This is a genomic window from Microbacterium californiense (genome assembly GCF_047246625.1).
Taxonomy (GTDB): Bacteria; Actinomycetota; Actinomycetes; order Actinomycetales; family Microbacteriaceae; genus Microbacterium.
Genome location: NZ_JBFOKQ010000001.1, coordinates 1 through 446935, shown reverse-complemented (window position 1 = coordinate 446935; position 446935 = coordinate 1). Strand labels below are relative to the sequence as shown.

Here is a 446935-nt window from a genome sequence, read left to right as displayed (position 1 = left end):
GCGCGGGTCCAACCGGCTCTCGCCGCGGAGCATGTACTCGGTGTGCGTGAGGCGCGACATCTCCTTGAGGTGGGGGCCGGTGATCCGGCCTCCGTCCGAGCAGACGGCGCTCATCATCTTGAGCTCCTCGTCGACGACCATGAACAGCTCCTCCGTCTCCTTGGTGGAGGACAGGAACTCGACGAGGGTGTCCTTGGTCGATCCGCCGGCGGGATGACGGAACGTGCCCGAGATCGGGTTCATCGTGACGACGCCCTGACGTGCGACCACGTGCGCCTCGGGGCTCGCGCCGACGGCGATGTGGCCGGGGGTGACGACCGCGAACGTCCAGTACGCGCCCCGCTCGTGCGTCAGCAGGGCGCGGAACCAGGTCAGGGCCGCGGTGCGCTCATCACCGTCGATGCGCGCCGCGAAGTCGCGCCGGATCACGAAGTTCGCCCCCTCGCCGCGCCCGATCTCGTCGGCGATCACCTTCTCGACGATCGCGGCGTACTCCTCGTCGTCGATGTCGAATCCCTGGTCGTGGAGCGCGACGTCCTCGGAGGGCAGGGCGGCCAGCACCTCGTGTGCCGGGAGACGGAGGTGCTCCTCCACGACGAGGCAGCGGAGGGGCGCCCCGTCGTCCTGCGCGACGAAGCCGCGCTCCCGCACCTGACGATAGGGGACGAGGGCGAAGACCTCGCGGGGGATCCCACCGGACTCGAGCGGGATGTCCGCGAGAAGGTCGACGTCGACGACCTCACCCGTGAGCAGCTCGACGCTCTCGGCGCCGTCGCGGGCGATGAGGACGAACGAGGCGGTCGGGTCGGCGGCGAGCTCGGCGAGTCGTGAGAGGGTCATCGATGTCTCCTGTGCAGGGCTCCGGCTCGGCGCAACGAAAAGACCGCCCCGGAGGCGGTCTGGATTCGTGGGATCGCGAACACACCGCCTAGGAGGCGGGCCACCAGGTCTGGTTCGCGAGCATGGGGCGAAACTACCACACCGTCGGAGGCGGTTCCGGGCGACCGCACGCCGTGCGGGTGCCCGCATCCAGCCCGCGTGCATCCGGGCGGCGTAGGCTGAGGGTGTGCCAGCAGTGAACCTTGGGATGCCCAAGATCCCCGAAGTCCTCGCCCCGCGTCGCAAGTCCCGCCAGATCAGAGTCGGCAAGGTGCTCGTGGGCGGCGACGCCCCCATCAGCGTCCAGTCCATGACCACGACGAAGACGACCGACATCAACGGCACCCTCCAGCAGATCGCCGAGCTCACCGCCTCGGGATGCGAGATCGTGCGCGTGGCCGTGCCGTCGCAGGACGACGCGGACGTGCTGCACATCATCGCCAAGAAGAGCCAGATCCCGGTGATCGCCGACATCCACTTCCAGCCGAAGTACGTCTTCCAGGCGATCGACGCCGGCTGCGCCGCCGTACGGGTCAACCCCGGCAACATCCGCAAGTTCGACGACCAGGTGGGTGCGATCGCCAAGGCCGCGCAGGACGCTGGAGTGTCGCTGCGCATCGGCGTCAACGCCGGGTCGCTCGACCGCCGCCTGCTCGAGAAGTACGGCAAGGCGACGCCCGAGGCCCTCGTCGAGAGCGCGGTCTGGGAGGCGTCGCTGTTCGAGGAGCACGACTTCCACGACTTCAAGATCTCGGTCAAGCACAACGACCCGATCGTCATGGTCAAGGCGTACCGGCAGCTCGCCGAGCGCGGCGACTGGCCCCTGCACCTCGGCGTGACCGAAGCCGGCCCCGCCTTCCAGGGCACGATCAAGAGCGCGACGGCGTTCGGCATCCTGCTCGGCGAGGGGATCGGCGACACGATCCGCGTCTCGCTGTCGGCCCCTCCCGCCGAGGAGGTCAAGGTGGGCCACCAGATCCTGCAGTCGCTCAACCTACGCGAGCGCAAGCTCGAGATCGTCTCGTGCCCGTCGTGCGGCCGGGCGCAGGTCGACGTCTACACCCTCGCGGAGGACGTCACGGAGGGCCTCAAGGACATGACGGTGCCGCTGCGCGTGGCCGTCATGGGCTGCGTGGTGAACGGCCCGGGAGAGGCGCGCGACGCCGACCTCGGCGTGGCCTCCGGCAACGGCAAGGGCCAGATCTTCGTCAAGGGCGAGGTCATCAAGACCGTGCCCGAGGCAGAGATCGTCGCCACCCTCATCGAGGAGGCCAACCGCATCGCCGCCGAGATGGGACCCGAGGCGCCGCTCGGAACCGCTCAGGTCCTCACGGTCTGACCGGCCCGCCCATGCCGCACACCCTCGTCACCTTCGCCGACGGCGCCGTCCAGGCGGAGAGCGTCGTCACCCGTGTCGTCCCGTCGCCCGAGGGCGATGTCGTGGTCGTCGAATCGACGCCCTTCCATCCGGTCGACCACACCTGGCCCGACCAGCCCGGGGATTCCGGCGTCCTGCGAGCGGGCGAGGACGAGGTCGTCGTCACCGAGGCGCTGATGGCGGCATCCGGCGCCGAGGGGGAGTTCGCCGTGGGCTCCGAGATCCCCGTCCGACGCGGCTCGGAGGGATGGACCTGGCTGGTCGCGCACCGGCTCGACGGGGCTGCGCCGGACGCGCTCACCGAGGGCAGCCACGTCCGGCTGCTCGTCGACGAGGACCGCCGGGCGGGGCTGAGCCGCGGGCACACCGCGTGCCACCTCGCGTCGCTGGCGCTGGACCTGGCGCTCGCCGACCTCTGGCGGAAGGACCCGGGGCCCGACGCCCTCGGCTCTCCGGACTTCGAGGGGCGGGCGAATCAGAGCAGTCGGATCACGGAGGACGGCAGCGTCGACGAGTACCGGCTTGGCAAGAGCCTGCGCCGGGCGGGCTTCGACACCGAGGCGTTCGCGGCGACGCTCGCCGAGCGCGAGGCGAGCATCAACGCCCAGCTGCGCCGGTGGGTCGAGTCCGCGGCGGCCAGCCGCATCGAGACCGAGGGCGGCACGATCATCGATCGTCGCCGCTGGCACTGCGCGCTGCCCGAAGGCGAGGCGGTCATCCTCTGCGGCGGCACCCATGTCGACTCCCTCGCCGCCTTCGCTGCGATCACGGTCTCTCTCGACCTCGGCGATCCGCAGCTGCTCATCATGACGACGACGGCGATTCCTGCGCACTGACGCCCTCGGGCGCGACGTCGGCGGCGGACAGCTCGACCTCGCCGCGGGCGATGTCGGCGCGGACGACCGTCACACGGACGACGTCGCCGGGGACGGCGCCCCCGCCCACCGAGGCGGATGCCGTCACCGCCGGGTCGGCGATCTGCACGGTCGCGCGATCCTCCCGCCGCTCGATGACCGTCGCCTCCAACTCGGTGCCGACCAGGGGAGCGAGCAGCGCGGCTTCGACGATGTTGACCGTCGCCGCGTTCAGCCGCGACGCGCGCTGGGCCGACTCCTGCATGAGCCCGGGCAGATCGCCCAGCGACTCGCGCACCCATGTCGGCACGGAGCGGCCCTCCGAGACGGCGAGGCAGATCGCGAGGACCCAGCGATCGACCAGCCGCCGCAGGGGAGCGGTGGCATGCGCGTAGGGGGCGCCGATCGCGGCCTGGACCACCTCGTCGGGCGCGGCCCCGTCGAAGGCGACGTATCCCGCCCCGCGGAACAGTGCCGACGCGGCCGAGAGGATCGGGAGAGTGAGGGGATCGTCGCGGTCGAGGAGCCGCAGGTACTCGCCGTACCCGCCGCTCGTCCAGGGGCGGCCGAGAGCCCGAGTCTGGAGCCGGAACGAGGCGAACGCCGCGGGATCCGGTTCCGGCATCGTGCGGAGGATGCCGACGCCCGCCTCCCGCATGAGATCGGCCGCGGCCATCCCGGTGAGGAGGGAGAGCTGCGCGTTCCACTCCTCGACGGGAAGGGGACGGCGCCGCTCGATCGAGTATCCGCCGTCGGGCGTGCGGACCACCTCCTCATCCGGCAGGTTGAGGCTGGCGCCCCCGCGCCGACGCTCCTGATCGAGCAGCAGCGCGCCGATCTCGGGCAGCAGCGCCGCCGGGCCGTCCTCGCCGGCGTCCAGCGACCGCTGCGTGCTCCCGTAGTCCAGCTGGGCGCGCGACCGGATCACGGCGCGCTCCAGTGCCCGGTGCACCACCTCGCCGGCGTCGTCCAGGTCGAAGGTCCACACCAGGGCCGGTCGATCCACACCGGCGAGCAGCGAGGCCCGGTCCTCGCTCAGCGCACGCGGATGCAACGGGATCGACCCGTCAGCGGCGTACAGGGTCTGGCCCCGACGCCGCGCCTCGGCATCCACCGCCCCGCCCGGCTTCACGAAACCGGGGACGTCCGCGATCGCGTACCGCACCGTGTACCCGGATCCGCGGCGCTCGAGGTGGAAGGCCTGGTCGAGGTCTCGGGACCCGACCGGATCCAGGGTGGCGAAGGGGACGTCGCGCAGGTCCCGTCCGGTCGGCACCCCCTCGGCGGCCTCCGCCTCCGCCCGGGCCTCGGCGGAGAACTCCCTCGGAGCGTCCACGGTCTCCCGGAGGGCGGCGAGCGCCCGGGCGAGCTCGGAGTCGGCGGCGGAAGGGGCGACATGCGAACGGCGCTGCGGCATGCACCCACCCTAGGCGGACCTCGCCGACCCGCCGCCGCACGGATGGCGTTAGCGTGGAGCCATGACCACTGCTGCAGCCAAGGCCCAGACCCTCGTCGACCTGTACGACGCCCCGGAGATCCTCCGCGTCGTGAACGTGTGGGACGTGGTCTCCGCCCGCGCCGTCGCCGCGCTGCCGGAGACGAAGGCGATCGCGACCGCCGGCCACGGCATCGCCGCGTCGTTCGGCTACGACGACGGTGCGACGCCGCGCGATCTCATGATCGACATGGTCGGACGCATCGCCGCGTCCGTGGCGGTCCCCGTCACGGCGGACCTCGACGACGGGTACGGCGACGCCGGGGAGACTACGCGCCTCGCCATCGCCGCCGGCGTCGTGGGCGCCAACGTCGAGGACCGGCTCCAGCCCCTCGACGACTCGGCCGCGGCCGTCGCGGCGATCGTTCGCGCCGCCGAGGCGGAGGGCGTCCCGTTCGCGCTCAACGCCCGCACCGACGCGTTCGTGCGCGCGGGCTCGCGTCCGATCGAGCAGAGCATCGCCGATGCGATCCAGCGCGGGCGCGCCTATCTCGACGCCGGCGCCACTTCGGTCTTCGTGCCCGGCATCCTCGATGCGAACGTCACCCGTCGGCTGGTGGAGGGGATCGGCGAGCGGAAGGTCAGCGTGATCGGACTGCCCGGCGCGCTCGCCGCCTCGGCGTACGAGAAGCTGGGCGTCGCGCGCATCTCCTACGGCCCGCTTCCTCAGCGGGTGGCACTGACGGCGCTGCAGGAGCTCGCCTCCAGCCTCTACGAGGGCGGGGTCGTCCCCTCGGGCCTGCCGGCCCTCAACTGATGCGCGAGGGCGGACGACCGCGGGTCAGTAGACTTGCCGCGTGGTCACTCGTCTCTCGAACTTCTTCCTCCGCACGCTCCGTGAAGACCCGGCGGGCGCCGAGGTCGCCAGCCACCGGCTGCTGATCCGCGCCGGATACATCCGCCCGCAGGCGGCGGGGATCTTCGCCTGGCTGCCGCTCGGTCTCCGGGTCAAGTCCCGGATCGAGACGATCGTCCGCGAGGAGATGTCCGCGGCCGGCGCGCAGGAGGTGCACTTCCCGGCGCTCATGCCGCGTGAGCCCTACGAGGCGACGGGACGCTGGGAGGAGTACGGCGACCTGCTCTTCCGGCTCCAGGACCGTAAGGGCGGCGACTACCTGCTCGCGCCGACGCACGAGGAGGCGTTCACGCTCCTCGTGAAGGACCTCTACTCGTCGTACAAGGACCTTCCCCTGACGATCTACCAGATCCAGGACAAGTACCGTGACGAGGCCCGACCGCGTGCCGGCCTGCTCCGCGGACGCGAGTTCACCATGAAGGACGCCTATTCCTTCGACTCGTCCGATGCGGGCCTCGACGCGAGCTACCAGGCGCAGCGCGACGCCTACGAGCGCATCTTCCAGCGCCTCGGGCTCGAATACGTGATCGTTCAAGCGGATGCCGGGGCGATGGGCGGCTCCCGCAGCGAGGAGTTCTTGCACCCGACCCCGGTCGGGGAAGACACCTTCGTGCGCAGCGCCGGAGGGTACGCCGCCAACGTCGAGGCGTTCACGACCGCGATTCCGGAGCCCGTCGCGTTCGACGCCGACGCGTCTCCCGTCGTGTTCGACTCGCCCGACACGCCGACGATCGAGACGCTCGTCGCGCATTGCAACGCCACGCTCGAGGGCGAGTACGCGGCGGCAGACACGCTGAAGAACGTGGTGCTCGCCCTGACCCACCTCGACGGCACGCGCGAGCTGGTCGTGGTGGGACTCCCCGGCGATCGCGACGTCGACCCCAAGCGCGCCGAGGTGGCGTTCGCCCCCGCCGAGGTCGAGACCGCGACGGCCGAGGACTTCGCCGCGAACCCCCTGCTGGTCAAGGGGTACATCGGTCCGTGGTCCGACACGGGGGCGATCCTCGGCGAGGAGTCCGCCACCGGCATCCGCTATCTCGTCGACCCGCGCGTCAGCGAGGGGACGAGCTGGATCACCGGGGCGAACATCGACCAGAAGCACGCGCACTCCGTCGTCGCCGGTCGCGACTTCGCCTGGGACGGCATCGTCGAGATCGCGAACGTGCGCGCCGGGGATCCGGCACCGGACGGCTCGGGTCCCGTCGAGCTCGCGCGCGGCATGGAGATCGGCCACGTCTTCCAGCTCGGCCGCAAGTACGCCGAGGCGCTCGGCCTCAAGGTACTCGACGAGAACGGCAAGCTGGTGACGGTCACGATGGGCTCGTACGGCATCGGCGTCACCCGGATCCTGGCGATTATCGCCGAGCTGAACAACGACGACAGGGGCCTGATCTGGCCCGCGTCCGTCGCACCGTTCGACGTGCAGGTCGTCGCCGCCGGACGAGACCAGGTCGCGTTCGAGGTCGCCGAGGACATCGCCGCGCAGCTGGAGGCCTCCGGCTTCGACGTGCTGTACGACGACCGGCCGAAGGTCTCGCCCGGCGTGAAGTTCGGCGATGCCGAGCTGGTCGGCATCCCGAAGATCGTCATCGTGGGGCGTGGAGCCGCCGAGGGACAGGTCGAGCTGTGGGACCGCAGCACGGGGGAGCGCGACACCGTCTCGGCGGCCGAGGCGGTCGAGCGCCTGGTCCGCCGCTGACCTGCAGCTGTGACGCCGCGTCCTCCCCGGGGAGGGCGCGGCGTTCCGCATCCGGCGTTGCGCCGGTGTCAGAGCGAGCTGCGCGTGGCACGCTGGACGCATGATCGACGAACCCCTGCCCGAGGCTCTCAGCGCCGAGATCAACGCCGTGCTCGACGACGCCGGAGTGAACGCCGACCGCCGCCTGGTGATGCGGATGCTGCGCACGGCGATCCTGCTCGGCGAGGACGGGACGAGCCGCCTCGACCTGAAGATCGCCTCGGCCGCGCTCTCGGAGATGCGCGACGCGTTCCGCCTCTTCGCGCCCTACCACGGGGTGCCGAAGGTGACGGTGTTCGGCTCGGCCCGCACCCGCACCGACGATCCGCTGTACGTCCAGGCCAGGGACGTGGCCGCGGCCCTCGCCGAGGACGGGTGGATGGTGGTCACCGGCGCCGGCCCGGGGATCATGCAGGCCGCCGCGGACGGCGCGGGACCCGAGCTGTCGCTCGGCGTCTCGATCCGGCTGCCCTTCGAGGAGAAGCCCAACGGACTGATCGCCGGTCAGGACCACGTCGTGGCGATGAAGTACTTCTTCACGCGCAAGCTCATGCTCATGAAGGAGTCACAGGGCTTCATCTGCCTGCCCGGCGGATTCGGGACGCTCGACGAGATGTTCGAGCTGCTCACCCTGCAGCAGACCGGCAAGGCGGAGCCCATGCCGATCGTGCTCCTCGACGAGACGGACGGCACGTTCTGGCGCGGGCTCCAGCGGTTCATCGACGAGCACCTGTCGCCGGCCGGCGTCATCTCGGAGGGCGACTTCGACCGGGTCCTCGTGACCGACTCCGTCGAGGCGGCGTGCGCGGAGATCACCCGGTTCTGGCGCAACTACCACTCCCTGCGATGGGTCGGGGACACGCTGATCCTGCGGCTGCGCACCGCGCCGACGGACGCGGAGCTCGCCGCACTCGACGAGCAGTTCTCCGTGCTCCTCTCCGCCGGGTCCATCGAGCGGACCGATCCGCGCGCGGTCGAGGTCGCGGACGACGACGTCGTGGAGCTGCCCCGGCTCGCCCTGCATCTCGATCAGCGCCATGTGGGTGACCTGTTCCGCATCATCGCGGCGATCAACGACCTGCCGTCCGCCTCCGACGACTGACCGTGGCGCGCCCGCGGTCGGGCCGCGTGGCGCCCTCCGACGGGCAGGCGGTATCGTTGTACGGATGTCGCGCCTCGAGATTCCGCGCGACGAGAGCTGAATAGGGAGCCGTCATGGACATCGAACTGAGTCTGCTGCGTGGGATCGAGAAGGAGAAGGGCATCCCCTTCGACGAGCTCGTCGCGATCATCGAGCAGGCGATCCTGACCGCGTACTCCAAGCACGTCTCGGCCGAGGGCGACATGCCCGACGGCGTCCGCGTCGATCTCGACCGCAAGACCGGGCACGTCGCCGTGCTCCAGGCCGTGAAGGACGAGGAAGGCGCCGTCATCGGCGAGGAGGATGCGACCCCGAGCGACTTCGGGCGCATCGCCGCCTTCGCCGCGAAGCAGGTCATCAGCCAGCGACTTCGCGACATCGCGGACGACGCCGTGCTCGGCGAATTCCGCGGCAAGGAGGGCGACATCGTCGCCGGCGTCATCCAGCAGGGTCCGAACCCGCGGATGATCCACGTGGACCTCGGCTCGGTCGAGGCCATCCTGCCGCCAGAGGAGCAGGTGCCGGGCGAGGAGTACTCGCACGGCTCCCGCCTGCGCGTCTACGTGACCAGCGTCGCCAAGGGCCTGAAGGGGCCGCAGATCACCGTCTCGCGCACGCACCCTGGTCTGGTGCGCAAGCTCTTCGCCCTCGAGGTGCCGGAGATCGCCGCCGGACTGGTCGAGATCGTGTCGCTGGCGCGTGAGGCCGGGCACCGGACGAAGATCGCCGTCAAGGCGAACGATCCGTCGATCAACGCCAAGGGCGCCTGCATCGGCGAGCTCGGGCGCCGCGTCCGCGCCGTCACCGAGGAGCTCTCCGGCGAGAAGATCGACATCGTCGACCACAACCCGGAGCTCGCGGCGTTCGTGGCCAACGCGCTGTCGCCGGCGAAGGTGACGAGCTCCTTCATCCTCGACGCCAGCACGAAGGCCGTCCGCGCGCTCGTCCCCGACTACCAGCTCTCGCTGGCGATCGGCAAGGAGGGGCAGAACGCCCGGCTGGCGGCCAAGCTCACCGGCGCGAAGATCGACATCCAGCCCGACAGCGTCCTGGACTGAGCGCGAAGGACCGGCGCGGCTCGCGTCGCGTACGGCCCGCAAGGGAACGCAGGTGTAAGATGGAACCCGTACGAACGTGCGTCGGCTGTCGCATGCGTGCTCCTCGCTCCGCTCTCCTCAGAGTGGTGTCCCAGAACGGCGTCCTCATCGTGGATGAGCGCGCGGTCCTGCCGGGGAGAGGCGCGTGGCTCCACCCGACGCAGGAGTGCATGGAGGCCGCTCTGCGGCGCCGTGCCTTCGGACGAGCACTCCGCGTGTCGACTGCTGTGGACACGCAGACCATCGAGAAACGGCTGAACGGCTATGGAAACAAAGTGAACGGCTCGAAATGAGACCCGTCCGCGACTAATGGTCTGCCCTGTCTGGGCAGACCGACCCAGACAGGAGAATTGTGGCTGGTAAACCACGCGTGCACGAGATCGCCGCCGAACTCGGCGTCGACAGCAAGATCGCACTTGCGAAGCTGAAAGAACTGGGCGAGTTCGTCAAGAGCCCGTCCTCGACCATCGAACCCCCGGTCGCGCGCAAGCTGCGCGCCGCGATCGAGGCCGATGGCTCGCTGAAGTCTGCGGGCGAAGCCGCTCCCGCGAAGGCCGCCCCGGCGAAGCCGTCCGGAAAGGCCGCGCCCACCCCCGGTCCTCGCCCCGGCCCGAAGCCGGCACCCGAGGCTGCGCCGAAGGCTGAGGCCGTGCCGTCCGCTCCGGGGCCGTCCGCGCCCGCTGCTCCGGCAGCGCCCTCGGCTGCTCCGGCGGCCGGTGAGTCCGCCGCGCCGAAGCCCGGCGACTCCACGGCGCCCAAGCCCGGGGCCCCGCGCCCGGGCAACAACCCGTTCTCCTCGGCGCAGGGCATGGGACAGCGTCCCACCGGCCCGCGTCCGGGCAACAACCCCTTCGCCTCGGCGCAGGGCATGGGCCAGCGTCCGACGCCGGGCAACATCCCGCGTCCCCAGGCGCCCCGTCCGGGTGCCCCGCGTCCCGGCGCCCCGCGTCCCGGCTCTCCTCGTCCCGGCGCCCCCCGTGGAGGCCAGGGCGGTCGTCCGGGCGCACCGTTCCAGCAGCGTCCCGGCGGTCCGGGTCGTCCCGGCGGCGCCGGCGGTGGTCCCGGTGCAGGTGCGCGTCCCGGCGGCGGCTTCGCGGGTCGTCCCGGCGGAGGAGGCGGCCGTGGCCGCGGCCCCGGCGGCGGTACCGCGGGCGCGTTCGGCAAGGGCGGCGGCAAGAGCAAGCAGCGCAAGTCGCGGCGGGCGAAGCGGCAGGAATTCGAGATGCGGAGCGCCCCGGTCGTCGGCGGCGTCAACGTCACCCGTGGCAACGGGGAGATCATCCGCATGCGCCGCGGCGCGTCCATCGCGGACTTCGCCGACAAGATCGAGACGCTGACCGGCTACACGGTGCAGCCCGGCACGCTCGTGACCATCCTGTTCAACCTGGGCGAGATGGCCACGGCGACCGAGTCGCTCGACGAGGCGACCTTCGAGGTCCTCGGCGAGGAGCTGGGCTACAAGATCCAGATGGTCTCGCCCGAGGACGAGGACAAGGAGCTCCTGGAGGGCTTCGGTCTGAATCTCGAGCAGGAGCTCGAAGCCGAGAGCGAGGACGATCTCGAGATCCGTCCTCCCGTCGTCACCGTCATGGGTCACGTCGATCACGGTAAGACCCGACTGCTCGACGCCATCCGCCAGACGAACGTCATCGCGGGTGAGGCCGGCGGCATCACGCAGCACATCGGCGCCTACCAGGTGTGGACCGAGCACGAGGGCATCGAGCGTGCCATCACGTTCATCGACACCCCGGGTCACGAGGCCTTCACGGCCATGCGTGCCCGAGGAGCCCAGGTCACCGACCTCGCGATCCTCGTGGTCGCCGCCGACGACGGCATCATGCCGCAGACGGTGGAGGCGCTGAACCACGCCCAGGCGGCGAACGTGCCGATCGTGGTCGCGGTGAACAAGGTCGACAAGCCCGAGGCCAACCCGGCCAAGGTCCGTCAGCAGCTGACCGAGTACGGTCTGGTGGCCGAGGAGTACGGCGGCGACGTCATGTTCGTCGACGTGTCGGCTCGAGCCAACACCGGCATCCAGGAGCTCCTGGACGCGGTGCTGCTCACGGCCGACGCGGGTCTGGACCTCACGGCAAACCCGAACAAGGCCGCTCGCGGCGTCGCCATCGAGGCGAAGCTCGACAAGGGCCGCGGTTCGGTCGCGACCGTGCTCATCCAGTCCGGAACGCTCCGGGTCGGAGACGCGATCGTCGCGGGAACGGCCTATGGCCGCGTCCGCGCGATGGCCGACGAGAACGGCGAGCAGGTCCTCGAGGCCTTCCCGTCCCGCCCCGTGCAGGTCCAGGGTCTCAACTCCGTGCCCCGTGCCGGCGACGTCTTCATCGTCACCGAGGAGGACCGCACGGCCCGTCAGATCGCCGAGAAGCGTGAAGCGGTCGAGCGCAACGCGCAGCTGGCCAAGGCCCGCAAGCGCATCTCGCTCGAGGACTTCACCCGTGCGCTCGAAGAGGGCAAGGTCGAGTCGCTCAACCTCATCATCAAGGGCGACGTCTCGGGTGCCGTCGAGGCGCTCGAGGAGTCGCTGCTCAAGATCGAGGTCGACGACTCGGTGCAGCTGCGGATCATCCACCGCGGTGTGGGTGCGATCACCGAGTCCGACGTCAACCTCGCGACGATCGACAACGCGATCATCGTGGGCTTCAACGTCCGGCCCGACACGAAGGCGCGCGAGCGCGCCTCCCGCGAAGGCGTGGACATCCGGTTCTACTCGGTCATCTACAACGCGATCGACGAGATCGAGAACTCCCTCAAGGGAATGCTCAAGCCGGAGTACGAAGAGGTCCAGTCGGGCGTCGCGGAGATCCGCGAGGTGTTCCGCTCCTCGAAGTTCGGCAACATCGCCGGTGTCATCGTGCGGTCGGGAACCATCACCCGGAACGCGAAGGCCCGCGTCATCCGCGACGGCGTGGTCATCGCCGATGGTCTCGCCATCGAGTCGCTGCGCCGCTTCAAGGACGACGTCACCGAGGTGCGCACGGACTACGAGGCGGGTATCGGCCTCGGCAAGTACAACGACATCCAGATCGGCGACGAGATCGAGACGACCGAGATGGTCGAGAAGCCCCGCGGCTGAGTCGTAGGCTCGACGAGTGGATGCCCCGTCCCATCATCGGGGCGGGGCATCCGCTCTTCTCGTGGTTCGACCACTGGTACAAGGAGGAGCAGCAATGGCTGGAGAACGACAGGCACGCCTCGCCGACCGGATCCGTGTGATCCTCGCCGAGCGCCTCGAGAAGGGGCTGCGCGACCCGCGGCTCGGGTTCGTGACCATCACCGATGTGCGGGTGAGCGGCGACCTCCAGCACGCCTCTGTGTTCTACACGGTGCTGGGGTCGGAGGAGGAGCGGGTCTCGAGCGGAGCGGCTCTCGCCTCGGCCACGGGGATGCTGCGGAGCGAGGTGGGGCGTCAGCTGAGCACCCGCCTGGTCCCGACGCTCGAGTTCATCCCGGATGCACTCCCCGAGAACGCCGACCACATCACCGCTCTTCTGCGCCAGGCGCAGGAGCGGGACGCGGAGGTGGCGAAGCTGGCGTCGTCGGCATCGCACGCGGGCGAGTCCGACCCGTACGTCCGTGCCGATGATGCGGAGGACGAGCGGCCGTAGCCGCCCTCGACCGATCGGCCCCGTCGCCCCTAAGGCGACACGCTTGATATATCGCGAGCGGCCGGCGGGACCGCGCTCGTGCGTTGTTAGCCTCTGCGGGGCGAGAAGGGCTCGTCGCGGCAGAGGGGGTGCGGTATCGGCGGGTCGTTCGCGTCCGAGGAGTCCGCGGGCCCGGCGCCCGCGGTGGAGACGCTGCTCAACGACCTCCGCGCCGCCGACCTCCCCTGCGCGCCGCACGTGGTGTCGCGCCTGCTCGCCGAGCTCGGGGCCCATGGCCCGACGATCCGCGAGGTCGCCGCACGACTGACCCGAGGCCAGCGGCAAGGGCTGCTTGCGCTTCCTGCGCCCCTGCCGGTCGTGCCCTCGATCGCGGCGGAGTACTCGGGATACGCGTTCTCCCGCCGTGACCGCGATCTCCTTCTCGCTATCCAGACCACCCTGTCGGACGATCTGGAGCCGATCCTCGCCTTCGACGGACGCACGGGCGCCGAGGTCGCCGGCGGACCCGTGGGGCGAGAGCTCTCGATGCACGCCGGGAAGGTGCGGCTCGCCGACCCGCGCCTCGGGATCTGGATCCACGGCACCACGCCCGCGGTGGACGCCGCGCGGGTTCATGAACGCCTCCGCGCGGTGTTCGTCGACCGCGGGCGCACCGTGGACGCCGACTGGCACCGTGCCAGGGCGGCGATGAACGGCGCACCGTCCGCCGCGCCCGCCCTGATCAGGGCCGCTGGGGACCTGTCGGAGGCCGGGCTCGCGGACCGCGCGCTGATGATCGCCCGCGAGGCGGCGGCGCACGCGAAGGGGGCGGCGCTCGAGGACGCCCGTCTGGCCGCGGGCATCGCCGCGGTGACGGCGGGATACGCGATGGACGCGACCGCCTGGCTCGGAACGCTGTTCCCGCTCGGCGAGGAGCGCCGCCGTCTCCTCGCCCTGCCCGGGCTGCTCTGCGCGCAGGCGCACCTGCAGGGGACGGTCCCGGACGTCGACCCGCAGTCCTTCCGGCCGACGACGGCCGACCCGGAACTCTGGCACGCGTGGGCGCGCGCGGCGGCGTTGGCAGCGCCCCTGTGCGCGGAACGGGGCGATCGGCGAGGGATGCGCGCGTGGCTGAGCGTGCTCACCGACGCGTCGTCGCCCGCGGGCGTCGAGGCGGGTCTGCGCGATCCCGCCGTCGCACTCAGCTGGACCCTGCTGGGGGAGGTCGATGGGGTCGACGGGCGGGACGGCGGGCCGTTCGGCACGCTGCGTGCGGCGCTCCGCACTGCGCTGGAGGGCGACGTGGACGGCGGCATCCGGCTGCTGGCGCACGGCGCGAACCTCGACGGCGGCTCCGATGCGCTCGTGAAGGGCTGCGAACGCAGTCCGCTGGTGCGTGCGTATCAGGCTGTCGCGCACGCCCTGCTGCTGTCGTGGCGCGGGGACATCGGACCCGCGAGGGACCGCCTCCTCCGGGCCGCGTTGAAGCTTCCGGTCGCGATGCCGTTCGCGGGGCTCGGCGTGGTGCTGGCTCGGCGTCTCGACCTGGCCGTGCGGGGCGACCTCGGACCGGTCTCCCGGGCGCTCACGGCCGCTCTGCCCGGACCGCGCCGGATCGACGTCCTCCTGGACCGCGGCATCCGCGCCTTCCTCGCAGGGGACGACGCGGCGGCCGAAGCCCATGTACGGCTCTGGGGTGACGTCGGTGCGCCGCGCACGCTCTTCGGCGTCCCCGGCCTCGCGGAGATCGCGGCCCGGCACCGGCACGGGGAGGCCCGGCCTCCGGCGGAACCCCCGGAGACGGCGCTGGCGCGGTCGCTGCAGGAGCGCCTCGCTCTCATGTCCGACCACGACGGGGAGAGGCGACGCGACGAGGTGCTGATCGCGAGTCGCGCCCTCCGGTCACCCTTCCTCCGCGGGCGGATCGAGGCGATGATCGGGATGCGCGCGGCGACGCGGAGCGAACCGGCCTCCGCCCGCACCCATCTGCGTCGCGCACGGAGCCTGTTCGAGCTCGCCGGCGCCGACGCGTGGGTCCGTCTCGTCGAGCAGCGGCTGTCGCGTCTTGAGGAGGGACTGTCGTCTACGGTCGCCGATCCGCTCGCGGCCTGTCGTGCCGCGTGGGCGTCGCGACTCACCGGCCGCGAGCTCGAGGTCGCGATGGCCGCCGTGTCGGGGGCGGGCAACCGCGAGATCGCCGCCGCGCTGTCGGTCTCCGTGCGTACCGTCGAGGTGCATCTGAGCAGGGTCTTCGCGAAGGTGGGGGTGCGCAGCAGAGTGGAGTTGACGGTTCTCGCGCACCGCGTCGGGCTGCCCTCCTGACGCTCAGGCCGGAAGCGCGAGGGTGCCGTCGCCGGCTTCGGCGAGCCCGTCGGCGATGAGCGAGTCGATGGCGCGGTCGCGCTGGCCCGGATCCGGCCATTCGGGCAGCAGGAGCTCGAACGACACGGATGCGGGCGCGGCGTCCCGCAGCATGCGGAGGATCGCACCCCGCGCCTGGCGATCCGACCCTTCGTAACGGGCCTGTCGCCGACGGGTGTCCGCCGTCGGAGGCCGACCGGCCGCCACCCACGCGCAGGTGCGCAGGAGGGGGCAGTCCTCGCAGGCCGGCGTCCGCGCCGTGCACACCGTCGCGCCCAGCTCCATGGCCGCGGCGTTGAACAGTGCCGCCTCGCGCTCCGGAGCGGGCAGGACGGACTCCATGAGCACGAGATCCCGGCGGGACGGCGGCGCCGGATGCGCCCGGCCCTCGACGGCACGCGCCAGCACGCGCCGTGTGTTGGTGTCGACCACGGGATGGCGGTCCCCGTAGGCGAAGACCGCGACCGCCCGAGCGGTGTAGTCGCCGATGCCCGTCAGGGCCAGCAGCGCCTCGACGTCGCGGGGCACGGTCCCGCCGTGCCGCTGCGTGATCTCGATCGCGGCGCGGTGGAGCCACAGCGCACGCCGCGGGTATCCGAGATTCGCCCACTGCTGCACGACCTCGGCCGGCGTCGCGGAGGCGAGTGCGGAGGCGGTCGGCCAGCGCGTCAACCACGCTTCGAGGTGCGGGATGACGCGCGCCACCGGGGTCTGCTGCAGCATGAACTCGCTCACGAGAACGCCCCAGGCGCCGAACTGCGTGTGAAACGCCGGCCTGCGCCACGGCAGGTCGCGCGCCCGTTCCCGATACCACGGCACCAGACCGTCCGCGAGGTCGGCAGCGGGGGAGTTCACGAGCACTCGGACAGCCTAGGCGCTGCGCGCGACGGATGCGCCCCGCGACCGGCGGAGCGGTCGGCGGGGTGTCGGGACGGAGCGGCGGTATTCGGGGCGGAGCCCCGCGCCCGCGTAGGCTGGGGGGATGGTCTCGCCCGGCATTCTTCTCGTCGACAAGCCCGCAGGCCTGACGAGCCACGACGTGGTCGCGCGGACGCGTCGAGCGTTCGGCACACGCAAGGTCGGTCACGCGGGCACGCTCGATCCCATGGCGACCGGGCTGCTCGTGATCGGCATCGAGGGCGCTACGCGCCTGCTCACGTACATCGTCGGCGTCGACAAGACGTATGAGGCGACGATCCGTCTGGGGGAGACGACCTCGACGGACGATGCCGACGGCGACATCCTCACGCGGGCGGATGCCGACGCCTGGTCGAGCGTGACCGAGGCGGGAATCGCCCGAGGGATCCACGCGCTCACGGGTGCCATCTCGCAGGTGCCGAGCTCGGTCTCCGCGATCAAGGTCGACGGACGACGGGCCTACGACCGGGTCCGGGCGGGGGAGGACGTCGTCCTCGCAGCCCGCGACGTGACGGTGTCGCGCTTCGAGGTGGTCGCCGAACGTCACGGCGACGGCGTCCGTGACCTGGACGTCGTGGTCGACTGCTCCTCGGGCACCTACATCCGCTCGCTGGCGCGCGATCTCGGAGCGGCGCTCGGAGTCGGAGGACACCTCACGGCGCTGCGGCGCACACGCGTCGGGGACTTCGACGTCGCGGATGCCGTGACCATCGATGCGCTGGAGGGCGCGCCGACGCTGACCCCCGCCGACGCGGCGGGGCGGGTCCTGCCCGTACTCGCGGTCACCGCGGACGAGGCGAAGGACCTGCGACACGGCAAGCGGCTGTTCGGCCAGGCCGACAGACTCGACGGCGCTCTGGCGGCGGCCGTCGATCCGGAGGCGGCGCTGATCGGCATCGTCGAGAAGCGCGGGGGCGATCTCAAGAGCGCCATGAACATGCTGGAGGCCGCACGATGATCCTGTGGTTCACGATCCTCCAGATCGTCGTCGCCCTCGCGGCCGGCCTCTTCTGCCTGATCGCGGGATTCGCCGGACGCCGCCCGAGCGATTACTCCGTCGGCGCCCTCGCTCTCGTCGAAGCGCTGCTGCTGGCCCAGGTCGTCGTCGCGATCATCGCCCCACTGGTCGGCAACCCCCCGACCGGAGACCTGCTCGAGTACTGGGTCTATCTCGTCTCCGCCGCGCTGCTGCCGATCGGGGCCGTGCTGTGGGCGTTGATGGAGCGGAGCCGATGGAGCACGGTCATCCTCGGGGTCGCCGCGGTCGCCATCGCCGTCATGATGTGGCGCATGCAGGTGATCTGGACGATCCAGGTGGCCTGACTCCGACGGATCGAGTCGGCCGTGAGAGCCTCGCGGCGCATCTAGGATGGAATGCGCTATGAGCACCACCGCCCCCTCCACCCGGATGACCGGGATCGGTCGCGTCCTCGTGATCGTCTACGCCGTCATGGCGCTCGCCGCGACCGGCCGGAGCTTCGTGCAGATCGTCCGCCGGTTCGACGAGGCCCCGCTGGCGTACTCGCTGTCGGCGCTCGCGGCGGTCGTGTACATCCTGGCCACCCTCGCGCTCGTGCTCGCCCGTCGTCGCGGGTGGTACACGGTGGCCTGGGTCGCCATCGTGTTCGAGCTGACCGGCGTCCTCGTGGTCGGAGTGCTGAGCATCGTGCTGCCCGACCTGTTCCAGCACGAGACGGTGTGGTCGCTGTTCGGGCGCGGATATCTGTTCATCCCCCTCGTGCTGCCCGTGTTCGGCATCTGGTGGCTCCGGACCCACCGTCCCGCCGTCGAGGCGGCCGTCCCGTCGGCGGAGGTGCGCGCGTGATCGTGTTCCGCGATCTCGCCGACATCCCCGGCGACTTCGGGCCGAGCGCCGTCGCCATCGGCAAGTTCGACGGCGTCCACGCCGGGCATCGCGCGGTCATCGAGCGACTCGAGGAGAGGGCTGCCGAGGGCGGCCTGCGGACGGTCGCCGTCACGTTCGACCGCAACCCGCTGGCGGTGATCCGTCCCGACCGCTGCCCCGAGAACGTCGTCACCGTCGATCGCAAGATCGCGCTCCTCGGCGAGCTCGGCCTGGATGCGACCCTGCTGCTCACGTTCGACGAGAAGCTGGCGGCGGAGAGCGCGGAGGACTTCGTCTCGCAGATCCTCGTCGGCGCGCTGAAGGTGGCGACGGTGCTCGTCGGGGCGGACTTCCGCTTCGGGCACCGCGGCGCGGGCACGCCCGACCTCCTGCGCGAACTCGGGCCGCGGTACGGGTTCACGGTCGAGGTGATCGATGACGTGTACCTGCCCGGCTCCGAGCGACGCGTCTCGTCCACCTGGATCCGGGAGCTGCTGCTCGAGGGCGACGTCGCGGCCGCCGCCCGGGTGCTGGGCCGCGCCCCGGACGTCCGGGGAGAGGTGGTCCACGGACTCAAGCGGGGCCGCGAGCTCGGCTTCCCGACCGCCAACCTCTCGGCGGTCGTCGACGCCTTCGTGCCGGCGGACGGCGTGTACGCGGGGTGGCTCGTGGATCACGACACCGGGATCCGTCATCCTGCCGCGATCTCCGTCGGCACCAACCCGACGTTCGACGACGTGCTCGAACGCCAGGTCGAGGCGCACGTGCTGGGGGAGACCGGGCTGGACCTCTACGGCCACGACGTCACCGTCGAGTTCACCGAGCGGCTGCGCGGGATGGTCGCGTTCGAGGGCATGGAGAAGCTCGCTCGGCAGATCGCCGCCGATGTCGCGGATGCCGAGCGGGTGCTCGGCCTCTCGCGGGACTGACAGCTCCGTCGACCGCGGCGCGCGCTCCGCCGGATGTTGCCGCGGATGGCGTAGACTGTGCACCAGTTCCCGCCGAATCTCGTGCGTGCTGCACGCATCGCCGGGGGGAACGACGATCTGCCGTCCGCACGGTCCTGGCTCACGCCACACGCGGACATCGAGAACGCCGGAACCCCTGGGGTGCTCCGGCCTTCAGGCTCAGGAGGAGCATGCCGACCACGGCAACCGCCGCAGCGCGGCGCAAGAAGTCGTCCCGTCGTGATGACGAGGCGCCCCTCATCCCGATCCTCGCGCGCAAGGTGCGCGAGATCGAGGCGAAGTCGCAGAAGGGCAAGCTGGGACCGACCAACAGGGTCAAGTTCCAGGTGATCGCCTTCCTGGTGCGCGAGGAGCGCGCGCGGGTCAAGGCGGATGCCGAGATCGCCGACAACGCCCGTGCCGAGCTGCTCAAGCGCCTCGACGGCGTGGCGACGATCCTGGCCAAGACCGCGGCGCGCGACACCTCGCTGATCCAGCTCCTCGAGGCGGACCAGGCGACCTCCCCGGTGGCCAAGCGGATGCGGCGGGACTGGCTGCTCGAGTCCGGTGCAGAGCTCGCGCCGGAGGAGCTCATCATCGCGGACGTCGCTCCCGTGCAGGAGCCCGTCGTGCCCGCGGCCATCGCGGAGCGCCAGGTCACTCCGCCGTCGGTCGAGGCCCGGCAGCTCGCGAATCCGTTCCTGGCCCCGGACCTCACCCCGCGCGCGACGACCACCCCGCGCCGCCGGCTCGACGGCTGGGAGCTGATGGGGCCGCTCTACAAGGCGTTCGAGACGGGCGCCGGAGGCGCTGCCGCGAGCATGGAGCTCCCGCCGGCCCCGGAACAGGACCACATCTCGCCCAAGGGTCTCGAGGTCATGGTGCATCAGTCGCGCTTCCTCGAGGCGGTGCGCACCGGTCACCGCAGCTTCCTGCTCGCCGACGAGCCGGGCCTGGGCAAGACCGCCCAGTCGGTCCTCGCGGCCTCGGTCGCCGACGCCTACCCGCTGCTCGCCGTCGTTCCGAACGTCGTCAAGATGAACTGGGCACGCGAGGTGGAGCGGTGGACGCCGCAGCGCCGGGCGACCGTCATCCAGGGCGACGGCGACGACATCGACGCGTTCGCGGACATCTTCATCGTGAACTACGAGATCCTCGACCGTCACCTGTCGTGGCTCGCCTCGATCGGGCTCCGCGGCATGGTCGTCGACGAGGCGCACTTCATCAAGAACCTCTCGTCCCAGCGATCGCAGAACGTGCTCTCGCTCGCGTCCCGCGTGCGCGAGCGCACCCCGGGCGGACGACCGCTCATGCTCGCGCTGACGGGCACCCCGCTGATCAACGACGTCGAGGACTTCGACGCGATCTGGCGGTTCCTCGGGTGGACGACCGGCGAGAAGCCGGGACCGGAGCTCATGGAGAAGCTCGACGCCACCGGGTTCACCCCGGCCGACAAGGCCTTCTATCCGGAAGCGCGCGACGCGGTCATCTCGATGGGCATCGTGCGGCGCAAGAAGAAGGACGTCGCGGCCGATCTGCCCGACAAGCTCGTCGCCGACCTGCCCGTCCAGCTGGACGACGAGTTCGGCCGAAGCATCCGGCAGGCCGAGCGCGAGCTGGGGGACCGGCTCGCCGCACGCTACCGCCGAATCATCGAGGCCCGCGGCGATCGGGGGCTGGCACCCGGCGAGATCGACGACGACATCGTGCGCCTGGTGTCGCAGAACGAGCTCGAGGAGTCGAAGGCGGCGGGCACCGCGGGCGACAACGTGTTCACGATGGTCCGGCGCATCGGCCAGGCCAAGGCGCACCTCGCCGCGGACTACGCCGCCCAGCTGCAGCGATCCGTCGGCAAGGTGGTCTTCTTCGCGAAGCACATCGACGTCATGGATCAGGCGGAGGCCCACTTCGCCTCCGCCGGGATCCGCTCGGTGTCCATCCGCGGCGACCAGAGCGGCACGGTGCGCCAGCAGGCCATCGACGACTTCAACGGCGATCCCGAGGTCGGCATCGCGGTATGCTCGCTGACCGCCGCCGGTGTCGGCCTGAACCTCCAGGCCGCCTCCAACGTGGTGCTCGCCGAGCTGTCGTGGACGGCCGCCGAGCAGACGCAGGCGATCGACCGCGTGCACCGCATCGGACAGGACGAGCCGGTCACCGCGTGGCGCATCATCGCGGCGCACACGATCGACACGAAGATCGCGGAGCTGATCGACCAGAAGCAGGGTCTCGCCGCGCGCGCTCTCGACGGGGAGGTCCTCGACGAGGCGGCGGCGGAGCCGGTGCAGCTCGGGGCGCTCATGCACCTCCTGCGGGAGGCGCTCGGGGGCGCGGCGAACGGGCGTTAAATTACGCGGTTCTTGATCGCGATTTCGGCTCATTCGAGGTGTTGAAGCGGAACTTCGACGAATCAGGTGGAGACAGTGTTCAAGATCCGCGCTTTTCGGCACCTCGAATGGCGCGCATGCGCCGGAGAGCGCTAGGGTCGATCGAAGGCAGCGTCGCCGTCCCCCTTTTCCCCGAACGTCTGAAGGCAGCAGCATGAAGATCGGCATCCTGACGAGCGGCGGCGACTGCCCCGGCCTCAACGCAGTCATCCGCGGCGTCGTGCTCAAGGGCACCACGACCTACGACATGGAGTTCGTCGGCATCCGCGACGGATGGCGCGGCGTCGTGGACGCGGACTTCTTCCCGCTCACGCGCCACGAGGTCAAGGGCCTCTCGAAGGTCGGCGGGACCATCCTCGGCACCAGCCGGACGAACCCCTACGAGGGTCCCCGCGGCGGTGCGGAGAACATCGCGGCGACGCTCGCGGCGCACAACATCGACGGCATCCTCGCGATCGGCGGAGAGGGCACCCTCGCGGCGGCCAACCGCCTGGCGAACGACGGCATCAACGTGCTGGGCGTGCCCAAGACCATCGACAACGACCTGCGCGCCACCGACTACTCGTTCGGATTCGACACCGCGGTCAACATCGCGACCGACGCGATGGACCGGCTGCGCACCACCGGAGACTCGCATCAGCGCTGCATGGTCGCCGAGGTCATGGGCCGCCACGTCGGCTGGATCGCGCTGCACGCCGGGATGGCCGCCGGCGCCCACGTGATCTGCATCCCCGAGGTTCCGATGTCCATCGAGGAGATCACCGATCTCGTGTCCAGCGCCCACGACCGCGGCCGCGCTCCGCTGGTCGTCGTCTCGGAGGGCTTCACGCTCAAGGGCATGGAGACCGCCTACAGCGACAAGGGCCTCGACGCCTTCAACCGCCCGCGTCTGGGCGGGATCAGCGAGGTCCTCGCTCCCGAGATCGAGCGCATCACGGGCATCGAGACGCGCTCGACGGTGCTCGGCCACATCCAGCGCGGCGGCTCGCCGTCGGCCTTCGATCGCGTGCTCGCGACCCGCCTGGGCCTGCAGGCCGCGGATTCCCTGGTCGCCGAGGCGTGGGGGCGGATGGTCGCGCTCCGCGGCACCGACATCGTCGAGGTCCCGTTCGCCGAAGCGCTCGGCGAGCTCAACACCGTGCCGCGCAGCCGGTACGACGAGGCGGCGGCTCTCTTCGGCTGAGAGCCGTCGCGCCCTCCGGGATCAGGCGATCCCCGGAGATCAGGCGATTCCGGGGCGGATCGGCCTGGTGCGGCCCATCCGCCTGTTCTCGTGGCACGGAGCCGGACCTCAGGCCAGATGCAGTCCCTGGGCTACGGCGTCGAGGATAGTCGCGCGGACGGAGGCGGAGTCGTGCATGATCTGCTGGTAGTCGAAGCGCAGGACCGTGTAGTCGCGGAGGGCGGCGAGGGCAGCCGCCCGCTCCGAGCGCCAGGCGACGCGCTCGATCACGTCGAGATCGACCGCGTCCCTGCGGACCGCCGCCTCCCAGATTGCGAGAGCGTCGGGACGGGGCAGGCACCGGGCGACAGGGAACAGGACGTTGAGCGGATGCTCGTCCGTGGCGAAGCGGGGGACCGGCACCGGTCCGCGGGCACGATGCACCCGCACGCCGTCCGGGTCGAACCGCGACGCGGAGTGGGGGAGGGCGACGTGCACGGAATCCGTCGGAACGGTCCACCATCCGAGGAGCGCGGCTGCGCTTGCAGTGAGATCAGGCGATCACGCGGCATCAGGCGATCACGCGGGATCAGGCGGATGCCGGGAAGATCCGCCTGATCTCACCCCATCGCCTGATCCCGCTGCGTCGCCTGGGGCCGCTCAGTCCGCGACGCCGAGGGTGTCGAGGATCCAGGCCATCTCGAACGCCCGCTCGCGCCACGAGTTGTAGCGACCGCTGACGCCGCCGTGCCCCGCGACCATCTCGCACTTGAGCAGCACGTCGGCCGCGCCGGCCTCCCGGAGCCGCGCCACCCACTTCGCCGGTTCGACGTAGTGCACGCGCGAGTCGTTGAGCGATGTCACGGCGAGGATGCGCGGGTACCGCACCCCCTCGCGCACGTTCTCGTACGGCGAGTACGACTTCATGTAGGCGTAGATCTCGCGGTCGTGCAGGGGATCGCCCCACTCGTCCCACTCGATGACAGTGAGCGGGAGGGACGGGTCGAGGATCGTCGTCAGCGCGTCGACGAAGGGCACCGCGGCGAGCACACCCGCGAAGAGCTCCGGCGCGAGGTTCGCGACCGCGCCCATGAGGAGCCCGCCGGCGCTGCCGCCCTCGGCGACCAGGCGGTCGGGGGAGGTGACTCCCGTCGACACGAGGTGCTGGGCGCAGGCGACGAAGTCGGTGAAGGTGTTGCGCTTGTGCAGCAGCTTCCCGTCCTCGTACCACTGCCGTCCCATCTCGCCGCCGCCCCGGACGTGCGCGACCGCGAAGACGACCCCGCGGTCCAGCTCCGACAGGCGGGCGACCGAGAAGCCGGGGTCGATCGAGTGCTCGTACGAGCCGTATCCGTACAGGTGCACGGGGCGCACGGCGTCTCCGGGAGCGCCGAACTCCTTCTTCCAGACGAGGGAGATCGGAACGCGGGTGCCGTCCTCGGCGGTCGCCCAGGCCCGCTCCTGACCGTAGGCATCGGCGTCGTAGCCGCCCAGCACCGGGACCCGCTTGCGCAGGACGAGCTCCCGGGTGGAGAGGTCGAGGTCGTACACCGTCCCCGGCCTGACGAACGACGCGTAGCCCAGACGGAGGAAGGGCGAGTGCCACTCGGGGTTGCCGCCCACCCCCGCCGAGTACAGCGGCTCGTCGAAGGCGATGTCCTCCACGGCATCCGTCGAGTAGTCCAGGAGGCCGACGCGCTCGAGGCCCTCGGACCGGTACTCGACGGTGGCGAAGTCGCGGAAGGCGTCCACGCCGAGCAGTCGCCGGCCGGGCTCATGGGGGAGGATCGTGCGACGGGCGCCGCGCGGGTCGTCGGCGGGGACCGACACGAGCTCGAAGTCGAGGGCGTCGTCGTTGTGCAGGATGAGCAGGCGGTCCTCGCCGTCGACGACCGCGTGCTCCAGGGAGTACTCGACGTCCTCCTTGCGTGGCCAGACGACCTTCGCCTCGGAGGTCACCCCGTCGCGCAGGTCGACGAGGTGCTCCTCGCTGGTGATGCTGGAGCCGACGCCGATGACGAGGTACCGGCGGCTGCGGGTGATGCCGGCACCCAGCCAGAACTTCTCGTCCGGCTCGTGGAACAGGCGGACGTCGTCGTCGACCGGCGTCCCGAGCCGGTGCAGCCAGAGGGTGTCGGGCCGCCAGGCGTCGTCGCGGGTGGTGTACAGGACGGCCGTGCCGTCGGGGGTGAAGAAGGCGCCGCCCGTGTTCGGGATCTCGTCCGGCAGGGTCTCACCGGTCGTCAGGTCCTTCACCCGCACGGTGTAGAGCTCGTCGCCTTCGTGGTCCGTCGACCACAGCAGCCGGGTCGCGTCGTCGGTGGTGTCGAACGCGCCGAGCGAGAAGAACTCGTGGCCCTCGGCCTCGACGTTGCCGTCGAGCAGAACGGTCTCGCCCGGGACCGGGACGCCGGGGGAGAGCACCGGAGGCGTCCAGTCGTCGGGAGAGGCGGCCGCCCGGCAGTGGATGGCGTATTGGGAACCCTCCTCGGTGCGGCTGTAGTACCACCAGTCGCCGCGGCGCGTGGGCACCGAGAGGTCGGTCTCCTGGACGCGGCCCTTGATCTCCTGGAACAGGGTCTCGCGCAGGCCGGCGAGGTGGGAGGTGGCCTCCTCGGTGTGGGCGTTCTCGGCCTGCAGGTGCGCGATCACCTCGGGCGCGTCCTTCTCGCGGAGCCACTCGTACGGGTCCTGGAACGTGTCGCCGTGATGCGTGCGGGGGGTCGGGCGTCGGTCTGCGATCGGGGCCTGGGTCACCGCTCCACGCTATCCCAGGTCGAGTTGACCGGCACGGGACAGGGTGGGAGGATTCAACGGGGCCGGTAAACGGAAGTAAAACCCACGGTGAACTCTTCGTTCATCACGTCGATCCCGTCGACATCTCCCTCTTCCTCAACGACCGAAAGCGAACGGTGGAAACCGCAGCCCTCATCGTCGTGCTGGTGATCCTGCTGGCACTCTTCTTCGACTTCACTAACGGATTCCACGACACGGCGAACGCGATGGCGACGCCCATCGCCACGGGCGCTCTGAAGCCCAAGACCGCGGTGCTGCTCGCCGCCGTGCTGAACCTTGTCGGCGCCTTCCTCTCGACCGAGGTCTCCAAGACCGTCTCGCACGGGATCATCCACGAGGAGGGGATCCAGGCGGCGGTCTTCCTGCCCATGATCTTCGCCGGGCTGATCGGCGCGATCACCTGGAACATGCTGACCTGGCTGCTGGGACTCCCGTCCAGCTCGTCGCACGCGCTGTTCGGCGGACTCATCGGCGCCACGCTGGTGGGGGTGGGCGTGCAAGGCATCGACTTCGGGATGGTGCTGTCGAAGATCATCCTGCCCGCGCTGATCGCCCCTCTCACGGCGGGTATCATCGCCTTTGTCGCCACGAAGGCCGCGTATTCGATCACGCGCCGGTACGACCGCAAGCCGGACGGACGCGACGGCTTCCGCTGGGGTCAGATCTTCACGTCCTCTCTCGTCGCCCTCGCCCACGGCACGAACGACGCCCAGAAGACGATGGGCGTCATCACCCTCGCGCTGATCACGGTCGGCTGGCAGAACGCCGATCAGGCGGATCCCCACATCTGGGTCATCGTCGCCTGCGCCGTGACGATCGCCCTCGGCACGTACCTCGGCGGCTGGCGAATCATCCGGACCCTGGGCAAGGGCCTCACCGAGGTCAAGCCCGCGCAGGGCTTCTCGGCCGAGAGCGCCACCTCCGCCACGATCCTCGCGTCGAGCGCCTTCGGCTTCGCGCTCTCCACCACGCAGGTCGCCTCCGGCTCGGTCATCGGCTCCGGACTGGGGCGACGCGGCTCGACGGTCCGGTGGCGGACCGCGGGGCGCATCGCGATCGGCTGGCTGCTCACGCTGCCGGCCGCCGGAGCGGTGGGGGCGCTGGCGGCGCTCATCGCCCTCTGGCTCGGCAACTGGGGCATCGCGATCGATGCGGTCCTCGCCCTCGCGATCATCCTCGGCCTGTTCCTCCGCTCCCGGAAGGATGCGGTCACGCACGCCAACGCCATGAGCGACGTGGCAGAGTCGGGTCTCGCCGTCGAGCTTCCCGACACGCCGCCTCCGACGCGCCGACAGCTGCGCGTCGAGCAGGCCAAGGCCGAGGCGAAGGCCCGTCAGCAGGCGAAGGCCGATGCCAAAGCGCGGACGAAGGCGGACGCTCAGGCGAGGTCCGACGCGAAGAAGGGCACGAGCGAATGACCGTCTCCATCGACTGGTTCGCCTTCCTCCAGGTGTTCGCCGCGGCCCTGATCGGCGCCGTCGCGATCGTGACCTTCTACGCCCTGGGGCTGCGGCTGCTGGTTCGCAGCGGCCATGCCCCGGTCGTGAGCCCGGCCGAGTTCACGGACGCGATCACGGTCATCACGGAGAAGGATCTGCGTCGGGCGGAGAAGCGCGCGGCGAAGGCCGCTCGCAAGAGCCCCCTCACCGCGGGCCAGAAGCGTCTCGCCCTCGTCGGCGCCTACGGGTGCTTCGCCCTCTGCGCGCTCGCGGTGGTCGCCGGGATCTACATCATCGTCGCGGGGCACTGAGGTCGGGTCGGCCCGGCGTCGTAGGCTGGGCCCATGCCCGGTCCCTACGCGTTCGGTCGGCACGAGCCGGCATCGCACACGATCATCCACGTGAGCGATCCGCACTTCCTCGCGGGAGGGGCCCGGCTCGGCGGCCGCTACGACGTGGAGGATTCGTTCTCCCGCACCCTGGAGGCGATCCGAGGGATCCACCCGTCGCCCGCGGCGATCGTCCTCACGGGTGACCTGACCGACCTGGGCGAGCCGGATGCGTACCGGCGTCTGCGGGCCGCCATCGAGCCGGTCGCCGACGAGATGGGCGCGCCGGTCGTGTGGGTGGCGGGCAACCACGACGAGCGACCGGCGCTCCGTCGCGAGCTGCTCGGCGGCCCCGCGACCGAGGAGCCGGTCACGGGGGTCTGGGATCTCGACGGACTGCGGCTCATCGCCCTCGACACGTCGGTGCCCGGGTGGCACCACGGAGATCTCGACGCGCAGCAGCTCGCCTGGCTGGCCGAGCAGCTGGAGAGCCCGGCCCCGCACGGCACTCTGCTCGCGATGCACCATCCGCCCCTCCCGAGCCACCTGCCTCTGTTCGACATCCTCGAGCTGCGTCATCAGGACGAGCTCGCGGCCGTGATCCGGGGGAGCGACGTCCGCGGCATCCTGGCCGGGCACCTCCACTACTCGGCCTCGGGCTCCTTCGCGGGCGTGCCCGTGAGCGTCTCGTCGGCGACCTGCTACACGATGGACGTCTCGCGTCCCGCCGCCGAGGTCAACGGGATGGATGCCGCCCAGGCGTTCCAGCTCGTGCATGTCTACCCCGACACGATCACGCACACGGTGGTGCCGGTCGTCGAGGCCGAGAGCGGCGATTACTTCTCGGAGGAGTGGCTCGACGCCATGGCCCGGCTGAGCCCGGAGGAGCGCCTGGAGGCGTTCTCCCGCAAGCCGACCCGCTGAGGCGCCCCCCAGGGACGAAGCGGCTCACGGCGTAGACTGATCGCATCCCCCACCTTCCGTACCCGCCACGACCCACAAGGATGTGACATGGCTCCTGCCGCGCCAGCACCTACCCGCACAGAGACCGATTCCCTCGGAAGCATGGAGATCCCCGCCGACGCGTACTGGGGCATCCATACCGCCCGGGCGGACGCGAACTTCCCGATCACGAAGCGCCCGATCTCGGTGTATCCCGACCTCATCCGCGCTCTCGCCATGGTGAAGCAGGCGAGCGCACGGGCGAACCGCGAGATCGGCGTTCTCGACGCCGAACGCGCCGGACTCATCGAGCGCGCCGCGCAGCGCGTGATCGACGGCGAGTTCCACGACCAGTTCACGGTCGGTGTCATCCAGGGCGGCGCTGGCACCTCGACGAACATGAACGCCAACGAGGTCATCACCAACATCGCGCTCGAGATGGCGGGACGCGAGAAGGGCGACTACGAGTTCCTCTCGCCGATCGACCACACCAACCGCAGCCAGTCGACGAACGACGTCTACCCGACCGCCGTCAAGATCGGCCTCTCGCTGACGCTGCACTCGCTGCTCGAGGAGCTGGACCTGCTGCGGCTGTCGTTCCTGTCGAAGGCCGCCGAGTTCCACGACGTGCTCAAGGTCGGCCGCACGCAGCTTCAGGATGCCGTGCCGATGACGCTCGGGCAGGAGTTCCACGGGTTCGCCACGACGCTGGGCGAAGACCATAGCCGGCTCACCGAGAACGCGTCGCTGATGTTCGAGATCAACATGGGTGCCACTGCAATCGGCACCGGCATCACGACTCACCCGGACTACGCCCCCGCGGTGCTGCGCCACCTGCGCGAGATCACGGGGCTCGACCTGGAGACCGCGAGCGACCTCGTCGAGTCGACGAGCGACACCGGCTCCTTCATGTCGTTCTCGTCGTCGCTCAAGCGCAACGCGATCAAGCTCTCGAAGATCTGCAACGACCTGCGCCTGCTCTCCTCGGGGCCCCAGGCCGGACTCGGCGAGATCAACCTCCCCGCCCGCCAGGCCGGCTCCAGCATCATGCCCGGCAAGGTGAACCCGGTGATCCCGGAGGTCGTGAACCAGGTCGCCTTCGCGGTGGTGGGCGCCGACATGACCGTGACGATGGCGGTCGAGGGCGGGCAGCTCCAGCTGAACGCGTTCGAACCGGTGATCGCGCACTCCATCTTCCAGTCGATCACGTGGATGCGTCAGGCGATGTGGACCCTTCGCGTCAACTGCGTCGAGGGCATCACCGCCAACCGCGACCGGCTGGGCACCATGGTGGGCGCCTCGGTCGGCGTGATCACGGCGCTCACGCCGTTCATCGGGTATGCGGCCGCGGCCGCCCTCGCGAAGACGGCGCTGCTGACCAACCGGAACGTGGCCGATCTCGTGGTCGAGGCGGGGCTCATGTCGCGCGACGAGGTGACCAAGCAGCTCTCGCCCGCGCGGCTCTCGGGTCTCGAAGCGGTGACGGCGGCGATCCCGATCATCCCGGCGGACGACCTGATCGAGATCTGATCGGCAGACGAGAAGGGCGGACGCCGCAGCATCCGCCCTTCTTTCGTCCCAGCCGGTGGACGGTCAGTCGATGATGCGGCAGTGCGTGGTCAGCTCCCCGAGCCCGTCGATGCCGACCGTCACGGTCGAACGGTCGCGGAGGAAGATCTGCGGGTCCCGCGAGTAGCCGGCTCCGCCCGGGCTTCCCGTGGAGATGAGCGTTCCCGGAAGCAGCGTGAGGGATTGCGACAGGTGCGCGATCAGGGTGGCCACCGAGCGCACCATCTGACCGGTCGTCGCATCCTGCACGGTGTGCCCGTCGACGACGGTCCAGATGTGCAGGTCCTGCGGGTCGGCGATCTCGTCGGCGGTGACCGCGAACGGGCCGGTCGGCGTGAAGCCGTCGAAGGACTTGCAGCGCGACCACTGCGCCTCGGCGAACTGGATGTTGCGTGCCGTGATGTCGTTCACCACCGTGTAGCCCCAGACGTGATCGAGCGCGTCGGCGACCGAGACGTCCTTCGCGGGCGTGCCGATGAGCACGCCGAGCTCCGCCTCGTAGTCGACCGCCTCGCTGAGGCTCCGGGGCCAGGAGGTGGTCTGCTGATGCCCGGCGAGAGAGTTGGGCCAGAGGGTGAACACGGTGGGGGCGGAGTCGGTCTTGAGCCCGAGCTCGCTCGAGTGCGCCGCGTAGTTGAGTCCGACGGCCAGCACGGCCGGGGGTGCGAGGACGGCGGAGTCGAACGACCAGCCGGTGAGTGGATGCCGGGTCGCGGAGCCCTCCGACAGCGCGTCGCGAAGGGCGGAGAGCCCCTCCTCACCGCGTTCGATGAGGTGCTGCAGCGTCGGGGGAGCGTCGGCGAGAAGGTCTGAGACGAGGATGGCGTCGCCGTCTTCCACCACGGCGAGAACCGCACCAGGGGAATCGGGACGGCGCAGATGAGCGAACCGCATGCTTCTACGGTACCCGGTGCGCGCGTGCAACCCCGAGCGCGCGGCAGGTACGGGGCCGGTCTCGGCCCATATGCTCGGGGTATGAGTTCCGGAGGACCGTCCCAGCCGCAGGAGCCGTCGCCCTACACGCCGCCGCCCGCGCCTCGCCACGCCCCGTCGCCGGCGCAGCCACCGGCCCCGCAGTATGCGCCTCCGCCCGCGCAGCCGCGGGCCCCCCAGGGTTCCCCTCGGCAGTACTCGCCTCAGCAGTACTCGCAGTCGCCGTACATGCCGGATCGGTTCTCCCGTCCGCCGTCCTACGCCTCCGCTCTGGCGCAGCCCACGCACTACACGCCCCCCGCGCCCGCCGCGCCGTCTCCTGCCGAGGCGCTGCCCGCGCTGCCGGTGCCCACGAAGAAGGGCCGCAGCGTCTCCCTGTGGCTGTTCGGCTTCCTGGGGTTCCTACTGCTGGCGCTGATCGGCTACTTCGGCTGGGCGCTCGGCCCCTCGGCGTCCGTCATCGGCCTGCTCCTCGCCCTCATCCCGCTGACGATCGTCTTCCTCGGCGTGCGGATGATCGATCGGTGGGAGCCCGAGCCGAAGAGCCTGGTCATCTTCGCGATCGCCTGGGGTGCCGTCGCCGCCGTCGGACTCACGCTGCTCTCCGACCTCGTCCTGACGCTCGCCGTGGGACTGCGCGACGACGCGGTGTCCGCCGTGGTGCAGGCGCCCATCGTCGAGGAGTTCTGGAAGGGGCTCGGCGTCTTCCTCGTCTTCCTGGTGGCGCGGCGCGCCTTCGACGGTCCGATCGACGGCGTCGTCTACGGCGCGCTCGTCGGCGCCGGATTCGCCTTCACCGAGAACATCCAGTACTTCGCCATCAGCCTCATCGAGGGCGGCGGCGGGCAGCTGACGGTCACCTTCGTGGTGCGCGCCCTGCTGTCGCCGTTCGCGCACGCCATGTTCACCTCGCTCACCGGGTTCGCGATCGGTCTCGCGGCCCGTCGGCACGCCTCGGCAGGGGCCGCGCTCGGGGCCGGGCTGCTCGGCCTGATCGGCGCGATCCTCCTGCACGCGCTCTGGAACGGCTCGGCGACGTTCGCCGACTTCTTCGCGCTGTACTTCACCCTCCAGGTACCGCTGTTCGTCGGGTTCATCATCGGCATCATCGCGCTGCGGCGGGAGGAATCGCGCCTGACGCGTGCCCGGCTCGGGGACTACGCCGCGGCCGGCTGGTTCACCCCCGAGGAGGTCACGATGCTGGCGACGCCGGCCGGACGCAAGGTGGGGATGGCCTGGGCGTCCCGGCTGCGCGGCGACCGCCGCCCGCTGATGCGCGAGTTCATCAAGGACGCCACGACGCTGGCCTCGGTGCGTCAGCGCGCCATCACGGGTCGCGACCCGCTCGCGGCGGAGGACGAGCGGGCCCTGCTCATCCGCACCCGCGCGACGCGTGCGGCGCTGCTCGCGTACTGAGCCGAGGCGGATGCCGGTGAAAACACTCAGCGCCCGGTGCTGCGGCGATGCCTGCATGTCTACCGGGCGCTGAGTTGGTCTTCCCCCAGCGTGCACCCGCCTCGCAGACGTGTCAAGACCGGGATCGCTGGTCGCCGTCCCGTCGAGCCGGTGTTCGCTGTGAGCAGGTGCGCGGCCGTTGACCCGCTCCGTGCGGCTCGGGTTGACTGGATGCATGACTGATCGCACAAAGCCCGAGTTCGACGCCCCCACCGGCCCCGCCCCGACGGAGCTGGTCATCCGCGACATCATCGAAGGCGACGGCACCGAGGCGAAGCCCGGCGACACCGTCACCGTCCACTACGCCGGCGTGGAGTTCGACTCCGGCGAGGAGTTCGACTCCTCCTGGGGTCGGGGCGAGACCATCCAGTTCCCGCTCCGCGGCCTGATCCAGGGCTGGCAGGACGGCATCCCCGGCATGAAGGTCGGCGGCCGCCGCGAGCTGGTGATCCCGCCGCACCTCGCCTACGGTCCCGCAGGAGGCGGGCACTTCCTCTCAGGCAAGACGCTGATCTTCATCATCGATCTCGTCGCGGTCGACTGAGACCCCGTCATCGAGACGCCCCGTCCCCTTCCGGGGGAGGGGCGTCTTCCTCGTTTCGCTGTCAATTCGTATTCATGGGAATATATCTTCACGAGGCAGGGTTCCTATCCCTGTCGCCGCAGATGCGGCCCCCGTCCCGTGAGGAGATTCCATGACCATCGACATCCCCGGCTACCGCCCCGGCACCTGGGTTCTCGACCCCGCCCACAGCGAGGTCACCTTCAGCGTCCGCCACATGATGATCTCGAAGGTGCGCGGCTCCTTCGGCGTCAAGAGCGCGACGCTCGTGGCCCCCGAGAACCCGCTCGACGCCAAGGTCGAGGCGAGCGTGGACGTCACGTCGATCGACACCAACGACGAGGGTCGCGACGGCCACCTCCGTTCCGCCGACTTCTTCGACACGGAGAACTACCCGACGATGGAGTTCGTCTCCACCGGCGCGCGCGTCGAGGACGGCGACTTCTTCATCGACGGCGACCTCACGATCCGCGGCATCACCAAGCCGGTGAGCTTCGAGTTCGACTTCGGCGGCTTCGGCAACGACCCGTACGGCAACTACAAGGCCGGCGCCTCGGCGAAGACCGTCATCAACCGCGAGGACTTCGGTCTCACCTGGAACGCCGCGCTCGAGACCGGCGGGGTGCTCGTCGGCAAGGACGTGACGATCAACCTCGACCTGCAGGGCGCGCTCCAGCAGGACTGAGGCTCAGCTCTTCGAGAACCCCGGGCCGATCACGGCTCGGGGTTCTCTGCGTCGTATTCGCGGAACCGCGGGCTGCGCTGCACGAGGAACGCGACGAGCGCGATCACGATCACCCCGCCGAGCAGGGGTGGGAACCACAGGGCCGTGAAGGTCGAGAGCGTGCCCGCGTAGAGGGCGCCGACCCGGGGCCCACCGGCGACGACGACGATGAAGACGCCCTGCAGGCGGCCCCGCATGGCATCCGGAACCGCGGCCTGCATCATCGTGTTGCGGTAGATCGAGCTGACGTTGTCGGCGGCGCCCGACAGGGCGAGAGCGATGCACGCCGCGACGATCAGCGCGATGTTCGGCGACGTCTCGGACACCGGGGGCAGCAGGGCTCCGAGAAGGAGCACGGCGCCGAAGGCGAGGATCGACGCCCCGTACGCCTCCACCGCCCTCTCGATGCCGCGGCCGTGCCAGCGGTACTGCACCACGCGGCCGGAGAGCAGGCTCGAGGCGAAGGTGCCCACCGCGACCGCGGCGGTCAGGATGCCGGTGGTCAGGGCGCCGCCGCCGAGGAGCACCGTGCCGAGCGCGGGGAAGAGCACGAGCGGCTGGCCGAAGGTCATCGCGATGATGTCGACGATGTACTGCATCCGGATGTTCCCGGCGCCGCGGAGGAACTGCCAGCCGTCCACCAGTGAGGCGAGTCCGGGCCGCACGATCCGACCCTCCGGCCGCAGGGTCGGGAGCGTCCACAGTCCGAGGAACATGGACAGCATGAGCACGACGTCGATCGTGTAGGTCCAGCCGTATCCGGTGAGGGCGACGAGGAGCCCGGCGAGGGCGGGGCCGGCCATGACGGTGATGCCCATCGAGACGCCGTTGAGCGCCGAGGCGGCGGCGAGCTTGTCGCGGGGGATCAGGCGCGGCACGATCGCCGTCCGGGTCGCCATGCCGACGGAGTTCGCCGCCGAGTTGATCATGCTGAGCACGTACAGCCACCAGATTGTCTCGCCGCCCGTCCATGTCAGTGCGGCGAGGAGGGCGGTGGAGAGGAAGGTCACGGTCGCGGCGATCAGTGCGACGCGACGGCGGTCGAAGGCGTCGGCGAGCATGCCGCCGTACAGCCCCGCGAGGATCATGGGGACGAGACCGGCGACGGCGATCATGGAGACGGCGAACGTGCTCCCGGTGAGCTCGAACACGTGGAGCATGACGGTCACGATCGTGAGCTGTCCGCCGATGCCCGCGAGGGCGGAGCCGATCCACATGCGGGCGAAGGCGGGACTGGCCGTCAGGGGGGAGAGATCGATGAAGTGTCCGCGTGATCCGCTCATCGCGGCGCCTGGTCGTGCTGCACTCCTCGAGCGTATCGGAGTATCGCATCCTCGCCCGGGGCAGCGGTCGCCCGGAGGGGACGGCGGCTGGTAGACTCTTCAGGTTGCCGTTCGATCGGCCGCGGATAAAGAGAGCCCACGCATCAGGCGTCGGGCGCCGCGCAACAAGCTGAAAGGGGATCGAATCTATGGCACTCGAAGCAGACGTCAAGAAGGCGATCATCGAAGAGTACGCGACGCACCCCGGTGACACCGGATCCCCCGAGGTGCAGGTCGCAATGCTGACGCAGCGCATCAAGGACCTCACCGAGCACCTGAAGGAGCACAAGCACGACCACCACTCGCGTCGTGGTCTGTTCCTGCTCGTGGGTCAGCGCCGTCGTCTGCTCGGCTACCTCCAGGACATCGACATCGAGCGTTACCGCTCGCTGATCGAGCGTCTCGGACTCCGCCGCTGAGCGACTAGCGTTCAATCGCGCAAAACATTCTTGAGAAGGCCGCCCCAGGTGTGGGGCGGCCTTCGTCGTATCCGGCCGGATGGATCCCTTGACTTCGCGGCACGAGCGATGTTCACTGCCAGTTCGGTTCTCGAAGGAGGCAGACCATGGAGCAGACCCCTGCAACCGGGCCGACGACCACGCGCCAGCCGCACACCGCGGGCCGGCACATCGATGCGGCTCCCGCCGAGGCGGACCCGCGCGAAACCGCAGCCGACCGTCGCGATCGGGCGTGGCAGCAGCTCAGCTCGGCCGTCGCCATCGCGGTCTTCCTCTTCGTCTACATCACTGCGCTGCGCGACGACGGCGTGGAGAGCGCCACGGTTCTGCTCTTCGGGTTCCTGCTGTGGACGCAGCTGTCCGCCGGCGTGGCTCGACGCCCTGGGCGCCCGCAGCCGCGGAGAGCACCCCAGCACCCTCTCCGTGTCGTCGCGGCCGTCGCGGTCCTCCTCCCGGCGCTCGGGCTCTTCGGGGCGGCCGTGTTCGTCGACGATGCGCCGCTCGTTCTCCGTCTCGCCCCGAGCGCGGTGGTGCTCCTGGGTCTGGGTGGATATGGGATCGCCCTGCTGCGGTCGTCTCGCTCCGCGGCCCCGCGCACGCGCCCCGTTCCCGTCCGGCTGCGGGGCACCGCTCGCGTCGGCACGATCCTCGTGGGCGTGGCGCTCGCACTGGGCGCAGTGACGGCGACGGCGGCCGGCTTCCTGGGACACGTGCTCTCCCTGGCGACGATGATCGGCTTCCTCGTGTGGATGCTCGCGTTCTCCTCCGAGATCGGCCTCCCCGCCGTCGGAGCTGCGTGGCGATGGCCCCATTTGCTCTCCCTCGTGCTGGCGGAGGGAGCTCTGATCGCGGTCGTCCTCCTCCCGGTGTCCGCTCCGATCGGGGCGATCGTCGGTGTCGGCATCCTGCTGGTGTTCGTCGGGGCGTCCTTCGCTCCGGGGCGCTAGACGTCGCCGCGGGCCCGGGACGACGCGCCGGTCAGGCGGTCGCGGCGACGAGGTCCGGGTGGTGGATGCCGGCGACATCCGGATGCGCGCGCAGACGCGACTTCAGGGCGTTCTCGCCGTAGAGCGCGTGGATCGGGTTGGCCGGATCGTCGGTCACGCCCGTGGCCGCGGCAGCCAGCTCCGCCGGCAGCTCGATGAGCGGAAGCCGCTTGTCGAGCGCGGGATTGAAGAAGAACGGGATCGAGATCCGCTCGTCCGGCGCCTTCGGCGACACCACGCGGTGGTTCGTCGCCTTGAGATAGCCGCCGGTCGCGTACTCGAGGAGTTCGCCGATGTTGACGACGAACGCCCCGGGCACCGGGGGAGCATCGACCCACTGTCCATCGCGTTCGACCTGCAGGCCGCCCTTGCCCGGCTCGACCCAGAGCAGCGTCAGCACCCCGGAGTCCTTGTGGGCGCCGACTCCCTGCTGCGGCTCCGGCTCGTGGGTGCCGGGGTAGCGGACGATCTTGATGAGGGTCGACGGCTCTCCGAAGTGCTCGTCGAAGTACGACGCCTCCGCCCCGAGAGCCTCGGCCCACGCCCGCAGCAGCTTGCGCGCGACGTCGGACAGGGTCGCGTGCCATTCGGTCACGATCTCCTGGAGCTCGGGCTGAGCGGAGGGCCAGAGGTTCGGGCCGATGAGCCGGTTGAAGGCCGGCCCCTCGCTGACCGGCTCGCGCTCGGGGCCGATGTCGATCTGCTCGCGCCAGTCGATCGCGCCCTGCGTGCGCTCGCCGCCGATGCGGGTGTATCCGCGGAAGTGCGGGCTGTTCACGTTCTCGATCGCGAGCTTGTCCTCCTCCGGCAGTGCGAAGAAGTCCAGCGCCGCCTGGTGCAGGCGCGCTTCCAGCTCGGGTGAGATGCCGGTGCCGGTGAGGTAGAAGAAGCCGACGTCGTGTGTCGCGGTGCGAAGGTCGGCACGGAAGCGTTCCGCCGCCTCCGGGCCGTCGTCGAGCCGGGACAGATCGAGGATCGGGAGCGAGAGTTCAGCCATGGCACGAGGGTACGTCCCGCGACGCCGCGACCGCGCAGTGTTGCGCAGGGTTACCGACGGGAAGGCCGGTCCTCCAGCATCCGCACCACGGACGCCGCCAGGGCATCTGCGCCGAAGTGGTCGGCCGCGGTGACGGTCACCACGGCGTCGCCGACGAACAGGAGGAGCTGGCCGTGCGCCCCGTGCAGTCGCCAGGCCGACCCCGGCCCCGCCCAGCCCGCGAGCGCGTAGCGCTCGTATGCCGGACCCTCCCCGGCCGGCACCCAGTCGGCATGCATGGCGTCGACCCAGTGCGCACCGACCAGACGCCGCCCGTCCCAGACGCCTCCGTCGCGGAGGAGCCGGCCCAGCCGGGCGAGCTCCTCGGTGCGCAGCAGCAGTCCGCTGCCCGCCAGGATCCAGCCGTTCCGGCAGCGCTCCCACTCGACGGGATCGATCCCGAGGGGGGTGAAGAGGCGGGGACGCAGGTAGTCGACCACATCGCCCACCCGAGCAGCGAGCACCCGCATGGCGGTGTAGGTGCTGGCGTTGGAGTACTGGAAGACCCGCCCGCGCGACGGGCGGGAGAGGAACTCGCGGGCGAGGTCCGGCCAATCGGTCATCATCGTCTCCGACCAGGGGAGGTCGATGCCGCTCGACATCGTGAGCAGATCCCTGAGCGTCACGCGCTCGGCCCCGGCTCCGTATTCGATGTCGGCCAGGTACTCGGAGATGGGAGTGTCGAAAGAGATCTCGCCCTCGTCCGCGGCGATCCCGGCCGCCAGGACGCACACGCCCTTGGCCGCCGAATGGATGTCCTCGCGCACATCCGGCGTCCAGCGGTACTTCGCGACGTCGTCGCCGATGCGGACATGGAGGCCGTGCGCCCCGAAGCCGGAAGACGCCACCTCGTCGACGATGCGGTCGCGGACGTCCTCGGCTCGGGTCATCGTCTCAGGCTACCGCCGCGATCCGAGCCGCTCGGGCGGGCGCGGGCGGCGTGACCCCGTGGGGTCGTTGCGCCGTCCTTCCCGGGACGACAGCTCGGGGTCGGCGAACAGCCAGCGCGGCCGGGGCTCGACGAGAGGGCGGAACACCCATCGCACCGGCCGGGTCGCCAGGAGCAGCGCCACGAGCACCGACAGGATCGTGACCAGCGGCAGCCAGATCCAGGTCGGGTCGAGGCCCCGCAGGGCGCCGGATTCGCGGAAGGGGTAGAGCACGAACGAGTGGAGCAGGAAGACGTACATCGTGTACTGGCCGAACGCCGTCCACCAGTACGTCCCGCGGGGGATGAGCGCGAAGAACGAGGCGCACAGCACGACCGCGAGGAGCATGAGCGCAAGGCGCACGCCTCCGGCCCACCACTGGTCGCCGGCGAGGTCGGCGTAGGCGTCCTCGTAGAACAGCCAGTGCCGCAGGTCGAACTCCTGCCAGAACGGCAGCCAGTGCCAGGCCGCCCAGCCCGCCGCGCCCAGCACCGTCACCGCGGCCACGCGGATCCACCACGGACGGAAGTCCAGCAGCCGCAGCCGCGCCACGATGTCCTTGTCGCGCAGCCACCACCCCAGCGTGAAGAACGGGAGCAGTCCGAGGGTGCGCGACAGCGAGAACGTGCTGTCGACGTTGGGGAGGTAGCCGACTCCGATCGAGATCGCGACGGTCCAGAACAGTGGCCAGCGGAGAAGGGCGAGATAGGGCAGCACGAGCCGGAAGATCCCGAGGGCGAGCAGGAACCACAGGGTCCACGACGGCTTGGTCGGGTTGGGGTTCGCCTGCCCCTCGACCAGCCACTTCGTCAGCGTCCACAGGGTCTCGAAGATCACGTAGGGGAGGAGGATGTCGGTGACGACCCTCGCCATCTGCGTCTTCGTCGGCGAGCCGGACTTCGAGAAGTAGCCCGAGATGATCGCGAAGGCCGGCATGTGGAAGGCGTAGAGAGCGAGGTAGAACGCGAAGGCGATGTCAGAGTCGTAGATGAGCCGCTGGATCGCGTGCCCCAGGACCACCAGGACGATGCAGGCGTACCGCGCATTGTCCCAGAAGGGGACGCGGCGGCGCGGGCGCGGAGTCGATCCTGTGGCCGGCGCGGGGGAGCCGGCTCCTGTGGTGCTCATTCTCCGAGGCTACCGTCGGGAATAAAGTTGTCGGCAGCGCGTTGACTCATATACATTCAAGTGAATAGAAACGGATGCCGAGAGGCGTCTGCTTCGGAGAAGACGGAGCAATCATGAGCGAGCAGTCCGGAACGCCGTCGATGCAGTTCGGCATCATGTCGGTCAGCGACATCACGCGCGACCCCACCACCGGCATCACCCCCAGCGAGCAGGAGCGCATCCAGGCGACCCTGGCGATCGCGACCCATGCCGAAGAGGTCGGGCTGGACGTCTTCGCGATCGGCGAGCACCACAACCCGCCGTTCTGGTCCTCGAGCCCCACGACCTTCCTGGCCGCGCTCGCCGCTCGGACCGAACGCCTGATCGTGTCCACCTCGACGACGCTGATCACCACGAACGACCCGGTCCGCATCGCGGAGGAGTACGCGATGCTCCAGCACGTATCGGGCGGACGCATGGACCTCATGCTCGGGCGCGGCAACACCGGCCCCGTGTACCCGTGGTTCGGCAAGGACATCCGACAGGGCCTCCCGCTCGCGATCGAGAACTACGCGCTGCTGCACAAGCTGTGGCGGGAGGACGTCGTGGACTGGGAGGGCAAGTTCCGCACTCCCCTCCAGGGGTTCACCTCCACCCCGCGCCCGCTCGACGGAGTCGCGCCCTTCGTCTGGCACGGTTCGATCCGCACCCCGGAGATCGCCGAGCAGGCCGCGTACTACGGCGACGGGTTCTTCGCCAACAACATCTTCTGGCCGAAGGAGCACTACCAGCGACTGATCGAGCTCTACCGCCAGCGCTACGCCCACTACGGGCACGGCACGCCCGAGCAGGCGATCGTCGGCCTGGGCGGGCAGGTGTTCATGGCGGCGAAGTCGCAGGATGCCGTCGATCGGTTCCGCCCCTACTTCGACAACGCGCCCGTCTACGGCCACGGTCCCAGCATGGAGGACTTCACCGAGATGACGCCTCTCACCGTGGGCTCGCCGCAGCAGGTCATTGACCGGTACGCGGCGATGCGCGACCACTTCGGCGACTACCAGCGTCAGCTCTTCCTCATCGATCACGCGGGGCTGCCGCTCAAGACCGTGCTGGAGCAGCTGGACATCCTCGGCTCCGAGGTCGTGCCCGTCCTCCGCAAGGAGCTGTCCCACAACCGTCCGGAGACGGTGCCCGACGCCCCGACGCACGCGGCCCGGGTGCGCGCCGAGTTCGGCGACGGCCCCACCCGGCAGGCGCGTCCCGGCGCCAACCGCGGCGACAACCTCACCGGTGACACCCCGTACCAGGACACCCCGGCGCCCGCCGGTGCCGCGTTCGGGCTCGGCCGGAAGGAGGCGTGAGATGACCACGCGTCGGATCGCGGTCGTGTCGGCCGGACTCTCGAACCCCTCCTCGACGCGCATGCTCGCCGACCGCCTCGCGGCCGAGACGATCAAGGCCCTCGCGGAGCGCGACATCCAGGCAACCGTCGACGTGATCGAGCTGCGCGACTACGCGCACGACATCACGAACAACATGCTCACCGGCTTCGCGCCCCCCGCTCTCGAGACGGCGATCAACACGATCGTCTCCGCGGATGCTCTGATCGCCGTGACGCCGATCTTCTCCACCAGCTACTCCGGACTCTTCAAGTCGTTCATCGACGTGCTCGATCCGGACGCCCTCACCGGCAAGCCGGTGCTCATCGGCGCGAACGCGGGCACCGCTCGGCACTCGCTCGCGATCGACTACGCGATCCGCCCGCTGTTCGCCTACCTGCACGCCGAGGCCGTGTCGACCGGTGTCTTCGCCGCCTCGAGCGACTGGGGCGGCGCGGGAGACGACGTGGCTCCGCTCGCCAAGCGGGTCGAGAAGGGCGCACGCGAGCTCGCCGAGGCGATCGCGCGTCGGGATGCCGCGGTCGTCGCAGACCCCTTCGATCCGTCCACGTACCTCGGTGAGGGGCGCTCGTTCGGCCACATGCTCGGAGGACTCGCGGGGGAGTGAGCGTGAACAGGATGCCATCGACAATGTCCGCCCGGCATCGTACGGTGGCGTCATGTCCGCCGCAGAGCTCCTCGTCAGCGCGCGTCGCTCCCTGACCGGCGCGCTCCTCCTCCCGCACGACGACGGCTTCGACGCCGCGCGCCTGCCGTGGAACCTCGCGGTCGCGCAGCATCCGGCCGCGGTCGCGATCCCCGCCGGTGTCGACGACCTCCGCGTCCTGCTGCAGGCGGCCCGTGACAGCGGGCTCCGCATCGCCGTCCAGCCGAGCGGCCACGGCGCCTCCGGTGACCTCGCCGAGACGATCCTCGTCCGGATGTCGCGCTTCGACGATCTGCGTGTGGATACGCAGGAGGGCGTCGTGACCGCGGGAGCCGGGGTGAGCTGGGGGGCGGTGGTCTCGGCCCTCGAGGGCTCGGGTTGGGCTGCTCCGGCGGGGACGAGCCCGGTCGTGAGCGTCGCGGGCTATACGCTCAACGGCGGCCATTCGTGGTTCAGCCGCACGGCCGGGCTCGGGTCCGACAACCTCCGCGCCGTGTGGCTCCTGCGTCCGGACGGCAGCCACGACCGCATCGACGATGACACCGATCCCGAGCTGATGTGGAGTCTGCGCGGCGCGGCGGGCGTCGTCGGCATCGTCACCGCGCTCGAGATCGACCTCGTCCCGACCCCTCACCCGTGGGGTGCGTCGCTGATGTTCGACGCGGCCGATTCGGCGGCGGTGCTGCGGGCGGTGCGCGACCTCGCGCCGGAGGCTCCGGCGTCGCTCAACGTGTTCGTCAACTCCATGCGCATGCCCGACGTGCCCCTGCTCCCCGACGAGGTGCGCGGCCGGAGCTTCGTCGCCGTCCAGCTGCTCTCGGCGGACGGCGCCGCCGCATCGGCCCTCGACGCGCTGTGCGCGGCTGCCGCACCGCTGCGTCAGGCGGAGGGTCCCACCTCGCCCGCCGCGCTCATCGCCCAGTCGAACGAGCCGACCGAGCCGATGGCCGGCCGTGGCGTCTCCGCGGCGCTGACCGGCATGGACGACCGGCTGATCGACGCGCTGATCGATTTCCGCGAGCGTCCGGAGCAGTGGCCCCTCATGGGCGTGGAGCTGCGGATGCTCGGCGGGGCGCTGCGGACTCCTCGCCGTCCCGGCTTCGCGGGCGTCGGCTCATCGGAATGGCTGGTCCACGGGCTGGCGCCCCTGTTCCCCGATGCCCCGGCGCTCGCCGGCGAGGCGAGCCTCGCCGGGCTCGCAGACGTACTGGCCCCCGCAGCCTCGGATCGGCTGGTGCCGACGTTCCTCAGCGCCGGGGAGACGCTGGAGCGCTCCGCGCCGACGGCCGATCTCGAGCGACTGCGCGCGGTCCGCGAGCGGCTGGACCCGGAGGCGCTCCTGCACGAGGGCCGTCTGCCCCGGTGAGAAGGGGATGCGGGGGACGCGTCGTCGTCCCCCGCATCAGCGGTCAACCGCTCTTGCGTCGGAACTCGCGCCGCGTCTGCGGAGCCGCAGCGCCGTGGACGGCGGAGTCGCCGTCCAGGTGGGCCTCGCCCTGCCGGTGGTGCGCGTTCTTCTTCTCGAGCGCTTCCTTGAACTTGCGCTTCATCTCCTCTGAGGAGGAGGCGCCATCTTCGGTGCTCATGCCCGCCAGCCTAGGCCACGGGTGCGTCGCCCGGGAGGCCGCGTCGTGCGCGACGCGTGACCAGGTCGATCACGAGTCCCAGCCCGATCGCCACGACGACGGACACGGGGACGGCGACGAGCGGACCGCCGGGAAGGATCGCCGCGACGGCGGCTCCGACGGAGGCCTGATAGGCGGCCCATCCCGCGGCGGCCACGACGACCAGCGCGAGGTACCGCGGAGCGTGCACGCGCGACGCGCCCGCCACGAGGTTGATGGCCAGACGCGCGAAGGGGACGAAGCGCGCGGTGAAGAGCACCGTCGCCATCCCTCCGTCGAGCCGGCGATGCGCCCACCCGAGGGCGCGGCGCACCCGCGGCGACCGCATCCACCGCCATCGCTCCGTGCCGACGTGCCGTCCGATCAGGTAGCAGGCGACGTCGCCCAGCGCTGCAGCCGCGGTGGCGCAGGCGATGACCGCCCAGAGCGGGGGAGAACCGGTGGAGACGGATGCCGCGCCCAGGGCGGTCACCGCGACCTCGCCGGGGATCACCACGAGGAACGCGTCGCCGAGGACCAGGAGGCCCATCCCGACGAGAGCCCACGGGCCGGTGAGCACGGTGGTGAGCAGATCAGCGGGCACAGCCCTACGGTGCCTCCCGGCGGTGAACGGCGAATGAAGTCCGCATAGCCGGTGACAGGCTTTCGTGCATCGGGTGAACATCCGGTGCGCAGGGCCCGTCCGCGCCTCCGTCGCCGTCGTCGGGCGCCATCCTGGGGATGTGAGAGTCGCGATCGTGACAGAGTCCTTCCTTCCGCACATGAACGGCGTGACCGGGTCGGTGCTGCAGATCCTGCGTCACCTCGAGAGGCAGGGGCACGAGGCCCGCGTGCTCGCTCCGGCCGCCGCAGGCATGCCGGCCGAGACGCACGGAGCGCCGGTCGAGGCGATCCCCAGCTTCGCCCTCCCCGGATACCGGAACGTGCGCGTGGGCACCTCGCCGGCGTCGCGCCTGGCCGCCTCGCTACGCGGATTCGCGCCCGACGTCGTTCACCTCGCCTCTCCGTTCGCCCTGGGATGGCGCGGCGTGCTCGCCGCCGAGCGGCTGCAGGTCGCCTCCGTCGCGGCCTACCAGACCGACGTGGCCGCCTACACGGAGAGGTACCGCGTCGCCGCCACGACCGGTCTCGCCCAGAGCCACATCGCCCGGCTGCATCGTCGCGCCACGCTCACCCTCGCGCCGTCCTCGGAGTCCGCGCTCCAGCTGGAGCGGCTCGGGGTCGATCGCCTGCGGCGGTGGGGTCGCGGCGTCGACGCCGAGAGATTCCATCCCAGCATGAGGGACGACGAGCTGCGGGCGACCTGGGGAGCAGGGGTCGTCATCGGCTACGTCGGGCGTCTCGCCCCCGAGAAGCAGGTCGAGGACCTGGCGGCGCTGCGGTCCATCCCGGGCACCCGTCTCGTCATCGTCGGAGACGGCCCCAGCAGGGCGCGCCTGGAGGCGCTCCTCCCGGACGCGGTCTTCCTCGGCCACCTCAGCGGTGCGGCGCTCGCCGCAGCCGTGGCCTCGTTCGACGTGTTCGTACACCCGGGCGAGAGCGAGACCTTCGGGCAGACCCTGCAGGAGGCGCATGCCAGCGGCATCCCCGTGGTGGCCACCGGTAGCGGCGGTCCGCTCGACCTTGTGCGCATGGGGATCGACGGCTGGCTCTACCGGCCCGGCGACCTCGACGACCTTCGCATGCGCGTGTCCGACCTCGCCGGCGACGCACGCAAGCGGCGGGCCTTCGGCGAGGCCGGTCACGCGGCGGTGCAGACCCGGTCCTGGGCCAGCGTGTGCGACCAGCTGCTCGGGCACTTCGACGAGGCGCAGCGCCTGCACGCGATCGATCGGTCGCTCCGCGCTCGCCGGGTCGTGCGCCCCGAGCCGCCCGCCGCGTCCGAGCCGGTCCGGTGGCAGCGCTACGTGGCCCTGGGCGATTCGCTGACCGAGGGGCTGTGCGACCCGGCGCCCGACGGCGCGCTGCGCGGATGGGCCGACCGCCTCGCGCTGCTCCTCGCGGCGCGCGGCGGCCTGCACTACGCCAACCTCGCGATCCGATCCAAGCGCGTCGCCGACGTGTGCGGCCCGCAGCTGGACCGCGCGCGGCAGCTGCGCCCGGACCTCGTGTCGATCCTCGTCGGGGCGAACGACCTCGTGAAGCCGCGTGTCGACATCCCCGCCCTCGCGACGGCGCTCGAGGGCGCGGTGGGGGAGCTGCGCGCCGGGGGCGCCACCGTGCTCCTCGTCACGCCGTTCCTGCCCGGACAGCGCGCCGCATCGATCTACGCGGCGAGGTTCTCGACTTTCGCGACGGCACTCGCCGGTGTCGCGGCCCGGACCGGGGCGATGATGATCGACACGGACCTGCACCCGACGCTGCGCGAGCGCGAGCACTGGGGGGAGGACCTGGTGCACCTCAGCAGCAGCGGTCACCGGTTCCTCGCCTATCGGGCGGGCGAGATGCTGGGCGTCCCGCACGCCGACGCGCTCGGCGCCCTGGATGCGGCGCTGCACGAGTCCACCGCGATCGGGCGGGGGCTCTGGTGGTCGCGCCACGCCCTCCCGTGGGTGTGGCGGCGCCTGCACGGCCGCACCGCGGGCGACGGCCGGGTCGCCAAGCACGACGACTACGTGTACGTCGGGCGCTCGAGCACGAGCCGCGGCGTGTCGGTCGGCTGAGCTCAGCGGCGGCCCATCCCGCGGTAGTTCCAGCCCTGGGCCCGCCAGGCCGCGGCATCCAGGCAGTTGCGTCCGTCGACCACGATGCGTCGCCGGACCAGTGCGCCGGCGTGCGCGGGGGAGAGCTCGCGACGGTACTCGTCCCACTCGGTCACGATCACGACCGCATCCGCATCGCGCAGCGCTTCGTCGCGGTCCCGCGCGAAGCCGAGCTGCGGATGCGCGGCGGCTGCGTTGTCGATCGCGGCCGGGTCGGTGACCACGACGTCCGCGCCGAGCCCGCGCAGGCGCACCGCCACGTCCAGGGCCGGCGAATCTCGGATGTCGTCGCTGAACGGCTTGAAGGCGGCCCCGAGGACCGCGATCCGGCGTCCGAACAACTGGCCGTCGAGGGCGTCGATCACGAGCTGCACCGCACGGTCGCGGCGGCGGAGGTTGATCGCGTCGACCTCGCGCAGGAACCCGACCGCCTCCCCGCGGCCGAGCTCCTCGGCGCGGGCGGCGAAGGCGCGGATGTCCTTCGGCAGGCAGCCCCCGCCGAAGCCGATGCCCGAACCGAGGTAGCGTCGCCCGATCCGGGTGTCGTGCCCCAGGGCGTCCGCCAGCAGCGCGACGTCCGCGCCCGCGGCGTCGGCGATCTCGGCCATGGCGTTGATGAACGAGATCTTGGTCGCGAGGAAGGCGTTGGCCGCCCCCTTCACCAGCTCGGCGGTGGCGAGGTCGGTGACCAGGAACGGGGTCTCCGCCTCGACGGCGGGACGGTAGGCGTCGCGGAGGAGGTCGGCGGCTCGCGCTCCCTCCTCGCCGTCGGGCACCCCGACCACGATGCGATCGGGGGAGATCGTGTCGTGGACCGCCCATCCCTCGCGGAGGAACTCCGGGTTCCAGACGAGGGTGGCGCCCGCCGGCTCGATCCTCCGCGCGAGGGCGGCGGCCGTGCCGACGGGCACGGTGGACTTTCCCGCGACGATGTCCCCGGCGCGCAGATGCGGCAGCAGCGCGTCGACCGCGGCGTCGACGAAGCGGAGGTCGGCGGCGTGCCCGCCCGGGAGCTGCGGCGTGCCGACGGCGAGGAAGTGCACGTCGGCCCCGGCGGCGTCGGCCATCTCGGTGCGGAAGCGCAGCCGTCCCGACGCGATGCCCTCGGCGAGCAGCTCGCCGAGCCGCGGTTCGAAGAAGGGGGCCTCACCGCGCGAGAGCATCGCGATCCGCGTCTCATCGACATCGATGCCCACGACGTCGTGTCCGAGGGAGGCCATGGCTGCGGCGTGCACGGCACCGAGGTACCCGCATCCGATCACTGACATGCGCATGGAGCCCACGTCAGCGGATGCCGCGCACCGGGCGGCGTCCCTGCGGTGAACGGCGCGTGACGGGCGGGTGACGCTTCGAGATCCTGCCACGTCACGGGCATTTTCCGGCGTCGCTGATAGAGTGGGCGAGGCTGACCCAGGTCGGTCGTACAACTGCACAACGACTCATGGAGCGATCGGCGGAGAAGCTGGTCCCCTGTGGTGGGTTCCTCGGCGCTCGTCGGGTGGCTTTCTACTGGTGGCCAGCGCAGGTGAGATTCGCGAGAATGCTCGCGCGCCCATATCCGGCCGTTCCGCTCCTTCATGAACACGCTCGCGCGTCACACGGACCCGCGAGTCTAAACAAAGAAGGAGAGACCTCTTGGAAGGTCCTGAAATCACCGCCACCGAGGCCGTTCTCGACAACGGCCGCTTCGGCACCCGCACCATCCGCTTCGAGACCGGCCGCCTCGCGCAGCAGGCTCAGGGCGCCGTCGCCGCCTACCTCGACGGCGAGACCATGCTCCTCTCGGCCACCAGCGCCGGCAAGCACCCGCGTGAAGGCTTCGACTTCTTCCCGCTGACCGTCGACGTCGAGGAGCGCTCCTACGCCGCCGGCAAGATCCCCGGCTCGTTCTTCCGGCGCGAGGGCCGCCCTTCGACCGAGGCGATCCTGGTCTGCCGTCTGATCGACCGTCCGCTGCGCCCGTCGTTCGTCGACGGCCTGCGCAACGAGGTCCAGATCGTCATCACCGTCCTCTCCATCGCCCCGGGCGAGTTCTACGACGCTCTCGCGATCAACGCCGCTTCGGCGTCGACGCAGATCTCGGGTCTGCCCTTCTCCGGTCCCGTCGCCGGTGTGCGCCTCGCGTTCATCCCCGGCCACGGCGAGCACGCCGACCAGTGGGTCGCGTTCCCGACGGCCGAGCAGGTCGGGGAGGCCGTGTTCGACCTCATCGTCGCCGGCCGTGTGATCACGAAGGCCGACGGCACCGAGGACGTCGCGATCATGATGGTCGAGGCCGAGGCCACCGAAGGCAGCTGGAACCTCATCAAGGCCGGCGCGACCAAGCCCGACGAGGCCGTGGTCGCCCAGGGTCTCGAGGCCTCCAAGCCGTTCATCGCCCAGCTGGTCAAGGCCCAGGCCGAGCTCGCCGCGACCGCGTCGAAGGAGCCGGGCGTGTACCCGGTCTTCCCGCCGTACAGCAGCGAGGTCTACGACTTCGTCGCCGAGCGTGCGTACGGAGAGCTGAGCGACGTCTACCAGATCGCCGACAAGACCGAGCGCCAGAACGCCGACGACGCGATCAAGGACCGCGTCAAGGCCGAGCTCATCGAGGCGACCGAGGCCGGCAACCTGCCCGCGGCCGCTCCGCTGGAGTTCTCCGCGGCGTACAAGTCGGTCACGAAGAAGATCGTCCGCGGACGCATCCTCACCGAGAACGTCCGCATCGACGGCCGCGGCCTGGCCGACATCCGTCCGCTCGACGCCGAGGTGCAGGTCATCCCGCGCGTGCACGGGTCGGCGATCTTCCAGCGCGGCGAGACCCAGATCATGGGCGTCACCACGCTGAACATGCTCAAGATGGAGCAGCAGATCGACTCGCTGTCGCCCACCACGAGCAAGCGCTACATGCACCACTACAACTTCCCGCCCTACTCGACCGGCGAGACCGGCCGTGTGGGTTCGCCGAAGCGTCGCGAGATCGGGCACGGCTTCCTCGCGGAGCGCGCCCTCGTGCCGGTCCTGCCGAGCCGCGAGGAGTTCCCGTACGCGATCCGCCAGGTGTCCGAGGCGCTGGGCTCCAACGGCTCGACGTCGATGGGCTCGGTCTGCGCGTCGACCCTGTCGCTGCTCAACGCCGGTGTGCCGCTGCGCGCGCCCGTCGCGGGCATCGCGATGGGCCTCGTCTCCGACCAGGTCGACGGCGAGACGCGCTACGCCGCGCTCACCGACATCCTCGGCGCGGAGGACGCCCTCGGCGACATGGACTTCAAGGTCGCCGGCACCAGCGAGTTCGTCACGGCGATCCAGCTCGACACCAAGCTCGACGGCATCCCGTCGTCGGTGCTGGCCGGTGCGCTGACCCAGGCACGCGACGCGCGTCTGACGATCCTCAACGTCCTCAACGCCGCGATCGACGCTCCCGACGAGATGGCGCCGACCGCGCCCCGCGTCATCAGCGTGCAGATCCCGGTCGACAAGATCGGCGAGCTGATCGGCCCGAAGGGCAAGACGATCAACGCGATCCAGGACGAGACCGGCGCGCAGATCTCCATCGAGGAGGACGGCACCGTCTACATCGGCGCGACCGACGGCCCCTCGGCCGAGGCCGCCCGCGCTCAGGTGAACGCGATCGCCAACCCCACCAACCCGGAGGTCGGCGAGCAGTTCCTCGGCACCGTCGTGAAGATCGCCACCTTCGGCGCCTTCATCTCGCTGCTGCCCGGCAAGGACGGCCTGCTGCACGTCACCGAGGTGCGCAAGCTCGCCGGTGGGAAGCGCGTCGAGAACGTCGAGGACGTCCTGTCCGTCGGCCAGAAGATCCTCGTGAAGATCACGAAGATCGACGACCGCGGCAAGCTGTCGCTCGAGCCCGTCATCGACGAGGCTCCGGCTGCGGACGCCGCACCGGCCGAGGAGACCGCCGCCGAGTGATCGGCTCCTCCTGAGGGAAGGGCCCGAGATGTGACCGGAACGGTCGCTCTCGGGCCCTTCTCCGTGTTCGTGACCAAACCGTTACGGGAAGTTTGTCCGCCGTTCCGTGGATTGGTCGGCCGGCCCGCCGCCGTCGCCTACTCTCGAAGTACGCACCGGGGGGTGTGACACGCGGGTACGCAGGTCGGTGCACACCGATCGACGTGGGGGTGAAGAGGATGCGGTTGTTCAGCGCAGGCGGCGAGGCCGCTGCCGAGCGCGCACCGCAGCTGATCGAGCACCCGTCGGCTCCCATCCCGATCGTCGGGCCCGCCGTGGGAGAGTCGATCCGCGTCCCGCTGGGCGAGACCGGATTCGAGACGTTCCCCCTCATGCTGGGCGCTGCGGAGTTCGGCTGGAACGTCGACCTCGAGACCAGCCACGGCATCCTCGACCGCTTCGTCGAGATCGGGGGCAACGCAGTGCACACCGCCGACGGGTTCTCCGGCGGGCGAAGCGAGCACATCATCGGGCAGTGGCTGCGCTCCCGCGGGCTCCGCGATCGCGTCCTCCTGGCCGCGCGCATCGGCGCCCATGCCGACAACCCGGGCCTCGGCTCCGTGAACCTGGTGAGGGCCGTCGAGGGGTCCCTGACCCGGCTCGGCGCCGAGCGCATCGATGTGATCTACCTCGACGGCACGCTCGACGCGACGACCAACCTCGAAGACACGCTCGCGACGGTCGAGTGGCTCGTCGAAGCCGGCAAGATCGGCGCGGTCGGGGCCTACGGCTTCGCGCCGGAACGCCTGGTCGAGGCGCGCATCCTCGCGGCCGCCGGCTACCCGCGCATCCAGGTGATCGACGCGCCGTACAACCTGATCCGACGGCAGCCCTTCGAGGGCGATCTGCGCCTCGTAGCCGGTGCGCAGAACCTCGCCGTGACGCCGTCGCACGCGCTGGAGCACGGGTTCCTCTCGGGTCGTCACCGCAGCAAGGCGCTGACGTCGCGCGGCGTGCGCGGAGAGCAGCTGCGCGGCCACCTCAACCGGCGCGGCATCCGCGTGCTGCGCGCACTGGACCAGGTCGCCGAGGAGCTCTCGGTGCCTGTCGCGGCGGTGTCGATCGCGTGGCTCCTCGCGCAGCGGACCGTGGTCGCTCCGATCGTGAACACGTTCGCCGCCGAGCACGTCGACGAGCTCATGCAGGGCGCCGGCGTCTCCCTGTCTCGGGTGCAGGTCGCCGATCTGACCCGAGCGGGCGTCTGAGCGCCTCCCGCCCTCCGTCCTCCGCGTGGCATAGGGTGGAGGGACGAACGCCCGGCGAACGCTGGCGATGAAGCGAGCGAGTTGTGACGCACTACATCTATCTGGTCAGGCACGGCGAACATCAGGATGCCGAGCACGGCCTCGCCGACGGACCCCTCTCCCCGCGCGGGCAGCGCCAGGCGGAACTGATCGCCGATCGGCTGTCGGGGCTTCCGCTGGACGCCGTGTGGCATTCGCCGCTGCTGCGGGCCAATGAGACCGCGCGCGCCATCGCCGGTCGGCTCCCGTCCGTCGACCCCAAGCCGACGTCGTTGCTGTTCGACTGCGTGCCCACCGGCATGACCGAGGAGACCCCGGCGGCGTTCGAGCCCTTCTTCGGCGCCGTGACCGAGGCCGAGATCGAGGCGGGTCGCGCCCAGATGGCGGATGCCGTGAACGAGTTCCTCGTGCGCAAGACGGGCGAGGTCCACGAGGTCCTCATCACGCACAACTTCGTCATCTCCTGGTTCGTGCGCGAGGTGCTCGGCGCGCCCGAGTGGCGCTGGATGACGCTCAACCAGGCGCACTGCGGACTCACGGTGATCGCCCAGAAGCAGGGCCGTCCCTGGACGCTGCTCAATCACAACGACACCGGTCACCTCCCGGTCGAGCTGCGCACGGGCATCCCGGACGCGATCCCGGTGTGACGAGCGAGCCGCCGTGTTCCGGGGCGACCGGAGCGCTCAATAGACTGGGAAGATGACCACGCAGGTTGCACTCGTCGGCGGTACCGGCAAGCTCGGAGGCATCATCCACGCCGTCGTCGACGAGCTCGACGGCTTCGAGGTCGCTCGCATCCTCACCTCGTCGAGCTCGCTGTCCGAGCTGGACGGCGCCGACCTCGTCATCGACGCATCCACGCCGCAGGTGAGCATCGACGTGGTGCGGCACGCGGCCGAGCAGGGCATCAACGTCCTCGTCGCGACCTCGGGCTGGTCGGCCGAGCGCATCGCGCTCATCCGCTCGCTCGTCGACGCCGCGGGTACGGGGGCCGTGTTCATCCCGAACTTCTCGCTCGGTTCCGTGCTCGGTTCCGCCCTCGCAGCGGCGGCTGCACCCTTCTTCGACTCCGCGGAGATCGTCGAGGCGCACCGCGAGAGCAAGGTCGATTCCCCGAGCGGAACTGCGGTGCGCACGGCGGAGCTGATCGCCGCCGCCCGATCCGACCTCGGTCCCGTCCGCGCTCCCCACGCAGATCAACGGGCGCGGGGACAGCAGGTGGGCAGCGTGCCGATCCATTCGCTGCGCCGACCCGGGGTCATCGCGAAGCAGGACGTGATCCTCGCGGGTCCGGGGGAGTCCCTCACTTTCACCCACGACACCGTCGAGCCCGCGCTCGCCTATGCTCCCGGCATCCGCCTGGCCGTGCCCTTCGCCCGCGATGCGGTGGGCGTCATCGTCGGGCTCGAGAGCATGATCGACATCGGCATCCGCTCATGACCTCCCGCATCGGCGTCGGCGTCATGGGGCTCTGCCTCGCCCTGTATCTCGTGGTCGTGGGTCAGCGCGCCGTGCTCATGCTGACCACCGGCGAGCCCGTGGCGATCGGGATCGGCACCGCGCTGCTCGTCATGCCGCTGATCGGGGCCTGGGCGCTCGTGAGGGAGATGCAGTTCGGGTTCGCTGCGGACCGTCTCGGCCGCCAGCTGGATGCCGAGGGCGGGATGCCCCAGGCCGAGACGGAGCTGACTCCGAGCGGTCGTATCGCGCGGGCTGACGCCGACCCCCTCATCCAGCGGTACGCCGCCGCCGCGGACGCCGCCCCGACCGACTGGCGTGCGCGTTTCCGCCTGGGAGTCGTTCAGGACGCCTCGGGACGCCGGAAGGATGCGCGCGCCAGCATCCGCGAGGCGATCCGCCTCGCGCGCGGATGAGGCGCCTCAGGCCAGGCTCGCCTCGAACGTGATCTCGATGCCGGCGAGCGCCTGCGAGACGGGGCAGCCGGTCTTGGCCTCCTCCGCGATCGTCTGGAACGCCTCGGCGGAGAGCCCGGGCACGGCGGCGTTGACGTTGAGGTGACTGCCCGTGATGCCGACGCCGGGTCGGAACGTCACGGATGCGGTCGTGTTCACGCGCTCCGGGGGAGTGCCGTTCTCGCTGAGCGCGTGCGACAGCGCCATGCTGAAGCAGGACGCGTGGGCTGCCGCGATCAGTTCCTCGGGCGTGGTCGTGGTGTCGCTTCCCTCGCTCCGGGCCTTCCAGTCGATCGGGAAGGTGCCGAGATGCGAGGAGGAGAAGGACACGGTCCCGGAACCCTCCGCGAGAGATCCGGTCCAGGTGGTGGCTGCTTCGCTGGTGACGGGCATGATTCCTCCGGTTCTCGCGCTGCGGGGGCGCAGCGTCGCGTTCCGGTCAGCCTAGCGAGACCTCCCCGGCGGCGGAACCGCAGCGCCTACGCCGCTCGCGGGCGTCCCGCGAGCCCGACGCGCTGAAGGAGCAGATACAGCTGGCATCCCAGCACAGGCCGATCGCGGCGTTCAGGAAGGCGGCGAGGAACGCGGCGGCCGTCGCGACGGGAAGCGCCCACGGCACCCCGATCAGGTGCAGGGCCAGACCGATTCCGACGACGAACAGTCCCACTCCCTGCGCGAAGCGCGGCGGACGGGGATCCTCGAGCTCCGTCGGCGGCGCGAGCCGGGGGCGGATGACGCGTCGCTACAGCACGGCCCAGGGGGCGGGAATCGATGCCGGCGGATGTGGCATGAGGACTCCTGCGGTGGCTCGGAGGGCGGTGACTGCCGCGACGAGCTCCCGACGCTGCGGTACGCCGTGGAATCGTGCGCGGACGTCTCCGCGGCGGTCGACGAGGAAGGTCGTGGGAGTCTGCAGGATGCGATAGCGGGCCGAGAGATCCGGGCGCCGGGTCAGGTCGATCTCCAGATGGACCAGACCGTCGTCGTCATCGGCGTACGCGCGGAGCAGTCTGCGCACCTGCGGGCATCGCGTGCATGTCTCGGTGCTGAACTGGACCAGCGTCGCCCGCGCACCCAGGGCGCGGACCGCATGTTTCGGAGCATGACGGGCACCACGGCGACGGCGTCGCCCTCCGCCCGCGCGTCGGACGGGGAAGGTATCGTGGCTGTCATGAGCGAAGCCGTTCCGACGCCGTACGAAGATCTGCTCCGCGATGTCCTCGAGACGGGCACGCACAAGTCCGACCGCACGGGAACCGGCACACGCAGCGTCTTCGGCAGGCAGATCCGTTTCGATCTCTCGCAGGGCTTCCCGCTCATCACCACCAAGCGGGTGCACTTCAAGTCGATCGCCTACGAGCTCCTCTGGTTCCTCCGCGGCGACTCCAACGTGCGGTGGCTGCAGGAGAACGGCGTCACGATCTGGGACGAGTGGGCCGACGAGTCCGGCGAGCTCGGGCCGGTGTACGGCGTGCAGTGGCGGTCGTGGCCGGCGCCGGACGGGCGGAGCATCGATCAGCTGAGCGAGGTCATCGAGCAGATCCGCCGCTCGCCGGACTCCCGCAGGCTCATCGTCTCTGCCTGGAACCCCGCCGACATCCCCGAGATGGCCCTGGCGCCCTGCCACGCGCTCTTCCAGTTCTACGTCGCCGACGGCAAGCTCTCCTGCCAGCTCTACCAGCGCAGCGCCGACATGTTCCTCGGCGTGCCGTTCAACATCGCCTCCTACGCGCTCCTCACCCTCATGGTCGCCCAGCAGGTGGGTCTCGAGCCCGGCGACTTCGTCTGGACCGGCGGCGACTGCCACATCTACGACAACCACGTCGAGCAGGTCACCGAGCAGCTCTCCCGCGAGCCGTATCCGTACCCCGTGCTCCGGTTCGCCCGGAAGCCGGAGTCGATCCTCGACTACCGCTACGACGATCTGGTCGTCGAGGGGTATCAGCACCACGCCCCCATCCGGGCGGCGGTGGCGGTATGACCTGGGTCGGTTTGATCTGGGCGGAGGCCGACGGCGGCGTGATCGGCGCCGAGGGCGGCATGCCGTGGCACGTGCCCGAGGACCTGGCCCACTTCAAGGAGGTCACGGTCGGCTCACCCGTGGTGATGGGCCGCAAGACCTGGGACTCGTTGCCCGAGCGCTTCCGCCCCCTCCCCGGCCGGGAGAACATCGTCGTCACCCGCCAGCAGGACTGGACGGCGGACGGCGCGCGTCGTGCCGCGACCGTCAGCGAGGCGGTGCGCGGCAAGGACCGGGTGTGGATCATCGGCGGTGCCGAGATCTTCCGGCAGGTGATCGGCGACGCCGATCGGCTCGAGGTGACCGAGCTCGACCTCCGGGTCGACGGAGACGCGTTCGCACCGCCGAAGACGGGCTGGAGGCTCGTCGACGAGGGGGATTGGGAGACGTCGCGCTCCGGCATCCGCTATCGCTTCCTGGGGTACGAGCGCTGATGCCCACCGCACTCATCACCGGAGCCAGCGCGGGGCTGGGCGCGGAGTTCGCGCGCCAGCTCGCGCGCCGCAGCGCCGATCTCGTCCTCGTCGCGCGATCGGCCGACGCCCTCGAGGAGCTCGCCGCACGGCTGCGCGGCGAGTACGGCGTGGCCGTCGAGATCCTCCCCGCCGACCTGTCCGATGACGAGGGCGTGGAGAGGGTTGCCGAGCGGCTGCGGGATGCCGGGGATCCGATCGACCTGCTCGTGAACAACGCGGGATTCGGGCTGCCGCTCCAGTTCGCCGACAACCCGATCGATGACGAGGTCCGGCACCTGCGCGTGCACGTGGAGGCATCGATGCGTCTCATGCACGCGGCGCTGCAGACCATGCGCGGCCGCGGCGGCCGCATCGTGAACGTCGCCTCCGTAGCCGGGTTCATCTCGCGGTCGACCTACTCGGCCTGCAAGGGCTGGCTGATCCAGTTCAGCCGCTGGGCCACGCGCGAGTACGCGGCGGACGGCGTGACCGTGACGGCCCTCTGCCCCGGGTTCACGCACACAAGCTTCCACGAGCGCATGGGTCTCGAGCCCGGACGCGAGGGCGTGCCGCCGTTCATGTGGCTGGATGCGCGCGAGGTGGTCCGGCAAGGACTCCGCGACGCCGCCCGCGGTCGTGCGGTCTCGATCCCGTCGTGGCGCTACAAGGGCATCGTCGCGCTCGCACGAGTCCTGCCCGCGTCGCTCACGTCGCGGATCGCTCGCCGCGGGCGGGTGTGACGGCGCTCAGCGCACGCGCCCCAGGCGGATGCCGGCGAACAGGAGCGCCGCGATCGTCTCGCCGTCGGTGATCCTGCCGTCCGCGATCATGTCCCACACCTCCGGGAGCGGCACCCACGCGACCGCGTCGATGCCTTCCTCTGCCTGAGACCGCGAGGCGCGCGCGTCCGGCACGGTCAGCCCGCGGGCGAGGAAGACGTGCTCCTCCGCCTCGGCGATCCCGTTGAGGGCGTGCATGACGCCGAGCTCCGTCCATTCCGTCGCTCGGACGCCGGTCTCCTCGAGGAGCTCGCGGCGCGCCGCGAGAACCGGCGTCTCGCCGTCGCTCCCGCCGGCGGGCACCTCGATGGACCGGCCGGTGGTGTACCGGTCGAGCGTGATCAGGCAGACCCGCTCCTCGTCGTCCACCGCCACGACGAAGACCGCGGGGTGCCGCATGGCGACGACGCCGTAGATGCCGTCGCCGGCGGGGCCGGTGATGCGGTCCTCGCGTACTTCGATCCAGGCGTTGTCATAGACCCTGCGCGATCCGTGTGTGACCCACGTCATGGTCGAAGCCTACGGGACGACACCCGGCGTCCTCGTGGGCGGCAGTCGAGGCGATACGCTGGGTGCATGACGCACTCGGGCAACCCCTTCGGACAGGTTCTCGTCGCGCTCGTCACTCCGATGACGGCCGACGGCGAAGTCGACTGGCCCGCGGTCGAGAAGCACATCGACGACGTCATCACCGCGGGTGCGGACGGCGTCGTCGTGACCGGCACGACGGGGGAGACGTCCACGCTGACGGACCCCGAGAAGCTCAAGCTCGTCGAGGTGGGCAAGTCCGTCTCCGCCGGTCGGGCCAAGATCATCACGGGTGGCGGCTCCAACGAGACGGCCCACGCGATCGAGCTCTACAAGGCCAGCGAGAAGGCCGGCGCCGACGGCATCATGATCGTCACGCCGTACTACAACAAGCCGACCCAGGCCGGGATCCTCACACACTTCCGGCTGGTGGCCGACGCCACCAACCTGCCGGTGATCCTGTACGACATCCCCGGTCGCACGGGCGTCCCCATCCGGTACGAGACGCTCCTGCGGCTGGCCAAGCACCCGAACATCCTCGCCGTGAAAGACGCGAAGGGCGACTTCTCCGAGGTCAGCCGCGTGCTGAACCAGACCGACCTGATGTACTTCTCCGGAGACGACGCGAACGTGCTCCCGCATCTCGCGATCGGCGCGTCGGGACTCATCGGCGTCACCGCGAACATCGCCGCGACGCCCTACCGGACCATTGTCGACGCGGTGAACCGCGGCGATCTCGCCGCCGCGACCGCGGAGCACAAGCGCCTCGAGCCGCTCGTGCGCGCCGTGATGACGCACGTCCCGGGAACGGTCGCGGCGAAGTACATCCTGCACGGTCTCGGACGCATCTCGAGTCCCCGCGTCCGTCTGCCGCTGGTGGGCCCGGAGGAGTGGGAGGCCGCCCTCATCGAGGAAGAGCTCGACCTCGTCTCGGGCGTGCCCGGCGCCGATTTCTCGAACTTCCGCCCCGACCGCAACGCGGCCGCCGGCGGCGCCCTGCCCAAGGTGCACGGCACGACGCGCTGAGCCGCGTCCCCACGAACGAACGGACGCGCGGAGTGTCCGACTGAGGAGACAGCATGTCCATCCCCCTGGCAGAACCGTCCGCTCTCGACGAGGGGACGCTCCGGGTCATCCCCATCGGCGGTCTCGGTGAGATCGGCCGGAACATGACGATGTTCGAGTACGACGGCAAGATCCTCATCGTGGACTGCGGCGTGCTCTTCCCCGAGGAGCACCAGCCCGGTGTCGACCTGATCCTCCCGGACTTCGAGCCCCTCCGCGATCGGCTCGACGACATCGTCGGCGTGGTGCTCACACACGGGCACGAGGACCACATCGGCGCGGTGCCCTACCTGCTCCGCCTGAAGAGCGACATTCCCCTGATCGGATCGGGCCTGACCCTCGCGCTGGTCGAGGCGAAGCTCAAGGAGCACCGCATCAAGGCGTTCACCCTCACCGTGAAGGAGGGGCAGCAGGAGCGGGTCGGCCCATTCGACCTCGAGTTCGTGGCCGTCAATCACTCGATCCCCGACGCGCTCGCGGTCGCCATCCGCACTCCGGCCGGACTGGTGCTCGCGACCGGCGACTTCAAGATGGATCAGCTTCCGCTCGACGGCCGCATCACCGACCTGCGTGCGTTCTCGCGTCTGGGGGAGGAGGGCGTCGACCTGTTTCTCGTCGACTCCACCAATGCGGACGTGCCGGGCTTCACGCCGACCGAGCGCTCGATCGGCCCGGTGCTCGACCAGGTCATCGGCAGGGCTCCGCGCCGCGTGATCGTCGCCAGCTTCTCGAGTCACGTGCACCGGGTGCAGCAGGTCATCGACGCCGCCCACACGCACGGCCGCCGCGTCGCGTTCCTCGGCCGCAGCATGGTGCGCAACATGACGATCGCCGAGCAGCTGGGCTATCTGAAGGTGCCGGCGGGCGTGCTGATCGACTTCAAGAAGGCACGCGACCTGCCGGACGAGCAGATCGTCTACATGTCGACCGGATCGCAGGGCGAGCCGATGGCCGTCCTCAGCCGGATGGCGAACCTGGACCACGCGATCGAGGTCAGCGAGGGCGACACCGTCATCCTGGCGTCGAGCCTCATCCCGGGCAACGAGAACGCGGTCTACCGGGTGATCGACGGTCTGACCAAGCTCGGCGCGAACGTCGTGCACAAGGCGAACGCGAAGGTGCACGTCTCGGGCCACGCGGCGGCGGGCGAGCTGCTGTACTGCTACAACATCCTGAAGCCGAAGAACGTGCTGCCGGTGCACGGCGAGTACCGTCACCTCATCGCCAACGCGAAGCTGGCGCAGGACACCGGGATCGCCGAGGAGCGCACGATCATCGCCTCCAACGGCACGGTCATCGACCTCCGGGACGGCTCCGCCCGTGTCGCCGGCCAGCTCGACCTCGGCTTCGTGTACGTCGACGGATCGACCGTCGGCGAGATCACGGACGCGGACCTCAAGGACCGCCGGATCCTCGGCGAGGAGGGCTTCATCTCGGTGATCGTGGTGGTGGATGCCGCGACCGGACGCATCATCTCCGGTCCGGAGATCCACGCGCGCGGTGTGGCCGAGGACGACTCCGTGTTCGACGACGTGGCGCCGAAGATCGTCGCCGCCCTCAAGGAGGCGTCGGGGAACGGCGTGCGGGACACGCACGCGCTCTCGCAGGTCGTCCGGCGCACGATCGGCCGCTGGGTGAACCAGAAGCTGCGCCGGCGCCCGATGATCGTTCCGCTGGTCATCGAGGCCTGACCGGCGCACATCGGCGGAAAGCCGCGTCATTGCGGGGCGATGTCCGCTCCCCGGCGTAACGTGAGGGCATGGCCAGGAGTACCACCAAGTCCTCGCGCGCTGCGGAGAGCGCACCGTCCCGCCCCAAGCGGCAGACGGCATCCAAAGCCGCGCCTGCGCCGAAGAAGTACATCGACGAAGACGACAAGCCGCCGATCGCGGCACGCGCGTGGATGGGCTTGGCCCACGCCGTCGGCGGGCTCTTCCGCGCGTTCGGCCCCGAGAACCTCGCCAAGGAAGACCGTCGCGACGGCTTCCCGTTCCTGCTGGTGCTGCTCGCCGTCGCCGGCGCGGTCGACGAGTGGTTCTTCATCGGCAACGAGGTCGCGGCCAACATCAGCGCCTTCTCGGTCGGGGGGCTCGTCGGCCGGCTCGCGTTCGTCATGCCCGTCCTGCTGCTGCTGCTGGCCGGCTGGCTCTTCCGCCACCCCTCCTCGGTGCACGACAACGGCCGCATCGGGATCGGATTCGGCCTGCTCGTGCTCGCCCTCGCCGGCTTCTGCCACGTGGCCGCCGGAGGCGCCGACGCCGCAGGGGTCGTGACCCGCGCGCACCCGCGCATGGGCATGCCCGCACTCAGCGAGGCCGGCGGGGTCTTCGGATGGCTGGTGGGGGAGCCCCTCGCTCTCGTGACGCCGATCCTCGCCTATGTCGTCCTGGGGCTCCTCGCCGCGCTCAGCATCCTGATCCTCACGAAGACCCCGCCGAACCGCATCGGAGCCCGGCTCGGCGACCTCTACGCCTGGATGTTCGACGCCGAGCGCGCGACTCCCCAGAAGGTCGAGGACACCGCTGCGGAAGACGACCCGGCCGAGGATGTGCTGCCCTGGTGGCGGCGCAACAAGACCGGTCGAGAAGAGGACCCCGACGAGGGCACGCTCGGTTCGGACGACATCACGGCCCTGCTATCGACGGCCGACAGCACGCCGGCGTACGACCAGGCCGTGGTCGTGGCCGATCCCTATGACGCCGCCACAGAGGTGCTGTCGGAGGTGCGGCCCGTCACCGACGGCCTGGCGGAGCAGCGCACGACCGCGCTCCTCGACGACGAGTCGGACACGGGCGAGATGCCCGAGCTCCCGGGCCTCGACGGGTTCGGGACCGAGGGCCCCGGAGATCGCGGGCCGCAGGCCCCGGTAGCGCCCTACGTGCTGCCGTCGCCCGGTGTGCTGGCCGCGGGGCCGCCCTCGGTCGCGCGCTCCGAGGCCAACGACCGCATCGTCGAGCAGATCACGAACGTCCTCAGCCAGTTCAACGTCGATGCGAAGGTCACCGGGTTCTCCCGCGGGCCGACGGTCACGCAGTACGAGGTCGAGGTCGGGCACGGCGTCAAGGTCGAGAAGATCCTCCAGCTGAGCAACAACTTCGCCTACGCCGTGGCCTCCAACGACGTGCGCATCCTCTCGCCGATCCCCGGAAAGAGCGCCATCGGCATCGAGATTCCCAACACCGACCGTGAGACCGTCGCCCTCGGCGACGTCCTGCGATCCCAGGCCGCGCTCAAGAGCAGCCATCCCCTCACGATCGGGGTCGGCAAGGACGTGGGCGGCAACTTCGTCACGGCGAACCTCGCGAAGATGCCCCATCTCCTCGTGGCCGGTTCGACCGGATCCGGAAAGTCCAGCTTCGTCAACTCGATGATCACCAGCCTGCTCATGCGGGCGCGGCCGTCCGACGTGCGCATGGTCCTCATCGACCCCAAGCGCGTCGAGCTGACCAGCTACGCCGGCGTGCCGCACCTCATCACGCCCATCATCACGAACCCCAAGAAGGCCGCCGAAGCGCTGCAGTGGGTCGTGAAGGAGATGGACATGCGGTACGACGACCTCGCGTCCTTCGGGTTCCGCCACATCGACGATTTCAACCGGGCGGTACGCGCCGGCGAGGTCGAGGTGCCGGTCGGCAGCGAGCGGGTGCTCAAGCCGTATCCCTACCTGCTCGTGGTCGTCGACGAGCTGGCCGACCTGATGATGGTCGCGCCGCGCGACGTCGAGGACTCGATCGTCCGGATCACGCAGCTGGCGCGCGCGTCCGGGATCCACCTCGTCCTCGCGACGCAGCGGCCGAGCGTCGACGTCGTCACCGGACTCATCAAGGCGAACGTGCCCTCGCGACTCGCCTTCGCCGTCACCAGCGTCACCGACAGCCGGGTCATCCTCGACAGCCCCGGGGCGGACAAGCTGATCGGCCAGGGAGACGCCCTGTTCTCGCCGATGGGCTCGTCCAAGCCGTTCCGCCTCCAGGGTGCCTGGGTCGACGAGAAGGAGATCGACGCGGTCGTCAAGCACGTCACCCGTCAAGCGCGGCCGGAGTACCGCGCCGACGTGCAGGAGGCGATCGAGCCGCGCAAGAAGGAGGTCGACGAAGACATCGGCGACGACCTCGAACTGCTGCTCGCGGCGGCCGAGCTCGTGGTGTCGACCCAGTTCGGCTCGACGTCGATGCTGCAGCGGAAGCTGCGGGTCGGATTCGCCAAGGCCGGTCGCTTGATGGATCTGCTCGAATCCCGAGAGATCGTCGGGCCGTCCGAGGGCTCGAAGGCGAGGGACGTGCTCGTGACGGCCGAACAGCTGCCCGGCGTCATGGCGAAGCTCCGCGGAGACGACGCCGCTGCCGCCCCGTCGGCATCCGCCGCGACTGCGCACGCTCCCGCAGCGGATCCCGTGGAGGCGCAGTTCCAGAACCTGCCGGTCGTGGAGGCGGAGGGCGATGAAGACGCCTGGGGACTGACGGGGCGCGACTGATGGCGATCCCGCGTCAACTGCCGAACGCGATCACGATCGCGCGGATCCCTCTCGCTATGGTCTTCCTCGTCCTCCTGCTCCTCGGCGGGACGTACGGAATCCCCGACATCGGCCTGCGCTGGGTCGCCGGAGCGCTCTTCGTGCTCGCGATCTCGACGGACTGGGTCGACGGCTATCTGGCCCGTCGTCACGACATCGTGAGCGACTTCGGGAAGCTCTGGGATCCGATCGCGGACAAGCTGCTCACGGGAGCGGGTTTCATCGGTCTCGCCGTGCTCGGCGAGGTGTCCTGGTGGATCGTCGCGGTCATCCTGGTGCGCGAGTGGGGAATCACGGTGCACCGCCTGATCGTCGTCAAGGAGCACGTCGTCGCCGCGGCCTGGATGGGCAAGCTCAAGACCGCCGTGCAGGCGGTGGCCCTCTCGTGGGCGCTGCTGCCGCTCCACGTGCTCATCGGCATCCCGCTGTGGACCCTTGTGACCGCCGTGCTCATGATCGCGGCGCTCGTGCTGACGATCGCGAGCGGCATCGACTATGTCGCCGCCCAGATGCGGGGCCGTCGGGCCCAGCCATGAGCGCCGCCCGGTCGGCGGTGAACGAGCTTCGACGCCGAGGGTGGACGCTGGGCGTCGCCGAATCCCTCACCGGCGGGAGCCTGAGCGCCGAGTTCGTGTCGGTGCCGGGTGCCTCGACGGTGTTCCTCGGAGCCGTGGTCGCGTACGCGACGCCCGTGAAGCACTCGCTGCTCCGAGTGGATGCGGAACTGCTGCGTCAGCACGGGCCGGTGCATGCCGAGGTCGCCCGTCAGATGGCGGACGGTGTCCGCAGAGCGGTGCGCGTGGACGGGGCGGATGCCGACGTCGGCGTGTCGACGACGGGGATCGCCGGCCCCGGCTCACCCGACGGGCAGCCTGTGGGCACGGTGCACATCGGCCTCGCGCTCCCGGGGCGTCTGCTCAGCGCCGCGCATCTCTTCGAGGGCGACCGGGCGGAGATCCGCGCACGCACCGTCGACGCGGCGGTCGAGCTGCTCGTCTGCGCGCTCGAGGAATAGCCCGGCCGACACCGCGGTTGTAACATTCGTGCTCACATTCAAACCACAGAGTGCAAGGGTAGATTGTGTGAAGGTCGGCGAGGTTATACTGGCCATCCCAACGGGGGAGACCCCGACCGACAGATCGGGGAGGAGGTTCCGATGATTCTTGTACGACAGGAAATCGGCGATGTGCTGAGGGACTTCCGGCTGCAGAAGGGGCGCACCCTTCGTCAGGTCGCGAGCAAGGCCTCCGTGGCGCTCGGCTACCTGAGCGAGGTCGAGCGCGGGCAGAAGGAGGCGTCGAGCGAGATCCTCGCCTCGGTTGCCGATGCCCTCGACATCCCGATCTCGACGATCATGCGCGAGGTGGGGGATCGCATCTCCGTCCTCGAGGGCATCCAGGTGTTCCCCGACGTCGTTCCCGACGATCTGGTCGCCTCGGTCGAGCCCGAGCTGTCTCTGCACTGACGCGAGCCGATGGTTGCGGATGCGTCGTAGTGAGTTCCTCCGCGCCGTCGAAGCGGAGTTCCCCGGGCGCTCGTCCGCCCTTCTCGAAGACCTCGTCCTGACGGCTCTCGAGGGGCGCACGGCGAAGGTGGCGCTGTCGGACGGCGCTCCGCCCCGCGACATCTGGCTGGCGCTGTGCGAGGAGATGGACGTCCCGGAATCGCGTCGGCATGGCGTCGGACGGTTGGAACCGCGCAGGCGCTGATCGTCCAAGGTTTCGAACCGACGGCATGGGACTGCGGCAGGTTCGGCGTGTCGTCGAAGATGTGTTCGATATCGGCGTAGTGTTCTGCACAGTGGTTCGAACGACCGATTTCTCCACTTCTCGCGGATACCTCCTCGCAATGTCGGAGGCCCCTCGTACGGTGAAGACATGGCCGCTGAGCCATACGCCTTGTCGGAGAGTTGCTCCCAGCCGGGAGCGCCGCGACAGCCTACAGGCGGCACCACGCGAGCATTAGGAGCACGACATGCCATCTCCCGCCGACCGCGAGAAGTCCCTCGAGACCGCTCTCGCCCAGATCGACCGCCAGTTCGGAAAAGGATCCGTGATGCGGCTCGGCAGCGACGAGCGCGCTCCTGTCGCCGTCATTCCGACCGGCTCCATCGCCCTCGACGTCGCGCTCGGCGTCGGCGGTCTGCCGCGTGGTCGTATCGTCGAGATCTACGGACCGGAGTCCTCCGGTAAGACCACCCTCACCCTGCACGCGATCGCCAACGCCCAGCGCGCGGGCGGCATCGCGGCGTTCATCGACGCGGAGCACGCGCTCGATCCTGACTACGCCGCCAAGCTCGGCGTCGACATCGACGCCCTGCTCGTCTCCCAGCCCGACACCGGTGAGCAGGCGCTCGAGATCGCCGACATGCTCGTCCGCTCCGGGGCGATCGACCTGATCGTCATCGACTCCGTCGCGGCCCTCGTGCCCCGTGCAGAGATCGAGGGTGAGATGGGTGATTCTCACGTCGGTCTCCAGGCCCGTCTGATGTCGCAGGCGCTGCGAAAGCTCACCGGTGGCCTGAACCAGACCAACACCACGATGATCTTCATCAACCAGCTGCGCGAGAAGATCGGCGTCTTCTTCGGCTCGCCGGAGACCACGGCCGGTGGTAAGGCTCTGAAGTTCTACGCCTCGGTCCGCATCGACATCCGTCGTATCGAGACCCTGAAGGACGGGACCGACGCGGTGGGTAACCGTACCCGGGTGAAGATCGTCAAGAACAAGATGGCGCCGCCCTTCAAGCAGGCGGAGTTCGACATCCTGTACGGCGTGGGCATCTCTCGCGAGGGAAGCCTGATCGACTTCGGCGTCGAGCACGGCATCGTCAAGAAGTCGGGTTCCTGGTACACCTACGACGGCGACCAGCTCGGACAGGGGAAGGAGAACGCACGGACGTTCCTCCTCAAGAACACGGATGTCGCTCTCGCCATCGAGACTCAGATCAAGCAGAAGCTCGGTATCGGCGGACCGGCAGCGGCCGCTCCGGCCGATGAGCTCGCCGAGCGTCGCCCGGCTTGACCATGACAGGTGAGAACGGGGGCGGGCCGCGCGATTCCGAGCGGCTCGCCCCGGTCATCCCCCTCTTCGGCAAATCGGCGCGTGCCGCCAGTCCAGGTTCCGTCTCGCCGTCGACGGTGGCCCCGAAAGACACACGGAACGAGGTCGACGCACGCCATGTCGACTCGTCGGCGGGCTTAGGGCGCTCCACCGCACCGGTCGCCGCTGATGGCCCGTCCTCACCGGACCGCGGATCGGGTCGCACGGAGCGCTCCGGCTCTCCGATCTCGCGTCACCCCGCTCGCGGCGCCAAGGGCGAGATGGGGATCCCGCCTCTGCGCGCACTGCAGGGAGTTTCTTCCGCGGCGAGCGAGGGAGAGGACGGAGATCCGGCTGCTCGCGACCCCGAGGAGCTGCGCGCAGCGGCCGAGGAGGCACTGGTCCGAAAGCTCCGCACGCGCCAGCTCTCGGTGTCGGAGGCGCGTCAGGTCCTGCGAACGCAGGGCCTCGGCGGGCCCGACGTCGACGACGTGATCGACGACTTCCTGCGCCGCGGCTATCTGGATGACGAGTCCCTCGCCCAGGCATTGGTCACGGCAGGGATCGAGCGGAAAGGGCAGGGGCGTGTCGCTCTGTCCCGAGCCCTCGCGCAGCGGGGCATCCCCCGCGAGGTGGCGGGGGCAGCCCTGGATGAGCTGCCCGACGACGACGCGGAACGAGCGCTGGAGTACGCGAGGACGAAAGCGCGGTCGTTGACGAGACTCGATCACGACACCGCCCTACGCCGCCTGGTCGGTCAGCTGTCGCGCCGAGGCTACGGCGGTTCGGTCGCGATGAACGCCGCCAAGACGGCGTTGACGGAAGCATCGTTCGGTTCGGGGCGGACCGGCGTGCGCTTCGTCGACTCCGACTGACCGTTCGTGAGGCGACCGATCCCGCGCTCGTACAATGGAGCATCATGACTATTCCGCGCAGTGAACCGACGATCATCGGCGCCTCGTCGGCAGCGATCGACGTCGACGGGCGGCAGCGCTCCTACGAGGTCCGCACGTTCGGGTGCCAGATGAACGTGCACGATTCGGAGCGGCTCTCCGGCTCGCTCGAGAGTGCAGGGTACGTGCGCGCCGAAGCGGGCACCGAGGCCGACGTCGTCATCATCAACACCTGCGCCGTCCGAGACAACGCGGCGGGGAAGCTCTACGGCACCCTCGGGCAGCTGGCGGCGGTGAAGCGGCGGAAGGACGGCATGCAGATCGCCGTCGGCGGGTGCCTCGCGCAGATGGACAAGCAGACGGTCATCGATAAGGCGCCCTGGGTCGACGTCGTGTTCGGAACGCACAACATGGGGTCCCTGCCCGGTCTCCTCGAGCGGGCACGGCACAACGGCGACGCCGAACTCGAGATCCTCGAATCCCTCGAGGTCTTCCCGTCCACGCTGCCGACCAAGCGCGATGCCGCGCACAGCGGTTGGGTGTCGATCTCCGTCGGCTGCAACAACACCTGCACGTTCTGCATCGTGCCCAGCCTGCGCGGCAAGGAGAAGGATCGGCGCCCCGGCGACATCCTGAACGAGATCCGGCTGCTCGTCGAGGACGGCGCGATCGAGGTCACGCTCCTGGGGCAGAACGTGAACTCGTACGGCGTCGAGTTCGGAGATCGGCAGGCCTTCAGCAAGCTGCTGCGTGCCGCCGGCGAGATCGACGGCCTCGAGCGCATCCGCTTCACGAGCCCCCATCCCGCGGCGTTCACGGACGACGTCATCGATGCGATGGCCGAGACCCCCAACGTCATGCCCCAGCTGCACATGCCGCTGCAGTCGGGGAGTGACCGCATCCTCAAGGCGATGCGGCGGTCCTACCGGAGCGAGAGGTTCCTGGGGATCCTCGAGCGCGTGCGGCAGCGGATGCCGGACGCCGCGATCACCACCGACATCATCGTCGGATTCCCCGGGGAGACCGACGAGGATTTCGAAGACACGATGCGCGTCGTCGAACAGTCGCGCTTCTCCGGCGCGTTCACCTTCCAGTACTCCATCCGGGAGGGCACCCCCGCCGCGACCATGGAGGACCAGGTTCCGAAGGCGGTGGTCCAGGAGCGCTACGACCGTCTCATCGCGCTGCAGGAGCGCATCTCGCTCGAGGAGAATCAGAAGCAGGTCGGCCGCGAGGTCGAGGTCCTGGTCTCGACGGGGGAAGGCAAGAAGGATGCCGAGACGCACCGTCTCACGGGCCGCGCCGAAGACAACCGGCTGGTGCACTTCGAAGTGACCCCGGGGTCGGACCTTCCCCGCCCGGGCGACGTGGTGACGGTCACCGTCACGCACGCGGCGCCCTTCCACCTCCTGGCGGACGACCCTACGGGCACACCGCTCCGCATCCGGCGCACGCGCGGCGGAGACGCCTGGGATCGCGCGCAGGCCGAGTCCTGCGCGGTTCCTGCGCCGTCCGCTCCGGGAGGTTCGCGCGCGGTGTCGCTCGGGCTGCCCACCCTCCGCGTCGGAGTGTGAGCGGGGCCGTCGAGATCCCCGGCTCGGAGACCTCTCGTCTCTGGGCGGTGGTCGGCGCCACGGGCACCGGCAAGAGCGACCTCGCGCTCGACCTGGCGGAGCGTCTTCGCGCACGCGGGAATCCGGCGGAGATCGTCAACGCCGATGCCATGCAGCTCTACCGCGGGATGGACATCGGAACGGCCAAGCTGTCTGCCTCGGAACGCCGAAGCGTCCCGCATCACCTCCTCGACGTGCTCGACGTCACGCAGGAGGCCGCGGTCGCGTGGTTCCAGCCCGCAGCGCGAGCGGCGGTCCGCGATATCCAGGCTCGTGGAGGCGACGCCATCCTCGTCGGCGGATCCGGGCTGTACGTCTCCAGCGTGGTGTTCGACTTCCGCTTCCCGCCGCGCGATCACGCCGTCCGCGCCCGATTGGAGGCGGAGCTCGAGGAGCACGGTGCGTCGGCTCTGCTCGAGCGGCTCCGTGCTGCGGACCCGGAGACCGCCGAGCGCATCGACCCGAAGAACGGGCGACGCATCGTCCGGGCGCTGGAGGTGCTCGCGCAGGGGAGCGCGACCCATGGCGCCGCGCTCCCTAGCGAGCCCGTGCTCTGGCAGCCGCGTACCCGACTGATCGGGGTGCACGTCGACCGGGCGGAGCTCGTGGCGCGGCTTGACGCACGGGTCGAGAGGATGTGGGCGGCGGGAATCGTCGACGAGGTCGCCGACCTCCGTGCGCAGGGCCTCGAGAGCGGAGCGACGGCCCGCAGAGCGATCGGCTACGCCCAGGCTCTGGGACAGCTGACCGGGCTCCTGAGCGAACGGGAGGCGATCGCCGAGACCCAGGCCCTCACCCGCCGCTACGCCCGGCGACAGGTCTCGTGGTTCAAGCGCTATCCTTCCCTCGAGTGGTGGCGGCATCCGATCGACGTGGACGAGCTGATCGAGGGCTAGTCGAATGTCGGCGGTCGCTGGCACCCTGGGGCCATGACGACCCACTATTACACCGCCTCCAGCCTCGACGGGTTCATCGCGACGACCGAGCACTCGCTCGCCTGGCTCATGAAGCAGGACTTCGATCCCGAAGGACCCATGGCGTATCCGGCCTTCGAACAGCGCATCGGCGCCCTCGCGATGGGCGCGTCGACGTACGAGTGGCTGCTGCGCGAGCAGAAGGACGAGCCCTGGCCGTACGAGCAGCCGACATGGGTCTTCACGCATCGGAGCCTGCCCGTGCTGGACGGCGCCGACATCCGCTTCGCCGCCGACGACATCGTCGACGTGCACGCGCAGATGCGAGCCGCGGCCGGCGAGAAAAACGTCTGGATCGTCGGCGGGGGCGATCTGGCGGGCCAGTTCGCGGATGCCGGGCTGCTCGATGAGGTGTGGATCCAGTTCGCTCCGGTGACCCTGGGCTCGGGAGCCCCGCTGCTGCCGCGTGCACTCGACCTCGAGCTCGTCGAGATCGCTCGCAACCGCGACTTCCTCTGCAGCCACTACCGCGTCATCTCGGCCTCGTCGCCCTCCTAGACTGAGGTGATGGTCGCATTCACCAAGGGTCACGGAACCGGCAACGACTTCGTCATCATCGCCGACCCGGACGGGGCCCTGGATCTGACGGCTCCGCAGGTCGCCGCCCTGTGCGACCGGCACTTCGGGATCGGCGCCGACGGGGTCCTCCGCGTCGTGCGCTCACGTGCGATCCCGGAAGGCGCGGCGGCACTGGCCGAGGAGCCGGACGCCGAGTGGTTCATGGACTACCGGAACTCGGACGGCTCGATCGCCGAGATGTGCGGGAACGGCATCCGCGTCTTCGCGCACTATCTGGTCTGGGCAGGTCTGGCCGTGATCGAGCCGGGCTCCACCCTCCCGATCGGCACGCGTGCCGGTGTGCGCGATGTGACGAGCAGCGAGACGGGCTACCAGGTGGATCTCGGACGGTGGCGCCTCTCGGCCGACGAGCCGCTGGTGACCGCCAGCGGCCTGTCGGTCACTCGCCCCGGACTCGGCATCGACGTGGGGAATCCGCACGTGGTCGTCGCGGTGGCATCCGACGCGGAGCTGGGTCTGCTCGATCTGCACCGCGCGCCGCTTCTCGAGCCCGCGCCTCCGGCGGGGGCGAACGTGGAGTTCGTCGTGCCAAGCGAACCGCTCATCCGCGACGGCGTCGGCCACGTCTCGATGCGCGTCTTCGAGCGGGGCGTCGGCGAGACCTTGAGCTGCGGAACCGGCGTGGCCGCCACCGCCTTGGCGGTGCGGCACTGGGCAGGGGAGCAGGCCCCGGATCACTGGCGCGTACAGGTTCCCGGAGGGACGCTCGCGGTGCGTATGTTCGCGGCGGAAGACGGCGAGCACGTCGCTCTCGCCGGACCCGCGCAGCTCTCGTTCCACGGCGAGGTGGAACTCGCCTGAACCGGATCCGCGTCAGTCGATGCGGATGGGCTCGGTCGGGAGTGACCCGTGCCTGCGGACCTTGAGCACCCGGTAGCCCTTGCTCGTCGCCGTGCGGAACACGCTGTACCCGGGCTGGAAGGTCGCGCCGATCCAGCGCTGCAGGGAATCCGCTCCGAGATTGCGCTGCACCACGAGCCACGCGTCGCTGCGCTCGTCCAGACGCGGGATCCACGCCTCGAGCAGATCGTGCAGGACGTTCTTGCCCACGCGGATCGGCGGGTTCGAGCGGATCGTGCGGAACGTCACCTCTTCGGGAACATCTGCGGGCAGGACGGCGTTGACATTGGAGAGGCCGAGATCCGAGGCGTTGCGACGGACGAGGTCGAGGGCTCGCTCGTTCACATCGACCGCCCACACGGTCGCGTGCGGTGCGGCGAGGGCCATCGACAGGGTGATCGGGCCCCAGCCGCTGCCGAGGTCGAGAAGATGGCCGCCCGGCGGCACCGGGGGCATGTTCGCGAGGAGCACCGCGGTTCCGGCGTCCAGGCGATCCGGGCTGAACACGCCACCCGCGGTGGTGACGTCCAGCTCACGCCCTGCGAGCGACACACGGATCGAACGCAGGTTCTCTGGACTGGCCGGGGCCGCAGTGAAGTAGTGGTCAGACCCCATACGGTGAGCGTACCGGAGACCGGGGGCTAAGGTTAAGGCTCGAACAGAAGCAAGAGACAGGGACGGATGACGGACAGCACCACTCAGCACGAAGACGGCGACGCACTGGATCGAGTGCTCGCCCACGCGGACAGTCGGACCGACGTGCGTGTCTTCGGCTCAGCCCAGGCACTCCAGGACGACTCGACGGCAGCGCATGGTGCCGCGGACGGTCAGCAGTGGGACCTCGAGGACCGGCACGCGCTGCGGCGGGTCGGCGGACTCTCGACCGAGCTCGAGGACGTTACCGAGGTCGAGTACCGGCAGCTCCGTCTCGAGAACGTGGTGCTCGTGGGCGTGTACCCGCAGGGCGCTCAGGAGGACGCGGAGAACTCGCTGCGCGAGCTGGCCGCCCTCGCCGAGACGGCCGGAGCGGTCGTGCTCGACGGAGTGCTCCAGCGCCGCCCGCACCCGGATGCCGCCACGTACCTCGGTCGCGGCAAGGCGCAGGAGCTCAAGGACATCGTCGCCGCGGTCGGCGCCGACACCGTCATCGCCGACACCGAGCTCGCTCCCAGCCAGCGCCGCGCGCTGGAGGACGTGGTGAAGGTGAAGGTCATCGACCGGACCACCGTGATCCTCGACATCTTCAGTCAGCACGCGAAGAGCCGCGAAGGCAAGGCCCAGGTCGAGCTCGCACAGCTCGAGTACCTCCTTCCCCGTCTGCGCGGGTGGGGCGAGTCGATGAGCCGCCAGGCCGGTGGCCAGGTCGGCGCCGGAGGGGCGGGCATGGGTTCGCGTGGTCCTGGTGAGACGAAGATCGAGCTCGATCGTCGCCGCATCCGCACCAAGATGGCCCTGCTGCGCCGCCAGATCCGAGACTTCGGACCGGCGCGCGAGGCGAAGCGCGCGGAGCGCCGCCGCAACACGATCCCCTCGGTGGCGATCGCCGGCTACACGAACGCGGGCAAGTCGAGTCTGCTCAACGCGCTGACCAGCGCCGGGGTCCTCGTCGAGAACGCGCTGTTCGCCACTCTCGACGCGACCGTCCGGCGGTCCGAGACGTCCGACGGACGCGTGTATACGCTCACCGACACGGTCGGTTTCGTGCGCAACCTGCCGCACCAGCTCGTCGAGGCCTTCCGTTCGACGCTCGAAGAGGTCGGCGATGCCGACGTCGTGCTGCACGTGGTGGACGGATCCCATCCCGATCCGGCCGGGCAGCTGCAGACCGTGCGAGACGTCATGGGAGACGTGGGCGTCCGCGACATGCCGGAGCTCGTGGTCTTCAACAAGGCCGATCTGATCGATGAGGATGAGCGCCTCGTGCTGCGCGGTCTGGAGCCGCACGCGCACTTCGTGTCGTCGCGATCGGGTGAGGGCATCGCCGAGCTCCGCGCCGCCATCGAAGCGTCTCTGCCCCAGCCCGCCATCGAGGTGCGAGCCGTGGTTCCCTACGACCGGGGTGATCTGGTCGCCGCGATCCACGAGACGGGCATGCTGCTCTCCGTGGACCATCAGGAGGCGGGCACGGCTGTGCACGCCCGGGTCTCGGAACGCCTGGCGGCGGACCTGGCGCCCTACTCCGACTGATCGGCGACGGTCAGCGGGCGACGAAGCGCCCCTCTACGGTGGCCGACACCGTGATGTCCTCAGGCTCGAACTCCATGCCGGGGGACGAGTCCGCCATCGCGAACGCGGCCCCGCGCGCCTTCAGCATCGGCGCGGGGGCTGCGGCATCCCCGTGCGAGATCAGCCCGACGTCGGCGATCTCGAGCGGGGTCACGGTGTGCAGCCCCAGGGCGCTCGCGTACGCCTCCGCACGGGTGACGGCGACACCCACGGCGGCCGCTGCGACCTCCCGTTCGATCCGGGAGCGGGTCTCGGGGGTGAGGTGCCAGTCGATCCATCCGATCTCGACGCCGTCCCACACCGAGACGTCGGAGACCCAGATCGAGAGCTCGGACGCCTCGGTGAACGTCGCCGTGAAATCGATGCTCGCGTAGTAGACGGGGGCCAGACGCCGGCCCTCGTTGTTCCACGGACGCTCCGCGCGCACGGACAGCCGGGTGCTCGACCACTCGACGACGGATGCCGCCTCCGCTCGTGCGGTGATGCTCTCGCGCACCGGCTCGGCGAGCCGCAGGACCGTGTCGACGACTGCAGTGCGGTCCGGGCCGTCGGCGCGCACGCTGACACGGACGGTGGCGCGCTCGGGCGCGACCCGCGCCTCGTGCTCGCCGCGGACGGTGACGGTGACATCGCTCATGGGCCGACTCTACGCCAGCACCGCCGCGTCTTCCTGAGCCGAGCGACGGGGCTCGCGGCCCGGGAATGACAGTGGGTGCTCGCTCGTTGTATCCTGTGAAGCCGGGTGCGGCAGCATCCGCAGTAACAACTCCACAGTGCGACAGCGGCTCCTTCGAGAGAAGGACCACGGGGCTGATCGGTTTCGACAGCGCCTGTGAATCCACGAGAAGCGGGCCGAGGATGCAGAGTTATCTCGTAAACGCTCTCTGCAAAACAATAGTTGCCGAAACCAAGCGCAACGACTTCGCCCTCGCTGCCTAAGCGAGCCCGATAGTCCGTCAGACCGTATGTGATTCCGGTACGGATCCTGGCGTCATCTAGGAATCTTGCTGCGTGACGGCGTCTGGACGTCACGTGGGACTCTTCCCAGGCTGGGCTCGTCGACTTAGGTGTCTGTGACAAAGGTCGGAGCCGAGCAGAACGCTTCCACAGACTGCGCCCGGAGAAGGCGTGGAGACTCAGCGTTGGACGGGGGTTCGATTCCCCCCAGCTCCACCAGGTCGCTGTCGCAGACGAAGCCCCTGGGGCTCCCATCCGAGAGGAGGGAGACCCAGGGGCTTTTTCGTGCCGTTCCGCGGTCCGGCCGACGATAGGGCCGCAGGAGCATCCGCGGTCAGGGTGCCTCCGCCGCCATCTCGACGGCGTTGCCCCAGACCCAGCATCGGAACGTCTGCTCGCCCGCGCGGAACTCGATCCCCGCCGCGGTCGGCGTCGATCGCATGAGCGTCGCATCGACGCGCACGGGTTCGGGGCCGAAGCGCACCCAGGCCTGCACGCGCCGCTGCGGACGAGGGTAGACCGTGAGGGGGTGCCGGTCGAGCGCGAGTTCACGTGCGCTGAGCGACTGGAGGGGTCCGGCGTGCAGGGCCCGCCGGATCGCCTGGTGTTCTGCATACATGTCGTAGAGCGGCGCCAGGCGCGTGCTCGTTCCCATCGCCGGCGGTGTCCTTCCTCCGGCCGAGAGAACTCGAGTCTACGGGGGGCAGCCGACACCGGCTCACCCGGGGTCGTCTTCAGGGGCCGTTCCCGCGAGGGCGCCTCGTCCGGAGCGCGGAACGGTCCGCCGCTCGGAGCTCTGTGACGGCCGCATCACGAGAGACACCAGCCCCACCGCCGCCGCCGCGAAGAATGCGACCGGCGTGCCCGCGGCATCGGCGACGAGTCCCCAGGCGGGTGCCGCGGCGGCCTGTCCGAGCGCGAGGAGGAGGAAGGCGGTGCCGACTCCGCGGGCGGGTGCGTCGTCGAACACGTCGACGCTCCACAGGAGGAGCACGCCCGTCGCCGCGATGTAGACGGCGCCGAAGACGGCGGAGGTGAGGAGGGCCAGGGCCGGGATCCCTGGTGCGACCGCGATGAGCGCCGTGCTCGCGGCCATCAGGAGCACGAGGACCGCCCAGGTCGTCGCGAGGCCCCATCGGCGCACGAGGTCTCCGGCGGCGGCACCCAGCAGCCCGCAGGCGCCCAACACGATCCATGCGACGGTGGCGAGGACGCCGCCGGTCGACTCGGTCAGGAGGTCCTGCCCGAAGGTCCACATCGCCGCGCTTCCCGCACCCGCCAGTGCGGCTGCCGCGCCCAGCCGCCCTGCTCCACGCCGCGGCATCCGACCCGTCCGGCCCGGCCGGGGAGAGGGGACTGCTCGCACGCGGGCAGCGGGCACGGCGCACGCGACCCAGATCGTGGCGAGGGCGGCCAGGAGGGAGAACGCCAGCCAGGCCGTCCGCCACTGATCCGCGAAGAGCAGCGCGACGGGTCCCGACACCATGACCCCGAGGCCGGTGCCGGCGTTGATGACGGTCTGCGTCCGGTCGCGGTAGCGGGGCGCGACGCCGTGCGACACGGCATGCGCGAGGGGCGGCGAGGCGATGCCGGTGCTGGTGCCGGCCACGATCACGCCGACAGCCAGCAAAGCGACGTCGGGCGCGAGGCCGATCAGGGCGGTCCCCAGGGTGGCGGCCAGCCCGGCGCCGACGGCGACCGCGCGGGCGCCGAGGCGCGGCGTGGCGAAGGTCGCGACCGCGACCCCTGCGCAGTAGGCGAGATAGCTCTCCGAGGCGATCGCGCCCGTCGCGGCGGAATCGAGGTCGAACGCCGAGCGGAAGGACGGGGCGAAAAGCCCGTACGCGAACCGCGCGAGACCGTACGAGACCGCGATCAACGCGATCCCGGCCGCGCTCAGGCTCACCGCCCGACGCGCGGGGGAGAGGTTCGCGTGCCTCATCGACGTCCTCCTCGATCTCACCGATCTGTAAAGTATGGGATCCCCAGGCTAGTACACTGATCGGTGAAGTCGAGCGGAGGTGTGATGTCGATCCTGAAACCCCCTGAGCTGACGCCCGGAGCCCGGCGCATCCTCGACACGGCATCCCGCCTGTTCTACGAACGCGGACTGCAGGCGGTCGGCGTCGACACGGTGGCTGCGGAATCGGGCGTCACGAAGCGCACCCTGTACGACCGCTTCGGCTCCAAGGACGCGCTGATCGTGGCCTATCTGCAGCGACGCGATGCGTCGTGGTGGGCACGGTGGGAGGACCGGCTCGACAGCACCACCGAACGGCGCGCCCTCACCGTGTTCGACGCGTACCGAGAGGACGCCGATCCGTCCGGCCGCGGGTGCGCGTTCCTCAACGCGGCGGCGGAGCTCCCTCCGACACACCCCGGCTTCCGCGTGATCGTGGCGCACAAGCGTCGTGTGCGGGATCGGCTCGAGGAGCTCATCCGGGAGGAGCGCGACGACGCCGCGGCCCTCGCCGATCACATCTACCTCCTGGTGGAGGGTGCGATCTCGCAGCAGGCGATCGACGGAGACGCGCATCGCCTGGGGGAGGCGAAGGAGTTCGCGGCGCGCCTGTGGGACGTCACGGCGTCCACTCGATGAGGATGAGCCCCTGCTTCGTGTCGGCGAACTTCACCCAGCCGTCCCCGAACAGGTAGGTCATTCCGTACCCGTCCTCATCCGTGCCCATGGAGTACTGCGGATCCTCGGTGACGTACACGCCCTCCGGCGCATCCTCGCGCATCCACCCGCCGGCGATCAGACTGGCTTGGGCGTCGGCGGCGTCCGTGGGGCTGATCTGCGACCAGCCGTACAGCTGGCCGTGATCGGAGGCGACCGCGTAGTCGGCCCAGAAGCACAGGAGCCCCTCCGTGAGGGTGACGTCGCCGATCACGAACTCCTTCGGCTCGGCGGTCCATCCGGCATTCGTCAGCGCGTCGACGGTGCCGGCGGAGATCATCGCCTCGCAGCTCGGTTCGGCGGCCGGGGCCTGCGGCGTGGGCGTGGCGGCGGGCGCTGCGCTCGGCTTCGGCGCGGCTGCCGACGCCGTCGGCCGGGGAGTGGGCGCCGCCTCGGGAGACGCTGCGCACGCCGTCAGCCCGAGCAGCAGCAGGACTGCGCCGGCGGCGGCGGATGCGATGCGGGGATTCATGTCGGCCTCGATATCGATGCGGGGTGGAGCAGAGTCAGGAAGGCCTCGTGGAGGATGCCGTTGGTGGCCAAGGTCGAGCGGGCCGAGATCGTGTCGTCGCCGTCGAACGACGTCATCCGTCCCCCGGCCTCCCGCACGATCGGCACGGCCGCCGCGATGTCGTACTCCTTGACGTCGAACTCGGCCACCATCTCGAGTCGGCCCTCGGCCAGCATCATGTAGGCGAAGACGTCTCCGTAGGCACGGTCGCGCCACACGCGCTCCGACAGCGTCAGCAGCTGCTCCGTGTGCCCGGCATCCGCCCATTGGGCGATGCTCTGGAAGCTCACGCTCGCCTCCTCCAGGGAGGCCACGGAGGACGTCGTCAGGCGACGGGGACCCGTGTCGGATGCCGTCCAGGCGCCGTCTCCGGTCGCCGCCCACCAGCGACGACCGAGCGCCGGCATGCTCACCACGCCCACCTGCGGGTCGCCGTCGACGGCGAGGGAGATCATCGTTCCCCACAGCGGCACGCCCCGCAGGAAGTTCGCCGTGCCGTCGATGGGATCGATGATCCACTGACGACGGGCGTCTCCCTGTGCGCCGAACTCCTCGCCGAAGATCCCGTCCGACGGGCGCTCGGTGGCGAGCGCTTCGCGGATCGCCCGCTCGGTCGCCAGGTCGGCGTCTGTGACGTGGGAGCGATCGGCCTTGGTCGACACCTCGAGGTCGGCGGCGTCGAACCGCGGCAGGGACTGCGCGTCGGCGACGTCGGCCAGACGCAGCGCCAGTGCGAGGTCGCTGCGGAGGTCGGAGGGGAGGGAGGCGGTCACCGTCTCAGCGTAGCCGCCGCCTCGACGATGCCCGACTTTCGATGTCGCCGCATCTCCCTGCTCCTCGCGCGCCGGCGGTCAGAGGAAGCGAAAAAGCCCCGGAATCCGGCGAGAGATTCCGAGGCTTATCCGTGCACCCCCAGGGACTTGAACCCTGAACCCACTGATTAAGAGTCAGTTGCTCTGCCGATTGAGCTAGAGGTGCGTGGCCCGGGATGACCCCGACCGAGGAATTACATTACCAGCCGATCGGCGCCGGGCGAAATCGGGGCGGCACTGCGGGAGTGTCGCCCCGATCGGATCAGCCGGCGTCGCCCAGGAGGATCGCCTCGGCGTCTTCGGTGGCGTCTGCGGCGTCCGCGTCCACATGCGCCAGGGCGCGGCGGCCGAGGAGCACGGTCAGGGCAGCCAGCAGCACCGAGGCGGCGGCGAAGTAGTACGGCACCGCCGCGGTGAAGGCGTGCCAGAGCAGCGCGGCCAGGGGCGGGGCCATGGCACCGCCGAGGAACCGCACCGCCGAGTACGCCGAGGAGGCGACCGAGCGGGGGAGGTCCGTCGCCTCCATGACCGCCTCGGTGAGCACGGTGTTCATGATGCCCAGCAGCAGACCGCCGATCACGATGCACACGACCAGGCCCGCCTGATTCCCGCTCACGATGCCGGCGGCGACGAGGTCGAGCGCCAGCAGCGGCAGCACGGTCACGATGATGCGCGTGCGCGGGAGGCGGCGCATCAGGAGCGGCGCGACCCAGACGCTGGTCACGGCGAGGGCGACGCCCCACCCGAAGAACGTGAACCCGATGCCCATCGCGCCGAAGCCGAGCGGGAAGGGCGAGAAGGCCAGCAGCACGAAGAAGCCGATGTTGTAGAACAGGGCGGCGACGGCGAGCACGGCGAGCGCCGGCCGGCGCAGTGCGTGGAAGGGCGCGGAGAACGGCACCGGCACGCGCTTCTCGCTCGGGCCGCGGAGCAGGACCGAGACGGCGATGAACGCGATCGCCATCAGGGCGACCACTCCGAAGAACGGGCCGCGCCAGCTCAGTTCGCCCAGGATGCCGCCGAGGAGCGGACCGACGGCGATGCCGAGACCCAAAGCGGCTTCGTAGAGGATGATCGCCGCACCGGATCCGCCGGACGCGGCGCCGACGATGGTCGCGAGCGCCGTCGAGATGAACAGCGCGTTGCCCAGACCCCATCCCGCGCGGAAGCCGATCACGGCGTCGACGCTGCCGCTGACGGCGCACAGCAGCGAGAACACCACGATCAACGCGAGGCCCACGAGCAGCGTCGCCTTGGCGCCGATGCGGCTCGACACCCAGCTCGTGATGAGCATGGCGAGCCCGGTCACGAGGAGGTAGCTGGTGAACAGCAGCTCGGTTTCGACGGGCGATGCCTGCAGCGACTCGGCGATCGCCGGGAGGATCGGATCCACCAGGCCGATCCCCATGAAGGCGACGACGCAGGCGAAGGCGACCGCCCATACCTGCGCGGGCTGCTTCCACACGGAGGTGGTCGCGGACGTGGTCATTCGTGTTCTCCCTTTCGGTCTGCGAGCGCGGTGTGCGCGGCGAGGATCGCGGCGGCGCGTTCGAGGGTCTTCCATTCCTCCGTGTCGAGGTCGGCGAAGCGGGGTGCCAGCACCTCGCGGAACTCGGCGCGCCAGGCTGCGAGGGCCGCCGACCCGCGCTCCGTGATGCGGACCACCACGGCGCGGGAGTCGGCGGGATCCTGCTCCCGCACGATGAGGTCGTCCCGCTCGAGCGTGCCGAGGAGCCGCGTCATGCCGGGCTGAGTGGTGCGAGCGGCGGCGGCGAGGGCGCCGACGCGGGTGCCGCCCTGCTGCTCGAGCAGGTTCAGCACCCGCCATTGCGCGGCGGGCGCCTCGTTGCCGGCATCCTGCGCGGCGATGCGGCCCAGGGCGTACCCGGAGAGCACGATCGAGGGGATGATCTCAGCGCGATTCATACCGACAAGTATATATCGGTTGGTATGTATCGGATGCGGATCAGTGCCGCTGCCCCGCGATGCGCGCGGACAGCTGGTGCGCATGCGCCAGGAGCACGCGCCCCAACTCGCGCATCCGATCGGGTCCGAAGCGGAACTCGACCCCGGTCAGGCTGAGCGCCCACTCCGGGCGACCCTCGCGATCGAAGACCGCCGCGCCGATGCCCCAGCTGCCCTCCACGATCAGGCCGGGGTTGATCGCGTAGCCGCGCTCCTTCGTCTCCGCCAGGCGCGCGCGCAGGGGCGCCTCGGCATGCGGGCGCCCCCAGGCGTGCTCCAACTCCGGATGCCGTTCGAGATAGGCATCCACATCGTGGTCGGGCAGGAAGGCGAGGATCGCGAGACCGGCGCTGGCGACTCCGAGCGGAAAGCGGACGCCTTCGCTGAGGACGAAGGACCGGATGGGGAACGACCCCTCCTCCCGCAGTAAGCAGACCGTCTCGTCCGCGCGGCGCACGGAGAGGAAGGCGCTCTCCTCGGTGCGCACGGCCAGCGAGCGCACGATGTCCCGCGCCAGCGTGGTCACGTCGTAGCGCGCGGCGGCCGCCGTTCCGAGCAGATACAGCTCCGGTCCCGGCATCCACCGGGCGGTGTCGTGGTCCTGGTCGACGAGCCCCTCGGCGCGGAGGGCGCTGAGCAGGCGGTGCGCCGTGGGACGGGACAGCTCGGCGCGCCGCGCCAGCTCCTGAAGGGGGAGGCCCTCGCTCCCGCCTCCCGTGACCAGGCGCAGCAGCCGTGCGGCCCGTGCCACTGCCTGCGTGCCGGGTACGGATGCTGCCGGTTCCATGATGTGGACGCTAGACCCCGATCCGTCCACATCGCAAGCATCCGCTGGTCCACGCCGACCCCGGGGGTCAGAGTGGACATCGAGACCCGTCCGAAGGAGTGCGCGTGATCGACAAGCAGTGGCCGTCCGCGGCCCAGGCCGTGGCGGACATCCCCGACGGCGCCTCCTTGGCCGTCGGCGGCTTCGGGCTGTCCGGCAACCCGATCGCCCTGATCGAGGCGCTGCTCGCCCAGGGGACCTCCGGATTGAGCGTCGTGAGCAACAACTGCGGCGTCGACGACTGGGGGCTCGGGGTGCTGCTCGCGGCGCACCGCATCCGCAAGATGACCTCGTCGTACGTCGGCGAGAACAAGGAGTTCGAGCGCCAGTTCCTCAGCGGCGAGCTCGAGCTCGAGCTGACCCCGCAGGGGACCCTCGCCGAGAAGCTCCGCGCCGGCGGTTCGGGGATCGCGGCCTTCTACACCCAGACGGGCGTGGGCACGCAGGTCGCCGACGGAGGTCTGCCCCGGCGCTATGCCGACGACGGCAGCGTCGCCGTCGCCTCGCCGGCCAAGGACGTCCGTACCTTCGCCCCGGACGGCACGGTGCGGGAGTACGTGCTGGAGGAGGCCATCACCACCGACTTCGCACTCGTGCACGCGTTCGCCGGGGACCGGCACGGGAACCTCATCTTCACCAAGGCCGCTCGCAACTTCAACCCGCTGGCCGCGATGGCCGGCCGGGTCTGCATCGCGCAGGTCGAGCACCTCGTCGACCCCGGCGAACTCGATCCCGACCGCATCCACCTGCCCGGTGTCTACGTGCAGCGCATCGTGGACGTCGGCCCGGACATCCCCAAGCGGATCGAACGGCGCACGGTCGCCGCGGAAGGAGCCTGACGTGCCACTCACCCGCGACGAGATGGCGGCCCGCGCGGCCGCCGAGCTCGAGGACGGCGCCTACGTGAACCTGGGCATCGGCCTTCCCACGCTCGTCCCCAATCACGTGCCGAGCGGCGTCACCGTCGTGCTGCAGTCCGAGAACGGCATCCTCGGCGTCGGCCCGTACCCCCGCGAGGACGCGGTCGATCCCGACCTCATCAACGCGGGGAAGGAGACGGTCACGGTGCTGCCCGGCGCTGCCTTCTTCGACTCCGCGACGAGTTTCGGCATGATCCGCGGGGGCAAGATCGACGCCGCCATCCTCGGCGCCATGCAGGTGTCGGCGACGGGCGACCTGGCGAACTGGATGATCCCGGGCAAGATGGTCAAAGGACCGGGCGGGGCGATGGACCTCGTGCACGGCGCCGCGCGCGTGATCGTGCTGATGGAGCACGTCGCCAAGGACGGGTCCCCGAAGATCGTCGACGCCTGCTCCCTCCCGCTCACGGGCCGGGGCGTCGTCGACCGCATCATCACCGACCTGGCCGTCATCGATGTGACCGCGGCAGGACTGGTGCTGGTCGAGACGGCTCCCGGTGTCACCATCGACCAGATCATCGCCGCCACCGAACCCCCGCTCGTCGTCTCCGACGCGCTCGCCGACTGAAGAAGGACAGGACCATGGACTCCGACATCGTCATCGTCGCCGCCGCACGCACCCCGCAGGGCCGGCTGAAGGGTCGGCTGGCCGCCCTCACGGCGCCGGAGCTCGGGGCGGCCGCCATCCGCGGAGCGCTGGCGCAGGCATCCGTCGACCCTGCCGACGTCGACGCGGTGATCGTGGGGCAGGTGCTCGCCGCCGGATCAGGGCAGAACGCCGCACGGCAGGCGGCCATCGGTGCCGGCATCGGCTGGGACGTGCCGGCGCACTCGGTGAACAAGGTGTGCCTCTCGGGCCTCACCGCCGTGATCGACGCGGCCCGGATGATCCGCACCGGCGACGCCGAGGTCGTCGTGGCTGCGGGAATGGAGTCGATGACGAGGGCGCCCCACCTGCTCATGGGCTCTCGGGACGGATGGACCTACGGCAGCGTCGCGGTGCTCGACCACATGGCCCACGACGGGCTCACCGACGCGCACGACAAAGAGAGCATGGGGGCGTCCACGGAGCGTCACAACGCCCGCTACGAGCTGACCAGGGAAGCGCAGGATGCCGTGGCGGCGCTGTCGCACCAGCGCGCCGCCGCCGCCCAGCAGAGCGGCGTCTTCGACGCGGAGATCGTTGCCGTACCGGTGCCCCAGCGGCGAGGCGAGCCGATCCTCGTGACCGCCGACGAAGGCGTGCGGCCCGACACGACCGTGGAGACGCTCGCGAGGCTTCGCGCCGCCTTCGCGGACGGCGGGACCATCACGGCGGGCAACTCGTCGCAGATCTCGGACGGGGCGTCGGCCGTGATCGTCACCACCCGTGCGCTGGCCACCGAGAAGGGGTGGCCGATCCTGGTGACCGTCGGGGCGAGCGGACAGACGGCCGGGCCCGACAACTCGCTCCAGGCTCAGCCGGCCCGGGCGATCGAGCGGGCGTGCGAGAAGCAGGGGATCACTCCGGCCGACCTCGATCTCGTGGAGATCAACGAGGCGTTCGGGGCCGTGGTCGCGCGCTCGCAGAAGGAGCTCGGACTCGACGAGGCCGTCGTCAACATCCACGGCGGAGGGATCGCGATCGGGCACCCGATCGGCGCGTCGGGGAACCGGCTGGTGGTGCACGTCGCGCAGGAGCTCGCGCGTCGGGGGAGCGGCGTGGCCGCGGTGGGCCTGTGCGGCGGAGGCGGTCAGGGCGAGGCCCTCATCCTCACCCGCTGATCAGCGCGCGCTCTTCTCCTTCTTCTTGCGCTGCGCCGCCTTGGCAGCCGCCTTGTCGTCGCGGTGGGCGCGCTTCGCCTGAGCCGGAGCGAGGGGCGAGTCGAGCGCCACGGCGTCGCCGCGGTCGAAGCGGCGCGTGTCGATGACCGCGCCGATCGCCAGAGCGAACGTGATCGCCCAGCTGACCCAGGCGAGCACCGCCCTCCAGGTGAAGGGCGTCGCACGCGAGCCGCGGAGGAGCGAGACGGCGGTGGTGATCGCACCGAACAGGCCTGTGCCGAACAGATAGCGCATGCCCCTACGGTAGCGCGGCGCGGGCGCGGGAGACGGGGGATTGACAGGCGTCGCGCGCGCTGGCAGGACCGGGCGCTCCGGCGACCCGCAGCCGGCGACGGTATCATGGGGGAGTCGCGGCAGGTCCGCGGCCGCATCACCGTGTATCTACCGGCCGTCGGATCCCGACGGACAGCGGCGGCACCCGACACCGCGTCCCCGGGCGCGCGAGAGCCATGACCCAGACACACACCCCGACCGACGCGAGCCTTCTGCGCCTCGCCGGACTCCCGTACTTCCTGATCGCCTTCATCGCGCGCCTGCCGTTCGCGATGATGGTCGTCGGCGTCCTCACCGTCGTCGTGTCGGCCCGCGGCTCGTTGTCCCTCGGAGGGCTGACCTCCGCCGCCGTGGGACTGGGCACCGCCTGCTTCGGGCCGCTCCTCGGGGCGGCGGCCGACCGGTTCGGTCAGCGCCGGGTGCTGCTCGCGCTCGCCGTCGGCAACGGCGCCATGCTGCTCGTGTTCACGGCGGTCGTGTACGGGGGAGCAGTCGACGCGCTGGTGTTGCTGTCGGCCGTCGGAATCGGTGCGACGGCGCCCCAGGTGTCGCCGTTGTCCCGCTCGCGACTGGTCACGATGATCGCGGAGCGGATGCCGGAGGAACGCCGGCGCCGCACTCTCTCCGGCACCATGGCGTACGAGTCGGCGGCCGATGAGACCGTGTTCGTCTTCGGGCCGTTCCTGGTCGGAGTCCTGGCGTCGGCGATCGCCCCGTGGGCTCCGCTCGTCGGGGCGGCCGTTCTCACGGTGGTCTTCGTGGGCGCCTTCGCCCTGCACCCCAGCGCCCGCTACCTGTCGGTGACCCGCGACGAGGACGGGAGAGCGCCCTCGTCCGTCGCAGAGCTGTTCCGACCGCAGCTGCTGATCGTGGTCGTCGGCATCCTGGGCGTGGGCATGTTCTTCGGCACCATGCTCACCTCGCTCACCTCCTTCATGGCCGATCGCGGCGCCCCGGAGGAGGCCGGGCTCCTCTACGGGGTCATGGGGGTGGGCTCCGCGATCCTCGCCCTCGGCGTCGCGTGGCTGCCGGCGAGGTTCTCGTTGCGCGCCCGCTGGCTCGCGTTCTCCGGCATCCTGCTCCTGGGCACGTCGCTCCTGGGAGCGGTCGACTCCCCGGGGATGATGATGGTCGCGCTGGCGATCATGGGCGTCGGCATCGGTCCGACCCTCGTCACGCAGTACAGCTTCGCGGCCTCCCGCAGTCCGTTGGGACGCTCGGCGACCGTCATGACGATGCTCGGCTCCGGGATCGTCGTCGGGCAGTCCCTGGGGGCCGCGGTCGCCGGGGAGCTCGCCGAGGGCGTGGGGACGTCTGCAGCGCTGGTGCTGCCGTTGATCGCCGCCGCCGTGGCCTTCACCGCGGGCGCGGCCAACGCGTTCCTCAGCCGGAGGGCACCGGAGCGCGCCTGATCACGAGGGGCACCGGGCCCGGCAGCACCGGTTTCCTCGATAGCCTGGGGGGACCCCCAGTTGTGAGGAGCCACCTTGGCCGCTGCAGATTTCGTCGTCGTCGCCAACCGTCTGCCCGTGGACCGGGTCGAAGGGCCCGACGGGGAGGAGATCTGGCGCACGTCGCCCGGCGGCCTCGTCGCCGCCCTCGAGCCGATGATGCGTCGGGAGGAGGGCGCGTGGGTCGGGTGGGTCGGCCAGCCGGACGTCGACCTCGAGCCCTTCGAGGCCACCGGCATCCGCCTGATCCCCGTGCGGCTCAGCGCCGACGAGGTGGCGGACTACTACGAGGGCTTCGCCAACGACACGATCTGGCCGCTCTACCACGACGTCATCGCGCCGCCCCAGTTCCACCGCGAATGGTGGGAGGCCTACCTGCGGGTGAACCGGCGGTTCGCCGAAGCCGCCGCCGACGCGGCCGCCCCGGACGGCACCGTGTGGGTGCACGACTACCAGCTGCAGCTGGTGCCGCAGATGCTGCGCGACCTGCGCCCCGACCTGACCATCGGGTACTTCCACCACATCCCGTTCCCGGCGCACGGCCTGTACGCGCAGCTGCCCTGGCGGGACCAGGTGCTGCGCGGCCTGCTCGGCGCGGACGTGATCGGCTTCCAGCGGGCGCAGGACGCGACGTACTTCCTCACGGCGGTGCGTCGTCGCCTGCGCTACGAGGTGAAGGGGGCCGCGATCATCGTCCCCGGAGACGAGGGCGAGAGCCGCGTCGCGGTCGCCCGTGCGTTCCCGATCTCCATCGACACCGAGCCTTATCTCGAGCTCGCCGCGCGTCCCGAGATCCAGGCGCGCGCGGCGGAGATCCGCGCCAGCCTGGGCAACCCCCGGCGCATCCTGCTCGGCGTCGACCGCCTGGACTACACCAAGGGCATCCGTCACCGCATCAAGGCCTACGGCGAGCTGCTGGAGGACGGGCGGCTCTCCGTCGAGGACGTCACGCTCGTGCAGGTCGCGAGCCCCAGCCGCGAGCGCGTCGACGCCTATGTGCACCTTCGCGACGAGATCGAGCTCCTCGTCGCCCGCATCAACGGCGACCACGACACGATGGACCACAGCGCCATCCGCTACCTGCACCAGGGCTTCCCGCGCGAGGAGATGGTCGCGCTCTACCTCGCGGCGGACGTGATGCTCGTGACCGCGCTCCGCGACGGCATGAACCTCGTCGCCAAGGAGTACGTCGCCACCCGTGCGGACAACCGCGGCGTTCTCGTGCTCAGCGAGTTCACCGGCGCGGCCGACGAGCTGCGGCAGGCGGTGCGCGTGAACCCGCACGACATCGACGGGCTCAAGGACGCCATCATGTCGGCCATCGAGATGCCCCCGGCCGAGCAGGGCCGACGCATGCGCGCCCTTCGACGCCGTGTGCTCGAGAACGACGTGAACGCCTGGTCGTCGTCGTTCCTCGCGGCGCTCGCCGAGGCCCGCACCCGCTGATCCCGCCCGCCCTCGAACGGAAGACACCGAAACCATGACGCGCCCCTGGACTCCCGGAGCCCCCGACGCCGACCTCAGCGCCCTCGCGCGTACCGACCGCCTCGTCGTCGCCCTCGACTTCGACGGAACCGCCTCGCCGCTGGTCGCCGACCCCATGGCCGCCCGCGCGCTCCCCGAGGTCGCGGTGCAGATCGACCGTCTCGCCGCCCTCCCGGAGACGGTCGTCGCCTACGTCTCGGGGCGCAGCATGCACGACCTCCGGGTCATCACCGAGCACACCGACGACTCGCCGATCGCGCTCGCCGGCTCCCACGGCGCGCAGTTCTGGTACCCGGGCGAAGGGGATGCCGCGGCGACGGGCGATCCGACCGAGGAAGGTGCCCGCGAAGAGCTCTGGGCGGCGGCCAAGCCGATCATCGCCCGCTACGAGGGTGCGGAGTTCGAGCCCAAGACCTTCGGGATGGGCGTGCACACCCGCCGTGCCGATCCGGAGACCGAGAAGCAGGTCTTCGCCGAGATCGATGCTCTGGTCGCCGACCGCTTCCCGCACTGGCGCCGCCGGTCGGGTCACCGGGTGCTGGAGTTCTCCTCGCGGGCCGAGGGCAAGGACGCCGCCATGGGCGCACTGCGCGAGCGGTTCGACGCGACCGGCATCCTCTTCGCCGGAGACGACGTGACCGACGAGGACGCGATGCGGGTGCTGCAGCCCGGCGACCTCGGCGTGCGTGTCGGTCCGGGGGAGAGCGCGGCGGCGCTGCGCGTCGAGGACCCGCAGCAGATCGCCCTGCTCCTGCAGGCCCTCGCGGATGAGCGTTCGGCGTCGCGGGAATAGACTTCCCCCATGTCCTCGCACGATCCCGCCAGCGCGTCCATCGACATCAAGCCCCGCAGCCGCGTCGTCACTGACGGCATCGAGGCCACCACCTCCCGCGGCATGCTCCGCGCGGTCGGAATGGGGGATGCCGACTGGGAGAAGCCCCAGATCGGGATCGCATCCAGCTGGAACGAGATCACCCCCTGCAACCTGAGCCTGGACCGGCTCGCCCAGGGAGCGAAGGAGGGCGTGCACTCGGGCGGCGGCTACCCGCTGCAGTTCGGCACCATCTCGGTCTCCGACGGCATCTCCATGGGGCACGAGGGGATGCACTTCTCGCTCGTCTCGCGCGAGGTCATCGCCGACTCGGTCGAGACCGTCATCATGGCCGAGCGCCTCGACGGCACGGTCCTTCTGGCCGGCTGCGACAAGTCCATCCCCGGCATGCTCATGGCCAGCGCGCGCCTCGGCCTCTCGAGCGTCTTCCTCTACGCGGGCTCGATCGCTCCGGGGTGGGTGAAGCTCTCGGACGGCACCGAGAAAGACATCACGATCATCGACTCCTTCGAGGGCGTCGGCGCGTGTCGCGCCGGCCGGATGAGCGAGGAGGACCTCAAGCGCATCGAGTGCGCCTTCGCGCCCGGAGAGGGCGCCTGCGGCGGCATGTACACGGCCAACACGATGGCGTCGGTGGCGGAGGCTCTCGGGCTCAGCCTTCCGGGCTCGGCCGCGCCGCCCTCCGCCGACCGCCGCCGCGACTACTTCGCGCACCGCTCGGGCGAGGCCGTCGTGAACCTCCTCCGCCAGGGCATCACGACGAAGGACATCCTCACCAAGGAGTCGTTCGAGAACGCGATCGCCCTGGCGATGGCGCTCGGCGGCTCGACCAACGTCGTGCTGCACCTGCTCGCGATCGCGCGGGAGGCCGAGATCGACCTGACCCTCCACGACTTCAACCGCATCGGCAGCCGGACGCCGCACGTCGCCGACATGAAGCCGTTCGGCAAGTACGTCATGAACGACGTCGACCGGCACGGCGGCATCCCCGTAATCATGAAGGCCATGCTCGACGAGGGCCTGATCCACGGCGACGCTCTCACGGTCACCGGCAAGACGGTCGCCGAGAACCTCCGCGAGCTCGCCCCGGACCCGGTCGACGGAGACGTGATCCACACCTTCGACAACCCGATCCACGCATCCGGCGGCATCACGATCCTCCACGGGTCCCTGGCGCCCGAGGGAGCCGTGGTGAAGTCCGCCGGCTTCGACGCCGATGTGTTCGAGGGCCCCGCCCGCGTCTTCGAGCGCGAGCGCGGCGCCATGGACGCCCTTGCCGCGGGGGAGATCGAGGCGGGCGACGTGATCGTCATCCGCTACGAGGGTCCGAAGGGCGGCCCCGGCATGCGCGAGATGCTCGCCATCACGGCGGCCATCAAGGGCGCGGGACTCGGAAAAGATGTACTACTGTTGACGGACGGACGATTCTCAGGCGGCACAACCGGCCTGTGCATCGGCCACATAGCACCCGAAGCGGTGGACGCAGGTCCCATCGCCTTCGTGCGCGATGGTGATCTGATACGGGTCGATATCGCAGCTCGCTCTCTCGACCTACTCGTCGACGAGGCGGAGCTCGCCTCCCGCCGCTCTGGCTGGGAGCCGCTTCCCCCGCGCTATACCCGTGGCGTTCTTGCCAAGTACTCGCGTCTCGTGCGGTCCGCCGCCGAAGGCGCGACGACAGGCTGATGCGACAGTCCCGAGGCTCGGCTGCCCCGGCGCCGGCATCCGCTGCCCCCCAGACCACCCGAAGGAAAGCCATGACTGCTGACTCCGTCTCGGCCGTGCCGAGGCCGCCCGCCCGTCCCTCCGACGCGCCCGAACTGACCGGTGCGGAGGCGGTCGTCCGCTCGCTCGAGCTGCTCGGCGTGACCGACGTCTTCGGTCTGCCCGGCGGCGCCATCCTGCCCGTCTACGACCCGCTGATGGACGCGTCGCAGCTGCGCCACATCCTGGTGCGTCACGAGCAGGGAGCCGGGCACGCCGCCGAGGGGTACGCCTCGGCATCGGGCAAGGTCGGCGTGTGCATCGCGACCTCGGGTCCCGGCGCGACGAACCTCGTCACGGCCATCGCCGACGCCTACATGGACTCCGTCCCGCTGCTCGCCATCACCGGGCAGGTGTTCTCGACCCTGATGGGCACCGACGCGTTCCAGGAGGCCGACATCGTGGGGATCACGATGCCGATCACCAAGCACTCGTTCCTCGTGAAGGACCCCGCCGACATCCCCGGCGCGATCGCGGCGGCCTACGAGATCGCCTCCACCGGGCGCCCCGGGCCCGTGCTCGTCGACATCACGAAGGACGCGCAGCAGGCGAGCGCCCCGTTCGTCTGGCCGCCCCGGATCGACCTCCCGGGCTACCGTCCGGTGACGAAGGCGCACGGCAAGCAGATCCAGGCGGCGGCTGCGCTTCTCGCCGAGGCCAAGAAGCCGGTGCTGTACGTCGGCGGCGGCGTGATCCGCGGCCGTGCGTCCGCCGAGCTGGTCGAGCTCGCCGAGGCGACCGGCGCTCCCGTGGTCACGACCCTCATGGCGCGCGGGGCGTTCCCCGACTCGCACCCGCAGCACCTGGGCATGCCGGGCATGCACGGCACGGTGCCGGCGGTGCTCGCGCTGCAGGAGGCCGACCTGCTCATCTCGCTCGGCGCGCGCTTCGACGACCGTGTCACCGGCAAGGCCGCGCTCTTCGCGCCGCACGCCAAGGTGGTCCATGTCGACATCGACCCGGCCGAGATCTCCAAGATCCGCACGGCGGACGTGCCGATCGTCGGCGACGTGCGCGACGTGCTCATCGATCTGGCGGCGGCGTTCCGCGGCGCGACCGGGGGCACGAAGCCCGACACGGACGAGTGGTGGTCGTACCTCGACGGTCTGCGCACGGAGTTCCCGCTCGGATTCGCGCCCACGACCGACGGGCTCCTGGCTCCGCAGCACGTCATCCAGCGCATCGGCGAGCTGACCGGTCCCGAGGGCGTGTTCGCCTCGGGCGTGGGCCAGCACCAGATGTGGGCCGCGCAGTTCATCAAGTACGAGCGTCCGAACGCCTGGCTGAACTCCGGAGGCGCCGGCACCATGGGCTACTCGGTCCCGGCCGCGATGGGGGCGAAGGTCGCCGAACCCGACCGCCACGTGTGGGCGATCGACGGCGACGGATGCTTCCAGATGACCAATCAGGAGCTCGCCACCTGCGCGATCAACAACATCCCGATCAAGGTCGCGATCATCAACAACTCCTCGCTGGGCATGGTGCGCCAGTGGCAGACGCTGTTCTACGACGGCCGCCACTCCCACACCGACCTCAACACCGGTCACGGCACGATCCGCATCCCCGACTTCGTGAAGCTGGCGGAGGCGTACGGCTGCCTCGCCATCCGCGTCGAGAAGGAGGAGGAGGTGGATGCGGCGATCCAGCTCGCACTCGAGACGAACGACCGTCCCGTCGTGATCGACTTCGTCGTCAGCGCCGACTCCATGGTGTGGCCGATGGTGCCGCAGGGCGTCAGCAACAGCTATGTCCAGTACGCCCGCGACCACGCGCCCGCTTTCGACGAGGAGGACTGACCATGTCGACCCACGTGCTGAGCCTCCTGGTCGAGGACACCCCCGGTCTCCTCACGCGCGTCGCCGGGCTCTTCGCCCGCCGCGGCTTCAACATCCACTCCCTCGCGGTCGGCGTGACCGAGGTGCCCGGCATCTCGCGCATCACCGTGGTCGTGGATGTCGACGAGCTCCCGCTCGAGCAGGTCACCAAGCAGCTCAACAAGCTGATCAACGTGATCAAGATCGTCGAGCTCGACTTCGCCACCTCCGTGCAGCGCGAGCACATGCTCGTGAAGGTGCGCACCGACAACACCACGCGATCGAACGTGATCGAGGTCGTGAACCTCTTCCGCGCCGCAGTCGTCGACTACGCCGCCGACGCGCTCGTGATCGAGGTGACCGGTGACAAGGGCAAGGTCGACGCGATGCTCCGCGCCCTCGAGCCGTTCGGCATCAAGGAGATCGCGCAGTCCGGCCTCCTCGCCATCGGCCGCGGGGGCAAGAGCATCACCGAGCGCGTCCTGCGCGGCTGACCCACCATCCCCACCGACCAGCCCTGACGTCGGACGACGCGCAGGGCGAGCAGAACCGCCACGAACAAGGAGAAACACACAGTGAGCACCGAGATCTTCTACGACGCCGACGCCGACCTGTCCCTCATCCAGGGCAAGAAGGTCGCGATCGTCGGCTACGGCTCGCAGGGTCACGCCCACGCGCAGAATCTGCGCGACTCGGGCGTCGAGGTCGCCATCGCCCTCAAGGAGGGCTCGAAGTCGGCGGCGAAGGCCGAGGAGGCCGGATTCCCGGTCAAGACCGTGGCCGACGCCACCGCCTGGGCCGACGTCATCATGATCCTGGCGCCGGACCAGCACCAGCGCACCATCTACAGCGAGTCGATCGCACCGAACCTGACCGCGGGCAAGACCCTCGCCTTCGCGCACGGCTTCAACATCCGCTTCGGCTACATCGACGCGCCCGAGGGCGTCGACGTCATCCTCGTCGCGCCCAAGGCCCCCGGCCACACGGTGCGTCGCGAGTTCGTCGCCGGCCGCGGCATCCCCGACATCATCGCCGTCGAGCGCGACGCCTCGGGCTCGGCGTGGGACCTCGCGCTGTCGTACGCGAAGGCCATCGGCGGCACCCGTGCCGGCGTCATCAAGACCACGTTCACCGAGGAGACCGAGACCGACCTCTTCGGCGAGCAGGCAGTGCTCTGCGGCGGGGTGAGCCACCTGGTGCAGGCCGGTTTCGAGACCCTCACCGAGGCGGGCTACCAGCCGCAGATCGCCTACTTCGAGGTGCTGCACGAGCTGAAGCTCATCGTCGACCTGATGTGGGAGGGCGGCATCGCGAAGCAGCGCTGGTCGATCTCCGACACCGCCGAGTTCGGCGACTACGTCTCGGGCCCGCGCGTCATCGACGAGCGCGTCAAGGAGAGCATGAAGGGCGTGCTCGCCGACATCCAGTCCGGCGCCTTCGCCAAGCGCTTCATCGACGACCAGGACAACGGTGCCGAGGAGTTCCTCGCGCTGCGCGCCAAGGAGGAGCAGCACCCGATCGAGGTGACCGGCAAGGAGCTGCGTTCGCTCTTCGCCTGGAAGCAGCAGGACGAGGACTACATCGACGGCAGCGCTGCGCGCTGACGGCGATGTAATCCTCGGAGGACAGTGCTGGTCTGGCCGCTTCGCGGCGAGGATCGACGGCAGCGCTGCGCGCTGACGGCGATGTGATCCTCGGAGGACAGTGCTGGTCTGGCCGCTTCGCGGCGGGGATCGACGGCAGCGCTGCGCGCTGATCCGCTGATCCACAGAACGGGCGCCCCGATCGGGGCGCCCGTTCCGTCGTCCCGGGCGGCTCAGCCGCGCGTGAGCTCCTCGAGCACTTCGACGACGTGGCGATAGGGGCGCCCGGCGGCGCGGCTCATACCGATCTCGCAGGTGCGGTTGGCCGAGACGAAGGCGTCGAAGCCGCCCCGCGCCGCGCCTGCGGCGGCGACCTCGGCGGATTCGACGGCGGTGGCGCTGGCGGTGAGCTCGGGATGCAGCATGCCGCGGTCTCCGGCGAAGGCGCAGCACCCCCACCCGTCGGGCACGTAGACGTCCCGCGCCACGGCGTGGGCGATCTCGGTCAGCGCTCCGGTGGCGCCGAGCGCGGTGGTCGAGCAGGTGGGGTGCACCGCCACGCTGTCGAGCTTCGCGGTCACCCGCACGAGGGGCAGGACCTCCCGGGCGATGAAGGTCGTGGCGTCCTCGATCACGAGGCCGGCGTACTCGGGGTACTCGGCGAGCGACTTCGCCAGCATCGTGTGCAGCCCCTCGGTGCAGGATGCCGCGTCGCAGACGACCGGGAGCTCGCCGGAGCGGCTGGCCTCCCAGAGCGAGGCCAGCACGCGCTCGGTCATGCGGTCGTACCCGCGGAGATGCCCCTTCGACTTCCACGGCGTGCCGCAGCACAGGCCGCCCGCGTCCTCGGGGATGACGACGGGGATGCCGGCCCGCTCGAGCAGGGCGAGAACCGCGTCCCGCGAGCCCTCGCCGTGCTCCTCCGGCCCGAACATGGTGCCGATGCAGGCGCCGAAGAAGACGGCGCGGGCGTCGGCGGGGCGCCGCGGTGCGGGCGGCCTCGTGCCGCCCCGGGGCAGGTCCCGGTCGTACCGCGGCACCGTGTCGGCGCCGAGGAGGGCTCGCCCGACCTGCGTCGCCCCCGTGACGAGAGGAGCAGGCAGCGCCGAGGCGACGGTGAGCGCGACGCCCCCGACGCGCGTGACAGCGCCCCACCCCTTGGCCGCCGCATCCCAGGCGACGTCCTCCAGAGCGGAGGACTGCTCTGCCCGCAGGCGGCGCACGAGGTCGCCGGTGTTGATGTCGACGGGGCACGCCACACCGCACATGCCGTCGACCGCGCACGTCTGCACGCCGTCGTAGTCGTAGTCGCGGCGCAGCTCGTCGAGCAGCACGGTGTCGCCCTGCTCCTCGGCCCAGGCCATGTCACGACGCAGCACGATTCGCTGGCGCGGGGTGAGGGTGAGGTCCTTGCTCGGGCACGTCGGCTCGCAGTACCCGCACTCCACGCAGCGGTCGACCTCCTTCTCGACGGTCGGCACGCGCTTGAGGTCGCGCAGGTACGAGTCGGGGTCGTCGGAGAGCACGACGCCGGGATTGAGGATGCCGGCCGGATCGAGGAGGCGCTTGATCTCCCACATCAGCTCGGTGAGCTCGTCGCCGTACTGGCGACGCACGAACGGCGCCATGATGCGCCCCGTCCCGTGCTCGGCCTTGAGCGAACCGCCCTGTCCGAGCACCAGCTCGACCATGTCGTCGGTGAAGCGGCGGTAGCGGGCGACGCTCTCGGGGTCGTCGAACCGCTCGTTGAGCAGGAAGTGGACGTTGCCGTCCTTCGCGTGCCCGAAGATCACGGAGCCCTCGTAGCCGTGCCGCGCGAAGAGCTCGATGAGCTGCTCGCACGTGGTGAGCAGCCGGTCGACCGGCACGACGATGTCCTCCAGGAGCGCGGTCGTGCCGGAGGGGCGCGCGCCGGCGACGGCGGTGTAGAGGCCCTTGCGCACGTGCCACAGGGCGGCGCGTTCGCGAGCGTCGGTCGTCAGGCTCGCGTCGGCCGCGAGGGGGAGCGTGCGCAGGTGGCTCAGGACCGCGTCGCTGCGGTCGGCGAGGGCGACGGCATCCTCCGCATGCACCTCGACGAGGAGGGCGGCGTGGCCCTCCACCTCGATGGCGGCGATGCTCGCGGGCACGTCGCCGAGTCCCTGCGCCACGCGCAGCGACGCGGCATCGAGGAGCTCGATCGTGGCGAGGCCCAGGGCGGCCAGGTCGGGCAGCGCCGCCATCGCGTCGGACAGGGTCTCGAACACGAGCAGCCCGGTCGCGATCGCCGGCTGCACGGGGACCGTGCGGAAGCGGGCCTCGGCCACGAACGCCAACGTGCCCTCGGAGCCGATCACGAGATGCTCGAGGATGCGCACGGGATCGTCGAAGTCGAGCAGGGCGTTGATGCCGTAGCCCATCGTGTTCTTCATGGAGAACTGCCGCCGGACGAACTCCGCCTGCTCCGGTGACGAGCGCAGGCGATCGCGCAAGCGCAGGAGCCCGGCCGCGAGTTCCGGCTCGGCGTCTCGGAGACGGTCCTCGGCATCGGGCAGCCCGGTGTCGATGATCGTGCCGCTCGGAAGGACGAGCACGAGCGAGGCGACCGTCCGGTACGAGTTCTCGGTGATGCCGCACGCCATCCCGCTGGAGTTGTTCGCGATCACGCCGCCGATGGTGCAGGCGATCTCGCTCGCGGGATCGGGCCCGAGCTTGCGCCCGTACCTCGCGAGACGGGTGTTCACCTGCCGTACGGTGGCCCCGGGGCCGACCCGGACGATCATGCCGTCGTCCTCGACGTGGATCGTGCGGAAGTGGCTGCGGGTGTCGACGAGGATGTCGTCGCTGACGCCCTGGCCCGACAGGCTCGTGCCCCCGGAGCGGAAGGTCAGCGTGCGCCCGGCGGCGCGCACCGCCTCGAACACGCGGGCCACGCCGGGCGCATCGCCGGGGGAGAGCACCGCGTCGGGGATGAGCAGGTAGTGGGAGGCGTCATGGGCGCGGGAGAACCGGTCGATGGACCGGGAGTGGACCGTGGTGGCGGCTCCGAGGATGGTCGGGTCCAGGGGGTCGGCGAGCGTCGTCGGCACAGTGCTCCTCATCGATGCGGATTGTCAGACAAGTGTACTCGAACACCTCCCGTCGGTACACTGCTCGGATGACCACCACGGAAGCGGCGCTCGGCGTCGTCGGCGTCGTCGACGCGGTGACCGCGCGACTGCGCGAGCGGATCCTCGGCGGGGAGCTGCGGTCGGGCACGGCGGTGACCGAGGCCTCCGTCTCGGCCGCCTACGGCGTGGCCCGCCCGAGCGCCAAGGCGGCCATCGAGCAGCTGGTCGCCGCGGGGCTCCTCGTGCGCAGCGCCCATCGCAGCGCACGCGTCGTCTCGATCGAGCCGTCCAGCGTGCGTGACGTCTACCGGACCCGCGCCCGGCTCGAGGGTGCCGCTCTGCGCGAGCTCGCCGCCGCACGCCTCGCACCGGGCGAAGCGGTGGCCGCCAACGCGGCGATCCGAGCACTGGGACCCGGCCCCGACCCGGCGACGGTGGACCCGGATCTCCGCTTCCACACCGCGCTCATCGAGGCGCTCGCGAGCGATCGGACCGCGCGGATGTACCGCAGCCTGCTCGACGAGGTGCGCCTGTGCATGGGGCAGGTGCAGGGGCGCCGACTGCTCGACGCCTCCGTCATCGCGCGGGAGCACTCCGAGATCCTCGAGGCCGTCGCCGAGGGGGACGGCGACCGGGCGGCACGACTGCTCGGCTCGCACCTCTCCTCGGCGGAGGAGCGTCTGGTCGAGGCGCTCGTCGACGACCGCTGATCAGTCGCCCGACGTCTCCTCCGGAGCGGCGGACGTCTCACCCTCGAGCTCGGCCACCTCGTCGGGGAGAGCGGCCTTCACGGCATCCACTTCCTCCTGGGTGTAGTCGCAGTAGTCGACGGCCTCCGACTCCCACCGCTTGGTGAGCCGATCCTTGCCCTCTGCGTGCGCGGTCGCGACCGTGCCCTGGTAGATCTGCCCGTCGGCCGACTCCCTGTTCACGTCGGGCACGGCGGCGCAGACGTGGAAGACCGACCCGGACTTCGTCCAGAACACCTCGTCGGCGCCGGTCAGCTCCTCCACGATGTTCGACTCCGCGGCGTACTGCTCCGTCGACGGCGGGGAGTAGTCTGCCCCGAACGCGAAGACGGCGAGTGCGGCGACCACGATGCCGACGACCCCGGCGACGGCCTTCTGGCCGCCGGTCATATAGCGGCTGGTGAAGATCAGCACGATCCGGGGGAGGAACGCGATGACCGCGATGATCGCCCCCAACTGGTTCTGCACGAAGAAGCGCAGGGTGTCGCTCCGACGCGCGGGATCGAGCCGGTTCGCCTTCTTCCACAGCACCGAGCCGATGCTGGCGAGGACGCCGATGACGAGGATCGCGGCGATCCGGCCGACCAGGTGGATCGTCGTGAACGGACTCTGGCGGAGCAGCCAGAAGATCGCGAACGCCTCGCCGGCGATCGCGAGGACCCACAGGCCGACGGCCGTCCAGCGGTGGCGGGTCGCCTCGGCCTTCGCCTCCGCCGTGGGCCGCCAGTCGAGGGGCGGGTCCGCGGCCTCCCCGCCGCGCGCCGGCTCGACGCGGACGACCTTCTTCCTCGGCTGCGCCACCTTCTTCTGCTGGGCCACGGGCGGATCCTTCCGTCGAGTTCACGGCAGAGCCTAGTGGACCGCGTGACCTACGCTGGAGGCATGACCCCGGACCCCGACGACGCCCTGAGCTGGGAGGGTGACGAGCATGCCTCGCCGCGCGACCTCGGTCCGCGGCGCCGCGAGGAGGACCCGCGGCGGGCCCGCGTCGGCGACGCTCCGCGCACGCCGTCGGGCATCGTGGGATCGGATGCCGAAGCCGACGCCGCGCGGACGCCGCTCAGCACGGCGATGCTGTTGATCACGGGCGTGATCGGCGGCGTGTACCTGCTCTACTCGATCGGCTGGATCGTGGGCGGACTCCGTCTGCAGCCGCTCGCCTCGTTCCTCGTCGCCGACGCGATGTTCGTGCCGTGGTTCGCGCTCGCCGTCGCCGCTCCCGCCCTCTGGTTCCTCGCGGGCTGGGTGCTCACCCGGGGAAGGGCGTCGTGGATCCGCGTCGCCGTGCTCCTCGCGGGGGTCGTGCTGCTGGTTCCCTGGCCGTTCGTGACCGTGGGGGTGGTGGGCTCGTGAGCGCCGCGGAGGCATCCACGTCGGCACGCCGGTCGCCCCGGTGGGTCTCCGCCCTGGTGGTCGGCCTCGCCGGGCTCTTCTACGCGTACGCCGTGTGGAACGCGGTCGCGCACCTGATCTCGATGGCCCAGACCGGGCTGAACGGAACGGGGTGGGCGGCCCTCTCCTTCGGCGTGGTGTTCCCCGCTCTCGTCTTCGGCTTCGCCTTCGCGATCGGGCGGCGGCGGCGGGTCGGCGAGCTCGCCCTGTCGTTCCTCGCGGGCCTGGGCGTCGTGGCCGTCTTCTGGCTGAGCCTGCTCGCCCTCAGCCTCACTCTGCCCAGCGCCTGACGGATCGAGCCGTCACACGGCGGGAGCGCCGGAGACGCTCGGGTACAGTGGAGGGGATCGCGCCCCCACGGTGTGCGGCGCATCGGCCCCTCCCGCCTGTCGCGCTGCCCCGAAGGATCCACTGTGCCGAAGCCCGTCGTGCTCATCGCCGAAGTTCTGTCTCCCGCTACGATCGAGGCCCTGGGTCCGGACTTCGACGTCCGCGACGTCGACGGCACGGACCGCGAGGCCCTGTTCGCGTCGCTCGCCGACGCCGATGCGGTGCTGATCCGCTCGGCCACGCAGATCGACGAGGAGGCGCTCGCGCACGCGCCGAAGCTCAAGGTCGTCGCCCGCGCGGGCGTCGGTCTCGACAACGTCGACATCAAGGCCGCGACCGCCGCGGGTGTGATGGTGGTGAACGCCCCGACGTCGAACATCGTGTCCGCGGCGGAGCTCACGGTCGGCCACATCCTGAGCCTGGCCCGTCGCATCCCGGCTGCGCACGCCTCCCTCTCGGCCGGTCAGTGGAAGCGCAGCTCCTTCACGGGCGCCGAGCTGTTCGAGAAGACCGTCGGCATCGTGGGCCTGGGGCGCATCGGCGCACTGGTCGCCGCCCGTCTCGCCGCGTTCGACATGCGCGTCGTCGCCTACGACCCTTACGTCACCTCCGCCCGCGCGCAGCAGCTCGGCGTGCAGCTGCTCTCCCTCGACGAGCTCGTCGCGGAAGCCGACTTCCTGACCATCCACATGCCGAAGACGCCCGAGACCACGGGCATGATCGGCGCCGAGCAGTTCAAGGCCATGAAGCCCACCGCGTTCGTGGTGAACGTCGCGCGCGGTGGTCTGATCGACGAGGAGGCGCTGCGCGAGGCTCTGATCGCCGGGGAGATCGCGGGAGCGGGCCTCGACGTCTTCACCTCCGAGCCGCCCGCCGAGGGTGGCACGGCGCGCGCGCTGCTCGACCTCCCGAACGTGGTAGTGACGCCGCACCTCGGCGCGAGCACCGAAGAGGCGCAGGAGAAGGCCGGCGTCTCGGTCGCCCGCTCCGTCCGTCTCGCGCTCGGGGGAGACCTCGTGCCGGACGCGGTCAACGTCGCCGGCGGAGTCATCGACCCGTACGTCCGCCCGGGCATCTCGCTCGTCGAGAAGCTCGGCCAGATCCTCGCCGCTCTCGCGACCGCGCCGCTCACGAGCCTCGACGTCGAGGTCCACGGCGAGCTCAACGACTACGACGTCAGCGTCCTCAAGCTGGCCGCTTTGAAGGGCGTCTTCACCAACATCGTCAGCGAGACCGTGTCGTACGTGAACGCTCCGCTGCTCGCCGAGCAGCGCGGCATCGCGGTGCGGCTGCTCCAGGACGACGTGAGCGACGAGTACCGCAACGTCATCACGCTGAGCGGCGCCCTGTCCGACGGCTCGCAGCTCTCGGTCTCGGGCACGCTCACCGGGCCCAAGCAGGCCGAGAAGCTGGTCGGCATCAACGACTACGCCCTCGAGCTGCCCATCGAGAAGCACCACGTCGTGATGCTCTACACCGACCGCCCGGGCATCGTGGCCGTGTACGGCCAGAAGTTCGGCGAGGCGGGCATCAACATCGCGGGCATGCAGATCGCCCGGGAGGCCGCGGGTGCGCAGGCGCTCAGCATCCTCACGCTGGACTCGCCGGTCTCCGACGATCTGCTCGACGACGTCCGCGACGCGATCGACGCCGATCTGTTCCGTCAGATCCAGATCACCGAGATCTGACCCGGGGCTTCACGCAGGGCGAGGCGCGCGAGCGTCTCGCCCTGCGTCGTCTCACGGCGCGGTGGCCCGGCGCACGAGCGCGATCAGCTCGGCGAGCTCCGCGCGCGCGGGCACCAGGTGCTCGGAGCCGTTCACGTCGAGCGAGTTGTTGAAGTACAGTCCGTCGCTCAGGAGCATCACGAGCTGCAGGCTCGCCTGATCACGGACATGGGGGCGGACGGCGTCCTCCCAGCGACGCCGGCCGTCCCGCAGGGCGTCGGATGCGGCCGTCGACCCGCCCTGCGCGAGTCGGGTGGCGGCGATGAGCGCGCGGTCGAGGGCCTCGTCCTCCATCACCGAGGTGCGGATGTAGTAGGCGACCGGCCCGTCGCCGTCGGCGGTCATCCGCTCGAGATCGGCCGTCGTGAGCGCCTCGAGCCGTCCGAGGAGCCCGGCCACCAGTTCGTCCTTCGATCCGAAGTGGTAGAGCAGACCGCCTTTCGAGACGCCCGCGGCCCTCGCGGTCGCGTCGAGCGTGGCCGCCCGTTCTCCGTCGGTCAGGATCAGTTCCTCGAAGGCGTCGAGCACGCGTTCGCGCGCCAGGGGAGGTCGGGGCATCGGGTCCTCTGTTCGATCGGGACGATGGTTCTGTTACTATACCATCCGGACGGTTTAGTAACACGGTCCCGGAAAGCGAGAGGTGGGCGATGACCCGGACGGCGACGATCCCGACGGCAGGAACGGATGCTCCCCGCGTGGGAGCCCGGGGATGGGCGGCGCTCGTCGTCCTCATGCTCCCGGTGCTGCTGGTGTCGGTCGACAACACCGTGCTGAGCTTCGCTCTGCCGGAGATCTCGCTCGCGCTCGCGCCCTCGGGGGCGGAGCAGCTGTGGATCATCGACGTCTACCCGCTCGTCCTCGCCGGCCTCCTGGTCACGATGGGAACGCTGGGGGACCGCTTCGGACGGCGGCGGATGCTGCTGATCGGCGCGAGCGGCTTCGCCGCGGTCTCGGTGCTCGCGGCCTTCGCCCCGACCGCGGGTCTGCTCATCGCCGCCCGTGCCCTGCTCGGCTTCTTCGGCGCCATGCTCATGCCGTCGACGCTCTCCCTGCTGCGATCGATCTTCCTCAACCGCGATCAGCGGCGCATGGCGATCGCCGTGTGGGCATCGGCGTTCTCGGCCGGCTCCGCGCTCGGTCCGATCGTCGGCGGGTTCCTGCTGGAGCATTTCAGCTGGGGCTCCGTCTTCCTGATCGCCGTCCCGGTGCTCATCCCGCTGCTGATCGCCGCGCCGCTCCTGGTCCCCGAGAGCCGCGATCCGAACCCCGGTCGGATCGATCCGATCAGCATCCTGCTGTCCATGGCCGCCATGATCCCGGTCGTGTACGCGATCAAGTCGTTCGCGGTCGACGGCCCGACCGTCGTCGCGGGGGCCTGGGCCCTCCTCGGCATCCTGATGGGCGTGCTGTTCGTGCGCCGCCAGCTCCGTGCGGAGATCCCGATGCTCGACATGGCGCTGTTCCGGCGCGGGACGTTCTCCGGCGCGATCCTCGTGAACCTGCTGAGCGTCGTCGCGCTCGTCGGCTTCCTCTACTTCGTCTCCCAGCACCTGCAGCTCGTGCTCGGACTGTCGCCTATGGTCGCCGGCCTGGCGCTCGTACCCGGTATGGCGATGATGATCGTCGCGGGACTGGCGGTCGTGCCGGTGTCGCGTCGCGTGGCTCCGCATCTCCTGGTGCCGATCGGCCTGGCGTTCTCGGTCGCCGGATACCTGATCGTCGCCTTCACGACGCACGAGCACGGGGTCGCGCCCCTGATCATCGCCTTCGTGGTGCTCGGGATCGGGATCGGCGCCGCGGAGACCATCTCGAACGAGCTCATCCTCTCCAGCGCGCCCGCCGAGAAGGCCGGCGCCGCGAGCGCGGTCTCCGAGACCGCGTACGAACTCGGCGCGGTCCTCGGCACGGCGATCCTCGGCGGCATCATCACCGCATTCTACCGCTCGGCCATCGTGCTGCCCGGCGGTCTGCCCGCCGACACGGCGGACGCGGCGCGGGAGACGCTTGCCGGTGCCTACACGGCGTCGCACGATCTCGCGCCCGATCTCGGGGAGGCGCTGTGGCAGGCCGCGGCCGACGCCTTCGGCTCGGGCGTCTTCATCACCTCGCTGATCGGCGCGGGACTGGTGCTCCTCGCCGGTGTGATCGCCGCCGTCACACTGCGCACGCGCGCCCCGCACTGACCAGTACGCTGGGGGAACCGAGCCGTCGACACCGACCCCGCGGTTCGGTTCCCCGAGCAAGGAGTGCCATGTCGCGTGTCGTGAAGCTGGCCGTCATCCCCGGTGACGGCATCGGTCCCGAGGTCATCGCCGAGGCCGAGAAGGTCCTCGACGCGGTGACGTCCTCCTCCGACGTCCGCTTCGACCGGACCCGCTTCTCCCTCGGGGCCGGGCGCTACCTCGAGACCGGCGACACGCTCACCGACGACGACCTCTCCGCGATCGCCGCGCACGACGCGATCCTGCTCGGGGCGGTCGGCGGAGTGCCGGGCGACCCCCGCCTGCAGAACGCGAACATCGAGCGCGGGCTGCTCCTGAAGCTCCGCTTCACCCTCGACCACTATGTCAACCTCCGCCCGTCCAAGCTGTTCACCGGCGCCACGGGACCGCTTGCGAACCCCGGCGAGATCGACTTCGTGGTGGTGCGTGAGGGCACCGAGGGGCCGTACGTCGGAAACGGCGGCGCGATCCGTGCCGGTACCCCTCAGGAAGTGGCCAACGAGACGTCCGTCAACACGGCGTTCGGGGTGGAGCGGGTCGTCCGCTACGCGTTCGAGCTCGCGGAGCGCCGGCGCCGGAAGCTCACCCTCGTGCACAAGACCAACGTGCTGGTGCACGCGGGCGCGATCTGGCAGCGCATCGTGAACGAGGTGGCGGCCGAGCACCCGGACGTCTCCGTCGACTACCTGCACGTCGATGCGGCCACCATCTTCCTCGTGACGGACCCGTCGCGGTTCGACGTCATCGTCACCGACAACCTCTTCGGCGACATCCTCACCGACCTCGCCGGCGCCGTCACCGGCGGCATCGGACTCGCCGCCTCCGGGAACATCAACCCGAGCGGTGCCTTCCCGTCGATGTTCGAGCCGGTGCACGGTTCGGCGCCCGACATCGCGGGGCAGCAGAAGGCCGACCCGACCGCCGCGATCCTCTCCATCGCGCTGCTGCTCGACCATCTCGGGCTCACGTCCGAGTCCGCACGCGTCAGCGCGGCGGTCGAGGCCGACATCGCGAGCCGTGACGGCGCGCGCACCACGTCCGAGATCGGCTCCGCGATCGCCGCACGCCTCTGATCGACAGGCGTAGGCTGAAACCGCGCGACGACGCGCCCACCCCTCAGAACGGAACAACACCATGACGACCATCGACGCACAGGCACCCGTGGCGCCGCTCGATTTCGCTGTGACCAAGAACCTCAACGCGGCCTCGCCCGCCCGAGTCGCCGAAGTGCACGAGAACCCGGGCTTCGGCGTCGTGTTCACCGACCACATGGTCGACATCTGCTGGTCCGCGAAGGGCGGATGGCACCGGCCCCGCGTTCAGCCCTATGGTCCGATCCCGCTCGACCCCGCGGCCTCCGTGCTGCACTACGGTCAGGAGATCTTCGAGGGCATCAAGGCGTACCGGCACGCCGACGGATCGATCCACACGTTCCGCCCCGACCGCAACGCCGCGCGCCTCCAGATGAGCGCGCGTCGCCTCGCTCTGCCCGAGCTGCCGACCGAGTACTTCATCGAGTCGCTGCGGCAGCTGATCGCCGTCGACGGCCGGTGGGTGCCCTCCGGCGCCGACCAGAGCCTCTACCTGCGCCCGTTCATGTTCGCGAAGGAGGCCTTCCTCGGCGTCCGCGCGGCCCAGAAGGTGGCCTACTACGTCATCGCCAGCCCGGCCGGAGCGTACTTCACGGGCGGCGTGAAGCCGGTGCGGATCTGGCTGTCCGAAGAGCACTCCCGCGCAGGTCGCGGCGGCACGGGCAAGGCGAAGACCGGCGGCAACTACGCCTCCAGCCTCCTGCCGCAGGCGCTCGCGAGCGCGAAGGGCTGCGACCAGGTCGTCTTCCTCAACGAGAAGAACGACGTCGAGGAGCTCGGCGGCATGAACATCGTGTTCGTCTTCGCCGACGGACGCATCGTGACGCCCGAGTCCGACAGCATCCTCGACGGGATCACCCGGGACTCGCTCCTGCAGCTGGCCGAGGACCGCGGGTTCACCGTGGAGAAGCGCGCCGTCTCGATCGACGAGTGGCGTGAGGGCGTCGCGTCCGGCGCGATCTCCGAGGTCTTCGCCTGCGGCACCGCCGCGGTCGTCACCCCGATCGGCGCGCTCGTCGGCGAGGGGTTCGAGGAGCCGCAGCCGATCGGCGAGCTCGCCCTGTCGCTGCGCGAGGAGCTCACCGACATCCAGTACGGCCGCCGCGAGGACCGTCACGGCTGGTTGCTGCGCCTCGACGCCTGACGCGTTCGACGTCGTTCCCGAGACCCCGCCCCGCCGCCCGCGCGAGGCGGGGTCTCGGCGTTCCGGGCGCTCGCTAGGCTGAGAGCATGAAGATCGCCCGTTTCAGCCATGATGACGCCATCCTCTTCGGAATCGTCGACGGGCCCGATCTCGTCGTGCTCACCGGCGACCCGCTGTTCGCCGGGTACGAGCCCACGGGCGACCGCGTGCCGATCGCGGATGCCGTGCTCCTGGCTCCGGTGATCCCGCGCTCGAAGATCGTCTGCGTCGGCAAGAACTATCACGACCACGCGGCCGAGATGGGGGGAGAGGCCCCGCAGGAACCCCTGCTGTTCCTGAAGCCGAACACCTCGGTCATCGGCCCCGGTGACGCCATCGTGCGTCCGGCGGCCTCGCAGCAGACAGAGTACGAGGGCGAGCTCGCCGTCGTGATCGGAAAGGTCGCGAAGAACGTCACGGCCGAGGACGCCCTCGACCACGTGCTCGGCTACACGATCGCGAACGACGTCACCGCGCGCGACCTGCAGCGCAAGGACGGCCAGTGGACGCGCGCCAAGGGCTTCGACACGTTCTGCCCGCTCGGCCCGACGATCAGCACCGACTTCGACCCTGTCACGGCGACGATCGAGACGCGGGTCAACGGCGAGATCCGGCAGAAGGCGCCCCTCACCGACATGATCCACTCGGTGGCCGACATCATCGCGTACGCCTCGGCCGTGTTCACCCTCCTGCCGGGCGACGTGATCCTCACCGGCACGCCGGCCGGCGTCGGCGCATTCAGGGCGGGTGACACGGTCGAGGTCGAGATCACCGGCCTGGGCATCCTCCGCAGCGCCGTGCGCGACGCAGTTACCGCGCCATGACCGCTCCGGTGCTGACGCTGGAGCAGCAGGCGGCGGTGCAACGCCGCACGGTGCTGGTGCTGTCGCTCGGGCAGGTGCTCGGGGGCATCGCCTTCGGCGCCACGGTGTCGCTCGGGGCGCTGCTCGCGGCCGATATCTCCGGCGACGACGCGCTCTCGGGGTTGGCGACGGCATCCGTGACCCTCGGCGCGGCGCTGTGCGCGATCCCGCTCGCCCGTCTGGCCGCCCGCGTCGGACGCCGCCGCGCGCTGACCCTCGGCAACCTGTTCGCGCTCGTCGGGATCGCCGTGGTGATCCTCGCCGCCGCGCTGCGCATCTTCCCGCTCCTGCTCGTCGGGATCCTGATGATCGGCGCGGGCAACGCCGGCAACCTGCAGTCGCGGTTCGCGGCGACCGATCTCGCCGCTCCCGCGCATCGCGGCCGTGACCTGTCGGTCGTCGTCTGGGCGACGACCATCGGGGGAGTGGCGGGACCGTTGCTGCTCGGCCCCGGTGAGGTCGTCGGGGCCGCAATCGGGATGCCGCCGCAGACCGGGTCGTACGTCTTCTCCTTCGTCGCGCAGTCCGCCGCCCTCGTGCTCTATCTTGTGGCGCTGCGCCCGGACCCGTTGCTGGCGGCGCAGCGGCTGTCGACGACGGCGGCCGCGACCGCGGGGGCGCTCACCCCGGACAGGCCCGTCGTGGCCCGCTATGCGATGTTCGCGATCGCCGGGTCTCACGTCGTGATGGCGTCCGTCATGGCGATGACTCCCGTACACCTCTCGCACATGGCGCACAGCATGCATCCCGGACACGACATGGCGGCCGCGGCCGCCGATGTCTCGCAGCTCGTCGGCATCACGATCGCCCTGCACGTCGCCGGCATGTACGCGCTCTCGCCGGTGTTCGGCATCCTCGCCGACCGGATCGGGCGCCTGCGCGTGGTGCTGCTCGGACAGCTGCTGCTGGCCGGATCCCTCGTCTTCGCGATCTTCACGAACGACCAGGCGTGGGGCGTGATGGTCGCGCTGATCCTGCTCGGGCTCGGATGGAGCGCCGCCACGGTCGCCGGGGCGGCGCTGTTGACCGAGTCCAGCGCCCCGGAGATCCGGACTCGCCGTCAGGGGCGCAGCGACTCGATCATGAGCCTCTCGGCCGCCGTCGGCGCCGTGCTCGCCGGGGTGGTGCTGTCGAACTTCCAATACGCGGGACTCGGGATAGCGGCATCCGCCCTCGTGCTCGCGATCGTCGTGCTCTCTCCCCTCGCACGGAGCCGGCGCTCGTGAAGTCCTGGGCCGGGGTGGGGGAGGCATACGCAACCTCCTACGCATCGCTGTGCGCGGGCACGTTCGACACCCTGCTCGAGGCGCTTGGGCCGGCTCATGGGCGCTCACTTCTCGATGCGGGAGCGGGGACGGGGGAGCTGGTCGCGCGTGCGGCGCGATGGGGCTGGGTCGCGACCGGCTGCGAGCCCGAACCGACGATGCGCGCGGTCGCGGAGCGTGACCGTCCGGGACGATCGATCGTCTCGGCAGCGCTGCCCGACCTCCCGTTCGAGGACGCCTCCTTCGATGCGGTGACGGCGAACTTCGTGCTCAACCACGTCGACGACCCTCGAGCATCCGCCTGGGAGATGGGGCGTGTGACCGTGCGAGAAGGCCTCCTCGCCGCCACCGTGTGGACCTCGTCGCCGTCATGGTTCTGGCACGAGGTGTGCGAGCGGGCCGGTCAGACGCCGGCGGCGGGGACGCGTCTGCCGCCGGAAAAGGACTTCGACCGCACCATCGGGGGCTTCTCGGCGATGCTGGCGGATGCCGGTTGGCGCGAGGTCTCCACGGTCGAGCATGCGTGGACGTGGGACGCCGATCCGGCGACGCTGTGGAGCTCAGCGGAAGGCGGTGTCGCCTCGGCGGGCCTCTTCTATCGCAGCCTGGATGGCGCCGGCCGTGAGCGGTTCCGCCGGGGCTTCGACGAGACGTGTGCCGCTCACGGGCGCGACGGCGTGCTGTCGCTGCCGCACACGGCGGCAGTCGCGGTGGGTCACGCGCCCTAGAATCGAAGGGCTATGGCTACTCCTCACCCCCTGACCACGACCGCCAGCGGTGCCGACGTCCGCGTCCGCTTCTGCCCCTCGCCGACCGGCCTGCCGCACGTCGGCATGGTGCGCACCGCGCTCTACAACTGGGCGTACGCCCGCCACAACGGCGGCAAGCTGGTGTTCCGCATCGAAGACACCGATGCGGCCCGCGACAGCGAGGAAAGCTTCCGTCAGCTCGTCGATGCGCTCACCTGGTTGAAGATCGACTGGGACGAGGGGGTCGAGGTGGGCGGTCCGCACGCGCCCTACCGGCAGTCCGAGCGTCATGACATCTACCGCGGCGTGATCGAGAAGCTCCTCGCGTCCGGCGCCCTCTACGAGAGCTACTCCACGGCCGAGGAGATCGACGCCCGCAACGAGGCCAACGGTCGGGCGAAGCAGCTCGGCTACGACAACTTCGACCGCGACCTCACCGAGGAGCAGAAGGCCGCCTTCCGCGCGGAGGGACGCCAGCCCGCCCTCCGGCTCCGGGTGCCGGACGAAGATCTCACGTACGTCGACCTCATCCGCGGCGAGGTCACCTTCCCCGCTGGTTCGTTCCCGGACTTCGTCGTGGTGCGGCCCAACGGCATCCCGCTGTACACGTTCGTCAACCCGGTCGACGACGCGCTCATGGGGATCACCCACGTGCTGCGGGGCGAAGACCTCATGCCCTCGACGGCCCGTCAGCTGGCCCTCTACGCGGCGCTCATCGACGCAGACGTCACGACCTTCGTGCCGCGCTTCGCGCACATGCCCCTGGTGCTGGGCGAGACGGGCACCAAGAAGCTCTCCAAGCGCGATCCGCAGGCCGATCTCTTCCTGCACCGCGAGCGGGGCTTCATCCACGAGGGTCTGCTGAACTACCTCGCGCTGCTCGGCTGGTCGATCGGCCCCGACCGCGACATCTTCTCGCTCGAGGAGTTCATCGCGGCGTTCGACATCGAGAACGTCAACCCGAACCCGGCCCGCTTCGACCAGAAGAAGGCCGAGTCGATCAACGGCGACCACATCCGCAGGCTCGACGTGAAGGACTTCGCCGAGCGTACGATCCCGTATCTCGCCGCTGCCGGCCTGTTCGACGAGCCGACGCACGAGCAGCTCGTCCTCGCGTTCCGCGCGGCGCCGCTGGTTCAGGAGCGCGTGCAGCTGCTCGGCGAGGTGCCCGGCATGCTCGGCTTCCTGTTCTCCGATCAGGTCTCGTACGAGGCCGACGCCCTCAAGGGGCTCCCGGCGAACGCCGCCGAGGTCCTCGGGGCGTGCGTCGCCGCATTGGAGCCGGTCGCCGAGTTCGTGCCCGAGAAGATCCAGGATGCTCTCGCCTCGGCGCTCGTCGAGAACCTCGAGCTCAAGCCTCGCGTCGCCTACGGTCCGCCGCGCGTCGCGATCACGGGCCGACGGGTGTCGCCGCCGCTGTTCGAGTCGATGGAGCTGATCGGCAAGGACGAGACGCTGCGACGCCTCCGTCTGCTCGCCGAGACCCTGGCGGGCTGACCCCGCCCGCCACGCGCGGGCGACGGGCTCCATTTGGAACCCGGGGACGCGTCGGGTAGGCTTGACTCTCGGTGCGAGGCCCTGGTTTCGCCCTTGGGGTATGGTGTAATTGGCAACACGGCTGATTCTGGTTCAGTTGTTCTTGGTTCGAGTCCAGGTACCCCAGCACTTCACAGAAGCCCGGAGATCCGCGAGATGCGGAGAGCCGGGCTTCTCGCTTCCCGTGACGTCATCGCCGATGACGCGCCGCTCGATGTCCGACCCCCGCGCAAGGATGCTCTCGTGACCAGCATGACGTCGTTCTGGAGCGCTCTTCCGACCGAGGGGCGCTGGCTGCTGTCGACCGTCGCGATCCAGACCCTCGGGCGCGGCATGACGCTGCCCTTCACGATCATCTACTTCCACGAGGTGCGCGGGTTCGATCTCGGCGTCTCCGGGGCGCTCATGAGCCTCATCGCGATCACGGGTCTGATCGTCACCGGTCCCGGCGGCACGCTCATCGACCGCTTCGGCGCGCGGCGGGTGCTCCTGGTCGGGCTGGCGGCGATGATCGCCGGCTGCACGCTCCTCGCCTTCGCGACGCATCCCGCGGTCGCCGCCCTCGCGGTGGTGCTCATCGGCGTGAACTTCGGGGTCTCCTGGCCCGGGTTCAACGCACTGATCGCGAGCGTGGTCGAGGGCGACCTGCGCCAGCAGTACTTCGGGGTGAACTTCGCCCTGGTGAACCTGGGCATCGGCGTCGGGGGAATCCTCGGGGGCTTCTTCGTGAACGTCGACGATCCCTCGACGTTCACCGCGATCTTCCTCGTCGACGCGGCGAGCTGCCTGATCCCGCTCGGCCTGCTGCTCGGGCCGCTGCGGCGCATCCGCACGCACGCGGAGGCCGACGAGGAGACGGAAGCCGGGGGATACGGTTCGATCCTGCGTCGCCCCGCGGTGTTGTGGATGGCTCTGCTCACCTTCCTGGCGATGTTCATCGGCTACGGCCAGATGGAGGCCGGCTTCCCCGCGTTCGCACGGCAGGTCGCCGAGGTCTCCACGCAGGTCGTGGGGTTCGCCTTCGCCGTGAACACGGCGGTCATCGTGCTGCTGCAGTTCGCCGTGCTCCGACTCATCACGGGGCGTCGCCGTACGCGGGTGATGCAGGTCATGGCGCTCACCTGGGCCGTCGCGTGGATCATCCTCGGCGCGGCCGGGCTGCTGCCCGAGACGCTCGCAGCGGCGATCGGGGTGCTCGCCTTCATGGGGGTGTTCGCCTTCGGAGAGACCATGCTGCAGCCGACCGTCCCGGCGATCTTCAACGATCTGGCCACCGACCGTACGCGCGGGCGGTACAACGCGATCAACTCCGCGGCGTTCCAGGGCGGGGCCATCGCGGGACCCGTCGTCGCAGGGGTACTGCTGGGGGAGGGCTGGGATGCCGTCTTCATCGCCGTCATGGTCGCGGGCGCCCTCGGGGTCGGGATCCTCGCCATCACCCTAGAGCGCGTGCTGCCGCCGGTCGCGAACGGATTGCCGACCGAAGTATCCCGCTGACGTCGGGGGCGGCGTGCCCGCTACCAGAGGGTCGTCACCGCTCGCCAGCCCCTTCACCCGCTCCGGCGCGCGCGAGAGAGTGAGGTGGACGATCCGTGCGTGCGGACGTCGGGAGGAGTGACGCATGGCAGCGCTGGTACGGGTGATCCCCGGGAAGGATCTCGGATTCACGCGGAAGCGGTCGGGTTCGGGCTTCCGCTACGTGGATCAGGACGGCCAGCCGGTCGGAGAGGGCGACCGCGAGCGCATCCAGGACCTCGTCATCCCGCCGGCGTGGACCGACGTCTGGATCGCCGCCGATCCGCTGGCTCACATCCAGGCCGTGGGCATCGACATGGCCGGCCGCAAGCAGTACCTCTACCATCCGCTGTGGCGCGTGCGCCGCGATCGCCGCAAGTTCACGCGCGCTCTCGCCCTCGCCGCGGCGCTGCCCCGCGCCCGCGCGAAGGTCACGCGGGCGCTCCAGGACGAGACGCTGTCGCGCGACAAGGTACTGGCCACCGCGTTCCGGATGCTCGACGACGGGGCGCTCCGCATCGGCTCCGAGCGGTATCTGGTGCGGCACGGCAGTCGCGGTCTCACCACGCTGCGCCGGCACGACGTCACGGTCGACGGCAGCTCGGTGTCGATGACGTTCCCCTCGAAGAGCGGCCAGACGGCGTCGATCGAGATCACGGACGACGTGCTCGCCGCCGTGCTCGAAGACCTGGCCGCGGGGCCCGGGCGCGCGCCGCTCCTCGCGTACCGCCGCGGACGTCGTCGCGTGCGCATCACCCCTGCCGAGGTGAACAACTACCTGCGGGAGGTGACCGGCGACGCGTTCACCGCCAAGGACTTCCGCACCCTGCACGGGACGATCATGGCCGCCGACGCGTTGGCCCGGATCGGGCCGCTCGACTCGCGCAAGGAGCGAGACCGCGCGGAGCGTCTGGCCGTCCAGGCCGCGGCCTCGGCGCTGGGCAACACGCTGGCGGTGGCACGGGGGAGCTACATCGATCCGCGGGTGTTCCAGCTGTACGCACGAGGGAAGACGATGGACCTCGGCGTGGCGCCCGAGACGGCCATCCGCCGCCTGCTCGCCCGCGAGGGCACGACCGGCCGACGCTGACCCCGCTTACGCGGGAGGCGGCCGCCCGCCGTTGCGGTGCGGCCGCCTCTCGGGCGATCGGTCGTGGTCGGATCAGGCCTGGCGGGGGTAGGTGTAGAACCCCTCGCCGGTGGCGACGCCGAGCTTGCCCTGGTCGATGTAGCGCTCCTTGAGCAGGTCGGCGAACGCCTGCTGCTTCTCGTCGCCCATGCGCGAGATGTTGTAGGCGGTGGTCAGACCCACGATGTCGTAGATCTCGAACGGGCCTTTCGGGGCGCTGGTGCCGATGCGCCAGGTGGCGTCGATCGCCTCGGGCTCCGCGATCCCGTCGACCAGCAGTTCGCCTGCGGCCTGCAGGAACGGCACCAGCAGCGAGTTGAGGAGGTACCCGGCCTTCTCCTTCTTGATTTCGATCGGCACCATCCCGATCTGCCGGGCGAACTCGACGACGCGTGCGTACACCGTCTCGTCGGTGGCGGGCGTGCCCATCACCTCGGCGGTGTTGTGCGCCCAGATCTCGTTGGCGAAGTGGAGCGCCAGGAAGCGATCCGGCCGGGCGGTCGACTCCGCGAGAGCGCTGGGCAGCAGCGTCGACGAGTTCGTGGCGAAGACCGTGCTCGACGGGGCGGCCTCGCCGATCCGTCGGTAGATGTCCTGCTTCAGCTCGAGGTTCTCCGGCACGGCCTCGATGACGAGGTCCGCCGACGCGACGGCGTCGGCCAGGTCGTGCGTGAGCCGGATGCGCGAGATCGCTGCGCGGGGGCCGCCTTCGGCGCCTCCGGCGACCGCATCCGCCTCGTAGCGCTGCGCGAGCCCGGCGAAGCGGTCCGACGCGCGATCGAGCGCTGCCTGGTCGATGTCGTACGCGACGACGTCGAAGCCGTGGAAGGCGGTCTGGAACGCGATCTGCGATCCGAGGACGCCGGTTCCGAGGACGGTGATGTTCTTCATTTCTCTTCCTCTCTGCTGACCTCGTGGGTCAGGGTCTGGGTGCGCCGTCACGGTCTTCGGCGGCTCGGTCGAACCGCCGGAGATCGTGGGCGAAGCGGGCGACCTCCGCGTCCGTCCAGGACGCGAGGTGCGTGTCGATGATCCGCTGCAGGGTGTCGAGCGTGCCCCGGTAGGCGGCGTCTCCCTCGGGCGTCAGCTCCAGGGGGCGTCCGCGCCCGGCATCCGAGGACGCCTCGCGGACGATGCCCAGGTCGATGAGCGCGCCGAGTTGGCGGGAGACGGTGGAGCGGTTCAGGCGGAACATGCGCGCGATGTCGATGGAGCGGATGCCGGGCTGCTCGGCGATGGCCATGACGATCGACTGCTCGGTCACCGAGAGGGGAGTCTCGTCGGATCGGGCGTCTGCGAGCCCCCGTCGCGAGATGGCGACCAGCGCGCGGAGGATCGCCGCGCCGTCGTCCTGCCGTGCGTTCGCCATGACCACCTCCTGTTGCTCTATGCAACGCTACGCCGTGCTGTTGCATTCCGCAACGGACGGAGAACCGACGGCCGGATGGGAGGATGGAATCATGAACACCGGCATTCTCACCCGCGACGAGACCGCCGCGCGTGCCGCTGCGGTCACCGTGCGCAGCATCCGCGTCGAACTCGATGTGACCGGCGCGCCCGAGCGAGCCCGCACGGGGTTCCCCACCACCACGACCATCGAGTTCGAGGCGCGGGAGCCGGCGACGTGGCTGGACTTCATCGGAGAATCGGTCGATCGGGTCGTCGTGAACGGCGAGGAGCGCGAGGTCGCCTACGACGGCGCGCGCGTCCTCCTCGACGGGCTCGCGGCGTCGAACACCGTGGTCGTCGAGGCGACCGGCGCCTACAGTCGTTCCGGCGAGGGGCTGCACCGCTTCCACGATCCCGTCGACGACGAGACCTACCTGTACACGCAATACGAGCCCGCGGACGCCCGGCGCGTCATGGCTTGCTTCGAGCAGCCCGACCTGAAGGCGTCGTACACGTTCCTGGTGCACGCTCCGGCCGGATGGGAGGTCCTGTCGAACCAGGCGCCCGCGCGCGTCGAGACCGGCGTCGGCATCCAGACCGTCGAGTTCGCTCCGACGCTCCCGATCTCGAGCTACATCACGGCGATCGCCGCGGGGCCGTACGCCCGGGTGGACGGCGAGTGGCAGCGCGACGATCAGCGCATTGCGCTCGGGGTCTTCGCTCGCCGCTCGCTCGCGCAGCACCTCGATGCCGAGGAGATCCTCGAGGTCACCCGCCAGGGTCTCGACTTCTTCACCGACGCGTTCGCATACCCGTACCCCTGGGGCAAGTACGACCAGATCTTCGTGCCCGAGTACAACCTCGGCGCCATGGAGAACCCCGGGCTCGTCACCTTCACCGAGGCGTATCTCTCGCGGGGTGCGGCGACCGACGCGCAGCGGGCAGCGCGCGCCAACACGATCCTGCACGAGATGGCCCACATGTGGTTCGGCGACCTGGTGACCATGCGGTGGTGGGACGACCTCTGGCTCAAGGAGTCGTTCGCCGACTACATGGGGGCGCACGCCTCGGCCGCCGCGACACGGTACACGGACGCGTGGGTGAAGTTCGCCGCGAGCCGCAAGGCGTGGGCGTACCAGCAGGACCAGCTGCCGACGACGCACCCGATCGTCGCCGACATCCCCGATCTCGACGCGGCCAAGCTGAACTTCGACGGCATCACCTACGCCAAGGGCGCGTCCGTGCTGAAGCAGCTCGTCGCCTTCGTCGGCGAGGAGGCGTTCTTCGAGGGAGCCCGACGCTACTTCGCCGCGCACGCCTTCGGCAATACGACCCTGGCCGATCTGCTCGCGGAGTTGAGCGCGGTCTCCGGGCGCGACCTGAGCGAATGGTCGCGCGCGTGGCTCGAGACGAGCGGCATGTCGACGCTGTGGCTCGAGGACGAGGGCGGGGAGGGGATGCTGGTGCAGTCCGATCCGCGGCCGCACCGCCTCCGCGTCGGCCTCTACTCCCGCGAGGGGGATCGGCTGGTCCGCCGTGACCAGATCGCGATGGACATCGCCGGCGAGCGGACTCCGATCACCCTGCCGGACGCAGAGCTCGTGATTCTGAACGACGACGACCTCACCTACGCGAAGGCTCGTCTCGACGACCGCTCCCTGACCACGGTCGAGGAGTCCCTGTCGGCGATCGACGATCCGCTGGCGCGGGCGCTCGTCTGGTCGTCGCTGTGGAACGCCACGAGGGACGGCGACCTCGACGCTCGACGGTATCTCGGGAGCGTGCGGGCGCATGCGCACCGCGAACCCAACGGCGGGCTCCTCGTCGGCGTGCTCGCGAACGCGGCTTTCGCGATCCGGCACTTCGTCGCCGACGTCCACCAAGACGAGGAGCAGCGCTCCTGGCTGGCCGCATCCCTCGTGGCGCTCTGGGACGCGGAGGCCGGCAGCGATGCGCAGCTCTCCTGGGCCCGGGCCTTCGCCGCCGCCTCCGCCTACGACGACCACCACGCCCCCCAGGTCCGCGAGCTGCTCGACGGGCATGTCCCGGACGGGCTCACCGTCGACCCGGATCTGCGCTGGCAGCTGCTCACTGCCCTGGCGACCACCGGCCACGCGTCGGCCCAAGAGATCGCGGCGGAGCTCGAGCGCGACGACACCGGCACCGGACGCACGGCGGCCCGCCGAGCGCTGGCCTCCCGGCCCGATCCCGCCGTGCGCGCCGCGGCCTGGGACGCCGCGTGGAACGACCTCTCCCTCAGCAACGACCACCTCGATGCGGAGATCGGGGGATTCCGCGCCGGAGGACGCCGTGATCTGATCGAGTCGTTCGACGACGAGTACTTCTTCCGTATCCGCGAGGCGTGGCAGGACCGCAGCATCGAGATCGCGAGGCGCCTCGTGCTCGGCCTGTTCCCGGCCTCGCCGACCACGGACGCGGTGGACGCCTGGCTCGCTGCCGAAGAGGATGCCCCGGCCGCACTGCGACGGCTGGTGATCGAGCAGCGCGACCACCTCGCCCGCGACATCCGGGTGCGTGCCGCGCAGGGCTGACGCCCCGCTCACGAGATCAGAGGTCGAGCGTGTCGCCGGGCTCGAGCTCGAGGAACTCGCCGCCGCCCTGCTCGGTCGCCCATTTGAGGCGCTGGCGGTGCATCCCCTTGCCGATCACCGACAGGGTCATGTCGTGTGTGCCGAAGGCGCGCCGCGGGTGTACGGCCAGCACGTAGTCGATGGCGTCGCCGATGCGGAGCCAGGGGGCTCCGAGCGGCGCGGCGAGGGTGTCGACCTCGACGCCCTCCGGTACCGCGTAGGAGTCGCCGGGGTAGTAGAGCGTGTCGTTGACGAGGACGCCGACGTTCTCGATCACCGGGATCGAGGAGTGGATGACCTCATGAACCCCGCCGAAGAACCGCAGGGTGAACGAGCCGACGGTGACGGAGTCTCCGGGGGAGACGACCGTGACGTCGTACCCTTCGGCGGCGCGGGCGACACCGGCCGGAGCGTAGATCGGCGTTCCGGGTGCCGCGCGCAGGATCCTGTCCAGGTGCTCCGGCGTCCAGTGATCGGGATGCTCGTGGGTGATGACGAGTCCCACGACGTCGGTGAGATCGATCAGCGGAGTGGTGAACGAGCCCGGATCGATCAGCAGGGTCTCGCCGTTCTGGTCGAGGCGGAGGCTGGCATGTTCGTTCTTCGTGACGCGCATCTGACGAGTCAACTCCTTCACGGGGGCGTCCGCAAACCCCTGCATTCCGGGGCGGCGCGCCCGGGCGACGCGTGAGCGCGGCCTCGATTTGGCGCAGCGAGAATCGCCGTGGCATACTTGAACGGTTGTCGCGGGACGGAAACGGAACGCAGACGGCCCCATCGTATAGCGGCCTAGTACGCCGCCCTCTCACGGCGGTAACGCGGGTTCGAATCCCGCTGGGGTCACACAACAAGCGAAGGCCCCCGGTTCTCCGGGGGCCTTCGTCGTATCGCCGGTGCCGTCAGAGCGAGCGCCGCGACCCGGTCAGCCACAGCGCGCATGCCGCACCCGCCAGCGCCGACGCCGCCAGCGTCAGGTCCAGGCCGTACAGCGTGATCGCGACCACAGGAGCGGCGAAGACCGCGACCGCCGCCACGGTCGCCCCCACGCCCGCGAAGCGCGGCGTACCCCTGTGGCGGGTCGCCTCGAAGCGCACGAGCCAGAGCGACAGCAGCCACACCGCGGCCATCACGACCAGGAGGAAGAGGGGCCGCGTCCACCACCAGAGCGCGCTTCCCGGATCCGGCATCGGCAAGGGCAGGAGCAGTTCGAGCCCGATGAGGATCATGATCACCGGGAGATGCCAGAGGTAGATCGTCATGAGTCGCGAGCCGATCAGGAACACCGCGGCGCGCGCCGGCTTCGTGTGCATGAGGGCGGTGAGCGGCCGGTGAAGCAGAGTCAACAGCGCCGTCTGCACCACGGCGAGCACGGCCATGGGGACGGTGGGAGGCCACTGGTTCGCCAGCATGCTCGTCGGATAGCCGACCGCCCAGACGAGCACGCCCAGCAACGCGTACCCTCCCGCGATCAGCGCAAGGATCTGCCACAGCGAGCGTTCCGAGAACCAGCCATCGCAGAGGAAGAAGCCGACCTGCTGTGCGAACAGCCAGATGAAGAGGATGTTCGGGATGCCGAACACCTCCTGCCCGAATCCGTACCCCGAGGCAGGCACGCCGTCGATGCCGAAGACGCCGCCGACCAGCAGGAAGCGTGTCGCGTCGACGATCAGACCGGCAGCCAGCAGGGTTGCGAGCACCCACATCCCGTGACGCTCGTGCATTCGCATCATGAACGGGGCCGCCGCCTGGGCGAGCAGGTAGGCGGCGAGGAACCACAGAGGCGACCCCACGCCGACGGCGATGGTGTCGACCAGTGCCGGATCGAGACCGAGAAGGCGACTCACCCCCAGGGCCGCGGTGAAGAAGACGAGCACGGGCACCGCCGGTCTCGCCAGGCGCTCCAGCCGCACTCGCGCGAAACGGTCGGCCGATTCTCCTCTCGCGGCGGCCGAGCGCCATCCGATCCGCGCCGCGAAGCCGCCCACGACGAAGAACAACGGCATGATGTTGGCGAGCCAGCTACCCGCTACGAACACCGGCAGCGATTCGACGGTCTTCTCGATGACGAGGGAACCGTCGGTGCCACGACCGACCCCCGCGAAGAGGATGTGCACGAAGACCACGACGACCACGCAGACGACGCGCGTCAGATCGAGCGTGAGGTCGCGTTCCGAGGGAACGGTGCGGGGCGTCGTTTCGGCGGCGCGGCTCATCATGCCGGAGACTCTAGCGGCGAGACGCGGCGCGGCGCTCAAGCGGGCCCGGAGGCTGTGGACGATCGCCTCGTCAGTCGGCGGTGGCGCCCGCCTCGGCGGCCCGGGCCTCACGACGCGTCCGACGCGCGCGGCGGATGCCCCACACGATCAGCAGCACCGCCGTGGCAACGGCGAGCCAGGGGAGCAGGAAGCCGACGGCGATCACGAGCGCGTTGAGCGAGACGACGAGTCCGTTCCATCCGGCGAGCAGTCCGTCGCCGAAGCCGGCGGGGTCGGCCGAGGCCGTGGTCGCGGTGCGCGTGAGCTGCACCTGGAGGCTCGACATCGCGACCTGGTCCTCGATCGAGGCCAGCTGCTGCTGGTACGACTCGAGCTGGGCCTGCCGGTCGGTCAGGGCCACCTCGGCCTCGATGAGCTCGGCGACCGTGCCGGACTGCGCCATCAGCTCGGTGAGCCGCTGCACCGAGGCCTGGGTGGCATCGACCCGTGCACGGAGATCCACCGCGACGTCCGTGACGTCCTGACGGGAGAGCGACGACGACACGACCTCGCCGTACTCGCCGAGGGCGGCGATCACCTCCGTGAGATCGGCGGAGGGCACGCGGATGCCGATCCAGCCGTAACCGGAGTCGCCGGGGACGCGCTCCGAGGTGCCGTCGACGACGGAGGCCTGGCCGATCTCGGTGCTCTCGACGTACCCGCCGCGTTCCTCCGCGAGCGCGGCGATCCCATCCGCGGCATCCGCGATGTCGTCGACCTCCAGCGTGGCGTTCGCGGTGGCGATGATGTCGCGGCCGTCTGCGCCCACGTCGCCGGTCGCGAGAGGAGCGGACTCCGCCGAGGCATCCTGGCCGGCGCTGCGGTCGACGTCGGCGCTCTCTCCGGGCATCATGACCCCGGGGATCGGCGCGCCCTGGTCCGGACTCACGCCGACGGCCGTGCTCGTGGCGGTTCCCGAGCCGACGATGCCCAGGATGGGCGGGGTGACGAGCACGCCGACGACGAACGCCGCGGCGACGCCGAGGGCGGTCAGCCACCCCCGACGACGGCTGCGCGTGCGGGGAGGAGCAGTGTGCTGCAGCGCGGGCGGGCCCGAGATCTCCGAGAACACCGCGCTCTCGATGCGCGCGATCGCCTCGTCCGACAGCTCGGGCAGCTCTTCGCGGGGGGACTGATCGTTCATGCGTCTCTCTCTTCCTGGACGGCGCCCCGCAACTGGGTGCGCACTCGGGAGAGCCTGTTCCGAACGGCGGCATGGCTCATGCCCAGCTCCTCGGCCGCAGCCTGGTAGGCATAGCCTTCGGCGGCGCAGAGGTGGAGGACCGCTCGATCGAGGTCGCTCAGGCTTCCGACCTCGTCGGCGATGCGCTCCGCCAGGGCGGCGGTGATGACCTGCTCCTCCACGTCGACCGTGTCGGGGATGGTGTCGTCGAGCGCCCGGGACGTGTGCGCCTGATCGCGCCGACGCTGCCGCAGCCGGTTCGCCGCCTGGAAGCGGCAGATCGTGGCGAGCCAGGGGAGGATGGAGCCGCCCTGCAGCTCCAGGGTCCCCAGTTTCCGCCAGGCGACCACGAAGGTCTCCTGCGTCACGTCCTCCGCGTCCGCGGGGGAGCCGAGGATCCCGTGGGCGATCCAGTACACGGGCCGGACATGGGCGCGGTACAGCTCCCGGAAGGCGCTCTCGTCTCCGGATGCCGCTCGGGCGGCCCATCTCTGATCACTCGTCTGTGCAGGCATCCTGTGTTCCGTTCGGTGTCTCTCACCCGGGAAGTGTCGAGGAAGGCCCCATCGTCTCAGAATCCGTGCGCGGCGGTACGCAGGCCGGGCTCGGAGCGCCGCCGCGCACGACTCGCGCTCCGCTAGCATGGCCTCTGCGAGGGGGAGTATCCCGGATCCGCGCGTAACGTCATCACGAGCATCACAGCCGCTGCTCCGGGCGCGCGCCGCACCGTGTGCGGGGGAGAGACTCTCGATCCCTGCCGACCCCTTCGAAAGCTGGCCCCGTGGAAATCCCCGCCTGGTTCGAGATCACGTCGATGATCGTCCTCACGATCATCCTGATCGGCGACCTGCTGCTCATCCGGCTCCGGCCGCACATCCCGTCCGTCAAGGAATCGACCCTCTGGGTCGTCTTCTACGTCGGGCTCGCCCTGCTGTTCGCCGTGCTGCTGGGCAACGTGGGCGGCTGGCGCAACGCCGGCGACTTCATCACCGGGTGGGCGCTCGAGTACAGCCTCTCGGTCGACAACCTGTTCGTCTTCGTCCTGATCATGGCCCAGTTCGCCGTGCCGCGTCGGCTGCAGCAGCAGGTGCTGATGATCGGCATCATCATCGCGCTCGTGCTGCGGGGCGCCTTCATCCTCGTGGGCGTCACGATCATCGAGAACTTCTCGCCGATCTTCTACATCTTCGGGGCGTTCCTCATCTGGACGGCCATCCGCCAGGCCATGCCGGAGGGCGACCACGAGGGCGAGATGCAGCGCGAGAACTTCATCGTCCGGCTGCTCCGCCGCCGCATCGATATCAGTGAGGGATACGACGGCTCGAAGATCCGCACCACGGTCGACGGCACGCGCATGTGGACGCCCATGATCATCGTGTTCATCACGATCGGCGTGACCGACCTGATCTTCGCGATCGACTCGATCCCGGCCATCTTCGAGATCACCACGAACGGGTTCCTCGTGTTCTCGGCGAACATCTTCGCGCTGATGGGCCTGCGTCAGCTGTACTTCCTGCTCGGCGATCTGCTCGACCGGCTGCGGTACCTGCACTACGGCATCGCGGTCATCCTCGGCTTCATCGGCATCAAGCTCATCCTGCACGCGCTGCACGTCAACGAGCTCCCCTTCATCAACGGCGGAGAGCACGTGGAGTGGGTGCCCGACATCGACAACATGGTCTCGCTCGGGGTCATCCTCGTCTCGATGACCGTCGCGACGGTGGCGAGCCTGATCGCCGCGTCGCGGGAGAAGCGCCGGGCGGCGAAGACCCCCATCGAGTGACGGCGCGCGGCCCTGCGTGAGATCAGAACGCGCGCAGGTTCGCCCCGAGCCCGCCCTCGACGTACTCCCGTCGCAGGATGCCGCGGCGACGCAGGACGGGCACCAGCTCGTCGAGCGTCCGATGCAGCGTCACCGGGTGGAAGTCGCCCCACAGCAGCACTCCGTCGTTGCCCCACTCGCCGAGCTCCTCGATCACGTCCGCGAACTCCTCGGCCGTGCCGACGAAACCCGTCCGATCGCGCAGACGCCCGGCGCGGGCGAGCGCGGTGAGGTGGGCGCGCAGCGGTGTGTCGGAATCACGGTCGCCGACGAGACGCCGGATGCTTCCCTGCGAGACGTGGTCGCCGAACACCGAGGGATCGAGCGGGCGGTCGAGGTCCAGAGCGGTGAGATCCGTTTCGAGGTCGCTGGACTGCTTGCGCGCGATCTGCAGGAGGGCCGCGTCATCCGGGTGGGCGGATGCCGCGACGATGCGGTCGGCCTCGTCCGGGGAGGAGACGATCACCGGCTGGATCGCGAACAGGATCTTCACGTCCTCGGGCCGGCGTCCTGCGGCGACCGCCGCCTGATGGATCTTCGCCCGATACGAGCGGACGGACTCCTCGTGGAGCGGGGCCAGCGCGAGCTGCACGTCGGAGTGCGCACCCGCGAAGCCGAGTCCGCGCCCGGAGCCGCCGGGCGAGACGATCGCTGGTTCGCCGTCGGTGAAGGGCAGGGCGTTGAGCGGGCCGTCGAAGCCGAAGTGCCGCCCGCGATGGCGGACCGCGCGCAGCTTCGAGCCGTCCGCGTACACCCCGGTCGCGCGGTCGGCCACGAGCGCGCCGTCGTCCCAGCTGCGCCAGAGGTCACGGATGCCGGTGAGCCACTCCTCGGCCCGATCGTATGCCTCGTCATGGCCCAGGGCCGGAGCCGTCGAGAAGTGGCGGGCGCTGCCGGTGTCGGTCACGACGTTCAGACCGAGACGGTGTCCGCTGAGATGCTGCAGCGTCGCGAACTGCCGCGCCGCGGTGTACGGCAGGGTCGCCGCGGGGTTCACGGTGGGCACCACGCCGAGGTGACGCGTCGCATGGAAAAGGGAGGGCGCGAGGAGCAGGGGGTCGTGCTTGGGGCCTCCGAAAGCGTGCCTCACGCGCAGATCGATCGTCTCGGGAGACCCGAGCGACGGCGCGTCCTCGATGATCACCAGGTCGAAACCGGCCTGCTCGAGGGTGCGGGCCGCCTGCTGGTAGACGTCCGGGCGGGTCCAGTCGTAGTCCCAGTCGAGCGCCGGGTAGCCCCATCCCTGAGGACCGAACCCGCGCGCGAGGAACCACCCGAAGTGCTGGAGCCGGGTCATGCCACGGCCTCCCGCACCGTGAGCAGGACGCCCGCGAGATCCTCGAGGAGGTCGGCGACGTCTTCGATCCCGATCGACAGGCGGACCGTCCCCGGATGAACGCCCGCAGCGGCCCGCTCCGCCGGCGTCCGCTGGGCGTGACTGGTCGTCCCCGGATGCAGGACGAGCGACCGTACATCGCCGATGTGCGTCATATGGGTGAAGACGCGCACGTTCTCGACGAAGGCGCGTGCGGCGGGGAGACCGCCACGGAGCGTCACGGTGAAGATCGAGCCGAAGCCACCACTCAGGTAGCGCTGCGCCGTCTCGTGATCGGGGTGCGAACGCAGGCCGGCGTAGTCGACGCTCTCGACCTCCGGATGCGCGCTCAACCACTGCGCGACGGTGAGCGCGCTGCGCGACTGCCGTTCCACGCGCAGGCCGAGGGTCTCGGCTCCCTGGCCGATGAGGAAGGCGTTGAGCGGCGAGGGAGACGCGCCGAAACGCGGCGCCACCGATTCCCGCGCGTAGGCGATGCGGGCGTTGCCGCCGTGACGGGCGGCGACGCTCGGCCGGCCGCCGCGCCCGGGGAGGACGAGATGAGGTGCATTGTGACCCGCCCGACCGGCGTCGAACCGTCCGTCGTCGACGACGACGCCGCCCAGCACCGACCCGTGTCCGGCGAGGAACTTGGAGGCCGAGTGCACGACGATCGCGGCGCCGTGCTCGATGGGTCGGAGCAGCGCGGGCGTCGCGAGCGTGTTGTCGACGATGAGCGGGATCGCCGCGGCATCCGCCACCGCGCTGACGGCCGCGACGTCGAGGACGTCGTTGCGGGCGTTCGCGATCGATTCGGCGAACAGCGCCCGGGTGTGGGGGCGGATCGCGGAGCGCCACGCCTCCGGATCGCCGATGTCGTCGATGAAGGTGGTCTCGATGCCCAGACGCGCGAGGTTGTCGAGGAGGAGGCCGCGGCTGCCCTCGTAGAGGTGCGCGGAGGAGACGACGTGGTCGCCGGCGCCGGCCACCGTGAGGATCGCGGTCACCACGGCCGCCTGACCGCTCGCGACGAGCACAGCGTCGGCACCCGACTCGAGAGCCGCCAGCTGGCTCTCCACCGCGCGGATCGTCGGGTTCCCGCTGCGCGTGTAGCCGAACCCCGCACCGGTCCCGAAGTGATCGGCCGCGTGGTCGAAGTCCTCGAACTCGAATCCCGCGGTGAGGTAGATCGGTGTGGCGCGCGGCGTCGCCGTCTCGCGCGATCGCGCGGCGTGCACCGCCTTCGTGGCGAAGCGTGCGGTGTCGACGGTCATACGGCGGCCTCTCGGTCTCGGGTGACCAGTAGCGTGTCACGGCGTGTCGGGGCACGCGGAGACGGTGGTAACCTGGCGTCATGCGGACCGTGCTCCTTCTTCTTAGCGGCCGCGACGAGACCTCGTTCTGAGCCCCTCCTCGTCGCGGAGTCCACTGTGGGCCGAGCCGCCAGCTCCAGGAGAACAGCCATGAACACCCCCGCAGTCGATGTCGATCACGCACGTCCGAGAACCCTCGCCGAGAAGGTCTGGGACGACCACCTCGTCGTGAAGGGCGAGAACGGCGAGCCCGACCTCATCTACATCGACCTGCACCTCGTGCACGAGGTCACCAGCCCCCAGGCCTTCGACGGACTCCGCGCCGAGGGGCGCCCGCTGCGGCGCCTCGATCTGACGATCGCGACCGAAGACCACAACACGCCGACCTGGGACATCGACAAGCCCATCGCCGACCTCACCAGCCGCACCCAGATCGAGACGCTGCGCCGCAACGCCGAGGAGTTCGGCGTGCGTCTGCACTCGCTGGGCGACGCCGAGCAGGGCATCGTGCACGTGGTCGGCCCGCAGCTCGGACTCACCATGCCGGGCATCACCGTCGTGTGCGGCGACTCGCACACGTCGACCCACGGCGCCTTCGGGGCGATGGCCTTCGGCATCGGCACCAGCGAGGTCGAGCACGTGATGGCGACCCAGACCCTTCCCCTCAAGCCGTTCAAGACGATGGCGATCAACGTCGACGGCACCCTGCGCCCGGGGGTCACGGCCAAGGACATCATCCTGGCCGTGATCGCGAAGATCGGCACGGGTGGAGGGCAGGGCTACGTGCTCGAATACCGCGGCAGCGCGATCCGCAGTCTCTCGATGGAGGGGCGGATGACGATCTGCAACATGTCGATCGAGGCGGGCGCGCGTGCCGGCATGGTCGCGCCCGACGAGACGACCTTCGCCTACCTCGAGGGGCGCCCGCACGCCCCCCAGGGTCAGGACTGGGACGACGCCGTCGCCTACTGGCGGACCCTGCCGACGGACGAGGGCGCGGTCTTCGACGCCGAGGTGTTCATCGACGCGGACGAGCTGGAGCCCTTCGTGACCTGGGGCACGAACCCCGGACAGGGCAGCTCGCTGTCGGCATCCGTGCCCGACCCCGCCACCATCGCCGACCCGAACGAGCGCGCCGCGGCGGAACGGGCGCTGGAGTACATGGACCTCGCGCCGGGCACGCCGCTCAAGGAGGTGCCGGTGGATGCCGTCTTCATGGGGTCGTGCACCAACAGCCGGATCGAGGACCTGCGCGCCTTCGCCTCGATCATCCAGGGCAAGAAGAAGGCCGACGGCATCCGTGTGATGGTCGTCCCCGGGTCCGCCCGCGTGCGCCTGGAGGCGGAGGCGGAGGGCCTCGACCGGATCATCACGGACTTCGGGGCGGAGTGGCGGTTCGCCGGCTGCTCGATGTGCCTGGGCATGAACCCCGACCAGCTCGCGCCGGGGGAGCGCTGCGCGTCGACCTCGAACCGCAACTTCGAAGGCCGCCAGGGCAAGGGCGGGCGCACGCACCTCGTCTCGCCGCTGGTCGCCGCGGCGACCGCCATCCGCGGCACGCTGTCCAGCCCGAGCGATCTGGAGGCCTGATCATGGAGAAGTTCACCACCCACACCGGCATCGCCGCTCCGCTGAAGCGTTCGAACGTCGACACCGATCAGATCATCCCCGCCGTGTTCCTGAAGCGGGTCACGAAGACCGGTTTCGAGGACGCGCTGTTCCACGGCTGGCGGCAGGACCCGGACTTCGTGCTCAACCAGGAGGCCTTCCAGGGGGCCTCGGTGCTCGTCGCCGGCCCCGACTTCGGCACCGGATCCAGCCGCGAGCACGCCGTCTGGGCGCTCCGCGACTTCGGATTCAAAGTCGTGCTCAGCCCGCGCTTCGCCGACATCTTCCGGGGTAACTCCGGCAAGCAGGGGCTGCTCGCGGCGACCATCTCCGACGACGATCTCGAGCGCATCTGGGCGGAGATCGACCGGAACCCCGGCGTTGAGATCACGATCGACCTGGAGGCGCGCACGGCCACCATCGGCGAGATCCAGGCCGAGTTCGGGATCGACGATTACACTAGATGGCGGCTCCTCGAAGGGCTCGATGACATCGGGCTCACGCTGCGCAACGAAGACAAGATCGCGCAGTTCGAGGCCCGTCGCGAGTCGTGGCGGCCCCGCACCCTGCCCGTCCGATGACGCGGGAGGGCCGGGAGAGTCAGGGGCAGTCCGCCCCCGCTATCCGTGGAATGAAGTGAGGCCCCGAATGACGACACCCGTGCGCGATGATCTCGCAGAGGGAGTTCCCCCGCTCACCGGAGACGTCCTCGCCATCCGAGGCGGCCGTCCTCTGCGCGGGCGCGTCGACGTCAAGGGCGCGAAGAACCTGGCTACGAAGGCCATGGTCGCCAGCCTCCTCGGCGAGACGGTCAGCGTGCTGCGGGACGTCCCGGCCATCAGCGATGTCGCCGTCGTGCGCTCGCTGCTCGAGGTCCACGGCGTCCGGGTGTCCGAGGGCGACGAGCCCGGCTCGCTGGTCTTCGACCCCAGCGACGTCGAGTCGGCGCACTTCGAGGAGATCGACGCCCACGCCGGCGCCTCGCGCATCCCGATCCTCTTCTGCGGCCCGCTGCTGCACCGCCTCGGTCAGGCGTTCATCCCCGACCTCGGCGGCTGCCGCATCGGCGACCGACCGATCGACTTCCACCTCGACGCACTGCGCAAGTTCGGCGCGGTGGTCGAGAAGCTGCCCAGCGGCATCCGTCTGTCGCGACCGAACGGTCGTCTGCACGGCGCCAACATCCACCTGCCCTACCCGAGCGTGGGAGCGACCGAGCAGGTGCTCCTGACGGCGGTGCGCGCCGAAGGCGTCACCGAGCTCCGCAACGCGGCCATCGAGCCGGAGATCATGGACCTGATCGCCGTGCTGCAGAAGATGGGCGCCATCATCTCTTACGAGCCGAACCGCGTGATCCTCATCGAGGGCGTGGAGAAGCTGCGCGGCTACGATCACCGGTCGATCTTCGACCGCAACGAGGCCGCGTCGTGGGCGTCCGCCGCGCTGGCCACCGACGGCGAGATCTTCGTCGGCGGAGCGCGCCAGCAGGAGATGCTGACCTTCCTCAACGTCTTCCGCAAGGCCGGCGGCTGGTTCGACATCCAGGAGGACGGCATCCTGTTCCGCCGTGAGGGCGAACTGCGCCCCGTCGTCGTCGAGACCGACGTCCACCCGGGCTTCATGACCGACTGGCAGCAGCCGCTGGTCGTGGCGCTCACGCAGGCGCACGGCCGCTCCATCGTGCACGAGACCGTGTACGAGAACCGCATGGGCTTCACCGAGGCCCTCGTCAAGATGGGCGCCGACATCGTCGTGCACCCGCGCGGACTGCAGGCGGGCCCGCGTCGCGTGCCCCGCCGAGACCTGGAGCAGGCCGCGGTCATCACGGGCCCGACGCCCCTCCACGGGGCCGACATCGTCGTGCCCGATCTCCGCGGCGGGTACAGCCACGTGATCGCGGCGCTCACGGCGTCCGGCGAGTCGAAGGTGTCGGGCGTCGACATCCTCAGCCGCGGGTACGAGAAGTTCCTGGCGAAGCTGGACGCGGTCGGCGCGGACTTCGACGTCCTCCGGTGACCGGCATGGGAAATAGGTCGCCGGAGAAGGCGCGGCCGAGCCTCTTCTGGCCGCTCGCCGGCATCGTCGTGCCGCTCGTGTCCCTGTTGGCGAAGATCCGGGTGACCGGTGCGGAGAAGCTCCCGCGCGAAGGCGCCTACGTGCTCGCACCGAACCACTACTCGGAGTTCGACCCGCTCATCGTCGCTGTCGCTGTCTGGCGCATGGGCCGTGCGCCCCGCTTCATGGCGAAGGAGAGCCTCTTCCGCGTTCCCGTCCTGGGGTGGGTGCTGCGGCGCACGGGCATGGTCCCGGTCGCCCGCACGTCGAGCGCCTCGGCTGCGAAGGAGACCATGAAGCAGTCCGAGATGCTGGTCGAGCACGGCCGCGGCGTCATCGTGTATCCCGAGGGCACGCTCACGCGCGACCCCGACATGTGGCCGATGCGCGGCAAGTCGGGTGCGGTGCGTCTGGCTCTCGCCGACGGCATCCCGCTCATCCCGATGGCGCAGTGGGGCACCCAGGCCATCATGGGCCGGTACCAGAAGGGCCTGAGCCTCTGGCCGCTGCGCAAGCCCGTGACCGTGCTCGTCGGCGACCCCATCGACGTCTCCGACCTCCGCGGGCGAGCCGGCGACCAGACCGCTCTGAACGAGGCGACGACGCGCCTGATGAACGGCATCACGGCGCTGCTCGAGCAGATCCGCGACGAGAAGGCTCCGGCGGAACGCTGGAACCCGTCCTCGCATGGGCAGAAGGAGACAGGGCGCCTTGACTCCTAAGAGAACGGTACCGACCGGTCCGCGCGTGGCGGTGATCGGGGCCGGCAGCTGGGGCACGACGTTCGGCAAGATCCTCGCGGACGGCGGCGCGCAGGTGACCATGTGGGCACGGCGCGCCGAGCTCGCCCATGAGATCCACGAAGCCAAGCGGAACTCCCGCTACCTCCCGGGCATCAACCTGCCCCGCACGATGGCGGCGACGCACGAGCTGGCCACCGCTCTGGACGGGGCCGAGCAGGTCTACCTCTCGGTGCCCAGCCAGTCGCTCCGCGAGAACCTCAAGGCGCTGCGACCCCTGCTCGTGTCGTCGGACGCGAAGATCGTCAGCCTGATGAAGGGCGTCGAGCGCACGACCGGTCTGCGCATGAGCCAGGTGATCCAGCAGGAGCTCCGCTGCGACCCGGACCGCATCGCCGTCGCCTCGGGGCCGAACCTGGCCCTCGAGATCGCACGGGAGCAGCCGACGGCCGCCGTCATCTCCTCGCGCAGCCAGGAGACCGCCGAGATCGTGGCCCGCGCAGCGCGCAACGACTACTTCCGCACGTTCGTGAACACCGATGTCATCGGCACGGAGTTCGGCGGGGTGCTCAAGAACCTCATCGCCGTCGCCATCGGCATCGTCGACGGGGTCGGCTACGGCGAGAACACCAAGGCGTCGATCATCACCCGCGGCCTCGTGGAGATGACGGACTTCGCCGTCGCCAACGGCGCCCATCCCGAGACCCTCCAGGGCCTGGCCGGGCTCGGCGACCTGATCGCCACCTGCCAGTCGCCGCTGAGCCGGAACAACACGGCCGGGCGCCTGCTCGGCCAGGGCTACAGCTTCCAAGACGTCGTGAAGCAGATGCAGCAGACGGCCGAAGGCCTCGCCTCGGTGGCGCCGGTGCTGCAGCTCGCACGCGAATCCGAGGTGTACATGCCCATCGTCGAACAGGTGAAGATGGTGCTCGACGGGAAGATGGACCCGCGCGACATCGCTCCCCACCTGACGACGGACGACGACACCCCGCAGGGGGAGAGGACCAACCATGGACAAGCAGACGGTGGTGGTCCTCTTCGGCGGGCGCTCCAGCGAGCATTCGATCAGTTCCGCGACGGCGGGGGGCGTGCTCGGCGCGATCGATCGTGACCGCTACGACGTGATCCCGGTGGGCATCACGCGCGAGGGCGCCTTCGTGCTCGAGGACGACGATCCCGCGAAGTTCCCGCTCGACGCGGCACACCTGCCCGAGGTCGTCGACAACGGCAGCCGAGTCCTGTGGCCGGAGCCCGGGGGGAACCGCACGCTGCGGGTCGTCCACCCGGACGGCACTCTCGAGCAGCGCGGCGAGATCGACGTCGTCCTTCCCATCCTGCACGGCCCTCACGGCGAGGACGGCACGATCCAGGGGTACTTCGACACCCTGGAGGTCCCGTACGCGGGTGGCGGCGTCCTCGACTCGGCGCTGTGCATGGACAAGCACTTCATGAAGGTCGCCCTGCAGGCCGCGGGGATCGCCGTCGCGCCCTGGGTGACGGTGCGCCGCCGGGAGTGGGATGCCGATGCCGCAGCGATCCGCGCGCGTGCGGAAGAGCTGGGCCTGCCGCTGTTCGTGAAGCCCGCTCGCGCCGGATCGAGCGTGGGGGTGTCGAAGGTCACCGCTCCGGAGGAGCTCGACGCCGCCCTCGCCGTCGCCTTCGCGGAAGACGACAAGGTGCTCATCGAGACGGGCGTGGTCGGGCGAGAGATCGAGGTCGCGGTGCTGGAGGGCGCCGACGGCGTGCGCGCGTCGCTTCCCGGCGAGATCGTGCTCACCTCCCGCGGCTTCTACGACTTCGAGGGCAAGTACCTCGGTGGCGACGGCGTGGACGTGGTGTGCCCGGCCGTGCTGACGGATGCCGAGATCGCCGCGGTCCAGGAGGCCGGTGTCCGGGCCTTCGAGGCGGTCGACGGCCGAGGTCTCGCGCGCGTCGACATGTTCCTCACCGCGGCCGGCGACCTCGTGGTGAACGAGCTGAACACGATGCCCGGGTTCACCCCGATCTCGATGTTCCCGAAGTGCTGGGTCGCGTCGGGTCTCACATACGGAGACCTCATCACGGAGCTGATCGAGGCCGGTCTGCGACGCTGATCGAGGAGCGGCGCCCGTCGGGGGTGCCGCGCCCGGCTCAGCTCTGCGGGAAGTCCACGCGCTCGGTGCACTGCGCGGTCGCAGGTGCGAGACCGGGCTGGACGCTCGCCGACAGCTTCTCCACGACCGTGCGGAAGTCGACCTCCGCCTCGCGTCGGATGATGACCTCGAGGGCCGGCTCGCGACCGTAGGTGACGAGCCGCTGCCGCTCCTCCTCCTGATCGAGCACGAGCCAGTCGACGTTGCCGATCGTGGTGCAGACGAGGTCCGACGGCGCGGGCGGCTCGACGCCGCACCGCAGGACGATGGTCGGGTCGCCCCAGGCGCCGGTGGCCTGTGCGTCGGTCCAGACCCGGTCGAAACCGGCGACGTTCTCGGGCAGGAGCACGGAGACCTCCGCGCAGATCGGGTCGTTCGCGTCCTCGGCGGGCTCCAGGTGCACGGTGGTGGAGCAACCGACGAGAGCAAGACCCAGGGCCGACGCCACGGCGGCGGAGGCTGCGAGGCGGCGGGGGAGAGGCATGCTTCCAGGCTACCTTTGAGTGCATGCCCTCCCGTTCCGACTCCGAGGACCCTCGGCTCGGCGATCTGTCCGAGGGGCGGATCCTCCGGGAGATCCTCTCGCGCACCGCGCCGGGTGCCCATACGATCCTGGGACCGGGCGACGACGCGGCCGTGATCGCGGCGCCGTCGGGTTCCGTGGTCGCGACGACGGACACCCTCGTGCACGGTCCCGACTTCCGGCTGGCCTGGACCAGCGGGTACGACCTCGGCTGGAAGTCCGCCGCCGTCAACCTGGCCGACATCGCGGCGATGGGAGCGCGCCCGACCGCACTCCTCGTGGCCCTCGCGGTACCACGAGACCTGCCGCTCTCCTTCGTCGAGCGACTGGCCGACGGCTTCCGCGAGGCCTGCGCCGCGCTGGCGCCGGGATGCGCGGTCGTGGGCGGCGACCTCACGGTGTCGGACGTGCTCACGGTGGCGGTGACGGCGTTGGGCGACCTGGAGGGCAGGGCCCCGGTCACGCGCTCCGGCGCCCGTCCGGGTGACGTCGTGGCCGTCGCGGGGGAGCTGGGCCTCGCGGCGCGCGGCCTGGCGGTGCTCTTCGGACGCTTCCGGGCCGACGGCTCCCCGGTGCCCGTCCGCGCCGAGGCGCTCGCACCCGGGGAATCAGCGGCGGTCGCGGCGCAGCTGCGGCCCTCCCCGCCGATCGGGTTGGGCACCGCGGCAGCCGTGGCGGGGGCGACGGCGATGATGGACGTGTCGGACGGACTCGCGCTGGACGCCGTGCGCCTGGCCGATGCCTCGGGCGTGACCCTGTCCCTCGACCGTGCGGCACTGGGCGACGATCCGCCTCGGGCGCTGGGCGGAGGCGAGGACCACGCCCTGCTGGCGACCTTCCCGGAGGGTGTGCTGGCCCCGGGGTTCCGGGTGATCGGCCGCGTGCACGAGCGATCGCAAGCCCCCGTGCTGTGCGACGGGGTGCCGGTGGCCCCGGAGGGCTGGGACCCTTACCGCGACTGGGACTCGGCGGCCGGCTGAGACAGCCGGGGCTGCGCCCACCATACGGCCGTGTCGCCGTACGTCTTCTCCCGGACCAGTTCGAGCCCGGCTTCATCGAGGCGGGGCGGTGCCGACCGGCGCGCACGCTCCACCACGACGAGGCCGTCTTCCGCGAGCAGCGGCGCGACAGCGACCAGGTCGGCGATCATCGTCGCGTCGGCGAGGTCGTAGGGCGGGTCGGTGAACACGAGGTCGAAGGGGCCGGACGAGCGCGCGAGGTGGGACTGCACGGCGGACTCGTGCACCCGGGCGAGGGGGAGTCCGCCGGCGCGCGCGACGGCGCTGGCGTTCCGCCGCGCGACGGCTGCGGCGGGACGGCTCCTCTCGACGAGGTCGGCACTGCGCGCGCCGCGGCTCAGCGCTTCCAGCCCCAGGGCTCCGGATCCCGCGTACAGGTCGAGGACGCGGGCGTCCGCGAGGGCTCCGGCCGACTCGAGGGCGGCGAACAGCGACTCGCGCACGCGGTCGCTCGTGGGTCGGGTACCGGCGTCGGGGACCTGCAGCCGCGTGCCTCCGGCGGTACCGGCGATGATCCTCGTCACAGATTCACGATACGGCAGTCGGCGCGCCATGTCGGAACCGTTCCCTAGACTCGGAGCATGTCGCTCACCCTGGATTCGTCGCTCGACGACGCGCTCGGCGAGGCGACCGCGAAGACTCTCGACCGCGCCTTCAAGATGCGCACGGTCGGGGATCTCCTGGCTCACTACCCGCGCCGGTATGCCGATCCGGGCGAACTCACCCCCATCCGCGATCTGCCCCTGGGCGAGACGGTGACGATCGTCGCCGAGGTGCTCTCGTCCAGCTTCCGCCGCATGCGGAACCGCCCGGGCGCCATGGTCGACGTGGTGATCGGAGACGGGATCGGCCGCATGTCGCTGACCTTCTTCGCCAAGAGCATCGGACACGCGGAGTGGCGGGCGAAGGAGCTCGCGGTCGGACGTCGTGGTGTCTTCTCCGGGAAGGTGGGCGAGTTCAACGGCGTGACGCAGTTCGCGCATCCCGAGTACGAGCTCTTCGACGACGAGGATGCCGCGCGCCGTCGTGCCGACGCGCGAGCGGCGGTGCCGATCCCCATCTATCCCGCCACCTCGACGCTGCAGACCTGGCAGATCGCCCGTCTCGTCGGACGGGTCCTCGACGCCGTCTCCGGCATCCCGGATCCGCTGCCCGACGAGGTGCGCGTGCGAGAGGAGCTGCTGACGGCGCGCGACGCGATCGAGCGCATCCATCGTCCGCGGCACCGCAATGACATCGATCCCGCGGTGCGCACCCTGCGCATGCACGAGGCGCTCACCCTCCAGACCGCCCTCCTGCAGCAGCGCGACGCCGTGCGAGCGCTCTCGGCCACCCCGCGCCCGGCGAGCGCGGGCGGACTGCTCGAGCGCTTCGACGCCGCGCTGCCGTACGCGTTGACCGCCGATCAGGAGTCGGTCGGCCGGCAGGTCGCGGAGGACCTCGTCGGGGCCTGGCCGATGAACCGGCTCGTGCAGGGCGAGGTCGGCTCCGGCAAGACGCTGGTAGCGCTCCGGGCGATGCTCCAGGTGGCCGAGAGCGGCGGGCAGGCGGCGCTGATCGCCCCCACCGAGGTGCTCGCCGCCCAGCACCTGCGATCGATCTCGAAGATGCTGGGCCGCGATCTGGCTCCTCTGGTGATGCCCACGCTCCTGACCGGTCAGATGCCGGCGGCGGAGCGACGCAAGGCGGCGCTGCGCGTCGCGTCGGGGCAGGCGTTGATCGTCGTCGGCACCCATGCCCTGCTGGGGGACAAGACGACGTTCGCCGATCTCGGCCTCGTCGTCGTCGATGAACAGCATCGTTTCGGCGTCGAGCAGCGCGAAGCGCTGCGGGCCAAGGGGTCGAGTCCCCACGCACTCGTGCTGACGGCCACGCCGATCCCGCGCACGGTCGCGATGACCGTGTTCGGAGACCTCGACACGTCGGTGATCCGTACGATGCCGGCCGGACGCGCGGGCATCGAGTCGTTCGTCGCGCCTCTCGCCGAACACCCCGGTTGGTTCAACCGGGTGTGGGAGCGCGCCGCCGAGGAGATCGACCAGGGCCGGCAGGTGTTCGCCGTGTGCGCGGCCATCGACACGACGAAGAAGACCGCGGAGCCGGGCGAGCAGCCGCTCGTCCCGGAGGGGGCTGCGGGCCCGCGCTGGGGTGTCGTGCAGCTCGACGAGGCTCTGGCGACACATCCCACGCTGGGCGGGCTGCGTCGCGCCGTGCTGCACGGCAAGATGCCGTCGGACGAGAAGGATGCCGTGATGCAGGCTTTCGCCCGTGGCGACATCGACCTCCTCATCGCCACCACCGTGATCGAGGTGGGCGTCGATGTGCCGAACGCCTCGACGATGATCGTGCTCGACGCCGACCGTTTCGGCGTCTCCCAGCTGCATCAGCTCCGCGGGCGCGTGGGTCGCGGGGGCGTCCCCGGACTGTGCCTGCTCGTGACGGAGGCGGAGGCGGGCTCGGTGGCCCGCGAGCGCGTCGACGCGGTGGCCGCGACGCTCGACGGCTTCGCGCTGGCCGAGGTCGACCTCGAGCTCCGCGGCGAGGGCGATGTGCTGGGCGCCGCGCAGGCCGGGGTGCGTTCGTCCCTCAAGCTGCTCCGCGTGGTCAAGGACGCCGGCCTCATCGTCCGGGCTCGGGAACTGGGGGAGGAGATCCTCGGCTCCGACCCCGATCTGCGCGATCACCCGGGCCTCCGCGACGCCATCGCACGGCGCGTCACCGACGAAGACCGTGCCGCGCTCGCGAAGAATTGACCGCACGCCGAGCGCGTCCGCGCCCTCTGTGCCGTGCCCTAGGGTGGAACCATGAGCAGCAGGATCGCCGTCGTCCCCGGTTCGTTCGATCCGCCGACCTTGGGTCATCTGGACGTGATCCGACGGGCGGCCGCTCTGTTCGACGAACTGCACGTGCTCGTGGTCCACAACCCGGGCAAGGAGGCGATGCTGCCGATCTCGCAGCGGCTCGCGCTGCTCGAACGGTCGATCGCCGAGGACGGCATGCCGGGGAACATCGTGGTCGGGTCCTGGAGCATGGGGCTCCTGGTCGATTACGCGCGCGACGTGAACGCCGGCGTGCTCGTCAAGGGCATCCGCTCCCAGATCGATGTCGCCTACGAATCGCCGATGGCCATCGTCAACCGCCATCTGGCCGACATCGAGACGGTCTTCCTCCTTCCGGATCCGGCGCACGCGCTGGTGTCGAGCTCGCTCGTCCGGCAGGTCTCCTCGCTCGGCGGAGATGTCTCGCCGTTCGTCCCGCCCGCGGTCGCGGCGTTCCTCGACACCGGATCCCGGGGCATCTGACTCCTCGCGGTGCAGGCGGCGTCCAGCCCTCGCGCCGACCGAGCCGGTAGAATCGACGGGTGCGATCCCGACTGAACGGCCCCTTCATCCTGCCCGTCCGCGACATCGTCCGCCGGCCGGGAGAGATGCGCGAGCATGCCTTCACGGTCTCTCTGGCGGAGCAGTGGGGCGAAGGCATCGTCTCCTTCGAAGCCGGGTCCGAGGTCGACCTCGACGTGCGGCTGGAGTCGGTCCACGAGGGCATCCTGGTCTCCGGGACGGCGGACGCGGAGTACGTCGGCGTGTGCGGACGATGCCTGACCGACATCGCTCGGCCCGTCGAAGTCGAGTTCCAGGAGCTTTTCGCGTATCCTGGTGAGGAAGAAACTGATTTCGAGGTTCAAGACGACCACGTGGATCTTGAAACTCTCGTCAGGGATGCGGCCGTACTGTCGCTTCCATTTCAGCCGGTGTGTCAGCCGGATTGCCTGGGGCTCGACCCCGCGACGGGCGAACGTATGACCGCGAGCACCGGTACGGAGCAGGCCGCTCCCATCGATCCTCGATGGAGTGCGCTCCAGCAGATCACAGACCAAGACGGCGCCGCAGAGAGCAGCGCCGCCGAGAAAGAAGAGAGCTAGTCATGGCTGGTAACCCCCCGAAGCGCAAGGTTTCCCGTTCGAACACCCGCTCGCGCCGCGCGCAGTGGAAGGCGGAGGCTCCTGCCCTCGTCAAGACGGTCGAGAACGGCAAGGTCGTCTACAGCCGTCCCCACCAGGCGAAGGTCGTCACCGACTCGCAGGGCACCGAGCTGTTCCTCGAGTACAAGGGCCGTAAGGTCGCTGACGTCTGAGTCGCGAACAACCGTGACAGAGGTCCCCGGGGGGAAGAGGCCTCTCCCAGCAAAGCTCCGCGTCGACATCGACGCGGAGCTTCTGGAGTTGGCGCTCACGCACCGTTCGTACGCCTATGAGCACGGCGGGATCCCGCACAACGAGCGCCTGGAGTTCCTCGGCGACTCGGTGCTGGGTCAGGCCGTGACGGTGATGCTGTTCACGACGCACCCCGAGCTCGACGAAGGCGCTCTCGCGAAGCGCCGGGCGAGCGTGGTCTCGACCGTGGCGCTGGCGGAGGTCGCCCGAGGCATCGATCTGGGCAGCCACCTGCTGCTCGGGCGAGGCGAGGAGCAGACGGGCGGCCGCGACAAGGACTCGATCCTTGCGGACACCATGGAGGCCGTGATCGGCGCCACCTACCTGTCGGCCGGCCCGGACGCGGCCACCGATCTCGTGCTGCGCCTCACCAAGCCGCTGCTGGCCGACCCCGAGCGGTACGGCGCCGCGATGGATCCGAAGACGAGCCTGCAGGAGCTCGCCGCCCGTCTCGGCGCGACGCCCCCGCGGTATTCCGTGGAAGCCGCAGGCCCGGATCACGATCGACGGTTCACCGCCACGGTCGTCGTCGGCGACGTCAGCATGACCGGCGCGGGCAGCAGCAAGAAGACGGCCGAGATGGCCGCCGCGCTCAGTGCGTGGCGTCTGCTCAACGACCGTGCCTGAGCTGCCCGAGGTCGAGGTCGTCCGCGCGGGCCTGGCGCCCGCCGTCACCGGATCCCTCATCGCAGGGGTGAGCGTGTTCGACGACCGCGCGCTGACCCGTCACCCGGCCGGAGCCGCGGACTTCGTCACCCGGCTCGAGGGGAGGCGCATCGACACGGCCTCCCGGCGGGGCAAGTTCCTGTGGCTTCCCCTCGCGCGGACGGAAGGCGACGACGCCGCGCTCGTCGCCCACCTCGGGATGAGCGGCCAGATGCTGCTGCGCGCACCCGACGCCGGCGCCGAGCGTCATGAGCGTCTGCGCCTGCACCTGCACCATCCGGTGCATGGCGAGCTGGCTGTGGTCTTCTCCGATCAGCGCACGTTCGGATCCCTCGCCGTGGACCGTCTGGTGCCCGACGGCCCGACGATCGTCCCGACGCAGGTGCTGCACATCGCACGGGATCCGATCGACCCCTTCTTCGACGATCTGGCGTTCGTCGACGCCGTGCGTCGGCGCAGCAGTGCGGTCAAGCGCGTGCTCCTGGACCAGACAGTGGTCAGCGGGATCGGCAACATCTACGCCGATGAGGCGCTCTGGGCGTCGCGCATCCATCCCGAGACGCCGGCGTCCCGCCTCTCGGCGGCGTCGGTCCGGCGCCTCCTGCTCGAGGTGCGGGCGGTGCTCGCGAAGGCACTGGCCGAGGGCGGGACCAGCTTCGACGCGCAGTACGTGAACGTCAACGGTCAGGCCGGTTACTTCGCACACTCCTTGAATGCCTACGGGCGCGGCGGGCAGCCGTGCCCGCGCTGCGGCGGACCCATCCTTCGCGAGGCGTTCATGAATCGCTCGTCCCATTACTGCCCACGCTGCCAGCGCCGCCGCTGATCTCGATCAGCGACGGCGCCGGGGCGGCTCAGAGCCTCTTCTGCCAGGCTCCCGCGTACGACACCGGGACGAACCCGATCGCCTCGTTGATGTCGAGCATCGGGCGGTTCTCCTCCGCGTTGAACGTGGACACCCGCGTCGAGTGCGGCACGAGCTCCTTCCATCGGAGGAGGTTCGCGCACTTGACGATCATGCCCAGGCGGTGTCCGCGGTGCTCCCGTGCGACCAGCGTGCCGAACTGGTGCGTCACCCCGGTGCGATCCTCACCGATGAGGAGTTCGTTGTACGCGACGATCGAGCCGGAGGGCACGTGCTCGACGGCCGCGACGGAGACGAGCTGCCCGGCGCCGGTGAGACGGGCGTCGCGTCGGACCACCCGGTCGGCGTCCCACCGCTCCTCGTCGAACTCCATGTCGCCGCTCGGCGCATCGGTCACGAGCCGCGCGAGGACGGCGGCGTATCCCTCCCGGAACTCGGGCGGGGTCGGCAGCGTCCACTCGACGAGGCGGTAGTCGTCGCCCGCCGTCCGTCGAGCGTCCGCCAGTGCGGTGCGCAGTGGGGCGGCATCCGCCGTCAGGTCGAGCTCGCTGTTGCGCTCGACCTGTTCGAGGCGGAATCCGCGCTGCTGGAGCAGGGCCGTCAACGCCGTGGGCGGAACGCGCCCCCACCCCGTCTGCGGCACGAGCACGTCATCGGAGGCGTCGGGACGGTGGAGGCTCCACAGCTGCAGTCGGGCGCGCCCGTGACGACGGGCTTCGGACTCGGCGCGATCGAGGAGCGCCTCCTCGATGCCCCGACCCCAGTTCACGGCGGGAACGAGCAGATCCAGTTCGGCGGAGAGCGCGCCCTCCTCCTGCGGATAGTCCACGGTCACCATGCCGAGGATCTCGGATCCCCTCCGGGCGACGAACCCGGTGTGGAGCGTGTCGGTGGCGTCCTGCCAGGACGAGAGCATCTCCGCCGCCGTCGGGGCGAGCTGGGGGATCCCCGTGCTCTCGTCGCAGATCTGGCGCCCCAGCTCGCCGTAGCGCAGGAAGTCGCCGGCGTCGGCATCCTCCAGCGCGCGCGGCACCGTCAGGGGGTCGATCGTCACGTCGACGGTCATGTCGATTCCTTCTTCCGGTCGGGGAGACGCGTACGGGAGACGCTCGGTGGGGAGCGCCGCGGGCGCACTCGCCCGTGCGGCGGGCACGGGCGAGTGCGCGAGGGCGGATGCGGGGAGAGGCCGACTCATGTCTGCGTCCGTCAATGCATCTGCCGTTGCAGGTGATACGAGAGCACGATAGCGCTCTCGCGCGGAGTGAGGTGCTGGTCGCTGAGGAGCAGCGGCCCGCTCACCGACCGCCATTCCCGGCGTCGACGTCGCGGCCGCTGCGTGCGCTGCAACAGCCACAGACCGATGCGCAGAGACAGGCGGTCGGCAGCCGACAGCGCGCGCAGCTCGTCGGGTGCGGGGAAGCGGACCGTACGGTCCTCGGTATCCGGGGGATGGGTGAGGGTGTGGGACAGCGTGGTGTTCACGATGATTTCCTTCGTCGAGATGTGCGGGTGCACGGAAGGCGTCGCCCACGATGGGGCGAGCCGGTGGCGGATGCGCGAGTACGCGGGGAGCCCGGCACGCAGGAGCGGCGGGCGGGAGCCGACGGATGCCGTCGGCCGGGGCCGTGGTCTCGAGGACCGAGTCGGCCGTGCACGGAGTACCGGTGGTGCGTCGACCGCGGGAAGCGGGACGCCTCGCGGCCGGATTACGACAGAGTGCGGGCGTGGACGCCGAGGTCGGTCACCGAGTGCACGGGGCGCAGCGCGGAGAAGGCGCGCGCGACGAGGCCTGGGGCCTGTGCGGTGTGCATGATGTTGATCATCGGTAACCTCCTTTCTTGAGGCGTCGGTCGATCAACCTAGCGAACAAGAGGGCGTCGCGTCAAGCGTTTTCTCAGGATCGATGCTGTCGATGCGGCCCAGAGCATCCACCTGCCGCGCGCTCTCCCCGGCTTTCCGCGGGACTCCGGTAACGTGTGGGCGTGATTCCTCCCGAACGATGGGTGCCCCGATGCATCTGAAGAGCCTGACCCTGAAAGGCTTCAAGTCGTTCGCCCAGCCCACGAGCTTCATCTTCGAGCCGGGTGTGACCTGCATCGTCGGGCCGAACGGCTCCGGCAAGTCGAACGTGGTCGACGCCCTTGCGTGGGTCATGGGGGAGCAGGGCGCGAAGACGCTTCGCGGCGGCAAGATGGAGGACGTCATCTTCGCCGGGACCTCGACGCGAGGCCCGCTGGGCCGGGCGGAGGTGCAGCTCACGATCGACAACAGCGACGGCGCGCTCCCGATCGAATACGCCGAGGTCACGATCAGCCGCACGCTGTTCCGCAACGGATCCAGCGAGTACGCGATCAACGGAGACAGCTGCCGTCTGCTCGACGTGCAGGAGCTCCTCAGCGACTCGGGCCTCGGCCGCGAGATGCACGTGATCGTCGGCCAGGGGCGTCTCGACACAGTCCTCCAGGCCTCACCGGAGGATCGACGGGGGTTCATCGAAGAGGCCGCCGGCATCCTCAAGCACCGTCGCCGCAAGGAGAAGACGGTCCGCAAGCTCGAGGCGATGGAGACCAACCTCACGCGGCTCAGCGATCTCGCCGGCGAGATCCGGCGCCAGCTGAAGCCGCTCGGGCGTCAGGCCGAGATCGCGCGGGAGGCGCAGACCATCGCCGCAGTCGTGCGCGACGCCAAGGCGCGTCTGTTCGCCGACGACGTCGTGGCGCTGCGGACGGCCCTCGCGGATCACACCCGCACCGAGCAGGAGCGCCATACGGAGCGCCTGGTGCTGACCGATCAGCTTGAAGCGGTCCGGGCCGGCATCGCACGGCTCGAGCAGGACCAGAACTCGGTCGCCGTCGACCGGGCGCGCGGGGTCGCCTTCGGGCTCGAGCAGGTGCAGGAGCGCATGCGCGGGCTCTTCACGCTCGCAAACCAGCGTCTCGCGCTGCTCGGCTCCGAGGACGACGACGCCGCCGTCTCCGCGATCACGGTGACCCAGGGGATCATCGACGAGGCCCGGGAAGACGTCACCACGATCGCCGCGGGTCTCGGCGATGCGCAGGATGCCGCAGCGGCAGCGAGCCGCGAGGTCATGCATGCGCGGGCCGAGCTCGACACGCTCGATGTCGACATCGCCGAGCAGAGCGCGCTGGTGTCGGAGTACGACATGCGGCTCACGGCGCTGCGCGGCACGGCCGACGCGGCAGCCTCCGCGCTGGCCGCGGTGCGCGGTGCCGTGCTGCGGCAGGAGAACGCCCTCGAGGCCGCCGATGCGCGTCGCCGGGAGGCGGCCGAGGCGTGGGAGGCGATCGAGGAGGCCGAGGCCCCGGAGGGGTCGGCCGCCGAGTACTCCGCCGCCTATGAGAGCGCCCAGCGCGCCGCGACGGCTGCCGAGGCGGAGCGGGAGACCCTCCGTGAACGGCTGCATGCGGCGGAGCGCGAGGTCGACGCACTCACGGCGAAGGCCGCGGCCCTCGGGAGCGCTCTGGCGCTGTCCGGCGGGTCCGCCGAGATCGTCAAGTCCGGGGTAGCGGGCGTCCGCGGGCTCGTGGGCGACGCGGTGCAGGTGGAATCCGGCTTCGAAGCGGCGATCGCCGCCGTGCTCGGGCCTCTGGCCGAGGGTGTGCTGGTCGACACCCGCGCGGATGCGTTCGCCCTGGCCTTCGACGCCGCCGATCAGCAGCGCGGGGTCGTGGACTTCGTGGCCGCCGAGGCTCCGCGCATCGAGACGCATCCGCCCCGGATCGACGGCACCACCCCCGCGGTGTCGGCCGTCACCGCCCCGGACGGGGTGCTCGGCATCCTCGCGCACGTGCTCATCGCCGACGACCTCGACGCGGCCCGACGCGCGCGCGCCTCGCTCGACGCGCTCGGCGACGTCAGCACCACGATCGTGACCGCCGGCGGTGACGTCATCACCTCGCACACCCTGCGCACCGGGTCGGGCGGGGAGCGGTCCCGACTCGAGCTCGCGGCCGAGCGCGACGCCGCGACCGACCGGCTGGCCGAGGTGCAGGTCATCGTGGATTCCCTCCGCGAGGCGCGCGTGGACGCCGACGACGCGGTCGAGACGACACGGCGCCAGGCGAAGGACGCCCTGCGGGCGCTGCGGGAACTCGACGCGGCCCTCGCGAGCCATGCCGAGCAGGTCAACCGCATCACGGTGCGGCACGAGGCCGCGGTCGCGGAGTGCGAGCGCCTCGAGACCGGTCTCGCTCAAGCGCAGTCCGCCGTGAGTGAGGCCGAGGTCGCGGCCGAGGCGGCCATGTCCGAACTCGAGGCGGCGATCGCCGCGCCGCGCCCGGTGCTCGACGCCTCCGCGCGGGACGGTCTTCTCGAAGCCCTGGAGGCGGCGCGTGAGGGCGAGGTGCGGGCACGCCTGGAGATCGAGACGCTCCGGGAGCGGGTGCGCGCCGCGCAGGCGCGGGTGACCGCGCTCGAGCGGCAGCGCGAGCAGGAGAAGGATGCCGCGGCGGAAGCCGCGCGTCGCGCCGTCATCCGCCGTGCGCAGCGCGAAGCCGCCGCCGGGGTGGCGGTGGAGCTCCCGCGCATCCTCGACTCGCTCGACCGCTCGGTGACCGAGGCGCGAATCGCGCTGGCGGAGGCGGAGTCCGCCCGGTCGGCCCAGAACGAGGAGCTCACGGCGCTGCGGAGGCAGGAGGGGTCGCTGCGCGAGCGTCTGGCGGGCCTCACCGAGAGCGTCCACGGCCTCGAGCTGCAGATCCACGAGAAGAAGCTCCACCTGCACAGCCTCTTGGAGCGTGTCGCCTCCGAACTGGCGCTGGAGGAGGACATCCTGGTCGCCGAATACGGCCCCGACCAGCCCGTCCTCCGGGACGCCGCCGGCCTCGTCGACGACGGCGAGATCGACGCCGACCTGACGATCCCCTACGACCGCCGAATGCAGCAGCGGCGGTTGGCGGACGCCGAGCGCAAGCTGAGTCAGCTCGGGCGGGTCAACCCGCTCGCCCTCGAGGAGTTCGCGGCTCTCGAGCAGCGCCATGCCTTCCTTACCGAGCAGCTCGCCGACCTCACCCAGACGCGCCAGGATCTCCTGACGATCATCGCGGACCTCGACGAGCGGATGCAGACCATCTTCGCGAGCGCGTTCGAGGACACGAAGGAGGCGTTCGGCGAGGTCTTCCCGCTGCTCTTCCCCGGCGGCTCCGGAAGCATCTCCCTGACCGACCCGGAGAACATGCTGACGACGGGCATCGAGGTGTCGGTGCGGCCCGTCGGGAAGAAGATCGAGCGGCTCTCGCTGCTCTCGGGCGGGGAGCGCTCCCTCGCCGCGGTGGCCCTGCTCGTCGCGATCTTCAAGGCCCGGCCCAGCCCCTTCTACATCCTCGACGAGGTGGAGGCCGCGTTGGACGACGCGAACCTCGGCCGTCTGCTGACGGTCTTCGAGCAGTTGCGGGAGAACTCCCAGCTGCTCGTCATCACGCACCAGAAACGCACGATGGAGATCGCCGACGCCCTGTACGGGGTGTCCATGCGTCAGGACGGCGTGTCGGCCGTCGTGGGGCAGCGGGTCGGCGATCGCGCGGCCGCCGCGAGCTGAGGGGCCCGGCTCGCCGAGAGGACGACGCGCCGGCGAGTCGCGGCGCTCCGCGTAGGCTGGGGGCATGGCGGAGAAGTCCTGGTCCCTCGGCCGCGCACTGCGCGGCATGTTCGTGAAGCCCACGATCGACGAAACGACGTGGGACGACCTCGAGACGGCCCTCATCACCGCCGACTTCGGTCCCGACATCAGCGAGCGGATCGTCGACGAGCTGCGGGAGAAGGTGGCCCGCTACCGCACCACGGATCCCCGCGATCTGCAGCGCATGCTCCGCGAGACGCTGGAGGAGCACTTCGCGAAGTTCGACACCACCCTCAAGCTCACGGAGCGCCCCGCGGTCGTGCTCGTCGTCGGCGTGAACGGCGTCGGCAAGACGACCACGATCGGCAAGTTCACCAAGTTCCTGCGCGGCTTCGAGCGCAGCGTCGTCGTCGGTGCGGCCGACACCTTCCGCGCCGCCGCCGTGGACCAGCTGGCCACCTGGGCGCAGCGCGGGGGAGCGGCGATCGTGCGCCCGCAGCAGGAGGGGCAGGATCCGGCGTCCGTCGCCTTCCAGACCATCGAGTTCGCGAAGCGCGAGGGCATCGAGATCGCGATCATCGACACCGCGGGGCGCCTGCACACCAAGGGCGGACTCATGGACGAGCTGTCCAAGATCCGACGGGTCGTCGAGAAGCAGGCTCCCATCAGCGAGGTGCTCCTCGTGCTGGATGCGACGACCGGTCAGAACGGCGTCATGCAGGCCGAGGCCTTCCTCGAGCACGCCGGCGTCACCGGTCTCGTCCTCACCAAGCTCGACGGCTCCGCGAAGGGCGGGTTCGTGCTCGCGGTGCAGGAGCGGACCGGCATCCCCGTGAAGCTCCTCGGACAGGGCGAGGGCATCGACGATCTCACCGGATTCACCCCCCACGTCTTCGTCCAGTCGCTGGTCGGCTGAGACGGGACTACCGCCGCGAGCAGAGGGCTGGTTTCATAGCGTTATGGCGATCGAACACGACTACTTCGGGCTCCTGTCCTCCGGACCGGACGGCTCGATCTTCTGGTCGGAGACCGTCGAGTTCGGCGACCAGAGTGTGACGGTCGACCTGACCGCACCGGATCAGGACGACGTCTCGGCCGAGGCGCTCGACATCGCCGCCTCCCTGATCGCGGGCCTGGAGTCGGTCGACGGCACCGCGCGTCGGGGCATGCTCGCCGAGGTGGACGATCGCACCAGCGAGGTCACGGAGTACATCCTGCAGCAGCAGGAGGCCTATGGCGACGACCTCGTCGACGTCCTCGTCGACGTCTCGGGCGATGCGGCCGTCGACATCATCCGGTCCCTGCGCCTCATGAGCATGACGATCCTGGCCGACGAGCACGGCGGATCGGAGCCGTTCGCCGTGCTCGAGTATGCGCTCGACGCCGGCACGACCGACGACGTGCTCCTCGTCAACCTCGGGTCCGACGGGTCCGTGCAGTCGGTGATGAGCGCCGACTGAGGCTCACACGGCCTGGGCGAAGCCCAGGTCGGCTCCCTCGGCGATGTGCGCGAGGTGCTCGGGGATGTCGCGGCCCTTCGAGACCATGGACTGGGCCCACAGACGCCCTGCCCGGTACGACGAGCGCACCAGCGGGCCCGCGAGCACGCCGAGGAATCCGATGCGCTCCGCCTCCTCCTTGAACTCGACGAACTCGGCCGGCTTGACCCAGCGGGCGACCGGCAGATGACGCGGGGAGGGCCGGAGGTACTGCGTGATGGTGATGATGTCGCATCCCGCCTCGTGGAGGTCGTGCAGCGCCTGCACGACCTCTTCGGGCTCCTCGCCCATCCCGAGGATGAGGTTGGACTTGGTGATGAGGCCGGCATCCCGTGCCCGTGTCAGCACACCCAGGGAGCGTTCGTAGCGGAAGGCGGGACGGATGCGCTTGAAGATCCGCGGAACCGTCTCGACGTTGTGGGCGAAGACCTCCGGCCGGGACTCGAAGACCACGTCGAGCTGCGAGGGTTCGCCGTTGAAGTCGGTGGCCAGGAGCTCGACGCCCGTCCGGGGGTTCCGGGCGTGGATCTGCCGTACCGTCTCGGCGTTCAGCCACGCACCGCCGTCGGGGAGATCGTCACGCGCCACGCACGTCACCGTGGCGTAGCGCAGATTCATTCGCTGCACGCTCTCGGCGACGCGCCGCGGCTCGTCGGTGTCGTAGTCGGCGGGCTTCCCGGTGTCGATCTGGCAGAAGTCGCAACGTCTCGTGCACTGCGATCCGCCGATCAGGAAGGTGGCCTCCCGGTCCTCCCAGCATTCGTAGATGTTGGGGCAGCCCGCCTCCTGGCACACGGTGTGGAGATCCTCGCCCTTGACGAGGGTCTGCAGCGCGGTGTACTCCGGGCCCATCTTCGCCTTGGTGCGGATCCACTCCGGCTTGCGCTCGATCGGGGTCTCCGCGTTGCGCACCTCGAGGCGGAGCAGCTTGCGGCCTTCGGGCACGGCGCTCATGCGGCCATCTCCGCGTACTCGCGGGCGAAGGCCTCGGTCACCGCGGGTGCGATGTCCGCGGGCGTCACGTGCACCCCGGTGACCTCGCTGATCGTCGTGACCCCGGCATCCGTGATGCCGCACGGCACGATCCCGCGGAAGCCGTCGAGGGTGTTGTCGCAGTTGACCGCGAAGCCGTGCATGGTGACGCCCTGCTGCACGCGCACGCCGATCGCGGCGACCTTGTCCTCCGCGCCGGGGCGGCCCACCCACACGCCGCTGCGGCCCTCGACCCGGTGGCCGTCGACGCCGAACGGCCGGAGCGCCTCCATCAGGGTGCGCTCCAGTCGGCGCACGTGCGCCACGACGTCCACCGGCTCCGGCAGACGCACGATGGGGTAGCCGACGAGCTGGCCCGGACCGTGCCAGGTGATCTTCCCACCCCGGTCGACGTCGATGACCGGGGTTCCGTCGCGCGGGCGCTCATGCGGCTCCGTCCGCCGACCGGCCGTGTACACCGCCTCGTGCTCCAGCAGGATCAGCGTGTCGGGTCGACGGCGAGCGACCACCTCCCCGTGGATCCGTCGCTGCAGGTCCCAGCCTCGGTGGTACGGCACGTAGTCGGGGGCGAGGCCGGCGATGAGGACGTCGAGCATGGGGATCTCCGTTCGCAGGATTTTTGGAGCGCGTCCAACAATACGCCGGATCCGAGGATGCCGGCGCAGGGACGTGCCGAGGTAGCGTGAGAGCATGAATCCGACCGGTCGGGCGGGCCGTCCCAAGGCCTCCTCGCGCGAGACCCTCGCCGAAGCGGCGTGCGAGCTGTTCCTCGAGCGCGGTTACGACGCGACCTCCGTCGCCGACATCACGCAGCGGGCGGGGGTCAGCCGCTCCAGCTTCTTCAACTACTTCTCGTCCAAGAGCGACGTGCTGTGGTCGGGGACCGATGCGCGCATCGACCGGGCGATCGCGGGGCTCGACGCGCTGGGCGCCCGCGCGGACGGCGACGCCGTGCGCGGCATCCTCCTCCTCATCGTGCAGGACGTCGAGCCCGACCCGCTGGCGCTCGCGCTGCGCAATGCGGCGGTCATGGGCCTGGAGGAGGAGCTCGTCCGCGACACCGGCGTCCGGCACGCGCGGCTCGCGGCATCCGTCGCCCGCACCGCTCGGGCGAGCGGCATCGACGACGTGCGCGCCCACGTCCTCGGCGCGGCGCACGCGGCGGCCGTGCTGTCGTCGCTGCGCGTCTGGGCGGAGCAGGGAGCGGGCCGTGGAGCGCCGGACCGGGTCCTCCGCGAGGCCCTCCGCTGCATCTACGACCTCCCGTGGCGGCCGGGGGAGCCTCTCGGGGCGGTGACCGGCGGAGCGACCGGGTCGAGTGCGGGTGAGGACGCCCCACTCGCGTAGAATCGGAGCACCATGGCTACGTTTGGCACGCTCTCCGATCGGCTCACCGAGACCTTCCGCAACCTGCGAACGAAGGGAAAGCTCAGCGCCAGCGACGTCGACGGCACCGTCCGCGAGATCCGTCGCGCGCTGCTCGACGCCGATGTCGCGCTCTCCGTCGTGAAGGACTTCACCGCCAAGGTGCGCGAGCGCGCCCTGGGCGACGAGGTGAACAAGGCCCTCAACCCGGCCCAGCAGGTGGTGCAGATCGTCAACGAGGAGCTCGTGCAGATCCTCGGCGGCGAGCAGCGTCGGCTGCAGTTCGCCAAGACCGCGCCGACCGTCATCATGCTCGCGGGCCTCCAGGGATCGGGCAAGACGACCTTCGCCGGAAAGCTCGCGAAGCAGCTCGAGGGCGAGGGGCACACGCCCCTCCTCGTGGCGGCCGACCTCCAGCGTCCGAACGCGGTGAACCAGCTCCAGGTCGTGGCGCAGCAGGCGGGAGCCACCATCTACGCCCCCGAGCCGGGCAACGGCGTGGGCGACCCCGTCAAGGTGTCGCGCGACGGGGTCGAGCACGCCCGCCGCCAGCAGCACGACGTGGTCATCATCGACACGGCCGGACGCCTCGGCGTCGACGCCGAGCTGATGAAGCAGGCCGCCGACATCCGCAAGGCCGTCGATCCCGACGAGGTGCTGTTCGTGATCGACGCCATGATCGGTCAGGATGCCGTCAACACCGCCAAGGCCTTCCAGGAGGGAGTCGATTTCACCGGCGTCGTGCTGTCGAAGCTCGACGGCGACGCCCGCGGTGGAGCCGCTCTGTCCGTGGCCTCCGTCACGGGGCGCCCCATCATCTTCGCGTCGACGGGCGAGCGCCTCGAGGACCTCGAGCCGTTCCACCCCGACCGCATGGCGAGCCGGATCCTCGATCTCGGCGACATCCTGACCCTCATCGAGCAGGCCCAGCAGGCCTTCGACGAGGAAGAGGCGATGAAGGTCGCCGAGAAGCTCGCCACCGAGCAGTTCACCCTCGAGGACTTCCTCGAGCAGCTTCAGCAGATGAAGAAGATGGGCTCGATGAAGAAGATGCTGGGCATGCTGCCCGGCATGGGCCAGATGAAGCAGCAGCTCGAGGACTTCGACGAGCGCGAGATCGATCGCACCGAGGCGATCATCCGCTCCATGACCCCGGGGGAGCGTCGCAACCCCAAGGTCCTCAACGGCTCCCGTCGCCTGCGCATCGCCCGCGGCTCGGGCATGACCGTGACCGATGTGAACCAGCTGGTCGCCCGGTTCGAGCAGGCGGCGAAGATGATGAAGACCGTCGCACGCGGCGGCACTCCGAACATCCCCGGTATGGGACCCGTTCCAGGGATGGGGCGTCCCGGTGCCTCGTCGAAGCGCGGCAAGAAGGGCAAGTCGTCCGGTCGGTCGCGGTCGGGCAACCCGGCGAAGCGCGCTGCCGAGAACGCCGGACTGCCGGTGGGCGGCGGCGAGGCGACCGGGTCCGGCTTCGGCCTGGGCGGAGCTCCGAAGGCGCCGAGCGAGGCCGACCTCGCCGAGATCCAGAAGCTCTTCGGCAAGAGCTGATCCGCCGGCATCGCGCATCGACGCGGCGGCAGGCGCTGAACGAGAAAGGGCGGGCCCGGAGTCTCCTCCGGGCCCGCCCTTTCTCAGCGGTGGACGATCACTTCACGTCTTCGTCGACCCAGTCCATCGACTTGGTGACGGCCTTGCGCCACAGGCGCAGCTGACGGTCGCGCTCAGCCTCGTCCATGGTCGGCTCCCACCGACGGTCCTCCTGCCAGTTGGCCGAGAGGTCGTCCAGACCGTTCCAGAACCCGACCGCGAGACCCGCGGCGTAGGCGGCGCCCAGCGCCGTGGTCTCCGCGACGACGGGACGCACTACCGGCACGCCGAGAACGTCCGCCTGGAACTGCATGAGGGCGTCGTTGGCGACCATGCCGCCGTCGACCTTGAGCTCCGACAGGTCGACCCCGGCATCCGCGTTGACCGCGTCGAGCACGTCGCGCGTCTGGAAGGCGACGGCCTCCAGCGCGGCGCGCGCGATGTGGTTCTTGTTCGCGTAGCGGGTGAGGCCCACGATCGCGCCCCGCGCGTCCGGCCGCCAGTACGGCGCGAACAGACCGGAGAAGGCCGGCACGATGTACACGCCGCCGTTGTCCTCGACCTGGTCGGCCAGCTGCTCGACCTCGGGCGCCGTCGAGATGATGCCGAGCTGGTCGCGCAGCCACTGGATGAGCGATCCGGTCACGGCGATCGATCCCTCGAGCGCGTAGTGGGTGGGGGCGTCCCCGAGCTTGTAGCCCACCGTGGTCAGCAGACCGTTCTTGGAGTGCACGATCTCCTCACCGGTGTTGAAGATCAGGAAGCAGCCGGTGCCGTAGGTGTTCTTGCTCTCGCCCGTCTGGAACGCCGCCTGCCCGAAGGTCGCCGCCTGCTGGTCGCCGAGGATGCCGGCGATCGGCGTCTCGCGCAGCAGTGAGGAGCTCTCGGCGGCCCCGTACACCTCGGAGGAGGAGCGGATCTCCGGCATCATCGAGCGCGGCACGCCGAACACCTCAAGGATGTCGTCGCGCCACTCGAGCGTCTCGAGGTCCATGAACATCGTGCGGGAGGCGTTGGTGACGTCGGTCGCGTGCACGCCGCCGTCGGTGCCGCCCGTGAGGTTCCACAGGACCCAGGAGTCGGTGGTGCCGAAGAGCAGGTCGCCGGCCTCCGCCTTCTCGCGCGCACCCTCGACGTTCTCCAGGATCCAGGTGACCTTCGTGCCCGAGAAGTACGTCGCGAGCGGGAGGCCCACGATGGGCTTGAAGCGCTCGACGCCGCCGTCGGCCGCGAAGCGGTCGACGATCTCCTGGGTGCGGGTGTCCTGCCAGACGATCGCGTTGTAGACCGGCTTGCCCGTGGTCTTGTCCCAGACCACCGCCGTCTCGCGCTGGTTCGTGATGCCGACGGCCGCGATGTCGTGGCGCGTCAGGTCGGCGCGGCTCAGTGCCAGGCCGATCACCTCCTGCACGTTGCGCCAGATCTCGGAGGCGTCGTGCTCGACCCAGCCCGCCTTGGGGAGGATCTGCTCGTGCTCCTTCTGGCCGGTCGCGACGATGCTGCCCTTCTTGTCGAAGATGATCGCGCGGCTCGAGGTGGTTCCCTGGTCGATGGCGATGATGTAGTCAGCCATGGTGTGTTCTCCTTCGAATTACCGAGTGGGGGCGGATCAGCCGAGGCCGAGGAGTGCGGGGGCTGCCAGCGCGGCGATGGCGCCACCGATGAGCGGGCCGACGACCGGCACCCAGGAGTAGCTCCAGTCGCTCGAGCCCTTGCCCTTGATGGGGAGGATGGCGTGCGCGATGCGCGGGCCGAGGTCACGGGCCGGGTTGATCGCGTAGCCGGTGGGCCCACCGAGGGAGGCGCCGATCGCGACCACGAGGAGTGCGACCGGGAGCGCGGTGAGCGGGCCGAGTCCTCCGGGCACGCCGACCTCGACGTCGCCGTAGTCCGCGAACGCGAAGATGATGAACACGAGCACGAAGGTGCCGATGACCTCGGTGACCAGGTTCCACCCGTAGGAGCGGATGGCCGGGCCGGTCGAGAAGACACCGAGCTTGTTGGCCGGCTCCGGCTCCTCGTCGAAGTGCTGCTTGTAGGCGAGCCAGACGACGATGGCGCCGAGGATGGCACCGACGAGCTCGGCCGCCGTCGCCACGAGGAACTGCGTGAACGTGATCTTGCCCGCGATCGCGAGACCGATGCCCACGGCGGGGTTCAGGATCGCACCGGAATAGGCGGAGGCGAGGACACCCGCGAAGACCGCGAGACCCCATCCCCAGTTGACCATGAGGAACCCGCCGCCGAAGCCCTTGTTCTTCGCCAGGGCCACGTTCGCCACGACACCGCATCCGAGGAGGATGAGCATCGCGGTTCCGACCAACTCCGAGAGGAAGTAGAGACCGAGATTGACATCAGGCATGTCTTCTTTGACCTTTCTTGAGAGTCACGGCCCCTCTGCCGTGGCTCCTTGTGTGGGTACGTCGCGAGGAGGGCGACGTTCACCTCTCGTCAGCCGCGGGCGCGGGACGAGATGTCGAGGCCGTGCAGCTCGTTGAGCAGCAGGCGGGTCTCTTCGAGCTCGGCGTCGTGCCGGGCACGATCCCAGTCGAGAAGCGGTGCGAGCGCATCGGCGATCTCGTCCAGGACGCGGGCGTCGGCGTTGCCGGTGAACGCGATGCTCGTGCGCCGCAGGATGACGTCCTGCAGGCGTGCGACGAGCTCGTTCCGGACCATCCACTCGAGCTCGCGGGTCGACAGGTCCCCGTCGGCGAGGGGGGCGTCGGCACCCTGCTCGACGTACTCCCAGACCTGGGCCGCGCGGGTTCCGTAGCGCGTCAGGAGCTTCTCGGCGCGGTCGCCTGCGCCGGCCAGGTTCTCGGCGATCCAGATGCGCTTCGCCTTCTCGGTGCGCGGGAAGTCGCGCCCGCCGCCGATCGCGCGACCGGCGGTGGAGACCGTGCGGGTGCGGTTCAGGAGCTCGAGGACCTTGTCCGACATCGACTGGCCGAGCGCACGGAACGTCGTCCACTTGCCGCCCACGAGGCTGACCAGCGGGACGGCGCCGTTGTGGTCGACCTCGATGCGGTAGTCGCGGGACACGAAACCGGGGGCCGTGTCCTCGTGCCGGGGGAGCGGACGGATGCCGGAGAACCGGTACACGATCTGCTCGCGGTCGACGGCGATGTCGGGGAAGACGTGGTGGATGAGATCGAAGAAGTAGTCGACCTCCTCCTCCGTGCACACCGCGATCTCGGCGGGGTCGGCGTCGATGTCCGTCGTCCCCACCAGCACGCGCCCCTTGAGCGGGTAGATCAGCACGATGCGGCCGTCGGAGTGCTCGAAGAAGATCTCCCGACCGCGGGTGGCGGCGAGGAGCTCCGGGTGGTCGAGGACGATGTGCGAGCCCTTGGTCCCGCCCATGTAGCGGGTCTCGGCGCCCAGGGCGTCGTTGGTCAGGTCGGTCCAGGGGCCGGAGGTGTTGACCACGACGTCGGCGCGGACGGTGAACTCCGTGCCGCTCTCGCGGTCGCGGAGGACGACCTGCTCGCCGTCCCGCGCGATCGCCTCGACGTAGTTGATCGCGTGCGCAGCCGGGTGGGCGCTGCGGCCGTCCTGGAGGACGTCGAGGGCGAGGCGCTCCGGGTCATGCATGGACGCGTCGTAGTAGGTGGCGGTGTACTTGATGTCCGGGTCGAGTTGGGGGAGCTCGGCCAGCGAGCGCTTGCGGCCGAGGAAGCGGTGCCGTGGGACCGTGCCGCCGTCGCGGGAGAAGGTGTCGTAGATCGTGAGGCCGACCTTGATGAGGAAGGCGCCGCGCTCCTTCGGCTTGCCGCTCTTGTGCGTCAGGAAGCGCAGGGGAGCGGACAGGATGCCGGAGAACGTGGAGTAGATCGGGATGGTGGTCTCGAGAGGCTTGACGTAGTGCGGGGCGATCCGCAGGAGGCCGTTGCGCTCCTCGACGGATTCGCGCACGAGGCGGAATTCGCCGTTCTCGAGGTAGCGGATTCCGCCGTGGATCATGTGACTCGACGCGGCCGAGGCGCCGGAGGCGAAGTCGCCGCGTTCGACGAGGACGACGTCGACGCCCTGCAGGGCGAGGTCCCGGAACGTGGAGATGCCGTTGATGCCGCCGCCGATCACGAGAACGGTGGTGCGACCGGATTCACGGAGGGCGCGCACGTCGTCGCGCTCGGGTGATGAGTGTGCCGATTCGATCATGTCGAACTCTCTTCCTTGCTTGCCCCCCAGCATCGACCCGTCCGAGGTCTGCGCGCAAGCCCACTGCACATATGTGCAAGGATCGAGAACGAGGAGGCGCCTTGGCCGATCACAGCGCACACGCTCGCGACGCGAAGCTGATCGCCGCTCTCACGGCGGCGCAGCTCTACTACATGCAGGACAAGACCATGGAGGTCGTCGCCCGCGAACTGGGCACGTCCCGGTCGTCCGTCTCACGGCTGCTGAGCTTCGCCCGGGAGAGCGGCCTGGTCGACATCCGCATCAACTCGCCGCTCGAACGGCTCGGGATGCTGGAGCAGCGCATCCGCGACCGTCATCGCATCGCGGCCCACGTCGTGCCCATGCCCGAGATCATCAGCGAGGTCGAGCGGCTCGAACGAGTCGCGCTCACGGCCGGGCGTCTGCTGTCGCAGTTCGTCGACTCCAATATGATCATCGGCGTCGCCTGGGGATCCACGATCAGCGCCGTCAGCCGGGCGCTGACGCAGAAGGAGACCCACAACACGACATTCGTGCAGCTCAACGGCGCAGGCAACACCCAGACCAGTGGAGTCGAGTACTCGAGCGACATCCTGCAGCGCTTCGGGAGCGCGTTCGGCGCCCAGGTGCAGCAGTTCCCGGTCCCGGCCTTCTTCGACGACCCGGCCACGCGTGAGGCGATGTGGCGGGAGCGCAGCACGCGCCGCGTGCTCGACCTCCAGGCGAAGATGGACATCGCCGTGTTCAGTCTCGGCTCGCCGGCCGCCGAGGTGCCGAGCCGGGTCTACGTCGGCGGCTACCTCGGGCGCGAGGACTACCGGAGCCTGCGCGAGGACCACGCGATCGGCGACGTCGCGACCGTCTTCTTCCGATCCGACGGCTCCTGGAAGGACATCCGGCTCAACGCGCGTGCCACCGGACCCGGGCTCGATCGCCTGCGGCGCGTGCCCCGCCGGGTGTGCGTGGTCTCCGGCATCCCGAAGCTCGCCAGCGTCCGTGCGGCGATCGCGGCCGATCTGATCACCGACGTCGTGCTGGACGAGGGGCTCGCCCGCCACCTCGCGGACGACTGACCTCAGAGCTCGGCGGTCGAACGCCGGGGTCCCGACCGGAACTCGCGGATGAGGTGATGCACCACGGCGCCCAGATCCCCCTCCGCGGCGTCGGCCACCGCGATCTGCCGCTCGTAGCTCGCGCCTCCGCCGAGGATGGTGGCGACGCTGGCGAACTCGGGCGCGCATCCGAGGTCGACCGCCACCGGTGACAGCTCCTCGAGGGTCTGCGACAGGTGCGCGCGCAGCGGCTGCTGCGCGCCGTCCGCATCGGTGATCACCCGGGCGTCCAGGCCGTAGCGGGCAGCCCGCCACTTGTTCTCGCGGTGGAACCACGCCGGAAGGGTCGGAAGAGGCGCCCCGTCGTCGAGCAGACGGGAGAAGTGCTCGACCAGCACCTGGATCAGTGCAGCCACCGCGGCGAGTTCGGGCAGGGTCGACAGCCCGTCGCACGCGCGCACCTCGATGGTTCCCCATCGCGGTGCCGGGCGGATGTCCCACCGCACCTCGGAGGCGTCGTTCATCACGCCCGTGCGGACCATGTCGTCGAGATAGGCCTCGAACTGCGACCAGTCCTGCAGCGGCCAGGGCAGCCCCGCCGTAGGGAGCTGCTGGAAGACCAGCGCCCGGTTCGAGGCGTACCCGGTGCGCTCTCCTGCCCAGAACGGGCTCGACGCCGCCAGGGCCTGCAGATGGGGGAGGTAGACGGTCAGCGCGTTGATGATCGGGAAGACCTTCCGGTGGTCCTCGACGCCGATGTGCACGTGGATGCCCCAGATCATCATGTTCCGACCCCACCACTGGGTCCGCTCGATCAGCGTGTGGTACCGGGTCTTGTCCGTCACCCGCTGGTCGTACCACTGGGCGAAGGGGTGACTGCCGGCGGAGAGCAGCTCGATGCCGATCGGATCGGTCGCCGCCCTGACCTCGGCGATCGCCTGCGCGACATCGTCGATCGCCTGCGCCACGGATTCCCCGACGCCGCTGGTGACCTCGATCGTGTTGGTGAGCAGCTCGCCGGTCACCGTGTGGCGCTCCGCGGCGCTCTGCGCCTCGAGCTCGGCGAGCAGCTCCGGCGCGCGGCCGGTCAGATCCCCGGTGACCGGGTCGGCGAGCATGATCTCCCATTCCAGGCCGACGGTGGAGCGGGCGGACGGAGCGAACTCGAGCGGCACGAGCACAGTCTGACACGGGGCGCGAGCGACACGGCGCGCGTGCGTCCCCACGTTTCGCGTCGGGAGGCTGCATCTGGCAGAATAGAGGGTCGGACGACGTGCTCGACCCTCTATCCAGCATCCGTCCTCCCTATCAGAGCTTCCGCCGGGTGTGCACCCCACGCTCCAGGCGACCGGTTCGTTTCCTTCCACACAATTCAGGAGAATCGTGGCTGTCAAGATTCGTCTCAAGCGCCTGGGTAAGATCCGTGCGCCCTACTACCGCATCGTCGTCGCCGACTCGCGCACCAAGCGCGACGGTCGCGTGATCGAGGAGATCGGCAAGTACCACCCCACCGAGGAGCCCTCGTTCATCGAGGTCGACTCCGAGCGCGCGCAGTACTGGCTGTCCGTCGGCGCCCAGCCGACCGAGCAGGTCGCCGCCATCCTCAAGATCACGGGTGACTGGGGCAAGTTCAAGGGCGACGCCGACGCGAAGTCCACGCTCAAGGTCGCCGAGCCCAAGGCCGCGTTCGAGGCCGACTCCTCGAAGAAGTCGGTCGTCAAGCCCAAGGCCGAGAAGAAGGAGGCTCCCGCAGAGGAGGCTCCTGCTGCCGCCGACGCGGAGGCCGCCGAGGCTCCCGCCGCCGACTCGGAGTAATCCGCCGTGCTCGCCGCCGCGCTCGAACACATCGTCAAGGGGATCGTCGATCACCCGGACGATGTCCGCATCGACGAATCCACGTCGCCGAGAGGCGATCTCCTCGAGGTGCGCGTGCACCCCGACGATCGTGGACGCGTGATCGGGCGCGGCGGCCGCACCGCCAAGGCACTGCGGACCCTCGTCGCCGCCCTGGCTGACGGCCGCCGTGTGCGCGTCGACGTCGCGGACGACTGACGTGGTGTCCCGCGAAGCACATCAGGGCAAGAACCAGCTGCGCGTCGGTCGCCTCGTCAAGGCGCACGGCCTCAAGGGAGCGCTCAAGCTGGAGCTGTACACCGACGCCCCCGAGCGCCGGTTCGTCCCCGGAGCCGAGTTCACGTTGCAGGTGCCCGAGGCATCTCCGTGGCACGGCAAGACCGTGGTCGTGCGCGAGTACCGCGTGATGAACGGCAATCCCGTCGTGTTCTTCGAGGACGTCGCGGATCGCGACGCCGCGGAGAGCCTCGTGCGCGCCATCCTCTGGCTCGACCACGAGACCGACGAGCCCGAGGAGAACGCCTGGTTCGACCATCAGCTCGTGGGGCTGGACGTCGTGCGCGACGACGCGGTCGTCGGTCGCGTGATCCGCGTCGATCACCTTCCCGCGCAGGATCTGCTGATCGTCAAGGCGGGTGAGCGGGAGGTGATGGTGCCGTTCGTGGAGGCCATCGTCCCCTCGGTCGACCTGAGCGCGGGCCGACTGGTCGTCACCCCTCCGGCCGGGCTCTTCGAAGACCTCGAGGATGCCGACGACGCTCCCGTCGACGCCGCCGACGTCGACGACTGAGGCGCGAGGCTGCCCCGGTGCGCATCGACGTCCTCTCGATCTTCCCGTCGTACTTCGACGGTCTGGCCCTCTCCCTTCTCGGGAAGGCTCAGGACTCGGGCATCCTGGACCTGCACGTCCGCGATCTCCGCGACTGGACGACCGATCGGCACCGCACGGTCGACGACACCCCGTACGGGGGCGGCGCCGGCATGGTGATGAAGCCCGAGCCGTGGGGCCTCGCCCTCGACGAGGTCACGCAGGGGTCTGATCGTCCCACCATCGTCTTCCCCTCGCCCGCCGGAGAGGTCTTCACCCAGGCCACGGCGCGGGAGCTCTCCGGACGCGAGCACCTCGTGTTCGGCTGCGGCCGCTACGAGGGCATCGACGAGCGTGTCTTCGAGTACGCGGCGGCGTTGGGGGAGGTGCGGCTGATCAGCCTCGGCGACTACGTCCTCAACGGCGGAGAGGTCGCCACCATGGCCATGATCGAGGCGATCGCGCGCTTGATCCCCGGCGTCGTCGGCAACCCGGACAGCCTGGTGGAGGAGTCCCACGAGGACGGACTGCTCGAGTATCCGTCGTACACGAAGCCCTCGGTGTGGCGGGAGCGCGCGGTGCCGGAGGTGCTGCTGAGCGGCAACCACGGACGGATCGCGCAGTGGCGTTACGACCAGCAGATCGAGCGCACGCGCGCACGGCGCCCCGACCTCCTTCCCGACACCGACGAGTGAGCGGCGTCGACCGGACGGTGCCCGTTCCGGGCCACCGCTGCTAGCGTCGAGTGCATGGTCGATCAGGCGCTCGCACGAGCTTTCGAGGGGATCGGCGAGGAGTACGACCGGTATCGCCCCGGCTTCCCCGTCGAGGCGCTCGACGTGCTGATGCCTCTTCCCGTCGCCGCCGTGCTCGATCTCGGAGCCGGCACCGGCAAGCTGACCGAGCGGCTGGTCGAACGATCCGCCGATGTGATCGCCGTCGAGCCGTCGCGCGCCATGCTCGATGTGCTGAGGAAGAGGCTGCCCCACGTCGAGGCGCGCATCGGCAGCGCCGAAGCCATCCCGGTCGCCGACGCGAGCGTGCAGCTCGTGACCGTCGCCCAGGCGTTCCACTGGTTCGAGCGGGACGCCGCATGCGCCGAGATCGCCCGGGTGCTCGCCCCGTGGGGAGCCCTCGGCCTGCTGTGGAATCACTCCGACCCGCGATGCGCCTGGGACGTCGCGTGCCACCGCGTCGCGCACCCCGCCGTCGGGACCGACGATCGCACCACGCAGACCGCCGCCGATGATCTGCCCGGCTTCGAGTTCCTCCGCCGGGTCGAGCTCGCGTGGACCGAGGAGATCACCCGGGACGACTACCTTCGGCGGTGGGGGACGATCAGCAGTTTCCTGGTCGCGGAGCCGGCGCAGAGGGGAACGATGGTCGCCGCGCTCGAGCGGATCTTGGACGAAGACGCCGATACCCGGGGGCGCGAGCGGTTCGAGCTCCCGCACCTCACCGAGATCTTCGTCTATCGCCGCGCATGAGGATCTGGTCGCTGCATCCCGCCTACCTCGATCGCCAGGGCCTGGTCGCCTGCTGGCGGGAGACGCTCCTGGCGCAGGCCGTGCTCGCCGGACGCACGCGGGGATACGTCTCGCACCCGCAGCTCGAGCGGTTCCGCGGGGCCTCCGATCCGCAAGGGGCCGTCGGTCAGTACCTCTCGGTGCTCGCGGACGAGGCGGATGCGCGGGGGTACCGATTCGACAGGACCCGGATCGAGCACCCGAGTCCCGTGGTCGGGCCGCTGGCCGACGTCACCGACGGCCAGCTCCTCGTGGAATGGTCGCATCTGCGGCGCAAGCTGGCGGAGCGCAGCCCGGACGAGCTCCCGCGCTGGGCGTCGGTCGTCGTCCCGCGGCCGCATCCGCTCTTCGCCGTCGTGCCCGGACCGATCGCGTCGTGGGAGCGCGCAGACGGGGCTTCCTGACGAGGCGGCCGGTCAGCGCACGCCGAGGAAGGAGCGGTCCGTCAGGACGATCGGCCCGTCGGCGGTGATCGCGACGGTGTGCTCGGAGTGCGCGCCGCGCGATCCGTCGGCGCTGCGGAGGGTCCACCCGTCCGGATCGGTGATCAGCTCGTCGGTCGTGGCGAGGAACCAGGGCTCGAGGGCGAGGACCAGCCCCTCGCGCAGGGGGAAGCCGCGTCCGGCCCGGCCGTCGTTCGCGACGTGGGGATCGCCGTGCATCGTCCGGCCGACGCCGTGACCACCGAAGTCGGTGTTGATCGAGTAGCCCTCGCCGTGCGCGACGTCGGCGATCGCCGCCGAGATATCGCCGATGCGGTTGCCCACGGTGGCTGAGGCGATCGCCGCGTCCAGCGCGCGCTCCGTGGTCTCGATGAGCCGCAGGTCCTCGTCGCGCGGAGTGCCCACCACGAACGAGACGGCGGAGTCGGCCACCCAGCCGTCGACCGCGACGGCGAAGTCGAGCGAGACGAGATCTCCGTCGCGCACGGTGTAGTCGTGGGGGAGTCCGTGGAGCACGGCGTCGTTCACCGAGGTGCAGATGACCTTGCCGAAGGGGCTCGCGCCGAACGAGGGGTGGTAGTCGATGTAGCAGGACTCCGCGCCCGCCTTGCGGATCATGTCGTGCGCGCGACGGTCGAGCGCGAGCAGGTTCGTCCCGACCTTCGTCTCGTCGCGCAGCGTCGCCAGGGTCTCGGCCACGAAACGGCCGGCGGCGCGCATCTCGTCGATCTCGGCGGGGGTGCGCAGTTCGATCATCGGGTGTCCTCTCGTCTCCTCCATTCTCCCTGATCCGCGGAGAGCCGACGTCGCGCGCTCTCAGCGAACACCGGGCCGGCGACGGGCTCCGCGGCATAGCATTTGGCCATGTGGTTGCGACAGGCTCTCTTCCGGTGGCTCCTCCCAGCGGCGTTCCTGCTGCCGTTGTGGCTGGTCGTCGGCTGGGCCGTCTTCCAGGGCGGCTGGGCGATCCTCTGGGTGCTGTTCATCGCCGTGCCCTCGGTGTTCCTCGGCCAGCTGCTCCTGACCGTCCTCACGCGCTCGCGCCCGTCCGTGCGCGCCGAACGCGCCGTGTCGTGGTGGGACGTCGCGGGCTTCACGGCCTGGCATGGACTGACGATCGCGGTCGGATGCTTCATCGACGGTGCCTTCCCCTGGCTGCTCACCGGTGCCGTGGTCATCGGGATCGCCTTGATCTGGCTGCAGGTCTGGCAGTTGTGGAACGAGGCGAAGGGGAGCGGTGCCGGCATCCGTGAGACGATCACGTGGACCTCGATCCCGCGGGAGGACTCGCGGTCGGCACGTCCGCGCGATCCCGAGGTCATCGTGATCCGCGAGAAGGACTCGACGGACTGACGCCCGTCCCGGGGCGCGTTTTGGCGGCGTGTCCGATCCGTGGCAGAATGGGTGTTCGTGCCGTGACCGGCTCTGCCTCAGGGGAGCCCGCGGACGCGCAAGCGCCGTTCGGCACGACTTCCTTCTTGTTCCTTCCATCATGCATCCGACCTGTGGCGAGTGCAGAGAGAGACGATCATGCAGATCCTCGACGCCGTCGACGCGGCTTCACTCCGTTCCGACGTTCCCGACTTCTTCCCCGGTGACACCGTCAAGGTGCACGTCAACATCACCGAGGGCAACCGCTCCCGTATCCAGGTCTTCCAGGGCGTGGTCATCGGCCGCTCCGGCGATGGCGTGCGCGAGACCTTCACGGTCCGCAAGATCAGCTTCCAGGTGGGCGTCGAGCGCACCTTCCCGGTGCACTCCCCGGTGATCGACCACATCGAGGTCGTCACCCGAGGTGACGTGCGTCGCGCGAAGCTCTACTACCTCCGCCAGCTCCGTGGCAAGAAGGCGAAGATCAAGGAGAAGCGCGACCGCTGAGTCGCAGCCGCTCCACCGCACCCCGGGACACGTCGTCCCGGGGTGCTGTGTTTTCCTCCGGGTGTGCGACCCTTGATACTGCCGTTCGACGGCGCACGACCGAGAAGGAATCCGATGGCCACTGAAACCTCCGCCGCGACGACGACCAAGCGGCGCCGCGGCCTGCTGGTCTTCCTGCGGGACGTGCTGGTGATCGTGCTGATCGCCGCCCTCGTCTCCTTCGTCGTGAAGACCTTCATCGTTCGGTCCTTCTACATCCCGTCCGCCTCCATGGAGCGGACCCTGCTCGTCAACGATCGCATCCTGGTCGATGAGCTCACTCCGCGATGGACCGGCTATGAGCGGGGCGACGTCGTCGTGTTCCAGGATCCGGGAGGGTGGCTCGACGCGCAGCCCCAGCCGCCCGCAGCGCCGCCGCTCGTCCAGGCCGTCGACGGCTTCCTGACCTTCATCGGCCTCTCGGCCTCCGACTCGCAGGACCACCTCGTCAAGCGAATCGTCGGGGTGGCCGGCGACCACGTGGTCTGCTGCAACGCGCTCGGACAGATCACGATCAACGGTGCTCCGATCGACGAGACGGAGTACCTCAACCTCCCCGAGGGCGACACCGCCGCCTCCAACGCCCCGTTCGACGTCGTGGTCCCAAAGGACTCCCTGTGGCTCCTCGGCGACAACCGGGATCGCTCGCGCGACTCCCGGGAGCATCAGGACCTCCCCAGCGGCGGGTTCGTGCCCGTGGCCAACGTGGTGGGCCGGGCCTTCCTCACCACCTGGCCGTTCGAGCGCATCGGCGGGATCGACGGCCACCACGAGATCTTCTCCGGCGTACCGGACTCCGAATGACCGTCGTCGCTCCCAAGCTGACCCTGGAACGCCGCCTCCTGGGCGAGTGCGGTCTGGTCATCGCCGTGGACGAGGTCGGTCGCGGCGCGCTTGCCGGCCCGGTGGCCGTCGGGGCGGCCGTGATGGATGCCGCGGGCGCTCGGCGCCGCGTCCCCGAGGGACTCCGCGACTCGAAGCTCGTGAGCGAGAAGAGGCGCCCGGAGGTCGCGGCACGGGCGGCCGCCTGGGTGCAGGCCTCGGCGGTGGGATGGGCTTCGGCGGCCGAAGTGGACGAGGTGGGGATCATGCGGGCGCTCGGACTCGCGGCCTCGCGTGCCGTGCAGGCCGTCGTCGACCTCGGGGCGGCGGTGGACGATGCGCTGGTGATCCTCGACGGCAACTACGACTACGTCTCCGCCGTGCATCCCGTGCCACTGCGGGTGCGTCCCGTGATCAAGGCCGACCGCGACTGCGCCTCGGTCTCGGCCGCGTCGGTGATCGCCAAGGTGGCGCGGGACACGTACATGACCGAGCTGCACCCGGATCACCCGCAGTACCAGTGGGAGCGCAACAAGGGCTATGCCAGCCCCGAGCATCGCCTGGCGATCCAGGAGAGCGGATTGTCGCCGTTCCACCGGTCGTCCTGGGCGATCGCCGATGCGCCCACGCTGTTCTGAGGCTCCGCCGAAGGGTTTCCGCACGCGCCCCGTCGCGACCCTAGGATGGAAGCACCATGGATGAGGAAGCCTTCGACGACTACGACCGTGAGCTCGAGCTCGCGCTGTTCCGCGAGTACCGGGACGTCGTCTCGCAGTTCCAGTACGTCGTCGAGACCGAGCGCCGGTTCTACCTGGCGAACGAGGTCAACGTGGTGCGCCGGGACACCGAGCACGACTTCTACTTCGAGATCTCCATGAGCGACGTCTGGGTCTGGGACATCTATCGCGCCGATCGGTTCGTGAAGGCCGTACGCGTGCTGACCTTCAAGGACGTGAACGTCGAGGAGCTGCAGCGCCGCGAGTTCGAGCTTCCCCAGGAGCTGTCGCTCGACGGGGAGTGACCACAGGTCCGGCGACTGGTCCCGCACCGGACGCCGCACCGCGCAGTTGTCCCCAGAGGTCGGCTGCATCGATGCGCTCATCCATCCGACGGCGGGATCCGTCGACATGCTGTCGTCATGGCAGCCAAGGACGAACTCGGACGCGCGGGCGAGGACCGCGCCGCACGCTACCTGACCGATGCGGGCTACGTCATCCTCGACCGCAACTGGCGATGCGCAAAGGGTGAGCTTGACATCGTCGCCGCGCAGGGGAGCGCGCTGAGCGTCGTCGAGGTCAAGACCCGCCGCACCGCGCACTTCGGGCATCCCTTCGAAGCGATCGACGACCGCAAACGCCGACGGCTGTGGTCTCTCGCGCACGCCTGGATCCACGCGCATCCGCACCTCGCCGTCGGTCGCGAGGTCCGCCTCGAGGCCATCGGCATCATCGGGGATGATCCGGCATCGGGTGCGCTCGAGCACCTGGGTGACCTCTCGTGAGCACCACCCGCACGTGGTCGGTCGCGATCACGGGTGTCGACGGGCACCTCGTCGAGGTCGAGGCCGACCTCTCGAATCAGACGCCGGAGTTCAAGATCATCGGCCTGCCCGACAAGTCGCTCGGGGAGGCCGTGCAGCGCGTGCACAACGCGAGCAAGAACTCCGGGCTGGAGCTTCCCCGACGTCGGCTCACAGTGAACCTGTCGCCCGCAAGCCTTCCCAAGCACGGCTCCGGCTTCGACCTGGCCATCGCGGTGGCGACGCTCGCCGCCGGGGGCGCGATCTCGGGCCGGTCCATCCGGGACACCGTCCATATCGGGGAGCTCGGTCTGGACGGCCGCATCCGGACCGTGCCGGGCGTGCTTCCCGCGGTGTTCGCGGCGGCGCGCGCCGGTTTCGAGCGAGCGATCGTGCCGGCGGCGAACGCGGCGGAGGCCCGGCTCGTGCCCGGGATCGACGTGCGGGCGGCGGACTCCCTCGCGCGGGTGGCCGTCTGGCACGGCGCGGAGGTCGAGGTGCCGGACCTGGAGACGACGGATGCGGTCCGCCCGGACGGCGACCCGCAGGAGGCCCTGGACCTCGCAGACGTCGTGGGGCAGGAGAACGCGGTCGACGCCCTCATCGTCGCGGCGGCGGGCGGTCACCACCTGCTGCTGAGCGGGCCCCCGGGCGCGGGCAAGACGATGCTGGCTCGCCGTCTCCCCGGGATCCTCCCGGCTTTGACGGAGGAGGAGGCGCTGGAGGTCGCGTCGATCCGGTCCCTCGCCGGGGAGCACGTGGCGTCGCTGTCGTCCGTGCCGCCGCTCGAGGCACCGCACCACAGCGCCTCGGTCGCCGCCCTGGTCGGCGGCGGCTCCCGCGTCGCCCGGCCGGGAGCCATCGTCCGTGCGCATCGGGGTGTGCTGTTCCTCGACGAGGCCGCGGAGTTCTCGCGGGTCGCCCTGGACGCTCTTCGTCAACCTCTGGAGGCCGGCTCGATCGTGGTCGATCGCGCCGGCTTCACGGCCCGCTTCCCTGCGCGGTTCCAGTTGATCCTGGCGATGAACCCGTGCCCGTGCGGGAATTACGGCGTGCGCGGCGTCGAGTGCACGTGTCCGTCCGTGGCGATCCGTCGCTACGCCGCGCGGCTCTCGGGGCCGCTGCGCGACCGGGTGGACATCGAGCTGCAGGTCTCGCGCGTCGCCGCGCACCGGGCGATGGCCGGCACGCGCGCCGACCTCGACACCGCGCAAGCGCGACGGCGAGTGGCGGACGCCCGATCGCGCGCGGCGGAGCGTTGGCGCTCGACGCCCTGGCGGCGGAATGCGGACATCCCCGGCACCTGGCTGCGCCAGGGCGCGCTGCGCCTCGACGGCTCGGTGCGAGCACCGCTGGATCGTGCGCTGGAGCGCGGTGCGCTGACGCTCCGCGGCTACGACCGGGTTCTCCGTCTAGCGTGGACGATGGCCGACCTGGCGGGCCTTCCCCGACCGGGACAGGACGAGATCGGGCGTGCGCTCCTGCTGAAGCGGGGGTTCGGGGGATGATCGACCTTCTTCTCCGAGACGCCGCCGTACGCCAGGCCGCGCGGAGCCTGCGTCCACGAGGCGATCTCGAGCACACCGTCGCCCGAACCGCCTGGTCGGTGATCGCCGAGCCGGGGGACGGGGCGGCCGGCGCGCTGATCCGCGAGCTGGGGCCCGTCGAGGCGTTGCGCGTCGCTCTCTCCCCGGAGGACGGGACGCTCCTTTCGCCCGCGAGCTCGGTCGCGCCCCACATGCGTCGCGCGTGGGCGGAAGCGCGGCAGCGATGGAGGCCCCGTGCGCACGAGGAGGCCGTCGAGCGCGCCCTGCGGAGCGCCGCCCAGGTCGGGGCGACGCTGCTGCTCCCGGAGGACGAGGAATGGCCCCGTCGGGTCGATCATCTCGGGTACCACGCACCGCAGGCGCTGTGGGTCCGTGGCGACGCCGGGCTCCTGCAGCGCGGGCCGAGAGCGTCCATCGTCGGCGCCAGAGCCTCGAGCGCTTACGGCGAACAGGTGGCAGCCGATCTCGCCGGCGATCTCGCCGCGCCGGGCGCCGTGATCGTGTCAGGCGGCGCGTACGGCATCGACGGCGTGGCCCATCGCGCAGCGCTGGCCGTGGGCGGGGCGACGGTGGCGCTCCTCGCCGGCGGGGTCGATCGGGCATACCCGGCGGGGCATCATCAGCTGCTCGCCCGCATCGCCCGCGACGGGGCAGTGGTGAGCGAGCTGCCGTGCGGCTCCGCGCCGACCAAGTGGCGGTTCCTCGCCCGCAACCGCGTCATCGCCGCGCTGGGCGATGCGACCGTCGTGGTCGAGGCGGGGTGGCGCAGCGGGTCCCTCAACACGGCGGGCCATGCCGCCGAGCTCGGGCGCCCGCTGGGGGCGGTGCCCGGACCCGTGACGTCGCCCGCATCGGCGGGATGCCACCGGCTTCTCCGCGAGTACGACGCCCGCTGCGTGACGACCGCCGCGGAGGTGCGGGAGCTGTGGGGCGAGACGTCGGGCGAGCGGCCGAACGGGGAGAAGGCCCCGCACCCGGACCGCACACGCCTCCTCGATGCCCTGAGCAGCCGGACCGCCGTGACGGAGGAGGAGCTCGCGCGCAGATCGGGACTGGACCCCGACCGCGTGAGGGCGCAGCTGGGCCTGCTCGAACTGGAGGGCATCGCCCACCGGACCGATCGAGGGTGGCGGAGCAGCGGCGCGGGCTGATGCGAGCGGCCTCCGAGCGATCCGAACCGTCGCGATGCGCTCGACGGCCGGGTGCGGGACGCACGGTGCGGCGTCGCCGCAGGGGAGCGGGGTGCGGGCATGCTGGGGACATGGAACTCGCCGCGGCCACCGAGGCTTTCGTGACGCACCTCGAACGAGTGCGTCGGCTGTCTCCCGCCACGGTCCGCGCCTACCGATCCGACCTCCGGGACCTGGGCGAATCGGCCGGTCCGATCGACGTCGGGGCGGTCGACCTCGAGGTCCTCCGCGAATGGCTTTGGCGAGCGACCCAGCGCGGCGACGCCCGGTCGACCCTCGCCCGCCGCGCCGCGGCCGCCAGGTCTTTCTTCGCCTGGGCGCGGGATCAGGAGCTGGTCGCCGAGGATCCGAGCCTGCGCCTGGTCGCACCCAAGAGGGGTCGAACGCTGCCGACGGTCGCCTCGCAGGACGCGATGATCGGGCTCCTGGACGAGCACCGGCAGCGCGCGGCACACGGGGACCCCATCGCGCTCCGCGATCACGCGGTGCTCGAGCTGTTGTACGGGGCCGGCATCCGTGTGTCGGAGCTCTGCGGCCTCGACATAGACGACATCGATCCGGAGCGCCGCACCGCCCGGGTGCTCGGCAAAGGCTCCAAGGAACGCGTGGTCCCCTTCGGCCGGCCGGCGGGGGAGGCGCTCGAGGCCTACCTCCGTCGCGCGCGTCCCGCCCTCCTGCTGCGCAGCGATGCCGCCAGCCCCGCCGTCTTCCTGGGCGTCCGCGGCGCGCGGATCGGTCCCCGAGCGGTGTACGCGCTCGTCGCGGAGGCGCTCGCGCCGATCATCGGCACCGAGACCGTGGGACCCCACGCCCTCCGTCACACCGCCGCCACCCATCTCCTCGACGGGGGCGCCGATCTCCGCGCGGTCCAGGAGATCCTCGGGCACGCGAGCCTCGGGACCACCCAGATCTACACGCACGTCTCGGCCGAGCGCCTGACGGCCACCTATCGCCTGGCGCACCCGCGCGCCTGAATCCCGCGCCCTGAGCCTTCGCGGCGACGCCGCGCTCGCGGATCACCGCGCCCCGCAGCACGGCAACAGGATCGCCCGCTCCACGGCGCCGAACAGCAGCAGCGGATTGATGTACTCCCCGTCCACACGCACGCCGAGGTGGAGGTGCCCGATGGTGGCATGCCCGCCGCTCGCGACCGTGCCGATCTCCTCGCCCGCCGCGACCGGGTCGCCGGCTCGCAGCGGGGACTCGACCGGCTCGAACGTCGACACGAGCCCACCCGCGTGCTCGATGGTGAGCACAGGGCGGTCCACGACCACCCCGCAGAATGCGACGACGCCCGCAGCCGGAGCCCGGACGGGGCGCCCGGACGATGCCGCGAGGTCGATGCCTCGATGCCCCGCACCATAGGCGTGGGCCGGAGCGCGGAACGGCTCGACGACCGTCCGCGGACCGTCGAGCGGCCAGCGCCACCCGTCCTGCCGCTCCGATGCGGGGCGCCGGGGCAGGCCTTCCATCGATCCGGCACCGGCGGACACCGTGGTCGCGGCGGCGAGGCCCGGCGGCGCCGCGACGGAGCAGCACAGCAGGACGAGCAGCAGCGCGCAGAGGGTGCGACGACGGGAGGGCATGTGTCGATGCTGCCGTCCCGACCGATCGCGGCGGGCGCATCGTCCGCGCCCGAGCCGTGCGCGGGGGAGAACGTCGCGCACGCCGTCCCGGTGCAGGACCGGCGATGCCATGGCGTCCTGTATGCTGGACGAGCACCTCGATATCGGGGTGACTACGCGTGCCCACAGCGATCTCGATCGCGGCATCCACTCCCGCAGGTCCTTCTCACGAAGGCGGGTGTGCGCCGGGCACCAGGAGCCCGATCGACCGATCGGCATCAACCTCAACGGCGCTCCGCGCCAGAACAAGGAGACGACCATGGCTGTGGTCACCATCCGCCAGCTGCTCGACAGCGGCGTGCACTTCGGACACCAGACCCGTCGGTGGAACCCGAAGGTCAAGCGCTTCATCCTCACGGAGCGCAGCGGCATCCACATCATCGATCTCCAGCAGTCGCTGGGCTACATCGACAAGGCGTACGACTTCGTCAAGGAGACCGTCGCGCACGGCGGCACCATCCTGTTCGTCGGGACCAAGAAGCAGGCGCAGGAGATCCTCGCCGAGCAGGCCACCCGCGTCGGCCAGCCCTTCGTGAACCAGCGCTGGCTCGGTGGACTCCTCACCAACTTCTCCACGATCTCCAAGCGCCTCGCGCGCATGAAGGAGCTCGAGGAGCTCGACTACGAGACCCCGGCGAACAGCGGCTTCACCAAGAAGGAGCTCCTGCTCAAGAAGCGCGAGCTCGACAAGCTGCACAAGTCGCTCGGCGGTATCCGCAACCTCACCAAGACGCCGTCGGCCCTGTGGGTCGTCGACGCCAAGCGCGAGCACCTCGCCATCGACGAGGCCAAGAAGCTCGGCATCCCGGTGATCGGCATCCTCGACACCAACGCGGACCCGGACGACTTCCAGTACCCGATCCCCGGCAACGACGACGCCATCCGCTCGGTGTCGCTGCTGACGCGCATCATCGCTGACGCCGCGGCCGAGGGCCTGCAGCAGAAGCACAACCCCGAGGCCGGCGACGCCGAGCCCCTCGCCGAGTGGGAGCGCGAGCTGCTCGAGACGCCCGCCGAAGAGGCCACCGAGGCGACGGTCGTCGAGACCCCTGCCGACGAGGCCGGCGCTGAGGCGCACGACGAGGCCGTCGCAGCCGCTTCCGGCGAGGAGACCGCTGAGGTCGCCGCCGCCGAGGCCGCGGACGCCAAGTAATCCCTCGACCACCACACACATCACGAAGCAAGGAGCCACCACACATGGCCAACTTCACCATCGCGGACCTCAAGGCGCTGCGTGAGCAGCTCGGCACGGGAATGGTCGACACCAAGAAGGCGCTCGAGGAGGCCGACGGCGACGTCGAGAAGGCCACCGAGATCCTTCGTCTCAAGGGTGCGAAGGGCAACGCGAAGCGCGCTGACCGTTCCACCAGCGAGGGCCTGGTCGTCGCCCGCGAGCAGGACGGCGCCGTGACGCTCGTCGAGCTCGCCTGCGAGACCGACTTCGTCGCCAAGAACGAGCGCTTCATCGCGCTGGCCGACAAGGTCGCCGACGCCGTCGCCGCTGTCAAGGCGGACTCGGTCGAGGCCGCGCTGGCCGCCGATGCGGCGGGTCAGCCCGTCGAGCAGCTGATCTCGGAAGAGGCGGCGATCATCGGCGAGAAGGTCGAGCTGCGCCGCGTGCGCACCATCTCGGGCGACAAGGTCGAGGTGTACCTGCACCGCACGAGCAAGGACCTCCCGCCGCAGATCGGCGTCGTCGTCGCCTACACCGGTGACGACGCGGAGACCGCTCGCAGCATCGCGCAGCACATCTCGTTCGCGAACCCGACGTACCTCTCCCGCGAGGACGTCCCGGCCGAGGCCGTCGAGAAGGAGCGGGAGATCGTCACCGAGATCTCCCGCAACGAGGGCAAGCCCGAGGCGGCTCTGCCCAAGATCGTCGAGGGTCGCGTCGCGGCGTTCATCAAGCAGGTCGCCCTGCTCGAGCAGGACTACGCGAAGGACAACAAGCTCTCGGTCGCCGAGGTGGCGAAGAACGCGGGTATCACCGTGACGGACTTCGCGCGCTTCAAGGTCGGCGCGTAGCAGTGTCGAAGGGGTTCGGGTCCGATGGATCCGAACCCCTTCTTCATGCCCAGGAGGCACTATCTTGAATCGGGACGAGAGGACAACCCCCATGACCGAACGCACCGGACGCCGCCGCGTCCTTCTGAAGCTCTCGGGCGAGGCCTTCGGTGCCGGACAGCTCGGGGTCAACCCCGACGTCGTCGGCCAGATCGCGCGAGACATCGCGGCAGCGGTCGATCGGGTCGAGGTGGCCGTGGTCGTCGGGGGAGGGAACTTCTTCCGCGGCGCGGAGCTGAGCCAGCGCGGCATGGACCGCGGTCGTGCCGACTACATGGGCATGCTCGGCACGGTGATGAACGCCCTGGCCTTGCAGGACTTCCTCGAGCAGGCGGGGGCGGCGACCCGCGTGCAGTCCGCGATCTCGATGACCCAGGTCGCCGAGCCCTACATCCCGCGTCGGGCGGAGCGCCACATGGAGAAGGGGCGGGTCGTCATCTTCGGCGCCGGCGCCGGGCTCCCGTACTTCTCGACCGACACCGTGGCCGCACAGCGCGCGCTCGAGATCGGGGCTCAGGAGGTGCTCGTCGCCAAGAACGGCGTCGACGCGATCTACACCGCCGACCCCAACAAGCACGCGGACGCCGAGCGCATCGATCGCGTGACGTACCGGGATGCGCTGCAGCGCGGGCTCAAGGTCGTCGACTCGACCGCCTTCAGCCTCTGCATGGACAACAACATGGACATGCGCGTGTTCGGCATGGAGCCCGCGGGCAACGTGACCCGCGCCCTCCTCGGCGAGCCCATCGGCACGCTGGTCACCGCCTGAGCCGGTGACGCGGGGGAGCTGCCTCCGCCCGATAGAATTTGCAGAACACCTCGACGATAGGAGATGCCGTGATCGCGGACGTCCTCGCTGAAACCACCACTCGCATGGCACGGGCGGTCGAAGCTGCCAAGGAGGACTTCTCCACGGTGCGCACCGGTCGTGCGAACCCGCAGATGTTCCAGAAGGTGCTGGTGGACTACTACGGCACGCCGACGCCGATCGCGCAGCTCGCCTCGCTGGCGAACCAGGAGGCGCGGACGCTCATCATCACGCCGTACGACAAGTCCGCTCTGAAGGCGATCGAGCAGGCGATCCGCGACATGCCGAACCTGGGCGCGAACCCGACCAACGACGGCAACCTCGTCCGGGTCACGATGCCGGAGCTCACGGCCGAGCGCCGCAAGGAGTACGTCAAGCTCGTCAAGTCCAAGGCGGAGGACGCCAAGGTGCACGTCCGCGGCATCCGCCGCAAGGCGAAGGACGAGCTCGACGCGCTCAAGAGCGAGCTCGGCGAGGACGAGATCGTCCGCGGGGAGAAGGAGCTCGACGTCCTCACCCGCCAGCACGTCGAGCTCATCGACGACGCGCTGAAGCGCAAAGAGGCAGAACTCCTCGAGGTGTAGCCCCGATGTCCGACGACACTCGTGATGCGGAGGACGGCCCGCCGCTGACCCGCCGCGAGGCGCGCGATTCGCCGACCCCCGCCCCGGGGGCGCCGCTGTCCGATGGAGCGTTCCCGGAATTCGACGCCACGCGGATCCCGCCGCGACCGCCGCTCCCCGCCGAGGAGGCGCGTCCCACGGGCGGATGGCTCGACACCGCGGATCACAACGCCATCCGCGAGCAGTGGAGGGCCAAGCGCGACGAGTTCGGCACGCACATCTCGAACGCGCGCGATCAGTTCGACCAGGCGAACGAGCGCATCAAGCAGCGCACCGGGCGCGACCTCGTGCTGGCGATCGTCATCGGCCTCGCCTTCGGGGCGGCCCTGCTCGGCTCGCTGCTGTTCATCAAGGCACTGTTCGTTCCCTTCGCCCTCGCCGCTGCGCTGCTGGGCGTGTACGAGCTGTCCCGTGCGCTCCGCGTCTCCGGGCGCCGCATCGACATCGCCCCGCAACTGATCTCCGCCACGCTGCTGGTCGTTTCGGCGTACTTCGCGGAGATGTGGCTGTGCTGGGTCGTCCTGTTCCTCGCCGTCGCGCTGGTCGTCGTCTGGCGCCTCATCGGGCAGATGGTCGCGAAGGACGGACGCACGTACGGCGATGTCCTCGCGGACGCCGTCATCGGCGGGTTCGTGCAGGTCTACGTGCCGTTCCTCGCGGCCCTCGCCCTGATCCTGCTGAACCAGGAGGGGGGCCAGTGGTGGGTGCTGACCTTCGTCGTCATCGCCGTGGCCGCAGACACCGGCGCCTACGCTGCGGGCCTCGCGTTCGGACGTCATCCCATGGCCCCGCGCATCAGTCCGAAGAAGACGTGGGAGGGCTTCGGCGGTGCCGTGATCGCCGCGTCGACGGCGGGCGTGCTCCTCGGGCTCTATCTCCTGGAGCTTCCCTGGTGGGGCGGTCTCGTCCTCGGCGTCGCGATCCTGGCGACGGCGACCCTCGGCGACCTCGGCGAGTCGATGCTCAAGCGCGACCTGGGGATCAAGGACATGAGCTCCTGGCTGCCCGGGCACGGAGGTCTGCTCGACCGGCTCGACAGCATCCTTCCCTCCACCGTCCCCGCCCTCTGCCTGTACTTCCTCCTCTCTCCCTGGGTGGTGCTCACATGAACGATCAGAAGCAGGACGAGCGCAGCGCGCGTTCGGCCGGCCCGGCCTTCGCGCTGACGTCCGGCCGCACACGCGGGTATCACCGCGCGGCCGTCGACACGTTCCTCGCATCTGCGCGCGAGGCCTTCGAGCAGAACGGCGACCTGACGGCGGAGGACGTCCGGACGGCGTCGTTCCCGCTCGTCAAGGGCGGTTACGTCGTCGCCGAGGTCGATGCGGCGCTCAGCAGGGTGGAGGATGCCTTCGCGGCCCGCGAGCGAGACCGCGCCGTCCGCTCGGCCGGCGCCGGCGCCTGGGTGGAGCAGGCCCGCGAAGACGCCCAGGTGATCCTCGATCACCTCGCGCGTCCTCGTCGGCGTCGATTCGCCCGCGCCGGGGTGCTCACGTTCGGCTATCGGATCGACGAGGTCGACCACGTCGCCGGACGCATCGTGCGGTTCCTGCGCGACGGCGACGAGCTCACCGCCGAGCAGCTCCGCTCCGCGGCCTTCCGAATGCAGCGCGGCGGTTACCGCGAGGAGCAGGTCGACGCCCTCCTCGACGCGACGATCGACGTGATCCTCGCCGTCCGCTAGTTCCCACCGTCGTCCCAGGCTGGGATGGCTAGACTGTCCACCATCGTGAATTCCCGGAACGTCATGACTCTCGAACGACACGACGCCTCGCCTGTGCCCGCCGCGTCGGCAACGTCCGCGCGCCGCGGCACCCGCCGCTGGTCGCGTCGCCGTGGAGTGGCCGGCGTGTTCAGCTCGCTCGCCGTGGTGGGATTCGCCGCCGCCATGGTCGCGCCGACCGCCGTCGCGCTCGCGGATCCGCCCGAGACGGACGAGCCGGAGTCGGCGTACTCGGTCGCGCTGGCCGACACCCAGAACATCACCGTCACGGTGGAGGGGGCGACGATCGCTCCCGTCGAGCGCGGCACGTTCGAGATCTACGTGAAGCCGAAGCCGCCGCCCCCGCCCGCGCCGGCAGCGACGACCTCCTCGAGCGGAGAGAAGTCGACGCCGTCGGCCGCGCCCCTGTTCTACACCGGCGGCGGAGCCCCCGCGGAGTGGATGGCCGCTGCGGGAATCGCGGAGAGCGACTGGGGATACGTCGACTACGTCGTCTCGCGCGAGAGCGGCTGGAACCCGAACGCGACCAACAAGGGATCCGGCGCGTGCGGGCTCGTGCAGGCGCTGCCCTGCAGCAAGGTCCCCGGCAACGGCTACAACCCGGTCGACAACCTCCGCTGGGCGAACGGCTACGCCGTGGGCCGGTACGGAAGCTGGGCCGGGGCGCACGCCTTCTGGGTCAAGAACCACTGGTGGTGAGTCGGCGTCATGCCGCGCTCTCGACGCCGCCCTTCGTCGCGCCCTGAGGCGGAGGACTCCTTCGAACGTCTGCTCGCCGGATGGAAGCGCACCGAGACGCGCCGGGGATCCACCTGGACGGTGCAGCCGGTGTCGGCGCTGCAGGCGCAGAAGGAGTACAGCTGCCCGGGCTGCGGCCGCGTGATCGAACCGGGTACCGCCCATCTGGTGGCATGGCGTGCGGACGGCGTGCTCGGCGACGCCGCTGACCTGGCCGCACGACGACATTGGCACACTCACTGCTGGAGGATCGCGTGACGATCGAGATTCGTGGACCCTTGGAGCTGCCCGCCCGACGGGAGGACGTCGAGCTCGTGACCCTCGACGGCCTGACGCTGGTGGGGGAGCTCGCCACACCCGAGGACGCCGCCCCCGCCGCGACGCTCGTGACCCTGCATCCCCTGCCCACCGCGGGCGGGTTCATGGACTCGCACATCCTCAGGAAGGCCGCCGCACGACTGCCGGCGCTGGCCGATCTCGCCGTCCTGCGTTTCAACACGCGGGGCACCACCTCCCCGCGCGGCACGAGCGAGGGGACCTTCGACGGCGGAGACGCAGAGCAGTTCGACGTCGCGGCCGCGATGGCCTTCGTCGCGGACCGCCGTCTCCCGAAGCCGTGGCTGGTCGGTTGGTCGTTCGGGACCGAGCTCGCGCTCAAGTACGGCCGGGAGCACGACGTCGAGGGTGTCATCCTGCTCTCCCCGCCCCTGCACCGCGCGACGGATGCCGAGGTCGCGGCGTGGGCCCAGGATGGCCGTCCGGTCATCGTCCTGGTCCCCGAGTTCGACGATTACCTGCGGCCCGACGCGGCGCGCGAGCGGTTCGCCGCCATCCCGCACGCGCAGGTGATCGCCGTCGAGGGCGGGAAGCACCTGTGGGTCGGCGAGTCGCAGACGCGTCGGGTGCTCACGGAGATCGTCGCCGCCGTGAATCCGTCGGCGCTGCCCCTGCCGACGGAGTGGCCGACCTCCGACTGACCGGGGTCAGAGCTCGTTCATCCGCGGGATGAGCACCTGGCGGTAGAGGATGAGGATGCTGGCCGCCACCGGGATGGCGATGAGCGCGCCCAGCAGTCCGAGCAGGCTGCCGCCGGCCAGCGCCGCGACGACGACGACCGCTCCGGGCACGGACACCGCGCGGCTCATGATGCGCGGGGAGATGATGTACGCCTCGATCTGCATGTAGATCAGGTAGTAGACCCCCGCGGCGATCGCGGTCTGCGGGGAGCCGAGGCCCGGGATCAGGCAGATGAGCACGATCAGGGTCGACCCCGTGAGGGTGCCCACCAGGGGGATCAGCGAGAAGAAGAACGCGACCACGGCGAGGACCGCGGGGAAGGGCGCCTGGATGATCGAGAGGAAGATCGCGCTCAGGATTCCGTTGATGACGCCGAGCGACACCTGGCCCATGACGTAGTAGCCGACGGAGTCGGTGATCTGATCGGCGAGGTCGATGAAGCGGTCGCGGCGCGACGCGGGCGCGAGCTGGTAGACCGCCCTCTTGAGGGACGGCGTCGACGCCGTCAGGTAGATCGTGAGGATGAGCACGATGAACGCCCCGAAGAGACCCGAGATGATCGAGGTCCCGATGGCGATGACGCTCTCCGTGATCGACCCCCAGTTCTCGAGCAGCCAGTCGGTCAGGCGCGTGAACGAGTCGTCGATGAACGAGGGCTGGACGGCAGGGAAGACGTCGATGATCCAGTTCTTCACGTCGCCGATGTAGGTGCTCTGCAGGAAGAAGGTGATGCGGCGCACGAGCTGGGTGATCTGATCGACCAGGATCGGCAGGACCATGAGCACGATCCCGGCGAACACTCCGAGCACGCCGAGGATCGTCACCAGCACCGACAGCCAGCGCGGGAGGTTGCGGCGTTCCAGGAAGGCCACGACGGGGTCGAGCCCGAGGCTGAGGAAGAGGGCGGTGCCCAGGTAGAGGAGCACGGTCGACAAGGTCTGGACGCTGCCGATCAGGAGGATGCCGAGCCCCACGCCGAGCGTCGCCACCAGGGCGGTGCGGAAGGGGTTGTGGATCTTCATCGGAGCTCCTCGCGACGGACTCCTGCCAGGCTACCGAGCGGGATGAGTGAAGCCGCCACGACGTGCCGCGTCCCGCCGCAGGCGCCGTCTTTTGGGCAACACACAGGTGCTTTCGCTAGTCTGAAATGTCGAGTGTTGCGCCCTGCATCGGCATCCGGGGCGCGTGAGGAGACTATTCGTGCGTTTCGTATGGGCCGTCCTGGCCTTCGTCCTGGCCGCGGTCCTGATCGGTGCCGGTATCGCGCAGCGCACCGTCTTCATGGGGCCCTCGTCGCTGCAGGAGCAGGTCGAGGTCGAGGAGCCCGCGCCCTTCGTGCTTCTCGACGGTGAGGTGCTGCGCTCGCACCCGGGGTCGCAGACCCTGCTGGTGCGCGGCGAGGGGGACATCTTCTCGGCGTTCGGACGCACGGCCGACATGGAGGCGTGGCTCTCGGACTCCGACTACAACCGCGTCACCGTCGGCGATGACGGCGAGTTCGACGTCGAGCTCGTCACCGCACCGACCCCGGAGGGTTCGACGGGCGAGGACGACGCGGCGACGGACGACGCGGCCGCGGGCCGCAACCCCGTCGGCTCGGACCTCTGGCTGGATTCGTTCAGCGACACCGACGCCCTGATCTCGGACAACATGCAGCTGCCGGAGGGGATGAGCATGCTGGTCGCCTACGACGGCACGGAGGATGCTCCCGACGACATCGTCGTCTCCTGGCCCCTCGACACCTCCACCCCCTGGGCGGGTCCTCTCATGGTCGCCGGGGGAGTGGTGCTGCTCGCCGGCCTCGTCCTCTACGTGCTGGCCATCCGCCACCAGCGGCGGGGGCGCGGGCCGCTCCGGAAGGGTCCCGGCCCGCTGCCGGTCACGCAACCCATCGACGTGGCCGCCCTTCCCGAGCGGGAGCGCGAGGCGCTGGAGGCATCGGACGGGGATCGCCCTCGGGACGCCGATCCCGCGGACGGAGCGGATCACGAGGTCGTCGACGAGAAGCGCGACGCGGAAGGGAAGAGCTCGATGCGCGCCACTGCCTCGGCTCGTCGACGGCGTCTGCTCGCGGTCCCGGTCCTCGGACTCACCGCGGTGCTCGCGGCCGGCTGCTCGGCCGATTCCTGGCCCCAGCTGGGCGGGGGAGAGGCGTCGCCCTCGCCGACGCCGACGGTGATCGCCCCCGAGAACCAGAAGCCGCCGGCCGTCACCGAGGCGCAGGCGACGCGGATCCTCCAGGAGATCTCGTCCACGCTGAGCGATGCCGACACGAACGTCGACATCGAGGCGGCGAAGACGCGGCTCGACGGTCCGGCACTGACCGCTCGGACGACCGACTACGCCCTGCGCACCGCCCTCCCCGAGTCCGCTCCTCCCAGCGCGATCCCGACCGATCAGGTGGAGGTCGTGCTCCCGGAGGCGACCGATCGCTGGCCGCGCACCGTCATGCTGCTCTCGAAGAGCACCAGCGACGAGACCGTACCGCCGGTGATCCTCACGATGACACAGCAGGACCCGTGGTCGAACTACAAGGTGACCAACATGGCCTCGATGGCGGCGGACGCGGTCTTCCCGGACGTCGCGGCCAGCTGGCTGGGCACCTCGCTCGTGCCGGCCGACTCCGCGTTCCTGAGCCTGCCGCCGGGCCAGCTGGCTGAGGCGTTCGCGGATGCGGTCGACCAGGGCGAGCAGAGCGCCTCCTACCCGCTCTTCGACGACCTGTCGCACACGCTCATGACGTCGATCGTCGACAGCCGTCAGGCGGTCGTGCAGAACCTCGCCGACAACGGCGCGGCCGAGACATCCGCCGTCGCCTTCGACATGGTGCCGACGGATGACCCCGCCGTCTCCATGACCACGCTGGACAGCGGTGCGATCGTCGCGATCACCCTCACCGACTCCGAGACGGTCACGCCGACGTCCGCGGACGCGGTGATCCGCTTCGGCGACAACGCGCAGGCCAAGGCCCTCACCGGCGCCGCGGAGTCGGCCAAGGGCGTCATCACGACCTACGAGTTCCAGCTCTTCTTCTCCGTGCCCGCCCAGGGCTCGAACGACCAGATCAAGCTCCTGGCTTCCCGTCAGGATCTCGTCTCCGTAGAGGTGATCAAGTGACCGAGATGTCTCCCGCCGCCCTGCGCGGCGCCGTCGACCTGTCGACGCTCCGCAACCGCCCGTCGGCGCCCACCCCCGCGTCGACCGGAGGGTCGGCGTCGATCGTGACCGACGTGGTCATCGACGCGACGGATGAGACCTTCGGCCAGGTGCTGGAGATCTCCCGCACGGTGCCGGTCGTCGTGGACCTGTGGGCGGAGTGGTGCGGTCCGTGCAAGCAGCTGAGTCCCATCATCGAGAAGGTGACGCGGGAACTCGGCGGCCGGGTGCTGCTGGCGAAGGTCGACGTCGACGCGAATCCGCAGCTCGCTCAGGGCTTCCGGGCCCAGTCGATCCCCATGGTCGTCGCGGTGATCGCCGGACAGCCGGTGCCGATGTTCACCGGAGCCGTGCCGGAGGCCCAGGTGCGCGACGTCTTCGCCCAGCTGCTCCAGGTGGCGGGGCAGAACGGCGTCACCGGGACACTCGACGTCGGTGCGCCCGTCGACGATGCCGAGCCCGTTGCCGAGCCGGAGCTTCCGCCCCTGCACGCCGAGGCCTTCGCGGCCATCGAGGCGGGGGACTATCCGGCGGCGATCCGCGCGTATGAGAAGGCTCTCGCCGAGAACCCCCGCGACGAGGACGCGATCGCGGGACTCGGCCAGGTCCGTCTCCTCGACCGCGTGCAGGGGCTGGACCTGCAGGCCGCCCGTGCCGCGGCAGCCGCTGCCCCGCAGGAGGTCGCGGCGCAGTTCGCGGTCGCGGATCTCGACATCGCCGGCGGCCACGTCGAAGACGCGTTCGCCCGTCTGCTCGATCTGTTCGCCCAGTTGCCCGCCGACGAGCGCACCCCGGTCCGGGAGCGCCTGGTCGAGCTCTTCGGGCTCGTCGGAGCGACGGATTCGCGCGTCGTCTCCGCGCGGAACCGCCTCTCCTCGCTGCTCTTCTGAGGCGCCGTCCCGTCAGCCGTGGTTCACGGTGGGGACGTGCGGGTCGTTCTGGTGCCGCAGCCAGATGGTCGACAGCGCGGGGAGCGTCATCGTGGCGACGGGCGCACCCTCGCCTTCGGCGTGGGCGACGACCATGCCGAGGTTGCCCGAACCCCGACCGCCGTACTCCGAGGCGTCGGTGTTGAGGATCTCGTTCCAGACCCCCTCGAGCGGGAGCGCGAGGCGGTAGCCGCCGCGTTCGACGCCGGCGAAGTTGCTGATGATGACGATCCGGCCTCCGTTCGCGTCGCGACGTTCGAACGCGATGACCGACGGATCCCAGCTCGGTGCGCCGATGCGGGTGAACGAGCCGCCGTCGTTGTCGCGCTGCCACAGGGGTGCCTGCGCACGATAGGTCCGGTTGAGAACGCCGACGAACTCCTGCAGCTGCGCGTGCGACGGCTGCTCGAGCAGCCACCAGTCGAGCTCGCGCGATTCCGACCACTCCGCGAGCTGGCCGAACTCCTGTCCCATGAAGAGCAGGTTCTTGCCGGGGTGGCCCCACATGTAGGCCAGGTAGGCCCGGACGTTCGCCAGCTTGTGCCAGTGGTCTCCGGGCATCTTGTTGACGAGGCTGCCCTTGCCGTGCACGACCTCGTCGTGACTGATCGGCAGCAGATAGTTCTCGCTGAAGGCGTACACGAACGAGAAGGTCATCTCGCCCTCGTGGTGGGCTCGGTGCAGAGGGTCGCGCTGGATGTACTGCAGCGAGTCGTTCATCCACCCCATGTTCCACTTGAAGCCGAAGCCGAGTCCGGCGTGCGAGGTCGGCGCGGTCACTCCGGGGAAGCTGGTCGATTCCTCGGCGATCATCATGACGCCCGGGTGCAGCCGGTACGAGGTCGCATTGACCTCCTGGAGAAATCGGATCGCCTCGAGGTTCTCGCGCCCGCCGTGGATGTTGGGCTCCCACTCGCCCTCGCGGCGCGAGTAATCGAGATAGAGCATCGATGCGACGGCGTCCACACGGAGCCCGTCGACGTGGAACTCCTCGAACCAGTAGAGGGCGTTCGCAACCAGGAAGTTGCGGACCTCGGGCCGGCCGTAGTCGAAGATCAGGGTGCCCCAGTCCTGGTGCTCGCCGCGTCGGGGGTCCGGGTGCTCGTACAGCGCCTGACCGTCGAACTTCGCGAGCGCGAAGGCGTCCTTGGGGAAGTGCCCGGGGACCCAGTCCATGATGACCCCGATGCCCGCCTGGTGCAGACGGTCGATCAGGTACCGCAGGTCGTCCGGCGTTCCGAAGCGGCTCGTCGGAGCGTAGTAGCCGCTGACCTGATAGCCCCAGGAGCCTCCGAACGGATGCTCGGCCAGGGGCATGAACTCGACGTGGGTGAACCCGGCGGCCGTGACATGCTCGATCAGCGGCTCGGCGAGGTCCCGGTAGCCCAGGCCGCCCCGCCACGAGCCGACGTGCACCTCGTACACGGACAGCGGCTGCGCGACCGCGGAGGTGGTCGCCCGCCGCGTGAGCCAGGCGGCATCGCCCCAGCGGTGGGACGACGCGGTGACCACGGAGGCCGTGGCCGGCGGGACCTCTGCGGCCTCGGCCATCGGATCGGCCTTGAAGACCCAGGCGCCGGTGCGCGTGCGGATCTCGTACTTGTAGCGGGTGCCGACCGCCAGCCCGGGGATGAACAGCTCCCACAGGCCGCTGATGCCCATCGAGCGCATCGCGTGCGCCTCTCCGTTCCACCCGTTGTGGTCGCCGACGACGCGCACGGCGGTCGCGTTCGGGGCCCACACGGCGAACGCGACGCCCTCTTCACCCGACACGGTGCGCGGGTGGGCGCCCAGCACCGCCCAGAGCCGCTCGTGGCGTCCTTCGGCGATGAGGTGCACATCGAGCTCGCCGAGCGTCGGGAGGTGGCGGTACGGATCCCCCTCGATGGTCTCCTCCCCGTCCTGATAGGCGGTGGCGATCCGGTAAGGGACGGGCGGGCCGTCGTGTCGTGCTTCCCAGATCCCGTGCGCGACATGCGACAGGGGGGCGCGCTTCCCGTCGGCGAAGACCGCGGCGACGGTGGACGCGAGCGGTCGGCGGACCCGGATCGTCGTGACGGTCCGCCCGGCGGCATCCTTCTCGGGGTGCGAGCCGAGCACCGCGTGCGGCGCGTGGTGGGTGCCCGAGGCGACGGCCTCCCACTCGGTGGATGTGACGTCGATGGAGCTCATGCGCGCTGCCTCACCTTCAGGATGTGCACCGGTTCGGCGAAGGCGTCGAGCCGGACGTAGTTGTGATCGGACCAGGTCCACACCGATCCTGTCAGGAGATCCTCGACCTCGAAGGACTCGCCGGCCGGGACACCCCAGATCGTCGTGTCGAGGTGGACCGTGGTCTCGCGGACGGAGTGCGGGTCGACGTTCGCGACGACGATGAGCGTGTCGGCCTCGCCCGTGCCGGTGAACTCGGCGGCGAGGTGCTTGCTGTAGACGAGGATCTGGTCGTCGTCGCTCCAGTGCGCCGAGAAGTTGCGGAGCTGGCGGAGGGCGGGGTGCGCGCGGCGGATCTCGTTGAGCCGGCGCAGCAGGGGAGCCAGCGACTCGCCGCGTTCCTCCGCTCCCTCCCAGTCGCGGAACTTGAACTCGTACTTCTCGTTGTCGATGTTCTCCTCCGAGCCCGGCCGAGCGACGTTCTCGACGAGCTCGTATCCCGCGTAGACCCCGTACAGCGGCGTCGCGGTGGCGGCGATGCACGCACGGATGCGATAGGCCGCGCGACCGCCGAACTGCAGATACTCGGTGAGGATGTCGTGGGTGTTGACGAAGAGGTTGGGCCGCATGTAATCGCTGGTCTCCTGCGACACGGAGGTGAGGAATTCCTCGAGCTCCTCCTTCGTGTTGCGCCAGGTGAAGTAGCTGTAGCTCTGCTGGAACCCGACCGCGGCCAGCGCGCGCATGACCGCCGGCCGGGTGAACGCCTCGGCCAGGAAGATCACGTCCGGATCCTCTCTGTTGACGGTGGCGATCAGCCACTCCCAGAACTGGAGGGGCTTGGTGTGGGGGTTGTCGACGCGGAAGATCTTGACGCCCTGGGCGACCCAGTGGCGGACGATGCGGAGCATCTCCGCGTAAATGCCCTCCGGGTCGTTGTCGAAGTTGAGCGGATAGATGTCCTGGTACTTCTTCGGCGGGTTCTCGGCGAAGGCGATGGTGCCGTCGGGGAGCGTCGTGAACCACTCCGGGTGCTCGGTCACCCACGGGTGGTCGGGAGAAGCCTGCAACGCCAGGTCCAGGGCGACTTCGAGTCCCTCGCGCTGCGCGGCGCGCACGAAGGCACGGAAATCCTGTGCCGTCCCGAGCTCGGGGTGGATCGCGTCGTGCCCGCCCTCTGCGGAGCCGATCGCATAGGGCGATCCGGGATCGCCCGGTTCGGCGACGAGGGTGTTGTTGCGCCCCTTGCGGTTCGTGGTCCCGATGGGATGGATCGGGACGAGGTAGATCACATCGAAGCCCATGGCGGCGACCCCCGGAAGCCGCTTGGCGGCGGTGCGGAAGGTGCCGCTCTTGACCGTGCCGTTCTTGAGTCGGCGGGCGCCCTCCGAGCGGGGGAAGAACTCGTACCAGGCGGCGGCTCCGGCGGCCGTGCGGTCGACCACGAGCGTCTGCGCGGTGGTGTGCGAGCGGAGGGTCGTCACCGGGCGGTCAGCGAAGATCCGGGCGAGCTCCGGGTCCGTCGATAGCGCGAGCGCCGTCTCGCCCGAGCCGCCGTCGAGCGATGCCGCGTCGGCCAGGAGGCGCTTGCGCTCTGATGCCGGGCGGTCCTTCTCGCCGGCCGCTCGCCGCAGCAGCTCGGCGCCCAGCGCGGCCATGACGGGAACGTCCACGCCCGCCGCGACCTTCAGCTCGGCGGCGTGCGCCCACGTGGCGAAGTCGTCTGAGAAGGCCTCGAACCGGTATGTCCAGCGGCCCTGGACGTCGAGCGCGATCTCGGCGCCCCACGCGTCGGTGCCGTTCTGCCGGGGTGTGAGGCGGTGCAGGGTCTCGCCCCCCTGGGGATCAGTCACGCGCACGTGGACGCCGATGATGTCGTGCCCCTCACGGAAGGCGACCACGCTGAACGGCACGACCTCTCCGACGAAGGCCTTGGCCGGGAAGCCGCCAGGGACCGACGGTCGCCCGTTCAGCAGGGGGATGCGCGGCGTGCGGGTCTCACCGCCCCGATCCTCGTCCGCGCCCGGGCGCAGGGGGATCTGGGCGGAGCTCCGGAGAGCGGGGGACGGAATCACGACGCGTGCAGCCACACCCCGAATGTACCGTCCGGCTCAAATGACGCACAGGCGCTGGACATCCGGCGCGAAGAACGACATCATTCGACCCGGAAGAGCCGCATCGACGTCCCCGGCACCGAGAGCACCTCGCCGGGGACGAAGACCTCCTCGTCATCGGTCGGTCGCTCCTGTGCGCTCGTCCAGAGGGAGACGAAACGCGTCGCTCCCTCGATCTCCGTGGGCAGTCGCACGTCGATCGGCGACTCCGTGCCGTGGACGATCAGGAGGATGCGATTGGGATCCTCGCTTCCCGGAGTCGACGCGGCGACGTACTGCAGCGTCCGATGACCGGGATCCGCCCACTGGTCGCTCTGGATCGTCCGGCCGTCCTGGTCGTACCAGTCCATGACGGAGGCGTGCGGGATGTGCTCCCCGAGTCGGGCGTACCGGCTCGGCCGCAGCGCCGGGTTCTCCGAGCGCAGGCGGAGGAGGCGGACGACATGGGCCCGCAGGTCCTGCTGCCACGGCTCGAGGTTCCACGGGAGCCAGGTGAGCGCCGAGTCCTGGGCATAGGCGTTGTTGTTGCCGCGCTGGGTGCGCCCGACCTCGTCGCCGGCGGTGAGCATGGGGATGCCGGCGGAGAGGAGGAGCGTGCCGAGCAGGTTGCGCATGGCCTTGCGGCGCGCGGCGAGGATCGCCGGATCGTCCGTGGGTCCCTCGGCGCCGTGGTTGAACGCACGATTCGTGTCGGCGCCGTCGCGGTTGTGCTCGCCGTTGCCCTCGTTGTGCTTCGCGTCGTACGAGACGAGGTCGTGCAGGGTGAACCCGTCGTGCGCCGTGATGAAGTTGACGCTGGCCAGCGGCCCGCGGTCGTCGGCGAACGTGTTCGAGGATCCGGCGAGACGGGTAGCGAAGCCGCCGATCCCGACCGGTGCGGATGCTCGTCGGGCGTAGTCGATGTCGCTCAGCCAGAAGTTGCGCACGCGGTCGCGATAACGGTCGTTCCACTCGTGCCACCCGGCGGGGAAGTTGCCCGTCTGCCAGCCCCCGAGCCCCACGTCCCACGGCTCCGCGATCAGCTTCACGTCCTGGAGGTCGGGGTGCTCCGAGATCGCCACGAGCAGCGGATGCTCCGGCGTGTAGGTGTGCGACGCATCGCGCCCGAGCGCGGTGGCGAGGTCGAAGCGGAAGCCGTCGATCTGCATGTCCCGCGCCCAGTAGCGCAGGGAGTCCAGCACGAGGCGGGCTCCGGCATCCGTCGACGTGTCCAGCGTGTTGCCGCACCCGGTGGTGTCGATGTACGCGCCGGACGCCTCCTGGCGGTAGTAGCTCGCGTTGTCGATGCCGCGGAGACTCGAGCGCGGTCCCCCGAGGCCCTCTTCGGAGGTGTGGTTGTACACGACGTCGAGGATCACCTCGAGTCCGGCCTCGTGCAGGAGCCGCACCATGCCCTTGAACTCGGCGAGCACCGCCTCCGGCCCGGCCTGTCGCGCCGCCTCGGTGGCGTAGGCCGTGTGGGGGGTGAAGAAGTTGAGGGTGTTGTAGCCCCAATAGTTCGTGAGCCCGCGCTCCAGCAGGCGCGGCTCGGGGACGAACGCCTGCACCGGGAGCAGCTCGACCGAGGTGACGCCCAGCGACTGCAGATGCGCGATCATGGCCGGGTGCGCAAGACCCGCGTACGTGCCGTGCAGGGCCGGGGGGACATCGGGATGCCGCTTCGTCATCCCTTTCAGGTGCCCCTCGTAGATCACGGTCCGGTCCAGCGGGATGCGGGGCTTGACCGACCCGCCCCAGTCGAAGCCGTCCGCCATGACGACGGACCGCCATTCTTCGTAGCCGTCGCCCTGGGCGAGGCCTCGCGCATAGGGGTCCAGCAGGAGCGTCTCCGGGTTGAACGTGTTCCCCGGACCGTGGGGCCCGCCGACGCGGATCGCGTACCGGGTCCCGGCCTGCAGCAGGGGCGTCGTGACCTCCCACACCCCTCCGGGCGTGCGTTCCAGGGCGATCTGGTCGGTCACCCAGTCGAGGTCCGTCGCCTCGAAGACGACGAGTTCCACGGACGACGCATTGCGCGACCAGACGCGGAGAGTGCCGACCCCGTCGTGCAGACGGACGCCGAGGTCGTCGAGGGCTGGGCCGCCGGGCGCGGCGAAGTCACGGGACACGGGCATGAATACACCCTAAAGCGCCTTCGGCCGAGCGGTGGCAGCGCTGTCTTCGCGAACGGGCGCGGAATGTTCCGAAACGGGGACCGGTGCCCCGATATGGGGGAGAGTGGAGGGATGCACTATCTCGACCACGCGGCGACGACACCGTTGCGTCCTGAGGCACGCGACGCCTGGCTCGCGGCGTCGGAGACGGTGGGCAACGCCAGCTCGACGCACGGAGCGGGCCAGGAGGCGCGACGGCTGCTCGAGGAGGCGCGGGAGCGGGCCGCCGCCGTGCTCGACTGCGACCCGATCGAGATCGTGTTCACCTCGGGCGGGACCGAGTCCATCAATCTCGCACTGCAGGGGCTGTGGCATGCCCGGGCGGCCGACACCGACGCGATCGTGCTCCCGGATGCCGAGCATCACGCCACCATGGACACGGTCGCGGCCCTCGCCGGTCTCGGCGCGGTGATCCGTCCCGTCCCCGTCTCCATGACCGCGCGGATCCCGGTGCCGACGTTCGCGGAAGCGCTCCCGGGCGCCGCTCTCGCGACCGCGCTCGTCGCGAACAACGAGGTCGGGACCCTCAACGACGCGGCAGGGCTCGCCGCCGCGGCGGCCGACGCCGGCGTGCCCCTGCATCTCGATGCGGTCGCCGCCCTGGGGCACCTGCCCCTGTCCTTCCGAGAGTGGCGAGCGGATGCCGGAGCCGGCATCGGGCTCGTCGCGATGAGCGTCGCCGGGCACAAGATCGGTGCACCCGTGGGCATCGGTGCGCTCGTCGTGACGCGCAGCGCCCGGATGAGCGCGCTGTTCCGCGGCGGAGGCCAGCAGCGCGGTCTGCGTCCGGGCACGCAGGACGTCGCGGGGGCCCGGGCCTTCGCCGTCGCCCTCGAGTGCGCGGAGCGAGAGCGGGAGTCCGAGGCCACGCGCCTCTCGGCGCTCCGCGACCGGCTCGTCGCCGGCATCCGCGAGCAGGTGCCCGAGGCCGAGCTGCTGGGGGAGCGCACCTACCGACTCCCCGGCAACGCGCACCTGCTCTTCCCCGGCGCCGTGGGCGAGAGCCTCCTGTTCCTGCTCGATATGGCGGGAGTCGCGGCATCCACCGGATCCGCCTGCCAGGCCGGGGTCGCCGAGCCCTCGCACGTGGTGCAGGCGATGGGACGCAGCGAACGGGACGCGCGCAGCGTGCTCCGCTTCTCGCTGGGCCGCACGTCCACCGAGGACGACGTGGCGACGGCCGTGGCGGCGATCGGGGAGGCCTACGCCCGGGCGGGCGGGTCCCGTCCAGGCGCGCGCTCGTAGACTGGACTCATGCGGATCCTGGCAGCCATGAGCGGCGGCGTCGACTCCGCCGTCGCGGCCGCTCGTGCCGTGGAGGCGGGGCACGACGTCGTCGGCGTCCATCTCGCGCTCTCCCGCGCCGGCGGCACCCTGCGGACGGGCAGCCGGGGGTGCTGCACCATCGAAGACGCCATGGACGCCCGTCGTGCCGCCGATCGGCTCGGCATCCCGTTCTACGTCTGGGACTTCTCGGAGCGCTTCCGGGACGACGTGATCGACGACTTCATCGCCGAGTACCAGGCCGGCCGCACGCCCAATCCCTGCATGCGGTGCAACGAGAAGATCAAGTTCGCCGCCCTCCTGGAGCGCGCTCTCGAGCTGGGCTTCGACGCGGTCTGCACCGGCCACTACGCCACGCTCGTCGACGGTCCGGGAGGACTCGAGCTGCACCGGGCCTCCGACAACGCCAAGGACCAGTCGTACGTCCTCGGGGTGCTCACCGCCGACCAGCTCGCGCACACCTACTTCCCGCTGGGCTCGACGCCGTCGAAGGCGCTGGTCCGCGCGGAGGCCGAGGCGCGCGGCCTCAGCGTCGCGCAGAAGCCCGACAGCCACGACATCTGCTTCATCCCGGACGGCGACACGCGCGGCTGGCTCGCCGAGAAGGTGGGGACGGCGACCGGGGAGATCGTGGACCGCTCCGGTGCCGTCGTCGGCGCGCACGAGGGCGCCCACGGGTTCACCGTCGGGCAGCGACGGGGGCTGAAGCTCGGTGTCCCCGCGCCGGACGGCAAGCCGCGGTTCGTCCTCGAGGTGCGACCCGTCTCGAACACCGTCGTCGTCGGCCCGAAGGAGGCCCTCGCCATCGGCGAGATCTCCGGCGGGCGCTTCAGCTGGGCCGGGTCGGCGCCGGCGGACGCCGAGTTCGCCTGCCACGTGCAGATCCGTGCGCACGCCGAGCCGGTCGAGGCCACGGCGCACCTCGACGCCGACGGCGTCCGGGTCGTGCCGGAGGTCCCGCTCGACGGGGTCGCACCCGGGCAGACCGCCGTGCTGTACCTCGGCACCCGCGTGCTGGGGCAGTTCACGATCGACCGGACGGTGTCCGCCGTCCCGGTCGACGCCTAGTCCTCCGCCCGATGTCCGTCCCCGCTCATAGACTGGCGGGGTGCCGGAGATCATCTCATTGGAAGCCGCCCGCGTCGAGGCAGAGGAACTGACCGCGCGCATCCTCGAGGCGAAGGACGCCTACTACGGGCGCGACACCTCCCTCGTCGACGACTTCACCTATGACGGGTGGATGCACCGGCTCGAAGAGCTCGAGCGGCTGCACCCCGAGCTCCAGAGCCAGGATTCGCCCACGCAGATGGTCGGCGCCGCGGAGGCCACGGGCCTCGCGACCATCGAGCATGCGGAGAGGATGCTCAGCCTCGACAACGTCTTCTCGGTCGAGGAGCTCCGCGAGTGGGCGGCCAAGACCCGGGCCTCCGCCGGGCGCGAGGTCGCCTGGCTGACCGAGCTCAAGATCGACGGCCTCGCCATCAACCTGCGCTACGAGAACGGTGTGCTCACGTCTGCCGCGACCCGCGGGGACGGGCGCGTCGGTGAGATCGTCACCGAGAACGCGCTGCGCCTCGCCGACATCCCGGAGCGGCTCTCCGGTGAGGGGCATCCCGCGATCGTCGAGGTGCGGGGCGAGGTCTTCATCCCGGTGGCCGCGTTCGAACGGCTCAACGCCGCCCAGGCCGCGTTCCGCGAGCGCGCCTACGCTGACGCACTGGCGAGGTGGGAGACGCGCCGGGGCGCCAAAAGACCGTTCGACGAGGACAAGGCCCGCAGCGCCGCGGCGCGCCGTTTCCCCGCCTTCGCCAACCCGCGCAACGCCGCGAGCGGCGGGCTGCGCCAGCAGATCGACAAGAAGGACGGGCTCGAGCTCGAGGCCGGCCTGCTGCGGATCGAGTCGCTGTCGCTCTACGTGCACGGCATCGGCGCCTGGCCGGACCCGCCGGTGTCCGCGCAGAGCGAGATCTACGACCTGGTCGCGGCCTGGGGTCTCCCGGTGAGTCCGCACACGCGGGTCTGCCAAAGCGTCGACGAGGTCGTCGCCTTCGTCGAGCACTTCGGCGAGCATCGTCACGACGTCGAGCACGAGCTCGACGGCATCGTCGTGAAGGTGGACGAGCTGGCCCTCCACGACGAGCTCGGCGCCACGAGCCGCGCCCCGAGATGGGCGATCGCGTACAAGTACCCGCCCGAGGAGGTGCAGACGCAGCTGCTCGACATCGTGGTCTCGGTCGGGCGGACAGGACGCGCCACCCCGTTCGCCGTCATGGCTCCGGCCCAGGTGGCCGGCTCCGTCGTGCGTCAGGCGACACTGCACAACAAGGACGTGGTGAAGGCTAAGGGCGTGCTGATCGGCGACACGGTCGTGCTCCGCAAGGCCGGCGACGTCATCCCCGAGGTGCTCGGGCCGGTCGTCGAGAAGCGCGACGGGAGCGAGCGGGAGTTCGTGATGCCGGACGTGTGTCCGGAATGCGGCACCCCGCTGCGGCCGATGAAGGAGGGCGACATCGACCTCCGATGCCCCAATGCGCGATCGTGCCCCGCGCAGGTGCGCGGACGCGTCGAGCACATCGGATCGCGAGGTGCGCTGGATGTCGAGGCGCTGGGCGAGGTGACGGCTGCGGCGCTGACCCAGCCCACGTCGCCGGCCGTGCCGCCGTTGGAGACCGAGGCCGGGCTGTTCGACCTGACGCTGGAGCAGCTCGTGCCGATCGAGCTGTTCGTCCGGGACGCCGAGACGGGGCTCCCCAAGGAGGACGACGACGGTCTCGTCAAGACACGCGCTCCCTTCCGGCGCAATCCCACGGCCGCGGAGAGGAAGTCGGGGCTCGAGGGTCCGCAGCCGTCGTCGCAGGCCGTCACCCTCATCGCCGAGCTGGAGAAGGCCAAGTCGAAGGATCTGTGGCGCCTGCTGGTCTCGCTCAACATCCGCCACGTCGGCCCCGTCGCGGCGCGCGCGCTGGCGCAGTGGTTCGGCTCCCTCGATGCGATCCGTGCGGCGTCCCGCGAAGAGCTCGCCTCCGTCGAAGGAGTGGGCGGCATCATCGCCGACTCGCTGCTCGACTGGTTCGCCGTCGACTGGCACCAGGAGATCATCCGGCGGTGGACGCAAGCGGGCGTGCAGTGGTCCACCCCGGGGCACCCCGGGCCCGGGGCCGCCGCGCAGGCCGGCGGGGTCCTGGAGGGGCTCACGGTCGTCGCGACGGGATCGCTCGAAGGCTACACGCGCGAGGGTGCACAGGAGGCCATCATCCAGGCGGGCGGCAAGGCGGCCTCCAGCGTCTCGAAGAAGACCGACTTCGTCGCAGCCGGACCCGGAGCGGGCTCGAAGCTGGGAAAGGCGGAGGAGCTCGGCATCCGCATCCTCGACGCCGCCCAGTTCCGCGTCCTGGTCACCGAAGGACCGGACGCGCTCGACGGGGCCTGATCGGCGTCGGCGACACCGCTGCGCCGGGATCACCCGGTCCGCGCGCCGTGCGGCGGACCGGGCACCCGTTCGCGGCACCTCCGGCGGGCGGAGTCAGTTCTTGTGGCGCGGCTTTCGGGAGGGCCTGTCGTCGCGGTCGCTGCGGGCCGGCCGGTCGTCGCGGTCGCGACGCGGACGGTCGTCCCGATCCCGGCGCTCGAAGCGGTCGCCCCGTCCGCCGCTGCGGTCACCGCGATCGCGCCCCTCGGAATCCCGCGGCCCCGAGGGGCGGCGCCCGCGCGGTCCGCGGTCGGGAGTGATCTCGATGAGGCGGCCCGAGATGCGCGTGTCGCGGAGCCTCTCGAGCACGGACGGATCGAGGTTGGCCGGCAGCTCGACGGTCGAGAAGTCGGGGCGGATGTTGATGACGCCGAAGTCGTCGCGGCCGAGCCCGCCCTCGTTCGCCAGGGCGCCGACGATCTGACGCGGCTCGACGCGGTGGCGACGACCGACCTCGATCCGGTACGGCGTGTAGTCGCCGCGTCCGCGTCGCTCGGTGCGGGGCTCGCGCTGCTCGCGAGCGGCCCGTTCGCGCGGCGGGCGGTTGTCCGCGGCGACCGCCCGGGCGAGGGGATCGTCGGCCGGGTCGAGCAGCAGCGGGGTGTCGCCCTGGGCCACGATCGCCAGAGCCGCGGCGACATCGGCCTCGGGCACGTCGTGGTTGCGGACGTAGTGGGCGATCACATCACGGAACGTCTCGATGCGCGACGGGTCGCCGAGTGCGGCGGTGATCGCGTCGTCGAAGCGCGTGAGGCGGGTGGAGTTCACATCCTCCGTCGTCGGCAGCTGCATCTGCGTCGGCTCCTGGCGCGTCGCCTTCTCGATGTGCTTGAGCAGGTAGCGCTCCCGCGGCGTGATGAAGCTGATGGCGTCACCCGTGCGACCGGCGCGGCCCGTGCGTCCGATGCGGTGCACATACGACTCGGTGTCGGTCGGGATGTCGAAGTTCACGACGTGGCTGATGCGCTCCACGTCCAGGCCGCGGGCGGCGACGTCGGTCGCGACCAGGATGTCGAGCTTGCCGTCCTTGAGCTGGTTGACGCTGCGCTCGCGCTGGACCTGGGGGACGTCTCCGTTGATCGCGGCCGCCGAGTACCCACGTGCGCGGAGCTTCTCGGCGAGTGTCTCGGTCTCGTTCTTCGTCCGGACGAAGACGATCATGCCGTCGAAGTTCTCGACCTCGAGGATGCGGGTGAGCGCGTCGACCTTCTGCGCATACGACACGACGAGGTAGCGCTGCGTAATGTTCTTGTTGGTCGCCGTCTTGGAGGTGATCGTGATCTCCTCCGGGTCGCGCAGGTACTTCTGCGCGAGGCGGCGGATCTGCGGGGGCATGGTGGCCGAGAACAGCGCCACCTGCTTCTCCTCGGGCGTCTGCGCGAGGATCTGCTCGACATCCTCGGCGAAGCCCATCTTCAGCATCTCGTCCGCCTCGTCGAGCACGAGGTACTGCAGCTCCGAAAGGTCCAGCGTGCCTTTCGCGAGGTGGTCCATGATGCGGCCGGGTGTGCCCACGACGACGTGCACACCGCGACGGAGGGCGGAGAGCTGCACCCCGTAACCCTGTCCGCCGTACACGGGCAGCACGTGCACGCCCTTCATCTTCGACGCGTACGACTCGAATGCCTCGCACACCTGCAGCGCGAGCTCGCGCGTCGGGGCGAGCACCAGCGCCTGCGGGGTCTTCTGCGAGACGTCGAGGCGTTCGAGGACGGGGAGCGCGAAGGCCGCCGTCTTGCCCGTCCCGGTCTGCGCCATGCCGACGACGTCGCGGCCGGAGAGCAGCGTGGGGATCGTCGCCGCCTGGATGGGCGACGGGGTCTCGTAGCCGAGGTCGCGGATGGCTTTCAGGACCGGCCCGGTGATTCCGAGGTCCTCGAATCCGGGGGTGGCGGGGGAGTTCTCGGGGGCGTCGGTCGGCGCTGCGTCTTCAGGGGTCACTTCCCAAGGGTAGCGCCCCGGAGACGGGTCGTGCGTGCGAAGGCGGGCTCAGGCGCCGCTCGTCAGCGCGACCAGGCGCTCCTTCACCTGACGCCGCAGCACCTTGCCGATGAGCGACTTCGGCAGCTCGTCGACCACGAACAGCCGTCGCGGCACCTTGTACGGGGTGAGGATGCTGCGAGCGAACTCGCGGATCGCCTCGACGTCGACGTCCTGACCGCCGTCGACGACGATCGCTGCGACCACCTCCTCGCCCGAGTGGACGCTAGACAGCCCGACGACCGCCGCATCCTCGACCTGCGGATGCTGGCGCAGCGCGTTCTCGACCTCGGTCGGCGCCACATTGAAGCCACCGGTGATGATCAGCTCCTTGATCCGGTCGACGATGCGGACGAAGCCCGCGTCGTCGATCGTGACGATGTCGCCGGTGCGGAACCATCCGTCGACGAAGACCGCCTCCGTCTCCTCCGGCTTGCCGTAGTAGCCCGCGAAGACCTGCGGTCCGCGGACGAGCAGCTCGCCGGCCGATCCTGACGCGACGTCCTGTGTCGGATCCTCCGGGTCCACGACGCGGCACTCCGTCCCCGGAAGGGGAAGTCCGACGGTGCCCGGGACGCGGTTGTCGGCCACCGGGTTGGCCATCAGTACCGGCGAGCACTCGCTCAGCCCGTACCCCTCGACGAGGAAGCCGTGCGTCGCGGCCTCGAACGGCACCACGAGCTCGTGGGGGAGCGCCATGGCGCCGGAGATCGCGACCTCGATGCCGTCGAGCGAGATGCCCTTCTGCGTCGCGGCCGAGAGGAGGCGGTCGGCGATCGGAGGGACGAGGGGGAGGAAGGTGGCCGGATGCTTCCGCATGGCGCCGAGAACGAGATCGGGATCGAACTTGGGGAAGAGCACGAGCCGCGCACCCATCGACATGGCGAACGTGAGGCAGAGCGTCAGCCCGTACGCGTGGAACATCGGCAGCACGGCGTACACCACGCAGCCCTTGCCGCGCTGGATCGAGGGCACCCACGCCTGCGCCTGCGCGGCGTTGGAGAGCAGGTTCCGGTGGGTGAGAGCGGCGCCCTTCGGCGTGCCCGTCGTGCCGGAGGTGTACTGGATGATCGCGAGGTCGTCCGTCGAGGGGCGGGGGTGCGAGGAGGGGATCGGGGCGTGCCCGAGGAGGGAGTCCCAGCTCACTGTGCCGCGGACGCGGGTGGTGAGCGCGGCGCGGGACTCCCGAGCCTTCGCGATCGGGAGCCGCAGCGCGGCCCGCGTCAGGAACGGCATGGCCGTCGTCACGTCGACGGACACCAGGTTGGTGACGGCCAGGTCGGCGGGGAACTCCTGCACGACGCCCACGACCTTGTTCCAGACGATCGCGTGCTTCGCGCCGTGGTCCTCGAACTGCTTGCGGAGCTCCCGCGGGGTGTACAGCGGGTTGTGCTCCACCACGACGGCCCCGAGACGGAGGACGGCGTAGAACGCCACGATGTGCTGGGGGCAGTTGGGGAGCACGATGGCGACGGGGTCTCCGGCGCGGAGGCCGAGATCGTGCAGCCCGGCCGCGACGCGATCGATGGAGTCCTGGAGATCGGAGTACGTCGTCTCCCGGCCGAAGAACTGCAGTGCCGGAGCATCCGGGTAGTCCCGTGCCGACGCCGCGACGATGTCGATCAGCGACCCCGACACGGGCGCGAGGTCTTCGGGAACACCGGCGCCGTAGCTGGCGACCCACGGGCGAGGAGGCTGGAAGGTGCTCACCCGCCCAGCATAGGGGCGGGCTCCGGCGCACCGGCGGTGGGTGGCGGGGGACCCGACAACTAGACTGGGGACGTGTCTGAAATCACCCCTGATCTTGTGCGCCATCTCGGCGTGCTCGCGCGCATCCAGCTGAACGACGACGAGGTGACGCGGCTCACGGGCCAGCTCGACGCCATCGTCGACAACATCGCGAAGGTGTCGGAGGTCGCGACCGCCGACGTGGAGGCGACGAGCCACCCGATCCCGTTGAGCAACGTCTTCCGCCCCGATGAGGTGGGGCAGACCCTGACGCATGAACAGGTGCTGCAGAACGCCCCGGATGCCGCCGACGGCCGCTTCCGTGTGACCGCGATCCTGGGAGAAGAGCAGTGAGCGACCTCATCCGACTGACCGCGGCCGAGCTCGCCGACCGGCTCACCTCCGGCGACGTGTCCAGCGTCGAGGCGACGCAGGCCCATCTCGACCGCATCGCGGCGGTCGACGGCGACGTGCACGCGTTCCTCCACGTCAACGAGCACGCGCTCGACACGGCCGCCCGGATCGACGCGCAGCGCGCCGCCGGTGAGACGGTCGGTCCGCTGGCGGGTGTGCCGCTGGCGATCAAGGACGTCCTGGTCACGACCGACCAGCCGACCACCAGCGGCTCGCGCATCCTCGAGGGGTACCGCTCGCCGTACGACGCGACGGTCGTCGCCCGCGCCCGTCGCGCCGGGCTGGTGCCGCTGGGCAAGACCAACATGGACGAGTTCGCCATGGGCTCCTCGACCGAGCACTCGGCCTACGGAACCACCCGCAACCCCTGGGATCTCGACCGCATCCCCGGCGGCTCGGGCGGCGGCTCGGCGGCTGCCGTCGCGGCGTTCGAGGCCCCGCTGGCCCTCGGCTCCGACACCGGTGGCTCGATCCGGCAGCCGGCGCACGTGACGGGGACCGTCGGCGTGAAGCCGACCTACGGCGGAGTGAGCCGGTACGGTGCGATCGCCCTCGCCTCGAGCCTGGACCAGGTCGGTCCGGTGTCGCGGACGGTGCTCGACTCCGGGCTCCTGCACGACGTGATCGCCGGCCACGACCCGAAGGACTCGACGTCGCTGCGCGACTCGTGGCCCTCGTTCGCCGACGCCGCCCGCGAGGGCGCGCGCGGGGACGCTCTCAAGGGCCTCCGCGTCGGTGTGATCCGGGAACTCCCGGACAGCGGCTTCCAGGCGGGAGTGGCGTCGTCGTTCCGCAGCGCGCTGGCTCTCATGGAAGCGCAGGGTGCGGAGATCGTGGAGGTCGGCGCACCGCACTTCGAGTACGGCGTGGCCGCCTACTACCTGATCCTCCCCGCGGAGGCGTCGAGCAACCTCGCGAAGTTCGACTCGGTGCGCTTCGGGCTGCGGGTCACTCCGGACGGCAACCCCACGGTCGAGGACGTGATGTCGGCGACGCGCGACGCCGGATTCGGCGACGAAGTCAAGCGACGCATCATCCTGGGCACCTACGCTCTCTCGGCCGGGTACTACGACGCCTACTACGGCAGCGCCCAGAAGGTGCGCACGCTGATCCAGCAGGACTTCGCCGGCGCGTTCGCCGACGTCGACGTCATCGCGACGCCGTCGGCGCCGACCACCGCGTTCAAACTCGGCGAGAAGGTGGATGATCCGCTGCAGATGTACCTGAACGACTTCACCACGATCCCCGCGAACCTCGCGGGCGTGCCGGGGATCTCGATCCCGAGCGGCCTCGCCGAGGAGGACGGTCTGCCGGTCGGCATCCAGTTCCTCGCCCCCGCGCGGGAGGACGCTCGCCTCTACCGCGTCGGAGCGGCGCTCGAAGCGCTGCTGGTCGACTCGTGGGGCGCCCCGCTCCTCACCCGCGCGCCCCAGCTCGCAGGAGGGAACCGCTGATGGCCGCCGCAAAGCTCATGGACTTCGACAAGGCGCTGGAGATGTTCGAGCCCGTTCTGGGATTCGAGGTGCACGTCGAGCTCAACACGAATACGAAGATGTTCTCGGACGCGCCCAATCCCGCCAACGAGGCATACCACGCCGCCGAGCCGAACACCCTGATCGCCCCGGTCGACCTCGGGCTCCCCGGGTCGCTGCCGGTCGTCAACGAGACGGCCGTCCGTTCGTCGATCAGCCTCGGCCTGGCGCTCGGCTGCTCGATCGCCGAGTCCAGCCGGTTCGCGCGCAAGAACTACTTCTACCCGGATCTGGGCAAGAACTATCAGATCTCGCAGTACGACGAGCCGATCGCCTTCGAGGGTTCGGTCGAGGTCGAGCTGGAGGACGGCACGATCGTCACGATCCCGATCGAGCGCGCCCACATGGAGGAGGACGCGGGCAAGCTCACCCACATGGGTGGCGCGACCGGTCGCATCCAGGGCGCGGAGTACTCGCTGGTGGACTACAACCGGGCAGGCGTGCCGCTCGTCGAGATCGTGACGAAGACGATCTTCGGCACCGAGCATCGGGCACCGGAGGTCGCGAAGGCCTACGTCGCCGCGATCCGCGACATCGTGCGCGGGCTCGGCATCTCCGAGGCCCGGCTGGAGCGCGGCAACCTGCGGTGCGACGCGAACGTCTCGTTGCGTCCCCGGGGCGCGGAGAAGCTCGGCACCCGCACCGAGACCAAGAACGTCAACTCCATGCGCTCGGTCGAGCGCGCGGTGCGCTACGAGATCCAGCGCCAGGCGCAGATCCTCGCCGACGGCGGGACCATCACGCAGGAGACCCGGCACTGGCACGAGGACACGGGGACGACGTCGCCGGGGCGCCCGAAGTCGGATGCCGACGACTACCGCTACTTCCCGGAACCCGACCTGCTCCCCGTGCAGCCCGCCGCCGAGCTGATCGAGGAGCTCCGCGCCGCGCTGCCGGAGCAGCCGGTCGCCCGTCGTCGCCGCCTGATGTCCGAGTGGGGCTTCACGGATCTGGAGTTCCAGGACGTGCGCAACGGCGGCATCCTCGACGAGGTCGAGGCGACCATCGCCGCGGGCGCCGCTCCGGCGGCGGCGCGCAAGTGGTGGACCGGTGAGATCGCCCGCCTCGCGAACGCTCAGGGTCGCGACGCGGCGGAACTCGTCAGCCCCGAGAACGTCGCCGCGCTCCAGAAGCTGGTCGACTCGGGCACGCTGACCGACAAGCTCGCCCGCCAGGTGCTCGAGGGCGTCATCGCGGGCGAGGGCACGCCGCAGGAGGTCGTCGACGCGCGCGGACTGGCGGTCGTCTCCGACGACGGCGCGCTGATCGCGGCGATCGATGAGGCCTTCGCGGCGCAGCCCGACGTCCTCGCTAAGATCAAGGACGGCAAGGTGCAGGCCGCCGGCGCGGTCATCGGTGCGGTCATGAAGGCCATGAAGGGCCAGGCGGACGCCGCTCGGGTCCGCGAGCTCATCCTGGAGCGCGCCGCACAGTGAGCGCAGCTCTCCCTCGGGCCGCTGTCGGTGGTCCGAGGGAGAATGGACCCATGGGACACGGCGACGGCAGAGGGCGCATGGTGTCGCCGGCGGGCGCCGACGACACCGGCACCCGCATCCTGCACGTCGACATGGACGCGTTCTATGCCGCGGTCGAGGTGCTCGACGATCCCAGCCTGCGCGGCCTCCCGCTGATCATCGGCGGGGCGGACGGCAGGTCGGTCGTCTCCAGCGCGTCCTACGAGGCGCGGCGCTACGGCGTGCGCTCCGCGATGCCGGTGGGTCAGGCGATGCGGCTGTGTCCGACGGCCCGGATCGTCACGCCGCACTTCCACCGCTATCAGGAGGTGTCGCGGCAGGTGATGACGATCTTCGAGTCGTTCACGCCGCTCGTGGAACCGCTCTCGGTCGACGAGGCGTTCCTCGACGTCCAGGGCGTGCGGCGCCTCTGGGGGAGTCCCGGCCGCATCGCCGAACTGATCCGCGAACGCGTGGAGCGCGAGGTGGGCATCACCTGCAGCGTGGGGGTCGCGGCCACCAAACACGTCGCCAAGATGGCTTCGACCGCCGCCAAGCCGAACGGGATGCTCATCGTCCCCGCCCAGCGGACCCAGGAGTTCCTCGGTCCGCAGTCCGTGCGCGCCATGTGGGGCGTGGGCCCCAAGGCCGCCGAGTCACTCGAGGCTCGCGGCATCCGGACGATCTCCGACATCCGCGAGTCGTCGCCCGAGATGCTGGAGCGGGCGGTGGGGCCAGCCCTCAGCGCGCGCCTGGCGCAGCTCGCGCGGGGTGAAGACGCCCGTACCGTCGAGACGGAGCGGGTCGAGAAGAGCATCGGCCACGAGGAGACCTTCGATCACGACATCAGCGACCGGGTCTTCCTCCGGGCGGAGCTTCTCCGTCTCGCGGACCGGGTCGCGGCGAGGCTGCGGCGCGCCGAGTGGGAGACCGCGACCGTGTCGATCAAGGTGCGCTTCGACGACTTCCGCACCGTGAACCGGTCGCAGACGCTCGCCGAGCCGACGGCGGTCGGCCAGCGGATCGGCGAGGCGGCCCAGGCGCTCTTCGAGCAGATCGAACGTCGGGATCCGATTCGGCTCGTGGGTGTGCGCGCCGAGAAGCTGCAGCCGGCCGGCGGCGGGATGCTCGGCCTGTGGGATGAGGACGAGGACTGGCGGAAGGTCGAGGGTGCGGTCGATGACGCGGTCGCGCGTTTCGGCAATGCCACGATCACGCGGGCGCGTCATCTGGGTCGAGGCGACGGTCGTGGCGCGGCTCGGCATCCGAAGGCCCACGGACTCGACTGATCGCGCGGGACGCACGGGTGGGATACCGTGAGACCATGCCGAACATCGCACTCGAACTCGGAAAGCAGGCCGCCTCCCTCGGAGTGAAGAGCGCCTACGGTGAACCTCAGGACGTCGACGGCGTGAGCATCACGCCCGTGGCGATCACCTACTCCGGCTTCGGAGGAGGCAGCGGCGACGGCGCGGAAGGCGGAGGCGGCGGTGGGATGTCCATCCCCGTCGGCGTCTACGTGCGCCGTGAGGAGGGGCTCCGGTTCGAGCCCAACATCGTGACCCTGCTGGCGGTCGCGGTCCCGTTCGTCTGGGTCACCGGTCGGGCGCTCTCCCGCATCATCCGTGCACTCAAGAAGTGACGATCCGGTCGCTGTCGCGCTCGCGCGTGCGGTGACCGACATCCGCGACGACGTGCGCGCCCTGGCGACCGCGAATCCCGTCGTGCTGATCGACGGGCGCAGCGGGGCGGGCAAGTCGTCGTTGGCCAGACTCCTGGCGGCGGAGTGGCCGATCGACGGCCGCGTGCAGGTGATCGCCCTGGATTCCCTCTATCCCGGATGGGATGGGTTGGAGCAGGGTGTCGAGCGTGCGCGCGAATGGATCCTCCGCCCGCACGGGCGGGGGATGCTGGGCACTTGGCGCCGCTGGGATTGGGTCGCCGGCACCGAGGCGGAGAGCCATGGCGTGGATCCGGCACTCGGCGTGATCGTCGAAGGCAGCGGGGTGCTCACCCCGGCGACGGCCGCTCTCGCGGACATCGGGATCTGGGTCGAAGCCGCTGAGCCGGTGCGCCGAGCGCGGGCGCTGGAGCGCGACGGTGAGACGTACCGCCCGCACTGGGAGCGTTGGGCGGAACAGGAACGCCGACATATCCAACGCCACCGGCCGCAATCGCTCGCGACCCGCGTCGTCATGGTGCCCTGAGAGGATCAGGAAGGCGGGAGCTCGTCTGCGGACTGGATCAGCAGCTCGAGTCGATAACCCAGCCATTCGTACACGGCGAAGCGCGGATCGGCGGGATCGTGATCGTCGTCCGCGCTGATCTCCAGGCGCTCCGCGAGGACGAGCCGGATCGCATTCAGGGTGCGGAGCCAGGAGTCGAGCGTCGCGGCGGTCACGCGCACGTCGTGTTCCCGCAGCGCGTCCTCCTCGCTGAGCCCGTCCGCGTCGAGGGGGAACTCGGCCAGCGCGGCACGGACGGCCGCGGCATCCGCTCGACGGCGATCGTAGATGTCGCTCCGCGTGCTCTCGGCGTACGACCGGCCGGCGTCGGCATCCCCGGGGTAGGGGTCGGGGGTGAGGCGGAGGATCGCCGCGTCCGTCGGGTCGCCGTCGCTGAGCAGGCCGCGGAACTCGTCGACCAAGGACGCGAGCCGCATCCCTTCGACGCGCAGGAGGGAGATCGTGAATCCGGGGGCCATCACTCCGACGCCTTCCGCACCGTGGCCCACAGGCCGAAGTCGTGCATCGCCCGCGCATGGACCTCCATGGTCTCGCGCGGACCGGTCGCGACGATCGCATGACCGTCGTGGTGCACCGCCAGCATCAAGGCGGTGGCCTTGTCGGCGGAGTAGCCGAAGTACGTGCGGAACACGCGCGCCACATAGCTCATGAGGTTCACCGGGTCGTTCCAGACGACCAGCTGCCACGGTTCCAGGGGGGCAGCGGACAGGTCGGTGGCCTCGGACTGGTCCGGAAGGGCGAGAGGAGCGGTCATGCCCACCCCATCTCATGGAGCTGGGCGTCGTCGAGCCCGTAGAAGTGCGCGATCTCATGGACCAGAGTGGTGTGCACCTCGTCACGGAGCTCGTCCTCGGAGGTGCTCAAGGCGAGGTGCGGCTCACGGTAGACGACGATCCGGTCGGGGAGTTCGCCCATCCCGTACTGGGTGCGTTCGGTCAGCGCGAGTCCGTCGTAGAGACCGAGCAGGTCGAGACTGCCGTCCTCCGGGCGGTCCTCCACCACGAAGACGACGTTCTCGAGCCCGTCGACCATGTCGTCGGGCAGGCGATCGAGCTCGTCGACGACGAGTTCCTCGAAGGTCGCGGCATCCATCTCCATCCCGTCCAGCCTAGAGCGACGAGGGCCCGTCGCCGGCATCAGTGAAGCAGGACCAGCAGTGCCGCGACGCCGATGAAGAGTGCCCCGAAGACGGCGTTGAGCCCGCGCTGGCCCCGGGGCGAGCGCGTGAGCCGTCGGAACGGACGCGCGGCCGCGGCGAAGAACCCCCACATGACGAGAACGTCGACGACGATGACGGTCGCCAGCAGCACGAGGTACTGGGGGAGGGGTGGCTGGTCGAGACGGATGAACTGCGGGATGAACGCCAGGAAGAAGACGATGGCCTTCGGGTTGAGCAGATTGACCCAGAATCCTCGCCGGATCATCGACCAGTGTCCCTCTCGCGAGGCGTTCGGAGCACTCGGATCGTCCGGTGCGACGATCTCCGGCCGGGCGACGATGAGGCGGACGCCGAGATACACGAGATACGCTGCACCGGCATATCGGATGCCGTTGAAGAGGAGCTCGGATCGCGAGACGAGCAGGCCCACTCCGGCGGCGACGATGGCGACGTGCACGATCAACGCGAGCTGCTGCCCGATGATGCCCCAGATCGATCGACGCCAGCCCTGGTTCAGCGAATTGGACATCGTGTTGATGGCGCCGGCGCCGGGGGTGAAGCTGATCACCACGGATGCCGTCAACAGCGAGAACCAGACCGCGAGTGACACCCCGTCAGTCTAGGGCCGGGGCACCGCCGTCCTGTCCCGCGACGGAGACGAGCGGGGCGGCCGCTGCACGAACGGCGAAGAGGCCCGGCCACAGGGGCCGAGCCTCTTCTCTGGGGTGAGTAACGGGACTCGAACCCGCGACATCCGGCACCACAAGCCAGCGCTCTACCAGCTGAGCTATACCCACCATGTGCCTGCCGGAGCAGGCGACCTCACGAGTCTATTACATGTTCGGAGTGAACTCCGACACGGTGCGGCTCGCGATCTCCTTCGCCTCGTCGCTGGTCGGCCCGGGCGCACCGACGAACACGGCCTCGCGGTAGTACTGCAGCTCGCGGATGGACTCCAGGATGTCCGCCAGAGCGCGGTGACCGCCGTCCTTGGACGGCGCCTGGAAGAATGCACGCGGGTACCAGCGGCGGGAGAGCTCTTTGATGCTCGACACGTCGACATTGCGGTAGTGGAGGTACTGATCGATCTGGGGCATGTACTTGGCGAGGAACATGCGATCGGTGCCGATGGTGTTGCCCGCGAGGGGAGCCTTGCGCTCGAGCGGCACGAAACGCCGGATGTAGTCGAGGGTCTGCTTCTCGGCCTCGGCGAGCGAGATGCCGTGCGGGATCTCCTCGGTCAGGCCGGAGGTCTCGTGCATGGCCGTCACGAAGTCGTTCATGTGGGCGAGCGCCGCGTCGCTGGGACGGATGACGACCTGGAACCCGGGGTCGACGGGGCGGAGCTCGAAATCGGTGACGACGACGGCGATCTCGACGAGCTCGTCGATCGAGAGATCGAGCCCCGTCATCTCGCAGTCGATCCAGACGAGTCGATCGTTCTCGGACGCATTCACCATGTCGTCATCCTATCGACGGCGCTGAGGGCGGGGGCGGGCACGGTACGGTAGACCTACTCGCCTCCGTAGCTCAGCGGAAGAGCAGCGGCCTTCTAATCCGCCGGTCGCAGGTTCGAATCCTGCCGGGGGCACCAGTCGAGCACCCGTCGTCATGAGTGGCGCAGGGCCGACACGGCATCGTCCGGCCCCCAGAACTCGCCGATGAGGCGGAACGCCCCGGTCGCGAGCTGCAGTCTCTCCGCCCGGTAGCGCAGTCCGAGCGGCTCGACGCGGGTGCGGAGGTGCCCGAGGACGCGGCCCGAGGCTTTGTCCTGCACCCGCCAGAGCTGGTCGGCGGCGCGGACGAGCACCTCGCGGGTGGAGGTGATCCGAGGGGTGGCGAACGGCTGCGGCATCGTGACGGTCGTACGGGTGTCGGTCATCTTTCTCTCCTTCCTCTCCCGAACCTACGACCGGCCACCGACATCGGCGCCGGATGGGATGTCGTCGGTGGCCGCACACTTCCTCCACACTGACCGGGGATTCCCTCGGATCCACCGATGACGGCTCCTGGTGGCTCGACGGGGGCCGCGGTCCTCGATCCTTGATCCATCCGAGCGACGACTCGGGGTTTTGCGAGGAGAAGACGATGACCGACACACTGACGATCGTGGGCAAGGTGGCGACCGATCCCACCCTGGGGCGCACCGGCGGGGGAGTGCCCGTGACGAACTTCCGGCTCGCGAGCACCCACCGGCGCTTCGACGCGGCCAGCCAGTCGTGGGTCGACGCCGGCACCAACTGGTACTCGGTCGCGGCGTACCGCCAGCTCGGTGAGCACGCGAAGGCCTCGTTGCGCACCGGGGACAGCGTGATCGTGACCGGACGCCTGCGGATCCGGAACTGGGAGAGCAACGGCAAGAGCGGCACGAGCGTCGACATCGACGCCGAGGCCATCGGTCACGACCTCCGGTGGGGCACGTCGGCCTACCTCCGCTCGAGTCGATCGACCCCGGAAGACCCGTCCCCGAACGCCGGGGACGAGCAGCAGGATGGTCCGACCGGCGCCGGCTCGGCGGAGGGAGACTCCGCGGGCGATGCCGAGGGGCGCTCGCGCGTCGACGCCTCCTGGGCCGCGACCGACGCGGCGGCGTCCCCGGTGCCGGCTGGCACGCCGTTCTGAGAGCGGTGCGGACCGTCGAGCGTGTGGCGTCGGTCGGCGATCCGTTCGGCGGGCCACGCGGACCGGCCCCGTAGACTCGGGCCGTGCCTCGACGAACGCCCCTTCCGCTCGCTCGCGCGACGGCGGGTCTCTGCGTGCTGGTCGCCGTGTCCCTCGGCCTCGCGGCGTGCGCGCCGGATCCCGTGCAGACGGCCGAACCGTCCCCTGCGCCCTCGGCGACGACCGCGCCGCCCGCGGAGCCGGTGCTGGTGCCGGACGGCACCGCGGCGGACAATCTCCCGGTCTTCACCGCCGCGGCGCAGGCCGTCTGGGACTCCGAGCGTCGTGGGGAGGGACGCGCGTACATCGACGCCCTGATCGGCGCGGGGTTCGACCGGCAGGCCATGCAGGTGACCAACGACGCGACGACGGTGGGGAATCCCGCAGAGAGTCTGCAGTTCTCCGTCCGCTGGGGCGAGGAGGAGTGTCTCATCGGGCAGGTGGGTCCCTCGACCGGCGCGCTGGTCACGGAGGTCATGCCGCAGCTCGCGGAGGGACGCTGCCTGATCGGCGCCACCCGTCCCATCGATTGGTGAGACCCCCGGAGGGTGGTCGTCCGCGGGCGGGAGCCGCTCGGTCAGCCGGTAGGCTGGGGTGTCGATCTTCGACGCCGACAGAAGGAGCGATTCCCGGTGGCTGAGTACATCTACTCGATGGTCCGTGCGCGCAAGGCGGTGGGTGAGAAGCTCATCCTCGACGACGTCACGATGGCGTTCCTCCCCGGCGCCAAGATCGGCATGGTCGGACCCAACGGCGCGGGCAAGTCGACGATCCTCAAGATCATGGCCGGGCTGGACACGCCGTCCAACGGCGAGGCGAAGCTCTCGCCGGGCTTCAGCGTCGGCATCCTCATGCAGGAGCCGGAGCTCGACGAGTCCAAGACGGTGCTCGAGAACATCCAGGACGGCATCGCGATCAAGGCGAAGGTCGACCGCTTCAACGAGATCTCCGCCCTGATGGCCGACCCGGACGCCGACTTCGACGCCCTCCTCGCCGAGATGGGCACGCTCCAGGAAGAGATCGACGCGGCCGACGGCTGGGATCTCGACTCGCAGCTCGAGCAGGCCATGGACGCCCTCCGGACGCCGCCGGCCGATGCCGCGATTGCCCCCCTGTCCGGAGGTGAGAAGCGTCGTGTCGCGCTCGCGAAGCTCCTGCTCCAGAAGCCCGACCTGCTGCTCCTCGACGAGCCCACCAACCATCTCGACGCCGAGAGCGTGCTCTGGCTGGAGCAGCACCTGCAGGCCTACAAGGGCGCCGTCATCGCCATCACCCACGACCGGTACTTCCTCGACCACGTCGCCGAGTGGATCGCCGAGGTCGACCGTGGCCGCCTGATCGGCTACGAGGGCAACTACTCGACGTATCTGGAGAAGAAGGGCGAGCGCCTCGAGATCCAGGGCAAGAAGGACGCCAAGCTCGCGAAGCGCCTCAAGGAGGAGCTGGAGTGGGTCCGGTCCAGCGCCAAGGGCCGCCAGACCAAGTCGAAGGCGCGTCTCGCGCGCTACGAGGAGATGGCGGCGGAGGCGGAGCGGACTCGGAAGCTCGATTTCGAGGAGATCCAGATCCCCGCCGGACCCCGGCTCGGCAGCGTCGTGATCGAGGCCAAGAACCTCAAGAAGGGCTTCGACGGTCGCTCCCTCATCGACGGGCTGAGCTTCAGCCTGCCGCCGAACGGCATCGTCGGCGTGATCGGGCCCAACGGCGTCGGAAAGACGACCCTGTTCAAGACGATCGTCGGCCTCGAGCCCCTCGACGGCGGCGACCTCAAGATCGGCGAGACCGTCAAGATCAGCTACGTCGACCAGTCCCGCGCGAGCATCGACCCCGACAAGACGCTGTGGGAGGTCGTCTCCGACGGCCTCGACTTCATCACCGTCGGGAAGACCGAGATCCCGTCGCGCGCCTACGTGTCGAAGTTCGGGTTCAAGGGTCCGGACCAGCAGAAGAAGGCGGGCGTCCTCTCCGGTGGTGAGCGCAACCGCCTGAACCTCGCGCTGACCCTCAAGGAGGGCGGCAACCTGCTGCTCCTCGACGAGCCGACGAACGACCTCGACGTCGAGACCCTGAGCTCGCTCGAGAACGCCCTGCTCGAGTTCCCCGGCTGCGCGGTGGTCATCACCCACGACCGGTGGTTCCTCGACCGCATCGCGACCCACATCCTCGCGTACGAGGGCACCGACGAGAAGCCCGACCAGTGGTACTGGTTCGAGGGCAACTTCGAGGCGTACGAGGAGAACAAGATCGACCGCCTCGGACCGGACGCGGCGAAGCCCCACCGCTCCACGCACCGCAAGCTCACGCGCGACTGAGGCCTGGATGTCGGACTTGACGCGGGATGACGGACGACGTCTGCACATCCCGATCCATCTGCGGTGGGGTGACCTCGACGCGTTCAACCACGTCAACAACACCTCGATGCTCAAGCTGCTCGAAGAGGCGCGCGTCCGTGCCTTCTGGCGGGCGGGCCCGGGGGAGGAGGCGCCACCCACGGCCGTCCTCGACTCGGGGATCGAGGAGGGCGTGCTGACGCTGATCGCGCGCCAGGAGATCGAGTACCTGGCGCCGGTGCCGTATCAGCGGCGGCCGCTCGAGGTGCAGATGTGGTTCGGGAAGCTCGGCGGCTCGAGCGTCGAGGTGTGCTACGAGGTGCACAACGACCCCACCGCCGAGCCGCGGACGCTCTACGCCCGCTCGACCGCGGTGATCGTCCTGGTGGACGCCGGCACGGGGCGCCCGACGCGGCTCACCACGGAGATGCGCGACGCGTGGGAGTCCTACGTCGGGCCGTCCATCGAGTACGCGCACCGCTGAGTCCCGCCGACCCGCACGGTGAGGCGGGAGGCGTCAGGCGGGCGATCCGGGAACGCGGATCATGATCTCCTGGGCGACGCTGGCGACCAGATCCCCCGCGCGCGTGAAGATGCGTCCGGAGGCGAGCCCGCGGCCGCCGCGCGCGTTGGGCGACTCCTGCAGGTACAGCAGCCACTCGTCGACCCGCGCGGGCCGATGCCACCACATCGCGTGATCGAGGCTCGCGACCTTCAGGCCGGGAAGCGCCCAGTACACGCCGTGCGCCCGAAGGATGGACTCCTGGATCGTCATGTCGCTCAGATAGGCGAGAGCGGCGCGGTGCAGCCGCGGGTCGTCGGGGAGCGCCGCCCGCATCCGCATCCAGACGCCCTGGCGCGGTGCGCGCTCGTCGTCACTCGGGAGGTAGAGCGGGTGCCCGATGTGTCGGATGTCCGCGGCGCGCTCGCTCAGCATCCGCGCGGTGCCCGGGGGCAGTCCCTCGACGCGGTCCTCGTCGGGGGCCAGGTCCTCGGGGTCGGGGATGCCGTCGGGCATGGACGCCGCGTGCTCCACGCCGGGGTCCTCGTCCTGGAAGGAGGCGATCATCGAGAAGATCGGGACCCCGTTCTGGTAGGCCTGTGAGCGACGGGTCGAGAAGGAGCGGCCGTCGTGGATGCGATCGACGGCGATCGTGATCCCCTGGGATGCGTCGCCGGGACGCAGGAAGTAGCCGTGCATCGAATGCACCGGGCGGTTCTCGGGGAGGGTGCGCTCCGCGGCGATGAGGCTCTGTGCGAGCACCTGGCCTCCGTAGATGCGTCCGGTGGGCATGGGGTGCGAGGAGCCGGTGAAGATGTCCTCGGTCGTGCGGGCCTGTGTCGAGTCGAGATCGAGGATCGCGAGCAGCTGCTCGACGGTGCGTCGCGCGTGGTTCTCCGGGCTCATGGCTCCCTCTCCGCGGCCCGAACGCCGCTCCCTTGGTAGTTTAGAACCCGTGTCGCACCACCTCCTGCTCGCCGATCCCGAGACGTCCAAAGACGTCCTCACCTTCGTCGGACGGGCATCCCGGATCACCGACGAAGGGGTGCGCCTGCAGGCCGCGGGCGGCGTCCTCGCCCTGACGACGGCGGCCCTCGCCCCGCACGGTCTCTTCGATCAGACCCCGACGGTGCTCGCCATGCGCATCGTGCACGCCGATCCCGAGCTCGAATGCGACATCGTCGTCGCCGAACTCAGGGCCGCCGACGACCCGCGGCGCCTGACACTCCCGGACACCGGCCTGTCACCCGCCTGGGCGGGCATCGCCCCGCCGCGCCGCGGGTGGGAGCACCTGACGACGATCCCGGCATCCGTCATCGCGCAGCGCGCGCAGTGGGGGATCTCCGCCGTCGCACGCGGCGCGACGCCGGGGGCGGGGGAGGAAGCCGTGCGGGCGCTCAGAGCCGCGATCTGGGGCGAACCGGATGCCGACCTCTCGCACCTCCCGCGCGGCGTGGCCTTCGCCGCCGATGCGCTCGGTTTCATCTCCGGCGAGGAGGACGTCCCCGTCACACGCTCCGGTCGGTGGACGCGACTGGCCTTCCGTCGAGGTCACGTGCTCGCACGGGGTCCGGTCGCCTCGGGACTCACCGCGGTGCGGGGAACCGGCCTTCCCGACGCCCTCGCCTGATCGGTGCTCAGCGGGCAGCGGCCCTGCCCGCCTGCCGCCCCGAGAACAGGCATCCACCCAGGAACGTGCCCTCGAGCGCCCGGTAGCCGTGCATGCCGCCTCCGCCGAAGCCGCTCGCCTCTCCTGCGGCGAAGAGCCCGGGGATCGCGGCGCCCTCGGCGTCGAGCGCACGGCCGTCGAGGTCGGTGTTGATCCCGCCCAGCGACTTGCGCGTCAGCACATGCAGCTTCACGGCGATCAGAGGGCCGGCGGAGGGATCCTGCAGGCGATGCGGGACCGCGGTGCGGATCAGCTTGTCGCCGCGGTAGGCGCGCATGGAGCGCAGCATCCCGATCTGGGCGTCCTTGGTGAAGTCGTTGTCGATCTCCCGGTCCCGCGCGACGACCTCCCGGCGGACCGCGTCGACGTCGAGCAGGTCGCCGCCGGGCTGGCGCTGCATCTGCTCGAGGAGCGACTCCAGGTCGTCTTCGACGATGAAGTCCTCGCCCTCGTCCAGGAAGGCCTGCACCGGGCCGGTCGGTCCCTTCGCCAGTCGGGACCGGACGAGGAGCCCGACGTCCTTTCCTGTCAGATCGGGGTTCTGCTCGCTTCCGGAGAGGGCGAACTCCTTCTCGACGATCTGGCGGGAGGTGACGAACCACGAGTGGTCGTGTCCCGTGGCGCGCAGGTGCGCCAGCGTCCCCAACGTGTCGAATCCGGGGAACAGCGGGACCGGGAGGCGCGCCCCGGTGGCGTCGAGCCACAGGGAGGACGGCCCGGGCAGGATGCGGATGCCGTGTGACGGCCACACCGGGTCCCAGTTGGTGATGCCCTCGACGTAGTGCCACATGCGGTCGCCGTTGATCAGGTGAGCCCCCGCCTCGGTCGAGACGCGCTGCATGGAGCCGTCGACATACGCGGGGACGCCCGTGAGCATGTGACGCGGCGGCGTCCCCAGCCGCTCGGGCCAGGCCGCACGCACGAGGTCGTGATTGCCGCCGATGCCGCCCGCCGCGACGACGGTGGCGGCAGCGGCGATCTCGAAGCCGCCGACCACGTCGCGCGACGAGGGTGCACCCCGCTCCTCGCCGGCGGACGCCAGGACGTCACCGCGGGCGCCCACCACCGCGCCCTCGGCGGTGAGGAGCTCCGATACCCGATGCCGGGGGAGGATCGTCAGGCGGCCGTCCCGTTCGGCCTCCTCCACGCGCGCCGCGAAGGGCGCCACGATCCCCGGTCCGGTTCCCCAGGTGATGTGGAACCTCGGCACCGAGTTGCCGGGACCCATCGCGCCGTAGCCGCCGCGCTCCGCCCACCCCACCACGGGGAAGAAGCCGACGCCCAGCTGACGCAGCCACGACCGCTTCTCGCCGGCTGCGAAGTGCAGGTACGCCTCCGCCCAGCGCCGCGGCCAGGCGTCCTCCGGACGGTCGAACGCGGCCGAGCCGAACCAGTCCTGCGTCGCGAGCTCAATCGAATCGCGGATGCCGAAGCGCCGCTGCTCGGGGGAGTCGATGAAGAAGAGACCGCCGAACGACCACCAGGCCTGACCGCCGAGGTTCGTGCGCGGCTCCTGATCGATGAGGATCACTCGTCGACCGGCGTCGACGGCCTCGGTCGCCGCGACGAGACCCGACAACCCCCATCCGATCACCAGGACATCTGCGGACAGGGGCGTGGTCGTCATGGGGTCTCCGTTGATTCCTGACGGGTTCGGGCCTCGAGCGTCGGGCGGCCTGCGGCGGGAGCGCCGATGCCCGACGGCTCGAATGTGTTCACCATGGCATACGCCGCGCGCTCGAGGTAGTCCCAGAGCGTGGATTCGTGGAGAGGGGACAACTGCGCCTCGTCAACCGCGGTGCGCATGTGGCGCAACCAACGATCGCGGGCATCCGGATCGATGTGGAAGGGCATGTGACGCATGCGCAGACGCGGGTGGCCCCGGGTCTCCCCGTACGTCGAGGGTCCGCCCCAGTACTGCTCGAGGAAGAGCAGGAGCCGCTCCTCGGCGGGACCGAGGTCCTCCTCCGGGTACATCGGCTGCAGGACCGGGTCGAGCGCGACCTCCCGGTAGAACACCGACACGATCTTCGCGAAGGTCTCGCGACCGCCGACCTCGTCGTAGAAACTCATGCCTGGGCGCCCCCGTCCTCGGTCGACTTCTTCCGGCGCCAGAAGCCGCGCTCGGGCGCCGGGACGCCGGTGACCGCGTTGGGCCGGGTGCGCGGCGGATTTGCCCCGCGCACGCGTCGCGCACCATCGAGGCCCGTCGGGGTGATCGTCTGCATCCGCGGGATGGCGACCTCCTTCTCGGCGAGGGCGGCGCGGAGCCTCTTCCGGAGCTCCTGCGCGACGTCGTCCTTCGCGTTCGCACGGGTCTTGATGACGACGCGCACGACGAGCGCCTCGCCGTCGATCGACTCCAGGCCCCAGAGCTCGGGCTTCTCGATGATGCGGGTGCGCCATTTGGGGTCCTTCGCCAGCGCGACCGCCGTCTCCAGCAGGGTGTGCTCCACCTGCTCCAGGTCGGCGTCGGGCGGCACCCCGAGGTCGATGATGGCGCGCGCCCAGCCCTGCGACATGTTTCCGATACGGGTCACCTCGCCGTTGCGCACGTACCAGAGCGCGCCGTTCACGTCGCGGACCTGCGTGATGCGCACGCTGACGTACTCGACGACGCCGCTGGCGAGACCGAGGTCGACGACGTCGCCGATGCCGATCTGGTCTTCGGCGACGAGGAAGATCCCGTTGAGCACGTCCTTGACGATGTTCTGGGCGCCGAAACCGAGCCCGGCGCCGACCGCCGCGGTGAGGAGGGTGAGCGATCCCAGCAGGGCGTTGTCGATGGCGTTCACGATGAGCACGATGGCGATCACCACGAGCATGACGTTCACGATGTTCTGGAGGATCGTGCCCAGGGTGCGGGTGCGCTGGACCAGACGCATGTCGGCGAGGGGCGAGCGCTCGATGGCCTGCGTGTCGTCCACTGCGGCCTTGCTCTTCGCGCTGTCGACGATCCGGTGGACGACCCGCCGGATCACCACGCGGAGCACCAGCGCGATCAGGAAGCAGCTGGCGATGATGATCGCGACGGCGAGCGCCTTCCCGCCGATGTCCGTGAGGACGGCGAGCACGTCGGTCCACATCGTGGGGAGATCGGTGTCGGTCGGGGGAGGCGTGGTCTCGGACGGAATCATCACCGTCGATTCTACCGAGCCGCCTTCTGCCTCGGCTGGACACGACGAGGGCCCCGGCGAACCGCAGGCGGTCGGCGGGGCCCTCGGAGCGTCGGGCGTCAGTCGTCGGCGTCGCGGGACTGCGCGGCCAAAGCGCGCTCCACGTCCGCCAGATTCTCGAGCACCAGGCGGCGCAGCGCGGGGGCCGCGTCGTGGTTCTCGGCGAGCCAGGCGCGCGTCGCGTCGCGCAGTGCGACATCCGCCAGGGCGGTCGGGAACAGGCCCGTCACCAGGTACTGCGCGATCTGGTAGGTGCGCGATTCCCAGATCGGCACGAGCATCCGGAAGTACTCCGGCACGAACTCGCGCAGGGACTCCGCGCCGGCCGGGTGCACGAAGCCGAGCGCCGCCGAGCGCACGATCGTGTTGGGGGCGTCGTCGCGGTCGATCAGGGACTCCCACGCCGCCCGCTTCGAGGCGGAGTCCGGCAGTGCGGCCCGAGCCTGTGCGGCGAACTCGCCGCCCTTCGCGGTGTTGTCGGCCGCGAGGGCCGCGTCGATGGTGGCGGCATCCGTGGCCCCGACCGACGCCAGCCCCACCAGCAGCTGCCAGCTCAGGTCCGCGTCGATCTCGAGGCCGGGGAGCGTCTCCTCGCCGGCGCGCAGGCGCCCGATGACGCCCGCGTGCTCCGGGGTCACCAGCGAGTTCGCGAATGCCGTGACGAACTGCAGCTGGCTGTCGCTGCCCGGCTCGGCCGCCTCTGCCAGCGCCCACAGGGCGTCGGCGATCTTGAGGCGCGCGGCGTCCCGCTCGGCGGGCGCGACGTACAGGGTAGCGGCCGTGCGCAGCTGGGCGAGGGTGGTGCGGACGGTGGTCGACTCCGTCTCGCGTCCGATGTTGCCCAGGACGAGGTCGATGTAGTCGGATGCCGCGCTCTCGGCGTCGCGGGTCTGATCCCACGCCGCGCCCCACACGAGGGAGCGCGCGAGCGGGTCGTGGATGTCGGCGAGGTGCGCGATGGCCGTGGCCAGGGACCGCTCGTCGAGCCGGATCTTCGCGTAGGCGAGGTCGTTGTCGTTGAGGAGCACCAGGTCGGGGCGGTCCAGGCCCTGCAGCTCGGGGACCTCGGTGCGGTCCCCGTCGACGTCCACCTCGACGTAGTGCGATCGGGTGAGCGCACCGTCGGTCAGGGTGTAGAAGCCGATGCCGAGACGGTGGGGACGGATGGTGGGGTAGTCCGCCGGAGCGGTCTGGGTCACCGCGAACCGCGAGATGGCACCCTGCGAGTCCTCCGCGATCACGGGCTCGAGCGTGTTCACGCCCGCGGTCTCCAGCCACTTCTTCGACCAGGTGCCGAGGTCGCGACCGCTCGTCGCCTCGAGCTCGGTGAGCAGGTCGCTGAGCTCGGTGTTGCCCCAGGAGTGCTTCTGGAAGTACTGCGAGACACCCGCGAAGAAGGGCTCGATGCCGACCCAGGCGGCGAGCTGCTTCAGGACGGAGCCGCCCTTGGCGTACGTGATCCCGTCGAAGTTCACCTGGACGTCTTCGAGGTCGTTGATCTCGGCGACGATGGGATGGGTCGAGGGCAGCTGATCCTGACGGTACGCCCAGGTCTTCTCCATGGCGTTGAAGGTCGTCCACGCCTCGGTCCACTCGGTGGCCTCTGCCGTGGCGATGGTCGACGCCCACTCGGCGAACGACTCGTTCAGCCAGAGGTCGTTCCACCACTTCATCGTCACGAGGTCGCCGAACCACATGTGGGCGAGCTCATGGAGGATGGTGACGACGCGGCGCTCCTTGACGGCATCCGTCACCTTGCTGCGGAAGACGTAGGTCTCGGTGAACGTCACCGCGCCCGCGTTCTCCATCGCCCCCGCGTTGAACTCGGGGACGAAGAGCTGGTCGTACTTGGCGAACGGGTACGGCACGCCGAACTTCGATTCGAAGTAGGCGAAGCCCTCGCGGGTCTTGTCGAAGATGTAGTCGGCGTCGAGGTGCTGCCAGAGGCTCTTGCGACCGTAGACGCCGAGCGGGATGACGCGACCCGAGGCGCTCGTGAGCTCGGAGAAGGTGGACTCGTACGGTCCGGCGACGAGCGCGGTGATGTAGCTCGAGATGCGCGGCGTGGGCTCGAAGCCCCACGTGGCGGTCACGTCGTCGTCGTGGACGATGGGCTCGGGCGTCGGCGAGTTGGACACGACCTTCCAGGCCGCCGGAGCGGTGACCGTGAACTGGAACGTCGCCTTGAGGTCGGGCTGCTCGAACACGGCGAAGACGCGGCGGGAGTCGGGCACCTCGAACTGGGAGTAGAGGTAGACCTCGCCGTCGACGGGGTCGACGAAGCGGTGCAGGCCCTCGCCGGTGTTGGTGTAGAGGCAGTCCGCGTCGACCACGAGCACGTTCTCGGCCTGCAGGCCGGTGAGGGCGATGCGGGAATCCGCGAACACCTCGTCCGGATCGAGCTGCTCTCCGTTGAGCGAGATCTCGCGCACGTCCCGCGCGATCAGGTCGATGAACGTGAAGCTCTCCGGGGTCGCGGTGAAGCGCACGACGCTCCGGGAGCCGAAGACCTCGGCGCCCTTGGTCAGATCGAGCGCGACTTCGTAGGACTCGGTGCCGATGACGTCGCGGCGTTCCTGCGCTTCGATACGGGTGAGGTTCTCTCCAGGCACAGCAGTACTCCCAGGGGTGAGGGGACGTCGCCGGGGGGCCGGCGCAGTTGGCGCCGACGGCAACCCTGACAGCCTACGCCAGGGCGCGGCCCGGAGTGCTCCGAAGGGATGAAAGGATGGAAGGGTGACAGCGATCGAACCGAATGTCGTCCCCTACGCCTCTGCCGCTGCGTCGACCGGCGAGCCCTTCATCACGACGCCGGTCGCATACGACGGCATCCTCCTCGCCGGTTTCGGCGGCCCGGAGGGGCAGGAGGACGTCATCCCGTTCCTGCGCAACGTCACGCGCGGACGCGGCATCCCGGACGAGCGCCTGGAGGAGGTGGCGCATCACTACCGCCATTTCGGCGGCGTGAGCCCCATCAACGCCCAGAACCGCGAGCTGAAGGCGGCCCTCGAGGCCGCCCTGGCCGAACGCGGCATCGACCTCCCGGTCTACTGGGGCAATCGCAACTGGACGCCCTACCTCGAGGACGCGGTCGAGCAGGCCGCCGCCGACGGGCGCACCACGCTCCTGGCGTTCGCGACCAGCGCCTACAGCTCCTTCTCGAGCTGCCGCCAGTACCGCGAGGACTTCGCCCGCGTGCTGCAGGACACCCGTCTCGGCGAGACCGTGACCATCGACAAGATCCGGCCGTTCTACGATCACCCCGGCTTCGTCGAGGCCTTCGAGTCCGGGGTGCGCTCGGCCATCGCCGGCTTCCTCGACCAGGGCATCGCGGCCTCCGACATCCAGATCCTCTTCTCGACGCACAGCATCCCCACGGACGACGCCCTGCGTTCGGGCGCCCGCGACATCGACTGGGGCCCGGGAGGCGCGTACGCCGCGCAGCACGAGGCGGTGGCGGCCTGGGTCATGGACCGCGTGCTGCAGACGCTTCCCGCGGCCGCCGGCGTCGAATGGGAGCTCGTCTACCAGTCGCGCTCGGGTCCCCCCTCCCAGCCCTGGCTCGACCCCGACGTGTGCGACGTCATCGGCGAGCTGCCGGCGCGCGGACGCCGGGCCGTGGCGGTCGTGCCGGTCGGCTTCATGAGCGACCACATGGAGGTCCTCTGGGATCTCGATACCGAGGCGGCGGAAGCGGCCGAGGAGGCCGGTCTCGCCTTCGTGCGCACGCCCACCCCCGGCGTCGCCCCGGCCTTCATCGACGGGATCATCGACCTCATCCAGGAGCGCCTGGAGGGCCGGCCCCGCGCTGATCGTCGGCACGTCACCGACCTGCCCGGCGGATTCGACGTCTGCCGTCCCGGTTGCTGCGAGAACGTGCGGGCCGGGTTCAAGCCCGCGGCCGCCGGAGTCGCCCCCTGACCGACCCGACGCCCACGCGCCGTCGTCAATAAGATGGGACCCATGCGCATCCACATCGCCACCGATCACGCCGGTCTGGACTTCTCGACGCGGCTGCAGTCGCATCTCCGCGATGCCGGTCACGAGGTGGTCGACCACGGGCCGGTCGAGTACGACGCCGTCGACGACTACCCGGCCTTCTGCATCCGCGCGGCACAGGCGGTCGTCGCCGATCAGGAGGCGGGTGTCGAGGCGGCGGGCGTCATCTTCGGCGGCTCGGGCAACGGCGAGCAGATCGCGGCCAACAAGGTCCGCGGCATCCGTGCGGCGCTGGTGTGGAACATCGCGACCGCGGAACTGGCTCGCCAGCACAACGACGCGAACGTGATCTCCATCGGTGCGCGCCAGCACGAGTACGAGGAGGTCACGTCGTTCATCGACCGCTTCCTCGCCACGCCGTTCTCGGGCGACGAGCGCCACGTGCGCCGCATCGGCCAGATCGCCGACTTCGAGCGCGACGGGTCGCTGCTCCCGGATCCGCGGGGCTGAGATGCCCGAGGGGCATTCCGTCCACCGCATCGCGCGGCAGTTCGACCGCAACTTCGTCGGCAAGCCGCTCCAGGCCTCGAGCCCGCAGGGGCGGTTCGCCGAAGGGGCCGCCGTCCTCGACGGCCGCACGGCGATGAGCGTTCACGCGGTCGGCAAGCAGATGTTCCTCGAAGCGGAGGGCGATGTGTGGCTCCGGGTCCACCTCGGTCTCTACGGGGCCTGGGACTTCGCCGGGGAGATCATCGTCGACCCGACCATCGCCTCGGCGAACGGTCGCATGGGCCAGACCAACCAGCGCGGCACCGTGCTCGACGAGCCGATCCTCGACGACGCGGGGGAGAACTCCCTGTCCTCGATCGGCGCCCCGCGCCGGACGCGCGTGCACGTGCGGATGTCGGAGCAGACGAAGGGGCTCGCGGACGAGGGCACCGAGTGGCCTCCGCCTGTTGTGGGCCAGGTGCGGCTGCGCCTGATGACCGACATCACGGCGGCCGATCTGCGCGGGCCCACGGCGTGCGTCCTGCAGACGCCGGAAGAGGTGCTTGCCACCATCGCGAAGCTCGGTCCCGACCCCCTCGTCGGGGACCCGGTGGAGAACGAGGAGCGGTTCGTGCGCGCCGTGCGGAAGAAGCCGACGGCCATCGCGCTCCTGTTGATGGACCAGGCCGTCGTCAGCGGGATCGGGAACGTGTACCGCGCCGAGATGCTGTTCCGCCAGCGGCTGAACCCGCACACCCCGGGCCGCGACGTTCCCGAGGAGACCGTGCGGGAGCTCTGGAGGGACTGGGTGCGGCTCCTGGCCATCGGCGTCGAGACGGGTCAGATGATGACGATGGACGATCTCTCGCCCGACGAGTACCGGGCCGCGATGGCGAGTCGGGACGACCGGCACTGGGTGTATCACCGCGCGGGTCTGCCGTGTCGCGTGTGCGGCACGGAGATCGCCCTCGAGGAGATCGGCGCCCGCAAGCTGTACTGGTGCCCGCGCTGCCAGGCCTGAGGCGGATCGGCGGAGCCGCGTTCTAGGCTGAGGGGATGCGCCAGAACCCCAGCTTCACCCTTGCCGACGTCGCGGAGATCCGCCGTCTGATCGACGGGAACCCCTGGGCGACGATGATGAGCTCGACGCCGGACGGTCTGGTCGCCTCGCACTACGCCGTGCTGTTGGACGAGACGCGGGAGGACCTGACCGTGGTCGGCCACGTCGGGCGACCGGATGACCTCGTCCACGGTATCGGCGAGACGGAGATGCTCCTGGTCTTCCAGGGTCCGCACGGCTACATCTCACCCGGCTGGTACGGGGATGTGGCGTCCGTTCCGACCTGGAACTACACGGCCGTCCACCTCGCGGGGGTGCCCGAGATCCTGAGCGCGGAGGAGAACCTGGTGGTGCTCGACCGTCTGGTGGATCGGTTCGAGGGGCGGCTGCCTGCGCCGCGGAGGATGTGGGAGCGGCCCAACGACGAGGCCTTCGTCACGCGGCTCGCCGCGGGCACGGTCGGCTTCCGCCTGACGCCCACTCGGGTCGTGGCGAAGAGGAAGCTCAGCCAGAACAAGCCGCCCGAGACGATCGAGGCGATCATCGCGGAGCTCGAGGGCACCGGCCCCTATGCCGATGCGGCTCTCGCCTCCGAGATGCGCCGCGCGCACGCGGCGGGGAACGGCACCCGCTCGTGACGGGCGTCGGCGGCGAGATCTCGATGCTGCGCGCGGTCCGCCTCGCGGGACCGGGGCGCGAGCACCTCGCGGACAACGAGCCGGTCGACCTCCTCCTCGCCGGGGGACGCATCGCGGACATCGCCCCCACCGGGGCGTTGACGGCGCCGACGGACGTGCTCGACGGGCACGGCGCGTGGGCCGTGCCGGGGCTGTGGGACAACCACGTCCACACCGTGCAGTGGGCGCTGGCGGCCGAGCGGGAGGCGCTCGGGGACGCCGGATCCGCGGCAGAGGCGGCCGCACGCATGAGGGCGGTCGCGCCGCTTCCCGACGGCCGTCGGGTCGGCGGCGGCTACCGCGACGCGCTGTGGCCCGACGACCCCTCCCTGGCGCTGCTCGACGCAGCGACCGGCGACGTTCCGACCTATCTGATCAACGCCGACGTGCACAGCGTGTGGATGAACTCCGCGGCCCTGCGGCGGGAGGGCTTCCCCGGCGACGACGGCATCCTGCGCGAGGAGGATGCGTTCGAGATTTCCCGTCGGCTGAACGCGGTCGACCCCGAGCACGGGGATCGGGCGGTCCTGCGCGCGGGGGAGCGGGCGGCGTCGCGCGGCGTCACCGGGCTCGTCGACTTCGACATGGCGTGGAACGCGGATGCGTGGCCGAGACGCGTCGCGGCCGGTTTCGCCGCGCACCGCGTCGAGTTCGCGGTGTACCCCTTCGATCTCGCCCGGGCGGTCGAGGCCGGACTACGGACCGGCGACGTGCGCGAGCCGGAGGACGCGCCGGCCGCGGCGCGCGGGCTCATCCGGGTCGGACCGCTCAAGGTCATCAGCGACGGGTCGCTGGGCACCCGGACCGCCGCCTGCTCGCATGCGTACCCGGGGGATCCCGGGAACTTCGGCGTGCTTTCGGTGCCGCGCGATGAGCTGATCGAGCTCCTCACGCGGGCGACCGGGGCCGGACTGTCGGTCGCCGTGCACGCCATCGGCGACCGGGCGGCCTCCTCGGCGCTGGACGCGTTCGCGATCACCGGCGCCCACGGATCCATCGAGCATGCGCAGCTCGTGCGCCAGTCGGACCTGGCACGGTTCGCGCGATCGGGCGTGGTGGCGAGCGTGCAGCCGCAGCATGCTCTGGACGACCGCGATCTCGCGGGGATGCTGTGGGACGGACAGGACGGCGTCGGGTACCCGCTCGCCTCCCTGGTCGCGGCGGGGGTCGAGCTCCGCTTCGGGTCGGACGCCCCGGTCGCGCCGCTCGACCCGTGGCAGGCCATCTCCGCGGCCGTCGCGCGGACGGACGACTCCCGCCCGCCGTGGCATCCCGAGGAGCGGCTGAGCCTGGACGCGGCGCTCCGGGCGAGTGTCCGTACATCCCTGCGACCCGGCGAGCCCGCGGACATCGCGCTGTGCGCGGCCGATCCCCGGACGGCCGACGGAGCGCAGCTGCGAGCGATGCCCGTCGTCGCTACGGTGCTGGCCGGACGGCTCACGCACCTGTCGTGAACGACGGAGGGCACCCGACCTGTCGGTCGAGTGCCCTCCGTCGTGCTGCGCGTCTCAGGCGGCGATGTGCGAGACGAGGAACCAGCGGTCCTTCTCGAGGCCGCGCATGATCTCGATCGCGACGTCCTGGCTCGTCAGGTCGACCTCGTCGAGTCCGTCGATCGCGGCCTTCGTGTCGACGAGGATCGCGTCGATGTCGGCGATGACGGCCCGGATGAGCTCGTCGAACTGCGTGAAGCCGGCGGGGACACCGGTGCTGCTGCCCTTGGCGGCGACGGCGCCGGCGCGGGCGTCGATCGGGAGGCCGAGGGCGACGATCCGCTCCGCGGCCGTGTCGGCGAAGTCGCCGGCGTGGGCGACGATGGTGTCGAGCAGCTCGTGGACGCCGACGAAGTTGGCTCCGCGAACGTGCCAGTGCGCCTGCTTGCCGTTGATGGTGAGTGCCTGGAGGCCGAGCACGACGGGCGAGAGGAACTGCGCGGCGGCGGCGGCCACCGTCGGGTCGCTGGCGCTGGTGGAAACGGTCTGAACCTTGCTCATCATCTGCTCCTCTGAGGTCGTCTTTCGTCCCTGCTGAAGACAACGCTACTCAGCGTCAGGCATTCCGCAAGCAAGCTGAGGCTCCGCTAACCGGGCGGAAATCCCGCGTAATCACGGGGAAGTGAGGGTAGTCTCGCCTCATGAGCATCGCATCCGGAGCCTCCGTGATGGCCCTTCCGGGTCGCCGGCCGTCGATCGCCGACGGCGCGTTCATCGCCGAGGGCGCCCGCGTCGTCGGCGAGGTCTCCCTCGCGGCCGGCGCGAGCGTCTGGTACAACGCGGTGCTGCGCGGCGACTCGGCCCCGATCGTCGTCGGAGCGGGTAGCAACGTGCAGGACAACGCCTCGATCCACGTGGATTCCGGGCACCCGGTGGTGGTGGGGCAGAAGGTGTCGATCGGCCACAACGCCGTCGTGCACGGCTGCTGGATCGGCGACGGCACGTTGATCGGCATGGGCGCCGTGGTGCTCAGCGGGGCCATGATCGGTGCCGGCTGTCTGATCGCCGGGGGCGCCGTCGTGCTCGGCGACGCCGACATCCCCGAGGGCTCCCTGGTCGCCGGGGTGCCGGCGCGGGTGCGTCGCGCGCTGTCGGAGGAGGAGCGGATGCGCCTGCTGGCCAATGCCGACGTGTACCTCGGGCACGTTCAGACGCACAGCGCGGCCGCCGCGGTCGAGCCCTGATGCACCGGTAGGCTGTCGGCATACGGGGCGGTGGCCAAGCTGGTCAAGGCAGCGGGCTCATAACCCGACGATCGTGGGTTCAAGTCCCACCCGCCCTACCGAGGATGCGGTCAGCCCTGCCCGGAGGCCGGATCCGCGCCCGTCGGGCGATCGCGCCCGTCGCGGTGCTGGTGGGCGAAGTCGGCGTCGGAGATGTTGCCCGACGCGAGGTCGTCGTCGGGACCGTCGTACTCGCTGTCGTCGTTCGCGGCGGGAGGCGGAGGGGTGCTCATGATCTGCTCCTGTCGGTCGTGGTCGTGCTTTCGTTGTACGTCACCCGACCGCCCCCTACCACGGCATTGACAACGGAGCATCCCCCAGGCAACGGCGAGGTCGGCACGGCAGGATGGGACCATGCCCGCCACCCCGTTCGCATCCCGCCCCTGGCTCGCGTCGTACGCCGAAGACGTCCCCGCCGAGATCCCGGCGCCGACGCAGACGCTTCCGGAGATGATGGCCGCCAGCATCCGGCGGTTCGGGCGCCGCCCCGCCCTCGAGTTCTTCGGCGAGGTGACGTCGTACCGGGAGCTGGGGGAGCAGATCGAGCGCGCCGCCGAAGGACTCCGCCGTCTGGGTGTCGAGAAGGGGGACCGCGTCGCGCTGATCCTCCCCAACTGCCCGCAGCACGTCGTGGCCTTCTACGCCGCGCTCCGCCTCGGGGCGATCGTGGTCGAGCACAATCCGCTCTACACGGCTCGCGAGCTGCGGCACCAGTTCGAGGACCACGGCGCGCGCTTCGCGATCGTCTGGGACAAGGTGTACGACACCGTCGCCGGATTCCCCGCCGATCTCGCCGTGCAGCACATCGTGAGCGTCGACATGACGCGGGCGATGCCGTTCGGCACGCGGATGCTGCTGCGCCTGCCACTTCCCCAGGCGCGGGCGTCGCGGGCGAAGCTGACGCGGGCCCCCGGGGCACGGCATCCCCTCACCTGGGAGAAGCTGCTCGACCACCGGCGTCTGTCACGTCGCGTCACGGGACCGACCACGGGGGACATCGCGCTCCTCCAGTACACGAGCGGGACCACGGGCACCCCCAAGGGCGCGATCCTGACCCACGCGAACCTGCGCGCCAACGCCCTGCAGGGACAGGCCTGGGTCCCGGGGTTGAAGGACGGAAGGGAGACCTTCTACGGGGTGCTGCCGCTGTTCCACGCCTACGGCATGACGCTCTGCCTCACCTTCGCCATGAGCATCGGCGCGAAGCTGGTGCTGTTCCCGACCTTCGACCTCGCTCTGGTGACGGCAGCCGCTCGGAAGAGCCCGCCGACGTTCCTCCCCGCGGTGCCGCCGATCTACGATCAGCTCGCTCGGGCGGCGTCGCGCGGCACGATCGACCTGTCGACGGTGCGCTTCGCCATCTCGGGGGCGATGAGCCTGCCGGTCTCCACCGTGCGACGGTGGGAGGAGACCACGGGCGGGCTCCTCGTCGAGGGCTACGGGATGACCGAGAGCTCGCCGGTCGCCCTGGGAAACCCCATGGGACGATCGCGGCGGCCGGGGACGGTCGGGGTCCCGTTCCCGAGCACGGAGATCCGCGTGGTCGACCCCGACGATCCCTCCGTCGACCGCGCCATGGGGGAGCGGGGAGAGTTGCTGGTCCGCGGCCCGCAGGTGTTCCAGGGGTACTGGGGTCGCCCGGCCGAGACGGCGGCCGCATTGGTCGGCGAGGGCTGGCTCCGCACGGGGGACGTCGCCGAGGTGTCCGCGGACGGGTTCGTGACGATCGTCGACCGGCTCAAGGAGCTCATCATCACCGGCGGCTTCAACGTGTCGCCCTCCGAGGTGGAGGACGCGCTCGAGGCGCATCCCGACGTCGTCGCGGCCGCGGTCGTGGGTCTCCCGCGTCCCGGAGGCGGTGAGGACGTCGCGGCGGCGGTCGTCCTCCGCGACGGGGCCGAGCTGGACGCCGCCGCCGTGCGCGACTTCTGCCGCACCCGGCTCACCCCGTACAAGGTGCCGCGGCGCGTCACGGTGGTGGACGACCTGCCGCGCTCGCTCATCGGCAAGGTGCTGCGGCGCGAAGTCCGGGAGCGGATGCTGTCGGAGTGACGGGTGTCAAGGCCGTGTCGGGTGTCGTCGGTCGGCTCTAGAGTCGGCACGGTGAGCACGGCAGACGCGGCGGCGAACGCACCACGAACGAATCACGTCCTCGTCGTCGGGGGCGGCAACGGAGGACTCTCGATCGCCGGTCGGCTGAGGCGCGCGGGCGCCGATGTCGCGGTGGTCGATCCGAACGAGACCCACTACTACAAGCCGCTGTTCTCGCACATCGCCGGCGGGACCGCGCACCCGCGCGAGGCCGCCCGTCCGCAACGGGAGGTCTTCCCCAAGGACGTGGTCTGGATCCGCGATGCGGTCACGGGGGTCGCCCCCGAGGCGAACGAGGTGCGGCTGGCGTCGGGCGGGGTCGTAGGATACGACCATCTCGTGCTCGCTCCCGGCATCCGCAACGACTGGGACGCGGTCCCGGGGCTCGAGACGGCGATCCGCACACCGCACGTCGCGTCGAACTACGAGTTCGACCTCGCGGTGAAGAGCTCCCGCCTCCTGCGCGAGGTGCGCGAGGGAACGGTGGTGTTCGTCCAGGCGGAGGGTCCGGCATCGTGCGCGGGCGCGGCGCAGAAGCCGATGTACCAGGCGTGCGCGTACTGGCGGGCCGCCGGGGTGCTCGACCGTATCCGGGTCGTCCTGCTCGTGCCGGAGCCGACCGTCTACGGCATCCCCGAGATCGACGCGGAGCTGGAGCGGAAGATCGAGGAGTACGGCATCGAGCTGCACACGGATGCGCCGCTGCGCTCGGTCGACGCCGACCGGCGCACCGTCTCGTTCGGCGCCGGAGAGGAGATCACCTACGATCTGCTGATGGTCGAGCCGCCGCAGACGGCGCCCGCCTGGATCGCCGAGAGCGGTCTGGCGGATGCGAACGGATACGTGGACGTCGACCCCCGCACGCTGCGTTCGTCCACCCATCCCACGATCTGGTCGCTCGGCGACGCGGCGGGCACGTGGAACTCCAAGTCCGGCGGGGCGCTGCGGAAGCAGTCGAAGGTGCTGGCGCGCAACCTCGCCGCGGTCCTCGCCGGCGACATCCCCCGGGCGATGTACGACGGGTACGGCGTCTGCCCGTTCACCGTCTCGAGGAACACCGCGGTCTTCGCCGAGTTCGACGATCAGGGGCGCCTTCAGCCGACCCTGTGGCGGAGCTCCTACAAGGAGAGCCGCCGCAACTGGATCATCGACCGGCACGTCTTCCCGAAGCTGTACTGGAACCTGATCCTGCAGGGGCGCGCCTGAGTTCGCACCCGTCCGCGCGCTTGCGGCCGTCGCGGTCCTGGTCGTACGGTTCGACGGTGAGGGCGGAACACGGACCGGCCGGGGCCGACACCACCGGCGCGCGAGGCAGCGATGAGCGATGAGGTGTCCGCCGCGGCGGCGGAGTTGTACGCGTCTCCGCTCCGCGACTTCATATCCCGCCGGAACGCGCGGGCGAAGGAAGCGGGGGACCGGGCCGTCGCCGACGCCATCCGCGCGCTGCGCAAGCCCTCGGTCGCGGCGTGGATCGTCAACGTGTTCGCCGTCGAGCGAGCCGGGGAGCTGTCTGAGGCGCTGGAGCTCGCCGCCGAACTGCGCGAGGCGCAGGACGATCTCGACGCCCCGGCGCTCGCGAAGCTCGGACGGGAGCGTCGGGCTCTCACCCGGCGGCTGGCCGAGCAGGCCGGGCAGCTGGCGCGCGACCGCGGCGAGAAGGTGACCGCCGGAACGCTCGACGCCGTGCAGCAGACGATCAGCGCGGCGTTCTTCGATCGGGACGCGGCGGTGGCCGTCGCGTCCGGTCGGCTGGTGCGCGAACTGGAGCCGGGGAGCGGTCTCGGATTCGATCTCGACGAGATCGTGGCCGCCGGCGCTCCGCCGGAGGAGGTCGCCGCTCCGCCCGACGAAGTGGGGGCACGGCGGAAGAGACGCCAGGCCGAACGCGCCGTGCACCAGGCGGAACAGGAGGTCGCGCAGGCGGAGCGGAAACACGCGGATGCCGAACGGGCCGTCGAGGAGTCGCACCGCCGCCTCGGGGAGTGGCAGACGACGGTGGCCGACCTCGAGAAGGAGCTCGCCCGTGCACGCGGCGAGCTGGAGAAGGCCCAGCGACGGATTCCCGGTGAGGAGGCCGAGGAGAAGTCGTCGGCGACCGAGGTCGCCCGGGCCCGGCGGGGCCTGGAGAGCGCCCGGGCGACGCTCGACGCTCTGTGAGGGCGAGGCGGACCTCCCTCGCGAGCGCCGAGCGCGCGGCTAACGGGGTGCGCCGCCGTCGGTCCCGGCCGACCGGATGCTCCCTCGGGTACGTCCGCCGGCCGTCGTCGCGCGCAGCTGCGCCTCCCGTTCCTCGGCCTCTGTGCCGCTGATCGCCTCGCCGCGGGCGACCAGACCGGCCTGGTCCGACAGCGGGATCTGCTTGAGGAACAGGGACAGCACGAGCGCGAGTACGACGAACGGCACCAGATACCAGAACACGGGAGCGAGAGCGTCGGCGTAGGCGGTGACGATCCCGTCCCGCACCTCGTCGGGGAGCCCGCCGAGGGTGGCGGGATCGATGGTCGCGGCCGCCTGGGACGCGGCATCCTCCGAGGCCCCGGCGCCGGTGAACACGCCGACCAGGTTCTCCGTGAGCCGGGTCGTGAACAGCGTGCCGAAGACGGCGGTGCCGAGGGAGGCCCCGACCTCGCGGAAGTAGTTGTTGGTGCTCGTCGCCGTGCCGATCTCGCCCGCCGGCACCGCGTTCTGCACCACCAGGACGACCACCTGCATGATGAGTCCGAGACCCGCGCCGAAGACGAACAGGAACACGCAGATCAGCCAGATGGGGGTGGACGCCGTGAGCGTCGTCATGGCCACCATCGCGATGCCGGTGACGATCGTGCCCGCGATGGGGTAGACCTTGTACTTCCCGGTCTTCGAGATCGCGATGCCCGACGCGATGGACGTGCCCATCAGGCCCACCATCATCGGGATCATGAGCAGCCCGGATGCCGCGGCCGAGGTCCCGGAGGACATCTGCAGGAATGTCGGCACGAAGCCGATGGCGGCGAACATGCCCACGCCGAGCACGAGGCCGATCGCGGTGGCGTTGACGAAGATCGGGTTCCGGAAGAGGCTGAGCGGGATGATCGGGTCCTGCACGCGCGACTCGGTGACGGTGAACGCGGTCGCGGCCAGCACGAGGCCGGCTCCCCAGGCCCAGGTGGCGAGCGAGGACCACCCGAAGTCCTTGTCGCCGCCGAAGTCCGTGAAGAAGATCAGGCAGGTCGTGGCGATGGAGAGGAAGAGCACCCCGAACACGTCGATGGGCTTCTCGGCCTTCTTGCTCGGCAGCTTCAGCGCGACGAGCGCGATGATGAAGGCCGCGATGCCGACCGGGATGTTGATGTAGAAGGCCCACTGCCACGTCATGTGGTCGACGAAGAACCCTCCGAGCAGCGGTCCCGCCACCGCGGAGAGCCCGAAGACGGCACCGAGCGGACCCATGTACTTGCCGCGCTCGTTCGCCGGGACGATGTCGGCGATGATCGCCTGCGACAGGATCATGAGGCCTCCGCCGCCCAGTCCCTGCAAAGCGCGGAAGACGACGAACATCCAGAAGTCCGTCGCGAAGGCGCACCCCACCGAGGCGAGGGTGAAGAGGGCGATCGCGACGAGGAAGAGGCTGCGTCGGCCGAGCACGTCGCCGAACTTGCCGTAGATCGGCATGACGATGGTCGTCGCCAGCAGATAGGCCGTGGTGATCCAGACCTGGTGCTCGACGCCGCCGAGTTCACCGACGATCGTCGGCATGGCGGTCGAGACGATCGTCTGGTCGAGGCTGGACAGCAGCATCCCCGCGATCAGCGCCCCGAAGATGATCCAGATGCGTCGTCGGGTGAGCAGGAACGGTGCGTCCCGGGTGGCGGTGTCGGTCATTCACTCGTCTTTCTGTGCGAGGGCGAATTCGGCCCGCGCGAGGGCGAGCCTTCGGGTCACGAGCTCGCCGAACGGCTCAGGGGACGCGGAGTGCAAGATCTGGTCGACCGCCATGCGGACGAGAGCGCCGACGGTGTGGACGACGACCTCGGCCCGCTCGACCGCCTCCGCGCCCTCGCGCCGCGTGATCAGTGCCACGTCGCGCCGCTCGTTCTCGGCGAGCCGCTCGAAGGCGCCCCGCAGCAGGCGCGGCTCCTGCTCGATCACGGCGAACAGCGCGGGTGCGTCGGACAGCGGGTCCAGCAGCTCCCACCGCCGGATCATCGTGGACACGAAGTCGTCGAGCAGAGTTCCGCGCATGGCGACGAAGTCGTCGTCGAGCGCGACGAGACGCGGGTCGAGCTCGGTGAACCCGAAGACCGCGTTCTCCTTGCTCTCGAAGTAGTTGAAGAAGGTCCGTCGAGAGACTCCGGCCTCGGCGCACACCTCGTCCACGGTGAACCCGGTGAAGCCGCGCTCGACGGTCAGGCGCCGCGCAGTGTCCGTCAGGGCGCGGATCGTGTCCCGCTTGCGGGCCTCGCGTGCGGAGGGTGCACTATCGTCCATAAAGTGTAACAATGCACTATCAACCTAAGAGTGCACTGTGAGCCCGCCCCGCTCGCACCGCCCCCGACGACGAAGAGGCCCAGCCGTCGGGCTGGACCTCTTCGGGGAAGGTGCGGACTACTCGCCGGCCTCGGCCAGATGCTCTTCGACCAGGGTGATGCCGCCGCTCGAGTTCGCCGAGTGGGCGAGCTCCTCGATCCACGCCCGGCTCAGCTCGGGCGACGACGGTTCCTGGAACACGAAACGGAGGGGGATCGACGGGTGCAGCCAGATCGTCGAGCGGCCGACGGGCTCGCCGTCGGGGTGTCGCCAGGACAGCGTGAAGCTCTCGTTGCGACGGAGCTTCGTGGCGATGACGACCTTCAGGTGCGCGAGCGCGCGATCCTCGATCTGGATGGGTTCGGCGGTGTCGCCGTAGTAGAGGCTTCCCATGGCTCTGAGACCGTTCTTCCGGGGGAGGGCCGACGCAGTGCCGGCCGGTGGTCACGGGGGTATCTCTTCGACTGGCTCGAGGACTGGTCGGACGATGAGATGTGGCGGCGCGACGCGCGTCGACCGCTCTGCTTCGGACTCTACGGGGCCGCGTCAACGACGCCCGTCGGTACCCCCCGACGCGCCGGATGCGCGAACGAAGTGTGCGCGAAATGTCATCGACGCGGTCGTCCGGCAGTGGTCGAGGGACTCACCCCGTACGCTTCGCGATACGCTGCCGCGAACCGCGACGGGTGGCTGAAGCCCCACCGACGTGCGATCGCGGCGATCGGCTCGCCGTCCCCGCTGCGGAGGTCGCGATGCGCGCCCTCCAGCCGGGCGCGCCGGAGGTACTCCGCCGGTGTCGCGTCCATGGTGCGTCGGAAGGCGTACTGCAGGCCGCGCGTCGAGATGAACGCGGCAGCCGCGACGTCGTCGACGGTGATGGGCCGGTGCGCGTTCTCGGCGATGAACGAGAGCGCGCGGCGCACGGAGGTCGGCGCTGCTCGTCGCTGCGGGGTGTCGGATGCCGTTGCGAGGACGCTCGTGGCGAAGGCGGTGAGCGTGACGGCGAGGGCGTGGCGCTCGAGCTCGCGCTGAAGGATCTCGCTGTCGGAGGCCGCGCCCAGCGAGGCTTCCAGGTAGGCGAACATGCGCTCCCAGGTGCGGCCGGCGGCCTCGTTCAGCGGGGCGAGGCGCGACGTCCGGAGAACCAGGTGGTCGTCGCCGACGACCTGGCGGACACGTTCCTGCGCCGCCGCGCGGTCGAAGACGAGAGCGCGCACGCGCGCACCGCGCTTCCACTTCGCCTCGACACGGGCGGCGTCGGTGAGCCAGGGCAGGCGGGCGTCGAGTGCGTCACGCCCGGAGAACACCTCGGCGTCCGCGGCTTCGACGCGGCAGGCGAGGAAGTGGTCCTCCGGCTCGGCGACGGAATGCACCTGGGCGGCCAGGTCGTAGCGCACGAAGGACACGTCGCCCAGCTGCGCGGACGTCCAGTCGAAGGAGAATCGGGCCGGCTCGACGCGTTGCAGCGCCGCGGACGGAACGTACTGCTTCCAGGTCTCCTCGACGCGCTCGACATCCCGTGACGTGAAGTGCACCCGACGTTCCTCTCTGAACCCAGCCGATATTCTGGCGTTCTTTCCGACAGTACCCGACGCTGCTGACCGTGATCGTCAGGAATAGCCCACCGCCCTCCCGAGGGTCAACCCCCCTCGCGAACGGGGCGGGCTCTGCCAGACTCGAGGCGAGTGGGCGGAGCAGCATGACAGAGGACGAGACCACATCGCCGCGCGATCTCGGCTCGCGCTCCTGGAAGTTCGTCACGCGCACAGTGGGGCGGAAGTTCGCCGCAGACTTCGCCGCCGACATCGCCGCCGGGCTCACCTTCCACGGCGTGCTCGCCCTGATCCCCGCGCTTCTGGTGGCCGTCTCGATCGTCAGCCTGCTCGGCTCCGAGTCCGAGGTCGTGGGGTTCGCGCTCACGGTGATCCGCTCCGTGTCCACGGAGCAGACCGCCGACGCGGTCGGGGGCGTGATCGACGAGCTCACCGACTCGTCCATCGCCGGCTTCGCCCTCGTCTTCGGCGTCGCACTCACCATCTGGGCGGTGGCGCGCTACATCGCCGCCTTCGGCCGGGGGATGAACCGCGTGTACGAGGTGGAGGAGGGCCGCTCGCCCTGGGCGCTCAAGACGATGCAGATCCTCGTGGCCGTCGTGCTGCTCATCGCGGCGGCGTTCGCGGGCGTGGTGCTGGTGGCATCGGGGCCGGTCGCGAAAGCCATCGGGGAGGCCCTCTCGCTCGGCGACACCGTGCTGGTGGTCTGGCGCATCCTCCGCTGGCCGATCCTGCTCGGCATCGTGATCGCCTGCATCGCCTTCGTGTACGACCGCGCATCGAACGTGCGGCATCCGCGCTTCCGCTGGCTCAGCTGGGGAGCCGTGGTCGCCATCGTGCTGCTCGCCGCAGCATCCGCGCTGTTCGGCCTCTACGTCACCAACATCGCCGACTACGAGCGGGTGTACGGCTCCCTCGCCGGGGCGATCATCTTCCTGCTGTGGATGTGGATCGCCAACCTCTCGCTCATGCTGGGAGTCGAGTTCGACGCCGCCGTCGAGCGTGCGCGGGAGCTGCGCGCCGGGGAGCCGGCCGAGGCCAGGGCGCGTCTTCCGCTCCGCGATCGGTCGCGGATCGTCCGCAAGCAGGCGCGACGCAGCGCGGAGATCCAGGAGGCGCGCGGGCTGCGCAGGCGACCCTGATCCGTCGCGGGGGAGAGGCCGGGCCCTCGTAGACTCGGGGGATGACCATGCCCTCGCCCTACGCCCACCGACTCGACGCGCTCCCCGTCGAGCGCCGGGAGGTCGAGGTCCGCGGTGGAACGACGGCGTACTGGGTGTACGGGCCGTCGGAGGCGCGCACCACCGTCGTCGCCGTCCACGGGTTCCGCGGCGAGCACCACGGACTCGAGCCCGTGCTCGCCTTCCTGCCCGAGGTGCGGGTCATCGCCCCGGACCTGCCCGGCTTCGGGGAGACGGCTCCGCTGCCCGAGCGCCGGCACGATCTCGACGCATACGCCGCCTGGCTCGGCGAGTTCGTGGATGCCGTGGCCCCGGGGGCGATCGTGCTGGGACACTCGTTCGGATCGATCGTCGCCTCGGCCGCCGTGGCGCGCGGGCTCCGCACCCCGCGCCTGATCCTGATCAACCCGATCGGCGCGCCCGCTCTGGAAGGACCGAAGGGCGTCATGACACGGCTCGCCGTGTTCTACTACGCGATGGGTGCCCGCCTCCCCGCCCGCATGGGCACGGCCCTGCTGCGGAACCGGCTGATCGTGCGGGTCATGAGCATCACGATGGCCAAGACGCGCGATCCGCAGCTGCGGCGGTTCATCCACGACCAGCACGACACCTACTTCTCCCGGTTCTCGGACCGCGACGTTCTTCGTGACGCCTTCGTGACGAGCGTGTCGCACGACGTCCGGCAGTTCGCTCGGGACATCGACGTGCCGACGCTGCTCATCGCGGCCGATCGGGACGACATCACGCCGATCGAGGCGGAGCGCGCGCTCGCCCGCCTGTTCCCGCACGCGGAACTCGTCGAGATCGCGGAGGTCGGTCATCTGATCCACTACGAGACGCCGGCCGAGGCCGCCGGTGCGATCAGGCGGTTCCTCCGGATTCCCGTCGAGCGAGGCCGATGAGGCCGGCGACCCGGAACGGGATGACCTCGCCCATGGCGAGCGACGTCTCGGTGCGCTCCACGCCCTCGATCGACAGGATGCGCGCGTCGGTGTCGAACAGGTGACGTGCGTCGCGGCAGGCGACGCGGGCCAGGATGTCGATCGAGCCGCTCAATCCGTGGGCCTGGACGACCTCGGGGATCCGCGACAGCTCGTTGATGATGCGCGGCAGCTCGGTCTGACGCACGCCGATGCTCACGAACGCCTGCAGCGGGAAGCCGAGCACGTCCGGCGCGAACGAGCGTTCGTACGACAGGAACACGCCGGTCTGCTCGAGACGGGCCATGCGCGTCTGGATCGTGTTGCGCGACAGGCCGAGGCTCTCCGCCAGCGCGACGATCGTGATGCGGGGATCGTCGGCGAGCGCGGCGAGGAGCTCGAGGTCGATCCGGTCCAGTCCTGGCATAGTGCCAAACGTTAGCAGGGTCGAGACCGTCCGCGCTTGGCAACATGCTCAAGGCGCCGAGCATTGCTTGAGCGAGGTGTGCACCGGACGTACGCTCAGGGCAGGCCGACATCGATGTCGGCCCCCGCGCACAGGGGCCTCACGAGGGCACCTGAGACCGAGGAGGACGACGATGTCACCCCAGACCACTCCGATCGCCGACGCCGACCAGGATCTCGAGCTCGCCGAGCGCCTTCTCGCCCCGGACGGCACGCGCGTCGCCCACCCGCTGCTCGACCCCTACGTCGCCGACGTCGACGCCGGGACGCTGCGGGCGCTGCACCGCGACATGGTCGTGCTCCGCCGGATCGACGCCGAGGGCGTCGCGCTGCAGCGTCAGGGCCAGCTGGGCCTCTGGGCGCCCTGCCAGGGTCAGGAGGCCACCCAGATCGGCACGGCGCGGGCGCTCGATCCCCGCGACTACGTCTTCCCGAGCTACCGCGAGACCGGCGTCATCTACGCCCGCGGCGCGCGCCCGGCCGACTACGTGCGCATGTGGCGTGGCGAGGAGGGGGCGGCCTACGACCCGGCGGCCCTGCGCGTCGCGCCGCTGCAGATCATCATCGGCGCTCAGACGCTGCACGCGGTCGGGTACGCGCTCGGCATCCGCCACGAGGGCGCCGACGAGGTGGCCGTGACCTACTTCGGCGACGGCGCGACCAGCCAGGGGGACGTGAACGAGGCGATGATCTTCGCGGCCTCCTACGGCGCGCCCGTCGTCTTCGTCTGCCAGAACAACCACTGGGCCATCTCGGAGCCGGTGGCGGTGCAGTCGCAGTATCCGATCGCCGGCAGGGCGCCGGGGTTCGGCATCCCCAGCCTGCGCGTCGACGGCAACGACGTCCTGGCGTGCCTGGCGGCGATGCGCTGGGCTCTGGAGCACGCGCGGTCCGGACGCGGCCCGGCCTACATCGAAGCCGTCACCTATCGGATGGGGCCGCACACGACGGCGGACGACCCGACACGCTACCGCCCGGAGGGCGAGCTCGAGTACTGGCGCCGCCGCGACCCGATCGCCCGCCTCGACGCCCACCTGCGGGCGCGCGGGGAGCTCGACGACGCACAGATGGCGGAGACCCAGGCGGTGGCGGATGCGGTGGCCCGGGAGATGCGCGCGGAGTGCCTCGGCATGGTCACCCGGCCGCCCCTCGCCGTGTTCGACGGCGTGTACGCCGAGCCGCACACCGGACTGGAGAGGCAGCGCGACGAGTACGCCGCCTACCTCGCATCGTTCGAGAGCGAGGCGTGACGTGGTCGAGATGACGCTCGGCAAGGCGCTCGGCGCCGGCCTTCGACAGGCACTGCGCGACGACGAGAAGGTCGTGCTGCTCGGGGAGGACATCGGGAGGCTCGGCGGCGTCTTCCGCATCACGGACGGGCTGCTCGACGAGTTCGGGGCGACGCGGGTGATCGACACGCCGCTCGCGGAGTCCGGCATCGTCGGGATGGCGGTCGGGCTCGCCTTCCGCGGATACCGACCGGTGGTCGAGATCCAGTTCGACGGCTTCGTCTATCCGGCCTTCGACCAGATCGTGTCGCAGGTGGCCAAGCTGCACTACCGCACGCAGGGGCGGATCCGGATGCCGATCACCATCCGCATCCCCTGGGCGGGCGGCATCGGAGCCGCGGAGCACCATTCCGAGTCCCCGGAGGCCTACTTCGTGCACACGGCGGGTCTGCGCGTGGTCGCCGTCGCCGATCCCCAGGACGCCTACCGCTGCCTGCGCCAGGCGATCGCGTCGGACGATCCGGTCATCTTCTTCGAGCCGAAGCGGCTCTACCACCAGAAGGGCGAGGTCGACCTGGAGGCGCCGCTGGCCGATGCCTCGCCGCTCGGCCTGGCGAATGTGGTGCGGGCGGGCACGGACGCCACGGTCATCGCCTACGGCGCGATGGTCGGGACCGCTCTCCAGGCCGCGGATGCCGCGGAGGACGAGGGCGTGTCGCTCGAGGTCGTCGACCTGCGCTCGCTGTCGCCGGTGGACTACGACACCGTGGCGGCGTCGGTGCGAAAGACGGGACGGGTCGTCGTGGCCCACGAAGCCTCCCGGGAGGCGGGCGTCGCGGCCGAGGTGATCGCGAGCATCACGGAGCTGTGCTTCGAGTACCTGGAGTCCGCGCCGCTGCGCGTGACGGGCCACGACGTGCCGTATCCGCCCGCCAAGCTCGAGAAGCACCACCTCCCGGACCTCGACCGGATCCTCGACGCGGTCGACCGCGTGATGGATCGACCGCACTCGCTCGCGGAGATGGGCGCATGATCGCGGAGTTCCGCCTGCCCGACCTCGGGGAAGGCCTCACCGAGGCCGAGGTCGTGCAGTGGCTCGTCGCTCCGGGCGACGAGGTCGCGCTCAACCAGACGCTCGCCGAGGTCGAGACGGCGAAGGCCGTCGTCGAGCTGCCGTCGCCCTACGAGGGGACCGTCTCGACGCTGCATGCCGAGGCCGGGGAGACGGTCGCCGTCGGGTCGCCGCTGATCGCCTTCGATGTGGCGGGGGAGGAGCCGACGGCCGCACCTGCTGCCGCGGAGAAGGCTCAGCCGAACCTCGTGGGCTACGGCGCGGCTCCGACGAGCGGTGCGCGCGCCGCCCGCCGCGCGCGTCGTGCGCGGCCGAACGCACCGACCGTGGATGCCGCCGTGCTGCAAGCGGCTCCGCATGACGCGGCCCCGGCGGCGACGCTCGATCCCGTCGTCGAGCGACCCCGCTCCACGCCCCCGGTGCGTGCGCATGCCAAGCGCCTGGGGGTCGATCTGGTGCTCGTGGCGGCCGAGGTCGGCGACCGCCCGATCACGCGGCGTGACGTCGACGACTACGTCGCGAGGGGCGGACGGCCCGTGCGGGAACCCGAGACCGTGCCCGCTCCGACTCCGGCGGTGGCGGATCTCCTGTCGGGGGAGCGTCGCGAGACGCGCATCCCGATCCGAGGCGTGCGCAAGCACACCGCCGCGGCCATGGTCCAGAGCGCCTTCACCGCCCCGCACGTCACGGTGTTCCACTCGGTCGACGTCACGGCCACCATGGAGTTCCTGGCGTCGCTGCGGGAGGACCGCGCGTACGCGGACCTGCGCATCGGGCCCCTCGCCGTCGTCGCGAAGGCCGTCTGCCTGGCGCTCGGACGCGCACCCGGGTTGAACGCCCGATGGGACGAGGAGGCCGGCGAGATCGTGCAGTACGGTTACGTCGACCTCGGCATCGCCGCGGCGACGGAGCGCGGACTCATCGTGCCGAACCTCCGGGACGCGGAGCGCATGACCCTCGTCGAGCTCAGCGCCGGCATCCGGGCTCTGGCGGAGACGGCGCGCTCCGGCCGCACCTCCCCGGCGGAGCTGGCAGGAGGGACCTTCTCGATCTCGAACATCGGCGTGTTCGGCGTGGACGCGGGCACACCCATCCTGCCGCCGGGGCAGTCCGGCATCCTCGCCGTGGGTGCCGTGCGTCGCCAGCCGTGGGAGCACCAGGGCGGGATCGCCCTCCGCGACGTCATGACCCTGAGCCTGTCGTTCGATCACCGCCTCGTCGATGGCGCCGAGGGGGCACGCTTCCTCAAGGACGTCGCTGACGTGCTCGAGGAGCCCGGTCGCGCGATGCTGCTCAGATGACGGCGCGGAGCGCGGCGTAGGCCATCGCCGCGAGCACGTCGGCCGTCGCGGCGTGCCGCCGGACCGCGGCACGGGTGCTGTGGGGCGTCGAGTTGATGAGCCCGAAGCAGGCCTGCACGCGCAGGCGCAGCTCATCGGCGTCCGCGGGCTGCAGCGGTTCGAGCGCACGCATCCACAGCTCGATGTAGGCGCGCTGGAGGCGGCGCACCTCGGACCGGTCGCCCGGGGAGAGATGGACGACCTCCCTGTCCTGCACCCGGATGACCTCGGCGTGGGTCAGAGCGAACTCGACATGGAAGCGGATGAGCGCCAGCATCCGTCCTTCCTCGGACTCCTGGGTCTCGGCGACGGCGGTGCCGCCGGCGACGAGGTCGTCGCTGACCTTCACCAGCACGGCTCCGAGCAGCGCCTGCTTTCCGGCGAAGTGGCGGTAGACGGCGGGTCCGGAGACGCCGACCGCGGCGCCGATGTCCTCCAGGCTGACGCCGTTGTAGCCGCGCTCGGAGAACAGCAGGGCCGCCTCGTGGAGGAGCGCGTCGCTGCGCTCGGCTTTGGCGCGATCGCGGGCGGTGACCGGGGTTGTCATTTCAGTTAATCCTCGCTAACCTGAATCATCGGGTTAGTGCACACTAACCGAAAGAGCGCGCGTCGCGCCAGCGTCGGCGCGGACGTGGGTCGAGGAGGACATCACGATGCCCGCAACCCAGGAATTCCTCGCCGCCGAGCTGCGCGAACGACTGGCGGTCGCCGCCCAGGGCGGACCGGCCTCGTCCCGGGAGCGGCACGTCGCCCGCGGCAAGCTGCTCCCGCGCGAGCGCGTCGACCGCCTGCTCGACGAGGGGAGTCCCTTCCTCGAGATCTCGCCTCTCGCCGCCGACGGGCTGTACGACGACGAAGTGCCGGGCGCCGGGGTGATCGCCGGCATCGGCCTCGTGCACGGCCGCCACGTCATGGTCGTGTGCAACGACGCCACGGTGAAGGGCGGCACCTACCTGCCCCTCACCGTGAAGAAGCATCTGCGCGCACAGGAGATCGCCCTCGAGAACCGCCTCCCGTGCCTCTACCTGGTCGACTCGGGCGGGGCGTTCCTCCCGCGGCAGGACGAGGTGTTCCCGGACCGCGACCACTTCGGGCGCATCTTCTTCAACCAGGCGCGGATGTCGGCCGCCGGCATCCCGCAGCTCGCCGCCGTCCTGGGTTCCTGCACCGCGGGCGGCGCGTACGTCCCCGCCATGAGCGACGAGACCGTGATCGTGCGCGGCCAGGGGACGATCTTCCTCGGCGGGCCGCCGCTGGTGAAGGCGGCCATCGGAGAGGTCGTGAGCGCCGAAGAGCTGGGCGGAGGAGAGATGCACGCCCGCCGCAGCGGCGTCGTCGATCACCTGGCGGAGGACGACGAGCATGCGCTCGAGATCCTCCGCGACATCGTCCTCACGCTGCCCCCACCGCCGGCACCGGCCTGGGAGGTCCACGCGAGCACGGCCCCCGCGGAGACCGGCTCGCTCCACGACGTGGTCCCGGTCGACGTCAATGCGGCGTACGACGTGCGCGAGGTCGTCGAGCGGCTCGTCGACGGCGGAACCTTCCGCGAGTTCAAGGCCGAGTACGGCACCACGCTCGTCACGGGGTTCGCGCGTCTGCACGGACACCCGGTCGGCGTCGTCGCGAACAACGGCGTGCTGTTCAGCGAGTCCGCGCTGAAGGGCGCCCACTTCGTCGAGCTGTGCGATCAGCGAGGCATCCCGCTGCTGTTCCTCCAGAACATCACGGGTTTCATGGTCGGCTCGGATGCCGAGGCGGGAGGCATCGCCAAGGACGGGGCCAAGATGGTCACCGCCGTCGCGACCACGCGCGTTCCCAAGCTGACGGTGATCATCGGCGGATCGTTCGGAGCCGGGAACTACTCGATGTGCGGTCGCGCCTATTCGCCGCGATTCCTGTGGACCTGGCCGGCGAGTCGCATCTCGGTGATGGGTGGCCGCCAGGCCGCGTCGGTTCTCGCCACGGTGAAGGAGGATCAGCTCGCGGCGCGCGGGGAGTCCTGGAGCCCGGACGAGCGCGCCGCGTTCGAGGAGCCGATCCGCGCGCAGTACGAGGACCAGGGCGAGCCCTACTACGCCACCGCCCGGCTGTGGGACGACGGGATCGTCGACCCGGACCGCACGCGCGACCTCCTCGGTCTGGCGCTCGACGTCGTCGCCCGCACCCCTCTTCCCGAGCCCGGCTTCGGCCTCTTCCGGATGTGACGGACATGACGACACAGCTCTTCGCGACCGTGCTCGTGGCCAACCGCGGCGAGATCGCTCGTCGCATCATCCGCACCCTGCGAGCGCTCGGCATCCGCAGCGTGGCGGTCTACAGCGATGCGGATGCCGGCGCACCCCACGTGCGGGAGGCCGACGATGCGATCCGCATCGGAGGCGCACCGGCCGCCGAGTCGTATCTCGACGTGGCGGCGGTCGTCGCCGCCGCCGTCGCGTCCGGAGCGCAGGCGGTGCATCCCGGATACGGCTTCCTGTCGGAGAGCGTGCGCCTCGCCGAGGCCTGTGCCGAGAACGGGATCGTGTTCGTCGGGCCGGGGCGGGAGGCCCTCGACATCATGGGTGACAAGGCGCGAGCACGCGCGCACGTGGAGTCCCACGGCGTCCCGGTCGTGCCCGGATTCGACGCGTCCGGGCTCGACGAGGCGGGGATCGCCGCCGCCGCGTCCGAGGTCGGGTTCCCCCTGCTCGTCAAGCCCAGCGCGGGTGGCGGCGGGAAGGGGATGGAGGTCGTCGAAGACCCGGCGCATCTCGCCGGAGCGCTGTCGTCCGCCCGCCGGGTCGCTGCGGCGGCCTTCGGCGACGACGCCCTGGTGCTGGAGCGCCTGATCCGCCGCCCCCGGCATATCGAGGTGCAGGTCTTCGGCGACGCGGAGGGGACGGTCATCGCCCTCGGCGAGCGCGAATGCACGCTCCAGCGGCGCCATCAGAAGGTCATCGAGGAGGCACCCTCCGCCGGGCTCCCGTCGAACACCCGGGAGCGTCTCCTCTCGGCGGCGGTGCGGGCGGCCGAGAGCGTGGCCTATGTCGGCGCCGGCACGGTGGAGTTCCTCGTGGATGCCGACGCTCCGGAGGAGATCTTCTTCATCGAGATGAACACCCGGCTGCAGGTGGAGCACCCCGTCACGGAGGCCGTGACGGGACTCGACCTCGTCGAGCTGCAGCTTCGCGTGGCCGCCGGTCTGCCCGTCGCCGCGACTCCTCCGACGCGGGGGCACGCCGTCGAGGCGCGCGTCTACGCCGAGTCGCCCGAGCGCGGATTCCTTCCGTCGACGGGGACGATCCTGCTCTTCGAGGCGCCTGCCGGCGTGCGCGTCGACGCGGCGGTGGAGACGGGATCCGAGGTCACGGCGTTCTACGACCCGATGATCGCGAAGGTGATCGCGCATGCCGACAGCCGGCGCGAGGCGCTCGACAAGCTCGAGACGGCGCTCGGGCGGATGGTCGTGCTCGGAGTCGAGACCAACATCGCCTTCCTCCGGCGGCTCTGCCGCGACGAGCGGGTGCGCGCCGGAGACCTCGACACGTCCCTCATCCAGAGCCTGCTGCCGATCGGGTCCGAGCCCCCCAGCGAGGCAATGCTCGCCGCGGCCCGGGCCGCCGTCCCGGGGGAGGCTCTCCCGGACCGTGCGGGCGGGGTCTGGGCGGCGGTTCCGGGGTGGCGGCTCGGTGGGGGCATCGCTCCTCATTCGCGGCAGCGCTTCCTCACCGACGACGGCGACGTCGTCGAGACGCACGAGCCGGGTCGACGCGCGCTTCCCGCCCTGCGAGACGCGGACGGCGCGATCTGGGTGAGCGAGCAGGGACGGGGCGTCCGGCTCCGTCCGCTGACCCGCGGCCAGGTCGCCCGCCGCCGGATCGCCGAGCGCGCACGGGTCGGCGATCCGCACGAGCGGGGCGGCCTCGCCCCCATGCCCGGAGCCGTGGTCGCCGTGCACGTCGCCGACGGCGATGTCGTGCAGGCGGGCGCGCCCCTGGTCTCGATCGAGGCCATGAAGATGGAGCACGCCGTCGTGGCTCCGCACGACGGGGTCGTGCACCTGCTGGTCGGCGTGGGGGATCAGGTGCGACGCGATCAGCCGGTCGCGCGCGTGGAGACGGAGGAGGAGCGATGATGGACGATCTCACCGAGGAGGAGCAGGAGCTCGCCGCGATGACGCGGGAGTTCGCGGAGACGGTGGTGGCGCCGAGGTCGTACGACGCGGACCGGACTCATACGCTCCCCATGGACGTGGTGGCGCAGATGGGCGAGCTCGGATTGTTCGGGTTGCCCTTCCCGGAGGAGCACGGCGGACAGGGCGGCGACTACTTCGCCCTCGGGATCGCGATCGAGGCGCTCGCCCGGGTGGATCAGTCGATCGCGATCACCCTGGAAGCGGGGGTGAGCCTCGGGGCCATGCCGGTGCACCGGTTCGGGAGCGCCGCGCAGAAGGAGGCCCTGCTTCCGGACCTCCTCGCCGGACGGGCCCTCGCCGGGTTCGGTCTGACCGAGCCCGAGGCGGGCAGCGATGCCGGCGCCACCCGCACGACCGCGCGTCTGGACGGCGACGAGTGGGTCATCGACGGCTCCAAGCAGTTCATCACCAACTCCGGCACGCCCATCACGCGGTTCGTCACCGTCACGGCGGTCACGGGCACGGAGGGCGGGCGGAAGGAGATCTCGACGATCATCGTGCCCAACGGCACGCCCGGGTTCACCGTGGAGCCGCCGTACGACAAGGTCGGGTGGAACGCGTCCGACACGCATCCGCTCGTCTTCGACGGCGCGCGCGTCCCCGCGGAGAACCTCCTCGGGGAGCGCGGCGCGGGCTTCCGGAACTTCCTCAGCATCCTCGACGAGGGACGGATCGCGATCGCCGCGCTCGCGACCGGTGCGGCCGAGGGGTGCCTGGAGGCCGCGGTCGACTACGCCCGGAGCCGCACGATCTTCGGGAGCGCCCTGAGCACACGCCAGAACGCACAGTTCACGCTCGCGCGCATGCGCGCCCGCGTGCACACGGCCCGACTCGCCTGGCACCACGCTGCGCGCCTGCGGGACAGCGGCCGTCCGTTCGCCGAGCAGGCGGCGATCGCGAAGCTCGTCTCCGGCGAGGCGGCGATGGACAACGCGCGCGACGCCACGCAGATCTTCGGCGGCAACGGCTTCATGAACGAGTTCCCCGTCGCACGGCACTACCGGGACTCCAAGATCCTGGAGATCGGCGAGGGGACCACCGAGGTCCAGCTCCTCGTCATCGCACGTGCTCTCGGACTGGGCGGGTAGCGTGGCAGGCATGAGCGAGCAGGAGATCGTGCAGCGCGGGCTCTACTTCGAGGAGTTCGCAGAGGGCGCCCGTTACCTGCATCGCCCGGGTCGCACGGCGACCGAGTCCGACAACGTGCTCTTCACCACGCTGACGATGAACACCCAGGCGCTGCATCTCGACGCCGCCTTCGCCGCCGCGCAGGAGCCGTACCGAGCCCGACTGATGAACTCGATGTGGACGCTCTCGACGATGGTCGGCGCATCCGTCGCCCAGCTCACCCAGGGCACGCTGGTCGCCCAGCTGGGCCTGGGGGACATCGCCTTCCGACATCCGCTGTTCGCCGGCGACACGCTGTACACCGAGAGCACGGTCCTCGAGAAGCGGTTGTCGTCGTCCCGGCCCGGCCAGGGGATCGTGCGGATCGGCCACACCGGGCGGAATCAGGACGGAACGGTGGTCGCGACGGCCACGCGAACGGTGCTGGTGCACTGCCAGGAGAAGGCGGGGAACGCGTGAGGGACTTCCGGATGGGACCCGCGCTGCTGTTCTGCCCCGCGGATCGCCCCGAGCGCTTCACGAAGGCGTCCGACCGGTCGGATGCCGTCATCCTCGACCTCGAGGACGCGGTGCGGGCGGAGGCGAAGGCCACGGCCCGGGAGGCGGTGCTCGCCTCCGACCTCGACCCGACCCGCGTCATCGTGCGCGTCAACGCTGCGGGGACAGAGGACTTCCGGCACGACCTCGCCATGCTCGCGCGGTCGCCGTTCCGCACCGTGATGGTCGCGAAGAGCGAGGACCCGGCCGGCTTCGCCGCGTTCGACGACGACTTCTCGCTCATCGCGCTCTGCGAGACCGCGCGCGGTGTGCAGGCGGCCGACCGCATCGCGGCGCACCCGCAGGTTGTGGCGATGATGTGGGGCGCGGAGGATCTCGTGGCCTCGCTCGGGGGCACCTCGAGCCGCCGCGACGACGGCGCCTACCGCGACATCGCGCGGTACGCCCGTGCCCGGGTGCTGCTCGAGGCGGGCGCACGCGGAGTCGCGGCGATCGACGCCGTGCACATCGACCTGGAGGACGAGGATGGGCTGGAGCGCGAAGCGCGGGATGCCGCAGCCTCCGGGTTCCGGGCCACCGCGTGCATCCATCCTCGTCAGGTCGAGGTCGTCCGGCGGGCCTACCGTCCCGCGACCGAGAGCGTCGACTGGGCCCGGCGCGTGCTCGAGGCCGCCCGTTCCGAGCGCGGCGTCTTCCGCTTCGAGGGGCGCATGATCGACGAGCCGGTGCTGCGCCACGCCCGATCGGTCATCGACCGGGCCGACTGACCGATCAGAGGACCGCGGTCTCCTCGAGAAGGCGCAGGGAGTGCGGCGACGCCTCGAACCGGTGGATCGACCCGTTGCGCAGCACGTCGCCCACGCGGGGGAGCGTGCCCCCGGAGACGTGGTCCAGGAGCGACCGGATCACCCCGCCGTGCGTGACGACGATCACCGATTCGGCGACCGGGGCGGAGCGGCGCCGGGCGTCGCGGGCGATGCCCTCGAGGGCCGCCGTCGCGCGGTCGGCCACCTCGTGCAGGGACTCCGCCCCGGGCACCTCGGCGAGCCAGTCACCGTAGGTCTCGATGTAGTCGGCGACCAGCATCCCCTCGCCGTCGCCGAACTCCCGCTCCCGCACGTCGGGCACGAGCTGCGGGCCCGGGAGACCGAGCTGTGAAGCGATGATCTCGGCGGTCTCGCGGGCGCGCACGAGCGGGCTGGAGTAGATCGCGTGGTGCCCCGCTCCGGCCAGCTGACCGGCCGCCCACCGGGCGTCGGCGCGGCCCGTGTCGTTGAGGGGGATGTCGGTGGTGCCCTGGATGCGGTGCGCGAGGTTCCAGTCGGTCTGGCCGTGACGGACGAGGGTGAGGAGAGTCATGACAGGAGCTCCTGCAGGGCGGGGAGCACGTCGCTTGTGCCGGCGGCGATGGTGACATCCGCCCAGGCGTCCGCGCGCGTCGGCTCCCGGTTGACGATGACGAGGGGGATGCTGCGGCGCCGGGCCCGCTCGACCAGCCGCACGCCGGAGTTCACGACGAGCGAGGAGCCCGCGACGATCAGGGCGGTGCTCGAGCGCAGCAGCGACTCGGCCGCCCGGAAGCGGTCCAGCGGCACGTACTCGCCGAAGAAGACGACGTCGGGCTTGAGCATGCCGTCGCAGACCGTGCATCGGGGCACGATGAAGCCCTCGACGCTCTCGGGGAGCACATCTCCGTCCGGCGCGAGCTTCACGTTCTCGGGCACGGTGATCCACGGGTTGAGCTCTTCGATCTGGACGGCGATGTCGCGCCGGTCGAACACCTGGCCGCAGTGCAGGCAGAGCACGCGGCGCATGGTGCCGTGGACCTCGATCACGCGCGAACTGCCCGCCCGGAGATGCAGGCCGTCGACGTTCTGGGTGATGACGCCGCTCACGACCCCGGCCGACTCCATCTCGGCCAGGGCACGGTGCCCGGCGTTCGGCTCGGCGCGCGCGAAGGCACGCCAGCCGAGGTGCCCGCCGACCCAGTACCGGCGCCGAGCGGCCTCGTCGCCGAGATAGGTCTGGATGGTCATGGGGTTGCTGCGAGCGGGAGCCCCTTCACCGCGGTACGCCGGGATCCCCGAGTCCGTGGAGACGCCGGCGCCGGTCAGGAGCGCGATCCGTCGTCCGCGGAGCAGGGCAGCCGTCTCGGCGACACGGAGCCGGAGCTCCTCATCTGCGATCGCGGTCACGACACCTCCTCCCGCGAGTCTACGGGGCGGTGGCTCGCCCGGCGTCGACGGCGGTCGGGGCGTGGAACAGTGGAGGGCTATGGACATCGTGCACATCGCCTCCGCCGACGACCCGCGGCTGGACGACTACCGCGGCCTCACCGACACCGCGCTGCGCGCCGTCTCCGAGCCGGCCGGCGGGCTGTACGTCGCCGAGTCGGCCAAGGTCATCGAGCGCGCGGTCGCCGCGGGACACCGGCCCCGGTCGGTGATGGTGCAGGGGCGATGGCTCGACGGCATCCGCTCCCTGCTGGAGGACGAGGACGGGCCGATCTACGTCGTGCCCGACGAGGTGGCCGAGGCCGTCACCGGGTACGCGGTGCATCGCGGAGCGCTGGCCTCGATGCACCGGCCGGAACTGTGCACGGTCGCCGAGGTGGTCGCGCAGGCGCGGACGATCCTCGTGCTCGAGGGCATCGGCGACCACGCCAACATCGGCGCCGCGTTCCGGGCCGCGGCGGGACTCGGCGCGGACGCCGTGCTGGTGTCGCCCCGCTGCGCCGACCCCCTGTACCGGCGCAGTGTGCGCGTCAGCATGGGCACCGTGTTCCAGGTGCCGTGGACGCGCATGCCGGAGTGGGACGCCGCGGTCGCCGATCTGAGGGCGGCGGGCTTCGAGCTGGCCGCCCTGGCGCTCGACGAGGCCGCCGTGCCGCTGGACGCCTATGCGGCGGAGCGGCCGGAGCGGGTCGCGCTGCTGCTCGGATCCGAGGGCGACGGCCTGTCGCGCGCCGCCCTCGACAGCGCCGATCGGACGGTGACCATCCCGATGTCCGGCGGGGTCGACTCCCTCAACGTCGCATCCGCCGCCGCGGTCGCGCTCTGGGCGCTGCGGGGCTGACGGCTCAGAAGCTGTCCGGGCGCACCATCGGCGACGGCTCCGGGCGCTTCGCGGCGATGTTGTCGCCCGAGGACTGGTGGCGCAGGCGGCGGAGCACCCACGGCACGAGGTGCTCGCGCGCCCAGCCCAGATCCTCCGCGCGCGCCGCCCGCCATGTGCGCAGGGGCAGCGGTTCGGGCTGCATCGCCTCGAGGTCGTTGGGCACGTTGAGCGCCCGCAGCACCATGCGCGCCACCTCGTGGTGACCGAGCGCGTTGTAGTGCAGGCGGTCGTCGTCGAAGAACCGCGGATCCTGTACCACCTTGAGCGCCCACTGGTCGGCGACGATGCAGTCGTGACGCTCGGCGATCGCGCGGACGTTCTCGTTGTAGATGGCGACCTTGCCGCGGAACGGACGGAACACGGGCGTGAACGCCGTGTCGATCCCCGTGAACACGATCACGGCGGCCCCCGTGGACGACAGGCGGGCGACCGCGTCCTCGAGCTGCACGGCGATCGCGTCAGGGTCGGTCCCCGGGCGGATGACGTCGTTGCCTCCCGCGCAGATCGAGACGAGGTCGGGGCGGAGCGCGACCGCGGGCTCGATCTGATCGCGCACGATCTGCGCGATCAGCTTGCCGCGCACCGCCAGGTTCGCGTACGCGAAGTCGTCGACCTGCTGCGACAGCACCTCCGCGACGCGATCCGCCCACCCGCGGTGACCGCCCGGCGCGTTCGGATCAGGATCGCCGATGCCCTCGGTGAACGAGTCTCCGATCGCGACGAAACGCCGCCACGGGTGGACGGCCTCGTTGGCGACGTAGGGGGTTCGAGTCGAATCCTGGTCGGTCATCCAGCTCTCCTTCGCGAACGGGCGTCCGGCCGGAGGACCGCGGCGCAGTGATCGAGCCTACTCGGCACGGGCGGTCGACGTCACTGCCGACTGGAGGGGACGGGCGGCTGCGCCGCGGTGTCGGCGACAGCGATTATCGTGGACTCGATGCTTTCCCCGTCCTTCCCTCAGCGCGCCCCCTGGGGGACGGCGAGCAAGCTGCGCGCGTGGCAGCAGGAGGCGCTGGAGCAGTACTTCCGGGCCGATCAGCGGGACTTCCTCGTGGCGGCGACGCCGGGCGCCGGGAAGACGACGTTCGCCCTCACGCTGGCCGTCGAGCTCCTGCGCATGGGCGAGGTCGACCGCATCATCGTGGTCGCTCCGACCGAGCATCTCAAGACCCAGTGGGCGGATGCCGCGGCGCGCGTGCACATCCGCCTGGACCCCCGCTTCCGCAACAGCCACTGGGCGCCGGCGCGGCACTACCACGGCGCGGTGGTGACCTACGCGCAGGTCGCCGCGAAGTCCTCGGTGCACCGCCATCTCACGGAGGGCGCGAAGACGCTCGTGATCCTCGACGAGGTGCATCACGGCGGCGACGCGCTGAGCTGGGGCGACGCGATCCGCGACGCCTACGGTCCCGCGAAGCGACGCCTGCTGCTCTCCGGCACGCCGTTCCGCAGCGACACCGCGCCGATCCCGTTCGTCGAGTACCACCCCGACGAGTCCGGCGCGCGCATCTCGCGCACCGACTACAACTACGGCTACGGCCGGGCGCTGGCCGACGGGGTCGTGCGCCCGGTGCTGTTCCACATGTACGCCGGCAAGATGCGCTGGCGCACGACGTCGGGCGACGAGCTCGAGACGCATCTCGGCCAGGACAACACGAAGGACGTCACCTCCCAGGCCTGGCGCACGGCGCTCGATCCCGAGGGGGAGTGGATGCCGGCGGTCCTGTCGGCGGCCGATCGCCGTCTCACCGAGATCCGTCACCACGTGCCCGACGCCGGCGGACTGGTGCTCGCGACCGATCAGACGGTGGCGCGGGCCTATGCGAAGATCCTGCACCGCATCACGGGGCAGCAGCCGACGATCGTGCTCTCCGACGATGCGACCGCGTCGGAGCGGATCGAGAGGTTCAGTGCGAGCCAGGATCGCTGGATGGTGGCGGTGCGCATGGTGTCGGAGGGAGTCGACGTCCCGAGGCTCGCCGTCGGCGTCTACGCGACGTCGTCGTCGACACCGCTCTTCTTCGCGCAGGCCATCGGCCGGTTCGTGCGGGCGCGCCGACGCGGCGAGGCGGCCAGCGTCTTCCTTCCCCAGGTCCCCGTGCTCATGGGGCTCGCCGGAGAGATGGACAAGCAGCGCGACCATGCGCTCGACCGGCAGTCGAAGGATGACGACGGCCTCGAGGACTCCCTGCTCGACAGCGCCAATCGCGAGGACGACGCGTCCGATGCGCTGACCCAGGAGTTCAGCTACCAGGCGCTCTCGTCGGTCGCGCATTTCGACCGTGTGGTGTTCGAAGGGCAGGAGTTCGGTCAGCTCGCCGAGCCGGGCACCCCCGAGGAGGAGGAGTTCATCGGGTTCCCGGGTCTTCTCGAACCCGAGCACGTGCACGAGCTCCTCATGCAGCGCCAGTCGCGTCAGTCGCGTCTGCGCGAGGCGCGGGAGGCCGCCGCGGGCCCGGGCGAGACGACGACGCTGCCTGCGCCGCTGCATCGCACGCTCAAAGAACAGCGGCAGCTGCTCAACAGCCTCGTCGGCCTCTACGCCCGGCAGAAGGGCGAGCCGCACGGCGCGGTGCACGCCGAGCTGCGGCGGCTCTGCGGCGGTCCGGCGGTCGCGCAGGCGACGGTGACCCAGCTCCAGGCCCGCATCGACCTGCTTCGCAAGCGCGTCCGCTCCTGACGGCGTCGGCGGCCTTCGGATTCCCGAAATGCTGTCAATCCCGGGCTCCGCTCGTCGGCGCGGTACTGCCGCGGATAGCGTGGAGATGTTGTCCACATTCGGGAGGATGCATGACCGCCCCGCTCGCCGCTGAGCCCACCGCCGCGGATCGCCGCCGTTGGGCGCGCTACCTCGTCGAGGAGCGTGCCGAGGGACGGGTGTACCAACGACTCGCCGCGACCCGCGAGGGGGAGGAGCGCGACATCCTCCTCAGCCTCGCCGAGGCCGAGCGCCGGCACGAGAAGCACTGGCTCGACCTGCTCGGCGGGGAGCCGTCGCGCCTGCCGAGGGTCGGTCTGCGCACCCGCCTGCTCGGCTGGATGGCCGGACGCTTCGGCTCGATCTTCGTCCTCGCCCTCGCGCAGAGCGCCGAGGCGCGCTCGCCCTACGACGCCGAGCAGTACGCCACCCCCGCGATGCGGGCGGACGAGAAGGTGCACTACGAGGTCGTGCGGGGCCTGGCGGCGCGGGGGCGGCGCCGGCTGTCGGGATCCTTCCGCGCCGCGGTCTTCGGAGCCAACGACGGGCTCGTGAGCAACCTGGCGCTGGTCCTCGGCATCGGGGCGACGGGCGTCAGCTCCGGCTTCGTCCTGTTCAGCGGAATCGCCGGCCTGCTCGCCGGCGCACTGTCGATGGGCGCGGGGGAGTTCGTGTCGGTGCGGTCGCAACGCGAGCTGCTCGCCGCCACCGAGGCGAACGAGGATGCGGCGGCCTCCGCGCACGACCTCGACATCGACGAGAACGAGCTGGCCCTGGTCTACCGGGCCCGAGGTGTCGGCCCCGAAGAGGCACTGGCGCGCGCCCGTCGGATCGTGGCCGCGGCCCAGGAAGGTGTGCGCCGCTCCGCCACCGGGCCGGTGCGCACGCACAGCGTGGAGCACGAGATCGTCGGGAGCGACTGGACGGCGGCGATCTCCAGCTTCCTGCTGTTCGCCTCCGGTGCGATCATCCCGGTGCTGCCCTGGATCTTCGGACTGCAGGGCGCCGCCGCCGTGATCGTGGCGCTCGTGCTCGTGGGCATCGCGTTGCTGACGACCGGGGCGATGGTCGGCATCCTGTCGGGCGGCCCGCCTCTGCGCCGCGCCCTGCGGCAGCTCGCCATCGGCTTCGGAGCCGCGGCGATCACGTACCTGCTCGGCCTGCTGTTCGGGGTCGGCGTCGCCTGAGACGTCGGCCCCGGTCGGGGTGGCCTCGCCCGGACGCTCGGGTGCCGGACACGACGGAAAAGCCCCGGTGCTCCTTTCGGACCACCGGGGCTCTCTGTGCGCGGAGGGGGACTTGAACCCCCACGCCCTATCGGGCACTAGCACCTCAAGCTAGCGCGTCTACCATTCCGCCACCCGCGCAGGTTTCGGATGATCGTTGCCGACCGAAGAATGACATTACCACGTTCCGAACCGCGCCTCGAACCGAGCGCGACGCCCGGGCGTGGCACGCGGTTTCGGTAGCCTGAGGTGCATGATCGAACCCGCGCTCCCGGAGGTCGTCCGCATCGCGAGCGACCTCATCCGCTTCGACACCTCGAACTTCGGCGGCGGCAACGCGAAGGGGGAGCGCGAGGCCGCCGACTACGTCGGGGACTACCTTCGGGCCCTCGGCCTGGAGGTCGAGTACTACGAGCCGGTGCCCCGCCGCACCAACGTGGTCGCCCGCGTGCCGGGTCGAGACCGCTCTCTGCCCGCGCTGGTGGTGCACGGTCACCTCGACGTCGTCCCGGCCGTCGCCGAGGACTGGACGGTCGATCCGTTCGCCGGAGCGGTGCAGGACGGGATGCTGTGGGGGCGCGGCGCCGTCGACATGAAGAACATGAACGCGATGATCCTCACGGCCGTCGCCGACATCCTGCGCGCGGGGGAGCGGCCCGCCCGCGACCTCGTCCTCGCCTTCTTCGCCGACGAGGAGAACGGCGGGGTCGAGGGTTCCGCCCTCGTCGTGCGCGATCGCCCCGACTGGTTCGCCGGTGCGACGGAGGCGATCAGCGAGGTCGGCGGATACTCGATCACCGTCGACGACCGACGCGCCTACCTGCTGCAGGTGGGGGAGAAGGCCCTGATCTGGATCCGTCTCGTGGCGAGGGGGCGCGCCGGCCACGGCAGCCGGCTGCACGAGGACAACGCCGTCACGGCCCTCGCCGAAGCGGTCGCAGCCATCGGCCGCACCCGCTGGCCGATCCGGCTGACCCCGACCACGACGGCCCTGCTCGACGGCCTGAGCGCGCTGACCGGCCGCGACGCGGACGACCCCGACGCCCTGGCCGGCGCCGCCGGGCCGGCGGAGGCGTTCCTGCGCTCCTCCTTCCGCACGACGACGAACCCGACCGCCCTGTCGGCGGGATACAAGCACAACGTCATCCCCGAGCGGGCGGAGGCGCTGATCGACGTCCGCGTCATCCCCGGCACGGAGGACGAGGTGCTGGCCGAGCTCCAGGAGATCGTCGGCGACGGCATCGGGATCGAGACCGTGGTGCGGGACATCGGCATGGAGACCCCGTTCGAGGGCGAGCTCGTGGAGGCGATGGTGGCGAGCATCGGCCGGCACGACCCCGGTGTGCCGGTCATCCCGTACCTGCTCGGAGCGGGCACCGACAACAAGGCGCTGTCCACGCTCGGCATCACGGGCTACGGCTTCGCACCCCTCCGGCTGCCGGCGGATCTGGACTTCACGGGGATGTTCCACGGGGTCGACGAGCGCGTGCCCGTAGACTCGCTTGTCTTCGGCCAGCAGGTGCTGGCCGATCTGCTGCGCACGTACTGAGCGCGGCCCGCCGCCTGCGCCCGCACGATCAGAAGGCCCTCCATGCATCTCCTCGAAGCGCTCATCCTCGGGATCGTCCAAGGTCTCACGGAGTTCCTGCCGATCTCCTCCAGCGCCCATCTGCGCATCCTCGGCACCTTCCTGCCCTCCGGGGAGGACCCCGGCGCCGCCTTCACCGCCATCACACAGATCGGCACGGAGGCCGCCGTCGTCGTGTTCTTCTGGCGCGACATCGTGCGCATCATCACGCAGTGGTTCCGGTCACTGGTCGGCAGGGCTCCGCGCAACGACCCGGACGCCCGCATGGGGTGGCTGATCATCATCGGCAGCATCCCGATCGTCATCCTCGGGCTGCTCTTCCAGGACCAGATCGAGAGCGTCTTCCGCTCCCTGTGGATCGTGGCGATCATGCTCATCGCCTTCGGCATCCTGCTCGGCATCGCCGATCACGTGGGCGCCAAGCGCCGCACGCTCGGCGATCTCACCTATCCGCACGGCGTCGCGTTCGGACTCGCCCAGGCGCTGTCGCTGGTCCCGGGCGTCTCGCGGTCCGGCGGCACCATCACGATGGGCCTCTTCCTCGGCTACGAGCGCGCCGCGGCCGCGCGGTACGCATTCCTCCTCGCCATCCCCGCGGTCTTCGGCAGCGGGTTCTTCCAGCTCGCGAAGAGCTGGGGCGAGCCGTCGTTCTTCTCGCTCGGAGACACCCTCGCGGCGACCGGCATCGCCTTCGTCGTGGCCCTCGGCGTGATCGCGTTCTTCATGAGCTGGATCTCGAAGCGCAGCTTCCTGCCGTTCGTGATCTACCGCATCCTGCTCGGCACGACGATCCTCATCCTGCTCGCCACCGGAGTGATCTCCGCCTGAGTGATCTCCGCCTGAGCGGTCCGGGTGGTCAGCGCTTGTGGTCGCCGGGGCCGTCTCCACGCCGGCGCAGATATCGCTCGAACGCCTGAGCGATGGCGTCGCCGGACGCCTCGGGGGCATCCCAGGTGTCGCGCGTCCTCTCGAGCTGCCGGATGTACTCCGTCATGTCCTCGTCATCGGCCGCTGCGGCGTCGATCGACGCCTCCCACGCGGCCGCCTCGGTGCGCAGTCCGTCGCGCGACACGTCGAGGCCGGTGAGCTCCTCGAGGCGGTCGAGCAGCGCGAGCGTGACCTTCGGGGAGGGCGTGGTGTTGGCCACGTAGTGAGGCACGCTCGCCCACAGGCTCGCCGTGGGGATCCCCGCCGACTCGGCGAAGTGCTCGAAGACGCTCAGGATGCCGACGGGACCCTCGTAGAGCGACTTCTCGAGGCCGTGCGCCTCACGCACCTGCTCGTTCTGGCTGGCGGCGAAGATCGAGATGGGACGGGTGTGCGGCACGTCGGCGAGCATGGCGCCGAGGGTCACGAAGCCGGTGACGTCGTCGCGGAGCGCGACGTCGATGAACTCGGCGGCGAACGCCTGCCAGGTGCGGGCAGGCTCGACCCCGGTGAGGAGCCAGAACTCGGGCCCGGGCGCGGGGTCGCGAGGACGCCACAGACCGGCCTCCGGCCACGTCAGCTGACGCCGGCCCTCGGCATCCGTCCGCGTCGACGGACGCGTGTACTGGTAGTCGAAGTAGAGCTCCGGGTCGACCGAGTGCACGAGGTCGTAGTCGCCGGTGGCGCGCAGAGCGGCGAGCGCCCCGCTGGCGGCCTCGCCGGCATCGTTCCAGCCGTCGAACGCTGCGATCACGATCCGCGGACCGAGAACGTCCATCGGGATCTCCCTTCGATTGCGCGACGATGTGGTCACCCCAGGCTAGTCCGGGTCGGCGGGTGGCGGTCGCAGGCCCGGCTAACATGGTCCGGTGAGCAGACAGCCCCGCGCGGTCCTCTGGGACATGGATGGAACACTCGTCGACACCGAGCCGTACTGGATGGCGGCCGAGACGCGACTCGTCGAGTCCTTCGGCGGCAGCTGGAGCCACGAGGACGCGCTGCAGCTGGTCGGTAGCGGACTCATCGACAGTGCGGTCATCCTCCAGAACGCCGGTGTCCGGATGGAGCCGGAGGCGATCGTGTCGCATCTGACGGACGCGGTGCAGGCGTCTCTGCGCACCGATGGCGTGCCGTTCCGCCCGGGCGCCCGCGAGCTGCTGCTCGACCTGAAGGCCGCCGGCATCCCCACCGCACTGGTGACCATGTCGCTGCGCCGGATGGCGCTCGACGTCGTCGAGCTCGTCGACTTCCCCGCGTTCGATCTGGTGGTCGCCGGCGACGACGTGACCAACCCGAAGCCGCACCCCGAGCCGTACCTGCAAGCCGCCGCCCTGCTGGGCGTCGACATCGCCGAGGCCGTCGTCATCGAGGACTCGCCGACCGGCGTCCGCGCGGGTCTCGCCTCGGGCGCCGTCACGCTGGGGGTCCCGCACATCGTGCCGCTCGACGATCTGGGCGCGCACGCGCTGTGGCCGACGCTGGCGGACCGCCGCGTGGCCGACCTCGTGCCGCTGCTCGACCTCCGCGACACGATGACGGGAGTCGCCCGATGAGTGAGCAGCCGCGCACCGTACGCCCGAGCGGTCCGTTCCGCGAGGGCGACCGCGTCCAGCTGACGGGGCCCAAGGGCCGCCTGCACACGGTCACGCTGCGCGAGGACGGAGAGCTGCACACCCACCACGGCGTGCTGCGGCACCGGGACCTCGTAGGCCTGCCCGACGGCTCGGTCGTCACCAACAGCTCCGGGCACGAGTACCTCGCGCTGCGCCCCCTCCTGCGGGACTTCGCGATGTCGATGCCGCGCGGCGCGGCCATCGTCTACCCGAAGGACGCCGCGCAGATCGTCATGCAGGCCGATGTCTTCCCCGGAGCGACCGTGGTCGAGGCCGGCGTGGGCTCGGGGGCCCTCTCCCTCTCGCTCCTGCGGGCCGTCGGCGCCTCCGGGACGCTGGTGTCGTTCGAACGGCGCGACGAGTTCGCGGACGTCGCGCGGGCGAACGTCCACACCTTCTTCGGCGAGGAGCCGCCCGCCTGGCGGGTCGTCGTGGGCGACCTCGTCGAGGCGCTGCCGCGGGAGCTGCCCGCCGGCTCCGTCGACCGCGTCGTCCTCGACATGCTCGCGCCGTGGGAATGCATCGACGTCGTTGCGGAGGCGCTGACGCCGGGCGGAGTCGTGCTCTGCTACATCGCCACGGCGACGCAGCTCTCCCGCGTTGCTGAGTACATCCGCAGCACCGGGCTGTTCACCGAGCCGGACGCCTCGGAGACGATGGTCCGCGGCTGGCACGTCGAAGGGCTCGCCGTGCGGCCGGACCACCGGATGGTCGCGCACACCGGGTTCCTGCTCACCGCACGTCGCCTCGCGCCGGGCGCGATCGCCCCGTCGGTCAAGCGCCGGGCCTCCAAGTCGGGCTTCAGCGACGAGGACGTCGAGATGTGGACGCCCGGCGCGGTGGGCGATCGCGAGATCACCGACAAGAACCTGCGCAAGCGCGCCCGCGAGGCCGCACGCGCGGCGGAGGGCGCGCGCATCGCGACGGCTTCGCGCGAATCCGAGCAGGCGACGGAATAGACTGGAGGACGTGCGTAAATCGTCCGCCGTTCTGGCCACTCTCAGCCTCGCCGTCCTCGCTCTGACCGGGTGCACGGCCGCTCCGACCTACGACGGCGCCGCGTGCGACCGCGACGCGGGCGACACCGGGCTGCGCGACGCGGTGAGCGTCGAGGGCGACATCGGCGGGTCGACGGACGTCGAGATCTTCGCCCCCGTGCACGTGTCGTCCTCGGTTTTCGCAGACACGGTCGTCGGCGACGGTCGCGCACTGGTCGACGGCTCCCAGGGTCTCGTCGGGCAGATCGCGGTGTACAGCGGGGAGACCGGCGATCAGGTCTTCGAGCTGCCCTACGACGAGGCGACGACGCCCGCGCAGAGCATCGACTACTGGGCCGAGCGCGTTCCGGGGCTCGGCGACGCGCTGCCGTGCGCGACCGCCGGATCGCGTGTGGTCGCGGCGCTGACGCCGGAGGACTTCGGACCGCAGAACATCGCCGGATTCGGCATGGAAGACGACGACGTGGCCGTCGTCGTGTTCGACGTCGTCGACGTGCTGCTTCCGCGCGCCGAGGGATCCCTGAGGTTCAACGACGCATCGGGCATGCCGACCGTGGTGCGTGCGCCCGACGGCACTCCCGGAGTGATCATCCCGAAGATCGACGCCCCCGAGTCGCAGGTCGTCCAGACGCTCATCGAGGGCGAGGGCGAGCCGCTGACGGCGGACCAGACTCCGCTGGTGAACTTCACCGCCGTGGGCTGGGCCGACCGCCAGGTCATCCGCACGACGTGGGGCGACGCGCCCACCTCGCAGTTCTCGCAGATGGCTCCTCCGGTCGCCGAGGCGCTCGTCGGGCAGAAGATCGGCTCCCAGGTGCTCATCGTCGTGCCCGACACCGAGAACTCGCCCGCCATGGCGTTCGTCATCGACATCCTGGGCACCGTCGCGGCGCCCACCCCGTGATGGCTGCCCGGATCCCCGCGGAGGAGCGCCTGACGAATCTCGTCGTGGCGCTGATGGCCACGGAGATCGGGCTGACGAAGCAGCAGATCCTCGACAACGTCTCCGGATACCGGCAGCGCGCCGAAGCCGGGACGCGGACCGATGCGCTCGAGAAGATGTTCGAGCGCGACAAGGACGAGCTCCGTTCGCTGGGCGTGCCGATCGAGACGATCGGCGACGCTGCAGACCCCAACGACCTGCGCGAGGCGCGCTACCGCATTCCGCAGGCGGAATACGACCTGCCCGGGGACATCGAGTTCACGCCCGCCGAGCTCGCCGTCCTTCGCCTCGCGGGAAGCGTCTGGAGCGCCGAGTCCGCGTCCGGGGACGCGCAGTCCGGCGTGCGGAAGATCCGCGCGCTCGGGATCGACGGAGACGAGCCGATCATCGGGTTCGCCCCGCGCATCACGGCCCGCGACGCCGCCTTCACGCCGCTGCAGGACGCGATCGAGCGCAGTCGCGTCGTCCGGTTCGACTACCTCAAACCGGGGGAGGACGCCCCGCGCCGTCGGTCGGTCCGACCGCTCGCGCTCGTGGACTACGAGGCGCGCTGGCACGTCTTCGGCGTCGATGTCGACATCGAGCAGGACCGCACCTTCCTGCTCAGCCGGATCGTGGGCGAGGTGACCGTCACGGCGGACGGCTTCGATCCCGCGCTGCGCGAGGGCGCGGGGGAGCGGGCTCTCGCGGGGCTGGAGCGCGTCGCCGCCGGCAACGCCGCACTACTCGAGGTGACCCCCGGGACCGAGGCGGCCCTCCGCCTGGGCCGCCGAGGGGAGCCGGCCGTGCAGGGCATCCGCGTGCCGTTCGTGGACCTGCACATCCTGGCCGACGAGCTGGCCTCCTACGGTCCCGAGGTGCGCGTGGTCGAACCGGCTCCGCTGCGCGACGCGGTGATCGCCCGGCTGCAGGCCGTCGTCGACGCGCACGCCGGACGGGAAGGGGCATGATGGCCGCCAGGTCGAAGCCGTTGCTCGCCTCGGATCGTGTGCGCCTGTATCTCACGCTCGTGCCGTACCTGCTCGAGCACGGCCAGGTGTCGCTCGCCGACGCTGCGGAGGAATTCGGCGTGACGCCGCGCGAGATGCGGGGCATGGTCGAGAAGCTCACCGTCATCGGACTGCCCGGTGAAGCGGGCTTCTGGCAGCAGCCTCAGGAGCTGTTCGACATCAACTGGGATCTGCTCGACCAGGAAGACGTGATCGAGATCACGAACGACGTCGCACTGCGACGGGTGCCCCGGTTCACGGCGCGCGAGGCGGCCGCTCTGCTCGCCGGGCTGCAGATGGTCGCCGCGGTGCCGGCGGTCTCCGACTCCGGTCTGGTGGCCGGGCTCATCTCGAAGCTCTCCCGCGGAGCGGCCGACGCCCCGGCGGATGTCGTCGTCGTGCCGACGGCCGTCGACGAGGTGCGCGGAGTGGTCTCGCGCGGCGTGCAGGAGGGCAGGGCCGTGTCCTTCACCTATCAGGCGCCGGACGCCTCTCCGACCACCCGCACCGTGGATCCCGTGCAGATCCTCATCACCAACGGGCAGTGGTACCTGCAGGGCTGGTGCCACATGCGCCGAGCCATCCGCACCTTCCATCTGGATCGCGTCAGCGAGCCGCGGCTCACCGACATCCCGACCACGCACGGCGGGGATCCGGTGCCCGACGCGTTCGCCGAGGCCGCGGAGGATCGGGAGGTGGCCGTGCGCCTGCCCGAGCGCTTCGCCCCGCTGGTGGGAGGTCTGCTGTCGGCGGACCACGTCGAGACGGCGGACGGGATCGTCACGGCGCGTCTGCACCTCGCAGATCCCCGCGGCATCAAGCGCATCGCGGCGCGTTTCGGCGGCGCGCTGGAGGTCCTCGAGCCGGCGGTCGCCCGCGCGGCGACCCGCGAGTGGGCGGCTGCGGGACTCGCGCTGTACCACCGCCCGCCGCACGAAGAGGCCAGGTAGACTGGCAATATCACCCATCGACGACGGGAACTAGAGATGTTTGCTGGAATGCAGGGGTGGCACCTCCTGATCGTGCTCGCCGTGATCCTCCTTCTGTTCGGGGCTGCCAAGCTCCCGGCGCTGGCGAAGAGCGTCGGTCAGTCCGCTCGTGTCTTCAAGGGTGAGATGAAGGCCATGAAGGACGATGACGCCGCCGATCGCACGGAGTCCGCAGCGGCCGAGCCGACGACGGTGAAGAGCCCGGGCGCGGATCCTGAGACTCCTCCTCGCGCCTGACCGCCCGTGGCAGTGATGGACCCGGCCGCCAGGGCGAAGCCGGACCGCGACCGACGGATGTCGCTGGGCGCGCACCTGGTCGAGCTGCGCCGAAGGCTGATGATCGCGGCTGCCGCGCTGGTCGTCGGGATGATCGCGGCGTTCATCGTCGCTGATCCGATCATCCACTTCATCACCGAACCGATCCGTCTGATCACGGAGAAGCGCGGAGATGACTTCAGCGCTCTGAACTTCTCGACCGTGACGGCGGCCTTCGACATGCGCATGCGCATCGCCCTCTCGATCGGCCTGTTCGCGTCCGCCCCGGTCTGGCTGTGGCAGATCTGGGCGTTCATCATGCCGGGTCTGACCCGCAAAGAGGTCCGCTACACGATCGGCTTCGTCGTGGCCGCGGTGCCGCTGTTCCTGGGCGGCTGCTATCTCGGCGTGGTGATCATGCCGCACATCATCGAGCTGATGTGGAGCTTCACCCCCGAGGGCGGCACGAACTTCTACGCCGCCCAGGACTACTACGACTTCATCTTCAAGCTGATGCTCGTGATCGGCGTCTCGTTCGTGCTGCCCGTCTTCCTCGTGGCGCTGAACGTGGCGGGGATCATGACGGGCCGCGCCATCCTCAAGGGCTGGCGCGTCGCGGTCATCATCGCCACCGTGTTCGCGGCGCTGGCCACGCCCGCCGCCGACGTCGTCAGCATGCTGATGCTGGCCGGCATCCTGATCGTGCTGTACTTCGCGGCCGCGCTGCTCTCGCTCCTCTTCGATCGACGCAAACGCAAGCAGGATGCCGCGGCGGGTCTGGTTCCGGACGCCGCATGAGTTCGCCCTCGGAGCGCTACGCCGCGGCCCGTCAGGCGGCCGAACACCCGGAGACGGTCGCCTTCGCCGCGCGCCAGCGGTTCGACCTGGACCCCTTCCAGGTCGAGGGGTGCCACGCACTCGAGCGCGGGCACAGCGTGCTCGTCGCGGCCCCCACCGGGGCGGGCAAGACGATCGTCGGCGAGTTCGCCATCCACCTCGCCATGCAGAGTCCGTCGGACAAGGCCTTCTACACCACGCCCATGAAGGCGCTGTCGAATCAGAAGTTCCGCGAGCTCGTCGACGTGTACGGGCCGGAAGACGTGGGACTGCTGACCGGCGACACGAACATCAACGGCAACGCCCGCATCGTCGTGATGACGACCGAGGTGCTGCGCAACATGATCTACGCGGACTCCGCCGCCCTGCGCGACCTCCGCTACGTCGTGATGGACGAGGTGCACTACCTGGCGGACCGCTTCCGCGGGGCCGTGTGGGAAGAGGTCATCATCCACCTGCCGCAGCAGGTGCGGCTGGTCTCGCTGAGCGCCACCGTCTCGAACGCCGAGGAGTTCGGCGACTGGCTCGACACCGTCCGCGGCGACACCGAGGTCATCGTCTCGGAGGTGCGACCGGTCCCGCTCGAGCAGCACGTGCTCGTGCGCGACGACCTCCTGCCGCTCTTCGACGACCGGGCAGGCGCGGCGACCGCGCAGGTGAACCAGGAGTTGATGCGCATCCGCTCGTTCACTGGTTCCCACTACGAGAACAACCGTCGCGCGCAGTCGTACGCCAGCAATCGCCACGCCGGGCGACAGGCGAAGCGGCCCCCGCGCGGTGGTCAGCGCCCGGTACGCCCGTCGAACATGCGCCGCATCGAGCGCATGGACCGCCCCGACGTCGTGCAGCTGCTCGAGCGCGCGAACCTGTTGCCGGCGATCTTCTTCATCTTCAGCCGCGTCGGCTGCGACGCCGCGGTGCAGCAGGTGCGGCGGTCGGGCCTGCGCCTCACCACTCAGGAAGAGCGCGAGGAGATCCGCACGCTCGTCGAGGAGCGCACGCGGACGCTGCAGGACGAGGACCTCGGCGTCCTGGGGTACTGGGAGTGGCTCGACAACCTCGAGCGCGGCGTCGCGTCGCATCATGCCGGTCTGCTCCCCGCCTTCAAGGAGGTGGTGGAGGAGCTCTTCCGGCGCAAACTCGTCAAGGTCGTCTTCGCCACCGAGACCCTGGCGCTCGGCATCAACATGCCGGCACGAACGGTCGTGCTCGAGAAGATGGAGAAGTTCAACGGCGAGGCGCGGGTGGCGATCACGTCGGGGGAGTACACCCAGCTCACGGGCCGCGCGGGCCGGCGGGGCATCGACGTCGAGGGCCACGCCGTGGTGCAGTGGACCGAGGGCATGGATCCGCAGGCGGTGGCCGCGCTCGCCTCACGGCGCACCTACCCGCTGAACTCCAGCTTCCGGCCGACCTACAACATGGCCGTCAACCTCATCGACCTCTTCGGCAAGGCGCGGGCGCGGCAGATCCTCGAATCGTCGTTCGCGCAGTTCCAGGCGGACCGATCGGTCGTCGGTCTGGCCCGGCAGGTCCGGGAGGCCGAGACGTCGCTCACGGGGTACCGCGAGTCGATGACCTGCGAGCACGGCGACTTCCGTGAGTACTCCGCCCTCCGGCGCGAGCTCAGCGATCTCGAGAAGAAGAACCGCCAGGACTCCCAGGCACCGCGTGGAGCACGCGACAAGCGGATGAAGCGCATCCAGGAGCTGCGTACCCGGATGCAGCGGCACCCCTGCCACCGGTGCCCCGATCGTGAGGCGCACGCGCGCTGGGCCGAGCGGTACTGGAAGCTGAAGCGTCAGACCGACCGCACCCGCCGGCAGATCGAGACGCGCACCGGCACGGTGGCCCGCGTGTTCGACCGGGTCGTCGAAGTCCTCGAGACGCTCGACTATCTGCGGACCGACGGCGAGGAGATCATCCTGACCGAGTCGGGCCGGACCATGCGTCGCATCTACGGGGAGCGGGACCTGCTGGTCGCGGAGTCGCTGCGTCAGGGTCTGTGGACAGGCCTCGACGCGCCCTCCCTCGCCGCCATGGCCTCCTGCCTGGTGTACGAACCCCGTCGCGACGAGGCGAATGCGGGGGAGCGGGGGCTGCCGCGGGGCGGTTTCCGCACGGCGTACGAGAAGACCACCGCCCTCTGGGCCGAGCTCGACGACCTGGAGCAGGATCACCAGCTCCCCGGCTCCGAGCCCCTGGCCGCGGGTCTCGCCGGTGCGATGCACTCCTGGGCTCGAGGCGGCGTGCTCGACCGTGTGCTGGTCGAGGCCGACATGGCTGCGGGCGACTTCGTGCGCTGGGCCAAGCAGACGATCGACCTCCTGGACCAGCTGTCCATCGTCGCGGAGGACGGAGCGCTCGCACGAACGGCTCGTGCGGCGCTCGACGGCCTGCGCCGCGGCATCGTCTCGTACTCCTCGATGTGAGAAGGCGACCGATGTCCGACTCCCGTGCCTTCGCGCGCCCGCTTCTGCCCCTGTGGGCGGCTGTGGTCGCCGCCGCGGGCGCCGCGTTCCTGATGGACCTGGCGTATCCGGAGGCGGGCGTCTGGATCCTCGCCTTCCCCGCAGCCGCGCTGCTCCTCGTCGCCCTGATCGGGCGCCGGGCCGGGGGAGCGCTATTGGTCGGACTGGTCTACGGCATCCTGTTCTTCGGACTCCTCGTCTCCTGGACCTCGCGGTATCTGGGCCCCGTTCCCTGGGCGGCGCTCAGCGTGGTCGAAGGAGGGCTCACCGCGGTCGCCGTCATCCCGATCGCGCTCGCCTATCGCTGGATGCCGCGTCTGCTCCCGGGACGCTGGGGCCGCGTGCTCGCTCTCCCGGCGGTCGTGTCGGCCCTCTGGATCGGTCGTGAGCTGTTCATCGGAACCTGGCCGTACGGCGGGTTCCCCTGGGCGCGCATCGGCATGACGCAGGCGTCCAGCCCCCTCGCTCCGGTGTCGTCGTGGCTCGGGGTGAGCGGACTCGGCTTCCTGATGGTGCTCGTCACGGCGATGACGATCGAGATCGTCCGGCTGCGGGTCTGGAAGAAGCAGCCGCTGCTGATCGCGCTCCCGGCCGCCCTGGTCGTGCTCCTGGTCGTGACCCCGCTGTTCCCGACCACGGCCTCCGGCTCGATGCGGATCGCCGCGGTGCAGGGGAACGGTCCGACCGGGTACTTCGACGAGCGCGAGCCGTTCGCGGTGGTCCTCGCCCAGACCGAGGCGACGCAGCCGTTGTACGGCGAAGACGTCGATCTGCTCGTGTGGCCGGAGGGCGGCCTCGACACGGATCCCTTCCAGAACGAGACCCTCGCGCGCCGTATGACGCTCGTCTCGTCGCGGATCGGCGCGCCGCTGCTCGCCAACGCGGCGACCGGACGCGGCGGCAGGTACTACAACACCTCGATGCTGTGGACCGACGAGGGCGCCGCCGAGCAGATCCACGACAAGCGCCATCCCGTCCCGTTCGGGGAGTACGTCCCGGATCGTGCCTTCTACAACGCGCTCGCGCCCGATCTGATCGGACTCATCGGCCGCGAGTACACGCCGGGGATCAATCCGCCGCTGGTGGACGTGGACGGAGTGAAGGTCGGACTCGCCATCTGCTTCGACGTGATCTACGACGATGTGATCCGCGAAGGGGTGCAGGGCGGCGCCGAGGTGCTGGTCTTCCAGACCAACAACGCGGATTTCCGGGGCACGGACGAGAACCTGCAGCAGCTGGCGTTCGCACGGATGCGTGCGATCGAGACGGGCCGCAGTGTCGTCAACATCTCCACCGTGGGGACGAGTCAGATCATCCGCGCCGATGGGAGCACCGTTACCCGTCTGGACGCGGATGAGGCCGGAGCGATGCTCGAGGATGTCGAGCTCCGGTCCGGCCTCACGGCGGGTGTGGTGCTGGGTCCGTGGATCCAGCAGATCCTGTTGTGGGGAGGGATCGCGTCGCTGGCCGTCGCCGGCTGGCGATCCCGGCGCCGCGGTTAGGCGCCGATCTTCTCGCGCGTCGGGTCCTCGCCCGCGCCGCGACGCGCCCGGATGAACGCGAGGCGCTCCTCGAGGAGCTCCTCGAGCTCGGCGCGCGTGCGCCGCTCCATGAGCATGTCCCAGTGCGTGCGGGCGGCCTTCTCCTCGCCCGTGTCGAGCGTGACGGCCTGGCCGTCGATGTTCAGGCGTGCCTCAGCCCCGCAGGAACGACATTCCCAGGTCTGGGGCGGCTCGGCGTCGGCCGCGAACATCAGGTTCGTGACGTGGCCGCAGGTGTCACAGGTGTAGGTGGTCTCACGGCGCTCCATGAAAACGACGCCCTCTTCGCTCTGTAGGCTCTGGGCGCCGAGTCGGATGCCGCGCAGGCTGCGATCTGCCATTGTGTGGTCCTCTCGTCGCTGTCAGGTATAACGCTCCGACCTGTGCGCTTCATCCACGCGAGCGGCTTCGGAGCGGTATTCACAGCGGAATCCCAGCGCCGGAGGTTATGGGCCCGAAAGGGCGGCCAGAGCCACGTCGGCTCGGTCGGAGACGATGCCGTCGACACCGGCTGCGATGAGCCGGCGCATGTCCTCCGCCTCGTTGACCGTCCACACGTGGACCTCGACGTCGAAGCGGTGCGCGGCGCGGAGGAGCGACGGTGCGAGCACCCGCACGGGACCCTGCCGCTCCGGGATCTGCAGGGCGTCGATCTCGGTGAGGACCCGGGCGGGGGAGAGGCGCGCGGCCGACAGCGCCCGCACGCGCGCGATGGTGGCGCGACCGCCCGAGGTGGCGGGACGGATGCCGGCGCCGGCGCGCAGCACCGACGACACGGCGGCACGGCGGTTCGCGTCGGAGAAGCTCGTGAGCAGGGTGCGGTGGGTGTGGTCGGCGAGGATCGGCCCGAGCGGCTCCGCCGCCGTGGGCGTCTTCACATCGATGTTGAACCGGGTGTCCGGGAAGGTGTCAAGCGCCTCGGCCACGGTGAGGAGGCCGCCGTGATCCGCGAACAGACGGGCCAGCTCGCGCGTGCGCACGTGGCCCACCTCGCGAGGATCGCCCGTGAGGCGTTCGAGGGTCGAGTCGTGGAACAGCACGACATCGCCGTCGGCGGTGACCTGGCAGTCGGTCTCGATGTACTCGGCGCCGGCGGCATGAGCCGCGGCGAAGGCCGCGGCGGTGTTCTCCCACACGCCGGAGTCCTCGCCCGCCGCGGTCACGAGACCGCGATGGGCGAGGACTCGGGGGTGCCGCGTCTTCGCGAAGTAGGGGTGGGTCACACGCTCGGCGGCAGCTGTGTCGGTGCCTGACCCGGCTTCGGCGTGAAGGCGTTGCCGATACCCTTGAGCGCCTCGGTGAGCTCGCTCGGGATGATCCACAGCTTGTTCGACTGCCCCTCGCTGATCTTCGGCAGCATCTGGAGGTACTGGTAGGCGAGGAGCTTGTCGTCCGGGGCGCCTTGGTGGATCGCGCTGAAGACGTTCTGGATGGCCTCGGCCTCGCCCTGAGCCCGCAGGACGGCAGCCTGCTTGTCGCCCTCGGCGCGGAGGATCTCCGCCTGGCGCGAGCCCTCCGCCTCGAGGATGGCCGACTGCTTGGTGCCCTCGGCGGTGAGGATGGCGGCACGCCGGTCGCGCTCGGCGCGCATCTGCTTCTCCATCGAGTCCTGGATGGACACAGGCGGGTCGATCGCCTTGAGCTCGACGCGGCCGACGCGGATGCCCCACTTGCCGGTCGCCTCGTCGAGCACGACGCGGAGCTGGCCGTTGATGTTGTCGCGGCTCGTGAGCGCCTCTTCGAGGTTCAGCCCGCCGACGACGTTCCGGAGCGTGGTGGTGGTCAGCTGTTCGACGGCGCCGAGGTAGTTCGCGATCTCGTAGGTGGCGGCACGGGCATCGGTCACCTGGAAGTAGACGACCGTGTCGATCGAGACGACCAGGTTGTCCTCGGTGATCACGGGCTGCGGCGGGAAGGAGACGACCTGCTCGCGCATGTCGATCAGCGGTCGCAGGCGATCGATGAAGGGGACGAGGATGTTCAGACCCGGGGTGAGCGTCTTGTGGTAGCGGCCGAGCCGCTCGACGACGCCGGCCGTGGCCTGCGGGATGATGCGGATCGACCGTGCGACGGTGACCACCACGAAGATGATCACCGCGATGGCGAGGATCCAGAGGATCGCGGTGGGGATGAACGAGGCGTCGTTCACGGAGGTCTCCTAGTCGTTGACGGGACGGACGATGGCCGTGGCGCCGTTGATCGACGTCACGGCGATGGGCGAGCCCTGGGGGATCGGCATGACGGTCGCGGTGCGCGCGGTCCAGGTGTCGCCGTTGCTCAGCTTCACCTGACCGGAGATCTGCGTGATCTCCTGCAGCGCGACGCCACGCAGGTTGAGGAGGGCGTCGACGTTGGACTTCGTCGGATCCTCGCCGCGATGCAGGCGTCGGATCAGCGGCGGGCGCAGGAAGAGGATGAACAGCGCGGCGGCGGCCGCGGCGGCGATCACCTGCGCCCACACCGGGACTCCGACGAGATCCGTCACCAGGCCGACGGCGCTGCCGAAGCTGAGCATGAGGAAGGTGAAGTCGAGCGACAGCATCTCGATGACGAGGAATACGGCGATCAGGACCAGCCAGCCGATCCATGCCCACTGGTCGATGAACTGTACGAACGTGTCCATACGGCCTCCTTTGCGGTCAACCTATCACGCGCGGGTGGCGCGTCCCGGGACCGGCGGGCACCGCTTGATACTCTGGGGTGCCGCGTCATCGCGGCGTTCGACGCATCTTGAGGAGTCACCGTGACCGACGTTCTTCCCGCAGGTTCTCTCGACGGCAAGGTCGCCCTTGTCACCGGTTCTTCCCGGGGGATCGGGGCCGACACCGTGCGCTATCTCGCGGAGGCCGGAGCGGACGTCGTCATCAACTACCGCAACAAGGCCCCTCGCGCCGAGAAGCTGGCCGCGCAGCTGCGCGAGCTCGGGCGCCGGGTGCTCGTCGTCGGAGCGGACCTCACCGATCCCGAGTCGGTCGGCACCATGCTCGAGGCGGTGCAGAACGAGTTCGGACGCCTCGACGTGCTCGTCCTCAACGCGTCCGGCGGCATGGAGTCCGGCATGGCGGAGGACTATGCGCTGTCGCTGAACCGCGACGCGCAGGTCAACGTCCTCGCGGCGTCCGTGCCGCTGCTCGCCGAGGGCTCGCGCGTCGTCTTCGTGACGAGTCACCAGGCCCACTTCATCCGCACGACCCCGACCATGCCGGAGTACGAGCCCGTGGCCCTGTCGAAGCGGGCGGGGGAGGACGCCCTCCGCGAGCGCATCCCCGAGCTCGCGGCGAAGGGGATCGGATTCACCGTCGTGTCGGGCGACATGATCGAAGGCACCATCACCGCGACACTCCTCGAGCGGGCGAACCCCGGGGCGATCGCCGAACGCCGCGAGTCCGCCGGCAGGCTCTACAACGTCTCGGAGTTCGCGGCCGAGGTCGCCCGAGCCGTGGTCGACCCGGTCCCGGCGGACAACACCCGCCTGGTGGGTGACGTCAGCGCATTCGGGGGCGAGTGACCCCCCACGACACGATTCGGCCCCGACCCCGCAGAACGCGGGTCGGGGCCGAATCGTCGTGGCGCCCTCAGCGCGCGGGCGCCTCGGTCACGCCGGAGACGAACTGCTTCGACTCCCGCCCGATCGTGATGGCGCGAACGATCTGCACGATGCCGAGCACGATCAGCGAGACGGCCAGCAGCAGCCAGAACGCGAAGCCGGCCATCAGCGGCGAGAACAGCACGAACACACCGGCCACGATGCTGAGCAATGCGTACAGCAGCGTCCAGACCTTCGAGCCGTCCTGACCGAGCAGGCTCAGCGAGACGACGCCGTCGACGATCCAACTGATGCCGATGAAGATGACGACGACGAGGGCGAGGGTCGCCGCCGCGACACCGAGGTTCGCGAACGCGATCACACCGGCCACGATGTACAGCAGGCCCAGGACGATATGGCCCACGCGCGACCACCCGCCTCCCGTGCGCGAGAAGATCCCCAGTGCGATGTACACGAGACCGGCGACGATCAGGTAGGAGGCGAAGATCGCCGTGACGATCACGGCGGACTTCACGGGCCAGACGAGCAGGACGATTCCGGCGATCAGTGCGAGCACACCGGAGACCGCGAGAGTGACGCGCACCGACTTCAACAGCGTCTTCGCTTCTGCGAGAGGTTCGGACATGAGGGCCCCTTTCTGGGAGGATCCTGTGCGGATGCCAACAGGGTAGCGCTCGAGGCTCCGGCTGTGGGGGTGACTTCGTGGGAGCGTCACGGAGGGTCCTGCGCGGACCTCCGGTGTCGTGGCAGGATCAGGGGGTGGCCGACGAGGACGCGCGCCTGCGCGAGCTGGTGTCGATGCGACGTGTGCGCGATCGCATCGATCGCGAGTACGCCGCGCCCCTCGACGTCGAGGCGCTGGCCGCCGGCGTGCACATGTCGGCCGGGCACCTGAGCCGGCGCTTCCGCGAGACCTACGGGGAATCCCCGTACTCCTATCTCATGACCCGGCGCATCGAGCGGGCGATGGCGCTGCTCCGCCGCGGGGATCTGAGCGTGACGGAGGTCTGCTTCTCGGTCGGGTGCTCGTCGCTGGGCACGTTCAGCACCCGCTTCTCGGAGCTGGTGGGTGTCGCACCCAGCGTGTACCGTGAACGCGCCGCACACGTGGAGGGCATCCCCGTGTTCCAGGCCAAGCAGATCACCCGACCCGTCAGGAATCGAGAAGCCCCGCGCATCGACGCCCACCTAGCGTGAAGCCCATGAAGATCAGCATCCACTACGCCTTCCTCCCGCACACCGACGCGGACGCCGCGCTCGGCTTCTACCGCGACGCCCTGGGCTTCGAGGTGCGCAACGACGTCGGCTACGACGGCATGCGCTGGCTGACGGTCGGACCCGCCGACCAGCCGGGTACGTCGATCGTGCTGCATCCGCCGGCGACGGACCCCGGCATCACGGACGCTGAGCGCCGGACCATCCTCGAGCTGATCGCCAAGGGCAGCTACGGGGCGCTCACCCTTGCGAGCGACGACCTGGACGCCCTGTTCGAGCGTCTCGTCGAGCGCGGTGCGGAGGTGGTGCAGGAGCCGATGGACCAGCCCTACGGCGTGCGCGACTGCGCCTTCCGCGACCCGGCGGGCAATCTGCTGCGCATCAATCAAGCCGCCTGACGACCACCTCCCTCCCGAAGGATCCCGATGACCGCCGAGCACCCTGCCGACACCCACGACCTCATCCGCGTCCAGGGGGCGCGCGAGAACAATCTGAAGGACGTGAGCGTCGACATCCCCAAACGCCGGCTGACGGTGTTCACGGGCGTCTCGGGGTCGGGCAAGAGCTCGCTGGTCTTCGACACCATCGCGGCCGAGTCTCGCCGGATGATCGACGAGACGTACAGCGCGTTCGTGCAGGGATTCATGCCGTCGGTCCCGCGCCCGGACGTCGATGTGCTCGAGGGGCTGACGACGGCGATCATCGTCGATCAGGAGCGGCTCGGCGCGAACCCCCGGTCGACGGTCGGCACCGTGACCGACGCCAACGCGATGCTGCGGATCCTGTTCAGCAAACTCGGGACGCCCTACATCGGCGGTCCGACGGCGTTCTCGTTCAACATCCCGACCCAACGCGCGAGCGGGGTGATGACGGGGCCGGGCGGCGAGAAGAAGATCGTCAAGGACGCGATCTACCTAGGCGGCATGTGCCCCCGGTGCGAGGGCAGGGGCGCGGTGTCCGACATCGACCTCTCCCAGGTCGTCGACGAGTCGAAGTCCCTCGACGAGGGCGCGATCATGGTGCCCGGGTACACGGCGGACGGCTGGATGGTGAAGGGCTTCTCGATGTCGGGGTTCTACCCGGCCGACAAGCCGATCGCCGAGTTCACCGAGAAGCAGCGCCAATTGTTCCTCTACGGAGAGGTGACGAAGGTCAAGATCTCGGGCATCAACATGACCTACGAGGGACTCATCCCGAAGATCACCAAGGCGATGCTGTCGAAGGACCTCGATGCGCTCCAGCCGCACATCCGCGCGTTCGTCGAACGCGTCGCGACCTTCACCGTCTGCCCCGAATGCGATGGCACGCGGCTCACCGAAGGCGCGCGCTCGTCGAAGATCGACGGGATCAGCATCGCGGATGCGTGTCGGATGCAGGTCACCGACCTCGCCGCGTGGGTGCGGGGTCTCGACCTGCCCGGCGCCGCGCCGTTGCTGAAGGCGCTCAGCGCCAATCTCGACGCGTTCGTGACGCTCGGGCTCGGGTACCTCAGCCTCGAGCGGCCCTCGGGCACGCTGTCCGGGGGAGAGGCTCAGCGCATCAAGATGCTGCGGCACCTGGGCTCGTCGCTGACCGACGTCACGTACGTGTTCGACGAGCCGACGATCGGACTCCATCCGCACGACATCCAGCGCATGAACGGACTGCTGGAGAAGCTGCGCGACAAGGGGAACACGGTGCTCGTCGTCGAGCACAAGCCCGAGACGATCGCGGTCGCGGATCACGTCGTCGATCTCGGACCGGGGGCGGGGAGCGCGGGCGGCGAGATCTGCTTCGAGGGTTCCGTCGAGGGCCTCAAGGAAAGCGGCACGAGGACGGGGGAGCACCTCGACGACCGTGCGTCGCTCAAGCCGCAGGTGCGCGCCGCCACCGGCGCGATCGAGGTCCGGGGCGCGCAGACGCACAATCTCCAGGACGTCGACGTGGACATCCCCACGGGCATCCTGACCGTCGTGACCGGCGTCGCCGGATCGGGCAAGAGCTCGCTCATCCACGGATCCGTCTCAAAGCGGGAAGGCGTCGTCGCGATCGACCAGGGCGCCATCAAGGGCTCGCGGCGCAGCAACCCCGCGACCTACACCGGCCTCCTCGAGCCGATCCGCAAGGCGTTCGCCAAAGCGAACGGCGTGAAGCCTGCGCTGTTCAGCGCGAACTCCGAGGGCGCCTGCCCGACGTGCAAGGGCGCCGGGGTCATCATCACCGAGCTCGGGTTCATGGACACGATCGAGACGCCGTGCGAGGACTGCGGCGGGAAGCGCTTCCAGGCGGCGGTCCTCGAGTACAAGCTCGCGGGCAAGGACATCACCGAAGTGCTGGACCTACCGGTCTCCGAGGCACGGGTGTTCTTCTCGGAGGGCGAGGCGAAGCTCCCCGCGGCCACGGCGATCCTGTCGCGGCTCGACGACGTCGGGCTGGGTTATCTGTCGCTGGGTCAGCCGCTGTCGACGCTGTCGGGAGGCGAGCGCCAACGGATCAAGCTCGCGATCCAGATGGGCGAGAAGGGCGACGTCTACGTGCTCGACGAGCCGACCACGGGTCTGCATCTGGCGGACGTCGACAAGATCCTGGGTCTGCTGGATCATCTCGTCGACTCCGGCAAGACGGTCATCGTGATCGAACATCATCAGGCGGTCATGGCGCACGCCGACTGGATCATCGACGTCGGTCCGGGCGCAGGACACGACGGTGGACGCATCGTGTTCGAAGGAACGCCCGCCGATCTCGTCGCCGCGCGGCCCACGCTGACCGGAGAGCACCTGGCGGCTTACGTGGGCGCCTGATCCGTCACCGGGGTCTGCTGGTGGCCGGCCTGCACCTCGAAAGATAAGCCGATAATGCACATTATGTCAGTTAGTGTCAGAACCCGCCCCCCGGCCGCCAGAGAGACCTGGCACGCGCGGCGACGATCGCACAGAATGAAGGAGGCGATGCCGCCACCCCGACTCGACGGTTCGGAGCTTGCCCATGACCACGTATCTGATCTCTTTCCCGAGCGCCGCCATGCAGGTCTCGAACGACGAGCTCCCGGACGTCTCGGCGGCGTCCCGCGCCGTCGTCCGGGAAGCCAAGGATGCGGGTGTCTGGGTGTTCGGCGGGGCGATCGACGAATCCATCGCTCCCGTGCGCGTCTCCGGCGACGGCGAGATCGAGGACAGCGGGTATCCGCAGACCGCGGAGATCGCCGGCGGATACGCGTTGCTGAGACTCCCCACCTACGACGACGCCCTCACCTGGGCGGCCAAGTTCGCCGCCGCGTGCCGCTGTGCGCAGGAGGTGCGCGCGTTCCGCTTCGACCCCGAGAGTTGACTCCGGACCCCACGAACGGGCCGACCGGAGCGCTCCGGCGGCGCGTGCCCTTCGAGGAGGCGAGTAGCGTGGAAGGGTGCCATCCCCGCCCCTCTCCCCCGTTGCTTCTCCGGGCTGGCGGGCGTGGCTGATCTGGATCGTGGGTGTGGCGGCGTACGTGCTCGCCATCACCAACCGGACCTCCCTCGGCGCCGTCGGAGTGGATGCCGCGGACCGGTTCCAGGCCGACGCATCGACGCTGGCGCTCTTCGCCGTCGTGCAGCTCGCGGTGTACGGCGGGATGCAGATCCCCGTCGGCGTGCTGCTCGATCGCTACGGCTCCCGGCCGATCATCACGGTCGGCATGCTCCTCATGGCGGCCGGGCAGCTGACCATGGCCCTCTCCCCCAGTATCGGCGTCGCCATCGTCGCTCGCATCCTGCTGGGTGCGGGTGACGCGGCCGTGTTCCCCGCCGTGCTGCGGCTCGTGGCCACGTGGTTCCCGGCGCAGCGCGGCCCGATCATGGTGCAGTTCACCGGGATCATCGGCCAGGGCGGTCAGCTCATCGCTCTCGTGCCGCTCGCCGCGTTCCTCCACGCCACCAGCTGGACGATCACGTTCGGGAGCATCGCGGGACTGGGCGTGCTCTTCACCATCCTCGTCGCGGTGGTGATCCGCAACCATCCGCCGGAGCGCGGCGCGGACGTCTCCGTCGACACGGACACTGGGGTGATCCGGGTGGTCACGTCGTCGATCGACACCGGCGTCGGCATCCGCGCCGCCTGGGCGCACCCGGGAACCCGCCTCGCCTTCTGGTCGCACTTCACCACGCCCTTCGCGGGCACGGCCTTCATCCTGCTCTGGGGGATGCCCTTCCTGACCGCGGGCGAAGGGCTGAGCGCCGCTCATGCCGCGAGCATCGTCTCGGTCTACGTCGTGGCCGGGATGGCGTTCGGCCCGATCATCGGCGACCTCTCCCGCCGCCTGCCGAACCACCGCTCGCTGGCGCTCGTGCTTCCGGCGGTCGGCGTGCAGATCGTCGCGTGGGTGGCGGTGATCGCGTGGCCGGGCTCCGCACCGATCTGGCTGCTCTACGTGCTCGCGGTGGCTCTGGGAACGGGCGGACCGGCGTCGATGATCGCCTTCGACCATGCGCGGACGCACAACCCGACGCACCGTTTGAGTACGGCCACGGGTGTCACGAATGCCGGCGGCTTCATCGCTGCACTGATCGCGATCTTCCTCATCGGCCTGCTGCTGGACGCCCAGGGTGCCGGCACGCCGGAGACCTACACGCTCGAGGCGTTCCGCCTCGCGTTCCTCGCGCCCCTCCCTCTGTGGCTGATCGGGGTGTTCTTCATCGTGCTCGAGCGCAAGCGCACGCGCATCCGGATGGGGCTGGACCCGGAACGCCCGCGTCGCCGCTAGACGCCGCGGAGCAGGTGCTGGAACGTCTCGACGATGAGCTCGACGCTCACGTGTTCGGGGACGTCGCGGTCACCCGCTTCGAACTCGGCGAGCTCGACACCGCGCACGGAGCCCTCCGGCAGCGCGGCGAAGATCGCCGCGATCTGGTGCGGCAGCAATCCCCCGCCCACCCGGTAGGCGGCGGGGATGTACCCGGGTTCGAGCACATCCCAGTCGACATGGATCCATACCGGTCGCCCCGCGACGAGCTGCGCGACGCGTTCCGGCGTGCTCTCGGCCGGGGCGAGCACCGCCACGCCCGCCTCCGCCAGCAGCTCGCTCTCCGCCGGATCGATGTCGCGCGCTCCCACGATGATGACCTGGGCGGGGTCGAGACCGGCGCCGTGACCGCTGTCCCACAGTCCGCAGGCCGCGGCGAGGACCATCCCGCCCAGGTATCCCGAGTCGGTGGTGGTCGGTGTGTGGAAGTCGCCGTGTGCGTCGATCCAGAGGACCACGGCGTCGGGATGCCGCCGCGCGACGGTGGGGAGCGTCCCGAGGCTGGCTGCGCACGTGTTGGTCGCCAGCACGGGGATCGTGCCGTCGTCGATGGCGGATCCCACGGCCCGGCGCAGTTCGTCCAGGGTCGCGGTCGCCTGCGGAAGGGCGACCGACCAGTCATCGGTGACGGCCGGCTCCGGTGTGCCCACGATCGTCGCCTCGACGAAGAGCAGGCTGCTGAGCGCCTCCCCCACGCGTCGGGCCCCGACCAGCGCCCCGTCGGTGCGGTCGGCCACGCGGCCCTGGGAGACGATCAGCGAGAAGTCGGCAGGCATCCTTCCACTCTCCCACGCCGGGTCGGCGGCATCCAAAGCTGCCTCAGCGTCCGCGCGGCGTCCATCCGGGCGGCAGCGCCTCGCCGAGGGAGCCCCGCTCGCGATCCGCCTGTGCCGACCACCCCTGCGCGCGTCCCGGAGTGTTGAAGGCGCCTCGGGCCACGCGCATCCCGACGTCCTCGTGATGCATGCGCGGCGCACCCCCTCGACGCACCGAGGCGCGGACGCTCCACGCGTCATCCGCATAGCCCCCGCCGCGGAAGACGCGGTAGTCGTCGTAGCGGGCCGGATCGAGGAAGTCCCAGCACCATTCCCAGACGTTGCCGAGCGTGTCGAACAGGCCGAACAGGTTCGGGATCTTGTGGCCGACCGGGCGCGGCGCCGAGAGTCCGTCCGCACTCGTCCAGGCCGCCTCGGCGAGCGGTGCGTGATGGGGGCCGGTGGAGCCGGCACGACAGGCGTACTCCCACTCGGCCTCGGTCGGGAGTCGGTAGCCGTCCGCGGTCACGTCCCAGGAGACGTCTTCGCCGTCGAAGAAGTACGTCTGGTCCAGTCCCTCCCACTCCGAGAGGGCGTTGCAGAAATGCACCGCCCGCAGCCAGCTCAGGTCGCTCGCGGGACGCGTCGGATGCGGCGCGGGTACGTCGAGGATCTCCGCGAGCTGTTCCTGCGTCACCGGGTACACGCCGATCTCGAAGGACGCGACCTCCACGCTCCGGTGCGTGTTGCGGCGGGCGTCGTGCAGCCCGACGGTTCCGCCGGGGATCGGAGCCAGCTCGATGTCGCTCACGACCTGCCGCCGGTCCGGTGCCGGGCCCGCCTGGTCACGCGGGCGTCCGTTCGACCCACGCCGGGTACTTCGCCGCTCGCCCGTCGCCGGACGAGGTGCGGGTGACGCGTCGGCGCACCCACGGCGCGACGAACTCGCGGTAGTACGCCAGTCCCGAAGGCCCGAGGCCGCCGCGCTCGGCCGGGGCCCACCAGGAGGCGGGCGGTTCGAAACCCAGGGCGTGCAGCACGCGTGCGGCGACGCGATGATGGCCGGCGGCGTTCATGTGCAGCCGATCCTCCGACCAGTACGGTGCCGCGGACAACTCCCGGTCGGGCCAGTTCAAGGCACGCACGACGTCCGGACGGTCTTCGATCCGCCGAAGGACGGCTTCCGACAGCAGGTCGCCGCGACGCTGGATCATGGCCCCCATGGGCAGTTGGCCGCTCGGGTTGGCTCCGGAGAGCAGGATCATCGTCACGCCCTCCTCGTCGCAGCGCCGCAGCACGCGGCTGAACGCATCGGCGACGTGCTCGAGATCGGCCCGGGGGCGCAGCATGTCGTTGCCGCCGCCGTTGAACGAGAGATGCGTGGGTCGCAATGCGAGCGCGGGCTCGAGCTGCTCCTCGACGATCGGCCAGGCGAGCTTGCCGCGGATGGCGAGGTTGGCGTACGCGATGGGGTGACCGGCGGCATCCGCCCATCCCTGTGCGGCGATGTCCGCCCACCCTCGCTCCCTGCCGTCGGGGAGCACGTCGCCGACCCCCTCCGTGAAGGAATCGCCGATCGCCACGAAACGCACTTCTGCCACCGGCTCAGCCTATGCCCGCTGCGGCGGTGCGGGCACCGCGGATCGGTCGCCGGTGGTCTGTCAGGCGGTCTCCCCCAGGATGCGTCGGACGCGCGGGATGACCTCGGTGCCGTAGAGCTCGATGCTGCGCATCATCGCGTCGTGCGACAGCGTGCCGGTCGCGTACTTCAGATCGAACCGGCCCAGGCCGAGCGTCGTGATGGTGTCGGCGATCTTGGCCGCCACCCGTTCGGGCGACCCGGCGTAGATCGATCCGGCGGGACCGATGTCGTTCTGGAAGCGCGCGCGGCTGTACGGAGGCCATCCGCGCTCCGCCCCGATCGTGTTGTTCATCGCCTCGAACCCCGAGTAAGCGGCATCCCATGCCATCTCGTCGGTGTCGGCGATGTGCCCCGGCGAGTGGACGGCGACGGGGTGCTCGGTCGTGCCGAACGACGCGACCGAGCGGTGGTACAGGTCGACGAAGGGGCGGAAGCGTCCCGCCGGCCCGCCGATGATGGCGAGCATCAGGCCGAGCCCGTGGCGGGCCACCCGCACGACCGACTCGGGGCTGCCGCCCACGCCCACCCACGTGCGCAGGCCCTTCTCGGTCTTGGGGAAGACGTCGGCGTTCTCGAGCGGGGCCCGCAGGGAGCCGGACCAGGTGACGGGCTTCTCCTTCAGAAGCTCGACGAACAGCTCGAGCTTCTGTTCGAACAGCGCGTCGTAGTCGCGGAGGTCGTAGCCGAAGAGCGGGAAGGATTCGATGAACGAGCCGCGCCCGAGCACCACCTCGGCCCGACCCTGCGAAACGGCGTCGAGGGTCGCGAAGCGCTCGTAGACGCGGACCGGGTCGTCGGAGGACAGCACCGTGACCGCCGTCCCCAGGCGGAGGCGCGTCGTGCGCGCGGCGATGGCCGCCAGGACCATTTCCGGAGAGGACACGGCGAACTCGCGTCGATGGTGCTCCCCCACACCGAAGAAGTCCACGCCGACGGCATCCGCCATCTCCGCCTGCGCGATGACGTTGCGGATGGTCTCCGCTCCGCTCAGCAGCTCGCCGTCGGCACCCCGCGTGATGTCGCCGAAGGTGTCCAGACCGAATTCGATGCCCATGTGTCATCCTTCCTATTCAGCTGAATGAACATGCCCGGGCTCGACGACATTCCCGGTCAGGTCGGAAGCAGCACTCCGCGCAGCGTGTCGAGCCCCACTCCCCCGATGTCCAATGCGCGCTTGTGGAACTCGGTGAACGAGAAGTCGGCTCCCTGCTTCGCGCGCACGCCGTCGCGCACCTGCTCCCAGATGCGCTGTCCGACCTTGTACGACGGCGCCTGCCCGGGCCAGCCCAGGTAGCGGTTGACCTCGAACTGCACGAACTGGTCGGACATGTTGACGTTTCCGCGCAAAAACTGCAGCGCATACTCGGCGTCCCACACTCCCGTCCCGTCCGGCCGGGGCTTGCCGAGGTGCACGCCGATGTCGAGCACGACCCGTGCCGCGCGCATGCGCTGTCCGTCCAGCATGCCGAGGCGGTCCGCCGGATCGTCGAGGTAGCCCAGCTGCTCCATCAGACGCTCGGCGTAGAGCGCCCACCCCTCCGCATGCCCGGATGTCCCCGCCAGCAGGCGCCGCCACGAGTTCAGCTCGGCACGGTTGTACACGGCCTGCGCGATCTGCAGGTGATGACCGGGCACGCCCTCGTGATAGACGGTCGTGAGCTCGCGCCAGGTGTCGAACTCGGTGACGCCCTCGGGAACAGACCACCACATCCGGCCGGGCCGGGAGAAGTCGTCGGTCGGGCCGGTGTAGTAGATCCCGCCCTCCTGCGTGGGAGCGATCAGGCACTCCACGGTGCGGATCGCCTCGGGGATGTCGAAGTGGGTTGCCGCGAGCTCCTGCACCGCGCGATCGCTGGTCTCCTGCATCCAGCGCTGCAGGGCCTCGGTGCCGACGAGCTTGCGCGACGGGTCGGCTTCGAGGTGGGCGACGGCTTCCTCCACCGACGCTCCGGGAAGGATCTCGTGCGCGATCGCGGTCTGCTCGGCGACCATGCGCGCCAGCTCCTCGCGCCCCCACTCGTACGTCTCGTCGAGGTCGATCGTGGCGCCCAGGAACCGGCGTGAGTTGAGCGCATAGAGCTCGCGCCCCACGGCGTCGACCTCGCCCGCGGCGGGATACAGCTCCTCGGCGAGGAAACGGCGGAGCTCGCCGTAGGCGACGCGAGCGGCGGAGGAGTTGTCCGAGAGGGTCCGGGCGAGGGAGGCCGGCAGCTGTCCGCCGTCCGGCTGGGCGTCGGCGACGAACGCCGCGAAGAAGCCGTCGTCGGCGGTGTACCGGTCGATCTGGGTGGCCACCTCGGCCACCTGGCGCCGCGCGGGCGTGGTCCCTCGGGCGATGCCCTGCCGCAGCGTGGCGGTGTATCCGCGCAGTGCCGCGGGCACCGCCGCCAGCCGGTCGGCGATGACCGCCCAGTCGTCCGCGGTCGCCGTCGGCATCAGATCGAATGCCGAGCGGACGTCCTGCGCCGCCGAGGCGATCACGTTGAGATCGCGGAGGTGCCAGTCGGCCTCGTGCAGCTCGAGGTCCAGTCGCAGCTCGGCGGTCAGGTCAGCCTTGGTCACCTCGTCGACACCATCGACAGGTTCGAGGGCGGTGAGCGCGTCGAGCGTCGCCCGCGTCGCCGCCGCGACCTCTTCGTGCCCCTCCGGGCTCAGGTCGCCGAAGCGGTCATTCACCTCGGTCCGGCCGATGTACGTGCCCAGCGTCGGAGCGAGTCGGACGAGGGTGTCGACCCACTCCTCAGCGACCTGGTCGATGGCGGTGGGCGTACGGGTCGTGGCACTCATGCGCACCAGCCTAAACCGACGCCCCGCGCCGTCCGTGGATCAGTGAGCGGCCTCGTTCCAGTTGCCGCCTCGCCCGACCTGCACATCGAGCGGCACCGAGAGATCGGCGGCATCGCCCATGCGGGTGCGGACGATGCGCTCCGCAGCATCCCACTCCCCCGGCGCCACTTCGAGCACGAGCTCGTCGTGGATCTGCAGCAGCACGCGGGACGCGAGTCCTTCGGCGCGGAGATCTTCGTGGATGTGGAACAGGGCGATCTTCATGATGTCCGCCGCGCTGCCCTGGATGGGGGCGTTCAGCGCCGCGCGCTCGGCGTTCTCGCGCAGCACGCGGTTCGGGCTGGAGAGGTCGGGGAACGGCCGGCGACGGCCGAAGATCGTCTCGGTGTACCCGACCTCCTTCGCCGCCATCACCGAGGCACGCAAATAGTCGCGCACCGCGCCGAAACGCGCGAAGTACTCGACCATCAGCTGCTTGGCCTCGGACTGCTCGATGCGCAGCTGCTTCGACAGGCCGAAGGCGGAGAGGCCGTACACGAGTCCGTAGGACATGGCCTTGACCTTGGTGCGCATGGCCGGTGTCACATCCGCCGGCTCCACGCCGAAGACGCGGGCGCCGACGAAGCGGTGCAGGTCTTCTCCGCTGTTGAACGCCTCGATCAGCCCCTCGTCACCCGACAGGTGCGCCATGATGCGCATCTCGATCTGCGAGTAGTCGGCCGTGAGCAGCGCCTCGTACCCCTCGCCGACCTGGAAGGCGCTGCGGATGTGACGGGACTCTTCGGTGCGCACCGGGATGTTCTGCAGGTTCGGGTCGGTGCTCGAGAGCCGGCCCGTCTGACTCCCGGTCTGCACGTAGGTCGTGTGGACGCGGCCGTCCGGCCCGATCGCCGTATCGAGGGACTCGATGATCTGGCGCAGCTTCGTGGCCTCGCGGTGCTGCAGCAGCAGGCTGAGGAAGGGATGCGGGTGCGTCTCCTGGAGGTCGGCGAGCACCGCCGCATCCGTGGAGTAGCCCGTCTTGGTCTTGCGGGTCTTGGGGAGCTGCAGGTCTTCGAACAGCACCTCCTGGAGCTGCTTGGGAGAGCCGAGGTTGAACTCGCGGCCGACGATGCCGAAGGCGTCCTGGGCTAGTGCGTCGGCCCGGGTGGCGAGCTCGGCGGAGAAGGTCGACAGCACCTCGTGCGACACGGCGACGCCGGCGAGCTCCATGTCGGCGAGCGTCAGGAGCGTGGGCAGCTCGATGTCGGTCAGCACCGCGGCGACCGACTCCGGGATGTCGTCGCGCAGTGCGGCGCTGACGCGCAGGGTGAACCAGGCCTCCTGCGAGGGCGTGGCCCCTTCGGTCTCGGGCACGAGCTGCGAGGGGTCGGCCTCGGGGAGCTTCTCGCCGAGATAGCGCTCGACGAGGTCGGACAGCGTCTTGTCGGGAAAGCTCGGGCGCAGCAGCCAGCCCGCGAGGCTCGTGTCGTAGGCGAGACCGCGCAGACGGATGCCCGAGCGGCTGAGCGCCTTGAGCTGCGGCTTCGCGTCGTGCAGCACCTTGGGGCGCTCGGACTCGAACCACGCACGGAGCGCGTCGGCGGCGGCATCCGACCAGTCGAGCTCTCGGAGCTCGTTCTCGATGGCGGCGCCGATGCGGACGGGCAGGCCCCCCTGCGTCACGACCCGCAGGGCGACGTCGGTGTCGATGGCGGAGGCCCAGGCGGCGAAGTCCGCGGGAGACGCCTCCACGGGCGTCGGCAGCTCGACGACGGCTGCCGGATCGTCGGCGACCTCGCCCGCGCCGACCGCTTCGAACACGCGCGGCAGCAGGGTGCGGAACTCCAGGCGGGCGAAGATGTCGCGCACCGCCTGTGCGTCGATGGGGACGACCGCGAGATCGCCCGGGGCGACGGGGAGCTCGACATCGCGGAGCAGGCGGTTCAGCTTGCGGTTGCGGCGCACGTCCTCGATGTGGTCGCGGAGGTTGCCGCCGACGACGCCTTTGATCTCGTCGGCGCGTGCGAGGAGATCATCGAGCGAGCCGAACTGCGTGAGCCACTTCACCGCGGTCTTCTCGCCCACCTTCGGCACGCCGGGGAGGTTGTCGCTGGTCTCGCCGACCAACGCGGCGATGTCGGGGTACTGCTCGGGGCGCACGCCGTAGCGCTCCTGCACGGTCGCCGGGTCGTAGCGCTTGAGCTGGGAGACCCCCTGCACGGACGGGTAGAGCAGCGTGACGTCGTCGGTCACGAGCTGGATGGTGTCGCGGTCGCCCGACACGACGAGCACGTCGTACCCCTGCTCCGCCCCCTGGGTCGACAGCGTCGCCAGGATGTCGTCGGCCTCGATGCCCTCCTGCGTCAGCACCGGGATGGACATCGCCGTGAGGCAGTCCTGCAGCAGGGGGATCTGTCCGCGGAACTCCTGCGGCGTCTCGGACCGGGTCGCCTTGTACTCGGGGTACTCGTCGGTGCGGAAGGAGTGCCGCGACGTGTCGAACGCGATCGCCATGTGCGTCGGCTGCTCGGCCTTGATCAGGTTCACCAGCATCGACAGGAAGCCGTAGATGGCATTCGTGTGCTGGTTGTCCTTGGTGGTGAAGTTCTCCACCGGGAGCGCGAAGAACGCGCGGTACGCGAGCGAGTGGCCGTCGACGACCATGAGGGTAGGCTTTGCGGAGTCCGTCACCCTGTCAGCCTAACGAGGACCACGGACACGCGCTGAGGAGGACGCATGGGCGAGGTCGCGACGAGCGAGGGTCTGCAGTGGGCGACGGCCCGCGGCATGGGAGCACTGGCCGAGAAGATGGGCATCGAGTTCACCGAGTTCGGCATCGACCGCTCCGTCGCCACCATGCCGGTCGAGGGGAACACCCAGCCGGTAGGACTCCTGCACGGGGGCGCCTACGTGGTGCTGGGCGAGTCGCTGGGCTCCATGTCGGCGAACCTCCACGCCGGACCCGGCCGTCTCGCGGTGGGGGTCGACATCAACGCCACGCATACGCGGTCGGCCACGTCCGGGATCGTCACCGGCGTGTGCACGCCGCTGCACCTCGGGCGCAGCATGACCGTGCATGAGATCGTCGTGACCGACGAACGCGGACGTCGCTGCTCGACCATCCGGATCACGAACATGATCAAGGACGTGCCGCAGGAGCGGTGACGGGCCCGAGGCGCGGGCGGAGCGACTACTTCTTGGGCGCGAGCTGCTCGATGATCGCCTTGGCGACGTCCTGCATCGTCAGGCGCCGGTCCATCGACGCCTTCTGGATCCAGCGGAAGGCCTCCGGCTCGCTCAGCCCCATCTTCTCGTTCAGCAGACCCTTGGCGCGGTCGACGAGCTTACGGGTCTCGAAGCGCTCGACCATGTCGGCCACCTCGGCCTCGAGCGTGATGATCTGCTCGTGGCGGGCCAGGGCGATCTCGATCGCGGGCAGGAGGTCGTTCGGGGTGAACGGCTTGACGACGTAGGCCAGGGCACCGGCCTCGCTCGCCCGCTCCACGAGCTCCTTCTGGCTGAACGCGGTCAGCAGGACGACGGGAGCGATGTTGCCCTTGTGCAGCTTCTCGGCGGCGCTGATGCCGTCCAGCTGGGGCATCTTCACGTCCATGATCACGAGATCGGGCCGCAGCTCCGTCGCGAGGGCCACGGCCGTCTCTCCGTCGCCGGCCTCTCCGACCACGTCGAAGCCGTTGTCGCGGAGGATCTCGACGATGTCGAGGCGGATCAGCGATTCGTCCTCGGCGACGACGACGCGTCGGGGGGCGGATGCCGTGGGCTGCTCAGCCAGTTCTTGCTCGGTCACACCCCCATCCTACTGGAGAGGTCCGCGATGAGGCCGTGGCACGCACGGCGACGCGGTCCTCGGCACCGAGCTGCACTAGAGTCGAAGACGCATCACACGGGCCGGCGTGGCGGAATGGCAGACGCGGAGCACTCAAAATGCTTTGTCCGAAGGGGCGTGTGGGTTCGAGTCCCACCGCCGGCACCAGATGACATCCGGTCCCCGGGGTGGGGGCTCACGGCCATCGGCCGCGGGAGCCCGGGTCAGCTTCGCGGCGCCGCCGCCGCAGCGGCATCCGTCCGGCCCCGCACCCAGGCGCCCGTCGACTCGCTCGACAGGGCGAGCAGGGCGGCGCACTGGACCGACGCGGCGAGGAGCGTCTCGTCGAGTCCGAGCACGGCGGAGCCGTTGAGGTAGTCGGCGGCCATGAGCACGATGCTGAGGCTCAGCAGCACCGTGAGGACGGCACGCGAGCGGCGGCCGCGCTTCAGCACCATCCAGGCCATGGCCAGCTGAGCCCCGAGGAGGACCACGACCGAGGCCAGGACCGCGCCGATCGCCGCAGCGCCCCGGAGCCCGTCCTCCTCGATGATCACCGTGAGCTCCCCTCCCCCGACGAGGCCCGCCACCTGCGCGACGGCCGTGAGGGCGATGAGTACGAAGGCGACGATCGCCGACAGGGGCGCTCGGGCGATCACGGCGGCGGGTTCGGCATCCCCGGGCATGCCGGGCTGGGCGACGGCATCCACGGCCGTGAGGTCGACGATCGGCAGATCGCCGTCCGTCACGAAGCGGTCTCCCCCGCCGTTGCGCGCGTGATACCCCGACGTGAAGTCGTGCAGCACATGCACCGTCACCGCCGGATCCGCATCCCGCAGGGTGCGGACGACGTGGTCGCGCTCGACGTCCGTGTCCTCCCCGATGCGGTGGGTGACCTGGAGCGTGAAGAACGAGATGCCGACGTGGGTGTCGAAGGTGGCGGCGGCGAGCCAATCGGTGCGTGCGCCGCCCGGGAGCAGCCATCCCGGCGGGCAGTGCCAGAACCGCACATGGTGACGCCGGCGCGCGTTGCCGTCGACCTCCTGCTCGTACGCGACGTCGTGTCGACGCCGGAACAGCATCAGCGGCGACACGGGGGCCGTCGGATAGCTGCGCCCCGTGAGCGACGAGACGACGATGCGCCACGTCGACACCAGCGTGATGTCGTCGGCGCGCCGCCATCCCGCCAGGGTCATCGCCCGGTCGAGCTGGGCGGCAGTGCCGTCCACGCCGAGGTTGACCGGGTCGCCCAGCAGCCCGTCCGCCGTGCGGGTGCGACCGAAGAAGTAGTCGGGGAGGTACAGGTCCGACAGGAGCCGGTGCAGCCGCGGCAGCACGAGATAGGCGGTGATCGCCCACACCGGCAGGAACCACAGGACGGCCCACGGCGATTCCAGGCCCTGGATCGCGATGATGACCGCGAGCCACACGGCGGCGGCCGCGCCGATCAGGAACACGACCCGATCGAAGACCGTCGCGGTCGGCAACGGCTGCTGCAGCTGCAGTGCCCAGCGACGGCGCGACGTCGTGTCTTCGGTCACTGCAGCCTCCGCCGGTGTGGTGGCCCCACTGTACGACGGAAGGACGCTCCGCGTCACTCGGCGAGGACGGCGAGCTCGGCGATGACCCGGGGGTCGGCGAGGATGCGGAAGTGACCGCCGGTGTCCAAGCGGACGTTCTTCGCGCCGGGCAGTTCGGACCCCTCCGGGATGTGCGGATCGAACTCCGCATACACCGAGACGATGCGGGCGTTGATGTCGAGGTGGCGCGCGAGCTCCACAATGCCCGGGTCCTCCGGCGAGAACGCGCGGAGGGTCCGGACCGGCAACAGACGCGCGTATCGCGAGCCGCCGAAGGGCGTGGCCACCGCCAGCATCCCCCGGATCCGCTCCCCCGCCTCGCCCAACATGGTCAGCTTGCCGGCGAGCCCGCCCTTGCTGTGCGCGACGAGGACGACGTCGTGCAGATCGGCCTCGCGCAGGTAGGTATCGACGACGTGGGCCATCTCGGCGACGGGGCGCTGATTGCGCTCGAGCTTGTCCAGCACGTGCACACCGTGCCCGTCCGCGTGGAGGCGGGAGATCAGCGGCTGCATGAAGCGCCAGGTCTCATAGACCCCGGGCAGGATCACGATCGGAGCCTTGGGGCCGGTCTCGAACCCCGCGGGGTCGGTGCGGCTCCAGAACGCGCGGAGCTGCCAGAACCCGGCGTAGACGTAGTCGGCGGCCCACCAGGCGGCCGTGCGGAACGGGTTCCTCATGAGGCCATCACCTCGGCGGAGCGCCGCCCGGCGAGCGGTGCCGCTGGCCGGGCGGTCGTCGACGCGATGATCGCCGAGGCCACGGCGCGCGGCGCGGAGTGCTGGACGACGTGATGGCGCCGGGGAACCTCGATCAGCACGCCGTCGCCCGCGGCATCGCGGATCCGACGGCACCAGTCGCGTCCGGCGATCGGATCCTTTCCGCCGCGCAGCACGACCAACGGGACTCCCAGCGCGGCGACGCGACGCTCGATCGGATAGCGCAGCATGTGCCGGGCCTGGGTGAGATACCACCGCACACCGCACCGCAGGTAGTCCGTGAAGACGATCGCGTTGGCCAGGGGCGACTCGCCCCACGTGTCGACCGCGAGACCCCAGGCCTGCGCCGGCAGCGTGCGGTGGCGGTCATCGGCCACCGGGCCGATCGTCACGACGGCCTGCACTCCCTCCGGCCGCACCAGGGCCCCCTCCACCACCCACTGCGCGCCCATGGAATGCCCCACCAGGACGACCGGTCCGGGTTCGGCGGATCGGATGACCTCGATCATCGCGTCGGCCATCTCGGTCACATCGAGGTCTCGTCGCGGCTTGGGCAGGCCCCCGAAACCGGGGAGGTCGACAGAGAGCACCCTCGTGCGCTCCGCCAGCACGTCGTGCAGTCGCGACAGGTACCGGTGCGACATGCCGATGCCGTGGACGAGGACCATGGTCGGAAGAGTCGAACCCGTGGGACGGGGACTCTCCAGGATGCGGAACACACTCCCCCGGTGCTCCGTCAGACGGCGATGATGACCCATGCTCGCACGCTATCCCGTACGACCACGGTCACGACAAGAGGGTTGACGCGGGCCCACGCCGTCCGGAGACGACGGAAGGGGCGGAGCCGAAGCCCCGCCCCTTCCGTGGACGTCGAGTCAGACGTGCTCCTTGTAGATGGGAGCGGCGCCGCCGACGGCATCCCCGACCTTGTGGACGCGGATGTCGTTCGTGGAGCCGACGATCCCGGGAGGGGAGCCGGAGATGACGACGACCTTGTCACCCTTGTCGGCGAGACCGTTCGAGAGCAGGTAGTCGTCGACCTGGAGGTACATGAGGTCGGTGTGCTGGACCATCTCGACCAGGGTCGAGCGGATGCCCCAGGTCAGCGCCATGCGGCGGCGGATGCTGGGCTCCGGGGTGAAGGCGAGCATCGGGATGCGCGAGCGCAGGCGTGACAGGCGGCGGGCGCTGTCCCCGGACTGGGTGAAGACGCAGAGGAACTTCGCGTCGACGAACTCCGCGACCTCGAGCGCCGCGAGCGTGATCGCTCCACCCTGGGTGCGGGGCTTGGTCGTGAGGGGCGCGATGCGCTCCAGTCCGTGCTCCTCGGTCGACTCGATGATGCGGGCCATGGTCTCCACGACGACGACCGGGTAGTCGCCGACGCTCGTCTCGCCCGAGAGCATGACCGCGTCCGCCCCGTCGAGCACGGCGTTGGCGACGTCGGACGTCTCGGCGCGGGTCGGGACGGGGCTGTTGATCATCGACTCGAGCATCTGCGTCGCGACGATCACCGGCTTCGCGTTGCGGCGCGCCAGCTCGACCGCGCGCTTCTGCACGATCGGGACGGCCTCGAGCGGGAGCTCGACGCCCAGGTCGCCGCGGGCGACCATGATGCCGTCGAACGCGTCGACGATGCCCTCGAGCGCGTCGACGGCCTGCGGCTTCTCGACCTTGGCGATCACGGGGACGCGCACGCCCTCCTCCGCCATGATCTCGTGCACGCGGGTGACGTCGTCCGCGTTGCGGACGAACGAGAGGGCGATCAGGTCGGCGCCGGTGCGCAGGCCCCAGCGCAGGTCGTCCTCGTCCTTCTCGCTCAGGGCGGGGACGTTGACGGCGACACCGGGGAGGTTGATGCCCTTGTTGTTCGACACGGCGCCCGCGACGACGACCCTGGTGGTGACCGTGACGCCGTCGGTCTCGACGACCTCGACGCGCACCTTGCCGTCGTCGATCAGGAGGAAGTCGCCCGGCTTGACGTCCTGCGGCAGGCCCTTGAAGGTCGTGCCGCTGATCTCCTTGTTGCCGACGATGTCCTCGGTCGTGATCTTGAAGATGTCGCCCTTCGCCAGCTCGTAGGGCCCGCCCTCGAACTTGCCGAGGCGGATCTTCGGGCCCTGCAGGTCCACGAGGACGGCGACGGCGCGACCGGAGTCCTCCGCGGCCCGGCGCACGTTGGCATAGTTGTTGTCGTGCACGGAGTAGTCGCCGTGGCTGAGGTTCAGGCGAGCGACGTCCACGCCGGCGTCGATGAGTGCGCGCACGGTCTCGTAGGTGGAAGTTGCGGGGCCCAGGGTGGCGACGATTTTCGCGCGTCTCAACAGATTCTCCAGAGAGTGAAAGGGGGTATCAAATCGGCGACGATGCCTGCCGCCTCAGCCTACGCGGGCTGAAGGCCGATCGCGACATCGTGCGGCCGCACCGGGGACGGGAGCACGGTGGTGCCCATCAGGTAGCTGTCGACACTCGCCGCAGCGGCGCGACCCTCGGCGATCGCCCACACGATGAGCGACTGTCCGCGGCCCGCGTCACCGGCCACGAACACGCCCGGGATGGTCGACTCGTACGACGCATCGCGCTGGAAGGCGCCGCGGTCGGTGAGCTGCGGGCGCGTGTCCTCGGTGAAGCCGTCCTGCTCCGGGCCGGTGAAGCCCATCGCGATGAGCACCAGGTCGGCGGGGATCTCGCGCTCCGTGCCGCTCTTCGGCACGCGGCGCCCGTCGACGAACTCGGTCTCGGCCACGCGCAGCGCACGCACCTCGCCGACGTCGTTCGAGAGGAACTCGACCGTCGAGGCGAGGAACATCCGCTCCCCGCCCTCCTCGTGGGCGGACTGCACCTCGAGGATCGTCGGGGTCATCGGCCACGGCTGGTGGTCCGGACGCGTGTCGCCGGGCTGCTTGCCGATCGCGAGGTTCGTCACGCTCAGCGCGCCCTGACGGTGCGCGGTGCCGATGCAGTCGGCGCCGGTGTCGCCGCCGCCGATCACGACCACGTGCTTGCCCTCGGCCGAGATCTGATCGGTGACCGTGTCGCCGGCCACCGCGTGGTTGGACTCTACGAGGTACTCCATGGCGAAGTGGATGCCGTCGAGGTCCCTGCCGGGGATCGCGAGGTCGCGCGGGACGGTCGAGCCGGTGGCGATCACGACGGCGTCGTAGCGCGCACGCAGGTCGGCCCAGGAGATGTCCTTGCCGATCTCGACGCCTGCGCGGAAGCGGGTGCCCTCCTCCTGCATCTGACGCAGGCGGGCCTCCAGCTGCCCCTTCTCCATCTTGAAGTCGGGGATGCCGTAGCGCAGGAGCCCGCCGATGCGGTCGTCGCGCTCGAAGACCGCGACGGTGTGGCCGGCGCGCGTGAGCTGCTGGGCGGCGGCGAGGCCCGCGGGACCGGATCCCACGATCGCCACGGTCTTGCCCGTGAGCCGCTCCGGCGGCTGGGGCTCGACCCATCCCTTCGCGAACGCCTCGTCGATGATCGAGACCTCGATCTGCTTGATGGTGACCGCGGGCTGGTTGATGCCCAGCACGCAGGCGCTCTCGCACGGGGCCGGGCAGAGGCGGCCGGTGAACTCCGGGAAGTTGTTCGTCGCGTGGAGGCGGTCGATCGCCGCGCGGCCCTCGCCGCGCCAGGTGAGGTCGTTCCACTCCGGGATCAGGTTGCCCAGCGGGCAGCCCGAGTGGCAGAACGGGACGCCGCAGTCCATGCACCGGCTGGCCTGACGGCGCAGCACGGCCTTGTCGCCCGGCTCGTAGACCTCTTTCCAGTCCATGATGCGCACGGGCACCGGGCGGCGTGCGGGGAGCTCGCGCTCCGTGATCTTCAGAAAACCCTTGGGGTCAGCCACCGGTCACCTCCAGGATGCGGTTCCAGACGATGTCGCCGTCGGGGTCGATCCCCTCGGCCAGTGCCTCCTCGCGCATGGTGCGCACGGCGGCGAAGTCCCGTGGGAGGACCTTGACGAACTCGGATGCCACGGCGTCGAAGCGCTCCAGCAGCTGGGCCCCGAGGGGCGACGCCGTGCGCTCCACGTGCTCGACGAGCAGGCTGCGCAGCACCTCGAGGTCCGCCCGGTCGAGAGGCTCGAGCAGGAGCTCGCCGCTGCCCAGCGACTGTGCGTTGATCTTCGCGGAGTCGAGGGCGTGGATGTACGCCACTCCCCCGGACATGCCCGCGCCGAGGTTGCGACCCGTCTGACCGAGGATCACCGCCACACCGCCCGTCATGTACTCGAGGGCGTGGTCTCCCACACCTTCCACGACCGCCGTCGCGCCGGAGTTGCGGACCAGGAATCGCTCCCCCACCACCCCGGAGATGAACATGGTCCCAGCGGTCGCGCCGTAGCCGATGACGTTTCCGGCGATGACGTTCTCGTGCGGGGCGATCTGCGAGCCGCGGGGAGGACGGATCGTGATGTCGCCCCCGGACAGGCCCTTGCCGACGTAGTCGTTCGCGTCGCCTTCGAGCCGCAGCACGATGCCCGAGGGCAGGAAGGCGCCGAGCGACTGACCCGCCGTGCCGTGGAGCGTCACGTCGATGGTCTCCTTCGGCAGACCTGCCGCGCCGTGGCGAGCGGTGACCTGATGGCCCAGCATCGTGCCCACCGCGCGCTCGGTGTTGGCGATCGGCAGCTCGACGACCACGGGCTCCCCGTTGAGGAGCGCCCCCTTGGCGATGTCGATCAGCTGCACGTCGAAGTGCTTCTCGAGCTCGTGATCCTGCGCGCGGCGGCTGCGACGTGCCTCGCCCGCGGGGAACGCCGGTCCGTCCAGCACCGGGCTGAGGTCGAGACCGGAGGCCTTCCAGTGCTCGATGGCGGCGTTCGTCTCGAGCAGCTCGCTGCGTCCGACGATCTCGTCGAGCGACCGGAACCCGAGCTCGGCGAGCAGCTCGCGGACCTCCTCGGCGATGAACTCCATGAAGTTCACCACGAACTCCGGCTTGCCCGTGAAGCGCTCCCGCAGAGCGGGGTTCTGCGTCGCCACGCCGACCGGGCAGGTGTCCAGGTGGCACACGCGCATCATGATGCAGCCGCTCACGACGAGCGGTGCGGTCGCGAAGCCGAACTCCTCGGCGCCCAGCAGCGCCCCGATGATGACGTCCCGGCCGGTCTTCAGCTGACCGTCCACCTGCACCACCACGCGGTCGCGCATGCCGTTGAGCATGAGCGTCTGCTGGGTCTCGGCGAGCCCGAGCTCCCACGGGGTGCCCGCGTGCTTCAGGGAGTTGAGAGGGCTCGCACCCGTGCCGCCGTCGTGCCCGGACACCAGGATCACATCACTGAGGGCCTTCGCCACGCCGGCGGAGACGGCGCCGATGCCCGACTGGCTCACGAGCTTGGTGTGGATGCGAGCCTCGGGGTTGGCTCGCTTCAGGTCGAAGATGAGCTGCTTCAGGTCTTCGATCGAGTAGATGTCGTGGTGCGGAGGCGGCGAGATCAGGCCGACGCCCGGCGTTCCGCCGCGGGTCCGCGCGACCCAGGGGTACACCTTCTGCGGAGGCAGCTGACCGCCCTCACCCGGCTTCGCGCCCTGCGCGAGCTTGATCTGGATGTCGTCCGCCTCGGTCAGGTAGAGGCTCGTGACGCCGAAGCGTCCCGAGGCGACCTGCTTGATCGCGCTGCGCCGCTCCGGATCGACCAGGCGATCCGGGTCCTCGCCGCCCTCGCCCGTGTTCGACTTGCCGCCGATCCGGTTCATCGCGATCGCGAGCGTCTCGTGCGCCTCACGGGAGATCGAGCCGTAGCTCATCGCCCCGGTGGAGAAGCGCTTGACGATCGCGGAGACCGGTTCGACCTCATCCAGCGGGACGGGCCGGCGGGTGCCGGTGCGCAGTGCGAACATGCCGCGCAGCGTCTTCAGCTCCGCCGCCTGGTCGTCGACGAGCTTGGTGTACTCGCGGAAGATGTCGTAGCGACGGTTCCGGGTCGAGTGCTGCAGCTTGAAGACCGTCTCCGGGCTGAACAGGTGCGGAGAACCGTCCCGGCGGTACTGGTACTCGCCGCCCGTCCAGAGCCGTTCGTGTGCCCGAGCCGCGGCATCCTCCGGGTAGGCGTAGTCGTGACGCGCCTGGTTCTCGGAGAAGATCTCCTCGATGCCGATCCCGCCGAGCTTCGACTCGGTGCGCGTGAAGTAGGCGTCGATGAACTCCTGGCTGAGTCCGACGGCCTCGAAGACCTGGGCGCCCGCATAGGACGACACCGTCGAGATGCCCATCTTCGACATGATCTTCAGGACGCCCTTGCCGAGCGCGTAGATCAGGTTGCGGACGGCCTTCTCGGGGCTGATCCCGGTGATGTAGCCGGTGCGCACGAGGTGCTCGACCGTCTCCATCGCGAGATACGGGTTCACCGCGGATGCCCCGTAGCCGATCAGCGTCGCGACGTGGTGCACCTCGCGGACGTCGCCGGCCTCCACGATCAGACCGACCTTCATGCGGTTCTCGCGGCGGATCAGGTGGTGGTGCACCGCGGCGACCATCAGCAGCGACGGGATCGGGACGAGGTCCTTGTTGGAATCCCGGTCGGACAGGATGATGAACTCGGCACCCGCCTCGATGGCCGCGTCGACCTCGGCGCACATCTCTTCGAGCCGCTCGGACAGCGTGTGGGGTCCCGCGTCGAAGTGGTAGAGGCCGCGGATGGTCACGCTCGAGCGGTCCGGGAGCGCCTTGTCGATGTGACGGATCTTGGCGAGCTCGTCGTTGTCGATCACCGGGAAGTCCAGCGAGACGGTGCGCGTGTGCTCCGGTCCCCAGGAGAGCAGGTTGCTCTCGGGGCCGAGTCCGAGCTTCAGGCTCGTGACGACCTCTTCGCGGATGGAGTCCAGCGGCGGGTTGGTCACCTGCGCGAACTGCTGCGTGAAGTAGTCGAAGAGCAGACGCGGTCGCTTGCTCAGCACCGCGATCGGCGTGTCGGAGCCCATGGCGCCCAGCGGCTCGACGCCGTTCTGTCCCATCGGGGTGAGGAGGATGCGGACCTCCTCCTCGGTGTAGCCGAAGGTGCGCTGGCGCCGGGTGATGGATGCCGGCGGGTGCACGATGTGCTCGCGCTCGGGGAGTTCGGCGAGACGCACGGACCCGGCGTCCAGCCATTCCTGCCAGGGGTGCATGGTCGAGAGATCGCGCTTGATCTCCTCGTCCTCGATGATGCGGCCCTGGGCGGTGTCGACCAGGAACATCTTGCCGGGCTGCAGGCGTCCGCGTCGCTTGATGCGCTCGGGCTCGAACGTGAGCACGCCGGTCTCGGAGCCGATGACGATGAGGCCGTCGGTGGTCTCGGTCCAGCGTCCGGGACGCAGCCCGTTGCGGTCGAGCGTCGCGCCCACGAGCGTGCCGTCGGTGAAGATCAGGGCGGCGGGGCCGTCCCACGGCTCCATCTGGTTCGAGTGGTACTCGTAGAAGGAGCGCAGCTCGGGGGTGATGTCGGTCTGCTTCTCGTAGGCCTCCGGCACCATCATCATGATCGCGTGCGGCAGGCTGCGCCCCGTCAGCGTGAGCAGCTCGAGCACCTCGTCGAACGACGCGGAGTCGCTCGCGCCGTCGGTGCAGATCGGGAGCAGGGGCGAGACGTCGCCGAGCAGCTCGGACTCGAGCTGGGACTGGCGGGCCCGCATCCAGTTGCGGTTGCCGCCGACCGTGTTGATCTCGCCGTTGTGGGCGAGCATGCGCAGCGGCTGGGCGAGCGGCCACGACGGGAACGTGTTCGTGGAGTAGCGGGAGTGCACGACGGCCAGCTCCGAGGCGAAGCGCTCGTCCTGCAGGTCGGGGTAGAACGGCTCCAGCTGCAGCGTCGTGACCATGCCCTTGTACCCGAGGGTACGGCTCGACAGGGTCACGAAGTAGGCGCCCAGCTCGTGGCCCGCGCGCTTGCGCAGACGGTAGGCGATGCGGTCGAGCGCGATGCCGGTCAGCGGGGCGTGGGCGTGGGTCGCACCGCCGGCGCTCACGAACAGCTGCTCGAACGCCGGGCGGGCTTCGTCGGCCAGCTTCCCGAGGTTCTCGTTGGCGGTCGGGACATCCCGCCAGCCGAGGACGCGCAGGCCCTCCTCCCGGGCGATCTTCTCGATCCCGGCCTTCTGCTGACGACGGTCGCTGGAATCGCGCGGCAGGAAGGCGAGTCCGGCCGCGTACTCCCCCATCGGCGGGAGTTCGAACTCCGTCACAGCCCGGAGGAAGGCATCGGGCATCTGCGTGAGGATGCCCGCTCCGTCGCCGGTGCCGGCGTCGGAGCCGATCGCCCCTCGATGCTCCAGGTTGCGCAGCGCTTCGAGCGCCAGCGCGATGATGTCGTGCCCGGCTTCGCCGCGCAGGGTCGCGACCATGGCCAGGCCGCAGGCGTCCTTCTCGAACGCCGGGTTGTACATGCCCTGCTTCGGGGGGTAGGCGCCGGAAGCGCCGTAGGGAGGCTGGAAGTACACCAGTCACCGTCCTCAGATACTCAAGTGACACCGGGGACGACGTCGGCCCGCTCGTTCAGTGCAATGATTCGCGCCACGAGGTGGCGGCTTATCGGATGCCGTTCTCGCTCGTGGGAGCGGTGCTTGTGGCGGTGGCTCCTGCGCTGACCTCTTCCGCCGGAGGCTCGCTCACGTCGACGAAGTCAGAGGTATTGTCCTGCGATTGTACATCAGCGCCGTCGAGGTCTTTCCGCGCGCGCCCCGGTACGTAGGGCGACGCCTCGAGCCCGGTGTGCCGGCGGCTCTGCACGACGAGGATGACGAGGCCCACCACGATGCCGATGATCGCGGCCCACACGTTGCTGCGGAGGCCGAGGATGATCTCGCTCGGGTCGATGCGGATGGACTCCCAGACCACGCGTCCCGCGCTGTACCAGATGAGGTACACGGCGAAGAGGCGGCCCCACTGGAAGTACAGCTTGCGGCCCAGCCAGAGCAGGACGACCACTCCGAGGCCGTTCCAGATCACCTCGTAGAGGAAGGTCGGGTGGAACAGCGTGCCGTCCGGAAGGCCGGCGGGGAAGGCGCTGTTCGTGGACTCGATCTCCAGGCCCCAGGGCAGGTCCGTCGGCAGGCCGAAGAGCTCGTGGTTGAACCAGTTGCCGAAGCGTCCCAGGGCCTGGGCGAGCAGGAGGCCCGGGGCGAGGGCGTCGGCGAACGTCCAGAAGCGGATGCCGGTCCACTTGCAGCCGAGGTACGCGCCGATCGCGCCGCCGATGAGCGCGCCGAAGATCGCGATGCCGCCCTCCCAGATCGCCCACACGGAGCCGACCTCGAACGGGTTCCAGGTGTTCTTCCCCGGTCCGAAGTAGTCGTTCGGGTGCGTGAGGACGTGGAAGATGCGTGCGCCGATGATCGCGAGCGGGACCGCCAGGATCGAGATGTCGATCACGACCCACGGTTCGGCGCCGCGCTTGGTCAGCCGATGGTTCGTGAGCAGCACCGCGACGATGATGCCGGCGATGATGCAGAGCGCGTAGAAGTGGATGCGCACCGGTCCCAGGTCGACGTAGGCGACCGGAGGGCTGGGGATGCTGGCGAGCACGCCGGTGACGGTGCTGTGGAGCGCGAAGGACATGAGTGCGATCCTAGTTCTCGAGTGAGGGCCGCGACGACGTGCCGGCGGCCAGGGTTCGGGTGACGTCCGCGAGGGCGGGGAGACCGCCGTCGCGGAGGGCGCGGACGAGGGCCGTACCCACGATGGCTCCGTCGGCGTATTCCGACACGGCGGCGATCTGGTCGGCCGTGGAGATGCCGATCCCCACGCAGGCGCGGGTGGCGCCGTGCGCGCGGAGACGATCGACCAGTGTCCGGGCGGCTCTGTCGAGCGCGGCCCGCTCGCCGGTGATGCCCATGGTCGACACCGTGTACACGAAGCCGGTCGAGGCGCCGACGACCAGGTCGAGCCGCTCGTCCGAGGACGTGGGGGCGGCGAGGAAGACGCGATCGAGGCCGGTGCGGTCGCTCGCGGCGATCCACTCCCCCGCCACCTCGGGCGTGATGTCGGGGGTGATCAGCCCCGCGCCGCCCGCGGCGAGCAGGTCGTCGGCGTAGCGGTCGACGCCGTACTGCACGACCGGGTTCCAATACGTCATGACGAGCACGGGGACGTCCGTCGCCTCCGTGATCGCGCGGACCGCCGTGAAGAGGTCGGCCATCCGGAAACCGGCGGCCAGCGCCGCGGTGGTGGCCTCCTGGATGATCGCGCCGTCCATCACGGGATCGCTGTACGGCGGGCCGAGCTCGATGATGTCGACACCGTTCTCGGCCAGCGTGACCGCGGCCCGGATGCTCGTCGCGAGGTCGGGGTATCCCACCGGCAGGTAGCCGACGAAGACCGAGCGCCCGGTCGCCTCGGCCTTCTCGAAGGCGCGCTCGACGCGGCTCATCGCTCTTCCTCGTCGGTGGTCGTGGCGTCGTACAGGTCGAAGTACGTCGCCGCCGTCGCCATGTCCTTGTCCCCGCGCCCCGAGAGGCACACCGCGATGACGGCATCCGGTCCCATCTCCTGGCCCAGGCGCAGCGCACCGGCCAGCGCGTGGGCCGACTCGATGGCGGGGATGATGCCCTCGGTGCGGCTGAGCAGGCGCAGAGCCTGCATCGCCTCGTCGTCCGTCGCGGGGATGTACTCCGCCCGACCGATGTCGGAGAGCCAGGAGTGCTCCGGTCCGACGCCCGGATAGTCGAGACCCGCCGAGATGGAGTGCGACTCCACGGTCTGGCCGTCCTCGTCCTGGAGGACGTACGTGCGGGAGCCGTGGAGCACCCCAGGGCGGCCTCGCTCGATCGACGCGGCGTGCTGCGGGGTGTCGACGCCTCGTCCGGCGGCCTCCACGCCGTACAGCTTCACGGCCGCATCGTCGAGGAACGCGTCGAACATGCCGATGGCGTTGGATCCGCCGCCGACGCAGGCGACGACGGCATCCGGCAGTCGACCCGCCTCGTCGAGGAGCTGCGCGCGCGCCTCCTCGCCGATGATCTTCTGGAAGTCGCGCACCATCGCCGGGAACGGATGCGGTCCGGCCGCGGTCCCGAAGATGTAGTTGGTGGTCTCCACCGAGGCGACCCAGTCGCGGTAGGCGTCGTTGATCGCGTCCTTGAGCGTGCGCGAGCCGGAGGTCACGGCGACGACCTCGGCACCCAGGAGGCGCATGCGGGCGACGTTGAGCGCCTGGCGCTCGGTGTCGACCTCGCCCATGTAGATGGTGCATTCGAGCCCGAAGAGCGCGGCGGCGGTCGCCGTGGCCACGCCGTGCTGCCCGGCGCCGGTCTCGGCGATGACGCGCGTCTTGCCGAGTCGCCGCGTCAGGAGCGCCTGTCCGAGGACGTTGTTGATCTTGTGGGATCCGGTGTGATTGAGATCCTCCCGCTTGAGGAAGACCCGGGCGCCGCCCGCGTGCTGGGCGAAGCGCGGCACTTCGGTGAGGGGCGACGGGCGGCCGGCGTACGAGCTGAGCAGACCCGCCAGCTCCGCGCGGAACGCCGGATCGGCGATCGCGTCCTCGTACGCCACGGTGAGCTCGTCGATGGCCGCGATCAGGGATTCGGGCATGTATCGCCCGCCGTACGCGCCGAAGTACGGGCCGTGCTGAGCGCGCAGGCTGCCCGGCGCGTTGTCGATCCGGTCGTCGGTCATCAGACCTCCAGGAAGCTCGTGAGCGTGGCGATCGGGTCGCCCGTGACGAGCGCCTCCCCGATCAGCACGACGTCGGCACCCGCCGAGCGGTAGTGGTCGACGTCGGCGGGGGTGAGCACGGCCGATTCGGCGATCTTCACCGTCGAGGCCGGGATGCGGTCGACCAGGCGGCCGAAGAGGTCGCGGTCGAGCTCGAGGGTCTTCAGGTCGCGCGCATTGACGCCGATGAGCGGCGCCCCGAGATCCACCGCCGCATCGAGTTCCTCGGCGGAATGGGTCTCGACCAGCGGCGTCATGCCGAGCTCGCCGATGAAGCCGTACAGGTCGCGCAGCACAGCGGGCTCGAGCCCCGCCACGATCAGGAGCACCAGGTCGGCCCCGGCCGCACGGGCCTCGAGCACCTGGTATCGCGTCGCGATGAAGTCCTTGCGCAGCACCGGGAGCGAGACGCGGGCGGTGACCGCCTCGAGGTCCGCCAGGCTCCCGCCGAAGCGGCGCTCCTCGGTGAGCACGCTGATCGCCGACGCGCCGCCGGTCTCGTACAGCGATGCCTGGAGAGCGGGGTCGGGGATGTCCGCCAGCGCTCCGCGGGACGGACTCGCCCGCTTGACCTCGGCGATGATCTTGACCCGCTCCGACGGGGCCAGAGCGGTCAACGCGTCTTTCGCGGCGGGGCGCGCGAGGGCGATCCGCTCGACCTCCGCCAGCGGGCGGGTCAGTGCACGACGCTCGGCGTCCGCGACAGCGCCGGCCGTCAGGTCGGCGAGGACCACTAGTGCGCCTTCGGCGAGTACTTGGGGCCCTTCACGCCGTAGCCGGCCTTGGCGAGGATCCAGCCGACGAGTGCGCCGATCGGGATCAGGGCAGCGGAGATCCAGACGAACGTCGGCTGCTCGAAGCAGAAGGCGACGGTTCCCGCGGCGAAGCCGAGGAGCATGATCACGACGGCGGTCCAGGCCGCAGGCGAGTGTCCGTGGCCGGGGTCAGCGATCGGGTTGGTCATGGTCTCCTCCGGGGAACGTCTGCGGGATCGTGGATCAGTCTATCGGGGTCAGCGGGTCGGATCGGTTCCGCGGGACAGGTCGTCCCATGAATCGATCGCATCGACGGGCCCGTCGCCGTGCGCGGGAGCGTCGTCGGCGGTGCGGTAGCGTCGTCCGCCCGCCTTCCAGCGGCGCCAGGTCGACAGGGCGAAGACGGCGGCGGCGAGGAGCACCACCCACCCCGCCAGGGCCAACCCCGGCCACATCGACGGAGTGATCGAGGCCACCACGGCGTCGACCGCGGTGTCGCCCGCGAGCCCGGTCGCCTCGGTCACGGTCGGACCGACCGCCGCGAGAGGGTCGGTCACCAGGAGCTGCAGGGTCGACCAGCCCAGGAACAGCGCCGCCGCCGCCGCGAGCACCGCGAACACGACGCGGAGGGCGCGTCCCGCGATCGAAAGCGCGGCGCCCAGGGCCAGGACCGCCAGGCTGAGCGGGGCGAGCAGGACGAGCGCGGAGGCACCGGGCACGAGGATCTCCGCGCCGGCGTCGGTGCGCTCCACCGTGAACCACGTCTGGGTCGAAGAGATGATGCCGATGGCCCCGGAGGTGACGAACCCCAGCAGGGTGATCGACCGCCCGCGTCTCGCCAGGCTCATTCCGCGCCGGTCCCGACGACGGCTTCGAGATCCGTCGTGTCGAAGCACGTGCGGGTGCCCGTGTGACACGCGGGACCCGTCTGATCGACCGCGAGCAGGATCGCATCGCCGTCGCAGTCCAGCCGGGCCTCGCGCACCGCCTGGATGTGCCCGGAGGTGTCGCCCTTGCGCCAGTACTCCTGGCGGGATCGCGACCAGTACGTCGCGCGCCCGGAGGAGAGCGTCCGTCGGAGCGCCTCCCGATCGACCCAGGCGAGCATCAGGACCTCCCGCGTGTCCCACTGCTGCACGATCACCGGAGCCAGTCCGTCTGCGTTCCAGGCGACTCGGGAGATGCGATCGTCGATATCGCTCATCGGACCAGGATCCCTTCCGCGCGCAGCGCGTCCTTCACGTCGCCGACGGTCAGCGCGCCCGTGTGGAACACGCTCGCCGCGAGAACGGCATCCGCGCCGGCCTGGATCGCCGGGGCGAAGTGCTCCACCGCGCCCGCTCCGCCGGACGCGATCACCGGCACGGAGGCCGCCTCGCGCATCAGCCGGACGAGTTCGAGGTCGAAGCCGTCGCGGGTGCCGTCGGCGTCGATCGAGTTCACGAGCAGCTCCCCCGCGCCCCGTTCCGCCGCTTCGCGCGCCCAGTCGAGGGCGTCGAGCGTGGTCTGGGTGCGGCCCCCGTGCGTCGTCACGACGAAGCCCGAGCGCGTCGTGCCCGCCCGCTTCACGTCGAGCGAGAGGACGAGCACCTGGGCACCGAAACGGTCGGCGATCTCGCCGATCAGCTCGGGCCGCGCGATGGCGGCGGAGTTCACGCCGACCTTGTCCGCACCCACGGACAGCAGTCGTGAGACGTCGTCGACCGAGCGCACGCCTCCGCCCACCGTCAGCGGCACGAACACCTGCTCGGCCGTGCGCTGCACCACGTCGTAGGTGGTGGTGCGGGCGTCGACCGTGGCGGTCACGTCGAGGAAGGTGATCTCGTCGGCGCCCTGCGCCGCATAGTGCCGCGCGAGCTCCACCGGGTCGCCCATGTCGCGGAGGTTCTCGAAGTTGACGCCCTTCACGACGCGCCCGGCGGCGACGTCGAGGCACGGGATCACACGGCGCGCCAGCGCCATCAGAGCCTCGCGGCGTGGATCGCGGTGACCAGGATCGCGCGGGCGCCCAGGGCGTACAGGTCGTCCATCACCTGGTTCACGCGGGAGCGCGGGATCATCACGCGCACGGCCACCCACGCGGGGTCCCGCAGCGGCGAGATCGTCGGCGACTCGCGGCCCGGCGCGATCGTGGCGGCCTGATCGACGAGCTCGGTCGGCAGGTCGTAGTCGAGGAGGACGTAGCGGCGCGCGACCATGACCCCGCGGAGGCGGCGCAGGAGCGTGTCGGTGCCCTCGGCGTCTCCCGGACGGCTGATGAGGACGGCCTCCGACTCCAGGATCACCGGGCCGAAGATCTCGAGACCCGCCTGCCGGAGGGTCGTGCCGGTCGACACCACGTCGGCGACGGCATCCGCCACGCCGAGCCGGACCGCGGATTCGACCGCCCCGTCCAGCTGCACGAGCTCGGCGTCGACACCGCGCTCGCGCAGGAAGGCGCCGACGAGCCCCGGGTAGGCGGACGCCACGCGGACGCCGTTGAGGTCGTCGATCGACGAGAAGCGTCCGGGAGGACCGGCGAAACGAAAGGTGGAGCCGCCGAAGCCCAGCTGCTCGATCTCTCGAGCGGGCTGGCGGACGTCGAGCAGCAGGTCGCGCCCGGTGATGCCGACGTCGAGCGCGCCGGAGGCGACGTACGTGGCGATGTCACGCGGTCGGAGGAAGAAGAACTCGACGTCGTTCTCGGCGTCGACGACGTGGAGCGTCTTGGGGTCGCGACGACCCGCGTAGCCCGCCTCGGCGAGCATCTCGGCTGCTGTCTCGGACAGCGAGCCCTTGTTGGGAACGGCAATGCGCAGCATGTCTGGCTTTCAGATCGAATCGGGATGGGCGGTGCGCATCACAGATGTCGATAGACGTCCTGCAGAGAGAGGCCCTTCGCGAGCATCATCACCTGGACGTGGTAGAGCAGCTGGGAGATCTCCTCGGCAGCCGCCTCGTCGGACTCGTACTCCGAGGCCATCCACACCTCGGCGGCCTCTTCGACGATCTTCTTGCCGATGGTGTGGACGCCGCCGTCGAGCTCCGCGACCGTGCCCGAGCCCTCGGGTCGGGTCTCGGCCTTGGTGCTGAGCTCGGCGAACAGCTCGTCGAAAGTCTTCACGATTCCAGGCTAGCGGCTCTGGCGAGGGCTCTGAGCCGGGCGACCGCGGCCTCGACGTCGTCGGCTCCGTACACGGCCGATCCCGCGACGAAGGTGTCGGCGCCCGCCGCGGCCGCCTGCTCGATCGTCGAGTTGGAGATGCCTCCGTCGACCTGGAGCCACACGTCGGAGCCCCGTCGTCGGGCCTCGTCGGCGAGGCCGCGGAGCTTCGGCATCGTCTCGGCGAGGAAGCCCTGCCCCCCGAACCCGGGCTCGACCGTCATGACGAGGATCTGATCGAACTCGTCGAGGACGTCGTAGAGGCTCTCCCCCGCCGTCCCGGGCTTGATCGCGATACCGGCTCGCGCCCCGATGCCGCGAAGGCGGCGCGCGAGCGCGACCGGGTCGGCGGCGGCCTCAAGGTGGAACGTGACGCTCGCGGCCCCGAGCTCGGCGTAGCCGGGCGCCCAGCGGTCGGGATCGGTGATCATCAGGTGCACGTCCAGCGGGATGGGGCTCGTCGCCTGGATGCGCTCGACCATCTGGGGGCCGAACGTGAGGTTGGGCACGAAGTGGTTGTCCATGACATCGACGTGGGCGAAGTCGGCGCTCGCGATGCGGGCGAGTTCGGCCTGCATGTTCACGAAATCGGCCGCGAGGATGCTGGGGTTGATGCGCGGGGCGGCGGGCTGGTCCACGGTCTAGTCTCCCTTCGGGGCGCGCTGGATGAGCGCGAGGAACATGGCGTCGGTGCCGTGACGATGGGGCCACAGCTGAGCGGACCCCGATCCGTCCCGTCCGTCGGCGGCGAGGTCCATCGGTGAACGCGCGACGTCGGCGAGGACCGCGCGCGCGTCGAGCTCCACGAGGTCGTCGCGTCCGCGGAGGACCTCCTGTACGACACCCGTGGTCTCGGCGAGATGCGGCGAGCAGGTGACGTAGGCGACGATGCCGCCCGGCGCCAGGGCATCGACCGCGGACGACAACAGCTCCTCCTGCAGCGGCACGAGATCGGCGACGTCCGCCGGAGACTTCCGCCAGCGCGCCTCCGGGCGACGGCGGAGTGCACCGAGGCCCGTGCAGGGGGCGTCCACGAGGATGCGGTCGAACTCGCCGCGGCGGGAGCCCGCGAGCATGCGTCCGTCCTCCTCGTGCACCGGGATGTCGGCGGGGATCGCGCGGATCGCGTTGCGCACCAGCCGTGCGCGCGTCGGCACGACCTCGTTCGCCTCGAGGTGCACGCCCTCCTGACGCGCGATGGCGCCCAGCAGGGCGGTCTTGCCGCCAGGGCCCGCGCAGAGATCGAGCCACTTCTCGCCCGCGCGGATCGGCGCGGCGTGAGCCAGCGCAAGCGCCACCAGCTGGGACCCCTCGTCCTGGACGCGGACCGTTCCGCGGGATGACGCGACCATGCGGTGCGGGTCTCCCCCGGGCGATCCGAAGGCGGTCGGCGCGTACGGCCGGTGGGGTTCCGCGGGGTCCGCGAGGCCGGGAAGCGCGACGAGGGTGACCTCCGGCGAGGCGTTGTCGGCCTCGAGCAGCGCCGCGAGCTCCTCGACCCGCCCTTCCGCCGCGAGGGCTCGACGCAGGGCACGGATGACCCACACGGGATGGGCGGTGCGCAGGGCGAGGCGCTCGTCGTCCGATCGCGCGTCCTGCTCGATCCGGTCCTGCCAGTCCCCCGGCGTCTCCCGTGCGACCCGGCGCAGGACCGCGTTGGCGAAGCTGCTGGCCCCGCGGCTGACCTCGGTCGCCACCAGGTTCACGGACTCGTTGACGGCGGCGTGCGAGGCGACCCGGGTCGCGAGCAGCTGGTGCACCGCCAGACGGAGGGCGTCGAGCACCGCCGGATCGACCTCGTCGACCGGGCGATCCGCCGCCGAGGCGATGATCGCGTCGTACGTGCCGCGGCGTCGCAGGGTGCCGTAGGTCAGTTCGGTCGCGAGGGCGGCGTCCTGCGGCGTCAGTCCAGCCTCGGCGATCGCCGGCGGGAGAGCGAGGTTGGCGTAGGCGTCTTCCGACGACACGGCGCGGAGCACACGGTAGGCCACCCGGCGCGCGGGCTGCACGGTGCGGGCGGGGCCCCGCTGACCTCCACCGCGAGCGAAGCGCTGGGTCGCATCGCTCCGGGGGCGGGATGCGGGGAGACGCCCGCGCCGTCGATCGCCGTCGTTGCTCATGATCCTGCTCGCATTCCTTCGGCGCCCCGCTGACCGCGCCACCAGTCGGCGGCGTTCATCGGCCCCTTGCCGGCCGGCTGCACCCGGGTCACGGCGAGCGGGGCGGACGCCGTGCCGATCAGGATCGCGGACTTCGACCCCGCGATCGACCCCGGTGCGAGGCTCTCACCGGCCGCCGGCGCAGCGTCGAGGATCTTGAGCATCTGCCCGTCGATGGTCGTATGCGCGCCGGGCTCCGGGGTGACCCCGCGGAAACGGGCGAAGACCCTCTCGACCGGCGCGTCCCAGTCGAGCGCGCCGTCGGCGAGGGAGAGCTTGGGGGCGAAACTCGGCTCGCCCTCCTGCGGCGTCGCCCGAGCCGTTCCGTCGGCGATGCCCCGGACCACGGATGCGGTCAGCTCCGCTCCGTCGACGGACAGGAGCTCGAGGGCGGTCCCGGCTGTCGCGGTGCCCGGCACGGGGACAGTGCGCGCGGCGAAGACGTCTCCCGCGTCGAGCTCCGCCACCAGTTGGAAGACGCTCGCGCCGAGGTCCGGATCGCCCGCGATGAGGGCGCGCTGGACAGGCGCCGCGCCCCGCCACTCCGGCAGGAGGGAGAAGTGCAGGTTGATCCAGCCGAAGCGCGGTGCCGAGAGCAGGGGCTCCCGCACGAGGCCGCCGTACGCGACGATGACCCCGAGGTCGGCGTCCAGTGCCGTGATCGCGGTCGTGGCCTCCTCGTCCAGGCGGGCTGCCGCGATGACCGGCAGCCCGAGTTCCTCCGCGGCCTGGGCCACGGGCGAGGGGGTGAGCACCCGCTTGCGGCCGAGAGGGGCAGCGGGACGGGTCACGACCGCGGCGACGTCGTGTTCGGACGCGAGACGACGAAGGGTGGGCACGGCCGCGGCGGGGGTGCCGGCGAAGACGAGGCGCATGAAGGTTCTCCGGAGGGTCAGAGCTCGGGATCGAGGATATCGAGGCGGACTGCGAGGGTGCTCCGAGGACTCCGGCCCCGGCCGCGCCGGCTGCTCACGGCCTCGGCGACGACGGCCGCGCGCAGCGTCGCCGCGACCCGGGTGCCGGCGCCGTAGTCGAAGCGCACGAGCGCACGGACACGAGGCGGGACGTCGTCGGACTCGATTGGGACGGGGCCGAGCACCGCGTCGCTCGGGAGCGCGAGGTCGCCGAGCGAGACAAGCGCGCGCGAGACGGCTGCCGCCGTCCCCTCCACGAGGGCGACCCGGGTGGTCGGCGGCATGTGCAGCGGAGCCCGGCTCGCGAGCTCCGACTGCGCGTATGCGCTGTGGTTCCACGTCGCGAGTGCGCGCGCGGTTCCCCCGTCGACGCCGACGAGGTGGATCGGTGCGCCGGGCGCGGCGAGGGCGGCGGCGTTCGACCACCAGCGCAGGCACGACTCCCCCACGCGCAGGTCCGGGGCCTGCAGCATGCGCGCGCCGTCGAGCAGCACGATCGCGCGGTACCCGCCCTTCGCCAGGGGCTCGGCTCCGCGCGTGGCGACCACGAGCGCGGGCTTCGCATCGACGCGCTCGACGGGATGGGCGCTGTCGGCGACGATCACCCGCACCCCGGGGAAGGCACGCCCCAGCTCGTCCGCTGTGCGCTCGCTGCCCGACGAGGCCAGTCGGAGCTTGGTCGACGAGCAGGCCGGGCACGTCCAGGCGCGCGCGCTGCGTCCGCACCACCCGCACACCGGCACGGCGCCGCGATGCCGGGCACCGAGCGGGCCACCGCAGTGCGGGCACCGGGCGGGCGCCCGGCACTCCGCGCACACGAGCGAGGGGGCGAAGCCCGGCCGCGACACCTGCACCAGCACCGGTCCTTCGGACGCGGCCGTTCGCGCCGCGAGGAACGCGGAGGAGGGCATGCGCTGCGCCGTGGGCTGCTCCATCTCCTGAGGGGTGCTGAGGATCACCCGGGGCAGCACGCGGCGCTCCGCTCGGACGTCGTGCAACCAGCCCAGGCCGACCAGCCGTTCGACATCCGTCGTCCGCGTGTGCCCGGCGAACAGGAGCGCGCTCCCCTCCTGTCCCTGGCGCAGCAGCGCCGCGTCGCGCGCATGCACATAGGGGGCGAGCGGCTCGCCGAGCAGGGAGTCGCCGTCGTCCCAGACGGCCACCAGTCCCGCCCGCACGGGCGCGTACACCGCGGAGCGGTTCCCCACGACGATGCAGGGCGCGTCTTCCAGGGTGCGGAGGAAGGCGCGGTAGCGGTCCGGATTCGTCTGCCGCGAGTCGTAGCGCACCACGGCCTCGGCGGGCACGAGCTCGCCGAGTGCCGTGAGAAGACGGTCCAGGTCACGGTGGTCGGGCACGATCACGATCGACGACCGTCCGCCGGCGAGCATCCGCACCGCCGACGCCGCGAGCAGGGCCGACCAGGCCGGCGCGCCGTCGTGCAGGCCGGGGATCGCCTCGACCGCCGCGCGTCCCGCGTCGTCGAGCACCTCGCGCAGCCCCTCGTAGAGGTCGATCACGGCGTCCGCGCGATCCACACTCGGCTGCTCGGGGACGACGGCGGCGGCGTCCCCGGTCCAGGCCTTCTCGACGCGGACCTGCCGCTTCGGGATCACGAGCCGGAGGATGTCGGATGCCGAGCCCGCGGCACGGTCGGCGACGCTCCGAGCCAGCCGGTGGAGGCGCTCGGGGAGCACGGGCACGGTCGACACGACGCTGTCTACCTCGGAGAGCGGCCGGTCCGCGTCGTCCTCCGTGCCGATCTCGATCACGTACCCGTCGACCACGCGCCCTGCCGTCCGCAGCGGCACCCGGACGCGGACGCCGAGCGGCACCTCCCCGAGTTCCGCGGGCAGGGCGTAGTCGAACAGGCGGTCGAGCTGCGGCAGGGGCGAATCGAGGAGCACGCGCGCGATGCGCCGGCTCGTCTCGGTCATCGGAACCGGAGCCCGGTCACAGGCCGGCGGCGCGGCGGAGCTCTTCGACCCGATCGGTCCGCTCCCAGGTGAAGTCCGGCAGCTCACGGCCGAAGTGGCCGTACGCGGCCGTCTGAGCGAAGATCGGTCGCAGCAGGTCGAGCTCTTCGATGATCGCCTGGGGACGCAGATCGAACACCTCGTCGATCGCGCGGGTGATGACCTCGTCCGAGACCTTGCCGGTGCCGAACGTCTCGACGTACAGACCGACGGGGCGCGCCACGCCGATCGCGTAGGCGACCTGCACCTCGAGCCGGTCGGCGAGTCCCGCAGCCACGGCGTTCTTGGCGACCCAGCGCGTGGCGTAGGCCCCGGACCGGTCGACCTTGGACGGGTCCTTGCCGCTGAAGGCGCCTCCGCCGTGGCGGGCCGCTCCCCCGTAGGTGTCGATGATGATCTTGCGGCCGGTGAGGCCGGCGTCGCCCTTGGGGCCGCCCGTCACGAACGGGCCGGCGGGGTTGATGTAGTAGGTGATGTCGTCGAGGTCGAGGCCGGTGGTCTCCAGCACCGGCGCGATGACGTGCTCGCGCACCTGCGCCCGCAGCTCCTCCTGGGAGATGTCGGGGTGGTGCTGCGTGGAGACGACGACCGCGTCGACGGTGCGGGGCGTGAAGCCCTCGTAGCCGAGAGTCACCTGGGTCTTGCCGTCGGGACGGAGGAACGGCAGCAGACCGCTGCGTCGCACCTCGGTCAGGCGCTCGGCGATGCGGTGCGCGGTCCAGGCGGCCATCGGCATGAACTGCGGCGTCTCGTTCGTCGCGAAGCCGAACATGATCCCCTGGTCGCCGGCGCCCAGCCCGTCGAGCGGGTCGCTGGAGGAGCCGTCGCGGTGCTCCTTGGCGTTGTCGACGCCGTGCGCGATGTCGCTGGACTGCTCGCCGACCGACACGCTGACGCCGCAGGAGTCGCCGTCGAAGCCGGTCTCGCTCGACGTGTAGCCGATGCCGTTCACGACCTGGCGGACGATCGTCGGGATGTCGACGTACGCCTCGGTGCGGATCTCGCCCGCGACGTGCACGAGTCCCGTCGTGACCAGGGTCTCGACCGCGACTCGGGAGTCCCTGTCCTTCGCGAGGAGCCCGTCGAGGATGCTGTCCGAGATCTGGTCGCAGATCTTGTCCGGGTGCCCTTCGGTGACGGACTCGGACGTGAACAGACGCAGGGCGCTCATCAGGGCTCCAGAACGGGATCGGGCGGGAAAGGGCGGTTCACCCATTCTGGACCGCGCCACCGACAATGCCGGTGCGCGGTCCGCGGATATCACTCGGCGTGACGAAGGCGGAGCTTGTCCTCGTTGATCTCGTGCAGCGCGATGGTGAGCGGCTTGTCCTCGACGGACGAGTCGACGAGCGGACCCACGTTGTCGAAGAGGTTGCCCTCGTGCAGGTCGGAGTAGTAGTCGTTGATCTGGCGTGCGCGCTTCGACGCGTAGATGACGAGCTCGTACTTGGAGTCGACCCGGTCGAGCAGGTTGTCGATGGGGGGATCGATGATTCCCTTGTTGTGGTGTCCGGCCATGGTGAGACCTCCTGATCGGGCGACGGGATCGTCGCGAAGACGGTGCACAGGCACGCGAGAGGACTCAGCGCGCAGAGCTTGAAGACAATTCTACGACCTCGCCGGCCGCCGCGGCGACGTCCTCGTTCACGACGAGGTGGTCGAACTCGTTCTGCGCCGCGAGCTCGACCTTCGCGGTGCGCAGTCGGCGGGACCGCTCCTCGGCATCCTCGGTGCCTCGACCGACCAGCCGGTGCACGAGCTCGTCCCAGCTCGGGGGCAGCAGGAAGATGAGCGTGGCGGAGGGCTCGGCGGCGCGGACCTGCCGCGCCCCCTGCAGGTCGATCTCGAGCAGGACGGTCTTGCCCTCGGCCAGCGCGGCGTCGATCGGCGCTCGGGGGGTGCCGTACCGCGACCGGTTGTGCACCACGGCGTACTCGAGCAGCTGCCCCTCGTCGATCAGACGATCGAACTCGGCGTCGTCGACGAAGTAGTAGTGCACCCCGTCGACCTCGCCGGGGCGCGGCGCGCGCGTCGTGGCCGAGACCGACAGATGGATCTCGGGGTGGTGCTCGCGGATGTGCGCGGCGACCGTGCCCTTCCCGACGGCCGTCGGACCGGCGAGGACGAGCAGGCGGCTGCGCGAGCCCTGCGGACGCGCCTCGGGGAAGCGTCCGTCGAGCCACGCCTGGAGGGCCGCCCGCTGACGGACTCCGAGCCCGCCGAGACGCTTCACGGGCGAGATGCGGAGCTCGTCGAGCACCCGGTCCTTCTTGCCGGCGCCGATCGCGGGCAGAGCGAGCAGGAAGTCCGTGATCCGCATGGACCCGGCGACGGACTCGGGGTCGTCGGTCGCGCGACGCAGGACGGTCTGCGGCGAGACGACGCGCGTGGTCAGGTCGCGCTTGAGCGAGGCGCGCGCACGCCGCCGCTCCACGGCCTTCCTCGCCGCGGCGGCACGATCCACCTCGGGGACGATGCGTTCCTCAGCCATGCAGGGCCTCCTGGTACTGCTCGACGCGCGCCTGGACGGCGGACGCCAGCCGGTCGGGGCCGGCGACGAGCACGCTGCGGCTCTCGCTGGCGATCACGCAGCCCGACATCGCGCCGAAACGCGCCCGCAGGTCGGCGGGCTGCGCGCCCTGGGCACCGAAGCCGGGCGCCAGGATCGGCGCCGGGGGCGTGAACGCGGAGATCGCGGCATCCGACCAGTCCACCGTCGCCCCGATGACGAAGCCCGCGCTCCCCCACGCGTCACCCTGCACGTCTCGGGCGTTGCGGCTCGAGACCTCGGCGATCACGCCGGCGGCGACCGTGCGGCCGGACTCATCGGTCGATCGCTGCAGCCCCTCCGCCTCGCGGTTGCTGGTCGTGGCGAGCACGAACAGCCCCTTGCCGTGCTCGCGGGCGAGAGCGGATGCGCCGTCGAGCGCACCGACGCCGAGATACGGGTTCACGGTGAGCGCATCCGCCTCGAGCGGCGCACCGGGCGTCAGCCAGGCGGCGGCGTAGGCGTCCATGGTCGTGCCGATGTCGCCGCGCTTCGCATCCGCGATGACGAGGATGCCGGCCGCGCGGGCGGCGGCGAGCACGTCCTCCAGTGCCGCGTAGCCCGCCGATCCGAAGCGCTCGAAGAACGAGACCTGCGGCTTCACGAACGCGACGCGGTCGGCCGCGGCATCCACCGCGCGCAATCCGAACTCGCGCACCCCGGCGGCATCGGCCGGCAGCCCCCACGAGCCCAGCAGCGACTCGTGAGGGTCGATGCCGACGCAGAGCGGACCCCGGGCCGCGATACCGGCCCGGGCCCGTTCGCCGAACGCTGCGCTCACACGCCCGCCTTCCGGTCCTGCGCGTACTCCTGGAGGCTCTTCACGTCGAAGCCCTCGTCGGCCGCGTCCATGCCGCTCACGGCCGCACCGAGCACGGCCATGGTGGTGAACAGCGCCTTGTCGGCGGCGACCGCGGCCGCGCGGATCTCGTAGCCGTCGGCGCGAGCCGCGCCCCCGGACGGCGTGTTCACCACGATGTCGATGGCGCCGTCGTTGATCAGGTCGACGATGTTCTCGGCGCCCGACTCCTGCGTCTCGCTGTACTTCTCCACGACCGTCACGGCGATGCCGTTGCGGGAGAGGATCTCGGCCGTGCCCTCGGTCGCGACGATCGTGAACCCGAGCTGCTGCAGCCGGTGCGCGGGCAGGATCACGGCGCGCTTGTCGGAGTCGGCCACCGAGATGAAGACCGTGCCCGCGGTGGGCATGCCCCCGTAGGCCGCCGCCTGGCTCTTCGCGAACGCGGTCGGGAAGTCCTTGTCGAAGCCCATGACCTCTCCGGTCGAGCGCATCTCCGGGCCGAGGACCGAGTCGACGATCTTGCCGTCCTTGGTGCGGAAGCGCTTGAACGGCAGCACGGCCTCCTTCACCGCGACCGGGGACCCCAGCGGCACGCGCGACCCGTCGTTCGCCGGCAGCAGGCCCTCGGCCTTGAGCTCGGCGATGGACGTGCCGGTCATGATGCGGCTGGCGGCCTTGGCGAGGGGGATGCCGAGTGCCTTCGACACGAACGGCACGGTGCGGCTCGCGCGCGGGTTCGCCTCGATGACGTAGAGCACGCCGGCGCTGATCGCGAACTGCACGTTCAGGAGGCCGCGCACGCCGACGCCCGAGGCGATGCCGAGCGTTGCCTCGCGGACACGGTCGATGTCGCTGCGTCCGAGGGAGATCGGCGGCAGGGTGCAGCTCGAGTCGCCGGAGTGGATGCCGGCCTCCTCGAGGTGCTCCATCACGCCGCCGATGTACAGCTCCGTGCCGTCGAAGAGCGCGTCGACGTCGATCTCGATCGCGTCGTCGAGGAAGCGGTCGACCAGCAGCGGCTTGCCCTCCTCGATGACGACCTCGCCCGCCGTGCGCACGAAGTAGTCGCGCAGGCTCTCCGAGTCGTAGACGATCTCCATGCCGCGTCCGCCGAGCACGAAGCTCGGGCGCACGAGCACCGGGAAGCCGATGTCCTCGGCCACCGCGACGGCACCGTCGACGTCGATCGCCGTTCCGTGGCGCGGCGCCACCAGACCCGCCGCGCCGAGGATCCCGCTGAAGAGCGCCCGCTCCTCGGCGAGGTCGATGGCGTCTGGGCTCGTGCCGAGCACCGTGTACCCCGCCGCCTCGATGCCCTTGGCCAGGCCGAGCGGCGTCTGACCGCCGAGCTGGCAGACGACTCCGAGGATCGTCCCGCTCGCGGACTCCGCGTCCAGCACCTCCAGGACGTCCTCGAGCGTCAGCGGCTCGAAGTACAGGCGGTCGGACGTGTCGTAGTCGGTCGAGACGGTCTCCGGGTTGCAGTTGACCATGATGGTCTCGAACCCGGCATCCGACAGCGCGAACGAGGCATGTACGCAGGAGTAGTCGAACTCGACGCCCTGCCCGATGCGGTTCGGTCCCGAGCCGATGATGACGACCTTGGTGCGGTCGGACGGCGCGACCTCGGTCTCGGCGTCGTAGCTCGAGTAGTGGTACGGCGTGAGCGCCGGGAACTCGCCGGCGCAGGTGTCGACCGTCTTGTAGACGGGGCGGATGCCGAGGCCGTGACGCACTCCGCGGATCTCCGCCTCGGTCTCGCCGCGGATCTCCGCGAGCTGCGCATCCGAGAAGCCGTGCTCCTTGGCGTAGCGGACCGTGGCGGCGTCGAGCTCGGGCGCGGTCCGCACCAGCTCGGCGACCTCGTTGATGAGCACGATCTGGTCGAGGAACCACGGGTCGATGGCGGTGGCCTCGAACGCCTGCTCGATCGACGCGCCCTTGCGCAGCGCCTGCTGCAGCACGACGATGCGCCCGTCGGTCGGCGTCTTGGCGATCTCCAGGAGCTCCTCGACGGACCGCTCCTCGGGGCCCCAGTGGAAGCTGGACCCGCGCTTCTCGAGCGAGCGCAGCGCCTTCTGCAGCGCGGTCGCGTAGTTGCGGCCGATCGCCATGGCCTCGCCGACGGACTTCATGGTCGTGGTGAGCGTCACGTCCGCCGCGGGGAACTTCTCGAACGCGAACCGCGGCACCTTGACGACGACGTAGTCGAGCGTCGGCTCGAAGCTCGCAGGCGTCACGCCGGTGATGTCGTTCGGGATCTCGTCCAGGCGGTATCCCAGCGCCAGCTTCGCCGCGAGCTTCGCGATCGGGAAGCCGGTGGCCTTCGAGGCGAGGGCGCTCGAGCGCGACACACGGGGGTTCATCTCGATGACGATGATGCGCCCGTTCTCGGGGTTCACCGCGAACTGGATGTTGCACCCGCCGGTGTCGACGCCCACCGCGCGGATGATGTCGATGCCGATGTCGCGGAGGCGCTGGTACTCGCGGTCGGTCAGCGTCAGCGCGGGCGCGACCGTGATGGAGTCACCGGTGTGCACGCCGACGGGGTCGACGTTCTCGATCGAGCAGACGACGACCGTGTTGTCGGACGTGTCGCGCATGAGCTCGAGCTCGTACTCCTTCCAGCCGAGGATCGACTCCTCCAGCAGCACCTCGCTGGTGGGCGAGTCGTGGAGGCCCGCGCCGCCGATGCGCCGCAGGTCTTCCTCGTCGTAGGCGAAGCCCGACCCCAGTCCCCCCATGGTGAAGCTGGGGCGGACCACGAGCGGGTATCCGAGCTTCTCGGCTCCGGCGAGCAGCTCGTCCATCGAGTGGCAGATGACGGAGGCGGCCACGTCCGCGCCGGCCTCGATCACGAGCTCTTTGAAGATCTGGCGGTCCTCGCCCTTCTTGATCGCGTCGACCTTGGCGCCGATCAGCTCCACGCCGTACTTGGCGAGGATGCCGCGCTCGTCGAGCGCCATGGCGGCGTTGAGGGCGGTCTGCCCGCCGAGGGTCGGCAGGATGGCGTCCGGCTTCTCCTTGGCGATGATCGTCTCGATCACCTCGGGCGTGATCGGCTCGACGTAGGTCGCGTCGGCGAAGTCCGGGTCGGTCATGATCGTTGCCGGGTTGGAGTTCACGAGGATGACGCGTACGCCCTCCTCGCGGAGGACGCGGCACGCCTGGGTGCCGGAGTAGTCGAACTCGCACGCCTGACCGATGACGATCGGGCCGGAGCCGATGACGAGGACGGAGGTGATGTCGTCGCGCTTGGGCATTACTTGGCGTCCTTCTGGGTCGCGACGACCAGGTCGCGGAACCGGTCGAAGAGGTAGTTGGCGTCGTGCGGGCCGGCGGCCGCCTCGGGGTGGTACTGCACGGAGAAGGCCGGGATGTCGAGGGCGCGGAGGCCCTCCACCACGTTGTCATTCAGGCCGACATGGCTGACCTCGACGCGACCGTACCCGTGCGGGCTCTCGAAGGAGCCCTCGAGCGGCGCCTCGACGGCGAAGCCGTGGTTGTGCGCGGTGATCTCGACGCGCCCGGTCGTCTTGTCGAGAACCGGCTGGTTGATCCCGCGGTGTCCGAAGGGCAGCTTGTACGTGCCCAGGCCGAGGGCGCGGCCGAGCAGCTGGTTGCCGAAGCAGATGCCGAAGAACGGCAGCCCGTCGTCCAGCACGGCGCGCAGCAGCTCGACGTGGTCGCCGGATGCCGCGGGGTCGCCGGGTCCGTTCGAGTAGAAGACCGCCACCGGGTCGATCGCGCGGATCTCGTCGATCGTCACGTCCTGGGGCAGCACGTGGACCTCGAAGCCGCGGGCGGCGAGGTTGTCGATGGTGGCCTGCTTGACGCCGAGGTCGAGGACCGCGAGGTTCCCCACCTTCTCCCCCATGGCCGTCGTGATGGTCACGGCGTCGACCGACACCTCCGCCGAGAGGTTGCGGCCGGTCATCTCCGGTGCCTCGCGCACGATCCGCAGCTGCTCCTCCGCGTCCAGGTCGGCGTCCGCACCGGAGAAGACGCCGCCGCGCATCGAGCCGGCCGAGCGGACGTGCCGGGTGATGGCGCGGGTGTCGATCCCGCTGATGCCGACGATGCCGTCCTGCAGGAGGATCTCGTCGAGCGAGGCGTTGGCGCGCCAGTTGGAGACGACGCGCGAGGGGTCGCGGACGATGTACCCGGCGACCCAGATACGGCGGGACTCCGTGTCCTCGTCGTTCATGCCGGTGTTGCCGATGTGCGGCGCCGTCTGCAGGACGATCTGGCCGGCGTAGGACGGGTCGGTCAGCGTCTCCTGATAGCCGGACATGCCGGTGGCGAAGACGACCTCGCCGAGCGTCGTGCCGCGGGCGCCGTACGCGCGGCCGACGTGACGGGTGCCGTCTTCCAGGACGAGGACGGCGGTTTCGGGAAGAGTCATGAGGTGGCTCCTGAATCGGGGGCGGCGGGTACGAGCCGCTGCAGGTCGGAGATGAGTGCTCGGGGGTCGCCGTCGACGACGCGCAGGTACGAGTCGACGGTCGTGTCGTCGTCGGGCCGCCACGAGATGCGGACGAGCCCGCCCGGTTCGACCACGCGGTCGATCGTCACGGTCGCCCGGTCGACGTCGGCGAGGCGGGACGAGGCGAGGAAGACGGTCGGGGCCCCGTCGAGGCAGAGCGCCACACCACGGTCGGTCACCGCGACCTCGCCGCGGGCGCGATACGCCAGAGGAGAGATCGCGAGGCGCTCGAGCGGCTGGTCGTGCTTCGTGGTGGACACGTAGAGCACTTCCCGCCGGGCGAGGACCTCGGCGTGCTCGGGCACCCCCAGGGGGGCGACGATCGCGGAGTCCCGCCGCTGTCGTCGTCGCCAGGCGAGGAACATCGACAGGAGCACCAGCAGCGCGACGGCGATCGTGATCGCGATCGCGATGTCCCGGGCGCTCACGCGTTCAGCCCTTCGACGACGGCACCGGAGTCCACGGTCACACGCCCGTGGTGCACCGTGAACTCGACGCGGCCGGGCAGCGCACGGCCGAGATAGGGCGAGTTGGTGCTGCGCCCGTGCAGGTCGGCCTCCGTGAACACGCCGTCCACCGCGGCGTCGTAGAGGGCGAGCTGCGCCGGCTGCCCCACCGCGAGCGGCGTGCCGTGACCCGTCAGTCGACCGATCCGCGCGGGCGCCGCGCTCATGACACGGGCGACGTCCGCCCAGTCGAGGAGCCCGGTCTGCACCATGGCCTGATGGACCACGCGCAGGGCGCTCTCGAGCCCGACCATCCCGTTCGCGGCGGCCTGCCACTCGCAGGCCTTGTTCTCGCTGGGGTGCGGGGCGTGGTCCGTCGCCACGATGTCGATCGTGCCGTCGGCGAGTCCCTCGCGGACGGCCCGCACGTCCTCCTCGCGGCGGAGCGGCGGATTGACCTTGAAGCGGGCGTCATAGCCCCGCACGAGCTCGTCGGTCAACAGGAGGTGGTGCGGCGTGACCTCGGCCGTCACCGCGATCCCGCGCTTCTTGGCCCAGCGGATGATGTCGACCGAGCCGGCCGTCGAGAGGTGGCAGACGTGCAGACGGGACCCGACGTGCTCCGCGAGCAGCACATCGCGCGCGATGATCGACTCCTCCGCGACCGCGGGCCAGCCCGTGAGTCCGAGCTCCGCCGAGACGGCGCCCTCGTTCATCTGGGCGCCCTCCGTCAGCCGCGGGTCCTGGGCATGCTGGGCGATCACGCCGTCGAAGGACTTCACGTACTCGAGTGCGCGGCGCATGATGAGCGGGTCGAACACGCAGAAGCCGTCGTCGCTGAAGACGCGCACCCGGGCACGGGAGGCGGCCATCGCCCCCAGCTCGGCGAGGCGCTCGCCCTTCTGCCCGACGGTGACCGCGCCGATGGGCTGCACGGTGGCGTACCCCGCCGCCTCGCCGAGGGCGAGCTCCTGCTCGACCACGCCGGCGGTGTCGGCCACGGGTGAGGTGTTGGGCATGGCGAACACGGCGGTGAAGCCGCCCGCCGCGGCAGCGCGGGTGCCCGACAGGATCGTCTCGGACGCCTCGTAGCCGGGTTCGCGCAGATGGGTGTGCAGATCGACCAGCCCGGGCAGCGCCACCAGCCCGTCGGCGTCGATGGCGCGCGCTCCTGCACGGCTCAGACCGTGGCCGATCTCGGCGATGACGCCGTCTTCGATCACGATGTCGGCGCTCTCGGCACCGAGCAGCTGCGCACCGGTGATGACGAGGGTCTCGCTCACAGGTCTCCCCCTCGTTCGTCGTCTCGTTCTCCTGCCAGCAGCAGGTACAGCACCGCCATGCGCACGGACACCCCGTTCGCGACCTGCTCCAGCACGGTGGAGCGAGGCGAATCCGCAGCCTCCGAGGAGATCTCCAGTCCGCGGTTCATGGGTCCGGGGTGCAGGACAATGCTACCGTCCGGCAGGCCGGCCGTGCGCCGCGCGTCCAGGCCCCACCGCCGCGAATACTCCCGCTCAGTCGGGAAATACGCTGCGTTCATGCGCTCCAGCTGGATGCGCAGCATCATCACCGCGTCGGGACCCTCGGCCAGCGCCTCGTCGAGGTCGAAGAGCACGCGCACCGGCCACTGGCTCACGTTCTGCGGGACGAGCGTCGGCGGCGCCACCAGCGTGACCTCCGCGCCGAGTGCGGTGAGCAGCCAGACGTTCGAGCGCGCGACGCGCGAGTGCAGCACGTCGCCGACGATCACGACCCGGAGGCCCGCGAGGTCTCGGCCGCGGCTGTCCGCGCCGTAGCGCCGCTTGCGCATGGTGAACGCGTCGAGGAGCGCCTGCGTCGGGTGCTCGTGCGTCCCGTCGCCCGCGTTCACGACGCCGGCAGAGATCCACCCGCTGGTCGCGAGGGTCTGCGGTGCTCCGGAGCCGGGGTGCCGGATGACGACGGCATCCGCTCCGATGGCCTCGAGGGTCTGCGCCGTGTCCTTCAGGCTCTCGCCCTTGGACACGCTGGATCCCTTCGCGGCGAAGTTGATGACGTCGGCGGAGAGCCGCTTGGCCGCAGCCTCGAACGAGATGCGGGTGCGGGTGGAGTCCTCGAAGAAGAGGTTCACGACCGTCTTGCCGCGCAGGGTGGGGAGCTTCTTGATCTCGCGGGACTGGGTGCCGGCCATGTCCTCGGCGACGTCGAGGATGCGCAGCGCGGTCGCGCGGTCGAGGGTGCGGGTGTCGAGGAGGTGCCTCATTCGCCGATCGTCACCTCCTCGATCCCGTCGGTCTCGCGCAGGCGCACGTTGACGCGCTCGCTGCGGGCGGACGGGATGTTCTTGCCGACGAAGTCGGGGCGGATCGGGAGCTCGCGGTGGCCGCGGTCGACGAGGATGGCCAGGCGCACGACGGCGGGCCGCCCCACCGACTGGATGGCGTCGAGGGCGGCGCGGATGCTGCGGCCCGAGAAGAGCACATCGTCGACGAGCACCACGGTCTTGCCGTCGACGCCGCCGGACGGGATGTCGGTCGGATGCGGCGACCGGGTCGGATGCTGGGCGAGATCGTCGCGGAACAGAGTGACGTCGAGCGCTCCGACCGGGACGGGGCGTCGGGCGATGTCACGGATCAGCGCCCCGAGGCGATCGGCGAGGGTCACGCCGCGAGTGGGGATCCCCAGCAGGACGAGGTCGTCCGCTCCGCGGTTGGATTCGAGGATCTCGTGCGCGATGCGGGTCAGCGCCCGCGAGATATCGGCTTCGTGCAGGACGGTGCGTGCACTCATCAGCCGCTCCCTTCTCCGCCTCACAGGACGGTGTTAAAGGTTGCTTGCTCCGCCAGTCTAGCGGGGCTCCGTGCGAGCGACGGTCAGCTGGCCTCGGCGAGCACGTCGTCCGTGACGTCGTCGATCTTCGACGATCGGATCGGGTGGCCGCTCGTCGACAGGCAGCGCCCGGTCTTCAGGTCCCACTTCCAGTCGTGCATGCTGCAGGTCAGGATGCCGTCGCCGTCCACCGTGCCCGTGCGGGTGAGGTCCGCGCGCAGGTGGGGGCAGCGACGCTGGACCACCCACTCGCCGATCTCGGCGTCCTCGGTCTGATCCGTCTGCTCCTGGTACCAGTTCTCGACGTACTCGATCCGATCGACCGAGAGGCACTTGAGGAACGTGGTGAGGAACTCGTTGAACTTGCCGCTGCGGCCCACGTGGAACTGCATGGACAGGAAGATCGAGTTCGACCAGTCGATCTCGTGGTCGCGGATGTTCGTCGACACCAGGTCGGCGGGGATCGTGTACCAGTACACGCACTCCTCCCCCGCGTACTCGCGCACCTTGGCGCGCGGGAAGTCGACGACCATGTCGAGGTCGCCGATGCGGAACCGGACGTTGCCGCCGACACCGAGACGGATCGTGCGCGACTTCTTCAGCAGCGGCTCCCACCACTCCTTCAACGCCGCGAGGATCTCCTGCGGCGGAAGCGGCTCGGCCCGGGTGGCCTCCTCGTCGCGGATCTCCTGCTGCCGGCTCGCGCGCTGCGACTCGAGGTAGTCCCACTTCTCGTCGAAGATGTGCGCGATCTCGGCATCCGTGTAGAGCGTCTGCTCGGTCGCGACCCGGCCGCCCTCGACGGTCACCACGGTGCCGGGAATGAACAGCTGGCCGTCGTACTGCGGCGCGAGCTCCTTCATGTGCTCGAGGAACTGCTTCTGATCGGTGAAGATCGACTCGCCGTTGCGGCCCATGCCGTTGAAGTCGAAGAGCTCGTCCCGGAGGAACATCGGCGGACCGGCCATCGGGAAGACGTGCGGCGCGTCGACCTTCTCGATGTAGTACATGGCGCGCTTGTTCTGCGCCTCGCGCTTAAGGCGGGCGAAGTTCTGCTTCGCGTCGAGCGGCAGGTCGTAGACCATGGGCCACCAGATGGCCCCCGACACCTGCGTGAAGTACGCGTCGGGCTTGCCGAAGTGCAGGAGCTTCTCGAGGTCCAGGGGGTGCGAGTCGTTCTGGTTCAGCACCGATCCGGTGCCGTCGTCGACGCTGAGCGAGGAGTCGCCGATCGGACCGTCGCTGGGGGCGCGCAGCGGCGTGATCATCAGTTTCAGGTCGCCCCGCTGGATGATCTCGCCCGCCGGCGCGTGAGTGATGTTGGTGTAGCCGAGCGCGCGGATGTCCTGCTCGAGATCGTCGATCGGGTACTCGGGCAGCAGGACCTCGATGTCCTTGCGGATGTAGCGCTCGAGCAGCTTCGGGTCGAAGTGGTCGCGGTGGCGGTGCGAGATGTACAGGAAGTCCGCGTCGCGGCCGAAGCGCTCCCAGTCGAGCGCCCGGTTGTCGGGGAACGGGAACCACGAGCCGAAGAACGAGGGACCGAGCACCGGGTCGCAGATGATGTTGCCGCCGACCGTCTCGATGAACATCCCGGCATGGCCGAGTCCCGTGATCCGCATGTGTGCTCCTCCTGGTGCATACCCGGGCGCCACGAAACGGCCGCCCATCTGGACCCACCGAGTCTACCCGCGTGCTCCTGGGCGTCCGCGGCGACCGGGCCGGGGAAAACGGTCCCGCCCGCGCCGGGACCGCCGGACCCCGCGCAGCTCAGTCGTCGAACAGCCCGCGGATGTCGTCGGCGGTGAGCGACTGCGCGAACAGCGCGTCGTCGTCGAGGACGGCCGTGAACAGGCGCGCCTTGCGACGCTGCAGCTCGAGCACCTTCTCCTCGATCGTCCCGGTCGCGATCATCCGGTAGACGAAGACCTGGGCCCACTGACCGATCCGGTGCGTCCGGTCGATCGCCTGCGCCTCGGCGGCAGGGTTCCACCACGGGTCGAGGAGGAAGACGTAGTCGGCCTCGGTCAACGTGAGTCCGAACCCGCCCGCCTTGAGGCTGATGAGGAACACCGGCTGCACGCCGTCGCGGAAGCCGTCGACGATCTCCTGCCGGCGGAGCGACGACCCGTCGAGGTGGGCGAACGGGATGCCGGACGCCGAGAGCCGCTCCGCGGCCATGTCGAGGAAGGAGGTGAACTGACTGAAGACCAGGGCGCGATGGCCCTCCGCCTGCAGCTCGGCGACGCGCTCGAGGAGCACGTCGAGCTTTCGCGAGCCGATCCGCGCATCCTTCGGATCGATGAGGGCCGGTGCCAGGCTCAGCATCCTCAGCAGGGTGAGCGAGCGGAAGACGATGAACCGCGTGCGGTCGAGGTCGGGAAGCAGGCCGAGGACCTTCTGCCGCTCGCGCTGCAGCACCGCCTCGTAGAGCGCGCGGTGGGAGGCGCTGAGCTCGACCTCGAGCACCTGCTCCTGCGTGGGCGGGAGCTCGGAGGCGACGAGCTCCTTCGTGCGCCGCAGCACCAGCGGACGGATGCGGCGGCGCAGCTGCTGCAGGCGGCGCTGGCGATACGCGCCCCCCTCCTCGTTCTCGGGCACCTTGCCCTGCTCGATCGGCTGGATGTAGCGCTCGCGGAACGTCCGCGCCGAGGGGAACAGCCCGGGTGCCGTGAGATGGAGGAGCGCCCAGAGCTCGGAGAGCCCGTTCTCGAGGGGCGTCCCCGTCACGGCGAACGTGACGTCGGAATTCAGCCCCTCGATCGCGCGGTGCAGCCGGGTCGCGGGATTCTTGACGAACTGCGCCTCGTCGAGGATCACGCCGGCCCACTCCACGGCGGCGAAGGCGTCCTGATCGAGCCGGGCGATCGCGTAGGTGGTGACGATCAGGTCGGCGTGGAACGGCTCGGCGAGTCCGGACGCCCGCGTCGCGCCGCGCACCTGCACGGTCAGGCCGGGGGCGAACCGCGCCGCCTCGCTCTGCCAGATGGCCACGACCGACGTGGGGGCGATCACGAGGAACGGCCGCGTCTCCCCCATCTCGCGGGCGTGGGCGATGAGGGCGAGCAGCTGCAGGGTCTTGCCCAACCCCATGTCATCCGCCAGGATGCCGCCCAGCCGGTGCTGCCAGAGGAAGGCCAGCCAGTCGAATCCGTCCTTCTGGTACGGCCGGAGGACGGCATCCAGTCCCCGCGGGACGGGGGTCGACGGGACCGCACCCGCGTCGCGGAGACCGTCCGCCGTCCTCCGCCAGGACGCCGCCGGGAGCGACTCGTCGGCGAGGTCCTCGAACTCGGCCCAGAGATCGGTCTGATACCGGCTGAGGCGGGGCCCGGTCTCCCATTCGTCGAGCTGCGCCGCTTCGTCGAGCAGCTCGCGGAGACGGTCCAGCGCGGGATGCTGCAGCGAGAAATAGCTCCCGTCGACGAGCAGCAGCTTCTTGCGACCCTTGGTGAGCGCCGTGAACAGCGGCTCGAAGGGGATCACGCGCCCGTCGATGCGCACGAGGATGCCGAGGTCGAACCAGTCCGGATCGGGCGACTCGAGCGTCGAGACGGTGACCTCGGGCTCCCCGGTCAGCTCCTGGTACGTCTTGCGGCGCCCGGCCACGACGACCGAGACGCCTTCCGCTTCGAGCCGGGGCGCCGCGTGCGTCACGAACTCCGCCGCCTCCACGTCGTGGAACGCCCCCTCCTCGGTGAGGGGCTCCCCGACGAGACCCTCCCAGACGGCCGCGAGCGGTTCGCGCAGGGCGGCCTCGGCGGCGGGGTCGCGCACGGCGTCGTCCGTCGGGGCGAACGGCACCCGTCCGAATCCCGGGTACTCCCATTCCAGCGTGTACTTCACCGTGTCGCCGCGATGGAACGAGAGCAGGAGGACCGGTCGAGGCAGCGGGAGGGCCGGAAGCTCGACGCGGCCCTGCGTCCGGATCTCGATCCGCCGGGCGAGCAGCGGGTAGGCCTCGCGCAGGAACGTCGCCTCGTCCTCGCGGGGGACGATCACCGGACCGCCCGCCGAGGCCAAAGCGTGCACCGCGTCTCCCGCGGCGACCTCGGCGAGCACGACGCGCAGCCGAGCGCCGTGCACCGACACCGCGTACAGGCCGCTCCGCCCGATCGGGCGGACCTCGGTGGGGTCGTCCGTCTCGCCGTCGAGCAGCACGCGGGGAGTCACCACCAGGTCGCCCTCGTCGTCGCGGCTCACGGTCGCCTCGACGCGTGCGCCGGAGGCGAGGATCACCTCGGTGCTCTTCTGGTTCGCCACCACGGGGATGCCGAGCGCCGCCGCGCGGCGGAGATGAGTCCACAGGAGCCGGGACTCGAGCTGATCGACGAGCAGCCAGTCCCCCGCGGTGCCCGAGAGGAGCGAATCGCGCGCGATGCTGAGCAGGTCCGCGAACCATCGCGACCGCTCGCGGCCGTAGCGGGCGGACGACCGTCGCACGAGGTCCCATGTCGCCGAACCCTGGATCCAGGCGCCGGTGGCCTCACTCCGCTCGAGGGGGCGGAGACCCAGCAGGATCTCGCCGGTGCGCCGGACGACGTCGCGCGCCGTCGCCGCGCGCTGGGGTCGTGCGGCCCACGGGTGGGCGCCGCGACCGTCGCGATGGCGCAACTCGACGCCGAGCGCCAGCGGGACGACGTCACCCTCGTCCTCGGCTCCGAGCAGGACGCGCCAGCCGCGGCCGGGATCGCCAGGGCGCGGGTGCGACGGGTCGAGCGGAAGGACCATCGCACCATCCTCTCGCCGACCGCCGACACCCGCGGTTCGAGCCGGGTCAGGCGGCGCGGGACACCCGCGCCAGGACGCCGTGCACGAAGGCGCCGGAGTCGTCGGTGGAGAACTCCTTGGCGAGTTCGACCGCCTCGTCGATCGCGACTGCCGTCGGGATCTCGTCGTTGAAGAGGATTTCCCAGACGCCGATGCGCAGCAGGGCGCGGTCGACGGCGGGCATCCGCTCGAGCTTCCAGTCGCGGCTGTGGGTCGTGATCTGCTCGTCGATCTCGTCGCGATGGTCGATGATGCCGTCGACGATCTCCCGTGCGTAGAGCCAGGAGGCCTCACGCGCCGGCTCGCTGGCCGCGCGCTTCGCCTCGGCGGCCAACGCGACGGCCACGTCGTCGCCGCGGACGTCGGCGGAGAACAGGATGTCGAGTGCGCGCTTGCGCGCCTTCGTGCGGGCGCTCACGCCTTACTTCTCGCGACCGAGGTACTCGCCCGTGCGGGTGTCGACCTTGACCTTGGTGCCCGTCTCGAGGAAGAGCGGCACCTGGATCTCGTACCCCGTCTCGAGGGTCGCGGGCTTCGTGCCGGCGGAGGAGCGGTCGCCCTGCAGGCCCGGCTCGGTGTACGTGACCTCGAGGATGACGGAGGCCGGAAGATCGATGTACAGCGGGTTGCCGTTGTTCAGCGCGATCGTGACCTGCTGGTTCTCCAGCAGGAAGTTCTTCGCGTCGCCGACCGTCGCCGCGCCGACCGTGATCTGGTCGTAGTCGGTGGCGTCCATGAAGACGAAGCCGTCGCCATCCGTGTAGAGGTAGGTGAAGTCGCGGCGGTCGACGTTCTCGATGTCGATCTTGGCCCCGGCGTTGTACGTGCGGTCGACGACCTTGCCCGACACGACGTTCTTCAGCTTGGTGCGCACGAACGCGCCGCCCTTGCCGGGCTTGACGTGCTGGAACTCGATGACGCTCCAGAGCTGACCGTCGATGCTGAGGACGACGCCGTTCTTGATGTCTGCGGTAGATGCCATGTGCGGGGAGTTCCGTTCGTTGTGGTTTGCGCGGCTGCCCTCGACAGGCTCGGGAAGGGCCGACAGTCGATTCTAAGGGATGAGCGCGACGAGCCGACGCACGGCCTCGGCGTAGCCCGCGGCGCCCTGGCCGATGACCCGCACGGCGGCCACGTCGTGGAGGAAGGAATGATGGCGGAAGGCCTCCCGCGCATAGACGTCCGAGATGTGCACCTCCGCGAACGGCAGCGCGACCCCCGTGAGGGCGTCACGCAGCGCGACGGAGGTGTGGGTGAGCCCGCCGGGATTGATCACGATCCCCCGGCAGTCCGCGCGGGCATCGTGGATCGCATCGATGAGCACGCCCTCGTGATTGCTCTGGAGCGCGCGCAGGTCGTAGCCCTCCGCCGCAGCGGCCTCCGCAGCGATCCGTTCGACGTCCGCGAGCGTGGCGGTGCCGTACACGTCGGGCTCGCGCGTGCCCAGCAGGTTGAGGTTCGGACCGTTGAGAAGCAGCAGCCGCGGCGTCACGCGCCGACCTCCTGGTACGCCGCGAACAGCAGCGACTCGTCGGGCGCCTGCAGCACGGTCGGCTTGGCGATGTCGTCCAGCACGATGAAGCGCAGCATCCCGCCGCGGCTCTTCTTGTCGCGCTGCATCGTGGCGAGCAGCTGCGGCCACGCGCCGGCGCGGTACGAGGTTGGCAGGCCGAGGCTCTCGAGGATGCTCCGGTGCCGCGACGCGGCGTCGTCGGAGAGCCGCCCCGCCAGTCGCGAGAGCTCTGCGGCGAACAGCATCCCCACCGAGATGGCGGCACCGTGACGCCACCGGTAGCGCTCCGCGTGCTCGATGGCGTGACCCAGCGTGTGGCCGTAGTTGAGGATCTCGCGCTGCCCGGCCTCCCGGAAGTCCTCCGAGACCACGGCCGCCTTCATGCCGATCGCCAGCTCGACCGCACGGCGGAACTCCTCTGTCGTCGGATCGACTGCGCGGGCGGGATCCGCCTCGACGATGTCGAGGATCTCGGGCGCCCAGATGAGCCCCGCCTTGACCACCTCGGCGAAGCCGGCCGTCGCCTCGTTCGGGCTGAGGCTGGTGAGCTCGTCCAGGTCTCCGATCACGGCACGCGGCGCCCAGAACGCCCCCACGAGGTTCTTCCCCTCCGCGGTGTTGATGCCCGTCTTGCCGCCGATCGCCGCGTCCACGAGCCCGAGGACGGTCGTCGGCACGTGGACGACCTGGATGCCGCGCAGCCACGTCGCCGCGACGAACCCGGCCACGTCCGTGACCGCCCCGCCGCCGTAGCCGATCACCGCGTCGGTGCGGGTGAAGTCCGCCTGGCCCATGACCTGCCAGCAGAAGGCCGCGACCTCGATGCGCTTGCCCTGCTCGGCGTCGGGGATCTCGGCCAGGAGCACCTCGCGCGGACCGTTCTCCGTGTCGGCCAGCAGCCGGTCGCGCAGCTCCGCGGCCCGTGCCGCGAGCGTGGGCGGGTGCACGACGAGGATCTTGCGCACCCCCGGGGCGATGGCCGACGAGACCCGGTCGAGGATGCCGCGTCCCACCGCGATGTCGTAGGGCTCTCCGCCGCTGACGGTGATGGTCGTCGTGCTCATCGCTGTTCTCTCCTCCATGCCGCGATCTCGTCCGCGATCTTCTGCATCGGTCGTCGGGACGTGTCGAAGGTCGCCGAGGCGACCTCCTCGTACCATTCTCGGCGCTGCGCGAAGATCGAGCTCCAGCGCTCCACCGGATCGTCGCCCTCGAGCAGCGGACGTCCACTCCCGCGGATCCGCTCGGCCACGGCGTCCGGCTGCACCGTCAGGAAGACGACGGGGAGCTCCCGCAGCAGGGCGCGCGTGGCCGCGTCGGTGACCGCCCCTCCGCCGAGCGAGATCACGCCGCCCTCGGCGAGAGCCGTCGCCACGGCCGCCCGCTCCAGCTCTCGGAAGTACGGCTCGCCGTGTTCCGCGAAGATCGCCGGGATCGGTCCGTGCTCCGCCACGATGCGCTTGTCGGTGTCGACGAAGGGCACGTGCAGCCGCCGAGCCACCCGCCGCCCCACGCTGGTCTTGCCCGCGGCCATCGGGCCGACGAGCACCAGCGTGAGGGGGTCAGCCCCGCTCGTCATGCGCGATGAGCGCGGCCTCGGAGGCCGGCGCGGTGCGCAGCTCGTCGGGGATGCCGGCGAGATAGCCGTCCAGGTTGCGGCGGGTCTCGCGGATGCTGTCGCCGCCGAACTTTTCGAGCACGGCCCGGGCGAGTTCGATCGCCACCATCGCCTCGGCGACGACACCGGCCGCGGGCACGGCGCACACGTCCGATCGCTGGTGGTGGGCAGTGGCGTCCTCGCCGGTGGCGATGTCGATCGTGCGGAGGGCGTGCGGCACTGTGGCGATGGGCTTCATCCCCGCCCGGACGCGCAGGACGGTGCCGGTCGACATCCCGCCCTCGGTCCCTCCGGCCCGGTCCGACCCGCGGGCGATGCCGTCGTCGGTGGCGAACAGCTCGTCGTGGGCTGCGGAACCGCGGCGGCGGGTCGTCTCGAAGCCGTCGCCGACCTCGACGCCCTTGATCGCCTGGATGCTCATGAGCGCCTGCGCGAGCCGCGCATCGAGACGACGATCCCAGTGCACGTGCGAGCCCAGCCCCGGGGGCAGACCGTACGCGAGCACCTCGACGATGCCGCCGAGCGTGTCGCCGTCCTTCTTCGCGTCCTCCACCTCGGCGACCATCAGGGCCGACGTCGCGGCGTCGAAGCAGCGCAGCGGATCGGCGTCGAGCGCGTCGACGTCGTCGGGGGTCGGCAGCGCCGCCCCGTCCGGGACGCGGACCGGGCCGATCGACAGGGTGTGGCTCACGAGACGGATGCCCAGCTCGTGGAGGAAGGAGCGGGCGACGGCTCCCAGAGCCACGCGCGCCGCCGTCTCGCGGGCGCTGGCCCGCTCCAGGATCGGCCGCGCCTCGTCGAAGTCATACTTCTGCATCCCGACCAGGTCGGCGTGTCCCGGACGCGGCCGGGTGAGCGGGGCACCGCGGCCGCGGGACTTCTCCGTCAGATCCGTCGGCTCCGGATTCATGACCTCGATCCACTTCGGCCACTCGGTGTTGCCGATACGCAGGGCGATCGGGCTGCCCAGCGTCTTGCCGTGGCGCACGCCGCCGGAGATCGAGAGCTCATCCTGCTCGAACTTCATTCGCGAACCGCGGCCGTACCCGAGCTTGCGACGGGCGAGGTCGGCCTGGATGGCCTCGGACGACACCGGGATGCCGGAGGGCAGGCCTTCGATCACGGCGATAAGTTCGGGGCCGTGCGATTCGCCGGCCGTGAGCACGCGGAGCATTCGTCCAGTCTCCCACGCCTCGGCGGAGGTTCCGTGCCGCGTTTCAGGCGGGTTCGTCGAGGGCGCGGCGCATCGCCGCCACGACGGCGGCCTCGTCCGGCAGCGGGGCCGCGGGGTCGCCGTTCGCGAAGATTCGGATCTGGCGCACGGCCTGATGCAGCAGCATCCCGAGGCCCGAGACGACCGTCCGGTCTCCCCAGGATGACGCGAGGGCCGACGGCCACGGTGCGTAGGCGGCATCGAACAGCACACCGCCGCGCGCCGCCAGCCGGTCCGCGATGTCGTCCGGGAGCACCGTGCCGCTGGGCAGCGTCGCGATCGTCAGGTCGACCGCGTTCGCCGCTTCCGTGAAATCCGTGACCCGGCAGGCCACGCCGAGACGGCCGGCGATGGCACGGAGCGACGTCGCGCGCTCCGGATTCCGCGCCCGGATCTCTGCGCGGTCGGCGCCGAGCTCGACGGCCGCGACCAGCGCGGAGGCCGCGGTCGCGCCGGCACCGAGGATGCGCACCGCGCCGATCCCATGCACGCCCCGCTCCCCCAGCGCGTCCACGATCCCGCCCACGTCCGTGTTGAAGCCCGCCCGTCGCGCCCCGAGGAGGAGCGTGTTCACCGCGCCGGTGAGCTCGGCGTGGGCATCGCGGGTCGTCGCGGCGCGGAACGCCTCCTCCTTGAGCGGCATAGTGAGCGACAGCCCGCGCCAGCTGTCGTCCAGTGCATCCAGATGCGCCGAGAACTCCGCGGCGGCAACCCGACGGCGACCGTACTCCCAGTCGAGCCCGAGCACCGCGTAGGCGGCGGCGTGCAGTGCGGGCGATTTCGAATGCGCGATGGGGTCGCCCCAGACCGCGAGACGCGAGGTCACCGTCTCAGCAGCCGGCATCCGGATTCGCACGGCACCACTCGTGCCACTTGTCGATCCCGGCCTGGTGCTCTTCGTACGTCTCGGAGAACTGCGTCTCGCCGGTCGACAGGTTGATCGTGACGAAGTACAGCCACGGTCCGTCGGCGGGATGCATGGCCGCGTTGATCGCCGCGTCGCTCGGGCTCGCGATCGGGGTGACGGGCAGCCCCGTGTTGACGTAGGTGTTCCAGGGGTTCGGGTCTTCCAGGGCCTCCTGCGAGCTCGAGACCACGCCCTCGTGCAGCGAGCCGTACCCGTACTGCGCGGTGGAGTCCATCTGCAGCTTCATGTCGATGTCGAGCCGGTTCTGGATGACCCGCGACACCTTGTCGAAGTCGTCGGTGCGGCCCTCGCGCTGGATGATCGACGCGATGGTCAGCACGCGCTGGGCGTCGGCCTCCGGCACACCCGCGGTGGCGAGGGACTCGCGCGTGCGGTCCACCATGCGCTGGATGACCTGCACGGCGGTGACCTCCGGGTCGAAGGTGTACACGGCGGGGAACAGCCATCCCTCCAGGCTCTGCGCCGACACGCCGTAAGCCGCGGGGTCGGCCACCGCCGCCTGGAAGTCCTCGAGCGGGAGCCCCAGCGTCTCGGCCATGGCCGGCAGCGAGGAGGAGATCGTGGCGCCCTCCCCCATCGAGACGGTGTTCTCGAGCTTGTTCTCCTCGTCGCGGAGCGCCTCGAGCGCCGCCGCCGCGGTCATCTTCTCCTGCAGTCGGTAGACGCCCGGGTAGAACGTCACCGCGATGTTCTCGTCGATGAGGTAGTCGTAGAAGACGCCTTCGGTGCGGGTGACGCCCGCCTCGTAGAGCGCGGTCGAGACGGGTTGTCCCGTGTCGCCCTCCTTGATCGTGACGAAGACCTCGCCGGTCGCGAGACCCGGTTCCCAGTCGGTGGGCTCGCCACCTCCGAAGAACGCGCTGATCCTGTCACCGTAGGTGTTCATCGCCCAGACGCCCGCGGCGGCGATACCTCCGGCGATGGCGAGAACGACGATCAGGGCGATCAGGCACCCGCGTCGCCGCTTCCGGCGCGGGGTGTGCGTCGCCGCGGCGGCGTCGTCGGGAGAGACGAACAGGTCGTCCAGTCCCCCGCCGAGCCGGGGCTCGCTCGCCGGAGATGTGCTCCCGGCCGTGCGCGAGGCGCCCGCGTCGACCGGCATCGCCACCCGTCGCTCGGCGTCGTCGCCGGATGCCGCGCTCCGCGCTTCCGCGCGGGAATCGTCGTGCGGCCGGGACGCGACCGGTGTCGTCGACGCCGGCACCTCGTCGGGCTCGCCCGGCTCGACCCGGTCGCCGGCGGCGGGAACGGCGCTCGAGCGCGGGATGCCGGCATCCGCTCCGGTGTTCTCGGACGCGGGCCCGTTCTCCGGGCGCGGGGCGCGGGCGGCGGCTTCGCGCGCGGCCCGCCGAGAGCCCGGCGCGGGCGCGCTGTTGTCGGCCGTCGGGTGCTGGTGCGTGGGCTCGGGCAGGTTCGCGAACAGGTCGCCGAGGGGCGGCTGCGGCTCGCGCGCGGGCGAAGCACCATCACGTTCGGACATGTTCAGGGGTGCTCCTCGTCAAACGGGACAGCGGCGCCGGCCGGGTTTCCGGTGCTCTTCTCCATGTCGATCGCCTGCTGCAGCAGCACCACGGCGGCGACCTGATCCACAATGCTACGAGAGTTCTTCTGGTTTCGACCTGAAGAACGCAGGGCCGCGTGGGCGCTGACGGTGCTCAGGCGCTCGTCGACGAGTCGGACGGGGACCCCGGTGCGGTGTTGCAGGGCGGAGGCGAAGGACCGCGCATCGGCCGTCGACGCCGTGTCGGTGCCCTGTAGGTTCACCGGGAGTCCCACCACGAACTCCAGGGGTGCGAACTCGTCCGCGAGCTGCGAGATCCGGTCGAGCGAGTCGTCCGAGCGCGCGACCGTCTCCACCGGGACGGCGAGCATGCCGTCCGGATCGCAGCGGGCGACACCGATCCTCGCCCTGCCGACGTCGATGCCGAGGCGCACTCCGCGACGGAATCCGCTCACGCTGCGTGCAGCTCCTGGGCGACGGCCTCGAGCGCGGCGGGCAGAGCCGCGGCATCCGTCCCCCCGCCCTGCGCCACGTCGTCGCGTCCGCCGCCTCCGCCGCCGAGCACCCCGGCCGCGCGCTTCGCCAGCGCTCCGGCCTTCGCGCCGGCCGCCCGAGCAGCGTCGTTCGTGGCCACGACGACCACGGGCCGTCCGTTGACCACTGCGCCCAGCGCCACCACCGCGGCGTCGGAGCCGAGCCGGTCGCGCACGCCCAGCACGAGGTCGCGCACGTCGTCGGCCGACGCCAGCTCGCCCAGCGACTGCGCCGCCACCCGGAAGGCACCGACGCGCTGAGCGGCGTCGGCGATCGCCGGCACCTGCCCTGCGCGCTCCTTGGCCTCGAACTGCGCGATGCGCTTCTCCGCGGCCTTCAGGCTCGCGGCGAGGTCGGCGATCCGGTCGGGCAGCTGCTCGCGTGGGGTCTTCAGCGCCGAGGTGAGCTGCGAGACGATCGCCCGCTCCGCCGCCAGCTCGCGGAAGGCGTCCGCGCCGACCAGGGCCTCGATGCGCCGGTTGGAGGCCCCCACGGAGGACTCACCGACCAGACTCACCAGGCCGATCTCGGCGCTCGAACGAACGTGCGTGCCGGCGCACAGCTCGCGCGACCACGGCCCGCCGATGTCGACCATGCGCACGACATCGCCGTACTTCTCGCCGAACAGCGCCATGGCACCGGCATCCTTCGCCTCGTCGAGCGAGACGATCCGGGTGGTCACCTCGAGCGCGTCCTGCACCGCCCGGTTCGTGATGTCCTCGATCTCGGTGCGCGTGTCGGTCGACAGCGCCTGCGACCAGGTGAAGTCGAAGCGCATGTAGCCCGCGCGGTTGAGCGAGCCGGCCTGCGTCGCCGACGGGCCCAGCGTGTCGCGGAGCGCCGCGTGCACGAGGTGCGTGGCGGAATGCGCCTGACGGGCTGCGCGGCGGTTCGCGGCGTCGACGACCGTGGTGGCGCTGTCGGCGACCGCGACGCTTCCCCGCGTGACCTCGACCGTGTGGCTGATGAGGCCCGGGACCGGGCGCTGCACGTCCAGCACCTCGAGCTCGAACCCGGGGCCCACGATCGCGCCCTTGTCGGCGACCTGGCCGCCCGACTCGGCATAGAGCGTCGTCTCGGCGAGAACGACCTCGGCGATCTGCCCCTGCGACGCCGACGTGACGGTCTGACCGTCGACCAGGATGCCGAGGACGCGGGACTCCACCTCGAGCTCGGTGTAGCCGTCGAAGCCGGTCTCGCCGAGCGCGCGGAGGTCGCGGTACACCGAGACGTCGGCGAGCTGGCGCTTGCGGTTGCGGGCATCGGCCTTGGCGCGCGCCCGCTGCTCCTGCATCAGTGAGTCGAAAGCGGCGCGATCGACCTGAAGACCGGCCTCCTCAGCGACCTCGAGCGTGAGGTCGATCGGGAAGCCGTAGGTGTCGTGCAGGAGGAAGGCCTCGGACCCGCTCAGAGCGGACTTGCCGCCCTTCTTGGTCTCGTCGAGCGCGAGGTCCAGGATCGTGGATCCCTGGGCCAGGGTCCGCCGGAAGGTCTCCTCCTCGGCGAAGGCGGCGCTGGACAGCGTCGACCAGTCCGTCTCGAGCACCGGATAGGAGGCCTTCATCGCGTCGCGGGAGGCGGCGAAGAGCTCCGGGAAGACGGGCTCGTCGACACCGAGCAGTCGCATCGCCCGCACGGAGCGACGCATGAGCCGGCGCAGGATGTAGCCGCGGCCCTCATTGGACGGCCGCACGCCGTCGGACAGCAGCATCAGCGACGAGCGCACGTGGTCGGCGATGACGCGGAAGCGGACGTCGTCCTCGTGCACCTTGCCGTACGGGCGGCCCGAGAGCTCGACGGCGCGGTCGAGCACGGGACGCACCTGGTCTGTCTCGTACATGTTCTCGACGCCCTGCTTCAGGAAGGCGACGCGCTCGAGGCCCATGCCGGTGTCGATGTTCTTCTGCGGCAGCTCGCCGACGATGTCGAACTCCGTCTTCCCGCGGACGTTCTCGATGAAGTCCTGCATGAAGACGAGGTTCCAGATCTCCAGGAACCGGGAGTCGTCGGCGGCGGGACCGCCGTCCTTGCCGTAGGAGGGGCCGCGATCGAAGAAGATCTCCGAGTCGGGGCCGCCGGGGCCGGGCTGACCGGTGTTCCAGTAGTTGTCGGCGCGGCCGAGGCGCTGGATGCGCTCGGGCTTGAGGCCGATGATGTCGCGCCAGATCGACTCGGCCTCGTCATCCGTCTCGTAGACCGTGACCCAGAGGTCCTTCTCGTCGAAACCGAATCCGCCGTCCGACTCGGAGCAGGTCAGCAGCTCCCAGGCGTACCGGATCGCGCCCTCCTTGAAGTAGTCGCCGAACGACCAGTTGCCGAGCATCTGGAAGAACGTGCCGTGACGCGCGGTCTTGCCCACCTCTTCGATGTCGTTGGTGCGGATGCACTTCTGCACATCGGCGATGCGCGGGTGGGGTGAGGGCACGACGCCCGTGAGATACGGGATGAACGGCACCATGCCGGCCACCGTGAAGAGCAGCGAGGGGTCGTCGCTCACCAGCGAGGCGGAGGGGACGATGACGTGGTCGTTCTTCTCGAAGAAGTCGAGGTAGCGCTGCGCGATTTCCGCGGATTTCATAAAGGTGCCCGGATGTCCTAGGTCGGAGTGAGAGTGCCGCGCGGATGCGCGGGCGGGTCAGTGTGCGTCCGGCTCCGTGAGCCGGGCCTCCTGCGCGCGGTAGGCGTCGCCGATGAGTGCCGTGAACCCGTTGATGCGGGCGTCGACCTCGGCGAGGATGTCGTGGCCGCGCGGATCCTTGTTCATGAAATGCGCAGCGACGAACCCGCCGATCACACCGATCAGGAACCACAGCATGTTCTTCATGACGTCATCCTTGCCCTTGACCCGCGAAGGCGCGGTGTCTCCATCGTATGCAAAAACGACGAGAGGCGTCGGGTTGCCCCGACGCCTCTCGTGTGACCGCTGGATCAGCGATCGCTGGGCTCAGCGAGCCGCGTAGTACTCGACGACGAGCTGCACTTCACAGGTCACGGGGACCTCGGCGCGCTTCGGACGACGGACCAGGCGGGCCTGGAGCTTGTCGAGCTCGACCTCGAGATAGGCCGGGACGGCCGGCAGGACCTCGGCGTGACCGCCGGCGGCTGCGACCTGGAAGGGCTCGGTGCCCTCGCTCTTGGGCTTGACGTGGATGAGCTGGCCCGGCTTCACGCGGAAGGACGGGCGGTCGACGAGCTGCCCGTCGACGAGGATGTGACGGTGCACGACGAGCTGACGAGCCTGCGCGGTGGTGCGGGCGAAGCCCGAACGCAGCACGAGGGCGTCGAGACGCATCTCGAGGAGCTCGACCAGGTTCTCACCGGTCAGGCCCTCCTGACGACGGGCCTCGTTGAAGGTGTTGCGCATCTGCTTCTCGCGGATGCCGTACTGCTCGCGCAGACGCTGCTTCTCGCGCAGACGGACGGCGTAGTCGCTGTCGGCCTTGCGCTTCGTGCGGCCGTGCTCGCCGGGAGCGTAGGGACGCTTCTCGAGGTAGCGGGCGGCCTTCGGGGTGAGAGCGACGCCGAGGGCGCGGCTGAGGCGGACCTTGCGGCGGTCCTGGGACTTCGTGGTCACGAAGTTGTCCTTCCGATGACGTGGTCGCGTCTTTCGCGACTCACGGACGTATCACCGCGTTCTGCCTCGGGGCGCACGCCGGGGTGCCGTCGAGGTGGGGTGTGAACGAGGAGATGCCCGAAAACTCGGTTTCGAGCCGCTCAAGTCTATCAGACGGCCGCTCCCCCGCTGTCGGGCCGTCCCGACGGCGGTAGCCCGAGGGCCGACAGGGCCTCAGCGTCCGTCGAGGATGCGCCGGATGCGCTCCCATCGGGCCGAGACGTCGCGCTCGGCGCCGAGGCTCTTCGGCTCGTAGTACCGGCGGCCCTGCAGCTCGTCGGGCAAATACTGCTGCGAGACGATCCCGAACTCGCTGTCGTGGGGATAGACGTACCCGCGCCCGTGCCCCAGGCGCTTGGCGCCCGGGTAGTGGGCGTCGCGCAGATGCAGGGGGACGCGGCCGAACCCCCCGGCGCGGACGTCGGCGATCGCGGCGTCGATGCCGACGTAGGCGGCGTTCGACTTCGCCGTCGTCGCGAGGTAGACGGTCGCCTCGGCGAGGGGGATGCGCCCCTCGGGCATACCGATGAACGCCACGGCGTCCGCCGCCGCGACCGCGATGACGAGCGCCTGCGGATCGGCCAGCCCGATGTCCTCCGAGGCGGAGATGACCAGTCGCCGGGCGATGAACCTCGGGTCCTCGCCGGCTTCGATCATGCGGGCAAGGTAGTGCAGGGCGGCATCCGCGTCGGATCCTCGGATCGACTTGATGAACGCGCTGATCACGTCGTAGTGCTCGTCGCCCTGCCGGTCGTAGCGGAGGAGGGCGCGATCGACGGCCTGGGCCACATCGTCCGCCGTGACGTGCGGCACGGCGCCGCTCTTCCCGTTCTCCTTCCCCGTCTTGCCGCTCCGGCCCTTCGCCTCACCCGCTCCGCGCGAGAGGGCCACCGCGGCAGCGGCTTCCAGCCCCGTGAGCGCGCGCCGGGCGTCGCCCGACGCCAGGCGGATGAGCGCGGAACGGGCGTCGTCGTCGAGCGCCACCGCGCCGTCCAGTCCGCGGGCATCCGACACCGCACGATCCACGAGGACGCGGATGTCGTCGTCCGTCAGCGCCTGCAGAGTCAGGAGCAGGGAGCGGGACAGCAACGGAGAGATCACCGAGAACGAGGGATTCTCCGTGGTGGCCGCGATGAGGATCACCCAGCCGTTCTCCACGCCCGGCAACAGCGCGTCCTGCTGCGCCTTGGTGAAGCGGTGGATCTCGTCGAGGAAGAGGATGGTCGTCTGGCCGTAGAGGTCCCGCTGGGTGATCGCCTCCTGCATGACCTCCCGCACGTCCTTCACGCCGGCGGTGATCGCCGAGAGCTCCACGAAGCGCCGCCCGGAGGATCGGGCGATCGCCTGCGCGAGCGTCGTCTTGCCCGTGCCGGGCGGACCCCACAGGATGATCGACACGGCGCCCGGCGAGGAGGCCTCGGGATCGGCGAGGGCGACGATGGGCGAGCCCGCTCGGAGGAGATGCCGCTGACCGGCCACCTCGTCGAGCGAGGTCGGCCGCATGCGCACGGCGAGGGGCGTCTGCCCCGAGAGCAGAGCGGCGGCGGAGGTCATCCCCCCAGGCTAATGCGGGCGCCGGACGTTCACGGCGGTAGGCTCTCAGACGGCGTCGCGCGGGCGGCGCGCACGAAGGGGGCACGCATGGCCGCACGCGGTTCGAAGGGCACGCAGAAGGCGCGCACCGAGGCGGAGCGCGCTCGGCTGCATGCCGCTCGGCGGGCGTGGCACGACGGCCTCATCCGCCGCCGCGTCCGCGACAATGCGATCGCCGTCATCGCCGGGGTGGTGCTGATCGCCGGCGCAGTGGTCAGCCAGGTCGTCCACGCCCAGGTCTCCCCTGCCGAGCCCTCGCCCTCCCCGACCGTCGAGCCCACCGTGCCCGTCGAGGAGCCGGTGGAGACTCCCGCTCCCGAGCCGGCCCCCGAGGAGACCCCGGCCGACGTGCCCGCGGAGTGACCTCGGGCCGCCACGGAGACCTTCGCTCCCGGACGGGGCATACTAGGCTGAACCTCGTCCTTTCCGCCTCCCGCGGCGTACCGCGCAAGGAGATCACCGTGTCTGCCACCGAGTCCTCGAAGCCGACTCCCCCCGTTCCCGCTCCCCCGGCCGTACCCCTGCCGCGGAAGATCCCCACGCCCGCCACGGTCGCTCCGAGCGCGCCGGCCACGGCGTCGTCGTCGGATGCCGCCGCCTGGGGCCGCGTCGCCGAAGACGGCACCGTCGAGGTCCGCGAGGGCGAGTCCTGGCGCGTCGTCGGGCAGTACCCCGACGGGACCCCCGACGAGGCCCTCGCCTACTTCGTGCGCAAGTACGAGGACATCGCCTTCAAGGTGACCGCGCTCGAGCAGCGCCACGAGGCCGGGGGCGCGTCCGCCGGCGATCTGGTCAAGCAGGCCGCGCACCTGAACGACGAGGCGACCGATGCCGCCGCGGTCGGCGACCTCGCTGGTCTCCGCGAGCGCCTCGCCGCCCTCACCGCCTCGCTGTCGGAGGCCACGGCCGAGGAGGCCCAGCAGGCCAAGGAGCAGCTCGACCGCGCGATCGCCGATCGCACCGCGCTCGTCGAGAAGGCGGAGGCGATCGCCGCGCGCGACCTCTCGAAGGTGCAGTGGAAGCAGGTCACCGCAGAGCTCAACGAGCTGTTCGAGTCGTGGCAGTCGCAGCAGCAGAACGGTCCTCGTCTGTCCAAGGGCGTGTCCCAGCAGCTGTGGAAGCGATTCCGCGACGCCCGATCGGTCGTCGACAAGCAGCGCCGGGCCTTCTACTCCGAGCTCGACGACGCGCACAAGACCGCCCGTGACGCGAAGACCCGTCTGATCGAGCGTGCCGAGGCCCTGGCTCCTCGGGGCACCGACGGCATCCCCGCCTACCGTTCCCTGCTCGACGAGTGGAAGGCGGCGGGCCGCGCCGGTCGCAAGGCCGACGACGCGCTGTGGGCGCGGTTCAAGGCCGCCGGCGACGCCCTGTACGCCGCCCGCGCAGAGCAGGCGGCCGCCGAGGAGGCGGACTCCGCCCCCAAGATCGAGGCGCGCCAGGCGCTGCTCGAAGAGGCCAAGGCCGTCGGGGACGAGCCGAACATCAAGCGCGCCCGCGCGCTGCTGACCCGCATCCAGCGCGACTGGGACGAGGTCGGCCGGATCTTCCCGCGCGACAAGGAGCGGGCGCTGGACGACCGGCTGCGGGCCATCGAGCAGGCCCTCAAGGCGCGCGAGGACGTGGACTGGAAGAAGAACAACCCCGAGACGAAGGCTCGTGCCAACGACATGAGCTCGCAGCTCGTCGAGGCCATCGAGAAGCTCGAGGCAGAGCTCGCCGCCGCCGAGAAGGCCGGCGACAAGAAGGCCGCCAAGGAGGCCGCCGACGCTCTCGAAGCACGGCGCGCCTGGCTGAACGCCCTCGGCGGCTGAGCCGTTCTCCACAGCCTTCCGCACGACGGAGGAACGCGGGATGCCGTGCGCCACACTGGCGTAATGCATCCCGCGTTCCTGTATGTGCCCGATCGCCGATTGAGCCTCGCCGAGCTGACGGCCGCACGCATCGACGGCCACGTCGTGGACATCGGAGACGCCTACTTCCCTGCCGACCTCGTGGAGGGCCGCGATGTGCGCGCCGCGAGCGTGTCCGCCCTGCTGCGAGACGGGACCGCCGCCTGCGGCCCGACCGCGGCGTGGATCCACGGCGCTCTCGACACTCCGCCCACCCCGCATCACCTCCGGCGCGCCGTAGCCCGCCGGATCCGACCACCGCAGAACCCGCGGATCACCTATCACGACTCGGCCCCGCCCGAGGAAGACGTCGAGCTGATCGGGGGTGTGCCGGTCGCCACCGCCGAGCGGACGGTGTTCGACCTGGCTCTGGGCCTGCACCGTGATCCGCAGCTCGTGCGCTGGCTGCGCGCGCTGACGGCCATCGAGCCGGAGTGGACGTCGTCCGCCCTCCGCCGGATGGACCTCCTGCGGCGCGCGCCGGGGTCGCGAGCCGGTCGAGACGCTCTCGAGCGCCTCGACGCGGCGCATCGTCAGGACGAGGTGACCCGGTACACGTCGTAGACGGCATCGATGCGCCGCACCGCGTTGAGCACCCGGTCCAGGTGGACCGCATCGCCCATCTCGAAGACGAACCGGCTGAGCGCGAGGCGCTCATCGGTGGTCGTGACCGTCGCGGAGAGGATGTTCACGTGATGCTCGCTGAGCACGCGGGTGACGTCGGAGAGCAGGCCGGAGCGGTCGAGCGCCTCCACCTGGATCTGCACGCGGAACACGCTCTTCGTCGTCGGCGCCCAGGAGACCTCGACGAAGCGGTCCTCCTCGGCGCTGAGCGCCTTCACGTTCACGCAGTCGGCGCGGTGCACCGAGACGCCGCTCCCGCGTGTCACGAACCCGACGATGGGGTCGCCGGGAACCGGCGTGCAGCACTTCGCGAGCTTGACCAGGATGTCGGAGGCACCGCGGACGAGCACTCCCGAGTCCCCGGACCGCGGCTCGCGGGTGGGGATGCTGCCCGGCAGGTCGATCGTCCCGGTCGTCGTGTCGTTCGCCGCGACGAGAGCGGTGACCTTCTCGAGGACCGACTGTGTGGAGACGTGTCCCTCGCCGACCGCGGCGTAGAGCGCCGAGACGTCTTCGTAGCGCAGCTGGTGCGCGACCTCGGCGAAGGAGTCCTGGCTCATCAGGCGCTGCAGCGGCAGGTTCTGCCGACGCATCGCGCGCGCGATGGACTCCTTGCCCTGCTCGATCGCCTCCTCGCGGCGCTCCTTCGTGAACCAGCCGCGGATCTTGTTGCGCGCGCGGGTGCTCTTGACGAATCCCAGCCAGTCCTGGCTGGGTCCGGCGTCGGGGTTCTTCGACGTGAAGACCTCGACGACATCGCCGCTCTTGAGCTCGGACTCCAGCGGCACGAGGCGCCCGTTGACCTTCGCGCCCATCGTGCGGTGGCCGATCTCGGTGTGCACGGCGTAGGCGAAGTCGACGGGCGTGGCGCCGGCCGGAAGCCCGATCACGCGTCCCTTCGGTGTGAAGACGTAGACCTCTTTCGCGCCGATCTCGAAGCGGAGAGAGTCGAGGAACTCTCCGGGGTCGGCGGTCTCGGCCTGCCAGTCGGAGATGTGCGCGAGCCACGCCATGTCGGTGTCCGAGGCGCGGACCTCGACCTTGCCGCCGTTCATCCGCTCCTTGTACATCCAGTGCGCGGCGACGCCGTATTCCGCCTGCTGGTGCATCTCATGCGTGCGGATCTGGATCTCGACCGTGCGTCCGGCGGGGCCGATCACGGTGGTGTGGAGCGACTGGTACAGATTGAACTTCGGCGTGGCGATGTAGTCCTTGAACCGGCCGGGCAGCGGGGTCCACCGGGCGTGGATCGCTCCGAGCACCGCGTAGCAGTCGCGCACCGACGACACGAGCACGCGGATGCCGATGAGGTCGTAGATGTCGTCGAACTCGCGTCCGCGGACGACCATCTTTTGATAGACCGAGTAGAGCTGCTTCGGGCGCCCGACGACCTTGCCGCGGATGCGCAGGTCGCGGAGGTCCTCATCGATCTCCTGCACGACCTGCCCCAGGTACTTCTCGCGCTGGGGCGTGCGCTGCGCGATGAGACTGTGGATCTCGTTGTAGATCTTCGGGTGCAGGACGGCGAACGAGAGATCCTCGAGCTCGGACTTGATCGCCTGGATGCCGAGTCGATTCGCCAGGGGCGCGTAGATCTCCAGCGTCTCCTTGGCCTTCTTCGTGGCCTTCTCGGGCGGCACGAAGCCCCAGGTCCGCGCGTTGTGCAGCCGGTCGGCGAGCTTGATCAGCAGCACGCGGATGTCCTTCGACATCGCGACGATCATCTTCCGCACCGTCTCGGCCTGGGCGCTGTCGCCGTACTTGACCTTGTCGAGCTTGGTCACGCCGTCGACGAGCATGGCGACCTCATCGCCGAATTCGGCCGTGAGGTCGGTCAGCGCGTAGCCGGTGTCCTCGACGGTGTCGTGCAGCAGCGCTGCGGCGATCGCGCGCGGTCCGAGCCCGAGTTCCGCGAGGATCTGCGCGACGGCGAGGGGGTGCGTGATGTACGGCTCCCCGCTCTGACGCTGCTGGCCCGCATGCTTCTCCTTGGCCACGGCATACGCGCGCTCGATCACCGAGACGTCGCCGCGGGGGTGGTTCGCGCGGACCGTGCGGATCAGGTTCGAGACGTCGTTGACCCTCGACGCACGCGAGAAGATACGCGGAACCAGACGTCGCAGGCTCGATCCCTGCGTGGACGACTGTGCTTCCGCCATCCGCTCACCTCCGAATAGAACATCCTACGCGTGCGGGACGGGCGTCGGCTCCGTCCCGCACGACCTGTGTCAGGCCTCGACCGCGGCGCGGGAACGCGCCTCGCGGATCCGGGCGTCGCGCTCGCGGATCTGCGGTTCGTTCTCGCGGAAGAGCGAGTACAGCGGCGCCGCCACGAACAGCGTCGAGTACGTCGCGACGAGGATGCCGACGAAGATCGACAGCGAGATGTCGGTCAGCGTCTCGGCGCCCAGCCAGAACGACCCGATGAAGAGGATCGCACCGACCGGCAGAGCGGCCACCACCGAGGTGTTGATCGAACGGACGAGCGTCTGGTTCACGGCGAGGTTGACGGACTCGCCGAACAGCCGGGCGGATTTCTCGCCGTCCTCGCTCGTGTTCTCGCGGATCTTGTCGAAGACGACCGTGGTGTCGTACAGCGAGTACGCGAGGATCGTCAGGAAGCCGATCACGGCGGCCGGGGAGATCTCGAATCCGGCCAGCGCGTAGACACCGACGGTGATCACGAGCACGTCGAGCAGGCCGATGATGGCGGCCGCGGACATCTTCCACGTGCGGAAGTAGATCGCGAGGATCAGGAACGTCAGCGCGAGGAAGATGGCGAGACCCCAGAGGGACTGCCGGGTGACGTTCTCTCCCCAGGCGGGGCCGATGAAGGAGGAGGTGACGCTGTCGGGCTCCACACCGTAGGCGTCCGCGAGGGCGTTCGCGACCTGCTGCGTCTCGTCGGCGCTCATCTGGTCGGTCTGCACGCGCACATCCGTGTCGCTGACGATGACGACCTTGGTCGCGGCGCCGGCGACGACCGACTGGACCGCGTCGGTCGCGATGGCCTGATCGGTGCTGTCCGGGCCCTGCACCGTGAACTGCGATCCGCCGGTGAACTCGATAGAGAACTGGATCGGTCGGATCAGCGGCACCAGGGCCGACCCCACGACCAGCACGATGGCGATGATGAACCAAAGGCGCCGCTTCGCGACGAACGGGAAGGAGGTCTTCCCCGTGTACAGGTTGTTGCCGAACTCATTCATGGAAGGCATCAGGCGTCTCCCTCACTTCCGGCGTGCGCCGATCTCTCGTTCGCGAGGGCCTCGGCCCGCTTGCGCTCTGCGATGGTCTGGCGGCGCTCGGCCTCGCCGCGCGAGCGGGTGTTCCTAGCCCCTCGTCCGGCGGAGCTCGTCGCCACCGTGCGGAACTGGGAGCGGCTGCGGTAGACCGCGCCGAGCGCCTCGGGGTCGAGGCCGGACAGCTTGTGGCCCCCGCCGAAGAAGCGGGTGCGCGCGAGCAGCTGCATGACGGGGTGCGTGAAGATGACGAAGATCAGTACGTCGATCAGGGTCGTGAGGCCGAGCGTGAACGCGAAGCCCTTCACCGTCGAGTCGGCCAGGATGTAGAGCACCACGGCGGCCAGGATGTTGATCGACTTCGAGATGTAGATCGTCCGCTTCGCGCGCCCCCAGCCGTCCTCGACGGCCGAGGTGATCGACTTGCCGTCGCGCAGCTCGTCCCTTATTCGCTCGAAGTACACGATGAACGAGTCGGCCGTGAACCCGATCGAGACGATGAGACCCGCGACGCCGGCGAGCGAGAGGCGGAAGCCGAGTCGCCAGGCCAGGATGCAGATCACGATGTACGTGAGGACGGCCATCACCGCGATGGACGCGATGATCACCGACCCCAGGGCACGGTAGACCGTCAGCGAGTAGATCGCGACCAGGATCAGACCGATGAGGCCGGTGATGAGGCCGATCTGCAGCTGCTGGGTGCCGAGTGTCGCCGAGATCGTGTCGGAGCTCTGCACGATGAAGCTGAGCGGCAGCGCGCCGTACTTCAGCTGGTCGGCCAGCGTCGTCGCGCTCTCCTGCGTGAAGCTGCCCGAGATGCTCGGGCGTCCGTCGAGGATGACGCCGTTCATGCGGGGCGCGGAGATGACGGCCCCGTCGAGCACGAAGGCGAACTGGTCGCGCGGGCTCAGGCCGTCGATGCGGTTCTGGTTGAGCCGCGTGCTCACCTTGCCGAAGGCGTCGGCACCCGCCGGGTTCATCGTGAGCTGCACGAGCCAGGCGCCCGACTGGGGGTCGCGTCCGCTGGTGGCGTCGTCGATCGCCGTGCCGTCGAGCTCGGCCGGGCCCAGGATGAACTTCGCCGTGCCGGTCTCGTCGCACGCGACGATCGGTTCCTCGGCGGATGCCTGCGCCGCGTTGTTCTCGGGGTTCGCGCAGTCGTAGGCGAGGAACTCGGCCTGCAGCGCCGGCGTGACCCAGCTGAGGTCGCTGCCGTCGGTGGGCGTCGCCGTGGGCGTCGCCTCGAGCGAGGGGTCGGGGCTCGGGTACGGCGTCTCGTTCCCGTCCTCCCCGACGAACGAGTTGGCCGCGGTGTCGGTCGCCAGGACGGCGCGGAACTGGAGCTGCGCGCTGCTGGTGATCCGCTCGCGGGTCTGCTCGTCGGCGACGCCGGGGATCTGGACGACGATGTTCTGTCCGCCCTCGGTCGTGATGTCCGCCTCGGCGACGCCGGAGGCGTCGACGCGCTGGCGGATGATCGACGCGGCCTGGTCGAGCTGCTCCTGCGAGGGAGCGGCGCCATCCTCGGTCTCGGCGCTCAGGACGATCTGCGTGCCGCCCTGGAGGTCGAGGGCGAGCTCAGGAGTCCAGGAGCTCTTCTGGAAGACGTACACGCCCACGGCGTTGATCCCGAAGAGCACCGCGGTCACGATGAGCAGGCCGAGGAGGACCCGCCACGCGTGACGGACCGGAGAAGATGAAGCCACGTGTTTTCAGCTTTCTGCGAGGCCGGATATCCGAGGGACGGGCAAGGCCCGCTTACTGCTTGTCGTCGGCCTCGCGGTCGAGACGCGCCCGCGTCTCCTCCGGGGTCTCGACGGCCGGAGCGGCTTCGTCGACGACGTCGGTCTCCTCGACCGCGAGGTCGTCGGCGACGACGCCCTGCGGCTCGACGATGCGGAGGATCGCCTGGCTGTGGACCTCGATCACGACGCCGGGAGCGACCTCGACCTGCGCGGGGTGGTCCAGGTCCTCGGGGTCGTACGACACGATCGTGCCGTAGATGCCGCCCTGCAGCAGCACGCGCACGCCCGGAACGGTCTTGGAGGCCTTCTCCTCCTGCTCGGCCTTCAGCTGCTTCGTGCGCTTGCGCGTGTTGAAGATCATGAAGACGAGGAGAACGGCCAGCAGGCCGAAGAGCAGGAATTCCATGGGCATGGGGAAGCGCCTTTCTGGGTGCACGCACCAGCCTTTGGGCGCACAGAGTTCGGGAAGTCTTCAGCGATTATAGGTCATCGAGGCGAAGCGTCCCGTCTGCGTGCGGGATGCCGAGATGCGCATAGGCCTCGGGCATCGCGACGCGTCCTCGGGGGGTGCGCCCCAGGAAGCCGATGCGCACCAGGTAGGGCTCGACGACGCTCTCGACGGTCTCCGCCTCCTCGCCCACGGCGACGGCCAGGGTGCTCAAGCCGACCGGACCGCCGCGGAACCGGCGGACCAGCGCGTCGAGCACGGCGCGGTCGAGCCGGTCGAGACCGATGGGGTCGACGTCGTAGAGCTCGAGCGCGGCGCGGACGTCGGAAAGCGTCGCCGCTCCCCCGCCGTGCACCAGGGCGTAGTCGCGGACCCGGCGGAGCAGCCGGTTGGCGATGCGGGGTGTGCCGCGCGAGCGGCGCGCGATCTCCGCCAGCGAGTCCTCGGGCAGGCCCACCCCGAGCACCGCGGCCGAGCGGGCGATGACCTGCTCCAGCTCGTGCTCCTCATAGAACTCGAGATGGCCTGTGAAGCCGAACCGGTCGCGGAGCGGGTTGGGCAGCAGGCCCGACCGGGTGGTCGCGCCCACCAGGGTGAACGGCGCCAGTTCGAGGGGGATGCTGGTCGCGCCGGCACCCTTGCCCACCATGATGTCGATGCGGAAGTCCTCCATGGCGAGGTACAGCATCTCCTCGGCGGAGCGCGCCATGCGGTGGATCTCGTCGATGAAGAGCACCTCGCCGGGCACCAGGCTGGACAGCAGGGCGGCCAGGTCGCCGGCGTGCTGGATGGCGGGGCCGCTCGACAGGCGGAGCGGACGGTCGCTCTCGTGCGCGACGATCATGGCCAGCGTGGTCTTGCCGAGTCCGGGAGGGCCTGCGAGGAGGATGTGGTCGGCGGGGCGGCCCTGGATGCGCGCCGCCTCGAGCAGGAGCTGGAGCTGTCCGCGCACCTTCTGCTGTCCGACGAACTCCCCGAGGCTCGCCGGGCGCAGGGCGCCTTCGATGGCGAGCTCGGTCTCGTCGACGGGCTCGGTGGCGTCGAGGGCCTCAGACACGAGCCGGTCCCAGCAGCGCGAGCGTGCGTCGGAGGAGGGCGGCCACCGACCCGCGCTCGGCGTCGGACGCTTCGTCGGCCGTCTGCGCCGCGGCCTCCGCCGCGACCTTCTCCGACCATCCGAGGCCCACGAGCGCCGCCGTCACCTGGTCGACCACGCCGCCGCCGGCCGCGGGCGCCGGTGACGCCGCGGCACGCGGCCGCACCTTGCCCGCCAGCTGGACGACGATGAGCTTGGCGGTCTTGGGACCGATGCCGGAGACGCGCCGGAACGGCGCGTCGTCCTCTGCGGTGACCGCCTCGGCGATCTGGTCGACCGTGAGATGCGAGAGCACCCCGAGGGCGGACTTCGGCCCCACGCCCGTGACGCTGATGAGCAGCCCGAACACCTCCAGCTCCTCGCGCTCGGCGAACCCGAAGAGCGCGAGCGCGTCCTCGCGGACGATGAGGCTCGTGTGCAGCCGCAGCTGCTCGCCGACCGTCGCGGTGTGCGCGACATCGGCGGGGACGGCGACGGAGAAACCCACGCCGCCGACGTCGATCACGACCTGATCGGCCGTCGTGTGCGCGACGACACCATGGAGCGAGGAGATCATCCTCCTAGCCTATGCGCGCGATCGTAGATATGTTCGAGCGACACGCTCCGCGTCCGACCAGGCCTTCTGCGCCGGGGTCAGCGCCCCTCCGGCGGAGACCGTCGCGCCTCCCCGACGCCAGGCATGGCATAGGGCGATCGCGAGCGCGTCCGCGGCGTCCGCCGGCTGGGGCGGGGCGTCGAGGCGCAGGATCCGCGCGATCATGGACTGCACCTGCCGCTTGTCGGCGGATCCGTACCCGGTGACCGCCGCCTTCACTTCGCTGGGGGTGTGGGTCTCCGCCGGGATGCCGGCCTCGGCGGCGAGCAGCAGGGCGACTCCGCTCGCCTGGGCCGTGCCCATCACCGTGTGGCTGTTCTGCTGGGCGAAGACGCGCTCGACGGCCACGGCCTGCGGCTGGAACGTCGCGATCGCATCTCGGATGCCGGCGGCGACGACGGCGAGGCGATCGCCGATCGGAGCGTCGGGCGACGATCGGATGACGCCGACATGCACCAGGGTGCCGCGGCGGGACCGGTCGACGTCGACGATGCCGACACCGCACCGGGTCAGTCCGGGATCGATGCCGAGCACGCGCAGGGAGGTCGAGGTCACCCGCCCAGGCTACGCACGGCCGGGCGGTACGCGCGGGTGGCGCGCCTAGGCGTCGTCGTTCTCGAGCTCCGCCTGCACCTCGGCCGTGAGGTCGAAGTTCGTGAAGACGTTCTGCACGTCCTCGCTGTCTTCGAGGGCGTCGATGAGCCGGAAGATCTTTCGGGCCGTGTCGGCGTCGATCTCGACCTTGAGGTTCGGCACGAACTCCACGTCCGCGGACTCGTAGTCGATGCCGGCATCCTGCAGCGCGCTGCGCACGGCGACCAGATCGGATGCCTCGGTGATGACTTCGAAGCCCTCGGCGTGCGGCTCGATCTCCTCGGCACCCGCCTCGAGCGCCGCCATCATGACGTCGTCCTCGGTCGTGCCTTCGGAGCCGACCACGATCACGCCCTTGCGGGAGAAGTTGTAGGCGACGCTCCCCGGGTCGGCGAGCGTCCCGCCGTTGCGGCTGAGCGCGGTGCGCACCTCGGCGGCGGCGCGGTTCTTGTTGTCGGTCAGACACTCGATCATGAGCGCCACGCCGTTGGGTCCGTACCCTTCGTACATGATCGAGGTGTACTCGACGGCCTCGCCGCCGATGCCCGCGCCGCGCTTGACCGCGCGGTCGATGTTGTCCTTGGGGACGGAGGTCTTCTTCGCCTTCTGCACCGCGTCGAAGAGGGTGGGGTTGCCCTGGAGGTCGGGGCCGCCGAGCTTCGCCGCCACCTCGATGTTCTTGATGAGCTTGGCCCATGACTTCGCGCGCCGCGCGTCGATGACGGCCTTCTTGTGCTTGGTCGTCGCCCACTTGGAATGCCCGGACATAACTCTCCGCTCGTCGTCGCGCACCGGAACCGCGTCCAGCGCGTCGTCCATTCTACCCACGGGCGACCGTCGCCGACGGAGATCGCCTTGTCGGCCCCGTCCCGGAGTGGGAGACTGCCGCCATGGACGATCGGGAGCGTGCTCTCGACGCTGCGCACCGCCGCGCGAGGGAGTTCCTCGGGACTCTCGACGATCGGCCGGTGTGGCCGCGCGCGAGCCTGGACGACATGCTGGAAGCGTTCGGCCGACCGCTCGGGGATCACGGCCCCGACCCGGCGTCCGTCGTCGACGAGATGGCGGACCGAGCGGGGCCCGGACTGGTCGCGATCCCCGGCGGGCGGTTCTTCGGGTTCGTGATCGGCGGTACCCATCCCGCCGCGCTGGCGGCTGACTGGCTCGTGTCCGCCTGGGACCAGAACTCGGGGTCCTCCCTGCTGACGCCGGCCACCGTCGCGATGGAGCGGGTCGCCGGTCGATGGATGCTCGACCTTTTCGGACTTCCGCCGTCGGCGAGCGTGGGCTTCGTCACCGGCGGCCAGGTCGCCAACTTCGCCTGTCTCGCCGCGGCGCGGCAGGCCGTCCTCGCCCGCGTGGGCTGGGACCTTCCGGAGCGCGGACTCCGTGACGCTCCTCCCCTGCGCCTCGTCGTCGGCGCCGACCGGCACGGCTCGATCGATCGCGCGGCACGGTTCCTCGGGATCGGCAGGACGGAGATCACCGTGATCGAGGCGGACGACCAGGGGCGGATGCGCGAGGACGCCCTCGACCGGGCCCTGGAACGCGGTTCCGGGCCCCTCATCGTCTGCCTGCAGGCGGGCGAGGTGCACACGGGCGCGTTCGACGACTTCGACGCGCTGATCCCGCTCGCCCATCGCCACGACGCCTGGGTGCACGTCGACGGCGCCTTCGGGCTCTGGGCGGCCGCGTCGCCGTCCCTTCGTGCTCTGACCTCGGGAGTGCACGCCGCCGACTCCTGGGCGACCGACGCCCACAAGACGCTCAACGTCCCCTACGACTGCGGCATGGCGATCGTGCGGGATCCGGCCCACTCGATCGCGGCGTTCCGCACCGGTGGCGACTACCTCATCTACTCGGGTCTCGACCCCTGGGACGTGACGCCGGAACTGTCGCGCCGAGCCCGCGGCGTGCCGGCCTGGGCGGCGCTGCGCAGCCTCGGCAGAGTGGGCGTCGCGGATCTCGTCGACCGCCTCCACGCCCACGCGCTCGTCATGGCGACCGGGTTGGCGTCCATCGACGGCGTGCAGGTGCTGAACGACGTCGTCTACACGCAGGTGATGTTCCGACTGCGCTCGGACGAGGCGACGCGCACCCTCGGGGAGGCGATCCTCCGGGAGGGGACGGCCGCGGTCACCGGCGCCGAGTGGCGCGGTCATGCGGCGCTGCGCTGCTCGATGTCGTCGTGGGCCACCACCGGCTCCGACGTCGAGCGCGCCGTGGAGGCGATCCGATCGCTGGTCTAGGCGCCGACGAAGGCGCGCACGCGGTCGAGGAACCGCGCATGGAAGCGCGGCTCGCCGTCCATCTCCGGATGGAAGCTCGTGCCGAGCAGAGCGCCCTGCTCCACCGCGACGACGGCGCCGTCGGGCAGCGAGGCCAGCACGTCGACTCCCGGTCCGACCCGATCCACGATCGGCGCCCGGATGAAGGTCGCGTGCACGGGAGCCGGCCCGAGCACCGGGACGTCCAACGCGATCTCGAACGACTCCGTCTGCCGGCCGAACGCATTGCGACGCACCGCGACGTCCATGCCGCCGAACGACTGCTGACCCGCGAGGCCGTCGAGCACCGTGTCGGCGAGGAGGATGAGGCCCGCGCAGGTGCCGTAGACCGGCATCCCCGAGCGGATCCGCGCGCGCAGCGGCTCCTGCAGCCCGAACGACCGGGACAGCTTGTCGATCACGCTCGACTCGCCGCCGGGCAGGACGAGGCCGTCGATCTCGTCGACCTCGCCCGGACGTCGTACCCGTCGCACCTCGGCCCCCAGCCGCTCCAGCAGCGCGACGTGCTCGCGCACGTCTCCCTGAAGCGCCAGGACGCCGACCCGCGGCCTACCAGCCACGTTCGGAGAGCCGGTGCGGAGCCGGGAGGTCGGAGACGTTGATGCCGACCATCGCCTCCCCGAGCCCCCGGGACACCTCGGCGATGACCTTCGCATCGTCGAAGAACGTCGTGGCCTTGACGATGGCGGCCGCGCGCTCCGCGGGGTTCCCGGACTTGAAGATGCCGGAGCCGACGAACACCCCGTCCGCCCCCATCTGCATCATCATCGCGGCGTCGGCGGGGGTGGCGACTCCGCCGGCCACGAACAGCACGACGGGGAGCGCCCCGGTCGCGGCGACCTCGGCCACCAGTTCGTACGGCGCCTGCAGCTCCTTCGCCGCGACGTAGAGCTCGTCCTTCGTCATGGAGCGGAGCACGTTGATCTCGGAGGTGATCTTGCGGATGTGCTTGGTCGCCTCGGAGACGTCCCCGGTCCCGGCCTCTCCCTTGGACCGGATCATCGCCGCTCCCTCGTTGATGCGGCGGAGCGCCTCACCCAGGTTCGTCGCTCCGCACACGAACGGCACGGTGTAGTCCCACTTGTCGATGTGGTTGACGTAGTCGGCGGGCGAGAGCACCTCCGACTCGTCGATGTAGTCGACGCCGAGCTCCTGGAGGACCTGCGCCTCGACGAAGTGACCGATGCGGGCCTTCGCCATTACCGGGATGGAGACCGCGTCGATGATGCTGTCGATCATGTCGGGGTCGCTCATGCGCGACACGCCTCCCTGCGCCCGGATGTCGGCAGGCACGCGCTCGAGCGCCATGACGGCCACGGCCCCCGCGTCTTCCGCGATCCTGGCCTGTTCGGCCGTGACGACGTCCATGATCACGCCGCCCTTGAGCATCTCGGCGAGACCACGCTTGACGCGGGCGGATCCGGTGGTGGGGGCGTGCTCGTTCATGGCGTTCCTTCCGGGTGGATCGATCTCCAGTTTGATCTATGTCAAACCGTAGCATCGTCCGGCACGTTCTAGAATCGACACGAGGACACATGAGCGCGCAGATCACCGGAACGACCGCAGCGGACATCGCCGACAGCGTGCGCGCTCTGCGCGAGCGCGGAGAGCTCCGCCCCGGAGACGCCCTGCCGCCCGTGCGCGAACTCGCCGCCACACTCGGAGTCAACCGCAACACCGCGGTCGCCGCCTATCGGCAGCTCGCCCAGGCGGGGCTCGTTGTGTCACGCGGCCGCGCCGGCACCGCGATCGCCGGCGTCGACTCGGTCGCGCAGGAGGGGTACGCGCCCGACACGGTGCTCCGCGACGTCGGGACCGGGAACCCCGACCCGGGTCTCATCCCCGATCCCTCCCCTGCTCTCGCCCGCGTGGCGGGACGCCCGGTGCTCTACGGCGAACCGGTCATCGACCGGTCCCTCGACGAGTGGGCGCGACGGTGGATCGCCGACGATCTCGGCGAGGTCGACTTCCGCATCACCGTCACGAGCGGTGCCGTCGACGCGGTGGAACGGCTTCTCGCTCAGGCCCTCATGCGCGACGACGCGGTCGCCCTCGAGGACCCGTGCTTCCTCGCCAGCATCCACACGGTCCGGCTCGGCGGCTACCGCGCCGTCCCCGTCCCGGTCGACGAGCAGGGGATGACGGTCGCCGGCCTGCAGGCGGCGCTCAACGCCGGCGTGCGCGCCGTGATCTGCACCCCGCGGGCGCAGAACCCCACCGGCGCCAGCCTGACCGCGGAGCGCGCCGCGTCGCTGCGTGCCGTCCTGGCCGAGCATCCCTACGTCCTCCTCATCGAGGACGACCACTTCTCCCTGCTCTCCCAGCGCCCCTACGAGTCGCTCATCGGGCCGGACCATCGCAGGTTCGCCCTCGTGCGGTCGGTGTCGAAGTTCCTCGGACCCGACATGTGCCTGGCGATCGCGGCGACGGATGCCGAGACCGAGAAGCGCCTGGCGATGCGCCTGAGTCCCGGCACGACCTGGGTGAGCCATCTCCTCCAGCGGCTCGCGCACGCCCAGCTCACCGACCCGCAGGCGACGGCCACCATCGCGTCCGCCGCCGCCCACTACGCGGAGCGCAACGCGGCCTTCGCGGCGAGGCTGCGCGCCGAGGGCCTCGACGCCCCGGCATCCGACGGGCTCAGTCTCTGGATCGAGCTCCCCCGGCCCGCCCGCCTCGTCGCCGAGCGACTGATGCGCCGCGGCTGGCTCGCCCGCACGGGAGACGAGTTCGGCCTCGGCGATCGCTCCGAGACCTCGCGGCACCTCCGGCTCACCGTTCACGACCTGTCCGATGCGGATGCCGCGGCGTTCGTCGCCGATCTCCTCGCCGCCGCGCGACCCTGACCCCCTGCGGGCAGCCGCCCGCCCAGAGAGAAAGAAGGATCGGGAGATGAAGATCCTCTCCGTCCAGTCGGCCGTCGCCTACGGCCACGTCGGCAACTCCGCCGCGGTGTTCCCGCTGCAGCGCATCGGCGTGGAGGTGCTGCCCGTGTACACCGTCACCTTCTCGAACCACACCGGCTACGGAGCGTGGCGCGGACCGATGATCGACCCGTCCGATGTCCGCGAGGTCATCGCCGGGATCGAGGACCGCGGCGTCTTCGGGCAGATCGATGCCGTCCTGAGCGGCTACCAGGGCGGAGAGGGCATCGGCGACGTCATCATCGACGCCGTCACGCGGGTGAAGGCGGCCAACCCCGGCGCGGTGTACGCCTGCGACCCGGTGATGGGCAACGCGAAGTCGGGGTGCTTCGTCGCCCCCGCGATCCCGGTCCTGCTCCGCGAGCGCGTGGTGCCGGTCGCGGACATCATCACGCCGAACCAGTTCGAGCTCGGCTTCCTCACCGAGACCGAGCCCGACACGCTGGAGTCGACGCTCGCCTCCGTCGACCTCGCCCGCGCCATGGGCCCGCGCACGGTGCTCGTCACGAGTGTCGAGCGCCCGGACCGCGAAGAGGGCACCATCGAGATGCTGGCCGTGGACGACGAAGGCGCGTGGATCGTGCAGACCCCGCATCTCCCGATGAAGGCCAACGGATCGGGCGACGTCACCGCGGCCCTGTTCACCGCGCACTACGTCGAGACCGGCAGCGCACAGACAGCGCTGGAGCGCACGGCCTCCAGCGTCTACGACCTGCTGCAGGCCACGCTGGACTCCGGTGAGCGCGAGCTGCAGCTCGTCGAGGCGCAGGAGTTCTACGCCCACCCGCGCATGCAGTTCACCGCGCGGCAGGTGCGCTGAATCCGCCCGCCTGGCCGGAGGCTACTTCGGCCAGGCGCCTGCGACCGCCTCGCGCACCTCTCCGAGGAGCTGCGGGAGAGCCTTCGTCTTCGCGATGATCGGGAAGAAGTTGGCGTCCGACCGCCAGCGCGGCACCACGTGCTGGTGCAGATGCGCATCGACGCCGGCTCCGGCGACCGCCCCCTGATTCATCCCGAGGTTGAAGCCGTCGCAGCGCGACACCTGGCTGAGCACGCGCATCGCGGTCTGCGTGAGCGCACCGATCTCAGCCACCTCCTCGGCCGTCGCCTGGTCGTACGTCGGGATGTGGCGGTACGGGCACACGAGCAGATGCCCCGAGTTGTACGGGAACAGGTTGAGCAGCACGTAGGCGGTCTCGCCGCGCGCGACGATGAGCCGCTCGGCGTCCGGATGCTTCGGCGCCTCGCAGAACGGGCAGTCCTCCCGCAGCGGCTCCGGCCCCGCCTGGATGTAGGCCATCCGATGGGGCGTCCACAGGCGCTGGAACTCGTCGGGGACCCCCGCGAAGTCCTCCGCGTGCTCGACCTCAGACATCGTCCGCCCTCGGGATCGGTGCGGCGAGCGGGAAGGTCACGCGAGGTCTCCGGCGGTCTGCACGAGGGCGTGGGAGTCGATGGCGGCGCGGATGCGCTGCACGGCGGTCTCGATCGGGACGCCGTTCTCCTGCGTGCCGTCGCGGTAGCGGAACGAGACCGTCCCGGCGTCTCGGTCCTTCTCCCCCGCGATCAGCAGCAGCGGCACCTTGCCGGTCGTGTGGGTGCGGATCTTCTTCTGCATCCGATCGTCGGACGTGTCGAGCTCAGCTCGCACCCCCGAGTCGCGAAGGGTGGTGATGACCTCGCCGAGGTAGTCGGCGAAGTCGTCCGCCACGGGGATCCCCACGACCTGGACCGGCGAGAGCCACACCGGAAAGTCCCCGGCGTAGTGCTCGAGCAGGATCGCGAAGAAGCGCTCGATCGAGCCGAAGAGCGCACGGTGGATCATGATCGGCCGCTTCTTCTGGCCGTCCTTGTCCATGAACTCGAGGTCGAAGCGCTCAGGCAGGTTCGGGTCGACCTGGACGGTCGAGAGCTGCCAGGTGCGGCCGATCGCGTCGCGGGTCTTGAGGTCGATCTTGGGGCCGTAGAACGCGGCCTCACCGGGGACCTCGGTGAGCTTGAGCCCCGAGGCGACCGCGACCCGGCGCAGCGCGTCGGTGGAGGACTCCCAGAACTCGTCGGAGCCGATCCACTTGGACTTCTCGTCGTCCTTCATCGACAGCTCGAGCTCGAAGTCGCTCAGGCCGAAATCGCGGAGCATCGAGAGGATGAACTCGAGGACCTTGCCGACCTCCTCCTCCAGCTGATCGGGCGTGACGAACAGGTGCGAGTCGTCCTGCGTGAATCCGCGCACGCGGGTGAGACCGTGCAGGGCGCCGGAGAGCTCGTTGCGGTACACCGTGCCGTTCTCCGCCAGTCGCAGGGGCAGATCACGATAACTGCGGGCGCGCTCCTTGTAGATCAGGATGTGCATCGGGCAGTTCATGGGCTTGAGGTAGTAGTCCTGGCCCTGCTTGGTGACGTTGCCCTCGTCGTCGCGCTCCTCGTCCATGACGATCGGGGGGAACATGCCCTCCTTGTACGTCACCAGGTGGTTCGAGGTGAGGAACAGATCCTCCTTCGAGATGTGCGGGGTGTACACGTAGGTGTAGCCGCCCTCGATGTGGCGCTTGCGTGCGTGCTGCTCCATCTCGCCCCGGACGACGCCGCCGCGCGGGTGCCAGACCGAGAGGCCGGAGCCGATCTCCTCAGGGAAGGAGAAGAGGTCCAGCTCCTTGCCGAGGCGACGGTGGTCGCGCTTGGCGGCCTCCTCGAGCCGGTGCTGGTAGGCGCGCAGCTCGTCCTTCGACGGCCACGCCGTGCCGTAGATGCGCTGCAGCTGCGGGTTCTTCTCGCTGCCGCGCCAGTAGGCGGCGGCGATGCGGGTGAGATCCCACCCGTTGCCGATCATGCGGGTGTTGGGCAGGTGCGGCCCGCGGCAGAGGTCCTTCCAGACCACCTCGCCCTCTCGCGTGGTGTTGTCGTAGATCGTGAGCTCGCCCTCTCCGACCTCGACGGACGCGCCTTCGACCTTGCCGACCGTTCCTGAGCCCGACGAAGGACCCTTGAGTCCGATGAGCTCGAGCTTGAAGGGTTCGTCGGCCAACTCGGCACGGGCCTCGTCATCGGTCACGACGCGGCGGACGAAGCGCTGGCCTTCCCGCACGATGCGCTGCATCTCCTTGGTGATCGCTTTCAGATCCTCCGGAGTGAAGGGCGAATCGACGCCGAAGTCGTAGTAGAAGCCGTCGGTGATGGGCGGGCCGATGCCGAGGTTGGCCTGCGGGTTGATCCGCTGCACGGCCTGCGCCAGCACGTGCGCGGTCGAGTGCCGCAGGATGCCGAGACCGTCGGGGCTGTCGATCGTGACGGGCTCGACCTCGTCGGCGTCGGTCACGGTCGTGGCGAGGTCCTTCAGCTGCCCGTTGACGCGCATCGCGACGACGGATCGGTCGGAGAACAGGGCGAAGCCGTCTGTCGGCTGGGCGTTGTCAGGCACTGAATCACTCCATCTGGGTCTCGGACAAGGCTACTCGCATGACCGGCGCCTCCCGACCGTCACGCGGCGACGTCCGCCCCGGTCTGCGATGCCGTCGGCGCGAGAATGATGATGGCCGCGCCGACGAGGGCGACGGCCGATCCGATCCAGTCCCAGCGCGTGGGGGTGAACCCGTCCACGATGATCCCCCAGACCAGGGACCCGGCGATGAAGATCCCGCCGTAGGCGGCGAGCACGCGTCCGAAGTTCGCATCGGGCTGCAGGGCGGCGATGAAGCCGTAGGCACCGAGCGCCATGATCCCGGCGACCGCGAAGAGCCACCCGCGCTCCTCCTTCACCGCCTGCCAGATCAGCCAGGCGCCGCCGATCTCGGCGACGGCGGCGAGCACGAAGAGCACGATGATGCGGAAGACGGTCACGGAGCCAGTGTGCCAGCAGTCCGTCACGGATAGCGTGGGCGGATGACCAGAACCGTCGCCCGCTGGGCGCTCGCCCTGGCGCTCGGCGCGATCGGCGTCCTCCACTTCGTCCAGACCCGTGGATTCCGCGTCGTCGTGCCGGAGTGGGCCACCCGCCTGTCGCGGCTCGACAAGGAGACGATCGTCCTCGCCTCCGGCGCGGTGGAGATCGCGCTCGCGGCCGGGCTCCTCGCTCTGCCCCGGGAGCGCCGACGGATGGGCTGGGCCACCGCGGCCTTCTTCGCCGCCGTCTTCCCGGGCAACGTCCACCAGTGGCGTACCCGCCGCTCCACGCCCGGCCTCGATACCGACGCCCGTCGGTTCGGTCGGCTGTTCCTGCAGCCGCTGCTGATCGTCTGGGCGCTGTGGGCGACCGCCTCGAGCGCACGGAGTCAAGCCCGGCGGTGATCTTTCTCCTCCGGAGGGGGTGCGGACGAGAATGGGGCGATGGCCTCCCCCTCCCTCGTGTGGTTCCGCGACGACCTCCGGCTCGCCGACAACCCGGCTTTGCGGGCGGCGATCGATCGCGGCGAGCCGATCCTCGCGGTGTACGTCCTCGACGAGGAGTCCGCCGGCATCCGCCCGCTCGGGGGCGCGGCGCGCTGGTGGCTGCATCATTCCCTCGTGTCGCTGCGGACGCGCGTGGAGGAACGCGGCGGACGGCTCGTCCTGCGTCGAGGCCCGGCCGAGCGGGTCGTCCGTGAACTGGCGGCGGATGCCGGTGCCGGCGCGGTGTTCTGGAATCGCCGGTACGGCGGCCCCGAGCGCGACATCGACGCCGCTCTGAAATCCGCCCTCCGCGCCGACGGGGTCGAGGTCTCCTCCTTCGCCGCTTCCCTGCTCCATGAGCCCTGGACCGTGACGACCGGGTCGGGAACGCACTTCTCGGTGTTCAGCCCGTTCTGGCGTGCGTGCCTCGCGCTGCCGGCGCCGCGCGCACCTCTACCGGAACCCCGGGAGATCGACGGCGGCGCTGTCGTGCCGGCCTCCGACGACCTGGCCGACTGGGATCTGCTGCCGACGCGACCGGACTGGGCGGGCGGGCTCCGAGGCACGTGGGAGCCGGGAGAGCCCGCAGCGCGGCGACGGCTGCGCTCGTTCCTCACGGACGATCTGACCTCCTACGACCGGGCGCGCGACGAGCCGTCGGCCGGCGCCACCTCGCTGCTGTCCCCGCGTCTGCGCTGGGGCGAGATCAGCCCGTTCACCGTCTGGCACGAAGCCGTGGGGACCGAGCGGGGCGCCGGCTTCCTCTCGGAGCTCGGGTGGCGGGAGTTCGCCTGGCACACCCTGTACCACTTCCCCGATCTGGCGACGAGGAATCTCCGGCGCGAGTTCGACGCGTTTCCGTGGCCCCGTCTGCAGCCGTCGCGGCTCCGCGCCTGGCAGCGCGGTGAGACCGGTGTGCCGCTCGTCGATGCCGGGATGCGCGAGCTCTGGCACACGGGGTACATGCACAACCGCGTGCGGATGGTCGTCGCGTCGTTCCTCGTGAAGAACCTGCTCATCGACTGGCGCCGCGGCGAGGAGTGGTTCTGGGACACCCTGGTCGACGCCGACGGCGCCAACAACCCGTTCAACTGGCAGTGGGTGGCGGGCTCGGGGGCCGACGCCGCTCCGTACTTCCGCATCTTCAACCCCGAGCTGCAGGCGAAGAAGTTCGACCCGCAGAATCTGTACATCTCCGCATGGGCGTCGGATGCGCCCCACACGCCGATCGTCGACCTCGCCGAGACGCGCCGGGCGGCGCTGGCGGCGTACGACGCGGTGAAGCGCGCTCCGCGGACCACGGATGCCGGGCGCTGAGGACCCTGGCCCCCGCCGAGCGCCGTACGATCGAGAACTGACCCCCTGCCTCTCCTCGGAAGGACCACGCATGCCCCACGGCGGATTCGACGCACTCACCGAGACCGATCTGCGACGGGCCGGAAGCGTGAAGTGGACCGCATTCCCCGATGTGATCGGGGCCTTCGTGGCCGAGATGGATTTCGGTGTGGCCCCCGAGATCAAGGACGCGATCGCCGGCGCCCTCGATCAGGGGCTGACCGGATACCTCCCGCAGCACCTGGCGGACGCGCTGTCGACCGCGGCGGCGCGGTGGTACGCCGAGCACTACGGCTGGGACATCCCGGCAAGACGGGTCAGACACGTCCCGGACGTCATCGCCGCGTTCGAATACGCGATCGAGCAGTACACCGTGCCCGGTGCGGCCGTGATCGTGCCCACTCCCGCGTACATGCCGTTCCTGATGGTGCCGCCGATGCACGGCCGGCGAGTGATCGAGGTGCCGAGCATCGAGCAGGACGGCCGCTGGGTCCTCGACCACGAGGCGGTCGCCGCCGCCTTCGCCGACGGCGGGGAGCTGCTCGTGCTGTGCAACCCGCACAACCCGCTCGGAACCGTCGCGACGCGCGCCGAGCTCGAGCGGATCGCGGCCACCGTCACCGCCGCGGGCGGCCGGGTGTTCTCCGACGAGATCCATGCTCCGATCGTGTACGCCCCGGCGCAGCACATCCCGTACGCCTCGCTGTCCGCGGAGACGGCGAACCACACCCTCACGGCCACCTCCGCCTCCAAGGCCTGGAATCTCGCCGGCCTCAAGTGCGCACAGGTCATCCTCTCGAACGACGACGACGAGGAGCGGTGGGAGCGGGAAGGCATGTGGACCGGCCACGGCACCTCGACGATCGGCGCGGTGTCCAACGTCGCGGCTTACACGGACGGGTCCGCCTGGCTCGACGACGTCGTGGCGTACCTGGATGGGAACCGCCGGCTTCTGGGGGCGCTCGTCGCCGAGCATCTGCCCGACGTGCGCGTGACGATGCCGGAGGGTACGTACATCGCGCTCCTCGACTTCCGCCGCACCGGGCTCGAGGGCGACCTGGGCGCCTGGTTCCGCGAGCACGCGGGGGTCGCGATGACCGACGGCGCGGCCTGCGGTCTGGCGGCGGTCGGGTTCACGCGTTTCGTGTTCGCCATGCCCCGACCGGTCCTGGAAGAGGCGGTGCTGCGAATCGCCCGGGCGCTCCGCAGCGCTCCCTCCGCGCGCTGACCGCCGCGGAGGGATCCGGGCGAGGAGGAACGCCTCGCCCGGCGCGGCCGGTCAGTGCGGGCCGCGCCGGCGGGCACCGTCGACGGCCGCACGGATGCCGGCCGTGAACGGCTCGCCGTGACCCGGCAGAACCAGCGAGGCCCCGCTCTCCTCGAGGACGTCGAGGGCCGCCATCGCCTCGCCGTTGTCCGCGGTTGCGGCGCTCGCGACGATCTGCGGCCCCGTCTCCCCCGTGTAGGGGTCGAGCGTGACGAGCGCGTCGCCGGAGAGCAGGACTCCCGTCTCCTCGAACAGATAGGCGCAGTGTCCGGCGGTGTGGCCGGGCGTCCAGAGGGCGATCGGCGCCCCCGGGGCGTCGACGGGCTGGCCGTGATAGACGCGTCCGGCGGCATCCACGCCGCGGACCGTGAGCGCACCGGCGAACGCCATCTTCGTGATCACCGGGATGCCGCGGGGGTGCCCGAAGAGATAGGCGAGGCGCGGCGATGCCGGCTTGTAGCTGTACGGATGCCGCGCCAGATGCGCGTCGCGCGGATGGACCAGCACCGGGACGCCCTGGCCGCCCAGCATCCGCGCCGTGCCCACGTGATCGAAATGTCCGTGCGTGAGGACGAGCGCGTCGATGTCGGACGGACGGGCTCCGAGATGGAGGAGCAGCTCCTCGAGCGTGCGCCAGCTCTTCGGCAGGCCCGCGTCGACGAGCGTGAGGCCGTCCGCCGTGCGCACCAGGTAGCAGTTGACGTCGGCGACACCGATCCGGAAGACCCCCGGCGCGACCTCGGACCACGATCGAGTCCTGCTCATGACTGCATCCCTTCGTCGACGGACGCTCACGAGGGTAGGAAGGCCGACCGACCGTACCGAGGGGATTGACAAGGGACCGCCGTGTCGCCCCCGCCGGGCGCGGGCACCGAAGGGGCGCACCCGCGGGCCGGGAACATACCGCCGCTCACGGCGATCCGTCAACGCCCTCTCAGCGACTGCACAGCGCCCCTAACGTCGGGAACTCCCAGCCCTATCGACTCGGAGGCACCCATGACCGACACCGCCCGCTCGCACCGCTACGCAGGCACCCCCATCCAGAAGACGGCCCTGATCGTGGGAATCGTTTTCCTGCTGGTCGGCATCGCCGGCTTCATCCCCGGGGTGACCCACTCCGCCGAGCACCTCCACGGCGCCGGAGCCGGTTCCGAGGCGCACCTTCTGGGCGTCTTCCAGGTCTCCGTGCTGCACAACTTCGTGCACCTGGCCTTCGCCGTCGCCGGTATCGCCCTCGCCGCCCGTCCCCGGGCGTCGCGCCTGTACCTCATCATCGGCGGCCTCGCCTACCTCGTGGTCTGGCTCTACGGCCTGATCGCCGTGGGCAACGAGCAGCTCAACTTCATCCCCGTGAACGACGCCGACAACTGGCTGCACCTCGGCCTCGCGGTCGGCATGGTGCTCCTGGGCATCTTCGTCGGGCGTGAACCGCGCGTCCCGGCGAACGGAACGCCGACCGCCCGCGCCTGACCAACGATCACGCACCGAGGGAGCCGACACAGCATGCGCGCGATGACCTACCGCGGCCCGTACAAGATCCAGGTGACCGAGAAGCCGGAGCCGAAGATCGAGCATCCGAACGACGCGATCGTGCGGGTCACGCACGCCGCCGTCTGCGGATCCGACCTGCATCTCTACCACGGCATGATGCCGGACACGCGGATCGGCCACACGTTCGGGCACGAGATCGTGGGCATCGTGCACGAGGTCGGCCCCTCGGTGCAGAACCTCTCGGTCGGGGACCGGGTGATGGTCCCGTTCAACATCTACTGCGGATCCTGCTACTTCTGCTCCCGCGGCCTGTTCTCCAACTGCCACAACGTGAATCCGAACGCGACGGCGGTCGGCGGCATCTACGGTTACTCGCACACGACCGGCGGCTACGACGGCGGTCAGGCGGAGTTCGTCCGGGTGCCCTTCGCCGACGTCGGTCCTTCCGTGATCCCGGAGTGGCTCTCGGCGGAGGACGCGCTGATGCTGACCGACGCCTTCTCGACCGGATACTTCGGAGCGCAACTGGGCGAGATCGCCGAGGGCGACACCGTCGCGGTCTTCGGCGCCGGTCCTGTGGGTCTCGCCGCCGCGCGATCCGCCTGGTTCCTCGGCGCAGGTCGCGTCATCGTGATCGACCAGCTCGACTACCGCCTCGCCAAGGCGCGGGACTTCGCGTACGCCGAGACGATGCACCTCCACGAGGAGGGCGACATCGTGCTCGCCCTCAAGCGCGCGACCGGGCATCTGGGAGCCGACGTGGCGATCGACGCCGTGGGTGCGGAGGCCGACGGCGGGGTGCTCCAGCACGTGACCGGGGCCAAGCTGAAGCTCCAGGGCGGCTCCCCCGTCGCCGCGAACTGGGCGATCGACTCCGTGCGCAAGGGCGGAACCGTCTCGCTCGTCGGCGCCTACGGACCGCTCGTGTCGTCCGTCCGCCTCGGCGACGCCGTGAACAAGGGGCTGACGCTGCGCGCCAACCAGGCGCCGGTCAAGCGTCAGTGGCCCCGCCTCCTGGAGCACATCCAGGCCGGGCACGTGCGCCCCAGCGAGCTGCTGACGCACCGCTTCCCGCTCGAGCACATCGGCGAGGCCTATCACGTCTTCTCGTCGAAGCTCGACGACTGCATCAAGCCCGTCATCACGTTCGGAGAGGACTGACCGATGCCCTACGAGGCCACCAAGCCGATGCTCGCCCCGACCGCCGACGAGCTGCGCGAGCGGATCCCCGGGTGGGGCGCAGACTCCGCCCCCGAGCACCGCCGTACCTGGCAGCAGCGCGACGACATCGGCGACACCGGCGCGCACTGGACGCTGCCCGATCGGCAGCCCGGAGGCGAGGAGCGGGAGCGCTCGATCGAGCACGGGATGCTGCCGCCCGTCTTCGGCACCGCCCAGCCCCTCCATGGGCTCTCGGGGGCGATCCGGCGGTTCGCCTATGACAACCTCAGCGAGACCAAGAACACCCGCTGGCTCCTTCTCGTGGTCGGCGACCGGGTCGAGTCGGTGGGCGCGCATCTGCGTTCGCTGGCGACGCGCCACCCGGACAACCCGATCACGCAGACCGGCGTGCTGGCGGAGTCCCGTCACCGTCCCGTGAGCTCGCGCTTCGGACGCGGCCGGCTGGACGTCCGCCACACCTGGATGGATCCGATCATCGTCGCCGGGCCCTGGATCGCCGCCGTCTTCCTCGGGGTGCGCATCATCCGGCGCGTGTTCGGACGTCGCTGACGCGCCCCGCGGGGGCGGCGCCGTGAGGCAACAAAAAACCCCCGGGGAACCGGGGGTTTCGTGGTGCGCGATACTGGGATCGAACCAGTGACCTCTTCCGTGTCAGGGAAGCGCGCTACCGCTGCGCCAATCGCGCCTAGAAAGGCTATTCATTTGTCGGTGAGGTGGCGACGGGATTCGAACCCGTGTAAACGGCTTTGCAGGCCGGTGCCTAGCCGCTCGGCCACGCCACCGTGTGGATTGACCCCACGTGCGGCGGGCCTTCCGAAGAAGACCCCCTGCACTCGAGCGGATGACGAGACTCGAACTCGCGACCCCAACCTTGGCAAGGTTGTGCGCTACCAACTGCGCTACATCCGCATTTCGTTCCCGGTTGTCCCGGGCACTCATGAAACATTAGCCGAAGATCGCCCGCTCGCCAAACCCGACACGAATCTCGCGCGTGTCCCCGGAAGTGGTCAACCGGGCCGTCCGCCGTCCGGTAGTATCGTTTCTCGACCCCCTGGGTCAGGGGCGATTGGCGCAGTTGGTAGCGCGCTTCCTTCACACGGAAGAGGTCATCGGTTCGAGTCCGGTATCGCCCACAGAGAAGCCCCGCACAGCATGAGCCGTGCGGGGCTTTCGTGTGCCGGGACTCAGCGCACCTGGATGGGCGTGCCGAGCGGCAGCAGCTCGGCGAGCGCGGTGATGTCCTCGTTGCGCATGCGCACGCACCCGTGCGACGCGTCCGTGCCGATGCTGGACGCGTCGTCCGTCCCGTGCAGGCCGATCTGTCCCGGTCCTCCTCCGAACGAGTTCAGGGCCTCGGAGAAGGCCGTCATCCCGTAGGCGTAGGGCCCGTATCCGCTGTTCGTCGGGGCGAGCAGCTCGGTGAGCGCGAACTGCCCCCGGGGCGTCGGCGTGCCTCCCGTGCCCGTTGCGACGGGGTAGGAGGCCACGAGCGACCCGGAGTCGTACAGATCGAGGGTGTTGGTCGACGTCGTCACGACGAGCGCGTACGGCGTCTCGGAGAGCTCGACGCTGCTCGCCGGGATCCAGCCGGTGCTCCCGTTGGGACGCTGGGCGAGTTGCACTTGCACCCAATCGCCCTGCTGCGCCACGACGAGGAACACCAGCGGCGCTCCCGACGTCTGCGGGTTCGGCAGGGACTGCGCGGGCGCTCCCCCGGGCTCGGCGCTCACGGCGACCTCCGAACCGAGGACGGCGGCCACCGTGGACACCGCCGGCGCGTTCACCGGAGCGACGGGCCCGTCGTCCGGGACCGGCTCGTCGGCTGCCGTGGTCGGGGTCGCAGTGGACGCCGGCTTCGTCGAGGACGACGAGGCCGTGGGCGCACGATCACCCGTGGCGAGGAGGATGCCGCCGACGACGAGGAGGGCGCAGACGACGGCCGCGGCGGCCACGATGAGGATCGTGCGCCGCCGCGGCGTGTTCGGGAGTACGGTCACCGAGGGTCAGCCGGTGAAGGTCGCCTCGCCCGGGACCGGCACCGCCACGGGCGCGGCAGCCGCCGCGATGGCGAACGCGTTCGAGGCGAACTGCCCGGAGGAGGCGCCGACGAGCGCCAGCGTGTAGAAGTCGCCCGGCTCGAGACCGGCGGGCAGCACGACGGTGCCGCTGACGTTTCCGTCCGCGTCCGCCACGAACGTCACGCCCTCGATCTCGCCGCCCGACTGACCCGTGCCGAGCCCGACGGTGACCGTCTCACCGGGTGCGAAACCGGTGCCGGACACGGGGATGCCGGTGGTGCTCGCCTGCACGCTGGTGAACGACGCACGGGCCAGGGTCAGCGCAGCCGTCGGCTGCGGCGTGAAGTAGGTGGTGAGGTCACCGAACCGGAGGTCTGCGATGCCCGCGAAGTCGGGAACGGCGGCGCGCAGCGCGACGCCCGCAGGGGCGGAGAGGAGCTCGAGGAACTGCTCGTCGCTCGGGTCGGCGTCCTCCGCACCGGGGTCGTCCGTGCGGACCGGGGCCGAGGGGAAGGAGACGAAGTAACCCAGGACGGTCGCCTCCTCCTCGTCGAGCAGCTGCGCGAGCACGGCGGTCGACACGGTTCCGTCACCGTATCCGTCCCACTGTGTCGCGGGCCCCTGGAGCCCCTCCGCGGCGAACACGGTGCGGAAGCTCTGCGACGGGACATCGGTGTCGACGACCGTGTCGGAGACCAGCAGGCCGACCGTCACAGCGGGACCGGCGTTGGCCGACGCCCCGGCGATGAGCGCAGGGACCGCCGCCGGCTGCACCGGCTTCGGGAAGCCGTGGACCAGCGCGAGCGGGTCCACGCCGTTGCCGTGGACGCCGTTGGCGTCGAAGGCGGCGAAGTCGCCGAGGGAGTCCTCCTCCGACGAGAAGGGCGCGAGCCAGCGCCACTCATCGGTGATCGCCCCGTCGAACGGGGTGAAGTGGTCGGGGCCGTCGGCCCAGGTCACCTGCGGGCTGGCCGGAGGCGTCGCCACGGGGTCGGCGGCGGCGATCGAGGCCGTGGGGATGAGAGCGGCGGTGAGGCCGAGCACGGCAGCGCTGAGCGCGGCCGCAGTGAAGCGCGTGCGGGTCACTGGTTTCCTTCGATATGGGCAGCACCGTTCGGGCGGCGCATGCGATGGGGTAATCCCCTCAATCTAGGGCTGATGGGCGTACCGGCACTACTGAAATACCGAAACGGACTCGATTCTGTCGAATAAATCCGACACGGAGGCCTTTCCGTCCCGAAAGACCCGCTCCGCGGTGCGCCGAACGCGCCTCACACGTCGCCGATGGCTCCGCCGAGCCGCGGTCCGTCCGGGGTGAAGTCGATGCGCCGCAGATGCATCAGACGATGCGTGCGCTCCGCATTCCAGGAGTGGAAGACGATCACGTCGCCGCCATCGGGCGCGGTCGTCAACGAGTTGTGCCCCGGACCGAGGAACACGTCGTCGCTGGCGAGCAGCGGCGCGGCGGCATCCAAGGCGGGCTGCCACGGACCGAGCGGGTGGTCGGCCACGGCCCAGGTCACCGCGTACCCCGCGCCGGTCCAGGCTCCCGCGGAGAACGTCATCCAGTAGCGGCCGTGTCGGCGCACCACCGACGGGCCCTCGAGCGTGTGCCAGTCCCAGCGGTCGCCGTACATCTCCCGGTCGCGCTCGTAGACCTGCCAGTCGGCCCACGGCGCCAGTACCGGCACGACGGGGCCGTCGAGGCGCTGCATCCCGTCGAGGCGGGCCACCGCCAGGTGGGTCCCGGGCCGCTCGTGATCGAGCACGTCCCGCGCGAAGAAGAGGTAGCGGGTGCCGTCCTCGTCGAGGAACGGATGCGCGTCGATCGCGAACCTCTCGTCCGGTGTCAGCACGGTTCCCGCGTCGACGTAGGGCCCGAATCGGTCGGCGGCGGTCGCCACACGGATGTGGTGTCCGTGGATGTCGCGGCCGACCGAGAAGTACAGCCACCAGCGCCCCTCGGCGAACGCGATCTCCGGGGCCCAGTAGGCGTCGCCGAGCGCGGCATCCAGCCGCTCCAGAGCGCGACCGCGGTCGCGCCACGCGATGAGGTCGTCCGACTCGAGGATCGGGAACACCCGCCCGGTTCCCGGTGCGTCGCCCTCCGTGCCGACGGCGACGTACCGGCCCTCCGGACTCCGGAGCACGAACGGATCCGCGAAGTACTCCCTCCACGCCGGCGGATGCGTCGGCGACGACCGACCCGTCATCCCTTCAGCCCGGAGCGCGACACGCCCTCGATGATGAATCGCTGCAGGAACACGAACAGCGCCAGGACGGGGATGCTCGCGATCACCGCACCCGCCATGAGCAGGTCGTATCGCACCGCGTTGGCCGACTGCAGGGTCGCCAGGCCCGCCGGAAGAGTCTGCACGTCGGCGGTGAACAGCACGTACACCGGCCAGAGGAAGTCGTTCCAGTTCGTCAGGAACGCGAGGAGCGCCAGCGTCGCGAGGGCGGGACGCGAGAGCGGGAGGATGACGCGCAGGAAGATGTCCCACCGGTTCGCGCCGTCGAGCAGCGCGGCCTCCTCGAGCTCCACCGGGAGGGAGAGGAAGAACTGGCGCAGGAAGAACACGCCGAAGGCGGACGCCGCCGTCGGCACGATGATGGCCGCCAGGGTGTTGAGCCAGCCGAGCCCCGACACGATGAGGTAGTTGGGGATGACGAGGATCACCGGCGGGATCAGGATCGTCGCCACCACGATCGCGAAGACCACTCCCCTGCCCCGGAATCGCATCCGGGCGAGCGGGTAGGCGGCCAGTGCGGCCGTGACGACCACGAGCAGGGAGTGGAGGGCCGCCGCGATCAGGCTGTTCGCGAACCAGCGGAGCACCGGCGTCCCCTCGGCGGTGAGGATGGCGTCGTAGGCCTGCGTGGAGAACGGGTTCGGGATCCAGCTGGGCGGGATCCCCGCTGCGTCGGCGCCGGTCTTGAACGACGTCGACAGCATGAACAGGATGGGGCTGAGGTAGATCAGCGCGAGGACGCCCAGCAGGACGTATTGGATCGCGCGGGCCCACCGCTGCCCGGGTGTGCGCGGGCGCCTGGTCGGCAGGGGCCCGGTCTCGGCCGCCCCGCCGGGACGGCCGTGCGTCTGAGGGTCTGCCGTCGTGGTCACCGGCGTGCTCCTTCCCTGCGGGGTACGGCATCCCTCTCCCGGAAGACCCAGAAGACGAAGACGCTGATGACGAGGAGGAAGACGGTGAGCACGTAGCTCATGGCCGCGGCATCCCCCATCTGGTAGTTCCGCAGGCCGGTCTCGGCGATCTGGTAGATGGCCGTCCGCGTCTCCCGACCGGGAGCGCCCTGCGTGATGATGTACGACTGGCCGAACATATTGGCCGAGGCGATGAGCGTGTTGATGGTGATGAACGTCAGGATCGGACGCAGTCCCGGCAGGGTGACGTTCCGGAACTTCTGCCAGCGGCTCGCCCCGTCGACGTCCGCCGCCTCATAGAGCTCGGCCGGGATGTCCTGCAGTGCGGCGAGATAGATCACGGCGTTGAACCCCAGCGTCCACCACACGGTCACGCCCACGAGCGCCACCCACGCCGCCGGGACGGCGGTCGTCCAGGGGATCTCGTTCGGCAGCCCGAAGGCGCCGAGCGTGAAGTTGACGAGGCCGATGTTGCTGTCGAGCAGGTAGCGCCAGAGGAGCCCGACGACGGCGACGCCCAGAACGTACGGCGCGAAGTAGACGGCGCGGAAGAAGTTGCGGCCCGGGAACCTCTTGTTCATCAGCATCGCGACCAGCAGCGGCAGCACGAGCAGCAGGGGAACACTGAAGAGGGTGAAGATGCCCGTCGCCCGCATGGAGGACCAGAAGACGTCGAACGTGCCCGATCCCGGGTCGAGCAGATCCCCGTAGTTCTCGCCGCCGACGAACGGCTGATCGGGCAGGGTGTAGTCCCATTCGTGCAGGCTGATCCAGATGCCCAGGCCCGCGGGCAGCACCACGAAAGCGCTGAACAGGGTGAGATAGGGCAGGAGGAAGAGCCAGGGGGTGAGAGGCCGGGGCCGCGTCGGGGAGCCCCCGCGACGTCGGCTGCCGGAGGCCGGAGGGCGACGCGTGCTGGCGCCGGGTGCGGGGGTCTGCTCGACCACGGGTGAAGCACTCACGTCACTCTCCGAACCGTTCGAGGTTGGCCTGCAGCTGCGCGGACGCCCGCGCCGCCTCGGTGTCGAGCACGGCTCCGGCCGGGGCGTTCCCCAGCATCGCGGTGGCGACGGCGATCTCGAGGGTGTCTGCCTGGATCGCGCCGACGCCCGGGATGGACGGCAGGAAGCGCAGCGCATCGATCTGCTCGGCGATCGGTTCCTGCACGCTGCCCGGCATGGTCTCCTCGCGGACCGAGGCGCGGGCGGGGATCATCCCCGCCTTGGCCCATTCCGCCGAGTTCTCGCTCATCCACGCGATGAACGTCTTCGCCGCGTCCGCGCGGTCCGCGTCGGTGAGCGCGTGCTTGCCGAGCACGAACTGGTGCGAGTTCGCCCACACCGCCGGCTCGCCGCCGATCGCGGGGACGGGCGCGGCCGCGAAGGGCAGCCCCGAGTCCGTGAGGTCGTTGATCTGCCAGATGCCGTCCCAGGTGATGGAGTTCTCGCCGTTCTTGAACGCGACGTACTGGGCGTCGATGGCGACGGAGTCGGGGCTGTACCCGTCGTCGACCATGGACCGCATCCATTCCAGTCCGGCGACACCCTCCGCCGAACCCCACGTCGCCTCGCCGCCGTCCTCCGAGTAGGGCTCTCCTCCGCCCTGCCACAGCAGGCTGAGGTCGATGAGATGAGCGGGCCACAGCGACGGCATCCAGAACGGATTCTCGTATCCGGCGGCCTGCAGGGCGGCCAGCGCCTCCTGGAACGACTCGGCGTCCGTGGGCGGCTCGGTGATGCCGGCCGCCTCGAAGTGCTCGGTGTTGTAGAACATGGCGAGCGAATGCACGTCGAGCGGGATGCCGTAGCGATCGCCCTCGTACTCCCCTGCCTCCCAGACCTGCTCGCTGAAGTCGCCGGCGTCGAGGTCGAGCGCAGCGGCGAGGTCGTCCAGGGGGACGATCACGTTGCGCACGACCATGGTGCCGATCTGCTCGACATGGATGACGCCGACGTCGGGACCCGCGCCGGCGAAGGACGCCGCGGGCAGCTTCTGGTAGAGGTCGCCCCATTCCTGCGTCGTGGGCCGGATGTCGATGTCGGGATTCTCCGCCTCGAAGTCCTCGATCATCTGCCGGATGTACGGACCGTCGCCTCCGGTGAAGCCGTTCCAGAACTCGAGCGTGATCGGCGGCCCCTCGTACGAGCCGCTGAACTCCCGAAGCTCGGGGTCCTCGGCGTTGGGCGTGCTGCACCCGAGGAGCGACACCGCGCCACCTCCCACCACCAGGGCGCCGACGATGCGACGAGCATTGCGACTGAGCATCCGGTCTTCCTCTCCATCGACGACGACCCACCCGTTCGACCGCTCCCGCGGTCGCTGAGGTCAGGGTGGCGGCGGATCGGGGACGCGTCGAGGGGGTTGATTTCACGCGGAAGACGTGGGTGCCGCTCGTCGACCGCGGCGCTCGCGGTCAGGAAGCCGCGAGCTCGACCTGTGCCTGCGGACTCTCGAGGGGCTGCCGGGCCCAGGCAGCGGCCACGACGTCCTCCATCCGCCCTCGTCGCTCGAACCGCGCGCGCTGCCAGTCCGCTCCCGTCCCGCGGCGCAGGATCGCCTCGGCGCCGGCTCGTGCCCGCGCGAGATCGCCGAAGAGCGAGAGGCCCGGCTCGACGTGGCTGAGCAGCGCGTCGATCGCCTGACGCGCCGTGCGGGGCTCGCCCGTCAGCAGGTCCACGTGGTCACCGCGCATCCCGGTCAGCGCCGACCGCCAGGACGCCAGGCGCAGCAGCCGCTCCGGACTCCCCAGAGGCGGGCGCCCGAGCCGCCATTCCGCGGCGGCCGTCTCCACCAGCGCTCGGCAGAGAACGGCGACCGTGACCGTGTCCTCCTCCCTCAGGCACACGTCGGCGACCCGGATCTCGACGGTCGGATGGTTCCGGGAGAGCCGGGCGTCGAAGTACAGCATCCCCGCATCGAGAAGGATGTCGGTCGCGAGCAGCACCCGCTCGTGCTCGCGGTATGCCGTCTCCGACCCGAACACCGGGCTGGGACCGGCGGACGGCCAACGGCTCCACACGTCGTACCGGTAGCTCGCGTACCCGGTGTCCGTCCCCTTCCAGAACGGCGAGTTCGCGGAGAGGGCGAGTATCGACGGCAGCCATTCGCGGATCCGGTCGAGGACCCCGACCCCCTCCTCCGCGGATTCGACCGCGACATGGACGTGGAGTCCGCAGGTGAAGGAGTGGCGGGCGGTGGTGCCGTACCGGGCGATCATCTGCTGATACCGCGGTGATGAGGATGCATGCGGTGTGCATCCGACGGGAGAGGTCGCCAGCGGCACGGCTCTCGCGCCGAACTCGCTCGCCCGCGCATCGGCGGCCCGGCGGCCCTGCGTGACGACCTCGGTCAGCTCGTCGGCCGTGCGGCACGGAGGGCTCACGACCTCCAGCATCTCCTGCTGCATCTCCGCCTCCAGAGCGAACCCCTGCTCGGCCGAGGGGCGCCCCAGGATGAGGGGCGCGACGGCGACGGGGGCGCCGGCCGACGGATCGATGAGCAGCAGCTCTTCCTCCACACCGAATGTCCTCATGGAGGCATTGACCCAACTCGCGACCCCGGCGAGAAGTCTCTTGACTTCCGAGCGTTCTTCCGGTGCGGGATGCGTACCGGAAGGGCCGACGAGTGGCTATCGTCAGATCTGAGCCGACCGTGCGCGGCACCGACGAGAGGATCCGACATGGAGGAGCAGGACACCATCGTGATCGGCGCCGGCATCGCGGGACTCGTCGCTGCTCGGCTGCTGGCTGCGGAGGGGCGCCGCGTGACTGTGCTCGAGGCCCGGGACCGCATCGGGGGCCGCGTCTGCACGGAGCGGCGGAACGGACGGATCACCGACCTCGGCGCGTCCTGGATCCACGGCGTGACGGACAGTCCGGTGGCTGCCGCCGCCCAGGCGTTCGGCCTGCGCACGCTCGAGTTCACGGTGGGCGGCTATCAGCCGGACAGCCGCCCGATCGCCTACTACGGGCCGGATGGCGCACGGCTCTCCGATGCGGACGCCGCCCGCTTCGCCGCGGATGTCCATACGGTCGACGCCGCCCTGGCCACCATCGTGGCCGCCTCGGCAGCCGACGCCTCATACCGGGACGTCACCGAGGCGGCGCTGGCGCGCCAGGACTGGGATGCGGAGCGCGTCCAGCGGGTGCGCGAGTATCTCGAGCACCGCTCCGAGGAGCAGTACGGCGCGTGGATCGAGGACCTCGCCGCACACGGTCTCGACGACGACTCGATCGACGGCGACGAGGTCGTCTTCCCCGACGGCTACGGGCGCCTCGCCGAGCACCTCGCACGCGGGCTGGACATCCGCCTCGGGGAGGTCGTGACGCGTCTGGAGTGGTCGGAGCGCGGGATGGCGGTCAGCACCCGCGACACGACCCTCCGCGCCGACACGGCGGTGCTCACCGTGCCGGTGGGGGTCCTGAAGTCGGGCGACCTCGCGATCGACCCGCCGCTGCCGGCTCTCCACGCCGGAGCGCTGAGCCGCTTGGAGATGAACGCCTTCGAGAAGGTGTTCCTCCGCTTCCCGGAGCGCTTCTGGGACGAGGGCGTGTACGCGATCCGGCAGCTCGGCCCGGAGGGGCGATGGTGGCACTCCTGGTACGACCTGACTCCCCTGCACGACGAGCCCACCCTGCTGACGTTCGCGGCCGGGCCGGCGGCGGTCGAGACGCGGCGATGGGACGACGAGCGCGTCGCCGCATCGATCCTCACGCAGCTGCGGCGCCTGTTCGGCGACCGGGTTCCCGAGCCCGTCGACGTCGTGCGCACGGCCTGGCAGGACGACCCGTACGCGCGGGGGGCGTATGCCTACATGACGGTGGGATCGACCACGGCCGACCATGACGACCTCGCCACTCCGGTGGGCGGGGTGCTGCACATCGCCGGGGAGGCGACGTGGACCGACGACCCGGCCACGGTCCCCGCCGCGATGCTGTCCGGTCACCGCGCCGCGACACGCATCCTCGGTCGGGACGTCGCGATCGATCGGCTCTGGGCCGAGCGCTGAGAAGGCGGGCTCCGGGTCGGCGCTACCACCGACCTCCACCGGGCGCCAGCCCCTGGGCCTTCTCCTCCGCGGCGTCCGACAATCGACGCAGCGGTCGTCGGCGGACGGCCCCGAGCAGACAGGAGAACGCATGAGCGACGTCAACGACGAGCAGATCCCCGCGGCGCCCGACGGCGTGAGCGGCGACGACGTGATCCCGGGCGACGGCAGCGGGGACCCGAACAGCGATCGGCAGTTCCTGCAGGATCAGCCGCCGGCGCAGGACAAGCGTCTCGACGACGCCGAGGTCGACGTGACCGACGCGGACGATGACGAGGGCGGGGCGTTCGCCGAGGAGTGACCGCACTCGCCCCGGACGAACCGATGCGCCCCTTCCGATCGACGGAAGGGGCGCATCGTCATGCACGCGTCAGGCTCGGGCAGCCCGGGGCGTGCTCGCCGGCTGCGGCTTCGAGAACAGCACGACGATGATCACGGTGACGCCGACGACGACGTGGGGCAGCCAGACGTTGAGCGCCTCGCCGGAGAAACCGAAGATCCACGGCGACAGGGCCAGGAACAGGCTCGCGACGATGTCGAAGACGAGGTGCACGGGCATCGGGATGAATCCGAAGGGACCCCATTCGTAGCGCGTGAAGAGGCTGTAGACGATGAGTCCGATGCCGAGCACGATCGGGATGACGACGGCGGGGCCGCCGACGCTCGCGAAGCCGAACAGCCAGGGTGCGGCGATCAGGGCGATACCGACCAGGTAGTCCAGGACGCCGTGGACCTTCGTGGGGATGAAACGCATGATTCCTCCTTGTGCGGGAACCGCGGGAAGCGGCTCACAAGGACGTTCGGCGCCTCGCCGGGATCGGATTGGATCGATTCCGGCTCATCGCACGGACGGATGCGGGGTCAGCGGGCTGTCGCCCACCCGTAGCGCTTCTGCAGCGCACCGGCCACCCGGTCGAATCGGGCGCGGGGTAGCGCGGCCGCCTCGCGCCGCATGCCCCGGACGTGCACGCTGTAGAGCTGCTCGATGTCGACCCAGGACTCCCGCCGCTGGGAGTCCCAGTCACCCGTGCCGATGGACAGGTAGTCGCGATCGCCGTCATGGGAGCGACTCGTCATGCGCACCGCGAACACCCGGTCCGTCGACTCCCTGCCGATCACCAGGACCGGCCGGTCCTTGCCGCGGCCGTCGCCCTCTTCGTAGGGCACCCACGTCCAGACGATCTCCCCGGCATCCGGCGCGCCGTCCTGCGCGGGCGCATACGAGATGCGCAGGTGCGGCAACGGGTCGGGTGCCAGTCGGACGGTGCGCACGTCGCGGACGGGCGCGGGTCCGGCAGGTGCCCCGCTCTTCGCCCGGACGCCCGAACGTCCCGGCTCCTGAGGAGTCCGGGACGTTCGGGTCGTGCGCGATGTCAGAGTGCCGAGCAGCGTGCGGGCGATCGTAGCGAGGATGCTCCGGGAAGAACTCACACCGTCACCCTACGTGCTGCGGGCGCCCCGTCATGCGTTGGTGAGCGCGTACCCCTCCTCGCCGTGCACGACCGAGTCCACACCGGCGATCTCGTCCTCGTTGGTCACGCGGAACCCGATCGTCTTCTCGATCGCGAAGCCGATGACGAAGGCCACGACGAAGGAGTAGATCAGCACGCCGCCCGCGGCGATGACCTGCACGGCCAGCAGCCGCCAGTCGCCGCCCACGAACAGGCCCTGGCCCGAGGCGAAGAAGCCGAGGTAGATGGTGCCCAGCAGTCCGCCGACCAGGTGGATGCCGACCACGTCGAGCGAGTCGTCGAAGCCCAGGCGGAACTTCAGCTCGACGGCCAGGGCGCACAGGACGCCGGCGAGGGCGCCGAGCAGCAGGGCCCATCCGGGGGTGAGGTTCGCGCAGGCCGGGGTGATGGCGACCAGACCGGCGACGGCACCCGAAGCGGCGCCGACGGAGGTCGGCTTGCCGTCCTTGATCTTCTCGATGAGGATCCAGCCGAGGATCGCCGCGGCGGTCGCACCCAGGGTGTTGATGCCGATGAGGCCCACGCCGCCCATGTCCTCGGAGAGCCACTCGGCGCCGGCGTTGAAGCCGAACCAGCCGAACCACAGCAGCGCCGCGCCGAGCAGGGTCAGCGGCACGTTGTGTGGCTTGAGGATGCCCTTCTGGAAGCCGATCCGCTTGCCGAGGACCAGAGCCAGGGCGAGGGCGGCAGCGCCCGCGTTGATGTGCACGGCAGTTCCGCCGGCGTAGTCGATGACGGCGATGCCGCTCTCCTCGCCGAACAGCGTCGAACCGAGGTTCATGATCCAACCGCCGCCCCAGACCCACGCGGCGATCGGGAAGTAGCCGACCGTGGCGAAGATGCCGGCGAAGATCAGCCAGGAGCCGAACTTCGCACGATCCGCGATGGCGCCCGAGATCAGGGCGACCGTGATGATGGCGAAGGTCGCGCCGTAGGCGACGCCGAGGAGGGCGACGTTCGCGTCCGGTCCGTCGGCGAGAGCGCCGAGACCGAAGTCCGCGAACGGGTTGCCGGCGAACTGCAGCGGGTTCTCCACCGCGCTCATCGAGAAGCCGAACAGGATCCAGAGCACCGCCACCAGTCCGATGGAGCCGAAGCTCATCATCATCATGCTGACGACGCTCTTGGCCTTGACCAGCCCGCCGTAGAAGAACGCGACGCCGGGCGTCATGAGCAGCACGAGGGCGGTCGCGGTGATCGCCCAGGCGATGTTGCCGGGAGCATCCATGGGAATACCTCACATCCGAGTAACTGAGAGCTTCAGTGTGACGAGGCCCGGTTTCCGGAAGGGACGAGGTGTGTTTCGCGCCGGTTACACCCGAGGCGCCCGTGTAACCATCGCGTTACACGGTTCAGGGCGGATTCCCATCCGCCGCGGGGATCCGCTCAGACCTGCGCCGCGTGGGTCGACGCGTTGAGCCGGGAGATCGCGCGGAGATACTTCTTGCGGTAGCCGCCGCCCAGCATCTCCTCCGCGAAGACCTGATCGAGGGCGACGCCGGTGGCGACGATCGGGATCTGCGCGTCGTAGACACGGTCCACGAACGCCACGAACCGCAGCGCCTCGGATTGGTCGGTCAGCACGTGGACGTCTCGCAGCCCGACCAGGTCGATGCCGTCGATCACGCGGATGTAGCGAGACGGGTGCACCCTCGCCAGGTGCGAGATCACGTCGTCGAACGCGTCGTCGGAGACGGTGCCCGACCCGGAGGCGGCTGCGATCGCCTTCTCGTAGTCCTCGTCCGACAGCACGACGGAGTGGCCGTCGATGGAGCGCTGGCGGAAGTCGACCCCGTCGATCCGCATCGTCTGGAAGCTGTCGGCCATCTGGTGGATCTCCCGAAGGAAGTCCTGCGCCGCGAACCGCCCCTCGCCGAGGGCGTTCGGCGGCGTGTTGGACGTGGCGGCGAGCCGGGTGCCCGAGGACACCAGCTCGCCGAGCAGGCGCGTCATCACCATGGTGTCGCCGGGATCGTCCAGCTCGAACTCGTCGATGCAGAGCAGATCCGCTCCGCGCAGCAGCTCGACCGTGTTCTTGTAGCCGAGCGCGCCGACGAGCGCGGTGTACTCGATGAACGACCCGAAGTACTTCCGGCGCGCGGGCATCGCGTGGTAGATCGAGGCGAGCAGATGCGTCTTCCCGACCCCGAAGCCGCCGTCGAGATAGACGCCCGGCTTCAGCTCCGGCTCCTTCTTCGCGCGGCTGAAGAAGCCGCCCCGCTTGGCGGGAGCGCCGCGACCGGAGAAACGCAGGAGCGTCTGCTTCGCGTCCTCCTGGGAGGGATATGCGGCATCCGCCCGATAGCTGTCGAACGTGGCCTCGTCGAACTGGGGCGGCGGAACGAGACTGGCGAGGATCTCGGGCCCGGTGACGGTCGGCTGGCGTTCGCTCAGGCGCACGACGCCCGGTGCGCTCTTGGTGTCGGTCATTCGTTTCCTGTGTCGAAGTCTTACGAAACCGGCGCCCGTGGCACCGCGGGGAACTATCGTCGAAGCGACGGGTCCACACTACGCCGTCGCCACCCGAGCCTTCGTTCGCACATCCCCGAGGAGCGCCCCGTGACCATCGAGTTCGACACGTCGTCCGCCAAGTTCGCCGAGTACGCCGAACCCGGCCGGCTGGTCTCGACCGAGTGGCTGGCGGCGCACCTGGGCGCCCCCGGTCTCGTGGTCGTCGAGTCCGACGAGGACGTGCTCCTCTACGAGACGGGGCACATCCCGGGCGCGGTGAAGGTGGACTGGCACACCGAACTCAACGACCCGGTCGTGCGCGACTACGTCGACGGTGAGGGCTTCGCGGAGCTCCTGAGCCGCAAGGGCATCGCCCGCGACGACACGATCGTGATCTACGGCGACAAGAACAACTGGTGGGCCGCCTACGCCCTCTGGGTCTTCTCCCTCTTCGGTCACGAGGACGTGCGCCTGCTCGACGGAGGGCGCGACCGGTGGATCTCGGAGGGACGCGAGATCACCCGCGACGCCACTCAGCGACCGCCGACGGAGTACCCGGTGGTCGAGCGGGACGACACGCTGCTACGGGCCTACAAGGAGGATGTGCTGGCCCACCTCGGCAAGCCGCTGATCGACGTCCGCTCCCCCGAGGAGTACAGCGGGGAGCGCACCACGGCTCCCGCCTACCCCGAGGAGGGGGCGCTGCGCGCCGGGCACATCCCGACCGCCCAGAGCGTGCCGTGGGCGAAGGCCGTCGCCGAGGACGGCGGATTCAAGTCGCGCGCCGAACTCGACGCCGTCTACCGGGACGGCGCCGGACTGGCCGACGGCGATGAGGTCGTGGCCTACTGCCGCATCGGCGAGCGGTCGAGCCACACCTGGTTCGTGCTGAAGCACCTCCTGGGCTTCGAGAACGTGCGCAACTACGACGGCTCCTGGACCGAGTGGGGCAGTGCCGTGCGCGTGCCCATCGTCACCGGCAGCGAGCCCGGCGCCCTCTGACCGTGGGATGATGTCGGGGATGAGCGAAACGCGCGTTCCCGACACCCTCGCCGAGATCCGGGACTCCTTCCTCGAGACCCCCGAGACCGATCGGCTCCTCCTGCTGCTCGAGTTCGCAGACGAACTCCCGGCGGTCTCGCCCGAGGTCGCCGCGCACCCCGAGATGTGCGAGCGCGTCGCGGAATGCCAGTCCCCCGTCTACATCTACGTCGAGATCGTCGACGGGCGGGTCGTCATGCACGCGACCGCTCCGCCCGAGGCGCCGACGACCCGCGGGTTCGCGAGCATCCTGGCGCAGGGCATCACCGGTCTCACGCCGGACGAGGTGCTGGCGATCCCCGACGACTACCCGCAGTCGATCGGACTCACCAAGGCCGTCTCCCCGCTCCGGATCGGCGGCATGACCGGCATGCTCCTGCGCGCGAAGAAGCAGGTCACGCAGAAGCGCTGAGTCCCCGCGCGGCCAGCCATTCCGAGATCGCACCGGACCACGACTTCTCGTCGTGGTTCCAGAGCTTGGTGTGGCGGGCACCGCGGAAGGTCGGCATGGTCACCAGATCCGGGCGCGCCTCGAGCAGCGCCTGTGACGCATCGGCCGGCACGTAGCCGTCGTCGACGCTGTGCAGGATCAGGACCGGGGCCGTCAGCTCCTCGGCGCGCGCGACCATGTCGAGGCTGTCGAACGGGATCGCCTCCTCCGCTCCGCTGAGACGCGCCGTGAGCGGACGCGACAGGGCCTTCATGGCCAGATCAGGCAGAGGCGCCCGCAGCCCGGCCTCGCGAGCCTGGAAGCGCAGGACGGTTCGCCAGTCGACGACGGGCGACTCCAGGATGAGGCCGACGATCCGGTCGCGGTACGCCGAGTTGACGGCCGTCTGCAGAGCCACGGCACCGCCCATCGACCAGCCCATCAGGACGATGCGCTCCGCGCCGTGGCGCAGGGCGTAGGCGATCGCCGCGTCGACGTCCCGCCACTCCGCCGCCCCCAGGGCGTACGCGCCGGCTCGGCTCCGCGGCGCCTCGCCGTCGTTGCGATAGGAGACGACGAGTGTCGGCATCCCCGCCGCATGCATGACCGGGACGGCCCGGAGGCACTCGGCACGGGTCGTTCCGCGGCCGTGCACCTGCACGACCCAGGTCGTCGACGGGCCGGGGAAGAACCAGGCCGGGCAGGGCCCCGAGGGCGACCCGATGAGGACGCTCTCCCAGGGCAGGAGCAGTTCCGCCGGAGTGGTGTAGTACCACCCGCTGAACCCTGCCGCCCGATCCACCCGCGCACCGGGCTCGATCTGGGTCAGGAGCTTGCGCCGCACCGTCCGCGCGTCCGCGGAGAGCACCGCGCCCAGCTTGACGTAGCCGTAGGTGCCGGTTGTGAAGAGTCCATAGCGGCCGGGGAGCTCGGTGTCGAGCGTGCGTTCGAGCTCGATCGTCTGAGCGCCCGTGTCGATCGAGACGATCGCGGTGTTCGGGCCGCCCCGCGACGGCACCACCACGCGCCGGGCGACGCTGAACACGATCGCCGCGAAGGCGGCGCCGAGGGCGAACAGCGCGGGGAGAAGGAGCGCAACGGCGTGCCTGAGACTCTTCATCGCCTCCTGACTCTAGCCTGTTGCCGTGACCGCACACCCCGATGCCGGGACCCTCTTCGACAGCGCCGCGGCAGAACTGCGCGAGACGGCGTTCCGTGGCGACATCGTGGTGCACGAGATCGCCACGCCCCAGGGCCTCGCCCCCTTCGCTCTCGCCTTCTCGGCGGACGTCCGGCCCGACGAGCACGGGGAGTCGGTGTACGGCACCGGTCGCTTCGTCCTGCTCCACGACCCCGACGAACCGGATGCCTGGGGCGGCGCCTGGCGCATCGTTCTCTTCGCCCAGGCCCCGCTCGAGACGGAGATCGGCACCGACCCGCTGCTGGCCGACGTGACCTGGTCGTGGTTGGTCGACGCGCTCGACTCCCGGGGCGCCGTGTACCGCTCTCCCTCGGGCACCTCCACCAAGACCTTGTCGAAGGGGTTCGGCGGTCTCGCCCTCGAAGGAGACGGCGCCCAGATAGAATTGCGGGCGTCCTGGACTCCGGAGGGCCCGTTCCGACCGCACGTCGAAGCATGGGCCGAGCTGGTCGGAATGCTGGCGGGTCTTCCGCCCGGTTCCGAGGGCATCGCCGTGATCGGCGCGCGAAAGGCTGTACGTGACTGAATACCCCGTGATCTCGGATGCCGAGGAGTTCCGCGCTGCCTGTGCGACGCTCGCGGCGGGAACCGGCCCCGTCGCCGTCGACGTCGAGCGGGCCTCCGGGTTCCGATACTCGCAGCGCGCCTATCTCGTGCAGGTCTTCCGCCGGGACGCCGGCGTCTTCCTCTTCGATCCGCCTGCTCTGGAGGACTTCTCCCCGCTGCAGGCGGCGATCGGCGACATCGAGTGGGTCTTCCACGCCGCCAGCCAGGATCTCCCGTCGCTGCGCGAGCTGCAGCTGGACCCGCCGTCCATCTTCGACACCGAGCTCGCCGCCCGCCTGCTCGGTCACGATCGGGTCGGACTCGCGGCCGTGGTGGAGCAGACGCTCGGGATCACCCTGAAGAAGGAGCACTCCGCGGCGGACTGGTCCACCCGTCCTCTGCCGGACGCGTGGCTCGAGTACGCCGCCCTCGACGTCCTGCACCTCATCGACGTCCGCGATGCGCTCGTCGCCGAGCTCGAGGAGCAGGGCAAGACCGCGTTCGCGGCGGAGGAGTTCGAGGCGACGCTGAGCCGCGCCCCGAAGCCGCCGCGCGAGGATCCGTGGCGGCGGTTGAGCGGACTCCATCAGGTGCGCGGTGCGCGCAACCTCGCCGTCGCACGCTCGCTGTGGCAGGCCAGGGAGTCCTACGCCCAGGAGCGGGACGTCTCCCCCGGCCGCCTCGTCCCCGATCGCTCCCTCGTGGCGGCCGTCATGGCCAATCCGCAGAGCAAGCAGGCGCTCGCCGGGGTGAAGGAGTTCCAGGGGCGCGCCAGCCGGACGCAGCTCGATCGGTGGTGGCAGGCGATCGTCGACGGGCGCGCCGTCGAGGAGCTGCCTCGCGAGCGGGTGCCGAGCGACGCCCTGCCCCCTCCCCGCGCCTGGTCGGACCGCAACCCCGAGGCCGACGCCCGCCTGAAGGCGGCGCGCCCGGTGGTCGAGGCCACGGCGGAGGAGCTGCACATGCCGACAGAGAACCTGCTCACGCCGGAGTTCCTGCGCCGTGTCGCGTGGGAGCCGCCGGGAATGACGCCGGAGGCCATCGGCGACGCGTTGCTGGCGCTCGGCGCCCGGCGCTGGCAGGTTGAACAAACCGCACAGAAGATCGCGGATGCGTTTGTAGAGGCGGCTCAACCGAGCGACAGCACGTCCGCGACCGCTTCGTAGGTTCGAACCAACCGATTCTTCCGGGTTTCGCGGCCTTCATAGACTGAGGCCACCGCACAAACTTGGAGGCAGAGTGGCCGAGATCTCGGACGTCTTCTTCGTCGATGGAGTGCGCACCCCCTTCGGGCGCGCCGGCGAAAAGGGCATGTACTGGAACACCCGCGCTGATGACCTCGCCGTGAAGGCGACCATCGGTCTGATGGAGCGGAACGCGGCCGTGCCGGCCGACCGCATCGACGACGTCGCGATCGCCGCGACCTCGCAGACCGGCGATCAGGGGCTGACCCTCGGACGGTCCGTGGCGATCCTGGCGGGTCTGCCGCAGACCGTTCCCGGGCTGGCCGTCGAGCGCATGTGCGCGGGAGCGATGACGAGCGTCACGACCATGGGCGCCTCGATCGGCGTCGGCATGTACGATCTCGCCCTCGCCGGCGGCGTCGAGCATATGGGACACCACCCCATCGGAGGAAACGCCGACCCGAACCCGCGCTTCGTGGCCGAGAAGATGGTCGACCCGGGCGCGCTCAACATGGGGGTGACCGCGGAGCGCATCTTCGACCGCTTCCCGCACCTCACCAAGGAGCGTTCCGACCGCTACGGGATGCTGAGCCAGCACAAGGTGCAGGCTGCCTACGACGCCGGCAAGATCCAGCCCGACCTCGTCCCGGTCGCGATCAAGGGCGCCAACGGCGCCTGGGGCCTCGCCACCGAGGACGAGGGCCGTCGCCCGCAGACGACGATGGAGGACCTCGCCGGTCTGAAGACGCCGTTCCGCCCCCACGGCCGCGTGACCGCCGGCACCTCTTCCCCGCTGACCGACGGCGCCACGATGTCGCTCCTCGCCGGCGGCGGCGCGGTGAAGGAGCTCGGCCTGGCTCCGAAGATGCGGATGGTGTCTTTCGCCTTCGCCGGTGTGCAGCCCGAGATCATGGGCATCGGGCCGATCCCGTCCACCGAGAAGGCTCTGAGGAAGGCGGGCCTCGACATCTCCGACATCGGGCTGTTCGAGCTGAACGAGGCCTTCGCGATCCAGGTCATCTCGCTGCTCGACCACTTCGGCATCGCCGACGACGACCCCCGGGTGAACCAGTGGGGCGGCGCCATCGCCGTCGGTCACCCACTCGCCGCCTCGGGCGTGCGCCTCATGATCCAGCTCGCCGCGCAGTTCGCGGAGCGGCCGGACGTCCGCTATGGGCTGACCGCGATGTGCGTCGGCCTGGGCCAGGGCGGCTCGGTCATCTGGGAGAACCCGCACTACGACGGCAAGAAGCGGAAGTGAACGCAGGCATGGCGAACTACGACGACATCGACTTCTCCCCCCTCCACTCCCTCACCGACGGCGAGGTGATCACCCGCTCCCCCGTCCGCGACATCCGGCTCCCCTCGGGCAAGGTCCTGGCGCTCATCACGCTCGACAACGGCCGCGATCACACGCGTCCGAACACGCTCGGCCCGGCCACGCTCACGCAGCTCGGAGAGACGCTCGACGCACTGCGCACCCGCGCGGCCGCGGGGGAGATCCACGCCGTCGCCATCACCGGCAAGCAGTACATCCTGGCCGCCGGCGCCGACCTGTCCGACATCAGCAGGGTGGGATCGCGCGACAACGCCCGCCTCATCGCGCAGCTCGGTCACAAGGTCCTCGGGTCGCTCTCTGACCTCGGCGTGCCCTCGTTCGCCTTCGTGAACGGTCTCGCGCTCGGCGGCGGCCTGGAGATCGCGCTCAACTCCACCTACCGCACGGTCGACGCGTCCGCCGCGGCGGTGGCCCTGCCCGAGGTGTTCCTCGGCATCATCCCGGGATGGGGCGGGGCGTACCTCCTGCCGAACCTCATCGGCATCGAGAACGCGCTCGAGGTGGTCATCTCGAACCCGCTCAAGCAGAACCGCATGCTCAAGCCGCAGCAGGCGTTCGACATGGGGATCTTCGACGCCATCTTCCCGGCGTCGAACTACCTCGAGGACTCGATCCTGTGGGCCGATGCGGTCCTCGGCGGCAAGAAGGTCGATCGCAAGAACGAGCCGGGCAAGATCGAGCGGCTCACCAAGTGGCCGATCGCGATCAAGATGGCCCGAGGGATGCTGGAGTCCAAGATCGGCACGGTGCCGAAGTCCCCGTACGCGGCCCTAGACCTGCTCGACAAGGCCAAGAGCGGCACGAAGGCCGAAGGATTCGCCCGCGAGGACGAGGCGCTCGCCGAGCTCGTCACGGGAGACCAGTTCGCGGCATCCATGTACGCGTTCGATCTCGTGCAGAAGCGGGCCAAGCGCCCGGTCGGCGCACCCGACAAGGAGCTCGCGAAGAAGGTCACCAAGGTCGGCATCATCGGCGCCGGACTCATGGCGAGCCAGTTCGCCCTGCTCTTCGTGCGCAAGCTGCAGGTCCCCGTGCTGATCACCGACCTGGACCAGGCGCGCGTGGACAAGGGCGTCGCGTACATCCACGAGGAGATCGGCAAGCTCGAGGGCAAGGGGCGGCTCGATTCCGACACGGCGAACAAGCTGCGAGCACTCGTCACCGGGACCACGGACAAGAGCCTCTACGCCGATTGCGACTTCGTCATCGAGGCGGTCTTCGAGGAGGTCGGCGTCAAGCAGGCGGTCTTCGGAGAGATCGAGAAGATCGTCGCCGAGGACGCCATCCTCGCCACGAACACCTCGTCTCTCTCGGTCGAGGAGATCGGGGCGGAGCTCGCGCATCCGGAACGCCTGGTCGGCTTCCACTTCTTCAACCCGGTCGCGGTCATGCCGCTGATCGAGATCGTCAAGACGCCGTCCACGTCGGAGGCAGCCCTGTCGACCGCGTTCGTCGTGGCCCGCAATCTCGGGAAGAACGCGGTGCTGACCGCCGACGCCCCGGGCTTCGTCGTCAACCGCCTCCTCGCGAAGGTCATGGGCGAGGCGGCTCGCGCGGTGTACGAGGGGACTCCGATCGTCGACGTGGAGAAGGCGTTCGCGCCTCTGGGGCTTCCCATGGGGCCGTTCCAGCTCATCGACCTCGTCGGCTGGAAGGTCGCCGCGCACGTGCAGGACACGATGGCCACCGCCTTCCCCGACCGGTTCTACGCGAACGAGAACTTCCACGCCCTCGCCGAGCTGGACGCGATCGTCGAGAAGGACAAGGGCGGTCGCGTGACCGGCTGGACCAAGCAGGCCGAGAAGATCCTCAAGCCGGCCGTCGGCTCCTCCCGCGCGTCCGCCGACGCGATCCTGCAGCGCGTCCAGGACGGGCTCGCCGACGAGATGAAGCGGATGCTGGACGAGGGCGTGGTTCCCGAGGTCGAGGACATCGACCTCTGCCTGATTCTCGGAGCGGGCTGGCCCTTCATCGACGGCGGCGCCTCGCCGTACCTCGACCGCGAGGGTGCGTCGGAGCGCGCGTTTGGCGGCTCGTTCCACTCGCCGCAGATCCGGGGCATCGAAAGCCGCTGACCCCGGCGTCGCGAGAGGGGTCGCGTCGAACGACGCGGCCCCTCTCCGCATGCCGGCGACACGAGTGTGGCTGAGCGGTCCGTCCGTGCGGACCGCTCAAGTCAGCGGCGGTCGTGCAGCGAGGAGAGGTCGATCGCACCGGTCTCGCCCGCGCTCCGGGCGACGGGGATCCGCGTGCCGAGAACCTGCGCGACGACGTCCTGGGCGATCTTCGGGGCCGTGAGGCCGGCGTCGGCGAGGATCTGCTCGCGAGAGGCGTGGTCGATGAACTCGTCGGGCAGCCCCAGCTCGTCCACGGCGGTGTCGATGCCGGCCTCGCGAAGGACCTGGCGGACCCGCGTGCCGATGCCGCCGACCCGGATGCCGTCCTCGAGGGTGATGACGAGGCGGTGACGGGCCGCGAGCTCCACGATGGACGGCTGCACCGGGATCGCCCAGCGCGGGTCGATCACCGTCGCGCCGATGCCCTGTGCCCGCAGACGAGCGGCCACGTCCACCGCCAGCGCGGCGAACGGCCCGATCGCGACGATGAGCACATCCTCGGACTCGCCCCGGGCGAGGACGTCCACGCCGTCGTCGAGCCTCTCGATCGCCGGCAGCTCGGCCGCGACCTCCCCCTTCGGGAAGCGGATCACCGTGGGCGCGTCGTCCACGGCGACGGCCTCGTCGAGCGCCTCGGTCAGGCGGATGCCGTCGCGCGGAGCGGCGATGCGGATGTGCGGCACGATCTGGAGCATCGCCAGGTCCCACATGCCGTGGTGGCTCGGGCCGTCGGGGCCCGTGACGCCCGCCCGGTCGAGGACGAAGGTGACGCCGGCGCGATGCAGGGCGACATCCATCAGCACCTGGTCGAAGGCCCGCCCCATGAACGTGGCGTACACGGCGACGACGGGGTGCAGCCCGCCGAACGCGAGACCCGCCGCGGAGGCGACGGCGTGCTGCTCGGCAATGCCGACGTCGTAGACGCGATCCGGGAACCTCTCCGCGAACGAAGAGAGACCCGTGGGCCGGAGCATCGCGGCGGTCATGGCGATGACGTCGGTGCGCCGCTCGCCGACGGCGACGAGAGAGTCCGAGAACACGTCCGTCCACCCCCGGCCGCCCGAGCCCAGCGTCTCGCCGGTGAGCGGGTCGATCTTGCCGACGGCGTGGAACTGGTCCGCGGCGTCGTCCCGGGCGGGCTGGTAGCCGCGGCCCTTCTCGGTGATCGCGTGGACGATGACGGGGGCGCCGTAGGACTTCGCGAGCTGCAGGGTCTCGATGAGGGCCGGCAGATCGTGCCCGTCCACCGGACCGAGGTACTTGATGTCGAGGTTCGAGTACAGGGCCTCGTTGTTCGTGAAGCGGGACAGGAAGCCGTGCGTGCCGCCGCGGACGCCGCGGAACACCGCACGGCCGACCGGACCGAACGCTCGGAACAACCGGTCCGACTTGTGGTGGAGGTCCTTGTACGCGGCCGCCGTCCGCACCTTGTTGAGGAAGCGCGACATGCCGCCGATCGTGGGAGCGTAGGAGCGTCCATTGTCGTTCACCACGATGATGAGGTTGCGGTCGTTGTCGTCGGAGATGTTGTTGAGCGCCTCCCAGGTCATCCCGCCGGTGAGCGCACCGTCGCCGACCACGGCGATCACGTGGCGATCGGCGCGACCGGTGGCCGTCAGCGCCCGGGACACGCCGTCGGCCCAGCTCAGCGAGCTCGACGCGTGCGAGGACTCGACGACGTCGTGCGGGCTCTCCGCGCGCTGCGGATACCCGGCCAGACCGCCGCGCACGCGCAGGTTGGCGAAGTCCTGACGCCCCGTGAGCAGCTTGTGCACGTAGGACTGGTGGCCGGTGTCGAAGATGAAGGGGTCGTCCGGGGAGGAGAACACCCGGTGCAGCGCGATCGTCAGTTCGACCACGCCGAGGTTCGGGCCGAGGTGGCCACCCGTCCGCGAGACGTTCTGCACGAGGAACTCGCGGATCTCGTCGGCGAGTTCGTCCAGCTGCTCGGGGTTCAGACCATCGAGGTCCCTGGGTCCTGAGATGCTCGGAAGAATGGGCATCAGCACCTCCTCACCTGCTCATTGAGAAGCGTTCGCGGGTGCGGCGGACGCCACATCGATCGTACCGTTCCCGCCGGTGAATACCCCGGGAGGCGCACCCCCTGGCGCAAGGAAGGGGGCCCGGTTACGATGCCCCGGACCCCCTTCTCGCGAACGCTCAGACGAGCGAGCGCAGCACGTACTGCAGGATGCCGCCGTTGCGGTAGTAGTCGGCCTCACCGGGGGTGTCGATGCGGACGACCGCGTCGAACTCCACGACCTGCTTGCCCTCGGGCGAGTCCTCGCTCGGGGTCGCCGTGACGCGGACCGTCTTGGGGGTGACGCCGTTGTTGAGCTCCTCGAGGCCGGTGATGGAGACGATCTCCGTGCCGTCCAGGCCGAGGGACTCCCAGCTCTCGCCTGCGGGGAACTGCAGAGGGACGACGCCCATGCCGATCAGGTTCGAGCGGTGGATGCGCTCGAAGCTCTCGGTGATGACCGCCTTGACGCCCAGGAGGCTGGTGCCCTTGGCCGCCCAGTCGCGCGAGGATCCCGAACCGTACTCCTTGCCGCCGAAGACGACGAGGGGCGTGCCCTGCTCCTGGTAGTTCATGCACGCGTCGTAGATGTACGACTGCGGTCCGCCCGGCTGCGTGAAGTCGCGCGTGTAGCCGCCCTCCACGACCTGGCCGTCGTTCACGGCCGAGACCATGAGGTTCTTCAGACGGATGTTCGCGAAGGTTCCGCGGATCATCACCTCGTGGTTGCCGCGACGCGATCCGAAGGAGTTGAAGTCCTTGCGGTCCACGCCGTGCTCGGTGAGGTACTGCGCCGCGGGCGTGCCGGGCTTGATGTTCCCGGCCGGCGAGATGTGGTCGGTCGTGACCGAGTCACCCAGCGTCGCCATGACGCGTGCGCCCTGGATGTCCTTCACCGGGGTGAGCTCCATGGTCATGCCGTCGAAGTACGGCGCCTTGCGCACGTAGGTCGAGTCGGCGTCCCACTGGAACGTGGCGTCGTCGGGCGTCGGGAGGCTCTTCCAGCGCTCGTCGCCCTCGAACACGGTCGCGTACTGCTTGATGAACTGCTCGCGCGAGATCGACGAGTCGACGATCTCCTGGACCTCGTCCGGCGTGGGCCAGATGTCCTTGAGGAAGACGTCGTTGCCCTCGGTGTCGGTGCCCAGCGCATCCGTCTCGAAGTCGAAATGCATCGAGCCGGCCAGAGCGTAGGCGATCACCAGCGGCGGGCTGGCGAGGTAGTTCATCTTCACGTCGGGGCTGATGCGGCCCTCGAAGTTGCGGTTGCCGGAGAGCACGGCGGTGACCGCGAGGTCGTGCTCGTTGATGGCCTCCGAGACCTCCTCGATCAGCGGACCGGAGTTGCCGATGCAGATCGTGCAGCCGTAGCCGACGGTGTAGAAGCCGAGGCCCTCGAGGTCCTTGTCGAGACCCGACTTCTCGTAGTAGTCGGTGACGACCTTGGAGCCCGGGCCGAGCGTGGTCTTGACCCAGGGCTTCTGGGTGAGGCCCTTCTCGCGCGCCTTGCGGGCGACGAGTCCCGCGGCGATCATCACCGAGGGGTTCGACGTGTTGGTGCACGACGTGATGGCGGCGAGGGTGACCGCGCCGTTGTCGAGGATGTACTTCTCCCCCGTCGGCGTCGTCACGGGAACGGGCTTCGAGGCGTTCGCCGGGGCGCCGCTGTTGATGTGCACGGGGCGCGTCGTCCGCGGCTCCTCCTCGCCGGGCACGTTGCCGGGGTCGGAGGCGGGGAACGAGTGCTTCGACTCGAGGTCGACGACGTCGTCCGAGGTGGACGCGGCGGCGTAGTGGAGGATGTCCTGCTCGAACTGCGTCTTCGCCTCGGAGAGGAGGATGCGGTCCTGCGGGCGCTTCGGGCCGGCGATCGACGGGACGACCGTGCCGAGGTCGAGCTCGAGGTACTCGCTGAACACGGGCTCGTGCGACGGGTCGTGCCAGAGCTTCTGCTCCTTGGCGTAGGCCTCGACCAGCGCGACCGCCTCGTCGCTGCGACCCGTGAGACGCAGGTAGTCGAGCGTGACGTCGTCGATCGGGAAGATCGCGGCCGTGGAGCCGAACTCCGGGCTCATGTTGCCGATCGTGGCGCGGTTGGCCAGCGGCACGGAGGCCACACCCTCGCCGTAGAACTCGACGAACTTGCCCACGACGCCGTGCTGGCGCAGCAGATCCGTGATCGTGAGGACCACGTCGGTCGCGGTGACGCCGGCGGGGATCTCGCCGCTCAGCTTGAATCCGACCACGCGCGGGATGAGCATCGACACGGGCTGACCGAGCATCGCGGCCTCGGCCTCGATGCCGCCCACGCCCCAGCCGAGCACGCCCAGGCCGTTGACCATCGTGGTGTGGGAGTCGGTGCCGACGCAGGTGTCGGGGTAGGCGCGCAGCACGCCTCCCACCTCGCGGTCGTAGACCACCTTCGCGAGGTGCTCGATGTTGACCTGGTGCACGATGCCGGTGCCCGGGGGCACGACCTTGAAGTCGCTGAACGCGGTCTGGCCCCAGCGCAGGAACTGGTAGCGCTCGCCGTTGCGCTCGTACTCGATCTCGACGTTGCGCTCGAGCGCGTTCTCGGAGCCGAAGAGATCGGCGATGACGGAGTGGTCGATGACCATCTCGGCCGGCGAGAGCGGGTTGATCTTGTTGGCGTCGCCGCCCAGGGCCGTCACGGCCTCGCGCATCGTGGCGAGGTCGACGATGCAGGGAACACCGGTGAAGTCCTGCATGACCACGCGGGCCGGGGTGAACTGGATCTCGGTGTTGGGCTCGGCCTTGGCGTCCCACGAGCCCAGCGCCTCGATCTGCGCCTTGGTCACGTTCGCGCCGTCTTCGGTGCGGAGCAGGTTCTCCAGCAGCACTTTGAGGCTGAAGGGGAGCTTGTCGAAACCGGGCACCGTGTCGATGCGGAAGATCTCGTAGTCGGTGCTGCCGACCGTCAGGGTGCTCTGTGCACCGAAGCTGTTCACCGTGGACACGATTCCGTCTCCTTCTGATCTGATGGAAGCGACAGGCGATTCCATCTTGCTCGCCTCGGAGGTTCTGGGGCTAGCAAGGCGGACCTAACCAGTCTGCGCCTCGCGACCTCCGGGCAGAAGCATACGATTTATCTTGATATCAAGATAAATCTATCACGGCTCGCGAGGATCCTCCGCCGTCTCGGCGGGGCGTTTCGCGGCGGGGTACAGCGCCCTCACGACGAGCCAGGTCACCGCGACGAGCGGGGCGAACAGCGGGAGCCCCATGATCAGCTTTAACGTGCCGAGCGCCGTGACGTCGCCGGCGAGGTAGAGCGGCAGCTGCACGGCCAGCCGGGCGAAGAACAGCCCGGCCCACGCGACTCCCAGCCAGAGGAACGCGCGGCGCTTGCGCCTGTCGCTCCGCCAGGCGGTGCCCTCCCCCATCAGGAAGCCGACGGCCACGCCGATGAGCGACCAGCCGATCAGCGCCGTCACCAGCAGCACGGTGCCGTAGGCGGCGTTCGTGATGAGGCCGGGGACGAAGTTGTCCTGTCCGCGCCCGGTCCACAGCGCCAGCGCGGCAGCCGCACCGGCGGCCACGAGGCCGCCGATCGCCGCGGACGGCGGGGACTTCTGCAGCAGGCGCACGATCGTGAACACTGCCGCGAGGCCGACCGACACACCGAGCGACAGGATCAGGGGCTCGGGTCGCAGGGTGAAGAGGACGACGAACGCGAGGCTGGGCAGCACGGACTCGAGGATGCCGCGCCACCCGCCGATCGCCGACCACACGACCGTGTGGGTGCCGGCGCCGCCGGAGGGGTCGACGCCCGCCCGTCGGGCCGCGCCTCCGAGCGCGGCGCCGAGGATGTCCGCCGCGGACTGCTCGCGCGGCCCTTCCGGAGTGTCGGCGCTCACGCCGTTCCCGGGGTGGCGGGCATCTTCAGCGGGATGAGGTCGCGCGGAGGCATGGGCGAGCCGCCCCGAACCACGACGATGGAGCGGAAGAGGTCCTCGACCTTCGCCGCGGCCTCGGGGTCGGACGCCGCGGCGCCGCCGATGACGCCGCGCAGGAACCAGCGCGGCCCGTCGATGCCGACGAAGCGGGCGAGCCGCAGCCCCGATCCCTCCGCCGCCGTCGCGGGCACCTCGGCGAGCAGCTCCTTGCCGAGCGGACCCTCCCGCTCCTCCACCCGACCGCCCTGCGCGGTGACCTGATCGCGAAGCTGCACCCGGGTCTCATCCCAGAGCCCGCCCGAGCGAGGGGCGGCGAACGGCTGCACCTGCAGCGAGGAGTCGGCGTAGTCCAGACCGACGGCCACGATCCGCTTGGACTGCTCCTCGACCTCGAGGCGCAGATTCAGCCCCTCCCGAGGGAGGATCTTGATGCCGCCGAGGTCGATGTACGGCCGGACCGGGTTCGCCTCGGAGTCGTCGAAGGGGCCGTCCGTCGCGCGGTTCAGCGGAGCGGACTTCTGGGGGGTGTTGTCAGTCATTGGTCTTCCCTGCCTGGTAACCGGTGGAACCGAATCCGCCTTCGCCGCGCACGCTCTCCGGAAGCTCGTCGACCGGGAGGAACACGGCGCGCGTGACGGGCATGACGATCAGCTGCGCGATGCGATCGCCGACGGCGACATCGTACGCGTCGCGCGTATCCGTGTTGATCAGGCTCACCTTGATCTCACCCCGGTACCCGGCGTCGACCGTGCCGGGCGAGTTCACGATAGAGATGCCGTGCCTCGCCGCCAACCCGCTGCGAGGGACCACGAAGGCGGCGTACCCCTCGGGCAGCGCGATGCGCACGCCCGTCGGCACGAGCGCCCGCTCGCCCGGGGCCAGCCGTACGGCCTCGGCGGCGGTGAGATCGGCTCCGGCGTCGCCCGGGTGCGCATAGACCGGCACCGCAGCGGCGATAATGGGGACATCAACGGAATCGGTCACCCCATGAGGCTAATGCAGAACCCCGTCGCAGACGCACGCACCCGATACCGGGAGCGCCTCTCGCCGAGCCTGTGGCTCCTGGTCACGGTCGCCCTCGCCGGCCCGATGGTCGCGCTCATCTTCGTCCCCGTCGGGGCGACGTTCGCTCTCCTGTCCGGCGCCGTCGTGTCTGCTCTGGTCGTGGCCCTCGTCGTCGCCTCGGCCCCGGTGATCTCGGTGGAGGACGGCGTCCTGCGCGCGGGACGCGCGCACATCGAGGTGCGCCACCTCGGCGATCCGGTCGCCCTGACGGGCGAGGAGGCCGCCCGGGGCCGCGGCCCGGGCCTGCCCGCACGGGGCTGGCACCTCATCCGCGGCGGCATCGACGGCCTCGTCGTCGTTCCCAACGAGGACCCCGCCGACCCGGTCCCCTCCTGGACCATCTCGTCGCGCACCCCCGACCGCCTCGCGGCCGCCATCCGCGCCGCGCGCGCCTGAGCCCCGCTCCTCGGCATCCGCCGCTCGGCTCCCCGCCGCGGAGACGACAACGCGCCCCTGACCTCGACGGTCGGGGCGCGTGATACGTCGCTCGGCGTGGTTACGCCGCGCATTCCTTGCAGATCGGGCCCGCGGCTCCGTCGTGGTCGAGCTGCGAGCGGTGCTTCACCAGGAAGCAGTTCATGCAGGTGAACTCGTCCTGCTGCGGGGGCAGCACGACGACGTCCAGCTCGAGGTCGGAGAGATCGGCCCCCGGGAGGTCGAAGCTGGACGGGTTGTCCGCGTCTTCGTCTCCGGAAGAGCCGGAGAGCTTGTCGGGCACGCGCTCCTTCAGGGCTTCGATCGACTCGGAGTCGTCTTCGCTCTTACGGGGGGCGTCGTAGTCGGTTGCCATGCGGTTAGATCTCCACATTCATGGTGCGAGTGGTGGTGCGCCGTCGGGTATCGGCGGCCATAGTTTGCATGACCAGGTGGCAATAAGCAAATGCCCGCCCGATCGACAGACCAAACTCGCGGCACGCCCACGATATTCCCGGTCCGGGCGGGCCTCGCGTGTCACCATGAACGCACACCCATCAGAGGGGCATTCGCATGGAAAACGTCACCATCGTCGGCACAGAAGCAGGAGTCCTCGTGCTCGCGACCGAGTCGGGCGAGCGCTTCGCGCTGGCCATCGACGACGTGCTGCAGCGCGAGCTGCGTCGGGCGACCCGCCAGGCGGAACCCGCCGCTCAGCGCCTCGCGGCCAGTCCCCGCGACATCCAGGCCCAGATCCGCGCCGGCCTCACCGCGGCGGAGGCCGCCGAGCTGCTCGGCATCAGCGTGGAGGACGTCGCGCGCTTCGAGGGGCCCGTCCTCGCCGAGCGCGAGCACATGATCGGGCAGGCGCTCGCCGTGCCCGTCCTGATCGGGAGCGAGGTCGAGCCCGACGCCCAGCCGACCTTCGGCACGGCCATCCGCGCCAAGCTCACCGAGGTCGCCGCGACCGGTGAGCGCTGGGTGAGCTGGAAGGACGAGTCGGGCTGGATCATCAAGCTCGAGTTCACCGCGAACGACGTCGACCACGACGCCCGGTGGAGCTTCGACCCTCGCCGCAGCGCGCTCGCGCCGCTCAACGCCGATGCGACCCAGCTCTCCCGCCAGGGCTCGCTGCCGGAAGGCCTCATCCCCCGCCTGCGCGCGGTGGATGCCGACAAGCCCTCGTCGCCGTATAAGGACGACAGCCGCTTCGACTCCGGCGCCTTCGGGCCCAGGCTCGTCCCCGGCGCGGAGCCGGCGGTCGAGGAACAGGCTGTCCCGGAACGCTCGAACCCGGCGGCCCAGGCCGCCGCCATCAACCGGGCGCCCGAGATGCCGACCACGAACCCGGAGACCGCCGATCTGCTCGAAGCGCTCCGGCGGCGCCGCGGGCAGCGCGAGCACGCGCCCGCGGTCCCGGACGTCGCCGAGGTCGCTCCCGTCCCCGATGACGAGCCGATCGAGCCGGCCTACCGCCAGGACTCCAACCCCATTGCCCTGTTCGAGGCGCTGGAGCGCGAGCAGAACGACCCCGACCCGGAGGACGAGGGGCGTCCTGGTTCCGTCGGATCGAACGAGAGCGTCTCGAACCGTCGCCGTCGACGCAACGCCATGCCCTCGTGGGACGAGATCGTCTTCGGAGCACGCACCGACGAGTGAGCCGGTCGCTCAGCGGCGCAGCGCACCGAGGCGCAGCAGGGGTACCTGGCGCTCCTCGGCGGTGAGACCGCCGTGCTGGCCGACCATCGCGCGCCCCCGCTGATCCGCTGCGGTCCCGTCGTAGATCGCCCGGTTCCCCCGCGCGACGGCCACCAGGTCGCCGACGCGGGCGGCGGCGGTCGGCGAGACGCTGGGGCCGAGCAGCCCGCTGCGCACCACCTCGTCCCGGGTCGCGACGTCGGCCAGTCCTTCCAGGTCGCCCCGCCACCGCAGCATCACGGCATCCGCATCGGCGTCCTCCTCCAGGTAGGCGTGCACCATGCGCGGCTCGCCACCGAGATGACGGATCCCGTCGAGGTGGTCCTGTTCGAGGATGACCTGACGCTCGGCGGGGACGTCCACCATCCCGTGGTCCGACGTCACCAGCACGCCGACTCCGGCGGGGACGGGCCGGGCCAGCGCCGCATCGACGTCCTCGAGAGCGGCCACCCACTCCGCGCTCGCGATGCCGTGCTTGTGCCCGGCCTTGTCGACCTCCGGCAGGTAGCAGTAGACGAACGAACCCGGGGCGCGGGCGGCGAGGTCGTAGGCGGCGGCGACGCGTTCGGCCGCCGCGGCCGCCCCGTGGAACTCGGCGCCGCGCAGGGTGGCCCGGGTGAAGCCGCTGTGCGCGTAGACGGGGAGTCCGACGGCGAAGGCGGGATGCCCCGAGGCGGCGGCGCGCTCGAACACCGTCTCGGACATCTGCCACGTGGCGGGATCGAGACCGTCCGTCTCCCATCCGCTGAGCTGGTTCACCAGCACTCCCCGAGCCGGGTCGAGGACCCGGTACCCCACCAGGCCGTGCTCGCCCGGCCAGGCGCCGGTGAGGATGCTGGTGAGCGCCGCCGCCGTGGTCGACGGGAAGACCGTGATCGCGGTGTCCCGCTTCCCCATCCCCGCCGTCAGGCTCCTCGCGTGCCCCGCGTGCGCGCGCAGGCCGAGAGCTCCGAGACCGTCGATGACCACGAGCACGGCGGACGTCACCGCCGGGAGGGACGCCGACTCGCCGCGGACGGCGGCGAGCAGGTCATCCGCCACCCCGACGACGCTCCGGGCTGAGGCGGACTCGGACGGTAGCATGAGGGACACCCGAGCCAGTCTGACACAGGCTCCCGCAACGCCCTCAGGAAGTACATGCCCAAGACGCCGCCGCCCGAGCCCGTCGAGGAGCGTATCCAAGACATCGACCTCTCCAGCGAGATGCAGGGTTCGTTCCTCGAGTACGCCTATTCGGTCATCTACTCGCGCGCGCTCCCCGACGCGCGCGACGGACTCAAGCCCGTGCAGAGGCGGATCCTCTTCCAGATGGCCGAGATGGGGCTGCGTCCCGACCGCGGACACGTCAAGAGCGCGCGCGTCGTCGGCGAGGTGATGGGCAAGCTCCACCCCCACGGCGACTCGGCGATCTACGACGCGCTCGTGCGCCTGGCCCAGGACTTCGCGCTGCGCGTGCCGCTGGTGGACGGCCACGGCAACTTCGGCTCGCTCGACGACGGACCCGCCGCCGCCCGGTACACGGAGGCCCGCCTGGCGGCCTCGGCGCTGGCCCTGACGGAGAACCTCGACGAGGACGTCGTGGACTTCGTTCCCAACTACGACGGGCAGTTCCAGCAGCCCGCCGTGCTCCCCGCCGCATTCCCCAACCTGCTGGTGAACGGCGCGAGCGGCATCGCCGTGGGCATGGCGACCAACATGGCGCCCCACAACCTCATCGAGGTCGTGGCCGCGGCGACGCATCTGCTCGAGAACCCCGATGCGACCACGGAAGAGCTCATGGAGTTCGTCCCCGGCCCGGACTTCCCCTCCGGCGCCGTCATCATGGGTCTCGACGGCGTCAAGGACGCCTACGCGAACGGCCGCGGTGCGGTCAAGGTGCGCGGCAAGGTGTCGATCGAGCCGCTCGGTCCGCGGCGCACCGGCATCGTCGTCTCCGAGCTGCCCTACATGGTCGGGCCGGAGCGGCTGATCGAGAAGATCCGCGACGCCGTGCAGTCCAAGAAGCTGCAGGGGATCAGCGACGTCACCGACCTGACCGACCGCAACCACGGTCTGCGCGTCGCGATCGGAATCAAGACCGGCTTCGATCCCCAGGCCGTCCTCGAGCAGCTCTACCGCCTGACCCCGCTCGAGGACTCGTTCAACATCAACAACGTCGCCCTCGTCGACGGGCAGCCCCGGACCCTCGGGCTGAAGGAGATGCTGAGCGTCTACGTGGCGCATCGCCTGGAGGTGATCGCGCGGCGCAGCCGTTTCCGGCTGGCGCGCCGCGAGGAGCGCCTGCACCTGGTCGAGGGACTCCTCATCGCGATCCTCGACATCGACGAGGTCATCCAGGTCATCCGGTCGTCCGACGACTCCGAGCAGGCTCGTACGCGGCTCCGCGAGGTGTTCGACCTCAGCGAGCCGCAGGCCGAGTACATCCTCGAGCTGCGACTGCGGCGCCTCACGAAGTTCTCCCGCATCGAACTCGAGGCGGAGCGCGACGCCCTCCAGGCCGAGATCGCCCGCCTCCGCGAGCTGCTGGGCAGCGATGCCCTGCTCCGCGCCGCAGTCGCGACCGAGCTGGATGCCGCGGCCGACGCCTACGGCACCCCCCGGCGCACGCTGCTGATGAACGCCGCACCGCCCCGTCCCCGCTCCACCAAGGGAGCGGTCGACCTCCAGATCGCGGATGCCCCGACCGTCGTCGTGCTGTCGACGACCGGGCGCGCGGTGCGCGTCGATCTCGCCGAGGGCCAGGGGCTCAGCGCCCCGACGCGCCGCAGCAAGCACGATGCGATCCTCACCACCGTCGAGACCACCGTGCGGGCGGAGCTCGGAGCGCTGACCTCGTCCGGACGGGTCGTGCGCTTCTCCCCCGTCGACCTGCCCTCGGTGCCGTCGAGCTCCGTGCAGCTCGGCGCCGGCACGCCGCTCCGGGACTACCTGGGCATCACCTCGCGCGACGAGCGGATCCTGGGCTTCGTGCGCTTCGACAGCGAGACGCCCGTCGCGATCGGCACCGCGCAGGGCATCGTGAAGAGGATCGTCCCCGCGTCGCTGCCCGTGCGTCCCGACCTCGAGGTGATCGGCCTCAAGTCCGGCGATCGCGTCGTCGGCGCTGCCGAGGCAGCCGATGACGCCGAGCTGGTCTTCGTCACGACCGATGCGCGCCTCCTGCGCTTCGCCGCGGCATCCGTGCGCCCTCAAGGTGCAGCTGCCGGCGGCATGGCCGGTATCAAGCTGGGTGCCGGGGCGAGTGTCCTCTTCTTCGGTGCCGTCGACACGGACACCGATGCCGTCGTCGCGACCGTCTCCGGAGCGGAGGGCATCCTCCCCGGTACGGACGCCGGACGCGCCAAGGTCACGCCCTTCGCGGAGTACCCGGCGAAGGGCCGCGCGACCGGCGGTGTGCGCGCTCACGCGTTCTTGAAGGGCGAGGATCGCCTGACCGTCGCCTGGGTGGGAGCGGCTCCTGCGCAGGCTGTGGACCCGACCGGTGCGGTGCGGCGTCTGCCCGACGCCGGCGCGCGACGGGACGCCTCGGGCCAGGCGGTCGAGGGGCTCATCGGCAGCATCGGCCGCACGCTCGCCTGAGTCGACGGCCGCGCCGAGTCGCGTCCGGCACCCTCGGCGCCGCCGGCGCACGGCAGCACAGACGACGCCGGCCCGGACGCCGAGCGCCGTGCTCTAGGCGTCGATGGACTCGCGGGAGAGCCGGTCGGCGGAGTCGACGATGAACTCGCGCCGCGGCGCGACCTCGTTGCCCATGAGCAGCTCGAAGACGCGACCCGCGGCCTCGGCATCCTCCATCCGCACGCGTCGCAGGAGGCGACCCGACCGGTCCATCGTGGTGTTCGCGAGCTGCTCGGCGTCCATCTCGCCGAGCCCCTTGTACCGCTGGATGGGCTCGTGCCAGCGCTTCCCTGCCTTGCGGAGCTTGGCGAGAAGCGCGTGCATCTCCTGCTCGCTGTACGTGTAGATGGTCTCGTTCGGCTTCGAGCCGGGGTTCATCACGATGATGCGATGCAGCGGCGGCACGGCGGCGAACACCCGGCCGTGCTCGATCAGCGGGCGCATGTAGCGGAAGAAGAGGGTGAGCAGAAGTGTGCGGATGTGGGCACCGTCGACATCGGCGTCGCTCATCAGGATGACCTTGCCGTAGCGGGCCGCGTCGACGTCGAAGGAACGGCCGGACCCCGCGCCGATCACCTGGATGATCGAGGCGCACTCGGCGTTGGAGAGCATGTCGCCGATCGAGGCCTTCTGCACGTTGAGGATCTTGCCGCGGATGGGCAGTAGCGCCTGAAATTCGCTGTTGCGGGCGTTCTTCGCCGTCCCGAGCGCGGAGTCTCCCTCGACGATGAACAGTTCGCTGCGCTCGACGTCGTTTGTGCGGCAGTCCACCAGTTTCGTCGGGAGCGTGGAGGACTCGAGCGCGTTCTTGCGCCGCTGCGTCTCCTTGTGAGCGCGAGCCGAGACACGCGCCTTCATCTCGGCGACGATCTTGTCGAGCAGCTGCGTCGCCTGACTCTTGTCATCGCGCTTGGTCGAGGCGAAGCGGGCGGCGAGATCCTTGCGGATCACCTGCGCCACGATCTGCCGCACGGCGGGCGTGCCCAGCACCTCCTTGGTCTGACCCTCGAACTGCGGCTCGGGCACGTTGACGGTGAGCACGGCGGTGAGGCCCGCGAGCACGTCGTCCTTCTCGAGCCTGTCGTTGGCGCCCACCTTGAGGCGCCGCGCGTTCTGCTCGACCTGCGCGCGGAGCACCTTGAGGAGCTCCTGCTCGAAGCCCTGTTGATGGGTTCCACCCTTGGGTGTGGAGATGATGTTGACGAAGGAGCGCGTGACGGTGTCGTAGCCCGTGCCCCACCGCAGCGCGATGTCGACCCGGCACACGCGCTCGACCTCCGTCGCGACCATGTGGCCGTCGGCCTGGAGCACGGGCACCGTCTCCGTGAACGTGCCCTCGCCCTGGATGCGCCAGGTGTCGGTCACGGGCGGGTCGGTCGCGAGGAACTCCACGAACTCCGAGATGCCGCCTTCGTAATGGTACGAGGTCTCGACCGGCTCCTCGGCCCGCTCGTCCCGGACGACGATCTCGAGGCCGGGGACGAGGAAGGCCGTCTGGCGGGCGCGCGTCTCGAGGTCGCCCAGCTGGAACGCGGCGTCCTTGGTGAAGATCTGCCGGTCCGCCCAGTATCGGATCCGCGTGCCGGTGACGCCACGGGGCGCCTTCCCCACGATCCGGAGCTCGCTGTTCTCCTGGAACGGACGGAAGGGGGCGTCGGGACGACGCCCGGCGGAGTCGTCGAAGACGCCGGGCTCCCCGCGGTGGAACGACATGGCGTAGGTCTTTCCCCCGCGGTCGACCTCGACGTCGAGGCGCTCCGACAGGGCGTTCACGACCGAGGCGCCGACGCCGTGCAGACCACCCGAGGCAGCGTACGAGCCGCCGCCGAACTTGCCGCCCGCGTGGAGCTTCGTGAACACGACCTCCACGCCGGTCAGGCCCGTGCGCGGCTCGACGTCGACGGGAATGCCGCGCCCGGTGTCGTGCACCTCGACGCTGCCGTCGGCATGGAGGATGATGTCGATCTTCGAGCCGTTGCCCGCGACGGCCTCGTCGACGGAGTTGTCGATGATCTCCCAGAGGCAGTGCATGAGGCCCGGGGAGCCGTTCGAGCCGATGTACATGCCGGGGCGCTTGCGGACGGCCTCGAGGCCTTCGAGCACCTGGAGATGATGGGCGGAATACTCGGCGGTCACAATCTCCGATTCTATTCTCGGCGACCGACACGGCTCTGCCGACACTCTGCACCATCCCCGAGTCGGCGGGGCCCGCGTACGCGCTGAGCGAAACACGCCTCGATACGGGCATGCCCCCAGCCATCCCGTGGTTGTATTGAGCACGCTCCCCAGCGAACCCGACAATCGAGGAGGCACCGAGATGAACGCAACGACCGAACGTGAGACCTCCGCGGTCGAGTTCCGCCTGACGGCCATGGATCGCTGCGATTCATGCGGCGCCCAGGCCTACATCGCGGCCGAGGTCAACGGCTCCGAGCTGCTCTTCTGCGCACACCACGGGCGCAAGTACGAAGAGAAGCTGCGCGCCGTCGCGACCAGCTGGCACGATGAAACCGCTCGACTGATCTGAGCCGTCTGCAGAGACGACCCGAGGCCCTCCGCGCTCCCTGGCGCCGGGGGCCTTTCCTTTCCCCGCGAGGTCGGTCAGTCCGAGACGACGCGACGCACGCGGGGCGTGAGCCTGGTCAGGATCTCCTCGCCGACCGTGTCGAGGCGCTCCGCCAGATCGGTGGCGCTCACCTCGCCGCACTCCCCCGAGCCGAAGAGCCGCACCTCGTCGCCGACGGCTGCACCGTCCCACGCCGCGACCGCGCTCTCCGTGAACCCGACACGGAGCAGCGGACGAGCACCCGCAGGGGTGCCGACCGGAGCGCCGACGAGCGTCGAGGGCAATCCGTCGAAGCCCCCGATCGCGATCGTCGCCTCGCCGTCCGCCACATCCGTCACCGTCCCGACGAGCGTCGCCACCGGGCGGATGCCGTCGAGCTCCGGCCCCTCGGCGGACCGCACGCCGTAGCAGAACGCCCCGATCCGCGACAGCGAACCGCGCAGTTCCGGTCGCCACCACGACGCTGCCGAGGCGGTCAGATGTCGCAGAGGCGGCTCCGTCCCCCCGGCGGCCGCGGCCCGCACCGCCTCCAGGAAGACCGCCTGCGCGGCGTCGTCCTCCGCGTCACTGGCCTCGGCGATGTGGCTCCACACGCCGACCAGCTCGATGGCGCCCGCCCTCTCGGCATCCCGGGCGATCCGCAGCGCCTCCGCCCAGTCCTCGGGCAGCACGCCGTTGCGATGCAGCCCCGAGTCGATCTTGAGGTGCACGCGCGCCCGTGCCTGCAGTCTCCCCGCACGGTCGACGACCCGCCGCAGGTACTCGATCGTGCCGACACCCAGATCCACGTCGTGCAGCACCGCTTCGTCGATCTCGGCATCCTCCGACGTGACCCACGCGAAGATGCGCGCCTGCCCACCGGCGACCCGGCGCACCTCGAGGGCGCTCCCGACGTCGAAGCTCCCGAACCACTCCACCCCCGAGGCCCGAGCCGTCTCGACCGCCCAGGGCAGCCCGTGCCCGTATGCGTCGTCTTTCACGACCAGCATCAGCGCGGACGGCGCGATGCGCTCCTGCACCGCCGCGATGTTCCGTCGCAGCGTCGCGGTGTCGAGCCGCAGGATCGGACGGGTCATGCCTCCCAGCCCCGTTCGGCGTGTGCGGCGGCGACCGCCACGAGCTCCGGCACGGTCATCCCGGTCACGGCGCCCCAGCGCGCGAGTCCGGGTGCCGCAGGACCGGTTCCCCCGAAGTAGGTCGCGTCGGTGCCGAGGGCGACGTCGGCGCCCTCGAGGTCGACGACGCAGACGTCCATCGCCACCCGGCCGATGATGGCGCGCTCCCGTCCTTCGATCTCGACGCCGGCACGGTTGCCGAGCGCACGGACGACTCCCTGGGCGTATCCCCCGGTGATCAGCGCCACGGTCGTGTCCGCGGCGACGCGGTGGGTGTAGCCGTACGAGACCGCGTCGCCCGCCCGGAGCCGCTTCGTGGAGAGCACGCGTCCGCAGAGTCGCAGCACCGGTCGGGTGCGCAGCTCACCGGCGCTGTCGGGGAGTCCGTACACGAGGAGGGGATCGATGTCGGCGTGTCCGTGGATGGTGGCGCGAATGCCCTCGAGCGCGAGCGCATCCACTTCCCCCGGAGCATCCACCAGAACCGTCTCGGCCCCGGCTGCGACCACGGCCTGGGCGATCGGCAGGACCCCGTGCCCCCACGCGTCGCGACGCAGGTCCGCGACGCGCCCCCCGTTCTCGACCGCGACTGCGGCGGCGGCGGCGAGGGCCGAGCGGGACAGCACCGCCCTCGGGCGGGCACTCGAAGTCGTCTGACGCACGGGTTCCAGCCTAACCGCTGTCTCCCGAGCGGATCGGGGGCTCCCCCGTAGACTGGGGATGACCCCGACCTTGGAGCCTCATGACCCGTCTTTCCCTCGCGCCCCGCCTCCGCTACCTGCTGGGCCGTGCCCGCCGCATCGACGTCGGATCGGTGCTGGAGCGCGCGAAGGAGGCCTCGGCGCAGCATCACCGGCCGGTTCCGAGGATCGTGGTCGACATGCTCTGGTCAGCGGCACGGCACAACGTCGGCTTCCAGGACTACATCGACTACGACTTCGCGATGCTCACGCGAGCCGAGCGCGAGACGTACATGACGCACCCCGTCTCGAACCAGCTGTCGCAGAAGTACGATCACCCGGACTTCCGGTGGATCTTCCAGGACAAGATCGAGTTCGACAAGCGCTTCTCCGAGCACCTGCACCGCGAGTGGCTGGTCGTCGAAGAGGGCAACGCCGACGCGGTGCGGGAGCTCACCCAGCGCCTGGGCACCATCGTCACGAAGGAACCGGTGGGGCAGGCAGGAACCGGCGTCCACCGTTACCACGCGGCCGACATCCTCGACTGGGAGGAGTTCCACCGCGGACTCCTGCACCGGGGCGAGCTCCTCATCGAGGAGGTCATCACCCAGCACGAGGCACTCGCCGCCGTCTGCCCGGGGACCGTCAACACCACCCGCGTCACGGCGTTCTTCGACGGCGAGAAGGCGCACATCCTCGCCATGGCCCAGAAGTTCGGGCGCGGCGCGGTGAGCGATCAGATGACGTTCGGCGGCTTCTACACGATGCTCGACGAGGACGGCCACGCGGTGGGCGCGGGCTACGATTCGCACGGTCACGTGCACGAGACGCACCCGGACTCCGGCTTCCGCATCGCCGATTTCAAGCTCCCGTACATGGATGAGGTGCGCGCCTTCATCGACCGGGTCGCCCGCGTCGTGCCTCAGGTGCAGTACGTCGGCTGGGACATCGTCGTCTCCCCGGACGGCCCCGTCCTCGTCGAGGGCAACTGGGGAGCCGGCGTGTATGAGAACAAGCCGAGCGTCACCGGCATCCGCACCGGTCACAAGCCGCGCTACCAGGAGATCATCGGCTTCTGAGGAAGCGCCCGGCCATGCGGAAGGCCCCGGATGCCGAGCATCCGGGGCCTTCCGCATGAGCAGTCCGATCAGAGCTCGCGGACGATCCCGAGCGGGGTGGACTCCAGCCCCTGGCCGAGCGGGTTGTCGCCGAGGATCCGGACGAGGCGGTGCTCCCCGGCCTTGTCGAGCGTCGATCCGAGGATATTGCCGCCCAGGTCGTTGATGTCCACGACCGCGACCTCCGCCGTTCCACCGAGAAGCGACTTGAGCCGTGACGCCACCCCTCGGGGGTTCTCCGGACCCAGCACGACGGCCTGGTTGTACGGGGGGATCGTGTGCTTGGTCGGCCCGTCGATCGCCCGGGCCTTGTCACCCGCGATGCGGTAGAAGTCCCCGCGACGGCCGAAGGCCTTCGTGACCGCCGAGACCGCGGCGGCGAGCAGGATGCGCGGCGTGCCGCACTCGCGGAGCGCCATCTCCATCGTCTCCGGCATCCCCAGGCCGATGCCGTACGGCGTACGGGTGACGTACTTCGACAGGAACAGCGCCAGCCGGCGCGGCTGGATCTCGTCGAGACGGTACGAGCGCCCCTGCGTGATCGCGACGATCTTCTCCGTCACGAAGAGCAGGTCGCCCGGCCGAACGGAGGATGCCGCGTACTCCGTGACGATCGCATCGAGGTCGTCCTCGGGCATGACCACACGGGTACGCAGCGGGATCCGCGCGTACGTCTTGCCGTCGACGCTCGTCTCGAGCGCCTTCCCCTCGTTCGCCTGCATCACTCGAGGTAGTCCCGCAGCGACTGCGAGCGGCTCGGGTGACGGAGCTTGGCCCTCGTCTTGGACTCGATCTGACGGATGCGCTCGCGCGTCACGCCGAAGGTGTCGCCGATCTGGTCGAGCGTCTTGGGCTGGCCGTCTCCGAGGCCGAAGCGCATGCGGATCACACCCGCCTCGCGCTCCGACAGCGAGTCGAGCAGCTGCTCGAGCTGCCGCTGCAGCATCGTGAATCCGACCGCATCGGCAGGCACGACCGCCTCGGTGTCTTCGATGAGGTCGCCGAACTCGCTGTCGCCGTCCTCACCGAGCGGGGTGTGCAGCGAGATGGGCTCGCGCCCGTACTTCTGCACCTCGACGACCTTCTCCGGCGTCATGTCGAGCTCGCGGCTCAGCTCCTCCGGAGTGGGCTCGCGACCCAGGTCCTGCAGCATCTGGCGCTGGACGCGGGCGAGCTTGTTGATGACCTCGACCATGTGCACCGGGATGCGGATCGTCCGCGCCTGGTCTGCCATGGCACGGGTGATCGCCTGACGGATCCACCAGGTGGCGTAGGTCGAGAACTTGAAGCCCTTGGTGTAGTCGAACTTCTCGACGGCGCGGATCAGACCGAGGTTGCCCTCCTGGATCAGGTCGAGGAACTGCATGCCTCGACCGGTGTAGCGCTTGGCGAGGGAGACCACCAGACGCAGGTTGGCGCCCAGCAGGTGGCTCTTCGCCCGCTGGCCGTCGCGCGCGACCCACTGCAGGTCGAGCCCGAGCTGGCTGTTCTTCTCGGCCGCCGACATCGCCGAGAGCTTCTCCTCGGCGAACAGGCCCGCCTCGATGCGCATGGCGAGCTCGACCTCTTCGGCCGCGTTGAGGAGCGCGACCTTGCCGATCTGCTTCAGGTAGTCCTTGACCGGGTCGGCCGTGGCGCCCGTGATCTGCGTCGAATAGACCGGGACGTCGTCCTCGTCGCTCGACGTGATGACGATGGCGCCGGTCGGCAGCGGCTCGGTGAACGCGGGCTTGCTGTCGTCCTCCTCCTCGTCAGCCGTGTCCTCGGGAGCGGGAGCCGGCGTCTCGTCGTCTTCGACGTCGTCGGACTTCTTCTTCTTCGCGGGGGCGCGCTTCGCCGCCGCGCGCTTGGCCGCGGTCTGGGGCTCGGCCTTCTCTGCGACCTCGACGTCGACCTCGGCGGTGACCTCGGGCTCTTCGGCGGTCTTCTTCGTCCGTGTTTTCTTAGTCGTGGCAGGAGTCACGTTTCGCCTTTCACGGAGCAGCCGGGCCGCTCCGGGACATTTCGGACACTAGTAAGACCCTTGTCAAGTCCGGTCTTCAAGAAGATGGATTGACAACGGGTCAGACTCCCATTATCGCACACGTAGAGGGATGCGTCAGCATTCCCGTCCCCGAGGGGACGAACGTGGTCAGCCGCGGCCCGTCTTGTCGTCGTCGCCGGACGGGCGGGAGGCGAGGTAGCGCTCGAGCTCGGCGGCCAGCTCGTCGGCGCTCGGGAGGTCGCGTTCGTTGAATCCGCCCTCGTCGTACGAGTCGTCCTCGGGGTTGCGGCCCGCCATGTACGCGTCGTAGCGGCGCTCGAGGTTGTGGACCATCTGCTGCAGCTCGTCGTTGCCCACCACCTGCTCGTCTACCTTCGCGAGATAGTCGATGCGCCGCTCCTGCACCTCGTCGAGCATCAGCACGAGTCCCGTCGCGGCCATGAGCTTGTCGGCGGCGGCGATGACCGCCTCCGGGTTCTCGGTCTCGGCGAGATAGTGCGGGACGAGCAGCACGAAGCCCACCACGCGCTCCCCGCGTTCGGCGAACCGGTACTCGAGCAGATGACCCGCGGTCGACGGCACCTGGGTGCGCGGACGCCAGACGGAGTGCACGACGGCCAGCTCGCGCCGGTTGCCGCTGACGGTGGTGCCGATCGGGCGCGTGTGCGGAACGGGCATCGCGATCGAGTGCACCCAGCTCAGACCCGAGATCTCGAACTCGGCGGCGAGGTCGAGCACCGTGTCGGCGAAGGCGTTCCAGGCGAAGTCGGGCTCGTACCCGGCCAGGAGCAGGAAGGGCTGGCCCAGGGCGTCCGTCGCCAGCGAGAGCTCGAGGCGCGCCGGACGGAAGTCCGTCAGGTGATCCTGATCGAACGACACCACCGGACGGCGGGCCCGGTAGTCGAGCAGGACGTCGTTGTCGAACACCGCGATCGGCTGCGGGGAGGCCGTCTCACGAAGGTGCTCGATCAGGCCGGAGACCGCGTTCCCGGCATCCGTGAAACCGGTCAGGAGGAGCACGAGGGGCAAGCCGCGCGGAACCGCCGGAGCGTTCGCGACGCGTTCATGGATCTCACCGGAGAAGGGCATTCCTCCATGCTACGAGCACCCGGGCGCAGCGGCGCGGAGAGGGTCATGCTGAGAGCGAACACCCGCCGCCGCCGGGCGCCCCGGTCGCCTCCGCCCTCCCTAGGATGGGAGCATGACGCTTCCTGCGCTCTCGCGCACCACCGATCCGTTCCCCGGAAGCGCTGCTGACGCCGCAGTGCTCGTCGTGCCCGACCTCTCGCAGTCGGCCTCCTCGCTGGACGCCTATCCGGGCCTCGCCGAGGCTCTGGCGGCGGTCGGCTTCACGGGCGGGCCCTCCGCTTACACCCGCATCCACGCGCCCGGGGTGACCGAGGTTCCGCTCGCCGTCGTCGGCGTCGGCTCGGCGCCGTCCGCGAACGCCGTGCGGAATGCCGTCGGCGCCGCTCTGCGCCAGCTCACGGGCTTCGAGACGGTCGCGGTCGCGCTCGCGCCCGGCCTGGACGAGCATGCCGTCGCCGCCGGTGAGGGCGCCGTGCTCGGCGGGCACCGGTTCGAGGGCTACCGCACGAAGAAGGGGCCGGCGCGCGCCTCGAGCGTGCTGCTGCACGCCGACCTGGACGATACCGCGATCTCCCGCATCCGGACGGTCGGCGAGGCGGTGGCGCTGGTCAAGGACCTCGTCAACGTCCCGGCCGAATGGCAGAGCCCGGCGGATCTCGCCCGGAGCGCCGTCGAGAGCGTCGCCGACCTCGATGTGACCGTCGAGGTGTTCGACGAGGCCGCCCTCGCGGAGCACGGCTTCGGAGGCATCCTCGGGGTGGGGCAGGGTTCCGACCGCCCGCCGCGACTCGTGCGGCTCGATTACGCACCGGCCGACGCGACCCGTCACCTCGCGATCGTGGGCAAGGGCATCACCTTCGACACCGGAGGACTGTCGCTCAAGCCCGCCGCCTCGATGGTCGGCATGAAGTTCGACATGGCCGGCGCCGCCACGGGTCTCGCCGCGCTCCGCGCCATCGCTGCCCTCGGTCTTCCCGTCCGGGTGACCGCCTGGCTCTGCATCGCCGACAACATGCCGTCCGGCCGCGCCACGCGCCCGGGCGACGTGCTGCGGATGCTCGACGGCACGACCGTCGAGGTGCTCAACACGGATGCTGAGGGCCGACTGGTCATGGCGGACGGCCTGGCGGCCGCGAGCCGCGAGCACCCGGACGTGATCATCGACGTCGCCACGCTGACGGGTGCGATCGTGATGGCATTGGGTCACCGGCACACCGGCGTAATGGGTGCGGACGAGACCGTCGCCGAGTTCCTCGCGGCGGCGGAGTCGGCCGACGAGGCGGCGTGGCACATGCCGCTGCCCGAGTACATGGAGGACACGCTCGACTCCCCGATCGCCGACCTGATCAACGCGAACATGAGCGACCGCGCCGGCGGCGCCTCTTTCGCCGGACTCTTCCTCCGACGCTTCGTGGGTCGCGTCTCCGACGCGGAGGACGCGCCGCGCATCCCGTGGGTGCACCTCGATATCGCGGGCTCGGGTGAGAACGGCGGGGCACCCTTCGGCTTCACCGACAAGGGCCCGACCGGTGCGATGGTCCGGTCGATCATCGCGTTCGCCGAATCCACGGCGGGAAAGGCCTGACATGACGACGCACACCTTCGACATCGTGGTCCTGGGCGGCGGGAGCGGCGGCTATGCGGCCGCCCTGCGCGCGAGCGAGCTCGGCAAGTCGGTCGCGCTCATCGAGAAGGACAAGGTGGGCGGCACCTGCCTGCACCGCGGGTGCATCCCCACCAAGGCTCTGCTGCACGCCGCGGAAGTGGCGGAGCACGTGCGCGACGCGGCATCCGTCGGCGTCCAGGCATCGCTCGAGGGCATCGACCCCGCCGGCGTCCGGGCCTACCGCGAAGGGATCGTGGCGAAGAAGTTCAAGGGACTCGAGGGCCTCGTCAAGGCGCGCGGCATCACCACGGTTCCGGGCGCTGGGCGACTCAACCCCGACCGCACCGTCAGCGTCGGCGACGACGTCTACGCGGGCACCGACGTCATCCTCGCCACCGGCTCCTACAGCCGCAGCCTGCCCGGCCTCGACATCGACGGACGGATCCTCACGAGCGAGCAGGCCCTCGAGCTCGACGTCATCCCCGAGCGCGTGCTCATCCTCGGAGGTGGCGTCATCGGCGTGGAGTTCGCGAGCGTCTGGCGCTCCTTCGGCGCCGATGTCACCATCATCGAGGCACTGCCGCACCTGGTGCCCAACGAGGACGTCGCTCTGAGCAAGGGGCTGGAGCGGGCGTTCCGCCGCCGCGGCATCCGCTACTCGCTGGGCACCCGCTTCCAGACGGCCGTGCAGAACGAGGCCTCGGTCACGGTGACGCTCGAGGACGGCACCACATTCACCGCCGACTACCTCCTCGTCGCCGTGGGGCGCGGACCGGTCACGGCGGACCTCGGGTACGAGGAGGCGGGCGTCGCGCTCGACCGCGGATACGTCACCGTCGACGACGACCTGCGCACGAGCGCTCCGCACGTCTGGGCCGTGGGCGACATCGTGCCCGGTCTGCAGCTCGCGCACCGCGGATTCCAGCAGGGCATCGTCGTCGCCGAGCGCATCGCAGGCCTCTCCCCCGCCACCGTGCCGGATCGGCAGATCCCGAAGGTGACGTACTCCAGCCCGGAGGTCGCCTCGGTCGGCGTCACCGAGGAGACGGCGATCGCCGAGCACGGTGCGGATGCCGTGGCCTCCTACGAGTACAACCTCGCGGGGAACGGCAAGAGCGAGATCATCGGGACGAGCGGACTGGTGAAGGTCGTCCGCCTCAAGGACGGCCCCGTGGTGGGCGTGCACCTGTTGGGCGACCGCGTCGGCGAGCTCATCACCGAGGGCCAGCTGGCCGTCGCGTGGGAGGCGCACCCGGAGGACATCGCGCCGCTCATCCACGCGCATCCGACACAGAGCGAAGCCCTCGGCGAGGCCTTCCTCGCACTCGCGGGAAAACCGCTGCACGCCCTCTGAACACCAACCCGTCCCCGGGTCACTAAGCTAGACAAGCGTTAGACAAACTTCTGAAGGAGACTCCGTCATGAGCACATCCGTCATCCTCCCCCCGCTCGGCGAGAGCGTCACAGAGGGTACGGTCACCCGCTGGCTCAAGCAGGTGGGCGACACTGTGCAGGCGGACGAGGGCCTGCTCGAGATCTCGACCGACAAGGTCGACACCGAGATCCCCTCCCCCGCATCCGGCGTGATCGAGGAGATCCTCGTCGCGGAGGACGAGACCGTCGAGGTCGGCGCCCTCCTCGCGCGCATCGGCGACGGCAGCGGAGCGTCCTCGTCGGACGACGCTCCCGAAGCCGCCGCACCGGCCGCCGAAGCTGCTCCGGCCGAGGCAGCCCCCGCGCAGACTCCCGCCGCCGAGGCCCCGGCCGAGTCCGCACCCGCCGCCGAGGCCGCTCCGGCCGCCGACACCGCTCCGGCGCCGTCGGGCGACGCGACGGATGTCGTGCTCCCCGAGCTCGGCGAGAGCGTCACCGAGGGCACCGTCACCCGCTGGCTCAAGGAGGTGGGCGACTCGGTCGAGGTCGACGAGGCGCTGCTCGAGATCTCCACCGACAAGGTCGACACCGAGATCCCTTCGCCCGTCGCCGGCATCCTGCAGGAGATCGTCGCCGGCGAGGACGAGACGGTCGCCGTCGGTGCCGTGCTCGCGCGCATCGGCTCGGGCGCCGCTCAGCCCGCCGCCCCCGCCGAGACTCCCGCTCCGGCGCCCGCGGCTGCCGAAGAGACTCCGGCGCCCGCGCCCGCGCAGGCCGCCCCCGCCGCAGAGGCCGCGCCGGCTCCCGCCGCTGCACCCGCGCAGGCTCCGTCGGCACCGGCCGCACCGGCGCCGTCCGCATCGCAGCCCGCACCCGCCGGCGGCAACGACAACCTCTACGTGACGCCGCTCGTGCGCCGCCTGGCGGCTCAGCAGGGTGTGGATCTCGCCTCCGTCACCGGCACCGGTGTCGGCGGCCGCATCCGCAAGGAGGACGTGCTCAAGGCGGCCGAGTCCGCCGCCTCCGCACCGGCAGCCACGGCGCCCGCGGCCCCGGCTGCGGCCCCGCTGGAGGTCTCGCCCCTGCGCGGCACGACGCAGCCGATGTCGCGTCTGCGCAAGGTCCTGGCCAAGCGCGCCGTGGAGTCGATGCAGCAGACCGCCCAGCTCACCACCGTGGTCGAGGTCGACGTCACCGCGCTCGCCGAGTACCGCGACAGCGTCAAGGCCTCGTTCCTGGAGAAGACGGGCGACAAGCTGTCGTTCCTGCCGTTCTTCGCTCTCGCGGCCGCCGAGGCGCTGCAGGCCTTCCCGATCGTGAACGCGACCGTGGACGGCGACCAGATCGTCTACCCCGCCTCGGAGAACGTCTCGATCGCGGTCGACACCGAGCGCGGCCTGCTCACCCCGGTGCTGCGCGACGCGGCCTCGAAGAACATCGCGCAGATCGCCCACGAGATCGCGGACCTCGCGGCTCGTACCCGCGAGAACAAGCTGAAGCCCGACGAGCTGGCCGGCGGCACGTTCACGCTGACCAACACCGGCTCGCGCGGCGCCCTCTTCGACACTCCCGTGGTGTTCCTGCCGCAGTCGGCCATCCTCGGTACCGGCACCGTGGTCAAGCGCCCGGGTCTGGTCAAGGTCGGCGGCGCGGACGCGATCGCCGTGCGGTCCTACGTGTACCTCGCACTGTCGTACGACCACCGGATCATCGACGGCGCCGACGCCGCGCGCTTCCTCGGAGCGGTGAAGTCGCGGCTCGAGTCCGCGCAGTTCGCTGCCCAGCTCGGCGCCTGATCCGCCGCAGCACCGTTATCCCGGCTGGTCCGCGACGTCATAGACGTCGCGGACCAGCCATTTCTCTTCCACCCGCACGATCACGACCACGCGAGGCGCGGACGCCGCGGTGATCGCGGACCCGCCGTCCTCCGTCGGCACCTCCTGCGCGGGCGTCAGGCGCACGACCGCGACGTCTCCGTACTCGTCGACGAGCGCGGTCGCGGGCCGGGAGTGCGCGAGCTCGCGGAGTTCGGGGAGGAGCGCCGTCGCCTCCGGGACCGCGACCCCGTCGCAGGAGGCGCCGGGCGCGTCCTCGCACGCGCGCAGCGCCGCCAGCAGCCCCTCGACCGCGTGGACGGGATCCGAGGCCGTCTGCTCGCCCTCGCTCGTCTGCCCGCCGTCGGCCCCATCGTCGGCCACAGTGTCGGCGGCGTCGTCCGGGGCACCCGGTCGCGCATCCAGTTCCGGCGTCCCGGTGCCCGGCGCTCCGGTGCTCGGCGCGTCGATGGGGGCGGGAGCCGCTCCCACGGCGGAGTCGTCAGAGCCTCCACCCGGCCAGAGGAGTCCCCCGACGAGCACGATCATCGCGGCCGCCCCGGCGAGCAGCAGCCGCGGGCGTCGCCGGCGGCGCTCCCCCGTTCCGTCGCGGCGCGCGGACCTCCCGTCGCGACCCTCGGACACCACTCCCGTCACCCGTGCCCCGAACCGCTCCCGCGCGGACCGTCCGGCCGCGGCACCGAGGTCCGACACCGTCTCCCGGAGCCGGGCGGTCCAGCTCACCGGCGCGAGTCCCGCGTCCGCACGTCTGCGCGCCTCGGCGCGGCTCAGGGCTCGCTCGCCCACCGCGGCCGGGCGCCTCGACGGCGGGACGTCGTGCTGCCCGACGCCGCCGTCCGCGGTGCGCACCGACACGGAGCGCAACGGTCGCGAGACGGCGAGATCGAAGAGCGCCCGTTCCCACTCCTCCAGCTGGCGGGCGGCGATCCGAGGCTGCGATGCGCCGCGTCGAAGGCCCGCCTCGATCTGCACGAGCAGCCGCGCCATGGCCTTGTCTCCGCTCGCCTCCGCCAGGGATGCCACGATGCGGGTCGCCCCGGCGCGGGCATCCTCACCCGACCCGAAGACGAACACGGGCCGCCCGTCGCCCGTCATCCACCATCCGCCGGCCTCCGATCCGGCATCCTGCCCCAGTTCCCCGATGCCACGCAGCAGACTGGCGACGAGCGTGCTGCACTCCCCCGCGGCCAGGACGTCGCCCTCGGCGCGCCGTCGACCGAGGAAAGTGGCGACCCGCTCGGTGCACCACGGCAGCAGCACATCGTGGCCGTCGCGCCGCCGGACCACGTCGATCGGGCCCGCCACGTGCTCGGCGCCCGCGTGGCGCCATCCGATCCATCCCTCCAACGCCTCCGCGTCGAGCTGCACCGCGACACCGTCCCCACAGGTCACGAGCAGCCCGACGAAGGGGGTCTCCGACGCGTCGAGCGCGCGGATCACCCTGTGCACCCCCGGCAGGAGCGGGGGTGCCTTCTCCCCGAGTGCGACGTCTGTCATGGCTCCAGCACACTGCATCGGTGCCCGCTCCGGACGCCGATCCGGCGCGATGTGGACGAATCCACGCTCTTCCTGAACTGTGCAGGAGATGTCCGCACGGCCGCTCCGCCCGGCGCGAACGGCGCATGACGGCGGCCCGCGACTCGGTAGGCTGGAAGGCATGGCAAAGAGTGCTCCCGAACCCGAGAAGCGTCCTGGGTTCTTCTCCCAGATCAAGTCCCTCTTCCGGTTCACCCGCGAGGCGTACCCGTGGCTGCCGTGGGCGCAGATCGCGATCCTGGTCGGGGGCGTCCTGATCGGCCTCGTCGTCGGATACCTCATCCCGCCGCTGCAGTGGTGGACCCTCGTGCTGTGGGGCCTCACGGGACTCATGGTCGGCGTGCTCGGCGCCATGATCCTCATGACCCGCCTGTCGACGTCGGCCATGTACACGAAGATCGACGGCATGCCCGGCGCCACCGGTCACGTCATCAGCACCAGCCTGGGACGCCGCTGGCAGGGTTCGGACACGCCCGTCGGCATCAACCCCAAGACCCAGGAGGCCGTCTACCGCGCGGTCGGTCGCGGTGGCATCGTCGTCATCGGCGAAGGCGCGCGGGGACGTCTCACCCGCCTGATCAACGAGGAGCGCAGCAAGGCCCAGCGCGTGGCGCACGGTGTGCCCGTGACGGTGCTGTATGTCGGTCACGGCGACGACGAGGTCCCGATCGCCGACCTCGCGAAGACGATCAAGAAGCTGCCGAAGGCGATCGACAAGACCACGATGGCCGCCGTCATCCGACGCATCGAGTCGGTGTCGCAGTCGCTCTCGTCGCTGCCCATCCCGAAGGGGATCGACCCCACGAAGGTGCGGTCGCAGCGTCCGCGCTGATCCACCGTCCCTGACGCGGAAGCGGCCGCCCTCTTCGGAGGACGGCCGCTTCCGCGTCACTCGGACAGCGGCTCGCGCGGCAACCGCCGGACCTTGGCGCGTCGGCGCCGGCGCTCCGGGATCATCCCGCGCATCTCGTCGAGCTTGCCGAAGCAGAACAACCGGTCGTCCGCCTCCAGCACGACGTGCTTGCGAGGATTGGGGATGACCGAGACGCCGCGATGCAGGGTGAGCACCGTGATGTCCCGCTCCCAGAGCCCCGCCTCACCCAGCGTCTTGCCGACGAGGTCCGCGGCGCCGTGCACCATGAGCTCCGCGACGCCGTACCCGGTCGAGACGGTGAGCCGCTGCCGCACGTCGATCTCGGGGAAGGCGACCTGTCCGGCGATGTAGTCGATGATCGCGCCCGCGACGTCGAGCTTGGTCGCGGTCTCGATCCCCTGCAGTCCCGGCGAGGAGTTCACCTCCATCACCAGCGGTCCCTCGTCGCCCTCGAGCATGTCGACGCCGGCGACGCGGAGGCCCATGATCTGCGCCGAACGCACGGCGGCCCGCTCGTACACGGGATCCAGCTCGATGGCCTCGACCGAGCCGCCGCGGTGCACGTTCGAGCGGAACTCGTCTCCCGCGGCCGAGCGACGCATCGCGGCGACGACCCGATCCCCCACGACGAGGGCGCGGATGTCGCGCCCCCTGCTCTCGGAGATGAACTTCTGGATCAGCACGTTCTGCTTCGTCGAGTGCAGCGTCTCGATGATCGCCTCGGCGACCTTCACCTGGGGGGCGAGGATCACGCCGATCCCCTGCGTGCCCTCCAGGAGCTTGATGACGACCGGAGCCCCGCCGACCCTTTCGATCGCGGGACGCACGTCGGCGCGGTTTCGCACGAACGCGGTGGGCGGCATCGCGATGTTGTGACGGGAGAGGATCTGGTTCGCGCGGAGCTTGTCGCGTGCGCTCGAGATGCCGTTCGCGGTGTTGGGCGTGTAGACGTCCATCTGCTCGAACTGCCTCACGACGGCGGTGCCGAAGTACGTGATCGAGTTGCCGATGCGGGGCAGGATCGCGTCATAGTCGCTGAGCTGACGCCCTCGGTAGTGCAAGTCCGGTTCGTCCGCGGTGAGATCGATCGCGAAGCGCAGCGTGTTCAGCACCTTGACGGTGTGCCCCCGCTGGAGAGCGGCGGCACGGAGGCGCTGGGTGGAGTACGCCTGGGGCGCACGGGAGAGCACTGCGATCTTCACGGAGGTTTTCCTGCCAGGATGGTCGGGTGAGTAAGACATCCCATTCAAACACCCTTACGGGGTGGCGGGAGTGGGTGACCCTGCCCGACGTGGGAGTCGACTGGATCAAGGCGAAGATCGACACCGGTGCGCGCACGTCGTCGCTGCATGCCTTCGACGTCCACGAGTTCGACCGCGAGGGCGAGGCCTGGGTGCGGTTCCGCGTCCGACCCTGGCAGGACAGCCCCGCGGATGCCGTCGACGTGCAGCTGCCCGTCCACGACCGTCGCGCTGTGCGCAGCTCCTCCGGCCACGCCCAGGAGCGCCTGGTCGTGCAGCTCCTGATCCGCCTGGTCGATCGCGAGGTGCTCGCCGAGGTCACCCTGAGCAACCGCGACGAGATGGGATTCCGCATGCTCATCGGGCGGGAGGCGCTGCGACGCGGCTTCATCGTGGATCCGGCCCGCTCGTTCCTGGGCGGTCGGGCGCCCCGCGAGGCGCGGCGTCGCAACCGCGGTCACGCCTGATCGTCAGGCGCGGATGAGGACGGTGCCCACGAGCTTGTCGTGGAGTCCGCGCTGATCCTGGTCCCAGATGACCGCCGGGATGACGACCACGAGCAGGAGCGTCCGCACGATCGGCCGCCAGAGGCCCACCCACCCGCCGTCCAGCCGCACGACGCGCATCCCGAGGATGCGGTGGCCGGGGCTCCCCCCGGCGGTGGGAATGAAGAGGATCTGGAGGACGGCGAAGACCGCCATCGGCGCGAACTGCGTCAGCCCCGCCTCGCTCGGGAGGGCGAACTGGTCGTAGCCGAGGAACGCGGTCGCGATCAGCGTGGCGGCGACGTAGTCGATCGCGAGGGCGCCGATGCGACGGCCGGGACGGCCGATGCTCCCCGGCCCGGAGACGGGGAAGCCGAGTCGTTCACCGGGGTACGTGTTCACAGCATCCGTCACTCCACCAGCCTACCGAGCGGCCGGATCGCCGCCGACCGGATGCCGTCGCGTCAGAGCGTCGGTGTAACACGCTCGAAACAATGCGGATACCGTGGAGAAATCCCCCGACCGTACTCTGCAGAGTGGCCCCGAAGCCATCGATCCGCATTACAGGAGTCGTACATGTTCAAAGATTCGTCCGAGGTACTGAGCTACATCAAGGAGAACGACGTCAAGTTCCTTGACATCCGCTTCACCGATCTCCCGGGTGTGCAGCAGCACTTCAACATTCCTGCGGCGACGGTCGACGAGGCGTTCTTCACGGAGGGGCAGCTGTTCGACGGCTCCTCGATCCGCGGCTTCGCCAGCATCCACGAGTCCGACATGCAGCTCATCCCGGATGTCACGACAGCGTACATCGACCCGTTCCGGGAGGCGAGCACCCTCGTGATGATCTTCGACATCTACAACCCGCGCACCGGCGAGATCTACTCGAAGGACCCGCGTCAGGTCGCAAAGAAGGCCGAGAAGTACCTCGCCTCCACCGGCATCGCCGACACCGCGTTCTTCGCCCCCGAGGCCGAGTTCTACATCTTCGACGACGTCCGCTACTCGGTCACCGCGGGCGAGAGCTTCTACAAGGTCGACTCCGAGGAGGCCGCGTGGAACACCGGCCGCGAGGAGGAGGGCGGCAACCTCGCCAACAAGACCCCGTACAAGGGCGGTTACTTCCCCGTCAGCCCGGTCGACAAGACCGCCGACCTGCGCGACGACATCACCCTCAAGCTGATCGACGCCGGCTTCATCCTCGAGCGCTCGCACCACGAGGTGGGCACCGCCGGCCAGCAGGAGATCAACTACCGCTTCGACACGATGGTCCACGCGGCGGACGACATCCTCAAGTTCAAGTACATCGTGAAGAACACCGCCGAGGAGTGGGGCAAGGTCGCGACCTTCATGCCCAAGCCCCTCTACGGTGACAACGGCTCGGGCATGCACACCCACCAGTCGCTGTGGAACGACGGCGAGCCGCTGTTCTACGACGAGGCGGGCTACGGCCAGCTCAGCGACATCGCCCGCTGGTACATCGGCGGCATCCTGGCCCACGCGCCGGCGCTGCTCGCCTTCACCAACCCGACCCTCAACAGCTACCACCGTCTGGTGAAGGGCTTCGAGGCTCCGGTCAACCTGGTGTACTCGGCCGGCAACCGGTCGGCCGCCATCCGTATCCCGATCACGGGCTCGAACCCGAAGGCCAAGCGCATCGAGTTCCGCGCGCCCGATGCCTCGGGCAACCCGTACCTCGCCTTCGCGGCGCAGCTCATGGCCGGCCTCGACGGCATCAAGAACCGCATCGAGCCGCACGAGCCGGTCGACAAGGACCTCTACGAGCTCCCGCCCGAGGAGGCCAAGGGCATCCCGCAGGTGCCGAACTCGCTGCTCGACTCGCTCGAGGCGCTGCGCACCGACCACCAGTTCCTCCTCGAGGGCGGCGTGTTCACCGAGGAGCTCATCGAGACCTGGATCTCCTACAAGTACGAGAACGAGATCCTGCCGATCGCGCAGCGTCCGCACCCGTTCGAGTACGAGCTGTACTTCGGAGTGTAGCCAGATTCCGCGGCATTCCTGGGGCTAGTCCGCAGGGAGTCCGCAGAATCGTGAGACGAGCCCGCCCCTGCTAGTTCCAGGGGCGGGCTCTTTCGTGTCGAAGGCACGCGCTAGCTTGTGTGCGTGGCATCATTCGAACCCCTCACCTTCGCGGCAAGTATCGGCGGCAGCCTCGTCGTCTCGTACATCGGCGTGCGCTACTTCACTGGGGAGAAGATCCGCGCTGAGCGCGCGGACCTTGCCCGTCGCGAGCTCCGTAAGACGGTAGCGCCGTGGCTGCGTTCCGCGCAGGAGCGTGCTTCCGGCCGAGGGCGTAGCCTGCAACGCGAAGCCCAAACGTCCGACGCTGAAGACGGAGTCAGTGCGCTGGCGGTGCTACGGCTCGCCGAAGATCTTCCGCGTTGGCGGCGTGCTCTCGTGAGGCGTCGATGCCGCATCATCTTTGGCAGCGAGTGGTCAGCGCTCGCCGACGAGCAGATTCACATCAGCACCGACCCGAAGACCGACGCTGATCGTCTCGTTACCCGAGCGCTGTTCCAGTACGTCGACGACGGTGTGCATATTCTCGGCTCGGGGAAACCTAGGGTGACCTTCAGCTCGGGACTCATCCAGCGCGTCTACTCCTCGAACGTGAATGCCGAAGCCCACCTTCTCGTGCGGCAGTTGCGGAAGCTCAGCCGGGCACGCTAGCCGACGTCGCAGGACCGTTGGTTGGGCGCAGCAAGCTGCGGCTGCGAACGGCCTCGTCAGCGCCTTCGAGAACGGTCTGCAGGTCGAGGTCGGGTACGACCGTCTGCAGGCGCTGACCGGAATGAACGAGGCCGCCGCACGCCGGCTGGGCAACGCGGCCGGTGAGGCGTATGCGAACAACTTCGGCGAGTCGATCGAGTCGAACATGGACGTCACGCGGCTGGCGGTGCAGTTCGACATCCTCGACCCGTCCGCGACGACCCGTGACGCGCAGTTGGTCGTCGAAGGCCTCGCGGGTATCGCGGACGTTCTGGGTGAGGACGTCGAGCCGGTCGCTCGAGCGGTCGCGCAGATGCTCCGCACGGGGCTCGCGGGTTCCGCGAAGCAGGCGTTCGACATCCTCGCTACCGGCGCCCGTGAGGGCGTGAACATCGGCGGCGACCTCCTGGAGACCTACAACGAATTCAGCACGCAGTTCCGGCAGCTGGGGCTCGATGGCCCGCAGGCGCTCGGTCTGCTGTCGCAGGGTCTTCGGGGCGGTGCTCGTGACAGCGACCTGGTGGCGGACGCGCTGAAGGAGCTCGCGCTCCGTGCGAAGGATCCCGGGATGGCGGAGGGGTTCGAGGCGGTCGGATTCTCGTGGGACGACCTGTCTCGCCGGATCGCTCAGGGTGGCCCTGAGGCCGCCGCAGCGCTGGACGAGACGCTCGACCGGATCCGGGAGATGCCGGACCCGGCAGAGCAGGCCGCCGCGGCCGTGGCGCTGTTCGGCACGCAGTCTGAGGACATGGCGGCAGCGCTGCTGTCGATGGATCTCACCACGGCCGTCGATGAGCTCAACGGGGTGACGGGATCCGCTCAGAAGATGTTCGACACCCTCGCGGGCAACGACGCCTCGAAGATCGAGCAGGCCAAACGGAACATCGAGACGGCCGCTCAGGGCATCCAGGGTGCTCTCGCGGCGGCGTTCTCGGAGCCGCTGGGCGAGTTCGCCGACTGGGTGTCGCAGAACCGTGGCCCGCTGATGCAGTTCCTCCTCGACATGGCGAACGGCGCTCTGGACTTCGGCGATTCGGTGGTCGAGTCGGTCGCGTCCGGCACGGAAGCGCTGGGCGAGTTCGTCGGGTCACTGTCGGAGGTCGTCTACGGTCTCGCGGCTATCCCCGCGGCGCTCGGGCAGCAGGACGTCTCGAACGCGATGGTCGACATGGCGAACGGGATGCTCGCCTTCTCGGAGGGTGCTGGCGACACGGCGGACACGATCCGCGAGGATCACGGGAACGCGATCGACGGGGCGCGCACGAAGCTGAACGAGTTCGGCGAGCCGCTCGTCGCACTGGGCTTCGCGAACGATGCCGCACTACGGACCGCCGACGCCGTGGCCCAGGTGGGTCTCGCGGCGGACGGAACGCGATTCTCGATCGAGGGCCTCGACACCGCGAACCTGCGTTCGACGGAGTCCGGCCGGGCGCTCGACGACCAACTGCGAGCGTCGGCGTCGTCGCTCGACGCGGAGTACCAGGCCGCGCTGCTGGCGGGCGAGTCGCAGGAGAACCTGCAGGCCCGATACCAGGGCACGCGTGACGCTCTGATGGGGCAGCTCGAGGCGATGGGGCTGTCGCAGGAGCAGGCGCAGGCGCTCATCGACACCGTGCTCGAGACGCCGGAGACCGCCTACACCGTGTACACGTCGAACGCTTCGGCGGAAGCCGACGTCGTCGACCGGCTCACACAGAAGGTCGTGCAGCTCCCTGACGGGAACTTCATCATCGTGGCGGACACGACGGGTGCGGACAACGAGGTCGACGACTTCATCCGTCGGAACTCGACGAAACGCATCAACATCGCGGTCGGCCCTGGCGGGCAGGGCGGTCTCGTCGCGGGGAAGGCGTCGGGTGGTCCGATCTTCGGTGCAGGCGGTCCTCGTGACGACCTGGTGCCGATCATGGCGTCGAACGGTGAGCACATGCTGACCGCGGCCGAGGTCAACGCGATGGGCGGGCACGACGCGGTCTACCGCTTCCGGCGCGCCGCTCTCGCCGGCCTCCTTCGCCTTGCTGACGGTGGCCCTGTGAACGTCCCTGCGATCCCGGACAGGCACCTGGCTCCCGCGGGTTCCGACGAGCAGCACGCCTATCCTGGTTCCGCAGGCGGCCGGCGAGGGCCGCCCGGTCGAGCGTCGGGAGGTCACCGTGATACAGCACCTTCACTTCGAGGGCATGGACCCGAGGGTCGCGATGCGGGTCGCGGGCCGGGAGATCGAGCAGCAGCTGGGCGCATCGTGATGGAGAAGTCGCTCGCGAACCTCGCGGCGACGGCGACGCACGAACTGATCGAGCTCGTGCGGATCTTCCACGACGGCGACGTAGAGCGCGCGCGGCGGTGGATCCGGTACAACTCTCGGAAGACTCGACGCAAGGAACGAGACGTGCTGAGGGGCCTCGCTGGCATCCTCGTCGCCGATGAGCATGACGACGGGTTCAGGGAACTCGTGATCGCGCCCGAGGACACCGCCGCTGACGTCCTGGGCGCCCGTATCGCCGTGGCCGTGCTGAACGACGATCCCGACGCCGTCGACGCACTGATCGAAGCGTGGGCGTCATGGCCAGCCGAAGCGCGCGCGGAGGTCCTAAGCGGCTACGTGCAGCGCCTCGCCGCCCTGACGACCGGGGCCCCCGAAAATATCCACAACGAGGACTGAGGGCGGACCACCACACGGGAGTGTTCCTCTCCCCCCGCCGTTCCGCGCCGAAAATACCAGGGGGGGTCGCGCGCGAGGAGCGTGATTCCGGGCCTCTCGGCCGGTTCGAACCTCCCCTGAGCGGGGTTCAAACCGCACCTAAATGAGCTCGAAACCGGGTCGAGATCGGGCCGAGAATCACGCGAGGGAACCGGGTTTCGGTAGCCTCGGCAGCATGGATAGCCTGCTCGAGGGGATCATCCGCAGAGTGATTCGCGAGGAGATCGCCGCGGTGCTCGGTGAGCAGCCGTTCAGGCTTGCGCTGACGATCCCTGAGGCCGCGACCGCAGTGGGTTACAGCGTCGAGACGATCCGGAAGCAGATCCGCGACAACTACCTGGTGCCGTCGTACGCGAACTCGAAGCCGGTGATCCCGGTTGAGGAGCTGCAACGGTGGCTGAGGAGCTTGCCTGACGAGCCCCTATAGACGGTTGCCGGGTGCCGTGTTCGGGAGCCCCTGAGCGCGGAGGCGGTACTGGTGCACGGGGCTGTTCTGCAGCGTCTGCCGGAAGAACGCGAGGAGGATGTCTTCACGGACGACGCGAGTGCGTTGACCCTCTATGATCTTCCACTCCATCGGCATCCCGATGGAGTGCCAGCGCCGGATCGTGCGGTGGCAGCGCTTGACCCGTTTCGCGGCCTCGGCGTATGTGAACCACTTCTCCTCAGTCACGACTCCCCCAGTCCGCAGAAAGTCCGCAGAACGTCCGGCAGAGACCATCCATGACTATCACTCCCCATCACTCAGATGCCCGGAATCACGCGGATGTCGGGGGTTTCCATCACCGACCAGTCACCCGGAGAAAGTACGAGCTGTACTTCGGCGTCTGATCGAGCCTGCCAGAGCGCCCCGCCGGCTTCGACCGGCGGGGCGCTCTGTCGTATGCCGGGGGCCACCCTCGGCGTGTCAGCCCACCCGGCCGAAGACGTGCAGTCCGAGGTCGGCGCTGAGGGCGTCGCTCACGAAGTGGCCCCGGACGCTGGTGCCCCTCTCGTCGAGCGGCGGACTGATGACCGCCGCTCCCAGTACGCCGGGGGCCGAGAGCACGATCGCTCCCGAGACGCTCGACTTCGCCGGGACGCCGACCTGCCGCATCCATCGTCCCGAGCCGTCGTAGACGCCGCAGGTCGACATCACCGACACGACGTCGCGCGCGACGGCCGCGCCGATGACCTGTGCTCCCGTCACCGGGTTGCGTCCTCCGTGCGCGAGCGTCGCGCCCATGACCGCGAGGTCCCGCGCGTCGACCACGACGGCGCAGGCGTGCGCATAGACGGCCACGGCGTCGTCCGCCCCGACCCGGAGGGTGCCCTCGGACCGCATCAGGTGCGCGAGCGCGTGGTTGCGATCGCCGAGCAGGTGCTCGTTGCGCGCGATCGCCTCATCGACCTCCAGGTCGCGTCCGGCGAACGCGGAGAGCCCGGCGAGGATGCGCTGCTCGCGCGCGGCCACGTCGTCACCCTCGACCAGGGAGGCGGTGAGGATGGCGCCCGCGTTCACCATGGGGTTGGGCGGGCGTCCGGTGCCGCTCTCGAGCTTGATGGCGTCGAACGCCTCGCCGGTCGGCTCGATTCCGACCCGGTCGAGCGCCGCGCCGTCGGTGTCCTGCAGCGCGAGCGCGAACAGGAAGGGCTTCACCGCGGACTGCAGGCTGAAGCCGACGTCGGCCTGTGCGCTCGAGGAGACGGAGCCGTCGATCGTCACCAGAGCGAGCCCCAGGAGGTCGGCATCGGCCCGCGCGAGCTCGGGGATGCTGTCGTCCACCGTGCCGCCGGTCCGGCGGAGGGCGCGCCCGCGCAGCGCGTCGAGGTCGTAGGTCCGGGGGTCCGCCGTGGCGCTCATGCCCCCAGCCTCGCACGACCGTGTGACGACGTTGCGCGTGTCGCGCCTTGACCGGGTGCCACGGCAATGGTCAACTGATGAGTCTGGCTTGCGGAGGGGAACACAATGCGTCGGAAGAGCGTGGTCGCGACGACCGAGACAATCGAGACCGGACCGGCGAACGATCGCTCCACACGCCGCGTGGCCTCGGTCACCGCCGCCGCGCGCACCAACCCGTTCATGTTCGGGCTCCTCGGCGCTCTCGGGGTGCTGGTCGCGCTCGCGATCGGCGGCATGGTCGATCAGCTCGCCACCGTCTTCGTGTACATCGGGGTGGCGATCTTCCTCGCGCTGGGTCTGGATCCCATCGTGCGACTCATCGAGCGCAAGCTCCCCCGCGCGGCGGCCGTCGCGATCGTGGTCGCCATCGTGCTGCTGGCGTTCGCCGGCATCCTGCTCTCCATCGTGCCGATCCTGGTGGAGCAGATCACGAACCTCATCGACGACGGACCCGAGATGATCGCCGACATCATGGCCTCGGCGTGGTTCCAGGACCTCAGCAACCAGTTCGGATCGACGTTCGAGGATGCCGCGTCCAGCGTCCTCACCTTCCTCCAGGATCCCGGGAACCTCGCTGACATCGGCGGCGGCGTGTTCGCGGTCGGCGCCGGGATCGCCGGCGGCGTGACGGGCGGCATCATCGTGCTCATCCTCACGCTGTACTTCATGGCCTCGCTGCGCAGCATGAAGGCTGTCGCCGCCCGTTTCGTCCCCGCCTATCAGCGCGAGACCTTCAGCGAACTGCTGCAGGACATCTCGGGCGCGGTCGGCCGCTACGTCATGGGCCAGGCGAGCCTCGCCCTCATCAACGGCGTGCTGAGTCTCATCTTCCTCACGATCATCGGCGCCCCGGTGCCCGCCCTGCTGGCGCTGATCGCCTTCATCGGCTCGATGATCCCGCTGGTCGGCACGCTGGCCGCGTCGATCATCAATGCGCTGATCTGCCTCATCGTCAGCCCGATCACCGCCCTGATCGCGATCGGGTACTACCTCGTCTACATGCAGATCGAGGCCTACGTGCTGTCGCCGCGCATCATGAGCAAGGCGGTCGCGGTGCCCGGGGCTCTCGTGGTGATCGCCGCGGTGGCGGGCGGCGCGCTGGGAGGGGTGCTGGGCGCCCTCGTGGCCATCCCGGTGGCGGCCAGCGTCATCATCATCGTGCAGAAGGTGGTCTTCCCCGCTCAGGACCGCAAGAAGACCCCGCCGGTGCTCACCGCACCGTGAGCGCGCCCGGCTGCACCCGCACCGTGAACGCCGACACCTCCCCCAGGTCCTCCCCGTCGATCTCGAAGACCTGAGGACGCGAGAGCTCGACCGAGATGCGCTCGGCGGTCAGGTGTTGGGTGGAGTCGGTGCTGACGGTCTCGTCGCCGCGGGTGAGCATGCGACGGATGCCGTTGTCCCACACCACCGAGCGGACCGTCTCCATCCACTGCAGAGCGCCCTCGGCGCTCACCAGGAGGATGTCGAGCAGGCCGTCGTCGAGCTGCGCGTCGGGGAGCAGACGGATGCCGCCCTGCAGCATGCCGCAATTGCCGATGAGCATCGTATGCCCGCGCACCTCGTCGGCCACGCCGCCGTCGATCGACAGCGTGATGTCGATCATCTCCGTGCCGTTCAGCGCACGCCCCATCGCCTCGACGTAGGCCAGCCAGCCGGCGCGGTCCTTGAGATCCTCGTCCGTCTCGACGAGCATCTGCGCGTCGAGACCGAACCCGACCATGACCGTGAAGGCACGGGTCTGACCGTTGAAGTCGACCCAGCCGAGGTCGATGTGCTGCGGAGTCGCGTCACGGACGCGCTCGAGCGCGGACGTCATCCCGTCGAGGGGCACGCCGAGATTGCGCGCCAGCAGGTTCCCGGTGCCCTGCGGCACGATGCCGAGCGGCACCTCGGTGCCCGCGAGCGACTCGGTGACGGCGCGCACGGTGCCGTCACCGCCGACCGCGATCACGACCTCGCATCCGGCATCCACGGCATCCGCCGCCATGCCCCGGCCCGGGTCCTCGATCTGCGTCTCCCACCAGCGGACGTCGGCGTCCGGACCGAACACCTCGTCGACCGCTGCGCGCAGAGCCTCCCCATCGACCTTGGAGGGGTTCCAGATGATGCCGATGCTCGAATCGCTCATGAGGCCAAGCCTGGGGTGTCGCGCCGGGAAAAGGCAAACCGACACCCGCTCAGCCGTAGAACTCCTGCTCGAAACTGCGGCGCGCGCGGCGGGTGACGGCGAGGTAGTCCTCCTCGAGCTCCGTCGCGGAGCGGTCCGGATAGCCCAGGATCCGCGCCAGCGCGTCGAGTTCACGACGGTCGGCCGGCAGCACGTCGCTCGTCCGCGCGGTGAGGATGGTGATCGCCGAACGCAGCCGGCTGGACAGCCGCCACGCCTCGCGCAGCCGCTCGGCCGCGTCGGCCGGGAGGAGGTCGGCGGTCACGGCGGCGTCGAGTGCCGCCATCGTCGAGGTGGTGCGCAGCGCCGGCACCCGGTGCGCGTGCTGGAGCTGGATCACCTGGACGAGCCATTCGACGTCGCTGAGGGTTCCCGGGCCCAGCTTCAGGTGACGGCGGGGATCGACGCCCTGCGGCAGCCGCTCCCCCTCGACCCGGGCCTTGATGCGCTTGATCTCGCGGACACCCTGGGGGTCGACCTCGGCCGGATAGCGGATGCTGTCGGCGAGCTCCGTGAAGCGGCCGATGAGCTTCGCGCTGCCTGCGACACCGCGGGCGCGCAGCAGGGCCTGTGCCTCCCAGGACAGCGACCAGCGGCGGTAGTACTCGGCGTAGGCGGCGAACGAGCGCACCATCGGACCGCTGCGGCCCTCGGGTCGCAGCCCCGCGTCGAGCTCGAGCGGAAGGCGGTGGTCGGTGAGGTTCTCGCGCAGTCCCGTCACGATCTTCGAGGCGAGCTGCTGCGCGCGCTGCGACTCGACGCCGTTCGCGTCGTAGACGTAGAGGATGTCGGCGTCGGATCCGAAGCCGAGCTCGGCCCCGCCGAACCGCCCCATGGCGATGACGGCGAAGTCCAGGGCCTCGTCCTCGGCGGGGACGATCTGCCGGCGCACCGCGCGGAGCCCCGCCTGGATGGTCGCCTCGGTGACGTCGGTGATCGCCGTCGCCACCTCCTCGATCGTCAGGACCCCGAGCACCCCGCCCATCGCGGTCCGCAGCAGCTCGCGGCGCCGCAGGGCCCGCACGGCGCGCAGCGCGTCGCCGACAGTGTCGTGCCGGGTCTGGATGGCCCGGGCCTCCTCGTCGAGGGAGGAGGCGCTGCGGGGTCGCAGCAGGTCGGTGCTGTCGAGCCAGGCCACCGACTCCGGGATCCACTCCATGAGCTCGCCGATGTAGCGGGAGGTGGAGAGCAGGCGGGTCAGGCTCTCGGCCGCCCCCGAGGAGTCCCTCAGCATGCGCAGGAACCAGTGGGTGTCGCCGAGCCGCTCGCTGATGCGCCGGAACGCGATCAGTCCGTAGTCCGGGTCGCTGCCGTCGGCGAACCATCGCACCATGACGGGCATGAGATGCCGTTGGATCGTCGCCTTGCGGCTGAGTCCGGTGGTCAGGGCGCCGATGTGCCGGAGCGCTCCGGCGGGATCGCGGAAGCCGATCGCGGCGAGCCGGTCGTGCGCCTGCTCGGTCGAGAGCGTGCGCTCCTCCTCCGGGAGCCCGGCGACCGCGCTCAGCAGCGGACGGTAGAACAGGCGCGTGTGGATCTCGCGGACCTCGCGGCGGATCCCCTCCCACCGCGCCCACATCCCGTCGCGGGAATCGGCCAGGCCCGTGCTGCGGGCCAGCACGCGCAGGCCGTCCGGGGTGCGCGGCATCAGATGAGTGCGGCTGAGCTCGCGCAGCTGGAGGCGGTGCTCCATCAGCCGCAGGACCCGGTAGTCGTGGGCGAAGGCGGTCGCCTCCTGACGCCCGATGTACCCGCCGTCGACGAGCGCCTCGAGGCTCTCGAGGGTCCCGCGCGTACGCAGCGAGGGGTCGGTCAAGCCGTGGACCAGCTGCAGCAGCTGCACCGTGAACTCGATGTCCCGCAAGCCCCCGACCCCGAGCTTCAGCTGGTACGGGGCGTCCTCGGGGTCGATGTGCTCCGTCACCCGCTCGCGCATGCGCTGCGCGCTCTCGACGAAGTCCTCCCGCGCGGCGCTGGACCACACCTTCGGCTGGACCGCGGCGATGTAGTCGCCGCCCAGCGCCTCATCGCCTGCCAGCGGCCGGGCCTTCAGGAGCGCCTGGAACTCCCAGCTCTTGGCCCAGCGCTCGTAGTACGCGACATGCGAGGAGAGGGTGCGCACGAGCGCCCCCTGCTTGCCCTCGGGCCTGAGCGCCGCATCGACCTCCCACAGCGGCGGTTCGACCTCGATGCCGCTGAGTCCGCGCATCGTCTCGCGCGCCAGGCGCGTCGCGATGTCGATCGCCCGCCCCTCGGTCACGACGTCCTCGTCGGCCGTCCCCCCGACGAAGATCACATCCACGTCGCTGACGTAGTTGAGCTCGCGCGCGCCGGCCTTGCCCATGCCGATCACCGCCAGCCGCACCGCCGCGACCTCCGGCCCGCCCGCGGCGCCGCGCACGCGGGTGCGAGCGACGGCGAGCGATGCCTCGAGGGCGGCACCCGCCGCATCCGCGAGGGCGGCAGCGACCGCGTCGACGACGTCGACCGGGTCCGGGTGCATCAGGTCGTACGCGGCGATCGCGGTGAGCTCGCGGCGGTAGGCGACGCGCAGGGCGACCAGCTCGGCGTCGTCGCCCTCGCGGGAGAACCCGTCGACGGCCCCGACCGACGCCAGGAGCCGCTCGCGCATCTGCTCGGCGGTCGGCAGGGCGTCGAGCCGCTCCCCCAGGACCGACAGCTGCTCAGGATGCCGCAGGAAGAAGTCCGCCAGGCCCGACGAGGCTCCGAAGACGCGCCACGCCCGGCGCTGGCCGTCGCCGCCGTCGAGGAGGGCCGCGAGGGGATCCGGATCACGACGCGCCACGCGGAGCATGCCGCGCACCGCCGCGTCCGGGTCTGCAGCATCCGCCCCGACGAGCAGTCCGGCGCGGTCACGCCCGACGAGATCCGCGAGCTCGGCGAGGGACGCCGCGGCCTCGCCCAGATCGTCGAAACCCAGCCGCGCCAGGGCGGACAGCGAGACGGAATCGTCCGGACGGGCCATGCGCGCGACTCAGAGCAGCTCGAGGTTGTTCTTCAGCTCGAGCGGCGTGACCTGACCCCGGTACGCCTCCCACTCCTTGCGCTTGTTGAGCAGCACGTAGTTGAAGACCTGCTCGCCGAGCGTCTCGGCGACCAGCTCGGACTCCTCCATGTACTCGAGGGCGTGGTCGAGGCTCGCCGGCAGCGAGGCGTATCCCAGCGCCCGACGCTCCGAGTCGCTCAGCGACCAGACGTTGTCCTCCGCCTCGGGCGGGAGCTCGTACCCCTCCTCGATCCCCTTCAGACCGGCGGCCAGCATGAGCGCGTACGCCAGATAGGGGTTCGCGGCGGAATCCAGGGCGCGGTACTCGACGCGCGAGGACTGGCCCTTGTTCGGCTTGTACATCGGCACGCGCACCAGGGCGGAGCGGTTGTTGTGGCCCCAGGTCACGAAGCTCGGGGCCTCGTCACCGCCCCAGAGCCGCTTGTAGGAGTTGACGAACTGGTTCGTCACGGCGGAGATCTCGTTGGCGTGACGGAGGAGACCGGCGATGAAGTGCCGGCCCGTCTTGGAGAGCTGGTACTTCGCGCCCTCCTCGTAGAACGCATTCTGGTCGCCCTCGAAGAGCGACATGTGGGTGTGCATCCCGCTGCCCGGGTGTCCGCTCAGCGGCTTGGGCATGAACGTCGCATAGACGCCCTGCTCGATCGCGACCTCCTTGATCACGGTGCGGAACGTCATGACGTTGTCGGCCGTCGTCAGGGCATCCGCATACCGCAGGTCGATCTCGTTCTGCCCCGGACCGCCCTCGTGATGGCTGAACTCCACCGAGATGCCGAGGTCCTCCAGCATCCGCACCGAGCGGCGGCGGAAGTCATGAGCCGTACCTCCCGGCACGTTGTCGAAGTACCCGGCGGAGTCCACCGGGACCGGCCCCTCGGGGCCGTACGACGAGGACTTCAGCAGGTAGAACTCGATCTCGGGGTGGGTGTAGAACGTGAAGCCCGCGTCGGCCGCCTTCGCGAGCGTGCGCTTGAGCACGTGACGCGGATCGGCGACGGCCGGCTGCCCGTCGGGCGTCGTCAGGTCGCAGAACATGCGCGCGGTCGGGTCGATCTCGCCCCGCCAGGGCAGCGTCTGGAAGGTCGTCGGATCCGGCTGGGCCAGGAGGTCCGACTCGTAGCTGCGGGTCAGGCCCTCGATGGCCGAGCCGTCGAAGCCGATGCCCTCGGCGAAGGCCCCTTCGACCTCGGCAGGGGCGATGGCCACCGACTTGAGCGTGCCGATCACATCGGTGAACCACAGGCGGACGAACTTGACGCCGCGTTCCTCGATCGTCCGGAGGACGAAGTCCCTCTGCTTGTCCATCGTCACTCGGCGCCCCGGTTCGACGGCGGGGTGTCCCATCCGGACTCCGCAGCCTCTTCCTCGGCCCAGGCGCGCGAGCGCTCCTGCAGCTTCTCGGGCGCACGCGCGGCTTCGGCCTCGGTGTCGAACGGTCCGACGCGATCGGCCGACGGCGAGATCATGCCGAACTCGACGTTCCCCGTCGCGAGGTTGTACCAGTACTTCTCATCACCGTCGGACATGGCCGGTCCCTTCGTCGTCTGATGTCATCGATCCTAGTGGCGCGAAAGCCTGTCGCTATGCTGAGAGTCATGGCACAAGCGATCGGCGTCGACATCGGCGGCACGGGGATCAAGGCGGGGATCGTCGACCTCGAGCACGGCATCATGGCATCCGACAGGGTGCGGGTCCCCACACCCGAGGGGGCGTCGCCCCAAGACGTCCTGCAGGCTGTGCAGACCGTCCTGAAGACACTCGACGTGCACGACTCGACCCTCCCGCTCGGCGTGGCCTTCCCGGCGATCGTCAAGCGCGGCAAGACGCTCTCCGCCGCGAACGTCTCGAAGGAGTGGCTCGGCTTCGACGCCGAGCGGTTCTTCCGCGACGGCCTCGGCCGCAACATCGTCTTCGTCAACGACGCGGATGCCGCGGGCGTCGCCGAGGTCCGGCACGGAGCGGCCCGCGACGTGCGCGGCTTCACGCTGCTCACGACGCTCGGCACCGGCATCGGCTCGGCCTTCCTCTACGACGGGGTGCTGCTGCCGAACACCGAGCTGGGCCACCTGAACTTCCGCGAGTACGAGTCGGTCGAGCAGTGGGCCGCGACCTCGGCGCGCGAGCGCGAGGGACTGACGTGGGCCGAGTGGGCCGAGCGTCTGCAGGCGTTCTACTCGCACATCGAGTTCCTGTTCAGCCCGGACCTGTTCGTGGTCGGCGGCGGAGTGTCGAAGAACGCGGGCGACTTCCTCCCGCTCCTCGACCTCAAGACGCCGATCGTGCCGGCCATCCACCGCAACAACTCCGGCATCATCGGCGCCGCCTCGCTGGCAGGCGACTGAGCCGCATCCCGACGCGGAAGGCCCGGTGACCGCTCGGTCACCGGGCCTTCGACGTGCGGGGCGAATGGGCCGACCTGTACGCCGGGTTCTGTTCCGGGGTTCTTCGCCCCTTCGACGGCCATCTCTCTCGGCGACACGTTGCCGTGCCGCTCCAGCGGTCTACCCGAGGACTCGGCGAGCCGCGTCATCATCCTCTGTCTGACCTTGCTCCGGGCGAGGTTTACCTGGCGGGTCATGTCACCATGACCCCCGGTGGTCTCTTACACCACCCTTTCACCCTTACCCTGCGGCCCGGAGGCCGAGGGCGGTCTGCTCTCTGTGGCACTTTCTCGCGGATCACTCCGGGTGGGTGTTACCCACCGCCCTGCCCTGTGGAGCCCGGACGTTCCTCGGTGCGGTCACCCGCCACGCGACCGTCCGGTCGACCCATTCGCACCGCCAGTCTACTTCCCGGCGGGATCGGTCACTTGTCGGCGGAGTCCGCGATGCGGAGGTCGAGCCGCACGTCGATGGGGAACGTGCCGAAGAGCCGCGTCGTCGCGACCGCCGCGGCGTCGCGCACCGCATCCGCCGCCGCGTCCGCGTGCTCCTCCGGCACGTGCAGGATGACCTCGTCGTGGAGGAAGAAGGCGAGGTGGGACGCCCGGGCGAACGGACCGGATGCCGGCGCCGGCCGTTCCGCGTCGGCGAAGCCGCGGAGACGGTGGCGGATCTCGGCCAGCCAGATGAGCGACCACTCCGCCGCCGTCCCCTGCACCACGAAGTTGCGGGTGAAGCGTCCCCAGTCGCGAGCGCGTCGGCGGGCCTGGGCGACGAGCGCGGGATCGGCGTCGGCGCCGGTCGCGCGGGCCTGGAGCTCCTGCCAGTCGGCCGACGGCGCCGGGGACGACCGCCCCAGCCAGGTCGAGACCACCCCGCCGTCCTCGCCGGTGCGTGCCGCGGCATCCACCAGCGCCATGGCCTGGGGGTAGACCCGGCGCAGGCGCGGCACCAGCCGGCCGCTGTCTCCCGTCGTCGCGCCGTACATCGCGCCGAGCACCGCGTACTTCGCCTCCTCGCGCGTGGCCACGGCGCCCGAGGCCACCACACCCGCGTACAGATCCGTTCCGCGCGCCGTCTCCGCCATCGCCTCGTCGCGGGCCATCGCGGCGAGCATGCGCGGTTCCAGCTGAGCCACGTCGGCGACCACGAGGCGCCAGCCCGGATCCGCGCGCACGGCGGGGCGGAGGCTGCGCGGCAGCTGCAGGGCGCCGCCGCCCGCCGACGCCCAGCGCCCGGTGACGACGCCGCCGGGGATGTACACGGGCCGGAATCGCCCCTCGCGCACCCATTCCGCGAGCCAGCCCCAGCCGTTGGCGCTGAGCAGCCGCGACAGCTTCTTGTACGACAGCAGCGGGGCGATGACGGGATGGTCGTAGGCGGCGAGCTCCCAGCGGCCGGTCGACTCGGCCGGCACTCCTGCCCGGTGCAGCGCGCGCAGCAGCTTGGGCTGGCTGTCGAGGTGGAGGGTCGCGTCGCCCAGCAGTCGACGGACCTCGTCGCCGAGCTCCACCATCCGGCTGGGCAGCCCGCCCGCCGCCGGACGCGCGCCCAGCGTCTCGGTGAGGATCCCGTCGTGCACCCGCTCGTCCCACGGCAGCCCGGCCGCGCGCATCTCCTCGGCGATGAGCCCGCCGGCCGACTCGGCCGCGCACAGGAGCGACAGCCGGCCGTCGTCCGCCTCGGCGATCACGCGTCGCTGTTCGCCGTACTGCGCGAGCACCGCGGCCACGGCGTCGCCCTCGGCCCGCGCGTCGTCGAGGTCGAACAGTGCCGGCGCGGTCTCGGCCGGGTCCGTGCGCACCCATCGTGGCGAGGCGGTGAGGGGACGGGCCGCGGACGCGGTGTCGCGGAGGATCGCGTGGCAGAGCACCAGGTCGTGGGCGCGCCCGAGCCGCACGCCAGCCGCCAGGAGGAAGGGATAGTCGTCGCGCGCGCTGCGCAGGATCCACCGCGGGGCGTCGGCGGCCTCGGTGCGAGCGACCCACGCGGCGGCTTCCCCCGCCCCGAGCGTGGTGCGCGAGACCTCGTCGCCCGCGGCATCCAGGTCGACCGCCGTCCAGGCGTCTCCCGGGGCGCGCACCAGGGCGATGCGCCGCTCGGCGCTCACCGACGGCACGCCGCGGGGCAGCTCACAGCCCGGATTCCTCCGTGCGGACGAGGATCGCGCCGCACTCGGGGCACGACACCACGGCATCCTCCGGCGCGCGCCGGATCTCGTTCAGGTCGGTGCCGGGCAGCATGATGTTGCAGCCTCCGCACGTGCCCCGGGTCAGGAGCGCTGCGCCCGCGCTGTTGGCGGAGCGGCGGGTGTACTCGGCGAGGAGGGCGGCCGGGACGGTCTCGGACAGCGCCGCGCGGTCGCGCGCGAGCTGCACCCCGAGCTCGGCGGCCGCGGCGACGTCGGCCTTGCCCTGAGCCGTGAGAGTGGTGCCCTCGGCGGTCGTGATGTCGAGCAGGGCCTGCTGCGCCGCGACGGCGGCCTCGGCCTCCTCGACCCGCGCCATCAGGTCGAGCTCGGCGTCCTCGAGGTCGCTCTGTCGTCGGGCGAGGCTCGCGAGCTCGTGCTCGAGCGCCTGCGCCTCCTTCGGGTTGGTGGCCTCGGCGAGCCGCTGGGCGTCGCGGGCCCGGCGCTGCTCGACGAGAGCGACATCGGACTCGACGCGGCTCAGCTCGGCACGCACGTCGTCGCGGGTGCCCGTCAGGGAGGTGAGCTCCCGGAGCTGCTCCTGACGGATGGCCACCAGCTCCCCGATGCGCGCGGCCTGCGACGGGTGGGTCCGGGCACGATCGGCCTGCGCGATGCGCCGATCGAGGTCGGCGATGTCGAGCAGGATGCGCTGGTGTTCAGGGCTGGCGTTCACGCTTCCAAATCTATCCCCTGCGTCGGACCGCGGTCAGCGGACGTCGCCGTCCACGTAGAACCAGCGACGGTCCTCGCGCACGAAGCGACTGCGCTCGTGCAGCCTGCCGCGCTCCCCCGCCTGCTCCCACTGCGCCACGAACTCGACGACGCCGTCCCGGTCGAAGGGTCCCCCGCGCTCGCGCTCGAGGATCGCGAGCCGACGCCACCGGAGGTCCGCATCGATCTCGAGCGTCGCGGGGCGGGTCGACGGGTGCCAGGTCGCCCGCAGGTGGTCGACGGCGCCGAGCGCGAAGGCGGTGTAGCGGGACCGCATGAGCCGCTCCGCGGTGGGCGCCGCCGTTCCGTGCAGGAGCGGACCGCAGCATCCGCCGAGGACATCGCCGGAGCCGCAGGGGCAGCGGTCCGCGTCGTCCGGTCCGTCATCCCGCGCCGTGTCGGCCCTCTGCGTCATCGCTCCAGCGTACGCTGGGGGTCCGTCCCGAAGGAGCACCGTGACCCCTGCACCCGCCCTCCCCTCGTTCACCGCCCACAACGGGTTCTCGCTGCCCGCGATCGGCCTCGGCACCTACCGGCTCAACGGCGATGCCGGGGCGGATGCCGTCGCCGTCGCGATCCGGGCCGGCTACCGCCTCATCGACTCCGCGTTCAACTACGAGAACGAGGGATCCGTGGGCCGCGGGGTGGCCGCCGCCGGGGTCGACCGGTCCGAGATCATCGTCACGACCAAGCTCCCCGGCCGGCACCACCCGGCCGCCCGGGCCCGCACCAGCATCGAGGAGAGCCGCTCGCGGCTCGGGCTGGACGCCACGGATCTGCATCTCATCCACTGGCCGAACCCCGGCCAGGACGAGTACCTCCAGGCGTGGGAGGCGCTCGTAGACGCTCAGCAGCGCGGCGTCGTGCGGCAGATCGGGGTCTCGAACTTCCTGCCCGAGCACCTGGAGCGCATCGAGCGCGAGACGGGAGTACGCCCGGTCGTCAACCAGATCGAGGTGCACCCGTTCTTCCCGCAGGAGGAGCAGCTCGCGTACCACCGTGAGCGCGGCATCCTCACCGAGGCGTGGAGCCCGCTGGGCCGGGCGAAGGAGCTGCTCGACGAGGCCGTCCTCCGCGACGTGGCGAACGCCCACGGCATCACGCCCGCCCAGACGGTGCTCGCCTGGCACGTCGCCCGCGAGACCGTCGCCATCCCCAAGGCGTCCTCGCCGGAGCACCAGTCCTCGAACCTCGACGCCGCGGCAATCACCCTGACGGACGACGAGGTCGCCGCGATCACGGCCCTCGGACGCCCCGACGGTCGCCTGTTCGGAGCGGATCCCGCCACCCACGAGGAATCCTGACCGTCACGGTCAGACCCGCTGGGTGCCGAGGACCCGCAGGAACTCGAGCTTGCTCGCCGCCTCGCTCCCGGGCGCGGCGGTGAGCACGATCAGGGCCTGCGACTCGTCCTCGGTGAAGAGCGCCTGGCAGTCCACCTCGATCTCCCCGAGCTCGGGGTGCACCAGCACCTTGTGCTGCTCGAAGCGGCGGGCGACCTCGTGGCTCTCCCACAGACGCACGAACTCGACGCTGCGCGCGGAGAGCTCCTCGACGATCTGCCCGGCACGGGACGACGGCCCCATGACGCCGAGGGCCGCCCGCAGGGATGCCACGAGCGCCCGCCCCTGGCGCGGGTGGTCGATTTCGCGGTAACGCCGACGTTCGTGCTCGGGGTCGGCGAACCAGCGGTGGATGCCGCTGCGATCGAGCCCGGAGAGCGAGCTCGCGTCGCCCAGCAGGGCTCGCGCGGCGTCGTTCTGCACCAGCACCTCGTCGAGCACCGATACGACGAACGCCGGAGTGTCGTGCAGACGGTCGAGCACGCGGAGGATGCCGGGGCGCACGTAGTCGGTGAGGTGCGCGCGGTCGGGGGCGCTGTATCCGCAGAGCCGGTAGAGGTAGTCGCGCTCGTCCTCGGAGAGCCGCAGCGCCCGGGCGAGGGAGGAGAGGATCTGGGCGCTGGGCTGCGGTCCGCGGCGCTGCTCCAGACGGGTGTAGTAGTCGGCCGACATCGTGGCGAGCTGCGCCACCTCCTCCCGCCGCAGGCCGGGCGTGCGACGCCGGGGTCCCGCGCGGAGCCCCACGTCCTCCGGGGTCAGCGCCTCTCGGCGTCGGAGCAGGAAGTCTGCGAGCGCGTCTCGATCCACCCCTGGAGTATCCCCCCGATCGGGCGGTGCGATCCAGGGACCGGCCGTCCCCCGATGGCCGCTCTCTGGAGCGGTGCGCGCGGACGGCGGAGTCTGAGGACATGGACATCAGCGGAAACACCATCTTCATCCCCGGCGCCACGAGCGGCATCGGACTCGCGCTCGCCATGCGCCTGCACGACCGCGGCAACACGGTCATCGTCGGCGGACGGCGCGCGGACCGACTCGAGCGGATCGCCGCCGAGCATCCGGGCCTGCACACGATCCGCATCGACACCGCGGACCCGGCCGTCATCGGGGAGGCGTGCCGCGAGGTCATCGCCCGGCATCCCGCCCTGAACGTCGTGATCGCCATGGCCGGCGTGATGCGCGTCGAGGACTGGACCGTGCCGAGCGGCTTCCTCGCGACGGCGGAGGAGACGATCACGACGAACGTCCTCGGTCCGATCCGTGTGATCGCGGCCCTCATCGAGCACCTGCGCGGCCGGCCCGATGCGACCATCATGACGGTCTCGTCGGGGCTCGCCTTCGCTCCCCTGCGGGCGACGCCCAGCTACAACGCGAGCAAGGCCGCGATCCACATGCTCAGCGAGTCGCTGCGGCTGCAGCTCGCGGGCACGACCGTCTCGGTGCTCGAACTGGAGCCGCCGTCGGTGCAGACCGACCTGCTCCCCGGACACGCAGAGAACGAGAACGCGATGCCGCTCGACGACTTCGTGGACGAGGTGATGACGCTGCTCGAGACGCAGCCGGACGCCACCGAGATCCAGGTCGAGCGGGTCGCGTTCCTCCGCTACGGCGAGGCCCGCGGAGAGTACGACCAGGTCGTCGCGACGCTGAACAGCACCGATCCGCACGGACGCTGAGGCGACGGGGGCGAGGGGCACCGGCGGCGCGTCGGCGCCCCTCTTCCCCCTCTCAGCGACGCAGCGAGGCCGTGGCGGCGGTGAGCGCCTCCGCCGACTGCCGGAGCAGACTCAGCTCCCGCTCGGAGAAGGCGGTCGTGCGGATCGGCACGGCGCCGCTCGCGCTGACGATCGACGGCACGGAGAGCGCCACCCCGTCGATCCCGTGGAAGTCGTGCAGGACGGTGCTCACCGGCATCACGGCGTGCTCGTCGCCGAGGATCGCCTCGACGATGCGCGCGGTGGAAAGGCCGATCGCGTAGTTCGTCGCCCCCTTGCCGCGGATGACCTTGTAGGCGGCGTCCCTCACGTCGACGGCGATCTCGTCGAGCTCTTCGATCGTGAATCGCGGATGCTCGGGGGTCTCCCATTCGAGGATCGGCACCGTGCCGATGGTGGCCCTCGACCACAACGGGAACTCCGTATCGCCGTGCTCGCCGATGATGTGCGCGTGCACGCTCGCCGTCGAGACGCCCGCGCGCTGACCGAGCCTCCAGCGCAGCCGGGAGGTGTCGAGCACGGTTCCCGAGGCGAAGATGCGCTCCGGCGGCAGGCCGGTCTCCTGCTGGGCGATCACGGTCAGCACGTCGCAGGGGTTCGTGACGATCACGAAGACGGCGTTCGGAGCCACCTCCTGCAGACGCGGCAGCATGTCTCGGAGGATCCCCGCATTCACCTCGGCGAGCTCGATGCGCGTCTGCCCCGGCTTCTGCTTCGCCCCGGCCGTGACGACCACCACGTGCGACCCTGCGGCCACGGAGATGTCGCTGCCGCCGGTGATGTCGCCCGCCCCGGTGAACGGGGTGCCGTGCGCGAGATCCAGGACCTCCGCCTCGACCTTGTCCGTCGCGATGTCGTAGAGCGCGACGTGCCGCGCAGAGCCGCGGATGAGGGCCGCGTACGCGACGCTCGACCCGACGCTCCCCGCGCCGACGACCGTGAGCTTCGAGTTCAAGATGATCTCCATGCGGCCAGTGTGGCAGCCGCGTCCGGCCGATTCCATCCTCCCCACCCGCACGCGGCTAGCGTGGAGGGATGCGCGCCGTCACCGTCACCGCCGATCATCGCCTCACGGCATCCGACGTCCCCGAGCCGATCCCGGCGCCCGGCGAGGTGCTCGTCGACGTGATCGCCGCCGGCGTGAACCGCGCCGATCTGGCCCAGGCGGCGGGCTCGTATCCCCCACCTCCCGGCGCCTCCCCGCTGCTCGGCCTCGAGGTCTCCGGGCGACGCCGCGACACCGGGGAGGAGGTCGTCGCACTGCTCGCCGGAGGAGGGTACGCCGAGACGGTCGCCGTGCCCGAGGCGCATCTCCTGCCGGTGCCGCGCGGTCTCTCGTCGATCGAGGCCGCCGGGCTCGTCGAGGTGGCGGCGACCGTGGTGTCCAACCTGGTCATCGAAGGCGGTCTGCCGGCCGGGGCATACGAGGCGATGCCGGGCACCCGGCCGACCGTGCTGATCCACGGCGGAACCGGGGGCATCGGCGCCTTCGCGATCCAGTTCGCCCGCAGCTGCGGCGCTCGCGTGCTCACGACCGTCGGCTCCGACGAGGCGATCGCCACCGCCGCGCGGCTCGGCGCCGATCGGACGTGGAACCGCCGGACGACGGACATCTTCGACGCCGTCCTCGCGGAGGGCGGAGCCGACATCGTGCTCGACGTCGTCGGCGGATCCGCCCTCGCCGGCAACGTGCGGGTGCTCCGGGAGTTCGGGCGCCTGCTCGTCATCGGCACGCTGGGCGGCACCACCGGCGACCTCGACCTCGGCGCGCTGATGGCGCGACGTGCTCGCATCATCGCCACCACCCTGCGCTCCCGCGGGGTCGAGGACAAGGCGCGCATCCTGCGGCGCACGCACGAACTCGTCTGGCCCATGATCGAGGACGGGTCGATCGTCGTCCCGGTGCAGCAGGTGCTCCCCCTCGAGGAGGCGGAGCGCGCCCACGCCGTGCTCCGAGACGGAGGCCACCTGGGCAAGGTGATCCTCGAGGTCCGCTGAGCGCTCGCAACCGGTGCCGAGGGCGACGAAGGAGTCACCCGTCGGATGCGCCGCCTCCGCTCGCGTCGGGGCGGTCGAGCCGACGCTTGACGGCCTCCCACTCCGACGGGAGGAGCCGGGCCTCCCCGGCCGCGACGATGCGGGCATTGCCGTTCGGCCCGCGCTCCGGGCGGAGCGTCAGACCGCCGACGATGATGCTCGGAACACCTCGGCGGATGCACTCGATGCTCCCGCGCACCAGGAGGATCGCGGTCTGCTCCGGAGAAGACGCCTCGCCGATGACCGCATCGTCGTGCGCGAGCAGGACCGAGTGCCAGACGCGGTCCGAGCCCTCCGGATCCAGGGTGTACTCCATCAGCCCCTGGGGCGCCGCCTCGACACGGATGACGACAGGAACCGAGACCGGCTCCTCCGCCCCGACGAACCCGCCCATACCGCGACCCCCAGTGCCGGGCGGCCCCACGCCGCCACCCGCCCAGGATAACTCGTGCGACAGCCGCCTTACCGTCTGACGATTCCCACCGATATCTACATCGGGAGGGAAGGAGCAGGACCTTGACAAGCACCTACATCGAGACCGGCGGTCACGTCCGCGTCTACGACGACGCCGTTCGCACCCACCAGGCGTTCCCGCTCGGGACGTACCGCGTGCACTTCACGTCCAAGGAGGGGTTCAGCCTCATCCGGATCGACGACCTCACCGTCGGCACCGAGCGCGTCTACGGTGGTCGGGACAAGAAGGTCGGCAAGATCTTCCGGTCGTACGCGCTGTCGGACCGCAGCCTCGGCGTCATGCTCTCCGGGGACAAGGGCATCGGCAAGTCGCTCTTCCTCCGGATGGTCGCGCAGGAGGCGCGGCAGCGGGGGCTGCCCGTCGTCGTGGTCTCGGAGGACAACGACGGCATCGTGGAGTTCCTCGACAGCCTCGACGAGTGCCTCATCGTCTTCGACGAGTTCGAGAAGATCTTCCCCGCCGGCCGCCGAGGACTCACCGACGGCGTGAACCGTCAGAACCAGTTCCTCTCCCTGTTCGACGGCCTGTCGTCGGTGAAGCGCATCTACTGCCTGACCGTGAACGACGTCGCCGACGTCAGCACATACCTGGTGAACCGCCCGGGCCGCTTCCACTACCACATGCGCTTCGACTACCCGGGTCCCGACGAGGTGCGCCAGTACCTGGTCGACCAGGCCCCCCACGCCGACCCGGACGAGATCGAGAACGTCGCCCTGTTCTCGCGTCGCGCCCGGTTGAACTACGACCACCTGCGCGCCATCGCCTTCGAGCTCGAGCAGCCGGACACGCTGTTCTCCGAGATCGTGGAGGATCTCAACATCAAGTCGATCGAGCCCAGCATCTACCGCATCGAGGCCCGCTTCCCCGACGGGAAGGTCTGGTCGGACGAGGTCGAGATGAACCTGTTCGAGCGCGGCGACGTCGGCCGCACGTACGAACTCCGCAACTCCGCGCGTTCGATCTTCGCGTCGTTCGTCCCGAAGGATCTCATCTTCGAGCCCGACGGCGGAATCTTCGTGCCGATCGGCAAGCTCGACCTGCTCGACGACGAGGACGAGGAGCCGGAGATCTATCCGACCACCGTCAGCCTCACGCTCGTCGGACAGCCGACCTACGGGTTCGGCCTGTAGAGCGCGACGGGGGCTTCGACGATCCGACGCCGGGGCGGGTCACACGCTCAGCGGCTGAGCGGCGGCGTGCCCGGAGCGGCGCCCGCTGGCCGAGAGGCGTTCGAAGTAGGCGTCCAGGACGGCGGCGGAGGAGCGCGAGGCGCGCGAGGCGGGCGACGCGGGCTCGTCCGCGTAGTGACGGTCCAGCGCGTCGCGCAGCATCCGGACGGCCTCCGCGCGCTGCTGGGAGACCGCCGCGTGCGTCACACCCAGCTCCTCGGCGATGTCCTTGACCGTGCGCTCGTCGAAGTAGATGGCGCGGATGACGTCGCGCTTCTTCTCCGGAAGCGCGTCGACGGCCCGGTGCAGGAACTCGTCGCGCTCGCTGGCCAGGACCAGCTCGTCCGGCAGGTAGCCGGTCCAGGGGATCTCGCGCGCATCGGGCACGTCGAGGCTCGTCACGAGGCGGTCGGCATCCGCCAGTCCTTCGCGCACCGCCGACGGCTCGATCCCCATGGACTGGGCGATCTCCGCGACGGTCGGCGTGCGACCCAGCCGGGCGGCGAGGGCGTCGCGAGCCCGGGTGACGGCCTTGGCCCGGGAGCGGACCTCGCGCGGCGCCCAGTCCATCGCACGCAGCTCGTCCATGAGCGCCCAGTTGACCCGCCCGCGCGCGTAGGCGCCGAAGGGGATGCCCATCGCCTCGTCGAACCGGTCGGCGGCCCGCACGAGGGCGTAGGCTCCCGCCGACGTGAGATCGTCGCGGGACACCTGGGTCAGGCGGGAGGCGACGGATGCCGTGGCCGCGCCGACGATGTGCAGATTGTCGACGACGAGCTGATTACGCGCACGCAGGGGCATGGACGCCTCTTTCACTGTCGGTGCAAGCCCTCCCCAGCGACCCACAGCTGACCACCTCGCGGTGGTCGGAACCCTCATCGAACTACATGCTAGGGCCGGCGCCCGGAGAGAAGCGACCTTGGCGGCCGAAGCTCCCGGCGTTTCTTTTCAGCGTTCAGAGCGCGGTGGTCAATCGTTCACCTTGACGCGCCGGTTCACCTCGCGCGTCGCCGAGAACTTCAGCACGGTGTAGTCGGTGACCTCGCCCGCACCCTCGTCCTTCGAGAACTGCACCCGGTGCCCCTTGTGCGTCTGCGGATAGAACTTGCCGAAGTTCGTGAGAGTGACGGTGTTGCCCTGCGAGACGAGGTCGAGGAGCTCCTCGATCATGGCGTCGTAGGCGGTCTGGGCAGCCGGGACCGAGATCCCGCCTCGCCGTGCGAATCGCTGCACGAACTCGCGCTTGCTCACTCGGTTGGCATCGAGCGTCCTGGATGTGCTCATGGCACTCACCGTCCCCTGGTTCTGCTCGTCCCCGAGCATGTTTCGTGGTGTCCCGGCGAGCCGATGCTGCAGCCGTCGAGACGTTCGTCCCCCCATGACGACACCGAGACCGACTCGATTCCGGTGCATGTCCGGAGAGAATAATCGGTCTTCCTTGGTATATGCGGTGAATCTCCCTTTCCGCTGATCTCCGGTCGTCCCGGTCAGTTCCGGCCCGCGGCCGTCGCACGCGCCGCGCGGCGCGCCTCCGCCGCCGCCCGCGTCGCCTCGACGATCTGCGTGCGGATGTCCCTGCCCGCCGTGTCAGCGGCGACCGACAGCTCCGTCGGCTCGAGGGTCTTGGTGTTGACGACGACCTCGCCGCTGTTGATCAGGAGATCGGCCTTGACGCCGTAGACCCGGCCGACGGTCGCGCCGTTCGCGTCGACCAGATCGGCGGCGTTGTCGCCCGCCGCCTTCTCGATCGACGCGAGCTGCTCGGCCGAGTAGCCGGCGGCGTGGTCGTGGACCGAGGGCGATCGCTCGGTCTTCCGCACGACCAGAGCGAGGTCGACCTGTCCGGGTGCGCGGCGGTCTCCCGGGTGGACGCGGGCATCCAGATAGTGCGTCGGTCCGTCGCCGGCGGGATCGGCGGCCACGAGGTCGTCGTACGCCATGACGACGAGGTTCACTCCCTTCGTCGCACCGGCTCCGTGCGTGCGGGATCGCAGATCGACCATTCTTCATCTCCTGTGCGTTCGGGTCGGCGGCTCGCGCCCGTCCGCGCACTGTCGGAACGGGCCGCGTCGGGTGTCAGCCGCCGACGAGGGCCCGGATCGGGTACGCCGGGTCTTCGAGGATCACCTGCGTGGCGCGGCCGGTCTCCCGGTCGATCACGATGGGTGCTCGCAGATTGAGGTACACGCCGTCGTCCGTCGGGTTCGCCACGACGAGCACCCGCAGGTCGCTCGCCTCGGCGGCACCGATCTCGGCGCGCGCGGCCTCCGGGAGGCGGGGCGCGTAGCCTCCGCCCACCGAGGGCGCGTCGATCAGGAAGAGGCGCACATCGGCCTCGGAGGCGCGCAGGGCGTACAGGCCCTGCGCCTCGGGGATCCGCTCGAGGCGGAACGCCGTGTGCGGACTCAGACCCGGCAGGGGTGCGGCGAACTCGACGGCGGCCGAGGTCGTGTCGACGGGGGTCGCGGTCATCGCAGGAACTCCAGGAGGTTGGTCTGCAGCGATCGGGCGGTCACCTGCAGTGCGGACTGGAAGACGAGCTCGGCGGACTGCAGACGCACCAGCACCTCGAGGCTGTCGACGTTCTCCACCTCGGCACGACGGGCCTCCAGATCGGTGGAGACGGACAGGTTCTGGGCGGACGCACGCTCGATCTGCACCTGCCGGGCGCCCGTGGTGCCGCGTGCCGCCACGATCTCCTTCAGGCGCGCATCGATGTCGTCCAGCCGGTATCCGACGTTCCCGCCGCCCCGCAGCTCTGCCGCGATGTCGTTGAGCAGGGCGAAGACGCTGTCGGGTCCTTCGCCGAAGGCCTGCGCGCCGTCGAAGTCGACGCGCACCGTCTCGGTGTCGCTGATGCGCCGGCGCACGCCCTCCCCGGGGGTTCCGAGGAAGGAGAAGGTGCCCGCCTCGAACGCCGCGCTCGCGTCGCTCGTCCCCGCGAACACACTGCGTCCGAGCACCCGGGTGTTCGCCTGGGCGAGGAGCTCCGCGCTGATCGTCTCGAGCTCCTGGGCGATGGACTCGCGCGCCGTCGGGCTGAGGGCGCCCGAGTTCGCACCCTGTCCGGTGAGGTCGCGGGCCCGGTTGAGCAGGTCGGTGCTGGCGCCGAGCGCGGTGTCGACCGTGGTCACCCACGCCATCCCGTCGCTCAGGTTCCGGGCGAACTGGGCGACCCGCGACTGATCGCCGTGGACCCCGAGCGTCGTGGCGGCGGCCGCCGGATCCTCGCTCGGCGACCGGAACGCGCGCTGCGAGGCCGCCTGGTACTGCAGGCGCTCGCGGTCCGCGAGGTTCGCCTGCATCGTGCGGAGCGACTGCTCGGTCATGGTGCTGCTCGTGATGCGCCCGATCATGACGACTCCCGGGGTCAGCGGCCGACGAGGCCGGTGCGGTTGATCAACAGGTCCAGAGCCTCGTCCATGGCGGTCAGCACGCGGGCCGCCGCCTGGTACGCCGTCTGGTAGGTGAGCAGGTTGACCGTCTCCTCGTCACCGTCGACGGAGGCGTTCGACTGCTGGGCCGTCACCGCGGCCACGGCTCCCATGTCGGCGATGTCGGCGCGCTGCCGGTCGCCGGCGACCGCGACGGCGAACCCCGTCACGAAGCTCGCCCAGGTCTTGCTCGGCCCCGTCGCCGCAGTGCCCAGCGTGCTGATGCGGTCGGCGATCGTGGTGTCCTTCGCGCCGGCTCCGGGCGCCGCGAGCGCCATCTGATCCAGGTTCACCGGCACGACCTTCAGACCGAGGGCCGCCGGGACGGTCGCGTCGAGGGAGAAGAAGTCCCCGCCCGGGGTGCCGGACGGCGTCACGCCCGTGCGATGCAGGTCGTTCACCGCCGTCGCCAGCGCGGTGGCGGTCTGGTTGTACGCGGCCGCCACTCCGGCGAGCGAGCCGCCGTCCGCGGCGGGCGCCAGAGCGCTGATGGTGCCCCCGACCGTGCCGCCGCCCACGGCCACCGGCACGTCGGGACGATCCGCCCAGGTCACGGTGATGCGACCGGCATCGGCGATCTCCCGCGGTCCGGTCGCCACGAGGGCGCGGCTCGCGTCGCCGGAGACCAGCGCGTTCCCGTCGACCCGCACCGTGAGCGTCCCATCGGCTTCGACGACGCCCTGGGCGCCGACCGTCGTCGACAGCTGCTGCGCGAGCAGGTTGCGCTGATCGATGAGCTCGTTCGCGGTGCGGCCCGACTGCAGCGCCTCGCGGATCTGCCCGTTGAGCGCGGCGACCTGTCCCGCGACGGCGTTCGCATCGGCGAGCTGCCGGTCGACCTGACCGCGCAGATCCGTCCACTGCCCCGCGATCGACTCGTAGCCGGCGGCGATCTGACCGATGAGCACCTCCGCGTTCGTGAGCACGACCTGCGCCGCGGCCGGATCGGGCGTGTTGGCGAGGTCGGACCATCCGGCCCAGAAGCGGTTGAGGTTGGCGGCGAGCCCGTCCTTCGTCGGCTCGGCCATGACCGCCTCCGCCTGATTCGCGGCGGTGGCGCGCGAGACCCAGAACCCGGACTGGGACAGCGCGTCCCGCACCCGGGCGTCGAGCACGTTGTCGCCCAGACGCGCGACGCCGGTCACGTCCACGCCGGCGCCGATGCCGAGCCCGGACTTCCACAGGCCGGTGAGACCGGGGGCGGAGGCGGGCGCCTGCTCGACGCGCTGACGCGTGTACCCCGGCGCTGTCTGATTGGCGATGTTCTGGCCGGTGACCGTCATCCCCGCCCGGGCGGCGGTGAGGGCGGATTCGGCGAGACGGAGGCCTGCGAAGGATGACATGGCGACCTCAGACCCGGGTGTCGAGGAGTCGGGCGTCGGCGTCGCGGACGACGTCTCCGTCGGGGGTGTATCCGCCGGTCGGCGTGCCGAGTCCGGCGATGGTCTCCTGCGTGACGCGGATGGCCGTGCGCAGGCGCTGCTCGTTGACCTGCTTCATCTCGTCGATCTCGGACGCGAGCGCACGCATGGTGGCCAGGTGGCCGGTGAGGACCTCGCGCCAGGCCTCGGACGGCGCCGCGTCGATCAGCTCGCCGAGGGTGGTCGCCTCGGGGACTCCCCACTCGTCGGCCACCGCGACCACGAGCGTGTCCCGGGTGAGGGCGACGGTGGGCATGGCGGAGAGGACGCGCTCGATCTCGTTGACCGAGTGGCGGATCCACCGGTTGCGTCCGGTCGCCAGCAGCATCTGCTGCTCGTCGAGCTTGAAGAGCAGCAGCTCGAGCAGTTCGCGCTCTCGCAGCAGTTGCATGCTCAGATCGTGAGCGGACACGGTACGTCACCTCGCCAGTCGGAGTTTCGATGACGGATTCGTCCGTCACACCCACGACTATCGCGACAACGTGCGGAGCAGTAACTCGGGCTGCATGGGGAGAACTCCCCATTGACAGTCTCAGGAACCGGTGCTGAGACGCCCGAGCGCGCCGAGCAGGGCGGTGGCCGCCTCGTCGTCGGAGGACGTCTGAGCGGCCTCCTGGTTGGCGTCGCCGACGGCGAGGACGATCTCGGCGCGGTTGATGCGCTTGTCGCGAGGGGCGTCGATGCCGATGCGCACGCCGCCGGGCGTCACGGCGAGGACCGTGACGGTGATGTCGTCGCCGATCACGATGCTCTCGTTCGCGCGCCTCGTCAGTACCAGCATCCGGTCCGCCTTCCCTGGCTGGAGCGCTCGCGCGCCCTCCTGCTCACAAAGGTACTGCATTGCCCTCGTAAACGAGCGGATTCCTGCTCTCAGCCCGCGGCGCTCGGGAGGGCGGAGTGCGTCACGCGCACCACGCCGACGACATCGGTCGCGAGGCCGCCGGCGGCCGCCTCGTCGTACGACAGCACGGGCAGCCCGCTGACCTGCGGGGCGATCATCCGGCGGACGGCCTGCCGCAAGGAGGGCGCGCAGACCAGCACCGGCTCGGGCCCGACCTGCTCGAGCCCCGCGACCGTCTGGCGGACGTTCTCGAGCACCTGCATCGTCGCCTCCGGCGTCAGCACGATCTGCGGGGTTCCGTCGACCACGCGCATGCCCTCCAGCATCTGCTGCTCCAGCAGCGGGTCCAGCATCACCACGCGGATGCGGCCGTCCTGCGCGAACCGTGCCGCGATCGCCGGCCCCAGAGCCGCACGCGCCGCATCGATCAGGCCCGCCGTGTCGGTCGACGTCTTGCCGCGCAGGGCCAGCGCCTCGAAGATCCGGGCGAGGTCGTTGATGGGAACCCGCTCCGCCAGCAGCCCGGCGAGCACGCGCTGGATGCCGGCGAGGGAGAGCACCGCCGGCGTGAGCTCCTCGACGGTCGCGGGGCTCGACTGCTTCAGGTGCTCGGTCATCAGGCGCACGTCCTCGAGGGAGAGCAGCCGGTCGGCCTGGCTCTGCACCACGTCCGACAGGTGCGTGATGATCACGCTCGCGCGGTCGATCACGGTGGCCCCCGCCAGGTCGGCGGCGTGGGACATCTCCACGGGGACCCACTTGCCCTCCAGTCCGAAGACCGGATCGACCACCGAGGTGCCCGGGAGCTGCTCCAGCCCCGTCCCGATCGCGAGCACGTGCCCACGCGGGACCGCACCCCGCCCCACCTCGACGCCCGCGATGAGGATGGCGTACGTCTGGGCAGGCAGCTCGATGTTGTCGCGGGTGCGCACCGGGGGCATGAGGATGCCGATGTCCATCGCGAGCTTGCGCCGCAGCGACTTGACCCGCGTGAGCAGATCGCCCGCTCCCCCGGACGCCAGGTCGACGATGTCGGGCGACAGGGAGATCTCCAGGGCGTGCACCCGCATCTTCTCCATCAGCTCGTCCGGCCCCTCGGCCCCGGCTTCCGCGGCCTCCTGCAGCTGCGCATCCGCCTCGCGGGCGGCGTCGCGTTCCTCGTTCGCCTTGACCCGGGAGGCCGCGAACAGGAGCACCGCGCCGATGGCCGCGAACACCAGCAGCGGCATCCCCGGGATGAAGCCCATCGCGAGGGCGGCCAGACCGGTGATGACGAGCGCGTTGCGCGACTGCATGAGCTGGCGACCGGCCGCCTGGCCCATCTCGGCCTCGGCGTTCTCGCGGGTGACGATCATGCCGGTCGACACGGCCATGAGCAGCGCCGGGATCTGGGTGACCAGTCCGTCTCCGATGGTCAGGATGCTGTACGTCTCGAGCGCGTCGCCCATCTCCATGCCGTGCTGGACCACTCCGATGAGGATGCCGCCGACGAAGTTGATGATGACGATGACGATGCCCGCGATGGCATCACCCTTGACGAACTTCGAGGCGCCGTCCATCGCGCCGTAGAAGTCCGCCTCGGCGGCGACCTCCGCACGGCGCTTGCGCGCCTCCGTGTCGGTGATGAGCCCGGCGTTGAGGTCGGCGTCGATCGCCATCTGCTTGCCCGGCATGGCGTCGAGCGTGAACCGCGCGCCCACCTCGGCCACACGCTCGGCGCCCTTGGTGACGACGACGAACTGGATCACCGTGAGGATGAGGAAGATGACGGCGCCGATCACCAGGGAGCCGCTGATCGTGATCTGACCGAACGCCTGGATCACCTGGCCCGCGTGCGCCTCGCTCAGCACCAGGCGGGTGGACGCGACGTTGAGCCCGAGCCGGAAGAGGGTCGCGACCAGGAGGAGGCTGGGGAAGACGGAGAAGTCGAGGGGCTTCTTCACGAACATCGCGGTGAGCAGGATGAGCAGGGCGAACGAGATGTTCAGCACGATCAGCACGTCGAGGAGCAGCGTGGGGATCGGGACGATGAGCAGCAGGATGATCCCGACGACGCCGACGGGCACCGCTCCCTTGGACAGCAGCTGACCGAACATGGTCTCACCTCTCCTGTTTCGTGGTGTGCGCGAACGGCATGGTGTGGGTCCCCCGTGCCGAGCCGCGACGCTTGAGGTGCTCGATGAAGGCGAGCACCTGCGCGACCGCGGTGTAGAGCTCTTCGGGGATCTCCCGTCCGATGTCGCACGCGGCATGCAGCGCCCGCGCGAGCGGAATGTCGCGGACCATGGGCACGCCGGCGGCCTCCGCCTTCTCGCGGATCTTCTGGGCGACGACGCCCGCGCCCTTCGCCACCACGCGCGGCGCGGACTTGCCGGGCTCGTAGCGCAGGGCGACCGCGACGTGCGTGGGGTTCACGAGCACGACGTCGCTGTCGCCCACGGCGGCGATCATGCGGTTCCGGCTGAGGGCGATCTGCCGGGACCGGCGTTGCGAGCGCACGAGCGGGTCGCCCTCGGTCTTCTTGTGCTCGTCCTTCGCCTCTTGCTTCGTCATGTGCGTGTGCTTGCGGTTGCGGCGCAGCACCACGGCCACGTCGATCGCCGCGAGCAGGATGCCGACGACGACCGCGACCTGGAGCAGGGCCACCGCTCCCCCGGCGGCCTGCTCCAGCAGCCACGTGATGTTGTGGCTGCCGCTCGCCATGAGGACGGGCACGAGCCCGGCGACGACGATCCACAGCGCCAGACCGATCGCGACCGTCTTCAGGAGCGCCTTCGCGCCCTCCCACAGCGCCTGGCGTCCGAAGACGCGCTGGAGCCCGGCGACGACGTTGAACTGCTCGGTCCGCATCGTCACGCCGCGCAGGTGGATCCCGCCCTGGGCGACCGCGGTCGCACAGGTCGCCAGCAGCACCACCGCGAGCAGCGGGAGCAGGATGCCGCCCATCGAGGCGAGGGCGGATCCGAGCACGTCCACCGCCGCGCCCCCGGTGGGATCCCCCGCGACGTGGACCACGTTCAGGAAGAGGTCCGTCAGCACCGGGGTGCTCGCGGCGATGGCGGGCACGGTCATCACGGCGGCCGCCGCGATGCAGACCCACGCCGTGAAGTCCTGACTGCGGCCGATCTGTCCCTTGCGCCGCGCCTCCTTGAGACGCCGGTCGGTGGCCTTCTCGGTGCGTTCTCCCCTGTCGGTCTCGCTCATCCGCCCACCCCCAGCAGCAGCCGTGCGGCGTCCTCGGCGATCGCCGCGACCACGCCGGGTAGCGCCGCGTAGACGAACGCGACGAGCAGCAGCGTGAGGCCGATCTTGATCGGGAAGCCCATCGCGAAGGCGTTCAGGGCCGGCGCGACGCGGGTGATCAGGCCCAGCCCGACGTCGGCGAGGAAGAGGACGATGAGAAGCGGGCCCGCGATTTGCACGGCGCTGAGCATCATCTGACCGGCCGCCCCCACGAGCGCCTCCGCCGGTCGGCTGAGGTCGATCACGCCGGTGACCGGTACGGCGTCGAAGGAGCGGAACAGCCCGCCCAGCACGAGCTGGTAGCCGTCGGAGGCGAACAGGAGCACGATCGCGGTCATCTGGAACAGTCGCGTGAACTGGGCGCCGTTGATGGCCATGCCGGGGTCGAACGCCTGGGCGAGCTGGAACCCGCCGAAGGTGTCGACCAGGTGCCCGGCGCCCTGGATGGCGCTGAACAGCACCATCACCAGGAAGCCGAGCAGCACGCCGGTCAGCGCCTGACCCGCCAACGCGAGCAGGAACCCCGCCGTGTCGAGGCGCTCGTATCCCTCGGTCACGACCGGGGAGACCGCGAGGGCCAGCCCCACCCCCAGCATCGCCCGGATGCGCATGGGCACCGTGCCGTGGCTGAACGGCGGTGCGAGCACGAGGAACGCCGTGATGCGCACGCACGCGAGGGCGGTCGCCTCGAGCCAGGTGAAATCGATGGGGATGTTCATCCGCCGCCGTTCAACAGCCCGGGGATGCGCGCGAACATCTCGTTCGTGAACGCGATGAGCTCGGCGATCATCCAGTGGCCGCTCACGAGGAGGGCGATGCCGACCGCGACGAGCTTCGGCACGAACGAGATCGTCATCTCCTGCACCTGCGTGATCGACTGCAGCAGCGAGATGGCGAAGCCGACCACCAGGGCCGTGACCAGGAGCGGAGCGCACAGCTTCGCCCCGACGATGAGCGCCGCCTGACCGATGTCGATCACCGCTTCGGGATTCATCCGCCGCCTCCGCCGTAGGACTGCACGAGAGCCGTGAGCACCATCCCCCACCCGTCGATCAGCAGGAACAGCAGGATCTTGAACGGCAGCGAGATCATCACCGGCGGCAGCATCATCATGCCCATCGACATCAGCGCGCTCGCGACGACCAGGTCGATCACGAGGAACGGCACGAAGATGATGAACCCGATGAGGAAGGCGGCGCGCAGCTCGCTCAACATGAACGCGGGCACCAGGGTCTGCAGGGGGATGCTCGCCGGGTCGGTCGGATTGTCCATCTGCGCGGCGCGGTACATCAGGGCGATGTCCTCCTCACGCGTGTAGGCGAGCATCCACTGGCGCAGCGGCTCCTGGGCGAGCTCGAACGCGCGCCCGAAATCGACCGCACCGGCGGTGAACGGGCTCACCGCGACGGTGTTGATGTCGGTGAGCACGGGCCACATGATGAACAGCGTCAGGAACAGGCTCAGCCCCGCGAGCACCTGGTTCGGCGGGATCGAGGGCAGCGACAGCGCGTTCCGCGTCAGCGCCAGCACCACGAAGATCTTGGTGAAGCTCGACATCATGAGCAGCAGGGCGGGCGCGACGCTGAGGACCGTGATCCCCAGGAGGGTCACGATGCTGTCGGACGGCGTCCCGTTGATGCCGTTGATGGTCACGCCTTCGCCGTCGCCCGTCTGGGCGGACACGATCGTCGCGTCGGCGTGCGCCCCCGCCGCGTCCAGCAGCACAATGAGGGCCACGACCCCCAGGGCGACGGCGAGCAGCACCCCGGCCCGGCGGGGCAGACGGGATGCGCGCGCCATCGTCGCGCAGCGCGGGGCGGTATCGGGCACGGCGGCACTCCGGAGGTGGGTGACGTGGCCGATCCGTAGCCAGAGGGTGAGCGATCCGTGCTCGAGGAGAACTATCGCGACAGAGCTCCGACGCGGTAACCCCGGGCCGGCGCCCGCGCTGTCAGGCGACGGGCTTGAGGCTGCGGTCGTCGTCGTCCGACGCGGCCGCGAGCGGGGTGTCCGCCGCACGCAGCGGTTCCTCCTCGGCCGGCGGGGCCTCCTGGGTGTCGACGACGCTGACCCCCTGCTCGGTCACGCCGAGCACGTAGCGGATGCCGCCGAACTCCGCGACGACCAGCTGGGCCTTGCCGCCGAGACCGGACCGGGCGACCACGGTGATCTTCTCGGCACGGCTGCGGGGGCCCGCGGCCTGCCGCGAGGGACGCAGGGACGACAGCGAGGCGAGCTTCTTCGGCATCAGACCGGCCAGCGGGCTGGCCCCCTTCGCCTGGCTCTTCTGCAGACGCCGGCTGAGGAACAGCAGGAGCCCGAGGACGGCCGCCAGGGCCACGACGGCGCGCAGGGCGATGAGCAGGTCGGGCATGGTCACACGCTCTCGGCGCCGTCGAGGATGCGCTCCACGCGGATCGCGAAGTCGCCGTCCGCGACGACGACGGTCCCGTGCCCGATCAGCCGGCCGTTCAGCTTGATGTCGGCCGGGGAACCGGCGGCCCGGTCGAGTTCGACCACGCGCCCGGGCTCGAGGGTGAGGACGTCGCGCACCGGCATCCGGGTCCGACCGATCTCCACGACGAGTTCCATCTCGACGCCCGCGATGCGGCTCAGCCGCTGGGATCCGGTGGATGCCGTCACCGCGGCACCTCCGTCGATGCGCACGGCCGCGCGGGCCACCACCGAGCCGTCGGCGTCGACGAGATCGAAGACCTGCGTACCGGGCTGGGTGAAGACCTCCGGCGCCGGGACGACCTCGCCGTCGGCGAGGGAACCCGGACCGAGGATCGCCGCCGCCGACTCGAAGACGGGGTGCAGGCGGTCGACGAGGCTCGCCGTCGGGGATCCGTCCTCGAGCTGCGACGGGTCGGCGATCTGGAGTGCGATGCGGGCGCCCGGGGTGCCCGTGAAGGTGACGGCGACCGCGTCGCCGGCGGCGCCCGGATCGGTGGAGGGCGCCGGGATGACGGGGTAGCCGAACGGCAGCTTGCCGGCAATCGCCGCGGCGACGGCGGTCTCGTGGAAGGTGCTCATCAGGGGGTCTCCTCGGGGGTGGTCGTGATCAGACAGGTGAGCCGGGAGCCGCGGCTGCCGGGCGTCGCCTGGGCGAGGGTCGTCCGGCCGGCCACCAGCTCGAACGGCCGGGTCTCGGGGTGGGGCAGCCGGAGGAGGTCTCCGGGGGCGAGGTCGAGCACCTCGCCCGCGCCGATGGTCAGGGGCGCCAGACGGAGCGTGATCTCCAGCGGCGTGCTCCGCACCTGTGCCACGGTCTGCGCCGCGGTGTGTCCGGCGCCCGCGTCCGAGCCGGTGGCGGCGAGCCGATCGACGACGGCGGATGCCGGGAGCATCACCGTCGCGGTCGTCTCGGCGTCGCCCAGGCGCATCGCGTACCGGGCGACGATCACGGCGGCCGCTCCGGAGATCACCTGCATGTACTGCGGGTTGTAGTGCACCGCGCTGAAGGTGGGCGCTCCCGGCAGCAGCCCGCCCAGGCTCGCCGAGAGGTGGTCCAGGGTGCCCTCCATCAGGTTGCGGACGAGGGCGAGCTCGATGGGAGTGAACGTGCGCGCCTCGGGCATCGACGTGCTGCGGCCGCCCATCATCTGCACCACCCACAGCAGGGCGCTGTCGAGACCGAACTGCACGACGCAGGGCTCCTCGCGGCCGGCGAATGAGCCTGCCACCATCGCGGTGGTGCTGGGCAGGGTGTCGGCGTACTCCTGGTAGGAGACGAGTTCGACGCCCTCCAGGGCGAGGTGCGTGCGCACCCGGATCTTCGCCGTCAGCTGCGACGACCAGAGACGGGCGAACGACTCGAATGCCGCCTCCAGCTGCCGGGTGCTCTCGCGGCCGAGCTGAGCCGGACGGCTGAAGTCGTAGGCGGGGTACCGGGCGGTGGACTCGCCCGTCGCGGGAACGCCGGTCATCGCGGCCTCCTCGAGGATCGTGGTCACGGGGCTTCCTTCGTCTGGGCGGCTTCGGCGAGGGCGGGGATCAGCGCTCGCACCTGTTCTTCCTCGGCGGACTCCACCACGATGTCGACGCGGCGGTTGCTCGCGAGCGCCTCCACGCTGTCGCCCTGCACGAGCGGCCGGGTGTCCGAGAACGCCGTCGCCTTCACCCGCGCTCCGGCCACGCCCTCGTGCTCGACCAGGAACCGCGCGACCTGGGTGGCGCGGCCGCCGGAGAGCTCCCAGTTGGTGGGGAACGGCGCCGCGGAGACGCGGTGGTCCGCATGGCCCTCCACGCTCACCTGGTTACCGACCGTGGCGAGGATGTCGCCGATGGTGTCCAGCACGGCATCGGCCTTGCCGGAGAGGTCCGTGCTGTTGTCGCCGAAGAAGGTCTCGGCGCCGACCAGGCCGACCTTCAGCCCGCGGTCGTCGATGACGTAGTCGACGGTGCCCTGGAGGCCCTGCGCCGTGAGGGCGCCGTCGATCCGCTCGCGCAGCTCCTCGAGCGACTCGTACTCCGCCACCGCGCGGGCGGTCAGATCCTCCGGGCTCTCCTCGTCCACCAGTTCGGGCGGGATCACGAGTCCCTCGGAGATGTCCGCGCCGCCCTCGATGGTCTCCTCCTGGCCGAAGCCGGTGGCGAGACTGTTCGCCAGGAGCTCGAACTTCGTCTTGTCGACGTTCGACACGGCGAACAGCACGATGAACAGGCACATGAGCACCGTCACCATGTCGGCGTACGAGACCGCCCAGCGCTCGTCGGGTTCGTCGTGGGACTCGTCCTCGTGGCCGCGACCGCCGGCGCGACGCGCCGTGCTCACAGCATGTCCTCGATGGACTGCTCCGCCTTCTGCGTCCTCTTGGCGGACGGCTTGACGCTCGAGAGGGCCTCGAGCCGCTCCTGCAGCCGATGCGGCGCGCTCCCGGCCTGGATGGCGAGGGTTCCCTCGGTGACGAGCATCATGCGCTCGAGCTCCACCGCGCCGATCCGGTTCAGCCGCCCCGCGATGGGGTTCCAGATGAAGTTGGCCGACAGGAGCCCCCACAGGGTGGCGACGAAGGCCGCGGCGATCATGGGTCCGAGGTGGTCGGGCTCGTCGAGCTTCTCGAGCACGTGCGTCAGCGACACGACCGTGCCCACGATGCCGATGGTGGGGGCGTAACCGCCCAGCGAGGAGAAGAACTTGGCGGCGACGCGGTTTCGCGCGGTGGTCGCGGTGACCTCGTCGTCGAGCATGAGGCGCAGATCCTCGGCATCGGTGCCGTCTGCCAGGGCCTGGAGGGCCTGCCGCGTGAACGGGTCGGGGGCGCTGTCGAGCTCCTGCTCCAGGGAGAGCAGCCCGTCGCTCCGCGCCTTCTCCGCATAGCCGACCAGGAAGGGGATCACCGCCTCCGGAGTCATGCGCGGACCGCGGACCATCCGGCCCAGGCTCTTCACCGCCACCACGGTGTCGCGAAGCGTGTGGCTGGCGATGCCGACGCCGATCGTCGACCCGAGCACGAGGATCATCGGCGCCGGGATCAGCAGCGCCTCGATGCTGGCGCCCTCCATCGTGATCATCGCGACGAGGGCGCCGAAGGCGAGGACGACGCCGATGAGGAATGCGGGATCCACCGTCACTCCCCCGTCGTGCGCGTCAGGGCCTGGGCGGCGCCGAGCACGCGCGCACGGTAGGCGACGATGAGGTCGACGACGGCGTCCAGGCTCTCCTGCACGACGTAGACGTGCCCGTCGACCATGTGGAGGGTGGTGTCCGGAGAGGCGTGGACGCGCTCGATCAGATCAGGGTTGACCGCGAACCGTGTGTGGTCGAGGCGGGTGACGGTGATCATCGGAGTCTCCGGACGTCGGATGGAGGGGCGAGTCTGCCCCGACTATCGCGACGCCGCCCGCCCGGGGTAACCCGGACGGGCGGCGACGGAGCCAGGGCTGCTGGTCCGTGCGGACGGGATCAGCGCTTCAGCTGGGTGAGCTCCTGCAGCACCTCGTCGCTCGTGGTGATGATGCGGGCGTTGGCCTGGAACCCGCGCTGCGCGACGATGAGGTTGGTGAACTCCTGGGACAGGTCGACGTTGCTCATCTCGAGGGCTCCCGAGACCAGGGTGCCGAACCCGGCCTGGCCGGGCTCGCCCATCTGCGCCGCGCCGGAGTTGACCGACACCCGGTAGGCCGAGCCGCCCGCCTTCTCGAGGCCCTCGGGGTTGGCGAACGTGGCCATGGCGATCTTGCCGAGGGTCAGCGTGGCGCCGTTGCTGAAGGTGCCGACGATCGATCCGTCGCCGGTGATGCTGTACGACTTCAGCGTTCCGGCGGCCGCGCCGTTCTGCTCGGTGACCGCGACGGTCGACATGCTCGCGTAGCCGGTGACGGCCGTGAGGTCTACTTGCAGGTCGCCCGTGTCGAGGGTCAGGCCGGCACCGGTCTGCGTGCCGTTGGTGAACGCCAGCGATCCGGTCGCGCCGCTCGTCGGCTCGGTGACGTCCCAGCCCGTCGCCGTCCTGGTGAACGTCAGGCTCAGCGTGGAGGGCGTGCCCTGGGCGTCGTAGACGGTCACGTCGCGCACGATCGTGTCGCCGGCGGCGGCCGTCGAGGGGAGGTTGCCCGTCACGGTCGCGGCGGTGGTCGCGCGCGCGGGGGCGACGGTGTCCAGCGGCAGGACGATGTTGCCCACGGCCTGCCCGGTGTTGACGACGCCGTTCTGGGCGGACCAGCCCTGCACGACCGAGCCGTCCGCCGTGACCATCTTGCCCGTCGGGTCGAACGAGAAGCCGCCGGCCCGCGTGTAGAGCGTCTCACCGCCGGAGCGCACGGCGAAGAACCCGTCGCCCGAGATCATCAGGTCTCCCCCGCGGCCGGTCGCCTGCGCGGAGCCCTGCGCGAAGTTGGTGCGCACACCGGCCACCTGCACGCCGAGACCCACCTGGGCGGGATTGCGGCCGCCGACCTGGTCGTCGGGGATGCCCGGGTTGCCGATGAGCTGCGAGAGCGAGTCCTGGAACAGCACGGAGGAGCCCTTGTACCCGGCGGTGTTGACGTTGGCGATGTTGTTGCCGGTCACGTCGAGCATGGTCTGGTGGGAGCGGAGCCCGGAGATCCCGGAGTAGAGCGAGCGGAGCATGTGGTTCTCTCTTCCTGTATGGCTGGAGGTCAGACTGCTGCGGCGCCGGCCGCTGCAGGGGTGGTTCGGGAGGTGATGCCGGTGATGACGTCGAGTGCGACGCTCTTGTCGCCGATGGTCACCTGCGGGACGGGTCCGTCGAAGGAGACCTTCGACACGACCCCGGTCACGGTCTTGCCGTCGGCGTCCTTGTAGCTGGCCTCCTGCCCGATGAGGGCGGTGGCCGCCTGACGCATGCTCAGCGCGAACGCCTCGGTCCCGTTGTCGGCCAGGGTGGTGAGCTGCTCCATCATGGCCAGCTGCGTGGTCTGCGAGATCATCTCGTTCGTGTCCATCGGACTCGACGGGTCCTGATGCGTCAGCTGGGTCACGAGCAGTTTGAGGAACACCTCGCCGTCCAGGGTCTGCTTGCGCGAGGCGGGATCGATGGTGGTCCCGGTGTAGAGCGAGCTGGGCGCGCTCGTGGCGTCGACGGTCATGTGTCGTCCTCTCAGGCGAAGATGTCGAGGCCCGCGCCGGCGGCGGGGGTCAGGGGCCGGCTGACGGGCGACTCGACGCCCCCGGCACGCTCGGACGGTGGACGGTGGTCGGTGTGCCGGGAGGACGCGTTCCCACCCTGGGGAGTGCGTTCGCCGGCTCCCCCACCGGCGCCCGGCTGCGTACCGCGGTCGGAGGCGCCGGCCTCCGCGCCCGACCCGGAGCCGAGCGTGAGGGTCGCGTGCGGGGTGACGGCGGCGAGGTCGCGTCGCAGCTCGGCGACGATCGTGCGCAGCGCCTCGCGCCCGGCATCCGTCGCTCCCGAGAGCTGCACCTGGATGTCGCCGTTGTGACCGATGCGGGCGCGGACCGTGACCGGGCCGAGGCTGTCGGGGTTCACCGTCAGCGTCAGCTGGTGGGTCCCCGCCGGGCGCTGAGCGATGCTGACGACGACCGGTGCGACCTGGGCGGCGACCGCGCGGGGCACGACCGACGGCTCCGCGGCCGGGGCGGCGGAGGGCACGGCGACGGGCGCCGCC

Annotated in this window: 426 protein-coding genes, 12 tRNA genes, 2 other RNA genes and 2 pseudogenes (1 of these 442 cut by a window edge); 223 read left to right on the top strand and 219 right to left on the bottom strand. The window is 70.4% G+C overall.

Going from position 1 to position 446935, the window contains the following annotated elements:
- A protein-coding gene (locus AB3M82_RS02210; protein ID WP_412955352.1) for an anthranilate synthase family protein crosses the window boundary here: on the bottom strand, positions 1-840 show its start. Its footprint begins 1044 nt before the window's first position; 840 of the gene's 1884 nt are visible here — the first part of the coding sequence; the start codon lies at positions 838-840; its stop codon lies beyond the left edge, outside the window.
- Between the two features lie 226 nt (positions 841-1066).
- Between AB3M82_RS02210 and ispG the strand changes: the two genes are divergently transcribed.
- Both ispG and AB3M82_RS02200 read left to right on the top strand, forming a co-directional pair.
- Positions 1067-2218: a flavodoxin-dependent (E)-4-hydroxy-3-methylbut-2-enyl-diphosphate synthase gene (gene ispG, locus AB3M82_RS02205; RefSeq protein WP_412955351.1), complete on the top strand. Its 1152-nt coding sequence runs from the start codon at positions 1067-1069 to the stop codon at positions 2216-2218.
- A gap of 11 nt (positions 2219-2229) precedes the next feature.
- Entirely contained in the window at positions 2230-3093 is an 864-nt protein-coding gene (locus AB3M82_RS02200; protein ID WP_412955350.1) for an alanyl-tRNA editing protein, read from the top strand.
- Here the strand turns inward: AB3M82_RS02200 and AB3M82_RS02195 are convergent.
- Positions 3062-4528, bottom strand: a complete 1467-nt coding sequence (locus tag AB3M82_RS02195; protein WP_412955349.1) for an RNB domain-containing ribonuclease — start codon at positions 4526-4528, stop codon at positions 3062-3064. The two genes, AB3M82_RS02200 and AB3M82_RS02195, sit on opposite strands and share 32 nt — an antisense overlap.
- Before the next feature lie 61 nt (positions 4529-4589).
- Here AB3M82_RS02195 and AB3M82_RS02190 point away from each other — a divergent pair, with 61 nt between their 5' ends.
- The 8 genes from AB3M82_RS02190 to AB3M82_RS02155 all read left to right on the top strand — a co-directional run bounded on the left by AB3M82_RS02190 (position 4590) and on the right by AB3M82_RS02155 (position 15362).
- Positions 4590-5363, top strand: a complete 774-nt coding sequence (locus AB3M82_RS02190; RefSeq protein ID WP_412955348.1) for an isocitrate lyase/PEP mutase family protein — start codon at positions 4590-4592, stop codon at positions 5361-5363.
- A 40-nt stretch (positions 5364-5403) separates the two neighbouring features.
- A complete protein-coding gene (locus tag AB3M82_RS02185) occupies positions 5404-7161 on the top strand; it encodes a proline--tRNA ligase (RefSeq protein ID WP_412955347.1) in 1758 nt (585 codons plus the stop codon).
- 100 nt (positions 7162-7261) lie between these two features.
- Positions 7262-8302: an LOG family protein gene (locus AB3M82_RS02180; protein WP_412955346.1), complete on the top strand. Its 1041-nt coding sequence runs from the start codon at positions 7262-7264 to the stop codon at positions 8300-8302.
- Between the two features lie 113 nt (positions 8303-8415).
- On the top strand, positions 8416-9399 hold the full coding sequence (gene nusA / locus AB3M82_RS02175) for a transcription termination factor NusA (RefSeq protein ID WP_412955345.1): 984 nt from the start codon (positions 8416-8418) through the stop codon (positions 9397-9399).
- A gap of 59 nt (positions 9400-9458) precedes the next feature.
- Positions 9459-9731, top strand: a complete 273-nt coding sequence (locus AB3M82_RS02170) for a YlxR family protein (RefSeq protein ID WP_412955344.1) — start codon at positions 9459-9461, stop codon at positions 9729-9731.
- 59 nt (positions 9732-9790) lie between these two features.
- Positions 9791-12529, top strand: a complete 2739-nt coding sequence (infB, locus tag AB3M82_RS02165) for a translation initiation factor IF-2 (RefSeq protein WP_412955343.1) — start codon at positions 9791-9793, stop codon at positions 12527-12529.
- Between the two features lie 94 nt (positions 12530-12623).
- Positions 12624-13061 carry a 30S ribosome-binding factor RbfA gene (rbfA, locus tag AB3M82_RS02160; RefSeq protein ID WP_412955342.1) on the top strand — a complete coding sequence of 146 codons (438 nt, stop codon included), beginning with the start codon at positions 12624-12626 and terminating at the stop codon, positions 13059-13061.
- Between the two features lie 183 nt (positions 13062-13244).
- Positions 13245-15362: a helix-turn-helix transcriptional regulator gene (locus AB3M82_RS02155; protein WP_412955341.1), complete on the top strand. Its 2118-nt coding sequence runs from the start codon at positions 13245-13247 to the stop codon at positions 15360-15362.
- A gap of 3 nt (positions 15363-15365) precedes the next feature.
- Here AB3M82_RS02155 and AB3M82_RS02150 read toward each other — a convergent pair whose 3' ends face one another.
- Positions 15366-16256 (bottom strand): HhH-GPD family protein, encoded by an 891-nt coding sequence (locus AB3M82_RS02150; protein ID WP_412957987.1) that lies wholly within the window; start codon positions 16254-16256, stop codon positions 15366-15368.
- Between the two features lie 127 nt (positions 16257-16383).
- Here AB3M82_RS02150 and truB point away from each other — a divergent pair, with 127 nt between their 5' ends.
- From truB to AB3M82_RS02120, 6 genes are all read left to right on the top strand, one after another.
- Positions 16384-17277: a tRNA pseudouridine(55) synthase TruB gene (truB, locus tag AB3M82_RS02145; protein ID WP_412955340.1), complete on the top strand. Its 894-nt coding sequence runs from the start codon at positions 16384-16386 to the stop codon at positions 17275-17277.
- A complete protein-coding gene (locus AB3M82_RS02140; RefSeq protein WP_412955339.1) occupies positions 17274-17642 on the top strand; it encodes a hypothetical protein in 369 nt (122 codons plus the stop codon). Before truB ends, AB3M82_RS02140 begins: the two co-directional genes overlap by 4 nt.
- Positions 17643-17727: 85 nt before the next feature.
- The gene (locus tag AB3M82_RS02135; protein WP_412957986.1) at positions 17728-18144 is read left to right on the top strand and encodes a hypothetical protein; all 417 of its coding nucleotides are present in this window, start codon (positions 17728-17730) and stop codon (positions 18142-18144) included.
- Positions 18141-19094, top strand: a complete 954-nt coding sequence (locus AB3M82_RS02130) for a bifunctional riboflavin kinase/FAD synthetase (protein ID WP_412955338.1) — start codon at positions 18141-18143, stop codon at positions 19092-19094. The genes AB3M82_RS02135 and AB3M82_RS02130 overlap by 4 nt, the downstream gene beginning before the upstream one ends.
- A 209-nt stretch (positions 19095-19303) precedes the next feature.
- Positions 19304-21460, top strand: coding sequence for a DEAD/DEAH box helicase (locus tag AB3M82_RS02125; protein WP_412955337.1), 2157 nt, complete (start codon positions 19304-19306; stop codon positions 21458-21460).
- 193 nt (positions 21461-21653) lie between these two features.
- Positions 21654-22682 (top strand): 6-phosphofructokinase, encoded by a 1029-nt coding sequence (locus AB3M82_RS02120; protein WP_412955336.1) that lies wholly within the window; start codon positions 21654-21656, stop codon positions 22680-22682.
- A 108-nt stretch (positions 22683-22790) separates the two neighbouring features.
- Here the strand turns inward: AB3M82_RS02120 and AB3M82_RS02115 are convergent, their stop codons facing one another.
- Positions 22791-23159: a hypothetical protein gene (locus AB3M82_RS02115; protein ID WP_412955335.1), complete on the bottom strand. Its 369-nt coding sequence runs from the start codon at positions 23157-23159 to the stop codon at positions 22791-22793.
- A gap of 162 nt (positions 23160-23321) precedes the next feature.
- The gene (locus tag AB3M82_RS02110; protein WP_412955334.1) at positions 23322-25418 is read right to left on the bottom strand and encodes a S9 family peptidase; all 2097 of its coding nucleotides are present in this window, start codon (positions 25416-25418) and stop codon (positions 23322-23324) included.
- A gap of 155 nt (positions 25419-25573) precedes the next feature.
- Here AB3M82_RS02110 and AB3M82_RS02105 point away from each other — a divergent pair, with 155 nt between their 5' ends.
- From AB3M82_RS02105 to AB3M82_RS02090, 4 genes are all read left to right on the top strand, one after another.
- Entirely contained in the window at positions 25574-26875 is a 1302-nt protein-coding gene (locus AB3M82_RS02105; RefSeq protein ID WP_412955333.1) for an inorganic phosphate transporter, read from the top strand.
- On the top strand, positions 26872-27207 hold the full coding sequence (locus tag AB3M82_RS02100) for a peptidase (protein ID WP_412955332.1): 336 nt from the start codon (positions 26872-26874) through the stop codon (positions 27205-27207). Before AB3M82_RS02105 ends, AB3M82_RS02100 begins: the two co-directional genes overlap by 4 nt.
- A 33-nt stretch (positions 27208-27240) precedes the next feature.
- Entirely contained in the window at positions 27241-28149 is a 909-nt protein-coding gene (locus tag AB3M82_RS02095; RefSeq protein WP_412955331.1) for a phosphodiesterase, read from the top strand.
- A gap of 87 nt (positions 28150-28236) precedes the next feature.
- A complete protein-coding gene (locus tag AB3M82_RS02090; RefSeq protein ID WP_412955330.1) occupies positions 28237-29697 on the top strand; it encodes an aspartate ammonia-lyase in 1461 nt (486 codons plus the stop codon).
- Positions 29698-29760: 63 nt separating this feature from the next.
- On the opposite strand, the gene AB3M82_RS02085 is transcribed toward AB3M82_RS02090, so the two are convergent.
- Positions 29761-30630 carry a fumarylacetoacetate hydrolase family protein gene (locus AB3M82_RS02085; RefSeq protein WP_412955329.1) on the bottom strand — a complete coding sequence of 290 codons (870 nt, stop codon included), beginning with the start codon at positions 30628-30630 and terminating at the stop codon, positions 29761-29763.
- Between the two features lie 267 nt (positions 30631-30897).
- Here AB3M82_RS02085 and AB3M82_RS02080 point away from each other — a divergent pair, with 267 nt between their 5' ends.
- The 3 genes from AB3M82_RS02080 to AB3M82_RS02070 all read left to right on the top strand — a co-directional run bounded on the left by AB3M82_RS02080 (position 30898) and on the right by AB3M82_RS02070 (position 33371).
- On the top strand, positions 30898-32085 hold the full coding sequence (locus AB3M82_RS02080) for a PrsW family intramembrane metalloprotease (protein ID WP_412955328.1): 1188 nt from the start codon (positions 30898-30900) through the stop codon (positions 32083-32085).
- Between the two features lie 214 nt (positions 32086-32299).
- Complete coding sequence (locus AB3M82_RS02075) at positions 32300-32668, top strand: FKBP-type peptidyl-prolyl cis-trans isomerase (RefSeq protein ID WP_412955327.1); 369 nt, start codon at positions 32300-32302, stop codon at positions 32666-32668.
- A 151-nt stretch (positions 32669-32819) separates the two neighbouring features.
- On the top strand, positions 32820-33371 hold the full coding sequence (locus tag AB3M82_RS02070) for a YceI family protein (protein ID WP_412955326.1): 552 nt from the start codon (positions 32820-32822) through the stop codon (positions 33369-33371).
- Between the two features lie 29 nt (positions 33372-33400).
- Here AB3M82_RS02070 and AB3M82_RS02065 read toward each other — a convergent pair whose 3' ends face one another.
- A complete protein-coding gene (locus tag AB3M82_RS02065; RefSeq protein WP_412955325.1) occupies positions 33401-34693 on the bottom strand; it encodes an MFS transporter in 1293 nt (430 codons plus the stop codon).
- A gap of 188 nt (positions 34694-34881) precedes the next feature.
- Here AB3M82_RS02065 and rpsO point away from each other — a divergent pair, with 188 nt between their 5' ends.
- Together rpsO and AB3M82_RS02055 are read left to right on the top strand one after the other, a co-directional pair.
- A complete protein-coding gene (gene rpsO, locus AB3M82_RS02060) occupies positions 34882-35151 on the top strand; it encodes a 30S ribosomal protein S15 (RefSeq protein WP_055993247.1) in 270 nt (89 codons plus the stop codon).
- 146 nt (positions 35152-35297) lie between these two features.
- Positions 35298-36137, top strand: coding sequence for a hypothetical protein (locus AB3M82_RS02055; protein ID WP_412955324.1), 840 nt, complete (start codon positions 35298-35300; stop codon positions 36135-36137).
- 31 nt (positions 36138-36168) lie between these two features.
- Here AB3M82_RS02055 and AB3M82_RS02050 read toward each other — a convergent pair whose 3' ends face one another.
- The 3 genes from AB3M82_RS02050 to AB3M82_RS02040 are packed head-to-tail and all read right to left on the bottom strand — an operon-like array spanning position 36169 to position 39269.
- The gene (locus tag AB3M82_RS02050; protein ID WP_412955323.1) at positions 36169-37173 is read right to left on the bottom strand and encodes an isopenicillin N synthase family dioxygenase; all 1005 of its coding nucleotides are present in this window, start codon (positions 37171-37173) and stop codon (positions 36169-36171) included.
- Between the two features lie 50 nt (positions 37174-37223).
- On the bottom strand, positions 37224-38102 hold the full coding sequence (locus AB3M82_RS02045; protein ID WP_412955322.1) for a serine hydrolase domain-containing protein: 879 nt from the start codon (positions 38100-38102) through the stop codon (positions 37224-37226).
- A 9-nt stretch (positions 38103-38111) separates the two neighbouring features.
- Positions 38112-39269: an acyltransferase family protein gene (locus AB3M82_RS02040; RefSeq protein ID WP_412955321.1), complete on the bottom strand. Its 1158-nt coding sequence runs from the start codon at positions 39267-39269 to the stop codon at positions 38112-38114.
- A 113-nt stretch (positions 39270-39382) separates the two neighbouring features.
- Between AB3M82_RS02040 and AB3M82_RS02035 the strand changes: the two genes are divergently transcribed.
- From AB3M82_RS02035 to AB3M82_RS02025, 3 genes are read left to right on the top strand one after another with little or no spacing between them, the layout of a single operon-like run.
- A complete protein-coding gene (locus tag AB3M82_RS02035; protein ID WP_412955320.1) occupies positions 39383-40609 on the top strand; it encodes an LLM class flavin-dependent oxidoreductase in 1227 nt (408 codons plus the stop codon).
- A 1-nt stretch (position 40610) separates the two neighbouring features.
- The gene (locus AB3M82_RS02030) at positions 40611-41255 is read left to right on the top strand and encodes an FMN reductase (RefSeq protein ID WP_412955319.1); all 645 of its coding nucleotides are present in this window, start codon (positions 40611-40613) and stop codon (positions 41253-41255) included.
- Between the two features lie 52 nt (positions 41256-41307).
- Positions 41308-42660 (top strand): FAD-binding oxidoreductase, encoded by a 1353-nt coding sequence (locus tag AB3M82_RS02025; protein ID WP_412955318.1) that lies wholly within the window; start codon positions 41308-41310, stop codon positions 42658-42660.
- 43 nt (positions 42661-42703) lie between these two features.
- Here the strand turns inward: AB3M82_RS02025 and AB3M82_RS02020 are convergent, their stop codons facing one another.
- Together AB3M82_RS02020 and AB3M82_RS02015 are read right to left on the bottom strand one after the other, a co-directional pair.
- Complete coding sequence (locus AB3M82_RS02020; protein ID WP_412955317.1) at positions 42704-42880, bottom strand: DUF5302 domain-containing protein; 177 nt, start codon at positions 42878-42880, stop codon at positions 42704-42706.
- 10 nt (positions 42881-42890) lie between these two features.
- A complete protein-coding gene (locus AB3M82_RS02015) occupies positions 42891-43502 on the bottom strand; it encodes a DedA family protein (RefSeq protein ID WP_412955316.1) in 612 nt (203 codons plus the stop codon).
- A 154-nt stretch (positions 43503-43656) separates the two neighbouring features.
- Here AB3M82_RS02015 and AB3M82_RS02010 point away from each other — a divergent pair, with 154 nt between their 5' ends.
- A complete protein-coding gene (locus tag AB3M82_RS02010) occupies positions 43657-45582 on the top strand; it encodes a GDSL-type esterase/lipase family protein (RefSeq protein WP_412955315.1) in 1926 nt (641 codons plus the stop codon).
- A gap of 2 nt (positions 45583-45584) precedes the next feature.
- Here AB3M82_RS02010 and AB3M82_RS02005 read toward each other — a convergent pair whose 3' ends face one another.
- Complete coding sequence (locus AB3M82_RS02005) at positions 45585-46895, bottom strand: UDP-glucose dehydrogenase family protein (RefSeq protein ID WP_412955314.1); 1311 nt, start codon at positions 46893-46895, stop codon at positions 45585-45587.
- Positions 46896-47256: 361 nt separating this feature from the next.
- Here AB3M82_RS02005 and AB3M82_RS02000 point away from each other — a divergent pair, with 361 nt between their 5' ends.
- From AB3M82_RS02000 to AB3M82_RS01980, 5 genes are all read left to right on the top strand, one after another.
- Entirely contained in the window at positions 47257-49533 is a 2277-nt protein-coding gene (locus AB3M82_RS02000; RefSeq protein ID WP_412955313.1) for a polyribonucleotide nucleotidyltransferase, read from the top strand.
- A gap of 218 nt (positions 49534-49751) precedes the next feature.
- On the top strand, positions 49752-50777 hold the full coding sequence (locus tag AB3M82_RS01995; protein ID WP_412955312.1) for an aldo/keto reductase: 1026 nt from the start codon (positions 49752-49754) through the stop codon (positions 50775-50777).
- A gap of 83 nt (positions 50778-50860) precedes the next feature.
- Positions 50861-51463: a histidine phosphatase family protein gene (locus AB3M82_RS01990; protein ID WP_412955311.1), complete on the top strand. Its 603-nt coding sequence runs from the start codon at positions 50861-50863 to the stop codon at positions 51461-51463.
- A 52-nt stretch (positions 51464-51515) separates the two neighbouring features.
- Entirely contained in the window at positions 51516-52256 is a 741-nt protein-coding gene (gene dapB / locus AB3M82_RS01985; protein ID WP_412955310.1) for a 4-hydroxy-tetrahydrodipicolinate reductase, read from the top strand.
- Positions 52253-52690, top strand: coding sequence for a hypothetical protein (locus AB3M82_RS01980; RefSeq protein WP_412955309.1), 438 nt, complete (start codon positions 52253-52255; stop codon positions 52688-52690). Before dapB ends, AB3M82_RS01980 begins: the two co-directional genes overlap by 4 nt.
- Before the next feature lie 6 nt (positions 52691-52696).
- Here the strand turns inward: AB3M82_RS01980 and AB3M82_RS01975 are convergent, their stop codons facing one another.
- The 3 genes and pseudogenes from AB3M82_RS01975 to AB3M82_RS01965 form a co-directional block, all read right to left on the bottom strand.
- Positions 52697-53122 (bottom strand): OsmC family peroxiredoxin, encoded by a 426-nt coding sequence (locus AB3M82_RS01975; protein WP_412955308.1) that lies wholly within the window; start codon positions 53120-53122, stop codon positions 52697-52699.
- Between the two features lie 86 nt (positions 53123-53208).
- Positions 53209-53564, bottom strand: a pseudogene (locus tag AB3M82_RS01970) (DUF4395 domain-containing protein); the annotation flags it as partial.
- Between the two features lie 42 nt (positions 53565-53606).
- A pseudogene (locus AB3M82_RS01965) lies at positions 53607-53747 on the bottom strand (thioredoxin domain-containing protein); the annotation flags it as partial.
- 153 nt (positions 53748-53900) lie between these two features.
- Between AB3M82_RS01965 and AB3M82_RS01960 the strand changes: the two are divergent.
- From AB3M82_RS01960 to AB3M82_RS01950, 3 genes are read left to right on the top strand one after another with little or no spacing between them, the layout of a single operon-like run.
- On the top strand, positions 53901-54710 hold the full coding sequence (locus AB3M82_RS01960) for a thymidylate synthase (RefSeq protein ID WP_412955307.1): 810 nt from the start codon (positions 53901-53903) through the stop codon (positions 54708-54710).
- Positions 54707-55183 carry a dihydrofolate reductase gene (locus AB3M82_RS01955; protein WP_412955306.1) on the top strand — a complete coding sequence of 159 codons (477 nt, stop codon included), beginning with the start codon at positions 54707-54709 and terminating at the stop codon, positions 55181-55183. Before AB3M82_RS01960 ends, AB3M82_RS01955 begins: the two co-directional genes overlap by 4 nt.
- The gene (locus AB3M82_RS01950; protein WP_412955305.1) at positions 55183-55944 is read left to right on the top strand and encodes an SDR family NAD(P)-dependent oxidoreductase; all 762 of its coding nucleotides are present in this window, start codon (positions 55183-55185) and stop codon (positions 55942-55944) included. Before AB3M82_RS01955 ends, AB3M82_RS01950 begins: the two co-directional genes overlap by 1 nt.
- 6 nt (positions 55945-55950) lie before the next feature.
- Here the strand turns inward: AB3M82_RS01950 and AB3M82_RS01945 are convergent, their stop codons facing one another.
- Entirely contained in the window at positions 55951-56493 is a 543-nt protein-coding gene (locus AB3M82_RS01945) for an NUDIX domain-containing protein (RefSeq protein ID WP_412955303.1), read from the bottom strand.
- A 66-nt stretch (positions 56494-56559) separates the two neighbouring features.
- Between AB3M82_RS01945 and dapA the strand changes: the two genes are divergently transcribed.
- The 13 genes from dapA (at position 56560) to dapF (ending at position 69988) form a co-directional block, all read left to right on the top strand.
- The gene (dapA, locus tag AB3M82_RS01940) at positions 56560-57537 is read left to right on the top strand and encodes a 4-hydroxy-tetrahydrodipicolinate synthase (RefSeq protein WP_412955301.1); all 978 of its coding nucleotides are present in this window, start codon (positions 56560-56562) and stop codon (positions 57535-57537) included.
- A 53-nt stretch (positions 57538-57590) separates the two neighbouring features.
- Entirely contained in the window at positions 57591-59267 is a 1677-nt protein-coding gene (locus AB3M82_RS01935) for a ribonuclease J (RefSeq protein WP_412955299.1), read from the top strand.
- Positions 59268-59335: 68 nt separating this feature from the next.
- Positions 59336-62050: a DNA translocase FtsK gene (locus AB3M82_RS01930; protein WP_412955298.1), complete on the top strand. Its 2715-nt coding sequence runs from the start codon at positions 59336-59338 to the stop codon at positions 62048-62050.
- The gene (gene pgsA, locus AB3M82_RS01925) at positions 62050-62625 is read left to right on the top strand and encodes a CDP-diacylglycerol--glycerol-3-phosphate 3-phosphatidyltransferase (protein WP_412955296.1); all 576 of its coding nucleotides are present in this window, start codon (positions 62050-62052) and stop codon (positions 62623-62625) included. The genes AB3M82_RS01930 and pgsA overlap by 1 nt, the downstream gene beginning before the upstream one ends.
- Positions 62622-63104 (top strand): CinA family protein, encoded by a 483-nt coding sequence (locus AB3M82_RS01920; protein WP_412955294.1) that lies wholly within the window; start codon positions 62622-62624, stop codon positions 63102-63104. Before pgsA ends, AB3M82_RS01920 begins: the two co-directional genes overlap by 4 nt.
- Before the next feature lie 141 nt (positions 63105-63245).
- The gene (locus AB3M82_RS01915; RefSeq protein ID WP_412955293.1) at positions 63246-63554 is read left to right on the top strand and encodes a helix-turn-helix domain-containing protein; all 309 of its coding nucleotides are present in this window, start codon (positions 63246-63248) and stop codon (positions 63552-63554) included.
- A gap of 19 nt (positions 63555-63573) precedes the next feature.
- Positions 63574-63798 (top strand): DUF3046 domain-containing protein, encoded by a 225-nt coding sequence (locus AB3M82_RS01910; protein WP_412955291.1) that lies wholly within the window; start codon positions 63574-63576, stop codon positions 63796-63798.
- 265 nt (positions 63799-64063) lie between these two features.
- Entirely contained in the window at positions 64064-65110 is a 1047-nt protein-coding gene (recA, locus tag AB3M82_RS01905) for a recombinase RecA (RefSeq protein ID WP_412955290.1), read from the top strand.
- A gap of 299 nt (positions 65111-65409) precedes the next feature.
- Entirely contained in the window at positions 65410-66003 is a 594-nt protein-coding gene (locus AB3M82_RS01900) for a regulatory protein RecX (protein WP_412955288.1), read from the top strand.
- Between the two features lie 44 nt (positions 66004-66047).
- Positions 66048-67595 (top strand): tRNA (N6-isopentenyl adenosine(37)-C2)-methylthiotransferase MiaB, encoded by a 1548-nt coding sequence (gene miaB, locus AB3M82_RS01895; protein ID WP_412955286.1) that lies wholly within the window; start codon positions 66048-66050, stop codon positions 67593-67595.
- Positions 67592-68530 (top strand): tRNA (adenosine(37)-N6)-dimethylallyltransferase MiaA, encoded by a 939-nt coding sequence (gene miaA / locus AB3M82_RS01890; protein ID WP_412955284.1) that lies wholly within the window; start codon positions 67592-67594, stop codon positions 68528-68530. Before miaB ends, miaA begins: the two co-directional genes overlap by 4 nt.
- 33 nt (positions 68531-68563) lie before the next feature.
- Complete coding sequence (locus AB3M82_RS01885) at positions 68564-69106, top strand: dihydrofolate reductase family protein (protein WP_412955282.1); 543 nt, start codon at positions 68564-68566, stop codon at positions 69104-69106.
- Between the two features lie 9 nt (positions 69107-69115).
- Positions 69116-69988, top strand: a complete 873-nt coding sequence (dapF, locus tag AB3M82_RS01880; protein ID WP_412955280.1) for a diaminopimelate epimerase — start codon at positions 69116-69118, stop codon at positions 69986-69988.
- Between the two features lie 12 nt (positions 69989-70000).
- On the opposite strand, the gene AB3M82_RS01875 is transcribed toward dapF, so the two are convergent.
- The gene (locus tag AB3M82_RS01875) at positions 70001-70642 is read right to left on the bottom strand and encodes a class I SAM-dependent methyltransferase (protein WP_412955278.1); all 642 of its coding nucleotides are present in this window, start codon (positions 70640-70642) and stop codon (positions 70001-70003) included.
- Positions 70643-70885: 243 nt separating this feature from the next.
- Between AB3M82_RS01875 and hflX the strand changes: the two genes are divergently transcribed.
- The gene (gene hflX, locus AB3M82_RS01870) at positions 70886-72214 is read left to right on the top strand and encodes a GTPase HflX (RefSeq protein WP_412957985.1); all 1329 of its coding nucleotides are present in this window, start codon (positions 70886-70888) and stop codon (positions 72212-72214) included.
- 10 nt (positions 72215-72224) lie between these two features.
- On the opposite strand, the gene AB3M82_RS01865 is transcribed toward hflX, so the two are convergent.
- Positions 72225-72890 (bottom strand): SIMPL domain-containing protein, encoded by a 666-nt coding sequence (locus tag AB3M82_RS01865; protein ID WP_412955276.1) that lies wholly within the window; start codon positions 72888-72890, stop codon positions 72225-72227.
- A 169-nt stretch (positions 72891-73059) separates the two neighbouring features.
- Between AB3M82_RS01865 and ssrA the strand changes: the two genes are divergently transcribed.
- Positions 73060-73429: a transfer-messenger RNA gene (ssrA, locus tag AB3M82_RS01860) on the top strand.
- Between the two features lie 115 nt (positions 73430-73544).
- On the opposite strand, the gene AB3M82_RS01855 is transcribed toward ssrA, so the two are convergent.
- Complete coding sequence (locus AB3M82_RS01855; protein WP_412955274.1) at positions 73545-73865, bottom strand: hypothetical protein; 321 nt, start codon at positions 73863-73865, stop codon at positions 73545-73547.
- A 63-nt stretch (positions 73866-73928) separates the two neighbouring features.
- Entirely contained in the window at positions 73929-75152 is a 1224-nt protein-coding gene (locus AB3M82_RS01850) for an MFS transporter (RefSeq protein WP_412955272.1), read from the bottom strand.
- A gap of 84 nt (positions 75153-75236) precedes the next feature.
- Here AB3M82_RS01850 and AB3M82_RS01845 point away from each other — a divergent pair, with 84 nt between their 5' ends.
- On the top strand, positions 75237-75809 hold the full coding sequence (locus AB3M82_RS01845) for a TetR/AcrR family transcriptional regulator (RefSeq protein WP_412955270.1): 573 nt from the start codon (positions 75237-75239) through the stop codon (positions 75807-75809).
- Here the strand turns inward: AB3M82_RS01845 and AB3M82_RS01840 are convergent.
- The 6 genes from AB3M82_RS01840 to AB3M82_RS01815 form a co-directional block, all read right to left on the bottom strand.
- Positions 75790-76359 (bottom strand): hypothetical protein, encoded by a 570-nt coding sequence (locus tag AB3M82_RS01840; RefSeq protein ID WP_412955268.1) that lies wholly within the window; start codon positions 76357-76359, stop codon positions 75790-75792. The genes AB3M82_RS01845 and AB3M82_RS01840 overlap by 20 nt on opposite strands.
- Positions 76356-77171 (bottom strand): inositol monophosphatase family protein, encoded by an 816-nt coding sequence (locus tag AB3M82_RS01835; protein ID WP_412955266.1) that lies wholly within the window; start codon positions 77169-77171, stop codon positions 76356-76358. Before AB3M82_RS01835 ends, AB3M82_RS01840 begins: the two co-directional genes overlap by 4 nt.
- Before the next feature lie 132 nt (positions 77172-77303).
- Positions 77304-77376, bottom strand: a tRNA-Lys gene (locus AB3M82_RS01830).
- A gap of 96 nt (positions 77377-77472) precedes the next feature.
- A complete protein-coding gene (locus AB3M82_RS01825; RefSeq protein WP_412955264.1) occupies positions 77473-78699 on the bottom strand; it encodes an MFS transporter in 1227 nt (408 codons plus the stop codon).
- A complete protein-coding gene (locus AB3M82_RS01820) occupies positions 78696-79136 on the bottom strand; it encodes a MarR family winged helix-turn-helix transcriptional regulator (RefSeq protein ID WP_412955263.1) in 441 nt (146 codons plus the stop codon). Before AB3M82_RS01820 ends, AB3M82_RS01825 begins: the two co-directional genes overlap by 4 nt.
- Positions 79137-79176: 40 nt before the next feature.
- Positions 79177-79962, bottom strand: a complete 786-nt coding sequence (locus AB3M82_RS01815; protein ID WP_412955261.1) for an IclR family transcriptional regulator — start codon at positions 79960-79962, stop codon at positions 79177-79179.
- Between the two features lie 104 nt (positions 79963-80066).
- Here AB3M82_RS01815 and AB3M82_RS01810 point away from each other — a divergent pair, with 104 nt between their 5' ends.
- Genes AB3M82_RS01810 through AB3M82_RS01800 form a run of 3 tightly spaced genes read left to right on the top strand, consistent with a single transcriptional unit; the run spans position 80067 to position 82685 of the window.
- Positions 80067-80840 carry a CoA transferase subunit A gene (locus AB3M82_RS01810; protein ID WP_412955260.1) on the top strand — a complete coding sequence of 258 codons (774 nt, stop codon included), beginning with the start codon at positions 80067-80069 and terminating at the stop codon, positions 80838-80840.
- Between the two features lies 1 nt (position 80841).
- On the top strand, positions 80842-81489 hold the full coding sequence (locus tag AB3M82_RS01805; protein ID WP_412955259.1) for a 3-oxoacid CoA-transferase subunit B: 648 nt from the start codon (positions 80842-80844) through the stop codon (positions 81487-81489).
- Between the two features lie 14 nt (positions 81490-81503).
- Positions 81504-82685, top strand: a complete 1182-nt coding sequence (locus tag AB3M82_RS01800; RefSeq protein WP_412955257.1) for an acetyl-CoA C-acetyltransferase — start codon at positions 81504-81506, stop codon at positions 82683-82685.
- Here AB3M82_RS01800 and AB3M82_RS01795 read toward each other — a convergent pair whose 3' ends face one another.
- Positions 82686-82979, bottom strand: a complete 294-nt coding sequence (locus AB3M82_RS01795; RefSeq protein ID WP_412955255.1) for a hypothetical protein — start codon at positions 82977-82979, stop codon at positions 82686-82688.
- A gap of 215 nt (positions 82980-83194) precedes the next feature.
- On the opposite strand from AB3M82_RS01795, the gene AB3M82_RS01790 reads away from it, so the two are divergent.
- The 7 genes from AB3M82_RS01790 to ilvC all read left to right on the top strand — a co-directional run bounded on the left by AB3M82_RS01790 (position 83195) and on the right by ilvC (position 91968).
- The gene (locus AB3M82_RS01790; protein ID WP_412955253.1) at positions 83195-84430 is read left to right on the top strand and encodes an MFS transporter; all 1236 of its coding nucleotides are present in this window, start codon (positions 83195-83197) and stop codon (positions 84428-84430) included.
- Between the two features lie 75 nt (positions 84431-84505).
- A complete protein-coding gene (locus AB3M82_RS01785) occupies positions 84506-85915 on the top strand; it encodes an alpha,alpha-trehalose-phosphate synthase (UDP-forming) (protein WP_412955251.1) in 1410 nt (469 codons plus the stop codon).
- Positions 85916-85949: 34 nt separating this feature from the next.
- Entirely contained in the window at positions 85950-86747 is a 798-nt protein-coding gene (gene otsB, locus AB3M82_RS01780; protein ID WP_412955249.1) for a trehalose-phosphatase, read from the top strand.
- Between the two features lie 9 nt (positions 86748-86756).
- Positions 86757-88472, top strand: a complete 1716-nt coding sequence (gene ilvD, locus AB3M82_RS01775; protein ID WP_412955248.1) for a dihydroxy-acid dehydratase — start codon at positions 86757-86759, stop codon at positions 88470-88472.
- Positions 88473-88543: 71 nt separating this feature from the next.
- On the top strand, positions 88544-90346 hold the full coding sequence (locus AB3M82_RS01770) for an acetolactate synthase large subunit (protein WP_412955247.1): 1803 nt from the start codon (positions 88544-88546) through the stop codon (positions 90344-90346).
- A gap of 2 nt (positions 90347-90348) precedes the next feature.
- Entirely contained in the window at positions 90349-90858 is a 510-nt protein-coding gene (ilvN, locus tag AB3M82_RS01765; RefSeq protein WP_314647099.1) for an acetolactate synthase small subunit, read from the top strand.
- Positions 90859-90939: 81 nt separating this feature from the next.
- On the top strand, positions 90940-91968 hold the full coding sequence (ilvC, locus tag AB3M82_RS01760) for a ketol-acid reductoisomerase (RefSeq protein WP_412955244.1): 1029 nt from the start codon (positions 90940-90942) through the stop codon (positions 91966-91968).
- A 212-nt stretch (positions 91969-92180) separates the two neighbouring features.
- Here the strand turns inward: ilvC and AB3M82_RS01755 are convergent, their stop codons facing one another.
- Positions 92181-95027, bottom strand: a complete 2847-nt coding sequence (locus AB3M82_RS01755; protein ID WP_412955242.1) for an FAD-binding and (Fe-S)-binding domain-containing protein — start codon at positions 95025-95027, stop codon at positions 92181-92183.
- A 56-nt stretch (positions 95028-95083) separates the two neighbouring features.
- Here AB3M82_RS01755 and AB3M82_RS01750 point away from each other — a divergent pair, with 56 nt between their 5' ends.
- On the top strand, positions 95084-95746 hold the full coding sequence (locus tag AB3M82_RS01750) for a GntR family transcriptional regulator (protein ID WP_412955240.1): 663 nt from the start codon (positions 95084-95086) through the stop codon (positions 95744-95746).
- Here AB3M82_RS01750 and AB3M82_RS01745 read toward each other — a convergent pair whose 3' ends face one another.
- Positions 95747-96604 (bottom strand): hypothetical protein, encoded by an 858-nt coding sequence (locus AB3M82_RS01745; protein ID WP_412955238.1) that lies wholly within the window; start codon positions 96602-96604, stop codon positions 95747-95749.
- Positions 96605-96667: 63 nt separating this feature from the next.
- Here AB3M82_RS01745 and AB3M82_RS01740 point away from each other — a divergent pair, with 63 nt between their 5' ends.
- The 3 genes from AB3M82_RS01740 to serA all read left to right on the top strand — a co-directional run bounded on the left by AB3M82_RS01740 (position 96668) and on the right by serA (position 99195).
- On the top strand, positions 96668-97138 hold the full coding sequence (locus tag AB3M82_RS01740) for a hypothetical protein (RefSeq protein ID WP_412955236.1): 471 nt from the start codon (positions 96668-96670) through the stop codon (positions 97136-97138).
- Positions 97135-97467: a hypothetical protein gene (locus AB3M82_RS01735; RefSeq protein ID WP_412955234.1), complete on the top strand. Its 333-nt coding sequence runs from the start codon at positions 97135-97137 to the stop codon at positions 97465-97467. Before AB3M82_RS01740 ends, AB3M82_RS01735 begins: the two co-directional genes overlap by 4 nt.
- Before the next feature lie 123 nt (positions 97468-97590).
- Complete coding sequence (gene serA, locus AB3M82_RS01730) at positions 97591-99195, top strand: phosphoglycerate dehydrogenase (RefSeq protein WP_412955233.1); 1605 nt, start codon at positions 97591-97593, stop codon at positions 99193-99195.
- Positions 99196-99246: 51 nt separating this feature from the next.
- On the opposite strand, the gene AB3M82_RS01725 is transcribed toward serA, so the two are convergent.
- Positions 99247-99792, bottom strand: a complete 546-nt coding sequence (locus AB3M82_RS01725; protein WP_412955231.1) for a TetR/AcrR family transcriptional regulator — start codon at positions 99790-99792, stop codon at positions 99247-99249.
- An 89-nt stretch (positions 99793-99881) separates the two neighbouring features.
- On the opposite strand from AB3M82_RS01725, the gene AB3M82_RS01720 reads away from it, so the two are divergent.
- The 10 genes from AB3M82_RS01720 to AB3M82_RS01675 all read left to right on the top strand — a co-directional run bounded on the left by AB3M82_RS01720 (position 99882) and on the right by AB3M82_RS01675 (position 110748).
- A complete protein-coding gene (locus AB3M82_RS01720) occupies positions 99882-101417 on the top strand; it encodes an MFS transporter (protein WP_412955229.1) in 1536 nt (511 codons plus the stop codon).
- Positions 101418-101485: 68 nt separating this feature from the next.
- Positions 101486-102529: a 3-isopropylmalate dehydrogenase gene (locus AB3M82_RS01715; RefSeq protein WP_412955227.1), complete on the top strand. Its 1044-nt coding sequence runs from the start codon at positions 101486-101488 to the stop codon at positions 102527-102529.
- Between the two features lie 61 nt (positions 102530-102590).
- Positions 102591-103691 (top strand): branched-chain amino acid aminotransferase, encoded by a 1101-nt coding sequence (locus AB3M82_RS01710; RefSeq protein WP_412955225.1) that lies wholly within the window; start codon positions 102591-102593, stop codon positions 103689-103691.
- 86 nt (positions 103692-103777) lie between these two features.
- Positions 103778-104554 (top strand): fumarylacetoacetate hydrolase family protein, encoded by a 777-nt coding sequence (locus tag AB3M82_RS01705; protein ID WP_412955223.1) that lies wholly within the window; start codon positions 103778-103780, stop codon positions 104552-104554.
- Entirely contained in the window at positions 104551-105819 is a 1269-nt protein-coding gene (locus tag AB3M82_RS01700) for an MFS transporter (RefSeq protein ID WP_412955221.1), read from the top strand. The genes AB3M82_RS01705 and AB3M82_RS01700 overlap by 4 nt, the downstream gene beginning before the upstream one ends.
- Complete coding sequence (locus AB3M82_RS01695; RefSeq protein WP_412955219.1) at positions 105816-106586, top strand: class I SAM-dependent methyltransferase; 771 nt, start codon at positions 105816-105818, stop codon at positions 106584-106586. The genes AB3M82_RS01700 and AB3M82_RS01695 overlap by 4 nt, the downstream gene beginning before the upstream one ends.
- A 12-nt stretch (positions 106587-106598) precedes the next feature.
- Positions 106599-108104: a glutamate--tRNA ligase gene (gene gltX, locus AB3M82_RS01690; protein WP_412955217.1), complete on the top strand. Its 1506-nt coding sequence runs from the start codon at positions 106599-106601 to the stop codon at positions 108102-108104.
- Between the two features lie 94 nt (positions 108105-108198).
- A tRNA-Gln gene (locus AB3M82_RS01685) sits at positions 108199-108270 on the top strand.
- A gap of 125 nt (positions 108271-108395) precedes the next feature.
- Complete coding sequence (locus AB3M82_RS01680) at positions 108396-109640, top strand: MFS transporter (RefSeq protein WP_412957984.1); 1245 nt, start codon at positions 108396-108398, stop codon at positions 109638-109640.
- A 124-nt stretch (positions 109641-109764) separates the two neighbouring features.
- Complete coding sequence (locus AB3M82_RS01675) at positions 109765-110748, top strand: DNA topoisomerase IB (protein WP_412955215.1); 984 nt, start codon at positions 109765-109767, stop codon at positions 110746-110748.
- Positions 110749-110820: 72 nt separating this feature from the next.
- Here AB3M82_RS01675 and AB3M82_RS01670 read toward each other — a convergent pair whose 3' ends face one another.
- Both AB3M82_RS01670 and AB3M82_RS01665 read right to left on the bottom strand, forming a co-directional pair.
- Complete coding sequence (locus AB3M82_RS01670) at positions 110821-111678, bottom strand: 3-hydroxyacyl-CoA dehydrogenase (protein ID WP_412955213.1); 858 nt, start codon at positions 111676-111678, stop codon at positions 110821-110823.
- A 28-nt stretch (positions 111679-111706) separates the two neighbouring features.
- Positions 111707-112156, bottom strand: a complete 450-nt coding sequence (locus tag AB3M82_RS01665) for a MarR family winged helix-turn-helix transcriptional regulator (protein WP_412955211.1) — start codon at positions 112154-112156, stop codon at positions 111707-111709.
- A gap of 91 nt (positions 112157-112247) precedes the next feature.
- On the opposite strand from AB3M82_RS01665, the gene pepN (AB3M82_RS01660) reads away from it, so the two are divergent.
- Positions 112248-114728: an aminopeptidase N gene (gene pepN / locus AB3M82_RS01660; RefSeq protein WP_412955209.1), complete on the top strand. Its 2481-nt coding sequence runs from the start codon at positions 112248-112250 to the stop codon at positions 114726-114728.
- 16 nt (positions 114729-114744) lie between these two features.
- Here pepN (AB3M82_RS01660) and AB3M82_RS01655 read toward each other — a convergent pair whose 3' ends face one another.
- A complete protein-coding gene (locus tag AB3M82_RS01655) occupies positions 114745-115383 on the bottom strand; it encodes an MBL fold metallo-hydrolase (protein ID WP_412955207.1) in 639 nt (212 codons plus the stop codon).
- A gap of 154 nt (positions 115384-115537) precedes the next feature.
- On the opposite strand from AB3M82_RS01655, the gene AB3M82_RS01650 reads away from it, so the two are divergent.
- Positions 115538-115610, top strand: a tRNA-Glu gene (locus AB3M82_RS01650).
- 56 nt (positions 115611-115666) lie between these two features.
- Here AB3M82_RS01650 and AB3M82_RS01645 read toward each other — a convergent pair.
- The 3 genes from AB3M82_RS01645 to AB3M82_RS01635 form a co-directional block, all read right to left on the bottom strand.
- Entirely contained in the window at positions 115667-116983 is a 1317-nt protein-coding gene (locus AB3M82_RS01645) for an acyltransferase family protein (RefSeq protein WP_412955205.1), read from the bottom strand.
- Positions 116984-117053: 70 nt separating this feature from the next.
- On the bottom strand, positions 117054-118166 hold the full coding sequence (locus AB3M82_RS01640) for a DUF4349 domain-containing protein (protein WP_412955203.1): 1113 nt from the start codon (positions 118164-118166) through the stop codon (positions 117054-117056).
- Complete coding sequence (locus AB3M82_RS01635; protein ID WP_412955201.1) at positions 118163-118720, bottom strand: RNA polymerase sigma factor; 558 nt, start codon at positions 118718-118720, stop codon at positions 118163-118165. The genes AB3M82_RS01640 and AB3M82_RS01635 overlap by 4 nt, the downstream gene beginning before the upstream one ends.
- Positions 118721-118986: 266 nt before the next feature.
- Here AB3M82_RS01635 and AB3M82_RS01630 point away from each other — a divergent pair, with 266 nt between their 5' ends.
- On the top strand, positions 118987-119988 hold the full coding sequence (locus AB3M82_RS01630) for a TerC/Alx family metal homeostasis membrane protein (RefSeq protein WP_412955199.1): 1002 nt from the start codon (positions 118987-118989) through the stop codon (positions 119986-119988).
- A 22-nt stretch (positions 119989-120010) separates the two neighbouring features.
- Here AB3M82_RS01630 and AB3M82_RS01625 read toward each other — a convergent pair whose 3' ends face one another.
- Both AB3M82_RS01625 and AB3M82_RS01620 read right to left on the bottom strand, forming a co-directional pair.
- The gene (locus AB3M82_RS01625) at positions 120011-121324 is read right to left on the bottom strand and encodes an LLM class flavin-dependent oxidoreductase (protein ID WP_412955197.1); all 1314 of its coding nucleotides are present in this window, start codon (positions 121322-121324) and stop codon (positions 120011-120013) included.
- Complete coding sequence (locus tag AB3M82_RS01620; RefSeq protein ID WP_412955195.1) at positions 121321-122616, bottom strand: O-acetylhomoserine aminocarboxypropyltransferase/cysteine synthase family protein; 1296 nt, start codon at positions 122614-122616, stop codon at positions 121321-121323. The genes AB3M82_RS01625 and AB3M82_RS01620 overlap by 4 nt, the downstream gene beginning before the upstream one ends.
- A 189-nt stretch (positions 122617-122805) precedes the next feature.
- Between AB3M82_RS01620 and leuC the strand changes: the two genes are divergently transcribed.
- The 6 genes from leuC (at position 122806) to AB3M82_RS01590 (ending at position 129151) form a co-directional block, all read left to right on the top strand.
- Positions 122806-124245 (top strand): 3-isopropylmalate dehydratase large subunit, encoded by a 1440-nt coding sequence (gene leuC / locus AB3M82_RS01615; protein WP_412955193.1) that lies wholly within the window; start codon positions 122806-122808, stop codon positions 124243-124245.
- Positions 124246-124247: 2 nt separating this feature from the next.
- Complete coding sequence (leuD, locus tag AB3M82_RS01610; protein ID WP_412955191.1) at positions 124248-124844, top strand: 3-isopropylmalate dehydratase small subunit; 597 nt, start codon at positions 124248-124250, stop codon at positions 124842-124844.
- Positions 124845-124911: 67 nt separating this feature from the next.
- Positions 124912-126279 carry a UDP-N-acetylglucosamine 1-carboxyvinyltransferase gene (murA, locus tag AB3M82_RS01605; RefSeq protein ID WP_412955189.1) on the top strand — a complete coding sequence of 456 codons (1368 nt, stop codon included), beginning with the start codon at positions 124912-124914 and terminating at the stop codon, positions 126277-126279.
- 5 nt (positions 126280-126284) lie between these two features.
- Positions 126285-127040: a lysophospholipid acyltransferase family protein gene (locus AB3M82_RS01600; RefSeq protein WP_412955187.1), complete on the top strand. Its 756-nt coding sequence runs from the start codon at positions 126285-126287 to the stop codon at positions 127038-127040.
- Positions 127006-128169 carry an NAD(P)H-dependent glycerol-3-phosphate dehydrogenase gene (locus tag AB3M82_RS01595; RefSeq protein ID WP_412955185.1) on the top strand — a complete coding sequence of 388 codons (1164 nt, stop codon included), beginning with the start codon at positions 127006-127008 and terminating at the stop codon, positions 128167-128169. Before AB3M82_RS01600 ends, AB3M82_RS01595 begins: the two co-directional genes overlap by 35 nt.
- A complete protein-coding gene (locus AB3M82_RS01590; protein WP_412955183.1) occupies positions 128069-129151 on the top strand; it encodes a D-alanine--D-alanine ligase family protein in 1083 nt (360 codons plus the stop codon). The genes AB3M82_RS01595 and AB3M82_RS01590 overlap by 101 nt, the downstream gene beginning before the upstream one ends.
- Positions 129152-129188: 37 nt before the next feature.
- On the opposite strand, the gene AB3M82_RS01585 is transcribed toward AB3M82_RS01590, so the two are convergent.
- A complete protein-coding gene (locus AB3M82_RS01585) occupies positions 129189-129674 on the bottom strand; it encodes a DUF3515 family protein (RefSeq protein WP_412955181.1) in 486 nt (161 codons plus the stop codon).
- Between the two features lie 23 nt (positions 129675-129697).
- On the opposite strand from AB3M82_RS01585, the gene thiL reads away from it, so the two are divergent.
- Positions 129698-130693, top strand: a complete 996-nt coding sequence (gene thiL / locus AB3M82_RS01580; RefSeq protein WP_412955179.1) for a thiamine-phosphate kinase — start codon at positions 129698-129700, stop codon at positions 130691-130693.
- Here the strand turns inward: thiL and rsmD are convergent.
- Entirely contained in the window at positions 130663-131256 is a 594-nt protein-coding gene (gene rsmD / locus AB3M82_RS01575) for a 16S rRNA (guanine(966)-N(2))-methyltransferase RsmD (RefSeq protein WP_412955177.1), read from the bottom strand. The two genes, thiL and rsmD, sit on opposite strands and share 31 nt — an antisense overlap.
- A gap of 57 nt (positions 131257-131313) precedes the next feature.
- On the opposite strand from rsmD, the gene AB3M82_RS01570 reads away from it, so the two are divergent.
- The 6 genes from AB3M82_RS01570 (at position 131314) to mutM (ending at position 136437) form a co-directional block, all read left to right on the top strand.
- A complete protein-coding gene (locus AB3M82_RS01570) occupies positions 131314-133485 on the top strand; it encodes an ATP-dependent DNA helicase RecG (RefSeq protein WP_412955175.1) in 2172 nt (723 codons plus the stop codon).
- Positions 133486-133536: 51 nt separating this feature from the next.
- On the top strand, positions 133537-134034 hold the full coding sequence (gene coaD, locus AB3M82_RS01565; protein WP_412955173.1) for a pantetheine-phosphate adenylyltransferase: 498 nt from the start codon (positions 133537-133539) through the stop codon (positions 134032-134034).
- 71 nt (positions 134035-134105) lie between these two features.
- Complete coding sequence (locus AB3M82_RS01560) at positions 134106-134654, top strand: YceD family protein (RefSeq protein WP_412957983.1); 549 nt, start codon at positions 134106-134108, stop codon at positions 134652-134654.
- A gap of 2 nt (positions 134655-134656) precedes the next feature.
- Positions 134657-134866 (top strand): 50S ribosomal protein L32, encoded by a 210-nt coding sequence (gene rpmF / locus AB3M82_RS01555; protein WP_050721097.1) that lies wholly within the window; start codon positions 134657-134659, stop codon positions 134864-134866.
- Positions 134867-134879: 13 nt separating this feature from the next.
- Positions 134880-135572: a ribonuclease III gene (rnc, locus tag AB3M82_RS01550; protein WP_412955171.1), complete on the top strand. Its 693-nt coding sequence runs from the start codon at positions 134880-134882 to the stop codon at positions 135570-135572.
- Entirely contained in the window at positions 135565-136437 is an 873-nt protein-coding gene (gene mutM / locus AB3M82_RS01545; RefSeq protein WP_412955170.1) for a bifunctional DNA-formamidopyrimidine glycosylase/DNA-(apurinic or apyrimidinic site) lyase, read from the top strand. Before rnc ends, mutM begins: the two co-directional genes overlap by 8 nt.
- A 28-nt stretch (positions 136438-136465) precedes the next feature.
- Here mutM and AB3M82_RS01540 read toward each other — a convergent pair whose 3' ends face one another.
- Both AB3M82_RS01540 and AB3M82_RS01535 read right to left on the bottom strand, forming a co-directional pair.
- Complete coding sequence (locus AB3M82_RS01540; protein WP_412955168.1) at positions 136466-137542, bottom strand: GNAT family N-acetyltransferase; 1077 nt, start codon at positions 137540-137542, stop codon at positions 136466-136468.
- A 140-nt stretch (positions 137543-137682) separates the two neighbouring features.
- Positions 137683-137958 carry a hypothetical protein gene (locus AB3M82_RS01535; RefSeq protein WP_412955167.1) on the bottom strand — a complete coding sequence of 92 codons (276 nt, stop codon included), beginning with the start codon at positions 137956-137958 and terminating at the stop codon, positions 137683-137685.
- 529 nt (positions 137959-138487) lie between these two features.
- Here AB3M82_RS01535 and smc point away from each other — a divergent pair.
- From smc to AB3M82_RS01520, 3 genes are all read left to right on the top strand, one after another.
- The gene (smc, locus tag AB3M82_RS01530) at positions 138488-142033 is read left to right on the top strand and encodes a chromosome segregation protein SMC (protein WP_412955165.1); all 3546 of its coding nucleotides are present in this window, start codon (positions 138488-138490) and stop codon (positions 142031-142033) included.
- Between the two features lie 64 nt (positions 142034-142097).
- Positions 142098-142970 (top strand): signal recognition particle-docking protein FtsY, encoded by an 873-nt coding sequence (gene ftsY / locus AB3M82_RS01525; protein WP_412955163.1) that lies wholly within the window; start codon positions 142098-142100, stop codon positions 142968-142970.
- A gap of 43 nt (positions 142971-143013) precedes the next feature.
- Positions 143014-143514, top strand: coding sequence for a DUF2004 domain-containing protein (locus tag AB3M82_RS01520; RefSeq protein ID WP_412955161.1), 501 nt, complete (start codon positions 143014-143016; stop codon positions 143512-143514).
- 3 nt (positions 143515-143517) lie between these two features.
- Here AB3M82_RS01520 and lipA read toward each other — a convergent pair whose 3' ends face one another.
- Positions 143518-144507 carry a lipoyl synthase gene (gene lipA / locus AB3M82_RS01515; RefSeq protein WP_412955159.1) on the bottom strand — a complete coding sequence of 330 codons (990 nt, stop codon included), beginning with the start codon at positions 144505-144507 and terminating at the stop codon, positions 143518-143520.
- On the bottom strand, positions 144504-145238 hold the full coding sequence (gene lipB / locus AB3M82_RS01510) for a lipoyl(octanoyl) transferase LipB (protein WP_412955157.1): 735 nt from the start codon (positions 145236-145238) through the stop codon (positions 144504-144506). Before lipB ends, lipA begins: the two co-directional genes overlap by 4 nt.
- Between lipB and AB3M82_RS01505 the strand changes: the two genes are divergently transcribed.
- Together AB3M82_RS01505 and ffh are read left to right on the top strand one after the other, a co-directional pair.
- Positions 145237-145893, top strand: coding sequence for a TetR/AcrR family transcriptional regulator (locus AB3M82_RS01505; RefSeq protein ID WP_412955155.1), 657 nt, complete (start codon positions 145237-145239; stop codon positions 145891-145893). The two genes, lipB and AB3M82_RS01505, sit on opposite strands and share 2 nt — an antisense overlap.
- A gap of 12 nt (positions 145894-145905) precedes the next feature.
- Positions 145906-147465, top strand: a complete 1560-nt coding sequence (gene ffh, locus AB3M82_RS01500) for a signal recognition particle protein (RefSeq protein WP_412955153.1) — start codon at positions 145906-145908, stop codon at positions 147463-147465.
- A 97-nt stretch (positions 147466-147562) separates the two neighbouring features.
- Here ffh and glpK read toward each other — a convergent pair whose 3' ends face one another.
- The 3 genes from glpK to AB3M82_RS01485 all read right to left on the bottom strand — a co-directional run bounded on the left by glpK (position 147563) and on the right by AB3M82_RS01485 (position 151665).
- Positions 147563-149077 carry a glycerol kinase GlpK gene (glpK, locus tag AB3M82_RS01495; RefSeq protein WP_412955152.1) on the bottom strand — a complete coding sequence of 505 codons (1515 nt, stop codon included), beginning with the start codon at positions 149075-149077 and terminating at the stop codon, positions 147563-147565.
- A 36-nt stretch (positions 149078-149113) separates the two neighbouring features.
- Positions 149114-149866, bottom strand: a complete 753-nt coding sequence (locus AB3M82_RS01490) for an MIP/aquaporin family protein (RefSeq protein ID WP_412955150.1) — start codon at positions 149864-149866, stop codon at positions 149114-149116.
- An 89-nt stretch (positions 149867-149955) separates the two neighbouring features.
- Entirely contained in the window at positions 149956-151665 is a 1710-nt protein-coding gene (locus AB3M82_RS01485) for a glycerol-3-phosphate dehydrogenase/oxidase (protein WP_412955148.1), read from the bottom strand.
- A gap of 101 nt (positions 151666-151766) precedes the next feature.
- On the opposite strand from AB3M82_RS01485, the gene AB3M82_RS01480 reads away from it, so the two are divergent.
- Positions 151767-152738, top strand: coding sequence for a sugar-binding transcriptional regulator (locus AB3M82_RS01480; RefSeq protein WP_412955146.1), 972 nt, complete (start codon positions 151767-151769; stop codon positions 152736-152738).
- A gap of 2 nt (positions 152739-152740) precedes the next feature.
- On the opposite strand, the gene AB3M82_RS01475 is transcribed toward AB3M82_RS01480, so the two are convergent.
- Entirely contained in the window at positions 152741-153892 is a 1152-nt protein-coding gene (locus AB3M82_RS01475) for a glutamate--cysteine ligase (protein WP_412955145.1), read from the bottom strand.
- Positions 153893-154100: 208 nt separating this feature from the next.
- On the opposite strand from AB3M82_RS01475, the gene rpsP reads away from it, so the two are divergent.
- Genes rpsP through AB3M82_RS01445 form a run of 6 tightly spaced genes read left to right on the top strand, consistent with a single transcriptional unit; the run spans position 154101 to position 157309 of the window.
- Positions 154101-154532: a 30S ribosomal protein S16 gene (gene rpsP, locus AB3M82_RS01470; protein WP_412955143.1), complete on the top strand. Its 432-nt coding sequence runs from the start codon at positions 154101-154103 to the stop codon at positions 154530-154532.
- Positions 154533-154538: 6 nt separating this feature from the next.
- Positions 154539-154769: an RNA-binding protein gene (locus AB3M82_RS01465; RefSeq protein WP_412955141.1), complete on the top strand. Its 231-nt coding sequence runs from the start codon at positions 154539-154541 to the stop codon at positions 154767-154769.
- Between the two features lie 4 nt (positions 154770-154773).
- Positions 154774-155361 (top strand): ribosome maturation factor RimM, encoded by a 588-nt coding sequence (rimM, locus tag AB3M82_RS01460; RefSeq protein WP_412955140.1) that lies wholly within the window; start codon positions 154774-154776, stop codon positions 155359-155361.
- 17 nt (positions 155362-155378) lie between these two features.
- On the top strand, positions 155379-156074 hold the full coding sequence (trmD, locus tag AB3M82_RS01455; RefSeq protein WP_412955139.1) for a tRNA (guanosine(37)-N1)-methyltransferase TrmD: 696 nt from the start codon (positions 155379-155381) through the stop codon (positions 156072-156074).
- Positions 156075-156128: 54 nt separating this feature from the next.
- Positions 156129-156866 carry a class I SAM-dependent methyltransferase gene (locus AB3M82_RS01450; RefSeq protein ID WP_412955137.1) on the top strand — a complete coding sequence of 246 codons (738 nt, stop codon included), beginning with the start codon at positions 156129-156131 and terminating at the stop codon, positions 156864-156866.
- On the top strand, positions 156863-157309 hold the full coding sequence (locus tag AB3M82_RS01445; RefSeq protein WP_412955135.1) for a pyrimidine dimer DNA glycosylase/endonuclease V: 447 nt from the start codon (positions 156863-156865) through the stop codon (positions 157307-157309). Before AB3M82_RS01450 ends, AB3M82_RS01445 begins: the two co-directional genes overlap by 4 nt.
- Positions 157310-157321: 12 nt before the next feature.
- On the opposite strand, the gene map is transcribed toward AB3M82_RS01445, so the two are convergent.
- Positions 157322-158104, bottom strand: a complete 783-nt coding sequence (gene map / locus AB3M82_RS01440) for a type I methionyl aminopeptidase (RefSeq protein WP_412955134.1) — start codon at positions 158102-158104, stop codon at positions 157322-157324.
- 108 nt (positions 158105-158212) lie between these two features.
- On the opposite strand from map, the gene AB3M82_RS01435 reads away from it, so the two are divergent.
- The 9 genes from AB3M82_RS01435 to AB3M82_RS01395 all read left to right on the top strand — a co-directional run bounded on the left by AB3M82_RS01435 (position 158213) and on the right by AB3M82_RS01395 (position 165317).
- A complete protein-coding gene (locus AB3M82_RS01435) occupies positions 158213-158701 on the top strand; it encodes an MFS transporter permease (protein WP_412955132.1) in 489 nt (162 codons plus the stop codon).
- Positions 158702-158878: 177 nt separating this feature from the next.
- Complete coding sequence (gene rplS / locus AB3M82_RS01430; RefSeq protein WP_412955130.1) at positions 158879-159226, top strand: 50S ribosomal protein L19; 348 nt, start codon at positions 158879-158881, stop codon at positions 159224-159226.
- 114 nt (positions 159227-159340) lie between these two features.
- Positions 159341-160069: a signal peptidase I gene (lepB, locus tag AB3M82_RS01425; protein WP_412955128.1), complete on the top strand. Its 729-nt coding sequence runs from the start codon at positions 159341-159343 to the stop codon at positions 160067-160069.
- The gene (gene rnhB / locus AB3M82_RS01420) at positions 160066-160725 is read left to right on the top strand and encodes a ribonuclease HII (protein ID WP_412955126.1); all 660 of its coding nucleotides are present in this window, start codon (positions 160066-160068) and stop codon (positions 160723-160725) included. Before lepB ends, rnhB begins: the two co-directional genes overlap by 4 nt.
- Positions 160726-160781: 56 nt before the next feature.
- Complete coding sequence (locus AB3M82_RS01415; RefSeq protein ID WP_017204525.1) at positions 160782-161108, top strand: DUF2469 family protein; 327 nt, start codon at positions 160782-160784, stop codon at positions 161106-161108.
- A gap of 117 nt (positions 161109-161225) precedes the next feature.
- On the top strand, positions 161226-161588 hold the full coding sequence (locus tag AB3M82_RS01410) for a YraN family protein (RefSeq protein WP_412955125.1): 363 nt from the start codon (positions 161226-161228) through the stop codon (positions 161586-161588).
- Positions 161585-163114 carry a YifB family Mg chelatase-like AAA ATPase gene (locus tag AB3M82_RS01405; protein WP_412955123.1) on the top strand — a complete coding sequence of 510 codons (1530 nt, stop codon included), beginning with the start codon at positions 161585-161587 and terminating at the stop codon, positions 163112-163114. The genes AB3M82_RS01410 and AB3M82_RS01405 overlap by 4 nt, the downstream gene beginning before the upstream one ends.
- Positions 163111-164304, top strand: a complete 1194-nt coding sequence (gene dprA / locus AB3M82_RS01400) for a DNA-processing protein DprA (RefSeq protein WP_412955121.1) — start codon at positions 163111-163113, stop codon at positions 164302-164304. Before AB3M82_RS01405 ends, dprA begins: the two co-directional genes overlap by 4 nt.
- Positions 164305-164414: 110 nt before the next feature.
- Positions 164415-165317, top strand: a complete 903-nt coding sequence (locus AB3M82_RS01395; RefSeq protein ID WP_412955119.1) for a tyrosine recombinase XerC — start codon at positions 164415-164417, stop codon at positions 165315-165317.
- 42 nt (positions 165318-165359) lie between these two features.
- Here AB3M82_RS01395 and AB3M82_RS01390 read toward each other — a convergent pair whose 3' ends face one another.
- Positions 165360-165929 carry a M23 family metallopeptidase gene (locus AB3M82_RS01390; RefSeq protein WP_412955117.1) on the bottom strand — a complete coding sequence of 190 codons (570 nt, stop codon included), beginning with the start codon at positions 165927-165929 and terminating at the stop codon, positions 165360-165362.
- 298 nt (positions 165930-166227) lie between these two features.
- Between AB3M82_RS01390 and rpsB the strand changes: the two genes are divergently transcribed.
- From rpsB to AB3M82_RS01345, 9 genes are all read left to right on the top strand, one after another.
- A complete protein-coding gene (gene rpsB / locus AB3M82_RS01385; RefSeq protein ID WP_412955116.1) occupies positions 166228-167121 on the top strand; it encodes a 30S ribosomal protein S2 in 894 nt (297 codons plus the stop codon).
- Positions 167122-167165: 44 nt separating this feature from the next.
- A complete protein-coding gene (gene tsf / locus AB3M82_RS01380) occupies positions 167166-167993 on the top strand; it encodes a translation elongation factor Ts (protein WP_412955114.1) in 828 nt (275 codons plus the stop codon).
- Positions 167994-168084: 91 nt separating this feature from the next.
- Positions 168085-168801 (top strand): UMP kinase, encoded by a 717-nt coding sequence (pyrH, locus tag AB3M82_RS01375; protein ID WP_412955112.1) that lies wholly within the window; start codon positions 168085-168087, stop codon positions 168799-168801.
- Between the two features lie 68 nt (positions 168802-168869).
- Positions 168870-169424, top strand: a complete 555-nt coding sequence (gene frr, locus AB3M82_RS01370) for a ribosome recycling factor (protein WP_412955110.1) — start codon at positions 168870-168872, stop codon at positions 169422-169424.
- 5 nt (positions 169425-169429) lie between these two features.
- The gene (locus tag AB3M82_RS01365) at positions 169430-170572 is read left to right on the top strand and encodes a phosphatidate cytidylyltransferase (protein WP_412955108.1); all 1143 of its coding nucleotides are present in this window, start codon (positions 169430-169432) and stop codon (positions 170570-170572) included.
- Positions 170569-171147: a DivIVA domain-containing protein gene (locus AB3M82_RS01360; RefSeq protein WP_412955106.1), complete on the top strand. Its 579-nt coding sequence runs from the start codon at positions 170569-170571 to the stop codon at positions 171145-171147. The genes AB3M82_RS01365 and AB3M82_RS01360 overlap by 4 nt, the downstream gene beginning before the upstream one ends.
- A 63-nt stretch (positions 171148-171210) precedes the next feature.
- Positions 171211-171885, top strand: a complete 675-nt coding sequence (locus AB3M82_RS01355) for an aggregation-promoting factor C-terminal-like domain-containing protein (RefSeq protein ID WP_412955104.1) — start codon at positions 171211-171213, stop codon at positions 171883-171885.
- A gap of 9 nt (positions 171886-171894) precedes the next feature.
- Positions 171895-172182 (top strand): hypothetical protein, encoded by a 288-nt coding sequence (locus AB3M82_RS01350; protein WP_412955102.1) that lies wholly within the window; start codon positions 171895-171897, stop codon positions 172180-172182.
- Between the two features lie 2 nt (positions 172183-172184).
- On the top strand, positions 172185-172901 hold the full coding sequence (locus AB3M82_RS01345; RefSeq protein ID WP_412957982.1) for an alpha/beta hydrolase: 717 nt from the start codon (positions 172185-172187) through the stop codon (positions 172899-172901).
- 6 nt (positions 172902-172907) lie between these two features.
- On the opposite strand, the gene AB3M82_RS01340 is transcribed toward AB3M82_RS01345, so the two are convergent.
- Positions 172908-173963, bottom strand: a complete 1056-nt coding sequence (locus tag AB3M82_RS01340) for an AI-2E family transporter (RefSeq protein ID WP_412955100.1) — start codon at positions 173961-173963, stop codon at positions 172908-172910.
- Positions 173964-174141: 178 nt separating this feature from the next.
- Between AB3M82_RS01340 and AB3M82_RS01335 the strand changes: the two genes are divergently transcribed.
- Complete coding sequence (locus AB3M82_RS01335; RefSeq protein ID WP_412955098.1) at positions 174142-176058, top strand: DUF8094 domain-containing protein; 1917 nt, start codon at positions 174142-174144, stop codon at positions 176056-176058.
- 5 nt (positions 176059-176063) lie between these two features.
- On the top strand, positions 176064-176987 hold the full coding sequence (locus tag AB3M82_RS01330) for a tetratricopeptide repeat protein (RefSeq protein ID WP_412957981.1): 924 nt from the start codon (positions 176064-176066) through the stop codon (positions 176985-176987).
- 12 nt (positions 176988-176999) lie between these two features.
- Here the strand turns inward: AB3M82_RS01330 and glgB are convergent, their stop codons facing one another.
- The 3 genes from glgB to glgX form a co-directional block, all read right to left on the bottom strand.
- Positions 177000-179198, bottom strand: coding sequence for a 1,4-alpha-glucan branching protein GlgB (gene glgB, locus AB3M82_RS01325; protein ID WP_412955097.1), 2199 nt, complete (start codon positions 179196-179198; stop codon positions 177000-177002).
- Positions 179195-181267, bottom strand: coding sequence for an alpha-1,4-glucan--maltose-1-phosphate maltosyltransferase (locus AB3M82_RS01320; protein WP_412955095.1), 2073 nt, complete (start codon positions 181265-181267; stop codon positions 179195-179197). The genes glgB and AB3M82_RS01320 overlap by 4 nt, the downstream gene beginning before the upstream one ends.
- Before the next feature lie 65 nt (positions 181268-181332).
- On the bottom strand, positions 181333-183405 hold the full coding sequence (glgX, locus tag AB3M82_RS01315) for a glycogen debranching protein GlgX (protein WP_412955093.1): 2073 nt from the start codon (positions 183403-183405) through the stop codon (positions 181333-181335).
- Positions 183406-183516: 111 nt separating this feature from the next.
- Here glgX and AB3M82_RS01310 point away from each other — a divergent pair, with 111 nt between their 5' ends.
- Genes AB3M82_RS01310 through ligA form a run of 3 tightly spaced genes read left to right on the top strand, consistent with a single transcriptional unit; the run spans position 183517 to position 188158 of the window.
- Positions 183517-184689, top strand: a complete 1173-nt coding sequence (locus AB3M82_RS01310; protein ID WP_412955091.1) for a cysteine desulfurase family protein — start codon at positions 183517-183519, stop codon at positions 184687-184689.
- 9 nt (positions 184690-184698) lie between these two features.
- Entirely contained in the window at positions 184699-185796 is a 1098-nt protein-coding gene (gene mnmA / locus AB3M82_RS01305; RefSeq protein WP_412955089.1) for a tRNA 2-thiouridine(34) synthase MnmA, read from the top strand.
- 40 nt (positions 185797-185836) lie between these two features.
- Positions 185837-188158, top strand: coding sequence for an NAD-dependent DNA ligase LigA (ligA, locus tag AB3M82_RS01300; protein ID WP_412955087.1), 2322 nt, complete (start codon positions 185837-185839; stop codon positions 188156-188158).
- 93 nt (positions 188159-188251) lie between these two features.
- Here ligA and AB3M82_RS01295 read toward each other — a convergent pair whose 3' ends face one another.
- On the bottom strand, positions 188252-190138 hold the full coding sequence (locus AB3M82_RS01295; protein ID WP_412955084.1) for a DEAD/DEAH box helicase: 1887 nt from the start codon (positions 190136-190138) through the stop codon (positions 188252-188254).
- Positions 190139-190186: 48 nt separating this feature from the next.
- On the bottom strand, positions 190187-191887 hold the full coding sequence (locus tag AB3M82_RS01290; RefSeq protein WP_412955082.1) for a long-chain-fatty-acid--CoA ligase: 1701 nt from the start codon (positions 191885-191887) through the stop codon (positions 190187-190189).
- A gap of 72 nt (positions 191888-191959) precedes the next feature.
- Between AB3M82_RS01290 and gatC the strand changes: the two genes are divergently transcribed.
- The 6 genes from gatC to AB3M82_RS01260 are packed head-to-tail and all read left to right on the top strand — an operon-like array spanning position 191960 to position 197512.
- Entirely contained in the window at positions 191960-192259 is a 300-nt protein-coding gene (gene gatC, locus AB3M82_RS01285; RefSeq protein ID WP_412955080.1) for an Asp-tRNA(Asn)/Glu-tRNA(Gln) amidotransferase subunit GatC, read from the top strand.
- Positions 192256-193773: an Asp-tRNA(Asn)/Glu-tRNA(Gln) amidotransferase subunit GatA gene (gatA, locus tag AB3M82_RS01280; RefSeq protein ID WP_412955077.1), complete on the top strand. Its 1518-nt coding sequence runs from the start codon at positions 192256-192258 to the stop codon at positions 193771-193773. Before gatC ends, gatA begins: the two co-directional genes overlap by 4 nt.
- The gene (gatB, locus tag AB3M82_RS01275) at positions 193773-195287 is read left to right on the top strand and encodes an Asp-tRNA(Asn)/Glu-tRNA(Gln) amidotransferase subunit GatB (RefSeq protein WP_412955075.1); all 1515 of its coding nucleotides are present in this window, start codon (positions 193773-193775) and stop codon (positions 195285-195287) included. The genes gatA and gatB overlap by 1 nt, the downstream gene beginning before the upstream one ends.
- Positions 195288-195337: 50 nt before the next feature.
- Positions 195338-196594: a DNA polymerase IV gene (gene dinB / locus AB3M82_RS01270; RefSeq protein WP_412955072.1), complete on the top strand. Its 1257-nt coding sequence runs from the start codon at positions 195338-195340 to the stop codon at positions 196592-196594.
- Positions 196595-196629: 35 nt separating this feature from the next.
- On the top strand, positions 196630-196947 hold the full coding sequence (locus tag AB3M82_RS01265; RefSeq protein ID WP_412955070.1) for a hypothetical protein: 318 nt from the start codon (positions 196630-196632) through the stop codon (positions 196945-196947).
- Between the two features lie 31 nt (positions 196948-196978).
- A complete protein-coding gene (locus tag AB3M82_RS01260) occupies positions 196979-197512 on the top strand; it encodes a nucleoside/nucleotide kinase family protein (protein ID WP_412955069.1) in 534 nt (177 codons plus the stop codon).
- 5 nt (positions 197513-197517) lie between these two features.
- On the opposite strand, the gene AB3M82_RS01255 is transcribed toward AB3M82_RS01260, so the two are convergent.
- From AB3M82_RS01255 to orn, 6 genes are all read right to left on the bottom strand, one after another.
- Complete coding sequence (locus AB3M82_RS01255) at positions 197518-198009, bottom strand: DUF2017 family protein (RefSeq protein WP_412955066.1); 492 nt, start codon at positions 198007-198009, stop codon at positions 197518-197520.
- On the bottom strand, positions 198009-198305 hold the full coding sequence (gene clpS / locus AB3M82_RS01250; RefSeq protein ID WP_412955063.1) for an ATP-dependent Clp protease adapter ClpS: 297 nt from the start codon (positions 198303-198305) through the stop codon (positions 198009-198011). The genes AB3M82_RS01255 and clpS overlap by 1 nt, the downstream gene beginning before the upstream one ends.
- Complete coding sequence (locus AB3M82_RS01245) at positions 198302-198649, bottom strand: metallopeptidase family protein (protein ID WP_412955060.1); 348 nt, start codon at positions 198647-198649, stop codon at positions 198302-198304. The genes clpS and AB3M82_RS01245 overlap by 4 nt, the downstream gene beginning before the upstream one ends.
- A 38-nt stretch (positions 198650-198687) precedes the next feature.
- Complete coding sequence (locus AB3M82_RS01240; protein WP_412955057.1) at positions 198688-199320, bottom strand: LysE family transporter; 633 nt, start codon at positions 199318-199320, stop codon at positions 198688-198690.
- Between the two features lie 111 nt (positions 199321-199431).
- Positions 199432-199507, bottom strand: a tRNA-His gene (locus AB3M82_RS01235).
- A 36-nt stretch (positions 199508-199543) separates the two neighbouring features.
- Positions 199544-200170: an oligoribonuclease gene (orn, locus tag AB3M82_RS01230; protein ID WP_412955055.1), complete on the bottom strand. Its 627-nt coding sequence runs from the start codon at positions 200168-200170 to the stop codon at positions 199544-199546.
- Positions 200171-200229: 59 nt separating this feature from the next.
- On the opposite strand from orn, the gene AB3M82_RS01225 reads away from it, so the two are divergent.
- Positions 200230-200304, top strand: a tRNA-Arg gene (locus tag AB3M82_RS01225).
- A 15-nt stretch (positions 200305-200319) separates the two neighbouring features.
- On the opposite strand, the gene AB3M82_RS01220 is transcribed toward AB3M82_RS01225, so the two are convergent.
- Positions 200320-200592, bottom strand: a complete 273-nt coding sequence (locus AB3M82_RS01220) for a hypothetical protein (RefSeq protein ID WP_412955053.1) — start codon at positions 200590-200592, stop codon at positions 200320-200322.
- A 206-nt stretch (positions 200593-200798) separates the two neighbouring features.
- On the opposite strand from AB3M82_RS01220, the gene AB3M82_RS01215 reads away from it, so the two are divergent.
- The 4 genes from AB3M82_RS01215 to AB3M82_RS01200 all read left to right on the top strand — a co-directional run bounded on the left by AB3M82_RS01215 (position 200799) and on the right by AB3M82_RS01200 (position 204185).
- Positions 200799-201332 (top strand): single-stranded DNA-binding protein, encoded by a 534-nt coding sequence (locus AB3M82_RS01215; RefSeq protein ID WP_412955051.1) that lies wholly within the window; start codon positions 200799-200801, stop codon positions 201330-201332.
- Positions 201333-201415: 83 nt separating this feature from the next.
- Positions 201416-201907: a DUF6993 domain-containing protein gene (locus tag AB3M82_RS01210; RefSeq protein ID WP_412955049.1), complete on the top strand. Its 492-nt coding sequence runs from the start codon at positions 201416-201418 to the stop codon at positions 201905-201907.
- Between the two features lie 96 nt (positions 201908-202003).
- Complete coding sequence (gene ettA, locus AB3M82_RS01205) at positions 202004-203683, top strand: energy-dependent translational throttle protein EttA (protein WP_412955047.1); 1680 nt, start codon at positions 202004-202006, stop codon at positions 203681-203683.
- Positions 203684-203690: 7 nt separating this feature from the next.
- Positions 203691-204185, top strand: a complete 495-nt coding sequence (locus AB3M82_RS01200; RefSeq protein WP_412955045.1) for an acyl-CoA thioesterase — start codon at positions 203691-203693, stop codon at positions 204183-204185.
- A 33-nt stretch (positions 204186-204218) separates the two neighbouring features.
- On the opposite strand, the gene AB3M82_RS01195 is transcribed toward AB3M82_RS01200, so the two are convergent.
- Positions 204219-205109, bottom strand: a complete 891-nt coding sequence (locus AB3M82_RS01195) for an acyl-CoA thioesterase (protein WP_412955043.1) — start codon at positions 205107-205109, stop codon at positions 204219-204221.
- 49 nt (positions 205110-205158) lie between these two features.
- On the opposite strand from AB3M82_RS01195, the gene AB3M82_RS01190 reads away from it, so the two are divergent.
- Positions 205159-205833, top strand: a complete 675-nt coding sequence (locus tag AB3M82_RS01190) for a DUF8185 domain-containing protein (protein ID WP_412955041.1) — start codon at positions 205159-205161, stop codon at positions 205831-205833.
- Between the two features lie 7 nt (positions 205834-205840).
- Here the strand turns inward: AB3M82_RS01190 and AB3M82_RS01185 are convergent, their stop codons facing one another.
- From AB3M82_RS01185 to pepN (AB3M82_RS01170), 4 genes are all read right to left on the bottom strand, one after another.
- Positions 205841-207499, bottom strand: a complete 1659-nt coding sequence (locus AB3M82_RS01185; RefSeq protein WP_412955039.1) for an FAD-binding dehydrogenase — start codon at positions 207497-207499, stop codon at positions 205841-205843.
- Positions 207496-207945: a globin gene (locus AB3M82_RS01180; RefSeq protein WP_412955038.1), complete on the bottom strand. Its 450-nt coding sequence runs from the start codon at positions 207943-207945 to the stop codon at positions 207496-207498. The genes AB3M82_RS01185 and AB3M82_RS01180 overlap by 4 nt, the downstream gene beginning before the upstream one ends.
- A complete protein-coding gene (locus tag AB3M82_RS01175; protein WP_412955036.1) occupies positions 207942-209009 on the bottom strand; it encodes a mechanosensitive ion channel family protein in 1068 nt (355 codons plus the stop codon). Before AB3M82_RS01175 ends, AB3M82_RS01180 begins: the two co-directional genes overlap by 4 nt.
- A 98-nt stretch (positions 209010-209107) precedes the next feature.
- Positions 209108-211660 (bottom strand): aminopeptidase N, encoded by a 2553-nt coding sequence (gene pepN / locus AB3M82_RS01170; protein WP_412955033.1) that lies wholly within the window; start codon positions 211658-211660, stop codon positions 209108-209110.
- Between the two features lie 124 nt (positions 211661-211784).
- Between pepN (AB3M82_RS01170) and AB3M82_RS01165 the strand changes: the two genes are divergently transcribed.
- The 5 genes from AB3M82_RS01165 to AB3M82_RS01145 are packed head-to-tail and all read left to right on the top strand — an operon-like array spanning position 211785 to position 216667.
- Complete coding sequence (locus tag AB3M82_RS01165; protein ID WP_412955031.1) at positions 211785-212969, top strand: ferrochelatase; 1185 nt, start codon at positions 211785-211787, stop codon at positions 212967-212969.
- Positions 212970-213011: 42 nt separating this feature from the next.
- Complete coding sequence (locus AB3M82_RS01160) at positions 213012-213497, top strand: ribose-5-phosphate isomerase (protein ID WP_412955029.1); 486 nt, start codon at positions 213012-213014, stop codon at positions 213495-213497.
- 1 nt (position 213498) lies between these two features.
- The gene (locus AB3M82_RS01155) at positions 213499-214497 is read left to right on the top strand and encodes an Fpg/Nei family DNA glycosylase (RefSeq protein ID WP_412955028.1); all 999 of its coding nucleotides are present in this window, start codon (positions 213499-213501) and stop codon (positions 214495-214497) included.
- A gap of 35 nt (positions 214498-214532) precedes the next feature.
- On the top strand, positions 214533-215174 hold the full coding sequence (locus AB3M82_RS01150; protein ID WP_412955027.1) for an FMN-binding negative transcriptional regulator: 642 nt from the start codon (positions 214533-214535) through the stop codon (positions 215172-215174).
- Between the two features lie 23 nt (positions 215175-215197).
- Positions 215198-216667, top strand: a complete 1470-nt coding sequence (locus AB3M82_RS01145) for an amidohydrolase (protein WP_412957980.1) — start codon at positions 215198-215200, stop codon at positions 216665-216667.
- A 54-nt stretch (positions 216668-216721) separates the two neighbouring features.
- Here AB3M82_RS01145 and AB3M82_RS01140 read toward each other — a convergent pair whose 3' ends face one another.
- Entirely contained in the window at positions 216722-217207 is a 486-nt protein-coding gene (locus AB3M82_RS01140; protein WP_412955025.1) for a Dps family protein, read from the bottom strand.
- Positions 217208-217347: 140 nt separating this feature from the next.
- Here AB3M82_RS01140 and AB3M82_RS01135 point away from each other — a divergent pair, with 140 nt between their 5' ends.
- Together AB3M82_RS01135 and AB3M82_RS01130 are read left to right on the top strand one after the other, a co-directional pair.
- Complete coding sequence (locus tag AB3M82_RS01135) at positions 217348-217890, top strand: gamma carbonic anhydrase family protein (RefSeq protein WP_412955023.1); 543 nt, start codon at positions 217348-217350, stop codon at positions 217888-217890.
- A gap of 24 nt (positions 217891-217914) precedes the next feature.
- Positions 217915-217988: transfer RNA gene (locus AB3M82_RS01130), tRNA-Ile, on the top strand.
- 12 nt (positions 217989-218000) lie between these two features.
- Here the strand turns inward: AB3M82_RS01130 and AB3M82_RS01125 are convergent.
- Positions 218001-218162: a hypothetical protein gene (locus AB3M82_RS01125; protein ID WP_412955022.1), complete on the bottom strand. Its 162-nt coding sequence runs from the start codon at positions 218160-218162 to the stop codon at positions 218001-218003.
- Positions 218163-218283: 121 nt separating this feature from the next.
- On the opposite strand from AB3M82_RS01125, the gene AB3M82_RS01120 reads away from it, so the two are divergent.
- The 3 genes from AB3M82_RS01120 to AB3M82_RS01110 all read left to right on the top strand — a co-directional run bounded on the left by AB3M82_RS01120 (position 218284) and on the right by AB3M82_RS01110 (position 222177).
- Entirely contained in the window at positions 218284-219981 is a 1698-nt protein-coding gene (locus AB3M82_RS01120) for a long-chain-fatty-acid--CoA ligase (RefSeq protein ID WP_412955020.1), read from the top strand.
- Positions 219982-220032: 51 nt separating this feature from the next.
- Positions 220033-221226 (top strand): NAD(P)/FAD-dependent oxidoreductase, encoded by a 1194-nt coding sequence (locus AB3M82_RS01115; protein ID WP_412955018.1) that lies wholly within the window; start codon positions 220033-220035, stop codon positions 221224-221226.
- 111 nt (positions 221227-221337) lie between these two features.
- Entirely contained in the window at positions 221338-222177 is an 840-nt protein-coding gene (locus AB3M82_RS01110) for a transposase (protein WP_412955016.1), read from the top strand.
- Positions 222178-222216: 39 nt separating this feature from the next.
- Here AB3M82_RS01110 and AB3M82_RS01105 read toward each other — a convergent pair whose 3' ends face one another.
- From AB3M82_RS01105 to AB3M82_RS01090, 4 genes are all read right to left on the bottom strand, one after another.
- Positions 222217-223881, bottom strand: a complete 1665-nt coding sequence (locus AB3M82_RS01105) for an MDR family MFS transporter (RefSeq protein WP_412955013.1) — start codon at positions 223879-223881, stop codon at positions 222217-222219.
- Entirely contained in the window at positions 223882-224487 is a 606-nt protein-coding gene (locus AB3M82_RS01100; RefSeq protein WP_412955011.1) for a TetR/AcrR family transcriptional regulator, read from the bottom strand.
- A gap of 117 nt (positions 224488-224604) precedes the next feature.
- Complete coding sequence (locus AB3M82_RS01095; RefSeq protein ID WP_412955008.1) at positions 224605-224919, bottom strand: DUF7882 family protein; 315 nt, start codon at positions 224917-224919, stop codon at positions 224605-224607.
- A 215-nt stretch (positions 224920-225134) separates the two neighbouring features.
- On the bottom strand, positions 225135-226061 hold the full coding sequence (locus tag AB3M82_RS01090; RefSeq protein WP_412955006.1) for a helix-turn-helix transcriptional regulator: 927 nt from the start codon (positions 226059-226061) through the stop codon (positions 225135-225137).
- A gap of 164 nt (positions 226062-226225) precedes the next feature.
- Between AB3M82_RS01090 and AB3M82_RS01085 the strand changes: the two genes are divergently transcribed.
- Entirely contained in the window at positions 226226-227221 is a 996-nt protein-coding gene (locus tag AB3M82_RS01085) for a YihY/virulence factor BrkB family protein (protein WP_412955004.1), read from the top strand.
- A 41-nt stretch (positions 227222-227262) separates the two neighbouring features.
- Positions 227263-228162 (top strand): alpha/beta fold hydrolase, encoded by a 900-nt coding sequence (locus AB3M82_RS01080; protein ID WP_412955002.1) that lies wholly within the window; start codon positions 227263-227265, stop codon positions 228160-228162.
- Here the strand turns inward: AB3M82_RS01080 and AB3M82_RS01075 are convergent.
- The gene (locus tag AB3M82_RS01075) at positions 228122-228607 is read right to left on the bottom strand and encodes an Lrp/AsnC family transcriptional regulator (RefSeq protein ID WP_412955000.1); all 486 of its coding nucleotides are present in this window, start codon (positions 228605-228607) and stop codon (positions 228122-228124) included. The genes AB3M82_RS01080 and AB3M82_RS01075 overlap by 41 nt on opposite strands.
- A gap of 172 nt (positions 228608-228779) precedes the next feature.
- Here AB3M82_RS01075 and pdhA point away from each other — a divergent pair, with 172 nt between their 5' ends.
- From pdhA to AB3M82_RS01060, 3 genes are read left to right on the top strand one after another with little or no spacing between them, the layout of a single operon-like run.
- Positions 228780-229895 (top strand): pyruvate dehydrogenase (acetyl-transferring) E1 component subunit alpha, encoded by a 1116-nt coding sequence (gene pdhA, locus AB3M82_RS01070; protein WP_412954997.1) that lies wholly within the window; start codon positions 228780-228782, stop codon positions 229893-229895.
- Positions 229896-229905: 10 nt separating this feature from the next.
- Positions 229906-230907 (top strand): alpha-ketoacid dehydrogenase subunit beta, encoded by a 1002-nt coding sequence (locus tag AB3M82_RS01065; protein WP_412957979.1) that lies wholly within the window; start codon positions 229906-229908, stop codon positions 230905-230907.
- Positions 230904-232247 (top strand): dihydrolipoamide acetyltransferase family protein, encoded by a 1344-nt coding sequence (locus tag AB3M82_RS01060; RefSeq protein WP_412954995.1) that lies wholly within the window; start codon positions 230904-230906, stop codon positions 232245-232247. The genes AB3M82_RS01065 and AB3M82_RS01060 overlap by 4 nt, the downstream gene beginning before the upstream one ends.
- On the opposite strand, the gene AB3M82_RS01055 is transcribed toward AB3M82_RS01060, so the two are convergent.
- The gene (locus AB3M82_RS01055; protein WP_412954993.1) at positions 232240-232833 is read right to left on the bottom strand and encodes a TetR/AcrR family transcriptional regulator; all 594 of its coding nucleotides are present in this window, start codon (positions 232831-232833) and stop codon (positions 232240-232242) included. The genes AB3M82_RS01060 and AB3M82_RS01055 overlap by 8 nt on opposite strands.
- A 106-nt stretch (positions 232834-232939) precedes the next feature.
- Here AB3M82_RS01055 and AB3M82_RS01050 point away from each other — a divergent pair, with 106 nt between their 5' ends.
- From AB3M82_RS01050 to AB3M82_RS01030, 5 genes are read left to right on the top strand one after another with little or no spacing between them, the layout of a single operon-like run.
- The gene (locus AB3M82_RS01050; protein WP_412954991.1) at positions 232940-234493 is read left to right on the top strand and encodes a carboxyl transferase domain-containing protein; all 1554 of its coding nucleotides are present in this window, start codon (positions 232940-232942) and stop codon (positions 234491-234493) included.
- 5 nt (positions 234494-234498) lie between these two features.
- The gene (locus tag AB3M82_RS01045) at positions 234499-236403 is read left to right on the top strand and encodes an acetyl/propionyl/methylcrotonyl-CoA carboxylase subunit alpha (protein ID WP_412954988.1); all 1905 of its coding nucleotides are present in this window, start codon (positions 234499-234501) and stop codon (positions 236401-236403) included.
- Positions 236400-237551, top strand: coding sequence for an acyl-CoA dehydrogenase family protein (locus AB3M82_RS01040; RefSeq protein ID WP_412954985.1), 1152 nt, complete (start codon positions 236400-236402; stop codon positions 237549-237551). The genes AB3M82_RS01045 and AB3M82_RS01040 overlap by 4 nt, the downstream gene beginning before the upstream one ends.
- Before the next feature lie 10 nt (positions 237552-237561).
- Positions 237562-238050, top strand: coding sequence for a MaoC family dehydratase (locus tag AB3M82_RS01035; RefSeq protein WP_412954982.1), 489 nt, complete (start codon positions 237562-237564; stop codon positions 238048-238050).
- Between the two features lie 11 nt (positions 238051-238061).
- The gene (locus AB3M82_RS01030; protein WP_412954979.1) at positions 238062-238856 is read left to right on the top strand and encodes an HpcH/HpaI aldolase/citrate lyase family protein; all 795 of its coding nucleotides are present in this window, start codon (positions 238062-238064) and stop codon (positions 238854-238856) included.
- Positions 238857-238860: 4 nt separating this feature from the next.
- On the opposite strand, the gene AB3M82_RS01025 is transcribed toward AB3M82_RS01030, so the two are convergent.
- On the bottom strand, positions 238861-239448 hold the full coding sequence (locus AB3M82_RS01025; protein ID WP_412954977.1) for a histidine phosphatase family protein: 588 nt from the start codon (positions 239446-239448) through the stop codon (positions 238861-238863).
- Positions 239445-240284, bottom strand: coding sequence for a Sir2 family NAD-dependent protein deacetylase (locus tag AB3M82_RS01020; RefSeq protein WP_412954974.1), 840 nt, complete (start codon positions 240282-240284; stop codon positions 239445-239447). Before AB3M82_RS01020 ends, AB3M82_RS01025 begins: the two co-directional genes overlap by 4 nt.
- A 79-nt stretch (positions 240285-240363) precedes the next feature.
- Between AB3M82_RS01020 and AB3M82_RS01015 the strand changes: the two genes are divergently transcribed.
- Positions 240364-241164, top strand: coding sequence for a TrmH family RNA methyltransferase (locus AB3M82_RS01015; protein WP_412954971.1), 801 nt, complete (start codon positions 240364-240366; stop codon positions 241162-241164).
- 4 nt (positions 241165-241168) lie between these two features.
- Here the strand turns inward: AB3M82_RS01015 and AB3M82_RS01010 are convergent, their stop codons facing one another.
- The gene (locus tag AB3M82_RS01010) at positions 241169-241996 is read right to left on the bottom strand and encodes an SGNH/GDSL hydrolase family protein (RefSeq protein ID WP_412954969.1); all 828 of its coding nucleotides are present in this window, start codon (positions 241994-241996) and stop codon (positions 241169-241171) included.
- Between the two features lie 147 nt (positions 241997-242143).
- Here AB3M82_RS01010 and AB3M82_RS01005 point away from each other — a divergent pair, with 147 nt between their 5' ends.
- Together AB3M82_RS01005 and AB3M82_RS01000 are read left to right on the top strand one after the other, a co-directional pair.
- Positions 242144-243886 (top strand): DEAD/DEAH box helicase, encoded by a 1743-nt coding sequence (locus AB3M82_RS01005; RefSeq protein ID WP_412954967.1) that lies wholly within the window; start codon positions 242144-242146, stop codon positions 243884-243886.
- A gap of 110 nt (positions 243887-243996) precedes the next feature.
- Positions 243997-245091: a VIT1/CCC1 transporter family protein gene (locus tag AB3M82_RS01000; protein WP_412954964.1), complete on the top strand. Its 1095-nt coding sequence runs from the start codon at positions 243997-243999 to the stop codon at positions 245089-245091.
- 97 nt (positions 245092-245188) lie between these two features.
- Here the strand turns inward: AB3M82_RS01000 and AB3M82_RS00995 are convergent.
- Positions 245189-245271, bottom strand: a tRNA-Leu gene (locus AB3M82_RS00995).
- A 112-nt stretch (positions 245272-245383) separates the two neighbouring features.
- Here AB3M82_RS00995 and AB3M82_RS00990 point away from each other — a divergent pair.
- Positions 245384-246679, top strand: coding sequence for a M20/M25/M40 family metallo-hydrolase (locus tag AB3M82_RS00990; protein ID WP_412954961.1), 1296 nt, complete (start codon positions 245384-245386; stop codon positions 246677-246679).
- A gap of 42 nt (positions 246680-246721) precedes the next feature.
- Positions 246722-247546: an undecaprenyl-diphosphate phosphatase gene (locus AB3M82_RS00985; protein WP_412954959.1), complete on the top strand. Its 825-nt coding sequence runs from the start codon at positions 246722-246724 to the stop codon at positions 247544-247546.
- Between the two features lie 28 nt (positions 247547-247574).
- On the opposite strand, the gene AB3M82_RS00980 is transcribed toward AB3M82_RS00985, so the two are convergent.
- Entirely contained in the window at positions 247575-248423 is an 849-nt protein-coding gene (locus AB3M82_RS00980) for a PAC2 family protein (RefSeq protein WP_412954956.1), read from the bottom strand.
- Positions 248424-248514: 91 nt separating this feature from the next.
- On the opposite strand from AB3M82_RS00980, the gene AB3M82_RS00975 reads away from it, so the two are divergent.
- From AB3M82_RS00975 to lnt, 9 genes are read left to right on the top strand one after another with little or no spacing between them, the layout of a single operon-like run.
- Positions 248515-249198 carry an HAD family hydrolase gene (locus tag AB3M82_RS00975; protein ID WP_412954953.1) on the top strand — a complete coding sequence of 228 codons (684 nt, stop codon included), beginning with the start codon at positions 248515-248517 and terminating at the stop codon, positions 249196-249198.
- Positions 249195-250217, top strand: a complete 1023-nt coding sequence (locus tag AB3M82_RS00970; RefSeq protein ID WP_412954950.1) for a tRNA (adenine-N1)-methyltransferase — start codon at positions 249195-249197, stop codon at positions 250215-250217. Before AB3M82_RS00975 ends, AB3M82_RS00970 begins: the two co-directional genes overlap by 4 nt.
- Positions 250218-250227: 10 nt before the next feature.
- On the top strand, positions 250228-251160 hold the full coding sequence (locus AB3M82_RS00965; RefSeq protein ID WP_412954947.1) for an FKBP-type peptidyl-prolyl cis-trans isomerase: 933 nt from the start codon (positions 250228-250230) through the stop codon (positions 251158-251160).
- Positions 251160-252149 carry a helix-turn-helix transcriptional regulator gene (locus tag AB3M82_RS00960; protein WP_412954944.1) on the top strand — a complete coding sequence of 330 codons (990 nt, stop codon included), beginning with the start codon at positions 251160-251162 and terminating at the stop codon, positions 252147-252149. Before AB3M82_RS00965 ends, AB3M82_RS00960 begins: the two co-directional genes overlap by 1 nt.
- Positions 252149-253138: a helix-turn-helix transcriptional regulator gene (locus AB3M82_RS00955; protein WP_412954941.1), complete on the top strand. Its 990-nt coding sequence runs from the start codon at positions 252149-252151 to the stop codon at positions 253136-253138. The genes AB3M82_RS00960 and AB3M82_RS00955 overlap by 1 nt, the downstream gene beginning before the upstream one ends.
- A gap of 36 nt (positions 253139-253174) precedes the next feature.
- Positions 253175-253414 (top strand): Sec-independent protein translocase subunit TatA, encoded by a 240-nt coding sequence (tatA, locus tag AB3M82_RS00950; RefSeq protein WP_412954940.1) that lies wholly within the window; start codon positions 253175-253177, stop codon positions 253412-253414.
- A 57-nt stretch (positions 253415-253471) separates the two neighbouring features.
- Positions 253472-254230, top strand: coding sequence for a twin-arginine translocase subunit TatC (gene tatC, locus AB3M82_RS00945; RefSeq protein WP_412957978.1), 759 nt, complete (start codon positions 253472-253474; stop codon positions 254228-254230).
- On the top strand, positions 254227-256701 hold the full coding sequence (locus AB3M82_RS00940; RefSeq protein ID WP_412954937.1) for a DEAD/DEAH box helicase: 2475 nt from the start codon (positions 254227-254229) through the stop codon (positions 256699-256701). Before tatC ends, AB3M82_RS00940 begins: the two co-directional genes overlap by 4 nt.
- 11 nt (positions 256702-256712) lie before the next feature.
- Complete coding sequence (gene lnt, locus AB3M82_RS00935; RefSeq protein WP_412954935.1) at positions 256713-258242, top strand: apolipoprotein N-acyltransferase; 1530 nt, start codon at positions 256713-256715, stop codon at positions 258240-258242.
- Here lnt and AB3M82_RS00930 read toward each other — a convergent pair.
- From AB3M82_RS00930 to AB3M82_RS00915, 4 genes are all read right to left on the bottom strand, one after another.
- Positions 258239-258622: an RNA polymerase-binding protein RbpA gene (locus AB3M82_RS00930; RefSeq protein ID WP_412954934.1), complete on the bottom strand. Its 384-nt coding sequence runs from the start codon at positions 258620-258622 to the stop codon at positions 258239-258241. The genes lnt and AB3M82_RS00930 overlap by 4 nt on opposite strands.
- A gap of 105 nt (positions 258623-258727) precedes the next feature.
- Positions 258728-259504, bottom strand: coding sequence for a glycerophosphodiester phosphodiesterase family protein (locus tag AB3M82_RS00925; RefSeq protein WP_412954931.1), 777 nt, complete (start codon positions 259502-259504; stop codon positions 258728-258730).
- The gene (locus AB3M82_RS00920; protein ID WP_412954928.1) at positions 259501-260430 is read right to left on the bottom strand and encodes an SPFH domain-containing protein; all 930 of its coding nucleotides are present in this window, start codon (positions 260428-260430) and stop codon (positions 259501-259503) included. Before AB3M82_RS00920 ends, AB3M82_RS00925 begins: the two co-directional genes overlap by 4 nt.
- Before the next feature lie 9 nt (positions 260431-260439).
- Complete coding sequence (locus AB3M82_RS00915) at positions 260440-260904, bottom strand: NfeD family protein (RefSeq protein ID WP_412954926.1); 465 nt, start codon at positions 260902-260904, stop codon at positions 260440-260442.
- A 120-nt stretch (positions 260905-261024) separates the two neighbouring features.
- Between AB3M82_RS00915 and AB3M82_RS00910 the strand changes: the two genes are divergently transcribed.
- Positions 261025-261789, top strand: coding sequence for an SDR family oxidoreductase (locus AB3M82_RS00910; RefSeq protein WP_412954924.1), 765 nt, complete (start codon positions 261025-261027; stop codon positions 261787-261789).
- Positions 261790-261856: 67 nt separating this feature from the next.
- Here the strand turns inward: AB3M82_RS00910 and AB3M82_RS00905 are convergent, their stop codons facing one another.
- Positions 261857-262453, bottom strand: a complete 597-nt coding sequence (locus tag AB3M82_RS00905) for an HdeD family acid-resistance protein (protein ID WP_412954921.1) — start codon at positions 262451-262453, stop codon at positions 261857-261859.
- Between the two features lie 173 nt (positions 262454-262626).
- Between AB3M82_RS00905 and AB3M82_RS00900 the strand changes: the two genes are divergently transcribed.
- The 5 genes from AB3M82_RS00900 to AB3M82_RS00880 all read left to right on the top strand — a co-directional run bounded on the left by AB3M82_RS00900 (position 262627) and on the right by AB3M82_RS00880 (position 267757).
- Positions 262627-263025 (top strand): helix-turn-helix transcriptional regulator, encoded by a 399-nt coding sequence (locus tag AB3M82_RS00900; RefSeq protein ID WP_412957977.1) that lies wholly within the window; start codon positions 262627-262629, stop codon positions 263023-263025.
- A 5-nt stretch (positions 263026-263030) separates the two neighbouring features.
- Entirely contained in the window at positions 263031-263441 is a 411-nt protein-coding gene (locus tag AB3M82_RS00895; RefSeq protein WP_412954919.1) for a VOC family protein, read from the top strand.
- 27 nt (positions 263442-263468) lie between these two features.
- Positions 263469-265823 (top strand): ATP-binding cassette domain-containing protein, encoded by a 2355-nt coding sequence (locus tag AB3M82_RS00890; protein WP_412954916.1) that lies wholly within the window; start codon positions 263469-263471, stop codon positions 265821-265823.
- A 184-nt stretch (positions 265824-266007) separates the two neighbouring features.
- Positions 266008-266349 carry a YciI family protein gene (locus tag AB3M82_RS00885; RefSeq protein WP_412954915.1) on the top strand — a complete coding sequence of 114 codons (342 nt, stop codon included), beginning with the start codon at positions 266008-266010 and terminating at the stop codon, positions 266347-266349.
- A 76-nt stretch (positions 266350-266425) separates the two neighbouring features.
- The gene (locus AB3M82_RS00880; protein WP_412954913.1) at positions 266426-267757 is read left to right on the top strand and encodes an MFS transporter; all 1332 of its coding nucleotides are present in this window, start codon (positions 266426-266428) and stop codon (positions 267755-267757) included.
- Here the strand turns inward: AB3M82_RS00880 and AB3M82_RS00875 are convergent.
- The 6 genes from AB3M82_RS00875 to polA all read right to left on the bottom strand — a co-directional run bounded on the left by AB3M82_RS00875 (position 267754) and on the right by polA (position 275653).
- Entirely contained in the window at positions 267754-268572 is an 819-nt protein-coding gene (locus tag AB3M82_RS00875) for an arginase family protein (RefSeq protein WP_412954910.1), read from the bottom strand. The genes AB3M82_RS00880 and AB3M82_RS00875 overlap by 4 nt on opposite strands.
- A 43-nt stretch (positions 268573-268615) precedes the next feature.
- The gene (locus AB3M82_RS00870) at positions 268616-269362 is read right to left on the bottom strand and encodes a formylglycine-generating enzyme family protein (protein WP_412954908.1); all 747 of its coding nucleotides are present in this window, start codon (positions 269360-269362) and stop codon (positions 268616-268618) included.
- A 34-nt stretch (positions 269363-269396) separates the two neighbouring features.
- Positions 269397-270143 carry an SGNH/GDSL hydrolase family protein gene (locus AB3M82_RS00865; RefSeq protein ID WP_412957976.1) on the bottom strand — a complete coding sequence of 249 codons (747 nt, stop codon included), beginning with the start codon at positions 270141-270143 and terminating at the stop codon, positions 269397-269399.
- Between the two features lie 69 nt (positions 270144-270212).
- Positions 270213-271247, bottom strand: a complete 1035-nt coding sequence (locus AB3M82_RS00860) for an LLM class flavin-dependent oxidoreductase (protein WP_412954906.1) — start codon at positions 271245-271247, stop codon at positions 270213-270215.
- Positions 271248-271303: 56 nt separating this feature from the next.
- Positions 271304-272980 carry a DUF885 domain-containing protein gene (locus AB3M82_RS00855; RefSeq protein WP_412954904.1) on the bottom strand — a complete coding sequence of 559 codons (1677 nt, stop codon included), beginning with the start codon at positions 272978-272980 and terminating at the stop codon, positions 271304-271306.
- Positions 272981-273019: 39 nt separating this feature from the next.
- Entirely contained in the window at positions 273020-275653 is a 2634-nt protein-coding gene (gene polA, locus AB3M82_RS00850) for a DNA polymerase I (protein WP_412954902.1), read from the bottom strand.
- Between the two features lie 45 nt (positions 275654-275698).
- Between polA and AB3M82_RS00845 the strand changes: the two genes are divergently transcribed.
- The gene (locus AB3M82_RS00845) at positions 275699-276127 is read left to right on the top strand and encodes a hotdog fold thioesterase (protein ID WP_412954899.1); all 429 of its coding nucleotides are present in this window, start codon (positions 275699-275701) and stop codon (positions 276125-276127) included.
- A gap of 25 nt (positions 276128-276152) precedes the next feature.
- On the opposite strand, the gene AB3M82_RS00840 is transcribed toward AB3M82_RS00845, so the two are convergent.
- Positions 276153-276770 (bottom strand): ANTAR domain-containing response regulator, encoded by a 618-nt coding sequence (locus tag AB3M82_RS00840; protein ID WP_374105874.1) that lies wholly within the window; start codon positions 276768-276770, stop codon positions 276153-276155.
- Between the two features lie 100 nt (positions 276771-276870).
- Between AB3M82_RS00840 and AB3M82_RS00835 the strand changes: the two genes are divergently transcribed.
- A tRNA-Leu gene (locus tag AB3M82_RS00835) sits at positions 276871-276956 on the top strand.
- A 56-nt stretch (positions 276957-277012) separates the two neighbouring features.
- On the opposite strand, the gene AB3M82_RS00830 is transcribed toward AB3M82_RS00835, so the two are convergent.
- The 45 genes from AB3M82_RS00830 to AB3M82_RS00610 all read right to left on the bottom strand — a co-directional run bounded on the left by AB3M82_RS00830 (position 277013) and on the right by AB3M82_RS00610 (position 328004).
- A complete protein-coding gene (locus AB3M82_RS00830; RefSeq protein ID WP_412954897.1) occupies positions 277013-278329 on the bottom strand; it encodes an LssY C-terminal domain-containing protein in 1317 nt (438 codons plus the stop codon).
- A 53-nt stretch (positions 278330-278382) separates the two neighbouring features.
- Positions 278383-279048: an esterase/lipase family protein gene (locus tag AB3M82_RS00825; RefSeq protein ID WP_412954895.1), complete on the bottom strand. Its 666-nt coding sequence runs from the start codon at positions 279046-279048 to the stop codon at positions 278383-278385.
- Entirely contained in the window at positions 279045-279755 is a 711-nt protein-coding gene (locus tag AB3M82_RS00820; RefSeq protein WP_412954893.1) for an alpha/beta fold hydrolase, read from the bottom strand. The genes AB3M82_RS00825 and AB3M82_RS00820 overlap by 4 nt, the downstream gene beginning before the upstream one ends.
- 207 nt (positions 279756-279962) lie before the next feature.
- On the bottom strand, positions 279963-281411 hold the full coding sequence (gene pyk / locus AB3M82_RS00815) for a pyruvate kinase (protein ID WP_412954891.1): 1449 nt from the start codon (positions 281409-281411) through the stop codon (positions 279963-279965).
- Between the two features lie 59 nt (positions 281412-281470).
- Positions 281471-282937 carry a glutamate synthase subunit beta gene (locus AB3M82_RS00810; protein ID WP_412954889.1) on the bottom strand — a complete coding sequence of 489 codons (1467 nt, stop codon included), beginning with the start codon at positions 282935-282937 and terminating at the stop codon, positions 281471-281473.
- Positions 282930-287453: a glutamate synthase large subunit gene (gltB, locus tag AB3M82_RS00805; RefSeq protein WP_412957975.1), complete on the bottom strand. Its 4524-nt coding sequence runs from the start codon at positions 287451-287453 to the stop codon at positions 282930-282932. The genes AB3M82_RS00810 and gltB overlap by 8 nt, the downstream gene beginning before the upstream one ends.
- 142 nt (positions 287454-287595) lie before the next feature.
- Positions 287596-288624, bottom strand: a complete 1029-nt coding sequence (lgt, locus tag AB3M82_RS00800) for a prolipoprotein diacylglyceryl transferase (protein WP_412954887.1) — start codon at positions 288622-288624, stop codon at positions 287596-287598.
- A 10-nt stretch (positions 288625-288634) separates the two neighbouring features.
- Positions 288635-289435 (bottom strand): tryptophan synthase subunit alpha, encoded by an 801-nt coding sequence (gene trpA / locus AB3M82_RS00795; protein ID WP_412954884.1) that lies wholly within the window; start codon positions 289433-289435, stop codon positions 288635-288637.
- Positions 289432-290682: a tryptophan synthase subunit beta gene (gene trpB / locus AB3M82_RS00790; protein ID WP_412954882.1), complete on the bottom strand. Its 1251-nt coding sequence runs from the start codon at positions 290680-290682 to the stop codon at positions 289432-289434. The genes trpA and trpB overlap by 4 nt, the downstream gene beginning before the upstream one ends.
- Positions 290682-291455, bottom strand: coding sequence for an indole-3-glycerol phosphate synthase TrpC (gene trpC / locus AB3M82_RS00785; protein WP_412954880.1), 774 nt, complete (start codon positions 291453-291455; stop codon positions 290682-290684). Before trpC ends, trpB begins: the two co-directional genes overlap by 1 nt.
- A complete protein-coding gene (locus AB3M82_RS00780) occupies positions 291455-291685 on the bottom strand; it encodes a DUF6704 family protein (protein WP_412954877.1) in 231 nt (76 codons plus the stop codon). Before AB3M82_RS00780 ends, trpC begins: the two co-directional genes overlap by 1 nt.
- Positions 291686-291733: 48 nt before the next feature.
- Complete coding sequence (locus AB3M82_RS00775) at positions 291734-292324, bottom strand: Trp biosynthesis-associated membrane protein (RefSeq protein ID WP_412954875.1); 591 nt, start codon at positions 292322-292324, stop codon at positions 291734-291736.
- Entirely contained in the window at positions 292321-292680 is a 360-nt protein-coding gene (hisI, locus tag AB3M82_RS00770) for a phosphoribosyl-AMP cyclohydrolase (RefSeq protein ID WP_412954873.1), read from the bottom strand. Before hisI ends, AB3M82_RS00775 begins: the two co-directional genes overlap by 4 nt.
- A complete protein-coding gene (gene hisF, locus AB3M82_RS00765; RefSeq protein WP_412954870.1) occupies positions 292677-293438 on the bottom strand; it encodes an imidazole glycerol phosphate synthase subunit HisF in 762 nt (253 codons plus the stop codon). Before hisF ends, hisI begins: the two co-directional genes overlap by 4 nt.
- Positions 293438-294277 (bottom strand): ATP phosphoribosyltransferase, encoded by an 840-nt coding sequence (gene hisG, locus AB3M82_RS00760; protein WP_412954867.1) that lies wholly within the window; start codon positions 294275-294277, stop codon positions 293438-293440. The genes hisF and hisG overlap by 1 nt, the downstream gene beginning before the upstream one ends.
- 38 nt (positions 294278-294315) lie before the next feature.
- Positions 294316-294579, bottom strand: a complete 264-nt coding sequence (locus AB3M82_RS00755; protein WP_412954865.1) for a phosphoribosyl-ATP diphosphatase — start codon at positions 294577-294579, stop codon at positions 294316-294318.
- Entirely contained in the window at positions 294576-295256 is a 681-nt protein-coding gene (gene rpe / locus AB3M82_RS00750) for a ribulose-phosphate 3-epimerase (protein ID WP_412954863.1), read from the bottom strand. Before rpe ends, AB3M82_RS00755 begins: the two co-directional genes overlap by 4 nt.
- A 3-nt stretch (positions 295257-295259) precedes the next feature.
- Complete coding sequence (locus AB3M82_RS00745; RefSeq protein WP_412954860.1) at positions 295260-296738, bottom strand: RsmB/NOP family class I SAM-dependent RNA methyltransferase; 1479 nt, start codon at positions 296736-296738, stop codon at positions 295260-295262.
- Positions 296735-297652, bottom strand: coding sequence for a methionyl-tRNA formyltransferase (gene fmt, locus AB3M82_RS00740; protein WP_412954858.1), 918 nt, complete (start codon positions 297650-297652; stop codon positions 296735-296737). The genes AB3M82_RS00745 and fmt overlap by 4 nt, the downstream gene beginning before the upstream one ends.
- Positions 297653-297669: 17 nt before the next feature.
- The gene (locus tag AB3M82_RS00735; RefSeq protein WP_412954856.1) at positions 297670-299628 is read right to left on the bottom strand and encodes a primosomal protein N' family DNA-binding protein; all 1959 of its coding nucleotides are present in this window, start codon (positions 299626-299628) and stop codon (positions 297670-297672) included.
- A 16-nt stretch (positions 299629-299644) separates the two neighbouring features.
- Positions 299645-300838, bottom strand: a complete 1194-nt coding sequence (gene metK / locus AB3M82_RS00730; protein ID WP_412954854.1) for a methionine adenosyltransferase — start codon at positions 300836-300838, stop codon at positions 299645-299647.
- Between the two features lie 89 nt (positions 300839-300927).
- Positions 300928-301185: a DNA-directed RNA polymerase subunit omega gene (gene rpoZ, locus AB3M82_RS00725; protein WP_045280265.1), complete on the bottom strand. Its 258-nt coding sequence runs from the start codon at positions 301183-301185 to the stop codon at positions 300928-300930.
- 64 nt (positions 301186-301249) lie between these two features.
- Complete coding sequence (gene gmk, locus AB3M82_RS00720) at positions 301250-302158, bottom strand: guanylate kinase (protein WP_412954850.1); 909 nt, start codon at positions 302156-302158, stop codon at positions 301250-301252.
- The gene (pyrF, locus tag AB3M82_RS00715; RefSeq protein ID WP_412954848.1) at positions 302151-302996 is read right to left on the bottom strand and encodes an orotidine-5'-phosphate decarboxylase; all 846 of its coding nucleotides are present in this window, start codon (positions 302994-302996) and stop codon (positions 302151-302153) included. The genes gmk and pyrF overlap by 8 nt, the downstream gene beginning before the upstream one ends.
- Complete coding sequence (gene carB / locus AB3M82_RS00710; protein WP_412954845.1) at positions 302993-306280, bottom strand: carbamoyl-phosphate synthase large subunit; 3288 nt, start codon at positions 306278-306280, stop codon at positions 302993-302995. Before carB ends, pyrF begins: the two co-directional genes overlap by 4 nt.
- The gene (carA, locus tag AB3M82_RS00705) at positions 306280-307422 is read right to left on the bottom strand and encodes a glutamine-hydrolyzing carbamoyl-phosphate synthase small subunit (protein ID WP_412954842.1); all 1143 of its coding nucleotides are present in this window, start codon (positions 307420-307422) and stop codon (positions 306280-306282) included. The genes carB and carA overlap by 1 nt, the downstream gene beginning before the upstream one ends.
- Complete coding sequence (locus AB3M82_RS00700) at positions 307419-307931, bottom strand: PH-like domain-containing protein (RefSeq protein WP_412954839.1); 513 nt, start codon at positions 307929-307931, stop codon at positions 307419-307421. The genes carA and AB3M82_RS00700 overlap by 4 nt, the downstream gene beginning before the upstream one ends.
- Positions 307928-309232 carry a dihydroorotase gene (locus AB3M82_RS00695; RefSeq protein ID WP_412954837.1) on the bottom strand — a complete coding sequence of 435 codons (1305 nt, stop codon included), beginning with the start codon at positions 309230-309232 and terminating at the stop codon, positions 307928-307930. Before AB3M82_RS00695 ends, AB3M82_RS00700 begins: the two co-directional genes overlap by 4 nt.
- Positions 309229-310194: an aspartate carbamoyltransferase catalytic subunit gene (locus tag AB3M82_RS00690; RefSeq protein ID WP_412954834.1), complete on the bottom strand. Its 966-nt coding sequence runs from the start codon at positions 310192-310194 to the stop codon at positions 309229-309231. The genes AB3M82_RS00695 and AB3M82_RS00690 overlap by 4 nt, the downstream gene beginning before the upstream one ends.
- Positions 310191-310721, bottom strand: coding sequence for a bifunctional pyr operon transcriptional regulator/uracil phosphoribosyltransferase PyrR (pyrR, locus tag AB3M82_RS00685; RefSeq protein WP_412954832.1), 531 nt, complete (start codon positions 310719-310721; stop codon positions 310191-310193). Before pyrR ends, AB3M82_RS00690 begins: the two co-directional genes overlap by 4 nt.
- Before the next feature lie 83 nt (positions 310722-310804).
- Entirely contained in the window at positions 310805-312382 is a 1578-nt protein-coding gene (locus tag AB3M82_RS00680) for a Rieske 2Fe-2S domain-containing protein (RefSeq protein ID WP_412954829.1), read from the bottom strand.
- 148 nt (positions 312383-312530) lie between these two features.
- A complete protein-coding gene (locus AB3M82_RS00675) occupies positions 312531-315491 on the bottom strand; it encodes a DEAD/DEAH box helicase (protein ID WP_412954826.1) in 2961 nt (986 codons plus the stop codon).
- A 46-nt stretch (positions 315492-315537) separates the two neighbouring features.
- Entirely contained in the window at positions 315538-315948 is a 411-nt protein-coding gene (nusB, locus tag AB3M82_RS00670; RefSeq protein WP_412954824.1) for a transcription antitermination factor NusB, read from the bottom strand.
- A gap of 3 nt (positions 315949-315951) precedes the next feature.
- Positions 315952-316512 (bottom strand): elongation factor P, encoded by a 561-nt coding sequence (efp, locus tag AB3M82_RS00665; RefSeq protein WP_412954821.1) that lies wholly within the window; start codon positions 316510-316512, stop codon positions 315952-315954.
- 72 nt (positions 316513-316584) lie between these two features.
- Positions 316585-317022: a type II 3-dehydroquinate dehydratase gene (locus AB3M82_RS00660; protein ID WP_412954819.1), complete on the bottom strand. Its 438-nt coding sequence runs from the start codon at positions 317020-317022 to the stop codon at positions 316585-316587.
- On the bottom strand, positions 317019-318107 hold the full coding sequence (gene aroB, locus AB3M82_RS00655; protein WP_412954817.1) for a 3-dehydroquinate synthase: 1089 nt from the start codon (positions 318105-318107) through the stop codon (positions 317019-317021). Before aroB ends, AB3M82_RS00660 begins: the two co-directional genes overlap by 4 nt.
- Complete coding sequence (locus AB3M82_RS00650; protein ID WP_412954814.1) at positions 318104-318622, bottom strand: shikimate kinase; 519 nt, start codon at positions 318620-318622, stop codon at positions 318104-318106. Before AB3M82_RS00650 ends, aroB begins: the two co-directional genes overlap by 4 nt.
- Entirely contained in the window at positions 318606-319835 is a 1230-nt protein-coding gene (gene aroC, locus AB3M82_RS00645) for a chorismate synthase (protein ID WP_412954811.1), read from the bottom strand. Before aroC ends, AB3M82_RS00650 begins: the two co-directional genes overlap by 17 nt.
- Before the next feature lie 43 nt (positions 319836-319878).
- Positions 319879-320718: a shikimate dehydrogenase family protein gene (locus AB3M82_RS00640; protein WP_412954808.1), complete on the bottom strand. Its 840-nt coding sequence runs from the start codon at positions 320716-320718 to the stop codon at positions 319879-319881.
- Positions 320705-322282: an endolytic transglycosylase MltG gene (gene mltG, locus AB3M82_RS00635; RefSeq protein WP_412954805.1), complete on the bottom strand. Its 1578-nt coding sequence runs from the start codon at positions 322280-322282 to the stop codon at positions 320705-320707. The genes AB3M82_RS00640 and mltG overlap by 14 nt, the downstream gene beginning before the upstream one ends.
- A gap of 2 nt (positions 322283-322284) precedes the next feature.
- On the bottom strand, positions 322285-322758 hold the full coding sequence (ruvX, locus tag AB3M82_RS00630; RefSeq protein ID WP_412954802.1) for a Holliday junction resolvase RuvX: 474 nt from the start codon (positions 322756-322758) through the stop codon (positions 322285-322287).
- Positions 322755-325415: an alanine--tRNA ligase gene (gene alaS / locus AB3M82_RS00625; protein ID WP_412954799.1), complete on the bottom strand. Its 2661-nt coding sequence runs from the start codon at positions 325413-325415 to the stop codon at positions 322755-322757. Before alaS ends, ruvX begins: the two co-directional genes overlap by 4 nt.
- A gap of 57 nt (positions 325416-325472) precedes the next feature.
- Complete coding sequence (locus AB3M82_RS00620; RefSeq protein ID WP_412954796.1) at positions 325473-325661, bottom strand: hypothetical protein; 189 nt, start codon at positions 325659-325661, stop codon at positions 325473-325475.
- 120 nt (positions 325662-325781) lie between these two features.
- Positions 325782-326411, bottom strand: coding sequence for a 30S ribosomal protein S4 (gene rpsD / locus AB3M82_RS00615; protein ID WP_412954793.1), 630 nt, complete (start codon positions 326409-326411; stop codon positions 325782-325784).
- A 213-nt stretch (positions 326412-326624) separates the two neighbouring features.
- Positions 326625-328004 carry a replication-associated recombination protein A gene (locus AB3M82_RS00610; protein WP_412954790.1) on the bottom strand — a complete coding sequence of 460 codons (1380 nt, stop codon included), beginning with the start codon at positions 328002-328004 and terminating at the stop codon, positions 326625-326627.
- An 87-nt stretch (positions 328005-328091) separates the two neighbouring features.
- Here AB3M82_RS00610 and AB3M82_RS00605 point away from each other — a divergent pair, with 87 nt between their 5' ends.
- The 3 genes from AB3M82_RS00605 to AB3M82_RS00595 all read left to right on the top strand — a co-directional run bounded on the left by AB3M82_RS00605 (position 328092) and on the right by AB3M82_RS00595 (position 330499).
- Positions 328092-328406, top strand: a complete 315-nt coding sequence (locus tag AB3M82_RS00605; RefSeq protein WP_412954787.1) for a hypothetical protein — start codon at positions 328092-328094, stop codon at positions 328404-328406.
- A 98-nt stretch (positions 328407-328504) separates the two neighbouring features.
- Positions 328505-329857: a DUF349 domain-containing protein gene (locus AB3M82_RS00600; protein WP_412954785.1), complete on the top strand. Its 1353-nt coding sequence runs from the start codon at positions 328505-328507 to the stop codon at positions 329855-329857.
- A gap of 63 nt (positions 329858-329920) precedes the next feature.
- Positions 329921-330499: a type IV toxin-antitoxin system AbiEi family antitoxin gene (locus AB3M82_RS00595; RefSeq protein WP_412954783.1), complete on the top strand. Its 579-nt coding sequence runs from the start codon at positions 329921-329923 to the stop codon at positions 330497-330499.
- Here the strand turns inward: AB3M82_RS00595 and AB3M82_RS00590 are convergent.
- The 8 genes from AB3M82_RS00590 to AB3M82_RS00555 all read right to left on the bottom strand — a co-directional run bounded on the left by AB3M82_RS00590 (position 330469) and on the right by AB3M82_RS00555 (position 339047).
- Positions 330469-332718, bottom strand: a complete 2250-nt coding sequence (locus tag AB3M82_RS00590; RefSeq protein ID WP_412954780.1) for a RelA/SpoT family protein — start codon at positions 332716-332718, stop codon at positions 330469-330471. The two genes, AB3M82_RS00595 and AB3M82_RS00590, sit on opposite strands and share 31 nt — an antisense overlap.
- A gap of 69 nt (positions 332719-332787) precedes the next feature.
- Complete coding sequence (gene secF, locus AB3M82_RS00585; RefSeq protein ID WP_412954778.1) at positions 332788-333777, bottom strand: protein translocase subunit SecF; 990 nt, start codon at positions 333775-333777, stop codon at positions 332788-332790.
- The gene (gene secD, locus AB3M82_RS00580) at positions 333777-335507 is read right to left on the bottom strand and encodes a protein translocase subunit SecD (protein WP_412954775.1); all 1731 of its coding nucleotides are present in this window, start codon (positions 335505-335507) and stop codon (positions 333777-333779) included. Before secD ends, secF begins: the two co-directional genes overlap by 1 nt.
- Before the next feature lie 52 nt (positions 335508-335559).
- Positions 335560-335958 (bottom strand): preprotein translocase subunit YajC, encoded by a 399-nt coding sequence (locus AB3M82_RS00575; RefSeq protein WP_412954772.1) that lies wholly within the window; start codon positions 335956-335958, stop codon positions 335560-335562.
- Positions 335959-336025: 67 nt separating this feature from the next.
- Positions 336026-337051, bottom strand: coding sequence for a Holliday junction branch migration DNA helicase RuvB (gene ruvB / locus AB3M82_RS00570; protein ID WP_412954769.1), 1026 nt, complete (start codon positions 337049-337051; stop codon positions 336026-336028).
- On the bottom strand, positions 337044-337646 hold the full coding sequence (ruvA, locus tag AB3M82_RS00565) for a Holliday junction branch migration protein RuvA (protein ID WP_412954767.1): 603 nt from the start codon (positions 337644-337646) through the stop codon (positions 337044-337046). The genes ruvB and ruvA overlap by 8 nt, the downstream gene beginning before the upstream one ends.
- Before the next feature lie 9 nt (positions 337647-337655).
- Positions 337656-338240 (bottom strand): crossover junction endodeoxyribonuclease RuvC, encoded by a 585-nt coding sequence (ruvC, locus tag AB3M82_RS00560; protein WP_412954765.1) that lies wholly within the window; start codon positions 338238-338240, stop codon positions 337656-337658.
- A 45-nt stretch (positions 338241-338285) separates the two neighbouring features.
- Positions 338286-339047: a YebC/PmpR family DNA-binding transcriptional regulator gene (locus AB3M82_RS00555; RefSeq protein WP_412957974.1), complete on the bottom strand. Its 762-nt coding sequence runs from the start codon at positions 339045-339047 to the stop codon at positions 338286-338288.
- A gap of 122 nt (positions 339048-339169) precedes the next feature.
- On the opposite strand from AB3M82_RS00555, the gene AB3M82_RS00550 reads away from it, so the two are divergent.
- Positions 339170-340528 carry a pyridoxal phosphate-dependent decarboxylase family protein gene (locus AB3M82_RS00550; RefSeq protein WP_412954762.1) on the top strand — a complete coding sequence of 453 codons (1359 nt, stop codon included), beginning with the start codon at positions 339170-339172 and terminating at the stop codon, positions 340526-340528.
- Here AB3M82_RS00550 and pdxT read toward each other — a convergent pair.
- Positions 340525-341127, bottom strand: a complete 603-nt coding sequence (pdxT, locus tag AB3M82_RS00545) for a pyridoxal 5'-phosphate synthase glutaminase subunit PdxT (protein WP_412954759.1) — start codon at positions 341125-341127, stop codon at positions 340525-340527. The two genes, AB3M82_RS00550 and pdxT, sit on opposite strands and share 4 nt — an antisense overlap.
- Positions 341117-342013, bottom strand: a complete 897-nt coding sequence (gene pdxS / locus AB3M82_RS00540) for a pyridoxal 5'-phosphate synthase lyase subunit PdxS (protein ID WP_412954756.1) — start codon at positions 342011-342013, stop codon at positions 341117-341119. The genes pdxT and pdxS overlap by 11 nt, the downstream gene beginning before the upstream one ends.
- Before the next feature lie 89 nt (positions 342014-342102).
- Here pdxS and AB3M82_RS00535 point away from each other — a divergent pair, with 89 nt between their 5' ends.
- Complete coding sequence (locus AB3M82_RS00535; RefSeq protein ID WP_412954755.1) at positions 342103-343413, top strand: aminotransferase class I/II-fold pyridoxal phosphate-dependent enzyme; 1311 nt, start codon at positions 342103-342105, stop codon at positions 343411-343413.
- A 46-nt stretch (positions 343414-343459) separates the two neighbouring features.
- Entirely contained in the window at positions 343460-344311 is an 852-nt protein-coding gene (gene pdxY, locus AB3M82_RS00530; protein ID WP_412954753.1) for a pyridoxal kinase PdxY, read from the top strand.
- A 21-nt stretch (positions 344312-344332) separates the two neighbouring features.
- On the opposite strand, the gene AB3M82_RS00525 is transcribed toward pdxY, so the two are convergent.
- The 3 genes from AB3M82_RS00525 to AB3M82_RS00515 all read right to left on the bottom strand — a co-directional run bounded on the left by AB3M82_RS00525 (position 344333) and on the right by AB3M82_RS00515 (position 347328).
- Positions 344333-344866, bottom strand: coding sequence for an HIT family protein (locus AB3M82_RS00525; protein WP_412954751.1), 534 nt, complete (start codon positions 344864-344866; stop codon positions 344333-344335).
- Between the two features lie 36 nt (positions 344867-344902).
- Positions 344903-346846 carry a threonine--tRNA ligase gene (gene thrS / locus AB3M82_RS00520; protein WP_412957973.1) on the bottom strand — a complete coding sequence of 648 codons (1944 nt, stop codon included), beginning with the start codon at positions 346844-346846 and terminating at the stop codon, positions 344903-344905.
- Between the two features lie 122 nt (positions 346847-346968).
- Positions 346969-347328: a YnfA family protein gene (locus AB3M82_RS00515; RefSeq protein ID WP_412954748.1), complete on the bottom strand. Its 360-nt coding sequence runs from the start codon at positions 347326-347328 to the stop codon at positions 346969-346971.
- A 42-nt stretch (positions 347329-347370) separates the two neighbouring features.
- Between AB3M82_RS00515 and AB3M82_RS00510 the strand changes: the two genes are divergently transcribed.
- The 3 genes from AB3M82_RS00510 to AB3M82_RS00500 all read left to right on the top strand — a co-directional run bounded on the left by AB3M82_RS00510 (position 347371) and on the right by AB3M82_RS00500 (position 350419).
- Entirely contained in the window at positions 347371-347775 is a 405-nt protein-coding gene (locus AB3M82_RS00510) for a DoxX family protein (RefSeq protein ID WP_412954745.1), read from the top strand.
- Positions 347776-347814: 39 nt separating this feature from the next.
- Positions 347815-349173: a cryptochrome/photolyase family protein gene (locus AB3M82_RS00505; RefSeq protein WP_412954743.1), complete on the top strand. Its 1359-nt coding sequence runs from the start codon at positions 347815-347817 to the stop codon at positions 349171-349173.
- A 70-nt stretch (positions 349174-349243) separates the two neighbouring features.
- Positions 349244-350419 (top strand): MalY/PatB family protein, encoded by a 1176-nt coding sequence (locus tag AB3M82_RS00500; protein WP_412954741.1) that lies wholly within the window; start codon positions 349244-349246, stop codon positions 350417-350419.
- 51 nt (positions 350420-350470) lie between these two features.
- Here AB3M82_RS00500 and AB3M82_RS00495 read toward each other — a convergent pair whose 3' ends face one another.
- Positions 350471-351223, bottom strand: a complete 753-nt coding sequence (locus AB3M82_RS00495) for an MBL fold metallo-hydrolase (RefSeq protein WP_412954738.1) — start codon at positions 351221-351223, stop codon at positions 350471-350473.
- A 231-nt stretch (positions 351224-351454) separates the two neighbouring features.
- On the opposite strand from AB3M82_RS00495, the gene AB3M82_RS00490 reads away from it, so the two are divergent.
- Genes AB3M82_RS00490 through AB3M82_RS00480 form a run of 3 tightly spaced genes read left to right on the top strand, consistent with a single transcriptional unit; the run spans position 351455 to position 353680 of the window.
- Positions 351455-351928 carry a DUF4383 domain-containing protein gene (locus AB3M82_RS00490; protein ID WP_412954736.1) on the top strand — a complete coding sequence of 158 codons (474 nt, stop codon included), beginning with the start codon at positions 351455-351457 and terminating at the stop codon, positions 351926-351928.
- A gap of 33 nt (positions 351929-351961) precedes the next feature.
- A complete protein-coding gene (locus AB3M82_RS00485) occupies positions 351962-353110 on the top strand; it encodes a zinc-dependent alcohol dehydrogenase (protein ID WP_412954734.1) in 1149 nt (382 codons plus the stop codon).
- Positions 353111-353113: 3 nt separating this feature from the next.
- Complete coding sequence (locus AB3M82_RS00480; RefSeq protein WP_412954732.1) at positions 353114-353680, top strand: hypothetical protein; 567 nt, start codon at positions 353114-353116, stop codon at positions 353678-353680.
- A gap of 61 nt (positions 353681-353741) precedes the next feature.
- Here AB3M82_RS00480 and AB3M82_RS00475 read toward each other — a convergent pair.
- The 3 genes from AB3M82_RS00475 to AB3M82_RS00465 form a co-directional block, all read right to left on the bottom strand.
- Positions 353742-353816 (bottom strand) — tRNA-Val (locus tag AB3M82_RS00475).
- Between the two features lie 26 nt (positions 353817-353842).
- Positions 353843-353913 (bottom strand) — tRNA-Cys (locus AB3M82_RS00470).
- 54 nt (positions 353914-353967) lie between these two features.
- Positions 353968-354040: transfer RNA gene (locus AB3M82_RS00465), tRNA-Gly, on the bottom strand.
- Positions 354041-354191: 151 nt separating this feature from the next.
- Between AB3M82_RS00465 and AB3M82_RS00460 the strand changes: the two genes are divergently transcribed.
- Positions 354192-354264 (top strand) — tRNA-Val (locus tag AB3M82_RS00460).
- A gap of 51 nt (positions 354265-354315) precedes the next feature.
- Here the strand turns inward: AB3M82_RS00460 and AB3M82_RS00455 are convergent.
- From AB3M82_RS00455 to AB3M82_RS00425, 7 genes are all read right to left on the bottom strand, one after another.
- A complete protein-coding gene (locus tag AB3M82_RS00455; protein WP_412954730.1) occupies positions 354316-355128 on the bottom strand; it encodes a L,D-transpeptidase in 813 nt (270 codons plus the stop codon).
- A gap of 6 nt (positions 355129-355134) precedes the next feature.
- Positions 355135-356235 (bottom strand): hypothetical protein, encoded by a 1101-nt coding sequence (locus tag AB3M82_RS00450; protein WP_412954728.1) that lies wholly within the window; start codon positions 356233-356235, stop codon positions 355135-355137.
- Positions 356236-356420: 185 nt separating this feature from the next.
- Entirely contained in the window at positions 356421-357362 is a 942-nt protein-coding gene (locus AB3M82_RS00445) for a glycoside hydrolase family 43 protein (RefSeq protein ID WP_412954726.1), read from the bottom strand.
- The gene (locus AB3M82_RS00440) at positions 357359-358273 is read right to left on the bottom strand and encodes a carbohydrate ABC transporter permease (protein WP_412954723.1); all 915 of its coding nucleotides are present in this window, start codon (positions 358271-358273) and stop codon (positions 357359-357361) included. Before AB3M82_RS00440 ends, AB3M82_RS00445 begins: the two co-directional genes overlap by 4 nt.
- A complete protein-coding gene (locus AB3M82_RS00435; protein ID WP_412954721.1) occupies positions 358270-359274 on the bottom strand; it encodes a carbohydrate ABC transporter permease in 1005 nt (334 codons plus the stop codon). The genes AB3M82_RS00440 and AB3M82_RS00435 overlap by 4 nt, the downstream gene beginning before the upstream one ends.
- 1 nt (position 359275) lies before the next feature.
- Positions 359276-360577, bottom strand: coding sequence for an ABC transporter substrate-binding protein (locus AB3M82_RS00430; RefSeq protein WP_412954719.1), 1302 nt, complete (start codon positions 360575-360577; stop codon positions 359276-359278).
- Positions 360578-360725: 148 nt separating this feature from the next.
- Positions 360726-361844 carry a carboxylate-amine ligase gene (locus tag AB3M82_RS00425; protein WP_412954716.1) on the bottom strand — a complete coding sequence of 373 codons (1119 nt, stop codon included), beginning with the start codon at positions 361842-361844 and terminating at the stop codon, positions 360726-360728.
- A 147-nt stretch (positions 361845-361991) separates the two neighbouring features.
- Here AB3M82_RS00425 and AB3M82_RS00420 point away from each other — a divergent pair, with 147 nt between their 5' ends.
- Complete coding sequence (locus tag AB3M82_RS00420; RefSeq protein WP_412954714.1) at positions 361992-363320, top strand: flavin monoamine oxidase family protein; 1329 nt, start codon at positions 361992-361994, stop codon at positions 363318-363320.
- Positions 363321-363450: 130 nt separating this feature from the next.
- A complete protein-coding gene (locus AB3M82_RS00415; RefSeq protein ID WP_412954711.1) occupies positions 363451-363660 on the top strand; it encodes a hypothetical protein in 210 nt (69 codons plus the stop codon).
- 69 nt (positions 363661-363729) lie between these two features.
- Here AB3M82_RS00415 and AB3M82_RS00410 read toward each other — a convergent pair whose 3' ends face one another.
- From AB3M82_RS00410 to zapE, 4 genes are all read right to left on the bottom strand, one after another.
- Entirely contained in the window at positions 363730-364113 is a 384-nt protein-coding gene (locus tag AB3M82_RS00410; RefSeq protein ID WP_412954709.1) for an SPW repeat domain-containing protein, read from the bottom strand.
- Between the two features lie 107 nt (positions 364114-364220).
- Positions 364221-364790: a type II toxin-antitoxin system PemK/MazF family toxin gene (locus AB3M82_RS00405; RefSeq protein ID WP_412954707.1), complete on the bottom strand. Its 570-nt coding sequence runs from the start codon at positions 364788-364790 to the stop codon at positions 364221-364223.
- 30 nt (positions 364791-364820) lie between these two features.
- Positions 364821-366059 carry an ammonium transporter gene (locus AB3M82_RS00400; RefSeq protein WP_412954705.1) on the bottom strand — a complete coding sequence of 413 codons (1239 nt, stop codon included), beginning with the start codon at positions 366057-366059 and terminating at the stop codon, positions 364821-364823.
- A 158-nt stretch (positions 366060-366217) separates the two neighbouring features.
- Positions 366218-367261 (bottom strand): cell division protein ZapE, encoded by a 1044-nt coding sequence (gene zapE, locus AB3M82_RS00395; RefSeq protein WP_412954702.1) that lies wholly within the window; start codon positions 367259-367261, stop codon positions 366218-366220.
- Between the two features lie 129 nt (positions 367262-367390).
- On the opposite strand from zapE, the gene AB3M82_RS00390 reads away from it, so the two are divergent.
- Positions 367391-368284 (top strand): sulfurtransferase, encoded by an 894-nt coding sequence (locus AB3M82_RS00390; protein ID WP_412954699.1) that lies wholly within the window; start codon positions 367391-367393, stop codon positions 368282-368284.
- A gap of 19 nt (positions 368285-368303) precedes the next feature.
- Positions 368304-368735 (top strand): SufE family protein, encoded by a 432-nt coding sequence (locus AB3M82_RS00385; protein WP_412954696.1) that lies wholly within the window; start codon positions 368304-368306, stop codon positions 368733-368735.
- On the opposite strand, the gene AB3M82_RS00380 is transcribed toward AB3M82_RS00385, so the two are convergent.
- Positions 368719-369873: an alpha/beta hydrolase gene (locus AB3M82_RS00380; protein ID WP_412954693.1), complete on the bottom strand. Its 1155-nt coding sequence runs from the start codon at positions 369871-369873 to the stop codon at positions 368719-368721. The genes AB3M82_RS00385 and AB3M82_RS00380 overlap by 17 nt on opposite strands.
- Before the next feature lie 25 nt (positions 369874-369898).
- Between AB3M82_RS00380 and AB3M82_RS00375 the strand changes: the two genes are divergently transcribed.
- The 4 genes from AB3M82_RS00375 to AB3M82_RS00360 all read left to right on the top strand — a co-directional run bounded on the left by AB3M82_RS00375 (position 369899) and on the right by AB3M82_RS00360 (position 375098).
- The gene (locus tag AB3M82_RS00375; protein ID WP_412954690.1) at positions 369899-370480 is read left to right on the top strand and encodes a DUF3000 domain-containing protein; all 582 of its coding nucleotides are present in this window, start codon (positions 369899-369901) and stop codon (positions 370478-370480) included.
- Positions 370473-371666, top strand: a complete 1194-nt coding sequence (locus AB3M82_RS00370; protein ID WP_412954687.1) for a ribonuclease D — start codon at positions 370473-370475, stop codon at positions 371664-371666. The genes AB3M82_RS00375 and AB3M82_RS00370 overlap by 8 nt, the downstream gene beginning before the upstream one ends.
- A 73-nt stretch (positions 371667-371739) precedes the next feature.
- Complete coding sequence (locus AB3M82_RS00365; protein WP_412954685.1) at positions 371740-372945, top strand: thiolase family protein; 1206 nt, start codon at positions 371740-371742, stop codon at positions 372943-372945.
- An 8-nt stretch (positions 372946-372953) separates the two neighbouring features.
- A complete protein-coding gene (locus tag AB3M82_RS00360; protein ID WP_412957972.1) occupies positions 372954-375098 on the top strand; it encodes a 3-hydroxyacyl-CoA dehydrogenase NAD-binding domain-containing protein in 2145 nt (714 codons plus the stop codon).
- A 101-nt stretch (positions 375099-375199) separates the two neighbouring features.
- Here AB3M82_RS00360 and dxs read toward each other — a convergent pair whose 3' ends face one another.
- The 5 genes from dxs to dut form a co-directional block, all read right to left on the bottom strand.
- Entirely contained in the window at positions 375200-377143 is a 1944-nt protein-coding gene (gene dxs / locus AB3M82_RS00355; protein ID WP_412954682.1) for a 1-deoxy-D-xylulose-5-phosphate synthase, read from the bottom strand.
- A 157-nt stretch (positions 377144-377300) separates the two neighbouring features.
- The gene (locus AB3M82_RS00350) at positions 377301-380138 is read right to left on the bottom strand and encodes an aconitate hydratase (RefSeq protein ID WP_412954679.1); all 2838 of its coding nucleotides are present in this window, start codon (positions 380136-380138) and stop codon (positions 377301-377303) included.
- A 153-nt stretch (positions 380139-380291) separates the two neighbouring features.
- Positions 380292-381038: a DUF3159 domain-containing protein gene (locus tag AB3M82_RS00345; RefSeq protein ID WP_412954677.1), complete on the bottom strand. Its 747-nt coding sequence runs from the start codon at positions 381036-381038 to the stop codon at positions 380292-380294.
- Positions 381035-381616: a DUF3710 domain-containing protein gene (locus tag AB3M82_RS00340; RefSeq protein ID WP_412954675.1), complete on the bottom strand. Its 582-nt coding sequence runs from the start codon at positions 381614-381616 to the stop codon at positions 381035-381037. Before AB3M82_RS00340 ends, AB3M82_RS00345 begins: the two co-directional genes overlap by 4 nt.
- Positions 381609-382061, bottom strand: coding sequence for a dUTP diphosphatase (gene dut, locus AB3M82_RS00335; RefSeq protein ID WP_412954672.1), 453 nt, complete (start codon positions 382059-382061; stop codon positions 381609-381611). The genes AB3M82_RS00340 and dut overlap by 8 nt, the downstream gene beginning before the upstream one ends.
- Positions 382062-382073: 12 nt before the next feature.
- Between dut and AB3M82_RS00330 the strand changes: the two genes are divergently transcribed.
- Complete coding sequence (locus tag AB3M82_RS00330; protein WP_412954671.1) at positions 382074-382538, top strand: DUF3093 domain-containing protein; 465 nt, start codon at positions 382074-382076, stop codon at positions 382536-382538.
- 100 nt (positions 382539-382638) lie between these two features.
- Here the strand turns inward: AB3M82_RS00330 and AB3M82_RS00325 are convergent, their stop codons facing one another.
- On the bottom strand, positions 382639-382932 hold the full coding sequence (locus AB3M82_RS00325) for a DUF4193 domain-containing protein (RefSeq protein ID WP_412954669.1): 294 nt from the start codon (positions 382930-382932) through the stop codon (positions 382639-382641).
- Positions 382933-383129: 197 nt separating this feature from the next.
- Here AB3M82_RS00325 and sepH point away from each other — a divergent pair, with 197 nt between their 5' ends.
- Entirely contained in the window at positions 383130-384215 is a 1086-nt protein-coding gene (gene sepH, locus AB3M82_RS00320) for a septation protein SepH (protein ID WP_412954666.1), read from the top strand.
- A 9-nt stretch (positions 384216-384224) separates the two neighbouring features.
- Here sepH and AB3M82_RS00315 read toward each other — a convergent pair whose 3' ends face one another.
- Positions 384225-385295, bottom strand: a complete 1071-nt coding sequence (locus AB3M82_RS00315; protein ID WP_412954664.1) for an alkaline phosphatase family protein — start codon at positions 385293-385295, stop codon at positions 384225-384227.
- 96 nt (positions 385296-385391) lie between these two features.
- Here AB3M82_RS00315 and AB3M82_RS00310 point away from each other — a divergent pair, with 96 nt between their 5' ends.
- Positions 385392-387833: a DNA gyrase/topoisomerase IV subunit A gene (locus AB3M82_RS00310; protein ID WP_412954661.1), complete on the top strand. Its 2442-nt coding sequence runs from the start codon at positions 385392-385394 to the stop codon at positions 387831-387833.
- A 93-nt stretch (positions 387834-387926) separates the two neighbouring features.
- Here the strand turns inward: AB3M82_RS00310 and AB3M82_RS00305 are convergent, their stop codons facing one another.
- Complete coding sequence (locus AB3M82_RS00305; protein ID WP_412954658.1) at positions 387927-390008, bottom strand: DNA gyrase/topoisomerase IV subunit B; 2082 nt, start codon at positions 390006-390008, stop codon at positions 387927-387929.
- Between the two features lie 181 nt (positions 390009-390189).
- Here AB3M82_RS00305 and AB3M82_RS00300 point away from each other — a divergent pair, with 181 nt between their 5' ends.
- Complete coding sequence (locus AB3M82_RS00300) at positions 390190-390399, top strand: DUF7455 domain-containing protein (protein WP_412954655.1); 210 nt, start codon at positions 390190-390192, stop codon at positions 390397-390399.
- A 74-nt stretch (positions 390400-390473) separates the two neighbouring features.
- On the opposite strand, the gene AB3M82_RS00295 is transcribed toward AB3M82_RS00300, so the two are convergent.
- Both AB3M82_RS00295 and AB3M82_RS00290 read right to left on the bottom strand, forming a co-directional pair.
- Positions 390474-391514 carry an alanine racemase gene (locus tag AB3M82_RS00295; protein ID WP_412954653.1) on the bottom strand — a complete coding sequence of 347 codons (1041 nt, stop codon included), beginning with the start codon at positions 391512-391514 and terminating at the stop codon, positions 390474-390476.
- Complete coding sequence (locus AB3M82_RS00290) at positions 391511-392215, bottom strand: alanine racemase (RefSeq protein WP_412954650.1); 705 nt, start codon at positions 392213-392215, stop codon at positions 391511-391513. Before AB3M82_RS00290 ends, AB3M82_RS00295 begins: the two co-directional genes overlap by 4 nt.
- A gap of 80 nt (positions 392216-392295) precedes the next feature.
- On the opposite strand from AB3M82_RS00290, the gene AB3M82_RS00285 reads away from it, so the two are divergent.
- Entirely contained in the window at positions 392296-393312 is a 1017-nt protein-coding gene (locus AB3M82_RS00285; RefSeq protein ID WP_412954648.1) for a sugar-transfer associated ATP-grasp domain-containing protein, read from the top strand.
- A 68-nt stretch (positions 393313-393380) separates the two neighbouring features.
- On the opposite strand, the gene AB3M82_RS00280 is transcribed toward AB3M82_RS00285, so the two are convergent.
- From AB3M82_RS00280 to AB3M82_RS00270, 3 genes are all read right to left on the bottom strand, one after another.
- Positions 393381-394073, bottom strand: coding sequence for a coenzyme F420-0:L-glutamate ligase (locus AB3M82_RS00280; protein ID WP_412954646.1), 693 nt, complete (start codon positions 394071-394073; stop codon positions 393381-393383).
- A complete protein-coding gene (locus AB3M82_RS00275) occupies positions 394073-395314 on the bottom strand; it encodes an RNA polymerase sigma factor (protein ID WP_412954644.1) in 1242 nt (413 codons plus the stop codon). The genes AB3M82_RS00280 and AB3M82_RS00275 overlap by 1 nt, the downstream gene beginning before the upstream one ends.
- Positions 395315-395482: 168 nt before the next feature.
- Positions 395483-396424 carry a proteasome assembly chaperone family protein gene (locus AB3M82_RS00270; RefSeq protein ID WP_412954642.1) on the bottom strand — a complete coding sequence of 314 codons (942 nt, stop codon included), beginning with the start codon at positions 396422-396424 and terminating at the stop codon, positions 395483-395485.
- A gap of 112 nt (positions 396425-396536) precedes the next feature.
- Between AB3M82_RS00270 and AB3M82_RS00265 the strand changes: the two genes are divergently transcribed.
- The 3 genes from AB3M82_RS00265 (at position 396537) to sucB (ending at position 401200) form a co-directional block, all read left to right on the top strand.
- On the top strand, positions 396537-398009 hold the full coding sequence (locus AB3M82_RS00265; protein WP_412954640.1) for a leucyl aminopeptidase: 1473 nt from the start codon (positions 396537-396539) through the stop codon (positions 398007-398009).
- A 1-nt stretch (position 398010) separates the two neighbouring features.
- Entirely contained in the window at positions 398011-399384 is a 1374-nt protein-coding gene (lpdA, locus tag AB3M82_RS00260; protein WP_412954638.1) for a dihydrolipoyl dehydrogenase, read from the top strand.
- Positions 399385-399451: 67 nt separating this feature from the next.
- Complete coding sequence (gene sucB, locus AB3M82_RS00255; RefSeq protein WP_412954636.1) at positions 399452-401200, top strand: 2-oxoglutarate dehydrogenase, E2 component, dihydrolipoamide succinyltransferase; 1749 nt, start codon at positions 399452-399454, stop codon at positions 401198-401200.
- 15 nt (positions 401201-401215) lie between these two features.
- Here sucB and AB3M82_RS00250 read toward each other — a convergent pair whose 3' ends face one another.
- Positions 401216-402736: a hypothetical protein gene (locus AB3M82_RS00250; protein WP_412954633.1), complete on the bottom strand. Its 1521-nt coding sequence runs from the start codon at positions 402734-402736 to the stop codon at positions 401216-401218.
- Between the two features lie 160 nt (positions 402737-402896).
- Here AB3M82_RS00250 and AB3M82_RS00245 point away from each other — a divergent pair, with 160 nt between their 5' ends.
- Complete coding sequence (locus AB3M82_RS00245) at positions 402897-403607, top strand: DUF4191 domain-containing protein (protein ID WP_412954631.1); 711 nt, start codon at positions 402897-402899, stop codon at positions 403605-403607.
- 56 nt (positions 403608-403663) lie between these two features.
- On the opposite strand, the gene AB3M82_RS00240 is transcribed toward AB3M82_RS00245, so the two are convergent.
- Positions 403664-404851 (bottom strand): RimK family alpha-L-glutamate ligase, encoded by a 1188-nt coding sequence (locus tag AB3M82_RS00240; protein WP_412954628.1) that lies wholly within the window; start codon positions 404849-404851, stop codon positions 403664-403666.
- A gap of 26 nt (positions 404852-404877) precedes the next feature.
- On the opposite strand from AB3M82_RS00240, the gene AB3M82_RS00235 reads away from it, so the two are divergent.
- A complete protein-coding gene (locus tag AB3M82_RS00235) occupies positions 404878-405357 on the top strand; it encodes an ATP-dependent zinc protease family protein (RefSeq protein WP_412954625.1) in 480 nt (159 codons plus the stop codon).
- A gap of 3 nt (positions 405358-405360) precedes the next feature.
- Here the strand turns inward: AB3M82_RS00235 and AB3M82_RS00230 are convergent, their stop codons facing one another.
- The gene (locus tag AB3M82_RS00230; protein WP_412954623.1) at positions 405361-405789 is read right to left on the bottom strand and encodes an RDD family protein; all 429 of its coding nucleotides are present in this window, start codon (positions 405787-405789) and stop codon (positions 405361-405363) included.
- 162 nt (positions 405790-405951) lie between these two features.
- Between AB3M82_RS00230 and glnA the strand changes: the two genes are divergently transcribed.
- The 4 genes from glnA (at position 405952) to AB3M82_RS00210 (ending at position 411233) form a co-directional block, all read left to right on the top strand.
- A complete protein-coding gene (gene glnA, locus AB3M82_RS00225) occupies positions 405952-407376 on the top strand; it encodes a type I glutamate--ammonia ligase (protein WP_412954620.1) in 1425 nt (474 codons plus the stop codon).
- A gap of 123 nt (positions 407377-407499) precedes the next feature.
- The gene (locus tag AB3M82_RS00220) at positions 407500-408066 is read left to right on the top strand and encodes a hypothetical protein (protein WP_412954618.1); all 567 of its coding nucleotides are present in this window, start codon (positions 407500-407502) and stop codon (positions 408064-408066) included.
- Between the two features lie 121 nt (positions 408067-408187).
- A complete protein-coding gene (locus AB3M82_RS00215) occupies positions 408188-410767 on the top strand; it encodes a phage tail tape measure protein (RefSeq protein WP_412954615.1) in 2580 nt (859 codons plus the stop codon).
- A 214-nt stretch (positions 410768-410981) separates the two neighbouring features.
- A complete protein-coding gene (locus AB3M82_RS00210; RefSeq protein ID WP_412954612.1) occupies positions 410982-411233 on the top strand; it encodes a helix-turn-helix domain-containing protein in 252 nt (83 codons plus the stop codon).
- Here AB3M82_RS00210 and AB3M82_RS00205 read toward each other — a convergent pair.
- Together AB3M82_RS00205 and glsA are read right to left on the bottom strand one after the other, a co-directional pair.
- Positions 411228-411479: a hypothetical protein gene (locus tag AB3M82_RS00205; RefSeq protein ID WP_412954609.1), complete on the bottom strand. Its 252-nt coding sequence runs from the start codon at positions 411477-411479 to the stop codon at positions 411228-411230. The genes AB3M82_RS00210 and AB3M82_RS00205 overlap by 6 nt on opposite strands.
- Before the next feature lie 234 nt (positions 411480-411713).
- A complete protein-coding gene (glsA, locus tag AB3M82_RS00200) occupies positions 411714-412649 on the bottom strand; it encodes a glutaminase A (RefSeq protein WP_412954607.1) in 936 nt (311 codons plus the stop codon).
- 105 nt (positions 412650-412754) lie between these two features.
- Between glsA and AB3M82_RS00195 the strand changes: the two genes are divergently transcribed.
- A complete protein-coding gene (locus tag AB3M82_RS00195) occupies positions 412755-413912 on the top strand; it encodes an AI-2E family transporter (RefSeq protein ID WP_412954604.1) in 1158 nt (385 codons plus the stop codon).
- On the opposite strand, the gene AB3M82_RS00190 is transcribed toward AB3M82_RS00195, so the two are convergent.
- The 4 genes from AB3M82_RS00190 to AB3M82_RS00175 are packed head-to-tail and all read right to left on the bottom strand — an operon-like array spanning position 413899 to position 419412.
- On the bottom strand, positions 413899-414819 hold the full coding sequence (locus tag AB3M82_RS00190) for a diacylglycerol/lipid kinase family protein (protein ID WP_412954602.1): 921 nt from the start codon (positions 414817-414819) through the stop codon (positions 413899-413901). The genes AB3M82_RS00195 and AB3M82_RS00190 overlap by 14 nt on opposite strands.
- A 49-nt stretch (positions 414820-414868) precedes the next feature.
- Positions 414869-417844, bottom strand: a complete 2976-nt coding sequence (locus AB3M82_RS00185) for a bifunctional [glutamine synthetase] adenylyltransferase/[glutamine synthetase]-adenylyl-L-tyrosine phosphorylase (RefSeq protein WP_412954600.1) — start codon at positions 417842-417844, stop codon at positions 414869-414871.
- A gap of 9 nt (positions 417845-417853) precedes the next feature.
- Positions 417854-419191, bottom strand: coding sequence for a glutamine synthetase family protein (locus AB3M82_RS00180; RefSeq protein ID WP_412954598.1), 1338 nt, complete (start codon positions 419189-419191; stop codon positions 417854-417856).
- 2 nt (positions 419192-419193) lie between these two features.
- Entirely contained in the window at positions 419194-419412 is a 219-nt protein-coding gene (locus tag AB3M82_RS00175) for an SPOR domain-containing protein (RefSeq protein WP_412954596.1), read from the bottom strand.
- A 69-nt stretch (positions 419413-419481) separates the two neighbouring features.
- On the opposite strand from AB3M82_RS00175, the gene ppgK reads away from it, so the two are divergent.
- A complete protein-coding gene (ppgK, locus tag AB3M82_RS00170) occupies positions 419482-420228 on the top strand; it encodes a polyphosphate--glucose phosphotransferase (RefSeq protein ID WP_412954593.1) in 747 nt (248 codons plus the stop codon).
- Between the two features lie 61 nt (positions 420229-420289).
- Here the strand turns inward: ppgK and rnpB are convergent.
- The 4 genes from rnpB to AB3M82_RS00150 all read right to left on the bottom strand — a co-directional run bounded on the left by rnpB (position 420290) and on the right by AB3M82_RS00150 (position 423584).
- An RNA gene (rnpB, locus tag AB3M82_RS00165) (RNase P RNA component class A) lies at positions 420290-420657 on the bottom strand.
- 34 nt (positions 420658-420691) lie between these two features.
- Positions 420692-422377, bottom strand: coding sequence for a bifunctional 3'-5' exonuclease/DNA polymerase (locus tag AB3M82_RS00160; protein WP_412954591.1), 1686 nt, complete (start codon positions 422375-422377; stop codon positions 420692-420694).
- A gap of 22 nt (positions 422378-422399) precedes the next feature.
- On the bottom strand, positions 422400-423131 hold the full coding sequence (locus tag AB3M82_RS00155; RefSeq protein ID WP_412954589.1) for a zinc ribbon domain-containing protein: 732 nt from the start codon (positions 423129-423131) through the stop codon (positions 422400-422402).
- 33 nt (positions 423132-423164) lie between these two features.
- Positions 423165-423584: a YchJ family protein gene (locus tag AB3M82_RS00150; RefSeq protein ID WP_412954588.1), complete on the bottom strand. Its 420-nt coding sequence runs from the start codon at positions 423582-423584 to the stop codon at positions 423165-423167.
- 40 nt (positions 423585-423624) lie between these two features.
- Between AB3M82_RS00150 and AB3M82_RS00145 the strand changes: the two genes are divergently transcribed.
- Positions 423625-424473 carry an aldo/keto reductase gene (locus AB3M82_RS00145; RefSeq protein WP_412954585.1) on the top strand — a complete coding sequence of 283 codons (849 nt, stop codon included), beginning with the start codon at positions 423625-423627 and terminating at the stop codon, positions 424471-424473.
- Between the two features lie 9 nt (positions 424474-424482).
- Here AB3M82_RS00145 and AB3M82_RS00140 read toward each other — a convergent pair whose 3' ends face one another.
- Positions 424483-425319, bottom strand: a complete 837-nt coding sequence (locus tag AB3M82_RS00140) for a helix-turn-helix transcriptional regulator (RefSeq protein ID WP_412954583.1) — start codon at positions 425317-425319, stop codon at positions 424483-424485.
- A gap of 101 nt (positions 425320-425420) precedes the next feature.
- Between AB3M82_RS00140 and AB3M82_RS00135 the strand changes: the two genes are divergently transcribed.
- Positions 425421-426185: an SDR family oxidoreductase gene (locus tag AB3M82_RS00135; RefSeq protein ID WP_412954581.1), complete on the top strand. Its 765-nt coding sequence runs from the start codon at positions 425421-425423 to the stop codon at positions 426183-426185.
- Between the two features lie 52 nt (positions 426186-426237).
- On the opposite strand, the gene AB3M82_RS00130 is transcribed toward AB3M82_RS00135, so the two are convergent.
- Complete coding sequence (locus tag AB3M82_RS00130; RefSeq protein ID WP_412954578.1) at positions 426238-427191, bottom strand: L-lactate dehydrogenase; 954 nt, start codon at positions 427189-427191, stop codon at positions 426238-426240.
- Between the two features lie 68 nt (positions 427192-427259).
- Here AB3M82_RS00130 and AB3M82_RS00125 point away from each other — a divergent pair, with 68 nt between their 5' ends.
- On the top strand, positions 427260-428222 hold the full coding sequence (locus AB3M82_RS00125; protein WP_412954575.1) for an NAD(P)H-quinone oxidoreductase: 963 nt from the start codon (positions 427260-427262) through the stop codon (positions 428220-428222).
- Positions 428223-428256: 34 nt separating this feature from the next.
- Here AB3M82_RS00125 and AB3M82_RS00120 read toward each other — a convergent pair whose 3' ends face one another.
- Complete coding sequence (locus tag AB3M82_RS00120) at positions 428257-428655, bottom strand: hypothetical protein (RefSeq protein ID WP_412954572.1); 399 nt, start codon at positions 428653-428655, stop codon at positions 428257-428259.
- Positions 428656-428777: 122 nt separating this feature from the next.
- Between AB3M82_RS00120 and AB3M82_RS00115 the strand changes: the two genes are divergently transcribed.
- Complete coding sequence (locus tag AB3M82_RS00115; protein WP_412954569.1) at positions 428778-429866, top strand: AAA family ATPase; 1089 nt, start codon at positions 428778-428780, stop codon at positions 429864-429866.
- Between the two features lie 39 nt (positions 429867-429905).
- Here AB3M82_RS00115 and AB3M82_RS00110 read toward each other — a convergent pair whose 3' ends face one another.
- The 22 genes from AB3M82_RS00110 to AB3M82_RS00005 all read right to left on the bottom strand — a co-directional run.
- On the bottom strand, positions 429906-430706 hold the full coding sequence (locus AB3M82_RS00110; RefSeq protein ID WP_412954566.1) for a sigma-70 family RNA polymerase sigma factor: 801 nt from the start codon (positions 430704-430706) through the stop codon (positions 429906-429908).
- 168 nt (positions 430707-430874) lie between these two features.
- Complete coding sequence (locus tag AB3M82_RS00105; protein ID WP_412954564.1) at positions 430875-431189, bottom strand: HU family DNA-binding protein; 315 nt, start codon at positions 431187-431189, stop codon at positions 430875-430877.
- Positions 431190-431392: 203 nt separating this feature from the next.
- On the bottom strand, positions 431393-431908 hold the full coding sequence (locus AB3M82_RS00100) for a hypothetical protein (RefSeq protein ID WP_412954561.1): 516 nt from the start codon (positions 431906-431908) through the stop codon (positions 431393-431395).
- 73 nt (positions 431909-431981) lie between these two features.
- Positions 431982-432377 carry a flagellar assembly protein FliW gene (fliW, locus tag AB3M82_RS00095; RefSeq protein ID WP_412954559.1) on the bottom strand — a complete coding sequence of 132 codons (396 nt, stop codon included), beginning with the start codon at positions 432375-432377 and terminating at the stop codon, positions 431982-431984.
- The gene (locus tag AB3M82_RS00090; protein ID WP_412954557.1) at positions 432374-433261 is read right to left on the bottom strand and encodes a flagellin N-terminal helical domain-containing protein; all 888 of its coding nucleotides are present in this window, start codon (positions 433259-433261) and stop codon (positions 432374-432376) included. Before AB3M82_RS00090 ends, fliW begins: the two co-directional genes overlap by 4 nt.
- Before the next feature lie 14 nt (positions 433262-433275).
- The gene (gene flgK, locus AB3M82_RS00085) at positions 433276-434682 is read right to left on the bottom strand and encodes a flagellar hook-associated protein FlgK (protein WP_412954554.1); all 1407 of its coding nucleotides are present in this window, start codon (positions 434680-434682) and stop codon (positions 433276-433278) included.
- Between the two features lie 7 nt (positions 434683-434689).
- Complete coding sequence (gene flgN / locus AB3M82_RS00080; RefSeq protein WP_412954552.1) at positions 434690-435151, bottom strand: flagellar export chaperone FlgN; 462 nt, start codon at positions 435149-435151, stop codon at positions 434690-434692.
- Between the two features lie 141 nt (positions 435152-435292).
- Positions 435293-435541, bottom strand: a complete 249-nt coding sequence (csrA, locus tag AB3M82_RS00075) for a carbon storage regulator CsrA (protein ID WP_412954550.1) — start codon at positions 435539-435541, stop codon at positions 435293-435295.
- An 89-nt stretch (positions 435542-435630) separates the two neighbouring features.
- Positions 435631-437697, bottom strand: coding sequence for a flagellar biosynthesis protein FlhA (locus AB3M82_RS00070; RefSeq protein WP_412954548.1), 2067 nt, complete (start codon positions 437695-437697; stop codon positions 435631-435633).
- Between the two features lie 4 nt (positions 437698-437701).
- Positions 437702-438805, bottom strand: coding sequence for an EscU/YscU/HrcU family type III secretion system export apparatus switch protein (locus AB3M82_RS00065; protein WP_412954545.1), 1104 nt, complete (start codon positions 438803-438805; stop codon positions 437702-437704).
- Positions 438802-439563 carry a flagellar biosynthetic protein FliR gene (locus AB3M82_RS00060; protein ID WP_412954542.1) on the bottom strand — a complete coding sequence of 254 codons (762 nt, stop codon included), beginning with the start codon at positions 439561-439563 and terminating at the stop codon, positions 438802-438804. The genes AB3M82_RS00065 and AB3M82_RS00060 overlap by 4 nt, the downstream gene beginning before the upstream one ends.
- Entirely contained in the window at positions 439560-439838 is a 279-nt protein-coding gene (gene fliQ / locus AB3M82_RS00055) for a flagellar biosynthesis protein FliQ (RefSeq protein ID WP_412954541.1), read from the bottom strand. Before fliQ ends, AB3M82_RS00060 begins: the two co-directional genes overlap by 4 nt.
- Complete coding sequence (fliP, locus tag AB3M82_RS00050) at positions 439835-440644, bottom strand: flagellar type III secretion system pore protein FliP (protein WP_412957971.1); 810 nt, start codon at positions 440642-440644, stop codon at positions 439835-439837. The genes fliQ and fliP overlap by 4 nt, the downstream gene beginning before the upstream one ends.
- Before the next feature lie 151 nt (positions 440645-440795).
- Positions 440796-441218: a flagellar biosynthetic protein FliO gene (locus AB3M82_RS00045; protein WP_412954538.1), complete on the bottom strand. Its 423-nt coding sequence runs from the start codon at positions 441216-441218 to the stop codon at positions 440796-440798.
- Between the two features lie 2 nt (positions 441219-441220).
- A complete protein-coding gene (locus AB3M82_RS00040) occupies positions 441221-441880 on the bottom strand; it encodes a FliM/FliN family flagellar motor switch protein (protein WP_412954535.1) in 660 nt (219 codons plus the stop codon).
- Positions 441880-442800, bottom strand: coding sequence for a flagellar motor switch protein FliM (locus tag AB3M82_RS00035; RefSeq protein ID WP_412954533.1), 921 nt, complete (start codon positions 442798-442800; stop codon positions 441880-441882). Before AB3M82_RS00035 ends, AB3M82_RS00040 begins: the two co-directional genes overlap by 1 nt.
- Entirely contained in the window at positions 442797-443621 is an 825-nt protein-coding gene (locus AB3M82_RS00030) for an OmpA/MotB family protein (RefSeq protein WP_412954531.1), read from the bottom strand. Before AB3M82_RS00030 ends, AB3M82_RS00035 begins: the two co-directional genes overlap by 4 nt.
- Entirely contained in the window at positions 443618-444415 is a 798-nt protein-coding gene (locus AB3M82_RS00025; RefSeq protein ID WP_412954529.1) for a motility protein A, read from the bottom strand. The genes AB3M82_RS00030 and AB3M82_RS00025 overlap by 4 nt, the downstream gene beginning before the upstream one ends.
- A 2-nt stretch (positions 444416-444417) precedes the next feature.
- Complete coding sequence (locus AB3M82_RS00020) at positions 444418-444633, bottom strand: flagellar FlbD family protein (protein WP_412954527.1); 216 nt, start codon at positions 444631-444633, stop codon at positions 444418-444420.
- Between the two features lie 119 nt (positions 444634-444752).
- Positions 444753-445919, bottom strand: a complete 1167-nt coding sequence (locus AB3M82_RS00015; protein WP_412954524.1) for a flagellar hook protein FlgE — start codon at positions 445917-445919, stop codon at positions 444753-444755.
- Positions 445920-445948: 29 nt separating this feature from the next.
- Positions 445949-446398 (bottom strand): flagellar hook assembly protein FlgD, encoded by a 450-nt coding sequence (locus tag AB3M82_RS00010; RefSeq protein ID WP_412954521.1) that lies wholly within the window; start codon positions 446396-446398, stop codon positions 445949-445951.
- Positions 446399-446409: 11 nt separating this feature from the next.
- A partial coding sequence (locus AB3M82_RS00005; protein WP_412954518.1) for a flagellar hook-length control protein FliK occupies positions 446410-446935 on the bottom strand: 526 nt, incomplete at its 5' end.

What these genes read in the sequence shown, in the direction of transcription:
- AB3M82_RS01595 (WP_412955185.1), top strand. Translation starts at nt 127,006, where the DNA reads ATGGGCAGAAGGAGACAGGGCGCCTTGACTCCTAAGAGAACGGTACCG.
- AB3M82_RS01625 (WP_412955197.1), bottom strand. Translation starts at nt 121,324, where the DNA reads ATGACCCGGCTCCAGCACTTCGGGTGGTTCCTCGCGCGCGGGTTCGGT.
- AB3M82_RS00105 (WP_412954564.1), bottom strand. Translation starts at nt 431,189, where the DNA reads ATGAGCACATCCAGGACGCTCGATGCCAACCGAGTGAGCAAGCGCGAG.
- AB3M82_RS01245 (WP_412955060.1), bottom strand. Translation starts at nt 198,649, where the DNA reads ATGGAGATGGATGCCGCGACCTTCGAGGAACTCGTCGTCGACGAGCTC.
- smc (WP_412955165.1), top strand. Translation starts at nt 138,488, where the DNA reads ATGCATCTGAAGAGCCTGACCCTGAAAGGCTTCAAGTCGTTCGCCCAG.
- lipA (WP_412955159.1), bottom strand. Translation starts at nt 144,507, where the DNA reads ATGAGCGCCGTGCCCGAAGGCCGCAAGCTGCTCCGCCTCGAGGTGCGC.
- AB3M82_RS00845 (WP_412954899.1), top strand. Translation starts at nt 275,699, where the DNA reads ATGGGCGAGGTCGCGACGAGCGAGGGTCTGCAGTGGGCGACGGCCCGC.
- AB3M82_RS01095 (WP_412955008.1), bottom strand. Translation starts at nt 224,919, where the DNA reads ATGGGAAGCCTCTACTACGGCGACACCGCCGAACCCATCCAGATCGAG.
- dxs (WP_412954682.1), bottom strand. Translation starts at nt 377,143, where the DNA reads ATGCCCATTCTTCCGAGCATCTCAGGACCCAGGGACCTCGATGGTCTG.
- leuD (WP_412955191.1), top strand. Translation starts at nt 124,248, where the DNA reads ATGGAGAAGTTCACCACCCACACCGGCATCGCCGCTCCGCTGAAGCGT.
- AB3M82_RS01600 (WP_412955187.1), top strand. Translation starts at nt 126,285, where the DNA reads ATGGGAAATAGGTCGCCGGAGAAGGCGCGGCCGAGCCTCTTCTGGCCG.
- AB3M82_RS01740 (WP_412955236.1), top strand. Translation starts at nt 96,668, where the DNA reads ATGACCCCGGACCCCGACGACGCCCTGAGCTGGGAGGGTGACGAGCAT.
- rbfA (WP_412955342.1), top strand. Translation starts at nt 12,624, where the DNA reads ATGGCTGGAGAACGACAGGCACGCCTCGCCGACCGGATCCGTGTGATC.
- AB3M82_RS01865 (WP_412955276.1), bottom strand. Translation starts at nt 72,890, where the DNA reads ATGAGCGATGTCACCGTCACCGTCCGCGGCGAGCACGAGGCGCGGGTC.
- AB3M82_RS01120 (WP_412955020.1), top strand. Translation starts at nt 218,284, where the DNA reads ATGCCCGCCACCCCGTTCGCATCCCGCCCCTGGCTCGCGTCGTACGCC.
- AB3M82_RS01450 (WP_412955137.1), top strand. Translation starts at nt 156,129, where the DNA reads ATGGTCGATCAGGCGCTCGCACGAGCTTTCGAGGGGATCGGCGAGGAG.
- AB3M82_RS00195 (WP_412954604.1), top strand. Translation starts at nt 412,755, where the DNA reads ATGCGTCGGAAGAGCGTGGTCGCGACGACCGAGACAATCGAGACCGGA.
- AB3M82_RS01885 (WP_412955282.1), top strand. Translation starts at nt 68,564, where the DNA reads ATGACGACCCACTATTACACCGCCTCCAGCCTCGACGGGTTCATCGCG.
- dinB (WP_412955072.1), top strand. Translation starts at nt 195,338, where the DNA reads ATGGGACACGGCGACGGCAGAGGGCGCATGGTGTCGCCGGCGGGCGCC.
- ilvN (WP_314647099.1), top strand. Translation starts at nt 90,349, where the DNA reads ATGTCGACCCACGTGCTGAGCCTCCTGGTCGAGGACACCCCCGGTCTC.
- flgN (WP_412954552.1), bottom strand. Translation starts at nt 435,151, where the DNA reads ATGCAACTGCTGCGAGAGCGCGAACTGCTCGAGCTGCTGCTCTTCAAG.
- AB3M82_RS01665 (WP_412955211.1), bottom strand. Translation starts at nt 112,156, where the DNA reads ATGGCGAACGCACGGCAGGACGACGGCGCGGCGATCCTCCGCGCGCTG.
- AB3M82_RS01875 (WP_412955278.1), bottom strand. Translation starts at nt 70,642, where the DNA reads ATGGGGTCTGACCACTACTTCACTGCGGCCCCGGCCAGTCCAGAGAAC.
- AB3M82_RS00150 (WP_412954588.1), bottom strand. Translation starts at nt 423,584, where the DNA reads ATGACGCAGAGGGCCGACACGGCGCGGGATGACGGACCGGACGACGCG.
- AB3M82_RS00900 (WP_412957977.1), top strand. Translation starts at nt 262,627, where the DNA reads ATGCGACGTGTGCGCGATCGCATCGATCGCGAGTACGCCGCGCCCCTC.
- AB3M82_RS01065 (WP_412957979.1), top strand. Translation starts at nt 229,906, where the DNA reads ATGACGCTCGGCAAGGCGCTCGGCGCCGGCCTTCGACAGGCACTGCGC.
- AB3M82_RS01855 (WP_412955274.1), bottom strand. Translation starts at nt 73,865, where the DNA reads ATGGGAACGAGCACGCGCCTGGCGCCGCTCTACGACATGTATGCAGAA.
- sepH (WP_412954666.1), top strand. Translation starts at nt 383,130, where the DNA reads ATGGAAAACGTCACCATCGTCGGCACAGAAGCAGGAGTCCTCGTGCTC.
- AB3M82_RS01840 (WP_412955268.1), bottom strand. Translation starts at nt 76,359, where the DNA reads ATGAATCCCCGCATCGCATCCGCCGCCGCCGGCGCAGTCCTGCTGCTG.
- gatB (WP_412955075.1), top strand. Translation starts at nt 193,773, where the DNA reads ATGGCCGCCGCAAAGCTCATGGACTTCGACAAGGCGCTGGAGATGTTC.
- glsA (WP_412954607.1), bottom strand. Translation starts at nt 412,649, where the DNA reads ATGAGCGCCACGGCGGACCCCCGGACCTACGACCTCGACGCGCTGCGC.
- gltX (WP_412955217.1), top strand. Translation starts at nt 106,599, where the DNA reads ATGGCTACTCCTCACCCCCTGACCACGACCGCCAGCGGTGCCGACGTC.
- murA (WP_412955189.1), top strand. Translation starts at nt 124,912, where the DNA reads ATGACGACACCCGTGCGCGATGATCTCGCAGAGGGAGTTCCCCCGCTC.
- tsf (WP_412955114.1), top strand. Translation starts at nt 167,166, where the DNA reads ATGGCCAACTTCACCATCGCGGACCTCAAGGCGCTGCGTGAGCAGCTC.
- AB3M82_RS00535 (WP_412954755.1), top strand. Translation starts at nt 342,103, where the DNA reads ATGAGCGCGCAGATCACCGGAACGACCGCAGCGGACATCGCCGACAGC.
- ruvA (WP_412954767.1), bottom strand. Translation starts at nt 337,646, where the DNA reads ATGATCTCCTCGCTCCATGGTGTCGTCGCGCACACGACGGCCGATCAG.
- AB3M82_RS00210 (WP_412954612.1), top strand. Translation starts at nt 410,982, where the DNA reads ATGGATAGCCTGCTCGAGGGGATCATCCGCAGAGTGATTCGCGAGGAG.
- AB3M82_RS01355 (WP_412955104.1), top strand. Translation starts at nt 171,211, where the DNA reads ATGACTCTCGAACGACACGACGCCTCGCCTGTGCCCGCCGCGTCGGCA.
- AB3M82_RS02140 (WP_412955339.1), top strand. Translation starts at nt 17,274, where the DNA reads ATGATCCTGTGGTTCACGATCCTCCAGATCGTCGTCGCCCTCGCGGCC.
- pdxY (WP_412954753.1), top strand. Translation starts at nt 343,460, where the DNA reads ATGAAGATCCTCTCCGTCCAGTCGGCCGTCGCCTACGGCCACGTCGGC.
- AB3M82_RS00860 (WP_412954906.1), bottom strand. Translation starts at nt 271,247, where the DNA reads ATGGGCATCGAATTCGGTCTGGACACCTTCGGCGACATCACGCGGGGT.
- AB3M82_RS00300 (WP_412954655.1), top strand. Translation starts at nt 390,190, where the DNA reads ATGAACGCAACGACCGAACGTGAGACCTCCGCGGTCGAGTTCCGCCTG.
- thiL (WP_412955179.1), top strand. Translation starts at nt 129,698, where the DNA reads ATGCCCTCCCGTTCCGACTCCGAGGACCCTCGGCTCGGCGATCTGTCC.
- AB3M82_RS01080 (WP_412955002.1), top strand. Translation starts at nt 227,263, where the DNA reads ATGACCATGCCCTCGCCCTACGCCCACCGACTCGACGCGCTCCCCGTC.
- AB3M82_RS01155 (WP_412955028.1), top strand. Translation starts at nt 213,499, where the DNA reads ATGCCCGAGGGGCATTCCGTCCACCGCATCGCGCGGCAGTTCGACCGC.
- rplS (WP_412955130.1), top strand. Translation starts at nt 158,879, where the DNA reads ATGCAGATCCTCGACGCCGTCGACGCGGCTTCACTCCGTTCCGACGTT.
- AB3M82_RS02050 (WP_412955323.1), bottom strand. Translation starts at nt 37,173, where the DNA reads ATGGCTGAACTCTCGCTCCCGATCCTCGATCTGTCCCGGCTCGACGAC.
- AB3M82_RS01570 (WP_412955175.1), top strand. Translation starts at nt 131,314, where the DNA reads ATGTCGCTCACCCTGGATTCGTCGCTCGACGACGCGCTCGGCGAGGCG.
- AB3M82_RS01490 (WP_412955150.1), bottom strand. Translation starts at nt 149,866, where the DNA reads ATGCCTGATGTCAATCTCGGTCTCTACTTCCTCTCGGAGTTGGTCGGA.
- AB3M82_RS02085 (WP_412955329.1), bottom strand. Translation starts at nt 30,630, where the DNA reads ATGCGGTTCGCTCATCTGCGCCGTCCCGATTCCCCTGGTGCGGTTCTC.
- AB3M82_RS01255 (WP_412955066.1), bottom strand. Translation starts at nt 198,009, where the DNA reads ATGGCCCCCGGATTCACGATCTCCCTCCTGCGCGTCGAAGGGATGCGG.
- trpB (WP_412954882.1), bottom strand. Translation starts at nt 290,682, where the DNA reads ATGACCGACGACCGGATCGACAACGCGCCGGGCAGCCTGCGCGCTCAG.
- AB3M82_RS00825 (WP_412954895.1), bottom strand. Translation starts at nt 279,048, where the DNA reads ATGAGGAACCCGTTCCGCACGGCCGCCTGGTGGGCCGCCGACTACGTC.
- AB3M82_RS00590 (WP_412954780.1), bottom strand. Translation starts at nt 332,718, where the DNA reads ATGGCGGAAGCACAGTCGTCCACGCAGGGATCGAGCCTGCGACGTCTG.
- AB3M82_RS01015 (WP_412954971.1), top strand. Translation starts at nt 240,364, where the DNA reads ATGGACATCGTGCACATCGCCTCCGCCGACGACCCGCGGCTGGACGAC.
- zapE (WP_412954702.1), bottom strand. Translation starts at nt 367,261, where the DNA reads ATGACCGACACCAAGAGCGCACCGGGCGTCGTGCGCCTGAGCGAACGC.
- truB (WP_412955340.1), top strand. Translation starts at nt 16,384, where the DNA reads ATGGTCTCGCCCGGCATTCTTCTCGTCGACAAGCCCGCAGGCCTGACG.
- AB3M82_RS00265 (WP_412954640.1), top strand. Translation starts at nt 396,537, where the DNA reads ATGACGCTTCCTGCGCTCTCGCGCACCACCGATCCGTTCCCCGGAAGC.
- AB3M82_RS02080 (WP_412955328.1), top strand. Translation starts at nt 30,898, where the DNA reads ATGCCGGATCGGTTCTCCCGTCCGCCGTCCTACGCCTCCGCTCTGGCG.
- rpsO (WP_055993247.1), top strand. Translation starts at nt 34,882, where the DNA reads ATGGCACTCGAAGCAGACGTCAAGAAGGCGATCATCGAAGAGTACGCG.
- AB3M82_RS00400 (WP_412954705.1), bottom strand. Translation starts at nt 366,059, where the DNA reads ATGGATGCTCCCGGCAACATCGCCTGGGCGATCACCGCGACCGCCCTC.
- AB3M82_RS01220 (WP_412955053.1), bottom strand. Translation starts at nt 200,592, where the DNA reads ATGACCGACACCCGTACGACCGTCACGATGCCGCAGCCGTTCGCCACC.
- AB3M82_RS01800 (WP_412955257.1), top strand. Translation starts at nt 81,504, where the DNA reads ATGGACTCCGACATCGTCATCGTCGCCGCCGCACGCACCCCGCAGGGC.
- AB3M82_RS01045 (WP_412954988.1), top strand. Translation starts at nt 234,499, where the DNA reads ATGACGACACAGCTCTTCGCGACCGTGCTCGTGGCCAACCGCGGCGAG.
- AB3M82_RS00020 (WP_412954527.1), bottom strand. Translation starts at nt 444,633, where the DNA reads ATGATCACCGTCACCCGCCTCGACCACACACGGTTCGCGGTCAACCCT.
- AB3M82_RS00500 (WP_412954741.1), top strand. Translation starts at nt 349,244, where the DNA reads ATGCCCCACGGCGGATTCGACGCACTCACCGAGACCGATCTGCGACGG.
- hisI (WP_412954873.1), bottom strand. Translation starts at nt 292,680, where the DNA reads ATGAGCGATATCGACGATCGCATCTCCCGAGTCGCCTGGAACGCAGAC.
- AB3M82_RS01035 (WP_412954982.1), top strand. Translation starts at nt 237,562, where the DNA reads ATGAGCGAGCAGGAGATCGTGCAGCGCGGGCTCTACTTCGAGGAGTTC.
- map (WP_412955134.1), bottom strand. Translation starts at nt 158,104, where the DNA reads ATGATCGAACTGCGCACCCCCGCCGAGATCGACGAGATGCGCGCCGCC.
- AB3M82_RS00180 (WP_412954598.1), bottom strand. Translation starts at nt 419,191, where the DNA reads ATGGACAAGCAGAGGGACTTCGTCCTCCGGACGATCGAGGAACGCGGC.
- AB3M82_RS01980 (WP_412955309.1), top strand. Translation starts at nt 52,253, where the DNA reads ATGACCTCCCGCATCGGCGTCGGCGTCATGGGGCTCTGCCTCGCCCTG.
- AB3M82_RS01815 (WP_412955261.1), bottom strand. Translation starts at nt 79,962, where the DNA reads ATGGAACCGGCAGCATCCGTACCCGGCACGCAGGCAGTGGCACGGGCC.
- AB3M82_RS01215 (WP_412955051.1), top strand. Translation starts at nt 200,799, where the DNA reads ATGACCGACACACTGACGATCGTGGGCAAGGTGGCGACCGATCCCACC.
- AB3M82_RS01680 (WP_412957984.1), top strand. Translation starts at nt 108,396, where the DNA reads ATGACGTCGTTCTGGAGCGCTCTTCCGACCGAGGGGCGCTGGCTGCTG.
- miaB (WP_412955286.1), top strand. Translation starts at nt 66,048, where the DNA reads ATGACTATTCCGCGCAGTGAACCGACGATCATCGGCGCCTCGTCGGCA.
- AB3M82_RS01705 (WP_412955223.1), top strand. Translation starts at nt 103,778, where the DNA reads ATGAAGATCGCCCGTTTCAGCCATGATGACGCCATCCTCTTCGGAATC.
- AB3M82_RS01100 (WP_412955011.1), bottom strand. Translation starts at nt 224,487, where the DNA reads ATGGACGATAGTGCACCCTCCGCACGCGAGGCCCGCAAGCGGGACACG.
- AB3M82_RS00425 (WP_412954716.1), bottom strand. Translation starts at nt 361,844, where the DNA reads ATGAGGACATTCGGTGTGGAGGAAGAGCTGCTGCTCATCGATCCGTCG.
- AB3M82_RS01820 (WP_412955263.1), bottom strand. Translation starts at nt 79,136, where the DNA reads ATGAATCGCGCTGAGATCATCCCCTCGATCGTGCTCTCCGGGTACGCC.
- AB3M82_RS00040 (WP_412954535.1), bottom strand. Translation starts at nt 441,880, where the DNA reads ATGAGCACCTTCCACGAGACCGCCGTCGCCGCGGCGATTGCCGGCAAG.
- AB3M82_RS00070 (WP_412954548.1), bottom strand. Translation starts at nt 437,697, where the DNA reads ATGTTCGGTCAGCTGCTGTCCAAGGGAGCGGTGCCCGTCGGCGTCGTC.
- AB3M82_RS00820 (WP_412954893.1), bottom strand. Translation starts at nt 279,755, where the DNA reads ATGGTCCTCGTCCACGGCATCGGCATGTCGCACCGGTACCTGTCGCGA.
- AB3M82_RS01790 (WP_412955253.1), top strand. Translation starts at nt 83,195, where the DNA reads ATGACCCAGACACACACCCCGACCGACGCGAGCCTTCTGCGCCTCGCC.
- AB3M82_RS01655 (WP_412955207.1), bottom strand. Translation starts at nt 115,383, where the DNA reads ATGCGCGTCACGAAGAACGAACATGCCAGCCTCCGCCTCGACCAGAAC.
- secF (WP_412954778.1), bottom strand. Translation starts at nt 333,777, where the DNA reads ATGCCTTCCATGAATGAGTTCGGCAACAACCTGTACACGGGGAAGACC.
- AB3M82_RS01755 (WP_412955242.1), bottom strand. Translation starts at nt 95,027, where the DNA reads ATGAGGAGCACTGTGCCGACGACGCTCGCCGACCCCCTGGACCCGACC.
- leuC (WP_412955193.1), top strand. Translation starts at nt 122,806, where the DNA reads ATGAACACCCCCGCAGTCGATGTCGATCACGCACGTCCGAGAACCCTC.
- carA (WP_412954842.1), bottom strand. Translation starts at nt 307,422, where the DNA reads ATGACTCTTCCCGAAACCGCCGTCCTCGTCCTGGAAGACGGCACCCGT.
- tatC (WP_412957978.1), top strand. Translation starts at nt 253,472, where the DNA reads ATGTCGCTGGGCGCGCACCTGGTCGAGCTGCGCCGAAGGCTGATGATC.
- AB3M82_RS02045 (WP_412955322.1), bottom strand. Translation starts at nt 38,102, where the DNA reads ATGACCCGAGCCGAGGACGTCCGCGACCGCATCGTCGACGAGGTGGCG.
- coaD (WP_412955173.1), top strand. Translation starts at nt 133,537, where the DNA reads ATGAGCAGCAGGATCGCCGTCGTCCCCGGTTCGTTCGATCCGCCGACC.
- AB3M82_RS02125 (WP_412955337.1), top strand. Translation starts at nt 19,304, where the DNA reads ATGCCGACCACGGCAACCGCCGCAGCGCGGCGCAAGAAGTCGTCCCGT.
- AB3M82_RS02030 (WP_412955319.1), top strand. Translation starts at nt 40,611, where the DNA reads ATGACCACGCGTCGGATCGCGGTCGTGTCGGCCGGACTCTCGAACCCC.
- AB3M82_RS00270 (WP_412954642.1), bottom strand. Translation starts at nt 396,424, where the DNA reads ATGCCCTTCTCCGGTGAGATCCATGAACGCGTCGCGAACGCTCCGGCG.
- AB3M82_RS00775 (WP_412954875.1), bottom strand. Translation starts at nt 292,324, where the DNA reads ATGAGCCTGGCGAGACGCGGGCGGTCGATCACCCTGCTGGGGTTCGTC.
- AB3M82_RS00550 (WP_412954762.1), top strand. Translation starts at nt 339,170, where the DNA reads ATGGACGATCGGGAGCGTGCTCTCGACGCTGCGCACCGCCGCGCGAGG.
- AB3M82_RS00505 (WP_412954743.1), top strand. Translation starts at nt 347,815, where the DNA reads ATGGCCTCCCCCTCCCTCGTGTGGTTCCGCGACGACCTCCGGCTCGCC.
- AB3M82_RS01770 (WP_412955247.1), top strand. Translation starts at nt 88,544, where the DNA reads ATGACTGCTGACTCCGTCTCGGCCGTGCCGAGGCCGCCCGCCCGTCCC.
- AB3M82_RS00480 (WP_412954732.1), top strand. Translation starts at nt 353,114, where the DNA reads ATGCCCTACGAGGCCACCAAGCCGATGCTCGCCCCGACCGCCGACGAG.
- AB3M82_RS01670 (WP_412955213.1), bottom strand. Translation starts at nt 111,678, where the DNA reads ATGAAGAACATCACCGTCCTCGGAACCGGCGTCCTCGGATCGCAGATC.
- trpA (WP_412954884.1), bottom strand. Translation starts at nt 289,435, where the DNA reads ATGAGCCGCGTCGAGCGCGCCTTCGAGAAGGCCGAGGCGACCGGGCGC.
- AB3M82_RS00280 (WP_412954646.1), bottom strand. Translation starts at nt 394,073, where the DNA reads ATGCAGGCGAACGAGGGGAAGGCGCTCGAGACGAGCGTCGACGGCAAG.
- AB3M82_RS01715 (WP_412955227.1), top strand. Translation starts at nt 101,486, where the DNA reads ATGTCGCGTGTCGTGAAGCTGGCCGTCATCCCCGGTGACGGCATCGGT.
- pyrH (WP_412955112.1), top strand. Translation starts at nt 168,085, where the DNA reads ATGACCGAACGCACCGGACGCCGCCGCGTCCTTCTGAAGCTCTCGGGC.
- AB3M82_RS00045 (WP_412954538.1), bottom strand. Translation starts at nt 441,218, where the DNA reads ATGCCCGACCTGCTCATCGCCCTGCGCGCCGTCGTGGCCCTGGCGGCC.
- recA (WP_412955290.1), top strand. Translation starts at nt 64,064, where the DNA reads ATGCCATCTCCCGCCGACCGCGAGAAGTCCCTCGAGACCGCTCTCGCC.
- AB3M82_RS01160 (WP_412955029.1), top strand. Translation starts at nt 213,012, where the DNA reads ATGCGCATCCACATCGCCACCGATCACGCCGGTCTGGACTTCTCGACG.
- AB3M82_RS00555 (WP_412957974.1), bottom strand. Translation starts at nt 339,047, where the DNA reads ATGTCCGGGCATTCCAAGTGGGCGACGACCAAGCACAAGAAGGCCGTC.
- AB3M82_RS02135 (WP_412957986.1), top strand. Translation starts at nt 17,728, where the DNA reads ATGACCGGGATCGGTCGCGTCCTCGTGATCGTCTACGCCGTCATGGCG.
- AB3M82_RS00495 (WP_412954738.1), bottom strand. Translation starts at nt 351,223, where the DNA reads ATGAGCAGGACTCGATCGTGGTCCGAGGTCGCGCCGGGGGTCTTCCGG.
- lgt (WP_412954887.1), bottom strand. Translation starts at nt 288,624, where the DNA reads ATGTCCTTCGCGCTCCACAGCACCGTCACCGGCGTGCTCGCCAGCATC.
- AB3M82_RS01050 (WP_412954991.1), top strand. Translation starts at nt 232,940, where the DNA reads ATGCCCGCAACCCAGGAATTCCTCGCCGCCGAGCTGCGCGAACGACTG.
- AB3M82_RS01590 (WP_412955183.1), top strand. Translation starts at nt 128,069, where the DNA reads ATGGACAAGCAGACGGTGGTGGTCCTCTTCGGCGGGCGCTCCAGCGAG.
- glgB (WP_412955097.1), bottom strand. Translation starts at nt 179,198, where the DNA reads ATGAGCTCCATCGACGTCACATCCACCGAGTGGGAGGCCGTCGCCTCG.
- AB3M82_RS00100 (WP_412954561.1), bottom strand. Translation starts at nt 431,908, where the DNA reads ATGGTCGATCTGCGATCCCGCACGCACGGAGCCGGTGCGACGAAGGGA.
- AB3M82_RS01360 (WP_412955106.1), top strand. Translation starts at nt 170,569, where the DNA reads ATGAACGATCAGAAGCAGGACGAGCGCAGCGCGCGTTCGGCCGGCCCG.
- mltG (WP_412954805.1), bottom strand. Translation starts at nt 322,282, where the DNA reads ATGTCCGAACGTGATGGTGCTTCGCCCGCGCGCGAGCCGCAGCCGCCC.
- glgX (WP_412955093.1), bottom strand. Translation starts at nt 183,405, where the DNA reads ATGCCCGTGTCCCGTGACTTCGCCGCGCCCGGCGGCCCAGCCCTCGAC.
- pepN (WP_412955209.1), top strand. Translation starts at nt 112,248, where the DNA reads ATGAACACCGGCATTCTCACCCGCGACGAGACCGCCGCGCGTGCCGCT.
- AB3M82_RS00955 (WP_412954941.1), top strand. Translation starts at nt 252,149, where the DNA reads ATGGCCGCCAGGTCGAAGCCGTTGCTCGCCTCGGATCGTGTGCGCCTG.
- AB3M82_RS00890 (WP_412954916.1), top strand. Translation starts at nt 263,469, where the DNA reads ATGACCGCCGAGCACCCTGCCGACACCCACGACCTCATCCGCGTCCAG.
- AB3M82_RS00245 (WP_412954631.1), top strand. Translation starts at nt 402,897, where the DNA reads ATGGCAAAGAGTGCTCCCGAACCCGAGAAGCGTCCTGGGTTCTTCTCC.
- AB3M82_RS02020 (WP_412955317.1), bottom strand. Translation starts at nt 42,880, where the DNA reads ATGAGCACCGAAGATGGCGCCTCCTCCTCAGAGGAGATGAAGCGCAAG.
- AB3M82_RS00445 (WP_412954726.1), bottom strand. Translation starts at nt 357,362, where the DNA reads ATGACGGGTCGGTCGTCGCCGACGCATCCGCCGGCGTGGAGGGAGTAC.
- AB3M82_RS01915 (WP_412955293.1), top strand. Translation starts at nt 63,246, where the DNA reads ATGATTCTTGTACGACAGGAAATCGGCGATGTGCTGAGGGACTTCCGG.
- AB3M82_RS00125 (WP_412954575.1), top strand. Translation starts at nt 427,260, where the DNA reads ATGCGCGCCGTCACCGTCACCGCCGATCATCGCCTCACGGCATCCGAC.
- AB3M82_RS00970 (WP_412954950.1), top strand. Translation starts at nt 249,195, where the DNA reads ATGAGTGAGCAGCCGCGCACCGTACGCCCGAGCGGTCCGTTCCGCGAG.
- AB3M82_RS00135 (WP_412954581.1), top strand. Translation starts at nt 425,421, where the DNA reads ATGGACATCAGCGGAAACACCATCTTCATCCCCGGCGCCACGAGCGGC.
- AB3M82_RS00885 (WP_412954915.1), top strand. Translation starts at nt 266,008, where the DNA reads ATGACCACGTATCTGATCTCTTTCCCGAGCGCCGCCATGCAGGTCTCG.
- AB3M82_RS02035 (WP_412955320.1), top strand. Translation starts at nt 39,383, where the DNA reads ATGAGCGAGCAGTCCGGAACGCCGTCGATGCAGTTCGGCATCATGTCG.
- AB3M82_RS01040 (WP_412954985.1), top strand. Translation starts at nt 236,400, where the DNA reads ATGATGGACGATCTCACCGAGGAGGAGCAGGAGCTCGCCGCGATGACG.
- ftsY (WP_412955163.1), top strand. Translation starts at nt 142,098, where the DNA reads ATGGCGGAGAAGTCCTGGTCCCTCGGCCGCGCACTGCGCGGCATGTTC.
- AB3M82_RS00215 (WP_412954615.1), top strand. Translation starts at nt 408,188, where the DNA reads ATGAACGAGGCCGCCGCACGCCGGCTGGGCAACGCGGCCGGTGAGGCG.
- AB3M82_RS01930 (WP_412955298.1), top strand. Translation starts at nt 59,336, where the DNA reads ATGGCCAGGAGTACCACCAAGTCCTCGCGCGCTGCGGAGAGCGCACCG.
- AB3M82_RS01640 (WP_412955203.1), bottom strand. Translation starts at nt 118,166, where the DNA reads ATGAACGATCAGTCCCCCCGCGAAGAGCTGCCCGAGCTGTCGGACGAG.
- orn (WP_412955055.1), bottom strand. Translation starts at nt 200,170, where the DNA reads ATGGTGAATGCGTCCGAGAACGATCGACTCGTCTGGATCGACTGCGAG.
- AB3M82_RS01365 (WP_412955108.1), top strand. Translation starts at nt 169,430, where the DNA reads ATGTCCGACGACACTCGTGATGCGGAGGACGGCCCGCCGCTGACCCGC.
- flgK (WP_412954554.1), bottom strand. Translation starts at nt 434,682, where the DNA reads ATGTCATCCTTCGCAGGCCTCCGTCTCGCCGAATCCGCCCTCACCGCC.
- AB3M82_RS01350 (WP_412955102.1), top strand. Translation starts at nt 171,895, where the DNA reads ATGCCGCGCTCTCGACGCCGCCCTTCGTCGCGCCCTGAGGCGGAGGAC.
- thrS (WP_412957973.1), bottom strand. Translation starts at nt 346,846, where the DNA reads ATGCGCGTCAACGGGCAGCTGAAGGACCTCGCCACGACCGTGACCGAC.
- AB3M82_RS01395 (WP_412955119.1), top strand. Translation starts at nt 164,415, where the DNA reads ATGGAACTCGCCGCGGCCACCGAGGCTTTCGTGACGCACCTCGAACGA.
- AB3M82_RS00690 (WP_412954834.1), bottom strand. Translation starts at nt 310,194, where the DNA reads ATGAGGCACCTCCTCGACACCCGCACCCTCGACCGCGCGACCGCGCTG.
- AB3M82_RS00310 (WP_412954661.1), top strand. Translation starts at nt 385,392, where the DNA reads ATGCCCAAGACGCCGCCGCCCGAGCCCGTCGAGGAGCGTATCCAAGAC.
- AB3M82_RS00675 (WP_412954826.1), bottom strand. Translation starts at nt 315,491, where the DNA reads ATGGTCCTTCCGCTCGACCCGTCGCACCCGCGCCCTGGCGATCCCGGC.
- AB3M82_RS01000 (WP_412954964.1), top strand. Translation starts at nt 243,997, where the DNA reads ATGACCGCCCCGCTCGCCGCTGAGCCCACCGCCGCGGATCGCCGCCGT.
- rnhB (WP_412955126.1), top strand. Translation starts at nt 160,066, where the DNA reads ATGACCGTCGTCGCTCCCAAGCTGACCCTGGAACGCCGCCTCCTGGGC.
- ilvD (WP_412955248.1), top strand. Translation starts at nt 86,757, where the DNA reads ATGTCCTCGCACGATCCCGCCAGCGCGTCCATCGACATCAAGCCCCGC.
- AB3M82_RS00415 (WP_412954711.1), top strand. Translation starts at nt 363,451, where the DNA reads ATGAGCGACGTCAACGACGAGCAGATCCCCGCGGCGCCCGACGGCGTG.
- lipB (WP_412955157.1), bottom strand. Translation starts at nt 145,238, where the DNA reads ATGCTCTCACGCTACCTCGGCACGTCCCTGCGCCGGCATCCTCGGATC.
- nusA (WP_412955345.1), top strand. Translation starts at nt 8,416, where the DNA reads ATGGACATCGAACTGAGTCTGCTGCGTGGGATCGAGAAGGAGAAGGGC.
- dapA (WP_412955301.1), top strand. Translation starts at nt 56,560, where the DNA reads ATGACGCACTCGGGCAACCCCTTCGGACAGGTTCTCGTCGCGCTCGTC.
- otsB (WP_412955249.1), top strand. Translation starts at nt 85,950, where the DNA reads ATGACGCGCCCCTGGACTCCCGGAGCCCCCGACGCCGACCTCAGCGCC.
- AB3M82_RS02075 (WP_412955327.1), top strand. Translation starts at nt 32,300, where the DNA reads ATGACTGATCGCACAAAGCCCGAGTTCGACGCCCCCACCGGCCCCGCC.
- AB3M82_RS01950 (WP_412955305.1), top strand. Translation starts at nt 55,183, where the DNA reads ATGCCCACCGCACTCATCACCGGAGCCAGCGCGGGGCTGGGCGCGGAG.
- dapB (WP_412955310.1), top strand. Translation starts at nt 51,516, where the DNA reads ATGACCACGCAGGTTGCACTCGTCGGCGGTACCGGCAAGCTCGGAGGC.
- AB3M82_RS02120 (WP_412955336.1), top strand. Translation starts at nt 21,654, where the DNA reads ATGAAGATCGGCATCCTGACGAGCGGCGGCGACTGCCCCGGCCTCAAC.
- AB3M82_RS00285 (WP_412954648.1), top strand. Translation starts at nt 392,296, where the DNA reads ATGACCCGTCTTTCCCTCGCGCCCCGCCTCCGCTACCTGCTGGGCCGT.
- AB3M82_RS00120 (WP_412954572.1), bottom strand. Translation starts at nt 428,655, where the DNA reads ATGGGCGGGTTCGTCGGGGCGGAGGAGCCGGTCTCGGTTCCTGTCGTC.
- AB3M82_RS00735 (WP_412954856.1), bottom strand. Translation starts at nt 299,628, where the DNA reads ATGACCGAGACGAGCCGGCGCATCGCGCGCGTGCTCCTCGATTCGCCC.
- AB3M82_RS00960 (WP_412954944.1), top strand. Translation starts at nt 251,160, where the DNA reads ATGGCTGCCCGGATCCCCGCGGAGGAGCGCCTGACGAATCTCGTCGTG.
- fliP (WP_412957971.1), bottom strand. Translation starts at nt 440,644, where the DNA reads ATGGCGCGCGCATCCCGTCTGCCCCGCCGGGCCGGGGTGCTGCTCGCC.
- AB3M82_RS00745 (WP_412954860.1), bottom strand. Translation starts at nt 296,738, where the DNA reads ATGAGCAACGACGGCGATCGACGGCGCGGGCGTCTCCCCGCATCCCGC.
- AB3M82_RS01720 (WP_412955229.1), top strand. Translation starts at nt 99,882, where the DNA reads ATGACCCGGACGGCGACGATCCCGACGGCAGGAACGGATGCTCCCCGC.
- AB3M82_RS01340 (WP_412955100.1), bottom strand. Translation starts at nt 173,963, where the DNA reads ATGAAGATCCACAACCCCTTCCGCACCGCCCTGGTGGCGACGCTCGGC.
- AB3M82_RS01540 (WP_412955168.1), bottom strand. Translation starts at nt 137,542, where the DNA reads ATGACCGTCGACGTGACGATCGACCCCCTGACGGTGCCGCGCGCGCTG.
- aroB (WP_412954817.1), bottom strand. Translation starts at nt 318,107, where the DNA reads ATGAGCACGACGACCATCACCGTCAGCGGCGGAGAGCCCTACGACATC.
- glnA (WP_412954620.1), top strand. Translation starts at nt 405,952, where the DNA reads ATGTTCAAAGATTCGTCCGAGGTACTGAGCTACATCAAGGAGAACGAC.
- AB3M82_RS01935 (WP_412955299.1), top strand. Translation starts at nt 57,591, where the DNA reads ATGTCCATCCCCCTGGCAGAACCGTCCGCTCTCGACGAGGGGACGCTC.
- AB3M82_RS01960 (WP_412955307.1), top strand. Translation starts at nt 53,901, where the DNA reads ATGAGCGAAGCCGTTCCGACGCCGTACGAAGATCTGCTCCGCGATGTC.
- pdhA (WP_412954997.1), top strand. Translation starts at nt 228,780, where the DNA reads ATGTCACCCCAGACCACTCCGATCGCCGACGCCGACCAGGATCTCGAG.
- AB3M82_RS00930 (WP_412954934.1), bottom strand. Translation starts at nt 258,622, where the DNA reads ATGGCAGATCGCAGCCTGCGCGGCATCCGACTCGGCGCCCAGAGCCTA.
- clpS (WP_412955063.1), bottom strand. Translation starts at nt 198,305, where the DNA reads ATGACCGCTCCTCTCGCCCTTCCGGACCAGTCCGAGGCCACCGACCTG.
- AB3M82_RS00250 (WP_412954633.1), bottom strand. Translation starts at nt 402,736, where the DNA reads ATGACAGACGTCGCACTCGGGGAGAAGGCACCCCCGCTCCTGCCGGGG.
- AB3M82_RS00595 (WP_412954783.1), top strand. Translation starts at nt 329,921, where the DNA reads ATGCATCCCGCGTTCCTGTATGTGCCCGATCGCCGATTGAGCCTCGCC.
- AB3M82_RS02090 (WP_412955330.1), top strand. Translation starts at nt 28,237, where the DNA reads ATGGCTCCTGCCGCGCCAGCACCTACCCGCACAGAGACCGATTCCCTC.
- AB3M82_RS01135 (WP_412955023.1), top strand. Translation starts at nt 217,348, where the DNA reads ATGAGCATCGCATCCGGAGCCTCCGTGATGGCCCTTCCGGGTCGCCGG.
- AB3M82_RS00780 (WP_412954877.1), bottom strand. Translation starts at nt 291,685, where the DNA reads ATGACCAACCCGATCGCTGACCCCGGCCACGGACACTCGCCTGCGGCC.
- ffh (WP_412955153.1), top strand. Translation starts at nt 145,906, where the DNA reads ATGGCTACGTTTGGCACGCTCTCCGATCGGCTCACCGAGACCTTCCGC.
- AB3M82_RS01150 (WP_412955027.1), top strand. Translation starts at nt 214,533, where the DNA reads ATGCGCCAGAACCCCAGCTTCACCCTTGCCGACGTCGCGGAGATCCGC.
- ppgK (WP_412954593.1), top strand. Translation starts at nt 419,482, where the DNA reads ATGGCACAAGCGATCGGCGTCGACATCGGCGGCACGGGGATCAAGGCG.
- rpoZ (WP_045280265.1), bottom strand. Translation starts at nt 301,185, where the DNA reads ATGGCCGGACACCACAACAAGGGAATCATCGATCCCCCCATCGACAAC.
- AB3M82_RS00060 (WP_412954542.1), bottom strand. Translation starts at nt 439,563, where the DNA reads ATGAACATCCCCATCGATTTCACCTGGCTCGAGGCGACCGCCCTCGCG.
- metK (WP_412954854.1), bottom strand. Translation starts at nt 300,838, where the DNA reads ATGAGCGCCCTGCGTCTGTTCACGTCCGAGTCCGTCACCGAAGGGCAC.
- AB3M82_RS00605 (WP_412954787.1), top strand. Translation starts at nt 328,092, where the DNA reads ATGGCCGCACGCGGTTCGAAGGGCACGCAGAAGGCGCGCACCGAGGCG.
- AB3M82_RS01005 (WP_412954967.1), top strand. Translation starts at nt 242,144, where the DNA reads ATGCTTTCCCCGTCCTTCCCTCAGCGCGCCCCCTGGGGGACGGCGAGC.
- gltB (WP_412957975.1), bottom strand. Translation starts at nt 287,453, where the DNA reads ATGTACAACCCGGCGTTCGAGAAGGACGCCTGCGGCCTGGCCATGGTC.
- AB3M82_RS00340 (WP_412954675.1), bottom strand. Translation starts at nt 381,616, where the DNA reads ATGACTGACAACACCCCCCAGAAGTCCGCTCCGCTGAACCGCGCGACG.
- AB3M82_RS00065 (WP_412954545.1), bottom strand. Translation starts at nt 438,805, where the DNA reads ATGAGCGAGACCGACAGGGGAGAACGCACCGAGAAGGCCACCGACCGG.
- AB3M82_RS00620 (WP_412954796.1), bottom strand. Translation starts at nt 325,661, where the DNA reads ATGAAGAACATGCTGTGGTTCCTGATCGGTGTGATCGGCGGGTTCGTC.
- AB3M82_RS02180 (WP_412955346.1), top strand. Translation starts at nt 7,262, where the DNA reads ATGATCGACGAACCCCTGCCCGAGGCTCTCAGCGCCGAGATCAACGCC.
- AB3M82_RS00295 (WP_412954653.1), bottom strand. Translation starts at nt 391,514, where the DNA reads ATGACCCGTCCGATCCTGCGGCTCGACACCGCGACGCTGCGACGGAAC.
- AB3M82_RS01125 (WP_412955022.1), bottom strand. Translation starts at nt 218,162, where the DNA reads ATGAGCACCCCTCCGCCTCCCGCCGCGAACGACGACAGCGAGTACGAC.
- AB3M82_RS00980 (WP_412954956.1), bottom strand. Translation starts at nt 248,423, where the DNA reads ATGGACGTTCTCGGTCCGCGGATCGTGATCGCAGCGTTCGACGGCTGG.
- AB3M82_RS00175 (WP_412954596.1), bottom strand. Translation starts at nt 419,412, where the DNA reads ATGTCCGACGGTGATGAGAAGTACTGGTACAACCTCGCGACGGGGAAC.
- AB3M82_RS01795 (WP_412955255.1), bottom strand. Translation starts at nt 82,979, where the DNA reads ATGCGCTATCTGTTCGGCACAGGCCTGTTCGGTGCGATCACCACCGCC.
- lpdA (WP_412954638.1), top strand. Translation starts at nt 398,011, where the DNA reads ATGACGACGCACACCTTCGACATCGTGGTCCTGGGCGGCGGGAGCGGC.
- AB3M82_RS01010 (WP_412954969.1), bottom strand. Translation starts at nt 241,996, where the DNA reads ATGACCGACCAGGATTCGACTCGAACCCCCTACGTCGCCAACGAGGCC.
- AB3M82_RS00680 (WP_412954829.1), bottom strand. Translation starts at nt 312,382, where the DNA reads ATGCGGATCACGGGACTCGGCCATGCCGGGATGTTCATCGAGACGGTC.
- AB3M82_RS01635 (WP_412955201.1), bottom strand. Translation starts at nt 118,720, where the DNA reads ATGCCTGCACAGACGAGTGATCAGAGATGGGCCGCCCGAGCGGCATCC.
- AB3M82_RS01180 (WP_412955038.1), bottom strand. Translation starts at nt 207,945, where the DNA reads ATGAGTTTCTACGACGAGGTCGGCGGTCGCGAGACCTTCGCGAAGATC.
- lepB (WP_412955128.1), top strand. Translation starts at nt 159,341, where the DNA reads ATGGCCACTGAAACCTCCGCCGCGACGACGACCAAGCGGCGCCGCGGC.
- AB3M82_RS01920 (WP_412955294.1), top strand. Translation starts at nt 62,622, where the DNA reads ATGAGCGCCGCCCGGTCGGCGGTGAACGAGCTTCGACGCCGAGGGTGG.
- AB3M82_RS01585 (WP_412955181.1), bottom strand. Translation starts at nt 129,674, where the DNA reads ATGCCTCTCCCCCGCCGCCTCGCAGCCTCCGCCGCCGTGGCGTCGGCC.
- AB3M82_RS01145 (WP_412957980.1), top strand. Translation starts at nt 215,198, where the DNA reads ATGCTGCGCGCGGTCCGCCTCGCGGGACCGGGGCGCGAGCACCTCGCG.
- AB3M82_RS00640 (WP_412954808.1), bottom strand. Translation starts at nt 320,718, where the DNA reads ATGCCGGCTGCTGAGACGGTGACCTCGCGTCTCGCGGTCTGGGGCGAC.
- AB3M82_RS01750 (WP_412955240.1), top strand. Translation starts at nt 95,084, where the DNA reads ATGACCACCACGGAAGCGGCGCTCGGCGTCGTCGGCGTCGTCGACGCG.
- AB3M82_RS00185 (WP_412954600.1), bottom strand. Translation starts at nt 417,844, where the DNA reads ATGGCCCGTCCGGACGATTCCGTCTCGCTGTCCGCCCTGGCGCGGCTG.
- AB3M82_RS01200 (WP_412955045.1), top strand. Translation starts at nt 203,691, where the DNA reads ATGTCGGACTTGACGCGGGATGACGGACGACGTCTGCACATCCCGATC.
- AB3M82_RS02195 (WP_412955349.1), bottom strand. Translation starts at nt 4,528, where the DNA reads ATGCCGCAGCGCCGTTCGCATGTCGCCCCTTCCGCCGCCGACTCCGAG.
- alaS (WP_412954799.1), bottom strand. Translation starts at nt 325,415, where the DNA reads ATGAAATCCGCGGAAATCGCGCAGCGCTACCTCGACTTCTTCGAGAAG.
- AB3M82_RS01910 (WP_412955291.1), top strand. Translation starts at nt 63,574, where the DNA reads ATGCGTCGTAGTGAGTTCCTCCGCGCCGTCGAAGCGGAGTTCCCCGGG.
- AB3M82_RS01085 (WP_412955004.1), top strand. Translation starts at nt 226,226, where the DNA reads ATGACAGAGGACGAGACCACATCGCCGCGCGATCTCGGCTCGCGCTCC.
- AB3M82_RS02170 (WP_412955344.1), top strand. Translation starts at nt 9,459, where the DNA reads ATGGAACCCGTACGAACGTGCGTCGGCTGTCGCATGCGTGCTCCTCGC.
- AB3M82_RS01825 (WP_412955264.1), bottom strand. Translation starts at nt 78,699, where the DNA reads ATGACCACGTCCGCGACCACCTCCGTGTGGAAGCAGCCCGCGCAGGTA.
- AB3M82_RS02070 (WP_412955326.1), top strand. Translation starts at nt 32,820, where the DNA reads ATGACCATCGACATCCCCGGCTACCGCCCCGGCACCTGGGTTCTCGAC.
- AB3M82_RS01620 (WP_412955195.1), bottom strand. Translation starts at nt 122,616, where the DNA reads ATGACCGTCGACACCGCACGCTTCGCCACGAAGGCGGTGCACGCCGCG.
- glpK (WP_412955152.1), bottom strand. Translation starts at nt 149,077, where the DNA reads ATGGCTGACTACATCATCGCCATCGACCAGGGAACCACCTCGAGCCGC.
- AB3M82_RS00525 (WP_412954751.1), bottom strand. Translation starts at nt 344,866, where the DNA reads ATGTCTGAGGTCGAGCACGCGGAGGACTTCGCGGGGGTCCCCGACGAG.
- fmt (WP_412954858.1), bottom strand. Translation starts at nt 297,652, where the DNA reads ATGCGCCTCGTCTTCGCCGGCACCCCCGCCGCGGCCGTGCCCACCCTT.
- hisF (WP_412954870.1), bottom strand. Translation starts at nt 293,438, where the DNA reads ATGGCGCTGGCGCGCCGTGTGATCCCGTGCCTCGACGTCGCCGCCGGG.
- lnt (WP_412954935.1), top strand. Translation starts at nt 256,713, where the DNA reads ATGTCCGACTCCCGTGCCTTCGCGCGCCCGCTTCTGCCCCTGTGGGCG.
- AB3M82_RS00410 (WP_412954709.1), bottom strand. Translation starts at nt 364,113, where the DNA reads ATGCGTTTCATCCCCACGAAGGTCCACGGCGTCCTGGACTACCTGGTC.
- carB (WP_412954845.1), bottom strand. Translation starts at nt 306,280, where the DNA reads ATGCCCAAGCGCGACGACATCACCTCCGTCCTCGTCATCGGCTCCGGC.
- AB3M82_RS00130 (WP_412954578.1), bottom strand. Translation starts at nt 427,191, where the DNA reads ATGGAGATCATCTTGAACTCGAAGCTCACGGTCGTCGGCGCGGGGAGC.
- rpmF (WP_050721097.1), top strand. Translation starts at nt 134,657, where the DNA reads ATGGCTGGTAACCCCCCGAAGCGCAAGGTTTCCCGTTCGAACACCCGC.
- AB3M82_RS00510 (WP_412954745.1), top strand. Translation starts at nt 347,371, where the DNA reads ATGACCAGAACCGTCGCCCGCTGGGCGCTCGCCCTGGCGCTCGGCGCG.
- AB3M82_RS01675 (WP_412955215.1), top strand. Translation starts at nt 109,765, where the DNA reads ATGGCAGCGCTGGTACGGGTGATCCCCGGGAAGGATCTCGGATTCACG.
- AB3M82_RS01055 (WP_412954993.1), bottom strand. Translation starts at nt 232,833, where the DNA reads ATGACAACCCCGGTCACCGCCCGCGATCGCGCCAAAGCCGAGCGCAGC.
- AB3M82_RS02095 (WP_412955331.1), top strand. Translation starts at nt 27,241, where the DNA reads ATGCCCGGTCCCTACGCGTTCGGTCGGCACGAGCCGGCATCGCACACG.
- AB3M82_RS00895 (WP_412954919.1), top strand. Translation starts at nt 263,031, where the DNA reads ATGAAGATCAGCATCCACTACGCCTTCCTCCCGCACACCGACGCGGAC.
- AB3M82_RS01265 (WP_412955070.1), top strand. Translation starts at nt 196,630, where the DNA reads ATGCCGAACATCGCACTCGAACTCGGAAAGCAGGCCGCCTCCCTCGGA.
- AB3M82_RS00855 (WP_412954904.1), bottom strand. Translation starts at nt 272,980, where the DNA reads ATGAGTGCCACGACCCGTACGCCCACCGCCATCGACCAGGTCGCTGAG.
- AB3M82_RS01310 (WP_412955091.1), top strand. Translation starts at nt 183,517, where the DNA reads ATGCACTATCTCGACCACGCGGCGACGACACCGTTGCGTCCTGAGGCA.
- AB3M82_RS00420 (WP_412954714.1), top strand. Translation starts at nt 361,992, where the DNA reads ATGGAGGAGCAGGACACCATCGTGATCGGCGCCGGCATCGCGGGACTC.
- AB3M82_RS01140 (WP_412955025.1), bottom strand. Translation starts at nt 217,207, where the DNA reads ATGAGCAAGGTTCAGACCGTTTCCACCAGCGCCAGCGACCCGACGGTG.
- AB3M82_RS01700 (WP_412955221.1), top strand. Translation starts at nt 104,551, where the DNA reads ATGACCGCTCCGGTGCTGACGCTGGAGCAGCAGGCGGCGGTGCAACGC.
- AB3M82_RS02190 (WP_412955348.1), top strand. Translation starts at nt 4,590, where the DNA reads ATGACCACTGCTGCAGCCAAGGCCCAGACCCTCGTCGACCTGTACGAC.
- AB3M82_RS02200 (WP_412955350.1), top strand. Translation starts at nt 2,230, where the DNA reads ATGCCGCACACCCTCGTCACCTTCGCCGACGGCGCCGTCCAGGCGGAG.
- AB3M82_RS02055 (WP_412955324.1), top strand. Translation starts at nt 35,298, where the DNA reads ATGGAGCAGACCCCTGCAACCGGGCCGACGACCACGCGCCAGCCGCAC.
- efp (WP_412954821.1), bottom strand. Translation starts at nt 316,512, where the DNA reads ATGGCATCTACCGCAGACATCAAGAACGGCGTCGTCCTCAGCATCGAC.
- AB3M82_RS00360 (WP_412957972.1), top strand. Translation starts at nt 372,954, where the DNA reads ATGGCGAACTACGACGACATCGACTTCTCCCCCCTCCACTCCCTCACC.
- AB3M82_RS01030 (WP_412954979.1), top strand. Translation starts at nt 238,062, where the DNA reads ATGGGACCCGCGCTGCTGTTCTGCCCCGCGGATCGCCCCGAGCGCTTC.
- dprA (WP_412955121.1), top strand. Translation starts at nt 163,111, where the DNA reads ATGATCGACCTTCTTCTCCGAGACGCCGCCGTACGCCAGGCCGCGCGG.
- mnmA (WP_412955089.1), top strand. Translation starts at nt 184,699, where the DNA reads ATGCGGATCCTGGCAGCCATGAGCGGCGGCGTCGACTCCGCCGTCGCG.
- hisG (WP_412954867.1), bottom strand. Translation starts at nt 294,277, where the DNA reads ATGCTGCGCATTGCCGTTCCCAACAAGGGCTCGCTGTCCGAGACAGCA.
- fliW (WP_412954559.1), bottom strand. Translation starts at nt 432,377, where the DNA reads ATGACCGCGACCCCCGTCGACACGACCTCGGCCGCCGTCGAGTTCGCC.
- AB3M82_RS00940 (WP_412954937.1), top strand. Translation starts at nt 254,227, where the DNA reads ATGAGTTCGCCCTCGGAGCGCTACGCCGCGGCCCGTCAGGCGGCCGAA.
- AB3M82_RS01955 (WP_412955306.1), top strand. Translation starts at nt 54,707, where the DNA reads ATGACCTGGGTCGGTTTGATCTGGGCGGAGGCCGACGGCGGCGTGATC.
- AB3M82_RS01445 (WP_412955135.1), top strand. Translation starts at nt 156,863, where the DNA reads ATGAGGATCTGGTCGCTGCATCCCGCCTACCTCGATCGCCAGGGCCTG.
- AB3M82_RS01410 (WP_412955125.1), top strand. Translation starts at nt 161,226, where the DNA reads ATGGCAGCCAAGGACGAACTCGGACGCGCGGGCGAGGACCGCGCCGCA.
- AB3M82_RS00875 (WP_412954910.1), bottom strand. Translation starts at nt 268,572, where the DNA reads ATGCCTGCCGACTTCTCGCTGATCGTCTCCCAGGGCCGCGTGGCCGAC.
- AB3M82_RS01175 (WP_412955036.1), bottom strand. Translation starts at nt 209,009, where the DNA reads ATGATTCCGTCCGAGACCACGCCTCCCCCGACCGACACCGATCTCCCC.
- AB3M82_RS01195 (WP_412955043.1), bottom strand. Translation starts at nt 205,109, where the DNA reads ATGAGCCCGGAGAACCACGCGCGACGCACCGTCGAGCAGCTGCTCGCG.
- AB3M82_RS01185 (WP_412955039.1), bottom strand. Translation starts at nt 207,499, where the DNA reads ATGACGACCACGCCCCTGTCCGCAGATGTCCTGGTGATCGGATGGGGG.
- AB3M82_RS01110 (WP_412955016.1), top strand. Translation starts at nt 221,338, where the DNA reads ATGAGCGATGAGGTGTCCGCCGCGGCGGCGGAGTTGTACGCGTCTCCG.
- AB3M82_RS00380 (WP_412954693.1), bottom strand. Translation starts at nt 369,873, where the DNA reads ATGAAGAGTCTCAGGCACGCCGTTGCGCTCCTTCTCCCCGCGCTGTTC.
- AB3M82_RS00010 (WP_412954521.1), bottom strand. Translation starts at nt 446,398, where the DNA reads ATGACCGTCGACGCCACGAGCGCGCCCAGCTCGCTCTACACCGGGACC.
- AB3M82_RS02005 (WP_412955314.1), bottom strand. Translation starts at nt 46,895, where the DNA reads ATGCGCATGTCAGTGATCGGATGCGGGTACCTCGGTGCCGTGCACGCC.
- AB3M82_RS00610 (WP_412954790.1), bottom strand. Translation starts at nt 328,004, where the DNA reads ATGACCTCCGCCGCCGCTCTGCTCTCGGGGCAGACGCCCCTCGCCGTG.
- tatA (WP_412954940.1), top strand. Translation starts at nt 253,175, where the DNA reads ATGTTTGCTGGAATGCAGGGGTGGCACCTCCTGATCGTGCTCGCCGTG.
- AB3M82_RS01900 (WP_412955288.1), top strand. Translation starts at nt 65,410, where the DNA reads ATGGGGATCCCGCCTCTGCGCGCACTGCAGGGAGTTTCTTCCGCGGCG.
- AB3M82_RS01995 (WP_412955312.1), top strand. Translation starts at nt 49,752, where the DNA reads ATGCGGTTGTTCAGCGCAGGCGGCGAGGCCGCTGCCGAGCGCGCACCG.
- AB3M82_RS01725 (WP_412955231.1), bottom strand. Translation starts at nt 99,792, where the DNA reads ATGCCCCGACCTCCCCTGGCGCGCGAACGCGTGCTCGACGCCTTCGAG.
- AB3M82_RS00330 (WP_412954671.1), top strand. Translation starts at nt 382,074, where the DNA reads ATGCAGAACCCCGTCGCAGACGCACGCACCCGATACCGGGAGCGCCTC.
- AB3M82_RS01850 (WP_412955272.1), bottom strand. Translation starts at nt 75,152, where the DNA reads ATGAGGCACGCGAACCTCTCCCCCGCGCGTCGGGCGGTGAGCCTGAGC.
- AB3M82_RS01645 (WP_412955205.1), bottom strand. Translation starts at nt 116,983, where the DNA reads ATGATGAGCCGCGCCGCCGAAACGACGCCCCGCACCGTTCCCTCGGAA.
- AB3M82_RS01945 (WP_412955303.1), bottom strand. Translation starts at nt 56,493, where the DNA reads ATGACGTGGGTCACACACGGATCGCGCAGGGTCTATGACAACGCCTGG.
- dapF (WP_412955280.1), top strand. Translation starts at nt 69,116, where the DNA reads ATGGTCGCATTCACCAAGGGTCACGGAACCGGCAACGACTTCGTCATC.
- rpsB (WP_412955116.1), top strand. Translation starts at nt 166,228, where the DNA reads ATGGCTGTGGTCACCATCCGCCAGCTGCTCGACAGCGGCGTGCACTTC.
- AB3M82_RS01105 (WP_412955013.1), bottom strand. Translation starts at nt 223,881, where the DNA reads ATGACCGACACCGCCACCCGGGACGCACCGTTCCTGCTCACCCGACGA.
- AB3M82_RS01390 (WP_412955117.1), bottom strand. Translation starts at nt 165,929, where the DNA reads ATGCCCTCCCGTCGTCGCACCCTCTGCGCGCTGCTGCTCGTCCTGCTG.
- csrA (WP_412954550.1), bottom strand. Translation starts at nt 435,541, where the DNA reads ATGCTGGTACTGACGAGGCGCGCGAACGAGAGCATCGTGATCGGCGAC.
- AB3M82_RS01505 (WP_412955155.1), top strand. Translation starts at nt 145,237, where the DNA reads ATGAATCCGACCGGTCGGGCGGGCCGTCCCAAGGCCTCCTCGCGCGAG.
- AB3M82_RS01060 (WP_412954995.1), top strand. Translation starts at nt 230,904, where the DNA reads ATGATCGCGGAGTTCCGCCTGCCCGACCTCGGGGAAGGCCTCACCGAG.
- AB3M82_RS00430 (WP_412954719.1), bottom strand. Translation starts at nt 360,577, where the DNA reads ATGCTCAGTCGCAATGCTCGTCGCATCGTCGGCGCCCTGGTGGTGGGA.
- pdxS (WP_412954756.1), bottom strand. Translation starts at nt 342,013, where the DNA reads ATGAACGAGCACGCCCCCACCACCGGATCCGCCCGCGTCAAGCGTGGT.
- AB3M82_RS00905 (WP_412954921.1), bottom strand. Translation starts at nt 262,453, where the DNA reads ATGTCCGAACCTCTCGCAGAAGCGAAGACGCTGTTGAAGTCGGTGCGC.
- AB3M82_RS02040 (WP_412955321.1), bottom strand. Translation starts at nt 39,269, where the DNA reads ATGAGCACCACAGGAGCCGGCTCCCCCGCGCCGGCCACAGGATCGACT.
- AB3M82_RS00090 (WP_412954557.1), bottom strand. Translation starts at nt 433,261, where the DNA reads ATGATCGGGCGCATCACGAGCAGCACCATGACCGAGCAGTCGCTCCGC.
- AB3M82_RS00190 (WP_412954602.1), bottom strand. Translation starts at nt 414,819, where the DNA reads ATGAGCGATTCGAGCATCGGCATCATCTGGAACCCCTCCAAGGTCGAT.
- AB3M82_RS01435 (WP_412955132.1), top strand. Translation starts at nt 158,213, where the DNA reads ATGTGGTTGCGACAGGCTCTCTTCCGGTGGCTCCTCCCAGCGGCGTTC.
- AB3M82_RS01520 (WP_412955161.1), top strand. Translation starts at nt 143,014, where the DNA reads ATGGCGATCGAACACGACTACTTCGGGCTCCTGTCCTCCGGACCGGAC.
- fliQ (WP_412954541.1), bottom strand. Translation starts at nt 439,838, where the DNA reads ATGAATCCCGAAGCGGTGATCGACATCGGTCAGGCGGCGCTCATCGTC.
- AB3M82_RS02100 (WP_412955332.1), top strand. Translation starts at nt 26,872, where the DNA reads ATGACCGTCTCCATCGACTGGTTCGCCTTCCTCCAGGTGTTCGCCGCG.
- sucB (WP_412954636.1), top strand. Translation starts at nt 399,452, where the DNA reads ATGAGCACATCCGTCATCCTCCCCCCGCTCGGCGAGAGCGTCACAGAG.
- AB3M82_RS02025 (WP_412955318.1), top strand. Translation starts at nt 41,308, where the DNA reads ATGTCCGCCGCAGAGCTCCTCGTCAGCGCGCGTCGCTCCCTGACCGGC.
- AB3M82_RS00575 (WP_412954772.1), bottom strand. Translation starts at nt 335,958, where the DNA reads ATGCCCATGGAATTCCTGCTCTTCGGCCTGCTGGCCGTTCTCCTCGTC.
- AB3M82_RS01415 (WP_017204525.1), top strand. Translation starts at nt 160,782, where the DNA reads ATGGATGAGGAAGCCTTCGACGACTACGACCGTGAGCTCGAGCTCGCG.
- pgsA (WP_412955296.1), top strand. Translation starts at nt 62,050, where the DNA reads ATGGCGATCCCGCGTCAACTGCCGAACGCGATCACGATCGCGCGGATC.
- AB3M82_RS01975 (WP_412955308.1), bottom strand. Translation starts at nt 53,122, where the DNA reads ATGCCCGTCACCAGCGAAGCAGCCACCACCTGGACCGGATCTCTCGCG.
- AB3M82_RS00325 (WP_412954669.1), bottom strand. Translation starts at nt 382,932, where the DNA reads ATGGCAACCGACTACGACGCCCCCCGTAAGAGCGAAGACGACTCCGAG.
- aroC (WP_412954811.1), bottom strand. Translation starts at nt 319,835, where the DNA reads ATGCTCCGCGTGCTCACGGCCGGCGAATCGCACGGCCCCGAACTTATC.
- AB3M82_RS01330 (WP_412957981.1), top strand. Translation starts at nt 176,064, where the DNA reads ATGTCTCCCGCCGCCCTGCGCGGCGCCGTCGACCTGTCGACGCTCCGC.
- AB3M82_RS00110 (WP_412954566.1), bottom strand. Translation starts at nt 430,706, where the DNA reads ATGCCCCTGCGTGCGCGTAATCAGCTCGTCGTCGACAATCTGCACATC.
- AB3M82_RS01710 (WP_412955225.1), top strand. Translation starts at nt 102,591, where the DNA reads ATGACGACCATCGACGCACAGGCACCCGTGGCGCCGCTCGATTTCGCT.
- AB3M82_RS00650 (WP_412954814.1), bottom strand. Translation starts at nt 318,622, where the DNA reads ATGACGAGCGGGGCTGACCCCCTCACGCTGGTGCTCGTCGGCCCGATG.
- pyrR (WP_412954832.1), bottom strand. Translation starts at nt 310,721, where the DNA reads ATGAGTGCACGCACCGTCCTGCACGAAGCCGATATCTCGCGGGCGCTG.
- gmk (WP_412954850.1), bottom strand. Translation starts at nt 302,158, where the DNA reads ATGGCTGAGGAACGCATCGTCCCCGAGGTGGATCGTGCCGCCGCGGCG.
- AB3M82_RS00915 (WP_412954926.1), bottom strand. Translation starts at nt 260,904, where the DNA reads ATGGACACGTTCGTACAGTTCATCGACCAGTGGGCATGGATCGGCTGG.
- AB3M82_RS00985 (WP_412954959.1), top strand. Translation starts at nt 246,722, where the DNA reads ATGCATCTCCTCGAAGCGCTCATCCTCGGGATCGTCCAAGGTCTCACG.
- AB3M82_RS02065 (WP_412955325.1), bottom strand. Translation starts at nt 34,693, where the DNA reads ATGAGCGGATCACGCGGACACTTCATCGATCTCTCCCCCCTGACGGCC.
- AB3M82_RS00990 (WP_412954961.1), top strand. Translation starts at nt 245,384, where the DNA reads ATGATCGAACCCGCGCTCCCGGAGGTCGTCCGCATCGCGAGCGACCTC.
- AB3M82_RS00490 (WP_412954736.1), top strand. Translation starts at nt 351,455, where the DNA reads ATGACCGACACCGCCCGCTCGCACCGCTACGCAGGCACCCCCATCCAG.
- AB3M82_RS00015 (WP_412954524.1), bottom strand. Translation starts at nt 445,919, where the DNA reads ATGCTCCGCTCGCTCTACTCCGGGATCTCCGGGCTCCGCTCCCACCAG.
- AB3M82_RS01485 (WP_412955148.1), bottom strand. Translation starts at nt 151,665, where the DNA reads ATGATCGAATCGGCACACTCATCACCCGAGCGCGACGACGTGCGCGCC.
- AB3M82_RS01075 (WP_412955000.1), bottom strand. Translation starts at nt 228,607, where the DNA reads ATGCCAGGACTGGACCGGATCGACCTCGAGCTCCTCGCCGCGCTCGCC.
- AB3M82_RS00485 (WP_412954734.1), top strand. Translation starts at nt 351,962, where the DNA reads ATGCGCGCGATGACCTACCGCGGCCCGTACAAGATCCAGGTGACCGAG.
- AB3M82_RS01845 (WP_412955270.1), top strand. Translation starts at nt 75,237, where the DNA reads ATGTCGATCCTGAAACCCCCTGAGCTGACGCCCGGAGCCCGGCGCATC.
- AB3M82_RS00385 (WP_412954696.1), top strand. Translation starts at nt 368,304, where the DNA reads ATGAGCGAAACGCGCGTTCCCGACACCCTCGCCGAGATCCGGGACTCC.
- AB3M82_RS01025 (WP_412954977.1), bottom strand. Translation starts at nt 239,448, where the DNA reads ATGACTCTCCTCACCCTCGTCCGTCACGGCCAGACCGACTGGAACCTC.